392 protein-coding genes, 1 tRNA gene and 2 pseudogenes (2 of these 395 only partly in view) are annotated in these 456536 nt (G+C 72.3%); 181 read left to right on the top strand and 214 right to left on the bottom strand.

The window, feature by feature from the left end; genetic code table 11:
- Both ACGFIM_RS10890 and ACGFIM_RS10895 read right to left on the bottom strand, forming a co-directional pair.
- On the bottom strand, positions 1–91 hold the start of the coding sequence (locus ACGFIM_RS10890) for a hypothetical protein (RefSeq protein WP_393197997.1). Its footprint begins 746 nt before the window's first position; the window shows 91 of its 837 coding nt (coding positions 1–91); the start codon lies at positions 89–91; its stop codon lies off the left edge, out of view.
- Positions 92–618: 527 nt separating this feature from the next.
- Positions 619–810: a hypothetical protein gene (locus tag ACGFIM_RS10895; RefSeq protein WP_393198000.1), complete on the bottom strand. Its 192-nt coding sequence runs from the start codon at positions 808–810 to the stop codon at positions 619–621.
- A 138-nt stretch (positions 811–948) separates the two neighbouring features.
- Between ACGFIM_RS10895 and ACGFIM_RS10900 the strand changes: the two genes are divergently transcribed.
- A complete protein-coding gene (locus ACGFIM_RS10900; protein ID WP_393198003.1) occupies positions 949–2067 on the top strand; it encodes an acyltransferase family protein in 1119 nt (372 codons plus the stop codon).
- A gap of 22 nt (positions 2068–2089) precedes the next feature.
- On the opposite strand, the gene ACGFIM_RS10905 is transcribed toward ACGFIM_RS10900, so the two are convergent.
- The 4 genes from ACGFIM_RS10905 to ACGFIM_RS10920 form a co-directional block, all read right to left on the bottom strand.
- A complete protein-coding gene (locus ACGFIM_RS10905) occupies positions 2090–4738 on the bottom strand; it encodes a family 78 glycoside hydrolase catalytic domain (RefSeq protein WP_393198006.1) in 2649 nt (882 codons plus the stop codon).
- Between the two features lie 263 nt (positions 4739–5001).
- Positions 5002–5658, bottom strand: a complete 657-nt coding sequence (locus ACGFIM_RS10910; RefSeq protein WP_393198009.1) for a TetR/AcrR family transcriptional regulator — start codon at positions 5656–5658, stop codon at positions 5002–5004.
- Positions 5659–5716: 58 nt separating this feature from the next.
- Positions 5717–7543, bottom strand: a complete 1827-nt coding sequence (locus ACGFIM_RS10915) for a TIM barrel protein (RefSeq protein ID WP_393198012.1) — start codon at positions 7541–7543, stop codon at positions 5717–5719.
- 103 nt (positions 7544–7646) lie between these two features.
- Complete coding sequence (locus tag ACGFIM_RS10920; protein ID WP_393198015.1) at positions 7647–8486, bottom strand: shikimate dehydrogenase; 840 nt, start codon at positions 8484–8486, stop codon at positions 7647–7649.
- Positions 8487–8693: 207 nt separating this feature from the next.
- Here ACGFIM_RS10920 and ACGFIM_RS10925 point away from each other — a divergent pair, with 207 nt between their 5' ends.
- Positions 8694–10052: an MFS transporter gene (locus ACGFIM_RS10925; RefSeq protein WP_393198019.1), complete on the top strand. Its 1359-nt coding sequence runs from the start codon at positions 8694–8696 to the stop codon at positions 10050–10052.
- A 161-nt stretch (positions 10053–10213) separates the two neighbouring features.
- Here ACGFIM_RS10925 and pcaC read toward each other — a convergent pair whose 3' ends face one another.
- From pcaC to ACGFIM_RS10960, 7 genes are all read right to left on the bottom strand, one after another.
- The gene (gene pcaC, locus ACGFIM_RS10930) at positions 10214–11302 is read right to left on the bottom strand and encodes a 4-carboxymuconolactone decarboxylase (protein WP_393198022.1); all 1089 of its coding nucleotides are present in this window, start codon (positions 11300–11302) and stop codon (positions 10214–10216) included.
- 144 nt (positions 11303–11446) lie between these two features.
- Positions 11447–12661: a 3-carboxy-cis,cis-muconate cycloisomerase gene (gene pcaB / locus ACGFIM_RS10935; protein WP_393198025.1), complete on the bottom strand. Its 1215-nt coding sequence runs from the start codon at positions 12659–12661 to the stop codon at positions 11447–11449.
- On the bottom strand, positions 12648–13172 hold the full coding sequence (gene pcaG / locus ACGFIM_RS10940; protein ID WP_393198028.1) for a protocatechuate 3,4-dioxygenase subunit alpha: 525 nt from the start codon (positions 13170–13172) through the stop codon (positions 12648–12650). Before pcaG ends, pcaB begins: the two co-directional genes overlap by 14 nt.
- Entirely contained in the window at positions 13169–13918 is a 750-nt protein-coding gene (gene pcaH, locus ACGFIM_RS10945; RefSeq protein WP_393198031.1) for a protocatechuate 3,4-dioxygenase subunit beta, read from the bottom strand. The genes pcaG and pcaH overlap by 4 nt, the downstream gene beginning before the upstream one ends.
- Positions 13919–13934: 16 nt before the next feature.
- Positions 13935–15083 (bottom strand): thiolase family protein, encoded by a 1149-nt coding sequence (locus tag ACGFIM_RS10950; protein WP_393198034.1) that lies wholly within the window; start codon positions 15081–15083, stop codon positions 13935–13937.
- Complete coding sequence (locus tag ACGFIM_RS10955) at positions 15080–15709, bottom strand: CoA transferase subunit B (RefSeq protein WP_393198037.1); 630 nt, start codon at positions 15707–15709, stop codon at positions 15080–15082. The genes ACGFIM_RS10950 and ACGFIM_RS10955 overlap by 4 nt, the downstream gene beginning before the upstream one ends.
- Before the next feature lie 4 nt (positions 15710–15713).
- Positions 15714–16469 (bottom strand): CoA transferase subunit A, encoded by a 756-nt coding sequence (locus ACGFIM_RS10960; RefSeq protein ID WP_393198040.1) that lies wholly within the window; start codon positions 16467–16469, stop codon positions 15714–15716.
- A gap of 190 nt (positions 16470–16659) precedes the next feature.
- Between ACGFIM_RS10960 and ACGFIM_RS10965 the strand changes: the two genes are divergently transcribed.
- Positions 16660–18429: an IclR family transcriptional regulator C-terminal domain-containing protein gene (locus ACGFIM_RS10965; protein ID WP_393198043.1), complete on the top strand. Its 1770-nt coding sequence runs from the start codon at positions 16660–16662 to the stop codon at positions 18427–18429.
- 68 nt (positions 18430–18497) lie between these two features.
- Here the strand turns inward: ACGFIM_RS10965 and ACGFIM_RS10970 are convergent, their stop codons facing one another.
- From ACGFIM_RS10970 to ACGFIM_RS10980, 3 genes are all read right to left on the bottom strand, one after another.
- Positions 18498–19283: a nickel/cobalt transporter gene (locus ACGFIM_RS10970; protein ID WP_393198046.1), complete on the bottom strand. Its 786-nt coding sequence runs from the start codon at positions 19281–19283 to the stop codon at positions 18498–18500.
- A complete protein-coding gene (locus tag ACGFIM_RS10975) occupies positions 19280–19987 on the bottom strand; it encodes a hypothetical protein (protein WP_393198049.1) in 708 nt (235 codons plus the stop codon). The genes ACGFIM_RS10970 and ACGFIM_RS10975 overlap by 4 nt, the downstream gene beginning before the upstream one ends.
- Before the next feature lie 619 nt (positions 19988–20606).
- On the bottom strand, positions 20607–22280 hold the full coding sequence (locus tag ACGFIM_RS10980; RefSeq protein WP_393198052.1) for a fibronectin type III domain-containing protein: 1674 nt from the start codon (positions 22278–22280) through the stop codon (positions 20607–20609).
- Between the two features lie 199 nt (positions 22281–22479).
- Here ACGFIM_RS10980 and ACGFIM_RS10985 point away from each other — a divergent pair, with 199 nt between their 5' ends.
- The 3 genes from ACGFIM_RS10985 to ACGFIM_RS10995 all read left to right on the top strand — a co-directional run bounded on the left by ACGFIM_RS10985 (position 22480) and on the right by ACGFIM_RS10995 (position 25251).
- A complete protein-coding gene (locus ACGFIM_RS10985) occupies positions 22480–22959 on the top strand; it encodes a hypothetical protein (RefSeq protein ID WP_393198054.1) in 480 nt (159 codons plus the stop codon).
- Positions 22960–23194: 235 nt separating this feature from the next.
- The gene (locus ACGFIM_RS10990) at positions 23195–23353 is read left to right on the top strand and encodes a hypothetical protein (protein ID WP_393198057.1); all 159 of its coding nucleotides are present in this window, start codon (positions 23195–23197) and stop codon (positions 23351–23353) included.
- On the top strand, positions 23350–25251 hold the full coding sequence (locus tag ACGFIM_RS10995) for a xanthine dehydrogenase family protein molybdopterin-binding subunit (RefSeq protein WP_393198060.1): 1902 nt from the start codon (positions 23350–23352) through the stop codon (positions 25249–25251). The genes ACGFIM_RS10990 and ACGFIM_RS10995 overlap by 4 nt, the downstream gene beginning before the upstream one ends.
- A 129-nt stretch (positions 25252–25380) precedes the next feature.
- Here the strand turns inward: ACGFIM_RS10995 and ACGFIM_RS11000 are convergent, their stop codons facing one another.
- On the bottom strand, positions 25381–25557 hold the full coding sequence (locus ACGFIM_RS11000; RefSeq protein ID WP_393198063.1) for a hypothetical protein: 177 nt from the start codon (positions 25555–25557) through the stop codon (positions 25381–25383).
- Between the two features lie 13 nt (positions 25558–25570).
- Here ACGFIM_RS11000 and ACGFIM_RS11005 point away from each other — a divergent pair, with 13 nt between their 5' ends.
- A complete protein-coding gene (locus tag ACGFIM_RS11005) occupies positions 25571–25729 on the top strand; it encodes a hypothetical protein (protein ID WP_393198066.1) in 159 nt (52 codons plus the stop codon).
- A gap of 9 nt (positions 25730–25738) precedes the next feature.
- On the opposite strand, the gene ACGFIM_RS11010 is transcribed toward ACGFIM_RS11005, so the two are convergent.
- Entirely contained in the window at positions 25739–26521 is a 783-nt protein-coding gene (locus ACGFIM_RS11010; RefSeq protein WP_393198069.1) for a phosphotransferase, read from the bottom strand.
- 172 nt (positions 26522–26693) lie between these two features.
- Between ACGFIM_RS11010 and ACGFIM_RS11015 the strand changes: the two genes are divergently transcribed.
- Entirely contained in the window at positions 26694–27041 is a 348-nt protein-coding gene (locus tag ACGFIM_RS11015; protein WP_393198071.1) for an STAS domain-containing protein, read from the top strand.
- A gap of 27 nt (positions 27042–27068) precedes the next feature.
- On the opposite strand, the gene ACGFIM_RS11020 is transcribed toward ACGFIM_RS11015, so the two are convergent.
- Positions 27069–27932 (bottom strand): FRG domain-containing protein, encoded by an 864-nt coding sequence (locus tag ACGFIM_RS11020; RefSeq protein WP_393198074.1) that lies wholly within the window; start codon positions 27930–27932, stop codon positions 27069–27071.
- 134 nt (positions 27933–28066) lie between these two features.
- Here ACGFIM_RS11020 and ACGFIM_RS11025 point away from each other — a divergent pair, with 134 nt between their 5' ends.
- Positions 28067–28978 (top strand): alpha/beta hydrolase, encoded by a 912-nt coding sequence (locus ACGFIM_RS11025; RefSeq protein WP_393198077.1) that lies wholly within the window; start codon positions 28067–28069, stop codon positions 28976–28978.
- A 26-nt stretch (positions 28979–29004) separates the two neighbouring features.
- Here the strand turns inward: ACGFIM_RS11025 and ACGFIM_RS11030 are convergent, their stop codons facing one another.
- Positions 29005–29130, bottom strand: a complete 126-nt coding sequence (locus ACGFIM_RS11030) for a hypothetical protein (RefSeq protein ID WP_393198080.1) — start codon at positions 29128–29130, stop codon at positions 29005–29007.
- Entirely contained in the window at positions 29127–30431 is a 1305-nt protein-coding gene (locus tag ACGFIM_RS11035) for an OFA family MFS transporter (RefSeq protein ID WP_393198083.1), read from the bottom strand. Before ACGFIM_RS11035 ends, ACGFIM_RS11030 begins: the two co-directional genes overlap by 4 nt.
- A 200-nt stretch (positions 30432–30631) precedes the next feature.
- Between ACGFIM_RS11035 and ACGFIM_RS11040 the strand changes: the two genes are divergently transcribed.
- Positions 30632–32092: a carboxylesterase/lipase family protein gene (locus tag ACGFIM_RS11040; RefSeq protein ID WP_393198086.1), complete on the top strand. Its 1461-nt coding sequence runs from the start codon at positions 30632–30634 to the stop codon at positions 32090–32092.
- 109 nt (positions 32093–32201) lie between these two features.
- On the opposite strand, the gene egtE is transcribed toward ACGFIM_RS11040, so the two are convergent.
- From egtE to egtA, 5 genes are read right to left on the bottom strand one after another with little or no spacing between them, the layout of a single operon-like run.
- Positions 32202–33440: an ergothioneine biosynthesis PLP-dependent enzyme EgtE gene (gene egtE, locus ACGFIM_RS11045; protein WP_393198089.1), complete on the bottom strand. Its 1239-nt coding sequence runs from the start codon at positions 33438–33440 to the stop codon at positions 32202–32204.
- Complete coding sequence (gene egtD, locus ACGFIM_RS11050; RefSeq protein ID WP_393198092.1) at positions 33437–34417, bottom strand: L-histidine N(alpha)-methyltransferase; 981 nt, start codon at positions 34415–34417, stop codon at positions 33437–33439. Before egtD ends, egtE begins: the two co-directional genes overlap by 4 nt.
- A 19-nt stretch (positions 34418–34436) precedes the next feature.
- Positions 34437–35144, bottom strand: coding sequence for an ergothioneine biosynthesis protein EgtC (egtC, locus tag ACGFIM_RS11055; RefSeq protein ID WP_393198095.1), 708 nt, complete (start codon positions 35142–35144; stop codon positions 34437–34439).
- A 1-nt stretch (position 35145) separates the two neighbouring features.
- Entirely contained in the window at positions 35146–36435 is a 1290-nt protein-coding gene (gene egtB, locus ACGFIM_RS11060) for an ergothioneine biosynthesis protein EgtB (protein ID WP_393198097.1), read from the bottom strand.
- Entirely contained in the window at positions 36432–37619 is a 1188-nt protein-coding gene (egtA, locus tag ACGFIM_RS11065) for an ergothioneine biosynthesis glutamate--cysteine ligase EgtA (protein WP_393198100.1), read from the bottom strand. Before egtA ends, egtB begins: the two co-directional genes overlap by 4 nt.
- Positions 37620–38030: 411 nt before the next feature.
- Here egtA and ACGFIM_RS11070 point away from each other — a divergent pair, with 411 nt between their 5' ends.
- Entirely contained in the window at positions 38031–38342 is a 312-nt protein-coding gene (locus tag ACGFIM_RS11070) for an anti-sigma factor family protein (protein ID WP_393198103.1), read from the top strand.
- A gap of 607 nt (positions 38343–38949) precedes the next feature.
- On the top strand, positions 38950–39249 hold the full coding sequence (locus ACGFIM_RS11075) for a hypothetical protein (protein ID WP_393198106.1): 300 nt from the start codon (positions 38950–38952) through the stop codon (positions 39247–39249).
- A 212-nt stretch (positions 39250–39461) separates the two neighbouring features.
- On the opposite strand, the gene ACGFIM_RS11080 is transcribed toward ACGFIM_RS11075, so the two are convergent.
- Both ACGFIM_RS11080 and ACGFIM_RS11085 read right to left on the bottom strand, forming a co-directional pair.
- Entirely contained in the window at positions 39462–39701 is a 240-nt protein-coding gene (locus ACGFIM_RS11080; RefSeq protein WP_393198109.1) for an anti-sigma factor family protein, read from the bottom strand.
- Positions 39702–39782: 81 nt separating this feature from the next.
- Positions 39783–40424 carry an RNA polymerase sigma factor gene (locus ACGFIM_RS11085; RefSeq protein ID WP_393198112.1) on the bottom strand — a complete coding sequence of 214 codons (642 nt, stop codon included), beginning with the start codon at positions 40422–40424 and terminating at the stop codon, positions 39783–39785.
- Between the two features lie 187 nt (positions 40425–40611).
- On the opposite strand from ACGFIM_RS11085, the gene ACGFIM_RS11090 reads away from it, so the two are divergent.
- Complete coding sequence (locus ACGFIM_RS11090) at positions 40612–41154, top strand: NUDIX hydrolase (protein WP_393198115.1); 543 nt, start codon at positions 40612–40614, stop codon at positions 41152–41154.
- Between the two features lie 79 nt (positions 41155–41233).
- Here the strand turns inward: ACGFIM_RS11090 and ACGFIM_RS11095 are convergent, their stop codons facing one another.
- On the bottom strand, positions 41234–41698 hold the full coding sequence (locus ACGFIM_RS11095; RefSeq protein WP_393198118.1) for a hypothetical protein: 465 nt from the start codon (positions 41696–41698) through the stop codon (positions 41234–41236).
- Between the two features lie 418 nt (positions 41699–42116).
- On the opposite strand from ACGFIM_RS11095, the gene ACGFIM_RS11100 reads away from it, so the two are divergent.
- From ACGFIM_RS11100 to ACGFIM_RS11110, 3 genes are read left to right on the top strand one after another with little or no spacing between them, the layout of a single operon-like run.
- Entirely contained in the window at positions 42117–42755 is a 639-nt protein-coding gene (locus ACGFIM_RS11100; RefSeq protein ID WP_393198121.1) for a TetR family transcriptional regulator, read from the top strand.
- Entirely contained in the window at positions 42752–42952 is a 201-nt protein-coding gene (locus ACGFIM_RS11105) for a ferredoxin (RefSeq protein ID WP_393198124.1), read from the top strand. Before ACGFIM_RS11100 ends, ACGFIM_RS11105 begins: the two co-directional genes overlap by 4 nt.
- A gap of 1 nt (position 42953) precedes the next feature.
- Entirely contained in the window at positions 42954–44231 is a 1278-nt protein-coding gene (locus ACGFIM_RS11110) for a cytochrome P450 (RefSeq protein WP_393198127.1), read from the top strand.
- A 58-nt stretch (positions 44232–44289) separates the two neighbouring features.
- Here ACGFIM_RS11110 and ACGFIM_RS11115 read toward each other — a convergent pair whose 3' ends face one another.
- A complete protein-coding gene (locus ACGFIM_RS11115; RefSeq protein WP_393198130.1) occupies positions 44290–45309 on the bottom strand; it encodes a LacI family DNA-binding transcriptional regulator in 1020 nt (339 codons plus the stop codon).
- A gap of 226 nt (positions 45310–45535) precedes the next feature.
- On the opposite strand from ACGFIM_RS11115, the gene ACGFIM_RS11120 reads away from it, so the two are divergent.
- The 3 genes from ACGFIM_RS11120 to ACGFIM_RS11130 all read left to right on the top strand — a co-directional run bounded on the left by ACGFIM_RS11120 (position 45536) and on the right by ACGFIM_RS11130 (position 49570).
- On the top strand, positions 45536–46228 hold the full coding sequence (locus ACGFIM_RS11120) for a hypothetical protein (RefSeq protein WP_393198133.1): 693 nt from the start codon (positions 45536–45538) through the stop codon (positions 46226–46228).
- A 97-nt stretch (positions 46229–46325) separates the two neighbouring features.
- Positions 46326–47477, top strand: a complete 1152-nt coding sequence (locus tag ACGFIM_RS11125) for a beta-1,3-glucanase family protein (RefSeq protein WP_393198136.1) — start codon at positions 46326–46328, stop codon at positions 47475–47477.
- 59 nt (positions 47478–47536) lie between these two features.
- Complete coding sequence (locus tag ACGFIM_RS11130) at positions 47537–49570, top strand: alpha-glucuronidase (RefSeq protein WP_393198139.1); 2034 nt, start codon at positions 47537–47539, stop codon at positions 49568–49570.
- Here ACGFIM_RS11130 and ACGFIM_RS11135 read toward each other — a convergent pair.
- The 5 genes from ACGFIM_RS11135 to ACGFIM_RS11155 form a co-directional block, all read right to left on the bottom strand.
- A complete protein-coding gene (locus tag ACGFIM_RS11135) occupies positions 49564–50262 on the bottom strand; it encodes a hypothetical protein (RefSeq protein ID WP_393198142.1) in 699 nt (232 codons plus the stop codon). The two genes, ACGFIM_RS11130 and ACGFIM_RS11135, sit on opposite strands and share 7 nt — an antisense overlap.
- Before the next feature lie 139 nt (positions 50263–50401).
- Positions 50402–52048, bottom strand: a complete 1647-nt coding sequence (locus ACGFIM_RS11140; protein WP_393198145.1) for an extracellular solute-binding protein — start codon at positions 52046–52048, stop codon at positions 50402–50404.
- A 47-nt stretch (positions 52049–52095) separates the two neighbouring features.
- Positions 52096–52974 carry a carbohydrate ABC transporter permease gene (locus ACGFIM_RS11145; RefSeq protein ID WP_393198148.1) on the bottom strand — a complete coding sequence of 293 codons (879 nt, stop codon included), beginning with the start codon at positions 52972–52974 and terminating at the stop codon, positions 52096–52098.
- Positions 52971–53957 (bottom strand): ABC transporter permease, encoded by a 987-nt coding sequence (locus ACGFIM_RS11150; RefSeq protein WP_393198151.1) that lies wholly within the window; start codon positions 53955–53957, stop codon positions 52971–52973. The genes ACGFIM_RS11145 and ACGFIM_RS11150 overlap by 4 nt, the downstream gene beginning before the upstream one ends.
- Positions 53954–56320 carry a glycoside hydrolase family 3 N-terminal domain-containing protein gene (locus tag ACGFIM_RS11155; protein ID WP_393198154.1) on the bottom strand — a complete coding sequence of 789 codons (2367 nt, stop codon included), beginning with the start codon at positions 56318–56320 and terminating at the stop codon, positions 53954–53956. Before ACGFIM_RS11155 ends, ACGFIM_RS11150 begins: the two co-directional genes overlap by 4 nt.
- A 1240-nt stretch (positions 56321–57560) precedes the next feature.
- Here ACGFIM_RS11155 and ACGFIM_RS11160 point away from each other — a divergent pair.
- Positions 57561–57908, top strand: a complete 348-nt coding sequence (locus ACGFIM_RS11160; protein WP_393198157.1) for an alpha/beta fold hydrolase — start codon at positions 57561–57563, stop codon at positions 57906–57908.
- Positions 57909–57913: 5 nt separating this feature from the next.
- On the opposite strand, the gene ACGFIM_RS11165 is transcribed toward ACGFIM_RS11160, so the two are convergent.
- Positions 57914–59242, bottom strand: coding sequence for an MFS transporter (locus ACGFIM_RS11165; RefSeq protein WP_393198160.1), 1329 nt, complete (start codon positions 59240–59242; stop codon positions 57914–57916).
- A 186-nt stretch (positions 59243–59428) separates the two neighbouring features.
- Here ACGFIM_RS11165 and ACGFIM_RS11170 point away from each other — a divergent pair, with 186 nt between their 5' ends.
- Positions 59429–59986, top strand: a complete 558-nt coding sequence (locus ACGFIM_RS11170; RefSeq protein ID WP_393198163.1) for a hypothetical protein — start codon at positions 59429–59431, stop codon at positions 59984–59986.
- 61 nt (positions 59987–60047) lie between these two features.
- Here ACGFIM_RS11170 and ACGFIM_RS11175 read toward each other — a convergent pair whose 3' ends face one another.
- Positions 60048–60620, bottom strand: coding sequence for a hypothetical protein (locus tag ACGFIM_RS11175; RefSeq protein WP_393198166.1), 573 nt, complete (start codon positions 60618–60620; stop codon positions 60048–60050).
- A 259-nt stretch (positions 60621–60879) separates the two neighbouring features.
- Here ACGFIM_RS11175 and ACGFIM_RS11180 point away from each other — a divergent pair, with 259 nt between their 5' ends.
- Together ACGFIM_RS11180 and ACGFIM_RS11185 are read left to right on the top strand one after the other, a co-directional pair.
- A complete protein-coding gene (locus ACGFIM_RS11180; protein ID WP_393198169.1) occupies positions 60880–61290 on the top strand; it encodes a hypothetical protein in 411 nt (136 codons plus the stop codon).
- A 1479-nt stretch (positions 61291–62769) separates the two neighbouring features.
- Entirely contained in the window at positions 62770–63522 is a 753-nt protein-coding gene (locus ACGFIM_RS11185; RefSeq protein ID WP_393198172.1) for an NBR1-Ig-like domain-containing protein, read from the top strand.
- On the opposite strand, the gene ACGFIM_RS11190 is transcribed toward ACGFIM_RS11185, so the two are convergent.
- Complete coding sequence (locus ACGFIM_RS11190; RefSeq protein ID WP_393198175.1) at positions 63509–65395, bottom strand: ATP-binding cassette domain-containing protein; 1887 nt, start codon at positions 65393–65395, stop codon at positions 63509–63511. The genes ACGFIM_RS11185 and ACGFIM_RS11190 overlap by 14 nt on opposite strands.
- 492 nt (positions 65396–65887) lie before the next feature.
- Here ACGFIM_RS11190 and ACGFIM_RS11195 point away from each other — a divergent pair, with 492 nt between their 5' ends.
- Positions 65888–66409 carry a snapalysin family zinc-dependent metalloprotease gene (locus ACGFIM_RS11195; RefSeq protein ID WP_393198178.1) on the top strand — a complete coding sequence of 174 codons (522 nt, stop codon included), beginning with the start codon at positions 65888–65890 and terminating at the stop codon, positions 66407–66409.
- 1270 nt (positions 66410–67679) lie between these two features.
- Here the strand turns inward: ACGFIM_RS11195 and ACGFIM_RS11200 are convergent.
- A complete protein-coding gene (locus ACGFIM_RS11200) occupies positions 67680–70223 on the bottom strand; it encodes a glycoside hydrolase family 3 N-terminal domain-containing protein (protein ID WP_393198181.1) in 2544 nt (847 codons plus the stop codon).
- A 575-nt stretch (positions 70224–70798) separates the two neighbouring features.
- Between ACGFIM_RS11200 and ACGFIM_RS11205 the strand changes: the two genes are divergently transcribed.
- Positions 70799–71212 carry a peptidase inhibitor family I36 protein gene (locus ACGFIM_RS11205; protein ID WP_393198184.1) on the top strand — a complete coding sequence of 138 codons (414 nt, stop codon included), beginning with the start codon at positions 70799–70801 and terminating at the stop codon, positions 71210–71212.
- Between the two features lie 72 nt (positions 71213–71284).
- On the opposite strand, the gene ACGFIM_RS11210 is transcribed toward ACGFIM_RS11205, so the two are convergent.
- The 6 genes from ACGFIM_RS11210 to ACGFIM_RS11235 form a co-directional block, all read right to left on the bottom strand.
- The gene (locus ACGFIM_RS11210) at positions 71285–72988 is read right to left on the bottom strand and encodes an ABC transporter family substrate-binding protein (RefSeq protein WP_393198187.1); all 1704 of its coding nucleotides are present in this window, start codon (positions 72986–72988) and stop codon (positions 71285–71287) included.
- Positions 72985–75054, bottom strand: coding sequence for a dipeptide ABC transporter ATP-binding protein (locus ACGFIM_RS11215; RefSeq protein ID WP_393198190.1), 2070 nt, complete (start codon positions 75052–75054; stop codon positions 72985–72987). The genes ACGFIM_RS11210 and ACGFIM_RS11215 overlap by 4 nt, the downstream gene beginning before the upstream one ends.
- On the bottom strand, positions 75051–75896 hold the full coding sequence (locus ACGFIM_RS11220) for an ABC transporter permease (protein WP_393198193.1): 846 nt from the start codon (positions 75894–75896) through the stop codon (positions 75051–75053). The genes ACGFIM_RS11215 and ACGFIM_RS11220 overlap by 4 nt, the downstream gene beginning before the upstream one ends.
- Position 75897: 1 nt before the next feature.
- Positions 75898–76875: an ABC transporter permease gene (locus tag ACGFIM_RS11225; RefSeq protein ID WP_393198196.1), complete on the bottom strand. Its 978-nt coding sequence runs from the start codon at positions 76873–76875 to the stop codon at positions 75898–75900.
- Between the two features lie 354 nt (positions 76876–77229).
- Positions 77230–78210 carry a phosphotransferase family protein gene (locus ACGFIM_RS11230; RefSeq protein ID WP_393198199.1) on the bottom strand — a complete coding sequence of 327 codons (981 nt, stop codon included), beginning with the start codon at positions 78208–78210 and terminating at the stop codon, positions 77230–77232.
- A 199-nt stretch (positions 78211–78409) separates the two neighbouring features.
- On the bottom strand, positions 78410–79237 hold the full coding sequence (locus ACGFIM_RS11235) for an amidohydrolase family protein (protein WP_393198202.1): 828 nt from the start codon (positions 79235–79237) through the stop codon (positions 78410–78412).
- A gap of 487 nt (positions 79238–79724) precedes the next feature.
- Here ACGFIM_RS11235 and ACGFIM_RS11240 point away from each other — a divergent pair, with 487 nt between their 5' ends.
- Complete coding sequence (locus ACGFIM_RS11240; protein ID WP_393198205.1) at positions 79725–83474, top strand: protein kinase; 3750 nt, start codon at positions 79725–79727, stop codon at positions 83472–83474.
- Positions 83475–83679: 205 nt separating this feature from the next.
- Here the strand turns inward: ACGFIM_RS11240 and ACGFIM_RS11245 are convergent, their stop codons facing one another.
- The 3 genes from ACGFIM_RS11245 to ACGFIM_RS11255 form a co-directional block, all read right to left on the bottom strand.
- A complete protein-coding gene (locus ACGFIM_RS11245; protein WP_393198208.1) occupies positions 83680–84315 on the bottom strand; it encodes a hypothetical protein in 636 nt (211 codons plus the stop codon).
- A gap of 83 nt (positions 84316–84398) precedes the next feature.
- The gene (locus tag ACGFIM_RS11250; RefSeq protein WP_393198211.1) at positions 84399–85685 is read right to left on the bottom strand and encodes an SLC13 family permease; all 1287 of its coding nucleotides are present in this window, start codon (positions 85683–85685) and stop codon (positions 84399–84401) included.
- A 223-nt stretch (positions 85686–85908) separates the two neighbouring features.
- Positions 85909–86364: a CBS domain-containing protein gene (locus ACGFIM_RS11255; RefSeq protein WP_393198214.1), complete on the bottom strand. Its 456-nt coding sequence runs from the start codon at positions 86362–86364 to the stop codon at positions 85909–85911.
- A gap of 171 nt (positions 86365–86535) precedes the next feature.
- Between ACGFIM_RS11255 and ACGFIM_RS11260 the strand changes: the two genes are divergently transcribed.
- Positions 86536–87558: a histidine kinase gene (locus tag ACGFIM_RS11260; RefSeq protein WP_393198217.1), complete on the top strand. Its 1023-nt coding sequence runs from the start codon at positions 86536–86538 to the stop codon at positions 87556–87558.
- Positions 87528–88205 carry a response regulator gene (locus ACGFIM_RS11265; RefSeq protein WP_393198220.1) on the top strand — a complete coding sequence of 226 codons (678 nt, stop codon included), beginning with the start codon at positions 87528–87530 and terminating at the stop codon, positions 88203–88205. The genes ACGFIM_RS11260 and ACGFIM_RS11265 overlap by 31 nt, the downstream gene beginning before the upstream one ends.
- 178 nt (positions 88206–88383) lie before the next feature.
- Here the strand turns inward: ACGFIM_RS11265 and ACGFIM_RS11270 are convergent, their stop codons facing one another.
- Positions 88384–89496 (bottom strand): NAD(P)/FAD-dependent oxidoreductase, encoded by a 1113-nt coding sequence (locus tag ACGFIM_RS11270; protein ID WP_393198223.1) that lies wholly within the window; start codon positions 89494–89496, stop codon positions 88384–88386.
- Positions 89497–89587: 91 nt separating this feature from the next.
- Here ACGFIM_RS11270 and ACGFIM_RS11275 point away from each other — a divergent pair, with 91 nt between their 5' ends.
- Together ACGFIM_RS11275 and ACGFIM_RS11280 are read left to right on the top strand one after the other, a co-directional pair.
- The gene (locus ACGFIM_RS11275; protein ID WP_393198226.1) at positions 89588–89935 is read left to right on the top strand and encodes a winged helix-turn-helix transcriptional regulator; all 348 of its coding nucleotides are present in this window, start codon (positions 89588–89590) and stop codon (positions 89933–89935) included.
- A 114-nt stretch (positions 89936–90049) separates the two neighbouring features.
- On the top strand, positions 90050–90583 hold the full coding sequence (locus ACGFIM_RS11280) for a hypothetical protein (protein ID WP_393198229.1): 534 nt from the start codon (positions 90050–90052) through the stop codon (positions 90581–90583).
- 182 nt (positions 90584–90765) lie between these two features.
- Here ACGFIM_RS11280 and ACGFIM_RS11285 read toward each other — a convergent pair whose 3' ends face one another.
- Positions 90766–91677 (bottom strand): MurR/RpiR family transcriptional regulator, encoded by a 912-nt coding sequence (locus ACGFIM_RS11285; protein ID WP_393198232.1) that lies wholly within the window; start codon positions 91675–91677, stop codon positions 90766–90768.
- A 165-nt stretch (positions 91678–91842) separates the two neighbouring features.
- Between ACGFIM_RS11285 and ACGFIM_RS11290 the strand changes: the two genes are divergently transcribed.
- From ACGFIM_RS11290 to ACGFIM_RS11300, 3 genes are read left to right on the top strand one after another with little or no spacing between them, the layout of a single operon-like run.
- Positions 91843–93219: an MFS transporter gene (locus tag ACGFIM_RS11290; RefSeq protein WP_393198235.1), complete on the top strand. Its 1377-nt coding sequence runs from the start codon at positions 91843–91845 to the stop codon at positions 93217–93219.
- On the top strand, positions 93216–93638 hold the full coding sequence (locus ACGFIM_RS11295; protein WP_393198238.1) for a GAF domain-containing protein: 423 nt from the start codon (positions 93216–93218) through the stop codon (positions 93636–93638). Before ACGFIM_RS11290 ends, ACGFIM_RS11295 begins: the two co-directional genes overlap by 4 nt.
- Positions 93635–94840, top strand: a complete 1206-nt coding sequence (locus tag ACGFIM_RS11300) for an amidohydrolase family protein (protein WP_393198241.1) — start codon at positions 93635–93637, stop codon at positions 94838–94840. Before ACGFIM_RS11295 ends, ACGFIM_RS11300 begins: the two co-directional genes overlap by 4 nt.
- A 95-nt stretch (positions 94841–94935) precedes the next feature.
- On the opposite strand, the gene ACGFIM_RS11305 is transcribed toward ACGFIM_RS11300, so the two are convergent.
- The 3 genes from ACGFIM_RS11305 to ACGFIM_RS11315 are packed head-to-tail and all read right to left on the bottom strand — an operon-like array spanning position 94936 to position 96913.
- A complete protein-coding gene (locus ACGFIM_RS11305; protein WP_393198244.1) occupies positions 94936–95598 on the bottom strand; it encodes a GntR family transcriptional regulator in 663 nt (220 codons plus the stop codon).
- Entirely contained in the window at positions 95595–96716 is a 1122-nt protein-coding gene (locus tag ACGFIM_RS11310; RefSeq protein ID WP_393198247.1) for a CaiB/BaiF CoA transferase family protein, read from the bottom strand. The genes ACGFIM_RS11305 and ACGFIM_RS11310 overlap by 4 nt, the downstream gene beginning before the upstream one ends.
- Positions 96713–96913 (bottom strand): hypothetical protein, encoded by a 201-nt coding sequence (locus tag ACGFIM_RS11315; RefSeq protein ID WP_393198250.1) that lies wholly within the window; start codon positions 96911–96913, stop codon positions 96713–96715. The genes ACGFIM_RS11310 and ACGFIM_RS11315 overlap by 4 nt, the downstream gene beginning before the upstream one ends.
- 64 nt (positions 96914–96977) lie before the next feature.
- Between ACGFIM_RS11315 and ACGFIM_RS11320 the strand changes: the two genes are divergently transcribed.
- Positions 96978–98141, top strand: coding sequence for an acyl-CoA dehydrogenase family protein (locus ACGFIM_RS11320; protein ID WP_393198253.1), 1164 nt, complete (start codon positions 96978–96980; stop codon positions 98139–98141).
- Between the two features lie 3 nt (positions 98142–98144).
- On the opposite strand, the gene ACGFIM_RS11325 is transcribed toward ACGFIM_RS11320, so the two are convergent.
- The 3 genes from ACGFIM_RS11325 to ACGFIM_RS11335 form a co-directional block, all read right to left on the bottom strand.
- Positions 98145–99218, bottom strand: coding sequence for a C45 family autoproteolytic acyltransferase/hydolase (locus tag ACGFIM_RS11325; RefSeq protein ID WP_393198256.1), 1074 nt, complete (start codon positions 99216–99218; stop codon positions 98145–98147).
- A complete protein-coding gene (locus tag ACGFIM_RS11330; protein ID WP_393198259.1) occupies positions 99218–99538 on the bottom strand; it encodes a hypothetical protein in 321 nt (106 codons plus the stop codon). Before ACGFIM_RS11330 ends, ACGFIM_RS11325 begins: the two co-directional genes overlap by 1 nt.
- Before the next feature lie 128 nt (positions 99539–99666).
- Complete coding sequence (locus ACGFIM_RS11335) at positions 99667–100332, bottom strand: lytic polysaccharide monooxygenase (protein WP_393198261.1); 666 nt, start codon at positions 100330–100332, stop codon at positions 99667–99669.
- Between the two features lie 136 nt (positions 100333–100468).
- Here ACGFIM_RS11335 and ACGFIM_RS11340 point away from each other — a divergent pair, with 136 nt between their 5' ends.
- The 3 genes from ACGFIM_RS11340 (at position 100469) to ACGFIM_RS11350 (ending at position 103059) form a co-directional block, all read left to right on the top strand.
- On the top strand, positions 100469–101161 hold the full coding sequence (locus tag ACGFIM_RS11340) for a hypothetical protein (protein WP_393198264.1): 693 nt from the start codon (positions 100469–100471) through the stop codon (positions 101159–101161).
- A 52-nt stretch (positions 101162–101213) separates the two neighbouring features.
- Positions 101214–102005: an SAM-dependent methyltransferase gene (locus ACGFIM_RS11345; RefSeq protein WP_393198267.1), complete on the top strand. Its 792-nt coding sequence runs from the start codon at positions 101214–101216 to the stop codon at positions 102003–102005.
- A gap of 64 nt (positions 102006–102069) precedes the next feature.
- Positions 102070–103059 (top strand): endonuclease/exonuclease/phosphatase family protein, encoded by a 990-nt coding sequence (locus ACGFIM_RS11350; protein WP_393198270.1) that lies wholly within the window; start codon positions 102070–102072, stop codon positions 103057–103059.
- Between the two features lie 102 nt (positions 103060–103161).
- On the opposite strand, the gene ACGFIM_RS11355 is transcribed toward ACGFIM_RS11350, so the two are convergent.
- Positions 103162–103350, bottom strand: a complete 189-nt coding sequence (locus ACGFIM_RS11355; protein WP_393198273.1) for a hypothetical protein — start codon at positions 103348–103350, stop codon at positions 103162–103164.
- Between the two features lie 469 nt (positions 103351–103819).
- On the opposite strand from ACGFIM_RS11355, the gene ACGFIM_RS11360 reads away from it, so the two are divergent.
- The 3 genes from ACGFIM_RS11360 (at position 103820) to ACGFIM_RS11370 (ending at position 106397) form a co-directional block, all read left to right on the top strand.
- The gene (locus ACGFIM_RS11360) at positions 103820–104821 is read left to right on the top strand and encodes an ArsR/SmtB family transcription factor (RefSeq protein WP_393198275.1); all 1002 of its coding nucleotides are present in this window, start codon (positions 103820–103822) and stop codon (positions 104819–104821) included.
- Positions 104822–104974: 153 nt separating this feature from the next.
- Positions 104975–105256, top strand: coding sequence for a hypothetical protein (locus ACGFIM_RS11365; RefSeq protein ID WP_393198278.1), 282 nt, complete (start codon positions 104975–104977; stop codon positions 105254–105256).
- 55 nt (positions 105257–105311) lie between these two features.
- Positions 105312–106397: a transglycosylase SLT domain-containing protein gene (locus tag ACGFIM_RS11370; RefSeq protein ID WP_393198281.1), complete on the top strand. Its 1086-nt coding sequence runs from the start codon at positions 105312–105314 to the stop codon at positions 106395–106397.
- Positions 106398–106498: 101 nt separating this feature from the next.
- Here the strand turns inward: ACGFIM_RS11370 and eccB are convergent, their stop codons facing one another.
- Both eccB and eccD read right to left on the bottom strand, forming a co-directional pair.
- On the bottom strand, positions 106499–107908 hold the full coding sequence (gene eccB / locus ACGFIM_RS11375; protein ID WP_393198284.1) for a type VII secretion protein EccB: 1410 nt from the start codon (positions 107906–107908) through the stop codon (positions 106499–106501).
- Between the two features lie 27 nt (positions 107909–107935).
- On the bottom strand, positions 107936–109321 hold the full coding sequence (gene eccD, locus ACGFIM_RS11380; protein WP_393198287.1) for a type VII secretion integral membrane protein EccD: 1386 nt from the start codon (positions 109319–109321) through the stop codon (positions 107936–107938).
- Positions 109322–109424: 103 nt separating this feature from the next.
- Between eccD and eccCa the strand changes: the two genes are divergently transcribed.
- Positions 109425–113402 carry a type VII secretion protein EccCa gene (gene eccCa, locus ACGFIM_RS11385; protein WP_393198290.1) on the top strand — a complete coding sequence of 1326 codons (3978 nt, stop codon included), beginning with the start codon at positions 109425–109427 and terminating at the stop codon, positions 113400–113402.
- Positions 113403–113561: 159 nt separating this feature from the next.
- Here the strand turns inward: eccCa and ACGFIM_RS11390 are convergent, their stop codons facing one another.
- The 8 genes from ACGFIM_RS11390 to mycP form a co-directional block, all read right to left on the bottom strand.
- Positions 113562–113987: a YbaB/EbfC family nucleoid-associated protein gene (locus ACGFIM_RS11390; protein WP_393198293.1), complete on the bottom strand. Its 426-nt coding sequence runs from the start codon at positions 113985–113987 to the stop codon at positions 113562–113564.
- Complete coding sequence (locus tag ACGFIM_RS11395; RefSeq protein WP_393198296.1) at positions 113984–114850, bottom strand: hypothetical protein; 867 nt, start codon at positions 114848–114850, stop codon at positions 113984–113986. Before ACGFIM_RS11395 ends, ACGFIM_RS11390 begins: the two co-directional genes overlap by 4 nt.
- Positions 114850–115197: a hypothetical protein gene (locus tag ACGFIM_RS11400; RefSeq protein ID WP_393198298.1), complete on the bottom strand. Its 348-nt coding sequence runs from the start codon at positions 115195–115197 to the stop codon at positions 114850–114852. Before ACGFIM_RS11400 ends, ACGFIM_RS11395 begins: the two co-directional genes overlap by 1 nt.
- A 5-nt stretch (positions 115198–115202) precedes the next feature.
- Entirely contained in the window at positions 115203–116522 is a 1320-nt protein-coding gene (locus tag ACGFIM_RS11405; protein WP_393198301.1) for a hypothetical protein, read from the bottom strand.
- A gap of 21 nt (positions 116523–116543) precedes the next feature.
- Complete coding sequence (locus tag ACGFIM_RS11410) at positions 116544–116894, bottom strand: hypothetical protein (protein WP_393198304.1); 351 nt, start codon at positions 116892–116894, stop codon at positions 116544–116546.
- A gap of 4 nt (positions 116895–116898) precedes the next feature.
- Complete coding sequence (locus tag ACGFIM_RS11415; RefSeq protein WP_393198307.1) at positions 116899–117189, bottom strand: WXG100 family type VII secretion target; 291 nt, start codon at positions 117187–117189, stop codon at positions 116899–116901.
- 23 nt (positions 117190–117212) lie between these two features.
- Positions 117213–117554 carry a WXG100 family type VII secretion target gene (locus ACGFIM_RS11420; protein ID WP_393198310.1) on the bottom strand — a complete coding sequence of 114 codons (342 nt, stop codon included), beginning with the start codon at positions 117552–117554 and terminating at the stop codon, positions 117213–117215.
- A gap of 70 nt (positions 117555–117624) precedes the next feature.
- A complete protein-coding gene (mycP, locus tag ACGFIM_RS11425) occupies positions 117625–118815 on the bottom strand; it encodes a type VII secretion-associated serine protease mycosin (protein WP_393198313.1) in 1191 nt (396 codons plus the stop codon).
- 155 nt (positions 118816–118970) lie between these two features.
- Between mycP and ACGFIM_RS11430 the strand changes: the two genes are divergently transcribed.
- The 3 genes from ACGFIM_RS11430 to ACGFIM_RS11440 are packed head-to-tail and all read left to right on the top strand — an operon-like array spanning position 118971 to position 122906.
- Positions 118971–119594, top strand: coding sequence for a hypothetical protein (locus tag ACGFIM_RS11430; RefSeq protein ID WP_393198316.1), 624 nt, complete (start codon positions 118971–118973; stop codon positions 119592–119594).
- A 10-nt stretch (positions 119595–119604) separates the two neighbouring features.
- Positions 119605–120858, top strand: coding sequence for a hypothetical protein (locus ACGFIM_RS11435; RefSeq protein ID WP_393198319.1), 1254 nt, complete (start codon positions 119605–119607; stop codon positions 120856–120858).
- Complete coding sequence (locus tag ACGFIM_RS11440) at positions 120855–122906, top strand: protein kinase (RefSeq protein ID WP_393198322.1); 2052 nt, start codon at positions 120855–120857, stop codon at positions 122904–122906. The genes ACGFIM_RS11435 and ACGFIM_RS11440 overlap by 4 nt, the downstream gene beginning before the upstream one ends.
- Positions 122907–123114: 208 nt before the next feature.
- On the opposite strand, the gene ACGFIM_RS11445 is transcribed toward ACGFIM_RS11440, so the two are convergent.
- From ACGFIM_RS11445 to ACGFIM_RS11485, 9 genes are all read right to left on the bottom strand, one after another.
- On the bottom strand, positions 123115–125715 hold the full coding sequence (locus tag ACGFIM_RS11445; RefSeq protein WP_393198324.1) for a DUF3488 and transglutaminase-like domain-containing protein: 2601 nt from the start codon (positions 125713–125715) through the stop codon (positions 123115–123117).
- Positions 125703–126827 (bottom strand): DUF58 domain-containing protein, encoded by a 1125-nt coding sequence (locus ACGFIM_RS11450; protein WP_393198327.1) that lies wholly within the window; start codon positions 126825–126827, stop codon positions 125703–125705. The genes ACGFIM_RS11445 and ACGFIM_RS11450 overlap by 13 nt, the downstream gene beginning before the upstream one ends.
- Positions 126824–129004, bottom strand: a complete 2181-nt coding sequence (locus tag ACGFIM_RS11455; protein WP_393198330.1) for a hypothetical protein — start codon at positions 129002–129004, stop codon at positions 126824–126826. The genes ACGFIM_RS11450 and ACGFIM_RS11455 overlap by 4 nt, the downstream gene beginning before the upstream one ends.
- A gap of 112 nt (positions 129005–129116) precedes the next feature.
- On the bottom strand, positions 129117–129857 hold the full coding sequence (locus ACGFIM_RS11460) for a class I SAM-dependent methyltransferase (RefSeq protein ID WP_393198333.1): 741 nt from the start codon (positions 129855–129857) through the stop codon (positions 129117–129119).
- Between the two features lie 103 nt (positions 129858–129960).
- Positions 129961–130989 carry a LacI family DNA-binding transcriptional regulator gene (locus ACGFIM_RS11465; RefSeq protein WP_393198336.1) on the bottom strand — a complete coding sequence of 343 codons (1029 nt, stop codon included), beginning with the start codon at positions 130987–130989 and terminating at the stop codon, positions 129961–129963.
- Positions 130990–131106: 117 nt separating this feature from the next.
- A complete protein-coding gene (locus ACGFIM_RS11470; RefSeq protein ID WP_393198339.1) occupies positions 131107–131826 on the bottom strand; it encodes a cupin domain-containing protein in 720 nt (239 codons plus the stop codon).
- The gene (locus ACGFIM_RS11475; RefSeq protein WP_393198342.1) at positions 131823–132725 is read right to left on the bottom strand and encodes a PmoA family protein; all 903 of its coding nucleotides are present in this window, start codon (positions 132723–132725) and stop codon (positions 131823–131825) included. The genes ACGFIM_RS11470 and ACGFIM_RS11475 overlap by 4 nt, the downstream gene beginning before the upstream one ends.
- Positions 132722–133813, bottom strand: coding sequence for a Gfo/Idh/MocA family protein (locus tag ACGFIM_RS11480; RefSeq protein WP_393198345.1), 1092 nt, complete (start codon positions 133811–133813; stop codon positions 132722–132724). The genes ACGFIM_RS11475 and ACGFIM_RS11480 overlap by 4 nt, the downstream gene beginning before the upstream one ends.
- Before the next feature lie 612 nt (positions 133814–134425).
- Positions 134426–135457, bottom strand: coding sequence for a LacI family DNA-binding transcriptional regulator (locus ACGFIM_RS11485; RefSeq protein ID WP_393198347.1), 1032 nt, complete (start codon positions 135455–135457; stop codon positions 134426–134428).
- Positions 135458–135590: 133 nt separating this feature from the next.
- Here ACGFIM_RS11485 and ACGFIM_RS11490 point away from each other — a divergent pair, with 133 nt between their 5' ends.
- On the top strand, positions 135591–136868 hold the full coding sequence (locus ACGFIM_RS11490) for a serine hydrolase domain-containing protein (RefSeq protein ID WP_393198350.1): 1278 nt from the start codon (positions 135591–135593) through the stop codon (positions 136866–136868).
- Between the two features lie 119 nt (positions 136869–136987).
- Positions 136988–137404: a hypothetical protein gene (locus tag ACGFIM_RS11495; protein WP_393198353.1), complete on the top strand. Its 417-nt coding sequence runs from the start codon at positions 136988–136990 to the stop codon at positions 137402–137404.
- A 185-nt stretch (positions 137405–137589) separates the two neighbouring features.
- On the opposite strand, the gene ACGFIM_RS11500 is transcribed toward ACGFIM_RS11495, so the two are convergent.
- Genes ACGFIM_RS11500 through ACGFIM_RS11510 form a run of 3 tightly spaced genes read right to left on the bottom strand, consistent with a single transcriptional unit; the run spans position 137590 to position 139038 of the window.
- Entirely contained in the window at positions 137590–138126 is a 537-nt protein-coding gene (locus ACGFIM_RS11500; RefSeq protein WP_393198356.1) for an NADPH-dependent FMN reductase, read from the bottom strand.
- Entirely contained in the window at positions 138123–138284 is a 162-nt protein-coding gene (locus tag ACGFIM_RS11505) for a hypothetical protein (RefSeq protein WP_393198359.1), read from the bottom strand. The genes ACGFIM_RS11500 and ACGFIM_RS11505 overlap by 4 nt, the downstream gene beginning before the upstream one ends.
- Positions 138277–139038, bottom strand: a complete 762-nt coding sequence (locus tag ACGFIM_RS11510; RefSeq protein WP_393198362.1) for an ABC transporter ATP-binding protein — start codon at positions 139036–139038, stop codon at positions 138277–138279. Before ACGFIM_RS11510 ends, ACGFIM_RS11505 begins: the two co-directional genes overlap by 8 nt.
- 151 nt (positions 139039–139189) lie before the next feature.
- Here ACGFIM_RS11510 and ACGFIM_RS11515 point away from each other — a divergent pair, with 151 nt between their 5' ends.
- From ACGFIM_RS11515 to ACGFIM_RS11530, 4 genes are all read left to right on the top strand, one after another.
- The gene (locus ACGFIM_RS11515) at positions 139190–139522 is read left to right on the top strand and encodes a putative quinol monooxygenase (RefSeq protein ID WP_393198365.1); all 333 of its coding nucleotides are present in this window, start codon (positions 139190–139192) and stop codon (positions 139520–139522) included.
- Positions 139523–139741: 219 nt separating this feature from the next.
- Positions 139742–140713: an ROK family protein gene (locus ACGFIM_RS11520; protein ID WP_393198368.1), complete on the top strand. Its 972-nt coding sequence runs from the start codon at positions 139742–139744 to the stop codon at positions 140711–140713.
- 38 nt (positions 140714–140751) lie between these two features.
- Positions 140752–141702, top strand: coding sequence for a hypothetical protein (locus ACGFIM_RS11525; protein ID WP_393198371.1), 951 nt, complete (start codon positions 140752–140754; stop codon positions 141700–141702).
- Between the two features lie 3 nt (positions 141703–141705).
- A complete protein-coding gene (locus tag ACGFIM_RS11530) occupies positions 141706–141999 on the top strand; it encodes a hypothetical protein (protein ID WP_393198373.1) in 294 nt (97 codons plus the stop codon).
- Between the two features lie 104 nt (positions 142000–142103).
- Here the strand turns inward: ACGFIM_RS11530 and ACGFIM_RS11535 are convergent, their stop codons facing one another.
- Both ACGFIM_RS11535 and ACGFIM_RS11540 read right to left on the bottom strand, forming a co-directional pair.
- Positions 142104–142970, bottom strand: a complete 867-nt coding sequence (locus tag ACGFIM_RS11535; protein ID WP_393198376.1) for a fumarylacetoacetate hydrolase family protein — start codon at positions 142968–142970, stop codon at positions 142104–142106.
- 600 nt (positions 142971–143570) lie between these two features.
- Positions 143571–144773, bottom strand: a complete 1203-nt coding sequence (locus tag ACGFIM_RS11540; RefSeq protein WP_393198379.1) for an Ig-like domain-containing protein — start codon at positions 144771–144773, stop codon at positions 143571–143573.
- Positions 144774–144981: 208 nt separating this feature from the next.
- On the opposite strand from ACGFIM_RS11540, the gene ACGFIM_RS11545 reads away from it, so the two are divergent.
- Positions 144982–145632, top strand: a complete 651-nt coding sequence (locus ACGFIM_RS11545; RefSeq protein ID WP_393198382.1) for a hypothetical protein — start codon at positions 144982–144984, stop codon at positions 145630–145632.
- 1146 nt (positions 145633–146778) lie between these two features.
- Positions 146779–147366: a polysaccharide deacetylase family protein gene (locus ACGFIM_RS11550; RefSeq protein WP_393198385.1), complete on the top strand. Its 588-nt coding sequence runs from the start codon at positions 146779–146781 to the stop codon at positions 147364–147366.
- Between the two features lie 268 nt (positions 147367–147634).
- Here the strand turns inward: ACGFIM_RS11550 and ACGFIM_RS11555 are convergent, their stop codons facing one another.
- The 5 genes from ACGFIM_RS11555 to ACGFIM_RS11575 are packed head-to-tail and all read right to left on the bottom strand — an operon-like array spanning position 147635 to position 155020.
- The gene (locus ACGFIM_RS11555) at positions 147635–150418 is read right to left on the bottom strand and encodes a DUF5682 family protein (RefSeq protein ID WP_393198388.1); all 2784 of its coding nucleotides are present in this window, start codon (positions 150416–150418) and stop codon (positions 147635–147637) included.
- A complete protein-coding gene (locus tag ACGFIM_RS11560) occupies positions 150415–151527 on the bottom strand; it encodes an AAA family ATPase (protein ID WP_393198390.1) in 1113 nt (370 codons plus the stop codon). Before ACGFIM_RS11560 ends, ACGFIM_RS11555 begins: the two co-directional genes overlap by 4 nt.
- 9 nt (positions 151528–151536) lie before the next feature.
- A complete protein-coding gene (locus ACGFIM_RS11565) occupies positions 151537–153090 on the bottom strand; it encodes a VWA domain-containing protein (protein WP_393198393.1) in 1554 nt (517 codons plus the stop codon).
- An 8-nt stretch (positions 153091–153098) separates the two neighbouring features.
- Positions 153099–154529 (bottom strand): hypothetical protein, encoded by a 1431-nt coding sequence (locus tag ACGFIM_RS11570; protein WP_393198396.1) that lies wholly within the window; start codon positions 154527–154529, stop codon positions 153099–153101.
- Positions 154529–155020, bottom strand: a complete 492-nt coding sequence (locus ACGFIM_RS11575) for a hypothetical protein (RefSeq protein ID WP_393198399.1) — start codon at positions 155018–155020, stop codon at positions 154529–154531. Before ACGFIM_RS11575 ends, ACGFIM_RS11570 begins: the two co-directional genes overlap by 1 nt.
- Positions 155021–155747: 727 nt before the next feature.
- Between ACGFIM_RS11575 and ACGFIM_RS11580 the strand changes: the two genes are divergently transcribed.
- The 3 genes from ACGFIM_RS11580 to ACGFIM_RS11590 all read left to right on the top strand — a co-directional run bounded on the left by ACGFIM_RS11580 (position 155748) and on the right by ACGFIM_RS11590 (position 157760).
- Complete coding sequence (locus ACGFIM_RS11580) at positions 155748–156389, top strand: GntR family transcriptional regulator (RefSeq protein WP_393198402.1); 642 nt, start codon at positions 155748–155750, stop codon at positions 156387–156389.
- A gap of 159 nt (positions 156390–156548) precedes the next feature.
- Positions 156549–156776 (top strand): hypothetical protein, encoded by a 228-nt coding sequence (locus tag ACGFIM_RS11585; RefSeq protein WP_393198405.1) that lies wholly within the window; start codon positions 156549–156551, stop codon positions 156774–156776.
- Between the two features lie 6 nt (positions 156777–156782).
- Positions 156783–157760, top strand: a complete 978-nt coding sequence (locus tag ACGFIM_RS11590) for a catechol 2,3-dioxygenase (RefSeq protein WP_393198408.1) — start codon at positions 156783–156785, stop codon at positions 157758–157760.
- On the opposite strand, the gene ACGFIM_RS11595 is transcribed toward ACGFIM_RS11590, so the two are convergent.
- From ACGFIM_RS11595 to ACGFIM_RS11610, 4 genes are all read right to left on the bottom strand, one after another.
- A complete protein-coding gene (locus ACGFIM_RS11595) occupies positions 157747–158160 on the bottom strand; it encodes a cupin domain-containing protein (RefSeq protein ID WP_393198411.1) in 414 nt (137 codons plus the stop codon). The two genes, ACGFIM_RS11590 and ACGFIM_RS11595, sit on opposite strands and share 14 nt — an antisense overlap.
- A gap of 19 nt (positions 158161–158179) precedes the next feature.
- Positions 158180–158995, bottom strand: coding sequence for a phosphoenolpyruvate hydrolase family protein (locus ACGFIM_RS11600; RefSeq protein ID WP_393198414.1), 816 nt, complete (start codon positions 158993–158995; stop codon positions 158180–158182).
- Between the two features lie 13 nt (positions 158996–159008).
- Positions 159009–160244, bottom strand: a complete 1236-nt coding sequence (locus ACGFIM_RS11605; protein WP_393198417.1) for a Tm-1-like ATP-binding domain-containing protein — start codon at positions 160242–160244, stop codon at positions 159009–159011.
- 111 nt (positions 160245–160355) lie between these two features.
- Positions 160356–160964: a helix-turn-helix domain-containing protein gene (locus tag ACGFIM_RS11610; RefSeq protein WP_393198420.1), complete on the bottom strand. Its 609-nt coding sequence runs from the start codon at positions 160962–160964 to the stop codon at positions 160356–160358.
- A 95-nt stretch (positions 160965–161059) separates the two neighbouring features.
- On the opposite strand from ACGFIM_RS11610, the gene ACGFIM_RS11615 reads away from it, so the two are divergent.
- From ACGFIM_RS11615 to ACGFIM_RS11625, 3 genes are all read left to right on the top strand, one after another.
- Positions 161060–162520: an NCS1 family nucleobase:cation symporter-1 gene (locus ACGFIM_RS11615; RefSeq protein ID WP_393198423.1), complete on the top strand. Its 1461-nt coding sequence runs from the start codon at positions 161060–161062 to the stop codon at positions 162518–162520.
- The gene (locus tag ACGFIM_RS11620) at positions 162517–163245 is read left to right on the top strand and encodes an aspartate/glutamate racemase family protein (protein WP_393198426.1); all 729 of its coding nucleotides are present in this window, start codon (positions 162517–162519) and stop codon (positions 163243–163245) included. Before ACGFIM_RS11615 ends, ACGFIM_RS11620 begins: the two co-directional genes overlap by 4 nt.
- A 431-nt stretch (positions 163246–163676) precedes the next feature.
- Entirely contained in the window at positions 163677–165305 is a 1629-nt protein-coding gene (locus tag ACGFIM_RS11625; RefSeq protein ID WP_393198429.1) for a glycosyl hydrolase family 18 protein, read from the top strand.
- Between the two features lie 208 nt (positions 165306–165513).
- Here ACGFIM_RS11625 and ACGFIM_RS11630 read toward each other — a convergent pair whose 3' ends face one another.
- Positions 165514–166359 (bottom strand): aldo/keto reductase, encoded by an 846-nt coding sequence (locus tag ACGFIM_RS11630; protein ID WP_393198431.1) that lies wholly within the window; start codon positions 166357–166359, stop codon positions 165514–165516.
- Positions 166360–166504: 145 nt separating this feature from the next.
- Here ACGFIM_RS11630 and ACGFIM_RS11635 point away from each other — a divergent pair, with 145 nt between their 5' ends.
- Positions 166505–167449, top strand: coding sequence for a hypothetical protein (locus tag ACGFIM_RS11635; RefSeq protein WP_393198434.1), 945 nt, complete (start codon positions 166505–166507; stop codon positions 167447–167449).
- 118 nt (positions 167450–167567) lie between these two features.
- Here the strand turns inward: ACGFIM_RS11635 and ACGFIM_RS11640 are convergent, their stop codons facing one another.
- Genes ACGFIM_RS11640 through ACGFIM_RS11660 form a run of 5 tightly spaced genes read right to left on the bottom strand, consistent with a single transcriptional unit; the run spans position 167568 to position 172904 of the window.
- Positions 167568–168929: a sulfatase-like hydrolase/transferase gene (locus ACGFIM_RS11640; RefSeq protein WP_393198437.1), complete on the bottom strand. Its 1362-nt coding sequence runs from the start codon at positions 168927–168929 to the stop codon at positions 167568–167570.
- 11 nt (positions 168930–168940) lie between these two features.
- On the bottom strand, positions 168941–169765 hold the full coding sequence (locus ACGFIM_RS11645) for a carbohydrate ABC transporter permease (protein WP_393198440.1): 825 nt from the start codon (positions 169763–169765) through the stop codon (positions 168941–168943).
- Positions 169765–170637, bottom strand: coding sequence for a carbohydrate ABC transporter permease (locus ACGFIM_RS11650; protein ID WP_393198443.1), 873 nt, complete (start codon positions 170635–170637; stop codon positions 169765–169767). The genes ACGFIM_RS11645 and ACGFIM_RS11650 overlap by 1 nt, the downstream gene beginning before the upstream one ends.
- Entirely contained in the window at positions 170634–171908 is a 1275-nt protein-coding gene (locus ACGFIM_RS11655) for an extracellular solute-binding protein (protein ID WP_393198446.1), read from the bottom strand. The genes ACGFIM_RS11650 and ACGFIM_RS11655 overlap by 4 nt, the downstream gene beginning before the upstream one ends.
- Positions 171909–171923: 15 nt before the next feature.
- On the bottom strand, positions 171924–172904 hold the full coding sequence (locus tag ACGFIM_RS11660; RefSeq protein ID WP_393198449.1) for a LacI family DNA-binding transcriptional regulator: 981 nt from the start codon (positions 172902–172904) through the stop codon (positions 171924–171926).
- Positions 172905–173181: 277 nt separating this feature from the next.
- Here ACGFIM_RS11660 and ACGFIM_RS11665 point away from each other — a divergent pair, with 277 nt between their 5' ends.
- From ACGFIM_RS11665 to ACGFIM_RS11675, 3 genes are all read left to right on the top strand, one after another.
- Complete coding sequence (locus ACGFIM_RS11665; RefSeq protein ID WP_393198452.1) at positions 173182–174630, top strand: multicopper oxidase family protein; 1449 nt, start codon at positions 173182–173184, stop codon at positions 174628–174630.
- A 167-nt stretch (positions 174631–174797) separates the two neighbouring features.
- Positions 174798–176183 carry an APC family permease gene (locus ACGFIM_RS11670; protein ID WP_393198455.1) on the top strand — a complete coding sequence of 462 codons (1386 nt, stop codon included), beginning with the start codon at positions 174798–174800 and terminating at the stop codon, positions 176181–176183.
- A 9-nt stretch (positions 176184–176192) separates the two neighbouring features.
- Positions 176193–176750 carry a GPP34 family phosphoprotein gene (locus ACGFIM_RS11675; RefSeq protein ID WP_393198458.1) on the top strand — a complete coding sequence of 186 codons (558 nt, stop codon included), beginning with the start codon at positions 176193–176195 and terminating at the stop codon, positions 176748–176750.
- A 713-nt stretch (positions 176751–177463) separates the two neighbouring features.
- Here the strand turns inward: ACGFIM_RS11675 and ACGFIM_RS11680 are convergent.
- Complete coding sequence (locus tag ACGFIM_RS11680) at positions 177464–177814, bottom strand: hypothetical protein (protein ID WP_393198461.1); 351 nt, start codon at positions 177812–177814, stop codon at positions 177464–177466.
- A gap of 10 nt (positions 177815–177824) precedes the next feature.
- Complete coding sequence (locus ACGFIM_RS11685) at positions 177825–179546, bottom strand: hypothetical protein (RefSeq protein ID WP_393198464.1); 1722 nt, start codon at positions 179544–179546, stop codon at positions 177825–177827.
- Positions 179547–179932: 386 nt separating this feature from the next.
- Here ACGFIM_RS11685 and ACGFIM_RS11690 point away from each other — a divergent pair, with 386 nt between their 5' ends.
- On the top strand, positions 179933–180889 hold the full coding sequence (locus tag ACGFIM_RS11690; RefSeq protein WP_393198467.1) for a hypothetical protein: 957 nt from the start codon (positions 179933–179935) through the stop codon (positions 180887–180889).
- 408 nt (positions 180890–181297) lie between these two features.
- Positions 181298–182641, top strand: a complete 1344-nt coding sequence (locus ACGFIM_RS11695) for a glycoside hydrolase (RefSeq protein ID WP_393198470.1) — start codon at positions 181298–181300, stop codon at positions 182639–182641.
- A gap of 40 nt (positions 182642–182681) precedes the next feature.
- Here the strand turns inward: ACGFIM_RS11695 and ACGFIM_RS11700 are convergent, their stop codons facing one another.
- From ACGFIM_RS11700 to ACGFIM_RS11715, 4 genes are all read right to left on the bottom strand, one after another.
- A complete protein-coding gene (locus ACGFIM_RS11700; protein WP_393198473.1) occupies positions 182682–183500 on the bottom strand; it encodes a carbohydrate ABC transporter permease in 819 nt (272 codons plus the stop codon).
- Positions 183493–184443 (bottom strand): carbohydrate ABC transporter permease, encoded by a 951-nt coding sequence (locus ACGFIM_RS11705; RefSeq protein ID WP_393198476.1) that lies wholly within the window; start codon positions 184441–184443, stop codon positions 183493–183495. Before ACGFIM_RS11705 ends, ACGFIM_RS11700 begins: the two co-directional genes overlap by 8 nt.
- Position 184444: 1 nt before the next feature.
- Positions 184445–185698, bottom strand: coding sequence for an ABC transporter substrate-binding protein (locus ACGFIM_RS11710; protein WP_393198479.1), 1254 nt, complete (start codon positions 185696–185698; stop codon positions 184445–184447).
- A gap of 73 nt (positions 185699–185771) precedes the next feature.
- A complete protein-coding gene (locus tag ACGFIM_RS11715) occupies positions 185772–186899 on the bottom strand; it encodes an ROK family protein (protein ID WP_393198482.1) in 1128 nt (375 codons plus the stop codon).
- Between the two features lie 73 nt (positions 186900–186972).
- Between ACGFIM_RS11715 and ACGFIM_RS11720 the strand changes: the two genes are divergently transcribed.
- Positions 186973–188220 carry a Gfo/Idh/MocA family protein gene (locus tag ACGFIM_RS11720; protein ID WP_393198485.1) on the top strand — a complete coding sequence of 416 codons (1248 nt, stop codon included), beginning with the start codon at positions 186973–186975 and terminating at the stop codon, positions 188218–188220.
- A gap of 20 nt (positions 188221–188240) precedes the next feature.
- Here ACGFIM_RS11720 and ACGFIM_RS11725 read toward each other — a convergent pair whose 3' ends face one another.
- The 3 genes from ACGFIM_RS11725 to ACGFIM_RS11735 are packed head-to-tail and all read right to left on the bottom strand — an operon-like array spanning position 188241 to position 191693.
- Positions 188241–189344, bottom strand: coding sequence for a 5-methyltetrahydropteroyltriglutamate--homocysteine S-methyltransferase (locus ACGFIM_RS11725; protein WP_393198488.1), 1104 nt, complete (start codon positions 189342–189344; stop codon positions 188241–188243).
- 5 nt (positions 189345–189349) lie between these two features.
- Positions 189350–190834 (bottom strand): long-chain fatty acid--CoA ligase, encoded by a 1485-nt coding sequence (locus ACGFIM_RS11730; RefSeq protein ID WP_393198491.1) that lies wholly within the window; start codon positions 190832–190834, stop codon positions 189350–189352.
- A gap of 55 nt (positions 190835–190889) precedes the next feature.
- On the bottom strand, positions 190890–191693 hold the full coding sequence (locus tag ACGFIM_RS11735) for a PaaX family transcriptional regulator C-terminal domain-containing protein (RefSeq protein ID WP_393198494.1): 804 nt from the start codon (positions 191691–191693) through the stop codon (positions 190890–190892).
- A gap of 90 nt (positions 191694–191783) precedes the next feature.
- On the opposite strand from ACGFIM_RS11735, the gene ACGFIM_RS11740 reads away from it, so the two are divergent.
- The 7 genes from ACGFIM_RS11740 (at position 191784) to ACGFIM_RS11770 (ending at position 200244) form a co-directional block, all read left to right on the top strand.
- The gene (locus ACGFIM_RS11740; protein WP_393198496.1) at positions 191784–192983 is read left to right on the top strand and encodes an ABC transporter substrate-binding protein; all 1200 of its coding nucleotides are present in this window, start codon (positions 191784–191786) and stop codon (positions 192981–192983) included.
- Between the two features lie 2 nt (positions 192984–192985).
- Positions 192986–193741, top strand: a complete 756-nt coding sequence (locus ACGFIM_RS11745; protein ID WP_393198499.1) for an ABC transporter ATP-binding protein — start codon at positions 192986–192988, stop codon at positions 193739–193741.
- The gene (locus tag ACGFIM_RS11750; protein ID WP_393198502.1) at positions 193738–194397 is read left to right on the top strand and encodes an ABC transporter ATP-binding protein; all 660 of its coding nucleotides are present in this window, start codon (positions 193738–193740) and stop codon (positions 194395–194397) included. Before ACGFIM_RS11745 ends, ACGFIM_RS11750 begins: the two co-directional genes overlap by 4 nt.
- 22 nt (positions 194398–194419) lie before the next feature.
- Positions 194420–195280, top strand: a complete 861-nt coding sequence (locus ACGFIM_RS11755; protein ID WP_393198505.1) for a branched-chain amino acid ABC transporter permease — start codon at positions 194420–194422, stop codon at positions 195278–195280.
- Positions 195277–196254: a branched-chain amino acid ABC transporter permease gene (locus ACGFIM_RS11760; RefSeq protein WP_393198508.1), complete on the top strand. Its 978-nt coding sequence runs from the start codon at positions 195277–195279 to the stop codon at positions 196252–196254. Before ACGFIM_RS11755 ends, ACGFIM_RS11760 begins: the two co-directional genes overlap by 4 nt.
- Before the next feature lie 149 nt (positions 196255–196403).
- Complete coding sequence (locus ACGFIM_RS11765; protein ID WP_393198511.1) at positions 196404–199247, top strand: ATP-binding protein; 2844 nt, start codon at positions 196404–196406, stop codon at positions 199245–199247.
- A gap of 88 nt (positions 199248–199335) precedes the next feature.
- Positions 199336–200244 carry an alpha/beta hydrolase family protein gene (locus ACGFIM_RS11770; protein WP_393198514.1) on the top strand — a complete coding sequence of 303 codons (909 nt, stop codon included), beginning with the start codon at positions 199336–199338 and terminating at the stop codon, positions 200242–200244.
- Between the two features lie 142 nt (positions 200245–200386).
- Here the strand turns inward: ACGFIM_RS11770 and ACGFIM_RS11775 are convergent, their stop codons facing one another.
- Together ACGFIM_RS11775 and ACGFIM_RS11780 are read right to left on the bottom strand one after the other, a co-directional pair.
- Complete coding sequence (locus tag ACGFIM_RS11775) at positions 200387–200875, bottom strand: NADAR family protein (RefSeq protein ID WP_393199715.1); 489 nt, start codon at positions 200873–200875, stop codon at positions 200387–200389.
- Positions 200876–201114: 239 nt separating this feature from the next.
- Positions 201115–201339, bottom strand: coding sequence for a hypothetical protein (locus tag ACGFIM_RS11780; RefSeq protein WP_393198517.1), 225 nt, complete (start codon positions 201337–201339; stop codon positions 201115–201117).
- Positions 201340–201432: 93 nt separating this feature from the next.
- Between ACGFIM_RS11780 and ACGFIM_RS11785 the strand changes: the two genes are divergently transcribed.
- A complete protein-coding gene (locus ACGFIM_RS11785) occupies positions 201433–202053 on the top strand; it encodes a YdcF family protein (protein WP_393198520.1) in 621 nt (206 codons plus the stop codon).
- 123 nt (positions 202054–202176) lie between these two features.
- On the opposite strand, the gene ACGFIM_RS11790 is transcribed toward ACGFIM_RS11785, so the two are convergent.
- Both ACGFIM_RS11790 and ACGFIM_RS11795 read right to left on the bottom strand, forming a co-directional pair.
- Complete coding sequence (locus ACGFIM_RS11790; RefSeq protein WP_393198523.1) at positions 202177–203316, bottom strand: acyl-CoA dehydrogenase family protein; 1140 nt, start codon at positions 203314–203316, stop codon at positions 202177–202179.
- Between the two features lie 22 nt (positions 203317–203338).
- Positions 203339–206686 (bottom strand): indolepyruvate ferredoxin oxidoreductase family protein, encoded by a 3348-nt coding sequence (locus ACGFIM_RS11795; protein ID WP_393198526.1) that lies wholly within the window; start codon positions 206684–206686, stop codon positions 203339–203341.
- 172 nt (positions 206687–206858) lie between these two features.
- Here ACGFIM_RS11795 and ACGFIM_RS11800 point away from each other — a divergent pair, with 172 nt between their 5' ends.
- Complete coding sequence (locus ACGFIM_RS11800; protein ID WP_393198529.1) at positions 206859–207305, top strand: Lrp/AsnC family transcriptional regulator; 447 nt, start codon at positions 206859–206861, stop codon at positions 207303–207305.
- Between the two features lie 17 nt (positions 207306–207322).
- Here ACGFIM_RS11800 and ACGFIM_RS11805 read toward each other — a convergent pair whose 3' ends face one another.
- Positions 207323–208789: a hypothetical protein gene (locus tag ACGFIM_RS11805; RefSeq protein ID WP_393198532.1), complete on the bottom strand. Its 1467-nt coding sequence runs from the start codon at positions 208787–208789 to the stop codon at positions 207323–207325.
- Positions 208790–208921: 132 nt separating this feature from the next.
- Positions 208922–209575, bottom strand: coding sequence for an adenylate kinase family protein (locus ACGFIM_RS11810; protein WP_393198535.1), 654 nt, complete (start codon positions 209573–209575; stop codon positions 208922–208924).
- Between the two features lie 180 nt (positions 209576–209755).
- Here ACGFIM_RS11810 and ACGFIM_RS11815 point away from each other — a divergent pair, with 180 nt between their 5' ends.
- The 6 genes from ACGFIM_RS11815 (at position 209756) to ACGFIM_RS11840 (ending at position 221213) form a co-directional block, all read left to right on the top strand.
- The gene (locus ACGFIM_RS11815) at positions 209756–211018 is read left to right on the top strand and encodes a peptidase C39 family protein (protein WP_393198538.1); all 1263 of its coding nucleotides are present in this window, start codon (positions 209756–209758) and stop codon (positions 211016–211018) included.
- Positions 211019–211217: 199 nt separating this feature from the next.
- The gene (locus tag ACGFIM_RS11820) at positions 211218–215735 is read left to right on the top strand and encodes a hypothetical protein (RefSeq protein WP_393199718.1); all 4518 of its coding nucleotides are present in this window, start codon (positions 211218–211220) and stop codon (positions 215733–215735) included.
- Positions 215736–216133: 398 nt separating this feature from the next.
- Positions 216134–218404, top strand: a complete 2271-nt coding sequence (locus ACGFIM_RS11825) for a pectinesterase family protein (protein WP_393198541.1) — start codon at positions 216134–216136, stop codon at positions 218402–218404.
- Positions 218405–218528: 124 nt separating this feature from the next.
- The gene (locus tag ACGFIM_RS11830; RefSeq protein WP_393198544.1) at positions 218529–219347 is read left to right on the top strand and encodes a helix-turn-helix transcriptional regulator; all 819 of its coding nucleotides are present in this window, start codon (positions 218529–218531) and stop codon (positions 219345–219347) included.
- Positions 219348–219629: 282 nt separating this feature from the next.
- Positions 219630–220481 carry an oxidoreductase gene (locus ACGFIM_RS11835; protein WP_393198546.1) on the top strand — a complete coding sequence of 284 codons (852 nt, stop codon included), beginning with the start codon at positions 219630–219632 and terminating at the stop codon, positions 220479–220481.
- A gap of 9 nt (positions 220482–220490) precedes the next feature.
- A complete protein-coding gene (locus tag ACGFIM_RS11840; RefSeq protein WP_393198549.1) occupies positions 220491–221213 on the top strand; it encodes an SDR family oxidoreductase in 723 nt (240 codons plus the stop codon).
- A gap of 382 nt (positions 221214–221595) precedes the next feature.
- Here ACGFIM_RS11840 and ACGFIM_RS11845 read toward each other — a convergent pair whose 3' ends face one another.
- Positions 221596–223926, bottom strand: coding sequence for an ATP-binding protein (locus ACGFIM_RS11845; protein WP_393198552.1), 2331 nt, complete (start codon positions 223924–223926; stop codon positions 221596–221598).
- 426 nt (positions 223927–224352) lie between these two features.
- On the opposite strand from ACGFIM_RS11845, the gene ACGFIM_RS11850 reads away from it, so the two are divergent.
- Positions 224353–225255, top strand: coding sequence for a hypothetical protein (locus tag ACGFIM_RS11850; RefSeq protein ID WP_393198555.1), 903 nt, complete (start codon positions 224353–224355; stop codon positions 225253–225255).
- A 113-nt stretch (positions 225256–225368) separates the two neighbouring features.
- Here ACGFIM_RS11850 and ACGFIM_RS11855 read toward each other — a convergent pair whose 3' ends face one another.
- Together ACGFIM_RS11855 and ACGFIM_RS11860 are read right to left on the bottom strand one after the other, a co-directional pair.
- Positions 225369–227351 carry a GTP-binding protein gene (locus tag ACGFIM_RS11855; protein WP_393198558.1) on the bottom strand — a complete coding sequence of 661 codons (1983 nt, stop codon included), beginning with the start codon at positions 227349–227351 and terminating at the stop codon, positions 225369–225371.
- 384 nt (positions 227352–227735) lie between these two features.
- Positions 227736–232799 carry a tetratricopeptide repeat protein gene (locus ACGFIM_RS11860; RefSeq protein WP_393198561.1) on the bottom strand — a complete coding sequence of 1688 codons (5064 nt, stop codon included), beginning with the start codon at positions 232797–232799 and terminating at the stop codon, positions 227736–227738.
- Between the two features lie 122 nt (positions 232800–232921).
- On the opposite strand from ACGFIM_RS11860, the gene ACGFIM_RS11865 reads away from it, so the two are divergent.
- The 3 genes from ACGFIM_RS11865 to ACGFIM_RS11875 all read left to right on the top strand — a co-directional run bounded on the left by ACGFIM_RS11865 (position 232922) and on the right by ACGFIM_RS11875 (position 234845).
- Positions 232922–233467 (top strand): hypothetical protein, encoded by a 546-nt coding sequence (locus tag ACGFIM_RS11865; protein ID WP_393198564.1) that lies wholly within the window; start codon positions 232922–232924, stop codon positions 233465–233467.
- 234 nt (positions 233468–233701) lie between these two features.
- Positions 233702–234094 (top strand): hypothetical protein, encoded by a 393-nt coding sequence (locus tag ACGFIM_RS11870; RefSeq protein ID WP_393198567.1) that lies wholly within the window; start codon positions 233702–233704, stop codon positions 234092–234094.
- 79 nt (positions 234095–234173) lie between these two features.
- On the top strand, positions 234174–234845 hold the full coding sequence (locus ACGFIM_RS11875) for a DUF6766 family protein (protein ID WP_393198570.1): 672 nt from the start codon (positions 234174–234176) through the stop codon (positions 234843–234845).
- On the opposite strand, the gene ACGFIM_RS11880 is transcribed toward ACGFIM_RS11875, so the two are convergent.
- The gene (locus ACGFIM_RS11880) at positions 234770–235618 is read right to left on the bottom strand and encodes a 1-aminocyclopropane-1-carboxylate deaminase/D-cysteine desulfhydrase (protein ID WP_393198573.1); all 849 of its coding nucleotides are present in this window, start codon (positions 235616–235618) and stop codon (positions 234770–234772) included. The two genes, ACGFIM_RS11875 and ACGFIM_RS11880, sit on opposite strands and share 76 nt — an antisense overlap.
- Before the next feature lie 43 nt (positions 235619–235661).
- Here ACGFIM_RS11880 and galK point away from each other — a divergent pair, with 43 nt between their 5' ends.
- On the top strand, positions 235662–236777 hold the full coding sequence (galK, locus tag ACGFIM_RS11885) for a galactokinase (RefSeq protein WP_393198576.1): 1116 nt from the start codon (positions 235662–235664) through the stop codon (positions 236775–236777).
- A 144-nt stretch (positions 236778–236921) separates the two neighbouring features.
- Here galK and ACGFIM_RS11890 read toward each other — a convergent pair whose 3' ends face one another.
- The 3 genes from ACGFIM_RS11890 to ACGFIM_RS11900 form a co-directional block, all read right to left on the bottom strand.
- On the bottom strand, positions 236922–237605 hold the full coding sequence (locus tag ACGFIM_RS11890) for an enoyl-CoA hydratase-related protein (RefSeq protein ID WP_393198579.1): 684 nt from the start codon (positions 237603–237605) through the stop codon (positions 236922–236924).
- A 195-nt stretch (positions 237606–237800) separates the two neighbouring features.
- Positions 237801–238949: a nitric oxide synthase oxygenase gene (locus ACGFIM_RS11895; RefSeq protein WP_393198582.1), complete on the bottom strand. Its 1149-nt coding sequence runs from the start codon at positions 238947–238949 to the stop codon at positions 237801–237803.
- A gap of 823 nt (positions 238950–239772) precedes the next feature.
- Positions 239773–239847, bottom strand: a tRNA-Asn gene (locus ACGFIM_RS11900).
- 127 nt (positions 239848–239974) lie between these two features.
- Here ACGFIM_RS11900 and ACGFIM_RS11905 point away from each other — a divergent pair.
- Positions 239975–240289, top strand: a complete 315-nt coding sequence (locus tag ACGFIM_RS11905; RefSeq protein ID WP_393198585.1) for a YtxH domain-containing protein — start codon at positions 239975–239977, stop codon at positions 240287–240289.
- Between the two features lie 163 nt (positions 240290–240452).
- Here ACGFIM_RS11905 and ACGFIM_RS11910 read toward each other — a convergent pair whose 3' ends face one another.
- From ACGFIM_RS11910 to ACGFIM_RS11920, 3 genes are read right to left on the bottom strand one after another with little or no spacing between them, the layout of a single operon-like run.
- Positions 240453–240926 (bottom strand): hypothetical protein, encoded by a 474-nt coding sequence (locus ACGFIM_RS11910; RefSeq protein ID WP_393198588.1) that lies wholly within the window; start codon positions 240924–240926, stop codon positions 240453–240455.
- Entirely contained in the window at positions 240923–242197 is a 1275-nt protein-coding gene (locus tag ACGFIM_RS11915) for an amylo-alpha-1,6-glucosidase (protein ID WP_393198591.1), read from the bottom strand. Before ACGFIM_RS11915 ends, ACGFIM_RS11910 begins: the two co-directional genes overlap by 4 nt.
- Before the next feature lie 32 nt (positions 242198–242229).
- Entirely contained in the window at positions 242230–242388 is a 159-nt protein-coding gene (locus tag ACGFIM_RS11920) for a hypothetical protein (RefSeq protein WP_393198594.1), read from the bottom strand.
- A gap of 176 nt (positions 242389–242564) precedes the next feature.
- Here ACGFIM_RS11920 and ACGFIM_RS11925 point away from each other — a divergent pair, with 176 nt between their 5' ends.
- From ACGFIM_RS11925 to ACGFIM_RS11955, 7 genes are all read left to right on the top strand, one after another.
- Complete coding sequence (locus ACGFIM_RS11925) at positions 242565–243740, top strand: hypothetical protein (protein WP_393198597.1); 1176 nt, start codon at positions 242565–242567, stop codon at positions 243738–243740.
- A gap of 239 nt (positions 243741–243979) precedes the next feature.
- A complete protein-coding gene (locus ACGFIM_RS11930) occupies positions 243980–245977 on the top strand; it encodes a tetratricopeptide repeat protein (RefSeq protein ID WP_393198600.1) in 1998 nt (665 codons plus the stop codon).
- On the top strand, positions 245977–246813 hold the full coding sequence (locus ACGFIM_RS11935; RefSeq protein ID WP_393198603.1) for a PP2C family serine/threonine-protein phosphatase: 837 nt from the start codon (positions 245977–245979) through the stop codon (positions 246811–246813). The genes ACGFIM_RS11930 and ACGFIM_RS11935 overlap by 1 nt, the downstream gene beginning before the upstream one ends.
- Positions 246806–248092, top strand: coding sequence for a VWA domain-containing protein (locus ACGFIM_RS11940; protein ID WP_393198606.1), 1287 nt, complete (start codon positions 246806–246808; stop codon positions 248090–248092). Before ACGFIM_RS11935 ends, ACGFIM_RS11940 begins: the two co-directional genes overlap by 8 nt.
- Positions 248092–248745: an FHA domain-containing protein gene (locus ACGFIM_RS11945; protein WP_393198609.1), complete on the top strand. Its 654-nt coding sequence runs from the start codon at positions 248092–248094 to the stop codon at positions 248743–248745. The genes ACGFIM_RS11940 and ACGFIM_RS11945 overlap by 1 nt, the downstream gene beginning before the upstream one ends.
- Positions 248742–250163 (top strand): hypothetical protein, encoded by a 1422-nt coding sequence (locus tag ACGFIM_RS11950; protein WP_393198612.1) that lies wholly within the window; start codon positions 248742–248744, stop codon positions 250161–250163. The genes ACGFIM_RS11945 and ACGFIM_RS11950 overlap by 4 nt, the downstream gene beginning before the upstream one ends.
- Entirely contained in the window at positions 250160–250963 is an 804-nt protein-coding gene (locus ACGFIM_RS11955; protein WP_393198615.1) for a transporter substrate-binding domain-containing protein, read from the top strand. The genes ACGFIM_RS11950 and ACGFIM_RS11955 overlap by 4 nt, the downstream gene beginning before the upstream one ends.
- Positions 250964–251133: 170 nt before the next feature.
- Here the strand turns inward: ACGFIM_RS11955 and rpoD are convergent, their stop codons facing one another.
- A complete protein-coding gene (rpoD, locus tag ACGFIM_RS11960; protein WP_378787175.1) occupies positions 251134–252237 on the bottom strand; it encodes an RNA polymerase sigma factor RpoD in 1104 nt (367 codons plus the stop codon).
- Between the two features lie 899 nt (positions 252238–253136).
- Positions 253137–254978: a DNA primase gene (dnaG, locus tag ACGFIM_RS11965; protein ID WP_393198618.1), complete on the bottom strand. Its 1842-nt coding sequence runs from the start codon at positions 254976–254978 to the stop codon at positions 253137–253139.
- A 208-nt stretch (positions 254979–255186) separates the two neighbouring features.
- Here dnaG and ACGFIM_RS11970 point away from each other — a divergent pair, with 208 nt between their 5' ends.
- Positions 255187–256152: a M23 family metallopeptidase gene (locus ACGFIM_RS11970; RefSeq protein ID WP_393198621.1), complete on the top strand. Its 966-nt coding sequence runs from the start codon at positions 255187–255189 to the stop codon at positions 256150–256152.
- A gap of 129 nt (positions 256153–256281) precedes the next feature.
- On the opposite strand, the gene ACGFIM_RS11975 is transcribed toward ACGFIM_RS11970, so the two are convergent.
- Positions 256282–257502: a deoxyguanosinetriphosphate triphosphohydrolase gene (locus tag ACGFIM_RS11975; RefSeq protein WP_393198624.1), complete on the bottom strand. Its 1221-nt coding sequence runs from the start codon at positions 257500–257502 to the stop codon at positions 256282–256284.
- An 80-nt stretch (positions 257503–257582) separates the two neighbouring features.
- Between ACGFIM_RS11975 and ACGFIM_RS11980 the strand changes: the two genes are divergently transcribed.
- From ACGFIM_RS11980 to ACGFIM_RS11990, 3 genes are all read left to right on the top strand, one after another.
- A complete protein-coding gene (locus tag ACGFIM_RS11980) occupies positions 257583–259082 on the top strand; it encodes a M48 family metallopeptidase (protein WP_393198627.1) in 1500 nt (499 codons plus the stop codon).
- Between the two features lie 193 nt (positions 259083–259275).
- Entirely contained in the window at positions 259276–259956 is a 681-nt protein-coding gene (locus ACGFIM_RS11985; RefSeq protein WP_393198630.1) for a protein-L-isoaspartate O-methyltransferase, read from the top strand.
- A 233-nt stretch (positions 259957–260189) separates the two neighbouring features.
- Positions 260190–260732 carry a GNAT family N-acetyltransferase gene (locus tag ACGFIM_RS11990; protein WP_393198633.1) on the top strand — a complete coding sequence of 181 codons (543 nt, stop codon included), beginning with the start codon at positions 260190–260192 and terminating at the stop codon, positions 260730–260732.
- 15 nt (positions 260733–260747) lie between these two features.
- On the opposite strand, the gene ACGFIM_RS11995 is transcribed toward ACGFIM_RS11990, so the two are convergent.
- From ACGFIM_RS11995 to ACGFIM_RS12045, 11 genes are all read right to left on the bottom strand, one after another.
- Positions 260748–260990 (bottom strand): hypothetical protein, encoded by a 243-nt coding sequence (locus ACGFIM_RS11995; RefSeq protein WP_393198636.1) that lies wholly within the window; start codon positions 260988–260990, stop codon positions 260748–260750.
- Between the two features lie 544 nt (positions 260991–261534).
- Positions 261535–264171: a pyruvate, phosphate dikinase gene (gene ppdK, locus ACGFIM_RS12000; protein WP_393198639.1), complete on the bottom strand. Its 2637-nt coding sequence runs from the start codon at positions 264169–264171 to the stop codon at positions 261535–261537.
- A gap of 385 nt (positions 264172–264556) precedes the next feature.
- Entirely contained in the window at positions 264557–265738 is a 1182-nt protein-coding gene (locus ACGFIM_RS12005) for an ATP-binding protein (RefSeq protein ID WP_393198642.1), read from the bottom strand.
- A complete protein-coding gene (locus ACGFIM_RS12010; protein WP_393198645.1) occupies positions 265735–266403 on the bottom strand; it encodes a response regulator transcription factor in 669 nt (222 codons plus the stop codon). The genes ACGFIM_RS12005 and ACGFIM_RS12010 overlap by 4 nt, the downstream gene beginning before the upstream one ends.
- 24 nt (positions 266404–266427) lie before the next feature.
- On the bottom strand, positions 266428–267147 hold the full coding sequence (locus ACGFIM_RS12015; protein WP_393198648.1) for a S1C family serine protease: 720 nt from the start codon (positions 267145–267147) through the stop codon (positions 266428–266430).
- A gap of 266 nt (positions 267148–267413) precedes the next feature.
- Complete coding sequence (locus ACGFIM_RS12020; RefSeq protein WP_393198651.1) at positions 267414–268358, bottom strand: VWA domain-containing protein; 945 nt, start codon at positions 268356–268358, stop codon at positions 267414–267416.
- The gene (locus tag ACGFIM_RS12025) at positions 268355–269317 is read right to left on the bottom strand and encodes a DUF58 domain-containing protein (RefSeq protein ID WP_393198654.1); all 963 of its coding nucleotides are present in this window, start codon (positions 269315–269317) and stop codon (positions 268355–268357) included. The genes ACGFIM_RS12020 and ACGFIM_RS12025 overlap by 4 nt, the downstream gene beginning before the upstream one ends.
- Entirely contained in the window at positions 269314–270345 is a 1032-nt protein-coding gene (locus tag ACGFIM_RS12030) for an AAA family ATPase (protein WP_393198657.1), read from the bottom strand. The genes ACGFIM_RS12025 and ACGFIM_RS12030 overlap by 4 nt, the downstream gene beginning before the upstream one ends.
- On the bottom strand, positions 270318–270464 hold the full coding sequence (locus ACGFIM_RS12035) for a hypothetical protein (protein WP_393198660.1): 147 nt from the start codon (positions 270462–270464) through the stop codon (positions 270318–270320). Before ACGFIM_RS12035 ends, ACGFIM_RS12030 begins: the two co-directional genes overlap by 28 nt.
- Before the next feature lie 207 nt (positions 270465–270671).
- On the bottom strand, positions 270672–272057 hold the full coding sequence (locus ACGFIM_RS12040) for a glycine--tRNA ligase (protein WP_393198663.1): 1386 nt from the start codon (positions 272055–272057) through the stop codon (positions 270672–270674).
- 96 nt (positions 272058–272153) lie between these two features.
- Positions 272154–272477: an antibiotic biosynthesis monooxygenase family protein gene (locus tag ACGFIM_RS12045; protein WP_393198666.1), complete on the bottom strand. Its 324-nt coding sequence runs from the start codon at positions 272475–272477 to the stop codon at positions 272154–272156.
- Between the two features lie 59 nt (positions 272478–272536).
- Here ACGFIM_RS12045 and ACGFIM_RS12050 point away from each other — a divergent pair, with 59 nt between their 5' ends.
- Entirely contained in the window at positions 272537–272920 is a 384-nt protein-coding gene (locus ACGFIM_RS12050; RefSeq protein WP_393198669.1) for a DUF6703 family protein, read from the top strand.
- A gap of 252 nt (positions 272921–273172) precedes the next feature.
- Here the strand turns inward: ACGFIM_RS12050 and sucD are convergent, their stop codons facing one another.
- Positions 273173–274057, bottom strand: a complete 885-nt coding sequence (gene sucD / locus ACGFIM_RS12055) for a succinate--CoA ligase subunit alpha (protein ID WP_393198672.1) — start codon at positions 274055–274057, stop codon at positions 273173–273175.
- Positions 274057–275190, bottom strand: a complete 1134-nt coding sequence (sucC, locus tag ACGFIM_RS12060; protein WP_393198675.1) for an ADP-forming succinate--CoA ligase subunit beta — start codon at positions 275188–275190, stop codon at positions 274057–274059. The genes sucD and sucC overlap by 1 nt, the downstream gene beginning before the upstream one ends.
- An 88-nt stretch (positions 275191–275278) precedes the next feature.
- Here sucC and ACGFIM_RS12065 point away from each other — a divergent pair, with 88 nt between their 5' ends.
- Positions 275279–276532: an MFS transporter gene (locus ACGFIM_RS12065; protein WP_393198678.1), complete on the top strand. Its 1254-nt coding sequence runs from the start codon at positions 275279–275281 to the stop codon at positions 276530–276532.
- Between the two features lie 28 nt (positions 276533–276560).
- Here ACGFIM_RS12065 and ACGFIM_RS12070 read toward each other — a convergent pair whose 3' ends face one another.
- Positions 276561–276869, bottom strand: coding sequence for a hypothetical protein (locus ACGFIM_RS12070; RefSeq protein WP_393198681.1), 309 nt, complete (start codon positions 276867–276869; stop codon positions 276561–276563).
- A gap of 268 nt (positions 276870–277137) precedes the next feature.
- Here ACGFIM_RS12070 and ACGFIM_RS12075 point away from each other — a divergent pair, with 268 nt between their 5' ends.
- Positions 277138–277875 (top strand): GntR family transcriptional regulator, encoded by a 738-nt coding sequence (locus ACGFIM_RS12075; RefSeq protein ID WP_393198684.1) that lies wholly within the window; start codon positions 277138–277140, stop codon positions 277873–277875.
- A gap of 143 nt (positions 277876–278018) precedes the next feature.
- Positions 278019–278195, top strand: coding sequence for a hypothetical protein (locus ACGFIM_RS12080; RefSeq protein ID WP_393198687.1), 177 nt, complete (start codon positions 278019–278021; stop codon positions 278193–278195).
- A 169-nt stretch (positions 278196–278364) separates the two neighbouring features.
- Here the strand turns inward: ACGFIM_RS12080 and ACGFIM_RS12085 are convergent, their stop codons facing one another.
- From ACGFIM_RS12085 to ACGFIM_RS12115, 7 genes are all read right to left on the bottom strand, one after another.
- Positions 278365–279366, bottom strand: coding sequence for a TerC family protein (locus tag ACGFIM_RS12085; RefSeq protein WP_393198690.1), 1002 nt, complete (start codon positions 279364–279366; stop codon positions 278365–278367).
- Positions 279363–279851: a hypothetical protein gene (locus ACGFIM_RS12090; protein ID WP_393198693.1), complete on the bottom strand. Its 489-nt coding sequence runs from the start codon at positions 279849–279851 to the stop codon at positions 279363–279365. Before ACGFIM_RS12090 ends, ACGFIM_RS12085 begins: the two co-directional genes overlap by 4 nt.
- Positions 279851–281341 carry an Nramp family divalent metal transporter gene (locus ACGFIM_RS12095; protein WP_393198696.1) on the bottom strand — a complete coding sequence of 497 codons (1491 nt, stop codon included), beginning with the start codon at positions 281339–281341 and terminating at the stop codon, positions 279851–279853. The genes ACGFIM_RS12090 and ACGFIM_RS12095 overlap by 1 nt, the downstream gene beginning before the upstream one ends.
- Positions 281342–281421: 80 nt before the next feature.
- Positions 281422–283536, bottom strand: a complete 2115-nt coding sequence (locus tag ACGFIM_RS12100; RefSeq protein WP_393198699.1) for an acetate--CoA ligase family protein — start codon at positions 283534–283536, stop codon at positions 281422–281424.
- The gene (gene frc, locus ACGFIM_RS12105) at positions 283536–284759 is read right to left on the bottom strand and encodes a formyl-CoA transferase (RefSeq protein WP_393199721.1); all 1224 of its coding nucleotides are present in this window, start codon (positions 284757–284759) and stop codon (positions 283536–283538) included. Before frc ends, ACGFIM_RS12100 begins: the two co-directional genes overlap by 1 nt.
- Before the next feature lie 13 nt (positions 284760–284772).
- Positions 284773–286443: a thiamine pyrophosphate-binding protein gene (locus ACGFIM_RS12110; RefSeq protein ID WP_393198702.1), complete on the bottom strand. Its 1671-nt coding sequence runs from the start codon at positions 286441–286443 to the stop codon at positions 284773–284775.
- Between the two features lie 99 nt (positions 286444–286542).
- Positions 286543–287718, bottom strand: coding sequence for a molybdopterin molybdotransferase MoeA (locus ACGFIM_RS12115; protein WP_393198705.1), 1176 nt, complete (start codon positions 287716–287718; stop codon positions 286543–286545).
- Positions 287719–287938: 220 nt separating this feature from the next.
- Between ACGFIM_RS12115 and ACGFIM_RS12120 the strand changes: the two are divergent.
- The 9 genes and pseudogenes from ACGFIM_RS12120 to ACGFIM_RS12160 form a co-directional block, all read left to right on the top strand.
- Positions 287939–288208, top strand: a pseudogene (locus ACGFIM_RS12120) (ketopantoate reductase family protein); the annotation flags it as partial.
- Positions 288209–288468: 260 nt separating this feature from the next.
- Positions 288469–290370: a molybdopterin oxidoreductase family protein gene (locus ACGFIM_RS12125; protein ID WP_393198708.1), complete on the top strand. Its 1902-nt coding sequence runs from the start codon at positions 288469–288471 to the stop codon at positions 290368–290370.
- A gap of 4 nt (positions 290371–290374) precedes the next feature.
- Entirely contained in the window at positions 290375–292204 is a 1830-nt protein-coding gene (locus ACGFIM_RS12130; RefSeq protein ID WP_393198711.1) for an NAD(P)H-dependent oxidoreductase subunit E, read from the top strand.
- On the top strand, positions 292201–293043 hold the full coding sequence (locus ACGFIM_RS12135) for a 2Fe-2S iron-sulfur cluster-binding protein (protein WP_393198714.1): 843 nt from the start codon (positions 292201–292203) through the stop codon (positions 293041–293043). Before ACGFIM_RS12130 ends, ACGFIM_RS12135 begins: the two co-directional genes overlap by 4 nt.
- Complete coding sequence (gene fdhD, locus ACGFIM_RS12140) at positions 293036–293908, top strand: formate dehydrogenase accessory sulfurtransferase FdhD (RefSeq protein ID WP_393198717.1); 873 nt, start codon at positions 293036–293038, stop codon at positions 293906–293908. The genes ACGFIM_RS12135 and fdhD overlap by 8 nt, the downstream gene beginning before the upstream one ends.
- Before the next feature lie 347 nt (positions 293909–294255).
- A complete protein-coding gene (locus ACGFIM_RS12145; protein WP_393198720.1) occupies positions 294256–295185 on the top strand; it encodes a metal ABC transporter substrate-binding protein in 930 nt (309 codons plus the stop codon).
- Positions 295182–295961, top strand: coding sequence for a metal ABC transporter ATP-binding protein (locus ACGFIM_RS12150; protein ID WP_393198723.1), 780 nt, complete (start codon positions 295182–295184; stop codon positions 295959–295961). The genes ACGFIM_RS12145 and ACGFIM_RS12150 overlap by 4 nt, the downstream gene beginning before the upstream one ends.
- A complete protein-coding gene (locus tag ACGFIM_RS12155) occupies positions 295961–296833 on the top strand; it encodes a metal ABC transporter permease (RefSeq protein WP_393199724.1) in 873 nt (290 codons plus the stop codon). The genes ACGFIM_RS12150 and ACGFIM_RS12155 overlap by 1 nt, the downstream gene beginning before the upstream one ends.
- Positions 296830–297219, top strand: a complete 390-nt coding sequence (locus ACGFIM_RS12160; protein WP_393198726.1) for a Fur family transcriptional regulator — start codon at positions 296830–296832, stop codon at positions 297217–297219. The genes ACGFIM_RS12155 and ACGFIM_RS12160 overlap by 4 nt, the downstream gene beginning before the upstream one ends.
- Before the next feature lie 58 nt (positions 297220–297277).
- Here ACGFIM_RS12160 and ACGFIM_RS12165 read toward each other — a convergent pair whose 3' ends face one another.
- Positions 297278–298297, bottom strand: a complete 1020-nt coding sequence (locus ACGFIM_RS12165; RefSeq protein ID WP_393198729.1) for a DMT family transporter — start codon at positions 298295–298297, stop codon at positions 297278–297280.
- A 101-nt stretch (positions 298298–298398) separates the two neighbouring features.
- Between ACGFIM_RS12165 and ACGFIM_RS12170 the strand changes: the two genes are divergently transcribed.
- Positions 298399–298917 carry a CGNR zinc finger domain-containing protein gene (locus tag ACGFIM_RS12170; RefSeq protein WP_393198732.1) on the top strand — a complete coding sequence of 173 codons (519 nt, stop codon included), beginning with the start codon at positions 298399–298401 and terminating at the stop codon, positions 298915–298917.
- A gap of 128 nt (positions 298918–299045) precedes the next feature.
- Here the strand turns inward: ACGFIM_RS12170 and ACGFIM_RS12175 are convergent, their stop codons facing one another.
- Both ACGFIM_RS12175 and recO read right to left on the bottom strand, forming a co-directional pair.
- Entirely contained in the window at positions 299046–299873 is an 828-nt protein-coding gene (locus tag ACGFIM_RS12175) for an isoprenyl transferase (RefSeq protein ID WP_393198735.1), read from the bottom strand.
- Positions 299816–300550 carry a DNA repair protein RecO gene (gene recO, locus ACGFIM_RS12180; protein ID WP_393198738.1) on the bottom strand — a complete coding sequence of 245 codons (735 nt, stop codon included), beginning with the start codon at positions 300548–300550 and terminating at the stop codon, positions 299816–299818. Before recO ends, ACGFIM_RS12175 begins: the two co-directional genes overlap by 58 nt.
- 151 nt (positions 300551–300701) lie before the next feature.
- Here recO and ACGFIM_RS12185 point away from each other — a divergent pair, with 151 nt between their 5' ends.
- The 4 genes from ACGFIM_RS12185 to ACGFIM_RS12200 all read left to right on the top strand — a co-directional run bounded on the left by ACGFIM_RS12185 (position 300702) and on the right by ACGFIM_RS12200 (position 305726).
- Positions 300702–302261: a CDP-alcohol phosphatidyltransferase family protein gene (locus ACGFIM_RS12185; RefSeq protein WP_393198741.1), complete on the top strand. Its 1560-nt coding sequence runs from the start codon at positions 300702–300704 to the stop codon at positions 302259–302261.
- Entirely contained in the window at positions 302258–302977 is a 720-nt protein-coding gene (locus ACGFIM_RS12190; protein ID WP_393198744.1) for a DUF5941 domain-containing protein, read from the top strand. Before ACGFIM_RS12185 ends, ACGFIM_RS12190 begins: the two co-directional genes overlap by 4 nt.
- A gap of 234 nt (positions 302978–303211) precedes the next feature.
- The gene (locus ACGFIM_RS12195) at positions 303212–304600 is read left to right on the top strand and encodes a glycoside hydrolase family 16 protein (protein ID WP_393198747.1); all 1389 of its coding nucleotides are present in this window, start codon (positions 303212–303214) and stop codon (positions 304598–304600) included.
- Positions 304601–304784: 184 nt separating this feature from the next.
- On the top strand, positions 304785–305726 hold the full coding sequence (locus ACGFIM_RS12200) for an isopenicillin N synthase family dioxygenase (protein ID WP_393198750.1): 942 nt from the start codon (positions 304785–304787) through the stop codon (positions 305724–305726).
- Here the strand turns inward: ACGFIM_RS12200 and ACGFIM_RS12205 are convergent.
- The gene (locus ACGFIM_RS12205; protein WP_393198753.1) at positions 305723–308077 is read right to left on the bottom strand and encodes a GH1 family beta-glucosidase; all 2355 of its coding nucleotides are present in this window, start codon (positions 308075–308077) and stop codon (positions 305723–305725) included. The two genes, ACGFIM_RS12200 and ACGFIM_RS12205, sit on opposite strands and share 4 nt — an antisense overlap.
- A 93-nt stretch (positions 308078–308170) precedes the next feature.
- Here ACGFIM_RS12205 and ACGFIM_RS12210 point away from each other — a divergent pair, with 93 nt between their 5' ends.
- From ACGFIM_RS12210 to rocD, 3 genes are all read left to right on the top strand, one after another.
- Positions 308171–308656 (top strand): Lrp/AsnC family transcriptional regulator, encoded by a 486-nt coding sequence (locus ACGFIM_RS12210; protein WP_393198756.1) that lies wholly within the window; start codon positions 308171–308173, stop codon positions 308654–308656.
- A gap of 125 nt (positions 308657–308781) precedes the next feature.
- Entirely contained in the window at positions 308782–309579 is a 798-nt protein-coding gene (gene ddaH / locus ACGFIM_RS12215) for a dimethylargininase (RefSeq protein ID WP_393198759.1), read from the top strand.
- Positions 309580–309581: 2 nt separating this feature from the next.
- Positions 309582–310799: an ornithine--oxo-acid transaminase gene (gene rocD / locus ACGFIM_RS12220; protein ID WP_393198762.1), complete on the top strand. Its 1218-nt coding sequence runs from the start codon at positions 309582–309584 to the stop codon at positions 310797–310799.
- Positions 310800–310899: 100 nt separating this feature from the next.
- On the opposite strand, the gene ACGFIM_RS12225 is transcribed toward rocD, so the two are convergent.
- A complete protein-coding gene (locus ACGFIM_RS12225; protein WP_393198765.1) occupies positions 310900–311616 on the bottom strand; it encodes a class I SAM-dependent methyltransferase in 717 nt (238 codons plus the stop codon).
- Positions 311617–311651: 35 nt separating this feature from the next.
- Positions 311652–313202, bottom strand: coding sequence for an alkaline phosphatase D family protein (locus ACGFIM_RS12230; protein ID WP_393198768.1), 1551 nt, complete (start codon positions 313200–313202; stop codon positions 311652–311654).
- Between the two features lie 216 nt (positions 313203–313418).
- On the opposite strand from ACGFIM_RS12230, the gene ACGFIM_RS12235 reads away from it, so the two are divergent.
- Entirely contained in the window at positions 313419–314696 is a 1278-nt protein-coding gene (locus ACGFIM_RS12235; RefSeq protein WP_393198771.1) for a Glu/Leu/Phe/Val dehydrogenase, read from the top strand.
- Positions 314697–314879: 183 nt separating this feature from the next.
- Entirely contained in the window at positions 314880–315083 is a 204-nt protein-coding gene (locus tag ACGFIM_RS12240) for a hypothetical protein (protein WP_393198774.1), read from the top strand.
- Between the two features lie 12 nt (positions 315084–315095).
- Here ACGFIM_RS12240 and ACGFIM_RS12245 read toward each other — a convergent pair whose 3' ends face one another.
- Positions 315096–315542 carry a MarR family winged helix-turn-helix transcriptional regulator gene (locus tag ACGFIM_RS12245; RefSeq protein WP_393198777.1) on the bottom strand — a complete coding sequence of 149 codons (447 nt, stop codon included), beginning with the start codon at positions 315540–315542 and terminating at the stop codon, positions 315096–315098.
- Positions 315543–315590: 48 nt separating this feature from the next.
- On the opposite strand from ACGFIM_RS12245, the gene ACGFIM_RS12250 reads away from it, so the two are divergent.
- Genes ACGFIM_RS12250 through ACGFIM_RS12265 form a run of 4 tightly spaced genes read left to right on the top strand, consistent with a single transcriptional unit; the run spans position 315591 to position 319972 of the window.
- Positions 315591–316667 carry a substrate-binding domain-containing protein gene (locus tag ACGFIM_RS12250; protein WP_393198780.1) on the top strand — a complete coding sequence of 359 codons (1077 nt, stop codon included), beginning with the start codon at positions 315591–315593 and terminating at the stop codon, positions 316665–316667.
- Positions 316668–316721: 54 nt separating this feature from the next.
- A complete protein-coding gene (locus ACGFIM_RS12255) occupies positions 316722–318089 on the top strand; it encodes an APC family permease (RefSeq protein ID WP_393198783.1) in 1368 nt (455 codons plus the stop codon).
- Positions 318086–319090, top strand: coding sequence for an acetamidase/formamidase family protein (locus tag ACGFIM_RS12260; RefSeq protein ID WP_393198786.1), 1005 nt, complete (start codon positions 318086–318088; stop codon positions 319088–319090). The genes ACGFIM_RS12255 and ACGFIM_RS12260 overlap by 4 nt, the downstream gene beginning before the upstream one ends.
- 57 nt (positions 319091–319147) lie before the next feature.
- Positions 319148–319972, top strand: a complete 825-nt coding sequence (locus tag ACGFIM_RS12265) for a trypsin-like serine peptidase (RefSeq protein ID WP_393198789.1) — start codon at positions 319148–319150, stop codon at positions 319970–319972.
- 41 nt (positions 319973–320013) lie between these two features.
- Here the strand turns inward: ACGFIM_RS12265 and ACGFIM_RS12270 are convergent, their stop codons facing one another.
- The 3 genes from ACGFIM_RS12270 to ACGFIM_RS12280 are packed head-to-tail and all read right to left on the bottom strand — an operon-like array spanning position 320014 to position 322165.
- Positions 320014–320901 carry a Gfo/Idh/MocA family protein gene (locus ACGFIM_RS12270; RefSeq protein WP_393198792.1) on the bottom strand — a complete coding sequence of 296 codons (888 nt, stop codon included), beginning with the start codon at positions 320899–320901 and terminating at the stop codon, positions 320014–320016.
- Positions 320898–321809 (bottom strand): NAD-dependent epimerase/dehydratase family protein, encoded by a 912-nt coding sequence (locus ACGFIM_RS12275; RefSeq protein WP_393198795.1) that lies wholly within the window; start codon positions 321807–321809, stop codon positions 320898–320900. The genes ACGFIM_RS12270 and ACGFIM_RS12275 overlap by 4 nt, the downstream gene beginning before the upstream one ends.
- Positions 321810–321811: 2 nt before the next feature.
- On the bottom strand, positions 321812–322165 hold the full coding sequence (locus ACGFIM_RS12280; protein WP_393198798.1) for a YrdB family protein: 354 nt from the start codon (positions 322163–322165) through the stop codon (positions 321812–321814).
- Positions 322166–322278: 113 nt separating this feature from the next.
- On the opposite strand from ACGFIM_RS12280, the gene ACGFIM_RS12285 reads away from it, so the two are divergent.
- Complete coding sequence (locus tag ACGFIM_RS12285) at positions 322279–322992, top strand: TetR/AcrR family transcriptional regulator (RefSeq protein ID WP_393198801.1); 714 nt, start codon at positions 322279–322281, stop codon at positions 322990–322992.
- Here ACGFIM_RS12285 and ACGFIM_RS12290 read toward each other — a convergent pair.
- The 5 genes from ACGFIM_RS12290 to ddaH (ACGFIM_RS12310) all read right to left on the bottom strand — a co-directional run bounded on the left by ACGFIM_RS12290 (position 322970) and on the right by ddaH (ACGFIM_RS12310) (position 331042).
- Positions 322970–323578, bottom strand: coding sequence for a TetR/AcrR family transcriptional regulator (locus tag ACGFIM_RS12290; RefSeq protein WP_393198804.1), 609 nt, complete (start codon positions 323576–323578; stop codon positions 322970–322972). The two genes, ACGFIM_RS12285 and ACGFIM_RS12290, sit on opposite strands and share 23 nt — an antisense overlap.
- 1 nt (position 323579) lies before the next feature.
- On the bottom strand, positions 323580–325904 hold the full coding sequence (locus ACGFIM_RS12295) for a PEP/pyruvate-binding domain-containing protein (protein WP_393198807.1): 2325 nt from the start codon (positions 325902–325904) through the stop codon (positions 323580–323582).
- Positions 325901–327277 carry an MDR family MFS transporter gene (locus ACGFIM_RS12300; RefSeq protein ID WP_393198810.1) on the bottom strand — a complete coding sequence of 459 codons (1377 nt, stop codon included), beginning with the start codon at positions 327275–327277 and terminating at the stop codon, positions 325901–325903. The genes ACGFIM_RS12295 and ACGFIM_RS12300 overlap by 4 nt, the downstream gene beginning before the upstream one ends.
- 1128 nt (positions 327278–328405) lie before the next feature.
- Positions 328406–330112, bottom strand: coding sequence for a 2-isopropylmalate synthase (gene leuA, locus ACGFIM_RS12305; RefSeq protein ID WP_393198813.1), 1707 nt, complete (start codon positions 330110–330112; stop codon positions 328406–328408).
- A 183-nt stretch (positions 330113–330295) separates the two neighbouring features.
- A complete protein-coding gene (gene ddaH, locus ACGFIM_RS12310) occupies positions 330296–331042 on the bottom strand; it encodes a dimethylargininase (RefSeq protein ID WP_393198816.1) in 747 nt (248 codons plus the stop codon).
- 38 nt (positions 331043–331080) lie between these two features.
- Here ddaH (ACGFIM_RS12310) and ACGFIM_RS12315 point away from each other — a divergent pair, with 38 nt between their 5' ends.
- The 6 genes from ACGFIM_RS12315 (at position 331081) to ACGFIM_RS12340 (ending at position 338277) form a co-directional block, all read left to right on the top strand.
- A complete protein-coding gene (locus tag ACGFIM_RS12315; protein ID WP_393198819.1) occupies positions 331081–331326 on the top strand; it encodes a DUF2630 family protein in 246 nt (81 codons plus the stop codon).
- Between the two features lie 43 nt (positions 331327–331369).
- A complete protein-coding gene (locus ACGFIM_RS12320) occupies positions 331370–332353 on the top strand; it encodes a GNAT family N-acetyltransferase (protein ID WP_393198822.1) in 984 nt (327 codons plus the stop codon).
- Between the two features lie 64 nt (positions 332354–332417).
- A complete protein-coding gene (locus tag ACGFIM_RS12325; RefSeq protein ID WP_393198824.1) occupies positions 332418–334811 on the top strand; it encodes a glycoside hydrolase family 6 protein in 2394 nt (797 codons plus the stop codon).
- A 158-nt stretch (positions 334812–334969) separates the two neighbouring features.
- Positions 334970–336280, top strand: coding sequence for an MFS transporter (locus ACGFIM_RS12330; RefSeq protein ID WP_393198827.1), 1311 nt, complete (start codon positions 334970–334972; stop codon positions 336278–336280).
- A 9-nt stretch (positions 336281–336289) separates the two neighbouring features.
- Positions 336290–336955 carry a response regulator transcription factor gene (locus ACGFIM_RS12335; protein WP_393198830.1) on the top strand — a complete coding sequence of 222 codons (666 nt, stop codon included), beginning with the start codon at positions 336290–336292 and terminating at the stop codon, positions 336953–336955.
- Positions 336952–338277: a sensor histidine kinase gene (locus ACGFIM_RS12340; RefSeq protein ID WP_393198832.1), complete on the top strand. Its 1326-nt coding sequence runs from the start codon at positions 336952–336954 to the stop codon at positions 338275–338277. Before ACGFIM_RS12335 ends, ACGFIM_RS12340 begins: the two co-directional genes overlap by 4 nt.
- Before the next feature lie 28 nt (positions 338278–338305).
- Here ACGFIM_RS12340 and ACGFIM_RS12345 read toward each other — a convergent pair whose 3' ends face one another.
- Complete coding sequence (locus ACGFIM_RS12345) at positions 338306–339223, bottom strand: TAXI family TRAP transporter solute-binding subunit (RefSeq protein ID WP_393198835.1); 918 nt, start codon at positions 339221–339223, stop codon at positions 338306–338308.
- On the opposite strand from ACGFIM_RS12345, the gene ACGFIM_RS12350 reads away from it, so the two are divergent.
- Positions 339222–339968: a Mut7-C RNAse domain-containing protein gene (locus ACGFIM_RS12350; protein WP_393198838.1), complete on the top strand. Its 747-nt coding sequence runs from the start codon at positions 339222–339224 to the stop codon at positions 339966–339968. The two genes, ACGFIM_RS12345 and ACGFIM_RS12350, sit on opposite strands and share 2 nt — an antisense overlap.
- A 20-nt stretch (positions 339969–339988) precedes the next feature.
- The gene (locus ACGFIM_RS12355) at positions 339989–342601 is read left to right on the top strand and encodes a BTAD domain-containing putative transcriptional regulator (protein WP_393198841.1); all 2613 of its coding nucleotides are present in this window, start codon (positions 339989–339991) and stop codon (positions 342599–342601) included.
- A 91-nt stretch (positions 342602–342692) separates the two neighbouring features.
- Here ACGFIM_RS12355 and urtE read toward each other — a convergent pair whose 3' ends face one another.
- Genes urtE through urtA form a run of 5 tightly spaced genes read right to left on the bottom strand, consistent with a single transcriptional unit; the run spans position 342693 to position 347180 of the window.
- A complete protein-coding gene (gene urtE / locus ACGFIM_RS12360) occupies positions 342693–343382 on the bottom strand; it encodes an urea ABC transporter ATP-binding subunit UrtE (RefSeq protein ID WP_393198844.1) in 690 nt (229 codons plus the stop codon).
- Positions 343360–344109 carry an urea ABC transporter ATP-binding protein UrtD gene (gene urtD, locus ACGFIM_RS12365; RefSeq protein ID WP_393198847.1) on the bottom strand — a complete coding sequence of 250 codons (750 nt, stop codon included), beginning with the start codon at positions 344107–344109 and terminating at the stop codon, positions 343360–343362. Before urtD ends, urtE begins: the two co-directional genes overlap by 23 nt.
- Positions 344093–345115 (bottom strand): urea ABC transporter permease subunit UrtC, encoded by a 1023-nt coding sequence (urtC, locus tag ACGFIM_RS12370; protein ID WP_393198850.1) that lies wholly within the window; start codon positions 345113–345115, stop codon positions 344093–344095. Before urtC ends, urtD begins: the two co-directional genes overlap by 17 nt.
- Positions 345112–345960 carry an urea ABC transporter permease subunit UrtB gene (gene urtB, locus ACGFIM_RS12375; RefSeq protein WP_393198853.1) on the bottom strand — a complete coding sequence of 283 codons (849 nt, stop codon included), beginning with the start codon at positions 345958–345960 and terminating at the stop codon, positions 345112–345114. The genes urtC and urtB overlap by 4 nt, the downstream gene beginning before the upstream one ends.
- The gene (gene urtA / locus ACGFIM_RS12380) at positions 345960–347180 is read right to left on the bottom strand and encodes an urea ABC transporter substrate-binding protein (protein ID WP_393198856.1); all 1221 of its coding nucleotides are present in this window, start codon (positions 347178–347180) and stop codon (positions 345960–345962) included. The genes urtB and urtA overlap by 1 nt, the downstream gene beginning before the upstream one ends.
- 198 nt (positions 347181–347378) lie before the next feature.
- On the opposite strand from urtA, the gene ACGFIM_RS12385 reads away from it, so the two are divergent.
- The 7 genes from ACGFIM_RS12385 (at position 347379) to ACGFIM_RS12415 (ending at position 352547) form a co-directional block, all read left to right on the top strand.
- On the top strand, positions 347379–347681 hold the full coding sequence (locus tag ACGFIM_RS12385; RefSeq protein WP_393198859.1) for an urease subunit gamma: 303 nt from the start codon (positions 347379–347381) through the stop codon (positions 347679–347681).
- On the top strand, positions 347678–347989 hold the full coding sequence (locus ACGFIM_RS12390) for an urease subunit beta (protein WP_393198862.1): 312 nt from the start codon (positions 347678–347680) through the stop codon (positions 347987–347989). The genes ACGFIM_RS12385 and ACGFIM_RS12390 overlap by 4 nt, the downstream gene beginning before the upstream one ends.
- Complete coding sequence (locus tag ACGFIM_RS12395) at positions 347982–349691, top strand: urease subunit alpha (RefSeq protein ID WP_393198865.1); 1710 nt, start codon at positions 347982–347984, stop codon at positions 349689–349691. The genes ACGFIM_RS12390 and ACGFIM_RS12395 overlap by 8 nt, the downstream gene beginning before the upstream one ends.
- Positions 349691–350419 (top strand): urease accessory protein UreF, encoded by a 729-nt coding sequence (locus tag ACGFIM_RS12400; protein ID WP_393198868.1) that lies wholly within the window; start codon positions 349691–349693, stop codon positions 350417–350419. Before ACGFIM_RS12395 ends, ACGFIM_RS12400 begins: the two co-directional genes overlap by 1 nt.
- A 13-nt stretch (positions 350420–350432) precedes the next feature.
- Complete coding sequence (gene ureG / locus ACGFIM_RS12405) at positions 350433–351107, top strand: urease accessory protein UreG (RefSeq protein ID WP_393198871.1); 675 nt, start codon at positions 350433–350435, stop codon at positions 351105–351107.
- Positions 351108–351307: 200 nt separating this feature from the next.
- On the top strand, positions 351308–352075 hold the full coding sequence (locus ACGFIM_RS12410) for an urease accessory protein UreD (RefSeq protein WP_393198874.1): 768 nt from the start codon (positions 351308–351310) through the stop codon (positions 352073–352075).
- 4 nt (positions 352076–352079) lie between these two features.
- Positions 352080–352547, top strand: coding sequence for a hypothetical protein (locus ACGFIM_RS12415; RefSeq protein WP_393198877.1), 468 nt, complete (start codon positions 352080–352082; stop codon positions 352545–352547).
- A gap of 36 nt (positions 352548–352583) precedes the next feature.
- Here the strand turns inward: ACGFIM_RS12415 and era are convergent, their stop codons facing one another.
- The 9 genes and pseudogenes from era to ACGFIM_RS12460 all read right to left on the bottom strand — a co-directional run bounded on the left by era (position 352584) and on the right by ACGFIM_RS12460 (position 359816).
- Positions 352584–353492 (bottom strand): GTPase Era, encoded by a 909-nt coding sequence (era, locus tag ACGFIM_RS12420; RefSeq protein ID WP_393198880.1) that lies wholly within the window; start codon positions 353490–353492, stop codon positions 352584–352586.
- An 18-nt stretch (positions 353493–353510) separates the two neighbouring features.
- Positions 353511–353993 (bottom strand): NUDIX domain-containing protein, encoded by a 483-nt coding sequence (locus tag ACGFIM_RS12425; RefSeq protein ID WP_393198883.1) that lies wholly within the window; start codon positions 353991–353993, stop codon positions 353511–353513.
- A gap of 1 nt (position 353994) precedes the next feature.
- On the bottom strand, positions 353995–354312 hold the full coding sequence (locus ACGFIM_RS12430; RefSeq protein WP_393198886.1) for a cytidine deaminase: 318 nt from the start codon (positions 354310–354312) through the stop codon (positions 353995–353997).
- Between the two features lie 10 nt (positions 354313–354322).
- Complete coding sequence (locus ACGFIM_RS12435) at positions 354323–354970, bottom strand: hypothetical protein (RefSeq protein ID WP_393198889.1); 648 nt, start codon at positions 354968–354970, stop codon at positions 354323–354325.
- Between the two features lie 533 nt (positions 354971–355503).
- Positions 355504–356913: a hemolysin family protein gene (locus ACGFIM_RS12440; protein WP_393198892.1), complete on the bottom strand. Its 1410-nt coding sequence runs from the start codon at positions 356911–356913 to the stop codon at positions 355504–355506.
- Entirely contained in the window at positions 356910–357386 is a 477-nt protein-coding gene (ybeY, locus tag ACGFIM_RS12445; RefSeq protein WP_393198895.1) for an rRNA maturation RNase YbeY, read from the bottom strand. The genes ACGFIM_RS12440 and ybeY overlap by 4 nt, the downstream gene beginning before the upstream one ends.
- Complete coding sequence (locus ACGFIM_RS12450; RefSeq protein WP_393199727.1) at positions 357383–358639, bottom strand: PhoH family protein; 1257 nt, start codon at positions 358637–358639, stop codon at positions 357383–357385. Before ACGFIM_RS12450 ends, ybeY begins: the two co-directional genes overlap by 4 nt.
- A pseudogene (locus tag ACGFIM_RS12455) lies at positions 358628–359332 on the bottom strand (PhoH family protein); the annotation flags it as partial. The gene ACGFIM_RS12450 and the pseudogene ACGFIM_RS12455, both read right to left, overlap by 12 nt.
- Before the next feature lie 139 nt (positions 359333–359471).
- Positions 359472–359816: a histidine triad nucleotide-binding protein gene (locus tag ACGFIM_RS12460; RefSeq protein ID WP_393198898.1), complete on the bottom strand. Its 345-nt coding sequence runs from the start codon at positions 359814–359816 to the stop codon at positions 359472–359474.
- 280 nt (positions 359817–360096) lie between these two features.
- Here ACGFIM_RS12460 and ACGFIM_RS12465 point away from each other — a divergent pair, with 280 nt between their 5' ends.
- Positions 360097–360609: a SigE family RNA polymerase sigma factor gene (locus ACGFIM_RS12465; RefSeq protein ID WP_080047132.1), complete on the top strand. Its 513-nt coding sequence runs from the start codon at positions 360097–360099 to the stop codon at positions 360607–360609.
- The gene (locus tag ACGFIM_RS12470; protein ID WP_393198901.1) at positions 360606–361271 is read left to right on the top strand and encodes a hypothetical protein; all 666 of its coding nucleotides are present in this window, start codon (positions 360606–360608) and stop codon (positions 361269–361271) included. Before ACGFIM_RS12465 ends, ACGFIM_RS12470 begins: the two co-directional genes overlap by 4 nt.
- A gap of 53 nt (positions 361272–361324) precedes the next feature.
- On the opposite strand, the gene ACGFIM_RS12475 is transcribed toward ACGFIM_RS12470, so the two are convergent.
- From ACGFIM_RS12475 to hrcA, 3 genes are read right to left on the bottom strand one after another with little or no spacing between them, the layout of a single operon-like run.
- Positions 361325–362056: a 16S rRNA (uracil(1498)-N(3))-methyltransferase gene (locus ACGFIM_RS12475; RefSeq protein ID WP_393198904.1), complete on the bottom strand. Its 732-nt coding sequence runs from the start codon at positions 362054–362056 to the stop codon at positions 361325–361327.
- Entirely contained in the window at positions 362053–363195 is a 1143-nt protein-coding gene (gene dnaJ, locus ACGFIM_RS12480) for a molecular chaperone DnaJ (RefSeq protein WP_393198907.1), read from the bottom strand. The genes ACGFIM_RS12475 and dnaJ overlap by 4 nt, the downstream gene beginning before the upstream one ends.
- 11 nt (positions 363196–363206) lie before the next feature.
- Positions 363207–364220: a heat-inducible transcriptional repressor HrcA gene (gene hrcA, locus ACGFIM_RS12485; protein WP_364057033.1), complete on the bottom strand. Its 1014-nt coding sequence runs from the start codon at positions 364218–364220 to the stop codon at positions 363207–363209.
- A 465-nt stretch (positions 364221–364685) separates the two neighbouring features.
- Here hrcA and ACGFIM_RS12490 point away from each other — a divergent pair, with 465 nt between their 5' ends.
- From ACGFIM_RS12490 to ACGFIM_RS12500, 3 genes are read left to right on the top strand one after another with little or no spacing between them, the layout of a single operon-like run.
- Positions 364686–365141, top strand: a complete 456-nt coding sequence (locus tag ACGFIM_RS12490) for a hypothetical protein (protein WP_393198910.1) — start codon at positions 364686–364688, stop codon at positions 365139–365141.
- Between the two features lie 17 nt (positions 365142–365158).
- Entirely contained in the window at positions 365159–365968 is an 810-nt protein-coding gene (locus ACGFIM_RS12495) for a DUF3097 domain-containing protein (protein WP_393198913.1), read from the top strand.
- Positions 365965–366942, top strand: coding sequence for a DUF4870 domain-containing protein (locus tag ACGFIM_RS12500; protein WP_393198916.1), 978 nt, complete (start codon positions 365965–365967; stop codon positions 366940–366942). Before ACGFIM_RS12495 ends, ACGFIM_RS12500 begins: the two co-directional genes overlap by 4 nt.
- Before the next feature lie 199 nt (positions 366943–367141).
- On the opposite strand, the gene hemW is transcribed toward ACGFIM_RS12500, so the two are convergent.
- From hemW to ACGFIM_RS12515, 3 genes are all read right to left on the bottom strand, one after another.
- Positions 367142–368362 carry a radical SAM family heme chaperone HemW gene (gene hemW, locus ACGFIM_RS12505; RefSeq protein WP_393198919.1) on the bottom strand — a complete coding sequence of 407 codons (1221 nt, stop codon included), beginning with the start codon at positions 368360–368362 and terminating at the stop codon, positions 367142–367144.
- Positions 368363–368495: 133 nt separating this feature from the next.
- Positions 368496–369425 carry a hypothetical protein gene (locus ACGFIM_RS12510; protein WP_393198922.1) on the bottom strand — a complete coding sequence of 310 codons (930 nt, stop codon included), beginning with the start codon at positions 369423–369425 and terminating at the stop codon, positions 368496–368498.
- On the bottom strand, positions 369422–369877 hold the full coding sequence (locus ACGFIM_RS12515) for an RNA polymerase sigma factor (protein ID WP_393199730.1): 456 nt from the start codon (positions 369875–369877) through the stop codon (positions 369422–369424). The genes ACGFIM_RS12510 and ACGFIM_RS12515 overlap by 4 nt, the downstream gene beginning before the upstream one ends.
- 759 nt (positions 369878–370636) lie before the next feature.
- Here ACGFIM_RS12515 and ACGFIM_RS12520 point away from each other — a divergent pair.
- The 3 genes from ACGFIM_RS12520 to ACGFIM_RS12530 all read left to right on the top strand — a co-directional run bounded on the left by ACGFIM_RS12520 (position 370637) and on the right by ACGFIM_RS12530 (position 374127).
- Positions 370637–371125 (top strand): hypothetical protein, encoded by a 489-nt coding sequence (locus ACGFIM_RS12520; protein ID WP_393198925.1) that lies wholly within the window; start codon positions 370637–370639, stop codon positions 371123–371125.
- Positions 371125–372408, top strand: coding sequence for a sensor histidine kinase (locus ACGFIM_RS12525; protein ID WP_393199733.1), 1284 nt, complete (start codon positions 371125–371127; stop codon positions 372406–372408). Before ACGFIM_RS12520 ends, ACGFIM_RS12525 begins: the two co-directional genes overlap by 1 nt.
- 579 nt (positions 372409–372987) lie before the next feature.
- The gene (locus ACGFIM_RS12530; RefSeq protein WP_393198928.1) at positions 372988–374127 is read left to right on the top strand and encodes a response regulator; all 1140 of its coding nucleotides are present in this window, start codon (positions 372988–372990) and stop codon (positions 374125–374127) included.
- A 149-nt stretch (positions 374128–374276) separates the two neighbouring features.
- Here the strand turns inward: ACGFIM_RS12530 and ACGFIM_RS12535 are convergent, their stop codons facing one another.
- Both ACGFIM_RS12535 and ACGFIM_RS12540 read right to left on the bottom strand, forming a co-directional pair.
- Complete coding sequence (locus tag ACGFIM_RS12535; protein WP_393198931.1) at positions 374277–374567, bottom strand: hypothetical protein; 291 nt, start codon at positions 374565–374567, stop codon at positions 374277–374279.
- 80 nt (positions 374568–374647) lie between these two features.
- On the bottom strand, positions 374648–374926 hold the full coding sequence (locus ACGFIM_RS12540; RefSeq protein ID WP_393198934.1) for a hypothetical protein: 279 nt from the start codon (positions 374924–374926) through the stop codon (positions 374648–374650).
- Positions 374927–375263: 337 nt separating this feature from the next.
- Between ACGFIM_RS12540 and ccmA the strand changes: the two genes are divergently transcribed.
- Together ccmA and ACGFIM_RS12550 are read left to right on the top strand one after the other, a co-directional pair.
- On the top strand, positions 375264–375887 hold the full coding sequence (ccmA, locus tag ACGFIM_RS12545; protein ID WP_393198937.1) for a heme ABC exporter ATP-binding protein CcmA: 624 nt from the start codon (positions 375264–375266) through the stop codon (positions 375885–375887).
- A gap of 181 nt (positions 375888–376068) precedes the next feature.
- The gene (locus ACGFIM_RS12550; RefSeq protein WP_393198940.1) at positions 376069–377616 is read left to right on the top strand and encodes a DUF6297 family protein; all 1548 of its coding nucleotides are present in this window, start codon (positions 376069–376071) and stop codon (positions 377614–377616) included.
- A 14-nt stretch (positions 377617–377630) separates the two neighbouring features.
- Here ACGFIM_RS12550 and ACGFIM_RS12555 read toward each other — a convergent pair whose 3' ends face one another.
- Positions 377631–378122, bottom strand: a complete 492-nt coding sequence (locus ACGFIM_RS12555) for a GNAT family N-acetyltransferase (RefSeq protein WP_393198943.1) — start codon at positions 378120–378122, stop codon at positions 377631–377633.
- Between the two features lie 201 nt (positions 378123–378323).
- Positions 378324–380195: a translation elongation factor 4 gene (gene lepA, locus ACGFIM_RS12560; protein ID WP_393198946.1), complete on the bottom strand. Its 1872-nt coding sequence runs from the start codon at positions 380193–380195 to the stop codon at positions 378324–378326.
- 14 nt (positions 380196–380209) lie between these two features.
- On the opposite strand from lepA, the gene ACGFIM_RS12565 reads away from it, so the two are divergent.
- The 6 genes from ACGFIM_RS12565 (at position 380210) to ACGFIM_RS12590 (ending at position 389040) form a co-directional block, all read left to right on the top strand.
- On the top strand, positions 380210–381196 hold the full coding sequence (locus ACGFIM_RS12565; protein WP_393198949.1) for a hypothetical protein: 987 nt from the start codon (positions 380210–380212) through the stop codon (positions 381194–381196).
- Between the two features lie 109 nt (positions 381197–381305).
- Positions 381306–381578 (top strand): 30S ribosomal protein S20, encoded by a 273-nt coding sequence (rpsT, locus tag ACGFIM_RS12570; protein WP_393198952.1) that lies wholly within the window; start codon positions 381306–381308, stop codon positions 381576–381578.
- 205 nt (positions 381579–381783) lie between these two features.
- Positions 381784–384855: an ABC transporter permease gene (locus tag ACGFIM_RS12575; protein WP_393198955.1), complete on the top strand. Its 3072-nt coding sequence runs from the start codon at positions 381784–381786 to the stop codon at positions 384853–384855.
- Entirely contained in the window at positions 384852–387434 is a 2583-nt protein-coding gene (locus ACGFIM_RS12580; RefSeq protein WP_393198958.1) for an FtsX-like permease family protein, read from the top strand. The genes ACGFIM_RS12575 and ACGFIM_RS12580 overlap by 4 nt, the downstream gene beginning before the upstream one ends.
- Entirely contained in the window at positions 387431–388351 is a 921-nt protein-coding gene (locus tag ACGFIM_RS12585; RefSeq protein WP_393198961.1) for an ABC transporter ATP-binding protein, read from the top strand. The genes ACGFIM_RS12580 and ACGFIM_RS12585 overlap by 4 nt, the downstream gene beginning before the upstream one ends.
- On the top strand, positions 388348–389040 hold the full coding sequence (locus ACGFIM_RS12590; RefSeq protein ID WP_393198964.1) for an ABC transporter ATP-binding protein: 693 nt from the start codon (positions 388348–388350) through the stop codon (positions 389038–389040). The genes ACGFIM_RS12585 and ACGFIM_RS12590 overlap by 4 nt, the downstream gene beginning before the upstream one ends.
- Here ACGFIM_RS12590 and ACGFIM_RS12595 read toward each other — a convergent pair.
- Positions 389003–390232 carry an MFS transporter gene (locus ACGFIM_RS12595; RefSeq protein ID WP_393198967.1) on the bottom strand — a complete coding sequence of 410 codons (1230 nt, stop codon included), beginning with the start codon at positions 390230–390232 and terminating at the stop codon, positions 389003–389005. The two genes, ACGFIM_RS12590 and ACGFIM_RS12595, sit on opposite strands and share 38 nt — an antisense overlap.
- Positions 390233–390300: 68 nt before the next feature.
- On the opposite strand from ACGFIM_RS12595, the gene ACGFIM_RS12600 reads away from it, so the two are divergent.
- The gene (locus tag ACGFIM_RS12600; protein ID WP_393198970.1) at positions 390301–390810 is read left to right on the top strand and encodes a MarR family winged helix-turn-helix transcriptional regulator; all 510 of its coding nucleotides are present in this window, start codon (positions 390301–390303) and stop codon (positions 390808–390810) included.
- 594 nt (positions 390811–391404) lie between these two features.
- Here ACGFIM_RS12600 and holA read toward each other — a convergent pair.
- From holA to ACGFIM_RS12635, 7 genes are all read right to left on the bottom strand, one after another.
- Entirely contained in the window at positions 391405–392388 is a 984-nt protein-coding gene (holA, locus tag ACGFIM_RS12605) for a DNA polymerase III subunit delta (RefSeq protein WP_393198973.1), read from the bottom strand.
- A gap of 566 nt (positions 392389–392954) precedes the next feature.
- Entirely contained in the window at positions 392955–396506 is a 3552-nt protein-coding gene (locus ACGFIM_RS12610; RefSeq protein WP_393198976.1) for a ComEC/Rec2 family competence protein, read from the bottom strand.
- 2 nt (positions 396507–396508) lie between these two features.
- Entirely contained in the window at positions 396509–397675 is a 1167-nt protein-coding gene (locus tag ACGFIM_RS12615; RefSeq protein WP_393199736.1) for a helix-hairpin-helix domain-containing protein, read from the bottom strand.
- Between the two features lie 1817 nt (positions 397676–399492).
- Complete coding sequence (locus tag ACGFIM_RS12620) at positions 399493–400998, bottom strand: DegV family protein (protein ID WP_393198979.1); 1506 nt, start codon at positions 400996–400998, stop codon at positions 399493–399495.
- A 14-nt stretch (positions 400999–401012) separates the two neighbouring features.
- A complete protein-coding gene (gene hutI / locus ACGFIM_RS12625; protein ID WP_393198982.1) occupies positions 401013–402221 on the bottom strand; it encodes an imidazolonepropionase in 1209 nt (402 codons plus the stop codon).
- A 1174-nt stretch (positions 402222–403395) separates the two neighbouring features.
- Complete coding sequence (hflX, locus tag ACGFIM_RS12630) at positions 403396–404808, bottom strand: GTPase HflX (protein WP_393198985.1); 1413 nt, start codon at positions 404806–404808, stop codon at positions 403396–403398.
- A gap of 108 nt (positions 404809–404916) precedes the next feature.
- Entirely contained in the window at positions 404917–405609 is a 693-nt protein-coding gene (locus ACGFIM_RS12635) for a DUF4097 family beta strand repeat-containing protein (protein WP_393198988.1), read from the bottom strand.
- A gap of 157 nt (positions 405610–405766) precedes the next feature.
- Here ACGFIM_RS12635 and aceB point away from each other — a divergent pair, with 157 nt between their 5' ends.
- The 11 genes from aceB to ACGFIM_RS12690 all read left to right on the top strand — a co-directional run bounded on the left by aceB (position 405767) and on the right by ACGFIM_RS12690 (position 416895).
- The gene (gene aceB / locus ACGFIM_RS12640) at positions 405767–407344 is read left to right on the top strand and encodes a malate synthase A (protein WP_393198991.1); all 1578 of its coding nucleotides are present in this window, start codon (positions 405767–405769) and stop codon (positions 407342–407344) included.
- 24 nt (positions 407345–407368) lie between these two features.
- The gene (locus ACGFIM_RS12645) at positions 407369–408805 is read left to right on the top strand and encodes an FAD-linked oxidase C-terminal domain-containing protein (protein ID WP_393198994.1); all 1437 of its coding nucleotides are present in this window, start codon (positions 407369–407371) and stop codon (positions 408803–408805) included.
- On the top strand, positions 408802–410031 hold the full coding sequence (locus ACGFIM_RS12650) for an FAD-binding oxidoreductase (protein ID WP_393198997.1): 1230 nt from the start codon (positions 408802–408804) through the stop codon (positions 410029–410031). Before ACGFIM_RS12645 ends, ACGFIM_RS12650 begins: the two co-directional genes overlap by 4 nt.
- 1 nt (position 410032) lies before the next feature.
- Positions 410033–411235 (top strand): (Fe-S)-binding protein, encoded by a 1203-nt coding sequence (locus ACGFIM_RS12655; protein WP_393199000.1) that lies wholly within the window; start codon positions 410033–410035, stop codon positions 411233–411235.
- Positions 411232–411978, top strand: a complete 747-nt coding sequence (locus tag ACGFIM_RS12660) for an IclR family transcriptional regulator (protein ID WP_393199003.1) — start codon at positions 411232–411234, stop codon at positions 411976–411978. The genes ACGFIM_RS12655 and ACGFIM_RS12660 overlap by 4 nt, the downstream gene beginning before the upstream one ends.
- Positions 411979–411996: 18 nt before the next feature.
- Complete coding sequence (locus tag ACGFIM_RS12665) at positions 411997–412737, top strand: IclR family transcriptional regulator (RefSeq protein WP_393199006.1); 741 nt, start codon at positions 411997–411999, stop codon at positions 412735–412737.
- A 3-nt stretch (positions 412738–412740) separates the two neighbouring features.
- On the top strand, positions 412741–412953 hold the full coding sequence (locus ACGFIM_RS12670; protein WP_364057132.1) for a DUF2277 domain-containing protein: 213 nt from the start codon (positions 412741–412743) through the stop codon (positions 412951–412953).
- Between the two features lie 249 nt (positions 412954–413202).
- Positions 413203–414087 carry a hypothetical protein gene (locus ACGFIM_RS12675; protein ID WP_393199009.1) on the top strand — a complete coding sequence of 295 codons (885 nt, stop codon included), beginning with the start codon at positions 413203–413205 and terminating at the stop codon, positions 414085–414087.
- 382 nt (positions 414088–414469) lie between these two features.
- A complete protein-coding gene (locus ACGFIM_RS12680; RefSeq protein WP_393199012.1) occupies positions 414470–415147 on the top strand; it encodes a response regulator transcription factor in 678 nt (225 codons plus the stop codon).
- Positions 415144–416382 (top strand): sensor histidine kinase, encoded by a 1239-nt coding sequence (locus ACGFIM_RS12685; protein ID WP_393199015.1) that lies wholly within the window; start codon positions 415144–415146, stop codon positions 416380–416382. Before ACGFIM_RS12680 ends, ACGFIM_RS12685 begins: the two co-directional genes overlap by 4 nt.
- A 135-nt stretch (positions 416383–416517) precedes the next feature.
- Positions 416518–416895: a PepSY domain-containing protein gene (locus ACGFIM_RS12690; RefSeq protein WP_393199018.1), complete on the top strand. Its 378-nt coding sequence runs from the start codon at positions 416518–416520 to the stop codon at positions 416893–416895.
- A 135-nt stretch (positions 416896–417030) separates the two neighbouring features.
- Here ACGFIM_RS12690 and ACGFIM_RS12695 read toward each other — a convergent pair whose 3' ends face one another.
- Genes ACGFIM_RS12695 through ACGFIM_RS12715 form a run of 5 tightly spaced genes read right to left on the bottom strand, consistent with a single transcriptional unit; the run spans position 417031 to position 424717 of the window.
- On the bottom strand, positions 417031–417723 hold the full coding sequence (locus tag ACGFIM_RS12695; protein WP_393199021.1) for an HNH endonuclease family protein: 693 nt from the start codon (positions 417721–417723) through the stop codon (positions 417031–417033).
- 46 nt (positions 417724–417769) lie between these two features.
- Positions 417770–420898, bottom strand: coding sequence for a 2Fe-2S iron-sulfur cluster-binding protein (locus ACGFIM_RS12700; RefSeq protein ID WP_393199024.1), 3129 nt, complete (start codon positions 420896–420898; stop codon positions 417770–417772).
- On the bottom strand, positions 420895–421137 hold the full coding sequence (locus ACGFIM_RS12705; protein ID WP_393199027.1) for a sarcosine oxidase subunit delta: 243 nt from the start codon (positions 421135–421137) through the stop codon (positions 420895–420897). The genes ACGFIM_RS12700 and ACGFIM_RS12705 overlap by 4 nt, the downstream gene beginning before the upstream one ends.
- Positions 421137–422339, bottom strand: coding sequence for a sarcosine oxidase subunit beta family protein (locus tag ACGFIM_RS12710; protein ID WP_393199030.1), 1203 nt, complete (start codon positions 422337–422339; stop codon positions 421137–421139). Before ACGFIM_RS12710 ends, ACGFIM_RS12705 begins: the two co-directional genes overlap by 1 nt.
- Positions 422336–424717, bottom strand: coding sequence for an FAD-dependent oxidoreductase (locus ACGFIM_RS12715; protein WP_393199739.1), 2382 nt, complete (start codon positions 424715–424717; stop codon positions 422336–422338). Before ACGFIM_RS12715 ends, ACGFIM_RS12710 begins: the two co-directional genes overlap by 4 nt.
- A gap of 201 nt (positions 424718–424918) precedes the next feature.
- Between ACGFIM_RS12715 and ACGFIM_RS12720 the strand changes: the two genes are divergently transcribed.
- Positions 424919–425914 carry a helix-turn-helix domain-containing protein gene (locus ACGFIM_RS12720; RefSeq protein WP_393199033.1) on the top strand — a complete coding sequence of 332 codons (996 nt, stop codon included), beginning with the start codon at positions 424919–424921 and terminating at the stop codon, positions 425912–425914.
- A gap of 223 nt (positions 425915–426137) precedes the next feature.
- The gene (locus ACGFIM_RS12725) at positions 426138–426365 is read left to right on the top strand and encodes a hypothetical protein (RefSeq protein WP_393199036.1); all 228 of its coding nucleotides are present in this window, start codon (positions 426138–426140) and stop codon (positions 426363–426365) included.
- Here ACGFIM_RS12725 and ACGFIM_RS12730 read toward each other — a convergent pair.
- From ACGFIM_RS12730 to ACGFIM_RS12755, 6 genes are read right to left on the bottom strand one after another with little or no spacing between them, the layout of a single operon-like run.
- Positions 426362–427120, bottom strand: a complete 759-nt coding sequence (locus ACGFIM_RS12730; RefSeq protein WP_393199039.1) for an SDR family NAD(P)-dependent oxidoreductase — start codon at positions 427118–427120, stop codon at positions 426362–426364. The genes ACGFIM_RS12725 and ACGFIM_RS12730 overlap by 4 nt on opposite strands.
- Positions 427121–427142: 22 nt before the next feature.
- Entirely contained in the window at positions 427143–429419 is a 2277-nt protein-coding gene (locus ACGFIM_RS12735; RefSeq protein ID WP_393199042.1) for a tetratricopeptide repeat protein, read from the bottom strand.
- A gap of 19 nt (positions 429420–429438) precedes the next feature.
- Complete coding sequence (locus tag ACGFIM_RS12740; protein WP_393199045.1) at positions 429439–430194, bottom strand: hypothetical protein; 756 nt, start codon at positions 430192–430194, stop codon at positions 429439–429441.
- A gap of 48 nt (positions 430195–430242) precedes the next feature.
- A complete protein-coding gene (gene dapF / locus ACGFIM_RS12745) occupies positions 430243–431055 on the bottom strand; it encodes a diaminopimelate epimerase (RefSeq protein ID WP_393199048.1) in 813 nt (270 codons plus the stop codon).
- A gap of 9 nt (positions 431056–431064) precedes the next feature.
- A complete protein-coding gene (gene miaA / locus ACGFIM_RS12750; protein ID WP_393199051.1) occupies positions 431065–431973 on the bottom strand; it encodes a tRNA (adenosine(37)-N6)-dimethylallyltransferase MiaA in 909 nt (302 codons plus the stop codon).
- A 13-nt stretch (positions 431974–431986) separates the two neighbouring features.
- Positions 431987–432511 (bottom strand): methylated-DNA--[protein]-cysteine S-methyltransferase, encoded by a 525-nt coding sequence (locus ACGFIM_RS12755; RefSeq protein WP_393199056.1) that lies wholly within the window; start codon positions 432509–432511, stop codon positions 431987–431989.
- 1 nt (position 432512) lies between these two features.
- On the opposite strand from ACGFIM_RS12755, the gene ACGFIM_RS12760 reads away from it, so the two are divergent.
- Positions 432513–433463, top strand: coding sequence for a ribonuclease Z (locus tag ACGFIM_RS12760; protein ID WP_393199059.1), 951 nt, complete (start codon positions 432513–432515; stop codon positions 433461–433463).
- On the opposite strand, the gene ACGFIM_RS12765 is transcribed toward ACGFIM_RS12760, so the two are convergent.
- The 4 genes from ACGFIM_RS12765 to ACGFIM_RS12780 form a co-directional block, all read right to left on the bottom strand.
- Positions 433436–434089 (bottom strand): hypothetical protein, encoded by a 654-nt coding sequence (locus ACGFIM_RS12765; RefSeq protein ID WP_393199062.1) that lies wholly within the window; start codon positions 434087–434089, stop codon positions 433436–433438. The two genes, ACGFIM_RS12760 and ACGFIM_RS12765, sit on opposite strands and share 28 nt — an antisense overlap.
- 259 nt (positions 434090–434348) lie before the next feature.
- Positions 434349–435089: an isocitrate lyase/phosphoenolpyruvate mutase family protein gene (locus ACGFIM_RS12770; protein WP_393199065.1), complete on the bottom strand. Its 741-nt coding sequence runs from the start codon at positions 435087–435089 to the stop codon at positions 434349–434351.
- A gap of 564 nt (positions 435090–435653) precedes the next feature.
- Positions 435654–436256: a hypothetical protein gene (locus ACGFIM_RS12775; protein ID WP_393199068.1), complete on the bottom strand. Its 603-nt coding sequence runs from the start codon at positions 436254–436256 to the stop codon at positions 435654–435656.
- Between the two features lie 108 nt (positions 436257–436364).
- The gene (locus ACGFIM_RS12780; protein WP_393199071.1) at positions 436365–436661 is read right to left on the bottom strand and encodes a hypothetical protein; all 297 of its coding nucleotides are present in this window, start codon (positions 436659–436661) and stop codon (positions 436365–436367) included.
- Here ACGFIM_RS12780 and ACGFIM_RS12785 point away from each other — a divergent pair.
- Complete coding sequence (locus tag ACGFIM_RS12785; RefSeq protein ID WP_393199074.1) at positions 436660–437124, top strand: hypothetical protein; 465 nt, start codon at positions 436660–436662, stop codon at positions 437122–437124. The genes ACGFIM_RS12780 and ACGFIM_RS12785 overlap by 2 nt on opposite strands.
- A gap of 228 nt (positions 437125–437352) precedes the next feature.
- Here ACGFIM_RS12785 and miaB read toward each other — a convergent pair whose 3' ends face one another.
- Positions 437353–438846: a tRNA (N6-isopentenyl adenosine(37)-C2)-methylthiotransferase MiaB gene (gene miaB / locus ACGFIM_RS12790; RefSeq protein ID WP_393199077.1), complete on the bottom strand. Its 1494-nt coding sequence runs from the start codon at positions 438844–438846 to the stop codon at positions 437353–437355.
- A 137-nt stretch (positions 438847–438983) separates the two neighbouring features.
- Between miaB and ACGFIM_RS12795 the strand changes: the two genes are divergently transcribed.
- The 6 genes from ACGFIM_RS12795 (at position 438984) to ACGFIM_RS12820 (ending at position 445316) form a co-directional block, all read left to right on the top strand.
- Complete coding sequence (locus tag ACGFIM_RS12795; RefSeq protein ID WP_364057206.1) at positions 438984–439739, top strand: amino acid ABC transporter ATP-binding protein; 756 nt, start codon at positions 438984–438986, stop codon at positions 439737–439739.
- A gap of 20 nt (positions 439740–439759) precedes the next feature.
- Entirely contained in the window at positions 439760–440629 is an 870-nt protein-coding gene (locus ACGFIM_RS12800; protein WP_393199080.1) for a glutamate ABC transporter substrate-binding protein, read from the top strand.
- A 57-nt stretch (positions 440630–440686) separates the two neighbouring features.
- A complete protein-coding gene (locus tag ACGFIM_RS12805) occupies positions 440687–441355 on the top strand; it encodes an amino acid ABC transporter permease (protein WP_393199083.1) in 669 nt (222 codons plus the stop codon).
- Positions 441352–442269 carry an amino acid ABC transporter permease gene (locus ACGFIM_RS12810; protein WP_393199086.1) on the top strand — a complete coding sequence of 306 codons (918 nt, stop codon included), beginning with the start codon at positions 441352–441354 and terminating at the stop codon, positions 442267–442269. Before ACGFIM_RS12805 ends, ACGFIM_RS12810 begins: the two co-directional genes overlap by 4 nt.
- Positions 442270–442420: 151 nt before the next feature.
- Entirely contained in the window at positions 442421–443242 is an 822-nt protein-coding gene (locus tag ACGFIM_RS12815) for a glutamate ABC transporter substrate-binding protein (RefSeq protein ID WP_393199089.1), read from the top strand.
- 256 nt (positions 443243–443498) lie between these two features.
- Complete coding sequence (locus tag ACGFIM_RS12820) at positions 443499–445316, top strand: prolyl oligopeptidase family serine peptidase (RefSeq protein WP_393199092.1); 1818 nt, start codon at positions 443499–443501, stop codon at positions 445314–445316.
- A gap of 95 nt (positions 445317–445411) precedes the next feature.
- Here ACGFIM_RS12820 and rny read toward each other — a convergent pair whose 3' ends face one another.
- From rny to recA, 3 genes are all read right to left on the bottom strand, one after another.
- Positions 445412–447028, bottom strand: a complete 1617-nt coding sequence (gene rny, locus ACGFIM_RS12825; protein ID WP_393199095.1) for a ribonuclease Y — start codon at positions 447026–447028, stop codon at positions 445412–445414.
- Positions 447029–448121: 1093 nt separating this feature from the next.
- Positions 448122–450860, bottom strand: a complete 2739-nt coding sequence (recX, locus tag ACGFIM_RS12830) for a recombination regulator RecX (RefSeq protein WP_393199098.1) — start codon at positions 450858–450860, stop codon at positions 448122–448124.
- A gap of 11 nt (positions 450861–450871) precedes the next feature.
- On the bottom strand, positions 450872–451960 hold the full coding sequence (recA, locus tag ACGFIM_RS12835; protein ID WP_393199101.1) for a recombinase RecA: 1089 nt from the start codon (positions 451958–451960) through the stop codon (positions 450872–450874).
- A gap of 781 nt (positions 451961–452741) precedes the next feature.
- Here recA and ACGFIM_RS12840 point away from each other — a divergent pair.
- Entirely contained in the window at positions 452742–453155 is a 414-nt protein-coding gene (locus ACGFIM_RS12840) for a hypothetical protein (protein WP_393199104.1), read from the top strand.
- Between the two features lie 19 nt (positions 453156–453174).
- On the opposite strand, the gene ACGFIM_RS12845 is transcribed toward ACGFIM_RS12840, so the two are convergent.
- Positions 453175–453369 carry a DUF3046 domain-containing protein gene (locus tag ACGFIM_RS12845; RefSeq protein ID WP_393199107.1) on the bottom strand — a complete coding sequence of 65 codons (195 nt, stop codon included), beginning with the start codon at positions 453367–453369 and terminating at the stop codon, positions 453175–453177.
- A 44-nt stretch (positions 453370–453413) separates the two neighbouring features.
- Here ACGFIM_RS12845 and ACGFIM_RS12850 point away from each other — a divergent pair, with 44 nt between their 5' ends.
- Entirely contained in the window at positions 453414–453608 is a 195-nt protein-coding gene (locus tag ACGFIM_RS12850) for a hypothetical protein (RefSeq protein ID WP_393199110.1), read from the top strand.
- Between the two features lie 150 nt (positions 453609–453758).
- On the opposite strand, the gene ACGFIM_RS12855 is transcribed toward ACGFIM_RS12850, so the two are convergent.
- Entirely contained in the window at positions 453759–454247 is a 489-nt protein-coding gene (locus ACGFIM_RS12855; protein WP_393199113.1) for a VOC family protein, read from the bottom strand.
- Positions 454248–454338: 91 nt separating this feature from the next.
- On the opposite strand from ACGFIM_RS12855, the gene ACGFIM_RS12860 reads away from it, so the two are divergent.
- Positions 454339–456536, top strand: the beginning of a protein-coding gene (locus ACGFIM_RS12860; RefSeq protein ID WP_393199116.1) for a DEAD/DEAH box helicase. 2647 nt of this gene lie beyond the right edge of the window; 2198 of the gene's 4845 nt are visible here — the first part of the coding sequence; it begins with the start codon at positions 454339–454341; the stop codon falls past the right edge of the window.

Here is a 456536-nt window from a genome sequence, read left to right on the forward strand (position 1 = left end):
CCGGATCCGTGGTGGAGGCGGCGTGCGCGGGAGCGGCGAACAGCTGTGCCAGGCCCGCGACGGCGACCGCACCGATGAGCGTTCGCTTCATTCGCTTTCCTTGTTGAGGGTGCTGTCGTAGGTGCTGAAAGACGCGAACAATCTGGTGCATCTAAGATCGCCAGTCAAGCCGAATCCGCAGATGAGGCATCGTTTGCCCGGCGATCCACCGCCGTCGTCACGGCCGGGGATCGCCGGGCTCCGCTGCGTGTCGGTCACGGCGGCGGCGCGGCACTCGGAGGCGCGGGCTCAGAAGTAGCGCGGCGTGAGGTCCGGCAAGCCGGCCAAGCCCGGCCCTCGCATGACCACAGACCAAGCCGAACCCCGGCATCGGGGACGCTGGTCGGCCGAGCCGGGGCGGGGCGCGCTCAGCGATCAGACGAGCTGACCGGCTCCTCGGTCACAGCCCCGTCCCACGCAAAGGCCGAAAGGCCCTTCGCTCACAGGCCCGCCCCACGCCCAAGCCGGGAAGTCCTTCGCTAACAGGCCCGTCCCACGCCCAAGCCGGGAAGTCCTCCGGCCACAGCCCATACCGAGCCCAGGACCGGAAAACCCTCCGGCCGGACCCCGTCCCCGTGCTCAGGCCGGGAAGTCCTTCGGGTTGATGTGGGTTGTGCGGGCGGTGCCGCCCTTGACCGGGTTGAGGGTGATGGTCCAGATGGTGCGCGTCCGGGAGGCACCCGCTACAGCGTCTCCAAGGGGCGCTTCACCCGCGCGGCCAGCCACCAGCGCTTCAACAACCGTCTCCGCTTCACCACGACGGATCGACATCTCCTTCGTGACGCAATGTCACGGTGACGATAGAAGATCGCACGCGATACCGGTACCTGGTATCCGGCAGGGCTTCGTTCCCGATTCTCCCGCCCTCGGGAGAGCCGGCGGCGCGGTCCATGGCCTAGACTGCGGCAGATGTTCCTGGCCCCCGCGCGGCTGGCCTGGCTGGATGCCCTGCGAGGGCCGGCAGCGCTGGCCGTCACCCTGCACCACGCCGGCTGGACGTTCGTCCCCGAGATCTGGGCGGAGGTGGACCGGCGCATCGACGTGGGCACCTGGGGCGTGTTCGTCTTCTTCCTGGTCAGCGGCTACATCATCCCCGCCTCGCTGGAGCGCAAGGGCGATCTGCGGGCGTTCTGGACCGGCCGGGCGTTCCGGCTGCTGCCGCTGCTGCTGGTGGCCTGCGCGCTGCTGCTCGGGCTGGCGCTGGCCGGGGTGCTGCCGGTGCCGAAGGGCCTGGGCGACCGGCCGGCGGCGCTGGTCGTGCTGGGCAACGTGACCATGCTCCAGGAGCTGCTGAACCTGCCCGCCGTCATCAACGTCACCTGGACGCTGTCGTACGAGATGGCCTTCTACCTGATGTGCGTGGCGCTGTTCGCGGTCGGCCGGTCGCACCGTTCGGCGGGGATCGCGGTGGCGCTGGCGGTGCCCGCCGTGCCGCTCGGGCTGCTGCTGCCCAAGTCGGTCATCGGCGGGCGGGCCGACCTGCTCGCCGCGTCGCTCGGCCTCGCGGTGGTTGCGGCCATCGCGGTGACCGTGCTGGGCAGGGGCGCGTTCAGGACGGCGGGCGCGGTGGCGGGCGGGCTGCTGGGCCTCGCGCTGGTGGTGCTGGGCAGCCGGGGCGGCACCTGGCAGGGCGTGATCATCCTGGCCACGATGTTCGCGGGCACGGCGGTGTACCGGGCCGAGCAGGGCACGATCTCGTGGCGGGCCGCGATCGCGGCGGTGCTGGTGGTGCTGGGCTGCGGCCTGCCGGCCAAGGACGACCCGGCATGGCCGCCGGCGATCGTGCTGGCGTTCTGTACGTTCTGGCTGGCGTACCTGCTGCGCGAGCGCACGTTCCCCGCGTGGCTGCCGGGACTCGGCGTGATCAGCTTCTCCGTCTACCTGCTGCATCCGATTCTGCTGCACGTGCTGCCGAACCTGCCGCTCTACCTCCTCGTCCTGATCCCGCTCAGCGTGCTCACCTACCACGTCGTCGAGGCGCCCGCCCAGCGGCTCGGCAGGCGGCTGGCGGCGCGCGGGCCCGGCTGAGCGCGCCGGGCCCGCGCCTGGCTCACTCCTGGAGCTCGCCGGTGAAGGTGTGGGTGCCCGCGCCCACCTCGGGCGGCCCGCCCTTGAACGGCAGGTCCAGCTCGGCGGTCGTGCCGGGCGGCACGGTGACGGTGACGGTCAGCTCGCCGCCCGCCCTGGTCCAGGCGACGCGGGCGGGCCCGTACGGGGTGTCGAGCGCCGCCTCCGCCCAGGTCAGCCCGCCTCCGGGACGCGGCGCGACCCGCAGCCGCCGGTAGCCGGGCGCGGCGGGGGCGAGCCCGGCGACCGTGCGGTGCAGGAAGTCGGCCACCGCGCCCAGCGCGTAGTGGTTGAACGAGGTCATCTCGCCCGGGTTGACGCTGCCGTCGGGCAGCATGCTGTCCCAGCGCTCCCAGATCGTGGTGGCGCCCATGGTGACGGGGTACAGCCACGACGGGCATGCGCGCTGCATCAGCAGCTCGTACGCGGTGCCGTACTCCCCTGCCGCGGCGAGCGCGTCGCAGATCAGCGGCGTGCCCACGAACCCCGTGCCGATGCGGTGGCCGTCGGCGGCGACCAGCTCGGCCAGCCGCCGCCCCGCCCGCTCCCGCTGCCGCGGCGTCTCCAGCAGGTCGAAGCAGATCGCGAGCGCGTACGCGGTCTGCGTGTCGCAGGCCAGCCGCCCCGACGGGGTGACGAACTCGCGCGCGAACGCCGCCCGCACCTCGGCGGCCAGCGCCGCGTAGCGGGCCGCGTCGTCGTCGTGGCCGAGCAGCGCGGCCGTCTCGGCGACGATCCGCGCGGTTCTGGCGTGGTAGGCGGTGGCGACCAGGGCGGGGTCGGTACGCGCCTTGCCCGGCTTGTCGGGCGGCGCCGCCGGGTCGAGCCAGTCGCCCCACTGGAACCCGGTGTCCCACAGGTGGCTCTCGCCCGCGCGTTCGGCGATGTGGTCCACCCACGCCTTCATGCCGGCGTACTGGGTGCGCAGCAGCCCCACGTCGCCGTAGCGCTGGTAGAGCACCCAGGGCACGACGACGGCCGCGTCGCCCCACGCCGCGGCCGGCTCGGCGGGCATCAGCGGCACCCACGGCACGTAGTGCGGCACGGTGCCGAGCTTGGCCTGCTCGGCGGCGAGGTCGGCGAGCCAGGAGGACAGCGGGCCCGCGCAGTCGTAGAGGAAGGACGCGGTGGGCGCGAAGACCTGGAGGTCGCCCGTCCAGCCGAGGCGTTCGTCGCGCTGGGGGCAGTCGGTGGGCACGTCCACGAAGTTGCCGCGCAGGCTCCAGACGGCGTTGTCGTGGAAGCGGTTGAGGTCGGGATCGGAGCAGCGGAACGAGCCGGTGGGGCGCAGGTCGGTGTGGCACACGACCGCTTCGATCCCCGTCTTCGCGCCGTCCCCGTCACCGAACCCGTCTTCGGCCACCTGCGCATCGCCGCCTGCGGCCGCCGCCTCGAGGCCGTCGGGTAGCGGGCCCGGCCAGCCGTCGATCTGGGCGTAGCGGAAGCCGTGCATGGTGAAGCGGGGCTCCCACTGCTCCGGGGCGTCGTCGCCGCGCAGCGTGTAGGTGTCGGTGGCGGCGGCGTGCCGCAGCGGGCGCAGGCTGAGCGCGCCGTTCTCCAAGACCTCGGCGTGGCGCAGGGTGATCGTGTGCCCGGCCGGGCCCTGGACGCGGATGCGCAACCGCCCGGAGATGTTCTGCCCGAAGTCGAGTATGGTCTCCCCCGACGGCCCGGTGAGCACCTGCCGCGGGCGCAGCGTCTCGACCCTGCGCACCGGCGGGCCGGTGGGTGCGACGAGCCTGGCGGGGTCGTGGTCGAGCACCTCGGCGGGCGTCCATGCGGAGGCGTCGAAGCCGGGCTCCGACCAGCCCTGGGGCAGCAGGCGGGCGTCGTAGCGCTCGCCGTCGTACAGGCCGGTGGCGGTGATCGGGCCGGTGGCGCAGCGCCAGTGCTCGTCGGTGACGACCAGGTCGGTGCCGCCGTCGGCGTAGGTGATCTCCAGCTGGGCGATAAGCGCCGTACGGTCGCCCCAGACCTCGGTCTTGCCGCCGCCGAAGCCGATCCTGCCGCGGTACCAGCCGTCGGCCAGGGTCGCGCCGATCGTGTTGGGGCCCTCGCGCAGCAGTCCGGTGACGTCGTGGGTGCGGTAGCGCAGCCGCCGGTCGTAGCTGCTCCAGCCGGGGGCGAGCACGTCGTCGCCGACGACCCGGCCGTTCAGCTCGGCCTCGTACAGGCCGTGTGCGGTGATGTACAGGCGGGCGCCGGCGACGGGGCCGCGCAGGGTGAAGTCGCGGCGCAGCAGCAGGGCGGGGCCGTCGGGCGGGCCGAGCAGGTCGCGGGGCGGCGCGGCGGCTCCGGCGCGCCAGTCGGCGGGCTCCAGCAGGCCGGTCTCGACCGCCGCCCAGGGGCTCCAGCCGCTCGCGGAGCCGTCGCCGCCGTGGACGCGGACGCGGACCTCGCGCCGCTCGCGCGACCGCAGCGGCTCGGCGGGCCAGGGCACGAGCACCGACTCCGCCGACTCGACGCGCCAGGTCCCGCTCTCGCCGGTCGCGGTGCGGATGTCGATCTCGTACGCCGCCTGCGTCCAGCCGGGCACGTCGGTGGCGACGGTCCAGGACAGGCGGGGGCGGCTCTCGCCGATGCCGAGGGGGTCGCGGTGGTGCTCGAAGGCGGGTGGTGTGACGTGTAGCAAGGCGCTCCTTCAGGTCGGCCCTTGATGGCCCCGGCGGTCGATGCCGGCCACGGTCGTGCGAAGAGGCGGATGGGGGTACGAAGATCGGCAGGAAGTCTTGAAACGTTTTAACAGCGTCGCCGCGAGCCAACGTAAAACGCCGCGCGAGCGTGCGTCAAGATGCTGCGCAACGCCTGCGGCGCGGGCCATGCGCGACCGTGCCGAGGCCGCCGCCGAGGAGCCGGATCACCGGCAGGTGGACGGCGTCCTGGCAGGCGGCGCGCTCAGGGCCGCCTGCCGGCGCCGCAGAGGTAGCCGACCACCATCTCGCCGACCATGCGGCGCAGCCGGTCGCGGTGCTCCGGCGCGGTCATGTCGCGCCCGAACAGCGCGCCGAACGTGTGCTGGTTGGACACCCGGAAGAAGCAGAACGCGCTGATCATCATGTGGACGTCGATGGCGTCGGCCTCGGTGACGAAGTCGCCGCTGGCCCGCCCGGCCTCCAGGATGCGGGTGATGAGGTCGAGCACCGGCGCGCCCAGGTTGGCCAGCACCTCCGACTTGCGGATGTGCTCGGCCTGGTGGATGTTCTCGATCGCGACGAGCTTGATGAAGTCGCGGTGGGCGTCGTGGTGGTCGAACGTCAGCTCGGCCAGCGTCCGGATGGCCTCGACGGGCTCCAGGTGCTCGACGTCGACCGTGCGCTCGACCGCACGCACCTCGGAGTACGCCTTCTCCAGGACGGCGATGTACAGCCGCTCCTTGCTGCCGAAGTAGTAGTAGATCATGCGCTTGGTGGTGCGCATGCGGGCCGCGATCTCATCGACCCTGGCCCCGGCGTAGCCGTAACGGGCGAACTCGCGCTGAGCGACGTCGAGGATCTCCGCCCGCGTGCGGTCGGCGTCCCGCCGGCGCTCGGCGGTGGCGGGAGACGAGGTCATTCGCTCATCATAGGCGGCCCCGCAGGGCCGCCCGCGTGACGGTCGCCCCGCACGCCCGTCATGGGGCCGCGTGCTGGGCGGCGAGGCGGATGGGGGCGTTGACCGCGCCGTAGCCGGCGTACCCGTCCACCCGCTGGACGAGCTCGAAGAACACCCGGCCCACGGTGACCGTGTACAGGTGCAGGAACGCGCCGCGCTCGTCGCGGTCGTACAGCACGCCCAGCTCCCGCAGCTCGGGCGGCACGTCGTGGCGGGCCTCCAGGTCGTCGTAGTAGTTGGCGGGGATCGGCAGCAGCAGCTCCGGATGCTCGGCGCGCAGCCTGCGGGCGACGGCGAGCACATCCGTACAGGCGAGCGCCACGTGCTGGGGCGGCGGCTGGCCGGCGCCGACCTGGGCCAGGTTGAGCACCATGCGCACGCCAGGCCCCTCCCCCGTGCCCTGCGGGGTGGACGGGGTGGACGGGGTGGACATCGCCCGGCTGCGCACCAGCCCGTACGGGTCGGGCACCTCCAGGCTCTCCTGCGGCTGCAGGCCGAGCACGCCCCGGTAGAACAGCATGGCCTCGTCGAAGTAGTGCGGCGGCTGGGCGAGCGCCACGTGGTCGATGTGGGTGATCCCGCCGCCTCCGTGCCCCGGGGAGCCGCCTGCCGAGGGGGAACCGCCGCCTCGGGGCGAGCCGTCCTCCGAGGAGGAGCCGTCCTCCGGCGGGAAGTCGGCGAGCCAGCCGTCGTCGCAGAAGAAGATCTCCGTGCCGTCGGGCGCGGCGACCGCGTGCAGCATCGCGTCCTCCGGCGCGCGCTCGCGCGGCAGGACGGGCGACAGCAGCGACTCGGCGTGCTCGACGGCGCGGCCGGGGTCCGAGCTGTCCAGGCCGATCGCGAGCAGCCCCGGCCCCTGGCCCGCGCCGGCCTCGTTGACCAGGAGGCGGGCCGCGCCCTGCGACCACAGCTCGACGGGCTTGCCGCGGTGCCGCCCCGTACGGGTGAAGCCGAGCGCGGGCAGCACGCCGCCCAGCGAGCCGGTGCCGGACAGCTCGGCGAAGGCGAACCCCGCCGGCACCGACGGATGCACCGCCCCGTGGAGCTGCCTTTCGAGCGCGATGAGCGAGCGCATGCCGTCGCGGGCGGTCCGCGCGGTGCCGGCCTGGCGGAAGTGGTCGTTGAACACCTCGAGGGACAGCGGGCCCGTGTATCCGGCGTTGAGCGCGTGCCTGACCAGCCCGGCGACGTCGAAGCCGCCCTGGCCGGGGAAGCAGCGGTGGTGGCGGCTCCACTGGAGGACGTCCATGGCGAGCAGCGGCGCGTCGGCGAGCTGGAGGAAGAAGATCTTCTCCCCGGGGATGGCCTCGATGCCGAGCGGGTCGGAGCCGCGCGAGAGGATGTGGAAGCTGTCCAGGCAGGTGCCGAGGTTTGGGTGGTCGGCCTGGCGCACGATGTGCCAGGCGTGCATGTACTCGTTGACGTGCCTGCCCCAGGCCAGCGCCTCGTACGCGATGCGGATGCCGTGCTCGGCGGCCCGCTCGGCGAGCAGCCGCAGGTGCTCGGCGGCCAGCCCGTCGTCGGCGATGGTCTCCTGCGAGACGTTCGAGCAGACCAGCAGCAGGTCCGCGCCGAGCCGCTCCATCAGGCGGAACTTGTGCTCCGCCCGCTCCAGGTTGGCGCGCAGCCGGGCTCTCGGCACGCACTCGAAGTCGCGGAACGGCTGGTAGAGCTCGATGGTGAGCCCGAGGTCGGCGGCCCTGGCCCGGATCTCCTCGGGCGGGAGCGGGCAGGCGAGCAGGTCGTTCTCGAAGATCTCCACGCCGTCGAAGCCGGCCGCGGCCACGGCCGCCAGCTTCTCCGTCAGCGTGCCGCTCACCGACACGGTGGCGATGGATGTGCGCATGGCTCCTCCTCGGGCCGCGACCGGCCGGTCTGGTCAGGGCCGGCCGGATGCGGCCCGGTCAGGTCGGGCCCGGCCGGATGGGGCCCGGTCAAGTCGGGCACGGTCAGGTCAGCTCGGCGAGGTGGGCGAGCATCCGCTCGGCGTCGGGCGTGCGGCCGGTGAACAGGCGGAACGCGTGCGCCGCCTGGAAGACGACCATGCCGCCGCCGTCGAGGGTCCGGCAGCCGAGCGCCCGCGCCTGCTTGAGCAGCTCGGTCTCCAGCGGCCGGTAGACGATGTCGGCCACCCACAGGCCGGGGCGCAGCAGTTCGGCGGGCAGCGGCATCCCCGGGTGGTGCGCCATGCCGGTGGGCGTGGCGTGCAGCAGGCCGTCGGCGGCCGCCAGCAGCGCGGGCAGGTCTTCGGTGCGGCCCTGGCGCGCGCGGCCCGCGCCGTGGCGCCCGGCGAGCCGGTCGGCGAGCGCCGCCGCCCTGCCGGGGTCGGCGTCCACCACGGTCAGCAGGTCCGCGCCGAGCGCGAGCATCGCGTGCCCGACGGCCGCGCCCGCGCCGCCCGCCCCGAGCTGGACGACGTGGCGGGTCGGCGCGCCGGGCAGGCCGCGGGTGAACGACTCGGCGAAGCCCGTCCAGTCGGTGTTGTGGCCGATGGCGCGCGCGCCGTCGAAGACGACCGTGTTGACCGCGCCCAGCATGGCGGCGTCGGGCGACAGCTCGTCCAGGTGCGGGATGACGGCCTGCTTGCAGGGGTGGGTGATGTTGAGCCCGTCGTAGCCGAAGCGGCGGGCCGTGCGCAGCAGCTCGCCGGCGTCGTCGCCGAGCCGGTCGGTGTCGAGCAGCCGGTAGACGTAGCGCAGGCCGTGGTGCTCGGCTTCGCGCTCGTGCAGCGGAGGGCTCAGCGAGGGACCGATGCCCGAGCCGATCAGCCCGATCAGGTACGAGGTCATGCGGTTCTCCTCGGCAGCCCAATAACGTACGAACTAGTGAGTTCGTTATAACCCACGAGCCGCCCCCGTGGGAAGGCGTCCTTGACACGTGACGCGCATCACGTCAGCATTGCACCCACGTTAATTAACTATCTAGTTCGTAAAACACGGGTAACCGGCGCCGGGGGCCGCCGCCACCACGCTCACCGAGAAGCCCGAGGAGCCCACGTGACCGACAACTCGCCAGGCAACTCCCCAGGCAGCCCCCTGAGCAGGGGAACGCCGCGCAAGGCCGCCATCGCCGCCTGGATCGGCAGCGCGCTGGAGTACTACGACTTCTTCATCTACGGCAGCGCCGCCGCGCTGATCTTCAGCAAGGTCTTTTTCAACGACCCGGGCTCGACGACCGCCACGCTCCAGTCGCTGGCTAGCTTCGGCGTCGCCTACGCGGCCCGGCCGGTGGGCGCGTTCTTTCTCGGCCACATCGGCGACAGGTTCGGCCGCAAGAAGATCATGGTGTTCACGCTCGTCCTGATGGGCCTGTCGACGTTCCTCATCGGCTGCCTGCCCACGCGCGAGCAGATCGGCGGGGCCGCGCCCGCGCTGCTGGTGCTGCTGCGCATCATGCAGGGACTGTCGGCGGCGGGCGAGCAGGCGAGCGCCAACTCCATGACGCTCGAGCACTCCCCCGCCGGCAGGCGCGGCTACTTCACCAGCTTCACGCTGAACGGCACCCAGTTCGGGCAGATCCTGGCCACGTTCGTCTTCATCCCGGTGGCCGCGCTGCCCGAGGAGCAGCTGCTGAGCTGGGGCTGGCGGGTGCCGTTCTGGCTGAGCGTGGCCGTGGCCGTCACCGGTTACGTCATCAGGCGCCGGCTTGAGGAGACCCCGGCGTTCGAGGAGGAGGTCGCCGCCGGCACCGTGCCGCGCCTGCCGCTCGCCGAGCTCTTCCGCGAGCACTGGGCGAGCGTGCTGCGCGTGGTCTGCGCCGCGCTCATCGCCACCGTCAGCACGATCTTCACGGTCTGGGCGCTCAACTACGCCACCAGCGACGAGATCGGCCTCGACAACGCCACCATGCTCTGGGTCGGCGTGGCCGCCAACGCCGTCGCGCTCGTCGCGATCCCGCTGTGGGCGCGGCTGTCGGACCGGATCGGGCGCAAGCCGGTGTTCCTCATCGGCGCGATCGGCAGCCCGATCATGATCTTCGCGTACCTGGCGGCCATCAACTCCGGCAGCTATCCCCTGGTGTTCCTCGTCGGCATCCTCACGCTCGGCGTCGTCTACAGCGCGTCCAACGGCATCTGGCCCGCCCTGTACGGGGAGATGTTCAGCACCCGCGTACGGCTGTCCGGCATGGCGATCGGCACCCAGATCGGCTTCGCGATCGCCGGGTTCGCCGTGGCGTCCGCGGCCGGGATCGTCTCCCCCGCCGGCTGGCTCGGGCTGCAGGGGTGGACCGGCGTCGGGATCTTCACCGCGATCCTGTGCGCGATCAGCGCCGTCGCGGTGGCCACGGCGCGGGAGACGTACCGGGTGCCGACGGAAGAGCTCGGCAGGCCGCCGGCGCCGGCTTCCGTCGGCTGATCCTGCCCGTCGCCGGCTCCGGGCCCGCCCCGGCCCGGAGCCGGCGGCCCAGCGGCCCAGCGGCCCAGCCTGGCGCGGCCCCGCTCCCGGCTCGGCGGGGCAGGCCGGACAGGCGGTCAGGCCGGACGGGTCAGGCCGGGCGGGTGGTCAGGCCGGGCGGGTCAGGCCGTTTCCTCGTTCAGGACGCGCTGGGCCACCGCGAAGGCGGCGTTGGCGGCCGGGACGCCGCAGTAGACGGCGCTCTGCAGCAGCACCTCGCCGATCTCGTCGGGGGTGAGGCCATTGCGCAGCGCGGCGCGTACGTGCATGGCCAGCTCGTCCAGGTGGCCGCGCGCGACGAGCGCGGTGAGCGTGATGCAGCTGCGCGTACGCCGGTCGAGGCCGGGGCGGGTCCAGATCTCGCCCCACGCGTAGCGGGTGATGAAGTCCTGGAAGTCCCTGGTGAAGTCCGTGGTGCGGGCGATGGCGCGGTCGACGTGGGCGTCGCCCAGCACCTCGCGGCGCACCCGCATGCCGGGGGCCTGGGGAAGGTGGTCGAGCAGCGCACGGGTGAGGCGTTCCGGCTGGTCGACCGGGGCGAGGTGGGCGGCGCCCGGCAGCTCGACGAGCGTGGCGCCGGGAATGCCGTCGGCCAGCTCCCTGGCGTGCGCGGGCGGCGTCGCCGGGTCCTCACGCCCGGCCACCACCAGGGTCGGGACGCTGATCGCGGCCAGCTCGGCGCGCAGGTCGTAGGCGGCCAGGGCGTCGCAGCAGGCGGCGTACGCCCCGGGGTCGGCGGCGGCGAGGTCGTCGAGCAGCGCCTGCTCGGGCGGGCCCGCGAACCAGCGGCCCGCCGCGCCCTCCACCAGCGGTGCGGTGCCCTCGGCCCGCACCAGCGCGGCACGCTCGTGCCAGCCCGCCGGGTCGCCGAAATGCGCGCTCGAGCACACCAGCGCGAGCGACGTGAGCCTGCCCGGGTGGCGTACGGCCAGCGTGGCGCCGATCGCGCCGCCGATCGAGACGCCCGCGTAGTGGAAGCTCTCCATGCCCGCCGCGTCCGCCGCCTCCAGCACCAGCCCGGCCAGGTCCTCGATGGTGTTCGCGGGGATCGGCTTGGAGCCGCCGTGGCCCGGCAGGTCGTACCTGAGCACCCGGAACCTGCGGGCCAGCGTCCGCACCTGCCGCTCCCACAGGCGGGTGGTGGTGCCGAGCGAGGGGGCGAGGACGAGCGGCTCTCCCCGCTCGGGGCCGTCCAGACGGTAGTGCAACATCAATGGCGTGCCTTGTCTCGGTGTTTCGCTTCCGTGGTGACGTACGGAGACCGCGCCTGTTCGCGCCTTGGGTGATCGGCGCGGTGGTTCCGTGGATGGGCTCGGGCCGCTTTCCCGGGCCGGGTGACGGCTCTGCCGGCCTCCTCAGGTCTTCCGCCGGTTCTCATGGTGGCGGGCCAGCGCCCGGTCCACCAGGGCGGGTGCCGGGCCCGGGTCCCCTTCGACGGCCAGGTTCCCCGCCATGCGGTCCGGGTGCACGCGCAGGTCGGCGACGAGCTCGGCGGCGTCCCTGACGGCGCCCGCGACCAGGCGCAGGGCCTCGCGCAGCGGCTGCCACTCGGCGTGCCAGGCGCCGGAGGGGCGTTCGTCCTCGGCGGCGAGCGAGGCGTACAGGGTGGCGGTGAGGTGGGGCACCTGGCGGGCGGCGGCGGCGATCATCGTGGCCCGCACCGGGTTGTGCTTGTGCGGCATGGACGACGACCCGCCGCCGACGCCCTCGGTCACCTCGCCGATCTCGGTGCGGGAGAGCACCAGGACGTCGGCGGCCGCCTTGCCCAGCGCCCCGGCCGTGAACGCGAGCGCGTGCGCCAGGTCGGCCAGCGGCGTGCGCAGCACGTGCCAGGGCAGCACCGGCGCGGCCAGTCCCAGCTCGGCGGCGAACCGCGCGGGCAGCTCCAGCGCGAGCGCCCGCGCGTCCGGCCCTTGCGACGCCTCGCCCGGCTCCGCCCGCCCGTCCGGCTCCTGCCGCGCGTCCGTCTCGAAGGCGGCGAGGGTGCCGGCGGCGCCGCCCAGCTGGGCGGGGAGGGCGCGGCGGGCGGCGTCGAGGCGTTCGGCGGCGTCGGCGCAGAGCGACAGCCAGCCCGCCGCCTTGAGCCCGAACGTCGTGGGCACCGCCTGCTGGGTGAGCGTGCGGGCGGCCATCGGCGTGCCGCGGTGCTCGGCGGCCAGCGCGGCCAGCCGCTCGAGCACCCCGTCGAGCTCGGCGAGCACCGGCCCGAGCGCGCGGTGCGCGACCAGCATCAGGGCGGTGTCGACGATGTCCTGGCTGGTGGCGCCCCGATGCACGTACGCGCCGTACGAGCTGGCCGCCCGGCGCAGGTCGGCCACCAGCGGGATCACCGGGTTGCCGCCCGAGCGGGCCCGCGCGACGAGCCCCGGCAGATCGAACGCCTCGGCGCGGGCGGCGGCGGTGACCGCGGCGGCGGCCTCGGCGGGCGCCAGGCCGAGCGCCGCCTGGGCGCGGGTCAGCGCGGCCTCGGCGTCCAGCATGGCCTGGAGCACGGCGGCGTCCCCGGTGGCCCCGGCCGCGCCCCGCATCGGGGACAGCAGGCCGAGGTCCGCGGGATCAGCCGAAGTCAAGGAAGACCGTCTCCTTCTCGCCCTGCAGGTGGATGTCGAAGCGGTAGACCCCGTCGCGCTCCTGCTCGGCGAGCAGCGTGTGCCGCCGCTCCGCGGGCACGGAGTCGAGGAAGGGGTCCTGCCCGAAGTAGATGCGGGTGTAGAGGTGGTGCAGCAGACCTCGGGCGAACACGCACACGCTGATGTACCCGTTTCCCGGCCGTACCGTGCGCAGCGTCCAGTGCCCGTCCTGGTCGGTGCCGACACGGCCGAAGCCGGTGAAGATGACGCCGTTCCTGCCGAGCACGGCCCCGTTGGTGGGGTCGCGGCGCAGCGAGCCGGGCGCGCCGCGCAGCTCGCCGTTCTCGTCGGCCTGCCAGAACTCCAGCAGCGCGTCCGGCACCGGGTCGCCGGCGCCGTCGTAGACGTATCCGTGGACGGCGATGCCGCCGGGCGCGATGTCGCCGCCGCCGGGGAACGGCAGCGCGTACCCGTAGAACGGGCCGACGGTCTGCGAGGGGGTGGGGTTCACCGGCCTTCCTCCATCCAGGTCGCGGCGGGGCCGTCGAGCACGATGTCCCACTGGTAGCCGAGCGAGAACTCGGGCTCGGACAGGTCGTGCACGTACTCGGCGACCAGCCGCTGCCGCGCCCGCTCGTCGGTGACGGACTGCAGGATCGGGTCGTACGGGAAGAGCGGGTCGCCCGGGAAGTACATCTGGGTGACCAGCCGCTGCGTGAACGCGGTGCCGAACAGCGAGAAGTGGATGTGCGCCGGCCGCCAGGCGTTGCGGTGGTTGCGCCACGGATAGGGGCCCGGCTTGATCGTGGTGAACATGTAGCGGCCGTCGTCGTCGGTCAGGCAACGGCCCACGCCGCTGAAGTTGGGGTCGAGCGGCGCGGGGTGGTCGTCGCGCTGGTGCAGGTAGCGTCCTGCCGCGTTGGCCTGCCAGATCTCGACGAGCTGGCCGCGTACGGGACGTCCGTTGCGGTCGAGCACCCGGCCGCGTACGGTGATGCGCTCGCCGATCGGCTCGCCGAGGTGCTGCTTGGTCAGGTCGTTGTCGAGCGGCGTCACGTCGGTCGCCCCGAACACCGGCCCGGTCAGCTCGGCCGCCTCCGGGTCCTTGACGGGGATGAGCGGCTGCTTGGGGTGGCGCAGCAGGGTGCTGCGGTAGGGGGCGTAGTCCCGTGCGGGATGGCCGGACGGTGTGGGCGGACGGCCGGCGTAATCGGCGATCTCACGGTCGATGTCGGCCTGCTGGAGGGGTTCGGACATACAGCTGCCTTTCGCGCTATCTGTCGAGGACGACGGCCAGGCCCTGGCCGACGCCGATGCAGAGGGTGGCCAGCCCGGTGCCGGAGCCCGCGGCGGCCAGCCGGTGCGCCACCGCGCCGGTGACGCGGGCGCCCGAGGCGCCGAGCGGGTGGCCGATCGCGATGGCGCCGCCGTCGGGGTTGACGATGGCGGGGTCGAGGTCGGGCAGCTCGGCCAGGCAGCCGAGCACCTGCGCGGCGAACGCCTCGTTCAGCTCGGCGGTGACGAGGTCGCCGAAGCTCTTGCCCGCCTTGGCGAGCGCCTTGGTGGACGCCTCGACGGGGCCGAGCCCGTAGTAGCGGGGCTCCAGGGCGCTGACGCCGGTGGCGGCGATCCTCGCGAGGGGTTCGCGGCCGCGCAGCCCTTCCTCGTCGGTCAGCAGCAGCGCGGCTGCGCCGTCGTTGAGCGGGGAGGAGTTGCCGGCGGTGACGGTGCCGCCCTCTTTGCGGAAGACGGGCTTGAGCCTGGCCAGCTTCTCCAGGGAGGTGTCGTGGCGGATGCCCTCGTCGCCGGTGAGGCCGGCGATGGGCACGATCTCGCGTTCGAACGACGCCTTGGCCGCCTTCTGGTGGCTGGCGAGCGCGAACGCGTCCTGCTCCTCGCGGCTGATGCCGTGCTTGTCGGCGATCAGCTCGGCGCCCTCGCCGAGCGGGATCGTGTGCTCGGCGGGCATGGCCGGGTTGACCAGCCGCCAGCCGAGCGTGGTGGAGACCAGCTCCTGGCCGCCCGCGGGGAACGCCTTGTCCGGTTTGGGCAGCACCCAGGGCGCGCGGGTCATCGACTCGACGCCGCCCGCGATCACGGTGCTCGCGTCGCCCAGCGCGATCGCCCGGTACGCCTGGATGACGGCCTCCATGCCGGACCCGCACAGCCGGTTCACGGTCGCGCCCGGCGTGGTGATCGGCAGGCCGGCCAGGATGGCGGCCATCCTGGCGACGTTGCGGTTCTCCTCGCCCGCGCCGTTGGCGTTGCCGAGGATCACCTCGTCGACGCCGTCGAGGTCGTTGCGCTCGGCCAGCGCCTTGATGACGTGCGCGGCCAGGTCGTCGGGGCGCACGCCGGACAGGGCGCCGCCGTATCGGCCGAACGGCGTGCGTACGGCGTCGAGGATGTAGACGTCTTTCATGCCAGTACCTCCGCGTCGGTGCGCTCGCGCACGTCCTCCACGCTCACTCCCGGCGCGCGTTCGACCAGCGCGAGCCCCTGCTCGGTGACGTCGAGGACGCCGAGGTCGGTGACGATCCGGTGGACGCACTCCTTCCCCGTGAGCGGCAGCGAGCACTCTTTGACGATCTTGGGTGAGCCGTCCTTGGCGGTGTGCTCCATGATCACGATGACCTTGCGCGCGCCGTGCACGAGGTCCATGGCACCGCCCATGCCCTTGACGAGCTTGCCCGGCACCATCCAGTTGGCCAGGTCGCCGCGGGCCGAGACCTGCATCGCGCCCAGCACCGCGACGTCGATGTGCCCGCCCCGGATCATGCCGAACGACAGCGCCGAGTCGAAGAACGCCGCGCCCTCCCGCACGGTCACGGTCTCCTTGCCGGCGTTGATCAGGTCGGGGTCGATCTCGTCCTCGGTGGGGTACGGGCCGACGCCGAGGATGCCGTTCTCCGAGTGCAGCACCACGTCCACGCCGGGCGGCAGGAACGACGGGATGCGGGTGGGCAGGCCGATGCCCAGGTTGACGTAGTCGCCGTCGCGCAGCTCGGCGGCCGCCCGCGCGACCATCTCGTCCCTGGTCCAGCTCATCAGGTCACGCTCCCCTGGTCGTCCGCTTCTCGATGCCCTTGTCGGCGGCCTGCTCGGGGGTGAGCACCAGCACCCGCTGCACGAACACGCCCGGCAGGTGGACCTCGTCGGGGTCCAGCTCGGTCAGCTCCTCCACCTCGGCGATCGTGACGCGGCCCGCCATGGCGGCGAGCGGGTTGAAGTTCCTCGCCGCCTTGCGGAAGACGAGGTTGCCGTGGCGGTCGCCCTTGGCGGCGCGGACGAGGGCGAAGTCGGTGCGGATGCCGCGTTCGAGTACGTACTCGCGGCCGTCGAACTCGCGCACCTCCTTCGGCGGCGAGGCGAGCGCGACCGAGCCGTCCGGGTTGTGGCGCAGCGGCAGGCCGCCGTCGGCGATCGGGGTGCCCACACCGGCCGGCGTGTAGAAGGCGGGGATGCCGCTGCCGCCCGCGCGCAGCCGCTCGGCCAGCGTGCCCTGCGGGGTCAGCTCGACGGTCAGCTCGCCGGACAGGTACTGGCGGGCGAACTCCTTGTTGTCGCCGATGTAGGAGGCGGTCACGTGGGCGATGCGGCCCGCGGCCAGCAGCAGGCCGAGCCCGCCGCCGTCCACGCCGCAGTTGTTGCTGACCACGGACAGGCGGGTGACGCCCGTGTCGAAGAGGGCTTTGATCAGGACGTTCGGGATGCCGCTGAGGCCGAAGCCGCCGACGGCGAATGACGCGCCGTCGCGCACGCCTGCCAGCGCCTCCGCGGCCGTGGCGACCACCTTGTCTCTCGGCACGACGCTCCGATCGGGGATGTGTTCGCTCTGCGAACTTTTGTTCACTATTATGGGTTCTCAGTATGTGTGGGTGGTGGCCGGACTGTCAAAGGTCCGTCCACGTTCACATGCCTTGACCGCCCTTCGCCCTGATCACCCCAGAAAGCTGAGAACCGCCGTCGATCGCCGACGAACGCCGCAGGAGGAGCCGATGGAACCGGCAGGAACCCTCGAACGCGGGCTGAGCGTGCTGCGCGCGATCGCCGCCGACCCACGGCCCGCCCGCGCCACGGACCTCGTCCGGGCGACCGGGCTGGCCAGGTCCACCGTCGACCGGGTGCTCGGCACCCTCGTGCACCTCGGCTACCTGCGCGCCGAGGGGCGGGACGTGGTGCTCGCGCCGCGCCTGATGGAGCTGGGCGAGGCGTACCTGTCCGGGTCGGGCCTGCGCGACGCCGTCGCGGGACCGGCCGCGCGGCTCGCCGACGAGCTGGACGAGTCGGTGTCGGTGGCCGTGCGCGACGGCGACGGCGTCCGGTTCATCGCGCAGTTCACCCGGCGGCGGCGCATGTCGGTGACGTTCCGGGTGGGCGACGTGCTGCCCGCCTCCCGATGCGCGGCCGGGCTCGCCCTCCGCGACCCCGCCAAGGAGTGGGCCGAGGACGACCAGCTCATCGAGCCCGGATTGATCGCGATCGCCATGCCCGTACGGGCCGCTCCCGGCTTCAGCGGCTTTCACGGCCCCGGCGGCGCTCACGGCCCCGGCGGCGCTCACGGCTCCGGGGAGCCTGGTGACGGCGCCGGCCCGGCCGGGGAGGCGGTGTGCGCGGTGAGCGTGGTCAGCCACACGAGCCGCCACACCGTGGCCGAGCTGCGCGACCACTGCCTGCCCGCACTCCGCGAAACGGTCGCCGAGATGGAGGCCGCGCTCGCGACGCTCACCGCCGCGCCGGACACCCCCGCGCCCGCAGCGGCCGCGTCGCCTGCCGCCCGCTCAGCGCCGGCCGCACCCGCCCTGCCCGCCTCGGACAAGCACGCCACACCCGCCATGCCCGCCATGCCCGCCATGCCCGCCGCGCCCGCCGCCTCGGACAAGCACGCCACGCGCGCCGAAGCCGCCGCCTCGGGCAGGCCCGCCGTCTCCGGATCCGGCTCTCACCCCGCGACACCGCTCCCCCCGCCCGGGGTGGATCCGGCCAAGGAGGCGAAGCGGGAGCTCGGCATGGGGTTCCTGCAGTCGCTCGCGCGCGGCCTGGCCGTGCTGGTCGCGCTCGGGTCGGCGCGCGGCGGGGTGACGCTCGCGGGCGCCGCGAAGGTGACCGGCCTGCCCAGGGCGACCGTGCGGCGCGCGGTGCAGGCGCTGGAGCGGCTCGGGTACGCCGAAGCCCGCGGCTCCCGCTTCACGCTGCTGCCCCGGGTGCTGGAGCTGGGCTATGCGCACCTGTCGGGGCTGACGTTCAGAGAGATCGTCCAGCCGCACCTCGCGGACCTCGCCGCCCGCGTCAACGAGTCGGCCTCCGTCGCCGTGCTGGACGGCGACGACGTCGTGTACGTGGCCAGGGTCCAGACCGTGAGCCTGATGAGCGTGAACATCACCGTCGGCACCCGCTTCCCCGCGTACGCGACCTCCATGGGCCGGGTGCTGCTGGCCGAGCAGCCGGACGAACGGCTGGCCGCCATCGAGCCGCGCCGCCTGGCCGCGCGGACCGTCACCTCCAAGGACGAGCTGCGCGCCCTCATCCGGCGGGCCGCCGCCGACGGGTACGCGCTGGTGGACCAGGAGCTGGAGGAGGGCGTACGGTCGATCGCCGTGCCCATCAGGGACCGCACCGGGCGCACCGTGGCCGCCGTGAACGTCGCCACCCACGCCGGGCGATTCGGCAACGACGCCCTGATCCGCGACGTCCTGCCCGAGCTGCGGGAGGCGGCTTCGCGCATGGAGGCGGATCTCGCGTACGCGGGCGCGGTCGCGGCCGAATGACCGCGTGAGACGTGCGGCGTTCACGTCGCGGCCGATGGGGGCTGTCCCGCAGAATCCGCTGCCGGGCCTCATGAGGACAGGGCGGTCACGGCGGTGAACAGGTAGAGACAGCCTCCGATCGCCACCGCCACCCCCGCCAGCGCGGGCGTCCAGGCCGCCACCGTACGCAACGCCCGCGGCGCACGTCCCCGCACCATCGCTGCCCCGCGCACGGTCACCACGCCGACACCGGTCAGCGTGACGGCCATCCCCACGCCGAACGCCAGCACCAGCACCACCGCGCCGAACGACCGCCCGGTGAGCAGGCCGCTGACGAGCACGATGAACGCCGACGGCGACGGCACCAGACCGCCTGACAGGGCCAGCGCGGTGAGTCCCCGAGCCGACCACGGATCGTGCAATTCCGCATGTCTGTGCCCATGACCGTGCCCATGACCGTGTCCATGTCCGTGCCTGTGCCTGTGCCCGTGGGCGTGCGTCTTACGTCCGCGCAGATGACGGTACGTGAGGTGCGCCCCCACGCCGATCACCACGACACCGGCGGCCACCTGCAGCCAGGCGGTGACGGCCGCGGTGCCCACGGCGGCGGCGCCGCTGCTCAGCCCCACCCAGGCCAGCGCCAGGGCGAGCACCGACACCGTGTGCATCAGCGCCACGACCACGCCCAGGCGCAGGGCGTCGCGGTAGCGTCCGTGCGTTCCGATCAGGTACGCCGCCGTCACGCTCTTGCCGTGCCCGGGAGCGACGGCGTGCAGCGCGCCGACGCCCAGCGCCACGACCAGCGCAAGCCAGAACGCGCCCGCTCCGTCGAACAGGGTGATGAGGACGTTCTCGGGCCCGGTGAGATCGTTCATGCGCCCGTCCCCCGCGTCGCGGCCGGCTCAGCGGGCCCGTCCGAGACAGTGGGCGAGGCAGTGGGCGGGGCGGGGGCGCGGCGGCGTACGAGGACGACCAGCACGCCGAGGACGGCCACCAGCGCGACGGCGGGCACCACGAGCGGCACCCCGCCGCCCTCCGGCGCGTCGAACCGCACGCTGCGGGTGTCCTCCGCCTTCGTGAACAGCACCTGCGCAGGCTCGGCCGGGGTGTCGGAGGTGAGCACGGTCCGGTACGCCTCGTGCAGGTCGGTGAGCGCCGCGATGCGCACGTCCACCGTCACCACCGGCTCCGGGCACTCGAAGCCGAACCGCGCGCCCTCGGCGAGCAGCCGCTCCAGCGGCGCCAGCTCCGCGGTGCACGGCCGGCCGCCCTGCGTGACGCCGACGTGGCGGAGCAGGTAGTCGCGGACGGCGGCGGACCTGGCCAGCTTCTGCTCGCCGGTCAGGGTGGTGTCGGCGCCCGTCGCCGGGTCCTCGAACGCGCCGAGCGACTGGCCGAGCGCCACCCAGTCGTCCTCGGCGGGCGTCCAGGCGAGCGTCACGCGGTCGCCGTCCACGGCGATCCTGGCGGTGGACGGCGGCCCGAAGGGGTGCGCGGCCGCCGGGTGAGCGGGCACGAGCACCGCGACGACGGCGGCCAGGAACGGCACGCACAGGCGCGCCACGAAGCCAGACCTCAAGGGAACTCCTAGCAAGAAGACCAACGAAACCGCCCCGCGACGGCGCGGGCGGTAAGCGCCCCGACGCCGACCGGCACTCGTCGAACGGACCGACAGGCCGGCCTTCGGCGAGCGCGCGAGGACGCCGAGCCCACGGCCGCATCGGGCGTGGACGCCGGCGAACCGGCAGGCCGGCGAGCGGCGAGCGGACCGGCAGGCAGACCCTCGGCGAGCGGACCGGCAGGCCCGCGGGCGGCTGACGGCGGGCGGTGGGCGGACCGGCCGGTGCCCGTGGCCGGCCCGCCCATGTTCGCGGCGAGCCGGCCCGCGCTCGGCACTGCCGGCTCGCGCGTCCTCACATCACCGGCACGTCCTCACACACCGGCACGTCCTCACGTCACCGGCACGGGGACATCACCGGCACGGCGGCGCCTCGGGACCCGGGCGCGCCGACGCCGCGGCTCATCGGCGCGCCCAGGCCCTGCGCACCGCGCCCTGGCCCTGGAGAGCCTCGGCGCCTCGACCGCGCGGCGGCTCCACGCGGCAGCGACTCTCCTCGGCAGTGGCTCGACACGGCGGCGGCTCGACGCGGTGGTGCGCTGGGCCCCGCGCCGCACGAGCGCGGGTGGGAGTGAGGCGATCACCTCTTGACGGTGATCGGCGGGCTGGTGATCTTCTGGTGGTCGCTGTCCAGGTAGACGACGTACGTGCCGCCGTGCTTCACCGACGCCGGGACGCGGACGGTCCGGGACAGGCGGCCGAGCTCGTCGGCCTCGGCGTGGCCGAGGAGGGTGCCGTTCTTGCCGTGACCGCCGCCGCGGCGGGTGTCGCTCTCGCGCCACCAGATGGCGACCCGCTCGCCCGGGTCGTACCCGTACGCCGACACCTTGACCGGCTCCGACTTGCGCACCGACGTCTTGTCGACGGTGACCTGCTCGCCCACGGTGTTCTCGGGGGTGCGCAGGTCGTTGACGGTGCGCTCGCCCTTGCGGTTCTTGCGGATGACGAACCCGTCGTGGTGGGTGCCGTCGGCGTAGCGGGCCTCGAACGTGATGGTGTCCTCGGCGACGTCGATGAGCTGGTAGAGCTGGGTGTTCTCGCTGGTGCTGCGGACTTCGGCGCCGTTGCCGGTCCAGTTCTCGCCGCCGTTGAGCGCGTACATCTTGCCGCCGGAGACGGACACGACGTACGCGACGCCGTTGTGCACGGTGGCGGACTTGCGGGCGGCCACCTGGTTGCCGCGCCCGTACGAGTGGTCGTGCCCCTGGAGCACGAGGTCGACGCCGTACTTCTCGAAGAGCGGCGCCCACTGCTCGCGGACGTTCGGGTTGTCGCGGGTGCCGGTGGTGGAGTAGACGGGGTGGTGGAAGGTCACCACGGTCCACTTGTTCGGGTTGTCCTTGAGCAGGCCCTCGAGCCAGGCGGTCTGGGCGGCCATGAGCTCGGGGTCGCTCTGGTGATTGGTGTCCAGGCCGATGAAGCGCACGCCCTGGTAGTCCACGCTGTAGACGGTCTGCTTGAGCTCGGGGTCGCCGGGCCCGTTGTCCGGATACGGGAACTGCGGCCGCCAGAACGCGGACAGCCCGCCGCTGTACTCGTGGTTGCCGGGGATGGAGATGTTGTTGATCTGGCTGTCGATGAAGCCGCCGGCCTGGAACCACTGACCCCACTGCTCCTCGCTGTTGGCGGAGTCGATGAGGTCGCCGGCGTTGACGATGACCTTGGCCTGCGGCCGGTCGGCGAACGCCTGGCGGAAGACGCGCGGCACGGCGGAGTCGAGGTAGTTCTGGGCGTCGCCGTAGTAGATGAAGGAGAACGGCTCGAAGCCCTCGGCGGCGGTGGTGAAGTCGGTCCAGGGGCTCCAGTTGGTGCCGTCGCCGACGCGGTAGGTGTAGCGGGTGCCGGGCTTGAGCCCGGTGAACTCCACGGTGTGGTACGTCGAGGCGTACCCGAGCGTGGTGTTGACCGGGGTGCTGGCGATGGCCCTGACCGTGGTGACCGCCCCGGGCGGGGGCTGCACCTGGCCGAGGGCGCGCGGCGCCTCCAGGATCTGGGCCTGGGCGGTGTCGGCGTCGGCCTCGGCCCGCCACGAGACGCGCTGGCTGGTGGCGGGCGTGGCGGTCGGGATGAGGATGATGCGGTCGGGGATGGGACCGGGCTTGTGCGCCTCGGCGGCCGGGTAGGCGGGCGGTGCCGCCGCGCCGACGGCGGCGGGGCCGAACGCCAACCCGGCGGCGAGCAGCGCGGCGGTGCTCGCCGCCGCCAGCTTGGCCTGGCGCGGCCAGGTCCTGCGCGGCTTGATGGGGTCGTTCACTTTCTCGTTTCGCTCTCTGAAGAGGGGCTGTACGGGCCCGCCCGCGGCGGGAACGGCGAGCGGGCGCGAGCGCATTCATCCAGACCGCGCTGACGATCTCCTGTCGCGCAGTGGTCCGCCAGATGAATTCGCGATCGGTAAGCCGCCGGTCATCGGCCGTTCGCCCGGCGTTCTCCGCTCGCCTCCTACGATCGGCCCGGTGGAAAGACGGGTGGAAGGACCGAGGGCGCGCCGCCGGGGCCTGCTGCCCGCGGTGCTGGCGCTGGGGACGTTGTTCGTGCCGCCGGCCGCGGAGGCGACGGTGAAGACGGAGACGTTCATCACGGCGGAGACGACGGGCATCCTGCTGATCGAGGCGGGCGAGTGCTTCAGCGACCCCGCGTACTCGGTGCGCGCGGCCGAGCCGATCGTGGTCTACACGCCGTGCGCGCAGGGCGCGGACAACCAGTCGTACGGCTTCACGCACCCCCCTGACGGCCGGTACGACCGGGAGAGGCTGGCGGCGTTCGCCTGGCGGAGCTGCGGCGAGCGGTTCGACCGGCTGTGGGGCGGCGCGCGGAAGGACCTGGCGTACTACCCGATCATGCCGACGGCGGAGACGTGGGCGGACGGCGACCGCGACGTGATGTGCGCGGTCTACCGCCCGGAGGGCCGTCTCACGGGATCCGTGCTGCCCTAGTGATCTCGCCTCATGCCGGGACATGCGACTCGCAGGGGCACGCCCGATTCTTGACCCGCTCTTATAGCGACATATGGGGATAAAAGCGACACTCCTCGTTAGCGTTTCGCTTATGAGCGTAAGCACCGCGATCACGATGAACGGCGACATAAGCGGCAATCTTCGCCGGTGCGGCGCGTACACCGGCATCCTCGCCGCCGTCCGGCAGGCCGCCGGGCCGCGGGAGGAGTGAGCCATGCGGCCCTTCGCCTGCACGGTCCCCGCCGCCCTGGAGGAGGCCGTACGCGCGCTCGCCGACGCCGGTCCCGGCACGCACAACGCGTTCCGTGTCGAGCCGGGCATCCGCACCGTGGCCGAGGCGCCGTGGATCGCCGGAGAGCGGGCTCTACGATGACGGACTTCGCCATTCCCCGCGTCGGCGGCGGGAAGGAGAAGGTCACGGACAGCGCCCGGTTCGGGGCCGACCGCACACCGGAGGGCTGCGCGTACGCGATGCCCGTGGTGGCGACGGTGGGCAAAGGGCGCATCACGCGTCTGGACACCGCCGATGCCGAAGCCGTGCCCGGCGTGCTGCTCATCCTGTCGCACCTGGACGACCCCGGCATCGAGCCGGCCGGTCACATCATGAGCGACGGGTATGCGTCCCAGAGCCCGCAGCCGCTGCTGGACGACCGGGTCGCCTACCGTGGCCGGCCGATCGCGCTGGTCGTGGCCGACACGCTCATCGCCGCCGCGCACGCCGCCTCCCTCGTACGGGCCGAGTACGACGAGGAGCCGTCCGCCGTGGAGCCGGACGCGGAGGGCGCGGAGACGGTCCCCCAGGAGGAGGCCCTGCCACGGCCGTTCCTGGCCGACGTCGTGGCGGGCGACGCCGACGGCGCCTACGAGCGCAGCCCGCTGCGCATCGACGAGGTGTACGAGGCGGGGCCGCAGTACCAGGTGCCGATGGAGCACGCGCTGCAACCGCACCTCGCCCCGCTGGCCGCGGCGGCGCGCCGGGTGGGCAGGCCGGTGAAGCTGGTGCTGCCGCGCGCCCGCACCTTCCACGCGTCGAGCTCCCGCCCGAAGGCCCGGCACCGCGTACGGCTGGGCGCCGACCGCTCGGGACGGCTGCTCGCCGCGATCCACGAAGTGGATCAGCAGGCGTCCCGGCACGACCTGCTGCCCGCCACGTACACGGAGATCGCCTCCCGCCTGTACGACATCAGGAACTTCCGGGGCCGCCGGCGGCACGTCAGGACCGGCACGCGAGCGCCCGGCCACATGCGGGCGCCGTTCGAGCTTCAGGCCGCGTTCGCGCTGGAGTCGGCCATCGACGAGCTGGCCGTCGCCGCCGGGCGCGACCCGGTCGAGCTGCGCCTGGCCAACGACGCGCGCACGGACCCGGTGACGGGCAAGCCGTTCTCGCCCCGGCGCCTGGCGGCCTGCCTGCGGCGCGGCGCTGAGCTGTTCGGCTGGGAGCGGCGCAGCCCCGACCCGTGCTCGATGTGCGAGGCGGACGGGACACTGGTGGGCTGGGGCGTCGCGGTGGGCGCTTACCCGTCGAAGACCGTGCCGGTGCAGGTCCGGCTGACCGCCGGCGCCGACGGGCGGGTGCTGCTCGACGCGGGCGGCCACGAAGTGGGGCAGGGCATCACGACCGCGCTGGTCGCCGCCGTCTCCGGCGATCTCGGCATCCCGCCCGACGCGGTCGCCGTCGCAGCGGGCGGCACCGGCGGCGTGCCGCACCACCTCACGGCGGGCGCCCGGGGCACCGACAGCACGCTGCTCGCGGTCCACGCGGCGCTGCGCGAGCTGCGGCAACGGCTCGGCGCCGGCCCGGAGGGCCCGGTGGACGTGGCGGCGGCGGTCAAGCGGACCGGCGCGGACGAGGTGATGGCCGAGGCCGTCACCCGGGCGCCCGGACAGCCGCCCGAGGCGATCGACCGGATGCGCAGGGGCCTGGTCGCGCCGGTCGGGCCCGAGTATCCCGGCTTCGTTACCTTCAGCTTCATCGCGCACTTCGCCGAGGTCAGGGTGGAGCCGGTGACGCGGCGCATCCGGGTCTCGCGGATGGTCAGCGTGGCCGACTGCGGCCGGGTGGCCGACTACGCGATCCCGGTCAACGCCGACGTCGGCGCCATCGAGGTGGACGTCATCGGCGAGCCCGGCTACACGCTCACCCCGATGGGCGTGAAGAACCTCGGCGAGGTGGCGCCGGTCGGCGTGGCGCCCGCCATCGCGAACGCCGTCTTCCACGCCACCGGCCGCCGCGTACGCCGCCTGCCCATCCTCATCGAGGACGTGCTCTGAGCGCGTTCAGCGGCGCGGCACCGGCAGCAGGGCCAGGTGGTCGCGCGTCACGAGGTCGAACTTCAGCGCCGGCGACACCAGCGCGTGGCGCTGCCAGTCGGCCTTGCCCTCGGCCGGCACGCCCGGGGATCAGGACGGGTACGACAGCACCGCCGCCTGGCTGCGCACCGACTCCGACATCCCCGCGACTACCGCAAGATGATCGTGGCGGCGGGACGCTACTGCGAGCTGCCCGGCCTGAGCCCCGCCCTGATCGCCGCTGAGCCCCGAGCTGTCGATCTCGTCGATGGGCCGCTTCCTGTGCACGCTCGGCCCCCGCGTGTCGGACCTGCCCGGTGATCCCGCGCTCAAGCCGGCCGCGCTCTACCGCAGCGGCGTCCAGGTGCTCAAACGCGCGAACGGCATCCCGGACAAGTGGCGCCCCTACACCGTCAAGGTCGCCCGCTACATGCGCGACTATCAGCCGGAGGCGGACTGACCGGCGCGGTCAGCGCGGGAAGTCCTCCAGCTCGCGCACGGCCTGGTCGAGGTCGTCGGCGACGCCGCTGCGCAGCAGCCGCCCGTACAGGCCCTCGCCGCTGACGCCGTAGCGGCGGATGCGGGCCGCGCGGGCGCTCATGCGCGACTGGAGCTCCCTGATGACGGTGTCGGTGCTGCCGGTCCAGCCGTAGGTGTCGAGGAACAGCCGCAGCCGGCGGGGCCGCTCCTCGAAGTTCGTGAAACCCTCCAGCTCGGCGGTGCGGCGGGCGTGCAGGGGCACCCAGCCGTGCGCCATCCAGGCGACGTCGGAGCCGGGGGTGACGGGGCCGGCGAAGTCCCAGTCGAAGAAGCCGGTGATGCGGCCGTCGTGCCAGGCGGCGTTGAAGGGGCTGGCGTCGTTGTGGGCGATGATCATGCCGGGCTGCCACCTGCCGCCCATCCGCCAGCGCGCGCCGGGCGACGGCACGAAGTCGGCGACCGCCTCATGGTAGGCGCGCGTCCACTCGGCGACCTGGACGAGCGAGTCGTCCGTACGGGTCCACCAGGGCCAGACGACCTCGGAGCCCATGGTCTCGCCCTCGATGTAGGTGAGGATCTCGCGGCCCTCGTCGTCGATGCCGAGCACGCGGGGCGCGCCCTCGAAGCCCTTGCGCTCGAGATGGCGCAGCAGCTCGTGGACGTACGGGGTCCAGGGACGCATCTGGCGGCGAACGGTGTGGCCGATCCGCACGGCGCCGCCGTCGTTGCCGCCGTCGAGCCGCTGTCGAACGTCGAGCCGCTGTCGTACCACGTCGAGGACATTGCCAGCCCGCGCGGGCCACGTCAACAACCCGCGTCCCCGGCGTTCGCACCCATGGCCGCCGTTGTACAGGTTCGTGTCGCGTTCGCCGCGAAACCGGTGGCGGGCGATTGCACCATGCAAAGATAAGAGGGGCGAACCGTAGGGATGCGGAGGGCGTGGAATGGGCAGTATCGGCCGTACCGGCTTCTCCTGGATGGTCACGCAACGTGATGGCGCCGCCGTCCTGTGTCCCTGCGGGGACCTGGACCTGTCCTCGATGGAGGAGTTCCGCAGCGGGCTGTCGGAGGCGATGTCGTGCCTGTGCCCGCCGCTGGTCGTCGTCGACATGCGCGAGGTGGACTTCTGCGACTCCTCGGGGCTCAACGCGCTGATCTGGGCGGCCAACACGGTGGAGGCGGCCGGCGGGCGGCTGCGGCTGAGCGGGCTCCAGCCGCGGGTGAGCAAGCTGATGCGGATGACCGGCCTCGACCGCCGCTTCGCCTTCCAGGACGCCGCCGCCGGGCAGTAGCGGCCGCGGCGAGCGGGCCGTGCGTGGTCAGCCGCCCATGCGGCCGTCCTGGCTGTGGCGGTTCTCCAGGCCGGACATCGACGAGCCCGCGTCCTGGACGCCGCGCCCGTCACCGACGGAGCCGGGCGAGTAGTAGCGCCGCAGCCAGTCGGCCAGTCCGTCGAGGCCGGGCAGCAGCACGCGTTCGGTGATGTTCGCCTGGTCGAGCCGCTGCCGGATCTCGGCCTTGACCGGGGCCGGGATCACCCACTGCCACCCCATGTCGGGATGGTCGGCCAGCCAGTCCTCAAGCTGATACCGCACGTCCGACAGCACCGAGAGCACCGACGACTGGTTGACGACCCGCTCGTCCAGCGACGGCGGCTCGAAGAAGGCGAGGAACGGCCGCCCGTCCTCGGTGAGCCGGTCGAAGCGGTCGAGCGCGACCCGGGCGAGCAGTTCGGTGGTGAACACGAGCGCGCCCTCGGCGGCGAGCGGGGCGCGCAGCGGCTCGGGCAGCAGCCGGTGCGCGGCGGCGCAGTCCACGCAGAGCAGCACGCCGTCGTCCTCGGGCCAGGTGGCGGTGGCGAAGTGCAGGGCGACGAGCGGGGAGAACGTCCAGTCGAGCAGGCGGGTGGGCAGGCCGTGGTGCTGGCCGAGCGCGAGCCAGTCCCAGATGGTCGGACCCGGCGCCTGCCGATGCGCATATTTACGGAAATTTCGTATCAGGTGGGACTCGACCGCCGCGTACTGACCACGCAGTCGCGCGAGCCCCGACATGTGCGAGTACGTGCTGCGCGCCAACCCCCTGAAGACCAGCGACGAGTGCGAAGGCCCGGACCCCGTGCGCCTGCCGGCCTCCCCTACCGCGTCGTCCAGCTCCCGCCACGACGACACCGCGACCACTTTCATCACGTTCGCGTTGCCCCAGCTCAGGCCCTCCACACCTCACCGCCGCCAGACGATCCTTCTGGACAGTGCGGCACGCGGAACTTACGTTCGACGTGATCTGGATCACTCCCCCACCCCGGATGAGGTGACGTCTCATGGCGCTGGACGAGGCCACGACCCGGTTCCTGGAGCGGCTCGCGGAGACGGGCGGCAAACCGCTCCACCAGATGAGCGTGGCCGAGGCCCGCGCCGTCAACGCCGGGCTCGCGGCCATGAGCGGCGAGGGGCCCGCCATGGCGACGGTCGAGGAGGTGTCGATCCCGGCCGCGGACGGCGCCCGCTTCCCCGCCCGCGTCCTCGTGCCCGGGGAGGAGCCGCGCGGCGTCGTCATCTACTACCACGGCGGCGGCTGGGTCCTGGGCTCCGTCGACGAGTCCGACACCGTCGGCAGGGAGCTGGCCGCGCGTACCGGATGCACGGTCGTCCTGCCCGGCTACCGGCTCGCGCCCGAGCACCGCTATCCGGCGGCGGCGCGCGACGCGTACGCGGCGCTGCTCTGGACCGCCGGCCGGATGCCCGGCCTGCCGATCGTGGTGGCGGGCGACAGCGCGGGCGGCAACCTCGCGGCCGTCGTCGCCCAGCGTGCCAGGGACGAGGGCGGCCCGGCCATCGCCCTGCAGGTGCTCGTCTACCCGGTGACCGACTGCCTCCTGGACACCGCCTCCTACCTCGACCCCGCCAACCAGCTCCTGCTCGACCGGGAGGCGATGATCTGGTTCTGGGACCACTACGCGCCCGACCAGGTGCGCCGCGCCGACCCCGAGGCCTCGCCGCTGCGCGCCGCCGACCTGTCGGGGCTGCCGCCCGCCGTGGTGCTGACCGCCGAGCACGACGTGCTGCGCGACGAGGGCGAGGCGTACGCCGAGCGCCTGCGGGAGGCCGGGGTGCCGGTGGAGTTCAAGCGCTTCGACGGGCAGACGCACGTGTTCTTCACGATGGTGAACGTGCTGCCCGCCGGCGACGCCGCGCTCACCATGGTCGCCTCGGCGGTGCGCCGCGCCCTGTGAACGGGGACGCGGCGCAGCGCGCGGGGTCAGCCGGAGAAGAGCTGGGTGAGCTTGAGCACCAGCTCGTACACCCCGTAGGCGAAGGGCACCCCGACCCACACCCAGGCCAGGATCATCAGCCAGGTCCGCCGCCCGGTGGACTCGGTGGTCATACGGCCTGTCCTTTCTCCGCGGGCTCCTGCCGGGGCGCGGGCCGTTCATGGAATCTCTCGTGCACCGGCCTGATCAGCTCGTTGGCGATGAAGCCGATCGCGAGCAGGCCGATCATGATGAACAGGGACGTGGTGTAGAGGTCGGGGCCGGAGCGCCCGGCGTTCTCCTGGGCGTCGGCGATGGCGTTGACGATGAGCGGGCCGAGCACGCCCGCGGTGGACCAGGCGGTGAGCAGGCGGCCGTGGATGGCGCCCACCTCGAACGTGCCGAACAGGTCCTTCAGGTAGGCGGGCACGGTCGCGAAGCCGCCGCCGTAGAAGGACAGGATGCCGAGCGCGCAGATGATGAACAGCGGCTTGGAGGCCTCGCCCGTTAGCGCGATCACGAGGTAGAGCAGCGCGCCGACGCCCAGGTAGACCCGGTACATGTTCTTGCGCCCGATCAGGTCGGAGGTGGACGACCAGACGAACCGGCCGGCCATGTTGGCCAGCGACAGCAGCGCGACGAACCCGGCCGCGGCGCCCGCCGCGACGGCCGCCGTGGTGCCGGCGAAGAAGTCCGTGATCATGGGGGCGGCCTTCTCCAGGATGCCGATGCCGGCGGTGACGTTGCAGCACAGCACGATCCACAGCAGGTAGAACTGCGGGGTGCGGATGGCGTTGCGCGCGGAGACGTCGGCGGTGGTGACGAGCGGGCGCGCCTTCACCGCGGACGGCTGCCGGTTGCCGGGCTTCCAGCCCTCCGGCGGGACGCGGACGAGCAGGACGCCCATCGACATGAAGACCGCGTACACGATGCCGTGGACGAGGAACGTCGTGGCGATGCCGGTCGTCTCGGTGCCGAAGGAGGAGAGCATCTGCGCCGACCATGGGGAGGCGATGAGCGCGCCGCCGCCGAACCCCATGATCGCGATGCCGGTGGCCATGCCGGGCCGGTCGGGGAACCACTTGATGAGCGTGGAGACCGGGGAGATGTAGCCGATGCCGAGCCCGATGCCGCCGACGAAGCCGTAGCCGAGCACGACCAGCCAGTACTGCCGGGTGATCACGCCGAGCGCCGACAGCAGGAACCCGGAGGAGAAGCAGGTCATCGAGACGAACATGGCCCAGCGGGGGCCGTTGCGCTCGACGAGCGTGCCGCCGAAGGCGGCCGACAGGCCGAGCATGACGATGCCGAGCTGGAAGGGCAGCGCGCTCTGGGTGCCGGTGAGGCCGAGCGCCGACTCCAGCGGGGGTTTGAAGACGCTCCACGCGTACGCCTGCCCGATGGCGAGATGGACGGAGAGCGCCGCGGGCGGCACGAGCCACCGGCTCCAGGTGGGCGCCGCCACAATACGGGAACGACTGAGGAAAGCTTGCGGACTCGCGGACCTCGTACTGTCTGCCACCCATCCGGGGTACCACATACGGTATGCAGTATTTAAGAGGTGTACGCCCGATACGATGAACGGTCAGATCCAGTCGGCGAACGGCAGATGGCACGGACACAGGGGACGGGCGGATGGCGGAGACGGGCGGGCCTGAGGTGACGATCGCGAGCGGCCGGGTGCGGGGCCGCTTCGAGGACGGCCTGGCCGTCTTCCGCGGCATCCCGTACGCGCGGGCGCCGCTCGGCGACCTCCGCTTCGCCGCCCCCGTGCCGGTGGAGCCGTGGGACGGCGTGCGCGACTGCGCGGAGTTCGGCCCGCACCCGTCACAGCCCGGCGCCACCGCACCCCTCACCGAGAGCTGCCTGACCGTGAACGTGTGGTCGCCCGGCCCGGCGGCCCGGCTGCCGGTCATGGTGTACGTCTACGGCGGCGCGTACCGGGGAGGCGGCTCGGCCGAGCCGCACCACGACGGCGCGGTGCCGGCCGCCGAGGGCGTCGTGGTGGTCACGTTCAACTACCGGGTGGGGATCGAGGGCTTCGCCCACCTGGAGGGCGCTCCGGCCAACCGGGGGCTGCTCGACCAGGTGGCCGCGCTGGAGTGGGTGCGGGACAACGTGGCCGCGTTCGGCGGCGATCCCGATCGGGTGACGGTGTTCGGCGAGTCGGCGGGCGCCGGGTCGATCGCCGCGCTCATGGCCATGCCGCGGGCGGCCGGGCTGTTCCGGCGGGCGATCGCGCAGAGCGTGCCCGGCACGTACTTCTCGGTGCCGCTCGCCGCCGACATCGCCGCCGCGCTCTCCGGCGAGCTGGGCCTGCCGCCCGCCGCGGAAGCGCTCGCGCCGCTCCCGCCGGAGCGCCTCGTGGGCGCGGCGGACGCGCTGCTGGCGAAGATGCCCGCGTACGAGGACCGCTGGGGTCCCGTCGCGCACCTTCCCACCCCGTTCGCGCCCGTCGTGGACGGCGAGGTGCTGCCCCGCGACCCCTGGTCCGCGCTGTCCGCAGGGGCCGCCCGCGACGTCGAGCTGATCGCCGGACACAACCGCGACGAGTACCGTCTCTACACCCACGACGCTCCTGACGAGCCGGCCGGCGCGCTGCTGGCGGCGTTCGCGCCGGGGCTGCCGTACCGGGAGGCCTTCCCCGAGGCGTCCGAGGCGGAGCTGGCCGAGCTGGTGCGCTCCGACTGGTTGTTCCGCATGCCGAGCCTGCTCCTGGCCGAGGCTCACGCCGCAGGGGGCGGCAGGACGTACGCGTACGAGCTGACCTGGGCCGCTCCGGCGCAGGGCGGCGCACTCGGCGCCTGCCACGCGCTGGACGTGCCGCTGGTGCTCGGCACCCTGGACAGCGAAGTGGGCCGCTTCTTCCTCGGCGACCCCGCCCCCGAGGAGGCCCAGGCCCTCTCGCGGGACTTCCGGCGGGCGTGGACGGCGTTCGCGCGCGGCGAGGGGCCGGGCTGGCCCGCCTACGACCCCGAGCGCCGCCTGACACGGCTCTTCGACGTCGAGCCCGCGGTCGTGCCCTACCCGGAGGAGACCTCGCGCCGCCTGTGGTCCGGCCACACGTTCGCGGCGCTCCCCCTGCTCACCGCCTGAGGACCCCCGCGCCCAGGCGGACTCCTCCGCGCCGTCCGCATGCGTCCTCAGCGTCGGCGGCTTCGCGCCTGCGGCGTCCCGTACCGGCCGGAAGGCGGACAGGCGCGGGTCAGGAGGGGGTGGAGAGGAGCTTGGCGAGGGTCTCCAGGGTCTCCGGCGGCGTGCCGGGGGGCGGGGAGATGCGCAGGACCGGCTCGCGCAGGTCGAGCGGGGCGCGGGCGGCCGGCACGACGCCCACCAGCAGGTCCGCCGCGCGGGCGCGGGCGGCGGCGCGCTCCACGCTGTCGTGGGGCGGCGGCAGCAGCGTGACGAGGGCGGACGGCTCGTCCAGGGGCTCGCACACGCGCCAGCCGCCGGCCCCGTCGAGCAGCTCCCGGGCCAGCCGCCCCAGCCCGGCCAGGTGCGCGTGAACGGCGGCGGGGCCGAGCGCGTGGTGCTCGAGCACGGCCACGCCGAGCCCGGCGCGGGCCGCGATGACGCCCTCCGAGCTCTCGTAGCGGGCGGCCCCCGGCACCGGGCGCGGATCCCGTTCAGGGTCCTCCCAGATGTGGCCGCTCAGCGTGGGCGCGGGGGCGTCCATCACGGCGTCCACGGCGGGGGTCAGGCCGGGGACGATGAGGAAGCCGGCACCGCGCGGGCCCGCCAGCCATTTCCTGGACGTCCCCACGTACGCGGTGGCCCCGGCCCCGCGCACGTCCACGTGGCCGAGCGACTGGCAGACGTCGAGCACGAGCGGCACCCCGAAGTCCCGGCAGAGCGCGCCCAGCTCGGCCACCGGCTGCACGACGCCCCGGTGCGAGGCGATGTGGGAGAGCACCACCAGGTCCAGCCCGGCCTCCAGCGCCCGGCGCAGGCCGTCCGGGTCGATCCTGGTGTCACCGCCGGCCGGGAGGTCCACGAGCCGCCAGCCGTTACGCCCGGCCAGGCGGTGCAGCAGCATGACCGTGCTGCCGTACTCGGTGCGGGCCCGTCCCACCCGGGTGCCGGGGCCGAGCCGCCAGCCGCCCAGCAGGGCCGCCATCGCCGCCGTTCCACTCTCCAGGAACGCCACGTCCTGCGGTCCCGCCCCGGCCAGCGCCGCCAGGGCCCGCCGGGCCTCGGTGAGGTCGGGTACGGCGCGGTAGCCGCCGCGCTCGCGCTCCAGCGCCAGGTGGGCGGTCATCGCGTCGAGCACCCGGTCGCTGGGCACGTTGCAGCCGGCCGCGTCCAGGTGCCCGGCGGGCATCACGCTCCGCGCCGCCCGCCACGCCTCCCCGGCCTGCTCGGGGCGGATCTCCCCCGCGGGCCGTCCCGTCACCGCCGCCGCGCCGTCGCCGGTGGGGGCGGGGTGCACCGGCCCGGCCGTCATACCCCGGCCAGCAGCAGGGCGAAGTCGCCGGACGGGTCGGTGTGGACGCGCAGCGGGGTGAACCCGGCCGACTCCAGCTCTCCCCGCAGCCCGTCCAGCCGGAACTTGGCGCTGATCTCCGTACGCATCTCCTCCCCTTCCGCGAAGTCCACGGCCAGGCCGAGCCCGCCGACCCGCACCCGCATCGGGCGCGTGGCGCGCAGCCGCATCTCGATCCAGTCCCGCTCCTCGTCGTAGCGGGCGACGTGCGCGAACGCCTCAGGCGCGAAGTCGGCCTCCAGCTCCCGGTTGATGACGTGCAGCACGTTCCTGTTGAACGCGGCCGTCACCCCGCCCGCGTCGTCGTAGGCCGCCACCAGCCGCCCGGTGTCCTTCACCAGGTCGGCGCCCAGCAGGAACGTCTCACCCGGCCGCAGCGTCGCGCGCAGCCCGGCGAGGAACGCCGACCGCGCCGCCGGTTCGAGGTTGCCGATCGTGCCGCCGAGGAAGGCCACCATGCGCCGCCCGTCGCGCGGCAGCAGCGCCAGGTGCCGTTCGAAGTCGGCGCACACCGCCTGGACGGCCAGCCCCGGGTAGCGGGCGGCCAGCCGGTGCGCGGCGCTCTCCAGCGTCACCGCGTCCACGTCCACCGGCGTGTAGCCGTGCAGCGTGCCGGCGGCGGCCAGCGCGTCGAGCAGCAGCACGGTCTTCTCGCTGGTGCCCGAGCCCAGCTCGACCAGCGTGTCGGCGCGGCCTGCGGCGGCGAGGTCCTTGGCGTGCGCCCGCAGGATCGCAAGCTCGCGCCGCGTCGGGTAGTACTCGGGCAGCCGGGTGATCCGCGAGAACAGCTCGCTGCCCGCGGCGTCGTAGAACCACTTGGGCGGCAGCCACTTGGGCGTCGCGGTCAGGCCGGTCCTGACGTCGGTCTCCAGCGCCTGGCGCAGGTAGCCGCGGTCGAGATGATTGATCAGGCGGACGGTTGACGGGATGGCGGGCACGAGGCCTCCTGAAGTGAGATCACAACGGCTGGATCGTGACGTCCTCGCCGGAGACGGTCAGCAGAGCGCGGTCGGGCACGGCCCGCCAGCCCGGCGAGTCGTCCAGCGGCTCGCTGGCCACCAGCACGCCGTCGTGGTGTCGTTGATGGAACAGGGTGTCGCCCCAGACGGTCGCGACAAGGGACGCGCCGTCGCAGGCGAGCAGGTTGAGCCGGGCGGCGGGGTCCTTCTCCCCGGCCCGTACGACGACGTCGGCCAGGGCCTCGCCGAGCTCCGCCCCGGCCCGGCCGCGCTGGAACACGGCGGCGGCGAGCCAGGCGGAGTCACAGGTGCTCTCGGCACCGTCGGCGAGGTCCTTGACCGCGTCGCGGTCGACCCTGCCGTTGTGGCTGAGCAGCCAGGCGCCGTCGGCGAACGGCGCGGTGGCGCTCTCCTCGACCGGCATGCCCACCGTGGCCGAGCGGACGGCCGCGAGCAGGCAGGTCGAGCGGGCTACTTCGGCGAGCGCCGCCAGGTTGGCGTCGGTCCACATGGGCACCGACCGCCGGTACCGGACGGGCTCGGGACGGGCCGGGTCGTACCAGCCCATCCCGTAGCCGTCGGCGTTGATCAGGCCGTGCCGCTGGCGGCGGGGCGCGTACGACTGGACGAGCAGCCCGTACGGCGGCTCGTGGATGAGCGAGGCGAGCGTCCTCGGGGCGCCCAGCCACGCGGCGTGGCGGCACATCTCAGCTCTCCGACCTGGCGCAGCGGAACCCGGTGAAGATCTGCCGCCTGATCGGGTAGTCCCAGTTCCTGAACGTGGTGCGCACCGCCGCCGGATCGGCGGCCCACGAGCCGCCGCGCAGCACGCGGTACTCCTCGCCGAAGAACACCTCGCTGTACTCCTTGTACGGGAAGCTGCGGAAGCCCGGGTAGCCGTGGAACCACGTATCGGTCCACTCCCACACGTCGCCCACCATCTGCTCCACCCCGTACGCCGACGCCCCCGCCGGGTACGCGCCGAGCGGCGCGGGGTGCGAGGCGCGGTGCCCGAGGTTCGCCAGGGCGGGCGTGGGGTCGCTGTCGCCCCACGGGTAGCGCCGGGAGCGCCGCTGCTCGGGGTCCCAGCCGCAGGCCTTCTCCCACTCGGCCTCGGTGGGCAGCCGCTTGCCCGCCCAGCGGGCGTAGGCGTCGGCCTCGTACCAGCAGACGTGCTGGACCGGCTCGTCCATGGGGACGGGCTCGACGCGGCCGAAGCGGTTGCGGTACCAGGTGCCGCCGTCCCTGGTCCAGAAGAGCGGCGCGGTGGCGCCGCTGGTCTGCCGCCAGTGCCAGCCCTCGGGGGTCCACCAGCGCGGGTCGTCGTAGCCGCCGTCCTCGATGAAGTCGGCGTACGCGCGGTTGCCGACGGGCAGCCGGTCGATCCAGTAGCCGGGCAGGTCCACCCAGGTGGCGGGGCGCTCGTTGTCGTAGGCCCAGGGCAGCGTGTCGGTGCCCATGAGGAACGGCCCCGCCGGGATGTGCACCTCCTCGGGCCCGCCGGAGCGGCCGCGCGGCAGCTCGCCGTCGCGGACCAGGCCCGGCTGCCCGGACAGCTGCAGGGTGGCGAGCATGGTCTCGTCGTGCTGGTGCTCGTGCTGGATGACCAGGCCGAACACGAACCCGTCGCGGTTGAGCGGCCGCGGATCGTCCAGGTCGATCGCGTCGAGCACGTCGAGCACGCGCCCGCGCACGCCCTCGATGTAGCGGCGGGCCTCGGCGGGCCGCAGGAAGGGCAGGCTGGGGCGGTCCTTGCGCGGGGTCTTGAACGCGTCGTAGATGTCGTCGATCTCGGGACGCAGCGGCGTGATGCCGGCGGCGGCCCGCAGCACCCACAGCTCCTCGTAGTTGCCGACGTGGGCGAGGTCCCACACCAGCGGCGACATCAGCGGGGAGTGCTGGCGGACCAGCAGGTCGTCGTCGGCCTCCGTGTAGGTGAGCGAGCGGTCGCGCACCGCGATGAGCTGGGCGGCGATGCGTTCCTTGACGTCGGTCATAGCAGTCCTTCGAGGGTCAGGTCGGCCGCCGGCGAGCGGCCGGGCGTCACGTGCCGGTCGGCGAACGCGGCCACCGCGCCCATCAGGGCGGCGTCCGCGCCGAGCCGGGGCAGGGCGTCGAGCGCGGCGCGGAAACAGGTCTCGGCGGCCCGGCCGAGCCGCGGGTCGGCCAGCCCGCAGCGCGCCGCCGCCGTCCATGCGTGCCGGTGCGGCTCCACGGCGGCCATCGCCGTGTCGGCGGCCCGGTCATCGGTGATGAGCGCGTACGTCACCGCCACGCAGACCGGCCAGGCCGACGGGTGCTGCGCGTCGAGGTAGCGGATCTCCAGCCAGCCTCGGGGGCGGACCGGAGGGAAGACGGTGGTGGCGTGGTAGGCGAGGTCCTCTGCCGTGGGCCGGCGCGGTCCGCCGCCTTCCAGCCAGTCCCGGAACGTCGAGCCGTCCCGGATCGTGCGGTAGTGGTCGTCGTTCTCGCGTACGAGCATGAGGCGGGCGTTCAGCAGGTACTCCGCCCAGTCGGCGGCGGGGTCGCCGGTGCGGGGGACGGGGGACGTCCTGGTGGGGTCGAGGCGGTCCCAGACCGCCTGGCGGCCCGACATCCAGCCGCAGGGGCGGCCGTCACTGAGCGGCGAGTTGGCGAACGCGGCCAGCAGCATCGGGCCGAGCGCGTGCGCGCGCTCCCAGCGGACGGCGGGGCTGCTTCCCAGGTCCACGTTGACCTGGATGGAGGCGGTCGAGCACATCATGAGCGCCCCGTACGGGCGGCCGAGGAACTCCGCCATGGCGTTGTACCTGGGGAGCGTGAGCTGGCGGCGGGCCGGGCGCACCGGGTCGAGCCCCACCCCGCCGAGCGCCAGCCCTTCGGCGTGCAGGGCGTCGCCGGCCGCCGCCACGTCGGCCTCCAGCGCGGTCAGCATGAGCGGGAGCGAGCCCGCGGGCCCGGACAGCTCGAGCTGGCCGCCGGGTTCGAACGTCACCTTGCTCCCGCCCGGCAGCAGCGGCGGCAGGGCCCGCTCGATTCTGGCCACCGGCACCTGCCCGGTGACGTCCGTACGGTCGAAGACCAGGAACTCCAGCTCCACGCCCACCCGGTCGCCGCCGGCCGGACGGAAGCTGTTGCGCGCGAAGTCGGCCACCTCAGAGGCGTCCCGCAGCGGTGCGCTCTCGGCCGTGACACCGATCATCGTCCTCCCCTCGCCGGTCAGTACGGAGCTACAGACCCGCGAGGCGCCGGAACGTTACACCGCAAATGCGGGCGTAACGGATAAAGCGGAACGGGAACTAGGTCCCATGGACGACGGCACCGGCTCAGACGGGGGCAAGAACGTATGAAGCGCCCGCTCACAGGAGGAGACAACCGAACCCCGGGAGAACGAGACGACACGCGCCTCTCACCGGCCTGCGGCCAGCCGGCCCCACCGCCCCACCGGGACGAGCCGATCCCACCGGCACATGGGAACGAGCCGGCCCCGCCGACCCCTCGAGACGAACCGATCCCACCGGCGCGGCGGAACGAGCGAATCCCACCGGCGCGGCGGGACGAGCCGATCCCACCGGCACGGGACGGCGGGCGAATGCCGCAGGACTGTGCGGCCGTGCTCGCTGCGCTGACCGACTACCTGGACGGGGCGATCGAGCCCGCACGGCGCAGGGCCATGACGCGGCACCTGCGCGCGTGCCCAGGGTGCGCGCGATGGCTGGCGCAGCTCCGCGCCACGATCGCCGCGCTCGGCTGCCTGCGCTCCGGCTCCCTCACCCCCGCCGCGCTGGCCGCCCTGCGCGCCTGCTTCGCCCGCGACCCCCACCGTACGGACGCCGGCCGCGGCGAACGCCCCCGCGCCCTCCGCACAACACGACGACCAGCCACAAGAAACGACCCCCGAAACGGCCTGGGACGCCGACGCTGAACGCCGTCGCGGCAGCCACCAGACCCGTCCATCCACCCGGCCATGGCACCGACCACCCCGCACATCACCCGCAGCCCCGCCACGGGCGCCACTCGAAGCGCGCACCCGGGCCCCTTCGCAGCACACGAGAGACGACACGCGAAACACGGCCTGAGCCGGCACCGCCACGCACAGGCCACCCCTCCGCAGCCACCCGGACACCTACGCAGCGAGCCCCCGACCAACCACGAAAGACAGCACACGCAACAGCCCGAGGCGTCGGCGCCAGGGACGGGTGGTGTTGACCGGGGGCGCTAGGTGGAGGCGCATCGACGCGAGAAACGGGTGATGCCGAACCCAGAAAAGCCGGGCAAAGACGCACCGGCGCGAGAACCGGATGGCGCCGAACCCAGGAAAGCCGGGTGGAGGCGCTGGGTGCGCGCGGATGTCGATGAGGCGGCACCTGAGTTTCGCGCCCAGGGGTGTGACGGGCGAGTGACCGCCGCGCCGGTGGCACCGAGCCGCCCTGCCCGTACGGACATGTGGCGTCACCGCTGTTCCGATGTCATCTCCCGCTGGGTACTGCTCATGTGCATCCCAGGTCACAGCAGTCCCGTCAGGGAGATCCATGCTCACGAAGAAGGCCCTCGCCACGGCGCTCGGCGCGGTGATGTCCGTGACGCTGCTGACGGCAGTGACAGCGGCACCCGCCGGCGCCCGCGCCACGGCCACGAGATCGACACCCGGTGCGGCGTCCTTGACGTGGAGCCTATGCCGGCTCCAGTACCTCCTCTACCACATCTCCTCAGAAGCCTTGACCATGTGCTGCTGGGCCGACGACGCACCTGCGGCCTACTGCTCGCACCTGTGGGGCGACTCGAGCCCCGCCGCCTGGAGCGCGCCCGCGTCACCCGGCCGCACCGGCTGATCACCGCGAAGGCGGGGTCAACGCCGTGCCGGCCGACCTGGCCGAAAGGGACTGTGCTGACCGACCTGGCCGAAAGGGGGGTCCGGCGCCTTTCCCGACGCCCGTCGAACACACCGGCGTCTCACTGCGGGGCAGGCAGCCAGGGCGTCTTTCAGAGACCGATGTGACCGCTCGGCTCCGGCACGCCGCAGATCAGCGCTTCGAGACGGGCCCTAGGCGCGGCGGCGTTGGCGGAAGGCGGTCATGAGGCGGTCGCGCACGCCGGCGGAGAGCTTCTCCGGCGGCTGGTCGCCGAGCGCCCTGATGGTGGCGCGGAACTGCTCGAAGTAACGCTCGCACCACTCGCATCCGGCCAAGTGGGCCCTGATGCCGTCGCGGGCGAGCCGATCGAGGGCGCCGTCAAGGTAGGCGGTGAGGGATTCCGCCAGCTCGTCGCAGGTGAACCGCTTCACGACGTGGACCGCCCTTGCCGTTGGAGATGAACCGCTTCACTTCATTGTCGCCGCTTTACGACCGTGATGGGACCGTCGATTTCATTCGGGTTGCTTGACGGACTCGTAGTAGTCGGCCAGCCAGCCGCGTACGGCGGTGCGGGCGCGGTGGAGCAGCACCCGCTGGTTGGCCGCGGAGATCTCCAGGATCTCGCAGACCTCGTCGGATGTGCACCCTTCGACGTCGCGGAGGGTGATCACGACCCGCTGCCGTGGCGGCAGCCGCGCCAGGGCGTCCGCGATCAGCGTGCGGACCTCGGCCGCCAGCGCCTCGCCCTCGGGCGTCGGCCACACCCCGCCGGGGTCGCTCCAGCCGCCGGGCAACGGCCCCAGCGCGCGCGGCCCCGGCTCGTACGGCTCCCCGTCGGCTCCGAACGTGCTCCACGGCAGCGTGCGGCTCTCGCGCACCCCGCGCTTCTTCGCGGTGTTGACCAGGATGCGGTAGACCCACGTCTTGATCGAGGACCGCTGCTCGAAGCCGTCGATGCCGTCGATGACGGCGAGCCAGGTGTCCTGAACGACCTCCTCCGCCGACTGGTCGGTGGACACGTAAGACCTGGCGACCCGCAGCATGCCCCGTGACCAGGTGTCGAGCAGCGCCGCGAACATCTCCTCGTCGCCCGCGCGCAGGGCCGTGACGACGACCTCGTCAGGTGGCAGCCCTCCGCCTGCGCATGACCCCACGATCGCTTCCCTCCGGTCGAACGCCGGGACGCCCCTAGGCCCCCGCTCCGACCGCGGCGGGCCGGCGCTGCCCCAGGGTAGCCTTCCCCACTGACGTTTCCCCGGGGTCCGCGTTCCTAGCCCTACCGGTGCGTATCGTCGGCGAGACTGGGGGTAAGGGAGCGGGTGGAGCGGTGAGGAGCGTGTGATGCGACGGCGGTCGGAGAGGCTGCTCTATGCGGCCAACGGAGTCGATCTGGGGGTCGCCGACGTCGAGCTGACCGGTGGCGAGCGCGTCGAGCGGCCGTTCATCCGTACGCCGCTCGCGGCTGGGGCGGTCGTCTTCCACGACGGCCGGGTGCTGCTGCTGTGGCGGCGCAGCCCCATCACCGACACGCCCGGCTGGGAGATCCCGCTCGGCGACGTCGAGCCCGGCGAGGAGCCGCAGGAGGCGGCGGCCCGCCACGTCGAGGAGCTGACGGGCTGGCGGCCCGGCCCGATGCTGCCGCTGATCCGCACCAGACCGGCCGGTGACGTCGCCGACTGCGAGCATGTCGTGTTCGCCGCCCATCAGGCCACCGAGGTGCCCGGCCGCGCCGCCGGCGGCGACGAGGAGCGCGGGCGGGCCGAGTGGGTGCCGATGCTGCGCGTCCAGGGGCTCATCGAGGAGCAGGCCATCACCTCCGCCACCACGTCGGCGGCCCTGCTGCACTTCCTCGCCGACCTCCTCCAGGCCCGCACCGCCCACTGACCACCGGCTCCAGGCCCGCGCCGTCCGCTGACCACACGGCCCGCGCGGCTCCTTCAGGCCCGCGCCGCGCGCTGCCCCCTCAGGGCCGTTCGGCCTCTTCCAGCCGCGCGGATGGTCGTTGTTCCCGCAGCCGCGCGCGCCGGCCGGCGAGCAGGCCGGTGCCGGTGACGACGGCGAGCACGCCGACGATGACGCCGAGCGAGAGCGGCGTCGGGACCTCCGGTACGCCGGGCCGGACCCCGTGCGCCCAGTGCAGGATCAGCTTGGCCCCGATGAAGGCGAGGATGACGGCGAGGCCGTGGTCGAGGTGCCGCAGCCTGGCCGGCACGCCCCGCAGCACGAAGTACAGGGCGCGCAGGCCGAGCAGCGCGAACGCGTTCGTGGCGAACACCAGGTACGGGTCCTCGGTGACGCCGTAGACGGCGGGCACGGAGTCCACGGCGAAGACGATGCCGGTGGCCGGGATGGCGACCGCGGCGAGCGCCAGCGGGGTGAGCGCCCTGCGCCCGTTCTCGCGGACGAGCAGGCGCGAGCCCCAGCCCACAGGTAGCCGCCGAAGAGCACGGGCAGCAGCAGGTAGAACACCGACCAGCCGGCCGCCGCGCGCACGCTCTCCGCGCGCCGGCGGCGGGTCAGCAGCAGGTCGAGCGCGAGCAGCAGCACCAGAGCCGCCACGGTGGCCGACCACAGGGCGGGTGCAGCGATCGTGCGCAGCTCGACGGCATGCGCGAACATCCCCGCGGGCCATGGGGAACCTCCTCGAACGTCAGTGATCCGTTCGAGGTCTCCTTCACCCTGCGGGTGGCCGTCCGGGGACGCTCAGGGGCGTCCGTACTGACCGGGCCGGCTCGTGCGAAGTACTCCCCTCGCCGCCCTCAGCGGCGGTGAACTCCCGGCCCTGGCCACCCGGGCTCGAGGAGGCGGTCTTGACGGGACAAATGAACGACTTTTTAAATTCGTTCATGGGACGCATCCCCGGAGTGACCGCGGCCGAGACCCGCGAGCGCCTGCTGCGCGCCGCCGCCGACGCCTTCGCAGAGCGCGGATACGACGGCACCCGCGTGGCCGACATCGCAGCGGCGGCCGGCGTGAGCAACGGCGCCCTGTACGCCCACTTCGGCTCGAAGGCCGACCTGATCGTGGCCGCGCTGCGCGCCCACGGGCGGCGCATGCTGGCCGGCCTGTTCGCCGCCGACCCCGACAGGTCGGCCACGGACCTGCTGCTCACCCTGGGCCGCGGCCTGCCGCGCCGCCGCGACGCGCAGGGCAACCTCGTCGTCGAGGCGCTGGTCGCCGCGCGCAGGGACGGCGAGGTGGCCGCATCGATGCGCGACTACCTGGACGAGCGGGCGAACTGGATCGCCGACCTGGTGCGCGTGGCGCAGGCCGACGGTGAGATCGACCCCGGCGTGTCCGCGGACGCGCTGGCCCACTTCTGCCTCCTGCTCGGGATGGGCAGCGCCCTCGTCACATCCGACCTGCATCCCGTGGACGACGAGGAGTGGACGGCGCTGCTCGTCCGCATCATCGCCGCCCTTGCTCCAGCCGGCGGGGACGGAACCCCCGCCGATCCGACCGCACAGACGGAGGCGACGCCGTGAAACTGCACATCGACCCCGCGCGCTGCCAAGGCCACGGCCGCTGCTACACACTGGCTCCCGAGCTGTTCGGCGAGGACGACGAGGGCTACGGCACGGTGCTGGGCGACGGCCTGGTGCCGGCCGGGCAGGAGAAGGCGGCCCGCCTGGCGGTCGCCAACTGCCCCGAGCACGCCATCGACATCGGCGAGGGGTCGTGACATGAGCGTGGACGAGCGCTTCATCGCGGGATTCCAGGAGGCTCCGGACGCGCCGCAGGGCACGCGCAGCGAGATCGTCACCGGGCCCGTCTCGGACTGGGCGACCGATTTCTCCCACTTAGAGCCGGAGTGGGCCGCCGACCCGTACCCGATACTCGATGACCTGCGCGAGCGCTGCCCGATCGCGCACACCGAGCGGTTCGGCGGCGGCTGGCTGCCGACCCGCTACGAGGACGTGGCCGCCGTCGCCTACGACACCGAGCGGTTCTCCTCGCGCTCGATCATCATGGGCAACTTCCGCCCGCCGCGTGAGACGGCGCCGGTGGGCGGCTCGCCACCGATCTCCTCCGACCCGCCGTTCCACCACCACGCGCGCAAGCTGCTGCTGCCCGCGTTCACGAGGTCGGCGGTGGCCAGGCGGGAGGCGGCGACCAGGGCGTACTGCCACTCGCTTGTGGACGCCCTGGAGGGCAGGACGGTCGTGGACGCCGCCCGCGACTACGCCCAGCACATCCCGGTCCGGGTGATCGCCGACATGCTGGGCTTCCCGCCTGAGGACGGCCCCCGGTTCAGGACGTTCATCGAGAACGTGCTCGAAGGCGTCAACAAGCCGCCGGAGGAGCGTACGGCGGCGATGGACGAGCTGTTCGACTACCTGCTCGAGCAGATCCGCGACCACGTCGACCGCCCGCGCGACGACCTGACCACCTATCTCATCGACGCCGAGCTGTTCGGGCGGAAGCTGGAGGCCTCGCACGTCGCGGGCACGATGGCGCTGCTGCTCATCGCGGGGATCGACACGACGTGGAGCGCGATCGGCGCCTCGCTGTGGCATCTGGCCAAGACCCCGGCCGACCGCGAGCGGCTGGTGGCCGAGCCCGAGCTGCTGCCGACGGCGATGGAGGAGTTCCTGCGGGCGTACGCGCCGGTCACCATGGCCCGCCTGGTCAAGGAGGACATGACCTGGCGCGGCGTGGAGATGAAGGCCGACGACTGGGTGCTGCTGTCGTTCCCCGCGGCCAACCGGGACCCGGCGCAGTTCGAGCGGGCCGGCGAGGTGGTGATCGACCGTGAGGTGAACCGGCACGCGGCGTTCGGGCTGGGCATCCACCGGTGTGTCGGCTCGCATCTGGCGCGCATGGAGCTGCGGGTCGCGCTGGAGGTGTGGCTGGAGCGCATCCCCGTGTTCGAGCTGGCCGACCCGGCGGCGGTGACGTGGGCGTCGGGCCAGGTACGCGGCCCGCGCACGCTCCCGCTCCGCCTGCCCGCCCCTGCCTGACAAGGCCGGACCGGCCTGCCCGCCGCACCCGGCAGACCCGCCCGGCGCGGAGCCCGGCTTACTCGGGGGCCCGCCGGGCAGCGGTGGTCGAGGTGCGGGCCATCAGGTCGGGCTGGAAGATGACCTGGCGGTGCTCGTGCTCGTCCGGCCGGTTGGCCTCCTCCAGCAGCAGCATGGCGGCGGTGCGGCCGATCTGCTCGCGCGGCTGGCGCACGGACGACAGCGGCACGGCGGCCGCCGCCGCGAAGTCGATGTCGTCGTAACCGATGATCGCGAGGTCGTCGGGGACCTTCAGCCCGCGCAGCGTCATCTCCTGCAGCACGCCGATCGCGACCAGGTCGTTGGCGCAGAACACCGCGGTGGGCCGGTCGGCGGGCGGCAGCGCGGCGATCTCCTCGCCGGCCATGCGCCCGGTGGCCACCGTGAGGTCCGGCAGCGCGATCTCGGTGAGCGTGTCGCCGGGGCCGAGCGCGGCGGCCAGCCCGTCGCGCCGCTCGCGCACCTGCCGCACGGTGGAGGGGCCGCCGGCGAAGGCGATGTGGCGGTGGCCCGCCTCGCGTAAGTGCATGCCGGCCAGCCGCCCGCCGAGCACGTCGTCGACGGCCACGGAGCAGCCGTGGCTGTGCCGGGCCGAGCTGTCGAAGCGGACCACGGGGATGCCGCGCGCGACGAGCCGGCTCAGCCGCTCCTCCTCGCCGCTGTCGTTGACCGGGGTGATCAGCACGCCCAGGGGCCGCTGCTCTTCGAACGTGTCGAGCAGGCTCGCCTCGCGGCCGGCGTCCTTGTTGCTGTTGAACACCATGACGGTGAGGTCGGCCTGCTGGGCGGCGCTCTCGACGCCGCGCAGCACGTCGATGAAGAACGGGTTGCCGAGGTCGAGCGCCACCACGCCGATGGTGCGGCTGCGGCCGGCGCGGAGCTGGCGGGCCGAGCCGTTGCGGACGTAGCCGAGCCGCTCGATGGCGGCCTGGACCCGCCGCCGGGTGTCCGGCGCGACCAGGTCGGGGCGGTTGAGCACGTTGCTCACGGTGCCTACGGAGACCCCGGCGAGCCGGGCGACCTCTTTGATGCTCGACATCGTCCCTCGTGTCCCGTGAGCGGCGCGACCTGAACGGAATGTCTCGGGCCGGCGCGGATCGTTCCAGGTCGCGAGGCCCGTTGCCGGTGCGATCATAGCGCAGCGCCCAGAAGCGGCCCGGGGACGGCCGTCCGCGCTTGACCACGATCCACTTCCGTGTCTAGATCGGAAAGCCCGTCCGTCCCGCACCCCTGGAGGACATCTCCATGGCACGAAGGCGTACGCCGTGCTGAGCGAGCGGCCCGGCCCCGCCGGCGAGCGGCGGCGCCGGGTGCTGGGAGTCTCGACGGTGCTGGTGGGCGTGGCCCAGCTGGCGGTGGCCGGCTTCCTCATCACGCTGCCCGGCAGCTCGCCGACGCTCGACCCGCTGACGTTCCCTCAGGAGGAGGGTGACGGGCGCACCCGCGGTCCCGTGGCCGCGCTCAGCCCGCGCCCGATCGCCACCCCGCGCACCGCCGCCTCCCGCGGCCCGGCGAGCGAGCACGACCCCACAGGCGGGCCGACCAGCGGCCCGGCCGTGCCGGTCCCCACTGTGCCGGCCAACACTGTGCCGGTCCCCACTCTGCCGGCCAGCACTGAGCCGACCAGCACTGAGCCGACCAGCACTGAGCCGACCAGCACTGGGCCGACCCCCGCCGGGCCGGAGCGGTGGACCGCCTCCCCCGAGGAGGCCGCCTCGCCCGGCGGCTCCATGCGGCCCGGGTCCGAGCCGGAGGCCGCGCGCGACGGCGAGCCCGTGCCGCCGCGGGCGGCCCGCCGCGCGCCGCGCGAGGTGTCGGTACACGCCCCGGACACGCCGCCGCTCGTCGCCGGAGGCCGCGCGACGCGGACACCGGCCCCGTGGCGGACGCGCATGCCGTCGGGGCTGGTGGACGGGCATCCGGCGGAGACCGGGTACGGGTACGGCCCGCGCTCTTGACATCGCGCCCTAACAGAAAAGAAACTTAACCGAAATCGCGAGAGAGCGCTCTCTCGGATGTCGCTCTCTCCAGGCGCACCCCCCGAGGAGTCGAACGATGATCACCAGAAGGGCGCTGCTGGCCGGCGCGGCGGCCGCCCCCGTCCTCGCGCTCGCCAAGCCCGCCGCACCCGCCCAGGCGGCCACGACGCTGCCCATGACCGTCGTCAACCACACCTACCGCTACGCCAACGACCAGATCTGGCTGTACGTGGTCGGCACCGACCAGCAGACGCAGCAGCAGGTCTTCGCCCGCGCCGACGGCACCAAGGTGCCGGTGTCGCTCTCGCTCAATGGCCCCGACGGCTTCGCCGACCTGTCGATCCCGCTGGCCGCCGACGGCGACACCCGCATCACGCTGCCGTGGATGTCCGGCCGCGTGTACGTCTCCATCGGCCAGAAGATCAAGTTCAGGGTCGTGATCGACGGCAACGGCCGTCCCGCGCTCCAGCACCCGGCCGGCTGGGTCAGCTCCGACCCCAGCTACGACGTGCTGCACGACTTCATGGAATTCACCTTCAACGACGGCGGCATGTTCTGCAACACGACCATGGTCGACATGTTCTCCATCCCGATGGAGATCACGCTCGACGGCAGCCGCAGCCAGACCTCCGGCACGCTGGTGCCCAACGGCCGCGACCAGATCTTCGCGGGCGTCAGGGCGGAGCCGGCCTTCCGCGACCTCGTCATCGGCGACCTCCGCGTCATCGCGCCGGGCCACGGCATCGACGCCGGGCTGTTCTCGCCGACGTACCTCGACCCGTACATCGACGACGTGTGGAACTCCTACGCAGACCGCGACCTGCGCGTGACCGCGAACGGCGTCACCTACACCGGGCGGGTGTCGGGCGGACAGCTCGTCTTCGACAAGGGCATACGCGCGTTCGCCAGGCCGAGCACCCGCGACGTGTTCTACTGCGACGGCGCGCTGCACTCCGACGGCGTCTCGGGGCCGGTCGCGGCGATCCTCGGAGCCGCGTTCAACCGCACGACGCTGCTCAGCCACCCCGACCAGCCGGTCACCGACCACTCGCTGAACTACCGCACCTCGCTGACCAACCACTACGCCCGCGTGCTGCACGCGAGCACCCGCGACGGCAAGGCGTACGGCTACCCCTACGACGACGTGGCCGACGGCTCGACCTACGTCGAGGACCACGCGCCCACCGCGATCAGGTTGCGGCTGACGCCGTTCAACTCCGCCGCCTGAGGCCGGCCGGAGCGGCGACGATAGATTCGCTCCTTGGAGTTCGAGCTAAGGAGCCCCCCGTGACCGTTCCCCATGTCGATGACGTCCACCCGGCCTGGCTGCCCCCCGAGGCGTTCCGCGCGGCCGGCGCGCGGCGCGTGCTGGTCATCGCCGACGACTCGGTGCTGTCCGGCACCGTGCGGGCCGAGGTGGCCGAGGCCTGCGCGCGCCACGGCGGTGCCGTGGCCGCGCCGGGGCAGCCGTACGACCTCGTGCTCGCGCTGGCCTCCGGCGGCTCGCTGCCGCCGGAGGCCGCCGCGCTGAAGGGGCCTGAGCTCGGCCCTGAGGGCTTCCTGCTGGCCCGTACCGGCGGGGTGACCGTGGTGCTCGCGGAGGCGCCTGCCGGTCTGCTGTACGGGTTCTTCGCGGTGGTCAGGCTCGGCGAGGCCGCGTTCGAGGGCGAGCGGCCCGCCGAGGCGCACCGGCCCGCGCTGGAGCGGCGCATGCTCGACCATTGGGACAACATCGACGTGCATCCCGTGATGGGGCAGGTGGAGCGCGGCTACGCGGGCGGCTCGATCTTCTGGCGGGACGGCGTCCTGCACGAGGACCTGACCAGGGTCCGGGCTTACGCGCGGCTGCTCGCGGCCACCGGCGTCAACGCGGTCGCGGTGAACAACGTCAACGTGCACGCCACCGAGGCCCGCCTGCTGACCGACCGGCTGCACGAGGTGGCCGCGCTGGCCGCCGAGTTCCGCCCGTACGGCATCCGCGTCCACCTGTCGGTGAACTTCGCCTCCCCCATCGCGCTCGGCGGGCTGGAGACGGCCGACCCGGCCGACGAGCGGGTGCGCGAGTGGTGGGCGCGCACGACCGAGCGGGTGTACGCGACGATCCCCGACTTCGGCGGTTACGTGGTCAAGGCCGACTCCGAGGGCCAGCCGGGGCCGTTCGCGTACGGGCGCGACCACGCCGACGGCGCGAACATGCTGGCCGACGCCCTGGCCCCGCACGGCGGCGTGGTGCACTGGCGGGCCTTCGTCTACAACCACCGCCAGGACTGGCGCGACCGCTCGACCGACAGGGCACGGGCCGCCTACGACCACTTCGCCCCGCTCGACGGCCGGTTCAGGGACAACGCGATCGTCCAGGTCAAGTACGGCCCGATCGACTTCCAGCCGCGCGAGCCGGTCTCCCCGGTGATCGCCGCGATGCCGGGCACGCGGCTCGCGGTCGAGCTGCAGGTGACGCAGGAGTACACCGGCCAGCAGCGGCACGTGTGCTACCTGGCGCCGATGTGGAGCGAGGTGCTCGGCTTCCGGTTCTGGGGCGAGGGCGGGCCCGCGGTGTCCGACCTGACGAAGAGCGGCGGCCTGGTCGCGGTGTCGAACGTCGGCGACGACCGCTACTGGACCGGCCACCCCCTGGCCCAGGCCAACCTGTACGCCTTCGGCCGCCTGGCCTGGGACCCCGGGCTCGACCCGGTCGCGATCCTGGACGAGTGGATCGGCCTGACGTTCGTGCCCGGCGCGGACGAGGGCGGCGAGCGGCTGCGGGCCACGCTGCACGGCATGATGGACGGATCGTGGCGCACGTACGAGCGCTACACCGCGCCGCTCGGCGTCGGCTTCATGGTCAGGCCCGGCCACCACTACGGCCCCGACGTGGACGGCTACGAGTACACGCCGTGGGGCACCTACCATTTCGCCGACCGCGACGGCGTCGGCGTCGACCGCACCAGGGCCACCGGCACCGGCTACACCGGCCAGTACCCGAAGCCGTGGTCGGAGGTGTACGAGTCGCTCGCCGACTGCCCCGACGAGCTGCTGCTGTTCTTCCACCACGTGCCGTACGGCCACGTGCTGCACAGCGGCGTCACGGTCATCCAGCACATCTACGACACCCACTTCGCCGGCGCGGAGGAGGCCGCCGAGATCAGGGCGCTGTGGGCGAAGCTGGAGGGCGACGGCCTCGTGGACCCGGCGCTGCATGCCCGTGTCCGCGAGCTGCTGGACGAGCAGGTGCGCTGCGCGGAGGAGTGGCGCGACCAGATCAACACCTACTTCTACCGCAAGTCGGGCGTGCCCGACGCGCACGGCAGAACCATCTACTGAGCGTCAGGGCGGGTGAAGCGCTGCTGCACCTCGGTGATCATGGCGCGGCTGTTCCACAGCAGCGTCCCGGCGAACACCGAGGCCAGCAGCGCCAGCGCCGCCTCGGTCGCCACGAACACGACCGCACCGGCCACGATCAGCAGGCAGGCGTTGGCGAGGGTCAGAGCGGGGAAGCGGCCCAGCGCGTACGCCGCGAGCTTGGCGACGTCGACCGCCCTGAACGCGAACAGCGAGGTGATGACGAGCGCGTTGAGCACCCACAGCGTGCCGCCCGCGGCGAGCACGATGAGCAGCGCGCCCCACCAGCCGGGCACGCCGGCGGCGGCGAAGTTGGCCAGGTTGGTGCCGACCAGGGCCAGCATCAGCAGGTAGGGCGCCCAGACCCGCAGCGCGGCGCCGACGTTGAGCTTGTAGCCGCGCCAGAACGCGGCGGCCGGGCTGAGCTCGGCCAGGTCGCGGCTGCGGTGGCGCAGGGCGTAGAGGGCGGCCGACAGCGCGGGGCCGGCGGGCAGCAGGCAGGCGGTCATCAGCGGCAGGTTGGTGGCGTCGCGGTCGAGCAGCACCATCACCGCCAGGCCGGGGACGGCGGTGAGCAGCACGAGCAGCTCGACGATCAGCAGCGTGTAGATCAACGCCGAGCCGCGCGACAGCGGGCCGGAGCCGAACTTCTGCGAGGTCGTCGGATCGCTCATCGCGTGTGCTCCTCCGGGGTGGACGGGTCCGCCGCCGCCCCTGACGATACCGGGCCGTCCGGGGACGCAGGGCGCGGTGAACAGGCAGCAGGCCGGGCCGTCCCGGTGGAGAGGGGACGGCCCGGCCGTGGGGAGAAGGTCAGCTGCCGTGCTCCTTCTTGAAGCGCTCGTAGGCGCCGTTGACCACGTTGATGTACTGCGTGGCCCCCTTGCCCTCGACCTCCTTGACGTAGGCGTCCCACTCGGACAGGTCGCGCTGGCCGAGGATGAACTTGAGGGTGTTCTGGGTGACGTGGTCCTTCAGCGGCGTCTCCCACAGGGAGACCTGCTCGCGCTCCTCTTCGGTGAGCGGCGCGGGCGGCTCGACCGGCCAGGGCTTCCTCGCGTTCATCACGTTCTGGAACTCGATCTCCTCATCCGAGAACGTGGACTGCAGCAGCGAGGTGGGGCCGCCGTAGGCGAACACGCCGTTGCCGAAGCCGAAGTCCTTCTGCAGGTGCTTGGAGCCCTTGGGGTTGAGGCCGACGTAGTCGACGTCCTTGGCGAGCTTGATCTTGCCCGAGGAGTCCTTGGTGTAGGTGACGCCCTCGACGCCCCACTTGGCGAAGAGCTGGCCCTCGTCGGAGTACCACAGCCAGTCGATGAACTGCATCATCGCGACGAAGTTCTTGTGCCCCAGGGCCTTCTTGGAGATCATGATGCCGTTCTCGAGCCGGCTGGCGAACTTGTACTCGCCGATCGGGCCGATGGGCACCGGGATCTTGACGATCTTCGCGTCGGGGATGTTCTCGGTCAGCGCGCCGCGGTAGTCGTTGATGAGCGTCTGGGCGTTGGTGCTGATGACGAAGGACTTGCCCGAGACGAACTTCTCCTTGGCGGCGTCGTCCTGCTGGGTGAAGCCCTCGGGGTCGAGCAGCTTCTCCTGGACCAGCTTGTTCAGGTACTCGATCGTCTGCTTGTAGCCCGGCATGGTGCCGGTGTAGACGAACTTGCCCTGCGCCTGGTCGAACGTCGCGTGCTGGTACTCCCAGCCGCCCTTGGTGCCGTGCGCCTGCGCGATCAGCTTGATGATGTTGCCGCCCGGCGTCGGAACACCCCAGCGGTCCGTCATCGGGTACTTGTCGGGGTACTCCTCCTTCATCTTCTTGAGCATGTTGTAGAAGTCGTCGAGCGTCTTCGGCACCTCGAGGCCGAGCTTGTCGAGGATGTCGGTGCGCACCGCGAAGGAGTAGTCGGCCCAGGCCGCCTCGTGCAGGCCGGGCAGCAGGTAGATGCGGCCGTCGGCCTGCATGATCGAGTTCAGCTCGGGCTGGAGCTGCCACTTGGCGACCTTGTCCTGGAAGTTCGGCATCAGGTCGAAGTAGTCGCTGACCGGCAGGATGGCGCCGGAGGCCACGAAGGCCTCCTCCTGCGGGTGGTACGTCTTCGGGATGATCAGCGGGGCGTCGCCGGCGCCGATGATCAGGCTGCGCTTCTTCTCGTAGTCGCTGAGCGGCACCGTCACCGGCTTGATGGTGACGTTCGTGCGCTTCTTCAGCTCCTCCCAGAACAACCAGTCGGCCTTGTACGGGTAGAAGGGATGGTTGTTGTAGAGCATGTCGAACGTCAGCGGTTCGGCGGCCTTGAACTGCTGGCCGACGGCGTAGTTCGCCATCGAGCCCGCCGTGTTGGCCGGCGTGGCCGCGCCCTTCGCCGGAGCCTCGCTCTCACTGCTGCAGGCCGTCAGGGCAAGGGAGGCGAAGGCACCGAGACCGATGATCGCCTGACGCCGCGAGATCTCGCGCATGGGGGGAATCCTTTCCCGTGATTCTGCTGGGTTGGAAGGCGTGGACGTCAGCCCTTGACCGCGCCGAGCATGACGCCGGAGACGAAGTAGCGCTGGACGAACGGGTACACCAGGAGGATGGGCAGGACGGTGAGCACGATCGTCACCGCCTGGATGTTGGCGGCCGCCTGGGTCACCTCGGCCGCCGCGGCCCCGAAGGAGTCCGCTCCGGTCGCGCCGGCGATGAGGTTGCGCAGGTAGACGGTCACCGGGAACAGATCGGCCTCGTTCATGTAGAGGAACGCGGGGAACCAGGAGTTCCAGAACGAGACCGCGTAGAACAGGATCATCGTGGCGAGCACCGCCTTCGACAGCGGCAGCACGATCTTCCACAGGATCCCGTACGTGTTCAGGCCGTCGATGGCGGCGGCCTCCTCCAGGTCACGCGGCAGGTTCTCGAAGAACGCCTTCATGACGAGGAGGTTGAACACGCTGATCGCGTTCGGCAGCACGATCGCCCAGATCGTGTTCTTCATGCCGAGGCTGCTGATGAGCACGTAGTTGGGGATCAGGCCGCCGGAGAAGAACATCGTGAACACCGCGACGCCGATGAGGAAGGTGCGGCCCTTGAGGTGCTTCTTGGACAGCACGTACGCGTAGCTCGTGGTCAGCACGATCGCGATGAACGTCGCGACGACCGTGTACACCACCGTGTTGCGGTAGTTCGTCCAGAACATCGGGTCCGACGCGACGATCTTGTACGTGGTCAGGTTGAACCCCTTGGGCAGGAGGTTCACCTCGCCCGCGCTGATCGCGCTCTGGCTGCTGAACGAGCGCGCCAGGATGTTCAGGAACGGATACAGCGTCACGATCACGACGACGGTCAGGATCAGCGCGTTGAACCACTGGAAGACGCGGTAGCCCCGGGTCATGTCGTGCGTAGTCACCACAGGCTCGTCCCAACTGTGCGGCGAGAGATCACGTTGGCCGAGAGGATCAGCACCAGGCCGATGATCGCCTCGAACAGGCCGATCGCCGCCGCGTAGCTGAAGTTGCTGGCCTCAAGGCCCATCCGGTACAGGTACGTCGAGATGACGTCGGCCGTCGGGTAGGTCAGCGGGTTGTAGAGCAGGAAGACCTTCTCGAAGCCCACCGCCATGAACGTGCCGATGTTGAGGATCAGCAGCGTGACCGCCGTCGGCCGGATGCCGGGCAGCGTCACGTGCCAGATCTGCCGCCACCGGCCCGCGCCGTCGATCCGCGCGGCCTCGTACAGCTGGTCGTCGATCGTGGTCAGCGCGGCGAGGTAGAGGATCGTGCCCCAGCCGACCGTCTGCCAGACCTCGGAGCTGACGTAGATCGTCCGGAACCAGTCCGGGTCCTGCATGAACGAGATCTTCTGGCTGCCGATGAAGTCGAGGAAGGTGTTGATCGGCCCGTCCAGCGAGGTGATCTGCATGACCATGCCGGCCACGATCACCATCGACAGGAAGTGCGGCAGGTACGTCACCGACTGCAGGAAGCGCTTGAGCGTGCGCCGCCTGACCTCGTTGAGCAGCAGCGCCAGCACGATCGGCAGGGGGAAGCAGAAGATCAGCGTCAGCGCGCCCAGGATGAGGGTGTTGGTGAAGACGTTCCAGAACGTGGGGTCGTTCAGGAACAGGTTCACGTAGCGCAGGCCCACCCACTCCTCGCCGAAGATGCTGCCGCCCGGCTCGAACTTGCGGAACGCGATGACGTTGCCGATCATCGGCGCGTACCGGAAGATCAGGAAGAACAGCAGCGGCAGGATCGCCAGCGTGTAGAGCTGCCAGTCGCGGCGGAACGCCCGCCGCCACGAGCCGCTCTTCTCCCGCCGCCGGCGTCCAGGTGCCGGTTTCGCGGGGGGATGCTGAGTCTGCGCCGGGCGCAGCGTCTCAGATGTGCTCATGCTCGGCCCTCCGGGGGGTTGCGATCGATCTGCGCCGGCGCCTGAAGCCGGCGGCGGTGGCCGATTTCACGGACGTCGCCGGTCAGCCGCAGCGGCAGGGTCGCCACGGCCTCGGCGCACGAGCGGCCGAGCCGCAGCTCGACCTCGCCCGGCTCGACGATGCGGCGGCCGCCGGTCCCGGTGAAGGACGTGAGGTCGGCCGGCACGGTGAAGGCGACCCGGGCGCTCTCCCCCGCCTCCAGCGGGACGCGGGCGAACCCGATCAGGCGGACGACGGGCCTGGTCGTCTGCGCCACCGGGTCGTGCAGGTAGAGCTGCACGACCTCGGCGCCGGCCCGCTCGCCGGTGTTGCGTACGGTGACCTCGACCTCGACCTCGCCGTCCACCGGCCAGTCGGTGACGCCGCCGCGCACCCGCGCGCCGCTCCACTCGTAGCCGGTGTAGCTCAGGCCGTGGCCGAACGGGTAGGCGGGGGTCGGGTCCACCGACGACACCTGGGAGCGGCGGCCGAGCGGCGGCGACAGGTAGGTGGACGGCAGCCCGCCCGCGTCGCGCGGCACGCTGACCGGCAGGCGGCCGGTCGGGTTCACCGCGCCGGTCAGCACCTCGGCGAGCGCCTGGCCGCCGCGCTGCCCGGGGAAGAAGCCGAACAGCACGGCCTTGGCGGCGTCGGTCTCGGGGCCCAGCGCGTACGGGCGGCCGGCGAGCAGCACGAGCACCACCGGCGTGCCGGTCGCCAGCACCGCCTCGACGAGTTCCGCCTGCACGCCGGGCAGCCGCAGGTCGGTGGCGTCGCAGCCCTCGCCGGAGGTGCCGCGGCCGAACAGCCCGGCCCGGTCGCCGACCGCGAGCACGCACACGTCGCTGTTCTTCGCCAGCTCGACCGCCTCGGCGATGCCGGAGGTGTCGGCGCCGCTGATGTCGCAGCCCGGTGCGTAGGTCAGGCCGGGCACCCGTTCGGCGAGCGCCTCGCGCAGCGACGGGATCTCGACGCCGAGGCCATGCTCGGGATGCGGGCCGACGTGGGCGGGGAAGGCGTAGCAGCCGAGCATCGCCATCGGGTCGTCGGCCACCGGGCCCACCAGCGCCACCCGGCTCCCCGCCGCCAGCGGCAGCGCACCGTCGTCGTTGCGCAGCAGCACGATCGCCTCGCGCGCCAGCCGCAGCGCCAGCTCCTGGCTCTCCTCGTCGTCCAGCCGCACCTCCTCGGCGGGACCGGGCAGCGGCGTCCAATCCGCGTCGAGCAGGCCGAGCTCCGCCTTCTGGATGAGCACGCGGCGCAGCGCCCTGTCGATCAGCGCCTCGTCCACCGCGCCCGCCTTGACCGCCTCGACCAGCGGGGCGCCGTAGGCGTCCACCGTCGGCAGCTCCACGTCGATGCCGGCGCGCAGCGCGAGGCCCGCCGCCTGCCCGCCGTCGGCGGCCACGCCGTGCAGCCGCTCCAGGAACCGTACGGAGAAGTAGTCGGCGACGACCGTGCCCTCGAAGCCCCACTCGTCGCGCAGCAGGCCGGTGAGCAGGCTCTCGTCGGCGGCCACCGGGACGCCGTCGATCTCGGCGTAGGAGTTCATCACCGAGCGGGCACCGCCGAGCCGCAGCGCCATCTCGAACGGCGGCAGGATCACATCCGCCAGCTCCCTGCGGCCCATGTGCACCGGCGCGAGGTTCCGGCCGCCGCGGGAGGCGGAGTAGCCGGCGAAGTGCTTGAGCGTGGCCACCAGGCCGGCGGATTCGAGGCCGCGCACGTACGCGGCGCCGACCGTGCCCACCAGGTACGGGTCCTCGCCGATCGTCTCCTCGGTGCGGCCCCAGCGGTAGTCCCTGGTCACGTCGAGCACCGGGGCGAGGCCCTGGTGGACGCCCGCCGCGCGCATCGAGCGGCCGATCCGGCCCGCCATCTCCTCGACCAGCCCGGGATCGAACGAGGCCCCCCAGCTCAGCGGCGCCGGGTAGACCGTCGCCCGCCAGGCCGCGAACCCCGTCAGGCACTCCTCGTGCACCTGCGCCGGGATGCCGAACCGGCTGGCCCGCACGATCTCCTCCTGCGAGGCCGCCAGCGAGCGGGCGCCCGCCACCGGGTCCACGGGGGCCGTGCCGAACGGCCGGGTGAGCTGGCCCAGGCCCTGCCGGATGGCGTCCTGCCAGTCGGGCCCCTCGCCCATGTCGGTCTGGTGCGGTGCGACACCGCCCCCCGACGCGTCGGCGCCGACCCAGACCCCGACGAGCTGGGCGACCTTCTCCTCCAGCGTCATCAGGGAGATGAGGGCCTCCGCCCGCTGGGCGGGCGTCAATCCCGCGTCCCGCCACTGCTCGCTCTCGCCGGACGCCGCCGAGCGCGTGTCACCTGGTTCGTGGCCCCTCATGCCATCCCTTCACCCTTATGCCGGCGCCGGCCCGCGGCGAGAGCGGGGGGTGTAACGCGGGGATGACGCCGAAAGTTTCAAGCAGTTCCATTTAATATTGCGGCAACATAAGGGGCTCATTGAATCGTGTCAAGACCGCCGCTAACTGCTGCGTTACCGATAGCACCACGTGTGGCGTCGTGCGTGGTCGGAGGCTGATAACGGTTTTGTCGAGGTTAAGTTGCCCGAAACTTTCGGAAATACGGAAGGGGTTGAATGGCCGCCTGGCCTTCTGGGGGAGGCGTGGCGGGGCCAGCGTTCTGACTGTCCGGTTTGACATGAAGGTTACAGCTATGACCTCCATCCGTCAGCGCCCGCGTCGCCCTCCCGTCACCGTCCGTTTCCCTTCACGGGGCGGCCCGCCGTCACCGCCCGATTGAGCGCTCAGCGCCGTATCGGGAGATCAGCGCCCTTACCGGGAGCCCGGCGCCGGTCGCGTCCCTGCTCAGCGCGGTTCGCGACCGCCGCCGCCTGGCGGAAGTGCTCGCGGGCGCGCTCCGGCATGCCCAGGGCGGAGGCCAGGTGACCGAGGTAGGGGCCGAGGCAGAACACCACCGGTCCGAGGGCGACCAGGCCGCGTCGCGCTCCGGCCGGTTCGTCGTGGGCGGGCAGCGGGCAGCTCCCGCAGGTGATCGGCCGCACCGGTCGCCGGCGCGGCCGTGGCGTGCTGGCAGGTCCGCAGCTCGTACAGCAGGTCGCGCGGCGACTCGGGAACGGCCCGCACGGCCTCCCGCGCCAGGTCGAGGCGGCCTTCGGCGAGCAGCGCGAACGGCCGCACCCACGGCTCGTACGGCCCGGGCCCCGAGCACACGGCGTCTCCGCCCGCGAGGGCGGCCGCGACTTGACTGGCCTTGACAGACCGGCGGCGAAGGGGTGCGCATCGGCGATGTCCGGGGAGAGCAGGTCGGCACCGGCAAGGTATGGACGGAGAGGATCCGCACCGGCGAGATGTGGACGAGAGGATCCGCACCGGCGAGATGTGGACGAGAGGATCTGCACCGGCGAGATGTGGACAGAGCATGGCCAGGGGCCGCAGGCCCTCCTCGCCGCCGGGCATGCTCGAACCGTCCGGCCGCGCCGCCGCACGGTAGGCGTCCCTGTCTCTGGGCGTGACGGCCAGGCGGAGCGCGGCGTACCAGCCGGTGAAGACACCGGCGAGCGGCGATTCGTACCGCTCCGCCAACCGGTCCCCGGCCGCAGCATGCCGATCGGCGGCGACGAGATCCCGCAGGACGTGCGCGCCGCGTACCTGAAGGCGTCGCGCGAGGCGGTGCCGTCGATCGTGGCCGGCTATCGCGCCACCGCCGCGGTGGACGCCGAGGACGACGAGGCCGGCCTGCGGGCAGGGCGCCGGTTGCGGATGCCTGTCTCGGTGCTGCGGCAGGACCGGGGTGCGACGCTCGGGTTCGACGCGGCGGGGCGCCGGCGGGCGTGGGCGGACGACCTGGATCGCCGTACGGTGTCCTGCGGCCACTTCATGGCCGAGGAGGCGCCGGAGGAGGTGGCCGGGGCGATCCGTGACCTGCTCGACCGGCGCCCCACGGCCTGACGGGGCTAGGTCGTGGCCTGCTGCTCGTCGTACTCGATCGCGTAGTCGTGCTGCGAGCGGTCCTTGAGCAGCCACGCCGCCACGACGCTGATCGCGGCGCAGATCGCCATGTAGACGGCGATGGCGAAGGAGCTCTGGTACGTCGCGTACAGCCAGACCGCGATCAGCGGCGCCGGCCCGCCGGACGTCACCGAGGCGAGCTGGTAGCCGAGCGACGCGCCGCTGTAGCGCAGCCGCCCGGTGAAGCTCTCCGCGATGAACGTGGCCTGCGGGCCGTACTGGATGTCGTGGATGGGCGCGGCGAGCACGATGGCGAGGAAGACCAGCGCGGGCACGCGGGTGTCGAGCAGCGGCCAGTAGACGAACGACCACACCACCATGAGGGCGGCGCCGACGATGTAGAGGCGGCGGCGTCCGACCAGGTCGGAGATGTAGCCCCAGAACGGCACCGTGACCAGGGAGACGAGCCCGGCGACGATCACGTACGTGTAGACGTCGTTCGCCGCGAAGCCCAGCGTCTTGGTGGCGTAGGTGAGGATGAAGACGGTGAAGATGTAGAACGGCGCCTGCTGCCCGGTGCGCAGCAGCGCGCTGAGCACGATCTCCCGCCAGTTCTTGGCCAGCGCCTCCTTGACGGGCACCCGCTCGACCCTGTTCTCCTTGACGACCTTGGCGAACACGGGCGTCTCCAGGATGCCGAGCCTGATGTACAGGCCGACGCCCGCCAGCACGAGGCTGAGCAGGAACGGGATGCGCCAGCCCCAGTACGGATGCAGCGGCTGGAAGATCTGCAGCGCCAGATAGCCGAGCACCAGCCCGACCGGCACGCCGAACTGCGGCCAGCTGCCGAGGAAACCGCGCTTGCCGCCGCGCGTCTTGCCCCATTCGGTGGCCAGCAGCACCGAGCCGCCCCACTCGCCGCCGACGCTGATGCCCTGCAGCAGCCGCAGCGCGGTGAGCAGGACGCCGCCCCAGATGCCGATCTGCTGGTAGGTGGGCACCAGGCCGACGAGCGCGGTGGCCAGGCCCATGGTGATGAGGGTGGTGATGAGGGCCGCCTTGCGGCCGATCCGGTCGCCGTAATGGCCGAAGATGGCGGCGCCGATGGGCCGTGCGGCGAATCCGCCGAAGTAGGTGCCGAGGGCGACGAGTAGTCCTGTGGTGGAGTCGCTGGTGGGGAAGAACAGCTCCGCGAACAGGGTGCTGGCGGCGAAGCCGTAGAGGAAGAAGTCGTACCACTCGATCGAGGTCCCGACGGCGGAGGCGATCACCGCCCGGACCAGTTGCCGTCTTCTCAGCTGCCCTGATGCGTCGAGTTCTTGCCGCTCAACCATCTTGCCGCTCCTGGGGGGAGGTCTCGCGATACCCGCGACGGTACATGAACGTTCTTTCTCGGTCACGAGCCGGAATCGGTGGGGGTTCCGGGTTTCCCCGCGCCGGCAGGGGTTCGCGTACGGGCGAGGTGAGTGCGGGTTCGCGGCGGGTAGCGGGAGGGCCACGCCGGAAGGAGGGCAGCGCAGATGCGTCGTTTGGTCATCACCGCCGTGGCCGTGGGCCTGGCGGTCACGGGCTGCGCGAAGGTGGAGAAGGACTGGGCGAACCAGACCCCGCCGAACGACGGGGCCAACGCCAACATCGGGCAGAACCTTCAGCTGCGCAACGCCTTCCTGCTGGGCAGCGCCGACCCGGCCTCGCCGGCGCCCGAGCAGGCGCTGTACGTGGTGCTGGTCAACAGCTCCGACCGGCCTGCCACGCTGGAGAACATCACGGTCGAAGGCGGCGGCACGGTGCAGCTCGCCGGGCCCGTCGCGATCCCGCCCGACCACGCGATCGGCACCGGTAACCAGCCGATCGGCACCGTCTCGGGCGCGCGCGGCACCTCGGTCCCGATGACGTTCACCTTCCAGGACCGCACGTCCGTACGCGTGTTCGTGCCGGTCATGGCGCGGGCCGGCCAGTACGCGAACCTGCCGCTCTCGCCCGCGGCGCCGCCGACGGCCTCGCCGCCCGCCACCGCGCCGCCGACGGCTCCGACGACCGACAATTCGATCTCCGGCAGCCCGTCACCGACGGGGTGACGCGTCGGCGCAGGTGAAGCGGCGGTCCAGCGCCTCTCCGTCCCGTCTCGTACGGCCTGGCTCAGTGCCTGGACGGCGCGGCGGCCGCTTCCGTGACGAGCACGCCGAACTCGGCGCGCCGCTCCTCCGTCGTGCGGCCGTCCGGGGTAGAGACGCCGAGGCCGGCGACGGATCCCGAGGGGCGGAGCACAACCGGGGACCGCCGCCGTGCGCCGCCACCGAACGGCCCTCGACCACCACCGACCCCACCACCGAACAACCCCCAACCACCACCGACCCCACCACCGAACAACCCCCAACCACCGGCGGCCCCGCCACCGGACGGCCCGCAACCGTCGGCGGCAGTGGGCTGCGGCTGACGGCGCACCAAGCGCTCACGCTCACCGGCATCGTCGCGCTGTGCGTGGCCGTGCCGGCGTTCACGCCGGACGCCGGGCTGACCGCCGTCACCGTGGCCGTCGTGCTCTCGCTCCGCCGGCCGTACCGCTGCTGTCGGCAGGGCGCGCTCGGCCCGATCGCTCGCCACGCTGTCGGTGGTGTCGTCGGCGATCGTGGACGTCAGCCCGTTCTCGACGACGGACGCGCTGCTTGTCGCCAACGTACGCGGCATGCCGCGGAACGACTTCTCCAGCAAGCCGCCGGCGTACGGCGCCGGTCGTGGCGGGGCCGTTCGCGGCGTGGGCGGTCTCGGTGGCCCCGGCCGGCTCGGCTGAGCGGCTCTTCGGACAACGAGCCGCCGTCCTCACGTTGACCTGCGCGGTCGATTGTCCGAAAGGCCGTTGGAAAATGCCCGGACAATTGCTGGACGGTCAATATGTGGCGTTTGCCCGCCGTTCTCGCCAGGGTGGGTGGCGGAAATCATCAGCACGCCTCAAGAACTGGGGGAATTCATCATGAGAATGCGTGCGAAGGTCACCCTGGCGGTAGCGTCCACGGCGGCGGCATTCTTCGCCCACGCGCCGGCCGCCGGCGCGACGCCCGTCACGGCGGGACCTGCCGGGGGCACCACCACGGCCGCCGCCTCCGCCACGGGCGCCGGCCTCACCGCGCGGGCGCCGCTCGGCACCCTCGCCGTCATCCGGGGCAAGACGCGGTGCTTCAGCTACTCGTACGGCGACGACGGCACCGCCAGCGTCACCGTCTACTACCACAACCGGTGCAAGCACTCGCGCGGCATCAAGATCCGCGTCGCGCAGGCGAGCGACGCGTGCATCTGGGTGCGCGGCGGCGACTACGACAAGAAGAAGTTCAAGGGCCCGCACCCGACCGTCCAGTCGATCAAGGAAGTCTCCCACTGCGGCTGACGTAGCACGCCCGTAGCCGGTGCCGCCGCCTGGACGTCCCCGCTGTCTCCGGACCTCGCCTGCACGCCGGACGACAGCACCCTTCACTTCCCGGACGGCGGCGCCGGCCCCCGCTCCACAGCGGAGGGTTTTCGCAGGCAGGCCGGTTTTCGGGCAGTCAAGAACGGCATTTCTTACACTTTGTCACCGATCGGGCACTTTGTTGGCTAAAAGGTAACACTCGCAGTTAAAACGTTTCGTGTCCTGTAGGGGCCTTTGCTACCCTCCTGAGGTCTTGGTGTGGTACGGCGAATCGCCGTACGTGCGACTGACCGAAGCAGGGGTGGGATGGCTCAGTCACCTGGACATCAGGATGAGAGGGTGGGCAGCACGCGACGGGGGCGCAGGCCCATCCGCCCGGATCCGTCCTCGGGGCCCGTGGCGCTGCTCGCGCACCATCTCTGGGAGCTCAAGCAGGAGGCGGGCGATCCGTCGTTCGCGGCCATGGCCACCAAACTCGGCGCTGCGGCCTCCAAGTCGTCCCTGGCGGCGGCCCGGGGAGTGACGCTGCCCAGCTGGGAGACGACGTGGGAGTTCGTCCGCGTGCTCGCGGTCGAACGCCTCGGCCGCGATCCCGACGAGGTCCGCCGCGAGTGGCGCGCCCGCTGGGAACAGGCCGCCGCCTCCCCGTCACCCGCCTCCGCTCCCCTGCCGCCGACCCCGAACGGCGGCGCCCCCGCGGAACATCCGGACACGCGGCCTTCCGGGACGGCGACCGGGGCAAGCGCCTCGGCAGCGCCCGCCACCGCGACGGCCGGGCGTGCGGAGGCGCGAGGTGCTGTTCAGGAAACCGCATCTCAAGCGCCCGCCACGCGGAACACCACCGGCGCACCGGCCGGACCGACCGACTCACCGCACCCCGGCCCTACGCCATCCCGCACCCCGGCTAACCCGGCCGGTTCGGCGGATGTGGCCCGGTCACCGTCCGGTCCCGACCCGTCCGGCTCCTCTCTCGTCGCATCGGACTCCCCGCAATCCAGGGACGCCTCCAGCGCGACCGGACCGAACACCGTCCTCAGTCCGACCTGGCCGAACACCATCACGCCGACCGGACCGGACGCCACCCCCAACCCGACCGGACCGAGCACCGCCTCCGGCCGACCCGGCGGACCCTCCGCTCCTGCGGCGGCCGGTGCCGTGCCAGTAGGCGCCACCCCCAACCCGACCGAACCGAACACCGCCTCCGGCCAGCCGGCAGCCGGACCCTCCGGTCCAGTGACGGCCGGTGCCGAGGCGACCGGTCCCCTGACAGCCGAACCCGAGACGACCGGTCCCCCGACGACCGAACCCGAGACGACCGGTCCCCTGACGACCGAACCCGAGACGGCCAGTCCCCCGACAGCCGAACCCGAGACGACCGGTCCCCTGACGACCGAACCCGAGACGGCCAGTCCCCCGACAGCCGAACCCGAGACGACCGGTCCCGAGGCGGCCAAACCCGTGACGGACGGCCCCCTGACGACCGAACCCGAGACGGCCAGTCCCCCGGCGGCCGGTGTCGAGGTGGTCAGTGCCGTATCTGGAGTCGACGGGCAGGGTGGGTCCTCCGGTGCGGGCGCGGCCCTTTCCGGCGACAAACCAGCCCGTGCCTCCACCCGCGAGACCCTCACGCCCGGCCCGGAGGCGGGGCCGTGCGGGCGCAGGGCCCTCCTGGCGGCGGGCATCGCCGCGGCGGGCGTGGTGGCGGTGCTGGTGGGATGGCTGCTGCCGACGGTGACCGATGACGGGTCGTCGCGGGCCGCGCCCACGGAGGCCGCCACGACCGGGACGGCCGCGCCCACGGCGACGGCCACCCCTGCGACGACCCCGGGCACGACACCGGCGGCGGAGCAAACGCCGGCCGCGTCGGCCTCGCCGCGCGACGACTCGGTGTTCGAGCAGGACGTGACCTACCCCGACGGCAGCGTCGTGCGGGCGGGCCAGCGGTTCGACAAGACCTGGCGGATCAGGAACGCCGGCGAGGTGCACTGGCACGACCGCTACCTCACCCGCATGAACGACACCCCCTGCAAGGCCCCCAAGCGGGTGGGGATCGGCCCGGTGCGCCCGGGCGAGTCGGTGGACATCACCGTACGGGTGCGCGCCGCCAAGTCGCCCGGCCGCTGCAAGATCTATTGGAAGATGACCGACGAGGACGGCACCCCGCTGCTGGCCGACAAGCGGCCCATCTTCCTCGACGTCACCGTCGCCTGAACACGGCGGTCATCGATAGGCGGCCGCCTGGAGGGTGTAGAGGTCGGCGTAGAGGCCCCCGAGCGCCATGAGCGTGTCGTGGTCGCCCTCCTCGGTGACCCGCCCGTGGTCGAGCACGTAGATGCGGTCGGCGTAGCGCACGCTGGCCAGCCGGTGCGTGATGAGCAGCACCGTACGGCCGTCGGAGTGCGCGCGGACCCGCTCGAAGAGGGCGTGTTCGGCGCGAGCATCGAGGGCGGCGGTCGGCTCGTCGCAGATGAGCAGGAGGGCGTCGCGGTGGAACCCCCCTGGCCACGGCGATGCGCTGCCATTGCCCGCCGGACAGCTCGTGACCGTCTTTGAACCGGCGGTCGAGCAGGGTGCGGTAGCCGTGGGGCAGCTCGGCGATGACCTGGTCGGCACCGGCGACCGAGGCGGCGGCGTGGAGGGCGGGCTCGCCCTTGTCGGTGCCCATCGTGATGTTGTAGCGGGCGGCGAGCGGCCAGCGGGTGTGGTCCTGCGCGATGACGGCGGTGCGCAGGCGCAGCTCGTCGGGGCTGACCTCGCGCAGGTCGGTGTCGTCCCAGCGGACGGTGCCGCTGTCGGGCTCGTAGAGACCGGCGAGGATCTTGGCCAGGGTGGTCTTGCCGGAGCCGTTCTCACCGACGAACGCGATCACCTCCCCCTGCTTGATCTCGATCGACACCCCTTGCAGGGCCGGGCGGTCGGCGCCGGGGTAGGTGAAGGTGACATCGTCGGCCGTGATGGCGGAGAAGCGGTCGGGGGCGGGCCGGGGGCGGGGGCGGGTGACCCGGCGTTCGGCCTCGGCGCAGAAGTCGAGGAAGTCGGTGAAGTACAGGCCCTGCTCGTAGAGGCGGTTGGTGGCGTACATGAGGGTGGCGAGCGACGTCTTGCCGGAGCGGATGGCGAGGACGGCGGTGCCGGCGACGGCGAGCGGGATGGCGCCGATCGCCAGCAGGACGCCGAGCGCGACGTAGACGAGCGCGGTGCCGATGCCGCCGAGGGCGTCGCCGACCAGCCTGGCCATGGTCTGGCGGCGGGCGAGGCGCAGCAGGACGTCTTGCTGGGCGCGGGCGACGATGTCGTACATGCGCAGCAGGAAGTCGCGCATGGAGAACGAGCGCACCTCGGCGGCGCAGGAACGGCTGGCCATGAGGTCGCCGATGATCCATTTACGGCGGGACGCCGGGATCAGGGAGTACATGGTGGAGTAGCGCATGCGGGCGCTGCGCACCGCCGCCCAGGCGTCGGGCAGGACGGCGAGCAGCAGCAGCGGGAGCAGAACGGGGTGGAGCACGCCGAGCACGCCGGCGGCGGCGCCGATGCCGATGACGGCGGTGACGACGTCGATGGCCGAGCTGACCACGGAGTCGGGCACGGCCACGCCGCGCGATGTGGCGCGTTCCAAGGAGTCGTGGAAGTCGGGGTCGTCGGAGGCGACGAGCTCCACCTGGCTGGTCAGGCCGTACAGGCGTTCCTCGGTGTGGCGGGCGATCTGCGGGGTGAGCCGGGACGCCGCCCAGCCCGCCCCCGCCTGGACGGCGCTGCGCAGCACGGCGGCGGCGCCGACGAGGGCGAGGCTGGGCAGCGCGGCCATGACGCGGTCGGGGGTGGGGCCTTCGCTGAACAGCGCGGTCAGCACGCCGGTGGTGGCCAGCAGGCCGAACGCGGTGAACACGCCGCCGAGCAGATTGAGCACGACGGTGGCCAGGGTGTCACGGGGACTCGCCTGCCAGGCGATGCGCAGGGCCTGGCCGACGAGCGACGGCAGACGTCTGGCGATGGTCAGGAAGCCGACCTCCGCCATCTTGTCGGTGTGGACGCTCCAGCTGGGGAGGGCTAGTTCGCCGATGTCGAGCGACTCGTTCTGCATGCTCCGAGTGTGGACGCGACCACTGACAGTTTTCGATGACTGCGGAGCGCGGCTTTTGTGAGGAGTTCGCCAGGAGCCAGAGGGCTTGTCATATGCGTTTCATGTTCGCTCGACTGTCAAGCTGAATGTCGTAATGCTCCGCGCGATTTGACTCCCGTTTCCCCTTTTAAGCAGACCAGAGGCTTTGTCCGTGAATGAATCGATTCATGGAAGCGGAGCATGCCACGGAAACTCACAGTCGAATGGGCCGGACGCGCAGAAACCCGGGCACGGCACCGGGTACGCCGCCTCCGCGCGACCGGCAGGATCGGCTCGACCGCCCCGAACTCCGCACTCGTGAACAACCCGTGCGGCGTCGACATCACGTTCAAAACGCCAGTTGATCCGCTGATCGGGGCCATATCACGGCGATAGGAGCAACTTGGTACCTCTTCCGGAGGTCGGTGGCGCGCATACCGTCACAACACCCCCAACTTCCCCGGAGGAGGCTCCGTGACCAAACGCCTTCGCATCGTCCTGTCCGCCGTGCTCAGCCTGGCGTTCCTGCTCGTCACCGCCCCCGCGCAGGCCGCCGCCCTCGTCACGGTCATCCGGTACGACGCGAGCCGCGCCGCCGAGTTCAGCGCCACCATCGATCAGGCGGCGCAGGTCTGGAACGCCGGCGTCTCGAACGTACGGCTGGTCCGCGGCACGCCCGCCCACTTCACCGTGCTCGCCGACAACGGCTGGCCCCGCACCCTGCCCACCAGCCTGGGGCGCGGCACCGTCTGGATGGGCCGGCAGGCCGTGGACCAGGGCTACTACCCCCTGCGCATCGCCACCCACGAGATCGGCCACATCCTCGGCCTGCCCGACCGGCGCACGGGCCTGTGCAGCGACCTGATGTCGGGGTCCAGCGCGCCGGTGAGCTGCCAGAACGCGAACCCGAGCGCGGCCGAACGCGCCGAGGTGGACCGCAACTTCGCCGGCGCCACGCCCCAGGTGACGTTCGGCACCCTCCACGTCGACCGCTGACCCCGCACCGGCCCACCGCCCCCGCCGAACCGCCCCACCGGGCACCGGCACCCCAGGCGTACCGCTCCACCGGGCACCGGTGCCCCAGGCGAACCGCTCCGCCAAGCACCGGCACCCCCGGGCGAACCGCTCCGCCAGGCACCGGCGCGCCACCCGACCGCGACGGGGCGCCCCGCCGCACTGAAGGCGCCCCGCCGCAGCCTGCCGGTCCGAGCGCACCGCTTCGCTCGGGGCGACACGTCGCAGCCGTCCACAGTCCAAGCACCGCCGACCCGCCGCACTCCGGCCCGCCACAGTCCGGGACGGCCACAGTCCGGGACGTCCACAGGACGCGAGCCGGCGAGCGGCTGATCGCCGTACGACGGACAGGCGCCGCACGCCAACCGCCCGCGAGGGGCCGAAGGACACCGCGGACCGAACCGGCCAGCCCCACATGCGTGGACAGCGCAGACCGTCGTCGAACACGTCGAGCCGCAGCCCCAGGCCGAGCACGGGGTACGACGAGCGCGGGACGCGTCGAGCGCAGGACGTGCCGAGCGCAGGACGTGCCGAGCGCAGGACGTGCCGAGCCCGGGACGTGCGAGCGCGGGGTGCGGGCCGGCCTCACGCCCCACGCCCAACTGAACGCTCACGCCGGGCAAGCGGCACGGCGCGAAAGCGGTAGGCGGCGGGAGCGGTGGGTTGTAGGGACGGTGGGCTTGCCGCATGAGCCCTCCGCTCGCCGGCATGCCGCGACGGGTCCCGGCCCGTGGCCGTAGCACGCTCTCCAGCCGGTCGGCGTGACGAGCGCGCCCTCAAGCTCGCGGGCACACCACGCACCCGCCTTGGCGGTACGCCACACGCCACAGCCCGCCACCGAAACGAGCGCGCCTCACCTCCCACGCGCACCACACACACCGCCCTAGCGGCACGCCACACGCCACAGCCCGCCACAGGTGCGGTGCGCGTGGGGCTGTGGCACGCGCGGCGGGCTTGCGGGTGCGGTGCGCGTGGGGCTGTGGCAGGTGCGGCGAGCCTGTTGATGTAGCGCCGCGGCACGTGCGGCAGGCCCGTGAGCAGGGCGCGCCGGCTCGCCGACGAGCTGAGGCGTGTGCCATGCCGCCAAGGCGGGTGCGTGGGGCGCGTGCGAGGTGAGGCGTACTCGTTCCGCAGGTCCGCGGGCGTGCCACGGCCCGGCGCGCCGCGCCCGTGGACGTGACCTGGGCCCATCGCACGTGTCCTGACCCCTCGGGGTGCCCCGGCCCGCGGGCCATTTCCGAGGGGGGCGGGTTCAGGTGCAGGTGTACGACGAGGGGAGGGAGCCGTCGGTGCCGGGGCGGGTGGCTTGGAAGCCGAACGACGTGCTCTCCCCCACCCCCAGGGTGCCGTTGTGCGGGGCGTTGCGGGCGGTGACGGTGTCCCCGCTGACGCTCACCTCGGCGTTCCATGAGCCGGTGATCGTGTGCCCGGCGGGGAGGGTGAAGGTGACGGTCCAGGACGTCCGGGGTGAGGTGCCGGTGTTGGCGACGGCGGCCTGGATGACGTACCCGGTGTCCCACTGGCTCTGTGTGGACGGCGTGACGGTGCAGCCGGAGCCGGTACCGCCGCCGGTTGTGGTGACGGTGACGGTGCCGGAGCGGGGTGAGCGGTTGCCGGCGGCGTCCCTGGCGTAGACGGCGAAGGTGTAGGAGGTGTCCGGGGACAGGCCGGTGATGGTGGCGGAGGTGGTGGTGACGGAGGCCGCCGGTGTCTCGGCGGTGCCCTGTAAGCGGACCACGTCGTACCCGGTCACGCCGGCGTCGTCGGTGGCGGCGTCCCAGGTGAGGGTGACCGAGGTGGAGGTGACGCCGGAGGCGGTGGGGGTGCCGGGCGCGGTGGGCGGGGTGGTGTCGTCCTCTCCGCCGCCCGGCTCGTACGTGAGCCCGAACCCCTGCGGGAAGAGCGGCGTCTTGCCGTCTCCGGCGTTGATGGGCTGCTGGGAGGCGCTGTTCATCCAGGTCATGGGCAGCTTCCCGGTCGGCTGGACGACGCCGAACAGCACGTCGGCCACGCCCTGCCCCTCGGTGCCCGGCAGCCAGGCGGCGACCAGGGCGTCCCAGTCCGGGAGCTGCGCGGCGATGTCGAGCGGCCGTCCCGAGACGAGCACCACGACGACGGGAACGCCGGCGGCCCGCAGGTTGGCGATGGTGCGGAGGTCTTCGGAGTCGAGGCCGAGGTCGCCCGGCCGGTCGCCCTGGGTTTCGGCGTACGGGGTCTCGCCCACGACCGCGATGGCCACCCGGTACGAGCCGTCGATGCCGCTGCCGTCGCGGCTGTAGGTGACGGTGGCGCCGGAGCCCACGGTGTTGCGAATGCCCTCCAGGATCGTGGTGCCGGTGGTGATGTCGCCGGACGAGCCCTGCCAGGAGATCGTCCAGCCGCCGCTCTGGTTGCCGATGTCGTCGGCGCTCTTGCCGGCCACGAAGATCTTCCCGCCGGATCTGGCGAGCGGCAGCAGCCCGCCGTCGTTCTTCAGGACGACCTGCGACTTGGCGACGGCCTCGCGGGCCAGCTCCCGGTGCTCGGCGCTGCCCACGGTGGAGGTGTACGAGCGGTCGGTGAGCGGCTTCTCGAACAGTCCGAGCTCGAACTTCTTGGTCAGGATGCGGCGTACCGCGTCGTCGATCCGTTCCGTGCTGACGCGCCCTGCCTGTACCTCGGCGCGCAGCAGCTCGATGAAGCTCCGCCACTCGGTGGGCACCATCGCCATGTCGATGCCGGCGTTGATGGCGGTGCGCACGTCGAGCGCGGAGGTGCCGGGCGAGCCGTCGATCTGGTCGATGCCGTTCCAGTCGGAGACCACGAACCCGTCGAAGCCCAGCTCGCCCTTGAGCACGTCGGTGATGAGGTAACGGTGCCCGTGCACCTTGGTGCCGTTCCAGCTGCTGAACGAGATCATCACCGAGCCGACGCCGCGCTCCACGGCCTCCTGGAACGGCGGCAGGTGGATCGCCCGCAGCTCGGCCTCCGACAGCCGGGTGTCGCCCTGGTCGACGCCGCCCTCGGTGCCGCCGTCGCCGATGTAGTGCTTGGCGGTGGCGAGCACGGATGCGGGGCCGTCCAGCGTGTCGCCCTGGAACCCGGTGATGATGGAGGCCATCGAGGAGGGCAGGTCGGGGGTCTCGCCGAAGGACTCGTACGTGCGGCCCCACCGGTCGTTGCGGGCCACGCACAGGCAGGGGGCGAAGTTCCAGTCGATGCCGGTGCCGGACACCTCTTCGGCGACGGCGCGGCCGATGCGCTGGACGAGGTCGGGGTCGCGGGTGGCGCCGAGCCCGATGTTGTGCGGGAAGATCGTGGCGCCGACGACGTTGTTGTGCCCGTGCACGGCGTCCACGCCGTAGATGAGCGGGATGCCGAGCGGGGTGGCCAGGGCGGCGTTCTGGAAGCCGTCGTACATGTCGGCCCAGGAGGCGGGCGTGTTCGGCGTGGGGGCCGAGCCGCCGCCCGACAGCACCGAGCCGAGCCGGTACGCGGTGATGTCGGACGCGCTGACCGAGCCGCGTTCGGCCTGGGTCATCTGGCCCAGCTTCTCGTCCAGCGACATCCTCGCCATGAGGTCGTCGACCCGGGCGTCGATCGGGAGGCTCGGGTCCTGGTACGGCAGTGCCGCCGCCCCGGCCGCGGGGACCGCCGCCGCGACCGCCGTGGCGGGCACGGTCAGGTTCGCGGCGACCAGCGCGAGGACGGCGGCGATCTCCCTCCGCCTCCGGCTCGGACGCCGGCCGTGCGTCCGTTGCCGGCCCGCCTGCCATCCGTGCGGCCGCGCGCCGCCCGGCTGTGGGGCGCCCGGCAACGGGTGACCCGGCGACGGCTCGCCCTGCGACGGGTGACCCGGCGACGGCTCGCCTTGCGTCGGGTGGCCAGGCGACGGCTCGCCCTGCGACGGGTGACCCGGCGTCGGGTGACCCGGCGTCGGGTGGCCCAGCGACGGGTGGCCCTGCGGCGAGTCCGTCCGTTTGAGGACCCGCCGCAGGCCGGTCCGCCATCGGCCCATCCACGTCGGAACCGTCCGCTTCCTACTCGGGTTGCTGCTCATCGCACGCTGCTCCGGCTGGCTCGAAGGGATGTGGGAGCGCTCCCACCGCACTGTAGGACACGATCCCGAAGTTTCCCCGCCGCGCGCGGAGCGCCGCCCCGGCGAGGGCGGGCACCAGCGGAAACGGGCCGTATGCCGGTGAAACTTTCAGATCCTCTTGACCGGCCGACAGGTCGCCGCGCCCCGGCCCGTCCACGCGGCGCGCGGGCGTGGCACCGGCGCACCAGGGCGGACGCGGAGAGCGGGCCGGCGCCGCGAAATCGATCTCTTTCCGAACAAGATCGCGCCGTGTATGTTCGGGAGTGAAAGAAAGTTTCACCCTTGGAGGAAGTGTGGGCAAGAAGCTTCAGCTGCTGGCGTTACCGCTCGCCGCCGCCGTCGTGGCCGCGCTCGGAACGCCGGCTCAGGCCGCCGAGGGCTACGACCGGTGCCAGGAGGGCTACTACTGCATGTTCTCCGGCCTCGACGGCACCGGGGACATCATCCAGATCAACGCCGACACCCCCGACCTGGCCGCGCTGGGCATGGCCGACCGCGCCAAGTCCGACTGGAACCGGACCGACTCCTTCATCTACCTGTTCTCCGAGGCGAACTACGGCGGCTGCGCCGCCGTCACCCAGCCCAGGGACAAGGGCAACTTCTTCCCCACCTACCGCGACTTCTTCGACTCCGTACGCTTCGACGGCCCCGGCGGCCCGTCCTGCGGCATCACGCTCAAGGGCGGCGCCGCCGACTCGCACGGGTGAACCTCCGGAAAACGGGGCGACCCCCGGCCGGAGAAGTCCCGGCCGGGGGTCGCCCGTTTCACGTGAGAGGGCTCACTCGGTGAAGCCGACCTCGGTCCAGTCGTAGGTCTTGTAACCCTCGGCACCCAGGTTGGCCAGCGTCTTCTTGGCGGCCTGGATGTCCGGGCGCTGGTACAGCGGGATCGTGTGCACCATGTCCCAGATCATCTTGTCGGCGATGTTCGCCTTCTCGATGGCCTTCTGCGGGTCCATCTCGCCGACGGCGTCCTCGATGGCGGCGTCGAGCTCAGGGTTCTCCGACTTCGGGAAGTTGCTCTCGGAGCCGGTCTTGTAGATCTGCGGCAGCGCGCCGATCGGCAGCGGCGTGCCGATCCAGGAGAACGGCACCAGGTCGAAGTCGCCCTTGATGACGTAGTCCGTGAAGAACTTGTCGTCCGGCACCGCGCGGATGTTCAGCTTGATGCCGACTTCCTGGAGCATCGCCTGGGTCAGCTCGCCCTCGGTCTTGGCGTACGGCACGCCCGCCGGCACCACGAAGGACAGCTCGAACTCCTTGCCGTCCTTCTTGCGGGTCTGGCCCTCGAGCTTCCAGCCGGCGGCGTCGAGGAGCTGCTTGGCCTTCTCCGGGTTGTACTTGCCGAGGTCGCCGGAGTTGTCGACGTACCCCTTGTGGTTGTTCATGAAGATGTGGTTGCCGAGCGTCTGCAGCGGCCAGTCCATGTCCTTGAGGTCGGACTGCGTGATCACGTCACGGTTGATCGCGTACTGCACGGCCTGGCGGACCGACTTGTCCTTCAGGAACTCGCTCTGGTTGTTGACGGTGATGTGCCGCCAGTTGGGGCTGAGCGCCTTGCGGATGTCGGCGTTCGGCACCTCCTTGGCGCGCTTGAGGTCCGCGGGGCTGCCCGGCGGGATCTCCACCATGTCGAGCTCGCCGTTGGCGAAGGCGTTGACCTGCGCGGTGGGCGTCTCGATGGTACGGAAGATGACCTTGTCGAGCTTGGCCTTCCTGCCCCACCACTTGTCGTCGCGCACGACGGTCAGCGTCTTGGTGCCCTCGTCGATCTTCTCGATCTTGAAGGGGCCCGCGGTGACCGGAACCTTCTGCAGCCAGTCCTTCTCGAAGGTCTCAGGCGAGTCCATGTGCTTGGCCGGCATGAGCGGCGAGAACAGGCCCTGCCACTCCGGGTAGGTCTTGGCGAAGGTGACGACGACGACCTTGTCGGAGTCGCCCTTCTCGACCGACTCGATGCGGTCGTAGCCGTCGGTGGAGGTCGGCTTGTACTTCTTGTTCTCGCCGTTGCTGGACTTCCAGATCGCCTCGAAGTCCTTCCACGTGATCGGCGTGCCGTCCGACCACTGGGCCTTGTCGTTGATCGTGTAGGTGATGACCTGCTTGCCCGACGACTGGTCGAGCTTGACGTCGGTCACGTAGTCCTGGTTCGGCGTGAAGTTGGCCTCTTCGTCCGACACCATCACCGTCGGCAGGAAGGTGTCACGCATCGTCGAGGTGTCGGCCTGGTTGCCGTCGACGTGGTAGGGGTTCCACTGGCTCGGCCACTGACCGATGGGGAGGGTGAGGGTACCGCCGTCCTTCACCTGCTCGTACGGGACGGGGTTGATGCTGATGGACGGGGTCTCCGCCATCTGCTGCTGTGCCTGCTGCGACTGCTCGGCGCTCGGCTGCTTGCTCTCCGAGCCGCCGCCGCCACCACAGGCAGCCACGGCCATGGCCAGGACCGCCAGCCCAGCGGCCGCACGGTGATGAACCTTCACTCTTCCTCCTGATTGTCCGAGGCCGTGATGACCTCGACTTCCTCCGCGTAGTGGCAGGCGGCACCGTGGTCGACGGCGCTCGTCAGCCGGGTGACCGAAGGCTCCTCCTCCACACACCGCTGTCGCTCGGCCTCGCTGAGCCGGGCGAACTTGGGGCAGCGGGTGCGGAACCTGCAGCCAGACGGCGGGTCGGCCGGACTGGGCAGGTCGCCTTCGAGCAGGATCCGCTTGCGGGTGCGTTCCTTCTCTGGGTCGGGGAGCGGGATCGCCGACAGCAGTGCCTGCGTGTACGGATGCGCAGGCCGGTCGTAGACGTTCTCGACCGCGCCGATCTCGGCGATCCTTCCGAGGTACATGACGGCCACCCGGTCGGCCAGGTGCCGTACCACCGCCAAGTCGTGTGCCACGAACAGGTAGGACAGGCCCAACCTGTTCTTCAGCTCCTCCAGCAGGTTGATCACACCTGCCTGGATGGAGACGTCGAGTGCCGAGACGGGCTCGTCGAGGACGAGCAGCTTCGGCTCGAGGGCCAGCGCGCGGGCGATGCCGATGCGCTGGCGCTGGCCGCCGGAGAACTGCTGCGGGTAGCGCTCGGCGTGCTCCGGTGCGAGGCCGACGAGCTGCAGCAGCTCGGCGACCTTGGCGGAGACGTCCTTCTTGCCGTGCGCGCGCAGCGGCTCGGCGATGATGTCACCGATCGGCATGCGCGGGTCGAGCGCCGCCATCGGGTCCTGGAAGACGATCTGCAGGTCGCGGCGGAGCGCCTGGCGCGCGGCCTTGTCCAGCTTGGCGCTGTCCTTGCCGAGCACCACCACGCGGCCGTCCTGCGGCGGCGTGAGCTGCATGATCTGCTGCAGCGTGGTGGTCTTGCCGCAGCCGGACTCGCCGACCAGGGCCAGCGTCTCGCCTTCGGCGATGTCGAAGCTGATGCCGTCCACGGCGTAGACCGTGCCGACGCGGCGCTTGAAGATGGCGCCCTTCATCAGCGGGTAGTGCCGCTTGAGCCCGTCCAGCTCCAGCACCGTGGGGCGCTGATCACGCGGCACGCGGACGACGTCGCTCGGCGGGATGACCGGGACGGGGAACACGTCCGCGCCGGTCAGGCCCTTGTGCTCGATCTCGTGCGCGCGGATGCAGGCCACGTGGCGTCCCCCCTCGATCGGGGTGAGCGGCGGCTCTTCCTCCTCGCACATGTCCACCTTCATCGGGCAGCGCGGTGCGAACGGGCAGCCCGGCGGCAGCGAGGCGGGCGAGGGCGGGTTGCCCTCGATGGGCACCAGCGGCCCCTCCTCGCCGTCCACCCGGGGGATCGAGGCGAGCAGGCCCATCGTGTACGGCATGCGCGGCCGGTAGTAGATGTCGTCCACCGAGCCCTGCTCGACCGGGCGGCCCGCGTACATGACGAGCACCCGGTCGGCCATGCCGGCGACGACGCCGAGGTCGTGGGTGATCATCACGATGCCGGCGCCGGTCTCCTGCTGCGCGGTCTTGAGCACCTCCAGGACCTGCGCCTGGATGGTGACGTCGAGCGCGGTGGTCGGCTCGTCGCAGATCAGCAGGTCGGGGTCGTTGGCGATGGCCATGGCGATCATCGCGCGCTGGCGCATGCCGCCGGAGAACTCGTGCGGGAACGACTTGGCCCGCAGCTGCGGGTTGGGGATGCCGACCAGGTCGAGCAGGTCCACCGCGCGCTTGGCCGCCTTGTCCTTGGACACCTTCTGGTGGATGCGGACGGCCTCGGCGATCTGGTCGCCGATCGTGTAGACGGGGGTGAAGGCGGACAGCGGATCCTGGAAGATCATGCTGATCGCCTTGCCGCGTACCTTGACCAGCTCGTCTTCCGGCATGCCGAGCAGCTCTTGGCCGTGCAGCTTGACCGAGCCGTCCACCACCGCGTCGCGCGGCAGCAGGCCCATGACGGCCAGCGACGTCACGGACTTGCCGGAGCCGGACTCGCCCACGATGCCGAGCACCTCGCCGCGCTCGACCTCGTAGCTGACGCCGCGCACGGCCTCGATGCCGCCGGGGAAGGTGACGGTGAGGTCCTTGACCTCCAAGATGCTCACGAGTTGCTCCCCGGGTCGAGTGCGTCACGCAGCCCGTCGCCGATCAGGTTCACGCTGAGCACCAACGCGACCAGCAGGCCGGCGGGGAAGGCGAACAGCCACGGGTAGCCGGTGGCGTTGCCGGAGCCGAGCGCGATCAGCGTGCCGAGCGAGACGTCGGGCGGCTGGATGCCGAAGCCGAAGAAGGACAGCGCCGCCTCACCGATGATCGCGCCACTGACGTTCAGCGTGGCGTCGATGATCAGCAGGGACGACAGGTTGGGGACGATGTGCCGGAAGATGATCTTCCAGCGCGGGATGCCCATGTAGACGGCGGCCAGGACGTACTCGCGCTCGCGCAGCGAGAGCGTCATGCTCCGCACCACCCGCGAGGTGATCATCCAGGAGAACGCGGCCAGCAGGACCACGAACCACAGCCAGGAGGCGCTGCCCTCCTTGAGCCGGGGCGAGACGATCGCGATGATCAGGAAGCTGGGCAGGACGAGGAGCAGGTCCACGCCCCACATGAGCACCTTGTCCACCCAGCCGCCGAAGTAGCCGGCGAACGCGCCGACGATGGCGGCCAGGGCCGTGGAGATCAGCGCCACCAGCAGGCCGATGACGATCGACTTCTGCATGCCGTGCAGCGTGACCGCGTACACGTCCTGGCCGATCGAGGTGGTGCCCCACCAGTGGTCGGCACTCGGCGGCTGCAGGAAGGCGAGGAAGTCCTTCTCGGTCCACTCGTACGGGCCGAAGTACGGCCCGATGTAGGCGAGGGCCACCAGCAGGATCAGCGCGAGAAGCCCGTACCGGGCCTGCTTGTTGCGGTAGAGGCGCCGCAGGACGACTTTCGATCGCATCTCAGCTCACCCGCACCCGTGGATCGAGGGCCGCCACCAGCACGTCCGACAGGAACGACGCGACGAGGACGCACACCGCGGCGAAGAGGGTCACCGCGGCCACGGAGTTGACGTCGTTCTGGTTGATCGAGTCGACCAGCCAGGCGCCCATGCCATGCCAGGCGAAGATCTTCTCCGTGAACGTGGCTCCGGTGAACATGGTCCCGAACGCGAACGCGAAGTACGTGGCCGACGGGATCAGCGCGGTGCGCAGCGCGTGCTTGATGAGCGCCGTCCTGCGCCGCAGGCCCTTGGCCATGGCGGTGCGCACGAAGTCCTGGTTCAGGACGTCGAGCATCATGTTGCGCTGGATCCGGCTGTAGAAGGCGATGGAGCCGAGGCTCAGTGAGATCGTGGGCAGGATGAGATGGTTCAGCCGGTTGAGGAACTGGTCCCAGCCCGACAGGCGGGGGTTGTACTCGCCGGTGTACTCGATCAGCGTGAACCCGAGCCCTCTGTTGAGGTTGTAGGTCGAGATCGCCAGCAGCGTGGCCAGCACGAACACCGGGATGGCCATGATCACGAACGAGCTGACACCTATTAACCGGTCAGTGAGCCTGTACTGCTTCACCGCTGATATCGCGCCCAGCGCCACGCCCACCGCGAACCCCAGCAGGGTGCCGATGAACAACAGCCGGAGACTCACCATGATGCGCCGGCCCATCTCGTCGTTGACCGAGCCGCCGTTCCAGGTCCTGCCGAAGTCTCCGGTGATGACCCCTGAAGCCCAGGTCACATAGCGCTGCAGCACGGGAGTCTTGTCGTTCAGGTTGTAGGCATCCAATGTGGCGTCGATGGTCGCCTCGGGGACCGGGGGCTGGCGCCCCTGGTACGACGCCCGCGGGTTCAGGGTGGTGGCCGCGAGCATGTACGCCAAGCTAGCCGCGATAGCGACCAAGATCACATTTATTGCCAACCTGCGGAGCAGGTACTTGCCCATCACTCTCCGTTCGCGCTGACCGAGGGCGCGAACTCCACGCGGAGCGGCGCCCCCTCAACGGAAAACCCATCTCACATCGCGAAATTCACGTGACGCCAAGATGACTGATCAACGCGCAGAATATAAGGAAAGGTATAACAGTCAGAATCGCGGAATATAACGTTAAGGTCACTCGCAATAGATCGCCCGGCCCGGCGCCCGGCCCCTGGTTTCGCGGGCTCACCTGCGGAAACGCGGCTGATCAGATGGCCGTCGCGGCGCCCTCCGGATGGGCTTGTGTCACAGAATCCGGACATTAATTGACGGCCCAGGCCGGTGATCCACATCATATTCGGTGACGCCTCTGTGTGAGCGTCAATCGATCTCCGCGAGCGCGGCCGCCACCTCCTCATAGGAGCGGTCCGCTTCGTCGGTCTGCCCGTGCCGGTGCCGTTCCAGCCGTACGGCACCGAGATGGCGGATCTCGTAGATCACGGAGCGCCAGACCGCCGCGGGGGTGCGGTCCGGCTCTCCATACGCCTCCCAGAACGCCAGCCGCTCGTCCTTCTTGGCGTTCGCCATCCTGATCGTCCAGTCGGCCGCCGGGTCGCCCCACCACGTACGGTCCAGGTCGAGCACCCCCGTGAGCGTCGGCTCCGGCGCGTCCTTCGCGATCATCGTGTTGACCGTCCACAGGTCGCCGGTGAGCAGGCGCGGCTCGGTGATCTCGTCGAGCACGTCGCTGCGGCTCTCCGCGAGCTCGGCGGCCTTGCGCAGGTCGGCGCCGTGCAGGCCGGCGTCCTCGGCGTCGGCGGCCAGCTCGTGGAGCGAGCCCGCCACGGCCTCGCTCCACGTCCGGTACTTCGGCGCCGCCACCGGGCCGAACCCCGGGCCGCGGATGTCATGGACCGTCCTGGTGATCTCGCCGATCCTGCGGAAGAAGCCCGTCCACGTGGGGCGCGGGTAGCCCGGCAGGCCGTCGGGCGCGGGCACGCCGTCCAGGAACGTCTGCACCATGTAGTCGCGGCCGATCAGCTCGTGCGACCAGTCCGCGGCGATGATGCGCGGCATCAGCGGGGCGATCGGCGCGAGATAGGGGGCGGTGGCGTACTCGTTGCGCATCAGCTCGCGCTCCGAGCGGGCCTGGCGGCTTGGCTCCGGCGCGAACCGCATCACGACCGGCCGCTCCCGCCCCTCGATCGTCACCCGGTACGTCGTGTTGTACATGCCGAGCCCCAGCTCGACCGCCGAGACGGCGTCGCGGCCGAACACCCGGCGCGCGATCCGCTGGATGTGGCCGGGGGTCACGGACCGCTGGAACGCCCGGGCCGGGCGGTCGATCGGCTCGAAGTGCATGCCGATCAGTATCCCGGGTCCTCCGGAACGCAGGGCTCCCAGGGCATCCACCTGCCGCCGGCCACGTCGATGGTCAGGCCGGTGGCCAGGAGGAGGCGTCGGAGGCGAGGAAGGCCGTCACGGCGGCCACGTCCGGCGGGGGCGCCGAGCCGTCCCAGCGGGTGCCCGGCCAGCACGCGCGCGTGGAGGCCGCCGCTCCTCAGAGCTTGTAGGCGCGGCGGGCGGTGCCGGCGAAGACGGCGGCCCGCTCGCTCTCCGACAGCCCGGAGCACAGCTCGTCGGCCGCCGCCACGACCTGGTCGTAGCGGGCGGCGAGCAGGCAGACCGGCCAGTCGGAGCCGAACATCACCCGCTCCGGCCCGAACTCCTCCAGCACGACCTCGGCGTACGGCCGCAGGTCGGAGACCTTCCAGGCCGCCCGGTCGGCCTCGGTGACCATGCCGGACAGCTTGCAGAAGACGTTCGGATGCGCGGCCAGCTCCTTGATCCGGCCGCGCCACGGCTCCAGCTCGCCGCTCGCGATCGGCGGCTTGGACAGGTGGTCGAGCACGAACGTCAGCTCGGGCAGCGCGGCCACCGTCCTGATCGCGGAAGGAAGCTGGTGCGGCAGCGTGAGCAGGTCGTAGGCGAGCCCGGCCGCGGCCACGTCGGCCAGGCCGCGCCGCACGTCGGGCCGGTCGAGCCAGCCGGGGTCGGGCTCGGACTGCACGCCGTGACGCACGCCCACGAGGCCGGGCGGCAGCTCGGCCAGCGTGTCGGCGACGCCGGGCGCGGTGAGGTCCACCCACCCGACCACGCCCGCGACCAGCTCGGACGCGGCGGCGATGGCGAGGAACTCGCGCGTCTCGTCCAGGTCGGCGAGCACCTGCACGAGCACCGTGCGCTCGACGCCGGCCGCCGCGGCCTCGCCGGCGAGGTCGTCCAGCGTGTACGTGCGGCGCACCGGCGCCATCGGCTCGGGGTCGAGCCAGGCGTGCGGGCGGGCCGCCAGGTCCCAGACGTGATGGTGAGCATCGATGCGACGCACGGCTTACCTCCGATGTTTCCGCGTGATCATGTGGGCCCGGGCCAGCTATCGGCAGTGTGACGGAAAGAGACATCCCATGTATAGGGCGTTTCCGGCCCTTGGCTCATGCTCACGCCAGTGCGCACCCGGCTTCGGCCCGGGGCGGCCCGCTCATCGCCCTGGGGCGAGCGCCCGTCCCACCCCCTTGCGAACAGGAGCGACCGTGACCGGCGGCGCCCACCGAGCCGGTCTCGGAGCCGGCCGCCTGCACGGTCGCCGATGCCGGCCGGAGGCCGCGGTCCGGCGGGCCGGCCAGGTCGCCGCGCCGGGGCACGCTCACCCCGACCGCCCCTCGACCCATCGGCCCTCGGCCGCCGGCCTGGAGCGCGCGATCCAGGACGACGTTGTGTCCGATGTGACCGTGTTCGTACTGGGTAACGGGTGGGTCAACGGCCACAGAGTGTGACCTTTACCCAACCACTGCGTCACCATCGCCGTCCAACCAGGCATGAGCAGTCCACTGATCGACGGTGACCCGCAGCGGCTCGGCGGCTACTGGCTGGCCGGCAGGCTCGGCGAAGGCGGCCAGGGAGTCGTCTACGAGGGCTACGACGAGGACGGGACGCGGGTCGCGGTCAAGGTGCTGCGCGGCGACCCCGACGGGCAGCCCCGGCTGCGCGAACGGCTGGCCAGAGAGGCCGCCGCCGCGCAGCGGGTCGCTCCGTTCTGCACCGCCAGGGTGCTGGACGCCGATCTCGAAGGGCCCAGGCCGTACATCGTCAGCGCGTACGTCGAAGGGCCCAGCCTGCGCGCCGCAGGGCGCACCTTCGGCGGCGACGACCTGCACCGCCTGGCCACCGCGATCGCCACGGCGCTGACCGCGGTGCACGACGCCGGCGTCGTCCACCGCGACCTCAAGCCGGACAACGTGCTGCTCGGCCCCGACGGACCGCGGGTGATCGACTTCGGCATCGCCCGCACACAGGAGATGACGCTCAGCTCCACCGGCTCGGTCACGGGCACGCCCGGCTACCTCGCGCCCGAGGTGCTCTCCGGCGAGCGCGCCGGTCCCGCCGCCGACGTGTTCGCCTGGGGCGCGGTCGTCCTGTACGCCGCCACCGGCGAGGACCCGTTCACCGGCGACTCGGTCGCCGCGATCATGCACCGCGTGCTCGCCCACGAGCCCGACCTGTCGGTGCTGCCCGCGTCGCTGCGCCGCCCGGTGGGCGCCGCGCTGGCCAAGGACCCCGCGGAGCGGCCGACCTCCCGCGACCTGCTGCTCGCCCTGCTCACCGGCACCGACCCCGTGGTGCCGGCCCGCCTGCTGACCAAGACCGGCGATGCCGTGCGCCCGCTCGCCGCCGCCGGCGCGGGCCCGAAGGACGGCGCCCAGGACGGCCGCGCGCGCAAGCGCGCGCGGGGCAGCGCGGACACCGCGCGGCCGCCCCTCCAGGGCGCCGCGAGCTCCGTGGACACCGAGCAGCTCCTCGCGCTGGGCGCGGGCGACGGGCGGCGGGTCACCGCCGCGTTCGGCGTCGCGGCCGACCCGGCGCTCGACGTGATCGCCGAGGACGCCTACGCCGCGCTCCCGCCGGAGGACCGGCTCCTCGTCCCCGAGCTGTTCCTGCGGCTGGTCACGGTGACCGACGAAGGCGAGCTGGCGCTGCGCGAGGCCCGCAGGTCCGAGCTGCCCGCAGGCATCGACCGGGTGCTGTCGGCCTTCTCGTACCTGGTGTCCGGCGGCGACTCCGTACGCCTGCTGCGCCCCGCCCTGCCGCTGGCCTGGCCCAGGCTGCGCGGCTGGATCGACGCCGACCGCGACGGCCTGGCCGTGCACCGCCGCATCACGGCGGCCACCGGGCGCTGGCAGCGGCACGGCCGCAAGGACGCCGACCTGTTCCACGGCAGCACCCTCGACGACGCGCTGCGCTGGGCCGCCGCCGAGCGCAAGCACCTCACGCTCACCCCTGCCGAGCGGGACTTCCTGGCCGCCTCCGCCACGCTCACCCGGCGGCGCACACGCCGCATCCGGCTGCTGTCGGTGGGCCTCGCCGCGCTGCTCGCGCTCGCCGTGGGCGCGGGCGGGCTGGCCTGGCGGCAGAGCACCACGCTGGCCGGGCAGCGCGACGCGGCCGACTCGGCCCGGCTGGCCGCCGCGTCCCACGCCGTACGCGGGCGCGACCCCGTGCTCGGCATGCTGCTCGCCGCCGCGGCCGGGAGGCTGTCGCCCACGAGCGCGGCCAGGTCGAGCCTGATCGCGGCGGCGTCCGACCCGGCGACCACGGCCTTCCACGACCCGGCGCTCGGTCCCGACATCGTGCGCGCGCTGACCGCCGACGGGCGCTCGCTGGTGAGCGTCACGCCCGGCGCGGTCACGGTGTGGGACGTCGCCACGGGCCGCCGCACCGGCGGCTTCTCCGCCGCCATCGTCGGCCCGCCGTCCTCCGCCGCGGGCTCGGGCTCCAGCGTGCCGGGCTCCGATCCGGCCGCGACGGGCTCCAGGACCGCCGACGGAGCAGGGAGCGAGGCCAAGTCCGGGTCGGCCGCCGGCGCCGGCAGCGCGGCCGGGGCCGGAGCGGGGGCCGGGCGGATGCGGCAGATGTCGCGGTACGCCGCCGACGGCTACGACACCGACCCCGGGAGCGGGCGGTTGCGGGCGGCGGCGGTCAGCCAGGACGGCAAGGTGCTCGCCGTCGCCGACGACACGGGCGTGGGCCTGTGGGAGCTGACCACGGGCCGCCCGCTCGGCCACCGGCTGCCCGCATCCGGCGCGGCGGACCTGTCGATCGCGTTCAGCGGCGGCCGGCTGCTGGTGACGACCGGGCAGGGCACGCAGGTCTACGACTGGCGTACCGGGAAGACGACGACGCTGCCCAGCATGCGGCGGCCCGCCGTGCACCCGAGCGGCCGCTACGCGGTGGCGGGCCCCGACATCTACCTGCTGCCGTCCGGCAAGCGCCGCCCCGGCTACCCGGGCGTGTGCGCCGACTGCGACAGCGCCGCCGCGTTCAGCCCCGATGGGACGCGGCTGGCGATCAGCGACGACGACGGCCTGACCGTGTACGACACCCGCACCCGCGAGGAGATCGACGTGCTGTACGGCTGGGAGGCGCACGCCGTGCCCGTGTTCAGCACGGACGGCGAGCTGGTCGCGGGCGTCGGCAGGTCGATCAAGGTGTGGCGGCCGGGCGCCGGCGAGCCGCTGCTGCTGCAGCGCCGCCCGCGCGACCCGGTGGTGGCCGCCGCGTTCGCCCCCGGCGGGCTGCGCTACCTCAGCGACGACACGGTGGTGACGCTGGTGCCCGCACCGCCGTCCGACGAGCCGATGGACGCCGTACGGCTGAGCGGCGACGGCCGCACGGTGGCCATGCACGCGCTCGGCAGCACCGACATCACGCTGAACGGCCGCCGCAGGAAGGTCGGCCACTTCGCCGACTACGACAGCGAGCTCGCCTTCAGCCCCGACGACCGGCTGCTCGCGGTGCGGCGGGCGGACCACGTCACCGTCCACGAGGCCGCCTCGTGGCGGCAGCTCGCGGCGCTCACCCCGGAGTTCGCCGCCGAGGCCGAGGCGAGGTCGGTGCTGCCCACCTCGAAGGGCCTGTGGACGGCGGGCGAGCGGACGTTCACGCTCTGGGGGCTCCCCGGGGGACGGCGGCTCAAGCAGGTGCCCAGGCCGGAGCGGCTGCTCGGCTGGACCGCCACCGCCGACGGGCGGCTCGTCGGCCTCGACGGCGCCGGGTCGCGGCTGGTGGACCTGGAGACCGGCACGCCGCTCGGCGCCCGGCTGTCGCTGCCGGGGCAGGCCGACGACGTGTGGTTCAGCGCGGAGCTCGACCTGGTCGCGGCGAACTTCTCCGGCAAGGTCGGCGTCTGGGACACCGCGACCGGCGTGCAGGTGGGCAACTGGATGCGGATGGAGAGCCCGCCGTGGGACGCGACGTTCTCCCCCGACGGGCGGCTGTTCGCCTTCGCCTCGCAGGACAACACGCTGAGCCTGTGGGACGTGCGTCAGGGACGGCGGATCGGCCCGCCGGTGGCGCTGACCGGCAGCGCCCGCTCGGTGGCCTTCACCGCAGGCTCCGCCGAGGTGCTCGCCGTCGGCAGGGGCGGGCGGCTGACCCGGCTGCCGACCACGGTGCCGGGGCTGGCCGAGACCGTGTGCATCCGGGCGGGCCGGAGCATGACCCAGGAGGAGTGGCGGCGCTACCTGCCGGACCGCCCGTACGAGCCGGTCTGCCCGCCCCGCGAGCGCTGACCGCCGGGCCCCTGCCCACACCGCCTGCCCGCACCGAACGCCCCCGCCCTGCACGGCGGGCCAGGCGCGGCGGTCGGGCCGGGCAATAGCCCGAGATCAGGCCAGGGCCGAAGCTCAAGCGCGGGCCGGGGTTCAGGCGCAGGCCGGAACTCAGGCGCGGGCCCGAACTCAGGCGCGAAGCCCGGGCTCGAAGGCGGGCCGGGGCTCAGGCGCGGGTCGGGGTGGTGGCGGGAAGGCCGCCGCCGGACGGCCCGCGGCCGAGCAGGAGCGTGCCGAGCCACATGACCGCCATGCCGACGGCGGCCAGCGCGGTGCCCGCGCCCTCCTGGAGCGTGGCCACGCCGAGGAGGACCACGCCCGCGGCGGTGATGCCGGCGCTGACCACGGTGACCCGGCGCAGCACGGCGAGGATGGCCGCCATCGCGAGCACCGCGAAGAAGAACAGCTGCGCGCCCGGCGTGTAGACGACCGGTTCGATCCCCGGAAAGGCGCGGGCCTGGCTCAGCAGCGCCCGCATCTGCCCGCCGTCTGCGGCGGCGAACCCGGCGTGCAGGGCGATGGCGAGCTGCGCGAGGTTGGCGGCGACGCCGAACAGCGCGACGACGGTCACCGCCTCCACCGCCGCCCGGCGGCCACCGCGTACCGGACCGGCCAGGCCGCGCATGGCGAACGTCATGACGCCGAACATCGCGAACCCGGCCAGCCAGGCGAGGTGCCCGGCCGTCCACCAGGGGCCGGGCTCCGCCGCACCGTGGACGGGACGCAGGAGGAACCAGCCGGCGAGCAAGGCGGCAGGGCCGGCGGTGAAGGAGATCTGGGCCAGGCGGCTTGCGGGGTTCATACGGGCCACGATGCCCCGAGCCGCCCGGCCCGATCATCGGTGATCGCCCCTGATCTGACCCTGAGGTCCCCGGGGGCGCGGGATCAGGTGAAGTAGCGCAGCCAGACGTACAGCCAGGCGAGCGCGATGCTGAGCCCGGTGACGATCATGCCGTACCGGGTGAACTGCCAGAAGGTGATCTTGTGTCCGTTGCGCGCGGCGATGCCGAGCGCGACCACGTTGGGGCTGGCCGCGACCGCGGTGCCGTTGCCGCCGAAGTCGGCGCCGAGCGCGAACGCCCACCACAGCGCCTGCCCGGCCTGCGGGTCGGTCGCGGCCTCGACGACGCCTTCGACGATGGGGGCGGTCGTGGCGACGTACGGGATGTTGTCGAAGAACGCGCCGAGCACGCCCGAGCCGAACAGCAGCGCCGTCGCGGCGACCAGGTAGTTGTCGCCCAGCACGTCCAGCGCCCACGTGCCGATGGCGGCGATCACGCCGGTGTGCACGAGCCCCGCCACCATGACGAACAGGCCCATGAAGAACACCAGCGTCGGCCACTCGACCTCGCGCAGCACGTCGTCGACGTTCGCGCGGGAGACCAGCAGCATGACGCCGGCGCCGACGAGCGCCACGATCGACGGCTCGACGTGCACCACCGCGTGCAGCCCGAATCCGATGATCACCGCGCCGAGCACCACCAGGCAGCGCACCAGTAGCCGCGGGTCGGTGATGGCGCGCCGCTCCTGCAGCGCCATCACCTCGGCCACGTGCTCGGCGTTGTACTGGAACGAGGTGCGGAACAGCACCCTCGTGAACAGCACGAACACGGCGAAGATGAGCACCACGATCGGCGTCAAGTGCACGAGGAAGTCGTTGAACGTCAGCCCGCCGCGGCTGCCGATGATGATGTTGGGCGGGTCGCCGATGAGCGTGGCCGCGCCGCCGATGTTGGACGCCAGCACCTCGGCGATCAGGTACGGCCGCGCACTGATCCGCAGCCGGTTGCACACCACGATCGTGACGGGCGCCACCAGCATGATGGTGGTGACGTTGTCGAGGAACGGCGAGGCGACGGCGGTGATGAACATCAGCATCACCATGAGCCGGTAGGGCCGTCCTCTGGCGCGTTTGGCCGCCCAGATGGCCAGGAAATCGAAGACGCCGGTCTGCTTGATGATCCCGACGATGATCATCATGCCGAACAGCAGGAAGATGACGTTCCAGTCGATGCCTTCGTGCTCGGAGTAGAACACCTCCGCGCCCGGGATCAGGCCGAGCACGGCCATCAGTCCGGCGGCGATGAGGACGACTTTGACCTTGTTGACCTTCTCCGTGGCGATGAAGAAGAACGCCACGACGAAGATGGCCAGTGCGAGGAAGGCGCTCATCCGTGCCGCCCCGGCGGGCCGGCCTGCCCGTCGGCGCAGAGCCCGCGTTCAGCGGGTACATAACGACAAAACAGACATTCAGCGCATGACACAACAACGCGGTGAAGGGCGAACATGGCGAAGACCTTTCGGAGACGGGTGAACCGCCGCGGCGGCACCGGCGGAGCACGCCCTGAAGGTCGAGGCGTGGCCGCGCGGCGCACGCCCGGCGGGCCAGGTTCTGTCAGTCGTCTGAAGCGAGGGCCAGGCAGGTGAGCAGGCGTTCGAGAGTGATGGCCCCCGCGAGCACGCCGTCACGGCCGACGACGGCGACGATCGGGCTGCGCAGCCGCGCCATCAGCGCCGCCACCTCCAGCAGCGTCGCCTCCAGGCGCACGGTCGCGGGGGTGACCGGATGCGGGGGCAGGCAGTCACCGACCGTCCGCTCGCCCAGCTCTCCCCAGAACACGTCGGCGTGTGCCTCGTCGATGGTCCGGCACAGGGCCGGGTCCTCCTGGTACGCCCCCGGCACCGCCAGCCGCAGCACCTGTGTCCCCGGCAGGACACAGGAGGGCCGGCCCTGCTCGTCCACCACGATCAGGCCGGGCATGCGGCCCAGGGCCATGAGGCGGACCGCCTTGGTGACAGGGTCGCCGGCGGTGACGGTGGGCAGGTTCACGGCGATTTCGCTGGCATGCATGACATTCGCTATCTCTCCCATCCGGCTCCGCTCAAGTGTCGCGGCGGCAAGGGGCCGGCGACCATCGGGTCCGGCACCCATCTCCGCGGGGATACAACATGTAGGCGTGGGCAACGGATGAGGGTCAGCCCGGATGGACGGAGAAGGCCCGGAGCGAAGAGGCTGAATGCTATGAACGACCGTGTGGCCGACGGGGCGGCGCACCGGGCCGTGCACCTGCCGCGCACGCCGGCTCAGGCGCTGTTCCGGCGGCTGGTTCTCATCAACGGGCTGGTCTTCACGATCGGCACGCTCGTGCTCGCGTTCTCTCCCGCCACGATCTCGTCGCCGATCGTGCTCGCGGAAGTGCCGGTGCTGCTCGTGGGGCTCGCGGTGATGCTGGGTGCGAACGCGCTGCTGCTGCGGCGCAGCCTGGCCCCGCTCGACGCGCTCACCTCCCTCATGCAGCGCGTCGACCTGCTGGGCACCGGCGACCGCCTGCCCGACGGCGGCAACAGCGACCTCACCCACCTGATCGGCACGTTCAACGCGATGCTCGACAGGCTGGAGGCCGAGCGCAGCGCGAGCAGCGCGCACGCGCTGGCCGCGCAGGAGGGCGAGCGCCGGCGCATCGCCCGCGAGCTGCACGACGAGATCGGCCAGAGCCTCACCGTGGTGCTGCTCGGGCTGAAACGCGTGGTGGACCGCGCGCCCGACGACCTGCGCGAGGAGCTCCACGCCGTGCAGGAGACCGTGCGCGCCAGCCTCGACGAGGTCCGCCAGGTCGCCCGCCGGCTGCGGCCCGGTGTCCTGGAGGACCTCGGCCTGCACAGCGCGCTCAACGCCCTGGCCGTGGACGTGTCGCAGATGAGCGGCGTGCCGGTGACCCGGTGCGTCCAGCCCGACCTGCCCGACCTCGGCTCGGACGTCGAGCTGGTGCTGTACCGGATCGCGCAGGAGAGCCTGACCAACATCGCCAGGCACGCCCGCGCCGAGCACGCCGAGCTGTCGCTCAAGGCCGAGAACGGCCGGCTGGAGCTGCGGATCACCGACGACGGGCAGGGCGGCGCGCGCCAGGACGGCGCCGGGATCCGCGGCATGCGCGAGCGCGCCCTGCTGATCGGCGCCCGCCTGACCGTCGACTCACCGCCAGGCGAGGGCACGTGCGTGAGCCTGGTCGTCCCATGTCCCGCGAATCGGAGCGCAACCTCGTGAACAAGACCCGGATCCTGCTGGCCGACGACCACGCCCTCGTACGGCGGGGGCTCCGCCTGATCCTCGACGCCGAACCCGACCTCGAGGTGGTCGCCGAGGCCGCCGACGGCGCCGAGGCGGTGGCCGCCGCCGACGACGACGCGGTGGATCTGGCCATCCTCGACATCGCGATGCCCCGCATGACCGGGCTCCAGGCGGCGAGGGAGATCAACCGCCGGGCGCCCGGCATCCGCATTCTCATGCTGTCGATGTACGACAACGAGCAGTACTTCTTCGAGTCGCTCAAGGTCGGGGCGTCCGGCTACGTGCTCAAGTCGGTCGCCGACCAGGACCTGCTCGAGGCGTGCCGGGCCACCATGCGGGGCGAGCCGTTCCTGTACCCCGGGGCGATCACCGCGCTCATCCGCGACTACCTCCAGCGCGACCGCGAGGGCGAGCGCCTGCCCGAGAGCATCCTGACGCCCCGCGAGGAGGAGATCGTCAAGCTGATCGCGGAGGGCAATTCGACCAAGGAGATCGCCGAGACGCTGGTCATCAGCGTCAAGACGGTCGATCGGCACCGGGCGAACATCCTGCAGAAGCTCGGGATGCGCGACCGGCTCGAACTCACCCGCTACGCCATCCGCGCCGGCCTCGTCGAACCCTGACCCGCGCCCGCCCGGGCCTCTGGGGCACGCCCCCGCTCTGGCCCGCGCCGGGGCTCCGGGGGCGCGCCCCCGCCACGGGCCCTCGCGGCCCTGACCCGCGTCCCCCGCCTGCGGATCCGGGGCCGCATGGCCCGCCCCCTCATCCCGGGTCATGCGGCCGGCCGGCCCCTGATCCGGCTCAGGCGGTGGCGTCCGTGACGTCGAAGTGCGCGCTCGCGTACGTGGCGAGCATGTCGCGGCCCTTGATCTCCGCGGCGGCCTCGGCGCCGACGACCCCCTGGTCGGGGAGCTGGCCGGCGCCGCCCGCGGGGCCGAGCGGGACGAGGATCATCGGCGGCCGCTTCTCGTACGGGACCGGCTCGCCCTCCCCGGTGATGATCGCGCGCAGGTTGCCCGCCAGCAGCTCGCCCTGCTGCCCCGCGTACGCGGCCATGTCGCGGTCTGCGTCGGAGATGTCGCCGATCGCGAACACCCGCTCCTGGCCGCGCACCCGCAGCATCTCGTCCACCTGTACGTAGCCGCGCGCGTCACGGGCGGCGGCCAGCTCGCCCCGCAGGTAGTCGGTGCGCAGCTGCACGCCGAAGCAGCGGAACCACATGTCGGCGGCCAGCTTCTCCCCCGACTCGGTCGCGATCGCGATGGGCGCCACCGTGGCGGGCGCGGTGGCGGGCAGCTCACGCAGCGGGCTGCCGAGCCTCAGTTCCACGCCGATCTCGTCGAGCTGGCGGCGCAGCTCCGCCCGCAGCGACGGCTCGAACGGGCCGGGCAGGATGTCGTCGGACATGTCGGCGATCGTGACGTGCTTGCCCGGGAAGGCCGCCTTGATCTCGCCCGCCAGCTCGAGCCCGACGGGCCCTGCGCCGATCAGCAGCACCCGCTCGGCCTCCTTCAGCGCGTCGTGCGCGCGGCGCACCTCGGCCTTGGCGGCGGCCGCGTCCGGCGTGCCGATCTTGGCGGGGAACGGGTAGGCCGACCCCGTGGCCAGCACCAGGTAGTCGGGCTCCAGCGTGGCGCCCGACGCGAGCGTCACGCGACGGCCGTCGGCGGCGACCGCCCTGTCACGCAGGAACCGGCCGTGCGTCAGCAGCCGGTCGTACGGCAGGAAGATCCGGTCCAGCCACTCGGGCTCGACCAGCGCCCGCCACGAGGCCACGTTGTGCACAAACGCGTCGGACGGGTCGACGAGCGTCACGTCGGCGACGTCGTCGAGCAGCTTGGCGACCTTGTGACCGCCGTAACCGCCCCCGAGCACCACGACGGACGGGCGACCGCCCGCAGCCTTCTCGCTCATCAGAAACTCCTTGCTAGGAATTGAGATGCGGCTAGGCTAGCCCTATCCACTTCGAAATTCAAAGCGGCAGTTTTTCTGCTAGTTTGGAGGCATGGCGGCATCGACGACCCACGACGCGGAAGCCTGTGATCGCCGCGACGAGGCACTCACCCGCGCCTTCACGCTGCTCGGCAAGCGCTGGATCGCCGTCGTCCTGGGCAGCCTCCGCTCCGGGCCCGCCGGGTTCCGCGAGCTGTCGCGAGCCATCGAGGGAGTCAGCGACTCCGTGCTGTCCGACCGGCTCTCCGAGCTGACCAAGGAAGGGCTGGTCGCCCGCAAGGTCGACGAGGGGCCGCCGATCTCGGTGTCGTACGAGCTGACCGAGGCCGGCTGGGCGCTCATGCCGGCGCTCGAGCAGATCTCCCAGTGGGCCCAGGACCACCTGCCGCGCCGCTGCTGATCACGCGTACCCTCCGGTGAGCCGGGCCAGGACGGCGTGCCATTGAATGTCTGGTTCGCGGTGTTACGTTGAGTCGAGAGGCGTGCCCGACACCCGCGAAGGACGTGGTCTCCCGTGCTCTACCTCTTCGGCTTCGATCGCATCGGCGTGGCCGTCAGCGACATCTTCTTCGTCGACCCCCAGCCCATGAAGGGGCAGGAGGGCGCCGAGCGCGGAGTGCGGCTCGAGCTGCGCAGGCTGGAGACGGGCGAGCTGAAGGGGTCGATCTACTCCGCACGCCCGATCACCGTCGATCGGCCGATCTGGCGGGTGGACCTGCTCGAATCGGTCTCGGGGACGCCCGGCAGCTTCGACCGCACGCACCACCACCCGGAACTGCGCGGCTGGGAGCCGGGGCGGCGGGTGTTCGACCCGCGGCTGTCGCAGGAGCCGCTGAAGTGGCTGCAGGAGCGGCTGTCGGATCTCGAAGGCGTGCTCGACCAGGCCGGCGAGCCGCGCGACGCGGTGAGCGACGCCGACGTGAAAGGACTGCGCGAGCGCGCGCCCGAGATCGTGGAGACCGTCGCCCGGCTGCTCGACACCGTCCGCTCCTCGCCCGTGCCCGAGGGCGCCGAGGTCGCGACCAGCGTCCGCGCAAGCTGGCTGTAACCCCACCCGCCGCAGCCGCTCCGCCGCAGGCCCGCGCACGGATGGCCCTCTCCGCCGGCTCACGGGGTCGCACCCGTGCCGGCTCGCGCGTACAGCGCCCCGCGCCGGCGCCTGCCGTCGGCGACTCTCCGCCGGGACCGGCGGGCGCTTCGAGCGCCTGCGCCCTGCGGCCGGTGCGCGCCCTACTGCGGCTCGACCGGGGCGGCGGGGCGGTCCTGCGGAGACGGCGGGGTGGTGGGGCGGCGGTGCAGGAGTGAGAACTTGCCCCACATGGCCTCCGCCGCCTCGATGGAGGCCCCCGTACGCGCCGGGTCCACGGCGGCGAGCTGGGTGACCAGGGCCTGGGCGACGGCGATGCCGGCGGTCAGCGAAGGGAAGAACGCCTCGCCCTCGGCCGGCACCATCACGACCTCCTCGGCGGCCTTGGCCAGGGCGGGGCTGGCGGCGTCGGTGACGGCGAAGACGCGCACGCCGCGCGAGCGGGCCTCGTTGGCGGCCAGGACGGTGCTCTCGTACAGGCGCCAGAAGCTGATCGCGATCAGCACGTCGCCCTCGCCGATGGCGGCCACGGTGTTGGCGAGCTCGGCGTCTCCCCCGGTGACGGCGGTGACCGGGTAGCCGGCCAGGCGGGCGTTGTGCGCGAGCGCGAGGCCCACGGCGGCGTAGCTGCCGTCGGCGACGATCACCGTACGGCGGGCCGCCGCGACCGCCTCGGCGATGGTGACGAAGACGCGCTCGTCGAGCCGCCGGTTGAGCAGCGCGAGGCTTTCAAGGTCGCGGCGCAGCGAGCGGGCGCTGGGCGAGCCGGTGCCCCGGTGCTCTGCGGCGACCTGGCCGGCGCTGAGCGAGGAGAGGTAGCGGGCGCGCAGCTCCTGCTGGAGCGCGGGCCAGCCGGCGAAGCCGAGCGCCTGCGCCGTGCGGGTGACGGTGGCCACGTTGACCCCGGCGAGCTGGGCGAGCTCCTGCGCCGACCCGTACGAGGCTCGGCGCGGCTGGGAGAGCAGCACTTCGAGCACGGCGGCCGACTTGCCGCGCAGCCCGCGCGCCGGCAGCCGCTCGCGCAGCCATTCCTCGAAGCTGTCGGTGCCTGTCACCCGTTGTCTCTCCTCACCTGCCGCCCGTCCGCTCTGTGGGCCGGGAGCATCCTACGTGCTCCGGCTTCGGGAGTTTTGCAAAGAACATTGCAATTTTGCCGAAACGCACTATATGTTGCTGCGCAATCGACCTGCAGGGCCACAACCTGGGGAAAGGTGTGTTCGATGACCTTGTTGGCCCGTCTGGACCGGCTCCCGCTGAGCCGTCCCCACTATCTCCTCCTCCTGATCGGCGGCCTCGGATACACCTTCGACGGCATGGACTCCGCAGTCGTCGCGTTCCTGCTGCCGAGCGCGCAGGAGGCCTGGAACCTGTCCAACGGGCAGCTCGGCATCATCGGATCGGCGACGCCATTCGGGTTCCTGTTCGGCGCGACGGCGGCAGGACTGCTCGGCGACAGGATCGGGCGCAAGAAGGTCATGATGTACGCGCTCGCCTTCTACGCCGCCTTCTCGGTGGTCGCCGCGTTCGCCCCCAACTACGAGGTGTTCCTGGTCGCCCGCGTGCTGGCCGGGGCGGGCGCCGGCGCGGAGAGCGCGATCATCGCGCCGTTCCTGTCGGAGTTCGTACCGGCCAAGCGGCGCGGCTGGTTCGTCGGCGCGCTGTCGGGGTTCTTCTCGTTCGGCTTCGTCGCGGCGGCGCTGATCGGCCGGTTCGTGGTGCCGACGTTCGACGAGGGCTGGCGGATCGCGCAGATCATCACCGCGGTGCCGATCCTCATGCTGCTGTGGTGGCGGCGCTCGCTGCCCGAGTCGCCCCGCTACCTGCTGCAGCAGGGCCGTACGAGCGAGGCCGAGCAGGTGGTCGCCGACCTGGAGCGGCGCGTCGAGCGCGCCGTCGGCGGCCCGCTGCCCCCGGTGCCCGAGACCGCCGTCGCCCCGGCCGCGCAGACGCCCACGGTGAACCTGCTCAGCGCCCTGCGCTACCTGTGGAGCAAGGCCATGGCCAAGCGCACGGCGGTCATCTGGCTGATCTGGTTCGTGATCACGTTCTCGTACTACGGGTTCTTCTCGTGGATCCCGACGCTGCTCGTGCAGCGCGGCATCACGGTCACCAAGAGCTTCGAGTTCTCGATCATCATCTACCTGGCGCAGATCCCCGGCTACTTCTCCGCGGCCTGGCTGTCGGAGCGGATCGACCGCAAGAACACCATCGCCATCTACCTCGCGGGCTCGGCGGTCAGCGCGTTCTGGCTGTCGCAGATGGACTCGCCCGTCACGATCACCGTCGCGGGCGCGGTGCTGTCGTTCTTCCTGAACGGCACGTACGCCGGCGTCTACTCCTACACCCCCGAGGTCTTCCCGACCTGGATCCGCGCCACCGGCACCGGCCTGTCCAGCGCGTTCGGGCGGGTCGGCAGCATCCTGGCCCCGACGATCATCGGCGTGTCGGCGGCGAGCCTCGGCTTCGCCGGGGTGTTCGGCCTCACCACCGCCGTGCTGGTGGCCGGGGTGGTCTGCGTGATGGTGTTCGGGCTGGCCACCGCAGGGCGATCGCTGGAAGAGCTCACCGAACCCGCCACCGAGGAGGCGACCACGTGAACGACCTGGACGAGCTGGAGCGGCGCGTACGGGAGGAGGTGGGCGTGCGGCTGTTCACCGTGCTGGCCTGGGTGCCGCAGCGGCGGGCGCTGCGCCGCGTCCACAGCAGCCACCCCGCCGAGTACCCGGTGGGCGGCGAGAAGACCGTCGAGGTGGCCCAGCGGTGGCTGGCCACCTGCATCGAGCGGCGCGAGCCGTACTTCGGCCGCGACAAGGCCGCCGTACGGGAGATCTTCGCCGACCACGAGCTCATCGAGAGCCTCGGCTGCGGCTCGATCATCAACGTGCCCGTGCTCGGCCCGGACGGCGAGGTCGCCGCCGTGCTGAACATCCTCGACGCCGAGGGCGCCTACGACGACGCCTCGGTGGCCGCAGCCCAGAAGATCGCCAAGGAGTTCACGTTCGGAGGTGCCGCATGACCCTGCTGCTGCGCAACGCGCTGCTGCTCGACGTCGAGACCGGCGAGTACGCCGAGGCCGACCTGCGCTGCGCCGACGGCAGGATCGCCGAGACCGGGCGCGGGCTCACCGCTCCCGACGGCACCCGGGTGATCGACGTGGCGGGCGCGCGGGTCGTGCCCGGCCTGATCGACGCGCACGTGCACGTCACCGCCTCCAGCGCCGACCTCGGCTCGCTGCGGTCGCAGCCGCCGTCGTACGTCACCGCGCACGCCGCCCGCATCATGGGCGACATGCTGAGCCGCGGCTTCACCACCGTGCGCGACGCGTCCGGCGCCGACTTCGGCCTCGCCGACGCGCAGGCCGAGGGCCTGATCAGGGGGCCGCGGCTGCTGTTCTGCGGCAAGGGGCTGAGCCAGACCGGCGGCCACGCCGACTTCCGCGGCCGGGGCGAGCACCTCGACGACGACCACCCGTGCTGCGCGGGCGTCGGCCGGGTGGCCGACGGCGTGGACGCCGTACGCGCCGCCGCCCGCGACGAGCTGCGCAAGGGCGCCCACCACATCAAGGTGATGGCCTCCGGCGGCGTCGCCTCGCCCACCGACCGCATCGACTCCACCCAGTACTCCATGGACGAGCTGCGGGCCGCCGTCGAGGAGGCCGAGGCCGCGAACCGGTACGTCGCCGCCCACGCCTACACCGCCCGCGCCGTCAACCGGGCGCTGGAGGCCGGGGTGCGCTCCATCGAGCACGGCAACCTCATCGACGACTCCAGCGTGGAGCTGTTCCTGCGGCACGACGCCTTCCTCGTGCCGACGCTGGTGACGTACTGGGCGCTGAAGGAGGAAGGGCGCGAGTTCGGGCTGTCGGCGAGCAGCTGGCGCAAGGTGGACGACGTGCTCGAAGCCGGCATCGTGGCGCTCGAACGCGCCGCCCGCGGCGGGGTGCGGCTGGCGTACGGGACGGACCTGCTCGGCGGCATGCACCGGCACCAGAACCAGGAGTTCCGGCTGCGCGCCGAGGTGCAGCGGCCGCTCGACGTGCTGCGCGCGGCCACCACGGGCGCCGCCGAGCTGGTCGGGCTGACCGGCGAGATCGGCACGCTCGCCGTGGGCGCCCGCGCCGACCTGCTGGTGCTCGACGGCGACCCGCTGGAGGACATCGGCGTACTCGCCGACCCCGTCCACATCCGCCACGTGGTGCAGTCCGGCCTGCTCGTCTGACCGACCCTGCCCTGCCCTGCCGGGACCCCACCGGCAACGGCCTCCTGCGGCAAGCGCGGCCCGCGAAGGCGCAGGGCCCGAAGGCGCGCCCCGGGTCAGGTGTCCAGCAGCGGGGCGAGGGCGGTGACGGCGTGGTCGCGGTGGACGTCGAGCGTGGCCACGGCGTCGTCGGCGGAGCGGCGGCGCAGCGCGTCGAGCGCGGCGCGGTGCTCCTTGATCACCCGCTCCCTGTTGGCCGGCTCCCCGTAGTACATGGACCGGTAGGCGTCGGTGGAGTCCCACAGCGTGCGGATGAGCCGGACCAGGCGCGGCATCCCCGAGCAGTCGAACAGCGTCATGTGGAACGCCCGGTTGGCGGCGGCCATGGCGGCGACGTCGCCCGCTGCGGCGGCCCGCTCGACCTCGTCCTGCGTGGCTTCGAGCCGGGCGAGGTCGTCGTCCGTGAGCCGGGGCACGGCCCGGCGCACCGCCTCCTCTTCCAGCAGCTCCCTGATGCGGTAGACCTCACGCAGGTCGTCGAGCGAGAGCGTCTCGACGAAGTAGCCGCGATGGGCCTCGTAGGTGACGAGCCCTTCGCCCTGCAGCGTCTTGAGCGCCTCGCGCAGCGGCACCCGGCTGACCTGCAGTTCTTCGGCCAGCGCGTCCTGCCGGATGGGCGCGCCGGGGCGCAGCCTGCCGGTGGTGATGGCCCGCCGCAGCTCGCCCAGCACGAACTGCTGGGCCGTGGGCGGCCTGCGTCGTGCCTGGTCGGGACTCACCGCCCCAATATCTCACGAACCCACGCCTCGTCCTGCCCGAGCGCGGGCGGCCTGCGGCGGTAGGTGGGCGGGGTGGCGCCGAGCCGGAGGGGGTTCGCGACCTGGCCGACGCCGTCGAGGTCCACGGCGGGTTCGAGGCCGAGGTCTGTCGCGAGCCTGAACGCGGCGGCCAAGTCGTTGATCGGGCCGCACGGCACCCCGGCCTCGGTGAGGCGGGCGAACCACTCGTCGGCGGTGCGCCCGGCGAGCGCGGCGTTGAGCTCGGCGACGAGCGGCTCGCGGGCGGCGACGCGATCGGCGTTGCTCGCGTAGCGCGGGTCGCCGGCCAGATCGGGCCGGTCGAGGGCGGCGCACAGGGCGCGGAACTGGCGGTCGTTCCCGGCGGCGATGACGATCGGGCGGTCGGCGGCCTGGAACACCTCGTACGGCACGATGCTCGGATGCCGGTTGCCCATGGCGCGCGGCACGACCCCGGCGGCGGCGTACGCGGAGGCGTGGTTGGTAAGGGCCGACAGCAGTGACGACAGCAGCGAGACCTCGATGCGCTGGCCTTCTCCCGACCGGTCGCGGTGGCGGAGCGCGGCGAGGATGCCGAGCGCGGCGTGCAGGCCGGTGATCACGTCGACCAGCGCGACGCCGGCCTTGGTGCCGGGGCCTTCGGGCTCGCCGGTGACGCTCATGAGCCCGCCGACGGCCTGGGCGATGAGGTCGTAGCCGGGCAGATCGGCGCCCGCGCCGGAGCCGAAGCCGGTGATGGAGCAGTAGACGAGCCCGGGGTTCAGCTCGCGCAGCGCCTCGTAGCCGAGGCCGAGCCGGTCCATGGTGCCCGGCTTGAAGTTCTCCACCAGCACGTCTGCCCGCGCGGCGAGGGCTCTGGCGACCTCGATGTCCTCCTTGAGGTCGAGCGCGATGGAGCGCTTGTTGCGGTTGACGCCGAGGAAGTACGTGGCCTCGCCATCGGCGTACGGAGGCCCCCAGGCCCGGGTGTCGTCGCCGGTGCCGGGCCGCTCGACCTTGACCACCTCCGCGCCCAGGTCGGCGAGGAGCATGGTGGCGTAGGGCCCGGCGAGCACCCGGCTGAAGTCGGCGATCAGCAGCCCCGACAGCGCCCCGCTCATGCCGCGGCCTCCGGGCGAACGCTTGCCGGGCCGAGGACGGCGGGCGGCACGAGCCGTCCGTCCCGCTCGGCCGGCCAGGCTCCGGCCGCTCTCCTGGTCTCGGCGGCCGCCTCGGGCGGGGTCCCGTCCTTCGCGCCGGCGAACTCGTCGCCCCCGCCTTCGGTCCTGCGGCCGGCCACGAGAGTCAGAACGTCCATGGTCAACGCACCCTAACTATGCCATATTGGATTTTCAATATTGGATCCAAAATACGGAGAGGCCATGATCGCACCCACCGCCCTGTTCTCCATGGACACCCTGCTGACCGAGGAGGAACGCGAGATCAGGAGCACGGTCAGGCGCGTGTGCGACCGCGAGATCCGGCCGCACGTCGCGGGCTGGTTCGAGGCCGGCGAGCTGCCCGCGCGCGAGCTGGCCCGCACGCTCGGCTCGCTCGGCGTGCTCGGCATGCACCTCGACGGGTACGGCTGCGCCGGCATGGGCGCGGTCGCGTACGGGCTGGCCTGCCTGGAGCTGGAGGCCGCCGACTCCGGCCTGCGCAGCCTCGTCTCCGTGCAGGGCTCCCTGGCCATGTACGCGATCTGGAAGTACGGCAGCGAGGAGCAGAAGCAGGAGTGGCTGCCCGCGATGGCGGCCGGCGAGCGCATCGGCTGCTTCGGCCTGACCGAGCCCGACTTCGGCTCCGACCCCGGCGGCATGCGCACCGCGGCCAAGCGGGAGGGCGGCGACTGGGTGCTGAACGGCACCAAGATGTGGATCACCAACGGCTCCGTGGCCGACGTGGCCGTGGTCTGGGCGCGTACGGACGAGGGCATCAGGGGCTTCCTGGTCCCGGCCGGCACGCCCGGCTTCACCGTCAACGAGATCAAGCACAAGCTCTCGCTGCGCGCGAGCGTGACCAGCGAGCTGGTGCTGGACGGCGTGCGGCTGCCCGCCGAGGCGATGCTGCCGGGCGCGCGCGGGCTGTCGGGGCCGCTCGGCTGCCTGAACGAGGCGAGGTTCGGCATCGTGTTCGGCGCCATGGGAGCGGCGCTCGACTGCCTGGAGACGACCCTCGCGTACGTGGCCGACCGCGAGGTGTTCGCCAGGCCGCTCGCGTCGTACCAGCTCACCCAGGAAAAGCTCGCGGACATGACGCTGGAGCTGGGCAAGGGGCTGCTGCTCGCGGTGCACCTGGGCCGGCTGAAGGAGGCCGGGACGCTCGCGCCCGAGCAGGTGAGCCTGGGCAAGCTCAACAACGTGCGGGAGGCCCTGGAGATCGCCAGGAAATGCCGCACGCTGCTCGGCGCGAACGGCGTCACCCTCGAGTACCCGGTCATCAGGCACGCGGTGAACCTGGAGTCGGTGCTCACCTACGAGGGCACCTCCGAGGTCCACACGCTGGTCATCGGCAAGGCGCTGACCGGCATCGGAGCCTTCACGTGATGCTCAGAACGTCCGCCAGGTCGCCTCGGCGACCCGGCAGGGCCCGCCCTGGTGCACCCGCAGACGCCCGGCGGGCAGGTCGAGCCCGATCGTGGCGATCGTCTCCCACCGCTGGTTGAGCGGCTGGGCGAGGTCGGGGTGCGCGCAGACGGGCGCGTCCGGGGCATGGCTGAGCATGGCGCGCGCCCGCGCGTTCTGGCCGGGGTCGCTCAGCTCCTCGACGTGCTCGCGCAGGTGGCGCAGCCGGTCGTAGGTGCCGGGCCGGTCGGTGGCGTGCCGCTCCCCCGCCGCGAGCGCGGCGTCGTGGAAGTGGTTGCAGTGCAGCAGCACCCCGTCGGGCTCCGGCGGGATGACGGCCACGCCCGCCGGTGAGATCTCGATGGACGCGGCGTCGTTCCCCTCGTCCGACGCGGTGACCACGGTGATCACGGTCGAGGCGGAGACCCGGGCGGAGCGGGCGATCTCCGCCGCCTCCGCCACCGTGGCCGCCTCGTCGAGGATGCGGCGGGCGATCAGGTGGACGGGCACGCCGATGCCGGCGTTGTCGGAGTCGTGGCGCAGGATGTTGAAGTGCACGCCGAGCCCGGACGTGGCGGCTCCGATCTTGGCCAGCGCGCCGGCCTCGGTGAACGTGCGCACGACGTGGCCGGGGCGGGGCTCCAGCTCCCACAGCATCGGCGCGTCGCGCAGGTGGTCGTGCCAGTCCCAGGTCTGCACCGTACGCGGCGGGCCGCTCTCGGGCAGCACCACCGAGGTCGAGCACTCCCCGCGCCCGGTCGCGTCGATCGCGGCCAGGATCTCCGTGCGCGCGTTGACGGCGGCGACCTGCCACGGCTCGAGGCCGGAGCCCGCGGCGATGCCCGCCATCTCCTCGGCCAGCCCGGGCGCCCACCCGGCGCTCGCGTCGAGCGCCCGCTCGGCCCACGCGCGCACCTGCTCCGGGGTGGCGCCGGCCACGGCGAACAGGTCGGTGTAGCCGGCGTAGTTGGCGGCGATGCGGTCGCGCAGGTGGGTGCCGAGCTCTCTGCCACGGGCGCGGGGGTCGATCTGGCTGGACGAGAAAGCGGGAAAAGTCATCATTCATCCGTCGAGTCGGCGAGCCGCGGGGTGCGGGCGGTTCCATCGGCGCGGACGCGCGCGTACCGCCCGGCGCCGATGTCCTGGCTCGGCCTGAACATGGCCCCGACCGACGGCACGTGCACGCGGAAAGCCACTACCCCGGGCGGCGCCGCGCGGAACCTCTCGCGCGAGGCGGGCATCGGCTCCCGGGACGGCGACCGCGGCGACTCCAGCGCGGGCTCCCAAGACGGCGAGTGGGGCGGCTCCGGAGCGGCCGCCGTGCGCTCGACGGCATCCGAGGCGCCGTCGATGACCTCCACCTGGCCGGCCACGAGCACCGCCGCATGCTCCCAGGCGGGGGGCGGCCGGGCCGGTGCCGTACACGGTGGGCGCAACGCGCCCGCTCCATCGAGCCGGCGGTACGCGCCTCGACCAGCCCCCGCCTGTGGCGGCCTCGCGGGCGGCGTCAGCTGAAGGTGACGTCGCTGCAGAAGTAGTAGACCTGGTCCATGTGCGAGGCCTGCCAGATCGTGTAGACGACGTGGCGGCCGGTGCGCGAGCCCTTGTCGATGCCGGTGACCAGGTACTCGTTCGCCGGGGCGTACCGCGAGGTCTCCCTCACCAACTCCAGGTCGCTCCAGCGGAGCGGGGTCGTGGTGGCGTCGTAGCCCTGCTTGGTGATGTAGACCCTGATGTAGTCCGCGCCGTGCAGCGCCTGGTCGTACAGCCGGATGTCGAACGTGCTGCCGAGGCTCGTCGTCTTCCACGGGCCCGGCGTGTCCATCGAGCGGTAGCGGCCGTCCTGCGTCTGGCCGGCGCTGCAGAGCTGGCCGTCGGGCACGGCGGCCTGGTGGTTGCCGCCGACGTTGTCGCGGTAGAGCCCGTTCCAGTTCCACATGGCGTTGGGGTTGTCCTGCCACGCCTGCCAGCACATCGGGTCTTCCTGCGCCATGGCGGGGTTCTGGAAGTCGCTGCCCCAGCGGTCCCAGCAACCGTAGTTGCGGGTGGCCGGGTCGATGACGGAACCGTGCGCCGAGGCGGTGCCGGTGAGCGGCACGAACAGGATCGCCAGGGCGGAGAAGAGCAGGATCAGGGCACGCGACGTTCTGGGACGACGTGGTGCGTGGGGCATAGTGCGGTCTCCGTGTTTCCGGTCGGGGATTGCCGGTTGCTGGGAGCGCTCCCAGTGGCGGACGGTATCTGACGGCCGACGTACGGCCAAGTGACTTCCCGCTGTCAATGCCGCTCGCCGGTTCGGGTGTCACGGGTTGAGCTGGGGAAGGAGCTTTCCCGATATCGCTCAGGAAGTTGAAACTTTCAAGGAGGCGCGTGGCCGCCGCGAGACCGAGAGTGACGAGATGCGGGGAGGTGATGGCGGCGCCGCCGTCCGGCGGGGAGCGCATGGCGCCGAGGATGGAGCCGCGCACGCCGAACCGCTCGGGCGGCCGGCGGTGCCGGTCGAAGCCGCGGCCGCTGTCGGCCACCTGCACCCGGATAAGACCGCTGTCGGCCACCTGCACCCGGATAAGACCGTCGCGGCGGGCGCAGACCAGCCCGGCCCCGCGGACGCCGGCGTGCTGGGCGACGTCGGCCAGGGCTTCGATGACGGCGCGCGAAGCGGATGGTCCCGGCAGCGCGCGGCGCGGGTGAGGGGCGCAGGCTGCGGCCGCGCCAGCGCTCGGCACGGTGGTGGCGAGACGGGCGCAGCGGGGACGTGCCGCGAGGAGGACCCGGCGGGGTGCCTACGGGCGGCGATCGCCAGCGAGGGGGCGCTGGGGGCGGAGCGGCCGGAGGTGCTGGGGGCGGAGCGGCCGGAGGTGCTGGGGGCGGAGCGGCCGGAGGTGCTGCTCACGGCGGGCGCGTCGGCCGCCGCCCGTCTGGATCGCATGGACGACGAGATGGCCGCTCGGGAGCCGAAAGAGGACGCCACGGTGATCGTCGCGGAGTTCGTAACCGCCTGAGCCGTCAGGGTTTATCGCGCAGTCAGCCCGGCTTGCCCGTAAGATCCTCGATGTGAGCGCACCCCACGGCATCAACCCGAACATTCCTCACTCCGCCCGGGTCTACGACTACTGGCTCGGCGGTAAGGACAACTTCGAAGCCGATCGCCGGGTGGCCGAAGCGACGATGGCCGCGGTGCCGGGCGTCCGCGACAGCGCGCGGAACAACCGGGCCTTCCTCGGCCGGGCCGTGCGCCACCTCGCACAGCTCGGCGTGCGGCAGTTCCTCGACCTGGGCACCGGCATCCCCACCCAGGGCAACACCCACGAGGTGGCCCAGGAGGTGGCGCCGGAGTCGCGCGTGGTCTACGTCGACAACGACCCGATCGTGATGGCGCACGCCAGGGCCCTGCTGACCAGCACGCCCGAGGGCCGCACCGCGTACATCGAGGCCGACGTCCGCGACCCCGACTCGATCCTCAAGCACCCCGACACGCTGGCCACCCTCGACTTCACGCAGCCGATCGCGCTCGTCATGGTCGCGATCCTCATGCACATCCCCGACAGCGACGACCCCGAGGGCCTGGTCAAGGCGTACACGAAGGCGCTGCCGGCGGGCAGCTACCTGGTGCTCAGCCATCTGACGCTCGACCTGATCGACAAGCAGACCGCCGACGACTACCTGGCGGCGACCAGCAAGCAGGCGATGCACAGGACGCCGCGCACCGGCGAGCAGATCAGCCGCTACTTCGACGGGTTCGACCTGCTGGAGCCGGGGCTGGTGGCGGTGTCGAAGTGGCGCGAGACGCCGCTCTTCCCCGACGAGCCCGCCTGGATGTACGGCGGCGTGGGCCGCAAGCGCTAGACGCCGTCCCTGGCGCGGCCGGGCATCGGCGAGTGACCTCCTCAGGGACGGGGCGACGACGAAGGTGAGCACGACGGTCGGCATCGAGCGGGCCGCGACCGACGAGGCGCCGGTGCCGCGGCGGCGGCGCCGGCGGTGGATGTCGTGGGCGGCGGCCGTGGTGGTCGCCGTGTGGGCGGTGGAGCGGCTCTTCGGGTGGGAGCGGGGCTCGTTCGACACCCAGCTCATGACCGTGACGCCGTACGGCGCGGTGCTGGCGGCGCTGGTCGCCCTCGTGGCGCTACTGCGCCGCAACCGGTGGGCGGCGCTGGTCGCGGCGCTGGCGTGCGTGACGATGACCGCCGTCGTGGCGCCGCGTACGGTGGCCGCCGAGCAGCCGCCGGCCAAGGGCGCGCCGCTGCGGGTGCTGTCGGTCAACCTGTTCGGCCGTGCCGACGCCGCCGCCGTGGTCGATCTGGTGCGCCGTTACGACATCGACGTCTTCAGCGCCCTCGAGCTGACGTACGCCGAGGCGGAGCGGCTCGACGCGGCCGGGCTGCGCGAGCTGCTGCCGTACCGGGTGCTGCAGCCCGAGGCCGACGTGACCGGCAGCGGCATCTACTCCAGGCATCCGGTGGCGGAGCTGAAGGACCTGTTCACACCCATCGGCCACAACATGCCGGCCGCGACCGTGATGCTGCCCGGCGGGAGCAGCGTGCAGTTCGTCGCCGTGCATCCGAACCCGCCTCTGGGCCGCAAGGAACGGGAGTGGAAGGCGTCGCTGCGCGCCCTCCCCGGACCCTCGCCGTCGGCCATCAGGGTGCTCGCCGGCGACTTCAACGCGAGCCTCGACCACCGCTCGTTCCGCAAGCTGCTCGACAGGGGCTACGCGGACGCCGCCGACCAGCTCGGCCGTGCCCTCACGCCCACCTGGCCGAACTTCCGTCCGATGCCGCCGATCATCTCCATCGACCACGTGGTGGCGGACCGGCGGGTGGCGGTGCGCGACGTCGAGGTGCTGGACGTCCCCGGCACCGACCACCGCGGCATCTTCGCCGAGCTGCGACTGCCCTGAGCCGGCCGGCGCGTCGCGCCGCCCCGCGCGTACCGGGGTGACGGCCTGCGCGCGGAGCGCCCGCTCCCCTGGCGGGAGCGGGCGCCGTCGTGCTGCGGAATGTCAGGCCGCGCTCTCCTCGGCCACTCGGGGGAGCACGTCGAGATCGAACGCTCCCGACTTGACGGCCGCGGTGAACGCCTCCCAGTCGCGGCGAGGAACCTCCAGGACCACGTCCGGGTGATCCACGTGGACGACCTCCACGTGGTCGTTGATCCGCTTCGCCGCGACGCGACTGGCGTCAGGTGTCATCTGCAGCACTCCTCTCGGTGCGTTGCGGGCTCGCCCCGGCCGCCCGTTCGCAGGGCGACCGGGGCGGTTGCCGGAAGGCTTTCATCCCGGCGCGCCGTACGCCACCCACCGGTCCCGCATTCGGTGGAAAAAGCCATCACGCGGTGGTCCGTCTTTTGGCCTCGGTACAACAAACGGTTTCCACGGTACGCGGTGGCCCGGAGAGGCGGCCGCGCTCAACGGGGACGTAGGACCCAATAGCGGCCGTAAGCCGCTTTTAAGGCAAAAGTTAGCGGCGTGGCATAGCTTCACGCACCGACGAATCCGCCCGCCTCATTGCGAGAGGCACGGGCGATGATCACCGTCTCTCCGCCGAAGGGATGCCACAAAACGTGCGGCACTTAGCCCTGTGATTCGCCCGTTTTATTGATGTTTCGAGCTTCGTTGAAGCATTCCTCCGCCGATGTCTTCTCTGTCTACAGTCCTACCCGTGGGGGCCCAAGTAACAAGGACCAATGCGTGGAGCGAACTGATCATCGGCTCCACACCGCAGCTCTCCATTTCGATCTCGCCCAACCTGACGGCGCTCGCCATGCTCGCCGACGCCCTCGCCGGCCGCCGCCGCGGCCTGCCCGAGCTCTGGCGGCGGGCGGTCGGCGCCCGGGTCGGCCCGCTCGGCCACGAGGCCGTGCGTCCCCTGTCGGCCCCCGGGTCCGCGCTCGCACCCGATTTCCTGGTGCCGCGCTCCCCCTCAGGCGGCGACTTCACCGTCGCGTCCCAGATCGCCGCGCTCCAGGAGCTCGAGCCCGATGCGCTGATCAAAGACCTTGAGCGTACGTACGGGCCGGGTACGCCGCCCCCGCAGTGGCGCGCGGTGGTCGAGCGGCCAGGCCGCTGGCTGCACGGCTACGCCGGCGCGCTCGCCGACGTCTGGAGCGCCACCGAACCGCTGTGGAAGCGGGCCCGCCCGCTGCTGGACAGGGAGGTCGAGCGGGTCGGCGTGACCACCGTGCGCGGCGGGCCCGAGCTGCTGCTCGGCGCGATCAGCGACCGCATGTCCTACGGCGAGCGGGGCCTGGTCTTCTCGGACGTCACGGCCGGCACGTACGAGCTGGGCGACCGGCGCATCGTGCTGGTGCCGATGCTGGCCGGGCGCGACGCGCTCATCCTCGGCTTGGACGACCCCGACGCCGTCTGGATCGCCTACCCGGTGCCGGGAGCGGACTCCCTGTGGCGGCGGCCCGCCGCGCCGGCGGTGGACGAGTTGTCCGCGCTGGTCGGGCCGGTCCGCGCCGATCTGCTCTGCGCGCTGGACCAGCCGATGACGATGTCCATGCTGGCGACCGACATGAAGATCGCGCCCAGCGGGCTGACGTACCACTGCGACCGGTTGCGCGCCGGGCGGCTGATCACGAGGGAGCGCCGGGGGCGCGAGGTGTGGATCGCCCGCACCCACCGGGCCGAGGAGCTGCTGGAGCTCTTCCGGCGCTGAGAGACGGCGCCGGGCGCGGCGCCGGGACCAGGCGCCGGGGGCAGGCGCCGGATGCAGGCGCTGTGTGCCAGGCGCTGTGTGCCAGGCGCTGTGTGCCAGGCGCTGTGTGCCAGGCGCTGTGTGCAGGGGTCGAGTGAAGGGAGCGTGCCGGGGATGGCGCTCACATTCCAGCGCGACGCGCTGGGCGACTGCGGGGCGGCGGCGAAGTCGGCCTCCGGGGTCTTCGCCGAACTGATCGGCCCGGACGCCCCGGACGCGGCGGCCTTCGGGACGGTCTCCGGGTCGCAGGCGCTGGCGTCGGCGGTCGCCGGCCTGCGCAGCGCGGCCGAACGGGCGGCCAAGACGCTGGGCGGCAGGCTGGAGGCGGTGGACCGCACGCTCGACGCCGTCGATCGCACCTTCACCTCCGCCGACGACCAGGCGGTCAGGCGATGACCCCGGAGGTCCGCCAGGGCGGCGAGGTGATCGCGGCGCCGGAGGTGGCGGCGGCATGAGCGGGATCGACGACGTCAGCGGTCTCCCCGGCGGTGCGGAGCTGGCCGGGCTGGCGCAGCGGCTGGCCGGCGACCCGGGCGCGATCGCCGCGCAGGCGGGCGCCCTGCGCACCGCGGCGAGCACGGCCCGGTCGCACACCGGCGCGCTGGCTTCGGCGACCGGTGACGTGAGCGCGACCTGGCGGGGCGACAGCGCCGAGGCGTTCGCCGGCTACATGGGCCGGCTGACGGGCGCGGGCGACCGGCTCGCGCAGGCGCTGGAGACGGCGGCGGGCCACCTGGAGACCGCCGCCGAGACGCTGCGCGCCGCCGAGTCGCAGGCCCAGGAGGTGTGCCAGGCGTACGCCGCCGCCGTGCGCGAGGCCCGCGCGGCCACCCCGCCGCCCACCGATGAGCAGGTGGCGCGGAGTGTCGTCCCCGCGCTGAACGAGGCACGCGGCATCCTGCAGCGGCTGGTCACCGAGACCGGCGGCACGCTGTCGAGCCTGGCCGGCAAGATCGCCGAGGCCACGGAGGGCATCCCCGACGTGGCCGCGACCGTGCCGGAGCCGGACGCGCAGCCGTTCGCGCCGCGCGCCGGGCAGGCGCTCGGCTGGTCGCCGGCGTCGCGCGGCGACGACCGGGGCACCTCGCTGGCCGCGCACGGCGGTGGCGGCACGACGGGCGGCTTCGGCGGCTACGGCCCGAGCGGCCCTCCCCCGCCCGGCGGCGGCCCCGCGCCGCAGGGCCAGGTGGCCGTCTGGATCGACCAGGCGATCGAGATCCTCAAGGCCCACGGGTACCCGGCCGACAAGATGAATCCGAACGACATCTACCTGATCATCAAGCACGAGTCGGGCGGCAACCCGCACGCCATCAACAACTGGGACGAGAACGCGGCGAGGGGCACCCCGTCGAAGGGCCTCATGCAGACGATCGACCCGACGTTCCGGCGCTACAAGCTGCCCGGACACGACGACATCTACGACCCGGTGGACAACATCATCGCGGGCGTCCGCTACGCGATCGCCCGCTACGGCTCGGTGTCGAACGTGCCGGGCGTCGTCGGCGTGAAGACCGGCACGGGCTACCGCGGCTACTGACGGGCCACGCCTCTGCTGACGGGCCGCGCCTCGCGCCGGTCGCCGTTGCGGACCGGCTCCCGATCGGACGGGTGACCGTCGAGCGCCGGCCCGGTCACCGGTCACCGGCCGGACCCGTCGGCGTCGAGGACCGGTTTCGCGGCGCGTGCCGGGTCGAGGACCGGGCCTTCGGGGATGAGCTGGAGCAGGTTCAGCGGCACCGGCGCGGCCTGCGACGGCGCGTAGCCGAGCCTGCCGAGCGCCTCCGTGGTGGGCACGGCGTGGCGGCGGCCCTCCTGGGTGATGAGGTAGTAGGTCTGCACGGCCTCGAGCTGGCCGTCGCCGGGCAGCACGCCGGCCAGGACGGCGCGGCCGGGCGGAAGGCGTACGAGGTCGGTGGCGTCGCCCCGCGGTGCGGGCAGCGCGGCGCCGGTGGTGAGGCGGACGCGGGTGGAGCCGGTGTCCGTCTCGGCGTAGACCACGCAGAGCGGCCTGGCCGGGTTGTAGGCGACCATCTCCGGCATCGTGGCGGGCAGGCCGTCGGCGGGCACGGCGGTGCGCGAGCGGGGGGCGGCGTTGGCGGTCGCGGCGTCCACGGGGATCTCCCTGACCGCGCCGCCGCCGTACGCGGCCCTGCTGGCCGGGTCGCTGAGCAGCAGCGCGGCCTGCGCCTGCGTGATGGGGGCGAGGCCGTCGGCGAGCAGCACGTACCAGCGGTCCTCGCCGCCCGCGACCGCTCCCGCGCGGAACACCTGCCCGACGGCGGCCGCCTTGCCGCCGGGACCGGTGACGGGCCGGCCGCGCCCGCTGATCGCCGGGGCGGCCAGATCGGGGCCTTCGGGCAGCGCGTTGAGCCAGGCCACCGGTACGGGCGCGGGGTCGGCGGCGGTGAGGCCGCGGGCGATGCCGGCGGGCACGCGCATGCGGGTGCCGCGCCAGATGGCCCACCGCTGGCCGCCGACGTCCACCAGCAGCGCCTGCCCTTCGGCGACGGGCGTGCCGCCGACCTCGCGTCCGGCGATGAGCGTCACGTACGGCTTGCGCCCGGTCGGCTCGGCCCGCTCCTGCACGCAGGCCGCCCAGGGGCCGCGCGCCAGGTGCTCGGGGTCGGGCAGCGAGTCGGGCGCGCCGGGGATGCCGATGGGCACGCCCCGCTCGTACGAGGCCAGCGCCTCCCGCGCCACGACCCGTTCCTCGACCTGGCCGGACGGCAGCACGAGCCGGGCCGATGCGTAGTTGGCGACGGGGACGAGGCGGCGCTGATCGGGGCTGTAGACGTAGCGGGCGCCGGTCTCGCGCTCGATGATGAGCGTGCCGGGCTCCTCCAGGGCCGCGGTGCCGCCGGGCCGCAGCAGCCCGTAGACGGCGAAGCCGACGCAGAGCAGCACCGCCACCATGATCCCGGCGAGGAACCCGATGCTCTGGCGGCGCAGCGGCCACTCCGGCTGGTTGGGCCGGCCGTGCAGCAGCGCCAGGCCGATCCGCTGGATGGTGAGGCGGTAGGCCTGGTAAAGGTCACGCCGGCTGTGCAACTGCGCCCTCGCTCCCGTTCACGGCCGCTAGCTGACCAGGCCGCGGATGGTCTCGTACAGGTTCATGACGGCGAGCGCGAGCGGGATGAGGGCGATCATCAGCAGGATGTCGAAGATGTCGCCCACCCGGCCCCAGAACGGCGACGGCCGCGAGCCGGCCAGCCAGAGCGTCGTTCCGGTCACGCCGAGCGCCAGCACCACGACGCCGGGCACGATCGCGTACAGCAGCAGGGAGCCGGTCGCGGTCAGCGCGGCGGCGGCGAGCGGCAGCGCCACGCCGGCCAGGGCCGCGGGCAGCAGCCAGGCCCGCTGGCCGCGCCCTTCGAAGACGCGGGCCCGCATGAGCAGCGACAGCGACAGCGCGGCGCTCATCACCAGCGCCGCCCAGGTGCCCTCCAGCGTCAGCAGCGCCTGCGCGCCGAGCACGACCAGCGACACGGTGCCGAGCAGCCCGGCGCAGAAGCGGTCGGCGACCACGGTCTTGTCGATGACCAGCTCGCCGTCGAGGTCGCCGGTCTCGCGCCGCAGCTCCTCGGCGGTGGTGGGCAGCGCGGGCAGCGGCATGCCGGCCAGCCGGAACGACAGCGACGGGATGACCGTGGTGAGCCCCACCGCGAGCGCACCGAGCACGGCCGCCACGCCCGCCGCGGGCAGGCCGAACGCCATGACCGCGCCGGAGCCGAGCAGGCCGCAGAACGCGGCGGCGGCGATGCCGAGGAAGGCGGGCAGCCCCTGCGCGACCGCGAACCCGGTGGCGGTGGCCAGCATGAGCGTCACGCCGCAGGCGGACAGCAGGTTGTCCGGCTGCAGCACCGACGCCCCTGAGGCGGGGGCGACCAGGCCGGCGACGAAGCCGTACGGCAGGGCGGCGTAGCCGAGCACCGCGCCGGAGCGGGTGTCGCCGAGCGCGCGGGAGAGCGCCACGGCGACCATCAGCAGCAGTACCGCCACGATGCCCGCGACCAGGGCGGGGGGCGTCCACGGCGGCCCGGCGAGCGGCAGCGCGGCGGCGCCGAGCGCGAGCAGGCAGGCGGCGGCGCGCAGGCCGTAGGTCCTGGTCAGGCCGGGCTGCCAGCGTCCGGTGCGCTCGGCCACGCCGGTCGCCACGGCGTCGGCCACGTCGTCGAAGACCGGCTCGGGCAGCTCGTGGCCGCGCGGGCGCAGGTGCAGCAGCTCGCCGTCGCGCACCTGCAGCTCGGCGAGGGTGACGCCGGGGTCGAACGGCGGGCCGCCGAGCCGCTGCAGCGCCCAGCCGCCGTGCGCCAGGCCCGCCTCGGCCAGCCCTTCACCGGCGATGCGCAGCACGGTCGGCAGCAGGTTGCCGAGCGGGATGTCCGGCGGCAGGCCGAGGTCCAGGAAGCCGCGCGGGGTCACGATGGTGACCCGGCACAGGTCGGTTCCGGTGGCGCTCACCCGGACGAGTGTAGGGAGCGCGCTGTCGTGACGGCGGGCGTAACACGTACAGGAATTTTGAAATATCCGGCATATCCCTACGTCAGGGGCTTGTATGGGCCCGGTGAGCGGCAGCCTGATCGTGGTACGCAGGGCCGAGCGGCGCACGCCGCCGGAGCCTCCGAGCGGCGAGGTGCTTCTGGAGTCGCCGCCGGAGATCCCCGAGACCGTCACGGGCGGCGGGCTCACCCAGCTCCTGACGTACCTGCCGATGATCGCCGGAGCGGGCGCGATGGCGCTGATGTTCACCGGCGGGTCGGCGCACAACCCGATCATGCTGGTCTCCAGCGGCCTGTTCGCGATCTCCATGATCGGCATGAGCGTGGGCCAGCTCATGCGGACGGCGGGCGAGCGCCGCAACCAGCTCAACGGCCTGCGCCGCGACTACTACCGCTACCTGGAGCAGGTCAGGAAGCGGGTGCGCACGGCCGCCGCGCAGCAGCGCCGCGCGATGACCTGGAACCACCCCGACCCGGCCACCCTGTGGTCGCTGGTGATGACCAGCCGGCTGTGGGAGCGGCGGCCCCGCGACGACGACTTCGCCCAGGTGCGGATCGCGACCTCGGCGCAGCGGCTGGCGCTGCCGCTCATCCCGCCGGAGACCCGGCCGATCGAGGACCTGGACCCGCTGACGGCGGGAGCGCTGCGCAGGTTCGTGCGCACGCACGCGGCCGTGCCGGGGCTGCCGGTGGCGCTGGCGCTGCACGCGTTCGCCAGGATCACGCTGTCGGGGGATCCGGTGGCGGCCCGCGACCTCGTACGCGCCGCGCTGGCCCAGGCGGCGGCCCTGCACGCGCCCGACGAGATGCGGATCTCGGTGTGCGCGGCGGGCGAGCGGGCCAGGGAGTGGGAGCCGGTCAAGTGGCTGCCGCACGCCCTGCACCCGTCGGAGGAGGACGGCGCGGGCCCCGTTCGGCTGGTCGTGGGCGACCTCGGCGAGCTGGACGAGCTGCTGGGCTTCGAGCTGAAGGACCGGCCGCGCTTCACCAAGGGCCTGTCGCCGGACGCGGTGCCCTACCACGTGATCGTCGTGGACGGGGGGACGGTGCCGCAGGGCAGCCAGCTCGCGCTCGACGTCATCGAGGGCGTCACCGTGATCGACCTGAGCGGCGCGGTGCCACAGGGGCCCGCCCAGCTCACGCTGCGGCTGGAGGTCACCGGGGACGAGCTGGTCAGGGTCGCCGAGGACGAGCTGGGCAAGGAGGTCAGGTCGCCGCTCGGCCGCCCCGACCGGCTGTCGCAGCCCGCGTTCGCGGCGCTGGCCAGGCAGCTCGCGCCGATGCGCACGGGCACGGGCGGCCCGGAGGAGGCGCGCGACGTGTTCGCCGCGAACACCACGCTCACCGACCTGCTGCGCCTCGGCGACGCCCGCCGCCTGTCCACCGCCGTCACCTGGCAGCCGCGCCCGCTGCGCAACCGGCTGCGGGTGCCGATCGGCCTCGGCGCCGACGGGCGGCCCGTGGAGCTGGACATCAAGGAGGCCGCGCAGGGCGGCATGGGCCCGCACGGCCTCGTGGTCGGCGCGACCGGCTCCGGCAAGTCGGAGCTGCTGCGCACGCTCGTGCTGGCGCTGGCGATCACCCACTCGTCCGAGACGCTGAACTTCGTGCTCGTCGACTTCAAGGGCGGCGCGACCTTCCTCGGCCTGGAGAGGCTGCCGCACGTCTCGGCCGTCATCACCAACCTCGAGGACGAGCTGCCGCTGGTCGACCGCATGCACGACGCGCTGCACGGCGAGATGGTGCGCCGCCAGGAGCTGCTGCGCGCGGCCGGCAACTTCGCCTCGCTGCGCGACTACGAGCAGGCGCGCGAGCAGGGCGCCGACCTGCGGCCGCTGCCGACGCTCTTCATCGTGCTGGACGAGTTCAGCGAGCTGCTGTCGGCCAAGCCCGAGTTCATCGAGCTGTTCGTGATGATCGGCCGGCTCGGCCGCTCGCTCGGCGTGCACCTGCTGCTGGCCTCGCAGCGGCTGGAGTCCGGGCGGCTGCGGGGGCTCGACACGCACCTGTCGTACCGGATCGGGCTGCGCACCTTCTCCGCCGCCGAGAGCCGGGCCGTGCTCGGCGTGGCGGACGCGTACTCGCTGCCGCCCGAGCCGGGCAACGCGTATTTGATGTTCGAGACGACCGGCATGACGCGGTTCAAGGCCGCGTACGTGTCGGGGCCCTACCAGCCGGCGACGGCGCAGAGCCCGGCCGCGACGGCGCGTTCCGGCCACCGCGGGAAGATCGTCTGGTACGGCCCGGAACGCGTGCCGCTGCCGCCCGCGCCCGAGACGCCGCCCCCCGCCGAGGAGAAGGGCAAGCAGGAGAGCCTGCTCGACATCGTGGTCTCCCGGCTGGCCGGCCAGGGACCTGCGGCGCACCGGATCTGGCTGCCGCCGCTGAAGGAGCCCGCCACGCTGGACCAGCTCCTGCCCCCCATCGTGGCCACGCCCAGTCACGGCCTCACCGCCGCGGGCACCGCGCAGGACCGGCCCGGGCGGCTGCACGCCGTCGCGGGGATCGTGGACAGCCCGTTCGACCAGCGGCGGGACCCGTACTGGCTGGACCTGTCGGGCGCGGCGGGCAACATCGCGATCGTCGGGGCGCCGCAGACCGGCAAGAGCACGCTGCTGCGCACGCTCATCGCCTCGCTCGCGCTCACCCACACGCCGAAGGAGGTGCAGTTCTACTGCCTGGACTTCGGCGGCGGCACCCTGTCGGCGCTGGCCGGCCTGCCGCACGTCGGCGGCGTGGCCACCCGGCTCGACGCCGACGCGGTGCGCAGGACCGTCGCCGAGGTGCGGGGCGTGCTGGAGCGGCGCGAGCGGCTGTTCGTGGAGCGCGGCATCGACTCCATGGCCACCTACCGGCGGATGGTCGCATCCGGCGAGTATGAGGGCGACGGCTGGGGCGATGTGTTCCTCGTCGTGGACGGCTGGGCGACGCTGCGCCAGGAGTACGAGCAGCTCGAACCCGACCTCGGCGACCTGGTGACGCGCGGGCTCGGTTTCGGCGTGCACGTCGTCGGCACCGCGAACCGCTGGCTGGAGTTCAGGGCCGGTGTGCGCGACCTGCTCGGCACCCGGCTCGAACTGCGGCTCGGCGACGCCTTCGACTCCGAGATCGACCGGCGGGCCGCCGCCAATGTGCCCGAAGGCGCGCCGGGACGCGGCCTGACCCGCGAGGCGCTGCACTTCCTCGCCGCGCTGCCGCGCATCGACGGCCGCAGCACCGCCGACGACCTCGCCGACGGCGTGTCCGCCCTGGTCGAAGCCGCCGCGGCGGCCTGGCCAGAGCAGGGCGCGCCGCCCGTGCGGCTGCTGCCGTCCCTGCTGCCCGCCCACACGCTGCCGATGCCGCCCGGCGACGGCGCGCGCGTGCCGATCGGCATCGACGAGGCCGCGCTCGCGCCCGTCCTGCTGGACTTCGACACCGACCCGCACTTCGTGGTGTTCGGCGACACCGAGACCGGCAAGAGCAACCTGCTGAAGGTGATCGCCCGCGGCATCGCCGCCGCCCGCACGCCCCTGCAGGCCCGCTTCGTCGTCATCGACTACCGGCGCTCGCTGCTGGACGCCACCGACACCGAGCACCGCGTCGGCTACGCCGCATCCAGCACCGCCGCGGCGACGCTGCTCAAGGGCGTGCAGGAGGTGCTGCAGGAACGGCTGCCGCCGCCCGACCTCACCGCCGAGCAGCTGCGCACCCGGAGCTGGTGGACCGGGCAGGACCTGTACGTGATCGTGGACGACTACGACCTCGTCGCCACCTCGGCCAACCCGCTCGCGCTCCTCGGCGACCTGCTTCCCCAGGCCCGCGACATCGGCCTGCACCTCGTGCTCGGCCGGGCGATGGGCGGCGCGGGGCGGGCCATGCTGGATCCGGTGGTGCGGCGGCTGAAGGAGATGAACACGCCCGCCGTGCTGCTGTCGGGGCCGCGCGACGAGGGGCAGCTCTTCGGGAACGTCCGGCCGCGCACGCTGCCGGCCGGGCGCGGCGTGTACGTGGACCGGCGCTCCGGCGAAAAGCTCATCCAGACCGCGTTCCTGCAGTCATGAGCGCCCGGCCACGCCATGCGGCCCTGGAGTCATGAGCGCCCGGCCACGCCCCGCGCCCCGTGAATCACGAGCACCCGGCCACACCCCTGGGCCCTCGGCCGGTACCGGTGAGGCCGTGCAGAGTGCGGCCGGCCGTGCCGGGCCGGCGTGGCCGGGGTTCTACAGGTCGCGTTCGATGCGGGCCAGTTCGGCCATCGCCTGGTCGAGCGCGGACTCGTACGCCTCGCGCGCCTCGCGCATGCGCGCGTCCGCCGGGTTGTCCTGGGCGGACAGGTCCAGCGGGCCGTCCCCCACCACCTCGCGCAGCAGCTCGGCCGAGCGTGCCTGCATGTCGGCGAGCGCCTCGGCGATCAGCCGCAGGATGGTCTCCGACAGGCGCTGCGAGCCCCACCGCATGGCCCGCGGGTCGATGTGCAGGCCGGTGACGCCCTCCGCCGAGCACTCGACCCTGACCAGGTCGTCCGGGTCACTTGCGGTGCCCTTGACGGCCAGGACCTGCTGGTAGAGCTCGTCGAGCTCGGCGTCGGACCGCTGGGCGCGGGCGATCAGCCGGTCCAGGGCCCCTTCGTCGGGGATCGCCGTCACGTCCGCCTCACCTCTTCGTCGCCCGGCTCATCCCCCGCGCGGGTCCACGGGCCGGTCTGCGAGCCTGTCTCCGCGCCGGTCTGCGAGCCTGTCTCGGGGCCTGCTTCCGGACCTGCCTCCGGGCCGAGCCCGAGGCCCGGCTCACCGAGCGTCTCCAGACCCGTCTGACCGAGCGGCATGCCGGGGAGTTCCTGCTGCAGTTTCGTCTCGCTGAAGCGGGTGGCCACCGTATGCTGGCCCAGTATCCCGCCGCCGACCGCCACACCGCCGTAAATCGCGAGCCTGCCCGGCGAGACCTTGGCCAGGTGGCCCACGACCTTGCCGAGCACGCCCTGCCCGCCCGCCGCGAACTGCCTGACCCGGTTCGCCATCGCGCCGGCCTGCCGGTCGGCCCTGCTGCCGAACTGCGTGGCGGCCACCTCGGACACGGCTCTGGTGAACGGGTTGAGCCGGGCGTACTTGTGCATCACCCCGGCGATGAAGATGCTCGCGCCGGTGAGCAGCACGGCGGTGCCGGCGGCCTCGTACACGTCGGCGGCGACGTGCAGCGTACGGGCGGACGCCTCCGGCAGGTCGGCCTTCCGCTCGGCGTCGGCGGAATATGCGGCGACGGCGTCCATGGCCAGCTTCGCGCTCGCCGCCGTCCAGGTGACGTCCCTGGTGGCGGAGTCGACGACCTCGGGGTGGCGGCGCAGCCCGGCGGCCAGCTCCTCGTACCCTTCCGCGGCCTGCCGCTGCTGGGCGGTGTCGCCGTACAGCAGCGGCAGGATGAGCGTCGCCAGGTGGGCGCGGCGGAAGCCGAGCAGCGCGGAACCGGCCGCGGCGAGCGCCGAGCCCTGGATCACGGATTCCGGCTGGCCCATCACAGCACCCCCAGGTTCGCGGCGGTGGCGGCGGAGGCGGCGTCGCCGTCCACGTAGGCGTTGGCCGTGTCGTACGCCTTGTCGTGCATCTCGGCGATCTGGTCGCGCTTGGCCAGCAGGTAGCGCTGCGCGGCCTCGTTCACCTCGTCGAACGACCGGCCGAGCGCCGAGCCCAGCATCCCGAACGCGCCGTACGCGCCGGAGGACAGCCGCACTCGCGCGACGGCCCTGGTCATCTCCTCCAGGTCCCGCATGGGGCTGCCGGCCAGGTCTCGGCCGAGCCCGCGTACGGAGTCGGCGACGACCGCGACCTTGCCGGCGTCCCTGCGCTGGGAGGCGTGGTCCATGCTCATCACCCCACGACCGGCGGCGGCGTGTCCGCGGCCGGGCGGAAGAAGTCGTCGTCGGCCCGCTGGGTGCCGGGACGGCGCTGACCCTGCCGGTCGAGCGGCGCGCCCGCGGCCATCGGCAGGAACGGCACCCCGCCGGCGCCTGCCGCCCCGGCCGCACCGGCCGCACCGTGCCCGCCGGTCCCCGCCGGCAGGCCCGCCGACGGCGAGCCGCCCACGACGGGGACGCTGCCCGGACGTACGGAGGGGCCCTGGGCGGTGAAGGTGTCGCGGCCCGTGGGGATCTGCCGTTCCGGCCCGTCGATCGGCTGGGCGACCGGCTGGGCGACCGGGGTGGTGCGCATCGTCAGCGGGACGGCGGCAGGGGGTGCGACGGCGGTGGGGCGGGCGCTCTGCGGCTGCCGGGCGTTCTCCGCCGCGCCCGGCTGCCCGTCGGGGCCGGCCGGGAGGGGCTGCACCAGGTCGGATCTGCCGGTCAGGTACGTGGTGCCGAGGTGGCCGGATGGGGTGGCGGTCACCGGGGTGCCCGCCGGTCCCGGGCCCGGCGCGGCCGCGGGCGGGACGGCGCCCGGCACCGCCCCTGTGGCCGGCGGTGTCCCTGGGGGCGGTGTGCCCGGCACCGTTCCCTGAGCCGTCTGCGGGGAGCCCGCCGTACCGGCCAGCTCCGTGCCGAGGCGCAGCGGGGTCGTGTTCTCCCCCAGCCCGCCGTAACCGCCGTCGCCACGGTCGCCACGGTCGCCACGGTCGCCGCCGTCACCGGCGGCGGGCTGCCGGGACGACGCGGTCCTGGCCAGCTCCGCGTCCCACGGCAGCCGGTCGGGCAGCGCCGCGTGCGCGGTGTGGAAGGCCCCGTTGAGCCGGGTGATGAACGCCCTGGCCGCCTCGTCGGGGTCGTTCGTGGGATGGCCGGGGTCGGTCGATCCCGCGCCCATCGCGTAGTAGGTCCGCGGCGCGGTGGCCTGGTCGAACTGCTCCTTGGCGGTGGCCAGCTCCTGCGCGACGCCCGCCAGCGAGGGCGGGATCTCCTGCAGCCGGTCGCGCAGCGCCTGGAGATAGGTCTGGAGCCGGTTCATCCGGGTGAGCATGGCGCGGGCCGAATCCCCGCCCCAGTCGCCGTCGGCGACCAGGCGGGCCGCGCTGTCGCCGAGCGTGGTGATCGTGGTGGTGAGCAGCTCGGCGGTCTGCCGGTACGCCGCCGCGACCGGCTCGAACTCCTCCGGCCGCGTCCCCATGATCAGCGTCCTGATCGCGTCGCGGCCCCCGTACTGGTGGGGGTTGCCGCCCTGGAGGCAGCCGTTCTTGATGGGTCTGGGTTCCGGCACGCGTTCCTCTATCTCGCGCCTCTATCTCGCGCTGTCGGGGGTACGGCCCGCCACGCCCGCGGCCCGCTGGTCGGCGTCGCGTACGGTGGCCGCGGTGTCGGCCAGGTCGCCGATGACCCGCTGAACCTGCTCCAGCACGAACTGCAGCGAGTCTCCCGTGGCCTCGCGGGCGCGGCGCACGGTGTCGGCGTACCCCTGGGCGATGTCCCACGTCCCCGCCGCTCCCTGGCTCAGGTCCGGCACCTGGAAGCGCGCCGCCTCCAGCCGGGGCAGCAGCTCCCGCTGCAGCCTGCCGGCCACGTCGAGGAGCGCGTCGGGTCGGCACGCGGTGCGGTCCCCGGCGGCGTCCGGGTCGATGAGCGGCTCGTTCACCTGGTCAGCCGGTCCAGCGGCGGACGTTCATGTGCTCGGCCTCGCGCATGATGCCGGTGGCCTCCTGCAGCGACGGGCCGAAGCGCTGCATGGTGTCGCCCATCTTCACGACGGCGTCGTTCCACTGGCGCTTGGCCTCCATGTAGACCTCCTTGGCCGCGCCCTCCCAGGTCTCCAGCACCTTGAAGTCGGCCTCCAGGTCCGCCAGCTCTCCGACGAGATTCGTGTACGCGCGGCCCAGCTCGTTCGCGATCTCGTCCATCTCGTCGAAATTGGCGAGGATGATGTCGCTCATGTCAGCTCCTCAGAATGCGGGGTTCAGGAGACGGGCCCGGAGAATTCGCCGCCGGCGAGCGCGGCCCGGAGTTTCGCCGCGACATCAGACGCCTGAGTGTTCGCCTCGGTGTATTGAATGCCGGTCGCCTTCAGGTTCTCGCCGATCGAGTTGAGCGCGTCGATGACCCTTCTGAACTGCGGCGTCCACTCGGTGAGAACCTGCCGGTAAACGGTGGCGGCCTCGCCCTGCCAGGCGGCGCCGAGGGTCTCGGGGATCTGCGTGAGCCGGTTGTAGATCTGCTCGATGTTGGTGACGGCCTGGTGCGCGCGTTCTGCGGCGCTATGCTGGCTGCCCTCGGTATATGTGGTCGGCTGATTCACCACGATGCTCCTTTCGGCGGCGCCGGCCGGGGTTTTTCCCCGCATCAACGTAAGCGGGTTCCGGCGGGCGGGACTACGATTTCAACTTTCCTGTAAATGTCGCGGGGCCGCCCGCGCGCCGGCCCCTGCGCCTGGCTCTGGGCAGCATGAGCGCCACGAAGACCACGATCGCGGTGACGCCCGCCGCGCCCGCGGTGATGCCGACCGCGACCGTACGCGTGCGCGGATCCGGCACGGGCGCCGCGGGCAGCACGAGCGGCGGCGCGGCCGCGGCGCTCGGCGTGGCGGGGCCGCCCGGCGGCGGCAGCACCGAGGTGATCGCCTGCAGCGGGTTGATCAGGCCGGCGCCGGTGCCGGCCGCTCCCCCGCCCTCGGCGGTCTGCTCGATGCGGCGCTTGACCTGCCAGTGGTCGAGGTCCGGATACCGGGCTCTGACCAGGGCGGCGACGCCTGAGACGAAGGGGGCGGCGAAGCTCGTGCCGTCGAGCCCCGTACGGTAGCCGCCGCCCGTCCACGCGCTGGTGATCCCCGCGCCGGGCGCGGTGACGGAGACGCGGGTCGCGCCATTGGAGAAGTCCGATTTGTCGCCGTCGGGCGCGGCCGCGCCGACCGCGATCACACCGGGGTACTCGGCCGGGTACGCGGGCGTGACCTCGCCGCCGTCCTGCTCGACGTTCCCGGCGGCGGCGACGATGACCGCGTCCTTGTCCTGCGCGTACGCCACCGCCGCCTTCAGCTCGGGCGCGTCGTGGGCCTGCACGGACACGTTGATCACATCGGCCCCGAGGTCGGCGGCCCTGCGGATGGCGGCGGCCAGCCGCGACACGTCGCCCGATCTGCCCGCGCTCTGCTTGATCGCCAGGATCTTCGCGGCCGGCGCCACGCCCAGCACCGGCACGCCGCGCGAGGTGAGGTCCTGGCCCGCGATGATGCCGGCCACCGCGGTGCCGTGGCCGACGCAGTCGCGCGCGTCCGTCCCCGTGAGGTCCACCTGGTCGGTGACGACGCCTCTGAGCTGCGGGTGCGTGGCGTCCACGCCGCTGTCCACGACCGCGACCCGCACGCCTTCGCCCCTGGTGAGCCGCCACACCTGCGAAAAGCGCAGCCGATCCTGGGGCCACGGCGTCCCGGTGACCTCGGCGACGCCGGGCTCGGGGTCGCAGGTGACCGCGCGCGCCGGGGTCGGGGACACCGGACGGGTCGGCGCCGGGGTCGGGGTGAGCGCCAGGAGGAGTGCGGCGGCGCCGTACCAAAGCGAAGGCACGAAACGGAAGTCTGCCCACATGTCCGGCCGCTGTGGCTCTCTTAGAAATATCTTGAAATGGCGCTTCACCTGGCGGTGCGGCCGGTAGGCAGGTGTCGGCATGTCCATCGGCGTGCATGCCGATGCGGACACCGGTGCGGACGCGGGGAGTGAGCATGACGGTACCTGTCGCCGAGGGCGGCGACGGCAACGGCGACCCCAGACCGGGCATCGGGCTGTCGCGGCTGCAGCGTCCCACGCGGACCGTCGGCCACGAGGACGCGATCTCCTCCCATGAGGAGTACATCGGGCCGCGCAACGTCGAGGACGCCTACGCCGACCACATCCACGACCACCGCAACGGCGACTACCCGCCCGAGCCGCCGCCCGCCCCCACCCAGGACCAGCTCGACGAGCTGCTCACGGCCAACCGCGTGGACCCGGGCACGGCGAGCAAGACGATGTTCGTCAAGATCGGCGAGTACGAGGACCCGGCGTCCGGCAGGCCGCTCTCCTCGTCCCCGGTCGAGCGGCTGCGCCAGGACCTGGAACGCCTCGAGGGCGCCGCCGGCGAGAGTCTCCTGGTCAAGCTCATGCGCACCAAGCTCGACGAGGGGGACCTCGGCACCTGGCAGGCGGCCATCGACCTCAAGTGCACCACCGACCAGGCGTACCGGACCATCGACGAGGCGATCAGGCGCGTCACCCAGGTGTACAAGGACGTGGTGCAGGCACTCGACGAGACCGTCAAGACCGCCAAGAACGCTGACCAGACCATCGCGGACGGCGTCAAGAAGTGACGGAGGCCCGATGACCGACTACTGGGTCGGAGCGCTCAAGGACACCCGGGTGCCGCAGATCGACGGCACCCTGCCGCAGCGGGGCGACGCCGAGACCAGCGACGGCGTCTCCGACCTCATCCAGTCCACCAACCCCGACAGGGTCGCCGAGGCCGGACGCAGATACACCGAGATCGCCGACATGTGCGCCGAGTCGGTGGAGACGCTGCACCGCGAGGCCACCCGCATCGCCGAGACCCTGGGCGGCGAGTCGCTGCAGGGCGTGTTCGAGAAGATCGGCGAGCTCCAGCGCGACCTCGGCAGGCTCAGCCTCGCCGCCCGGTCCGTGGGCCGGCCCCTCATCTGGTACGGCAGGGACGTCCTGCCCTGGTTCCACCACAACGTGCCCAGGACCGGCAGCGTCGACCTGGACGACTGGATGGGCGACGTCGTCGGCACCGACACCAACGCCCACGCGCTCGCCCGCCACCACCTGCAGCAGCTCAACCGCTTCATCCAGGCCGTCTACCACTCCATCGGCGACCACGTGGAGCAGCGGGCCACGTCTCCGGTGACCGGTATGCCGGGGTTCGAGGGCGAGGGCGGCGGCGGCCTGGGGCTGGGCGGCGGGCTGACCGAGGACCCGTACAAGGGGTTCGGCTCGGGGCCGGACCTCGGCGGCGGCCTGCCCGGCACCGGCGGACCCGACATGCCGGACTTCGGAGACCCGTCCCTTCAGGACCCTTCAGCCCCGGGCCTCTCGCCGCAGGACCCGTCGGTGCAGGACCCGTCGTCGCAGGACCCGTCGTCGCCGATCCCGGGGCTGGAGAACCCGGCCCAGCCGGACCTGTCCCAGCAGAACCCGGACCTGCAGGCTCCGTCCTTGGACGACCCGGCCCTGCAGACTCCCGGCCTGCAGAAGCCCGACCTGCAGAACCCGGCGCTGCACCAGGCCGAGCTGAGCAACCCGTCCACCAACCTGTCCGGCCTGCCCAACACCGCCGTGCCCACGCCGCAGGCGTTCATCCCCGGCACGCCCACCGGCTCCGGCCCCACGGTCGTCCCCGGCAGCACCGCCGCCGCCGGGCTCGGCGGGGGCGGCCTCAGCGGCCCGGCCACGCCCGGCGCGAACGGCCTCACCGGCGGGCCGATGGGCATGATCCCGCCCATGGGCGGCGCGGCCGGCGCGGGGCAGGAGCGCGAGCGGGAGCGCATGAAGATGCCGCTCACCGAGTACGACCCGTTCGACAGCGATGACCTGGGCGGCCCGCCCCTGATCGCATGACCGTGCCCGCCGAACGAGTACGCGGCCACCACCTGCTCGGACCGGCCGGCCACGACGGGCCCTGGACCGTGCACCGGGCGCGCTCGGCGGCGACCGGGACGGACGTGCTGGTCAAGACGCTGTCCTGCCACCGCGTGGACAAGCGGGCGCTCAAGCGGATCATCCGCGGGTTCGCTTTCCCCGCCGAGCTGGCCGCCCACGCGGGTGTGGTCCCCGTCCTGGAGGTGGGGGCGACCGGGGACGGGCGGCCGTACGTGGTGACACCCCCGCACGACGGCCCCACCCTGGCCGAACGGCCGGGACGCGACCGGCCGATGCCCCTCGACCGGGCCGCCGCGCTGGTGGCCGCCGTGGCCCGCGCGGTCGCCGCGACGCACGCGGCGGGCGGCGTACACGGCCGTGTCACCCCCGAGAACGTGGTCTTGCCGGGGAACGCCGCACCGGGCGCGCCGGCCGGGAGCGGCGTGAAGCTGACCGGTTTCGCCCTGTCGGCGCTGATGTCGATCGCGGAGCTGCCTGGCGGAACGCCGCCCTCGGTCCACGCCTCCCCCGAGGAGCTTGAGGGCCGCCCGCCGATGCCCGCATCGGATGTGTACACGCTCGCGTCGGTGGCGTACGAGCTGCTGACGGGCCGCCCTCCGTTCCCGCTGGACGGCAACGTGGCGAAGTTCGCGCTGGCCGTCCTCACCGAGGCGCCCCCGGCGCTTCCCGCATCAGTGCCCGAGGACCTGGCCACGGCTCTGACGCGGGCACTCTCCAAGGACCCGGCCGCCCGCCCCACCGCCACCGACCTGGCCACCACCGCCGCACGGCACACCACCGCCCCGGACGCCCCGCCCTGCGCGACCGGCACCCCGGCCGGGCGGCTCCCGACCGCGGCTCCTCCCGCGGGCCGGCGCGCCGGGGCGCCGCAGGGCGGCGAACCGGGAGCAGCGGCGGCCGCGCGACCTCCGTTCGGCGAGACCGGCGGTGCTCCCGCAGCCGGACGTCCGCTCGCCTCCGGGGCTTTGTCCTCCAGCCGCTCGGCGGCGGACCTGCCGCCCACTGCCCTCCTGGCGGAGCCCGGCCCCGGGGCGCCGCGCACGGCGCTGTTGCCGGTGGCGGGGGCGCCTTCACCCGGCGGGTCGCCCGGGCAGGGCGAGGTCTCCGGAGGTGAGCGGTCGGGGCCGCGGGAGCTGGTGTGGACCGTGGACTCGGAGCGCTCCCGGGTCAGGCCGCCGGCGGGGCCGCAGCCGTTCCTCCCGCCGGCGTCCGAGGCGAGCAGCGTGCCCGCACCGCCGCAGGACGCCGCGCAGAACCGGCGGCGCGGGCGGATGCCGCTGGTCGTGGCGGGCGTGTCGGCGCTGGCCGTGCTGGCCGGGGCCGGCGGTGTGGCGCTGGCGATGAGCGGCGACCAGGGCCTCACGCTGGCGGCGGGCGACCGGTCCAGCGCCACGCGGACCACGGACCCGGCCGTACCGGATGGACAGCCCGGCGACGGACGGGCCCAGGACGGCGTGGTCCAGGACGGCCGGCCTCAGGACGCGCAGAGCCGGAACCAGCCCCAACAGGACGGGCAGGAGCAGGACGGCCGGTCACCGGACACCCAGGGCCGGGACGCACGGCCCACCGGCGATCAGCCGCAGGCCGTGCCGTCGCCGGCGCCCGAGCAGGGCACGGCCACCTCCCCGCCCGCCACGCTCCGGCCCCCGGACCCTGCCGCGCTCACCGCCTACCGGCCCAAGAATCTCCAGGTGGTCGCCGACAACGGCACCACGGTGACGCTGTCGTGGAAGTCGGCGCGCAAGACCGAGTATCCGGTGGTCGTCCAGCAGGCCCCCGACGATCGGCTGATGTCGGCGCCGAGCGGCAGCACCACGTACACGGTGGGCAAGCTCGACCCCGGCACCGGCTACTGCTTCAAGGTGGGCGCGGTGGTCGCGCTCGGGCAGCCGTCCTCGGTGGCCTGGTCGTCGTCGCTGTGCATCAGGGGCGCGGCGGAGACCGGCGCGGAGGACGACGTCCAGCCCCCGATCGTCCTCCCCCTGGTCACCCCGCCCTCCGGCTGACCGCCCCGAGTCTCGCGTCTCCGGGCCATACCCCGGGCTGTCCTCCGCTCGCGCCGCGCCATCGTCCCGGCTGCCCTCCGGTCGTACCGCGCGGCCGTCCAGGCCGTCCGCCGAGACCGGCCGCCGTCCGGGCCCGGGCCGGGACAGGCCGTCATCCCGCTCGGCTCCGCCGGGCCACGCGGTCCTGCCCGGCGGATCTCGACCGGCCTCAGCCGAACAGCGACATCGGCGACAGCCGGCCGGCGGCCCGGCGCCACACCCCCACCTTCCGCTTCACCAGCGCGTCGACCGTGGCGTGGTGCCGCCAGGCCAGGTCGGCGTCCGCGGCGTCCACGGGGGTGTCGGCGAACGTGGCGAGGTTGGCCAGGTCGGCGAGGGCCGCGAGCGGTTCGCGGGCGGCGGGGTCCAGCGCCCGTTCCGCGAGGAACGCCACCTCGCCGGCGGTCAGCGTCCCCGTCGTGACGGGCAGCCCGGCGGTGCGAAGGCGGATGACGGTCTGCTGCCAGGCTCCGGCGACGCGGGCGGCGGGCGAGGGAGCCCTGCGGCGGCGCGCCTTGCGCACGGCGGGGACGATCGCGACGGCGAGCAGGTAGACGGCGACCAGGCCCCCGCCGGCGGCGAGCCACACCAGCGGCCCGGCCGAGGCGTCCTCGCCGGGGACCGGCGGCGGGGTGGGGCGGTCGGTGGACGGCTCAGGCGTCGGCTCGGCCTGTCCTGCGGACTCGTTGATGGCCTGCTCGATCTCCTTGGCCTGCTTGGGTGCGCCCTCGGCGACGTCGCCGCCGTCGCCGGAGCGCGTACGGGACGGCGTCGGATAGAACGGCACCCACCCGATGCCGTCGAACTCGACCTCCGCCCAGGCCAGCACGTCACCGCCGCGCACCTGACGGACGCCGCCCTCCTTCGTCCCGGGCCGGAACCCGACGACGATCCTGGTCGGCAGCCCGAGCGCGCGCCCCAGCAGCGCGAACGAAGCGGCGAACTGCTCGGTCGTCCCCCGCTTCGACTCGGTCAGGAAGAACTCGATGCTGCGGTAGCTGTGCCCGGGGGGCGCGTTGACGTCGTTCACGGCGTGCTTGCGCAGGAAGGAGGCGAGCTTGGCGGCCTGCTGGCCCGGGCTGCGCGCTCCCCTGGTGGCGCGGCGGGCGATCTCGCCGAGGCGGGCGCGCTGGGGCGGGGTGCGGCCGTCGGGCCCGTCGGGCAGGCGGCGCCGCTCCGGATCGTCGGCGGGGGTCGCGTGGCGCAGCTCGGCCGCCGGATATTTCCGGATCCCTGAGGTCACCTGGTACGTCAGCCCTTCCCGCGCCCGCGTACCGGCCAGCATGCCGCTGTCAGGATCGACGACGAGGTCCGTGCCGGTCGCGGAGAGCGGCCTGTCGGCGGCGGGCAACCACGGGCCCGGCAGCTTCTGCACGGTGAAGCGCTGCTCCACGGTCTCGCGCGCGGCGTCCTCACCGCCGGGGACGCGCCCGCCCGTGGGGACGAACCCGGCGCTGGAGGTCCAGCTCACGCCGTCGAAGGTGTCCAGGACGGCCAGCCGCAGGTTCGCGTCGGACGGCGTCTCGACCGTGAACAGCTCGCGGCGCGGGTTCTGCAGCCACGCCGACACCTGGTCGAGCGCGCTCACGCCCTTGATCTGGCGCGGCGGCGGCTGCTCGACGAGGGTCCGTACGTCGAAGGGCCGCTCGGCGACGGGCAGCAGGGGCGCCACGACGGTGGCGGCCGCCACCAGCAGGACCAGCACCGGCACCCCCGCCGCCACGGCGAGCGGCGACCTGCCGGTCCTGACCAGGCCGAGCAGCAGGACGAGGCCCGCGAAGCAGGCCGCGTACGGCACGACCGTCCCGCCCCCGGCCACCCCGAGCACCACGGCCACCGCGAACACCGGCAGCACGGCGACGGCGGGCAGCATCGCGGCACGGCGGCGCAGCGCCAGCTCGGCCGCCACGGTGGCGGCGGCCCAGACCAGGAAGCTGACCAGCACGATCGCGGGACTGCCCGGGGCGGCGGGCAAGATGGTGGTGAGCAGCCATCCGCCCGCATCGCGCACCCCGGTCAGCGCCGCCCCGACGGCGGACGGCCCGGGCAGGAACCCGAGCCACGCCTGCTCCCTGAACAGCGTCGCCGACACCGCCGTCAGCCACGCCAGCACGCCGATCGGGATCGTCCCCCACAGCGGCAACCGCCCGGCCGGCGCCAGCGCCAGCACGCACGGCCCGCCCGCCGCAAGCCCGACCACGGGCAGCAGCGACTCCAGCGGGAACACCCCGTCGAACGCCAGCCCCGCACAGGCGGCCAGCAGACCGGCGACGACAACGGCGGCCGCCTTCCGCCCCGCCGGTTCCCGCTCGGAGGCGGTGGTCTTCGATCCGGCCGCCGGCTCCTGCCCGCCGACGGCCGTCCCAGGTGCGGAGGCGGCCTCACCGGCCGCCCTCGCCGCCACGCCGTCCTGCCCGGCTCCGGTCTCACCGGCCGCCGCTCCGACCGGCCCGGTCGCGAGCCCACCGGCCGGTCCTGCCACACCGCTCAGACCGGATGCGTGCGCGGGCGCGGCGCCGCTCTGGGCCACCGCGAACCCACCGCCCCGCCCGGACGACACGCCGCTCTGGCCGGGCACGGCGCCCTGCGCCGAGGCGGGGCGCGGCTCCCCCGGGGCCGGGGCCTGCGCGGGCGCGGCACCGGAGGGCTGGGCCGGGGCGGGGCCGGAGGTGCCGGCCGGCGGTTGTGCCGGGTGCGGGGTGTGTCCCGTCGGGGAGCCGCCGGGGGCGGGGTCGCCCTGGGTCGGCGGGTGCGGGGTCAGCGTGGCCATGCCGCCGCCAGCTCGTCGAGATCGGCCGCCTCGATGACCGTCACCCCGGCCGGGCGGGGCCCGCCGTCCCCGGCAGGCGCGCCGGCGCGGACGAACAGGACCCGGTCGAAGCGGCGGCGCAGCGCCGCGGCGTCCGCCAGGGCCGCGTGGTCGCCGCTGACCAGCACCAGCGCTCCGCCCGCCCCCGCCTGGCGGAGCGCGTGGCGCGGGGGTTCGGCGCCGTCGGAGCGTTCGACGAGGGCGAGCCGGTCGAGCACCTCTTCGTCCTCGCCGGGACCGCCCTTGGCGTGCACCAGCTCGCCGTCCCCGGTGAGCACGCGTACGGGGAACCGGTCGCGGGTGACCGCGCAGGCGGCGGAGGCGGCGATGTCCACGGCGAGCTCGAACTCGTCGTCCCCCTCGTACGACGAGGCGCGGGTGTCGAGCACGACGACGGTGTCCGGCAGGTTGACGTCGGTCAGCTCCTTCACCATGAGCGTGCCGGTCCTGGCGGTCGATCGCCAGTGGACGTGCCGCAGCTCGTCGCCGACGACGTACTCGCGCAGGCCGTTGAAGCTGCTGGCCCCGGCCGGGGCGGAGCGGGATGCGAGCCCGTCGAGGTGCCGGCGCCGCCCGGAGTGCAGCGGCCTGAGCGGCACGGTGCGGGGCCGGACGAGGAGCACGTCGGCCCGGCCGTACGCGATGGAGCGCCGCGCCAGCCCGAACGGGTCGCCGCGGTCGAGCAGCAGCGGCCCCACCTGCGCGCGCCCACGCCGCCCTGTGGGCAGCCGGTACGACATGGTGCGCGCCGCCCGCCGGCCCAGGGACGGCACGTCGACGGTCACCGTGGTATCCCTGCAGGTGTCGCGGGCGACCAGCCCGGCGTGCCGCCACCGGCCGGCGTTGCGCACGTGCAGGACGGCCACGGCGGGCTCCCCTCGCGTCACCTTGACGGGCGTGACCTCGCGCCGCACCTCGAGCCGGGCGCCGCGCACGGTCCACAGCGCGCCGGCGCCCACGGCGGCCAGGCCGGTCACCGCGAGGACCGCCGCCTGGCCGTAGCCGAGCGGCGCGCCCGCCGCGTAGACCAGCGCCGACGCGGCGGCCAGGCCCCACCCCGCGCGGGTGATCATTCGCACTCCCAGAGCGGGGAGGCGGGGAAGCCCCCCTTCGGCGTGGCCACGAGCACGTCGTTGAGCCAGCCGCTGCCGTACTGCGACTCGATCTTGTTCCAGACGTCGCTGCTCCGACCGGTGTACTCGTCGGTGTAGGCGGGGCCCTTCTGCTGGCAGAGCACGGTGAGCGTGATGTACTTCCCCTTCGGGATCCTGCCCGCCTCGGCGCCACCGGGCGCGGAGCGGATGATCGTGTCGACGTCGTCGTTGTCGGCGTTCTTGAACTGGGCGGACGGCGGCTTGAGGTCCGCGGTGGCCTCGGCGCGCTCCTGGCTCTCGCCCGCCTCGTTCTTGGCGCGCAGCGTCCAGGTGTAGCTCTGGCCGTTCTTGAGCCCGGTCACCTCGGCGCTGGTGCCCTCCGGCTGCGCGGGGTGCTGTCCCGGGCCTTCCAGGATGTACGTGACGCCGTCCTGCGCGTTCTCGGGTGCCGACCAGGTGAGGTCGGCTCCGTGGTTCTTGCCCTTGGCGGTGAAGCCGGAGGGCGCGCCGGGGGCGACGCAGGGGCGTACCGGGATGGACGGGGCCGACTCGACCTCGCCGCCGTCGTACACGGCGACGACCTGGAACGTGTACTCCTGGTCGCACCGGCCGCCGGTGACCCGGAACTGGAACGGCCCATCCGGCTTGACCTGCGACGGCGTGACGTCGGCGTCGCCCGGGCCGCCCTTGAGCCGGTAGCCGGTGACCTCGCCCTTGGACGAGGGCGTGAAGACGATCTCCATCCAGCCGGGGCCGGAGTTCGCGGTGACGCCGCCCGGCGGGTCGGGGGTGACGGTCGGCGTCGGCGTGGGCGTCGGCGTGGGGGTCGGTGTCGGGGTCGGTGTCGGGGTCGGCGTGGGCGTCGGCGTCTGGGTGACCGTCGGGGTCGGGGTGGCGGTGACCGTCACCGTCGGCACGGCGGTCGTCGTCTGCGCGGGCACCGTGGTGGTCGCGGTCGGAGCCTGCGTGGTCGCCGTGGTCACCACCGTGGGCTGCACGACGGTCGGGATGTTCGTGGGCTCGGGCAGCGGCGTCGGGGGGGCGCTCTGGCCGAGCGCCTCGTCGTACTTGCCGACGCGGTGCTGCCTGCCGTCCTCCTCGATGACCAGGGCGGTCTCGCTGAACTGGTCGTTCACCCAGAGCAGCCCGTCCTTGACGAACACCTCCAGCGGCCCGGACTTGCCGGTCACGACCCGGTCGGCCTCGAAGCGCTTGGCCACCGTGTCGTACACGATGAGCTTGCCCGCGCTCTCGTCGGGGATGTAGACGCGGCGGCCGAGCGCCTGCGGCGCGCCCAGCTTGCCGCCCTTGACCGCGACCGTGGTGAGCGCGCCGGTGGCGGTGTCCACCAGCACGAGCGCGCCGTCCTTCGGCACGAGCACCGGCACCACCTGGCTCTCGGCGACGGCGGGCACGAGCAGGCCGGCGCCGCTGACCGTGCTGGGCAGGCTGACCTGGAGCCGGGTGCCGGTGCCGCCGATCACCATGGCGGTGGCGGCGGCGGAGTTGGTGACCAGCGGGACGCCGTTCGCGATCGTCAGCGTGAGCGGGTCGCCCGGCTCGCCGACCGTGACCGCCGTGCCCTTCTGATCGCCGTTGATCTGGACGAGCGTGCCCTCCTCGGGGACGGGCACCCACAGCGTGCCGTTCTTGTCCAGGCCGCCCTGCCCGAGCGGCGGCTTGAGGGTGATCGGGGCGCCCATGGCGTCCACGGTGAGCGGGTTGAGCTGCTGGACGGTGCCGCCGCGCGGGTCGATGGCGTACGCCTTGCCCGCGCCCATCACGAGCTGCATGCCGCCCGCGCCGAGGCTGCCGGTCTGCGCCACCTCGAGCTGGGTGGGGTCGATGCGGCTGACCTGGCCGGTGGACGCGTCCATGACGAGCACGTTGTCGCCGTCCTGGACGACCTTGAGCTCCTGCCCGCCGGCGGAGGCGAGGTCCACCCGGCCGTCGAGCTGCCCTGACAGGCCGTTGGCGTGCACCACCTCGCCGTTGAGCGCGCTGGCCAGCCAGGCTCCCACGTCGGAGAGCTTCGGCCGGGCACTGGAGACACCCGTGCCCAGGAACAGGCCCACTCCTACCAGCACGACGGCCAGCGCGGCGGCGACGATCCCCGCCGCCCGCCGCCCCGCCGCACTCCGCCACCGAACGGCCACTGCTTCACTTCCCGCGAACTTCGTGCGCATACGTGTCCGCGGACACACTAGGGCGGGTCCGGAGGGTCACGAGCTCCCTTCAAATAACGTGGAAATGTCGTGAAATAGCACCTCAGCCGGGTCGGCGGGCCAGCAGCGCGAAGCGGTGCGCGGTGGCCTTGAGCGGGCGGCCCCTGGCCATCTCCTCGTGCACGGAGCGGAGGCGGGCGTCGTACGCCGCCGCGTCGAACCCGGGGATCTGCCACGAGATCAGCCGCAGGAACAGCACGAGCGCCCCGATGTCGTGGAAGGCCGTGGTGAACGTGCCCTCCTCGCTCCAGACCACGTCGAGCCCCGCCGCCCGCAGGCCGGCGACGGCGCCGGTGAGATTCCACGCGGCGTCCTCGTGGGGCGGGCCGTCCAGGGCGGCGTTCAGCTCCTCCAGGTCACGGCCGCCCACCTGCTGGGTGAGGTACGTGCCGCCGGGGACCAGGAGGCGGCGGATCTCCTCGGGCCGGTACGACTCGTGCCGGTTGATGATCAGATCGAAGGAGGCGTCACCGAAGGCGTCCGTGCCCTCGGCCACCTCGACGCCGAGAGGTTCCAGCCGGGCCTTCGCGACCGGGACGTTGGGGGCGTACTCCTCGGTCGCGGCCGTGCACGGGGGCAGCGGGGCGAGCGATGCGAGCAGCTCGCCGCCGCCCGTGCCCAGGTCGAGCAGCGCCTTCGCGGCCGGGAGCCGGTCGCGCACCATCGCCTCGTAGTCCCACGCCAGGCCGCCCTCATACGTCACGCGGTCGCCGAACAGCGAGAAGTCCCAGCCCTCGAAGGGGGTGTCCAGCGCCTCGCGGATCAGGTCGTCGTAGCCCTTCATGCCCGCGATCCTGCCGGACGGCCCCGCCTCCGCGCACCGCATCATCGGGTGGGTGAGGAGAAAGGGCGGCGCGGCTCGGCGGTCCCGTCCTCGCCGGTGACGGTCAGCGGGGTGGGGTGCTGGCACGGAGGATGACGCGGGCGGAAAGGCGCACCCCGGCCTCCCGGGCGCCGGCCTCGCAACCGGTCTCGCCGTCCGACAGCGCGAGGCGTACGGCGGACGCGCCCGCCTCGCGCAGCGGCACCGCGACCGAGGTCAGCGCCGGCACGACGTCCACGGCGGGCGCGATGTCGTCGAACCCGGCCACCCCGACGTCCGCGCCCGGGACGACCCCGGCCTCGCGCAGCCCGGTCATCGCGCCGATCGCCATCACGTCGTTGACCGCGAACACCGCCTCGACGTCCCCGATCCCCCGCTCGGCGAGCCGCCGCGCCGCCGCGTACCCGCCGTCGCGGGTGAAATCGGTCTCGACGGCCACCGGCTCGGGCACGCCGGACCCGGCGAGCCCGGCCAGGAACCCCTCGTGCCGCTCGCGCGAGGTGCGCAGCGCGGCGGGGGCGTGCAGGACGGCGAAGCGCCGATAGCCCGCGCCGAGCAGGGCACGGGCGAGTTCGGCGGCGCCGCCCGCGTTGTCGATGGTCACGGTCGGGTACGGCAGGTCCCGCTGGCTGATCATGACGACCCGCCCGCCCGCCGTCCGGTACGCCTCCAGCTCCTCCACCAGCGCGTCCCTGGTGCCGGCCCCGTCGATGCGGCTGCCGGTGACGATGACGACGCGCGGGCGGGTGCCCCTGAGCGTCCTGACGATCTGCAGCTCGCGCTCGGGCGAGCCGCCCGCCACCGCCATCGTGACGATGAGCCCGGCGGCCTCGGCCTCCCCGATCACTCCGGCGGCGATGGCGGAGAAGTACGGGTCGGCCACGTCGCGGACCACCAGCGCGACGGTCCTGGTCGAGCCCTTCGCGATGGCCTGGGCCGACAGGTGGGGCCGGTAGCCGAGCCGTTCGGCGGCGGCACGGACGCGGGCGACGTTCTCCGCGCGGACGTTGCGCGCGCTGCCGTTGAGCGCCCGGGAGGCGGTGGCGACGGAGACCCCGGCCTCCCTGGCGACGTCGTGCAGGGTCGGCGGCACGGCCGCTCCCTGCGGCCCGTCAGCCGCGCCGCTCACCGGCACCGTGTGGTCCGGCACCGTGTGGTCCGGCACCGTGTGGTCCGGCGCCGGGGACCCGTCAGCCGTGCCGCTCACCGCTCACGACCGGGTGTGGACGATGGGGTGGGCGACGTCGTGGGCGCGCAGGTGGCCGCACATGCCCCACCGCTGCTCCTCGGGCGACTCCATGAGCGCCGCGTCCATCAGGTGGGCTCCGTCGCCGCGCTCCAGGGCGTCGAGCACGGCGGCGGTACGGCGGGTCTCCTCGGCGACCGTGCGCTCCCAGATGCCCCGCCACTCGGCGACCCGGCCGCGGACGAGCGCGACCGCGCTGTCGTAGAAGGCGCGCAGCGCGTCCGGCCCGCCGTCCACGAGCCGCAGGAACCCCTCGACGGCCAGCTCCCTGCGGCGGCGCACCGCCTCCTCGGCATCGGTGGCGGGCAGCGTGGCGGCCTCGCGGTAGCGGCCCGGGTCGGCGACCACGTCCGGCGGGAACGTCATGACCGCGTCCCCCGCCTCCGGCAGCCCCGCGTTGGACATCACGACGACCACCTCCAGGCCGCCCCTGTTGACGGCGCGGTGGATGGTGCCGGGCGTGAACCACACGGTGGTGCCGGGACGCAGCTCGGTCTCGCGCAGGCCGCGCGCGTCCAGCGTCTGCAGCGCGCCCTCGCCGCCGATCACCACGTACGCCTCCGTCGAGGCGGTGTGCAGGTGCGGCGTGCCGCCCTCCAGGCCGTCGGCGCAGGCGTTGCCGGAGTAGACCGACAGGCGGCTGATCGACGTGCCGCCGGGGAAGGCCCCGGGAGCGGCGGTCATCGCAGCGCCTCCCTCCCCCGCGCGGCGAGCTCGGCCGTGCCGTCCTCGCCCCGGTCGCCGTCGGCGATGACGACCGCGTACCGGAAGCGCAGGCTCTGACCGTCGGGCAGCGGCACCTCCTCGCTGAAGAACGGCGCGGGGCACAGGCAGGCGAAGTATTCGGAGCGGGCGAACCACTGCGGCGGGTGCTGCGGGTTCGCGGTGTCGTCCACCATGACGATCGTGGACCACTCGCCGGTCTCGTCGTGCCGGCCGCGGAAGCCGAACCACTCGGCGCGCTCACCGCGCAGCTCGTCGCCGCCCGCCTTGCCGGGCGACTGGATGATGCCGCCGGTGAACGAGCGGGGACCGCGCCAGAACAGGCCGCCGTAGCCGGCGTTCTCGCGGCCCTTGGTCGTCGGGGAACCGAAGTCGAGCGTGGCGCCGGAGACGTTCGTCATCGTCGTCTCGAAGACCAGCGTCCAGGCGTCGCCGTCCACCACGAACGCGCTCAGCGAGCGCTCCTCCTCGAGGATCGGCGCGCCCGCCTGCGACGTCCAGCCGAGCGTGTGGGCGATCTCGACCCGGCCGCCGTCCGCCGTGAGCTTCGTCATCTCGCGGTGGGTGGCGGAGCCGTTGTTGTCGAGCTGGACGTAGCGGCCGTCGGTGAACGTCGGCCCGCCCCAGAAGTTGTGCTCGCCCACGTGCGGCAGCGACCAGGCGATGCCCTTGTGCCAGACGTGGTCGTGCGGCCGGTAGAGCGACACCAGCGCGCCGCCGAGCGTGCGGATCGGGTGCAGGTACGGCTTGGGCGACTCCAGCACCGGCGTGTCCGGGCGGTAGACGTAGGTGAACAGCTCGACGTCGCCCGCCGTCACCGCGACGGACCTGCCGATGGTGTGGGTGGCCTGCAGGTTCACTGGTTCCTCCAAGGGGCGCCGGTGCCGTCCATTCTTCGGGCGAAGGGGCTGTCCGCGGTGATCTGCCCGGCCCGTACGCGCTCGCCGGTGAAGGCGGAGGCGTACAGCGCGGCGATGAACTCCATCGTGCGGCGGGCGTCCTCGGTGGTGACCGGCGGCTTCTCGCCCCGGTCGAGCGCGTCGAGCACGGCCGCGAACCAGCCGCTGTGGCCGCTCGACCCCTCGGTGCGGTCGGCCTCCCACACCGTCTTGATCTCCTCGTGGGCGGGCGCCGGGGTGACCGTCCAGTCGTCGTCGGTGTAGCCGTACAGGTGCTCGACCTCGACGGTGGCGTGCTCGTAGTCGAAGCGCAGCACGGAGGTCTCGCGCGGCGACACCACCGAGTTGACGACCGTGGCCAGGGCGCCGTTCTCGAACCTCACCAGCGCCATCGACACGTCCTCGGTCTCCACCGGGCGGGCCTGGCGGGCGGCCATGGCGGTGACCTCGGTCCACGGGCCGAGCACCGACAGCAGCAGGTCGAACTGGTGGATGCCGTGCCCCATGGTGGGGCCGCCGCCCTCCGACTCCCAGGTGCCGCGCCACGGGACCGCGTAGTAGTCCTCGCCCCGGTACCACTGGGTCAGGCAGGTGGCCACCAGCGGGCGGCCCAGGTCGCCGGCGCCGGCCAGGCGGCGCAGCCGGGCCGCGCCCGCGCCGAAGCGGTGCTGGAGCACGGTCGCGACGTGCGCGCCGGTGCGCTGCTCCGCCTCGATGAGCCGGTCGAACTCGGCGAGCGAGAGCGTCGGCGGCTTCTCCACCAGGGCCGTCACCCCGGCCTCCAGGCAGGCCAGCGCGAGCGGGGCGTGCAGCTGCGGCGGCGTGCACAGGTGCGCGACGTCGAGCTCCTGCTCGCGCAGCAGCTCCTCGGCGTCGGTGTAGGCGTGCGGGACTCCGTACGTGTCGGCGAACTCGCGGGCCCGGCCGGCGTCCACATCGGCCACGGCGACGAGCTCCGCCCGTCCTCCGGAGTTCTGCACGGCCCTGGCGTGGGCGTGGGCGATCCCTCCGGTGCCGATGATCGCGGCCCGGTACTGCTGTCGAGACATGTGTTCCTTCGTCCGGGGGTCGGGTCGAGCGCCGCCGGGGAACGGCGCGCGGTCGCTTTCGGCCGGCACGGCCGTGGCGGGAAAACGTATTCCGCAGTCTGCCCCGCACTCACAAGACCGTCAAGAGTGGACATTCAGCGCAATATGTGCGCATCCCCGCCTCCGGCCCTGCACCCCTCCCGCCTCCCCGCACCGGTGCCCCGGCGCCGCCCGCCGGAGAAGCGCCACCTCCGGCCGCACCCCACCCGCGCCACGCACCCTCCCGCCACGCCGCACCGCGCCACGCACCCTCCCGCCACGCCGCACCGCGCCACGCACCCTCCCGCCGGACCGCGCTTCGCCCACGGTGACCCCGGCTTACCGCGCCTCCGGCCCCTGCCTCCCCGCTACGCCGCCCCTCCCGCCCCGCGCCTCTTTCCGCCTCACGGCGTAGCGCTCCTTCCCTCACCGCGCCGGCGGGCCTGCGGCTCCTCGGCGAAGGAGCGGCCGGCGGAGCCGAACCGGAGCGAGAGAGCAGGAGGGCGCGTCAGGAGCGCGGGCGGGCAGGGCACCCGGAGGGCGTCAAGAGCGGAGGCAGGTGGCGGCGCGGGCAGGCAGGGCGCCGGGAAGGGGTCAAGGGCGGGGGCGGGTGGTGGAGCGGGGGGTGAGGTGGCCGGTCAGGCGGAGGTGGCGGATGGGGCCGGGGCCGGCGAGGGCGAAGCGGATCGCCTGGGCGCCCGCCTCGGCGAGCGGGAGCGCCACGGTGGTCAGCGGCGGCGTGACGTCGCGGGCTAGCGGGATGTCGTCCACGCCCGTCACGGACACCTCGCCGGGCACGTCGACCCCGGCGTCGCGGAAGCCGGACAGCGCGCCGATGGCGATGGTGTCGTTGACGGCGAGCACGGCCTCCCTCCCGTCCATGCCGGCGGCGGCCAGCTCGCGGGCCGCGGCGTAGCCGCCGTCCCTGCTGACGGGGCAGGGCACGATGAGGATGTCGCGCTCGCGCACGCCGCCCACGGTGAGCCCGGCGACGCATCCCGCCGTGCGGCCGGCGAGGTTGTGCATGGCGGTCGTGCCGGCGAGGATCGCCACCCGCCGGTGCCCGAGGCTCGCGACGTACTCCCCCGCGGTCCGCCCGATGCGGTGGTTGTCGAAGTCGATGGTGTCGAACGGCAGGTCGGTGTCGCCGAAGATCACCGCCCGGCCGCCGTCCCGCCGATACGACAGCAGCTCCTCGGCCAGCCGGTCACCGGGCGCGTTCGTGAGGTAGCGGTTGGAGGTGACGACGAGCGCCCGCGGCCGCAGCGACCGCAGCACGCGCACGGTCTCGGCCTGCCGCTCGGCGTCGCCCATGGTGGCGGAGACGGTGACGAACGCGCCCGCCGTGCTGGCCTCCCGCTCCATCGCGGCCACCACCATGCCCATCGACGGCGTGGTCAGGTCGTCGGCCACGAGCGCGATGGAGTCGCCCGCCCTGCGCATGGCCCTGGCGGCGGCGTCGGCGGTGTAGCGCAGGGCCTTGGCGGCGGCCAGCACGCGGGCCTCGTACTCGGGGGCGACCTTCCTGGTGCTGCCGCTGAGCACGCGGGAGGCGGTGGAGACCGACACGCCCGCGGCGGCGGCCACGTCGTGCAGCGTGACCGTGGGCCGCGCCGCGTGGGGCATCCGCTACCGTCCTCTCGTGGGCGTACGGGCAGGGATTGCAGCGTACTGTCCCGGAAGCGTATGACGCGTGTCATATGGACCTCGTGACACCGGCGACTGCCCAGGAGGGACCGCTGTCGATCATGCTGGCGGCATGACAATGCGACAGTTGGGAAAGACCGCCGGCCGACGCGCCGCCGTGGCCGCGATGACGATCGGCGTCCTGCTCGCCGCAACGCCCGCCCAGGCGGCCGAGGGCGGATCCGGGTCCGGGTTCGACCGGCAGCAACTGCGCCAGGCGCTCAGCGCCGTGCACGAGGCCGGCATGTTCGGTCTCTACAGCGCGGTGAACGACGGCGCGAAGAGCTGGCGGGGCGCCTCCGGCGTGGCCGAGGTGCGGACGAACCGCCCGGTCACCTCCGGCATGGTGCACCGCGTGGGCAGCATCACCAAGACGTTCACCGCCGTCGCCATGCTCCAGCAGGTGGCGCGCGGCAAGGTGGAGCTGGACGCGCCGATCGGCCGCTACCTGCCCGACGTGGTGCCGGGCGAGCGCGGGCAGCGGATCACCGTGCGAATGCTGCTCAACCACACCAGCCACATCGCCGACTTCGTCGGCCCGGCGTTCCCCTCGCTGTACGAGGGCTCGCCGCAGAGCCTCGACGACAACCGCTTGCGCCGCTTCACCCGCCAGGAGGTCGCAAGGCTCGGCCTCGACGCCCCGCCGACGGGCGCGCCGGGGTCCACGCCCGGCGTGTACTCGAACACGAACTACGTGCTCGTGGGCATGATCCTGCAGAAGGTCACGGGCCTGGAGCCCGAGGAGTACATCACGCGGCACGTGATCCGCAAGGCGGGCCTGCGGCACACGTCGTTCCCGCGCACGCCGTTCATCCCGGGGCCGCACTCCAAGGCGTACGAGTCGCTGTTCGGCATGATCGACCCGCCGCGCGACTACAGCGTCTACGAGGTGTCGTTCCTCAACACGGCCGGGGCGCTCACGTCCACGATGGACGACCTCAACCGCTTCTTCCGCGCGCTGCTGCGCGGCGAGCTGATCGGCCCCGCCGAGCTGACGGAGATGCGCAAGACGGTGCCGGTGGAGGCCGGCGGGGTGCTGAACTACGGGCTCGGCATCTACGCCTACGACCTGCCGTGCGGCCGGTTCTGGGGGCACAGCGGCAGCGTGTTCGGCATGGCCACGGAGTCGCTGACCAGCGAAGACGGCAGGCGCCAGGTCTCCATGGGCGTGAACAGGACGAAGTACCAGACCATTGACGAAAGCGGCCAGGTCGTGCCGCACGACATCGACTACGCCACCGCGTCGTACCTGCTGCTCGCGGCCTGCGGAAGCAGCGGGGACGCGCAGGTCAGGGCGGCGGCGCCGCAGTTCGTCCCGTTCGCGGTGGATCAGGTGCGGGTCAAGCGCTGAGGTGTGGCGCCCGTCACATCCGTTGTGTGGATTCCTGCGCAGTTGATCCGGTACGTCCTCCGTAATGTCCCTGGTGCCGGGAGCGTCCCGGCACCAGGACTCAGGGGGAGGAACCCGACATGCGCAAGGCTCTTGCGATCACCGCTCTCGCCGGTTCGATGACCGTCACCGGCCTGGCCATGACCCCGGCCGCGCAGGCCGCCACCCAGACCGCCGCGGCCGCGAGCGCCGCTTCTTCGGCGGGGACGAGCTGGGGCAAGTTCTTCTCCAGCGACCACAAGGCGTACACGTTCGGCAAGACCTGGAAGTCGCATGGCAAGGTCTTCACGAAGTGGTACGGCGTCGACGGGCGCGGCGGCAAGAAGGGCTGGGTCTGGTTCGAGGTCTACCAGAACGGCCGCTGGGTGAGGTTCGACAAGGCCTGGGACGGCAAGGTCGTCGGCACCTGGAGCGGCCGCGGGATCTCGAAGGTCTACACCTTCACCTGCTGGGCCGGGAAGTTCGACAACTGCGGCAGGAAGCACCGCATCTACTGATGACGGAAGCGGCGAAGGGCCCGCGTCGCACGCGGGCTCCGTTCCAGCGGCCCCCCGGTCCGCCGGAACGGAGCGTTCGCGCGGCCGTCCGCCCTGAGCGGCGGCCCGGCGAAAGCGGCGGCGGCGCTGCTCTTTCCCACGGACCCGGCCGCCGCCGCGGCCTGATGCGCCCTCGCGCGTGCCGCTCAGGCGGGGGTGTCGACGCGCGGGCCGATCTGGGCGGCGATCTGCGGGGCGACGCGCTCCGCCCAGGCGGCGAGCACCTCGTCCAGCTTCGGCAGGTCCGCCTCCAGCACGGCGAGGCCCGGCGTGGGAACGGTGGCGCCCAGCTCCACCAGCAGCGGCCGCAGGTGCACCTCGACCGCGAGCGAGTGCCGGGCGTCGCCCATGACGAGCAGCGGCAGCGCCGGCTTGCCCGCCAGCGCGTTCGGCGGCAGCCGGTCGAGGAACGCCTTGAGCAGCCCGGTGTAGGTGCCCTTGTAGGTGGGGCTGGCCACGACCAGCACGCTCGCCTCGGCCACCTGCTCCAGCGCGACCTCCACGCCGCCGGACGCGCCGGGCCCGAACAGGTGCGGGCCGAGCGCCGACAGGTCGATCACCTCGTACGAGTCCGCCGCCGCGAGCCCGTCGATGCGCTGCCCGACGGCTTTGGCGGCCTCGACGGCCACGGTCAGGGTGCGGGATCCGCTGCGGGGGTTGCCCACCAGGACGACGACGCTCATCGGATCACCGCCGCGATGGCGCGTAGCCGGCCGCCGCGCGCCTGCGGCTCCGGCCGTCGTTCCTCGTCACTCACCCAGTCCTCCTCGGCCTCGTCATCGGGCAGGTCGTACCAGTGGACGTCGCCCTCGCGCTCGTCCAGCCGTGTCGTGTCAGCCATGCGCGGCCGCCACCCTTCGTTCCCTGGCCGCCGCGACCTCGCAGCGCAGCAGGCTCCACACCTGCCGGCGGCCGCATGCCGCCGGCCGGGCCCGCGGGGTCTCCCCCGGCGGGCCGACGTCCACGATCTCTCTGATGCGGCCCGGCGCCGCCGTCATCACCGCGACCCGGCGCCCCAGCCTGACGGCCTCGCCGAGGTCGTGGGTGATGAGCAGCACGGTCTTGCCGGTCTTCCGCCAGACGCGGACGAGCTCCGTGCCGAGGCGTGCGCGGTCGCGCGCCTCCAGCCCGGCGAACGGCTCGTCCAGCAGCAACACGCCCGGGTCGAAGGCGAGGCTGCGGGCGAGGGCGACGAGCTGCCGGTCCGCGAGAGGCAGCTCGTACGGATAACACTCCCCGGCCCCGGCCAGCCCCACCAGCTCCAGCAGCTCGCGGGCCCGCCGGTCGCGCTCCCCTCCATGCACGCCGCGGGCCTCGAGCCCGAACTCCACGTTGGCCCGCGCGCTGCGCCACGGGAAGAGCCCGTGCTGCTGGACGACCACGCCGCGCTCCAGCGCGGGCCCGGTGACGGGGACGCCATCGATGAGCACCTGCCCACGGGTGGGCCGGACGAGCCCCGCGACCAGCGCGAAGATGGTCGACTTGCCACAGCCGCCGGGGCCGACGAGGGTGAGCAGCTCGCCGCCGCGCACGTCGAGATCGACGCCCGACAGCACCGTGACGGGGGCGGCCGGATCGCCGACCTCCAGCGTCACGCCTCTCAAGCTGAGATGCGGGCCCTGACTCATGCGTACGAAGCTACGAGCCATCGCCCATAAAGTCAACATTTCCTACATGAGATGAAGACAATACGGCGCCGCTATCGTCAGCCATAGAGCCGCTGACGATTCACATCGAGGGGTATCGATGATCTTCATTACCGCGAAGTTCCGCGTCCTGCCCGAGCACGCCGACGCCTGGCCGGACATCACCCGCGAGTTCACCGAGGCCACGCGCGCGGAGCCCGGCTGCCTGTGGTTCGACTGGTCGCGCAGCCTCGACGACCCGAACGAGTACGTGCTGGTGGAGGCGTTCAGGGACGACGAGGCCGGAGCCGCCCACGTCCAGTCGGAGCACTTCAAGAAGGCCCAGCAGACGCTCCCGCCGCACCTGGCGGAGACACCGCGCATCGTGAACACCACCATCGCCCAGGACGACTGGTCCGAGCTCGGCGAGATGGCCGTCAAGAAGGACGCCTGAGCCACCGCACCGCTCCCGCCGCCCCCTGCCGCCACACCGCGACCAGGGGGCGGCGGGCGCGCATCCCTCCCCCGCGGCGGGCCGTCACGCGAACGTTACGAGCGCCCCGGCAACCCCTCGCAGCAGCGTCACCCCAGCTCAGAGCCCACATCGCGACACGCGCCTCTTTTTTTATCCGGGTTACTGACGAAAAACAGGACGCCTCGGCAGACTCTCCGCATGGCACCACCCAGTGGCCCGCTGTCGCAGCTGCGGCGCGGGCACGAAGAGCTCGTGCTCGGCCTGCTGCGCAAGCACGGCCCCCTCAGCCGGGGCGAGCTGGGCAAGCGCTGCGGGCTGTCCAGGACGACCCTGTACGACATCCTCGCCGAGCTGGTCGCGAACGGCGCCGTGGTCACCGCGTCCCCGCAGGAGGCGCCGCGCGGCCGCGGCAGACCGGCCGAGACGCTGACCCTGAACCCGGACGCCGGCCAGGCCATCGGCATCGACTTCGCCAGGGGCGGCCTGCACGTCGCGGCCGTCAACCTGGCGCACGAGATCGTCGGCTCCGCGAGCGAGCCGCACGACGCCGACCTGCCGTGGGAGCAGCGGGTCGAGCTGGCGGAACGGCTCATCGGCTCGCTCACCGGCACCGGCTCGGGAGCGCTGCGGCTCGGCGCGCTCGACGCGATCGGCGTCGGCGTGGTCGGCGCCCAGGCCGAAGGCCCCGCAGGCGAGGAACCGGAGAGCCGGGAGGGCACCGGCGAGAGGCCGCCGCATCCCGTGCAGGTGCTGCTGCGCGAGCGGTTCGGCGTTCCGGTGCTGCTCGACAACAACACCAGGCTGGCCGCGCTCGGCGAGGCCATCTGGGGCGCGGCCGCGGGCGGTCAGGACGTGCTCTACCTGCGGCTGTCCCACGGCGTCGGCGGCGGGCTGGTGGTCGGCGGCTCGCTGCACCGCGGCGCGTACGGGCTGTCGGGCGGGCTCGGCCACATCACGGTCGAGCCCGGCGGCGCGCCCTGCGGCTGCGGCGGCACCGGCTGCCTGGAGACCGTGGCCTCCATCAATCGGCGCCCTCGACTACGACCCGACGCTCAGCTCGTTCGAGAAGGAGGGCTCGACCGCCTGAGCGGAGCCGCTGGGCTTCCCGGCGCCGCCGACCGATTCCCGTTCCGGCAAACGCGTGTCGCCGAGCCCGGTTCGTGTGCTTGACTCCCGCCTTGGCACACCGGCACCGATGGGGAGAGTTCATGGGGGAGTTCGTGGGGATCGACCCCCGTGGCGCGCACGAGCTGATCCGCCGGATGGAGGCGGTCAAGGCGTACCTGAGCGGAACCCGGCCCGTCCTCGACGCGGCCATCGCCGAAGCGGGCCAGGACTGGGCGGGCCGCCAGGGCACCACCGCCATGCACCGCGCCTGGATGTTCCTCCACGAGTCCCAGCAGGACCTGAAGTGGCGCATCGACACGATCGAGCAGCTCGTACCGGTGCGGGAGCGCGGCATGCTGGCCGCCGCCTTCCCCTTCTCCTCCGAGCCGGACGCGCGGCAGGCGGCGGAAAGCGCCGCCCAGGCGATCCTCGCGGCGGACAAGGGGACGCCGGGCGCAGGGGCGCCGGGCGCCGGCACGGTGCGAGACGAGGTCGCCGGGGCCGTCGCGGCCATCGAAGCGGAGGCCGGCGACCCCGCCTACGCGGCGGCGCTGCTGGAGGCGCTCGGCCCGGAGACGTTCACCCGGCTGCTCGAAGGCCTGCCCCGGGAGCAGGGCAGGCCGCTGGCGCGGGCGTACGCGAGCGCCGAACGCACCGGGCGGCTCGGCGACGCCTGGCACGACCTCGTGGGCACCGCGCCGTCCGCCGCGCTGGCCGCGCTGGTCACGGGGGCCGTGCAGTCGGGGACGGTGCTCAACCGGGTCGCGCTCACGCTGCTGAACCGCCCGCAGGACACCGCCTGGAGCCCCCGCGACCTGCTCCAGCCGTACGCCGCCGACCCGCTGGCGTTCCAGCAGCTGCTGGCCGAGCATCCGCGCGAGTCGCGCACCCTGCTGAGCGCCGCCACCGCCGACCCGTCCGCCGCGCAGGCGCTGGCCACCGCGCTGCACGAAGCGCTGCAGCCCGGCGTCGGGGCCGACGGGCTGCGCGAACGCGCCTGGACCACCGTCATCGGCTCACCGGGCGGCCGGCCTGCGGCCGGAGGCGGCTGACCCATGGCCAGCAAGCACCAGCTCCTTCGCGAGGCGGCCGACAAGGAGTCGCTGGCGGCCGCGTTCATGCGGTACGCCAGGGGCCTGGCGGGCGCGTTCGACGGCCTGCCGGCGCGGCCCGCCGACTGCGAGCCGTACTGGACAGGGCCGGCCGTCGAGCGCTACCTGACGCAGGTCGTCAGGCTCCGCCGCGAGCTGGCCGACCTGGAGGACTCCTGCCTGGCCACCGCCGACAATCTCCGCCGCCGCGCCGCCACCCTCCGCGCCACCGCCGCCACCCTCCCCACCGACCCCTGACACCCACGCCACCCCCCGGCACGCCGGACGTGCCGCCGCCCGGAAGGGCCGGGGCGGCGCGTCCTGGGTGAGTCGTCGCCGGTGGGCCGGAGCCTCCGGGGTGGTCAGCGCATGGCGGACAGGCCGCGGACCACGCCGGTGGTCAGCGTGCCGACCTCGGAGATGGAGATGGTGACGGTGTCACCGTGCTGCAGCGTGAACGGCAGGTCGGGCACCAGGCAGGTGCCGGTGGCGAGCACGGCGCCGTCGGGGAAGGAGTCGGCGCGGAAGAGGTAGCCGGCCAGGTCGTCGAGCCGCCGGTTGAGCTGGGAGGTGCTGGCCTTGCCCTCCCAGGCGGTCTCGCCGTCCCTGACGATGGTGAGCGCGATGTCCAGCGCGTACGGGTCGGCGACCTCCCACGCGGGCCGGATCCCGGGCCCGACCGCGCAACCACCGAGGTAGATCTTGGCCTGGGGCAGGTAGAGCGGGTTGACCCCCTCGATGGTGCGGGAGCTGACGTCGTCCACGACGGTGTAGCCGACGATCTCGCCGTGGGCGTTCAGGACGAGACCCAGCTCGGGCTCCGGCACGTCGACCTCGGAGTCCTCACGTACGGAGATCCGGCCGCCGTGGCCGGAGACCTTCCAGGCCACGGACTTGAAGAACAGCTCGGGGCGCTCGGCGTCGTACACCAGCTCGTACACGTCGGCGGCGCGCTCGCTCTCCTGCACCCTCGCCTCGCGGGAGCGCCGGTAGGTGACGCCCGCGGCCCACACCTCCATGCGGCCGTCCACGGGCGGCAGCAGGGTGACGGAGTCCGAGGGGTGGCGCGGACCGTCGGCCGCCGCGCACCGCTCCCGCAGTTCGTCGGAGGACAGCCGGAGCAGCTCGCCGACCGTGCTGATGCCGGAGAGCTCGACCACCTGCTCGCCGTCGTCGATACCGACCGCGTCAGCACTGCTCAGAGGGCTGGTGAACCGTACGATCCGCATTCCTGCTCCTAGCTTCATCAGACGAGGGGGATCATGACATCCGATGAATCGTCCCCTGGGATCAACCTAGTAGGTCGCCGGGACGATGGGGAGGGGCGGTCCGGGTTGTGGGCAGGCGGGTGACCAGGCCGCCGTCCGGCGCCCGCGGGCCGGTCTGAGCCCGGGGTGGCGCCGCCCTCCGGGGCGGCCGAGGATCGCAACAGCCCGGATCATGTCCAAGGCCCCGGCTCAGAACGTGACCAGGAATTCGTAGCAGTTGAGCAGCCAGACGAGCAGCCACAGGGCGAGAGTCGGGAGCGGGATCAGCCCCCGTCCGGTTCCGTATTCAGGCACCCGATACCACGCGCCTTCCTTCCGACGGCGGGGCCAGGCTCGCAGCCCGCGTCCGGGGATGTGTGCGCTCTTCAAGCGACCGGCGCTCCTACAATTTTCCGTTTTCGCGGCGGTTCCGGATTTGGTGCTCCCTTAACGGGACAGCGTTCCTGTTGTGCCCCTCATGATAATTCGCCGGTATGGACCACTGCGGTATACGTCGCCAAAGGATTCCCGATTGTGTCCTTTACCGCCGCACAAGCAAGCGGCGATAAGCGGAAATGTCGCCTATCCGGTGACAGGCTTGCCGAGGGCGCTGCCCGCCAGCCAGTCCTCCCACGACTTGGCCCACGGCGTCGGCCCGTTGCCGAACCGCAGTTTCCTGGACGTACCGGTCACCTCGATGATGTCGCCGCGCTGGGTGAAGTCGTAGAACCAGCGGGCGTCGGCGGGGCTCGCGTTCACGCAGCCGTGGCTGACGTTCGAGTTCCCCTGCGCGCCGGTGGACCAGGGGGCGGCGTGGAAGAACGTGCCGCTGTACGTCATCCGCACGTTCCATTTGGTCTTGATGCGATATTCACCGGGCTTGCCGATCGTGGCGGAGTCCATGACCATGTCGGCCACCTTCTCCTGCGCGATCATGACGCCGGAATAGCTGTCGTCGCCCGGCCTGCCGAGGCTCACCGGGATGGTTTTGACGACCTTGCCGTTCTCGCGGACGACCGCTTCATGGGTCTTGGCGCTGACCTTGGTGATGTGCTCAGGTCCGACGGTGAACGTCAGGCTGCGGTCCTTCGTGCCCCACAGCCCCGGCCCCGCCCGCAGCCCCGCCAGGTGTGCGACGACGGTCACCTTCTCCCCGACCGGCCAGTACTCCCGCGGCCTGAACTGCACCTCGCGGTCGCTCACCCAGCTCCACGCACCCTCGACCGGTTTCGACATGCGCACCACCAGCGACCGCTCGATCGCCGCCCGCGCCTTACGCGAGGTGATCGGCCGCGACAGCAGGAGCTGCACGGGCATCCCGACGCCGACCTTCTCGCCGTCGAGCGGCGCCATGCCGCTCTCGAGCACGCGCTTCGGCTTGAGCGTGGTGAACGTGGACGTCGCGGTCACCTGCCGTCCACCGGCGCCGGTGGCCTGGGCCCGCACCGTGTACGTCGCCGAGGGCCGCAGCGGCCACTGGGGCCGCCACGTGCCGTCGTTCCCCATGACGCCCTTGACGGCGCGGCCCTTGGCGTCGGTCACGGTCACCTGCGTCACCCGGCCTCCGGTCGCCTTGACGGCGATGCCGGCATCGGGCGCGACCTTCTTCGCGCCGTTCGCCGGGGTGATCGTCAGCCCGGCCGCCGGAGGCCGCTGCCCGCCCTTTCCCGGACCGCCCTGATCGTGCCCGCGCTGCTCTGAGCCGCTCTTATCCGGCCCGCCCTGAGGGCCGCCCGGTGCCGTGCAGCCTGCGATGGCGAGCAGCACCGCCGTCACGACGGCCACGAGGGCGGGGGTAGGGGTGGGGGTGGTCCGGCCGTTCCGCATCATCGATGCCTCCCGTGCCTGAAAAAGAGGGATTTATCCACATTAGACCGTTTCCGGCGATCCGGCGGACACCTGCCCGGATTGGCGCCGCGCATACGGGCTCCGGCACGCGCGGCGCGACTGAATGATCTTGATCTGGCGTTCCGCCGCCCACAATCATGGGCCGGTGGATTACTACCTGATCTCCGCGACCGCAGGCGATCGCACGCCCGCGGGGCTCCTGGTCGAGGAGTTCGTCCTGTGCGAGGACTACACGGCGGCCGGAATCGACGGCGCCGAGTGGAGACCGGAGATCCGCGCCTGGTCCTCCTCCGCCGAGCTGAGCCGTGCCATCCGCGCCGACAGCTCACTGCGCGGACGGGTCACGCCGGTCAGCAGGCAGCAGGCGTGCGACGCCTTCGCCAGGATGGGCGGCGGCGTGCTGCCCGAGGAGGCCGGGCTGCGCACGCTCTTCCAGGAGCGCCGCACACTGCCCACCACCGCCCCGCTCGACCTCGGCGGCTCGGGAGCGCGCCGCTACCGCATCCTGTTCGCCGGCGAGCTGGGCGCCGACGGCCTCGCCAACGCGCGTACGGCGCTGCGGCTCACACCCACCACCGGTGACCCGCGCGTGGTCGGCACCGCGTCGGTCAGGTCCGGCGGCCACGGCTTCACCTGGGAGCTGCGCCGGATCGGCGCCGGCATCGCCTGGTGCGTGGACGTCACCGCCAGGCTCGGCTCCGGCCCGCTGACCGCGCTCGGCGCGCTGCTGCACCACCACCGCCAGGCGGTACGCGAGCAGGGCCTCATCCCCGTCACCGTCGAACGCTTCGCCTGAGAGACGCCGCCCACCGGCCGGTGAGCGTCACATCCGCGCCCTCATGAAAGCGCGGGCAGGACACACGCGGAGTGACGCTGAAAGGTGGCTCACCGGCCGGAGCGCCGGACGACCGGCTCGGCGGGGCCGGGCCGGCGAAGAAGGCGATGCGCAAGGTCTTCCCCGGCCACTGAGCCACACGACCGCGACTGGCTCCTCGGCGTAGCGCTGTGGTCGTCCGCGGGCCCGGCGGCGGCTGCACCGAGATCGAGCGTCCGGTGGCCGAGGAGGAGGCGGCGATCTTTCGAAACCGGGCCTTCCCCGCGAACCATGAGCGAACGGCCGTAGTCCAACCCGTTGGGTACGGTCCCGGCCACCTCGCCGGGACCTCCGCTCAGGGGGCGCACCGGGGGCGGTGCGCGAAGGGGGAACGGCATGAACATCGGCGCGCCACCGCGCCGGCCTGGCCGGGCCGGGGCGAGACGGGGGACGGCGGGAGCACTCGCACTGGCCGCCCTGCTGGCGGCAGGTTGCGACACGACCAGGCTCAGCGGCGGACGAGACGGGGGCGACGGATCCGCAGCGCGGTCCCGGACGGCCCTTTCGGCGGAGTCCAGCACGAGATCCGGCGATTCCGGCACCCGGACATCGACCACCCCGACCAACGCACAACCCGGAACGAAATCCGGCGATCCCAACACCCGGACATCGACCACCTCGAACGGCTCGCAGTCCGGGACGACATCCGGCGATGCCACCGCGCGAACATCAGCCACCTCGACCGGCTCGGGCACCCGCAAGGCGGCGTCCTCTCCGCAAGCGCAAGCCGACGCGCGCGCGACTTCCGCCTCAGGCGGCACGCCGGGCCGCACTCCCGCCCCGGCTTCTCCGCCCGCCAGGGCCCACGCCGACGTGCTCGCCCGCACGCCCGCGCCGTCCGGCTCGGCCGGGACGCAGGCCGACGCGGGTGCCCGCTCGCCCGCGCCGTCCGGAACACGGGCGGCTGCGGGCGCCCGTCCACCCGCGGTCTCCGGCAAGGGCGGCACCGTGGAACGTTCCAGCGGCCGGGCAGGTGAGAGCACGCGGAGCGGTTTACCGGCCGGGGCGGCGCAGGCTTCGGGGAAGGCGGGCGCGGCACGCCCGGTCGACTGCCGCCGGGTGAAGTGCGTGGCGCTGACGTTCGACGACGGGCCGGGCGCGTACACGGACACGCTGCTCGGGCACCTGGCTCGGTACCGGGCGAAGGCGACGTTCTTCGTCGTCGGGCAGAACGTGGCGGCGAACCCGGGGATCGTGCGCAAGGCATACGCGGCGGGGCACGAGATCGGCAGCCACACCTGGTCGCACCCTGATCTGACGAAGCTGACGGCCGCCGGGGTGCGCGCCCAGCTCGCCCGTACCGACCATGTCGTCAAGGCGGCGACCGGGGTGGCGCCGAAGCTGGTCCGGCCGCCGTACGGGGCGGTCAATGCCACCGTCCGCCGGCTGACCGGGCGGCCGCTGGTGTTGTGGAGCGTGGACACTCTGGACTGGCTGCACCGCGACAGCGGCAAGGTCGTCCGCAAGGCCGTCGGGTCCGTACGTCCGGGCAGCGTCATCCTCTTCCACGACATCCACCCGACGACGGTGCGGGCGATGCCCCGCATTCTCAAGATCCTGTCCAAGCGCGGCTACCGGTTCGTCACGGTGAGCCGGCTGTTCAACGGCAAGCCGCCGAAGACCGTCTACAGCGCCGCCCGCGCGGGCAAGAGCTGACCGGCGGCTCACCGAGCCCCGGCCTCGGTCCCGGCGCGGGCTCCCCGGGCGAACGCGCACGGTTCCCGGAGGACCCCCGCGCCGGGCTCCCGCACGTCCTCGCGCGGGGTCGCGAGAATTCGTCGCGTCCGATGAACCGGGGCCGTGCCGCCGCCGTATCTCCTCGTGTCAGCGGTGATCGCACATGAGATCCGACGAGAAAGGATGCGGCCGCGGTAGCAGGGACACCGCGCAGGCCGGTCGGCCCGGCCTGCGCGGGCTGCACGGTTCACCCCAGCAGCCCGGCCACCGCCAGCGCCGGCTCAGGGTGAGCCGCCAGCAGCGCCGCCACCTGCGGATCCGCGCCGGATGCCGCGCTCTCGCCGGACGCGCGCCACTCGCCGGAGCAGCCCAGCACCTCGGCCATGGCGTCGCAGGCCGCAGGGTGGGCGCGCAGCAGCGCCGCCACCGGACCGTCCGCCACCGGAGCCGCGGCGGGCACGGCGGGCTTGGGGCTGACGGTCCACGGCGGCACCCAGGAGTCCACCGCCGCGAGCGCCCCGGGGAACGTGCGTCCTGCCTCGCGTACGAGCATCGGCATCAGCTCGGCGGCGCCGTCGCGCAGCGCGGTGATGAGCTTCGGCAGCCACGGCAGCAGCACGCGGTCCGGCAGCCGCCCGAACGCCTTCGAGATCACCTCGACCACGAACCCCGACAGCGCGGGCACCGGCTCCAGGGCCTGGACGAACCCGATGACGTACTGCGGGAACGACGGGATCACCAGCGGGTTGGCCAGCAGCTCGTCGCAGCGTGCCCGCAGCTCGGCCGGGGGCAGCAGGCCGAGCCGGTGCTGGGCCGCCCACAGCAGCGCCACCTTGGCCGGCGACTCGGGGTGCGACTGCTGCACGGCCAGCTCGAGCTGGGCGCGGTCGCAGCCGAGCGAAAGCGCCAGGCTCTCCATGTGGAACAGGAAGCCGAGCATGGCCCCCACCTGCCGCACGCCGGTGTCGTCGTCGACGAACGCCGTGGGCAGCAGGGTGCAGTAGTGGGCGTAGCCGGACGTCACGAATCTCTTGCACCACGCGGGCAGCTCCGGCTCGGTGGCCCGGTAGTGGGCGAGCAGCCGGCGGATGCGGCGCAGCACGTCGGGCGCGTCGTCCACGCTCCGCTCGGACGCGAGCAGCTCGACCGCCCGCTCCCCCAGCTCGTCGGCGAAGCGGCGGCCGCCGAGGAACAGGATGGCGTCCTCGACCGCCGCGAGCGCGACGGACGCGGTGGCCTTCGGATGCCACACCGCGCGCCGCAGCCGCTGCTCCAGCACCTGCTCGACGGTGACGCCCTCGTAGCCGAGCTCGATGATCGAGCGCTGGTACTTGCCGATCGCGACGTCCCAGCTCTCCTGGATGGAGCGCTCGCCAAGGCGCCGCTCCCCCATGATCGGCCGTACGGCGTCGGACGGCAGCAGGTAGCGCAGCATCCACAGCACGTCGGAGCAGGGCCGCAGCTCGGGCTGCGCGGTGAAGTCGAGCAGCGCCCGCTGGATCGTGCGTTTGCTCAGGTCGAGCCCGAGCGGGGCGAGCCGGTCGTAGACGTCCCTGGCCAGCGGCGGCAGCGCGTCGTAGCCGACCTCGCCGATCTTGTCGCCGCCTAGCAGGATCTCGCAGAGCCGCCGCACGTCGCGCCGTCCCGGCACGACGTCCTTCTCGATGCAGGTGACGGCGGCGTCCTGGAAGTCGTACGGGGTGGGCCTGGCGCGGTTGCGCATGCCGGCCAGCAGGATCGAGGTCTCGTAGACCGCGATCGCGTCGGCGGTGCTGGCGAGGTAGCCGTTGCGGCGGGCCAGCCTGACGATGTCGACCGACCAGCCGAGGAGTTCGGCCTCGTCGAGCGGGTCGAGCGCGGGCGGCCGCGACAGGAACCCGGTCAGCTTGTCGGCCACCTCGCCCCGCGGCGCGGGCGGCGGCAGCTTGGCCTGGCGCTTGCTCCGCTTGCCCGCCGCGCCTTTCTGCCCGGCCGGCCGGAACGGGGTGAGCCTGCCGCGCGCCAGCGCCTTGTTCCAGGTGGCCGCCGCGATCGACACCGAGCCGGGGGCCAGCCCGAACTGCGCCTCGATGGCCGAGTGGCTGGACGGGATGAGCCCGTACAGCCATTTCGTGCCGGTGCGCGGGCTGATCTCGAACGTGGCCGTGGACCTCAGCCCGAACTGCTCGACCCGGCTCGCGGCGTGGAAGGCGCCGCAGACGTAGAGGCAGTCGGCGGGGTCGGCGCCGGATGCGGCCAGGTGCTCGCGCATCCTGGTCCACATGTAGCGCTCGCGGTCCTCGTCCACGGTCAGGCGCGCGTCGCCCTCGGGGCGCAGCCGGCGGAACAGGCTGCCGATCAGCACCATGACCTGGCGGTAGGTGTCGTAGTCCGCACCGGACAGCGGCTGCTCGACGTACTGGTCCCACCACTCCGACCAGTGGCGCACCTTGCCGTGGTGCAGCAGGTGCTCCTCCAGCTCGGCGAAGCGGGGCCGCAGGTCGCCGAGCTCCACGCCGACCGCGTCGCCGTGCAGGCCCGCGCCCTCGTCGGGCTTGGGCTTGTGCTCCTCGCCGGGCGCCCACTGGAAGACGTGGTCGGTCGAGCGGTCCACCAGCACCAGCTCGACGCCGGGGGTGTCCAGCGCGTACGCGATGGCCTGGTATTCGGCGGAGGCCTCCGTGATGGGCGCGACCACGCTGAGCGGCGCCCACGACTTCGGGAACCCGTCGAGGTCGGTCGCGAACGCCTGCACCGCCACCGGCAGCTTGCAGTTGCGCAGCTCGGTGAGCAGCGGCTGCAGGTCCTCGCACAGCTCCAGATAGATGACCTTCGGCTGCTTCTCGCGCAGCCTGCGCACCATGGCCAGCGCCGAGGCCGGCGAGTGGTGGCAGACCGGGAAGATCTCCAGCTCCTCGCGCAGCGCCCGGTCGACGTCGTCGACCATGCCGGACAGGATGCCGGCGACCTCGACGGGACCGCCGGCGAACGTCTCGGCCGCGGTGAGAAGCTGCTCGCGGAGCGAGCCGAAGGGGCTCGTCTGATCGATCATGACAGCGTCGCGATGGCCTGCCGGCCGCCCTCGAGGAACTCCGGCCACTCGCCGCCCTCCTTCTTGCTGCGCGGCTCGACCACGCCGTGCCAGTACTTGTTGAGTATCGCGAGGTCCTCGGGGCTGCGCCGGGCCAGCGAGCCGACGAGCGAGCTCGCCAGCGTCTGCGCGCGCAGCACCCGGTCGCCGAAGAAGTGGCTGTGCAGGATCGCGTCCTCCAGCACGCCGATCTGCTCGGCCGTGGACAGCGCCGACTCCAGCTTGTCGTCGTCGCCGGTGGCCGACGCCGCCGCCGAGCGCAGGTCGGCGAAGCTCTGCAGCAGGATGTCGAGCAGCGTCGGCGGCAGGTCCAGCTCGATCTGGTGGCGGCGCAGCAGCTCCTCGGTGCGGAAGCGGACGATCTCCGCCTCGCTCTTCTTGTTGGTCACCACCGGGATGCGCACGAAGTTGAAGCGCCGCTTGAGCGCCGACGACAGGTCGTTGACGCCCCGGTCGCGGCTGTTGGCGGTGGCGATGATGGAGAAGCCGGGCTTGGCGAAGACGATGTTGTCGTCGTCCAGCTCGGGGATGGAGACGTACTTCTCCGACAGGATCGAGATGAGCGCGTCCTGCACGTCGCTCGTCGAGCGGGTCAGCTCCTCGAACCGGCCGATGACGCCGCGCTCCATCGCCGTCATGATCGGCGAGGGGATCATCGACTCGCGGGACTGCCCCTTGGCGATGACCATGGAGACGTTCCACGAGTACTTGATGTGGTCCTCGGTGGTGCCGGCCGTGCCCTGCACGACCAGCGTCGAGTTACGGCAGATCGCCGCCGCCAGCAGCTCGGCCAGCCAGCTCTTGCCGGTGCCCGGGTCGCCGATCAGCAGCAGGCCGCGGTCGGAGGCGAGCGTCACGATGCTGCGCTCGACGAAGCTGCGGTCGCCGAACCACTTCTGCGGGATCTCCCTGTCGAGCCCGTCGGCCCGCTCGGAGCCGAGGATGAAGATCCGGATCATGCGGGGGCTGAGCCGCCACGAGAACGGCTTGGGCGCGGTGTCGATCGACTCGAGGTAGTCGAGCTCTTCGGCGTACTTCACCTCTGCGGGCGCGCGCAGCATGTCGGTCATCGTCATCTCCTAAGCGAGGAAGTTCTTGAGCTCGGTCACGAGCTTGCGGATGTGGCCGGAGAGCACGGGGGTGCCCATGGCCTTGAGCTTCTGGCGGTACCAGGGGTCGACGCTCGCGTGGCCGGAGCTGTTGACCGAGCCGACGGGGATGAACCTGACCCCCGAACGGTGGATCGCCTCGAAGTCGTTGATCAGTGAGCGGTCGTCGTAGAAGTCGGAGATCCACACCAGCACGGTGTTGCGCGGATCGCTGATCTTCGGCCGGGCCAGCGCCATCGCGACCGTGCCGTCCGTGCCGCCGCCGAGCGTGGTGCGCAGCAGCACCTCGAACGGGTCGTGCACCCACGGGGTCAGGTCGAGCGCCCTGGTGTCGTACGCGATGAGGTGCACGTCGACCTTCGGCAGCCCGGCGAAGATGGACGCGAGGATCGTGCAGTTGACCATCGCGTCGACCATCGACCCCGACTGGTCGACCACCACGATCAGGCGGGCCGGGGTGGTGCGGCGGGCGGTCTGCTTGTAGTAGAGGCGGTCGACGTAGAGGCGCTGGTCTTCCTCGTTCCAGTTGGTGAGGTTCTTCCAGATCGTGCGCTCGACGTCGAGGTTGCGGAACACCCGCTTCGGCGGCACCGACCGGTCGATGTGGCCGACGCCGGCCTTCTCCACCTGGGTGCGCAGCACCTGCGCCACCTCGTCCACGAACCTGCGGATCAGCGCCTTGGCGTTGGCCAGCGCGACGCCCGACAGGTTCGACTTGTCGTGCAGCAGCTGCTCGATGAGCGACATGCTGGGCGTGAGCCGCTTGGCCAGCGCCGGGTCGGCCAGCACCTCGCGCAGGTGCATGCGCTTGACCAGGTCGCCCTCAATGTTCGCGAGCACCTTGGCCAGCTCTTCGTCGCCGGCGCGGTGACGCAGCCCGCCCGGCTCGCAGCCCATGCCGCGCTCGAACCAGGCCGCATCCGCCTTCCAGCTCTCCAACCGGGTCGCGGTGACGTTGCCCGAACCGGTGGCGAACACGTTCAGCAGCAGCTTCGACACCAGCGCCGCGCGGCGCACCTCGCCGCCGGGGCCGTGCTCCTTCTCCGCCATCAGGTCCTGGAAGTCGGCGGCCAGCTCGGGGAAGCGCTGCACGAGGTTGTCGATCGAGACGCCGGGGTCGAGCAGCGCGGGCGGCAGGCCGAGATCGCCGACGATGCCGACGCTCGCGGTCTCCAGCGCGGCCTCCTCCTCAGGGCTGAACAGCCGCGACAGCAGCCGCCAGTAGAGCACCTGACGCCGCGTCTGCTCCGGGCTCTGCCCACCGCCATCGGTCACCACGAGGGAGCCGCCTCCGGCCACCCCAGCGGCCCCCTCCCCGGCCACCGCAGAAGGACCCTCCCCGGCCACCGCAGCAGAGCCGCCTCCGGCCACCGCAGGAGAGCCGTCCTCGGGCACCGCAGGAGAGCCGTCCTCGGGCACCGCAGGAGAGCCGGCCGGCGGAATCGCCTCGCCGCCCGGCGGAGCCGCGTTCTCGGCGAGGTCGGTGAGGTCGGTCGGTTGCGTGAGCTCGGTGTGTTCGCTCATGTGCTCGCTCATTTGCGCAGCAGCCGTCCCGCTCGTTCGCGCAGCACCGCGACCACGTCACCGGACTTCGCCTGGGCCTTGACCACCTTGGGGTCGGTGGGGCCCTGCGCCCAGTCGCCGATGTGCGCGGCGACCGGCTGCTTCTTCACCGTGGCCTGCACGCCCAGTGGCTGGAGCGTCCATCGCCCGGCGTCCCAGCGCAGCAGCCCGACGCAGGCCGTGGACGCCTTGAGCAGCGCGGGGGTGAGCGGGCCGCAGGAGGGCAGCCGGTCGAGGTCGAACGCGATCACGTGCTCGCCCAGCGTGAGCGAGCCGCCGTCGCTCTTGTAGCCCTCGACGAAGACGGGCTCTGCGATGCGTACGGGATGACGGTCGAGCGGCGTCACCGCGGCCGCCATCGCCACCGGGAGCTGGAGCCTGGCCACCGCGAGCGGGTCGGCCTCGTCGCCCGCGCGGGCCTTGTCGTCGTGCCAGATGAGGTCGCCGCCCGGCAGCAGCGGCATGCCGGTGATCTCCAGGCTGCGGTGCTCGGCCAGCGCCGCGAGCAGCGTCGGGTGCCCGCCGAACAGCCGCCACACGGTGGGGCCGACGATGGTGTCGACCTTCGCGGCGGCCACGCTCGTGCGCACCAGCCGCGCCTGCCCGCCTCCGGAGGGCTCCAGGACGGCGTGCACCTGGACGCGTACGGCGGTGGCGTGCTCGTGCACGTCGGCGCCCAGGATCAGCAGCCGGCCCGACACCTCCTCGGCCGCCTCCCGCCACGGGCCGCGCTGCGCCAGGAGCATCGCCCGCGTCCACAGGTCGGCCCAGCGGCGCGCGGGGACGCGGTCCATCGTGGCGACCGGCGAGGAGGCGCGCAGCTCCGCGGCCAGGCCGTCGAGCAGCACCGCGAGGCCGCGCAGCGCAGGCTCGGCGAGCAGCGCCTCGATCGTCTGGTCGGCGGAGGAGACCAGGTCGTGATCGACCCCGCGCCAGCCGGTGATGGCCAGCTCGCGCAGCCACGCCCGGCATCCGGCGAGCAGCCCGGCGTCCTGACCGACCTCCGCCCGCTCGAGCCCGGCACGGACCGCGCCCCCGGCGCCCTGATCTGCCCCCGCCCGCTCGAGCCCTGCGCGGGTGCGGCCGAGCGCCGCGTCGAGCCGGTCGAGCAGCGCGTCGTGCACCGCGCCGAACAGCGCCGCCCTGCCGCCGGCCAGCGCCGCCAGATGTTCGTCGGACACCGGGCCCGCCGCCACCTTCGCCACGGCCTCCGCCGACCGCTCGCCGATGGGAGTGCCCGCCAGCGCACCCGCCAGGGCGTTCAGCGCCTGCGCGCGGTCCTCGCCGAGCCGTGCCAACCCGTACGTGAGCGCCTCGTCGAACCCCGCCACCAGGGCGAGCGCCTCGTCCACCCCCGCGGGGGCGGCGCTCACCAGCTCTCCGAGCTGTACGTCGAGCATCACCGCACCGCCCCCGTCGCGGGGAACCAGTGCAGCTCCGCCAGCGGATCGGCGCTGTCGGGCACCTCGAGGTAGGCGAGATGGCGCAGGAACCTGCTGAACACCACGGCCGCAGGGGTACGCTCGACCGGCCCGTTGACGTGGGCGATCAACGAATCGCCCGGCGGCACCTCGATGCGCAGGTAGCGGGCCACCCGGTCGAGCCCGTACTGGACGACCGCCTCGTCCGCCAGCGCCTTGATGTGCTTGCACGCCTGGCTGTAGAGGCCGCCGCAGGGGCGGTTGTTGTTGGTGCTGCAGCTCAGCGCGAGGGAACCGGCGGTGATCGACGAGACGTAGACCCGCTCGATGTCGGACCCGCTCGACACGACGCCCTGCAGCCGGCCGTCGGCCAGCTCGACGAAGGGCACCTTCGCCGGCTTGCGCGGCTGCACGGGCGGCACCACCCGCACCGCGCTCCGCTGCTCCCACGCGGTTGCGTCCGCGTCCACGATGTCAGAACCCCCTAACCCCGGCCGGATTCACGAGCGCAGGCGGACATGCCCGGATCCGTACGGCCGGCTGATCAATTGATCGTGGAACCTACCGAAGCCGACCGACAGAACTGAGCGAACCGATCAAGCCCGCAGGTGGGCCGCCTCCGCGCACCGGCAGGAGGGCTTCTGGGGGTGGGCGAAGAGGCTCTCGGGGTAGGTGAGGCAGGCTCCCACACGCGCGTTGGCCGCTTCTTCGGGAGGTGACCCGCTCCTGCTCGGGAAGTGACGCGCTGCTGCGCGCTCTTCGCAAGGTGAGGTGCTACTGCGCGTTTTCCCGGGAGGTGACGCGCTACTGCGCGCTCTTCGGGAAGTGAGGCCCTACTGGGCACTCTTCGCGAGGTGAAGCGCTGCTGCACGCAGGAACGACGTCAGCGCCGCCGCCCACGCGGCGCTCCTGGCAGCGGATCGGCCGATGGTGGCGGCGTGCGTGCTCATTTCGGCCGTCATTGGAGCGCCACGGCTCGCGTCGTCGCGGGACGCGGAACACGGAGCAGCGGGGCGGCGCGACAGGAAGCGGGGCGGAGGGACGCGGAAGTCCCTGGGCTCGCCGTCCCTAGGGACGACGTCTTGGGCGCGGAGTCGCTGGGGTCGGAGTCCCAGGCGCCGACGTCTCTGGGCGGCCGGAGATTGTTCATAATATTGTCGAACAAAACACCGACCCGATCAGCGCCGGGAGGATCGCGTGACCGCAGGGTCCCCGCGCGGGGAGACGCTGACCGACCGGCTCAGGGCCGCCATCCTCCGCGGCGACTTCGTGCCCAACCAGCGGCTGGTCGAAGCCGACATCTGCGAGCAGTTCAGCGCACCGCGCGCCGCCGTGCGCGAGACGTTCAAGGAACTCGCCGGCGAAGGGCTCGTCGAGATCCTGCGCAACAAGGGTGCCAGGGTGCGCGCCATCTCGAAGGCCGAGGCCGTCGAGATCACCGAGGTCCGGATGGTGCTCGAAGGCCTGTCGGCGGCCAAGGCGGCCGAGCGGGTGACGCCTGAGCAGGCCGGTGAGCTGCGGCGGCTGGTGGCCGGCATGCGCACCGCCGTCGACGCCGACGACCTCGACCGCTACTCCGAGCTCAACGCGGCCCTGCACGCCAAGGTGCGCGAGATCGCCGACCACCGTACGTCGGCCGCCATCATCGAACGGCTGGGCGCGCAGGTGGTCCGCCACAGGTTCCGCCTCGCCCGTCAGCCGGGGCGGGCCGCCGTGTCGTTGCCGCAGCACGAGCTGATCGTCGCCGCCATCGTCGCCCGCGACCCGGAAGCGGCCCAGACCGCCATGCAGCAGCACCTCCGCAGCGTCGCGAGAGCCCTCGAAGCCGTCCCCGACTGATCGCCGGCCTCGCGTGGGAGGGCCCTCCGGCCGCAGGACGCGCGATTTCGTCGACGACATCGTCGTACATCAGCGCCGCAGCCGCCGGGCAGGGCCGGTGAGACAAGACTGATCGCGGAAAGTGTTGACAATCGATCATCAGGCTCTTAGCGTCGGCGCGTGACCACGGCTGAGGCGCCACCCCGCGCCCTCCCGGTGATCAGCGCCCACGCGGGCGGCCTCGTCCGGCGGGCGGCCGGGGCGATCGTGCACGCCACCGGCCGCGGCGAGCGCGCCACGGCGGTCGGTCTCGGCTTCGGCGAGCGCGCGGCGCCTGCGAAGGGCCGGCCGCACGGCTGTCAGCGCGCGTGGGACCGTCCCCCCGACCCCCGAGCCGACGGAGCATGATCTGCCATGAACGCCCTGCTGCACGACGTCGCCCACCTCGGCCACGTCGAACTGCTCACCCCGGAGCCGGAGCGGAGCCTGTGGTTCTTCACCGACGTTCTCGGCATGACGCAGGCGGGCGCGGACGGCGACTCGGTCTACCTGCGCACCTATGACGACTACGAGCACCACAGCCTCACGCTGACCGCTCACCGCACCTCCGGCATCCGGGCGACGGCCCTGCGGGCGAGCAGCCAGGAGGCGCTCGACCGCCGGGTACGCGCGATCAAGGACGCGGGGCTCGGCATCGGCTGGCGCGACGGCGAGCCGGGGCGCGGCCCGACGTACGCCTTCCGCGACCCCGACGGCCACGAGCTGCGCCTGTACTGGGAGACCGAGTGGTACGAGCCGCCGGAGGAGCTGCGGCCCGCGCTGAAGAACCAGCCGCAGGCCTACCCCTCGCACGGCGTCGGCATCCGCCGCCTCGACCACGTCAACTTCCTGGCCGCCGAGGCGGAGGCGAACGGCGCGTTCATCCGCGACGCGCTCGGCGCCCGGGTGACCGAGCAGATCAGGCTGGACAGCGGCCGCATCTCCGCCCAGTGGCTGCATTTCGCGAACAAGTCGTACGACATCGTCTACACCGACGACTGGACGGGCACGTCAGGGCGGCTGCACCACCTGGCGTTCGCCACGAACACCCGCGAGGACATCCTGCGCGCCGCCGACATCTGCCTGGAGAACGGCGTCTTCATCGAGACGGGCCCGCACAAGCACGCCATCCAGCAGACGTTCTTCCTGTACGTCTACGAGCCCGGCGGCAACCGCATCGAGCTGTGCAACCCGCTGACCAGGCTCATCCTGGCCCCCGACTGGCGCACGATCACCTGGACGGAGGCCGAGCGCGCCAAGGGCCAGGCGTGGGGCCTGAAGACGATCGAGTCGTTCCACACGCACGGCACGCCGCCGGTCGAGCCGAAGGACGAGGGGGTCAGCCGAGCTTGACGGCCCAGCTCGGGTGCTCGCCCGGCGGCAGCTCGGCGAAGCCGGGCAGCTCCCGCAGCGCCTCCTCCGCGCCGCCCGGCGTGTACGTCGCGATGATCCGCAGGGGACGCCACCCGGTGTTGAACGTCGAGTGCGGCGTCCCCATGGGGATGTAGACGGCGTCACCCGCCCTCACCTCGAACTCGGGCTCGTCGCCGACCGTCTGCCGCCCCTCCCCCTCGATGATGTAGAGCACCTCGTCGGAGGCGGGGTGCTGGTGGCGCTCGTGACCCTGGCCGGGGTTGATGATGACCTCGCCGAAGGTGGACGACGCGCCCGGCACGGAGGCCGGGGTGACGTGCCACTTGATCGAGCCCCAGTCGAAGATCATGGTCGGTACGTCGTCGGGCCTGCGGTGCATGGACGGTCCCCTTCGATCGTCACAGGGCCTTGAAGGCCCGGAGCTGGTCGGCGATGGCGCGCTCGGCGGGCAGGCGCTCCATCGAGGAGGCGCCGAAGAAGCCCGCGATGCCCTTGGTGTGCTCCTGGATGAAGCGGACGTCGTCCGGCTCGGCGATGGGCCCGCCGTGGCACAGGACGATGATGTCGGGGTTGACGGCCACGGCGGCGTCGTGCATCTCCTGCACGCGGACGGCCGACTCCTCCAGGGTGAGCGCGGTCTTGGCGCCGATGCTGCCCTTGGTGGTCAGCCCCATGTGCGGCACGAGGATGTCGGCGCCGGCCTCGGCCATGGCGGTGGCCTGCTCGGGCGTGAAGACGTAGGGCGCGGTGAGCATGCCGCGCTCGGCGGCCAGCCGGATCATCTCGATCTCCAGGTCGAACCCCATGCCGGTCTCCTCCAGGTTCGTACGGAAGACACCGTCGATGAGGCCGACCGTGGGGAAGTTCTGGACGCCGGTGAAGCCCATCGCCGCGAGCTGGTCGAGGAACTGCGGCATGAGCCGGAACGGGTCGGTGCCGCAGACCCCGGCGAGCACGGGCGTGTCCTTGACGACCGGCAGCACCTCGCCGGCCATCTCGACCACGATCGCGTTGGCGTCACCGTACGGCAGCAGCCCGGCCAGCGAGCCGCGCCCGGCCATCCGGAACCGGCCCGAGTTGTAGATGATGATGAGATCGACGCCGCCGGCCTCGGCGGACTTGGCCGACAGGCCGGTGCCCGCGCCGGCTCCGATGATCAGCCGGCCCGCGTTCCGCTCGGCGCGCAGCCTGCCGAGCGCCTCTTCACGGTTCATGGCGTGTCCTCCCTCATGACGTCCCCTTCTGGATGAGCTCGTGCAGCCGCTCCGCGGCGGCGACCGCGAACGCGGGGTTGTTGATGTCGTCGGCGCTCTCCACCACCTGCACGTCGCTGCCCGCCACGGCCGCCAGCACGGCGTCGAAACAGGCGGCGTCGGCGGCCGGGTCGTGGAACGGGCCGCCGGGCACGTCCACGGCGGAGACGCCGCCGCGCGGCACGAACAGCGCGGTGGGCCCGGTGGCGGCGGCCAGCTTCGCGCCGATGCGCCGGCCCAGCTCGGCCATCTCCTCGGGCGTCGTCCGCATGAGCGTCACCGTCGGGTTGTGCACGAGCAGGTTGCGGTCGCGGAACCGGTCGGGCACGGTGTCCATCGGCCCGAAGTTGACCATGTCGAGCGCGCCCAGGCTGACCACCTGCGGCACCCCGGCGGCCCCCGCCGCGGTGAGCCGGTCCGGCCCCGCCGACAGCACGCCGCCCACGAGGTCGTCGGCCAGCTCGGTGGTGGTGAGGTCGAGCACCCCGGCGAAATAGCCGCTCGCGATCAGCGCCTCCATGGCCCGGCCGCCCGAGCCGGTGGCGTGGAAGACGATCACCTCGTAGCCCAGCTCCTCAAGGCGCGCGCGGGCGGCGTCCACGGCGGGCGTGGTGACGCCGAACATCGTGGCCGCCACCAGCGGCCGGTCGTCGCCGGTCGGCCCGGTACGGCTACGGGCGTCGTACGCGGCGGCCATCCCCGCGATCGCGGCGGCGGCGTTGCCGAGGATCTGCCGGGAGATCGAGTTGACCCCGGCCACGTCGACGACGCTGTACATGAGCGTCACGTCGCTCTGCCCCACGTACGCCGACACGTCGCCGGAGGCCATGGTCGAGACGAGCAGCTTGGGCAGGCCGACGGGCAGCGCCGCCATGGCGGCGGCCGCGATCGAGGAGCCGCCGCTGCCGCCCAGCGCGAGCACGCCGCTCAGCCGTCCTTGCTCGTGGAGGTCGCGGACGATGCGCGCGGCACCGGCGGCCATGACGCGCAGGGCCGCGCCCCGGTCGCCCGCACTGCGCAGGCGTTCCAGGCTCTCCCCGCCCGCCTGTGCCACCTCCTCGGCCGGGATGTCGGGCGCCGGCGTCCTCGCACCGGCCATGACGCCCGTGTCGACGAGGACGACCTCCTGTCCCGCCGCCGCGATCAGGTCGCGGACGTAGGCGTACTCGGCGCCTTTGGTGTCGAGCGTGCCCAGCAGTAGTACCGCCATGCCGGTCTCCTTCAGGGACGACGCGTTCGCTGCCATCCGACAGCCTGCCCAGCGGCGCCGTGGCTCACGCCTGCGACATCGCGCCCGTGAAGGAACCGGTGGAGGAGCAGGTCAGCGGCCATGCACGATCAGCCAGGTGGCGACGGCGGTGACGGTGCCCGAGCGGTTGCCGATGATGTGGGGGCGGCTGCACGGGAACGTGATCGAGTCGCCCTCGGCCAGCGTGACGGTCTCCGACTCGAACTCGATCGTCAGCTCCCCCGCCGTCACCGTGCCGACCTCGTAGCCCTCGTGGCGCAGGAAGCGGCCGTGCGCGGTGGAGACCGCGTGCGGCGGATAGGTGGACTCGAAGAACTCGACGTCGGGGGTCGGGCCGGGCGAGAGCCTGCGGAACGTCACTCCCCCGCCGAGCCTGATGGGCGCCGTCTCGCCCGCCCGCGCCACCAGAACCTCGCCCCCGGCGTCACCGCCGGGCGGTCCCGGCTCGTATCCGTCGAAGACCGCCGCGAGCGGCGCTCCGATGGCCGACACGTACGCGATGAGCCTGCTCACCGAGGGCCGCATCGTGCCGCGCTCGATCTGGGACACCGCGCTGGGCGAGATGCCGAGCTCCCTTGCCACCGCCCGCAGTGACTTGCCGGACTCCGTGCGCAGCTCCCGCAGCCGCTTGCCGAGCCGCTCGCCGCTGATCGCCTCCAGGCCCTCCATGGCCTCCGTCACACGTCTTTAACACTTGCGCAATCGGGCCGCACGCCCTCAAGTGTTAAGTGATGGCTTAACACCGTCCGGCGACCCTCCCCCCAAGGATGCCGCACATGACACAGCCCACCGTCGCCCAAGCCCCGCCCCACGACCCCCGGCTCACCAACGCCGACCTCGCTCCACTGCCCAAGCAGACCTGGTCGTCGTACAACATCTTCGCCTTCTGGATGTCCGACGTGCACAGCGTCGGCGGCTACGTCACCGCGGGCAGCCTGTTCGCGCTGGGCCTGGCGAGCTGGCAGGTGCTCTTCGCGCTGCTCGCCGGCATCGTCATCGTCAACGTCTTCTGCAACCTGGTGGCCAGGCCGAGCCAGGTCACCGGCGTGCCGTACCCGGTGATCAACCGGGTGGTGTTCGGCGTGCTCGGCGCGAACATCCCGGCCATCGTGCGCGGCTCCATCGCCATCGCGTGGTACGGCGTGCAGACCTACCTCGCCTCGCAGTCGCTCATCATCATCTTCCTGAAGTTCTGGCCGGCCACGGCCGCGCTCAACGAGCCGACGTTCCTCGGCCTGTCCGCGCTCGGCTACATCTGCTACGCGATCCTGTGGGTAGCGCAGGCGGCGGTGTTCTGGCGCGGCATGGACGCGATCCGCCGCTTCGTGGACTGGGCCGGGCCCGCCGTGTACGTGGTCATGCTGGTGCTGGCCATCTACCTGGTGAGCCGGGCCGGATGGGAGAACATCAGCCTCGACCTGTCGCAGGGCGAGAGCCTCGGCTTCGCCGAGTCGATCCCGGTCATGCTGAGCGCGATCGCGCTGGTGGTGTCGTACTTCTCCGGGCCGATGCTGAACTTCGGCGACTTCTCCCGCTACGGCCGCTCGTTCGAGGCGGTCAAGCGCGGCAACCTCCTCGGCCTGCCGGTCAACTTCCTGTTCTTCTCGCTGCTGACGGTCATCACGGCCTCGGCCACGGTGCCGGTGTTCGGCGAGCTGATCACCGACCCGATCCACACCGTGCAGCGCATCGACACGCCGTTCGCGATCCTGCTCGGCGGCCTGACGTTCGTGATCGCGACCGTGGGCATCAACATCGTGGCGAACTTCATCTCACCGGCGTTCGACTTTTCCAACGTCAGCCCGCAGCGCATCAGCTGGCGCACCGGCGGGATGATCGCGGCGGTCGGCTCGGTGCTGCTCACCCCGTGGAACTGGTACGGCAACCCCGACGCGATCCACTACACGCTCGGCCTGCTCGGCGCGCTGATCGGGCCGCTGTTCGGCATCCTGATCGCGGGCTACTACGTGTGCGCGCGGCAGCGGGTCTCGGTGGACGAGATGTTCACGATGGACCCGGGCGGGCGCTACTGGTTCACCAAGGGCTACAACCCCAACGCCGTGTGGGCCACGGTGGCGGCCGGGGTGCCGGCCATCGCCGCGGTGCTGGTGCCGAAGTGGGTCACGGCGGTCGAGCTGACCTGGCTCGCCGACTTCAGCTGGTTCATCGGCTGCGGGCTCGGGTTCGTGGCGATGATGCTGCTGGAGCGGCGCGCACCGAGGATCATTCCCGCATGACCCGTATCCGCGTGATCAACCCGAACACCGCCCTGGCCATGACCGAGTCCATCGGCCGCTGCGCCAGGGCGGTGGCCTCGCCGTCCACCGAGGTGACGGCGGTGAGCCCGGCCATGGGGCCGGAATCGATCGAGAGCCACTACGACGAGGCGCTGGCGGTGCCGGGGGTGCTGGCGGAGATCGCGAAGGGCGAGCGCGAGAGCGTGGACGCGTACGTGATCGCCTGCTTCGGCGACCCCGGCCTGGACGCGGCGCGCGAGCTCGCGGCGGGCCCGGTGCTGGGCATCGCCGAGGCCGCGATGCACGCCGCCACGATGGTCGGCAGGACGTTCAGCGTGGTCACCACGCTGGCCAGGACCACCGGCAGGGCGTGGGACCTCGCGCACCGGTACGGCTTCGCCGCCGCCTGCCGGGGCGTGCACGCCTGCGAGATCCCCGTGCTCGACCTGGAGAAGCCGCCCGCCCGCGCGGCGGTGACCGAGCTGTGCGCGCAGGTGGCCGAGCGGGACGGCAGCGACGCGATCGTCCTGGGCTGCGCGGGCATGGCGGACTTCTGCGCCGAGGTGTCGCGGGCGACGGGCGTGCCGGTGATCGACGGGGTGGCGGCGGCGACCCGCTTCGCCGAGTCGCTGGTGGCGCTCGGCCTGCGGACGAGCACGCGCGGCGAGTACGCCCGCCCCCGCCCCAAGCGCTACTCGGGCCTGCTCCGCGACTTCACGATCTGAACGGCCCCCACGCCGGCCCGCCCAACGCCCCGACACAATCGCGCACCCAGGCGCGCCCGGCACTGCCCAGGCGCGCCAACACACCACAGCACACCTCCCGACGCGCCTGACCACCCCGGCGTCACCCCACGGCCCCCAGCGCAGCCCGGCGCGCCCCTGGCGTGGCGCGGTCGGCGCTCCCTCCCGGCCTGGCGTGGTCGGTGGAGCACAGCCCGGCGCGCCCCTGGCGTGGCGCGGTCGGCGCTGCCTCGCGGCCTGGCGTGGTCGGTGGGCTTCATGGCCCGGATCCGCGGGCGTTTCTGACTCACAGGTCTTGACCGGCTCGACATGGCGGGGTTACTGTCGGCACACAACTGACAGGAAAGTTTCCTAATAGTTGATCCCGGACATCCCATCCCCCCGTACACCCCTCGACCGGATGTCGGAGCATCATGAAGAACCCCACCTTGAGCAAGGCCCTCGCCGGGCTGGCCGCTCTGGCGCTGCCGCTCACGGCGGCCGTCGCCGCGCCGGGCCCGGCCCTCGCCTCCACCTCCCAGTCCCCCACGCCGGCGGCCGCACTCTCCGCCGCGCAGGCCGCACCGCTCTCCGCCGCGCAGGCGGCCGAGTGGGCGGCCGGGACCTCGTACACGGCCGGTGCGCGCGTCACGTACAACGGCATCGAGTACGAGTGCATCCAGAGCCACACCGCGCTGCCCGGCTGGGAACCGCCGAACGTGCCCGCCCTGTGGAAGCAGGTCTCGGGCGACGACGGCGGTGACCCCGGTGACCCCGGCGACGGCGGCGACCCGGGCGACCCCGGTGACGGCGGCGACCCCGGTGACGGCGGCGACCCCGGTGACGGCGGCGACCCGGGCGACGGCGGCGACCCGGGCGACGGCGGCGACCCGGGCGACGGCGGCGACCCGGGCGACGGCGGCGACCCGGGCGACGGCGGCGACAGTGGCACGAAGGTCCTCGGCTACTTCGTGGACTGGGGCGTCTACCAGCGCAACTACCACGTCAAGAACATCGACACGAGCGGCTCGGCGGCCAAGCTGACGCACATCAACTACGCGTTCGGCAACGTGACGAACGGCCAGTGCGCGATCGGCGACAGCTACGCCGACTACGACCGCTTCTACCAGGCGAGCGAGAGCGTGGACGGCGTCGCCGACACCTGGGACACGGGCGCGCTGCGCGGCAGCTTCAACCAGCTCCGCAAGCTGAAGCAGAAGTACCCGCACCTCAAGGTGCTGTACTCCTTCGGCGGCTGGAGCTGGTCGGGCGGCTTCGGCCAGGCCGCGCAGAACCCGGCCGCGTTCGCCGAGTCCTGCTACCGCCTGGTTGAGGACCCGCGCTGGGCCGACGTCTTCGACGGCATCGACATCGACTGGGAGTACCCGAACGCCTGCGGCGAGACCTGCGACTCCAGCGGCCCCGACGCGTTCAGGAACATCATGCAGGCGCTGCGCGACCGCTTCGGCCCCGACTACCTGGTGACCGCGGCGATCACCGCCGACGGCACGGACGGCGGCAAGATCGACGCGGCCGACTACGCCGGCGCCGCGCAGTACGTCGACTGGTACAACGTCATGACCTACGACTACTTCGGCGCCTTCTCGCCGCAGGGCCCGACGGCCCCGCACTCCCCGCTCACCTCCTACTCCGGCATCCCGACGCCGGGCTTCTACGCGGACGCGGCCATCCAGAAGCTGAAGAGCAAGGGCGTCCCGGCGAGCAAGCTGCTGCTCGGCATCGGCTTCTACGGCCGCGGCTGGGCCGGGGTGACGCAGCAGGAACCCGGCGGCACCGCGACCGGTCCCGCGCCCGGCACGTACGAGCAGGGCATCGAGGACTACAAGCTGCTCAAGACGCGCTGCCCGGCCACGGGCACGGTCGGCGGCACGGCCTACGCCTACTGCGGCGGCCAGTGGTGGAGCTACGACACGCCGGCCACGATCGGCGGCAAGATGAGCTACTCGAAGGATCAGGGCCTCGGCGGCGCGTTCTTCTGGGAGCTCAGCGGTGACACGACGAACGCGGAGCTGCTCACGGCCATGAAGAACGGCCTGAGCTGACCCGTACGCGCAGAAGGCCGGTCCTCCACGCACGGCGGAGGGCCGGCCTTCCCGCGTCCGGAGCACGGCGCGTCCCGGGCACAGCGTCTCCGGGGCACAGCGTCTCCGGGGCACAGCGCGTCCCGGGCGCAGCGTCTCCCGGGCTCAGCGTCTCCGGAGCGCAGCGCGTCCCGGACTCAGCGTCTCCGGAGCGCGAGGCGTTCCGGGCTCAGCTCAGCTCGGCGAACTGCTCGGCGGTGAGCGTCACGGTGGAGGCGCCCAGGTTCTCCTCCAGGTGGGCGATCGACGACGTGCCGGGGATCGGCGCGACCACCGGCGAGCGGGCCAGCAGCCAGGCCAGGCTGACCTGCGCGGGCGTCGCGCCGAGCAGCTTGGCGACGTTGTCGACGGGACCGCCGGGCGCGGCCAGCGCGCCCTTGGCGATGGGGCTGTAGGGGATGAACACGATGCCCTGCTCGGTGCAGTGGTCGAGCACGCCTTCGGAGAAGCGGTTGGTGAGGTTGTAGCGGTTCTGTACGGAGACGATGTCGGCGATCCGCCGCGCCTGCTCCAGCTCGTCGACGGTCACCTCCGACAGGCCGATGGCGGCGATCTTGCCCTCGTCCTGCAGCGCCTTCAGCTCGCCGATCTGGTCCTCAAGCGGCACCTTCGGGTCGATGCGGTGCAGCTGCAGCAGGTCGAGCCGGTCCTGGCCGAGCCTGCGCAGGCTCATCTCGACCTCCTGCCGCAGGTACTCGGGGCGGCCGACGGCGTGCCACTGGCCGGGCCCGGTGCGCACGAATCCGGCCTTGGTGGCGATCAGCAGGTCCTCCGGGTACGGGTGCAGCGCCTCACGGATGATCTCCTCGCTGACGTACGGGCCGTAGGAGTCGGCCGTGTCGATGAGGTTCACCCCGAGCTCGACAACGCGCCGCACAAGCTTGACGGCCGCGTCCCGATCGGCGGGCGGCCCCCAGACGCCGGGCCCGGTCAGGCTCATGGCGCCGAAGCCGAGGCGGTACACGGTCTTGCCACCGATGGTGACGGTCCCTGTGGACGGGAGGGATATGGACATGACGGTTCCTCGTTCCCAGAGTGACGTTCCAAGTCCGTGATGCAACGGATACGCGGACAAATCTTCCCTATCACCCGCCCGATGAATACGTTTCGGGGCACGTGCGAACAATGACCCGGTTCACCCTCCACGTTCGAGGAGCAGCATGGCTTCCCGCTTACGTCAAGGCATGCTCGGCGCCATCACCGCCGTGGCCGTGGCCCTGTCCCCTCTCGCCTTCACCGGCACCGCCGCCGCATACACCAGCGGGCCCGGCGGACACGACAAGCCCGGAACGCCGGGCGGGCCCGGCAAGCCCGGAACGCCAGGCGGGCCCGGCAAGCCCGGAACGCCAGGCGGGCCCGGCAAGCCGGGCAAGCCAGGAACGCCAGGCGGGCCCGGTAAGCCAGGCGGGCCCGGCCCGAAGGACCCGGTCGAGAAAGAGGTCGCCAAGCTCGTCAAGGACGTGTCCGGCAAGAACGTCAAGAAGCACCTCAAGGCGTTCCAGGCCATCGCCGACGCCCACAACGGCACCCGCGTCTCCGGCACGAGCGGGTTCGACGCCTCCCGCGACTACGTGGCCGGCAAGCTGCGCAAGGCCGGCTACCAGGTGACGATCCAGCCCTTCGAGTTCGTCTTCGACGGCTACATCACCCCGCCCGTACTGCAGCGGACCAGCGGCACGCCGAAGACGTACACGTACGGGTTCTTCAGCGACTACGTGGCGATGGGCGACTCGCCCGCCGGGTCGGTCAGCGGCACCGTGCAGGCCGTGGACCTGACGCTGCCGCCGGGACCGGAGCCGTTCATCGAGGCCGGGATCCCGGCGGGCGGCCTGTTCACCGGGGCCGAGGAGCGCAAGACCGAGGAGGAGGCGGCGATCTTCGGCGGCACGGCGGGCCTCCCGCTCGACCCCTGCTACCACGGCGCCTGCGACACGATCGAGAACATCAACGACTTCGCCCTCGACGTGAACGCCGACGCGATCGCGACGCTGACCGGCACGTACGCGTTCGACATCGGCGACATGGGCGCCACGCGGCCCGCGCCGGCGAGCGCGGCGCGCAGCGCTGAGAAGCACACGCACAAGCCCGCCGACGCGGCGAGCTGATCCCCGCGTGCGCCTCTCCACCCTGCACAGGAGGGGGGTGGAGAGGCGCACGCCTGCCGGAGACCCTTCGGGACCGCGGGCTCAGGCCGGGACCTTCGGACAGGCCGGAGCGCCGGGCTCAGGGGCGGGGCTGGTGGCCGAAGCGGACCGGTTTCACGCCGTTCGTCCGGGCCGCCGGGTCGGGCATGGCCTGGCTGCGGCTCGGGACGGGCTCGGCGGGCTCGATGACCGGCTCGGCTTCGCCCGCCGCGACGATCCGCCGTACCAGCCGTTCCCGCAGCTCCGCGGCGATCCGCTCGTGCGAGGCGTGCCCGGCCAGGTTGACCAGCTCGTACGGGTCGTTGACCACGTCGTACAGCGCCTGCTCGCGGTAGCGGGCGGCGGCCGGGTCGTTCCAGGGGTCGGCGTCCTCGGCCACGGCGTAGTACTTCCACCGGGAGGTGCGGATGCCGCGCCCCACCTCCGACTCGCTCACCTGGAAGAACACCTCCTCCGGCCAGTCGGCGCCGGGGTCGCGCAGCAGCGGCAGGAACGAGCGCCCCTGCATCTCCTCCGGCACCGGCAGCCCGGCCGCGTCCAGCAGCGTCGGCGGCAGGTCGATGGTGCTGACGGGGCGGGAGATCGCGCCGCCGCCGTCGAAGCCGGGCCCGCGCAGCGCCAGCGGCACCCGCAGCGAGGCGTCGTGGCAGGAGCGTTTGTACTCGCCGTTGCGGGTCTTGAAGTGGTTTCCGTGGTCGGAGGTGTAGGCCACGATCGTGTCGTCGAGCAGGTCCATGCTGCGCAGCGCGTCGAGCAGCCGGCCCAGCCCCTCGTCGAGGCGCTTGACCTGGCCGAGATAGCCGCCCATGTGGCGGTGCGCGGTGCCGCCGAGCGTGGCGAGGTCGGGCGGCATCCAGGTGCCCTGGTAGCGCTCCTCGTAGCCGTCGGGCGCGGGGTAGTTGTCCAGCTCGTTCTGGTGGTGCGGCTCCAGGAACGACAGGAACAGGAAGAACGGCTCGTCCGCGTGGTCGGCGACGAACCGCACGGCGGCGTCCACCAGGGCGTCGGAGCGGTAGCCGGGCAGCATGACGGGCTCGTTGGCCTCGTCGAAGACGATCGTGCGGTAGGCGTCGGAGGTGTGCTCCAGCGCGTTGGCGGCCAGCCAGCTCCGGTAGCCGCCGCGCCGGTGCTCGGGCACCGGCTCCTCCCCTGCCAGGTGCCACTTGCCGATGTAGCCGGTGGCGTAGCCGGCCGCGCCGAAGTGGTGGGCGAGCGTGCGCTCCTCGGGCGGCAGGACGCGGCCGTTGCGGTGCACGCCGGTCGCGGTCGGATAGCGGCCCGTCTGGAGCGCCGAGCGGGCCGGCGCGCACACGGGCTGCGGCGTGATGGCGACCGTGGCCTGCGTGCCGTGCCCGGCCATGCGTTCGAGGTTGGGGGTGAGCGGGCCGACGGTGTCCCACCGCTGCTGGTCGGTGAAGAAGACGATCACGTTGGGGCGCAAAAGGGAGACTCCTATCGAAGGCCGGTGAGGGCGATGCCCCGCACGAAGTATCTCTGGGTGAAGACGAACAGCAGCGCCGTGGGCACGAAGAGGATCACCGAGCCGGCCGCCGTGAGGTGCCACAGCGTGAAGTACTCCTGGTTGAACAGGGTGAGGCCGACCGGGATCGTCCGCATCTCGGGCGTGCTGGTGGCGACCAGCGGCCAGAGGAACTCGTTCCACTGGAAGACGAAGGTGAACAGCGCGAGCACGGCGAGCGCGGGCCGGGTCTGCGGCAGGATGACGCTGCGGTAGATGCGCAGCTCGGAGGCTCCGTCGATGCGGGCCGCGCTGATCAGGTCGTCGGGGATGGGCTGGATGAACTGTCTCATCAGGAAGATCCCGAACGCGTCCATGAGGAACGGCGTGATGAGCCCCTGGTAGGTGTTCAGCCACCCCAGGTCGGCCATCATCACGTACAGCGGGATCATCCGCACGAAGAACGGCACCATGAGCGTGGCGAGCAGCGCCACGAACAGCGTGTTGCGCAGCGGGAAGCGGAACTTCGCGAACACGTAGCCGACGAGCGGGTCGAAGATCAGGTGCGACAGCGTGATCGCGCCCGCCACGACGAGGCTGTTGACGATGAAGTGGCCGAACGGCGCGCGGGCGAACAGCTCGGCGTAGTTGCCCCACTGCGGGCTCTCCGGCCACAGCACGGCGCTTGCCGCCAGCGTCTCGGCCTCGGTCTGCAGCGACAGCGAGACCATGTAGAGCAGCGGCAGCACGGTCACCAGGCTCGCCAGCGTGAGCAGCGCGTAGAGCAGCACCTTGCGGCGCACCGTCATCCGTTCCATCAGTACGTCACCTCGCCCCGCCGCCCGGCCCGAAGCTGGATCACGGTGAACGCCACGATCACGAGGAGCAGCAGCACCGACTGCGCCGATGAGTAGCCGAAGTCCCTGGTGCGGAAGGCGACGTTGAAGATGTGGAAGACGGTCAGGTCGGTGGCGTCGCCCGGCCCGCCGCCGGTGATGATGTACGCCTGCCCGAACGCCTGCAGCCCCGAGATGACCGCCATGACCGACACGAACAGCGTGGTCGGGGCGAGCAGCGGCAGCGTGATCCGCCAGAAGCGCCGCCAGGCGTCCGCGCCGTCGATCTTGGCGGCCTCGTGGTAGGTCTCGGGGATGCCCTGCAGGCCGGCGAGGAACAGCACCATCGTGTAGCCGACGCTCTGCCAGAGCGTGACGGCGGCGATGGTGAGCAGCGGCGCGGTGTTGAGCCACTGCTGGGTGGGCAGGCCGAGCGCGATCAGCACCCGGTTGAGCACGCCCAGCTCGGGGTCGAGGATGTTGCGCCACAGCAGCCCGACGATCGCCACCGAGGTGAGGTACGGCACCAGCAGCAGCACGCGGAAGGCCACCCGCCCCTTGAGCGGCTGGTCGATGGCCAGCGCCAGCGCCAGCCCGAGCACGATGGAGCCGATGACGACCAGCACCGCGAAGATCGCCGTGACGAGGAACGAGTGCCGCACCGACGGGTCGGACAGCGCCTGGGCGTAGTTGTCCAGGCCGGTCCACTGATCGGCCATCGGCCCGGTGCGGAAGCCGGTGGCGATCACGTTGCCGATCGGCAGGTAGAACAGCGCCGCGAAGAACAGCAGGGCCGGCAGCAGGAAGAGGTAGGCGGTCCTCGCGTACCGGCCGGACAGCGTGCGCGGCCTCACTTGAGGTAGCCCTCCGCCGTCTTCGCGAACTCGGTCAGCACCTCGGCGGCCGGGCGGTTCTGGATGATGACCTGCTGGTACATCACCTTGAGCTGCTCTTCCCACTTGCCGAACCGCCCGGTCAGCCGCACCTCCTGCGAGGAGTCCTTCGCCTGCGGCAGCGCGTCGGCGAACACCTTGATGACCGGGTCGGACTGCACCTCGGGCAGCTCCGACCACGACTTGCGGGGCATGAGCATGCCGGTCTCCTCGGTGGCGGCCTGCTCGACCTCGAGTGCGGTGACGCGCTTGATGAAGTCCCACGACAGCTCGGGCCTGCTCGCCTTGGCCGGCACGAACAGGCTGACCCCGGCCGCCTGGGTGGCCTGCACCTTGTGCTTGAGCGGCGGGGCGACGCCGAGGTCGATGTCGGGGCTGGTCTTCCTGATCGGGTCGAGGTCCCAGGGCCCGGTGAGGATCATGGCGGCGCGCCCTGCGGAGAACAGCTTCTGCGGGCCCGAGTAGTCGGTGCCCGTGACCGGCACGGGGGCGACCTTGTGCTTGTGGATGAGGTCGGCCTGGAACTGCAGGGCCTCGATCGCGCTGTCGAGCGGCGTCATGGCCTTGCCGGTCCCGGGGTCGTACGGGGTGACGCCCGCCTGCATCATCCACGGCCACATGTAGGAGTAGTCCTGGTTGAGCGCGACGCCGTACACGCCGTCCTTGGTCAGCTTCTTCGCCGCTTCGAGGAACTCCTCCCAGGTGGTGGGCACCTCGACGCCCGCGTCGCTGAGCATGCCCTTGTTGTAGAGCAGCGTGTTGCAGGTCAGGTGGAGCTGCACGCCGTACACCTTGCCCTGGTAGGAGTTGCGCTCGACGGTCACCGGCTGCCAGTCGGACGGGAAGCCCATGGCCTGGCCGTCGCGGTCGACGAAGTCCTGCAGCGAGCGGGCGTTGCCGGAGACCGCGAACTCCTGCACCCAGCCGCCGGGCTCCTCCACCAGGTCGGGCACGGTGCCGGAGGCGAAGTCGGCGAGCAGCCTGGTGCGCAGGTCGGGCCACTGGTACTTCTGCAGGTTGACGGTGACCTTGTGGGCCTGCTCGAACTCGGCGATCACCTTGCGGTAGGCCTGGTAGTCGTGGCCGGCGTTCCAGTAGACGGTGAAGGTGCCGGGGGCGGCGTTCTGGGTGGCCGGCGCTCCCGCGCACGACGACAGGGCAGGCACGCCGGCGGCGGCCGTGGCGGCGCCGAGGAGCCGGAGCAGATCACGGCGTGAGGGATGAGCGGGCATCGTGGGGTTCCCTTCTTAGGACGAGCCCCGCCGCAGGAAGGTCCACGATCGGACGATCTCGCGGGCGGGCGGCGGCTCATCGGCCTGGAGGCGCTCGAAGAGCAGGCGTACGACGTCGGTGTAGTCGTGGCGCAGCGGGCCGACGGTGCTGAGCTGCGGATTGGTGATGAGACCCTCGTCGATGTTGCCGACGCCGACGATCGCGACGTCATCGGGCACGGCGAGCCCCAGGTCCCTGGCGGCGGAGATGGCGCTGATCGCGGCCCGGTCGGCGGCGGCGAAGATCGCGTCGGGCCGGTCGGGTGAGCGCAGCAGCTCGGTCGCCGTCTGGTACGCCGCCACGCGGTCGTCGGCTCCCCCGGTGACGATGCGGTCGGTGACGCCGTGGCGCTCCAGGGCGGTGAGGTAGCCGAGCAGCCGCCCGGCCGGCTTGTCGCGGTAGAGCTCGTGCCGCTGCCCCATGAACGCGATCCGCCGCCGCCCGGTGGCCAGCAGGTGCTCGACGGCCTCCGCGCTGGCCTCGGCCTCCGGGGTGCGGACGACGTCGCAGCCTTGGAGGCCGCTGTCGTTGCTCAGCACCACCATCGGCAGCCCGGTGGCGGCCACCCCTTCGAGCAGGTCGCGGGCGAGGTGGTCGCCGACCACGTTGATCAGCGCGCCGTCGGCGATGCCGCCGCGCAGCATCTCGGCCGCGGCGGCGGCCCTGGCCTCGGAGTAGACGGCGAGCGTGATCACGGAGTAGCCGCGTGCGTCGGCCATCTCGTGCAGGTCGGTGGCCAGGCGCTCGTCGGCGGGGACGCCGCCGAACGTGCTCAGCACCAGGCAGACCCGTTGGGTGCGGCGCTTGCGCAGGCTCCTCGCCGCCTGGTTGGGGGTGTAGCCGAGCTGCCTGGCGGCGTCGAGCACCCGCTGCCTGGTCTCGGCGGCCACGGGTCTGTCCCGGCCGCTGAGGACGTAGGAGACGGTCGCCACTGACACGTTCGCCAGCTCGGCCACTTGTCGCGCTGTAGGTCTCATGTTAGTCGAATAACCTAGCATTACCTATTGGGTTTGGGGGTAATTGATGGCAGGGGATCTGGGACGGCCGGTCTGCGGGCTCCATCTGGGCGACGTCCGGCGTTCCACGCCTGTTAATCGATTAACACGCTAGTTCGCCGGTACCACCCCGGCAAGAGATCGCACGACCCGGAGCCCCCGGTTGCGATCGGCCGCGTGGCGCGCGGCTTTCTCGATCACTCTCCGTTACCTTGCGAGGTGAATGGGGGGATCTGCAGTGAATGGTTCGGCATGGGGTTCCGGCGGGGGCATCTCCCGCCGGCTGCTGTTCACCGGCACGTTCGCCGCCGCCGCGAGCGCCGTCACGGGCTCGCTCTGCGAGGCGGCGGCCGGCCGGCGGCCGGGGCGGGGCTTCGCGCTGCGGGCCAGGCCCGCGACCGTCTCACTCGGCCGGCGCAAGGTGGCGACCTGGACGTACGACGGCATGGTGCCGGGGCCGATCATCCGCGCCACGGCGGGCGGCGTCGTACGCGCCCGGCTCGTCAACGACCTGCCCGCGGAGACCACCGTGCACTGGCACGGCATCAGGATCGATCCCAGGATGGACGGCGCCCCCGGCTACACCCAGGCGCCCACCAAGCCGGGCCGCACCTTCGACTACGCGTTCAAGGTGCCCGACCCCGGCACGTACTTCTACCACTCGCACGTCGGCACGCAGCTCGACCGCGGCCTGTACGGCCCGCTCGTGGTGGCCGACCCGCACGAGCCGCTCGGCTACGACGAGGAGTTCGTGGTCCTGCTCGACGACTGGCTCGACGGCATCGACGGCACGCCCGACGACGCGCTGCGCCGGCTCAACTCCACCACCGACCACGACGACACGCTGCGCAGCACGCTGCTCGGCGGGGTCTCCGGCGAGATCCGCCACCCGTTCCACCTGATCAACGGCAGGATGGCGGAGGCGCCCGAGGTGTTCCGCAGCCGGCCGGGACGGACGGTGCGGTTCCGGGTGATCAACGCGGCGGCCGACACCGCCTACCGGGTGGCGCTCGGCGGTCACCGCATGACGATCACGCACGCCGACGGGTTCCCGTGCGGGCCGGCCACCGTGGACGCGTTCCTCATCGGCATGGGCGAGCGGTACGACTTCGTCACCCGGCTGGGCGCGGGGGCGTTCCCGCTGGTCGCGCTGGCCGAGGGGAAGGGGGCGCGGGCGTTCGCGATCGTCAGGACGACGCGCACCGCCCGGCGGCCTTCGCGCGACGTCAAGGTGCCGGAGCTGGACCGGCGCCTGCTCACCTACGCCGACCTGCGGCCGCGCCGCGCCGACGCGCTCCCCCGCCCGTCCAGGACCGTGACCGTGACGCTCGGCATGCGGCCGTCCGGCAACGAGTGGACGCTCAACGACCGGCTGGCCGACGACCCGCTGCGGGTGCGGGTGGAGAAGGGCGAGACGATCAGGATCGTCATGAACAACACCTCGCCCATGTGGCATCCGATGCACCTGCACGGCCACACGTTCCAGGTCCGCGTGGGCGAGCGGCGCGGGCCGCGCAAGGACACCGTGAACATCAAGCCGCGCGAGCGGCTGAGCGTGGACGTCGAATGCGACAATCCCGGCGAATGGATGTTCCACTGCCACAATCTCTACCATCAGGAGCAGGGCATGATGGGTGTTCTCGGGTACGGCCCGCCATCGCCCCGGAATCACCGCATGACCCACTAAGTCAGCCTTTGTCGGAGTTACGCACAAGTAATGTTTTACTCGCGCAACATTTCATGAAAAGCGCGATTTTCCACATTTGGCGGCGTACGGTCTTGCGGCACGCGCCCGCGCTGCGAAAGGATCTCCAGTCGGACCCCAGCCCGGTATGACGACTGGAGACGCCTGTCGTGCGCGCACAACAGAACATCGAGCAGTTCGGCTACCGCCAGGAGTTACGCCGTGGGGTCGGCCTCGCCGACCTCATTTTCTACGGTTTGGCGTACATGGTACCGATCGCGCCCTTCGCGATATTCGGGAATGTCTATTCGGTATCCGGTGGCATGCCGGTCCTGGCATACCTCGTCGGGATGATCGCACTGCTGTTCACCGCCGCCTCGTACGCGGAGATGGTGAAGGCGTTCCCGCTGTCCGGCTCGGTCTACAACTACGCGGGGCGCGGCATCGCACCGCCCGTCGGCTTCCTGACCGGCTGGATGGTCCTGCTCGACTACATCCTCGTGCCGTGCCTGCTCTACCTGGTCGCCTCGATCGCGATGAACGCCAGCGTGCCCGCCGTACCCGTCTGGGTCTGGCTGGTCGGCTTCGCCGCCGTCAACACCGCGATCAACCTGCGCGGCATCAAGATGACGGTACGCCTCACCCGCATCCTCATCACGATCGAGCTGGCCGTGCTCGCCCTGTTCCTGCTCGTCGGGATCTGGGCGCTGCTGCGCGGCGAGGGACACGGCTTCAGCCTCTCGCCGCTGTTCAACGCCGGCACCTTCACCTGGCCGGTGATGTTCGCCTCCGTGTCGGTCGCCGTCCTGTCCTTCCTCGGCTTCGACGGCATCAGCATGCTGGTGGAGGAGTCGACCGGCGGCTCCGCCCAGGTCGGCCGGGCCATGCGGGTCGCGCTGCTGCTGTCCGGCGTGCTGTTCATCACGCAGGTCTGGGTGGCCGCACTGCTCGTGCCCGACCCGGCAGGCCTCATCGAGCACCCCAGCGACACCGCCTTCTACGACGCCGCCGCCGTCGCGGGCGGCGAATGGCTCAGGCACGTCACCACCGCCGCCACCGCGCTCTCCTGGGGCCTGGTCAACACCATGGTCGCCCAGGTGTCGGTCTCGCGGCTGCTGTACGCGATGGCCCGCGACCGGCAGCTGCCGTCGTTCCTCGCCAAGGTGTCGGTGCGGTACTCGGTGCCGTCGAACGCGATCCTGCTCATCTGCCTGCTGTCGATCGGCGTGGGCCTGTGGTCGGCCGGCCGCGAGGACGGCGTCGCGCTGCTGTCGAGCCTCATCAACATGGGGGCGATGGTCGCGTTCATCGTCCTGCACGCCTCGGTCATCGTGCACCACGCCCTGCGCTCCGGTTCCGGCCGGCTCTGGGCGCACCTCGTCTCGCCGCTGATCGGCGCCGGCATCCTGATCTTCGTGGTGATCAACGCGAACATCATGGCCCAGCTCCTCGGCCTCGTCTGGCTCGGGCTCGGCGTGCTCGCGCTCATCACCCTGTACGCGCTCGGCCGCCGCCCCACGCTGCGGGGCATGCCCGCAGGATCGGACCGCCGCTGAGGAGGCCCCATGGACCGGCTGCCGCTGCACCAGGACCTCTACCTGATCGCCCACGACAAGTCCGGCAAACCGTTCGTCCACCCGACGTCGCTCTCGCTCGGGCTGGCCGGCGCCGCCCTGCTCGACCGGCTGCTCGCCGAGCCCTTCACCCCGGTCGGCGGCCTCGACCCCGCGGCGCTCATCAAGGGCGCCGCGGCGGGCGGGATCTACGAGCGCACCCGGGAGGAGCTGCTCGGCCGCGGCGTGCTCGTCCGGGTGACCGGGCGGCGGCTCGGCATGCTGCCGTACACGCGGCACGAGCTCGCCGACATCTCCTCCGTCGTCCGCGCCTCCTCGGGGGTGCGGGCGGCGGTCGAGGGCTGGAAGGCGCCGGACGCGCGCTGCGCCGGTTTGTGCGGGCTGGTCGCGGTGCTCCGGCTGGAGGAACAGCTCTACCTCGACCAGCCCGCCGCCAAGCTGGTCGCCCGCCTCCGCGAGATCGCCGCCGCTGCCGCCCCACCGGTGGGCGAGCTGGTCGAGACCGTGGACACGCTGGTCGCCGAGGCCGCCGTCGCCGTCTACCGCTGACCCCCGCACCCCCGGCCCAGACCGCCCCGGCCCGCTGCCGGTAGCCGGCCCTCCCCACCACCGTCACCGCCCACCGCACCCGCACGCGCCGGCCACCCCCGACCGGCCCCCGGCGGCCGGCGGCCGGCGCGCCGCGCCACCATCCACCGCCAGTCACCGCGACCACCCGCCGGAGCGCGGCGCGCCGCCCACGACCGCCGCACCCCCTCTGGGCGCCGACCCCCGCAGCCGGTCACCCGCAGCGGGCGGGAGCCGCGCTGGAGCGGGTGTCAGGGGAGCCACGCGGGGCGCCACAGAAACCGCGCAAGGTGCCATCGAAACCGCGCAAGGCACCGCAACGCCCCCGCAGGGTGCCGCCAGAACCGCGAGAGGTGCCGCGACACCCGCACAGGGTCCCACCAAAACCGCGCAAAGCGCCGCAAACCCCCCGCAAGGTGCCGCCAGAACCGCGAGAGGTGCCGCGACACCCGCACAGGGTCCCACCGAAACCGCGTAAAGCACCGCAACCCCCGCACAGACGCCACCGGAACCGCACGAGGTGCCACGAGGCGGCTGTCACGGGAGCCGGCCGCGCGGGGTGTCACGGGACCGGGCGGGCGCCACAGAGCCGGACGGGCGCCGTAGAACCGGGCGAGCGCCGCAGCGCCGGGTGGGTGCCGCAGCGCCGGGTGGGTGCCGCAGCGCCGGGCGAGCACCGCAGCGCCGGGTGGGTGTCAGGGGAAGAGGGCGCGGATCTGGGAGATCACTTCGACGATGACCGACACCTCGGCGGCCCGCGCCGACAGCCGCTTGAGCGCGTCCGCGATCCGGGAGCGGTCGGGTTCGGCCTCCTCCAGCTCGCGCCGCACGTCGGCGGCGTCGCGCCGAACCTGGGCGGGCTCGCGAAGCTCGCTCTCGTGCTCGGCGAGCAGCCGTTCGAGCCGCTCGACCAGCCGTACGAGCTCGTCGGCCCCCGCCGGGGCGGGCGGGTGACGGTGGACGGTGGCGCGGGCGTGCGGCCCCATGGCGATGGGCCCGCTGACCTCGCCGCCGGTGATGTGCACGCGGTACTCGTCGCCGTTCATGGTCCCTCCCTCAGCTCGTGGCCCCGGCGGTGCCGTGCAGGGTGGCGGAGGAGTACGGGCCGAACGCCATGGGCCCGCTGACCGTCGCGCCCGGCCCCACGGTCACCGTGGCATTCATCGTGACCCCCGCGGCCTGCAAGCGGTAGGCCCCGGTGTCCACCTGGTGCTCCTCCAGGTAGTCGAGCACCGCCTCGGTGAGCCGGTGTTCGATCATCTTCACGTACTTGGCGACGTCGAGGGTCTGGATGTAGGTCTGCATGTCGGTGTCGGCACCCAGCTCCCTGACGCTGCGCAGCGCCCCGTACGGGTAGACGATGTGCTCGCGCGGGTCGCGGACCGTCCGGCCCAGCCGGATCGCCTGCACCGCCGTGCGGACGACGCGCACGGGCGCGGCGAACACGTCGCGCAGCAGCCGCAGCCGCAGCACCCTGACGGCCTCCCAGGCGATGCGCCCGGGGTTCATCGACGGCAGCCGGTCCACGACGTGGTACGGATCGAGCACCGGCGGCAGCACGGTCACCACGAACTGCGTGTAAAGCATGCGGCCCTCGACCGCGAGGTAGATGAACGCCGAGGTGAGCGCCTCCTGCTCGGCCGCGGGCGCGACCAGCTCGCCTTTGGCGTCGCGGATCTCCTGCCCGGCGTTGCCGATCGTGACCCGCTGGTAGTAGCGCACGCCGCCCTGCGGGTGGCGGGTGATGGCGGCGATCTCCTCGGGCGTGGCCTGGTATCTCGGCAGGCCGTCCTTGCCGATGAACGGGTGCGCGCCGGGCAGCCGCCGCCCGGTCCAGTCGGCCACGGTGAACAGGCCGCGCATCACCACGTGGTCGCCGATGTCCAGCCGCTGGATGCCCTCGTTGGGCCGTAAGACGTGGTCGCGCATCTCGGCCATCCGCCGCCGGACGAAGGCGTGCAGGTCGACGGGGTCGATGTCCACGGGCGTGTGCTGCCTCCTGCTGCCCGCGCCGTCGCGCACCCGGTCGAGCTCCACCGCGATGGACCAGGTCCGCTCGATGTTCCCGGCGCCGAGGAAGGCGTTCTCGTTGCCGTACATGGTGATGTTGCCCCACTGGGCGCGGGCGATGTAGTCGAGACGGCGGGCGATCCTGGGGTCGGCGGCCCGGCCGGCCGGCTCCGGCGTGCCCGGCCTCAGCCGGCCCGCCAGCGTGAGGTAGACGGCGACCCGGTAGATCACGGCGACGCCGAGCATCGCGACGGGGAAGAACAGCGCCTGCGTGAACGTGACGCCGCCGAGAAACTCGGGCAGGCCGGACAGCTCGGAGATCGGCACGCCGTAGGTCGCGGCCAGCCGCGTGAAGTGGTAGAGCGCGAGGAACGTGGCCAGGAGCAAGACGACCATGTGGCAGGCCCAGATCCACAGCAGCAGCCGCAGGATGAGCGGCCCGCGCCGCACCCTGCGGGAGGTCAGCATGGCGAACGGGATCAGGGTCGCGACCCACTGCAGTGTGGTCAGGGGCGAGACGATGACCCCGATGACGAGCAGCGCGGTGATCAGGGCGTCGCGGATGAGGAGGAGCTGCTGCGAGCGGCGGCAGTGGTGGATCACCGGCATGAGGTCGAATCCGCCGTATGAGGGCGGGACCGCGCGGTAGGGGTCGGAGAACAGTTCGTCGAGAACTCGAAAACGGAATTCGCTGTCGAGGTAGGCGGCGGCGCACAGGTACCGGGTGACGTTGCTCATCGGCGGGGCGCCGGCGTTCTGAACGGCCATGAGCCCTCTCCCGTCGTTTCTCCTTCTTGACCGCCGAAGCTTACGGGCGGCGATTGCTGCGCATGTGTGGCGTTATCAAATAGTCTCTGGTCTGTAGCGCGATATAACGAGACCGTCCCTCAAATCGAACACACCCCTTTTCGCCCCTTTTCTTGCGATATTTCCGGGAGGGTGCTGTGGCGTACGAATCAGGGTTCAACCGCCTGTGCGGACGCTGCGGATCGCACGTGGGCACGCTCTCCCAATGCCCCCGCTGCCGGGCCCCGCAGAACCCACCGGACGACCGGCCGGACGAGCAACCGGGCGAGCGCCCGGAGAACCGGCCGGGCCTTCGGTCCGCGCCCACGCCCGCGCCACCGCCCATGTCCATGCCCACGCCCCCGCCCATGCCCATGCCCGCGCCCCCGCCGGCGCACGCGCCCGCGCGGGACACCGGCTGGGAGCCCGACCGGTTACGTGCGGAGCCCCCGGCGTGGCGGCGCCCGCCGGTGCTCATCGGCCTGGTCGCGGCGGTGCTGGCGCTGGCCGTAGTCGGATGGGTGGTCATCGGCCGCACGGGTGGCGGCGCGGCGGCCGGCGGCGCGGAGCAGGCCGAGGCCGCGGAACAGCGTCCGCGAAGCGCCCCGGACGCGCAGGCGGGCGAGAACGCCGACCCCGCCGAGCCGAGCACGAACGGCGACACCGGCGTGAACACCACCGGCACCGACGCGAGCAGCAGCGATGCCGGCGACAGAACCGCCGACACAACCGGCGACACAACCGGCGACGGGGCCGATACCGGCGAGACCGAAACCGCCGACGGAGTGGACGGCGACGCGGACTCCGATGCGGGGACCGGCGACGAGACCGGCGACACCGGAGATCCGGTGGACAGCGACTCGGGGGACGAGGCCGAGGACGAGACCGAGCTGCAGGCCGAGGAGGTGGACAGGCTGCTGTCGAGCAGCACGTCCGCCCGTTCCGGCCTGAGCGACGCCCTCGACGCCGCCGCCCGGTGCGAGAGCGCGGGGCGGAGCAGGATCGACGAGATCACCCAGGCCCGCCGCACCCAGCTCTCCGCCGCGCGGCGCCTGGCGGTGTCGGCGCTGCCGGACGGCGCGGAGCTGAAGGACGCCCTGGTGACCGCGCTTGACGCCTCCCACCAGGCCGATCGGGCGTTCCTGGCGTGGGCGCGGAAGATCGCGGCGTCGGGGTGCCAGGGGGCGGTACGGGAGCACCGCGACTACCTGCGGGGTCTCGACTGGTCGAGGGCGGCGCAGGAGGCGAAGGCGCGATTCGCCCGATCGTGGCGGCCGATCGCCGAGACGTACGATCTGACCCCCTGGAAGGCCAACCAGATCTGATCAGCCGCCTTTTCGGCTTACCGGAACGGCTTTCTACCTACTATTTCACCGATTTTCGGATCGGCTCGTTCCGGCGTCGGCCACCACGGCCACCCCAGCCACGATCCGCCCAGGCCGGCACGCGACGTCGCTTCTTCCGCCGCGCACCCCGCCCCGCTTACGGCCGGGCTTTGCACGGCGCTTCCGCCGGGCTTTCCGCGACGCTTTCGGCCGGGCTTTCCCCATGCTCGCCACCCGGACTTTCCGGCGGCCTTTCCACGGGCCTATCCACCGGCTTTGCGAGGACGCGCGTGGTGAAACGCGAGTGAAACGCGGTCGGCGTGTGGTTGACGAGCCTGCCCGATACGCTTACGTTCGCGGGGATCGACGAAATATATCGTCATATTTCCGAGAACTTTCGGAGGCGTCATGTTACGCGGCATCCTCGCGATCGGCCTGCTCGCCCTCCCCGCTGTGCACCCAGGGCACCCAGGGCACCCGGCACCGCAACCCCCGGCCATCACCGTGAACGAGCACGTCAGGCACCAGGAGATCGACGGCTTCGGCATCTCCCAGGCGTTCCGCCGCAACGAGCTGCTCAAGGCGCTGCCTGAAGCCAAGCAGCGCGAGGTGCTCGACCTGTGGTTCGACCGCGAGAAGGGGGCCGGGCTGAGCATCCTGCGGCTCGGCATCGGCTCCTCCCCCGCGGGCAGCCCGTACGACCACATGGTCTCGATCCAGCCCGAGGACCCCGGCGGCCCGGACGCCCCGCCCGCGTACGTGTGGGACGGCGACGACAACAGCCAGGTCTGGGTGGCCAAGCAGGCCAAGCGGTACGGGGTCGAGCGGTTCTTCGCCGACGCCTGGAGCGCCCCCGGCTACATGAAGGACAACGGCGACGACAAGAACGGCGGCACGCTGCTGCCCGAGTGGCGGCGCGCGTACGCGAAGTACCTGGTGGCGTACACGGAGTTCTACGCCAAGGAAGGCATCACGATCACCGACCTGGGCTTCACGAACGAGCCCGACTACACGGCCCCGTACGCGTCCATGCGCTTCACCCCGGAGCAGGCCGCCGAGTTCGTCAAGGTGCTCGGCCCGATCGCGCGCGGCACGAACGTGGTCTGCTGCGACTCGTTCGGCTGGCGCGAGGCCAAGGCGTACACGGCGGCCATCGAGGCCGACCCGGAGGCGCGGCGCTGGGTGAAGACGCACACCGGGCACACCTACGCCAGCCCGGTGGACGGCCCGCTGCCGACGTCCAGGAAGACGTGGATGTCGGAGTGGAACCCCGGCGGGAGCACCTGGAACGAGGCATGGGACGACGGCAGCGGCTATGACGGCATGACGATCGCCCAGGCCGTGCACGACGCGCTCACGCTGGGCGACGTCAGCGCGTACGTCTACTGGCTGGGCGGCTCGCGCGGCGAGACCAGGGCGCTGCTGCAGCTCGATGACGAGGCGGGCGAGTACCACGTCTCGAAGCGGCTGTGGGCGCTGGCCGGCTACAGCCGCTTCATCAGGCCGGGCGCGGTCCGGCTGGAGGCGGAGGCGGCCGATCCGGCGCTAAAGGTCTCGGCGTTCCGCAACCGCGACGGCTCGCGGGTGATCGTGGCGCTCAACACCGGCACGGCACCGGTCGAGTGGACGGGCGTGCGGGGCCGGGCCTCGGCGTACGTGACGGACGAGGCCCGCTCGATAGCCCCGGTGAGCGTCACGAAGGACGCGGTGACGCTGGCGCCGCGCGCGCTCACCACGGTCGTCATCCGCTGACCTGGATGCTCCCCACCCGCCGCAAGAGGTGGGGAGCGGGTCAGCCCTTGCCGCCGGTGTGGGCGATGCCCTGGATGAACTGGCGCTGCAGGAAGACGAAGACCGCGATCACCGGCAGCGAGGCGATGAGCGAGCCGGCCATGAGGACGGGATAGTCGGTCTGGTACTGACCCTGAAGCGAGGCGAGGCCGGCGGAGAGCGTCATCTTCTCCGGGTCGGTGTTGACGACGAGCGGCCAGAACAGGTCGTTCCACGCCCACAGCAGGGTGAGGATGCCGAGCGCCACCAGGCCGGGCCGGGCCAGGGGCAGCATGACCGACCAGTAGATGCGGACGGGGCCCGCGCCGTCGAGCCTGGCCGCCTCCTCGATCTCGCGCGGCAGCGCGAGGAAGAACTGCCGCAGCAGGAACACCCCGAACGCGCTGAACAGGCCGGGCACGATGATCGCCTGGAGGCTGTTCAGCCAGCCCAGCGAGGACATGATCTGGTACTGCGGGATGACGAAGAGCTGCGGCGGCACCATGAGCACCGACAGGAACACCCCGAACAGCACGTTCCTGCCGGGGAAGCGCAGCCGGGCGAAGGCGTAGGCGGCCATCGAGCAGAACAGCAGCTGCCCGGCCACCCGCCCGGCCGCCATGACGGCGGTGTTGAGGAACTGCTCGCCGAACGGCAGCAGGTCGAACACCTTGGCGTAGTTGTCCCAGCGGCCCTCGGGCAGGAACGTGGGCGGCACGGCGGTGGCGCTGCTCAGCGTCTTCAGCGAGGTGATGATCTGCCAGACGAACGGCGCGACCATCGCCAGCGACGAGGCGATGAGGATCGCGTGCAGGCCCAGCGGGCGGCGCCGCTCAGACATAGTGCACCCACTTCCGCTGGAACCTGAACTGCAGGACCGTCAGCGCCGCGATGAGCACCAGCAGCGCGATCACGATGGCGGCGGCGTAGCCGCGGTCGTTGGTGACGAAGGCCCGCTCGTAGAAGAGCTGGACGACGGTCTGCAGCCGCGAGTACGCCGGGTTGGCCCGCGCCGACTGCCCCGACCCGGTCATGACGAAGACCAGGTCGAACAGCTGCAGCGAGCCGATCACGGAGACGATGGAGATGAAGAACGCGGTCGGCGAGAGCATCGGCAGCGTGATCTTGAAGAACTGCCGGACCGGGCCCGCGCCGTCGAGCGAGGCGGCCTCGTACAGCTCCTTGGGTATGCCCTGCATGCCCGCCAGGAAGATGATGAGGTTGTAGCCGATGCTGCTCCACACGCCCACGACGACCAGCGCGTACAGGGCGGTCGCGGGGTCGGCGATCCAGTTGGGCCCGTCGACGCCGAAGAGCGCCAGCACCTGGTTGACCAGGCCGTAGTCACCGTTGTAGAGCCAGCGCCAGAGCATCGCGACTGCGACCGGCATGGTCACCACGGGCAGGAAGAACGCCGTGCGGTAGACGGCGACCCCGCGCAGGCCGGGCCGGTTGAGCAGGGCGGCGAAGACGATCGCGAGCGGGATGCCGAGCAGCCCGAGCACCGTGTACGTGAGCGTGTTGAGCACCGCCCGCCCCACCTCGGGGTCGCTGAACAGCCGGGTGTAGTTGTCCAGCCCGGTCCACGTGTGCCCGCCGAACGCGCCCCACTCGGTGAAGGAGAAGTACGCGGTCTGCAGGACGGGCCACAGGTAGAAGATCGCCAGGCCGAGCCCGGTGGGGGCGATGAAGGCGTACCCCCACAGGATCTCGGTGCGGAGCCTGCGCCGCTCGGCCGCGTGCGCCGCCCGCGCGGGCCGCCGCGTTTCGGCGGTGGTGGTCACGTCACTCCTTGGCCAGCAGGTCGTTCATCGCCGCCGCGAGCTCGCGCGCGGCCTGGTCGACCGGCACCTCGCCGGTCCACGCCTTGGTCAGGTGGGTCAGCTCGGCCTCCTGCCAGGCGGCGGTGTTCTTGGAGACGGGGTACGGCACCGCGTAGGAGACCGCGTCGAGGAACGACTGGAGCCTCCACTCGGGGTGCGCGGCAACCCAGTCGCTCTGCGTGCCGTTGTAGGCCGGGATCGGGCCCTTCTTGCCGAGGATGCCGGCGGCCTCCTTGGAGCCGAGGAACTTGACGAACTCCCACGCCTGCTCGGGGTGCTCGGTCTTGGCGGAGATCACGTTGGCGACGCCGTGGATGATCGTGGCCTGCTTCTCGCCCTTGGGCAGCGGGGCGACGTCCACCTTGTCCTTGGTGTAGTCGTTCGTGCCGAACTCGGCCACGTTCCAGGAGCCACCCCAGTACATCGCGAGCTTGCCGGCCTCGAAGAGCTGCAGCGGGGCGGTGTCGGTCATCGTCTTGAGGTCGGGCGACTGCTTGGCGGCGATGAGGTCGGTCCAGAACTTCAGGCCCGCGATCGTCTTGGGGTCGTCGTAGCCGGACTTCGTGCCGTCGGGGGAGATCACGTAGCCGCCGGCCTGGTAGATCGTCGGGTACTGGTACTCCTGGAAGCTGGTGAGCTGCGCGCCGACCGCGTAGACGCCCTTGGCGGGGTCTGTCAGCTTGGCGGCGGCCGCCTTGAAGTCGTCCCAGGTCCAGTCGTCGGACGGATACTTCACCTTGGCGGCGTCGAAGAGCTCCTTGTTGTACCAGACGCCCACCGTGTCCATGTCCTTGGGCAGGCCGTACAGCTTGCCCTCGTAGGTGTAGAGGTCCACCAGCGGCTTGGGGTAGACGCTGGTGTCGACCTGCTCCTCGATGGGCTTGATGACGCCGTTGGAGGCGTAGAGCCGGAAGTTGGGGCCGTTCATCCAGAAGACGTCGGGGGCCGCGCCGCCGCTGACCGCGGCCTTCATCTTCGTCCAGTAGTCGGCCCAGGGGGTGAGCTGCACGTCGACCGCGATGTCCGGGTGCGTCTTGGTGAACTCGGCGGCCAGCTCCTTCATGACCTCCTGCTGGGTGGCGTCCCAGACGCCGTACGAGAGGGTCACCTTGCCCTGCGACTGCGCGCCCGCGCCGGCCTGCTCACCGCCGCCGCACGCGGAGGCGAGCAGTGCCGCGCAGAGGAGGGCCGCACCGCTCCGTGCCGACTTCCACATCTCCCATGTCCTCTCATAGAACGTGGGAGTAATGATGGAGTCCAGTGAAATTGTTTGGCAAGAGCCAGGCGTGTTACAGATGCCTCACGAGGGGGCTGCGGCCGTCGAGCAGGCGATCCTCGACGTCGTCGAGCGCGAGGCGCACCGCGCCGAGCACCACCGCCTCGTCGCCGAGCGCCGACATGCGCACCTCGGGCGTGCGGATGCACCAGCGGTCGAGCTCCCGCTTCAGCGGCTCGATCAGCACATCGGCCGAGCGCGAGAAGCCGCCGCCGACCACCACCATCTGCGGGTCCAGGGTCAGCACCAGCGCGGACGCGCCCAGCGCCAGGTCCTTGACGTAGCGGCGCACCGCGGCGAGCGCGGCCTTGTCGCCGTTGCGCGCCGCCGCGAACACGTCGCCCGCCTCGCCGCTGGCGGCGCGCAGGTGCTCCTGAGCGCGGATCCAGCCGAGCACCGGCAGCGCGCCGATCTCGCCGGACGCGTTCGCGAAGCCCTTGTGCAGCTTGCCGTCGATCACCAGGCCGGCGCCGGTGCGCAGGCCGGCCAGCAGGAACACCATGTCCTTGGCGTATCGGGCCACACCGCGCCAGCACTCGGCCAGCGCCGCGAGCTTGCTGTCGTTCTCCACCAGCACCGGAGCAGGGGCCAGGCGGCGTACGTGGGCGGCCAGGTCGACGCCGGTCCACTCGGGCAGCGCATCCGACAGCAGCACCCGCCCGACGCCGTCCACCAGGCCCGTCGTGCCGACGCCCGAGGCCCACACGTCGCGCCCGGTCAGCCCCGCGCCCTCCAGGCACTCGGTCGCCGCGCGGTCCACCGCCTCCAGGCGTTCGAGCCGCCCCATCTCCGGCGTGACCTGCACTCTCGCGCTGTGCAGCACGTTGCCGTCGAGGTCGGCGACCACGGCGCGGATCTTGTGCCCGCCGATGTCGACGCCGAGCACCCGGCCCGCCTCGGCCCTGAACCGGTATCGCCTGGCCGGGCGGCCCACCCCGCCCGCGGTGGCGCCCGCCTCGGCCACCCAGCCCTTGTGCAGCAGCTCGCGCACGACGTCCTCGGCCGAGGCCCGCGACAGACCCGTGCGCTTGGCGACCTCGGTGAGCGTCAGCGACTCCTGGCCCTGCAACGCCTCGATCACGGCCAGCGCGTTGAGCTGCCGCAGCCGCGACAGGTCGCCGCCGCTCATCTCCGCGGCCATGCGACCCCCTTGCCGTCAACTTTCCCAGGCCGAATAATGATGCTCTCCATGATATTTAATCGGGGAAGGTTCCATGACTGAGGTGACTCTAGCCGTCGTCGGCGGCGGCCTGCGAGGGCTGACCTACGCGCGCCGCGCACACGCCACGGGTTCCGGGCGGGTGGTGGCCGTTGCCGAGCCCGATCCCGGGCGCAGGGCGGCTTTCGCGGCGGAGTTCGGGATCGCCCCCGAGCTGGCGCTGCCGGGCTGGAAGGAGCTGGCGGCGGCCGGGCGGGTGGCCGACGCGGCCGTCATCGCCACCCAGGACCGGCTGCACACCGACCCCGCGGTGACGCTGGCTGACCTCGGTTATCACATACTCCTGGAAAAGCCGATGGCCACCACCGAGCGTGAGGCGGAGCTGATCGCCGAGGCGGCCCGGCGCAACGGCATCATGCTCGCCGTCTGCCACGTGATGCGCTACACGCCCTACACGGAGCTGGTGAAAGGGCTGCTCGACGAGGGGCGCATCGGCCGGCTCATCAACGTGCAGCACCTGGAGCCGGTCGGCTGGTGGCACCAGGCGCACTCGTTCGTCCGCGGGCACTGGCGGCGCCAGGACACCTCGGCCCCCATGCTGCTCGCCAAGGCCTGCCACGACGTGGACTGGCTCGTCCATCTCTTCGGCGAGCCGCCCGCCCGGGTGTCGTCGTTCGGCTCGCTGTCGCACTTCCGTCCCGAGGACCGGCCGGCCGAGGCCGCCGACCGGTGCCTCGACTGCCCGATCGAGGCCACCTGCCCGTACTCGGCGCCGCGGCTCTACCTGGACTGCCTCGGCGACCCCGACCGCGAGTTCTGGCCGCTCGGCGCCGTCACGCCGGGCCGCACCGAGGAGGCGGTGCTGGAGGCGCTGCGCACCGGCCCGTACGGGCGCTGCGTGTACGCCTGCGACAACGACGTCGTGGACCACCAGGAGGTGCTGATGGAGTTCGGCGACGGCCGCACGTGCTCGTTCACGATGAGCGCGTTCACGCCGATGGAGCACCGCCGCACCCGCCTGTTCGGCACCCACGGCTACATGGACGGCGACGGCCGCACGCTGCGCGTCGTGGACTTCCGCACCGGCGCCGAGGAGACGCTGAGCGTGGACGAGAGCGCCGGCCCCGCCGCCTCCGACGGACACGGCGGCGGCGACGCCGGGCTCACCGACGCCTTCCTCGCCGCCGTCGCATCGGGCGACCCGTCGGCGCTGCACACCGACGCGGCCGAGAGCCTGATGACCCACCGCGTGGTGTGGGCCGCCGAGCAGGCCAGGCTCACCGGCACGGTCGTCACGCTCTGACGGCCGCCGCCGTCAGGGCGTCAGCCCCAGACCTCCTGGGCGGTCTCCACGATGAGCCGGAGCTTGGCGAACTGCTGCTCCTCGGTCAGCTCGTTGCCCTCGACGGTGGAGGAAAAGCCGCACTGCGGCGACAGGCAGAGCTGGTCGAGATCGACGTACTTGGCGGCCTCGTCGATGCGCCGCTTGAGCGTGTCCTTCGACTCCAGCTCTCCGTGCTTGGTGGTGACCAGGCCGAGCACGACCATCTTGCCCTTCGGCACGAACCGCAGCGGCTCGAAGCCGCCGGAGCGCTCGTCGTCGTACTCGAGGAAGAAGCCGTCCACGTTCAGCTCGTTGAACAGGGCCTCGGCGACGAAGTCGTACGAGCCGGACGCCGCCCAGGAGGAGCGGAAGTTGCCGCGGCACATGTGGGTGGTGACGGTCATGCCGTCGGGCTTGGCGGCCAGCGCGGCGTTGATCTGCTTGATGTAGCGCAGGTGCATGTGGTCGGCGTCGTCGCCGCGCTGGGCCAGCTCGGCGCGCTGTGCCGGGTCGTTGAGGTAGGCCAGGCTGGTGTCGTCGAACTGCAGGTACCTGCAGCCGAGCTCACCGATCTTGCGTACCTGCTCGGCGTAGGCGGCGCTGAGGTCGTGCCAGAACTCCTCGACGTCGGGATAGACGTCCGGGTCGATCGCGGCGGGCCCGCCCCGGTAGTGGACCATGCTGGGCGACGGGATGGTCAGCTTGGGCGTGACGCCCTCGCCGACGGTGTCGCGCAGGAAGGTGAAGGCGTCGGCGAAGATCGGCTCGTTGAGCGTGATGCGGTCGTGCACGCGCAGCGCGGCGGGGGTGAACTCGATGTCGCCGCGCTCGTTGTGGAAGCGCACGGTGATCTTCTCGTCGCCGGCCTGCCCGATGCCGCCGAGCCGGTAGATGAAGTCCATGTGCCAGGAGGACCGGCGGAACTCGCCGTCGGTGGCGCTCTGCAGCCCGACCTCGCGCTGTTTGCGTACCACGTCCCTGATGGCCGCGTCCTCGGCGGCGCGCAGCTCGTCGCCGGTGAGGGTCTGGCGGGCGCGCAGCAGCTCCTGGGGGCGCAGTAGGCTGCCGACGTGGTCGGCGCGGAAGGGCGGTGAGGTACGCATGAGGATCATCCTCCTCCGTAGAGCTTTCTCAGCGGGGCCTTGAGGAGCTTGCCCGCCGCGTTCTTGGGCAGTTCCCCGACGAATTCCACATATTTCGGGATCTTGTAGCGGGCGAGGCGTCCGTCCAGGTGCTTGAGCAGGTCGTCCGCGCCGGCCTGGTGCCCGGGGCGGAGCACGACCAGGGCCTTGCCGACCTCGCCCCACCGCTCGTCCGGCACCCCGATGACGGCGCACTCGGCCACGGCCGGGTGCTCGTACAGGGCGCTCTCCACCTCGGCGGGGTAGATGTTCTCGCCGCCGGAGATGATGAGGTCGTTGATGCGGTCGGAGATGCGCACGTAGCCGTCCTCGTCGGCCACGCCGATGTCGCCCGAGCGGAACCAGCCGTCCTCCGACAGCACCTTGGCGGTGTCCTCGGGCCGCCGCCAGTAGCCGGCCATGACGTTGGGGCCCTGGACGTACAGCTCGCCGGGCTGACCGGGGGCGGCGGGCGAGCCGTCGGGCGCGACCAGCCGGACGTCGGAGAAGAAGCACGGCACCCCGGCCGTGCCCGCCTTGTCCACCGAGCGCTCGGCGCCCAGGAAGAGCGCGCCCGGCGAGGTCTCGGTCATGCCGTACCCTTGCAGAAACGTCAGCCCCCGCTCCTGGTACGTCCTGATCAGCGGCTCGGGCACCGGCGCTCCCCCGCACAGCAGGTGGCGCAGACTCGACAGGTCGGCGGTGGGCCAGCGCGGCGACTGCGCGATGAAGCCGAACATCGACGGCACGCCGAACATCACCGTCACCCGCTCGCGCTCGATGAGGTCGTAGGTGCGCTCCACGTCGAACGACGGCTCCAGCACGGCCCTGCCGCCCTTGAGCACGCACGGGATCAGCGTCTGCGCCAGCGCCGCGATGTGGAACATGGGCGCGCTGATCAGCACCACCTCGTCGTGCGCCAGCGGCACGTCCACGAGCAGGTTGACCGCGTTCCACGTGAGGTTGCCGTGGGTGAGCATGGCGCCCTTGGGGCGTCCCGTGGTGCCCGACGTGTACATGATCAGGCAGATGTCGTCCTGGCTCACCGGCTCGTCGACCGGCTCGGGCGAGCCGGACGCGATCAGCTCCTCGTACTCCGCGGCGCCCACGTGCCGGCCGGGCAGCCCGCCGCCGTCGCGCTCCTCGCCGAGCACGAGCACGGCGGCCTCGGCGTCTTCCAATATGTAGCGCAGCTCGGGCTCGGCCAGCCGGGTGTTGAGCGGTACGAACACGGCCCCCAGCAGCCCGGCGGCGAAGAACGTCTCCACCATCGCGGGCTGGTTGACCCCGAGGAAGGCGACCCGGTCACCGCGCCGCACGCCGAGCGTGCGGCCGAGGGCCGAGGCCAGCCGATAGACGCGTTCCAGCAGCTCACGGTAGGTGCGATCGTGCCCGCGGTAGGACAGCGCCACCCGCTCGGGCGTCATGCGCGCTCTGCGCGCCGGCCACGAGCCGATCCCTTGATTCCGCATCGGGCCCTCCTTGACGCTCAGCCCCTCAAGTTAGGCCACTTTTCGATCGCTGTCATCAATCTGCCGAACTTTCGTCCGGGACGGTGTCCAGAAGATCCGCCACGATCCTGGCCGCCTGCGGCCTGAACCGCTCGTGCAGCGAGTGGCAGACCCGCTGCGCCTTCTCGGCCGGCCAGTCGTGCGGCAAGTAGCGCAGCGGCAGCCGCGGATCGGTCCTGATGATCTGCAGCCAGCCGGTCAGCAGCATGAGCGAGCGGGCCAGGTCGTCGGGGGCCTCGGGGGCGGGGTCGGCGGTGTCCCAGCGGCGCAGGAACTCCCGGTAACGATCGCCGAGCCCTTCGAGGTCGTAGGCGTCGCGGACGAGGGCCTGCATGTCGGTCGGGGTCCTGGGCTCGGCGGCGAACACCTTGACGTTCGCGCCCAGGTCCTCGATGACGCCGGTGGCGTCCACTTCGCCGGGGGCGATCCACAGACCGTTCTGCAGCGGGCCGAACCCGGCCCAGACCAGCCGCGAGCGCAGCTCGTGCCGCTGGCGCTGCCACGACTCCGGCAGCGAGAAGCCGATCAGCGTCCACCGGTCGGAGTCGGTGTCGTTGACCACGCCGCTGTGCCAGATGCGCCGCTCGCCGTCCTTGAGCACCTCGCTGCTGATGGGGGTGAGGCCGAAGTACATGCGCCGGCCCGAGCGCTGGCGGCGCAGCAGGCCGCGCCGCACCATCCTGGTCAGCGTCGAGCGGGTCGCCTCCTCCGAGATGCCGACCTTGCCGAACGCCTCGATGAAGCTCCGCGAGGCGACGCAGATCCCGCGGCCGTACACGTAGTCGCCCAGGAAGGTCAGAATCGCGGATTGGGGCCTCATTGCGGGTCTCCCGATATTCGGCACTCTATTGACAGCCGTAATGTACCTGCCTACTGTCGGGGCCACCATCGCCCGGTCTCGGAGGTCCTGATGCGCAGGCTTCTACCGTCCCTGGCTTGTCTTCTTCTTGCGATCACCGCGTGCGGGGGCGGTGGTGACGGCGGGGGCGGCGGCTCGGGTGGGCAGGACCCGATCAAGATCGGTTTGATCGTCTCCCTGACCGGCAACTACACGCCGCTCGGCAGCGAGGACAAAAAGGCCGTCGAGCTGGCCGTCGAGCAGGTCAACCAGCAGGGCGGGCTGCTCGGCCGCAAGGTGGAGCTGGTCACCAGAGACGACAAGACCGCACCCGACCAGGGGATCGTCGCCTACAACCAGATCAAGGGCGAGATCGACGCGCTGATCGGGCCGGTGTTCTCCAACTCCGCGCTCGCCATCGAGCCGCTGGCGCAGCGCGACAAGATGCCGTACCTGTCGCTCGCCCCGGCCCAGGAGCAGGTCGAGCCGATCAAGTCGTACATCTTCGTCACCCCCGCCCTGTCCAGCATGTACGCCGAGCGCTTCCTGCAGTACATGCAGGCCGAGGGCATCAAGACGATCGCCGTGGCCTGGGACTCCAAGAGCGCCTACTCGGTCTCCGGACACAAGTCGATGGTGGAGCTCGCCCCCAAGTACGGTGTGACGATCTCCGTCGACGAGCCGTACGAGACCACGACCTCCGACTTCAGCCCCGTGTTCACCCACGTGCGCGACTCCGACGCCGAGGCCCTGGTGTTGTGGGGCTCGGGCGCGCCCGGCGTGACGGCGGCCAAGCAGTACAAGGCGTCCGGGCTGAAGACCCCGCTGTTCCTCACCGGCTCGCAGGCAAGCAAGCTGTGGCTGGAGCCGATGGGCGACGCCGCAGAAGGCATGATCGTGGAGAGCGCGATCGGCGTGGTGGGCGAGCACCTGCCCGACGGCAAGCAGAAGCAGGTCATCGAGCAGATGGCGGAGCCGTACAAGGAGAAGCACGGCTATCCGCCGCCGCAGTTCGCGCAGGACGGCTACAGCGCCTCGCTGCTGCTGTTTGAGGCGATCAAGAAGGCCGGCGGCACCGACAAGGAGAAGATCCAGCAGGCGCTGGAGACCATGGACCTGATCACGCCCAACGGCCGCTTCCGCTACTCCCCCACCGACCACTCCGGGCTGACTCCCGAGTACATCTCGATCAACACGGTCAAGAACGGCGAGTTCGTCCCGACCGAGTGGGCCAAGGAGCAGCTCGCCAAGACCGTCTCGGCACTGGGGTAGGCGTGCTCGAGGTCACCGGCGTCTCCCGCTCCTTCGGCGGCGTCTACGCCGTCCGCGACGTGTCGCTGAGCGTCGCGGACGGCGAGGTCTGCAGCGTCATCGGCCCGAACGGGGCCGGGAAGTCCACCCTGTTCAACCTCATCACCGGGCACCTGGCCGCCGACTCCGGCCACATCTCCTTCCTCGGCCGCCGGGTGGACCGGCTGCCGCCGCACCGCAGGGCCAGGCTCGGCATGTCGATCGTCTTCCAAGCGGCCCGGGTCTTCCACGGCATGACGGTCAGGGAGAACGTCATGGTCGGGGCGCACGGGCGTACCCGGGCCGGGTTCGTCTCGGCGGCGCTGCGGCTGCCCCGGCACCGCCACGACGAGCGGGAGATCGGCGCCGCCGCCGATGACGCGCTGGAGCGGGTCGGCCTGGCCGAATGGGCCGACCGCCCCGCCGACCGGCTGCCCATCGGCCAGCAGCGGGCGCTGCAGCTCGCCCGCGCGCTGTGCGCCAGGCCCCGGCTGCTGCTGCTCGACGAGCCCGCGTCCGGCCTGCGCGGCGAGGAGCGCGAACGCCTCGCCACGCTGGTGGAGGAGCTGCGGGCCGACGGGCTGACGATCCTGCTCGTCGAGCACGATGTGGCGTTCGTGACCCGGCTGGCCGACCGCATGGTGGTGCTCGACCTCGGCCAGGTCATCGCCGACGGCCCGCCCGCCGAGGTCAGGGCCGACCCCCTCGTGCTCGCCGCCTACCTCGGACAGGCCTCATGATCGACGTCCAGGACCTGGTGGTCTCGTACGGCACCGCGACCGCGCTCGACCACATCACGCTGACCGTCGGCAAGGGCGAGATGGTGGCGCTGCTCGGGCCCAACGGCGCCGGCAAGTCGACGCTCGCCAACACCCTCGCCGGGCTGCTGCGGCCGGCCTCCGGCAGCGTCCGGGTGGACGGCAGGCTCGCGCTCATCCCCGAGGGCCGCCAGCTCTTCCCCGACCTGTCCGTGGCCGACAACCTCGCGCTCGGCGGCTGGCGCTCCGGGCGGCGCGACCCGTCCACCGTGTACGAGCTGCTGCCCCGCCTGGCCGAGCTGGCCGGGCGGCGGGCCGGGGTGCTGTCCGGCGGCGAGCAGCAGATGGTGGCCTTCGGCCGGGCGCTGATGTCCGAGCCGGACGCGCTCGTGGTGGACGAGCTGTCGCTCGGGCTCGCCCCCGGCGTCACCGCCGACCTGGCCGCCCACCTCGCCGAGCTGAACCGCTCCCACGGCCTGACCGTGCTGCTCATCGAGCAGAACGCGCGCCTTGCCTTCGACCTGTGCTCGCGGGCGTACGTGCTGGAGTCCGGGCGGCTGGTCACCGAGGGCGAGTGCGCCCGGCTCGCCGACGACCCCCGGGTGGCCGGCGCTTACCTGGGAGGAGCGATCACATGAACGGTCCCAGGGAGGTGGCGCGGTGAGCGCGTTCCTCACGTACCTGCTGAACGGCCTGGCCGTCGGCTGCGCCATCGCGCTCATCGCGAGCGGCCTGGTCACCATCCACCGCGTCACCGGCGTGGTGAACTTCGCCCAGGGCACCTTCGCCGTCGTCGCGGGCCTGTGCACGTCGTCGCTGCTCGGGCTCGGCTTCCCGCACGGGCTGAGCGAGGTGGCCGCCGTGCTCGCCGCCGGCCTCGCCGGGCTGCTCACCGGCCTGGCCGCCATCGGCAGGCCCGGCACCACGCCGCTGTCGTCGCTGATCGTCACGCTCGGCGTGGGCGTGCTGGCGTACGCGGTCGAGATCGTGCTGTGGGGCGACCAGCCGCGCTCCGCCCCCGGCCTGGCCGGGTCCGTGGTGATCGCGGGGGCGCGCATCCAGACCCAGCACCTGCTGGTCATCGGGGTGACCGCGGCCACGTTCGCGCTGCTCGCCTTCTTCTTCGGGCGCACCTATCCGGGCAAGGCGCTGACCGCGTGCGCGTCCAACCCGTACGCCGCCCGCGTCGTCGGCATCGACGTGCGGCGGATGGGGCTGCTCGCGTTCGCGCTCGGCGGGCTGCTCGGCGGCATCGCCGGGGTGCTGGTGACGCCGCTGCGGCCGATCTCGTTCGACACCGACGTCACGCTCATCGTCAACGCCTTCGCCGCCGCCGTCTTCGGCGCGCTCACCCGGCCCGTGATCGCTTTGGCGGGCGCGCTGCTGCTGGGCGTCGCCGAGACCCTGGCCGCCGGTTACGGCTACGGCTCGTACCAGCTGGAGATCGCGCTCGGGCTGATGATCGTGGTGATGATCGTGCAGGCGAGCCGCCGTACCACCCTCTCCCAGGAGTCCGCATGATCAGGATCGTCGCCGGGCTTGCCGTCGCCGCCGTCACCCTCGCGCTCCCGGCGGTGCTCGACGACAGCGCGCTCGCCGTGTACGTCCTGCTCGGCCTCGCCGCCATCGTCACCGTCGGCGTGTCGCTGCTCATGGGGTATGCCGGGCAGGTCTCGCTCGGTCAGGGCGCCTTCTACGCCATCGGCGCCTACACCGCCGCGCTGCTCGCGCTCGGCGACGTGCCCCCGGTCGCCGGCCTGGTCGCCGCGCCCGTCGTGGCCGCCGCGTCCGCGCTCGTCATCGGGGTCCCGCTGCTGCGCCTGCGCGGGCACCACCTCGCCTTCGCCACCCTCGCCATGCAGCTCATCCTGCTCTCGCTGGCCGGGCAGCTCGAGTTCACCGGCGGCGACATCGGGCTGCAGGCCATCCCGCAGTTCTCCATCGGGTCGTTCCAGGCCGAGAGCGCCGTCGCGTACGCGTACCTCACCTGGGGCGGGCTCGCGCTCGTCCTGCTGATCGCCCACAACGTGATCACCTCGCGTCCCGGCCGGGCCCTGCGCGCGCTGGCCACCAGCGAGACCGCGGCCGCCTCCTCCGGCATCCCCGTCGGGCGCTACAAGCTCGTCGTCTTCGCGCTGTCGGCCGCCTTCGCCGGGCTCGCCGGAGGCATCTACTGCTTCTACACCGGGTACGTCGCGCCCGGCTCCTTCCCCGTGCTGATCTCCATCCAGTACATCGTCATGGCCGTGGTCGGCGGCCTCGGCACGCTGTGGGGCGCGGTCGTGGGGGCCGCCGCCATCACGCTGCTCGTGCAGGGGCTCGACGGGCTCGCCACGCTGCCGGGGATGCCGTCGTACGCGCCGAGCGTGCTGTCGTACGCGGTGTACGCGCTCGTCCTCATCGGGGTCGTGCTGTTCCTGCCCCAGGGGTTGCTGCCCGCCGTGTCCGAGCGCTTGTCCGGGAGGAGGCGGGCGCGCGAGGGCCGTGCCCGGTGAGGGTCGCCGTCCCGGGAGGCACGCTCGGTGGCGGCGGCCGCGCGGTTGGTGTCCCAGCTGAATTGCATTTTGCGGCGAATGCACCCTTTCACGGCTGACATCTGCGCGTAACACTGGACGCTGTGCCCCCTGTCACACGGGTTCCGGCGATGCACGGTCGCGGCGCGGAGGAACAGGCGCTGCGGCGGCTCCTCGACGGCGCCCGCGACGGCGACGGCGGGGCCCTGGTGCTGGCGGGCGAGCCCGGCATGGGCAGGACCGCGCTGCTCGGCCGCGCCGCCGGGCTGGCCGGTGACGGGTTCCTGGTGCTGCGCGTGTCGGGGGTGGCGGCCGAGTCGCGGCTGCCGTACGCCGGGCTGCACGCGCTGTTACGTCCGATCGCCGCGGACGCCGCGGCCCTGCTGCCGGAACCGCAGTTCCGCTCCCTGTCCCCGGTGCTGCGCCCCGAGCCGTCGGCCACGGCCGACGGCGGCGAGACGGCGGCGCCGGGTGCGGCTCAAGGCGGCGGACCGGCGTCACCCGAGCCCGCGCCCATCCCGCCCGCCTCAGGCGCGGCTCAAGGCGGCGGGCTGCCGTTACCCGCGGCCGTGCTCGCGCTCCTGGCGGCGGTCGCGGCCGAGCGGCCGGTGCTCGCCTGCGTGGACGACATGCACCTGCTGGACCCCGCCAGCCGCGAGGTGCTGGCGTTCACCGCCAGGCGGGTGGCGGGCGAGCGGGTGGCGCTGGTGTTCACCACCCGCACCGGTGAATGCGCGCCCGGCTGGGCGGCGGGGCTGCCGGTGGTGACGCTGCGCGGGCTGGACGGCATGGCCGTGCGCGAGCTGGCCGACGACCTCGCACCGGGTGAGATCACCGACGAACTGCTCGCCGCACTGAACCAGATCGCCCGCGGCAACCCGTCAGCGCTCACCGAGCTGATCGGCTCGCTGACCAGGGACCAGCTGAGCGGCGTCGCCGCCCCGCCCGAGACGCTGCCCAGGAACGGCCGCCTGTGGCGCGAGCACGCCTCCCGGCTGGCCGCGCTGCCCGCGGAGACCGTACGGCTGCTGCTGCTCGTCGCCGCCGACCCGGAGATCGACGTGCCCGCGCTGCTCGCCGCCGCCCGCCCGCGATGCGCGCTCGCCGTCCTGGAACCCGCGGAACGCGCCGGCATCCTGCACGCCACCGGCGACCGGTACGCCTTCCGCGACCCGGCGCTGCGCAGCGTCGCCTACCACGGGGCCTCGCTCCTCCAGCGCCGCACCGCCCACCGCCGCCTCGCCACGCTCATCGAGCCGGGGGACGACCGGCCGGGCGCGCGGCTGCGGCGGGCGTGGCACCGCGCCTGGGCCATGGACGCCGCCCCCGACGAGCTGGCCGACGACCTGGCGTCCGCGGCACGGGACGACCGCACGCCGGGCGGGCACCCCGAGACGTACCAGGCGCTGGAGAGAGCGGCAGAGCTGACCGGCCGGCACCGCCCCGAGAAGGCGGAACGGCTCGCGGCGGCGGCCAGGCACGCCTGGGTGGCCGGCCGCCCGCAGGTGGCCCGCGCGCTGCTGGCCCGCCTGCACGGCCTGGCGACGGCGCCGAACGAGGTGCGCGCCCGCGTCCGCCTCCTGCGCGGCAGCCTGGAGCTCCTCGGCGGCGAGACCGGCAGCGCCAGGGAGGAGCTGCTGGCCGCGGCGACGTGGCTGCTGGAGAGCCACCGCGTCCTGGGCGTGCGGGCCCTGGTGCGCGCGGCGGACGCCAGCTACCGTGCGGGCGACAACCGCCAGTTCATCGCCATCGCCAGGCAGGCGGCGGCATTACGCCGCCCGGACGAGCCGGTGCCCGCGCAGCTGATGTTCGAGTACCTGGCCGGGATGGCCGCCACCTTCAGCGGCGCGCACCGGGAGGCGGCGGCGCCGCTGCGCCGGGTGGTGGAGCTGGCCGGCGCGGTGGACGACCCGTCGGTGCTGGTGTGGGCGTGCGTGGCGAGCATGCTGCTGGGCGAGGACGCCTCCGCGCAGCGCCGCCTGTCGGCCCGCGCCCTGGAGGCGGCCGGCGCGCGCGGCGCGGCCTCGGCCATGCCGCAGCTGCTGGAGTACTCCATCTATCCGGAGGTGTGGACGGGCCGCTACGCGTCGGTGGCCGAGACCGCGGCCCGCGGCCTGCGCCTGGCCAGGGAGGCCGGCCAGCTCAACACCGCGGCCCAGCACCTGGCCTGGCTGGCGATGACGGCCGCGGTCGAGGGCGACCAGGAGACGTGCAGGATGCGCGCGGACGCCGCCATCGACCTGGCCGGGGCGCACGACCTGGGCATCGCGGGCGCGATCGGCACATGGGCGCTGGCCTGCCTCGACCTGGCGGCCGGCCGCCCTGCGGACGCGGCGGGCCGGTTACGTGCCGAGCGGCGTACCAACCGCCATGTCGTGATCCGCGTGATGGCCACACCGCATCTGATCGAGGCGTGCGCGCGTACCGGCGATCACGAAGGCGCCGAGGAGGCGCTGAAGGTTCTGGAAGGCTGGGTGGGCAGCACACGCAGCCCCGACCTGCGGGCGCTCGTCGCCCGCTGCCGCGCCCTGCTCGCCGGCCCCGGCGAGGCGGACGAGCTGTTCAGGGAGGCGCTGGAGCTGCACGCGCAGGGCGGCTACGAGTTCGAGGCGGCGAGGACGAGGCTCCTGTACGGCAGCGCGCTGCGCCGCGACCGCCGCCCCGGCGCGGCGCGGGAACACCTGCACGCAGCACTGGAGACGTTCGAACGCCACGGCGCCCGCCTGTGGACCGAGCAGGCCAGGACCGAGCTGCGCGCCTCCGGCGAACCGGTCGGCCCGGCCCCGGCGGCGGCCACCGCCAGGCTGACCGCGCAGCAGCTGCGGATCGCCCGCATGGTGGCCGAGGGCGCCACCAACAAGGAGGTGGCCGAGCAGCTGTTCCTCAGCCCCCGCACGGTCGAGCACCACCTGCGCAACATCTTCACCCGGCTCGGCGTCCGCTCCCGCGTCGAACTGGTAAGGCTCATGTCCTGATTCGAGGACCGGTGATTTCACCGATGCACGGTTGACCCCCGCTCCGAACAATGGCGAAAGACAGCTGTCACCGACCGAGCCACCCCCGATGAGCAGGGAGTATGACGACGTGCAGCTCTTCACCCCCCGATCATGCGCGCGAACGTTGACCAAGCTCGCCCTCACCGTCTCGCTGATCGCCGGCGGCCTCGCGGCCGCCTCCCCCGCCCACGCGGCCGGCTACGAGCGCGGCCCCGACCCCACCGACGCGCTGCTCGAAGCCTCCAGAGGCCCGTTCGCCACCGCGGAGACCAGGGTCTCGGCGCTGGTGCCCGGCTTCGGCGGCGGCACCATCTACTACCCCGTCGACACCAGCCAGGGCACGTTCGGCGCGATCGCCATCTCCCCCGGCTACACCGCCCGCTGGTCCAGCCTCGCATGGCTGGGGCCGCGCATCGCCTCGCACGGCTTCGTGGTGATCGGCATCGAGACCAACACCATCTACGACCAGCCCGACAGCCGGGGCCGCCAGCTCCTCGCCGCCCTCGACTATCTGGTCCAGAGCAGCCCGGCCACCGTGCGCAGCCGCATCGACCCGAACCGGCTGGCCGTGGCCGGCCACTCGATGGGCGGCGGCGGCACGCTCGAGGCGGCCAACAGCCGCCCGTCGCTGCAGGCTGCGGTGCCGATCGCGCCGTGGAACCTGCAGAAGTCGTGGTCCGGCGTACGCGTCCCGACCATGATCATCGGCGGTGAGGCCGACGCCATCGCCCCGGTCCTCACTCACTCCAAGCTGTTCTACGACAGCATCCCGGCGTCGTCGGAGAAGGCGTACCTGGAGCTGAACAACGCCAGCCACTTCTTCCCGCAGCTGCCCAACACCACGATGGCCAAGTCGATGGTGGCCTGGCTGAAGCGGTTCGTGGACGACGACACCCGCTACGAGCAGTTCCTCTGCCCGCCGCCCAGCGGCCTGGCGATCTCGGAGTACCGCGACACCTGCCCCAGCGACTCCTGACCTGACCGGGAGCTTCCGATGGCGGCCGCACGACGCGGCCGCCATCGGCACGTACGCATGTGATCGGAGAACGGAGAAACACCGACCGCCCACCCGATGGGCCCGTCACGGCCGCCGATCGATCAGCTCGATGCGCTGCTTGTCACGACCGCCGAAGCGCGTCCCGGACCTCCATCAGCGCGAAGCCGAGCAGATTGAGCCCCCGCCACATCTCCGGCCGCTCGGCCCGCTCGTCGTCGGCCGCCAGCCCGATGCCCCAGATCCGATCCACGGGGCTCGCCTCCACCAGCACCCGCTCACCGGTCCCCAGCAGGAACTCCCCGAGCTCGGGATTCTGCCCGAACTTGGCGAGGTTCCCCTGCACCACGATGTCGAACCGGGCCGCCGCCCACTTCTCCTCGTCGAAGCCGCGTACGCGCCGCCCGAGATCCTTGGCCTGCTCGGGATGGCCTGCCGCGACGATGGCCCGCGCCGTCTCCTCGTCCCCGAACAGCCGCGCCTTCCCCGCCATCATGAAGTGCTCGGCCGTCGCGTACGTGACCCCGTCCACCACGAACTCCGCCGGCCACCACTGCGACAGGCACCCGGCCCCCACCCCGCCGGACCGCGGCGCCCGATGCCCCCAGAACATCAGATAGCTCACCGGCTCCCCCCGCCGGACGGCCTCCACCAACCCCTGCACATCCCGCACCGCTTCCGCCATACCCCCAACCATCCCAAACCCCTGCAAGCCACCGCCAACCACTTTCACTCGTCGGGTACCGGTGCGCACGAACACCGCCCCGCCCGCCGGAAGGGCACCCCGGAGGGCCCGATCGGCATAGCAAGCGTGCCACCCGGTACAGGGTGGGATCACCGGACCCCGGCCGTCTACCGCTGAGGCGGGAACTTCTTCACAGCGTCGTCGATGATCCCGTGCAGGGCCCTGGCACAGGCCGACACCCTGCCGTGCGGTGGATAGCAGACGCCGGCGACCGGCGGCTCGTCGCAGTAGTCCTTGCCGTGCCGGCTGCACCACCCGGTGGCCGCGACACTCTCCGGATCGTGGAACGCGGGATCGAACGGCATCACGATCCGGATCTCACCGGGCTCCATGCGCGAAGCGTGGAAGCAGCCGCTCTCATCGTCGATACCGCCGCGGGCGCACGCCCGTGTGCGGTCCGGTGCCGGGCGCCTAGAGTCGCCGGCATGTGGCTGAGGACTGGGATGTTGGTGGCCGGGGCGGCGGCCCTGGTGTGGGGTGAGTGGCTGAACCGGCGGTGGTCTCGCACGCTCGTACGCGACGGCGAGGGCGGCACCGAGGCGGTGGTCGTGCTGGGCTACCGGAACCCCCAGCCTGCGGCGAACCTCATCAACCGCTGGCGGGTCCGCGCCGGGATCCGCTCCGTCTCCGCGGGCAAGGGGTCCGGCGCCCGCGTCATCTTCAGCGGCGGCGCGGCCCGTGGCCACGTCGCCGAGGCGCGGCTGATGGCCGACTACGCGACGTCGGTGCTCGGGTTCGGCGGCACGGTGATCCTCGAGGATCAGAGCATGTCGACGTGGGAGAACATCACGAACGTGATCCCGCTGCTGGAGGACGCCGACCGCATCAAGATCGTGTCCCAGCCCGCTCACGCTTTGAAGGCCCGCGCGTACCTGCGGCGGCTGCGGCCCGATCTGGCCGGCAAGCTGGTACGCGCGGACGACTACCGCCCCGGCGAGTGGACGCTCGCCAAGCCGCTGCTCGCCCTGCACGGGCTGTGGACGCTGCGCGGCCTTGAGCCCGGCGAGCGAAAGCTCTCGCGTGCGCGGCCAAGGCGTAGCCAATGACGTAGCTGATCCGGCGGCTCTCAACGGTCGCCCAGTCGCTGGTTCCGCGGCTCCCCACGCTCGCCCGCCCGCGCAGTGCCTGCGTCGCAAGCACAAGGTGTCGAAGGTCGCGCAGGTCGAGGGCTACTTCGCCAGGTCGCGGCTGATCACCAGGCGCTGGATCTGGTTGGTGCCTTCGAAGATCTGCATGATCTTGGCTTCGCGCATGTACCGCTCCACCCGGAACTCCCGCGTGTACCCGTACCCCCCGAACACCTGCACCGCGTCGGTGGTGACCTTCATGGCGGCGTCCGTGGCGACCAGCTTCGCGACGGAGGCGTGGCGGCTGTAGGGGAGGCCGGCGTCGCGGCGGCGGGCGGCGTCGAGGTAGGTGGCGCGGGCGCTGTCCACGGCGGCCGCCATGTCGGCCAGCAGGAAGCCCAGCCCCTGGTGGTCGATGATGCGCTTGCCGAAGGTGCGGCGTTCCTTGGCGTAGGCGACGGCCTCGTCGAGTGCGGCCTGGGCGAGGCCGGTGGCGCAGGCGGCGATGCCGAGGCGGCCGGAGTCGAGGGCGCTGAAGGCGATCTGCAGGCCCTGGCCTTCCTCGCCGATGAGGCGGTCGGGTTCCAGCAGGACGCCGTCCCAGTGGGCGCTGGTGGTGGGCACGGCGTGCAGGCCCATTTTCTCCTCGGGTTTGCCGAAGGTGAGGCCGTCGGCGGTGCCGGGGGCGAGGAAGCAGGAGACGCCGCGCGAGCCGGCGCCGGTGCGGGCGAAGAGCGCGTAGAAGTCGGCGATGCCGCCGTGGGTGATCCACGCCTTGTTGCCGGTGATGCGGTAGCCGTCGGGGACGCGTTCTGCGCGGCAGGACAGCGCGCCCGCGTCGGAGCCCGCCTGCGGCTCGGACAGGCTGTAGCCGCCGATGAGCTCGCCGGCGAGCATGCGGGGCAGCCACTGTTCGCGCTGCTCGGGGGTGCCGTAGGTGAAGACGGTGTAGCAGGCCAGGGTGTGCACGCTGACGGCGACGGCGACGGCCGCCCAGCGGGCCGCCAGCTCCTCCACGACCTGCAGGTACACCTCGTACGGCTGGGCACCCCCGCCGTACTCCTCGGGGTAGGGCAGGCCGAGGAGCCCGGCGGCGCCCAAGGTGGCGAAGAGCCCTTCGGGGTAGGTCTCGGCGCGTTCGTGTTCGTCGACCCTGCGGGCCAGCTCCTTGTCGGCGATGTCGCGGGTCAGCTCGATGAGGTCTTCGGCGTCCTGGTCCGGCAGCAGGCGTTCGACGGTCACGGTGACTCCCTGACGGTAGGGCTTAGAGGTTGTCCAGCGCCTTTTGAGCGCGCTCGCGGAACTCTGCGACCCTTGCGAGCTTGATGTCCTCGTACCCCCGGATCAGGTCGGGCAGCCCGGCGATCTCCTCGACGACGGAGGCGGTCTCGGGGGTGAGGCGGTCGAGCGCGGTGCGGACGAGCCCGCGGTACTCGCCGATGAGCGCCCGCTCGACCCGGCGCACCTCGGCCTTGCCGAACACGTCGAACGCGGTCCCCCGCAGCACCCTGGCGGCGCGCAGGCCGCGGAAGAGCACCCCGGCCGAGCGGCCCACCTTGATCTTGCGCTTCATGCCCATCGCGCGCAGCACGGGCGGGTGCAGCAGCACCGTGACCTTGGCGTCCGCGCCGAATTCGCGCTCGCGCCGCGCCACCTCTGCGGGGTCGAGGTGGAGGCGGGCGACCTCGTACTCGTCCTTATAGGCCATCAGCTTGTGCAGGCCGCGCGCGTAGGCGAGTGCGATGGCGGTGCCGGCCTGCTCGCCGGCGCGCTCGACGGCGCGGGCGGCGACGCGGCGGACGTCGTCTTCGTACGTGCGGGCGTAGGTGGCGTTCTGGTAGCCGGTGAGGTCGGCGACGCGGTCGGCCACGACCTCGTCGAACGTCTTCGGCCGGGCGGTCTCGGGCAGCGCGGCCCTGCGCACGGCCTCGGGGTCGTGCACGGCGGCCCGCCCCCACCGGAACGCGGCGAGGTTCTGCTCGACGGAGGCCCGGTTGAGCCGGATGGCCTGCTCGATCGAGGCGGCGCCGACGGGCAGGCAGCCCTTCTGGTAGGCGGCGCCGAGCAGCAGCAGGTTGGCCGGCATGTGGTCGCCGAACAGCGCTTCCGACAGTGCGTGGGCGTCCACGCAGACCTGCTCGCGGGTGGCGGTGGCGACGCGGGCGACGGCGTCGGCGTGGCCGGGCACGGGGATGCGCCCGGTGACCATGGCGGCGGTGGGCACCACGGAGGTGTTGAGCACGGCGACGGTGCGTTCCGGCGCGGCCACGGCGAGGGTGGCGTCGGCCGCCGCCCCGAGCACGTCGAACCCGATGAGCACGTCGGCGCTGCCCTGCGAGGCGCGCACGTGCCCGGACGGCGGCCGCTTGCCGATCCGCACGTCGCTGACCACGGGCCCGCCCTTCTGCGCGAGGCCGGTCTGCTCGAGGCCGGTGGCGTGCAGCCCGTCGAGGTGGGCGGCCATCTGGAGGATCTGCGAGACGGTGACCACGCCGGTGCCGCCGATGCCGGGCATCCTGATGAGCGTCTCGTCGCCGTGCGCGGCGACCGGCTCGGGCGGGGTGACGGGCGGTTCCGGCGCCTTCCTGGGCTCCTTGGTGCCCGGCTCGACCAGCAGGAACGACGGGCAGTCGCCCTTGAGGCAGCTCAGGTCGGTGTTGCAGGACGCCTGGTGGATGCGGGTCTTGCGGCCGTACTCGGTCTCGACGGGCTGCACGGACAGGCAGGTCGAGACGTCGCCGCAGTCGCCGCAGCCCTCGCAGACCCGCTCGTTGATGTACACCTTCTGGGTGGGTACGGGCAGCTTGCCGCGCTTGCGCAGCCGCCGTTCCTCGGCGGCGCAGCGGTCGTCGTGGATGAGCACGGTCACCCCGCCGGCCGCGGCCAGCTCCTTCTCGACCTCGGGCAGGTCGTCGCGGTGCCGTACGGAGGCGATCGGCGCGAGCTCGACGCCCCGGTACCGCTCGGGCTCCGGCGTGGTGATCACGACCTTGCGCACGCCCTCCAGGGCCAGCTCGCGGGTCAGCGACGGCACGTCGAGCTTGCCCTCGGGGTGCTGGCCGCCGGTCATGGCGACCGCGTCGTTGTAGAGCAGCTTGTACGTGATCGGCACCCCGGCCGCGACGGCCGCCCTGATGGCCAGCGAGCCCGAGTGGTGGTAGGTGCCGTCGCCGAGGTTCTGCACGAAGTGCCGGTCGTCGGTGAACGGCGCGAGCCCGATCCACTGGGCGCCCTCCCCGCCCATCTGGGTGATGCCGACCTGGGTGCCGCGCCCGTGGCCGTCGAGCGCGATCATCGCGTGGCAGCCGATGCCCACGCCGACCAGCGTGCCGTCGGCGGTGCGGGTGGAGGTGTTGTGCGGGCAGCCGGAGCAGAAGTACGGGGTGCGCGCGGCGACCACCGGCAGCAGGGCGCGGCGGCGCTCGCGGCGGGGCGGCTCGATGCCGAGGCAGGAGGCGACGGCCCTGGCGACGTCGTCGGCGCCCAGCGTGCCCCTGGCGGGCAGCAGGTCGCGGCCCCTGATCTCGGGGGCGTGCGCGGCGCCGTACAGGGCCTGCTTGAGCTGGCCTTCGAGGAACGCCACCTTGTCCTCGACCACGAGCACCCGGGCCAGGCCCGAGGTCAGCTCGGCCAGCTCGGCGGCATCGAGCGGGAACGGCATCGCGATCTTGATGAGCCGGATGCCGTGCGCGTCCATGGCGGCCTCGTCGATGCCGAGGTCGCCGAGCGCGCGCTCGACCGCCGCGTACGTGGCTCCGGAGGCGAGGATGCCGAGCCCGGTGTTGCCGGCGCCGGCCGTCACGCGGTTGAGGCCGTGCTCGCGTGCGTACGCGCGGGCGAGGGCGAGACGGCGGGTGAGCATGTCGTGCTCGGCGTCGAGCGCGGCTGGGCCGAGCAGGATGGGGGCGGGCCCCTTGGCGGCGCGCTCGGGCACGGGCACGCCGGCGCGCAGCGGGCCGAGGTCCACGGTGGCGGAGGCGTCGGCGATGTCGGCCACGATCTTCAGGCCCACCCACAGGCCGCTGGCGCGCGACATGGCCACCGCGTGCAGGCCGTACTCGATGATCTCGGCGACCGTGGCGGGCGCGAGCAGCGGCATGGACAGGCTCTGGCACATCGGCTCGCACGAGCTGGGCAGCGTGGACGACTTGCAGCCGGGGTCGTCGCCGATCCAGGCCACCGCGCCGCCGAGCGGGGCGGTGCCGGCGACGTTGGCGTGCCTGATGGCGTCGGCGGCGCGGTCGAGCCCGGGGTTCTTGCCGTACCAGAAGCCGGTCACGCCCTCGTGGCGGCGGCCCGGCACCTGATCGAGGAGCTGCGTGCCGGCGACGGCGGTGGCGGCGAGCTCCTCGTTCAGACCGGGCTGGAAGACCACGCCGGCGGGCTCCAGGTGCCTGGCCGCCCTGCCCATCTCCAGGTCCACGCCCGCCAGCGGCGAGCCGGGATAGCCGCTGACGAACGCGCGGGTGTCCAGCCCGCGCTCGTCGTCCAGGCGGCGCTGCTCCAGCGTCAGGCGCACCAGGGCTTGGATGCCCGAGATGAGCACGCGGCCGTCGAGTGCCGTGTACTTGTCGTCGAGCGACACGGGGGTGGGAGTCTCGCTCGCGCTCATGCGAACCTCCTGGCGTTCATACGTGCTCGCCTCGTGGCACGCTGCTTCCCAGCACAGCAACCCGGGCATGATGTGCGCAAGTATTAGACGAGAAACCGGGCCAAAGACGCAAACAATATGAGTTCATGGACGTGCCAGCCGACGTTCTTTGCGCGTGAAGGGGGCGTACTCCGTGCCTGAGATCGACGAGATCGATCACCAAGTGCTGCGGCTCCTGCGTGAGGACGGACGCAGGACGTTCTCCGAGATGGCCGAGCGTATCGGCCTTTCGGTGGCGGCGGTCAAGCGGCGGGTCGACCGGCTCAAGGAGCTCGGCGTGATCACCGGTTTCTCGGTGCAGATCGACTACGCCAAGCTCGGCTGGGGCATCGAGGCCTTCACCGAGCTGCGCTACCCCGGCACCACCCCGGTCAGCGAGATCATCCGCACCGCCACCGACGTGCCGGAGGTGCAGGAGGTGTTCACGATCGCGGGCGACCCCGACGCGCTGATCCACGTACGCGTGCGCGACCTCGGCCACCTGCAGCAGGTCATCGACCGGCTGCGCAGGGCCGGTGACGTCACGGGCACCAAGACCCTGCTCGTCCTCGGCTCGTGGAGCCGCGACGTGCTGGGCTGAGAGCTCCTGGGCGCGGGTCAGGAGGGGTGCCCGTCCTGGTGGGAGAAGTAGCGCACGAGCAGGCCGATCGCGATCAGCACCGCCACCCCCAGGCCCAGCATCCAGACCGGCGCGCCGGTCACCGGCAGCTCCCCGGCCTCGTGGTGCGCGGGCGGCGGCATCTCGCCCGCGGCTGCGGGGGCGTCCCTGTGGCGCTCGCGGCGCGGCTCCTCGACCGGCTCGTGCCCGCCGTCCTCACGCTCTTCTTCCGGGGTCGCGGTGGGGGTCGGCTCGGGCGTCTCCTCGGCCTCCGGGGTGCTCTCCGGCTCCGGCGCCGCCGCCACGACCGTGTCGGCGCAGGCGCGGTTGTCGGCGGTGTTCTCCTCACCGCCGCCGGTGGTGACCGACGCGCAGATCGTCAGCGGGCCGGACTCGTACGGGGTCAGGCTGAAGGCGTACGTCCTGCTCTCCCCCGGCGCGAGCGAGCCGAGCGGGCAGATGAGCGCGGGGCCGCTCTGCGGGCACTCCGCCGGGCGCCGCGCGATCGTCCCGCCGTCGGCCGGGTTGTGCAGGGAGACGTTCGCCGCCCGCGAGGGGCCGTGGTTGGTCACCGTCAGCCGGTACCGGATCGGCTCCCCGTGGCCCACCTCCTTCGGCGCGCCCTCCTGGCGCACCTCGACCTCCGCGACCGCCCGCGCCCTGGTCGCCAGCTCGGCCTCGTCGGGGGTCGCGTCGGGGGCGGTGACGTGGGCGCGGTTGACCAGGTTCGTGCCGTGCCGCAGCGCCGGGTCGGTGGTGACCGGCAGCTCGAACGTCACGCTCTGCCCCGCGGGGAGCGCCATGCCCGGCCCTCCGCAGGTGAGCGTGCGGCCGGCGAGGCGGCAGCCGCCGGGGAGCCGGCCCGGGATGAGGTCACGGTCGAGCACGCCGGTGGCGACGACGCCCGTGGCGTCCGTGATGCCGGCGTTGGTGATGGTCAGGGCGTAGACCGCGGTGTCCCCGATGATCACGGGGTCGGGGGTGAGCTCCTGGGCGACGCGCAGCAGCGGCGGCGCTTTGGGCGTCCCGGACGCGCTCGGCCTGGGCGCGGGCGGGCCGCCCCGCCGTCCTCCCTGTTCGCCGTCCGGCCCGTACGTCTGGTCCCCGCCGCGCTGTCCTGACTGGCCGGGCAGCGGTCCGTACGGGGAGCCGCGCACGACCCCGTCAGGGCCGGCCGCGCTCTTGGCGACGCTGCCGGGTGCGGGACCGAAAACCGCGCTCCCAGGCGCGGGACCGTAAACGGCGCCGCCGGGTGCAGGCCCGTAAGCGGAGCCGCCGGGCGCGGGCCTGCCCTCCTCGGCGGCAGGCCGGCGGTCGTCGTGGCCGGGGACGGACCGTGCGGCCGCAGGGACGGGCGCGTGCATCGCGGGCGGGGCGGAGTTCGCGGGAAGTGCCGTGATCGCCGCCCAGGCGGCGCTGCCCAGCGCGGCGAGCGAGATGATCGCCGCGATTCCGGGCCTGCCCATGTCGTACCCCCGCCCCTATGCGCTTGTCTCGACCCGGTGGCGATCCTCCTACCGGCCGGTCGGGTCGCGGGGGCGGTCCGACCGCAACGATGCGCCGCCATGACCGACTCTTTAGCCGTCGCCCCGGTCCGCTCAGCACTCGCCCCGGTAGGGCGGCAGGTCGAAGCGGGCGCGGATGGTGCGCTGCACCTCCAGCTTGCCGGCGCGGGCGTCGATGGTGAGCACGTACTCCTTGCGCCGGAACAGCTCCAGCACCGGCCCGGTCTTGTCGTGATAGTCGGCCAGCCGCCTGGCGAGCGCATCGGGGGTGTCGTCGGGCCTGGTCACCAGCTCGCCGCCGCACACGTCGCAGCGGCCCTCCTCCTCGGGCCGGTGGGCGATGAGGTTGTAGTCCATGCCGCAGCGCGAGCACAACCGCCGGGCGAGCACCCGCCTGCGCACCTCCTCGTCGGGCAGGTCGAGGTGGATGACGCCGTCGATGTCGTAGCTCTCCAGGAAGAACTCGGCCTGGCGGCGGTTGCGCGGGAAGCCGTCGATGATGAAGCCGTAGTTCCAGTCGTGCAGGTCGAGCCGGTCCTTGACGACGTCCTCCACGAGGTCGTCGCCGACCAGCTCGCCGGCCGCGACGAGGCGGCGCACCTGGGCGCCGATCTTGGTGTGGTTCTTGACGTGCCAGCGGAAGATGTCGCCGACGCTGATGTGGACGAGGTCCAGGTCACTGGCGAGCATGGCGCTCTGGGTGCCCTTGCCGCTGCCCTGCACCCCCATGATCACGTATTTCCGCATAGCGAGCGCTCCCGTCCTCCGTCGTAGGCATGCTCACCCCGGCGCCGGGGATCATGCGCGAACAACCGCGGGAATCGAGAGTGATTACGTAGATCTGCCGATGGTCGTGCCCGGCCCGGCGCGCATACTGTCAGCGCATACTCCCGGCCACACCGATCGCCTTCGAAGCAGGGTGGGTTCATGCGCGCGCTGACCGTGTTGTTGTCCTTCGCGTCGTTCGCGTCCACGTGCGCCATGGTCGCGACGTGCGCCGCACCCGCGAACGCGAAGCAGGCCGCGGCGACGCCCGACGTGGTGTTCCAGCGGGCCGACTTCACCGCGGGCACCGCCGAGGGCACGACGGCGTCGGACGGTCTGGCGTTCGGGGAGGCCGCGGGCACGGTCTCGTACACCGACGCGCTGGGCACCAAGACGTGGGAGTACGCCCGCTGGACCGGCCCCGAGCAGGACATCGGCTTTCCCGCCACCGAACTGATCGCGTCGTGGACGGCCGACGTGCCGCCGGGAAGCTGGCTGCAGGTGGAGGCGAGGGGCAGGAACGCCGGGGGGCTGACCCGGTGGTACTCGCTGGGCCGCTGGTCGTACGCGGAGGGCGACGTGCTGCGCACCTCGGTCCCCGGGCAGTCGGACGCCGACGCGAAGGTGGCCGTGGACACGCTGGTCGCGGCGGCGGGCAAGCCGCTCAGCGGCTACCAGCTCCGGCTGACCCTCTACCGGCGGCCCGGCTCGGGCGTCGTCCCCCGGGTGCGCACGTCCGGCGTGATGAGCTCCAACGTGCCGCGCCGCGAGAGCGTGCCGGTCAGTCCAGGCGGCGGCGCGTGGGGCAAGGAGCTGGCGGTGCCGCGCCGGTCCCAGAACCTTCACAAGGGCCACTATCCCGAGTGGAACGGCGGCGGCGAGGCGTGGTGCAGCCCGACCTCGACCACGATGGTGATGGGGTACTGGGGCGTCTGGCCGAGCGGGCAGGACACCGCCTGGGTGGACGGCTCCGACCCGAACCCCGAGGTGGACCACGCCGCCCGCCACACCTACGACCACGCCTACGGGGGCACCGGCAACTGGCCGTTCAACACCGCGTACGCGGGCCGGTACGGCCTCGACGGGTTCGTCACCAGGCTCCGCTCGCTGACCGAGCTGGAGCGGCTGATCAGCGCGGGCGTGCCGGTGATCACCTCGCAGTCGTTCACGAAGGAGGAGCTGCCGGGCGCGGGTTACGGCACGGATGGCCATCTCATGGTGGTCGTCGGCTTCACCGATGACGGCGACGTGATCGCCAACGACCCGGCGTCGCCGAGCAACGCGGCCGTGCGCAGGGTCTATCCGCGGGCCGCGTTCGAGAACGTGTGGCTGCGGAGTTCGAGCAGCGGCGGGGTGGCGTACGTGATCCACCCGAGGGGCCACCGGCTGCCCGCCACGACCCCCGGGCTGCCGGCCAACTGGTGACGCAGATTGCCCGTCATGATGTGCCCGAATATGCGGGGATAACTGCTGGTCAGCGGGCTTTCGTACCCCTCGACGGCCGCCCCGGAGCTGCGTACATTGTCATCCGTCAAAAGCCGAACTCGACGAGCCTTGCGCGGTGGAACGCCGGATGACCGAGGACGAACCAGCCACGATCGAGAAGACTCGGCCCGTGCGCGACATGCGATGGAACGGTCCACCGCTGCTGCTGTCCGACGCCGGGGCCCGGGTGCTGCTGGCCGGCACGGGCACGCATCGGCCCGCCTCCCGGCTGCCGCACGCGCCCGCCGTGGCCGCCACGCTCGACGACGTCGCCCGCTGCCTGGTGGAGCGGGCCGGCCTGTCCCCCGACCGGCTCGACGTGCTGCTCGACCCGGCCGGCCCGGCCGAGCTCGGCACGGCGCTCGAGCGGGCGGCGCGCGAGGCGACGAGCGTGCTGATGTTCCACTTCGTCGGGCACGCCCTGTTCGGGCCGGGCGACGAGCTCTACCTCGCCACCGGCGCCACGGCCGACCTGTCGGAGGGCACGGCGGGCTACCAGGCGCTGCCGTACGCGCTGATGCGGCGGATCATGGCCGGGTCGCGGGCCGGGCTCGCGGTCGTGGTGCTCGACTGCTGCTTCAGCGGCGGCGGCCGTCCGGTGCCCGCCAAGCTCATGGAGCAGTCGCTGGCCTGGCCGGGTGCGTACGTGCTGGCCGCGACGAGCAAGGAGCCCAACTCGTGGGCGCTGCCCGGCGTGCGGCACACCGCGCTCAGCGGCGGGCTGCTGCGGCTCCTGCGCGAGGGCGATCCCGAGGGCCCGCCCGCGTTCACGCTCGACCACGTGCACCACCGTCTGGCCAGGGCCCTGCCCGCCGCCGGGTTCCCGCGTCCCCGGCGGGAGGCGATCGAGCTGGAGGAGCTGCCGCCGCTGGCCGTCAACCCGGCCCACGCGGCGCCCCGGGTCCGGCAGCGGCCGGTGGCCTCGCCCGGCGATCCCGGCAGCCCTTACCGGGGGCTGGCGCCGTACGGGGCCGAGCACGCCGCGGTGTTCGCCGGGCGCGAGGAGGCGACGCGGTCGCTGGTCGGGCGCGTCCGCCAGGCGCTGCGGGCGGCCCGGCCGCCGATGGTGCTCGGCGCGCAGGCGTTCGACGGCGCGGGGCCGCTCGTCCTCACCGGCCCTTCGGGGTGCGGCAAGACGTCGTTGCTGCGCGCGGGGCTGCTGCCCGTGCTGAAGGACGAGGTGGGGCGGTGCATCGCGCTGACCCCCGGCGCCGAGCCGACGGCGGCGCTGGCCGCCGAGCTGGCCGCGCTGGGCGGGGTCGATCCCGCACGCCTGCGCGCGATCATCGAGTCCGACCCGGCGGCGGCCCGCCGCGGGCTGCCCGGCCCCACGCTGGTGGTGGTCGACCAGTTCGAAGAGGTGTTCACCGCGTGCGGCGACGAGACGTCGCGGCGGCGCTTCGTGGCGGCGCTGGCCGAGCTGTCGGGGTCGGCGGCGGTGGTGATCGCGGTACGCGGCGACTTCTTCGCGCGCTGCGCCGCCTATCCGGGGCTGCTCCAGGGGCTGCGGCGGCCGGAGATCGTGCCGCCGCTGCCGCCCGCCGGGGTGCGCAGGGTCATCGAGGAGCCCGCCGCGCGGGCCGGGCTCGCCATCGAGCCGGGGCTGGTCGAGCTGATCCTGGACGACCTGCGCCGGGTCGATGAGGACCCGCTGCCGAAGCTGTCGCAGGCGCTGCTCGCCACCTGGCGGCGGCGTACCGGCGGGGTGCTCACCATGGAGGGCTACCGCGCCGGCGGCGGGGTCGCGCGGGCGATCGCGATGAGCGGCGAGGAGACGCTGCGGCGGCTCGGCGCGGAGTTCGAGCCGGTCGCGCGCGGGCTGCTCGAACGGCTCGTCCTCGTGGACGAGCAGGCGGGCGCGCTGCCCAGGCGGGTGCCGGTGGCCGAGCTGAGCCCGGGGCCCGAGTCGGTGGCCGGGCAGGTGCTGGCCGAGCTGGTCAGGGCGCGGCTGGTCACCGTGGAGCGCGACGAGGCGCGGCTGGTCCACGAGGCGCTGGTGCGGGCCTGGCCCCGGCTGGCGAGCTGGGCCGAGGCGCGGCGGGCGCGGCTGCTCGTGCGGGGGCGGCTGGCCGAGGACGCCGCCCTGTGGCGGGATGACGGCAGGAACCCGTCGTACCTGTACGCCGGCGACCGCCTCGCGACGGCGGAGACCGTCGTCGGCCTCGCGCATCCCGCCCGCCGCGAGACGGCGCGGCGGACGCGCAAGAGCACAAAGAGCGGGAAGGCCGGAAAGAGTGGAAAGGGCGCGCAGGGAGACGACCGCGCGCTGTGGCCGGAGGATGCCGGGCACGGAGCCGGTGCGGTCGCCCAGTGGCCGGAGGAGGCGGCGCGGCGGGCCGGGAAGAGCGCGCCGGACGTACGCGATGTGCGCGAGGCGAGCCCGATCGAGCGGGAGTTCCTGGTGGCCTCGCGCCGCCGCCAGGAGCGCAGGAGGCTGATCGCCCGCGGCACCATCGCCGCGCTCTCCCTCCTCGTCCTGGCCGGGGCGGCGGGCGGCGTGGTGGCGGTCGTGCAGGGCGGCAGGGCCGACGCGCGGGCCATGGAGGCGGCCCGCATGCGCGACGAGGCGCTGTCCCGCGAGGTCGCGGCCGCGGCGAGCCGCGCGGGCGACACCTCGCTCGGCTCCCAGCTCGCGCTCGCGGCCTACCGCCTGTCGCCGACGCCGGAGGCGCGCGGCGCGCTGCTCGGCTCGCTCGCGCGTCCGATCGGGGCGCGGCTGATCGGCCACACCGCCCCGGTCGAGCAGGTGGCCTTCCGCGCGGACGGCCGCGTGGCCGTGACCGCGTCCGGCGACTTCACCGCCCGGTTGTGGAACGTCGCCGACCCGCTGCGTCCGCAGGCGCTGGGCGTGGTGGGCGGCCACACCGGCGGGGTGCGCACGGCGGCGTTCGCCAAGGGCGGGAAGGTGCTGGCGACGGGGTCGGCCGACGGCACGGCCCGGCTCTGGGACGTCTCCGACACCGCCCGTCCGCGCCCGCTGGCCACGCTCGAAGGCCACAAGGAGCCGGTCGAGTCGGTGGCGTTCGCGCCGGAGGGCGATGTCCTGGTCACCGCGTCCCCCGACGGCACCGCCCGGCTGTGGAACGTGACAAACCTCCGCAAGCCGGCGGCGCTGTCGGTCGTCCGCCAGGACGCCGACTTCACCGAGGCCGTCTTCAGCCCCGACGGACGCATGGCCGCGCTGGCCACCGCCGGAGGCACGATCACCATCCTCGACGTGCGCAGCCCCGCCACGCCGGTCACGCTGGCGAGCCTGGCCTCGACGCACGGCGGTCTGCGCGGGCTCGCGTTCTCCCCTGACGGGCGCACCCTGGCGGCGGCCTCGGCGACCGGCACGATCGAGCTGTGGGACGTCGCCACCGCCCAGCAGGCCGGCACCGCCAAAGGCAGCGGCGCGGCGGTGCACGACATCGCGTTCAGCCCCGACGGCACGCTGCTCGCCGCCGCCTCGGCGGACGCCGACGTCCGGCTGTGGAGCGTGGACGACCCGGCCGCGCCTGAGGCGGTGGGGACCCTGGCCGGGTCTCCCGACGCGGTGACGGGGGTGGCGTTCAGCCCCGACGGGCGGCACCTCGCCACCTCGGGGGCCGACGGCATCGCCCGCCTGTGGAACGTCTCCGACGCCGCCCGCCTCACTCCCCGCGCCCGCCTGGCGCGGCACACCGGCGAGGTGACCGCGGTGGCGATCTCCGCGAGCGGCGGCGTGCTGGCCAGCGCGTCCGACGACGACACGGTCAGGCTGTGGGACCTCTCCGACCCGGCGGCAGCCGCCGCGCACGCCACGCTCACCGGGCACACCGAGACGGTGCTGACGGCGGCGTTCAGCCCCGGCGACGACCGCCTCGTCACCGCATCCCGCGACGGCACCGCCCGCCTCTGGGACGTCTCGTCACCTGAGGCGCCCAAGCCGCTCGGCACGATCACCGGCGGCATCCGCTCCGCCGCGTTCGGCGCGGACGAGACCACGGTGCTGACGACCTCCTCCGACGGCCGCGCGGCCCTGTGGGACGTCGGATCCCCCGCCGCGCCCACCCGCCTCGCCTACCTCGGCCCCGCCGAGATCCGGCTGACCGCCGCCGCGTTCCGCCCGGACGGCAAGCTCGTGGCGACCGGCTCGGGCACCTCGTCCGTACGGCTGTGGGACGTCGCCAAGCCGGCCCGCCCGCGCCAGGTCGCCGCGTTCACCGCGCACACCGGCCAGGTGCTCGCCCTGCGGTTCAGCGGCGACGGAGCGACGCTGGCCACGGCGTCGTCCGACGGCACGGTCCGGCTCTGGGACGTCTCCGACACCGCGAGCCCGCGCCGCCTGTCGGAGCTGACCGGCCACGCCGCCGACGTGGTGAGCGTGGCGTTCGCCGCCGACGACCGCAGGCTCGTCACGGCCTCCGCCGACCGGACCGTGCGCGTGTGGGACGTGGTCGATCCGTCCGCCCCCGAGCTGTGGGCGGTGTTCGCGGGCTCGAAGCCGGTGCGCGACGCCGTGCCGGGGCCCGACGGCACCGTGCTGGCCGGCACGTCGGGCAGCGCCGTACAGCTCTACGGGCTGGACGTGGAGCAGGCGAGCGCGCGGATCTGTGAGGAGGCCGGCACGTCCATCACCCGCGCCGAGTGGGACCGCCATTTCCCTGGCCGCCCGTACGCGCCGCCCTGCCCGTGACGGCCACGCTTGAAAAGGGCCGCCCGCGCACAAGCGTCCACCCATCCACGCCGCCCTGCCCATGAGGGCCACGCCAGAGAAGCGGCCGCCCGCCCCTCCGCACAAGCGTCCACCCATCCGCGCCGCCCTACCCGCGAGGGCCACGCCAGAGAAGCGGCCGCCCGCCCTCCCTGCAGCAGCGTCCCGCCCATCCGTGCCCCTCCCCTGAGGACGCGCGCCTCCGCCCCTGAGGACGGCCCGCATGGGAGCGCTTCCAACCTCTGAGAAGCGGTTGCAATCGCTTGTTGCAGCAAATTCGCCTTAGAAGTGCAGTTTCACTGCAGGCCATTGACGAAGTGAGGGCTTTGGGTGAGGGTTTCATGCAAACGATTGCACCGCACACGCTCCAAGGTTGCGCCATGCGACTCCCGTCACTCCCCTCGCTGATCGCCCTGACGGTGATCGCCGCTCTCACCCCCCTCTCCCCCGCCACCGCCGCGACCGCGGGCCCGTCCACGATCGTGGTCGCGGCCGACGGCTCGGGCGACTACCCGACCGTGCAGGACGCCGTCGACGCCGTGCCCTCCGGCAACAGGCGGCCGGTCACGATCCTGGTCCGCAAGGGCACCTACCGGCAGCAGGTCGTCATCCCGGCCGACAAGCCGTACATCACGCTGGCCGGCGACACCACGGACCCGCGCGACGTGGTCCTGACGTACGACGTGTCGGCCGACACGCCGAAGCCGGACGGCTCGGGCACGTACGGCACGTCGGGCAGCGCGTCGTACACGATCGAGGCCCCCGACTTCACCGCCCGCAACCTCACCTTCGAGAACGCCTACGACGAGGCCGCCAACGGCAACAGCCAGGCCGTCGCGGTCAGGACGACCGGCGACCGGCAGGTCTACGACAACGTCAGGTTCCTCGGCAACCAGGACACGCTGTACGCCAACACCCCGTCCGCCACGACCGTCGCCCGCCAGTACTTCCACAACTGCTACGTCGAGGGCGACGTGGACTTCATCTTCGGCCGCGCGACGGCGGTGTTCGACCGCTGCGTCATCAAGGCGCTGAGCCGCGGCAGCTCCGACAACAACGGCTACGTCACCGCCGCCAGCACCGAGATCACCAACCCGTACGGCTTCCTCATCTACCGCAGCCACCTGACCAGCAACGCCCCCGCCCGCACCTTCCACCTGGGCCGCCCGTGGCCGGCCGGCGGCTCGACCACCGCGCGCGGGCAGGTGCTGGTGCGCGAGTCGTGGCTCGGCCAGCAGTTCAAGGATGCGCCGTGGACCGACATGTCGGGCCTGAACTGGCGGGACGCCCGCCTGTCCGAGTACCGCAACCACGGCCCCGGCGCCACCGTCAACGACGACCGCCCGCAGCTCGACCCGCGTGAGGCCGCGAAGTACACGCCTGAGCGCTACCTGGCGGGCCGCGACGGCTGGAACCCGGTCCGCCCGCCGAGCCCCAAGCCCAGGCCCGAGCCGGGGCGCGAGGTGCTGCCCAAGGGCGACGGCTGGGCGGCGGCCACCACCGGCACCACCGGCGGCTCGGCCGCCCGCCCCGAGAACGTGCACGTCGTCACCGACCGGGCGCAGCTCATCGCCGCACTCGGCGACCCCGCCGACAACACCCCGAAGATCGTGTACGTCAAAGGCGCCATCGACGCCGACACCGACGCTCAGGGCAACCCGCTGACCTGCGACGACTACGCCGTTGACGGCTACAGCCTGGACGCCTACCTTGCGGCCTACGACCCCGAGGTGTGGGGCCGCGACCGGGTGCCGTCGGGCCCGCTCGAGGACGCGCGCAAGGCGTCGTACGCGAAGATGGCCGAGCACGTCACGATCACCGTCGGCTCCAACGTCACGCTCATCGGCCTGGGGCGCGACGCCGCGCTGAAGAGCTTCGGCCTGCGCATCACCGACGCCGACAACGTGATCGTCCGCAACCTCACCATCACCGACACCGCCGACTGCTTCCCGCAGTGGGACCCGACCGACGGAGAAGAGGGCAACTGGAACGCCTCCTTCGACAACGTCGAGGTGTCCGGCTCGACCCACGTGTGGCTCGACCACAACACGCTCAACGACGGCGACAACCCCGACTCCGGGCAGCCGCGCTACTTCGGCCGGCCGTACCAGGTGCACGACGGGCTGCTCGACGTCGTACGCGGATCCGACCTCGTCACGATCTCGTGGAACCACCTCGGCAACCACGACAAGGTGACGCTGATCGGCAACACCGACGACCCGGCGCGCTACGACGAGCAGGACAAGCTGCGCGTCACCGTGCACCACAACTACTTCGAGGGCCTCGGGCAGCGCACGCCCCGGGTGCGGTGGGGCCGCGTGCACGTCTACAACAACTACTACCGGGGCGGTGACGCGCACGCCTACAGCATCGGCGTGGGCGCGGGCTCCAAGGTCTACGCCGAGGCGAACGCGTTCGACGGCATCGCCGCCGAGAAGGTGCTCAGCGTGTTCGGCGGCACCGCCATCACCGCCAAGGGCAACCTGGTGAACGGGCGGGCGGTGGACGTGGTGGCCGCGTACGAGGCCGCCACCGGCACGACGCTCGGCCGCGACGTCGGGTGGACCCCTGACCCGGCGCCGCACATGCACCCCGCGCAGGCGCTGCACGCACTGGTGCCGGCGGGCGCCGGCGCGGGCCGCCCGCTCTGAACCCCGGCTGAACGGCCCTGCGGCCGCGCCCCTCGCAAGCCCCGGTGGAACGGCCCTGAGGGTGGGAGTATCGCGCCCACCCTCAGGGCCTGTGGAGCGGGCGTTCCTGACCTAGCCTGAAGGCATGGAGACGGAGAACCTGCTCGGACGGTTCCTGCGAGCCCGCCGCGAGCGACTCCAGCCGGAGGACATCGGCATGCCGGTCGGCGCGCGCCGCCGCGTGTCAGGGCTGCGCAGGGAGGAGGTGGCGCAGCTCGCCGGAGTCAGCACCGACTACTACATCAGGCTCGAACAGGGCCGCGAACGGCACCCGTCGGACCAGGTCGTCGACGCGCTCGCCAGGGCGCTGGAGCTGGACGACGACGCCGCGGCCCACCTGCACCGCCTGGCCCACCCGGCCGTGGACGCGCGCCGCACGGCCCGCGGCCCCGAGGAGGTCGGCGACGCGCTGCTGCGCATGATGGCGGCCTGGCCGCACACCCCGGCCCTGGTGCTGGGGCGGCGCCTGACCGTACTGGCCGCCAACGCCCTGGGCGAGGCCCTGTTCGCCGGCCACGCCTACAGCGACGACCTGGTACGGCTGGTCTTCCTCGACCCGGACGCGCGTACGTTCTATCCCGACTGGGACCGGGCCGCGCTCAACACCGTGGGCGCGCTGCGCGCGAACATCGGCACCGACTACGACGACCCCGACCTGATCGATCTGGTGGGCGAGCTGTCGCTGAAGAGCGCCGAGTTCCGCGAACTGTGGGCCCGCCACGACATCCGGCAGAAGACCCACGAGACCAAGCGGTTCCACCACCCGCTGGTGGGCGAGCTGATCCTGCACTACGAGTCGCTGACCGTGAACAGCGCGCCCGGCCAGCAGCTCGTCGTCTACCAGGCCGAGCCCGGCAGCCCGTCGGAGGAGCGCCTGTCGCTGCTCGGCAGCCTCACCGCCTGACCCGCCTGTCCCAGACCTTTCCGACCGGCACCACCGACCGGTTCTTCCGGCCGGCACCGCTTCACCAGGCGCCATAGCCGTACGGCCGGCCCGCATCGTCATTCACGCGACCGCGGCATGACCGCCGCGTCGCCATCCCGGCATGCACATGTACGGCGGCGCGCCCAATCCGTGCGCCGCGGCGGCGTACCGGCCGGGCGCTCGCCCCGCCGACCGACACACGCCACGACAACGGACGCACGAACGCACCACGACGACAACCGCATGGGAGCACCGCACCACATGAGCAATTCCAACCAGCCTCCTGCCTGGTTCATCACCGGATGCTCGACCGGTCTGGGCCGGGCGCTGGCCGCCGCCGTCCTCGACCACGGCCATCGCGCCGCCGTCACCGCCCGCTCTCCCGAGCAGGTGGCCGACCTGGTGGACGCGCACCCCGGCCGCGCCGTCGCCCTGCCTCTCGACGTCACCGACCGGGATCAGGTCGCGCAGGCGGTGGCGGCGGCGGAGTCGGCCTTCGGGCGCATCGACGTGCTCGTCAACAACGCCGGATACGGTTATCTCGCCGCCCTGGAGGAAGGCGAGGACGACGAGGTCAGGGCGCTGTTCGAGACGAACGTGCACGGCCTGGTCGACGTCACCAAGGCGGTGCTGCCCGGCATGCGCGCCCGCCGTTCCGGCCACATCGTGAACATCTCGTCGCTGGGCGGGCTGGCCGCGTTCGGGGCGACCGGCTACTACCACGCCACGAAGTTCGCCGTGGAGGGGCTGTCGGAGTCGCTCGCGGCCGAGGTGGGGCCGCTCGGCATCAAGGTCACGATCGTGGAGCCGGGCGCGTTCCGTACGAACTGGTCCGGGCCGTCGATGCGGCAGTCCACGATCCGCATCGACGACTACGCCGACACGGCCGGCGCCCGGCGCGCGTCCACGCTCGCCACGTACGGCAGGCAGCCCGGCGATCCCGGCCGCGCCGCCGCGGCGATCATCACGGTCGTCGAGTCGCCGGAGCCGCCGCTGCGGCTGCTGCTCGGCAAGGCCGCCTACGACGTCGCCACCGGCCGCCTCACCACACTGCGGGCCGGATTCGACACCTGGCGCGAGCTGACGCTCAGCGCCGACTACCCCGCCTCCTAGGAGAGAGCAATGAGCAAGATCGTTCTTATCACCGGTGCGAGCAGCGGCATCGGCGCGGCCACCGCACGCCGCCTGGCCGCCGGCGGCCACACCGTGGTGCTCGGCGCGCGCCGCGAGGACCGGCTCGCGGAGATCGCGAAGGCCATCGAGGCGGACGGCGGCACCGCCGACGTGCGGCGGCTGGACGTGTCCGACCGGCGGAACGTCACCGCCTTCGTCGACGAGGCCGCCGACCGGCACGGCCGCGTCGACGTGCTCGTCGCCAACGCGGGCGTGATGCCGCTGTCCCGGCTGGATGCGCTGCTGGTGGACGAGTGGGAGCGGATGATCGACGTGAACGTTCGCGGCCTGCTGTACGGCATCGCCGCCGCGCTGCCCCACTTCAAGCGGCAGGGCTTCGGGCACTTCGTCACCGTCGCGTCGATCGGCGCGCACCAGGTGGTGCCGACGAGCGCCGTCTACAGCGGCACCAAGTACGCCGCCTGGGCCATCACCGAAGGCCTGCGCCAGGAGATGGACCCGTCCATCCGGGTCACCACGATCTCGCCCGGCGTCGTGGAGTCGGAGCTGGCCGACTCCATCACCGACCCGGGCGCGCGGGAGATGATGCGCGCCTACCGGGCGAACAGCATCTCGCCGGACTCCATCGGCGACGCCATCGCGTACGCCGTCGGCCAGCCGCCCGACGTGGACGTCAACGAGATCATCATCCGGCCGGCCCGGCAGCGCTGAGCCCTCCTCCACGGGCCCCACGGTCGAGGCACGGCCCGTTGGAGGAGGGGCCGGCCCCGCCCAGCGCGGGGTCGTCGTGCTGGGCGCGCCTCGCCTTCCACCGCGCCCGCCTTCCACCGCGCCCGCCTTCCACCGCGCCCGCCTTCCACCGCGCCCGCCTCTCGGTGTGCGGGCACGGCCCTTCAGCACCCTGCACCACGCACACCGCGCCAGGCGCTCACCCACGCGGCGCACTCACCCGACGCCGGGGCGCTCAGCCGACCCGAAACACCCACCCAACGCTGGACACTCACCCGACGCGGCGCGCTCACCCCGACCCGAGAAACCCGCCCGAAGTGGGACACTCCCCGGGCGCGGGGCGCTCGCCGGTGGGGTGGCCGGTTCAGGGGTGGGGGCCGGGGTTGGGGAGGCCCTCCGCTTCCGGTTCGAGCGCGTACGCGATGCCCGCGTCCACGTCGCTGTCGTAGCCGGTCCGGTAGGCCGCCGCGTACGCGTCGTCGCCGAGGGCGGCTTTGACCTGCGCCTCGCATGCGCGCCTGGCCGCCACCCACTCGGGGACGCTCGCCTGCGCCAGGCCGTGGTTGCTCCACACCCGCTGGGCCAGTCCGAGCAGGCGGGCCGCCCGCTCCGCCTGCCCCGCCGCGCCGGCCGCCAGCGCGAGGAGATCGACGGTCAGCCCGATGCCGAAGCTGTCGTGCAGCCGCCGCTTGGTCCGTAAAGCCGCCTGCGCGTAGCGGACGGCGGCGGCCAGCCGTCCGCCGCTCAGCTCGGCCTGTCCGCGCAGGAAGTCGCCGTGGGAGCGCATGAGCTGCTCGCCGCGCCCGTCGCACAGCGTCCGCAGGTCTTCGAGTACGGCGATCGCCTCGTCGAGCCGCCCGGCCACGGTCAGCGCGTGGGCGCGGCACAGCAGTGCCAGCAGGCCGGCGATGGTGGGCGGCTCGTCGTTCCACCGGTCGCGGTACGCGGGCTCCGACTCGGCCAGGACCCGGACCAGGTCGCCCCGGATGACGCCGGCGGCCGCCCTGAGCGCCCTGACGCAGGTGGCGGCGTACACCTGGAACCCGCCGGGGACCAGCGCGGCACGCCCGTAGATGCCCGCCAGGTCACCGCCCGTGACGGGATGGGCGGCAGGCGGACGACCGAAGGTCGCAGCCCACTCGCCTGGGGTCGCGGACAGGCGACCGGAGGTCGTGGCCGGATCGCCGGAAGCCGTGGACGGATGAGCGGGACCCTCGGACGGATCGGTGGGAGCCGCGGGCGGGTCGCCGGACGGCGGGCGGAGCTCGCGGGCGATGGCGGCGATCTGGTCGGCGCGGGTTTCGGCGCCGTGTGCGTCGCCCTGGGAGGCGGCGAGCAGGCCGTCGGCCCACAGCGCCTGGACGAGGGCGGGTTCCGGCCGCCGGGCGAGGGCGAGCGCCTGCTGGAGGTAGTGGCGGCCCTCCTTGGCGTGGCCGCAGCCGTACCAGAAGAAGGCGAGGACGCCGGACAGCTCGAGTGCGGGGGTGGCGTCTCCGGCGGCCGGCGCCACCTCGAGCGCCGCCCGCAGGTTGTCGTGTTCACCGACCATGCGGTCGTACCAGGAGAGCTGTCCCGGCCCCAGCCAGCCGGCGGCGCCCTTGATGGCGAGGGACAGGTAGTGCTCGCGGTGGCGCTGCTTGAGACGTTCCTCCTCGCCGAGGTCGCGCAGCCAGGCGGCGCCGTACTCGCGCAGCGTGTCGAGCATGCGGTACCGCTCACCCGCGCCGGTCGGCAGCCAGGTCAGCACCGAGTCCTCGGCCAGGGCGTCGAGCAGCAGCCCGATGTCGGACTCGGGGAGGCGTTCGTCGGCGCACACCTGGCGGGCGGCCTCGGTGTCGAAGTCACCGGCGAACACCGACAGCCGCGCCCACAGCAGCCGCTCGGCGGGGTCGCACAGCTCGTGGCTCCACCCCACGGCCGTGCGCAGGGCGCGGTGCCAGGGCGGGTCGTGCGGGCCGCCGGGGTCGGCGCCGAGGGCGGCGAACCGGTCGTCGAGCCGGTCGGCGAGGTAGCCGATGGGCAGGTCGCGCAGCCGGGCGGCGGCCAGCTCGATCGCCAGCGGGATGCCTTCGAGCCGCCGGCACAGGCGGACGACGGCCTCGGGGTTCTCGCGTCTCAGGTCGAAGCCGGGCACGACCTCGGCGGCGCGTTCGGCGAGCAGCGTCACGGCGTCGCCGACGAGCGCCGTGGTGCCGGCGGGCGGGACCGGCAGCGGCTCGATCCCGACCAGGGTCTCGCCCGCCACCTCCAGCGGGCGGCGGCTGGTGGCGAGCACGCGCAGCCCCGGTACGGCGGCGAGCAGCGCGGCGACGACGTCGCCGCAGGGGCCGGTGAGGTGCTCGCAGGAGTCGATGACGAGCAGCAGCTCGCGTCCTGACAGGTGCTCGGCCAGCACCTCCGTCATGGGCCGGGCGGTCTGGTCGGCCAGCCGGAACGCTCCGGCGATCGCGTGCGGCACGAGGCCGCCGTCGTTCAGCGCGGACAGGTCCACCAGCCAGGCTCCCCCGCCGAACTCGGGCCGCAGCTCGGCCGCCGCGCGCAGCGCCACGCGTGACTTGCCGACGCCGCCGACGCCCGTGAGCGTCACCAGGCGGGAGCGGCGGACTGCCGTACGCACCTCGTCCAGCTCGGCGCGCCGGCCGACCAGGCTGGTCAGCTCGGGTGGAAGGTTGCCCGCCTGCCACTTGCCTGCCATCGCGATCGCCCCCATCCGGCCGGGAGTGTGACAGCGGCTTGCCCCACGACGGCCGTTCGATCACCAGACGTAAGGGAGCAATTACGCCGCTGCTGGAGATGGTGGCCCGGGCTGCGGGTGGCGTCAAGAGCCGTTCCGCTGCCGACCGGGCCGCGGGGAGCGGAGAGAACGCGCGTTCTCCAGGCCTTGACGGCGCAGGGTTCGCCCACGCGTCGCCGGCCGACCGGCCTCGCCACGACCGCCGCCGTGGCGGCCGCAGTGCGGGAACGGCTCCCGTCCCGCGCGCCGGACCCTCCGCGCTTGGCAATGGTGTTCGGGGCGTTTGCGCAGGCCAAAAGGGGCGGAACGGGGTGCGCGGCGCGGCCGGAAGGTCGCGCCTCCCGTGAGAGATTCCGAACAGTAGCTCCTGACCTTGAGGAACGTCTCATGGGACACGATCACCAGGACCGGCCGGTCAGCCGGCGGCGGCTCATCACCGGCATCGGCTCGCTCGGCATCGGCGGGCTGCTGACCGCGGGCGACCCCCACGCGGCCGGGTCTACGGAGAGTGCGGCGGCGGGAACCGTCACGGGCGGCGCCACGACGCGCCCCGGCGACGGCCCGGCCTCCGGCGCGATGCCCGCCGCCGGGTCGTCGAGCGGCGCATTCGATCCCGGCACGCACGCCAAGGCCCAGGCGCTGCTGTCCAGGGCCCAGATGTGCAAGCTGACGCCCAGCACCAAACAGGGCCCCTACTACTTCGAGACCGGCTCCGTGCGCAGCGACCTGCGCGAGGACCGGCAGGGAGTGCGGCTGCGGCTGGCGCTCAAGGTGCAGGACGGCCTCACCTGCCGGCCGCTGCCCGGCGCGGCCGTCGAGGTCTGGCACTGCGACGCCTCAGGCCTCTACTCCGGCGCCGAACGTCAGTCGCGCCTGGTGCTGACCGGCGGCGACAAGGTGCGGATCAGGCCCGGCACCGTCTTCACCGACATCACGCCCTCCGACGGGCGGCGCTATCTGCGCGGCGTGCAGCTCGCCGACCGCGACGGCATCGTCCGCTTCACCACGATCTGGCCGGGCTGGTACCCGGGGCGTACCGTGCACGTTCACGTGATGGTCGTCGTCGGGGACCACCGGGCGCTGTGCACCGAGATCATGTTCGACGAGAGCCTGAACAGCAAGGTGCTCGCCACGCCCCCGTACCGCGCGGGGCACAAGCGGCCCAGGGACACCTTCAACGGCAACGACCTGATCTTCAGGGACGACATGTTGGCCCACGTCGTCGAGGACGGCGAGGGCTACCTCGCCGCCGCCGTCCTCGCCGCCGGTTCCGAGGACCGCCCCGTCTGACCGGCCGGGTGTCCGACGCGTCCGCGGTCCGCGCGGGTGCGTGACCGGCCCGCACACGACGTCGGCACCGGTGCGCGGCCCGCCCGCACACGAGGTCCGCGCCCGCGTCCTGGCTACACCCGCCGCACGACGTGCAGCAGGTACTCCTTCCTGTCCAGCGGGTTGTGGTCGGTACGCGGGCGTTCGGGGATCGGGCCGCGTACCGGCTCGTAGTGGGAGAAGGCGGACTCCAGGACGCCCTCACCCCGCGTCAGCCCCGGCAGCCGCCGCTCCAGCTCGTGCACCCTGGCCGCCGGGATCTCGCCTTCCACCAGCCCTGCGTGCCGGGTGCGCGGCACCGCGCCCAGCCTGGTCAGCACCGGCAGCACCGAGCTGAGCAGGTCGGGCGGCAGGTCGAGGCGGAAGCGGTGCATCGGCTCGTACACGGTGGTCCCGGCCTGGCGCAGCGCCGCCATCAGCACGAGCGGCACGAGGTTGCGGAAGTCGCCGGCCGTGCTCGACATGCTCTTGTCGAAGACGCCGCCGGAGTGGCTCTGCCTGGCCCAGTAGCCCGAGTGGGTCAGCGTGACCACGCAGTCCAGCACCTCCCACCCGTGCAGGCCCTGCTTGAGCGTCTCGCGCACGGTCTCCTCGACCGTGCGCATGAACGCGTACGGCAGCGAACCCAGCTCGACCTCCAGCCGGAACTCCACCCCGCTGCCGGGCGGGCCGGGCTCGACCCGCAGGCCGACCGTCGCGAGGAACGGGTTCGGCTCCTTGCCGATCAGCTCGTACGCCGCCCCGATGCCCGACGGGCGCTCCACGCAGATCGTGGTCGTCTCGCGGAACGTCACCTCCAGGCCGTACTCCTCGGCCAGCGTGTCCCGGACGACCTCCTTCTGCACCTCGCCGTAGAGCGAGACCGACACCTCCTGGCGCACGTCGTCCTGGCGGACCGCGATCAGCGGGTCCTGCTCGGCGAGCTGCGCGAGCGCGAGGTGCAGCGCGGCACGGTCCTGCGGCCGCCGCGGCACCACCACGGTCTCCAGCGCCGGAGGCGCGAAGTACCCGCTCTCTCCGTCCCTCCGGGGGACGGGGCAGGGGTGGCCGGCGAGATGGACGGAGTCGCCGATGCGGACGTCCGGCAGGCCCCAGACGCGGGCGATCCGGCCTGCGGGCACCTCCTGACGCCGCTCGTCCGTACCGGAGTCGAAGACGCTGATCCCGGTGATCCTGCCCGTCCGCTCTCCGAAGCGCAGCCGGTCGCGGACGCGCAGCGTGCCCTCGAACATCCGCACGTACGCGACCTTCTCCCCCGCCGGGCCCCGCCCGACCTTGAAGACGGTCCCCGACGGCGGCCCGTCCGGATCGCCGGGCGCGGCGGGCAGCAGCTCGTCGATGCCCGCCATCAGCGCCTCCACCCCGGCCCCGGTGATCGCCGAGCCGGAGAACACCGGGTGCACCACGGCCTGCGCGGTCTGCGCCCGCAGCTCGGCGCGGAGCCGGCCGGGGGTGATCGAGCCCTCGTCGGTCACGTACGCGGCCAGCAGCGCGTCATCGCGCCGGGTCAGCACGTCGAGCAGCCGGTCGGTGAAGGCGGGCGCGCCGTCGAACGGGGTGAACGCGGCGCCGGCGGTGCCCGGGTTCGCGGTCGCGCCCATGGGGACGACGGCCGGCGAGATCTTGGCGGCCAGCTCGGCGAGCACCTCACCGGGGCGGGCGCCACGGCGGTCGATCTTGTTGACGAAGATGAGCGTGGGGATGCCGAGGCGGCGCAGCGTACGCATGAGCACGCGGGTCTGCGCCTGCACCCCCTCCACGGCCGAGACGACGAGGACGGCGCCGTCGAGCACGTTGAGCACCCGCTCCACCTCGGCGATGAAGTCGGGGTGTCCCGGGGTGTCGATCAGGTTGACGGTGGTGCCGCCGACGGTGAACGAGACGACGGCCGACTTGATGGTGATGCCGCGCCGGCGTTCGAGTGCCAGGACGTCGGTCCTGGTGGTGCCCTCATCGACGCTGCCGGCCTCGTCGATGGCTCCGGCGGCGTACAGCAGCCGCTCGGTCAGGCTGGTCTTACCGGCGTCGACATGCGCCAGAATTCCCAAATTGAGCACGCGCAATGAACGTCATGTCCTTCGGTGAGATGACTCCTTCTTGCTCGGAAGACATGACGGTTGTGCGCATTTCCGCTCCTCGGGTCGGTTTGATCACGACCCAGCACACCAAACGAGCACGGCCGGCGGCAATCGAATTTCCGCCCCCGGCAGCCCTGGCGGACCGGCGCTCGGTCCCGCCCGTTCGATCACGGGATGGACGGCATCACCTCCCAGACGGCGGGGCGTCCGGTTGCGTACGCGCCGAGCGGCCCGCCGAGCGGAGCCGCGGGCCGCTCGCGCCGCAGCAGCGCGGTGAAGAGCCCGTCGCGGGTCTTCCCGTGCAGGTAGATGGCGCCTGTGGCGACGCCGGTGCGCCGGGCGAATCGTCCGCGAGCCGAGAGCTCACCCGATCTTGCCCAGCAGCACCTCCGCTTCCGGGGCGAACGACGGGTCGCCGGTCTCCACCGCCCTGGTCAGCAGGGCGCGGGCGAGGTCCAGGTCACCGCGCTCGTACCGGATCTCGCCCATGCGGCAGGCGGCCTCGGCGACCAGCTCGGCCTGCTCGCTCAGCTCCAGCGTCAGCTCGTAGAAGCGCAGCGCCCCGTCGCGGTCGCCCAGCCAGTAGCACAGCTCGCCGAGGTGCGCCGCCGCGAGGCCGGACTCGGAGTCGCCCGAGTCGATCACCCGCTGGTACCAGGTCAGCGCCTCGGGGAAGTCGCGCTCGCGCTTGGCCAGCGCGCCCAGGTACATCGCGGCCAGCGCGCTGACGTGCCCGTCGGCCTCATCGGCCGCCCTGCGGTACCAGGCGCGCGCCTGCGCCGCGTCCTCGTCGTGGTACGTCTGCCCGAGCGCGATCATCGCACGTACCGCGAGGCCGGCGTCGCCGGACTCCACCACCCGCAGGTAGACCTCGCGGCCCTCGTCCACCTGCCCCGCGTCGACGAGGCGCTGGGCGTACAGGGTGAGCGCGGTCGGGTCGCCGTCCCGAGCCGCCTCGCGCAGCGTGCGCAGCGACGCCTCCAGGTCGCCCTGCTGCTCCTGCAGCATGCCGAGCAGCCCGCCGAACACGCCGCGCGCCGGGCTCTCGGCGTCGCGCGCCTGCCGCTCGGCCAGGGAGTAGACGGCCTCGGTGTCGCCTTCGGCCTCCAGCAGCTCCAGCAGCCGTCCGTCCGCGACGAACCGAACGTCCGGGTCCTCGTGGCGGCTCAGCCGCTCGTACGTCTCCCGCGCCCGTCCCTTCTCCCCCAGCTCGGCCAGCCGCTGGGCCGCCTCCAGCTCCGCGTACGGGCCGGTGCCGGCCAGCGCGAAGTAGCCGGGCACCGCCTCGGGATCGGCGCACCGGCCGCCCAGCGCGCGGGCGGTGTCGGCGGCCCGCTCCCCCAGCAGCGCGAGCGCCCGCTGCGCCGGCGCGTGCTCGCCGCGCTCGCACGCCTCGTGCGCCAGGCCGGTCAGCGACTCGATCCCCAGGTCGTCCACGGGGGTGCCGAGGGCCAGCGCGAACGCCTCGGCGGCGGCGCCGAGGTCGCCGTCCTCGTACGCGAGCACGCCGAGCCGCACGCCCGCGCGGCCCGCGGCGGCCGGGTGCCCGGACGCCGCCGCGAGTCGCAGCTCGCGCTCGGCCCCCGTACGGTCGCCCAGCTCCTCCAGCACGCCCGCCAGGTCCACCCGCAGCGCGGCGGCCAGCGCGCCGGGCGCGGTCTCGACGCCCCGCGCGAACGCGGCGGCCGCCTCCTCCTTGCGGCCCCTGAGCGCCAGCGAGGATCCCCGCGCCCAGTGGCCCGTGCCCGCCGTCTCCGGGTCGCCGCTCTCCACCGCCAGGGCGGCCTCGGCCTCGAGTGCGTCGTGGTCCTGCTCGCGTACGAGGAGGGCGAGCAGCTCGCGGCGGGACTCCAGGTCGCCGCTCGCCGCCGCCCCCGCCAGCACCTCGCGGGCCCGCTCCGGCTCGCCGCGCTGCTGGAGCAGCCGGGCGGCCAGCGCCCCGGTGCGGGGCAGCCCGGTCAGCGCCGCCTCGACCGCGCCGTCCAGGTCGCCGCGGCGGTGGCGGACGATCGCGATGTCGTGCCAGGCCACGGCCGCCGTCTCCGGATGCTCGGCGGCCCGCAGGAACCACAGCTCGGACCTGCAGTGGTCGCCGTCGCCGGCGAGCAACGCGCCGAGCTCGAACGCGGCCCTCGCCTCGCCGTCCGCGGCGAGCAGGCGCAGCAGCCGCTCGGCGCGGTCCCCGTCGAGGTCGCCGGCCACGTCCAGGACGTGACCGACCGCCTCGTCGCGCTCGGGCCCCAAGGGGATCCCGGCGAGCAGTGCGTGCACGCGGGCCACGTCGCCGTCCCGCAGCGCGAACAGCAGCGCCGCCAGCGGGCGCGAGCCGGTCAGCTCGGCCAGCGCCGCCTCCGCGCCCGCCCGATCGCCCTCGGCGTCCAGCACCCACGGCAGCTCGCCGGGCTCGGCCCGGCCGAGCAGCCACCGCGCCACTGCCCCGGCCTGGCTCTCCGCGCCTGCGTCCGCGAGGGCGGCCGCGCGTTCCAGCGCGAACTCCGCCGCCTCGCCGTCCCCCGCCGCGCGCAGGCTGCGGCCGGCGGCGAGCATGGTCTCCGCCTCCGAGCCGGGCTCGAGTGCCGCCGCGCGTTCGAAGGCCGCCTTGGCCTCCTCCAGCTCCCCCGTCTCGGCCAGCAGCACGCCGAGCAGCCGCTCCGCGCGCGCCGTCGCGGGCACCCGCCAGGGGCCGCGCACGCCCGCGCCGCGCTCCGGAGCGCCTTTCTCAGAGACCGCGCCCTGGGAGGCGGCGTCACGGGAGGCGGCGTCACGGGAGGCGGCGTCCTGAGAGGCGGTCCCCTGCGCGGCGGTGTCCTGAGAGGCGGTCTCCCGCGCGGCGGCGATCAGGGTGGCGAGGGCCGCGGGGGCGTCACCGCGTTCGTGCAGCCGCTCGGCCACCAGCACCGGACCGTCGCCACCGAACGCGGCGGTCAGCCGCTCCAGGGCCTCGGGCACCCGGCCGGCGTCCACGAGCGCCCGCCCGAGCAGGAGCGCCGCGTCCCGGTCGTCGCCGGGCAGGCGGGAGAGCACGGTCACGGCCTCGTCGTGCTCCCCGAGGTCGTGCAGCAGCTCACCGGCCGCGCGCAGCGCCAGCCGGTCCAGCTCCTCGTCCTCGCCCGCCCCCGCCAGGTACGCCATGACCGCACCGCGCGGGTCGCCGGCCTCGCTGCGCAGCGCGCCGAGCAGGCAGGCGGCGTGCTGCCGCGGCGCCGGATGCCCGGACTCGACCGCCAGCGTCAGCGCGCCGTCGGCCGCCTCGAACTCCCCGAGGCGCCGCCAGGCGCTCGCGCACTCGATGGCCAGCCGGGTCGCCATCGACCCCGCCTCGCCCTCGGGCATCGCCCGCGCGGCGGCGCCGAAGTCCCGGTCGAGCACCAGCCTGCCGAACCCGCTCAGCTCGTCCGTCCCCAGGTCGAGCGCGGCCCGCGCGCCCGCCACGTCGTCCAGCCTGAGCCGGGTGACGGCCAGCGGCAGCGCGGCACGCTCCGTCTCGCCCTCGGCGATGAGCCGCTCGTGCAGCCGGCAGGCGGCGAGCAGGTCGCCCTGCCGCTCGTAGATGTCGGCGAGCGCGGCGGCGGCCTCCATCCGCAACCCGCGGTGCGGGCCTTCGAGGACGCTCTCGTACGCCGCCCGCGCCCGCCCCGGATCGTCGCCGGCCACCAGCCCGCCGAGCGTGGCGCCCACCCAGGGGGCCAGCGCGGGATGCCCGCAAGCGTGCGCGCGTTCCAGCAGCTCGGTGGCCTGCCGCCGGTCGCTCAGCACCTCCTTGCCGAGCACCGCCGCGTACGACAGGGCCAGCGGGTCGCCGCTGCTCGCCGCCGACAGGAACAGCTCGGCCGCCTCCGACGGGTCGTAGCCGGTGGAGACCAGCACGTGCGCGAACACGGCGGTGCCGAGCGCCGCGACGGCCGGATCGAGGTGCTCGGTGGCCGCGCGGTAGCCGTTCAGGCCGTCGTCCCTGCCCAGCCACTGGTGGTCGAGGAGCGCGTTCAAGACGGGGTGCGGCTCGTCGCCTGATGCGTGCAGCAGCTGCAGCAGGACCGCCGCCTGGAAGCCCTGCGGCACGTCGTCGCCCTCGGCCACGTACGTCAGCAGCTCGTCGGCCTGCTCCGGGTCGCCCTCGCGCAGTTCGAGCCCGGCCAGCGCGACCATGGCGCGCGGCGCCTGGACGGGCGCGCCGGAGTCGGCGGCACCGCGCAGCAGCCGCCTGGCCCCGGCCAGGTCGCCTTCGCGCAGCCTGGCCAGGCCCTCGTCCACGTCGTTGAGCGCCTGCTCGGCCACGGGGTCTTCGAGCGGCTGCCGCCGGGCCTCGTGTTCGAGCAGCAGCGTGGCCTTGAACGCGGTGTCAGGGTCGGGGTTGCCCGCCGCCAGCCCGGCCAGCTCCATGACCTCGTCGCGCGCCTCGGGCCGCTGCTCCAGCAGCATGCCGAGCAGGGTGACGCAGGCGGACGACCATTCGGACTCGCCCGCTTCCAGCACCGCCCTGATCGCGGCCAGCGCGGGTGCGCTCTCCCCCGCCTCGGTGTGGAGCTGGGCCAGGCACGCCTGGGCCTCCAGAGCGTGCTCATGGTGGCCGCTGGCGATGACCCGGTTGAAGATCGCCTTGGTCTCCTCGTCGTCGCCGAGCTGCGCGGTGACCTTGGCCAGCTCGATGAGCGAGGGCAGCCGGACCTCGGGGTCGGGGTGCTCGGCGGCGACGCGGTAGGCGGCGGCGGACTCAGCGTACTCGCCGAGATCGACCAGCACCGCGCCGAGCAGGTTGTGCGCCATGGCGCGGTGGCCGGGGTGCCCGACGGCGATGGCGTGCTCGCAGACGGCGCGGGCCTCGGCGAAGTCGCCCGCGTCGGCGTACATGCGGTAGAGCTGGAACGCCGCCAGCGACACCACCTCGGGGTCGCCGCAGGTCAGCAGCGCGCGGTAGTCGTCCTCGGTCTCGGCGGCGGCGTACAGCTCCTGGGGCGGGGCCTGCGCGGGCGGAAACTCGGGCAGCTCCAGCCGGGCGGCCAGCTCGGCCACGGCGGGGCTGTCGCACCTGCGGGCCCGTTCGAGCGCCTCCTGCGCGCCCGCCGCGTCGCCGAGCTGCGTGCAGACCAGCACCAGCGCCGTGTCGGCGAGCGCGGCCACCTCGAAGTCGGCGCCGTCCGAGGCGATCATCAGCACGCGGTGCGCCGCCGCCCACTCCTTGGCGTTGACGAGCATCATGCCCATCGCCATGGCCGAGCGCTGCCCGAACACCGGGTCACCCGACTGGATCACCGCGCGGTGCGCCGCCTCCGCACCGTCGAGGTCTCCCTGCTCCTGCAACAAACCGGCCAGCAGGTGGGACGCCTCGGGGTCCCCCGTCGCCGCGATCTCCCTGAACAGCGCGGCGGCCTGGTCGAGATCTCCGGCTCTCCAGTGGCTCATGGCCGCGTCGAGCTGCTCTGACGCCATTCCTCACTCCAAAGTCAGCGAATATCGTGAAAAAGCTACACATGTGTCACTCACGTCACACCGCGTTTGGAGATCTCCGGTACGCCCGCGAAGAGGACGGAAGGCGCCGTAGCGTAGAGCGCATGGGCAGAGCGTTCTGGATCGACCACGAGTTCGACAGGGACCGTGATGGGCGCTATGCCGTGCACGTGCGCAAGAACCTCGACGAGTTCGAGTGGGGCGACATCGCGCCCGTACGTTTCGCCTGCACCGCGTGGCGGCTGGCCACGCCGCCCTCGCTCGACCCCGGCTTCGTCCGCTGGGACCGCCACGTCCTCGAGGCCACCTGCCACCGCAACACCTGGGACGGCAGCCTGTACGCCCGGGTGCGCATCGTCTCCCCGCTGCCCGAGGAGCTGCGCCGCGACCGCACCTGGTGGCGCGACCGCGGCTGGACCGGCTGGCAGGAGACCTTCGGCCAGTACGTCGAGCCCACCCAGCAGGACCTCGCCCATCTGCCGTTCCTGCGCGCGTCCCTGCTGGTGGAGGCGCCGCTGCCGCTCGGCGACCTGCCGCCGGAGCCGGAGGGCCCGCACGAGGAGGTCGAGCAGAGCGCCCACCGCGCGGTGACCGTGCTGGCCCGCGAGCTCGACGCCCTCGTCTCCCCGGTCCTCGCCCAGCTCGGCTGACCCCCACCTCCCCAACACCCGCCCAGCTCGGCTGACCCCGTCTCCCCGCTCCTCACCCAGCCCCGCCGGCCCTCGCCTCCCCCGGTGCTCACCGATCCGGCCGGCCCTCGCCTCCCTGGTGCTCATCCAGTCCGGCCGGTGGGGACATGCGACCCCCGCCCTTATGAGTGCGGGCCGTGCCCGGGTCCCGGCAGGGCGCGCATGCGCGATCCCGCACCGGGTAGCGGCAGGCGCATGAGACCGGTGATCGCCGTACCGGCCCTGGCCCTTGCTCTGGGCGCCGGGGCGGCGGGCTGCGCGGTGGACACGGCCGCGCCGGCCCGCGCCGCGCAGCGCTTTCACGCCGCGCTCTCCGCCCACCGCGAGGAGGCCGCGTGCGCGCTGCTCGCCCGCAGGACCGCGGAACGGCTCCCCGACCGGGGCCAGAGCTGCGCCGACGCGCTGCGCGAGCTGCGGCTCGGCCCCGGCGGCGCGGTCGCCGAGGTGAGCGTGTGGGGTGACGAGGCGCTGGTACGGCTGCGCGGCGACACGCTCTTCCTGCACCGCTACGCCGACGGCTGGCGGGTCAGGGCGGCGGGCTGCACACCGGCCGGCGACCTGCCCTACGACTGCGAGGTGGACGACTGATGCGGACGGTGTTCACGGTGACCCTGCTGCTGATCGCGGCCGGGCTGGTCTGGTTCTTCGTCCTGGGGTGGTCGCGGCTGTGAGGTGGGTCAAGGAGAACTCGCTGGCGCTGACGTTCCTCGTGCTGTTCCTGCTCGCGGTGGCCGGGCAGGCGGTGGCGGGCCTGTTCCACTACAACGACGAACAGGCGGCCCAGGGCGGGGAGCCGGTCTCGCTGTGGTCGTACGTGGCCTCCTCGTCCTACGCCGTGAACGTCGCGGAGAACTGGCAGTCGGAGTACCTGCAGTTCTTCCTGTTCATCATGCTGACGGTCTGGCTGGTGCAGAAGGGCTCGCCGGAGTCGAAGGAGCCGGGCGGGACGGGCCGGGAGTCCGACGAGGAGCAGCGCGTCGGCCGCCACGCAGGCCCTGACTCACCGCGGTGGGCCAGGGCGACGGGGGTGCGGCTGTGGCTGTTCGGCAACTCGCTCGGGCTGGTGATGGGGCTGATCTTCGTGCTGTCGTGGCTGGCGCAGTCGGTGGCGGGGCACGTGGCCTACAACGCGCAGCGGCTCAGCAATCTGCGCGATCCGGTCACATGGGGCTCGTACGTCACCTCGGGCGAGTTCTGGGACCGCAGCCTGCAGAACTGGCAGTCGGAGCTGCTCGCCGTGCTGTCGATGGTGGTGCTGTCGATCTATCTGCGCCAGCGGGGCTCGCCGGAGTCGAAGCCGGTGGGCGCGCCGCACGCCTCGACCGGCGTGGAGGGCTGACCGGTGATCACCGCGACGATGCGGGTGCCGGGCGCGAAGGCTCCCTGGCGGGCCAGGTCGACGATGCCGAGCATCATCTTGGCCACGTAGATCCGCTCGAAGCCGTGGCGGGCGGCGAACGCCTCCAGCTCGGGCGTCGTCCGGGCGTAGCCGCCGAAGTGGTGATCGAGATCGATCGACCAGTTGCGCCACGTGCGGCCGTACGCCTCGCGCTGCAGCCTGGCCACCTCGTCGTTGAGGAACGCGGCTCCCTTGAGCACCGCGAACCCCAGCGCCCGCTTGCCCTCGGGCAGTCCCGCCGAGATGCCCGCCAGCGTGCCGCCGGTGCCGACCGGGCAGCAGATGACGTCGTAGTCGTCCTCGATCTCCCCGGGCAGCTCCGCGCAGCCGCGCACGGCCGCCGCGTTGCTGCCGCCCTCGGGCAGGATCGTCACGTCCTCGCCCCATTCGGCACGCAGCCGCGCCAGCACCTCCTCGGTGTGCTTGCGCCGGTAGGTCGCCCGGTCGAGGTAGGTGAGCCTCATGCCGCAGGCGGCGGCATGGGCCAGCACGGGGTTGAGCGGCAGGTGCTCCTCTCCCCTGATGACGCCGATCGTCTCGATGCCGTGGCGCGCCCCCGCCTCGGCGACGGCCCTGATGAGGTTGGAGTACGCGCCGCCGAACGTCAGCAGCCGCGCATGCCCGAGGTTGTACTTCAGTTTGCGCGGCTTGTTGTCGTCGTGGCGCAGGAAGACCCGGACCTGGTCGAGCGCTGGATCCAGGAACTCCTCCATGGCGCTAGTCTACGGACGGGTCCTTGTTGAGGAGTGTTGGAATATGCGCGTTGTTGAAGCTTTTCGTGCCGCCTTCGGCGCGGCCCCTCAGACCGTCTGGCGCGCGCCCGGCCGCGTCAACCTGATCGGCGAGCACACCGACTACAACGACGGCTTCGTGCTCCCGTTCGCGGTGCCGTGGGGCGTCACGGCGGCGCTCACCCCGCGCGCCGACGGCAGGATCCGCCTGCTGTCGCTCCAGTCCGCCGGCGGCGAGCCGGTCGTCATGGAGACCCGCGAAGAGTCACGCGGCTGGACCCGCTACGTCGTCGGCGTCCTCGCCATGCTCGGCGACCGCGTCGCGGGCGCCGACATCGCCATCGACGGCGACGTGCCGCAGGGCGCGGGCCTGAGCTCCAGCGCCGCCCTGGAGGTGGCCGTCGCCTCCGCGCTCAACGACGTGCACGACCTCGGCATGACGCCCATGGAGCTGGCGCTGCTCAGCCAGAAGGCGGAGAACGACTTCGTCGGCATGCCCTGCGGCATCATGGACCAGGCCGCCTCGGCCCTGTGCGAGGAGGGGCACGCGCTGTTCCTCGACTGCCGTTCGCTCGGCACCCGCTCCATCCCGCTCGACCTCGCCGCGCACGGCCTGAGCATCCTCATCATCGACACGCAGGTGCACCACGAGCTCGCCGACGGCGAGTACGCCAAGCGCCGCGCCGAGTGCGAGTCGGCGGCGCGCAAGCTCGGCGTGACCGCGCTGCGCGACGTCACCGACCTGGCCGCCGCGCTGGAGCGGCTCCAGGGCGACGAGCGCAAGCGCACCGAGCACGTCGTCACCGAGAACCACCGCGTCGAGGCGCTGGTCGGCCTGCTGCGCGCGGGCGCCGTCACGGAGATCGGCGCGCTGCTCAACGCCTCCCACCTGTCGCTCAGGGACAAGTACGAGGTGTCGGCGCCCGAGCTGGACGTCGCCGTCGAGGCGGCGCTGAAGGGCGGCGCGCGCGGCGCGCGGATGACCGGCGGCGGCTTCGGCGGCTCGGCCATCGCGCTGGTGCCGGTGGAGCGGCTGGAGAGCGTGCAGGAGTCGGTGTCGGCCGCCTACGCCGAGCGCGGCTTCAAGGCGCCGCGCTTCCTGCCCGCCACCCCGGCGCGGGGCGCTCACCGCATCGCCTGACGTCTTCTCACCCGGGCCTTGTCACCGGCCGTCCGTCCCTGACCGTCCAGGAGAGGCGGCCCCGATGAGACGGCCCCGACGAAACGGTCCCGAAGGACGGCCCGAAAGGACGGCCCGAAAGGACGGCTCTGAAGAGACGGCTCCTCACAGCGGCGGGAAGTTCGGGGGGCGGCGCTCCAGGAAGCTCGCGACGCCCTCCGCGAAGTCCGGCCGCTCGAACGAGGCCACCATCTCGTGCGCGGCCGTCTTGGCCGACTCCTCCAGCGTGGCATCCCAGTCGTGCCACACCTGCCGCTTGATCACCGCCATCGACGCCGGGGAGCTGTGCACCGCCAGCTCCCTCGCGTACGCGAGGACCTCGTCCAGCAGCGTCTCCCCCGGCACCGCCCGGTTGGCCAGCCCCAGCTCGTACGCCTCCCTGCCGGTGAAGACCCGCCCCGACAGCAGGATGTCCATGGCCCGCTGCTGGCCCATCACGCGGGGCAGCACCCACGCCAGCCCGTACTCGGCGATCAGCCCGCGGCGCGCGAACGCGGTCGTCCACTTGGCCTCCTCGGCGGTGAAGACCAGGTCGCAGACGAGCGCGTGCACCATCCCGAGCCCCGCGCAGGCCCCGTTGACGGCCGCGATGATCGGTTTGCGGATCGTCGTGGGGAACGTGTTGGGGCGCGGGTCGGGCGCCTCGTCGTACGCGCCGCTTCGGATCGCGCTCAGCGTCTTGAAGTCGGCGCCGGAGCAGAACCCCTTGCCCGCGCCGGTGACCACCACCACCCGGACGCCCGGGTCGGACTCGGCCTCGGCCAGCAGGTCGAAGTAGCGCCGGCCCATCGCGTTCGTTCACGCGTTCAGCGTCTCCGGCCGGTTGAAGGTGAGGGTGAGCACGCCCTGGTCGTCGAGCGAGGAGAGCACGAGTTCCGCCATGCCCCCAACAGAATCATGTTCTAGCACGGGAAGGCAAGGACACGGCCCGCGGGCGGCGTCGAGCCTCCGGCGCGGGCCGCCTCACGGGCGTCCTGGCGGCGGTCAGTCGTGGTGGACGAAGGCAGGGGTCAGGACGCGGGTGTCGTAATAGCGGTGGAAGACCGGGGTGGCGCTGCCGGACATCGGCGGCACGATCCACGACCAGTCCGCCGGGCAGACCCGGCCCGCCCTCTCCTCGCGTTCCAGATGGGTGAGGAAGCGGCGCGACTCGGTGTGATGGTCGGTCATCGTCACCCCGGCCTGCTCGAACGAGTGCAGCACCGCCACGTTCAGCTCCACCATGGCGTGGTCGCGCCACAGGGAACGCTCGGTCGAGGTGTCCAGGCCGAGCCGCTCGGCCACCACGGGCAGCAGGTTGTACCTGGCCTCGTCGCCCAGGTTGCGTGCGCCGATCTCGGTGCCCATGTACCACCCGTTGAACGGCGCGCACGGGTAGCACAGGCCGCCGATCTCCAGGCACATGTTCGAGATCGCCGGCACGGCGTGCCAGCGCAGCCCCAGCTCCGCGAACCACGGGTACTCGGGATGCGTCAGCGGCACCTCCAGCACGGCGTCGCCCGGCAGGGTGCACAGCAGCGGGCGGCCGCGGCCCGGGTGGATGATCAGCGGCAGCACGTCGAACATGCCGCCCCCGCCCCGCCAGCCGAGCGCCTGCGCGGCCTCGGTGAGCGCCACGTTCGCCGGGTCGCCCACGACGCCGCCGGGGGTGCGGTAGCCGGCGTACCGGATGAGCTGGTCGTTGAGGATCCTCGGGGCGCGCATCACGGGCGTGTCGGGCGGCAGCACGGTGATCGTCGGCCTGATCTTGCCCCGCGCCGCGCCCTTCCCAGAGCCCATGGCGGCGCGCAGGTGCGCCACGCACTCCAACGCCACACCCTCGGCCGTGTGCACGTCGCGGCGATCGCGGACCTTGAGCGAGCGCCAGTACAGCCGGCCGATGCAGCGGTTGCTGTTGCGCCAGGCCACCCGGGCGCCGAATTCGAGCTCCTCGTACGTGTGCGTATAGGTCCCGTAGCGGGCCACGTCTCTGGCCACGTCACGGAGCCTTGCCTGCAGGCCGCCGGCCGAGGGGTTCTCGGCGTGGAAGAGCCTGATGAAGCGCTCCGCCTCGCGGAGGTCGATGGTGCGCCCGTTCACCGTCCTGGAGACGGGCGCGTCGAAGGGACGTAGGGACCTGATCCAGGTAGTCACGCGGCAACCAGCACTTCTCGGTCATCGGATCGCCCCGCCGATTCCGGGTCGGCGACACGTTCCTGCCGGAGGCGCCCTCTCCCCGCCTCCACGACTTCTGCCCGCGGCTCCGGCCGATGACGGCCGGCTCCGCCATCCTGCCGCCCCGGCCCGTGCCTTGTCCCGCGAATCACGAAATCGCGTCACCATCGCACTACATAACGTGAAAATCAGGACGCGTCGAACTCCGCCGATCCCCGCCGGCCGCCCGCACTCCTTGGTGTGACACAGATCACCGTGCGAATCGCCCGGGAACCCGCCTGGCACGAGCCGCACTCCGCCGGAATCCGTCTGGCGCGAGCTCCGAACCCGCCGGAAGGCACGCCGAAACCGGGTTCACCGCCCTCCCGGAAGCCGCCCGATGGCCGCCGATTGTGAGGCGAATCACTCTCCCGGGACGGGCTTCCGGGCGGATCGCTCCCCCCGATGCGCGGGGCCGGTCCGCCCGCGACCGCCTCCCGATGGGCGCCGGCGCCGCCCGGCGTGATGAAGATCACTTCTCCTGAAGGGGCGCGGCCGCACCGATTCGCGGTGCGGCGGCCGTGGCCGTGGCCGGGTGATGCCCTGCACCGGCAGGCGCGCCGGCCTGCCCGAAGACGGAAACTCCGGCCCAGGGCGAGCGCGGACGCGGCCGGGTTCGCCTCGATACGGAGGGCGTCCCGCGCCGGCGGGCACTCTGGCCCGCTCGGAGGCCGAAAGATCACCGACCGCGACGGCGGGACCCCGGAAACGACCCAAGAAACGACTCAGGCCCCTTCACCCGTAGGTGAGAGGGCCTTTGTGGTGGCTCCCGCGATTGGACTCGAACCAATAACCTGCCGGTTAACAGCCGGCTGCTCTGCCGTTGAGCTACGCGGGATCGAACCGTTTGCCCACTTCGTCGGGGCTTTTCCGGCCCCTCCGCGGTGCGCACGAATAGATTAGCGCACTCTCGGAGTGCGTGTCGCATCGTGAGCGGGGTAGGCCCGAGACAGCGGAGGTGCAACATGCGTTATCGGATGACATTCGCTGCCGGTCTGGCGATCGGCTACGTGCTCGGCAGCCGCGCCGGCCGCGAGCGGTACGAGCAGATCAAGCAGGCGGCGCAGCGCGTCGCCGACAACCCCCGGGTGCAGGAGGTCGCCGGCATCGTCGGCGCGCAGGCGTCGAAGGCCGTGGGGAAGGCCAGGACGAAGATGGGCGATCAGCTGCAGCGGCGGATCCCGTTCCTCGGCTCGCGCGAGCACCAGCCCGACACGGGCACCGGCTGGCCGGATGAGGAGAACGTCGACAAGACCCGCGAGAGCGGCATCCCGTACTGACCGGTTCCCGGATCGGGACGAGGGCATGGGCGTGAGCGGGCGTACACCCCCGCACGCCTGAGCCCGCCCCGCCCATGCCTCGGAGATTCGAAGGCCCGAGCCAGGCCGGGGCCGTTGAGCCCCAGAGGCCCCGCAGGCCGCCTGAGGCCCTGAACCGCAGCCGTCAGACGCCCATGCTCCGCCGCAGGCCCTCCAGCGCCTGCTCGGCCTGCGCGCGCAGGCCGGGGTCGTCGGGGTCGAGCCCGTCGTCGAAGACGAGCGTCCAGCCGAGCACCTCGCCACCGGGCGGACGCCGCGCCACCAGCCGCACCCCGCCCCTGCCCGGCAGGCTGACGTGCTTGTTGACCACGATCGTGGAGTTGACCCGCTCACGGACGGTCTCCGGCAGCAGCCGCGGGTCGGCGATGAGCTCGTGGTACCGCGCGCCGCCGGTGGTGGTCAGGTGGATGCCGGTCTCGTCCCACGACGCCCGGTCGATCTCCTCGTACGGCACCCGCGTCCCGTCGGAGAGGTGGAGCGCGAGGTTGGTGGCCACCACGTGGCCGTCGGCGGACGCGGCGAAGGTCAGCACCCGCTCTCCGCGCTCCGTCTTCAGCGAGGTGCGCACGTCGGCGGGCAACCGGCGGAAAAGACTCATTGCTCCACGTTATCCGCGAGCAGGTCGAGGGCGAGCGCCGCGCTCCAGGAGAAGTCGCGGCAGCCGCGCCCGCTGCCGTCGAACGGGTCGAAGCACTCGCGGAACCCGGCCTGCCGGACCAGGCGCAGGGTGCCGCCGGCGAGCTGGCGGCCGAGGTGGTCGAGCGAGTGCACGGCGGCGGCCCTGCGCAGCAGCCAGTTGGTGTTCACCCAGGAGGGGCCCCGCCAGTAGCGGGTGCGGTCGAACTGGGCGGCGCGGATCTCGCAGCTCGGCACCGGGTAGCCGGACGCCCCCATGAACCTGGCCGACTCCAGCAGCTCGACGGCCGCCTGGAGGTGTCCCGCGGGCAGCTCGGGGTCGAGCAGCGGGCCGAACGAGCCGACCGTGCACACCTTGATGAGCCGGTCGGCACGCAGGTCCCTGGCGTAGAAGCAGCCGTCCCAGAGGCGGTCGAGCAGCCCCTGCCTGATGCGCTCGGCCCGCTCCGCATGGGGTGCGGGGTCGGCGCCGGCGAGCGGCGCAAGCTCGGCCATGGCCTGGCAGGAGGCCAGCCAGATGCCGTTGAACATCGGGTCCTCGACCGCGAACGGGTGCTCGTCGCGCAGGTACTCCGGGCTGTAGCCGGCGTCGCGGTAGCGCATGGCGAGCCAGACGTAGCGGTCGTGGTCGCCGCCGGGGTGGCGCTCCTCCAGCTCGACGGCGCGGTTGCCGTAGCGGGGTGCGGGGACGGCGGCGAGCGGTTCGTCCCATGCCGGGCTGTCGTCCATGCCCGACTCCCACGGGTGCACGATGGCGGCCAGCCCCGCGCCGCCGATGTCGCGGGTGGCGGCCAGGTAGTCGTGCTGGGCGGCGAGCGCCGGGTACGTCGCACGGACGAAGGCGGCGTCGCCGGTGTGGCGGTACAGCCACCACAGCGCGAGGCCGTGCAGGGGCGGCGCGGTGAGTCCCGAGGTGAGCACGCCGGGCGCGGCGTCGTGCTCCTGCGAACGCCAGACGGAGGGCCCGGGGAAGTAGGCCTCGCGGGTGTGGAAGACGATGTGGGGCACCATCCCGGTCGCCCATTGCCCGCGCAGCAGGCTGAGCAGCTCGTCGCGGGCCCGGTCCGGCCGGTGCCTGGCCAGGCCGATCACGATGAACGCGGAGTCCCAGCTCCACTGGTGGGGATAGAGCCCCGGCGCGGGCACGGTGCCCGTGCCCGTCCAGTTCGCCTCGAGCACGGCCAGAGCCTCGCGCCCGAGCGCGGCATCGTCTACGGCAGGCCGCGCCTCCATCTTCCAACTATGACCGGGGATCCGGCGGGATGCTACGTCCGCTTGAGCATCTTCGACACGAACGCGACGCCGAACAGGACGAGGCCGATGACGAGCGCCCATTTGAGCAGGTCGAAGACGAATCCCACGAGGGGGCCGAGCAGGAGGAGCGCGGCGATGACGGCCGCGGCGATCAGAAGTACACGTCCCATGGCCGAAACGCTAAGAGATCGTTAAGTCGTTTGCAGGCGGCCCGGGGTTGAATCAGGGACAAGTCAGGGGCGTCCCCGAGCCAAAGGAACTAAAGCCGCTGGAGCGGCCGTTCAGCCGGTATAACGGGGTTACGGGGGGCCTCCTTACGGGGAGCGTGATGAGCCTGGGACCACCGATGAGCCGCGAAGGCGCCGATCACGCCCTGCGTACGCGCGCCGCCGAACGCGACCGCATCTCCAGCGATCTCCTCGACCTCGAGTCCCACACCACGTACCGGCTGCTGAAGGACGCGAAGCTGCGCGGCGCCACCGAGCGGCGCTGGGCCAGGGCGCGGGAGTCGCTGGCCGCGCTGTGGTCGCTGTACGACGCCTACCGCGCCGTGCTGCGGGAGGCCGAGCAGGTCAGGGCGAGCCGCACCAGGATGGGCGCAGAGCAGCTCGCCCGGCTCACCGAGCTGCTGACGGGCGAGTCGGTGGTGCTGCGCGCCGCGGCCGAACCGGTCGAGCGGCGCTCGTTACGCGGTGTCGCGGACGAGCGGCTGACGCTCGACGAGGCCGTGATCCGCATGGACGCCTTCTTCCAGGAGGTCACGGGGGCGCTCAGCGACATCGACGCGGTGTGGAACGCGCTGCTCCTTCGGCTCGACGCGGCCGCCGCCGATCTGCAGCGCATCAGGGAGCTGGCGGGCGAGCTGGGCGAGGGCGGCGACCCCGGCGCGGTGTACGCGGCCGAGGAGGCGGAGCTGGCGCGGCTGCGGTCGGCGGTCGTCGAGGACCCGCTCGGCCCGCCCGTCGAGCAGGAGCTCGACCGGGTGGCGGGCATGCTGGCCGCCGGCCGGGCCGAGCACGAGCAGGCGGTGGCGGTCAAGGCCGAGTACGCCCGGCGCAGGGAGGACCTGGTGGCCGCTCTCGATCGCGTACGCGCGGCCGAGAGCGAGGAGCGGCTGGCCTACGGCGCGGTCGTCGTCAAGATCGCCCTGCCGCCGCAGGCGCAGCCGCGCAGCAGGGTCGAGCCGCTGGCGGCGGAGCTGGCCGCGCTCGACGCCTCCGCCGGCACGTGGGTGCTGCGGGCCAAGCGGCTGGCGGCCCTGGAGGACGACGTGCGCGCCGCCGAGGAGCGGGCGCGCACCACCGCGAGCGCCCTGTACGGCCTGCTGGCGCGGCGCGACGAGCTGCGCGGGCGGCTCGGCGCCTGCCAGGCGATGGCCGTGCGCAAGGGGCTGGCGGAAGACCCGGAGACGACCGAACGGTACGAGCGGGCGCGCGCGCTGCTCTGGACCGCCCCATGCGATCTGACGCGGGCGGCCGCGGCCGTCGATGACTACCAGCGCGCAATCCACGGAGGTAAGTGATGAGCCGCTGCGCGCAGCCCGGCTGCACGGGCACGATCGAGGAGGGCTACTGCGATCTGTGCGGCATGGCCGAGAGCCCGCCTCCGATGCCCGCGGCCCCGTCACAGAGTCCATCGCAGGGCCCGTCGCAGAGTCCATCGCAGGGCCCGTCGCAGAGTCCATCGCAGAGTCCATCGCAGGGCCCGTCGCAGGGTGCGTCGTCCAGCGGCCCCGTGCCCGACCCGATGCGGACCCGGCCGGTGAGCAGGTCGGTCAGCTCGCCGGCGAGCAGCGGCAGGTCTCGGGCCGGGGTGCTGGCCACGATCGCGGACCTGCCGTCGGTGCCCTACCGCGACCCGGCGACGGCGGTGATGTCCGACCCGCAGGTGCCGGAGGAGAAGCGGTTCTGCGCGAACCCGTCCTGCGGCAAGCCGGTCGGCCGCTCCCGCGACGGGCGTCCCGGGCTGACCGACGGGTTCTGCAGGCACTGCGGCACCCAGTTCTCGTTCACACCGAAGCTGGCCAAGGGCGACCTGGTGGGCGGCCAGTACCGCGTGCTCGGCTGCCTGGCGCACGGCGGGCTCGGCTGGATCTACCTGGCCTCGGACGAGAACCTCGACGGCCGCTGGGTGGTGCTCAAGGGCCTGCTCAACACCATGGACCCCGAGGCGCTGCAGATCGCGGAGGCCGAGCGCAGGTTCCTCACCACGGTCGATCACCCCAACATCGTCAAGATCTACAACTTCGTCCGCGCCGGCGGCCACAGCTACATCGTCATGGAGTACGTCGGCGGCCAGTCCCTGCACGAGCTGCGCCGCCAGGGCCCGCTGCCGCTGCGCGAAGTCCTCATGTACGGGCGCGAGATCCTGCACGCCTTCGCCTACCTGCACGAGCAGGGCCTGGTCTACTGCGACCTCAAGCCGGCGAACGTCATCAGGGTCGGCAAGGGGCTCAAGCTCATCGACATGGGCGCGGCGCAGCCGTTCGGCTCACCGGTGGGCTCGTCGTGGGTGACGCCCGGCTACCACGCCCCCGAGCTGGAGACGCGGCCGTCGTCGGTGGCCTCCGACCTGTACACGGTGGGGCGGACGCTGGCGGTGCTCGCGGTGCCCGGCTGGAGCCCGACGTCGGGCGGCGTGCCGAATCCGCTGCCCGACGACTGCGGGCACCCGTCGTTCACCCGGCTGCTGCGGCGGGCGACCGCGCCGGATCCCGCCGACAGGTTCGACAGCGCGTGGGAGATGGAGGAGCAGCTCGTCGGCGTGCTGCGGGAGGTCTGCGCGCTCGAGGACGGCGTGCCGTACCCGGCGATGTCCTCCCTGTTCGGCCCGGAGCGCACGGCCGTGGGGACGGCGCTGTCGGAGTCGCGCGAGCGGGTGTTCGGGCCGCTCGACCCGCGGGCGGCCGCGGCGGCGCTGCCGGTGCCGCTGACGGACCCGGGCGATCCCGCGGCGGGCGCGCTGGCCGGCCTGCTCGGCAGCGAGGGCCCTGAACTGCTCGCCCAGCTCGCCGGGATGGCGCAGACGCCGGAGACGCAGCTCATGCGGGCCAGGCTGCTGGCCGAGGACGCCTCCCCCGAGGCGCCGGCCGCGCTGGACGACCTCGACCGCGAGCTGCCGGGCGACTGGCGGGTCACCTGGTATCGCGGAGTGTTCGCGCTGGCCGGCGGCCAGGCGGACATGGCGGTGGCGTGCTTCGACACGTGCCTGTCGGCGCTGCCCGGCGAGCTCGCGCCGAAGCTGGCGCTGGCCTTCGCGCTGGAGTGCGCGGGCAGGCCCGCGGCCGGCTGGTACGACGTCGTCTGGCGCACCGACCGCGCCTACGTCGGCGCGGCGTTCGGGCTGGCCAGATCGGGCCGGATGGACGTGCTCGACCAGGTGCCGCCGACGTCGGTCTACCGGGTGGCGGCGCAGGTGGCGCTGGCGGCCTCGGTCGTACGGCGGCCGGACCTGACCGGGCTCACGCCGTCCGACCTGGTGTCCGCCGTCGAGCGGGTGGCCGGGCTGAAGGGCATCGACCAGCGGCAGCGCGACCTGCTCACCGCCGAGCTGCTGAGCGGGGCGCTGGACTGGCTGGAGACGGGCCCGCCGGCGCCGCCGAAGGACCTGACGCTGGCCGACGCGCCGTTCACCGAGGAGGGGCTGCGCCGGCGGCTCGAGTCGATCTACCGCAGGCTCGCCGCGCACGCCGACTCGCGGCAGCAGCGGCATGCGTTCATCGACCTCGCCAACGCGGTGCGGCCCAGGACGTGGTGGTGATGGGCGGCAACGGGCCGGCGTGCCCGGTCTGCGGCATGTCCGTCCTGCCCGGCGACTCCTACTGCGAGGCGTGCGGGCACCCGCTGGACTCGCCCGTCTGCGCCTCGTGCGGGGCGGCGGCGGTGGACGCCGACGGCTACTGCGAGCGATGCGGGCTGCGCCAGCCGACCGGCCGCGACCACGCCGAGGTGGTCCTGCCGGGCGGCGCCGCCGCTGTGACCGACAGAGGGCTGCGGCGGGCCCGCAACGAGGACGCGGTGGCGCTGCTGGAGTCGGACGGCGCGGTGGTGGCCGTGGTGTGCGACGGCGTGGGCAGCTCGCCCCGCGCCGACGAGGCGTCCGCGGCGGCCGTCGAGACCGCGGCGGCGGCGCTCGCCAGGGGCCTGCCGGATGAGGAGGCGTTCGCGCTGGCCGGGCGGGCGGTGGCCAAGCTCGCGACCTCGCTGGACGACGCGCCCGCCTGCACGTACGTCTCGGCCGTGGTCGAGCCCGGCGGGCGCGTGCGCCTCGCGTGGGCCGGCGACACGCGGGCGTACCTGCTGCCCGGCGGCGAGCTGCTGACCGAGGACGACGTGGTGGCGACCGGCGAGATCACCGCCTGGCTCGGCGCCGACGCGGACGGCGCGGCGCCGCACGTCCGCACCCTCACCCCGCCCAGGCCGGGCCTGCTGCTGGTGTGCAGCGACGGCCTGTGGCGCTACCTGGAGGGCTACGCCTTCCCCGCGTCCGGCACCCCGGCCGAGATGGCGCGCGCGATGCTGCGCCACGCGCTCGGCTCCGGCGGCCAGGACAACGTGACCATCGTCGTGATCCCCCTAGGAGAGGCTCATGAGTGACCAGCCTGCCTTCACGCTGACCATCGACCAGAACAAGTACCTCCCTCTCGATGGCCGCGAGGTGCACGCGATCCTGACCGTCAGCGCGACGGGGGCGGCGACCGTCCAGGCGGCCTCGACGGAGGCGGCCGAGGTGATCATCGTGGACACGTCGGGCTCGATGAGCGGCAGCAAGATCCGCGAGGCCAGGATGGCGGCGACGACGGCGGTGCAGACGCTGCGCGACGGCGTGCACTTCGCGGTGATCTCGGGAACGAACCGGGCCAGGGTCGTCTATCCCGCCAATCGCGACGGCCTGGCCGTGGCGAACCCGGCGACCAGGGCCGAGGCCGAACGCGCCATCTCCAAGCTGACCGCCCACGGCGGCACCGCGATCGGCGCGTGGATCACGATGGCGGGCCACCTGCTGACCGCGCACCCCTCGGCGATCAGGCACGCGCTGCTGATGACCGACGGGCAGAACAACGAGGGCGAGGACACCTTCGCCAAGGTGCTGGCCGCCTGGAGCGGCCAGTTCGTGGTGGACAGCCTGGGCGTCGGCGACGACTGGGTGCCGGCCGAGCTGCGCAAGGTGGCCGAGGCGATGCTGGGCACGTTCGACTTCGTCCGCAACCAAGGCGACCTGCCGGAGTACTTCCGCAGACTGACCCAGGCGTCGATGAGCAAGACCGTGGCCGAGCTGTCGCTGCGGGTGTGGACGCCGCAGGCGGCGCGGCTGAAGTTCGTCAAACAGGTCTCGCCCACCCTGCTCGACCTGACCGGCAAGCGCACCGACGTCAACCCGCTGACCGGCGACTATCCGACCGGCTCGTGGGGCCAGGAGGAGCGCGAGTACCACATCTGCGTCGAGGTGCCGCAGGGCCGGATCGGCCAGGAGATCAGGGCGGGCTGGGTCAAGCTCGTACGCCCCGACACCCAGGAGGTCCTGGCCAGCGGCAATGTGCTGGCGCAGTGGACCGACGACCTGGCGGCATCCACCCGGATCAACCGCAAGGTCGCCCACTACACCGGCCAGGCCGAGCTGCACGACCTGATCCAGGAGGGGTTGACCGCCCGCGCGATGGGCGACGCCGACACCGCCACCGCGCGCCTGGCCAAGGCGCACCGGCTGGCCGAGGAGTCCGGCCGCGAGGACACCGCGCGGCTGCTGGAGAAGGTGGTGGAGGTCGATCCGGCCACAGGCACCGCACGGCTGCGGCGCCACGTGGACAAGGCCGACGAGATCGAGCTGGACACCGGGTCGGTGCGCACCAGCCGGCTGCGGAAGGAAGGAAGCTGATGGCGACCTGCCCGCTGGGACACGCGTCGGGGGCCGACGACTACTGCGACGTCTGCGGCATCCAGATGCCCCCGCCGGCCCGCCCAGTGTCCCGGCCCCAGCCCCACGCCCAGGCTCCTCAGCCTGAGGCGCAGGCGCAGCCGGCGGAGAGCTGCCCGATCTGCCAGACGCCCAGGGCCGGGCAGTTCTGCGAGGTGTGCGGCCACGACTTCACCGGCGCCACGCCCGCACCCGTCCGCGTGACCGGGGTGCGCTGGGAGGCGGTCGCCGCCGCCGACCGGGCGTACTTCGACAAGGTCATCGCCGAGGGCGGGCCGGACGCCGCCGCGATGCAGTTCCCGCCGTACTGTCCCGAGCGCTCCTTCCCGCTGCTGGGCGAGCAGGTGCGCATCGGGCGGCGCAGCAGGGCCAGGAACATCACGCCCGAGATCGACCTGACCGGGCCGCCCGAGGACCCCGGCGTCTCGCACCTGCACGCGGTGCTGCTCGCCCAGCCCGACGGCGGGTGGCTGCTGGTGGACCCGGGCTCCGCCAACGGCACCCAGGTCAACGGGCGCACGCTGCAGACCAACGTGCCGGCGAGAGTCGGCCCCGGCGACCGCATCCACCTGGGCGCCTGGACGGTGATCACCCTCAGGGAGGGCACGCCATGACGATGGTGCAGACCCCGGCGGGCGGCGTCACCCCGGCGCCCGCCGCTTCCCCCGCCGCTCCCCCGCCTGTCTCCCCGGCCGCTTCTGCGCCCGTGCGGCGGCGCAGCGTCCCCGGCGGCATCCGCCTCATCACCGGCGTCACCGTCGTGTCGCTGGCCCTGCTGTTCGCCGCGCTCGCCGCCGGCAGCTCCAGCGCCCGCGAGGGCCTTCGGGTCATCGGGCGCGACGCCGGCCCGCAGGTCGTCGCCACCGCCGGGCTCTACCAGGCGCTCAGCGACATGGACGCGCGGGTCGCGGACGCGCTGGTGATGGGCAAGGACTACCCGCAGCAGCGGCAGAAGGCGGTGAAGGACTACGAGAAGCGGCGGGACGAGGCGGGCGCGGCGCTGCTGAAGGCGTACGAGCTGTCGCTCGACGACGAGGCCGAGCGCACCACCGTGGAGTCCATACTCAACGCTCTCGGCCGCTACGACATGCTCGCCGGGCAGGCGCTGAAGCTCGACGAGAAGGAAGGGCACCCGGCGGGACCGCCGCCCCAGGACGTGGTGCAGACCTATCGCCAGGCCACCGACCTCATGCGGCAGGTGCTGCTGCCGCAGGCGTACAACCTGACGCTGGAGAACGGCACGATCGTCCGCGCCACCTACGACGAGAAGGCGTTCATGGTGCCGCTGTGGCGGGCCGCCGTGGTGGTGGCCGGGCTGGTCGCGCTGGGCTGCCTGATCTGGCTGCAGGTGTTCCTGGCGCGCCGCTTCCGCCGCGTGTTCGGGCCCGCCCTGGTGGTGGCGACCGTGATGACGGTCGTGGCGCTCGGCTTCGGCGTGCACGTGCTGGGACAGGAGGAGCAGGCGCTGCGCACCGCCAAGTCGACCGGGTTCGACTCGGTGCTGACGCTGGCCAAGGCGCGCGCGATCAGCAACAGCATGCAGGGCGACCAGAGCCGCGCCCTGCTGGACGAGGAGCGCGCCGATACCTACAAGCACACCTACTTCGACAAGTCGCTGTCGCTCGTCTTCTACGACGTCGGCAACCTGGACGAGTACCACGGCCGGGTGACCGCGGGCTCCAAGGATTTCCTCGGCATGCTGGGACCCGAACTGGTGGGCTCCCAGGGGGATGCGGCCTTCCGCGCGTACCAGGCGTTCCAGACCGAGGACGGCACGTTCCGCGCGCTGGTCGATGAGAAGCGGACGAACGAGGCCGTCGCCGCCAGGATCGGGCCCGTCACGAACGCGTTCACGGCCTACGACGAATCGCTGCAGGCGCTGGCACGCACGCACCAGCAGGCGCTCGCGCGGGCCACCGCGCAGGGCGAGGGCGCGCTCGGCGACCTCTGGCGGCTGCTCCCCTACGCCATCGGCGCGATCGGGCTGCTGGTGATCGCCGGGGTGTGGCCACGACTCAAGGAGTACCGATGAAGCGAGTGCTGGCGATGGCGCTGCTCCTGGCCTCGGTGGCGGTCTCGGGCTGCGCGGCCGACGGGCGGGAGTCGATCCTCGACAAGGACCGGCTGGTCATCGGGGTGCGCTCCGACCTGCCGTCGGTCGGGTACGAGCGCTCGAAGGGGAGGTTCGAGGGCTTCGACGTGGACGTGGCCGCCTACATCGCCCGGTACCTCGGGAAGGAGTTCACCTTCCGCGGCGTGCTGGCCGCCGACCGGGAGACGGTGCTCGCCGACGGGCGGGCCGACATGGTGCTGGCCACGTACACGATCGACCAGAACCGCAAGCAGCGGGTGCTGTTCGCGGGGCCGTACCACATCTCGTACCAGGACATCCTGACCAGGCCGGGCGAGCGGATCGGCGACGTGCGCGAGCTGGAGGGGCGCAGGATCTGCGAGGTGCAGGGCGCGAACGCGGCCGAACGGGTGGTGAAAGAGCGCGGGGTCAGGGCGCAGGTGGTGCCGGTGCGCGACTACGAGCAGTGCCTGGCGGCGCTCAAGAACGGCCAGGTGGACGCCGTCACCACCAACGACGTGATCCTCGCCGGGCTGGCCAAGCAGGACGGCTCGGGGCTGAGGCTGAACAACGCCCAGTTCAACGAGCAGCGCACCGGCGTGGGGCTGCCGAAGGGCGACGTGGCCGGCTGCGAGGAGGTCAACCGGGCGATCACCCTGATGTACCAGGACGGGACGGCGGCGAAGCTGCTGAAGAAGTGGTTCGAAGGGTCGCTGCCGCTGGACACCGTCGCCGTACCGCAGTTCGAGGGCTGCTCGTGACGGCGGCGACCGCGGTCTCCACGGGCCGTCCCTGACGGCGGCCCGGTCGCGGTTCTCCCGAACCGCCCTCCCGCACCGCGGCGCTCGCGATCCTCGCAAGCCCGCCACGACGGCGACCGGTCGCGGGCAGCGGAAAGGGGACGGCCGTGGCCGTCCCCCGTCACACCTGCTCAGTCCAGGTAGTCCCGCAGCATCTGCGCGCGCGTCGGGTGGCGCAGCTTGGCCAGCGTCTTCGACTCGATCTGGCGGATGCGCTCCCGCGTGACGCCGAACTCCCTGCCCACCTCCTCCAGGGTGCGCGGATGCCCGTCGGCCAGGCCGAAGCGGAGCTGGATGATGCGCTGCTCCCGGTCGGAGAGCGTGGCGAGGATGTCGTCGAGCTGGTCCTGCAGCATGATGAAGGCCGCGGCCTCCATCGGCACGACCGCGTCGGCGTCCTCGATGAAGTCACCGAGGTCGGAGTCCTCCTCGCCGATCGGCGACTGCAGCGACACGGGCTCCTGGGCGATGCGCTGGATCTCGACCACCCGATCGACCGGGAGGTCCATCTCCTTGGCGATCTCCTCGGGCACCGGCTCGCGACCGAGATCCTGGTGCAGCTGGCGTTGCACTCTGACCAGCTTGTTGATGGTCTCCACCATGTGGACGGGGATGCGGATGGTCCGCGCCTGGTCCGCGATGGCCCGGGTGATCGCCTGACGGATCCACCATGTGGCGTACGTGGAGAACTTGTAGCCCTTGGTGTAGTCGAACTTCTCGACCGCCCGGATCAGACCGAGGTTGCCCTCCTGGATCAGGTCCAGGAACAGCATCCCGCGGCCCACGTACCGCTTGGCGATGGACACCACGAGCCTGAGGTTGGCCTCGATCAGCCGCTGTTTGGCCCGCGTGCCCTGCCAGACCAGCTCCCTGAACTCAGGGAAGGCCAGAGGCGAGACCCCGTTCGCCAGCTTGTCCTCGGCGAACAGGCCGGCTTCGATCGACTTGGCGAGCTCCACCTCCTCCTCAGCGGTCAGCAGGGGCACCCGGCCGATCTCCCGCAGGTAGATACGGACGAGATCGCTGGTCGGCGCCCGCTTGCCTACGTCCTCCTCATCGGCGCGGGTGGATTCCTCGTCGCCCTGTGGCTCGAGGACCTCCACGCCGTTCTCGGCGAGCATGCGCACGACGCGTTCCAGCGCGTCGGACGGCAGCTCGGATCGGTCAAGCGCGGCTGCGACGTCATCGACGGTTACGCTCCCGCGCTCCCTTCCCTTCGCGACGAGGTCCGCCACCTGATCTACGGATGGCGGTCCACTTGGCAGCACCGATGCACCCACGAAGGACAGTCTGCAGTATTGGTTCCATCAAATGGCAGACCCATTTTTGTCACCGAAGGTAAGGCGATCGTCTTTGCCGGATTGAGATCGCAATAAGGTTTGGCCCGAGTTTGATCAGGAAAGTAAAGTCAATTACGCGGTCTGGGAATCACGCGCCCGGCGACGACGTCTGGCCGGACGCATCTCTTTCGCTGCCTTCTTCCCGTTGCGCGCCCGCTTTGTCCGGCATTGGACCGCGCCAAGTTCCCTGGTCGACCACCCGGTTTCACGGTCTGGCCCGCTGCGAAACTGTTACCTGAGCGACGGCTCAGAACACCGTTCAATCACCCCGAATCCGTGCGCGGGACGGCTCAGCAGCCTGGGGAGCCCTCACTGCGATCGCACCCGGCCGCACCCGACCGGAACGGGGTGCGGCCGTGCGCGCTCCATCGGCCGCACCGCGCCACCGGCCACCCCGCGCAGCGCGGGCAGGGCCGGCCCAGCCGGCCGCGACACCACCGCACAGCGCGGCGAGATGCCCGCCTGCGCCCGCCCGTCGCCCGGCCCGCGAGCCAGCCCTACCCGCCCACAGGACGGCGTCGAGCAGGCCCCTCATCTGACACATGAGGGCCGACGAGCCGACCCCTCATCTCACACAGGACGGCCGACAAGCCGACCCCTCATCCGCCCATAGGACGCTCTGACACAGGAGGGCCGACAAGCCGACCCCTCATCTCACACAGGGCGGCCGTGGAGCCGACCCCTCATCCGCCCAGGACGGCCGGTGAGCGGGCCCCTCATCTGACCGCAGGACGGCCGCACAGGCCGCGAGCAGCCGGCGCCGGAGACCGGGGGGACGTGGGCGGCCGGGGCGGTCAGCCGCCGGCGAGGCGGTCGCGGAGGACGCGGCGGCGCTGCTCCAGCGCGACCAGTTCGCCGAACAGCTTGTTGTACTCCTGCTGCTCCTCGACCGGGTTGAGCCGCTGGATGCGGGACTTGACCTGAGCGATGGCGCGGTCGACGGGCATGGCCTCGGCGGCGGCCAGGATGTCGCTCGCGTAGCGCTCCTCGGCGTGGGCGTCGGCGTGGATGGGCTCGACGGCGAACCGGGTGACGAGCGTCCGGGTGCCCTCCTCGTGGGCGTGCTCCATGAGCCGGTCGACCCACTCGCGCCCGCCGTGGCCGGCCGAGACGACGCCGCCCGCGGCCATGATGACGCGGTGGAGCGCCGCGTGCTCGGGCGTGGTGAACGCGTCGGCCTCCAGCGCGTCGAAGCGCGGCCCGAGCAGCGCGGGCCGCTGCACGGCGAGCTTGAGCAGCTCGCCTTCGACCCGCACGCTCGGGTCGACGGGCGCCGCCTGGGGCGCGCGCCTGCGGCGGCCGTGCTGGGCGCCGGAGGCCCCGGAGATGCGCTGCATGACGAAGCGCTCGTCCATGAACCCGAGCCAGCGGTCGAGGTCGATGGCGTAGCGCTTGCGCAGCCCGGCGTCCTTGATGCCGGCCACGATGGGCGCGGCGGCGTCGAGTGCGGCGATCTTGCCTTCGTTGCTGCGCAGGTCGTAGCGGGAGATCGTGCTCCTGATCGCGAACTGAAAGAGCGGCTCGCGGCTCGCGATGAGGTCGCGCACGGCGGCGTCGCCCTGCTTGACGCGCAGGTCGCACGGGTCGAGCCCGTCGCTTTGCACCGCGACGTACGTCTGCGTGACGAATTTCTGCTCGTCGGCGAACGCCCGCAGCGCCGCCTTTTGGCCCGCCTCGTCGCCGTCGAAAGTGAAGATCACCTCACCGCGGAACTCGGCCTGGTCGAGCAGGAAACGCCGCAGAACCTTGATGTGCTCTTCGCCGAACGAGGTGCCGCACGTGGCCACGGCGGTGGGCACGCCGGCGAGATGGCAGGCCATCACATCGGTGTAGCCCTCGACGATCACGGCCTGCGCGCGCTTGGAGATCTCGCGCTTTGCAAGATCGATTCCATAAAGGACCTGGCTCTTCTTGTAAAGCGGCGAGTCAGGCGTATTGAGATATTTCGGGCCATCGTCGGAATCGAGCAACTTACGTGCACCGAAACCGATCACATCGCCCGTGGCGTCCCGGATCGGCCAGATCAGCCGGCCCCTGAACCGGTCGATGGGCCCGCGCCTGCCCTCCCTGGCCAGGCCGCCCTTCACCAGCTCGTCGACGGTGAACCCGCGGCCCAGCAGGTGGCGGCTCAGCGCCTCCCACTCGGCCGGCGCGTACCCGACACCGAACTTCTCGGCGTCGGCCCGCTCGAAGCCGCGCTCGGACAGGAAGCGCCGCCCGGGAGCCGCCTCGGGGCTCATCAGCTTCTCGGCGTAGAACTCGGCGGCGATGCGGTGGGCCTCGATGAGACGGGCGCGCTCGCCGTGGTCGCGCCTGGGGACGTAGCCGCCCTGCTCGTACTGGAGCTGGATGCCGGCCCGCTGGGCCAGCCGCTCGACGGCCTCCGTGAACGACAGGTGCTCGATCTTCTCGACGAACGTGATCACGTCGCCGCCCTCGCCGCAGCCGAAGCAGAAGAACATGCCCCGCTCGGGCGTGACGTTGAACGACGGCGTCTTCTCGTCGTGGAACGGGCACAAGCCCTTGAGGTTGCCGCCCCCGGCGTTGCGCAACTGGATGTGCTCGCCGATCACATCGGCGATGGGAGAGCGCTCGCGCACGAGCGCGATGTCGACGTCACGGATCCGGCCAGCCACGCCGGGAAGTCTATTCCGCCCCACCGACGGTTCCGCCCCGCGCGGGCGTCACCGGCATCAGAGGTCTCGGGTGTTCACGGCGCGGGAAAGGGGGAGGTAGCGGAGGGTCACCACGCGGCTGCGAAAGGGAGAAAGCGGCAATGCGGGGGCTCCCGGTCGGCTACAAAGGTAAAGGTTGTCGGTGGAAACGGTGACACGGGTGGAGAACATGCGATCGGGGCTTATCGGACGTTGGGCGGCCGTCACGGGCGCCGTGCTGCTGACCGGTGCCTGCACCCAGGCCACGGGCCTCGCTGGAGTCGGCGTGGGCCGCTCGGCCACGCCTCCCGCCACCGTTCCCGCGTCGGGCCCCGCGGGCGGGACGGCGGCTGATCCGACCACTGATCCGGCCGCTGAGCCGACCACTGAGCCGACCACTGAGCCGACGCCCTCCGCGAGCCCCGCCCCCACGCCGGAGCGCCAGGCCGCCGAGCGGCCCAAGGGCGACGACCCGGTCAAGGTGCCGCCGCCGAAGCTGTCGAAGTACACCTACACCTTCCCGGTGAAGGGCTGTAAGGTCAGCTACCAGCGCAAACTGCTGGTGCTGCCCAAGACGACGATCTGGGCCAAGGAGGGCTGCTCGTTCGTGGCGCCCGTGGACGGCGTGGTCGACGAGGTCAACCTCACCGACACCTGGTCGCCCGCCACGGACGCGGGTGCGGCACGCGAAGGCAGGTTCGTCACGATCATCGGGGTCGACGGCGTGCGCTACCTCGGCGGCCACCTCTCCTCCGTCGCCGACGGGATCAAGCCCGGCACGAAGGTCAAGGGCGGCCAGGTGCTGGGGAAGGTGGGCAGGTCGGGCAACGCCCGCGACACCGGGCCCAACCTCTACTTCGCGATCTCGTGGAAGACCGGACCCGCCTACTGGTGGGTGCGCAGGGGCATGGTCAAGCCGTGGGACTACCTCGACGCCTGGCGTAAGGGCAACCGCACGCTCTCGCCCCGCGAGGAGACGCTGAAGCTGCGCAAGAAGCTGGGCGAGACCCCGGCCTGCACCGTGCAGTGCACCGGCAAGGTGGTGGTGGCGCCGGTGCAGACGACGTCGAGCACCCCGAAGCCGACGCGCAAGCCCCAGAAGCAGAAGCCGCGCGAGGAGGAGATCGCCACGCTCAACCCGACGGCCGCTTCTTGAGGCGGACGGCCGTCCGAGCCTCGCGCGGTCAGCGCGAAAGGCGCCGGCGCGAGGCGACCGGCCAGAGCGGTGAGCGTGGAAGGCGGCGGCCAGAGCGGTCAGGCGGCGCGAGGGCGACGGCCTGTGCGGTCAGCGTGAGAGGCGGCGGTGCCAGGCGACGGCCGAGGTGTCGGTGAGCGAGGCGATCTGGTCGATCACCACGCGCACGCGTGCGGGGTCGTCCGGCGCCTCGATGAACGCGGGCCGGAACGCGGGCTCCAGCGTGTCCGGCGCCCCCAGCATGATCAGGGAGGCCAGCTCGGTGATGAGGTCGCGCTGCCTGGCCTGGGTGGCGTGGTGGTCCTCGGTGGCCATCACGTAGTGCGCGGTCACGCCCTTGAGCAGCGCGCACTCCAGCCGGGTGGCGCGCGGCACGACGAGGTCGGCGCGGTGCCGCGCGCCGTGCACCTCCTTGGTGGCGGCCTGCGCGGAGCGGCAGAAGCGGCCGATGAGCCCGCTGGTCAGTGCCTTCAGCCCGGCCAGGTCGGCGAGCGTGGCGTCGAAGCGGCTGGGCCACAGCGGGTCGTCGATCAGCCTGGCGAAGACCTCCTCCAGCTCGTTGAGGTCGGCGCCGGGCGCGTACCAGGTGCGGGTGGTCGCGCAGACGTCGGCGCGCTCCTGCCGCGACCGCAGCGCCTCGGGGGTGACGTGGCCTGAGTGCAGGGCGTCCTCAAGGTCGTGTACGGAGTAGGCGACGTCGTCGGCCCAGTCCATGATCTGCGCCTCGAAGCTCACCTTGCCGTCGGGCGCGCCCTGCCTGATCCACTCGAACACCGGCAGGTCGTCCTGGTAGACGCCGAACTTGGGGGACTTGTCGCACGTCCAGGGATATTTGATGGAGGCGTCGAGCGCGGCGCGGGTGAGGTTGAGCCCGGCGCTGCGGCCGTCCTCGGTGAGCACCTTGGCCTCCAGCCTGGTGAGCAGGCGCAGGCTCTGCGCGTTGCCCTCGAAGCCGCCGCATGAGGCGGCGAGCGCGTTGAGCGCGACCTCTCCGTTGTGCCCGAACGGCGGGTGCCCGAGGTCGTGCGCCAGGCAGGCGGTCTCCACCAGGTCGGGATCGACGCCGAGCGTGGCGCCCATCTCGCGGCCCACCTGGGCGCATTCGAGGGAGTGGGTGAGGCGGGTGCGCGGAATGTGCTGTCCGCCGCCGAGCGTCTCGCCGGGGCCGACGACCTGCGTCTTGGCGGCCAGCCTGCGCAGGGCGGCGCTGTGCAGCACGCGAGCTCTGTCCCGTTCGAAGGCGGAACGCTCGGGATTGCCGGGTGGCTCGGGAACCCAACGCTCCTGGTCGTGCTCGTTGTAGTACGCCATGTGTGCGGTGATTTTCTCCAGTTTCCTCTCTCCGCTAGTGTCAAGCCTCGCGAGAACCCCTTCCCTGGGAGCCCTCCCCCATGACGACAGCATTCCGAGCGGTGTTGGCCTTCACCCTGCTCGCCGGCTTCTACGTGCTGGTCGGCCTCATTCTGGCAGCAGCCGTCTTCTTCGACGTGCTGCTCGTCACGGACTTCCACGCCAATCTGGTCAAGTTCGCGCTCGTGCTGACGCTGGCCGCGGGCGCTCTCGTACGCGCGCTGGTGATGGTCAGCCGCCGCCAGGGGGGCGAGCAGCCGGGCGTGGCGGTGGGCCGCGAGCACGAGCCGGTGCTGTGGCAGACGGTCGAGGAGCTGGCCCAGCGCGTCCGTACGGCCCCGCCGGACGAGATCCGGCTGGTCCCCGAGGTCAACGCGGCGGTCTCAGAGGACACCAAGTTCCTCGGCATGAAGGCGACCAAGCGGCGGATGTTCATCGGCCTGCCGCTGCTGCAGACGCTCACCGTGGACGAGCTGCGCGCGGTGCTCGGCCACGAGCTCGGCCACTACAGCGGCGCGCACACCCGGCTGGGCGCGCCGGTCTACCGCGGCAGGGTCTCGCTGATCGCGACCGTCCAGGGGCTGCAGAACCACCCGTTCGTCCAGCGCCTGTTCACCTGGTACGCCAAGCTCTACCTGCGCATCTCCCAGGCCGTCTCGCGCAAGCAGGAGCTGGAGGCCGACAGGTTCGCGGTGGCGATCGGCGGCCGGCAGGCCATGGCGGGCGCGCTGCGCAAGATCCACGCGACGGCGGCGGGCTGGCAGCTGTACGCCGAGAACTACCTCGTCCTGACCGGGGCGGGCGGCGTCAGGCCGGCGTCGGTGTTCGGCGGGTTCCACGCGCTGATGAGCGACCCCGAGCGGCAGGCGCAGATCGCCAAGCTGGCCGAGCAGCCCGAGGAGGTCTCGCCGTACGACTCCCACCCGAGCCTGGCCGAGCGCCTCGCGGCCATCGAGCACCTGCCCGAGCCGCAGCAGGTGCCGGACCCGCGCTCGGCGCTGACGCTGCTCGTCGATCCCAACGTGGCGGTGCAGGCCGTCGAGCAGGCGATGTGGAGCCAGGAGGCGCTGGCGACGCTGCGCCCGGTGCCGTGGGAGGAGCTGGTCGCGCAGGGCATGTACGCCGCGCGCAACGCCGAGGCCCTGCACGACCTCGCGATCGCGGGCCAGCAGGTGATGGGGGCCTCGCGGCCCTACCTGGACGCGGCCTTCGAGGCGATCGCCCGCGGGCGGCAGGCCGAGCTGGAGGCCAAGCTGCTCGAACAGGGCTGGAACCCGTCGCCGACGCTCCTCGCCGGCGTGCTCGGCCAGGCGCTGGAGGCGGTGCTGATCCAGCTCGGCCAGGCCAAGTGGACGCTGTCGTGGTCGGGGCCCGCGCGGCTGCTCTACGACGACGGCGAGGAGGTGGCGCTGGCCGAGTACGCCGCCCAGGTCGCGGCCAACCCGGCGGCGGTGCCGGGGCTGCGGCAGTGGCTCGGCGATCACGGCATGCGCCACGACTACGTGCCGATCGAGGAGCCCCGCCCGGCCGCCCTGCACTGACCCGCAGACCCGCCGCGCCGCCTCACCGCACCGGCCCCGGCAGCGGCCCGATGACGGCCCCGGTGGCCCCCCGCATCCGGTGCGACACCGGACCTCGACGGAGATCGCCCCGAAAAATCGCCGATCCCTTGCCAGGTCGCGATGCGTGGCCTTACGGTCACCGTTAGCATACGGACGGCCTGGAGGAGGCCATGTGAGCAGGCAGGACGGCGGGGCCCGGGCGATGCTTCCGCACATCGCCTGGCGCCTGGAGGAGATGCTCGCGGCCATCGCCGAGCGCCGGCCGCGCGCGACGGGCGCGATCGAGCAGGCGCTGCGCAAGGTGCCGCGCCACTGGTTCGTTCCCTCGCGCGGGCTGGTCCTCGAAGACGACGGCGCGCGGCCGATCGACCGCGACGGCGACCCGACCGCCTGGTGGGACGCCGTCTACTCCGGACGGCCGATCGCCACGCCGAGCGCCCAGGGCCCGAGCTCCTATCGCTGCGTGATGCTCGCCCCGAGCTGTGTCGTCGACCTGCTCGAGCTGCTCGATCCGCAGCCCGGCCAGCGGATCCTGGAGGTGGGCACGGGCAGCGGCTGGATCACCGCGCTGCTGTGCCGGCTGACGGGCGAGTCGGGCAGCGTGACGTCGGTCGAGGGAGACGCGACGGTGGCCGAGGAGGCGTGGCGGAACCTCGTGGCCGCCGGGGTGCGCCCGCACCTGATCGTCGGTGACCCGGCGCGCGGGTGCCCGGAGCGGGCGCCGTACGATCGGGTGCTCGCGCCGTCCGTCATGCCCGACACGTGGGTGTCGCAGGCGCGGCCGGGCGCGGTGATCGTCGGCGGGAACGACCGGGCGGCGATGCGGCTCGTGGTCCCCTCGGCCGACACCTGACATCAGCGGGGACTCGCGGCGAAAGCGACTCCGGCACCGCCGCCTCCGAGGTGCACCGCGTCCGGCTGGACGCAGACCCGCGCAGGTGGCAGGCGGGCGGCACCGCCCCGATCGACCGGACGGCCACCGCGAGCCGGCCCCGGCGATGCCGCGCGGCCGCCCTCCTGTCCTGAGGGCGGCCGGCCGGATTTATTCGGTTGACCGCGCGTGCGGCCGGTCATGACGATGTCCGGGTGCGGATCGACTACCAGAGGCTGGCTCCCGAGGACACCGAGGCGCTGGTCGAGTTCCTGCTGGCCGACCCCTGGCCGTTTCACGCCGGGGTGCAGAACGCCGATGCGATCAGGCAGCGGGTCGCGTCCGGCGTCTACGACGACGCCGACAACCGGACGTTCTGGCAGCTCGCCGACGGCGAGCGGGCCGGCCTGATCCGGCTGACCGACCTCACCGACCCCACGCCCATGTTCGATCTGCGGATCAGCTCCAAGTGGCGTGGGCGCGGGCTGGGCAAGGCGGCGGTGCGCTGGCTGACGGAGTACCTGTTCAACGAGTTCCCCGAGATCCGGCGAGTGGAGGGGCAGACCCGCCGGGACAACGCGGCGATGCGGGCCGTCTTCCGCGCCTGCGCCTACGTCAAGGAGGCCCACTACCGCGAGGCCTGGCCGGGGCCCGACGGGTCGGTCCACGACTGCATCGCGTACGCGATCCTGCGCCGCGACTGGGAGACCGGCACGACGACGCCCGTCGCCTGGGACGACGAGCCCGCGCGGCCGTGACCCCCTGCGGCCCGCTCAGTCCGCGTCGACGTCGTCGAGCAGCCTGAGCAGCCGCGACAGCACCCGCAGGCAGGCGTCGGCCTCGGCCTCGGTCAGGTCGGCGCCTGCCCGGCTCAGCACCGCGCGTTCGCGTGCGATCACCGCGTCGATGGCGGCCCGCCCCGCCCGGCCGCCACCTGTCGCCTCGACCACCGCTCGCACTCCCGAGATGGCACCTCGGTTGTCACGTGCGGGCGACGACGACAACTCGGTTGTCATGATGGGACCTGTTCTGGATCGGGCGCGGCACCGGCATGCCCGCCGCCCTGCTCCACCGCCTCGGCGCGGGACCGGCCGTGTCTGTCGGACCTCCATGGGGGCGGGACTCGCGCGCTCGGCTCCCCCGGCTCTATCGCGATGACCGCACGCCTCGCCACACGGTCGCCGTCGGCCCCTCGGTGACGATCGGGGACCCCGGCCACTCCCCCGGCTGTAACGACCGCTCGCGGCCAGGCCGAGCTCTTCGGGGAGAAAAGGCGGCGCAAGCCGGGCTGACCTTGCGGGGAAGCGGCGGCGCAGGCCGGGCTGAGGCCTTCGGGGGAAGTGGGCAGTGCAGGCCCGGGCCGGGCTGCTGAAGGGGTCGGGCGATCGGCCGGGTTCTTGAGAAGGGGGCGCGTTCCCAGTCAGGCTGCGCTCGGCCCCAAGGGGGTGGTTGCCGGGCCGGGCTTTCTGGGGGTGCGGGGCGGCTCTGGGGACGGGGATCGGGTTCCGGAGGGGAGGGCGTCGGCGCCCGCCAGGGAGCCGGGCGCCGACGCCGGCGGGCTCAGCGGGTGTCGGAGTCGTTCCCGGACAGCGCCGCGCGCCCCGCCTCCAGCCGCGCCACCGGGATGCGGAACGGCGAGCAGGAGACGTAGTCGAGGCCCGCGTCGTGGCAGAAGTGCACCGAGGCGGGGTCGCCGCCGTGCTCACCGCAGATGCCGAGGTGCAGATCCGGCCGGGCGGCCCGGCCCTCGGCGACGGCGATCTCGATGAGCCTCCCGACGCCGTCCCTGTCGATGCTCTCGAACGGCGACACCCCGAAGATGCCGAGGTCGAGGTAGCGGTGGAAGAACGACGACTCGACGTCGTCGCGGGAGAAGCCCCACGTCATCTGGGTCAGGTCGTTGGTGCCGAAGGAGAAGAACTCGGCGGACTCGGCGATCTGGCCCGCGGTGAGCGCCGCCCTCGGCACTTCGATCATGGTGCCGATGAGCGCGTCCACGCCGGTCTCCGCGAGGATCTTGACGGCCTCCTCCCGTACGGACTCCAGCTCCTGGACGGTCGCCACCAGCGGAATCATGATCTCGGGACGCGCGCCCGGCACCTCCTTGGCGGCCTGGGCGATGGCCCTGACCTGCATCGCGAACAGGCCGGGGATGACCAGGCCGAGGCGGACGCCGCGCAGGCCGAGCATCGGGTTCTGCTCGTGCAGGCGCTTGACGGCGCTGAGCAGGCGGCGGTCCTTCTCGGTGGCCTCCTGGGTGGCGGCCTTGACCGACAGCTCCACCAGGTCGGGCAGGAACTCGTGCAGCGGCGGGTCGATGAGCCTGATGGTCACGGGTGCGCCGTCCATGGCGCGGAAGATGCCGATGAAGTCGGCCTTCTGCAGCGGTTCCAGCGCGTCGAGCGCGGCCTGGCGCTCCTCGTCGGTGGTGGCGAGCACCAGGTCCTCCACGAGCTGCCTGCGCTCGCCGAGGAACATGTGCTCGGTGCGGCACAGCCCGATGCCCTGGGCGCCGAAGCGGCGGGCGCGGGCGGCGTCCTCGGGGGTGTCGGCGTTGGCGCGCACCCGGAGCCTGCGGGCGGCGTCGGCGTGCCGCATGATGCGGTCCACCGCCTTCACCAGCTCGTCGGCGGGCTCCGCGACGCCCTCGAAGTACTCGACCACGGCCGACGGCACGACCGGCACCTCACCGAGGAACACCTCGCCGGTGGTGCCGTCGATGGAGATGACGTCGCCTTCCGAGACCACCACGCCGCCGGGGGCGGTGAAGCGCCGCTCGGCGGTCTGCACCTCCAGTTCCTCGGCCCCGCACACGCACGTCTTGCCCATGCCGCGGGCCACCACGGCGGCGTGCGAGGTCTTGCCGCCGCGGCTGGTCAGGATGCCCTTGGCGGCGATCATGCCGGACAGGTCGTCGGGGTTGGTCTCGCGGCGCACCAGAATGACGTCCTCGCCCTGCCCGGCCAGCTCGACGGCGCGCTCGGACGAGAAGACCGCCTTGCCGACCGCGGCGCCGGGAGAGGCGTTCATGCCCTTGGCGATCCGCTTCTTCTCCGCGCCGCCGTCGAAGCGGGGGAACATGAGCTGCGCGAGCTGGTCGCCGGTGACGCGGGTGACGGCCTCGTCCATCGTGATCAGGCCCTGGTCGACGAGCTGCGTGGCGATGCAGAACGCGGCCGCGGCCGTGCGCTTGCCCACCCGCGTCTGCAGCATCCACAGCTTGCCGCGCTCGATGGTGAACTCGATGTCGCACAGGTCCCGGTAGTGGTTCTCCAGCGTCTCCATGATGCCGAGGAGCTCGCGGTAGGAGTCCGGGTCGATGCGTTCGAGTTCCTGCAGGGGGATGGTGTTGCGGATGCCGGCCACCACGTCCTCGCCCTGGGCGTTCTGCAGGTAGTCGCCGTAGACGCCCTGCCGGCCCGAGCCGGGGTCGCGGGTGAAGGCGACGCCGGTGCCGGAGTCGTCGCCGTAGTTGCCGAAGACCATCGCCATGATGTTGACGGCGGTGCCGAGGTCGGCGGGGATGCGCTCCTGGCGGCGGTAGAGAATGGCGCGCGGCGCGTTCCATGAGTCGAAGACCGCCATGACGGCCAGGCGCATCTGCTCGCGCGGATCGGACGGGAAGTCCTTTCCCGTCTGCTCGCGCACAATGCCCTTGTACGTCTCCACCAGCCGCTGCAGCTCGCCCGCGTCGAGGTCGGTGTCCTGGCGGCGGCCTTTCAGCCTGTCGAGCGCGTTCTCGAACAGGTCGCCGTCGATGCCGAGCACGGTCTTGCCGAACATCTGGATGAGCCTGCGGTAGGAATCCCAGGCGAATCGCTCGTTGCCGCCCGACTGCTTGGCCAGGCCGTGCACCGACTCGTCGTTGAGCCCGATGTTGAGTACGGTCTCCATCATCCCGGGCATGGAGAACTTCGCCCCCGAACGTACGCTCACCAGCAGCGGGTCGTCGGGCTGGCCGAGCTTCCTGCCCATCCGGGACTCCAGCGCGGCGAGATGCTCGGCGACCTCCTCTTCCAGGCCGTCGGGCAGGGAGCCTTCCGCCAGGTAGTGGCGGCAGGCGTCGGTGGTGATCGTGAATCCGGGGGGAACGGGCAGCCCGAGGTTCGTCATTTCGGCGAGGTTGGCGCCCTTACCGCCGAGAAGATCTTTGAGATTCCTGTTGCCCTCGGTGAAATCGTAAACGTACTTGGCCACCACAGCTCCAATCGAACGCCTCTGAACCGGACTCTACCGGTGAAATTGATGATGAAACTGCACACCTCCGTTAAGTCATCGTTTGTGCTGGTAAACACGGTAGAACAGGTCTAATCCAATTTGAAGGGTCATAGCCGGAGAATTGGATTAGACCAATTGGTTTACACCAATTCTTGGGAAAGGCGAGTGGCGGATGAGAAACAGGTCACACCGGCTCTGGAAGCGCACCCGTACAAAGGCGCATGGACCTGCCTCGCATGTCAGGAACGCGCCGGCCGGCCCGGACCCGGGCGTGTCCGTACCCGCGAAAAGACCGGCGCGGGACCCTTGAGGTCGGGTCCCGCGCCGGTCCTGTCCCGTCTGGCGCCGCCGGTCCTGCCCCGTGTCACACCAGGGAGCGCGCCAGCGGGTTCGTCCCCGGAGGCGCGTCGCCGGCGCCCTCGCGGGGCGGCAGCCAGAGCACGAACGTGGCGCCCTGGCCGAGCCGGGAGAAGACCGCCACGCGCCCTCCGTGCGACTCCACGATCTGCCGGACGATCGCCAGCCCCAGCCCCGTGTGCCGGTCGCGGCGGCTGGACTCGCCGCGCCAGAACCGGTCGAACACCCGCTCCTGATCCGCCTCCCGCAGCCCGGGGCCGTCGTCGCGGACCGCCACCCACAACCAGCCGCCCATGCGGCCCGCGCCCACCCTGACCGTGCCGCCGCGCGGGGAGAAGCGGACGGCGTTCGACAGCAGGTTCGCCACCGCACGCCGCAGCGCGTCGGCGTCGCCGATCATGTCGAGCCCCCCGCCCAGCTCGCGGACGATCGTCACCTCGCGGGCCGCGGCGGGCGCGGCGTACTCCTCGCACGCCTCCCCCGCCACCGCCGCCAGGTCGAGATCGGTGTCCGCGAACGCCGTGCCCTGCCGCCTGGCCGTGGCCAGCAGGTCCTCCACCAGCGTCGTCATCCGGGTGGTCGCGCGGTCCACGATGGCCACCGCCCTGGCCCGCTCCTCCTCGCTGGCGTCGGGCGAGGCGAGCACGGCGTCCACGTTCGCCCTGATGATCGTCAGCGGGTTGCGCAGCTCGTGCGAGGCGTCGTCGATGAGCTGCCGTTGCGCGCTGAACGCCGCCTCCAGCCGGTCGAGCATCGTGTCGATGGTGTCGGCCAGGTCCTTCAGCTCGTCGCGCGGGCCGCGCAGCCTGATGCGCCGCTTCAGGTCGGTGGCCTGGATCTCCTCCGCCGTACGGGTGATCGAGCGCACCGGCCGCAGCACCCGGCCGGACAGCACCCAGCCGATGCCGAGGCTGGCGACGTACAGGCCGGCCAGGGTGAGCAGCGAGTACTCGCGCAGCGTCGCCAGCGTCGCGACGTTGACCGCGTTCTCGACCTCCTCCACGAACACCACTTCACGCTTGCCGAGGTACTGGTTGCCGCTGTAGGCCTTGGCGTACCGCGTCGTGATCGGCCGCTCCTGCGTCGTCTTCGACACGGCGAAATAGATGCCGCCGAGCACCAGCGCGGCCAGCACGAACAGCAGGCCCGAGTAGAGCACCGTCAAGCGGAAGCGGATGGTGTGGATCACGACACGGGCTCCTTGAGCCGGTAGCCCCGGCTGATCACGGTCTCGATCAGGCCGTCCTCCTGGAGCTTGCGCCGCAGGTTGCCGACCGTGACCCGGACGGTGTTGGTGAACGGGTCGGCGTGCTCGTCCCAGACGTGTTCCAGCAGCTCCTCCGTGGAGACGACGTGCCCGGGCCGGGTCATCAGGTAGTGCAGCACGCCGTACTCCTTGGGCGTGAGCGCCAGCGCCCGGCCGTTCAGCGTCACCTCGAGCCGGGCCGTGTCGATCCGCAGGCCGCCCACCTGGATCACCGACGTGCCGCCCGTGGTGTCCCTGCGCAGCAGCGCCCGTACCCTGGCCAGCAGCTCGGGGAACGCGAACGGCTTGACCAGGTAGTCGTCGGCGCCCTCGTCGAGGCCCCGTACCCGGTCGTCCAGCCGGTCGCGGGCGGTCACCATGATGATCCGCACGCCCTTGCCCGCGGCGCGCAGCGACCGGCACAGCTCGAACCCGTCGCCGCCTGGCAGGTTCAAGTCGAGCAGCACCAGGTCATAGCTGTTGACCTGCAGCTTCTCGTGGGCGGACGGGGCATCGTAGGCGACGTCCACGGCGTACCCGGCCCGGACCAGGCCGACGCGCATCGCGTCGACCAGGTCCTCTTCGTCCTCAACCACCAGCAGTCGCATACTTCGCACACTAATTTCGGATTCCTAGTTTCGGATGAGCCGTTCAGCGATCGGCGCCGCCCTGTCGATCGGGATGGCGAACCCGATGCCGATGTTGCCTCCGCCCCGGCCCGCCGCGATCGCCGTGTTCACGCCGACGACCTCGCCCCGGGCGTTCACCAGGGGGCCGCCCGAGTTGCCGGGGTTGATGGAGGCGTCGGTCTGCACCGCCGTACGGCGGGCGCCGCCGAGGCGTACCTCCCGGTCGAGGGCGCTGACGATGCCGGCCGTCACCGTGCCCGACAGGCCGAGCGGCGAGCCGATCGCCAGCACCTGGTCGCCCACCGACAGGCCGGACGAGCGGCCCAGCGTCGCCGACGTCAGCTCGCCCGGGTGGTCCACCTCCAGGACCGCCAGGTCCTCGTCGCCGTCCGCGCCCACCACCCTGGCCGTCAGCCGCCTGCCGTCGTTGAGCACCACCGTCACCTGGGTGCTGCCCGCGACCACGTGGGCGTTGGTGAGGATGTGGCCGCGGTCGTCCACCGCGAAGCCGGAGCCGCCCGCGGTGCGCGTCTCGATCGAGACCACGCTGGGCAGCACGCGGGCCGCCGTCGCGCTCAGCCCCGTCAAGGGCGCGGACGGCGCGGGCGCCACCCGCGGCAGCGCCGCCGGGGCGGCGGCCTCCTCCGCCGGCCGCGCCCCCGCCAGCGCTCCTGCGGCGCCACCCGCGGCGGCCCCCGCGAGCACCGCGACCAGCGCCACCACCGCCGGCCCCCGCCTCGGAGCCGCGGAGCCGGCCTGTCCCTCCGTCCCGGCCGCGCCTGCCCCGGCCGCCGAGCGGGCCGCCCACGACGGCGCGGTCCCGCCCGGTGGGCCTGCCGAGCGCGGTGTTCCTCGCGTGCCAGGTGCCCCGTCCGCGCCCGGCACGCCCGCCGCATGCGGGCCGGACGCGCGGCCCGCGCCGGAGGGCCCTGTGGCGACGGCGGTGGGCGGGGTGTGAAAGTCAGGGCCGGACGGTGAGCCGATGCCTTTCATGGCAACCTCGAGAACCACAGCATCGACGTCACCGCCGCCACCAGCCCGCAGATCAGCCCCGCCGCCACGAACCACTGCCAAACCTCCTGCCGCTCGGTGCGATAGCCGACCGAGGTGCCGATGTCCTCGTAGACGGCCTGCAGCTCGTCCCCGCTCGCGGCCTCGTAGAAGCCGCCGCCCGCGGTCTCGGCCAGGCGCTGCAACGCGGGCCCGTCCACGGGGACAGGTACGTCGTGCCCGGACATGCTGATGACGCCGTCCGGGGTGCCGTACGCGATGGTGGTGACCGGGACGCCGCGCGCGGACGCCTCGGCCGCGGCCTCGCCCACGGTGCGGCCGGTGGTGTTGGAGCCGTCCGACAGCAGCACGATGTGCGCGGGCGGCGCCTCCTCCTCGCCGTCGAGCGCGGCGATGGCCTCCAGCGAGGTGTAGACGGCCTCGCCGATGGCGGTGCCCGAGTCGGTGCCGAGGCGTTCGAGCGCGGTCAGTACGGCCTGCCGGTCGGTGGTGGGCGGCACCGCGACGGAGGCCGAGCCGGAGAACGACACGAGCCCGAGGTTGAAGCGTTCCGGCAGGCCTTGGACGAACTGGGTGGCCGCCCGCTTGGCCGCCTCGAACCGGTTGGGCGAGACGTCGGTGGCCGCCATGGACGCGGACACGTCGAAGGCCACCATGATGGTCGCCCGCTCCCGTGGCACGAGCACCTCGGCGGTCGGCCGGGCGAAGCCGACCACGAGCAGCGCGAACATGAGCAGCAGCGCCGCCGCAGGCACGTGCCTGCGCCAGCCGGGCCGGCGCGGCGCGACCTTGTCGAGCAGGTCGTAGTTGGCGAAGCGGACGGCGTACGCGGTCCTGCTGCGCAGCGCGACGATGACGTACGTGACCGCGAGCAGCGCCACCGGGATGAGCAGCAGCAGCCAGAGAGGCGCGATGAGGGTCACGCCGCGTCACCTCCTCCCCCGCCCATGGGCGCGTGCCCGTGCCCGCGGGCGGGACCGGCGGCCAGGGCGGCCAGGCGGCGCTGCCGCATGACGTGCCTGACCAGGTCGCGCACCCAGTCCCGGTCGGTGCGCAGCCGCATGTGGGTCACCCCGGCCCTGCGCAGCCCGGTGGAGACGGCGTCCCGCTGGGCGAGCGCGGCCTCGGCGTATTTGCGGCGCAACCGGGAGCTGCCGGTGGCGACCTCGCGCCGCCGTCCCGACTCGGGGTCGATCACCGTGAGGATGCCGACGTCCGGCAGCGTCAGCTCGCGCGGGTCGATCACCTCGACGGCCAGTACCTGGTGCCGGGCGGTGAGGCGGCGCAGCGGCGCCTCCCAGGTCTCGGGCGTGTCGAGGAAGTCCGACAGGACGACGGCCATGCCGCGCCGCCTGGTCAGCCGCCCGAGCTGTTCGGCGGCGACGCCGAGCAGCGGCTCGGCCACGCCCGGCGGGGTGCGCGGCAGCGCGAACGCCGTCTGGAGCAGCGCCATCAGGTGCGGCCTGCCCGTCCTGGCGGGCAGCGTCCTGACCCCGCCGCCGTGCAGCAGGTGCACGCCGATCCTGTTGCCGGTGCGCTGGGTGAGGAAGCCGATCGCGGCCAGCGCGGAGAGCGCGAGCTCGCGCTTTTCCCTCGCGACCGTGCCGAAGTCCATGCTGGCGGTGGCGTCGAGCAGCGCCCAGACCTCCAGCTCCCGGTCCGCGACCAGGTCACGGACGTGGGGCTCGTTCGTGCGCGCGGTGACGTTCCAGTCCATCCGCCGCACGTCGTCGCCCGGCCGGTACGCCCGCGACTCCGCGGGTTCGCTGCCCGGCCCCGGCACCAGGCCCATATGCTCGCCCTGGAGCAGCCCGTCCAGCCTCCTCGTGATCGTCAGCTCGAGCCTGCGCAGCGCGGGCTCGGCCGTGAGGTACGGCTTCATGCGGCATCCGTCCCTATGTCCGCCTGCCCGTCCGCCCGCTGCCGGGGGGCGACGATGGGCAGGGGCACCGCCGCGACCACGCGGTCCACGACCTGCCGGGGCATGACACCGTCGGCCAGCGCGTCGAAGGAGAGCACCAGCCGGTGCGCCATGACGTCGTGCGCGAGGTCGCGTACGTCCTCGGGCAGCACGTAGTCGCGCCCGCGCAGCAGGGCGAGCGCCCGCCCGGCCGCCAGCAGGCCGAGCGTGGCCCTGGGGCTCGCGCCGAAGGCGAGCTGCCGGCCCACCTCGGGAATGCCGTACCTGACGGGGTCGCGGGTGGCGTACACCAGGCGGACGGCGTACTCGGCGACCGCGTGGTGCACGAAGACCTCCTCGGCCCGGCGCTGGAGGGCGACGACGTCCTCGGGCCCGAGGACGCGCTGCGGCGCGGGCGGGTCCACGCTCATGCGGTAGACGATCGCCAGCTCCTCCGATTCGCTGGGATAGTCCACGTCGATCTTGAGCAGGAAGCGGTCGCGCTGCGCCTCGGGCAGGTGGTAGACGCCCTCGGACTCGATGGGGTTCTGGGTGGCGAGCACCAGGAACGGCCGGGGCACCTCGTACGTGGTGCCGCCGATGCTGACCTGACGCTCGGCCATGATCTCCAGCAGCGCCGACTGCACCTTGGCGGGCGCCCTGTTGATCTCGTCGGCGAGCAGCAGGTTGACCATGACGGGTCCGAGCTCGACGTCGAAGGTCTCGGACGACGGCCGGTAGATCCTCGTGCCGACGATGTCGGCCGGCACCAGGTCCGGCGTGAACTGGATGCGTGCGAACGTGCCGCCGACCACCGTGGCGGTGGTCTCGGCGGCGAGCGTCTTGGCGATGCCGGGCACGCCTTCGAGCAGGCAGTGCCCCTTGGCGAGCACGGCGACGAGCAGGCGCTCGGCCATGTGGTCCTGGCCCACGATCACGCGCTTGATCTCGAACAGGGCGCGTTCGAGCAGTGCGGGGCCGGTCATGGCTGCACGCTCCCGTGGTGGCATTCGTCCACGACGACCCGCGGCTCCAGGGCGGACGGCTCCGGTTCGGCGAACGCGGCGCCGCCCGTCATCATCAGCGCGGCCGCGGCGAGCAGCGTAAGAGCGAAACGTGGTTGACGCATGAATCCCTCGTCCCTCGTATGAGCCAGTGAGCGGCTTCAGGACGGATGTCATCAAGCGACCGCGAAAAGCAGCGTAACCGTCGTCTTTACACGAATTTTCGGTGTACGGCCCCGAGAGGCCGCTCCGGGACGCCGGTCCACGCCCCCACGACGCCAAAGGGCCGCTCGCCACGGCGGCGAGCGGCCCTCAGGGCGACCTTGAGCAGGTCAGTCGTTCAAGTGCCGGCGCAGGTAGGACTCGACGCCCTCGATGGAGATGCGCTCCTGGGCCATCGAGTCGCGCTCGCGGATCGTCACCGCGTTGTCCTGCAGGGTGTCGAAGTCGATCGTGATGCAGAACGGCGTGCCGATCTCGTCCTGGCGGCGGTAGCGGCGGCCGATCGCGCCCGCGTCGTCGAACTCGACGTTCCAGCGGCGGCGCAGCTGCGCGGCCAGGTCGCGCGCCTTGGGCGACAGGTCGGCGTTGCGCGACAGCGGCAGCACCGCGGCCTTGACCGGCGCGAGCCGGTGGTCGAGCCGCATCACGGTGCGCTTCTCCATGACGCCCTTGGCGTTGGGCGCCTCGTCCTCGCTGTAGGCGTCGAGCAGGAACGTCAGCGTGGCGCGGTCGACACCGGCCGCGGGCTCGATGACGTACGGGATGTAGCGCTCGCCGGTCTCCTGCTCGAAGAAGCTGAGGTCGACGCCGGAGGCCTTGGCGTGGGCCGACAGGTCGAAGTCGGTGCGGTTGGCGATGCCCTCGAGCTCGCCCCACTCAGAGCCGGCGAAGTTGAAGCGGTATTCGATGTCGACCGTGCGCTTGGAGTAGTGGGACAGCTTGTCCTTGGGGTGCTCGTAGAGCCGCAGGTTGTCCTTGCTGATGCCGAGGTCGGAGTACCAGCGGTAGCGCTCGTCGATCCAGTACTGGTGCCACTCTTCGTCGGTGCCGGGCTTGACGAAGAACTCCATCTCCATCTGCTCGAACTCGCGGGTGCGGAAGATGAAGTTGCCCGGCGTGATCTCGTTGCGGAACGACTTGCCGATCTGGCCGATGCCGAACGGGATCTTCTTGCGCGCCGACTGCTGCACGTTGAGGTAGTTGATGAAGATGCCCTGCGCGGTCTCGGGCCGCAGCCAGGCGAGGCCGGACTCGTCCTCGACCGGGCCGAGGAAGGTCTTGAGCAGGCCGCTGAACTGCCGGGGCTCGGTGAAGGTGCCCTTGTTGCCGCAGTTGGGGCAGGTGATGTCGGCCAGGCCGCCCTCAGGGGCCTTGCCGTTCTTCTCCTCGTACGCCTCGATGAGGTGGTCGGCGCGGAAGCGCTTGTGGCAGGACAGGCATTCGGTCAGCGGGTCGGTGAAGGTGTCGACGTGGCCGCTCGCGCGCCACACCTCGGGCGCCAGGATGACGGACGAGTCGAGGCCCACGACGTCTTCGCGGGACTGGACCATCGACAGCCACCACTGCCGCTTGACGTTGTTCTTCAGCTCGACGCCCAGTGGACCGTAGTCCCACGACGCGCGCAGTCCGCCGTAGATCTCGCTCGACGGGTAGACGAGCCCGCGGCGCTTGGCGAGGCTGACGATGGTGTCGATGACGTCGGTGCGTCGTGCCATTTTGGTTGATTCTCTTTCCGGCTGGAGGTCGGCGAGGGAAATTGGATGAGCTCCCAGCTTAGGGCACGGCCACCGGCTCTCGCGCGCGACTAATCACTACGTCCCGGAGGGCGCGTCAGGGGCGTCCTGGGCCTGATGGGCGTCCTGCGTATGAACGTCCTCGTACGCGCTGGGCTCGTTGAGCATGAGGATCATCAGCGGATACATCACCATGCGGGCGGCCGACAGGGCCCTGCGATAGAAACCGGCACCCTCCCATTCCGAGATCAGCGCCCACAGGTTGGGCTCGTCGATGGAGCGGGCGAGCCTGCCGCGCCGGTAGCCGGGCTGCTGTGCGAAGGTGTCGAGGATGGTCTGGCCCTGCTTGACGAAGTCCTGGGACTGGGACTCTGGGACGGTGTATCGGATCACGGCGAGCACCCGACCAGCCTAGAGGCGCGGGCCCCACGAGTCGCGCGAACTCCCGTAGGCTTCGCGGCGTGGCCCCTGAGAAGAGGCGCGCGGACAAGCGCGACGACATCCGCGGCGGCAAGCAGCGCCCGCTGCCGCCGGGCGAGCAGTTCTTCACGCCGGGCGCGACCGGGCTGCGCAAGGCGGTGGAGCAGCGCAGCGCGGTGCCGATCACGTATCTGTTCACGCAGGTGCCCCGCTGGGTGACGCCGGCGGTGATGGTGATGCTGCTGCTCGCCGGGTTCGCGGTGACGAACCCGCTCGGCGGGGTGGCGGTGCTGCCGGTGCTCGCGTTCATCGGCTGGCTGGCCTATCTGTCGTGGCCGTCGCTCGGGGCGGGCGGCAAGCTGCTGCGGGTCGCCATGCTGACGTTCATTGTCCTGCTGGCGGCGACCCGCTTCGGCGCGATCTGACGCGTACGGCGCGAGCCGCTGGAAGGCCGCCTCCTCGTCGAGCGCGGCCCGGCACACCGGCACCCCCGGTGATGAGCTCGGGCAGCGGCAGGCCGGTGAACAGGATCGACAGGTCGACGTCGAGCGCGAGCCCTCCGGAAACGCGGATCACGACTCCGGCGTTTTCGGCAGCGCCGTTTTCGACAGGGCCGTTTTCGACAGCGCCGCTTTCGATAGAGCCGCTTTCGATAGGGCCGCTCAACAGGGCCGCTTTCAACAGGCCGCTTTCGGCAGGGCCGAGCGCAGCAGCCGCGCGGTCTCCGATGGCGTCTTCCCCACCCGTACGCCGGCCGCCTCCAGCGCCTCCTTCTTGGCCTGCGCCGTCCCCGAGGAGCCGGACACGATGGCGCCCGCGTGGCCCATCGTCTTGCCCTCGGGCGCGGTGAACCCGGCCACGTAGGCGACGACGGGCTTGGTGACGTGCCGCTCGATGTAGGCGGCGGCCCGCTCCTCGGCGTCGCCGCCGATCTCGCCGATCATCACGATGGCGTCGGTGCCCGGGTCGTCCTGGAACGCCTGGAGACAGTCGATGTGCGTGGTGCCCACGACCGGGTCGCCGCCGATGCCGACGGCGGTGGAGAAGCCGAGGTCGCGCAGCTCGTACATGAGCTGGTAGGTGAGCGTGCCGGATTTCGAGACCAGGCCGATGCGGCCGGCGGAGGTGATGCCGGCGGGGATGATCCCGGCCGACGACTGCCCGGGGCTGATGAGTCCCGGGCAGTTGGGGCCGATGATCCTGGTACGCCCGCGCGCCAGCGCGCGGAAGCGCACGGCGTCGTGCACCGGCACGCCCTCGGTGATGACCACGCAGAGCGGCACGCCCGCCTCGATCGCCTCCTCCACGGCCGAGGCGGTGAAGCGCGGCGGCACGAACACCACCGACACATCGGCCCCGGTCTCGGCGACGGCCGCGGCCACCGAGCCGAACACCGGCACCGTGCGCTCGCCGAAGTCCACCGAGCGCCCGCCCTTGCCGGGCGTCACGCCGGCCACCACGTCGGTCCCCGCGGCGAGCATGCGGGCCGTGTGCCTGCTGCCCTCCACGCCGGTCATGCCCTGCACGAGCACCCGGCTGTCCTTGGTCAGAAAGATCGCCATCACGCACCTGCCGCGAGTCGCGCCGCCGTCTCGGCGGCGCCGTCCATGGTGGAGACCTGGCGTACCGCCGGGTGCCTGGCCTCGCTGAGAATGCGCCGGCCCACCTCGGCGTTGTTGCCGTCGAGCCGTACGACGATGGGCCTGCCGTGGCCGCGGTCGCCGAGGAGCCGCAGCGCGGTGACGATGCCGCCGGCCACGGCGTCGCAGGCCGTGATGCCGCCGAAGACGTTGACCAGCACCGACCGCACGTCGGGGTCGGCGAGGATGATCTCCAGCCCGTCGGCCATGACCTGGGCGGAGGCGCCGCCGCCGATGTCGAGGAAGTTGGCCGGGTCCGCGCCCGCGCCCGCCACCACGTCGAGCGTGCTCATGACGAGGCCAGCGCCGTTGCCGATCACGCCGACCGTGCCGTCCAGCTTGACGTAGTTGAGCCCCTTGGCCCTGGCGCGGGCCTCGAGGCTGCCGGACCGCTCGGCGTACTCCTGCCAGTCGTGCCGGAAGGCGGCGTTGTCGTCGAGCGTGACCTTGCCGTCGAGGGCCACGACGCGCTGGTCGGTGGTGCAGATCAGCGGGTTCACCTCGACCAGCAGCGCGTCCTCTTCGACCAGCACCCGCCACAGCCTCTCCAGCACCTCGGCGGTCTGCTCGGGCAGGCCCGCCGTGGCCGCGAGCAGCCGCGCGGTGCCGGCGTCCACTCCGGTCGCCGGGTCGATCGGCAGTTTCACGATGGCGTCGGGGTCGCGCGCCGCCAGCTCCTCGATCTCCATGCCGCCCTGTGCCGACACCATCGCGAGGTACGCGCCTTCGGCCCGGTCCACCAGGAAGGCGGCGTAATACTCCTCGAACGGCACGATCGCCGGCTCCACCAGCACCCGGTGGGCCGTGTGCCCCTTGATGTCCATGCCGATCACGCGCCCGGCCTCCGCACGGGCCGCCTCCGGCCCCGCCGCCGGTCTGATGCCGCCCGCCTTGCCCCGCCCGCCGGTCTTCACCTGGGCCTTGATGACCACGGGCGTGGCCAGCTCCGCCGCGATCTCGCGGGCCTGTTCCGGAGTGGCCGCGACCCGGCCGGCGGGGACCGGGATCCCGTGACGCCCGAAGAGCTCCTTCGCCTGGTACTCGTACAGGTCCATTCGAGCCTCCTTTGTAGACGGTATACCGTATGGAGTATTCGGCGTCCAGGTCTCGACAGGCTACGGCATTCTGGATATTCCATACTGTATGGAGAATGCAGTTAAGGACTGGCGGGGGCGCTCGTACCTGCCCGGCCCCGTCCCCGCCGACCGCGTGCGCATGTTCCGGCTGGCCCTGGCCTCGATGGCGGTGATCAGCCCGCTCCAGTACGGCTACGCCGCCCTGCACACCCGCCAGGCGGGCGGCCTGATGCCGCTCGCCGTCTGGATCGCCGTCCAGGCCGCGGGCGCGCTGCCCGCGCTGCACCTCGTACGCCGCAGGCGGCTCGGCGTGCGCCCGTGCCTGGCGGCCGGGGCCGCGCTCACCGGGCTCGGCCTGGCCACCGCCGGGCTCACCTCCGGCCCGTCACCCGCCGCGCTCGCCGGGTACGCGGTGCTCGGCGGCCTCGGCGCGGGCCTGGTGTACGGGGTCTGCGGCGAGGTCGTCTCCTCCTGGTACCCCGAGCGCCCCGCCGCCCGCGTCGGCCTCATCACCGGCGCCTTCGGCTACGGAGCGGTGCCGCTGCTGCTGTGGGCAGGGCTGTTCCCCCAGGCCACCGGCGCCGCGTTCCTCGTCACCGCCGCGATCGCGGCGGCCGTGCTCGCCACCGCCGCCCGGCACCTGCGCCTGCCCCCTCCCCTGTGGTGGCCGCAGGACGTGGACCCGCGCAGCCACGCGCTCGACGCGGCCCGCCTGCGCACGGCGCCCGAGCCGGCCAGGCAGTTCGGCCTCGCGCAGGCGCTGCGCACCCGTACGCTGCCCGCGCTCGCGGTGATGCTGGTCTGCGCGGGCGCGGTCTCGCTGCTCGACGTCATCGTGGTCGCCGCCACCGGCGCGTGGGGCGCGGTGGCGCTGCTCGTCGCGCTCAACGGCGCGGGCAGGGCGGTCGCCGTGCGCGCGTCGGAGCTGTACGGCCGGCGGCGGGTGCTGTCCGCCGTGTTCTGCGCGCTGGCCGCCGGTCAGGTGCTGCTCGCGGTGGCCGCCCAGACCGTGCACGAGCGTCCGGGCGGCACGTTTCCGCTCTGGCTCGGCGCGATCGCGGCCGGGCTCGGCGGCGGCGCGTTCTACCCGCTGCTCGCCGGCCTCGTACGCGAGCTGTTCGGCGCCGAGCGGGCCACCGAGATCCACGCCGTGGTCTACAGCGCCAAGGCCGTGGCGGGCGTGGCGGCCGCAGGGCTCGCCTACATCGCGCTGACCGCCCCGGGAGCCGCGCTGCTGGCCGCCGCCGCCCTCGCGGCGCTGCCCGCGCCGGCGATCCCCCGCCTGCGCATCCCCGGCCTGCCCGCCACCATTCCGGCGTGATGGCGGGCGCGGCGGAGAGGGATCCGGATCATCGGCCGAGGACGAAGTAATGGTCGACGGCATCGCGATACTTGCCGCTGCAAAGGGCCACCGACTTTCTGCCGATCGGCGCCACATCACCCAGAACGGTCTTTGTGGCCTTGCCGTTGGAGCAGATGGCGAGCGCTTTCACCCAGCCCACGCCCTTGGTGCAATACGCGTAGGTCTGATGGGGCGAGTAGAACCCGTGCCTGCAGCCGGACGGCGGCGGATCGGCATGCGCGGCGGTCGGGGTAAGGGAGATGAAGGCGATCGCGGCGGTGGCCGATGCGAGGGAAGTGATGATTTTCCTTTTCATGATCGCCAGCGTACGAAGGCCTGATCCGGATTCCGTGCGCGCCGGCCGGTTCTGCGGCTCATCCCGAAGAAAGTGGAGACTCCGCGTTAAGCCGATCCTTTTCTCCGTTGGTACGGCACGGGCCGCTGCCGGCAGGCGGCGGCGAGACATCCGGGGCCGCGCCCGCGATGACGCGCTGTGATGAGGGTCATGGGCGGGAGGGAACCCCAGGACGGTATGCTGTAGGCAGTCGACGAAAAACCGACATTCAGCCCTGGAGACGTGACCCATGTTGCTGTCGGATCAGGCCGGTCAGACGGCGGCCCCGAAGATCCCCCGTCCGGCGACGCTCCGTGAGAGCGTCATCGAGGCTATCCAAGAGCTCATCGTCTCCGGGCAGCTCAAGCCGGGCCAGCACCTCGTCGAGAGCGAGCTGGCCGAACTGCTCGGCGTCTCCAGGCAGCCGGTCCGCGAGGCGTTGCAGCAGCTCAGCGGTGAGGGCTGGGTCGATCTCTTCCCGGGCCAGGGCGCGTTCGTCCACGTCCCGACCGTCGAGGAGGCCGACCAGCTGCTCGCCGTACGCGCCCTGCTGGAGACCGAGTCGGCGCGCCTCGCGGCCAAGAACGCGGGCGAGGACGGCGTGAAGCGGCTGCGCGAGCTGTGCGCGCGCGGCATCGCCGCCGTGCGGTCCGACGACGTCGAGGCCGCCGTCGCCACCAACTCCGAGCTGCACGCGCTGGTCACCGGCCTGTCGGGCAACAAGGTGCTCGCCGAGCTGGCCGCCCAGGTGGCCAGGCGGGTGCGGTGGTACCACACGCCGGTGGCCCGCCAGCGCGGCATGGCCTCGTGGGAGGAGCACTCGGCGCTCATCGACGCCATCGAGGCCGGCGACGAGCGGCGCGCGGCCGAGATCATGCGCGAGCACACCGAGCACACGCGCAGCTCTTATATGAAGCAACGCGAGAACGAGCCGGTCGAGCCGGCCCCGAAGCCGGTGCGCCGCCGCCGCACCCGCAAGACCGGCTGAGCGCCCCTCCCCGGCCGGCGCCCGGCACACCAGGCGTCCGGCCTGCGGTGACGGTCCAGATTGACGCGACGTTCACACAAGCCCACATGCTCCGAAACACCTCGGGCAGAGGATGGAGCCACACCGATTGGAGGTGCATGACGATGAAGGCGTTCTTCCGCTTTCTCCTCAGCGATCCGCCCGGTCAGGCGGCGGACGGCCGGGCCGTCGGCATCGGCCTGAGCGCCGCTCTCAGGAAGCATTACTCCGCCGATGACGCCGACCGCCACCTGCGCGAGTGGAGCACCGGCGCCGACATCCGCAAGAGCCCCCGGCACTGAGCACTCGCACTGGGCACTCGCACTGAGCACTCCCACTGAACACCTTCACTGAGCACCCCCACTGAACACCTTCACTGGGCACCCACCGGACAGAGCCGCCGGCACGATCGGCGACAGGGGGGCGGCCACCCTCGGCCAGCAGCGGCCTCCGCCCCGCGCCCGGCGCGGATCAGCGCTCCCCGGCCGGCTCCGGCTCCTCCGCCGATTCCTCCGGCTCCTCCGCTTTCTCCGCCCTGGCATCGCGTGCCGACTTGATCATGCTGAGCACCGTCGTCACAGCGAGGGTGCCGACGATGACCCCGAGCGACACCAGGATCGGGATCTCCGGCGCCCACGACACCCCGTCGTGGTGCAGGGCCTCCAGGATCAGCTTCGCCCCGATGAACGCCAGCACGACCGACAGGCCCTTGCTGAGGTAGACCAGCCGGTCCAGCAGCCCTCCGATGAGGAAGAACAGCTGGCGCAGCCCCATGAGGGCGAAGGCGTTGGCGGTGAAGACGAGGTACGGCTCCTTCGTCAGCCCGAAGATGGCCGGGATGGAGTCCAGCGCGAACAGCAGGTCGGTGGTCCCGATGGCGATCATCACGATCAGCATCGGGGTGACCATCCTGCGGCCGAGGTGCACGGTCAGGCGGGCGCCGTAGTAGGTGTCCGTGGCCGGCAGCACCCTGCGCACCACGCGCAGCGCGGCGTTCTCGGAGAACTCCGCCTCCTCGTCCCGCTCGCTCATCAGCTTCCACGCCGTGTAGACGAGGAAGGCGCCGAAGACGTAGAAGAGCCAGTCGAACCTCGACACCGCCTCCGCGCCGGCCGCGATGAAGCCGCCCCGCAGGACCAGCGCCAGCACGATGCCGATGAGCAGCACCTTCTGGCGGTACTCCCTGGGCACGCGGAAGCGGCTCATGATCAGCAGGAAGACGAAGAGGTTGTCCGCGCTGAGCGAGTACTCGGTGATCCACCCGGCGAAGAACTCCCCGCCGTGCGCCGGGCCCGGCAGCAGGAGCAGGCCCGCCCCGAAGGCCACCGCCAGGCCGACGTAGAAGCACACCCAGGCCACGCACTCCCGGAAGGAGGGCTCGTGCGGGTTGCGGGCGACGAGGTAGAAGTCGACGGCGAGTACGACGCAGAATCCGCCGATCGTGGCCGCCCAGATCCACAGCGGCAGGTTCACCTACGCGCTCCCTTCCTCGCCTGCATCATCCGGGCGTAACGGATGTACTGGTCGAGCAGCTCCTTGGCGGCGGGGTTGCCGCCGGCCACCCGGACCAGCCAGTGCGGCATGAGCCGCTCGTGCATCCACAGGAAGCCGATCGCGAAACCGAGGCTGATCATCGCCTGGTACGCCAGGAACAGCGGCACGCCGTCGGCCATGCCGGCCCCGGCCACGCTCTCCTGCAGGAGGCGCGAGAGGGGAAAGGCCACCATCCAGTAGAGGCCGACGGGCCCGAACGTGCCCGGCCGGAACACGCGGTGGCCCAGGAGCACGCCGTACAGGCCGCCGAAGAAGGCGAGCGGCGCGGCGAGGGACAGGGCCGACAGCGCGGCCATCGCGATGGGCCGTCCCGCGAGCAGGATCAGCCCACCGGCCATGGCTCCGGCGACGGCTCCGATCGACGCCCCCGGCAGGGCGAGCTCGAAACTGTGCCGTCCGGTCATCAGCCCACGACCACGCCGTAGGCGAACAGGCTGTAGAAGAGCATGCCCAGGTAGAACACCGCGCCCAGCGCGATGATCGCGTTCGCCCACCACTTGGGCCTGATCGGCTTGGGCAGCATGCGGTTGTTCACCAGGAGCAGGGTCACGCAGTACGCGCCCATCGCGAACGTCGACAGGAACGCCAGCGTGTCGAGGATCCCGCTGGGACCGTCGGCGGGGCCGAAGAGCAGGATCAGGATGCCGAAGATGATCACGCCCCAGAGGAAGATGCCGTACAGGCGGGACATGCCCAGCTTCTTCGCACCGGGGATGAAGTTGTAGGTCATGTCGGCCTGGCCGCGCGAGAAGGAGTCGAACAGCCCGAGCGTCGCGTTGAGGCCGATCAGGGCGATGAAGCCGAGGAACACGGTCCCGAGCACCGAGCTGCCCGCCGAGGAGACGGCGCCGGCCATCGCGGTCAGCGCCACCTCGCGGTCGTCGGCCAGCAGCGCCGAGCGCACGGCCGGGTCGATCCGCACCGCCGCCTGGGCGATCACCGTGAAGGAGATGGTGACCAGCATGGTGATGCCCCAGAAGAGCAGCAGCGCGTCGAAGGTGACCCAGCGCCGCCAGCCCTTCCACTTGGCCATCTCGGCCGGGTCGGAGGTGTCGAACATGTACCCGCGGGCCTCCTGCTCCTCCTGGGCGCCCGCGTGGCGCAGCCCGACCACCTTCGGCTGGTGCACGCCCATGCCGGCCCCGGAGTCACGCAGGTGCAGCGTGTACCACATCTGCTGCATGCCCGAAGGACCGGCGAAGGCGCAGGCGCCGACGATGACGGGGAACCAGGTGGCCGTCATGGCCTCAGGAGGCAGGTAGCCGAAGGAGAACATGCCGGTGATCGTGGACACCACGTCTCCCCAGGAGCCGACCATGGCGGCGACCACGGCCGTGCCGAGCACGAGCGCCCCGATCAGCAGGGAGAGCACGTTCTCCAGCAGGTTGTAGATCACCTTGGCGAGGGTGAAGACCACGCCGACGAGGATCAGCCCGGCGATCGCGGTCACCACCCAGGGGATCCCGGTGATCTCCTCGAACGCCGCCGCGCCTGCGGACAGGTGGCCGGGCCAGATGTAGACGGCGATGGCCACCACGAAGAAGAACCACATCAGCGGCTTGAACACCCTGGCCGCGCCGGAGAAGATGCTCTCCCCCGTGGCCATGGCGTAGCGGGCCATCTCCAGCATGACCACGGCCTGGAGCGTGACGCCGATCAGGAACAGCCACCTGATCTCGGGCCCGAACAGCAGCACCAGCCGGGGCCACATGTACGACTCGCCCATGCCCACGCCGAGGGCGACGAGGAACACCGTCGGCCCGATGAGGTGCACCGAGGGAGGCGCGTCGGGGAGCTTCCTGATGGGCATCGGCGCGAGCCGGCCCGCTTTCCATACTCGTTGATCCTCGACCGGCGGCGTGGCCGTCGCCGGTGGTCTGTTCGATGTGTCCACCTACGGACCTCCTGGGGGGTTTGTTGCCTTCCGCTGCGCCCCGAATCGCCCCCTCGCCTGGTACTGCCGCGGCTCGGCTCTCAGCCCAGCAGCCCGGCCGCCCTGGCCCAGCGGTACTTCGCACCGAGGACCGCCACGGGCTTCTCCGTCGTGTACGGGTATGCGACCACGCCGTGCTCGAACAGGTACTCGCAGGCCTCCTCGACCTCGGTGTCCCCGGCCAGTGACGCCACGACCGGCTTGATGTTGCCCTTCGCCCGCTCCTCGGCCACCACGCGGGCGATGAGCTCGGCGAAGACCATCGGCGGCGTCACGATCGTGTGCCAGTAGCCCAGGACCAGCGCGTGGATGCGGTCGTCGGACAGGCCGAGCCGCACCGTGTTCTCGTACGTCCTGGGCGGCTCGCCGCCGGTGATGTCGATGGGGTTGCCCGCCGCTCCGAACGGCGGGATGTAGGCGCGGAACGCCGCGTCCAGGTCGTCGGGGATGTCCATGAGGGTCAGCCCGGCGTCCGCGATGGCGTCGGACAGCAGCACGCCGGAGCCGCCCGCGCCGGTGATGATGACGACGTTCTCGCCCTTGGGCGCCGGCAGGATCGGCAGCGCGCGGGCGTACTCGAGCATGTCGTTCAGCCCGGGGGCGCGCACCACGCCGGCCTGGCGCAGGATGTCGTCGTAGACCTTGTCGTCGCCGGCCAGCGCGCCGGTGTGCGAGCCCGCGGCCCGCGCGCCCATGGCGGTGCGCCCGGCCTTGAGCACGATGACCGGCTTCTGCCGGACCATGCGGCGGGCCGCCTCGACGAAGCCGCGCCCGTCCTTGAGGTCCTCCAGGTGCATGGCCACGGCCTGGGTGTTGTCGTCCTGCTCGAAGAAGGTGAGCAGGTCGTCCTCGTCCACGTCGGCCTTGTTGCCGACGCCGACGATCGCCGACACGCCCATCTTGGTGGTGCGGCTGAAGCCCAGGATGGCCATGCCGATACCACCGCTCTGCGAGGTCAGCGCCACGCTGCCGCGCACGTCGTACGGCGTGCAGAAGGTCGCGCAGAGGTTTTCCGGCGTGTAGTAGTAGCCGTAGATGTTGGGGCCGAGCATGCGCACGCCGTGCCTGCGGGCGATCTCGACGATCTCCTTCTGGCCCTCCACGTTGCCGGTCTCGGCGAAGCCCGACGGGATCATCACCGCGCCCGCGACGCCCTTCCGCCCGGCCTCCTCCAGCGCGGCGGCCACGAACGCGGCGGGGATGGCGAAGACGGCCACGTCCACGTCGCCCGGCACGTCGCCGATGCCCTGGTACGCCTTCAGCCCCATGATCTCGCCGGCCTTGGGGTTGATCGGGTAGATCCGCCCCTGGTAGCCGCCGTTGATGAGGTTGCGCATGACCGAGTTGCCGATCTTGCCGGTCTCTGCGGACGCGCCGATGACGGCGACCGAGCGCGGCTTGAAGATGCGGTTCATCTGCCGCAGGATCTCCTCGCGCGGCAGCCGCTCGGCCTCGGGCGCCGGCTGCCCGATGAGGACCCGCACGTCGGCGGCCACGGCGCCGTTCGCGTCGGCGAAGACCGGGTTCAGGTCCACCTCGACGATCTCGGGGATGTCGGTGACCAGCCGGCCGACGCGCTCGATCAGGCCGGCCAGCGCCCGGCGGTTCGCGGGCTCCGCCCCGCGCGCGCCCTTGAGCACCTCGGCCGCTTCGATGTCGTCGAGCATCGTGAGCGCGTCGTCGCCCGAGACCGGGGCGAGCCGGAAGGTCACGTCCTTGAGCACCTCGACGAGCACGCCGCCCAGGCCGAAGGCCACGACCTTGCCGAAGGTGGGGTCGGTGACGGCGCCGACGATGACCTCGTGCCCGCCGGCGACGCGCTGCTGCACCTGGACGCCGTCGATCGTCGCGTCCGGGTCGTGGGCGCGGGCGTTGGCGATGATCTTCTCGTAGCCCGCGCGCACCTCATCGGCGCTCTTGAGACCGACCAGCACGCCGCCGGCGTCCGTCTTGTGCAGGATGTCAGGGGAAACGATCTTCAACACGACCGGGAACCCGATCTCCCCGGCCAGCCGGACGGCCTCGTCGGCCGAGGTGGCCAGGCCCTCGGCGGGGGTGGCGATGCCGTACTCCTGGCACAGCTCGCGGCCCTCCGGAGCCGTCAGCGCCGTACGACCCTCGGCCAGCGCCTTGTCGATGACGTCCCTGGCAGGCACTAGACGACTCCGTTCGTCTTGAGTTCGGCCAGCTCTTCGGGGCTCACGCCGAGCTCGCCGTAGATCTCCTGGTTGTGCTGGCCGAGCAGCGGCGGGGTGCGGACCTCGACCGGGGAGTCGGAGAGCTGCAGCGGGCTGCCCACGGTGACGAACTCGCCGCGCTCGGGGTGGTCGACGGTGACGACGATGCCCTCCTCGCGCAGGCTCTGGTCCTCCACCAGCTCCTTGGTGGACAGGATCGGGCCGCACGGGATGTTCTCGGCGTTGAGCCGGTCGAGCACCGTCCACTTGTCGTGGCGGATCGTCCACTCCTCGATGAGCTGGAACATCTTGTCCAGCTTGGGCAGCCGGGCCTCCGGCGTCGCCCACTCGGGATCGTCGGCCAGCTCGGGGCGGCCGATGATGTGCGCGATCGGCTTCCAGCCGACCGGCTGGACGATGACGTAGATGTAGTCGTTCGGGCCGCCGGGCGCGCAGCGCACCGCCCAGCCGGGCTGGCCGCCACCGCTGGCGTTGCCCGAGCGCGGCACCTCGTCGCCGAAGGTCTTGTTCGGGTACTCGCGCAGCGGCCCGTGCGCCAGGCGCTGCTGGTCGCGCAGCTTCACCCGGCACAGGTTCAGCACGGCGTGCTGCATGGCCACCTGCACCCGCTGGCCGCGGCCGGTCCGCGTGCGCTGGTAGAGGGCGGCGAGTATGCCGGCGACCGCGTGGATGCCGGTGCCGGAGTCGCCGATCTGGGCGCCGGTGGCCAGCGGCGGGCCGTCCTCGAAGCCGGTCGTGCTCATCGAGCCGCCCATCGCCTGCGCGATCACCTCGTACGCCTTGAACCTGGCGTAACGGCCGGGGCCGAAGCCCTTGATCGAGGCGTAGATGAGGCGCGGGTTCAGCTCCTGGAGGCGTTCCCAGGGGAAGCCCATGCGGTCCACCGCTCCGGGGCCGAAGTTCTCCACCAGGATGTCGGCGCGCCGCACCAGCTCGGTGAAGATCTCCTTGCCGCGCTCGGTCTTCATGTTGAGCGTGATGCTGCGCTTGTTGCAGTTCAGCATCGTGAAGTAGAGGCTGTCGACGCCGGGCACGTCGCGAAGCTGCCGGCGGGTGATGTCGCCGGTCGGGGCCTCCAGCTTGATCACGTCACCGCCCAGCCACGCGAGCATCTGGGTGGCCGACGGGCCCGACTGGACATGGGTCATGTCAAGGACGCGGACGCCTTCGAGGGCCTTCATCTGCACGTTTTCCCTACTTGTACATGGTCTGGTTCATGGTTCCTGGGGCGTAGACCTCTGGGTCGACCCAGACGTTGATGAGCGAGGGCTTGCCGGACTCGCGGGCCCGCTCCAGCGCCGGCCGGATCTCGGCGGGGTCGCGGACCTCCTCGCCGTAGCCGCCGAGCAGCTTGGCGAACTCGCCGTAGCGGACGTCGCCCAGCGTGTTGCCGACGCGGGCGCGGTCCTGTCCGTACTTGGCGGCCTGGCCGTACCTGATCTGGTTCATCGAGGAGTTGTTGCCGATGACGCCGATGAACGGCAGGTCGAAGCGGACCATGGTCTCGAAGTCCCAGCCGGTGAGGCTGAAGGCGCCGTCGCCGAAGAGGCAGAGCACCTCCTTGTCGCGGCGGGCCTGCTTGGCCGCCATCGCGAAGGCCATGCCGACGCCGAGCGTGCCCAGCGGGCCCGGGTCCATCCAGTGGCCGGGCGACTTGGGCTGGACGACCTGACCGGAGAAGGTGACGATGTCGCCGCCGTCGCCGATGTAGATCGTGTCCTCGGTGAGGAAGTCGTTGATCTCGTGGACCAGGCGGTAGGGGTCGATGGGCCTCGCATCGGAGAGCCGGCGGGGCAGCCGCTTCTCGTACGCCTCGGTCTCGACGGCGCGCAGCTCGTCCATCCACTCCTTGCGGCGGGCGGCGCTGTTGTCGATGCGGCCGCTCGCGGCCTGCGCGACGGCCGACAGGATGAGGCCGGCGTCGCCGACGATGCCGAGGTCGATGTCGCGGTTCTTGCCGACGGTGCGGTAGTCGAGGTCGATCTGCACGACCTTGGCCGTCGGCGACAGCCGCTTGCCGTAGCCCATGCGGAAGTCGAACGGGGTGCCGACGATGATGATGAGGTCGGCCTCGGTGAAGGCGTAGCGGCGGCTGAGCTGGAAGTGGTGCGGGTCGCCCGGCGGGAGCGTGCCGCGGCCGGAGCCGTTCATGTACGCCGGCACGTTCAGCGTCCTGACGAAGTCGATGGCCGCGTCGGTGGCCCGGCACGTCCAGACCTGGCTGCCGAGCAGGACGCACGGCTTCTCGGCATGCGCGATCATGTCGGCCAGCCGCTCGATGGCCTCGGGGTCGCCCTGCTGCCGGGTGGAGGCGCGGTAGTGGCCGGGCTCGGGGATGCGCGCCTTGTCCAGCGGCACCTTCGCGTCGAGCACGTCGCGCGGGATCTCCAGGAACGACGGCCCTGGGGCGCCGTGGTAGCACTCGCGGAAGGCCATGGAGACCATGTCGGCCACCCGCTCGGTGCCGGGCACCGTCGCCGCGAACTTGGTGATCGGGCTCATCATGTCCACGTGCGGGAGGTCCTGCAGCGAGCCCATCTTGTGCTGGCTCAGCGCTCCCTGGCCGCCGATGAGCAGCATCGGGCTCTCCGCGCGGAAGGCGTTGGCCACGCCGGTCACCGCGTCGGTGGTGCCCGGCCCGGCGGTCACGACCGCGCAGCCGGGCCTGCCGGTGATGCGCGCGTAGCCGTCGGCCGCGTGTGCGGCCACCTGCTCGTGGCGTACGTCGATGACCTCGATGCCCTCATCGACACAGCCGTCGTAGATGTCGATGATGTGGCCGCCGCAGAGCGTGTAGATCACGTCCACGCCCTCGGCTTTGAGCGCCTTGGCCACGAGATGACCACCGGAGATCGTTTCCGACATCGTGCAACCCTTCCCTGGCGACGAGCCTCGCTGTCTTCCGCATACTGCATACCGTATGAACGCAATGGTTACTCTCTCCGGAAGGGCGTGTCCAGGCCTCTACGGCAACTCGATCAGCTCGACCTGCTCGCCGGACCACCCCGGCGGCACCACGGCCAGCGCGTCCGCCAGCGCCGCGCCCCACAGTGAGCCCGGCCGGTCGTGACCCACCGGGACCGCGCCCCGCCCCGACCGCCTGACCGGCACCAGCCGGGTGTCGCGCGGGTGCGGGCGCACCTCGCCGGAGAGCGCACTCATGTGTGCGGCGGCCGGCGAGCCGGTCAGCTCGCGCAGGATCGGGACGAGCAGCGTCATGGACGCGGCGAGTGCCGCGAACGGGTTGCCGGGCAGGCCCACCACGAGCCGGCCGTCGGCCAGCCTGGCCAGGAGCTGCGGGTGCCCGGGGCGTACGGCGACGCCGTCCACGAGCACGTCGGCCCCCAGCTCCGCAAGCACCGCGCGCAGGTGGTCGGCGGGACCCTTCGACGACGCCCCGCACACGACCACCACATCCTGCCCGCCCCGGGAGCCCTCGTCGCGGAGCGCCCCGGTCTGCAAGCCTCCCGAGAGCGCGGCGCGCAACGGGGCGGCGCCGTCGGGCAGGCGGACGGTCCCGGTCACCCGGCCGCCCGCCCACTCGACGAGGCCGGGCAGGAACGGCCCGATGGCGTCGCGCACCCGGCCCGGCGCGGGCAGCCCGGCGTCCACCACTTCGTCGCCCGTGACCAGCACCGCGACACCCGGACGCGGGCGCACCTCCAGCACGTCGTGGCCGAGCGCGGCGGCCAGCCCGAGCGTCACCGGCGTCACCACCGCCCCGGCGGCCAGCACGACCGCGCCTTCCGGGATGTCCTCGCCCCTGCGCCTGATGTGCTCGCCCGGCTCCACGGGACCGCCGACCACCCCGCTCCGGGACAGGTCCGCGTGCTCGTACGGCATCACCGCCTCGGCCCCGGCCGGCACAGGCGCGCCGGTGGCGACCTCGACGGCCTGCCCAGGCCGCAGCTCGCCGGCGTACGGCGCGCCCCCGGCCAGCACCCGGCCGGCCACGCGCCAGGGTCCCGCGCCTGCGACCGCGTACCCGTCCATCGCCGAGACGTCCGTGCCCGGCACCGCGACCAGCGCGCGCAGCGGTGCCGCCAGCCGGCCGCCGAGGGCCTCTCCGAGCGGCACCGCCACGGGCTTCAAGGGGCTTGCCGCACTCACCGCGAGGGCCCGTGCCGCGGGCCACGTCATCGCTTCCACCACTGGTCCATGCCACAGAACGGCCACGGGCACACTCCTTGACCCTTGTTTTCCATACTGTATTTTCCATACTGCATACCGAATGCACGATGGGGAGTGCCGGCGATCCCGCCGCAAGCACGGGGCCCGAACTACGGCCAGGTCGCCTTCTGGCGACTGCCGCCGCCCCGGGGTGCCGTGCTTACAATCCGACGCGAGAACGGAGCGCAGCATGAAGGTCGCTGTTCCTGGCGCCGGCGCCATCGGCGCTCACGTGGGGGCCGCCCTCCACAGAGCGGGAGCCGAGGTGCACCTCATCGCCCGAGGCGCCACCCTCGAGGCGATACGCCGCGCCGGCGTGCGGGCGCTCTCCCCCAGAGGCGGCTTCACCGCCCATCCCCACGCCACCGGCGACCCCGCCGAGGCCGGCCCGGTGGACCACGCCTTCCTCGGACTCAAGGCCACCGGCCACGCCTCGGCCGGCCCCATGACCCGCCCGCTGCCGCACGAGACCCGCCGGCGAGCCGGACGGCCGGCCGCCGGAGCGGCGCCCGCCGTTCAGCGGAGCCGCCGTCGCGGGCGGGCCGAAGCGCCCGCCGGAGCTCGACGTGCCGCCGGCCGCGGGGGTCGAGCCGGCCGATCCGACAGGAGCGGAGGTGCCGGCCCCGAGGGCGATCCACGCGGTGAGCGACCTGTCGAACGAGCACCTTGTCCGTGCGGTTAGCCCGGAATACCGTAGATTGTATACAGAATGGAGGGATCATGGGATATGACCGCCTGACCCATCCACTGGTACGCGAGAACGGCGTGCTGCGCAAGGCGTCGTGGGAGGAGGCGCTGGAGGCGGCAGCGGAGGGCTTCCGCCGCAACATAGAACGTCACGGCCCCGACAGCTTCGCCATGCTGTCGTGCGCCCGGTCCACCAACGAGATGAACTACATCGGGCAGAAGTTCACCCGCGTGGTCATCGGGACCAACAACGTGGACTCCTGCAACCGCACCTGCCACGCCCCGAGCGTGGCCGGCCTGTCGGCGGTGTTCGGCAGCGGCGGCGGCACCTCCTCCTACCAGGAGGTCGAGGACACCGACGTCATCGTGATGTGGGGATCGGCGGCCCGCAACGCCCACCCCATCTTCTTCCAGCACGTGCTCAAGGGCATCCGCAAGGGCGCCAGGATGTTCGCCGTCGACCCCCGCCGCACCGGCACCGCCCAGTGGGCCGACCTCTGGCTCGGGCTCAACGTCGGCACCGACATCCCCCTCGCGCACGCCATCGCCCGCGAGATCATCCACGCCGGGCTGCACAACAAGGCCTTCATCGAACGGGCCACCGTGGGCTTCGAGGAGTTCGCCGAGTCCGTCGAGCCGTGGACGCTGTCAGCGGCCGAGCAGGTCACCGGCGTGCCCGCCGGCGCCATCCGCGAGCTGGCCCACGCCTACGCCCGCGCCGACCGCGCCCAGCTGTGCTGGACGCTCGGCATCACCGAGCACCACAACGCCACCGACAACGTCCGCGCGCTGATCAACCTGGCCCTGCTCACCGGCCACGTCGGCCGCTACGGCTCCGGCCTGTCGCCACTGCGCGGCCAGAACAACGTGCAGGGCGGCGGCGACATGGGCGCCATCCCCAACCGCCTGCCCGGCTTCCAGGACATCCTCGACCCCGCCGTACGCGCGCGCTTCGAGGCCGCGTGGGGCCGCCCCATCCAGCCCCGCTACGGCTACCACCTCACCCAGATGCTGGAGGCCATGGGCGAGGGCAAGGTCACCACCTGCTACATGATCGGCGAGAACCCGGTGCAGTCCGAGGCCGACTCCCTCGCCTGCATCAAGCGCCTGTCCATGCTCGACCACCTGGTCGTTCAGGACATCTTCCTCACCAAGACCGCCCAGATGGCCGACGTCGTGCTGCCCGCCGGCGCCGCCTGGTGCGAGGCGGAGGGCACGTTCACCAACAGCGAGCGCCGCGTCCAGCGGGTGCGCAAGGCGCTCGACCCGCCCGGCGAGGCCCGCGACGACATCTGGATCGTCTGTGAGATCGCCCGCAGGCTCGGCCACGACTGGCACTACGACAGCGCCGAAGAGGTCTGGAACGAGCTGCGCTCCCTGTCGCCCATCCACCGCGGCATGACGTACAAGCGGCTGGAAGAGCACCAGGGCATCCAGTGGCCGTGCCCGTCGGAGGACCGCCTGGAGCCGCCCTTCCTGCACGGCCGGCTGTGGGAGACCGACCCGGCCAAGCGGGGCGACCCCGCGCCGTTCGCGGTGCTGCGCCACTCGCCGCCGGTCGACCTGCTGGACGAGGAGTACCCGCTGCGGCTGACCACCGGGCGGCGGCTCGACTCCTACAACACCGGCGTGCAGTCCTCCGGCTTCCCCTCGCCGCTGCGCCGCGGCGAGACCATCGAGCTGTGCCCGGAGGACGCCGAGAAGCTCGGCGTCGTCCAGGGCGAGGAGGTCCGGATCAGCTCGCGGCGCGGCTCCGTCGTCGCCCCCGTGCACATCGACCCCGGGCTGCGGCCGGGGCTGGTGTTCATGTCGTTCCACTTCCCCGACGAGGTGGACACCAACTCCCTGACCATCGAGGCCACCGACCCCGTCGCGGGCACGGCCGAGTTCAAGGCCGCCGCGGTCAGGGTCGAGAAGCTCGTCAAGGCCGGGTGAGCAGATGGACCTGAGATTCCGCGACGCCAAGCCCACCGACGAGGAGCGCGCGGCGGTCGACGACCTGCTCGGGCCGCCGCCCACCGCCTGGACCGGCGGCACCCGCACCGAGACCGACCTGCGGGTCGCCGCCAAGCCCGAGGACGCCCGCGACATGCTGCTGCCCGCGCTGCACGCGGTCAACGACCGGGTCGGCTGGATCAGCGAGGGCGCCCTCGACTACATCTGCAGGCGGCTGACCGTCCCGCCGGCCGAGGCGTACGGGGTGGCCACGTTCTACTCGCTGTTCTCCGTCGAGGAGCGGCCCAAGCGGGTGCTGCACGTCTGCACCGACCTGGCCTGCCAGGCCAGGGGCGGGCAGGCCGTACGGGACCGGGTGCGCGAGCGCTTCGGCCCGCCTGGCGCCGACTGGCACGAAAGCCCCTGCCTCGGCCTGTGCGAGCGAGCCCCCGCCGCGCTCGCCCTGGAGGCCGGTGTGCCGCACCGGGCCGAGGTGTACGCCCCCGCCACCCCCGACACGATCACCACCATCACCGGCACCGTGCCCGCCTCCAACGGCCACGCACCCGCCGTGCACATCGCCGGCGAGACGCCCGTCGAGAAGGCGGTGCCGCAGGCCGGCGACCCGGACCTCGTGCTGCTGCGCAGGATCGGGCAGGTCGATCCGGCCAGCCTCGACGACTACCGGGCGGCCGGCGGCTACACCGCGCTGCGCCGCGCCTTCGAGCTCGGCCCCGCCGGAGTGATCCGCGAGGTGCTGGAGTCGGGGCTGGTCGGCAGGGGCGGCGCCGCCTTCCCCACGGGGCGCAAGTGGGAGGCCACCGCCCGCCGGCCCGACCACCCCCACTACCTGGTGTGCAACGCCGACGAGAGCGAGCCCGGCACGTTCAAGGACCGGGTCGTGATGGAGGGCGACCCGTACGCGCTCATCGAGGCGATGACGATCGCCGCGTACGCCACCGGCTGCGCCAAGGGTTACCTCTACATCAGAGGCGAATACCCGAGGGCCACCGCGCGGCTGCAGCACGCCATCGCCACCGCGCGCTCGCGCGGGCTGCTCGGCGACGACATCCTCGGCAAGGGGCTGTCGTTCGACATCAAGCTGCGCAGGGGCGCGGGCGCGTACATCTGCGGCGAGGAGACCGCGATCTTCAACTCCATCGAGGGACGGCGCGGAGAGCCCCGCAGCAAGCCGCCCTTCCCCGTGGAGAAGGGCCTGTTCGGCAAGCCCACCGTGGTCAACAACGTCGAGACGCTGGTCAACGTGCTGCCGATCCTGGAGCGCGGGGCGCAGGCGTACGCGGCGGCCGAGCCCAAGCTGTTCTGCGTCTCCGGCGCGGTCGAGCGGCCCGGCGTGTACGAGCTGACCTTCGGCGCCACCCTGCGCGAGCTGCTCGACATGGCCGGCACCACGGGCACCACCAGGGCCGTGCTGCTCGGCGGGGCCGCCGGGGCGTTCGTCACCGACCTCGACATCCCGCTCACCTTCGAAGGCACCAGGAACGCCGGCGCCACCCTCGGCTCCGGTGTGGTGCTCGTCATCGACGACGGCGTGGACCTCAAGGCGCTGCTGCTGCGCATCGCGGAGTTCTTCCGCCACGAGTCCTGCGGGCAGTGCGTGCCCTGCCGGGTCGGCACCGTACGGCAGGAAGAGGCCCTGCGACGCCTCGCCCGCCGCGTCGATCCGAACCGGCCGCGCGGCGCCGACGACCCCGACCTGGTGCTGCTGCGCGAGGTCGGCCGGACCATGCGCGACGCCTCCATCTGCGGCCTCGGGCAGACCGCCTGGAACGCCGTCGAATCGGCCATCGACCGTCTGGGAGTGTTCACATGATCCCGCTCCAGCCGCCCCGCCGGCTCATCGACGTCGAGATCGACGGTGAGACCGTACGCGTGCCCGAAGGCTCCACGATCCTCGACGCCTGCCAGGCGGCGGGCAAGGACATCCCCACCCTCTGCTACGGCGACACCCTCATCCCGAAGAACGCCTGCCGGGTCTGCGTCGTGGAGGTGGAGGGCGCGCGGACACTCGCACCCGCCTGCTCCAGGAAGGCCGAGCCGGGCATGAAGGTCGGCACCGACACCGAGCGCGCCCGGCACAGCCGCAAGGTCGTGCTCGAACTGCTCGGCTCCTCCGCCGACCTGTCCACCACGCCGCGCGCCGCCGAATGGACCGAGGAGTACGGCGCCGACCCCGCCAGGTTCGGCGACGACGCCGCCACCGTCGAGCAGCCCGCGAAGATCGACAACGACCTGTACGTCCGCGACTACAGCAAATGCATCCTCTGCTACAAGTGCGTGGACGCCTGCGGCGACCAATGGCAGAACTCCTTCGCCATCTCCGTCGCCGGGCGCGGGTTCGACGCCGAGATCTCCACCGAGTTCGACGCCCCGCTCACCGACTCGGCCTGCGTCTACTGCGGCAACTGCGTCGAGGTCTGCCCCACCGGCGCGCTGTCGTTCAAGACCGAGTACGACATGCGCGCCGAAGGCACCTGGGACGAGTCCCGCCAGACCCGGACCACCACCATCTGCAGCTACTGCGGCGTCGGCTGCAATCTCACGCTCCACGTCCAGGACAACAGGATCGTCAAGGTGACCTCGCCGCACGACAACCCCGTCACCAGGGGCAACCTCTGCGTCAAGGGGCGCTTCGGGTACGGCTATGTCTAGGGTCACCGTCAAGCGGCGCATCCTCCGCGTGACGGACGCCGCCCGCGTCCGCAAGGTCGACGCGCTGGCCGCCGAAGAGCCGCTGGAGATCCGGCTCAACGGCACCCCGCTCACCGTCACCATGCGCACGCCCGGCGACGACTTCGACCTCGCGGCCGGCTTCCTCGTCAGCGAGGGAGCCGTCGCCTCGCCCGGCGACATCGCCACCATCCGCTACTGCGCCGGGGCCACCGTCGACGGCCGGAACACCTATAACGTCCTCGACGTGCGGCTCGCCCCCGGCGTGCCCGAACCCGAGCCGCGCAACTTCTACACCACCTCCTCGTGCGGCGTCTGCGGCAAGGCGTCGCTCGAGGCCGTACGCACGGTGGCACGCTGGAGCCCCGCCGACGACCCGGTCGAGCCGGCGCAGACGACCGTCGCGAGCCTGCCGGACCGGCTCCGCGCCGCCCAGCGGGTCTTCGACAGGACCGGGGGCCTGCACGCGGCCGGCCTGTTCACGGCCGACGGCGAGCCGCTGTGCGTGCGCGAAGACGTCGGCCGGCACAACGCCGTCGACAAACTCCTCGGCTGGGCGCTGCGCGAAGACCGGCTGCCGCTGCGCGGCACCGTGCTCATGGTGTCCGGGCGGGCGTCGTTCGAGCTGGTGCAGAAAGCCGTCATGGGCGGGGTGCCGGTGCTCGCCGCGGTCTCGGCGCCCTCCTCGCTCGCCGTCGAGCTGGCCGCCGACGAGGGACTGACGCTCATCGGGTTCCTGCGCGGGAGCTCGATGAACGTCTACACGGGTGAACACCGGCTGCGCGCCCGTGCGAGCGTCACCTCGGGCGCCGGCAACGGCTCTGCCGGCGCGCTCTCACCGGAGTGATGAAAGGGGATGCCGCACGACCCGCCGGGCCCCCAGCGGGATCGTGCGGCAGCCCTGCGCCTCCCTTTCGAGGGCCGCACGCCATGCGGCGGGGCGGGCTCGCTGGAGTACCGGCCGGTGTCGCCCGCGTCACTGCCCCACGCGCCCTGGCCACTCCCGGATCCCCTGGGGCCGCAGCCGTGCGGTGAGAGGGGTGTGCCACTGCGCCGGCGGAGGTCCGCCGCCCCCACCCGACGCGACCCCGACACGGGAATGGGTGGTGGGCCGGGGTGGTTGGTGTCGCTGGCCAGGAGCGCCCGATCCGGGAGACTTTGACAATCATTTTCATTTTAGCAATACTGACTCCCATGATGTCAGGATTTTCCCGGTCGTGGGCTGTCGGCCTGCTGGCCGCGTCCGCGCTGCTCACCACCTCTGCCTGCGGTTCCGGCACCGCCGAGACCGGCTCCGTGAGCGGCAAGCCCGAAGTGGTCGCCGCCTTCTATCCGCTGCAGTGGCTGAGCGAGCAGGTGGGAGGGTCCGACGCGCAGGTGAGCGTGCTGACGGCGCCCGGCGTCGAGCCGCACGACCTCGAGCTGGGCATCCCCCAGGTGACGCAGATCAAGAACGCCGCGCTCACCGTCTACATCAAGGGCATCCAACCGGCCGTCGACGACGCTGTGGACCCCGAGACGAGCTTCGACGCCGCCACCGCCGTCTCCACGATCCCGGCGGGTGAGCACTCCGATGAGGACGGCCACGCGGAGGAGGAGCACGAGCACGAGGTCGCGTACGACCCGCACATCTGGCTCGACCCCGCCCGCCTGGCCACGGTCGCCACCGAGCTCGGCGAGCGCCTGGCGGCGGCCGACCCCGCGCACGCCCAGGGCTACAAGGACCGGGCCGCCAAGACCGCGGACGCGCTGAACGCCCTGGACCAGGAGTTCGCCAAGGGCCTGACCACGTGCAAGACCAAGACGCTGGTGACCGCCCACGAGGCGTTCGGCTACCTCGCCGACCGCTACCACCTCAAGCAGGTCGGCATCACGCTCGACCCGGAGACCGAGCCCTCCCCCACCCGGCTGTCGGAGGTCGGCAAGCTGGCCAGGGCCGAGGGCGTCACCACGATCTTCACCGAGGCGCTGGTCAGCCCGAAGGTGGCCGAGGTGCTGGCGAACGAGGTCGGCGCGAAGACGGCGGTGCTCGACCCGCTGGAGAGCAAGCCCTCGGGCGACTACGTCTCGGCCATGCGCGATAACCTCAAAACCCTACAAACAGCACTGGGGTGTACGTCATGAGCGAAACGGCCTTCGCGATGACCGGCGGCCGGGTCTCCTTCGATGGCAAGCCCGTCCTTCGGGGGATCGACCTGACCGTCCGTCCCGGGGAGGTCGTGGCCCTGCTGGGCGCCAACGGCTCGGGCAAGTCGACGCTGGTCCGCGCGCTGCTCGGCCTCACGCCGCTGACCGGCGGCACGACGCTGATGTACGGCACCCCGCCGGCCAAGTTCCGTGACTGGTGGCGCATCGGCTACGTGCCGCAGCGTCTCCAGGTGGGCGGCGGCGTGCCCGCGACCGTCCGCGAGGTGGTCGCGTCGGGCCGCATCGCCAGGCAGCGACGGCTGCGCAGGACCAGCGCGGCCGACAAGGAGGCCGTGGCGAGGGCCCTGGAGTCGGTACGCCTGACCGACCGGGCGGGCGACCCCGTCCAGTCGCTGTCGGGAGGGCAGCAGCAGCGGGTGCTCATCGCCCGCGCGCTGGCCGGGGAGCCCGACACGTACGTGATGGACGAGCCCACCGCCGGTGTGGACGCCGAGACGCAGCAGCTGCTCGCCGACACCCTGGCCGGGCTGGTACGCGACGGCAAGACGGTCGTCCTGGTGGCCCACGAGCTGGGCCCGCTGGAGCCGGTCATCACGCGCGGCGTGGTGATCCGCGACGGCCGCGTCGCCCACGACGGCCCGCCGCCGCGTCCCGAGGGCGACTGCGCGCGCCCCGGACACGAGCACCAGCACCCGCACGCCGCCGAACCCGCGGGCGGCCCGCTGACCGGGTGGCAAGGGGAACCAAGGTGATCTTCGAACTTCTGCAGGAGCGGCTCTTCCAGCTCGCGCTCATCGCGGCGCTGCTGGTGGGGCTGTGCGCGCCCGCCGTGGGCACGTTCATCGTGCAGCGCCGGCTGGCGCTGCTCGGCGACGGCGTCGGCCACATCGCGCTGACCGGCGTCGCGCTGGGCTTCCTGACCGGCAGCGCGCCCGTGCTCACCGCGGTCTTCGTGTCGATCGCCGGGGCCGTCGCCATCGAGCTGGTCAGGGCGCGCGGCCGCACCAGCGGCGACGTGGCGCTGGCCTTGATGTTCTACGGCGGCATCGCGGGCGGCGTCATGCTCATGGCCATCGCGCCCGGCGGCAGCAACGCCAAGCTCAACTCGTACCTGTTCGGCGCCATCGCGAGCGTCACCGTGGAGGACATCTGGGTCGTCGGCGCGCTCGCCGCCGCCGTGCTGGCGGTCGTCGCGATCTTCGGCAGGGAGCTGTTCGTGCTCTGCCAGGACGAGGAGATGGCCAGGGCGAGCGGCTTGCCGGTGCGCTTCCTCAGCATGCTCATCGCCGTGACCGCCGCGCTCACCGTGGTCATCGCCATGCGCGTGGTCGGGCTGCTGCTCGTCAGCGCCCTCATGGTGATCCCGGTGGCGACCAGCCAGCAGCTCACCCGCGGGTTCCGCAGCACGATGGGGCTGGCCATGGTGTTCGGGGTGCTCGCCTCCGTGGGCGGCCTGCTCGCCTCCACCTACTCGGCGAAGGTGCCGCCCGGGGCCGCGATCGTGCTTCTTGCGCTCGCCGGCTTCGTCCTGGCGCTCGGGGTCGGTAAATTCGTACGTCGAGGGCGTACCCAGGAGTCGACAGTGAGCGAGCGGCCAAAGCTGCGCATCGAGGAGGTCGCATGACGACGAGGCGCGATGCCGTGCACGACACCCTGCGCAAGAGCGAGGGGTTCCGCAGCGCGCAGGACGTCTATGCCGAGATGCGCCTCCACGGCGCCAAGATCGGGCTGACCACCGTCTACCGCGCCCTCCAGGCCCTGGCCGACGGCGGCAAGGTCGACGTGCTGCGCAACGACGACGGCGAGTCCGTCTACCGCGCCTGCGCCACCGACACCCACCACCACCATCTGGTGTGCCGCCGCTGCGGCCACACGGTCGAGGTGGCCGGGCCCGCCGTCGAGCGGTGGGCCGAGATGGTGGGCAGCGAGCACGGGTTCACCGACGTCACGCACACGGTCGAGGTCTTCGGCACCTGCGCGGACTGCTCGGCGAAGGTCGAGACGAGCTGACCGGCGCCCCGCCCGTCCCAGGGTCCTCCCCCACCGCGCGCACCGGTCCTCCGGCCCGTCACCCCGGCTCCTCGGCGGTTCCCAGCGGCTCCTCCGCGGCCTCCCCTGCCGGCTCCCCTGCCCCGAGGCGCACCGCGTTTCCCGCCGCCTGACCTACCGGCGCGGCCGCCGCTTCCTCCGGCCGCTCCCGAATCTCTTCGCGCGTCTCCTGAGGCGGGCCGCCGCGGGAGCCGTACAGGACGCCCAGAACGATCACCGCGCACCCGGCGAGCTGCAGCACCGACGGACGCTCGTCCAGCGCGAGCGCGCCGATCGCCACCGTCGTCATGGGCTGGACGAGCAGCAGCAGCGCGGTCAGCGCGGCGGGCTGGCGGGGCAGCGAGTACGTGATCAGCGACCATCCCAGCACCTGCGGCCCCAGCGCGAGCAGCAGCAGCCATCCGTGACCCGGCCAGGCGGGCATCAGGTCGGCGCCGCCGAAGAGCGGGCTGAGCGCCGCGATGACGATCGTGGCGACGACGGTCGCGTGCGCCAGCGGCCCGGCCGCCCGCGCGGGCCCCGCGCTCTTCATCAGCAGCAGGAAGACGGCGTACGACACCGACGTCGCGAGCCCCGCGAGCACGCCCATGAGCGGGTCGCTGCCGTAGGCGGCGCTGTCGAGCACCCCGGAGATGAGCACCACCCCGGCGAAGACGACCGGCGTGCCGATCATGAGCCGGTTGGACGGCCGCTCGCCGAAGAGCCCCCATGCCGCGAACGCCACGAGGAACACCTGGAGGTTGCCCAGCACGGTCGCCAGGCCCGCGCCCACGTACTCGATCGCGTGGTGCCAGAACAGCAGGTCGAACGCGAACGCCACGCCCGCCGCCCAGGCCGCGGGCAGCGCCCTGCGCGGCAGCGGTCCCAGCCTGCGCCGTTCGCGCCAGGCGAGGAGCAGCATGGGAGGTACGGCGTACGCACAACGGAACAACGCCGACGTGGCGGGCGAGACCTCAGAAAGCCTGACCAAGGGGGCCGAGGTGGAGATGATGAGCGCTCCGGCGATCGCGATCAGCACGATACGGCGATGTGCGCTCACCGAAACCCCCGCAGTCCCGTAGAGGAGATACGCTGCGACCACGCTAGAACCCGGCGCGGACAGGAGTCAACATGCCGTTTGGCCATGACATGCTGCATGCATTGGCCACCGTTGTCGAGCTGGTCAACACCTCGCCCGCCACCGGCGGTGAGGAAGGACTGGCCGATTTGAGCGACCTGCAGAAGTTCGTGGAGGCGCGCCAGATCAGCGGCATAGACCAGATCACCGCCAAGGACCTCAGCCAGGTCCGGTCGCTGCGCGAGGTGTTCCACCGCGTCTTCACCGCCCCCGACCAGCCCGCGGCCGTGCAGACGCTCAACGCGCTGCTCTCCGAGACCCGCATCTCGCCGCGCCTGACCGAGCACGACGGCCACCCCCTGCACGTCCACTACCACGCCGTGGACGCGAACCTGGCCGAGCACCTGGCCGCCGACTGCGGCGTCGCGCTGGCGCACCTGCTCGTCGAGGGCGAGGCCGAGCGCCTGCGCACCTGCGCCGCCCCCGACTGCGACCGCGTCTTCGTGGACGAGTCGCGCAACCGCTCGCGCGTCTACTGCGACAGCCGCACCTGCGGCAATCGCATGCACGTGGCCGCCTACCGCGCCCGCCGCCGCGCCTGAGCCATCCCGAAGCGCGCTCTCGGGGGCGTGTCAGCGCCCCCGCGGGCAGGTCCTAGACCGGGTTGGGGACGGCTCCCCCGCGGGCGGGTCTCAGACCGGGTGCGGGGACGGCACCCCCCGGGCGGGTCTCAGACCGGGTTGGGGACGGCGCCGCCGTAGCGGCGGTCGCGCTTGGCGAAGATCTCGCAGGCCTCCCACAGGTCGCGCCGGTCGAAGTCGGGCCAGAGGCGGTCGAGGAAGACCATCTCGGCGTACGCCGACTGCCAGAGCAGGAAGTTGGAGATGCGCTGCTCACCCGACGACCGCAGGAAGAGATCGACCGGCGGGATCTCGGGCTCGTCGAGGTAGCGGGCGAAGACCTTCTCGTCGACCCGGTTCGGCTTGACCCGGCCGGCGGCGATGTCCTGGGCGAGCTTGAGCGCGGCGTCGACGATCTCGGCCTGCCCGCCGTAATTGACGCAGAATTGCAACGTGAGCGTGGAGTTGTGCTTCGTCATCTCCTCGGCGGTCTGCAGCTCGGAGATGACGCTCTTCCACAGCCGCCCGGGGCGACCGGCCCACCGCACGCGCACGCCCATGGCGTGCAGCTCGTCGCGCCGCCGCCTGATGACGTCGCGGTTGAAGCCCATGAGGAAGCGGACCTCGTCGGGCGAGCGCTTCCAGTTCTCGGTGGAGAACGCGTACGCGCTGAGATAAGGGATGCCCAGCTCAAGGGCGCCTTCGATGACGTCGAAGAGCGAGGACTCGCCGGCCTTGTGCCCCTCGGTGCGGGGCAGGCCGCGGGCCTTGGCCCAGCGGCCGTTGCCGTCCATGACGATGGCGACGTGCTGGGGCACCAGCTCTCGCGGGATGGGCGGCGGCGTCGCCCCCGACGGGTGCGGGGACGGTGGTCGTACGTTCACGCGGGCTCCCTTTCGACGTGTCGGAGAGAGCGTATTCCGTGTTCGAGGTGCCATTGCAGATATGCGGCGACCAGGCCGCTGCACTCGCTGCGATGGCGCGGCTCCGAAGCGTCGGCGGTGGCCCAGTCGCCGCGCAGCAGCGCCGACATCAGGCCGATCGTCTCGGCCGCGGGCACCGCGGCACCGGCCGGCTTGCACGCCCCGCACACCACGCCGCCTGCGACGATGGCGAACGCTCTGATCGCGGGGGCCTGGCATTTGGCGCACGCGTCGAGCGCGGGGGCGTAGCCGGCCACGGCCAGGGAGCGCAGGAAGTAGGCGTCGAGCACCAGCCGGGCCTCGTGCCCGCGGTCGGCGAGGGTGCGCAGACCGCCCACGAGCAGCAGGAACTGCCGCAGCGCCGGCTCCTTCTCCCCGTGCGTCAGCCGGTCGGCGGTCTCGAGCATCGCGCTGCCGGCGGTGTAGCGGGGATAGTCGGCGGCCAGCGCCTCTCCGTAAGGTCTGATCGTCTCCGCCTGGGTGACGACGTCGAGCGTGCGGCCGGTGTGGAGCTGCAGGTCGACGTGCGTGAACGGCTCCAGCCGCGCTCCGAAGCGTGAGGTCGTGCGACGGACCCCCTTGGCCACCGCGCGGATCTTGCCGGTGCGCTTGGCCAGGATGGTGACGATGCGGTCGGCCTCACCGAGCTTCTGAGTGCGCAGAACCACGCCTTCGTCACGGTAGAGACTCACTCGCACATCTTACGGCCGACCTGTATACCGACGGACGAGACGTTACGGTCATGCTCTGGTGACGCGACTTTGCGTCACTCTCACTAGACTTTGACGCCTGTCCCCGCATTACCCGTTGTTCAACCCCCCGCTACCGCCTCGAAAGGGAGTCATGACCCGCGTGGTCCTGCTGGGCGCATCGCCCGGCCCCGACATCTCTCCGACCGGCCTGAGGCTGGCCGCGCTGCCCGGTAATCCGACCATCTCCGAGCGCCTGCACGGCCAGCTCACATCGATGGACCCGCGTTACGCGAAGGTCCCAACGGGCGATGTGGCCGCTGCTCTGCGCGCCGTGGCCGACGTCGCCGAGTCAGCAACGGAGAGCCTTTTCATCATCCCGGAGAACTCGGTCGTCCACGACGAGCTGATCTACCAGATCACCAAGTCCAAGCGCGGTGCGCTGGCGCTCGTCGCGAAAGAGCCGCGCATCAGGGTGACGGAGGACAACGGCCAGGACGTCGGGCCCGAGGAGCCCGAGTCCGAGCACGAGGAAGAAGGCCCTGGAGACCGCATCCCCATCGACGAGGCGGAGCCGGAGATCGGTTACAACCGCCTCGAGGGGCTTCCGGTGCGCGTGCGCATCGGAAAGTCGCGCATCGTCTCGGTCGGCACCGCCAACCACGCCGTGACCAGGCCCAACGGCGTGGTGCTCGGCCCGCTGCACATCAGCGCGCGCAACGCGCCGGTGCTCGCGCAGACCTGCCGCGAGCTGGCCGCCATGGCCGACCGGTTCGGCGACGACGACGACCTGGTGCAGCTCATCGTCTTCGGCCTCGTGCGCAACGGCGTGTCGGTCGGCATCCGCGGCCGCCGCGACCTGTTCTACCGCCGGATCACCACCCAGGAGGAGGCCAACGAGGCCGCCGCCGAGATGGCCGGCATGGACGAAGACCGCTCCAGGCTGAAGAACGCGGTCAAGGGCGCCGACGGTTTCTTCACCACGTTCTTCGTCTCCACCTACTCCCGCTACATCGCCCGCTGGGCGGCGCGGCGCGGCCTGACCCCCAACCAGGTCACGCTGATCTCCATCTCGCTCGGCGTGGCGGCCGCCGCCTGTTTCGCGACCGGCGACCGGCCGTGGATGGTGGCGGGCGGCGTGCTGATCTACTTCGCCTTCGTCTTCGACTGCGTCGACGGCCAGCTCGCCCGGTACGCCCGCAAGTTCGGCGTCCTGGGCGCGTGGCTGGACGCCACGTTCGACCGCTTCAAGGAGTACGTGGTGTTCGCCGGCCTGGCCATCGGCTACGTGGTCTCGGGCCACGGCGAGGAGATCTGGGTCCTCGCCCTCGCGGCGATCGCCCTGCAGTCCGTACGCCACCTGCTCGACTTCTCCTTCGGCGCCGCCCGCCGCCGCAAGCCGAAGGCCCCGCTTCCCTCGATCCCCCTCGACGCCCCCGACGACCGCGAGCTGCGGCAGGCGCTCAGCCTCCGCAGGGAGGAGCGGAAGCAGGGTGTCCGGGGCGTGCTCAAGATGTGGACGAAGGCCGGCAAGTTCCGGGTCATCCACTGGGCGCGTAAGATGATCGTCTTCCCCATCGGCGAGCGCTTCGCGGCCATCGCGATCACCGCCGCCCTCTTCGACGCCCGGATCACCTTCATCACGCTGGTGGTCTGGGGTTGCGTCGCCGCCGCCTACACCCTCACCGGACGCCTCATGAGGTCGCTCGTATGATCACCCACCCGCAGGCCCAGGCCACCCCCACGCCGGATCCCGACGAGGAGCGCCGCCGCATCCAGACCGCCCGCCTCGTCGCCTACCGGGACGACGGCCCGCTCGCCTACGCCCTGTCCACCAGGATCGGGGCCGGCCTGCCTCCTGTGCCCGCCACGCTCGTAGCCCTGCTGGCCGTGGTCGCCGTCACGGTCGCGGGGCTGCTCGAGCCGGGCCCCATCCTGCTGCTGCCCGTGGCGATCGTGCTGGTGCTCGTGCTGCCCACGGCCTCGCGCGACCACCTGGGCCGCTTCGACTGGCTGACCCCGCCGCTGGTGCGCGGCGCGGAGTTCTTCACCATCATCGCCATCGGCCTGACCGCCGACGCGCCGAAGTGGCTGCTGTTCGTGCTGGTCTACGTCATCGGCTACCACACGTACGACACCGTCTACCGCACCCGCCAGAGCATCTGGCCTCCCGCGTGGGTCTTCCGCGCGGGGCTCGGCTGGGAGCTGCGGCTGGTGATCATCGGTCTCGGCGCCGCGTTCGGCGCGGTGACGCCGGTGCTCGCGGTGCTGACGGCGTACTTGTTCGTGCTGTTCGCGGTGGAGAGCGTGACGAGCTGGGTGCGCCTGGACAAGGCGTCCGCCCAGGCCAGTGCCGACGCAGAGCAGGACCTGGAGGCATCCCCTGAAGAAGCGCTCGAACGGGCCACGGGAGAGGCGGAGCGGGGCTGACCCGTCACCGCCCGCCGTATCGCGCTCTTTCCTTAGCCGCGGCGCCGCACCCCCGCCGGGTGCGGCGCCGCGGCTTTTCCATCGCCGCCATGGAGAGCGCTCTCCCAGATCGCCCTCACTCCGCAGTCAAGGGCGCGGTGCGGAATATTGACAGCAGGTAAGACCGGCGTCCACACTGCATGAGAGAGCGCTCTCTCACGTCCCTCCGCACCCCCTGGAGCGATGATGACCCGTGTGAACAGGCACAGGCGCCGCCTGGCCGCGGTGGCCGTGGCGCTCGCGGCGCTCGGCGGCCTGCTCGTCCAGACGGCCGGCAGCGCCTCGGCCTCCGTTCCCTCCACGCCGTCCGGCTGGACGCTGGTCTGGTCGGACGACTTCGACGGCCCCGCCGGCACCCTCCCCTCGTCCGACAACTGGATCATCGACACCGGCCACTCCTACCCCGGCGGCCCCTCCGACTGGGGCACCGGCGAGATCCAGCGCTACACCGACAGCACCGCCAACCTCAGCCTCGACGGCTCCGGCAACCTGCGCATCACGCCGCTGCGCAGCTCCTCGGGCGAGTGGACCTCCGCCCGCATCGAGACCAGGCGCGCCGACTTCAAGCCCGCCGACGGCCGCATCCTGCGCATCGAGAGCCGCCTGCAGATGCCGAACGTCACCGGCGAGGCCGCGCTCGGCTACTGGCCGGCGTTCTGGGCGCTCGGCTCGCCGTACCGGGGGAACTACTGGAACTGGCCGGCCATCGGCGAGTTCGACATCATGGAGAACGTCAACGGGCTCAACTCCGTCTGGGGCGTGCTCCACTGCGGCGTCAACCCCGGCGGCCCCTGCGACGAGACCAACGGGCTGAGCGCCAGCCGCGCCTGCCCCGGCTCGACCTGCCAGGCCGCCTTCCACACCTACCGCTTCGAATGGGACCGCAGCGTCTCGCCCAACCAGCTCCGCTGGTACGTGGACGGCCAGCTCTTCCACAGCCTGAGCCAGTCCGGCTTCGACGCGACCACCTGGAACAACATGACCGGCCACGCCGGCTACTTCCTGCTGCTGAACGTGGCCATGGGCGGCGCCTTCCCGAACGCGCTCGGCGGCCAGACCCCGACCGCGGCCACCGAGCCCGGCCATCCGATGGTGGTCGACTACGTCGCGGTCTGGCAGAGCGGTGACGGCGGCACCGACCCGACCGACCCGACCGACCCGCCCGGCGAGGTGGACGCCCGCTCGACCATCGAGGCCGAGAACTACACGGCCCAGTCGGGCACGATCGTGGAGACGACCACCGACACCGGCGGCGGCCAGAACGTCGGGGCCATCGGCAACGGCGACTGGCTGCGCTACGACGGCGTGAACTTCGGCTCGACGCCCGCCACCCAGTTCAAGGCCCGGGTGGCCTCGGGCGCGGCGGCCGGGGTGAGCGGGCTCGTCCAGGTCCGGCTGGACAGCCCGTCGAAGCCGCCCATCGGCGACTTCGCGATCGCCAACACGGGCGGCTGGCAGAGCTGGCGCACGGTGCCCGCCAACATCTCGGGCGTGACCGGCACGCACACGGTGTACCTGACGTTCTCCTCCGGGCAGCCGGCGGACTTCGTCAACGTCAACTGGTTCACGTTCTCCACCTCCTGACCCGACCGGACAGGGCCCGGCCGCATGCCCCCGGCCGGGCCCTGTGCCGCTCACAGCGGCGGCGCGGCGCCGGGTGATGATCTTCCACCCGGCGCGCCCTCCCTAAGCCCCACAGACCCCCCACAGCGCCGCCCAGACCCCCTTAAAGGATCAATCCCGGCCGAACGGGGGAACAATGGCCCCCGTGAGCGAATTGCCGATCATCGATGTGTCGCCGCTCGTCACCGGCGGTCCTGGCAAGGAGGCCGTGGCCGAGGAGATCGGCGCGGCCTGCCGCGACAGCGGGTTCTTCTACATCCGCGGCCACGGCGTCCCCGCCGAGCTGATCACCCGCCTCGACGCCGCCGCCAGGCGCTTCTTCGAGCTCCCCGAGGACGTCAAGAACGAGATCGCGATGGAGCGCGGCGGCCGGGCCTGGCGCGGCTTCTTCCCGGTCGGCGGCGAGCTGACCTCGGGCCGCCCCGACCTGAAGGAGGGCATCTACTTCGGCGCGGAGGAGCCGCCTGGCCCGCTCCCCCTGCACGGTCCCAACCTGTTCCCCGCCCAGGTGCCCGAGCTGCGGGAGGCGGTGCTCGAATACCTGGACAGGATGACGCAGGTCGGGCAGTCGGTCATGGCGGGCATCGCGCTCAGCCTGGGTCTCGACGAGGACTACTTCCGTACGGGCTACACGGCCGACCCGACCATCCTGTTCCGGATCTTCCACTACCCGCCGGGCCCGCCGGACGACCCCGACACGTGGGGCGTCGGCGAGCACACCGACTACGGCCTGCTCACGCTCCTCCTCCAGGACGCCAACGGCGGTCTCCAGGTGCACACGAAGGGCGGCTGGGTGGAGGCGCCGCCGATCGAGGGCACGTTCGTGTGCAACATTGGCGACATGCTCGACAAGCTCACCGGCGGCCGCTACCGCTCCACGCCCCACCGCGTGCGCAACCTCAGCGGCAACGAGCGGCTCAGCTTCCCGTTCTTCTTCGACCCCGGCTGGGACAGCGAGGTGCCGCCGCTGCCGTACGCGCCGGGCCGCCGCTGGGACGGGCAGGTGGACTTCACCGGCACGTACGGCGAGTACCTGCTGTCGAAGGTGTCGAAGGTCTTCCCCCGGCTGTTCGAGCAGCAGATCTAGGCCGACTCGCGCTCCACGAGCCGGGCGGGCAGCACGACCGAGGTGGTGTGGCGGCCCTCCAGCCGCGACAGCAGCAGCCGGGCCAGCGCCAGCGCCTGGTCGGCGACCGGCACCCGCACGGTGGTGAGCGCGGGTGTGGTGGCCGAGGCGGCGTCGATGTCGTCGAAGCCGACCACCGCCACGTCGCCGGGCAGGCGCCGCCCGGCCTCGCGCAGCGCCTGCATGGCGCCGATGGCGAGCTGGTCGGTGGCGGCGAAGACGGCGTCGAGCGCGGGGTCGTCGGCGAGCAGCCGCCGCATGGCGTCGGCGCCGGCCGCCCTGGTGAGGTCGTCGGCGGGCGCGATGTGCGGCCGCAGCCCGGCGCGATGCAGCGCCGCACGGTGCCCGGCCAGCCGGTCCTGGACGAACACCAGGTCCATCGGCCCGCACACCATGCCGATGCGCCGCCGGCCGCGCTCCAGCAGGTGCTCGGTGGCCGCCGCCGCGCCGCCGGCGTTGTCGATGTCCACGTACGGCACCAGCGAGGCGATCTCCGGCTTGCCCAGCAGCACGATCGGCACCCCGGTGCGCGAGAGCCGCTCGGCCAGCGTGTCGGCCCGGTCGGGCGGCAGCAGCACCACGCCGTCGGCCAGCCGCGCCTCCACGTGGGCGACGATGCGCCGGTGGCTCTCGGCGGTGTCGGCGAGCATGAGCGTGATCTGCTTGCCCGCGCCTTCGAGGAAGCTGGTGACGTACTGGACGACGGCGGCGGTCAGCGCGTCGCCGCCGGCCTGCCTGGGCACCGACAGCACGAGCGCGATCGCGTTGGTCCTGCGGGTGACGAGGCTGCGGGCGGCCAGGTTGGGCACGTAGCCGAGCTCGTTGACGGCCTGCATGACGGCGGCCCTGACCTCGGGGCTCACCGACGACTCGCCGTTGACGACGCGGGAGACGGTGGCGCGGGAGACGCCGGCGCGGGCGGCCACGGTCTCCAGGGTCGGGCGCTTGGGCCGGGTCTGCGCCAGGCCGTTGCGGCGCACGACGTCGCGGTACCACAGGGCGCTGTCCTTCAGGCGCCGCCGCTGGGTGGCGAAGTCGACGTGCACGAGGCCGAACTTGCGCTGGTAGCCGTCCACCCATTCGAGGTTGTCGAGCAGCGTCCAGGCGAGGTAGCCGCGCACGTTCGCGCCCTCGTCGATCGCGGCGCGCAGCGCGCGCAGGTGCTCCTCGATGAAGCTGATGCGGTCCACGTCGTGGATGCCGTCGCCGGTGACCACGTCGACGAAGTCCGCGCCGTTCTCGGTGATCATCAGCTCTTGCCCGGGGTACTCGCGGGTGAGGCGGCTCAGCAGCCGCGACAGGCAGCCGGGCACGATGGGCCAGCCCATGGCGGTCACGGCCGTGGGCACCGTGCAGAACAGCACGCCCTCGCTGCCCGGGTAGGCGGGGTCGGCGGGCTCGCTGGGCTGGGCCTGCACGACGAGCGGCGTGTAGTAGTTGACGCCGAGCAGGTCGATGGGCCGGCCGATCGTCTCCAGGTCGCCGTCCTCGACGTGGCCGAGGCCGCCGTGCCGCTCGATGACCGGCAGCAGCTCCTCCGGGTACGCCCCGCGCAGGATCGGCTCCAGGAACTGGCGGTTGACCAGCGTGTCGATCCTGGCCACGGCCGCCGCGTCCTCCTCCGACGCCGGGCGGCCGGGATCGCTCACCTGGGCGGGCGTCACGACGGGCGAGAGGTTGAGCACCACGCCCGTCTCCGCCGCGCCCGCCTCCCGCAGCGCCCGCACGGCCAGGCCGTGACCGAGCAGCATGTGGTGGGCGGCTCTGAACGCCTCCGCCGCGGAGGTGCGGCCGGGCGCGTGGATGCCCGAGCCGTAGCCGAGGAAGGCCGCCACCCACGGCTCGTTCAGCGTGAACCAGGTGCGCACCCGGTCGCCGAGCCGCGCGTGGACGGCGGCGGCGTAGTCGGCGAAGCGCAGCGCCGTGTCGCGCGACGGCCAGCCGCCCCGGTCCTCGAGCGCCTGCGGCAGGTCCCAGTGGTAGAGGGTCGCGTACGGCCTGATGCCGGCGGCCACCAGCTCGTCGACCAGCCGGTCGTAGAAGTCGAGCCCCGCCGCGTTGGGCTTGCCGCCTCCGTCGGGGAAGACGCGCGGCCAGCTGATCGAGAACCGGTAGGCGCCGAGCCCCAGGTCCCGCATCAGCCGGACGTCCTCCCGGTAGCGGTGGTAGTGGTCGCACGACTCCACGCGATCGACGGAGAAGGTGTCCCAGATGGACGGTCCGCGGCCGTCGATGTTCGTGGCCCCTTCGATCTGGAAGGCCGAAGTCGACACTCCCCACTCGAAGCCCTCGGGGAAGCTTGCGGTGCTCATGTGTACGGGTACCTTCCGGTCAACGATCAACCGGCCCAGTCTCCCGCGCGCCCCTCGTCGCGCGCCAGCCTGGCCAGGAGGTATACAGGGCGCGTGGAACTGGACCGGCTCGATCGTGACATCATCGCGGCGCTCGTGGACGACGCCCGCCAGACCTACGCCGAGATCGGCAACCGGGTCGGGCTGAGCGCCTCGGCGGTCAAGCGCCGGGTCGACCGGCTGCGGCAGGTCGGGGCGATCACCGGGTTCAGCGCGCGGGTGGCGCCGCAGGCGCTCGGCTGGACGACGGAGGCGTACGTCGAGCTCTTCTGCCAGGGCAAGACCAAGCCGTCGGACATCGCGCTCGCGGTGGCGAAGTTCCCCGAGGTGGTGGCGGCGGCCACGATCACCGGCGAGGCCGACGCGCTGCTGCACATCAGGGCGAGGGACGTGCGGCACGTGGAGCGGGTGATCGAGCGCATCGCGGCGGAGTCGTTCGTGGTGCGGACCAAGAGCGTCATCGTGCTGTCGCGGCTGATCGACACACCGCCCGGCGCGCTGGTCCACGAGACGCGCAACGAATCCTCCATCACGGGCTGAAACACGCAACGGTCTTGCGCCAATGCGCAATGTCAAGCCCTTGGCCTGTCCGAATATGCGTTCCTAGGCTGTCCTCATCCACCCTCGTGGAGTTTTCCCTGCTGAGAGAGCCGATGGAGTGCTGCATGCCCAAACACTTCCTCATGTGCCGTCCGGAGTACTTCACGGTCGAGTACGCCATCAATCCGTGGATGCATCCCGAGGCGGGCGCGGACCGCGACCTTGCGATCCGGCAGTGGGAGGGCCTGAAGTCGGCGTACGAGGAGCTCGGGCACAAGGTGAGCCTGATCGACCCGATCGAGGGCCTGCCCGACATGGTCTTCGCCGCGAACGGCGCGCTCGTCGTGGACGGCCGCGTCTACGGCGCCCGTTTCGCCTACCCGCAGCGCGCCGCCGAGGGGCCCGCCTACCTGCGCTGGTTCGCCGAGCGCGGCTACCCGACGATGGAGCCGTCGCACGTCAACGAGGGCGAGGGCGACTTCCTCACCCTCGACGAGGTCATCCTGGCGGGCACCGGTTTCCGCACCGACGTGGTCGCCCATCAGGAGGCGCAGGAGTACCTGGGCCGCCCGGTCGTCTCGCTGACGCTGGTGGACCCGCGCTACTACCACCTCGACACGGCGCTGTTCCCGCTCGACGGGCACAACGTCGCGTACTACCCCGAGGCGTTCTCCCCCGGCAGCCTCGCGGTGCTGCGCCGCATGTTCCCCGACGCGGTGATCGCGACCGCCGAGGACGCCGCGGTGCTCGGCCTGAACGCGGTGAGCGACGGCACGAACGTGGTCATCAACGCCGAGGCGAGCAACCTTCAGCTTGAGCTCAAGCGGCGTGGGTACGAGGTGATCCCCGTCGACCTGTCGGAGCTGCGCAAGGCGGGTGGGGGTCCCAAGTGCTGCACACTGGAGATCAGGGGGGAGAACTGAACATGATCACCAGCGCCGAGCTCATCGAAGTGAGCGAGCGCCGCAGTGCGCACAATTACCATCCGCTGCCCGTCGTCATCCGCGAGGCCGAGGGCGCGTGGGTGACCGACGTCGAGGGCAAACGCTATCTCGACTGCCTGGCCGGCTATTCGTCGCTGAACTTCGGGCATCGCCATCCGAAGATCATCGAGGCCGCGCGTGAGCAGCTCGACCGGCTCACGCTCACCAGCCGGGCCTTCTACCACGACCAGTTCGCGCAGTTCTGCGCCGGGCTCGGCGACCTCACGGGCAAGGACATGGTCCTGCCCATGAACACCGGCGCCGAGGCCGTCGAGACGGCGATCAAGGTGGCCAGGAAGTGGGGCTACGACGTCAAGGGCGTCGAGCCGGGCAAGGCCAAGATCATCGTGATGGAGAACAACTTCCACGGCCGCACCACCACGATCATCAGCTTCTCCACCGATCCGGAGGCGCACGACGGCTTCGGCCCGTACACGCCGGGCTTCACCATCGTCCCGTTCGGCTCGGCCGACGCCGTACGGCAGGCCATCGACCCCGAGACGGTGGCCGTGCTGGTCGAGCCGATCCAGGGCGAGGCCGGGGTGCTGGTGCCGCCGGACGGCTACCTCACCGAGCTGCGCGAGATCTGCTCGGCCGAGGGCGTGCTGCTCATCGCCGACGAGATCCAGTCGGGTCTCGGGCGCACCGGCCACACGTTCGCCTGTGACCACGAGGGCGTCGTGCCCGACATCTACGTGCTGGGCAAGGCGCTCGGCGGCGGCGTGGTGCCGGTGTCGGCCATCGCCGCCAACCGCGACGTGCTCGGCGTCATCCAGCCGGGCCAGCACGGCTCGACGTTCGGCGGCAACCCGCTGGCCTGCGCGGTCGCCATCGCCGTGATCGAGCTTTTGAACACCGGCGAGTTCCAGGCCAGGGCCGCCAAACTGGGCGAGGTGCTGCACGGCCGGCTGCGCGAGCTGGCAGGCCACGGCTCCATCGTCGAGGTGCGCGGGCGCGGCCTGTGGGCGGGCGTGGACATCCACCCCGACGTCGGCACCGGGCGCGAGGTGTCCAAGGCGCTGATGAAGCGCGGCGTGCTGGCCAAGGACACCCACGGTTCCACGATCCGGCTGGCCCCGCCCATCGTGGTCACCGAAGACGACCTGCACTGGGCGGTCGACCAGCTCGTCGACGCGGTCTACGAGCTGCAGAGCAGATGACGAAAGGGCCGGAGGTCACGCCTCCGGCCCTTTCGCCGTCTTCGCATGGCGCGCTTCAGACGGCGCACCTTCAGACGGCGCATCTTCAGGTCTTGCACCTTCAGACGGCGCGCCAGACCTGCATGCCGTCGGGGGCGTCGTCCTGGACGAACCCGGCCTCCTTCAGCTCGGCCGCCACGGCCGTGCTCGACGGCCAGTGCGCGGTGCTCACCACCTCGTCCTCGCTGAGCAGCCTCTCGCCCTGCCGGACGCGGTAGAGGAAGCGCGAGGTGACGCTCTCGCCGGCCACGTCGAGCACCTGCCCGGCCACTTCGTACGTGTGCCGCCCCACCTGGTACGTGCCCATCACCCCGGGCTCCGGCTCCGGCGCCGGCGGCTGCCGGTCGCGCCAGTTGAAGATCAGCCGCCCGTCGCGTTCGAGCCGCCCGGCCAGCACCTGCCACAGGCGCGGCCGCTCGTCGGCGGTGAAGCTCGGCAGCACCGAGATCATCACGACGGCGTCGGCGGGCTCGCCCACCTGCACGTCCAGCCCTCCGCACGGCAGCACGGTCACCCTGCGCCGCAGCTCGGGGTCGCGGGCCAGCCGGTTGACCAGTACCGAGCGCATGCCCGGCGACGGCTCGACGGCGTGGATCTCGGCGGGCGTGGCCCTGGCGATGACCTCGGTGATCAGGCCGGTGCCCGCGCCGATCTCGATGACGCCGCGCCGCACTCCGGCGAGCAGCGGAGGCAGCAGCTCGCGGATCGCGGGCACGTGGCCGTCCTCATGGAAAAGGTCATAGAAGGGGACGGCAGGGGCATAGGGATCGTCGAGCACGCCGAGCAGTGTAGTCAGGGGATGCTTCGGAACCCTCAGCGAAGCTCGACGGAGTCGATCGGCTCGACGACCTCGCCGGTCGAGCCGTACCAGGTGACGGTGCGCGGCAGGTCGAGGGTGGCAAGGGCGTTCTGGAACCAGGGGCCCTTGGTGATGCGCCAGCGGAACGGCGGGCGCGGCACGCCAGCGAGGCGCGCGAGCAGGGCGCCGACCAGGGTCGCGACGGAGAACTGGGTGAAGACGTTGGCCCAGCGCAGCAGCCTGCTGAGCGGGTTGCGGATGGGCGAGCAGACGAGCTGGAAGATCTGCCCCTTGTCGGCCTGGGCGAGGTAGGAGTAGTGGACGTCGCCCGACAGGATGTAGACCGGCTTGCCGATCTCGACGAGCAGCCTGGCCATGTCCTCGAACGAGCGCCGGAAGGCCGCCCAGTGCTCCAGGTCGATGGCCTGCCGGAACGCCTCCGACCAGCGCTGCACCAGCGGGCCCCACTTGCCGTCGCACAGCGCCTCGTTCCAGTTCTGCACGCCGTGGACGCCTTCGGGCAGCAGGAACGGGATCGACGAGCCGATGATGAGCCGCTCGGCGCCGGGCCTGCGTATCTGCTCCTCGACCCACTCCCACTCCGTCGGGTCGACCATGCGCCGGTCCCCGGGGGTGAGCTGCCTGGCGCACCGGGTGTCGACCATGATGAGCCGGGCGGTGCCGAGATCGCGGGCGTAGCTCCAGCGGTTGGTGGTCGGCTCGGCGTCGGCCTTCTCGGCGAAGGCGTCGAGCGCCGCGCCGCCGTCGCCGGCCATGAGCTTGGCCAGCACCGGGTCCTCTGCGCGCTCGGCCGGCGAGAGATTGCCGAGGTGCTGGTAGATCCAGTACGCGCTGAGGCCCGACACCACGCGGCGGTGCCACCACGGCGTCCTGGCCATCTGCTCGCGCCAGGTCTGTGAGGTGTTCCAGTCGTCGCGCAGGTCGTGGTCGTCGAAGATCATCGCCGTCGGCACGGTGGACAGCAGCCAGCGGATCTCGGTCTCGGTCCACGCCTGGCGGTAGAGCTCGGCGTACTCCTCGAAGTCGGTGACCTCCCCTTGCGGCTCGGTGTCCCTGCGGGAGCGGATGAAGGCCAGCATGTCGGGTGAGGGGCTGTCGGCGTAGACCTGGTCGCCGAGGAGCAGCAGCAGGTCGGGCCATTCTTCGGGGTCCGTCCGCGCGAGGTGCGCGCCGTAGGCGCGCAGCACGTCGTCGCCGTGAGTGCGCACGTGGAAGTCGTCGTGGGGGACGCTGGTGCGGCAGGATCCGAACGCCAGGCGCCGCACGCCGTCGCGGGGCAGCAGCCGGATGCGGCTGGGCGGGCGACCCGCCATCGGCCATACCTGCTCCCCGTCGCAGCTGACCGTGTACGACGCGATATCCTGGGACAACTCAACGAGGTCCACGATCGCGTAGTGGTGACCGTGCACGGTGAAGGTAGGCGACCGGTAAGTCCTGCCGTCCGCCTCAACGGCGACCGTGCAGGGTTCGGCGGTCTCCACCCAGATCGAGGCGCTGTCGGAGTCGACATAACGCAGCATCGGCCCCACCACGAGTGCGGGCATGTGACCCCCCGATTAGACGTTTCGGCACACTCTCGCCTGTAAGCCTGCCAGAGTGGAACGACCCGCAGCGCACGATCACCGGCCACACTTTCTACCAACAACTAGGCAAGGCTAAACCTCCCGCCCTAGGATGATCGCGACAACAACGCCCAAATGGGATTGGCAATGGCGCCTTTTCCGAAAAAAGGGGCGTACATAACAGGAGGAACTCCTTCCATGAGCATCATGGTGCCGTCAACGACGCCGGCCCTGATCACCCCGGGCCGTCAAGCCCTCGATTCCGCCCTCCACCAGCTCGACCGGGCCGCCGAACACCTCGGCCTGGACGACGGGCTCCGCACGATGCTGGCCACGCCCCGCCGCTCGCTGACCGTCTCGGTCCCCGTGCGGCGCGAGGACGGCAGCCTGGACGTCGTCCAGGGCTTCCGGGTCCAGCACAACGTCTCGCGCGGGCCCGCCAAGGGGGGCATCCGCTTTCATCCCGCGACCGACATCCACGAGGTCACCGCGCTCGCCATGTGGATGACGTGGAAGTGCGCTCTGGTCGGCATCCCGTACGGCGGCGCCAAAGGCGGCGTGGCCGTGGACCCGACCCTGCTCACCACCCGCGAGCTCGAACGCCTCACCCGCCGCTACGTCAACGAGATCCTGCCGCTCATCGGTCCGGAGAAGGACATCCCCGCGCCCGACGTCGGCACCGACGAGCAGACCATGGCCTGGATCATGGACACCTACAGCGTCAACGCCGGCTACTCGGTGCCAGGGGTGGTCACCGGCAAGCCGATGACGCTGGGCGGCTCGCTCGGCCGCAGCGGCGCGACCTCGCGCGGCGTGCAGATCGCGGCGCTGGCCGCGCTCGGCCGCTCGCCCGAGGGCGTGACGGTGGCCGTGCAGGGCTTCGGCAAGGTGGGCGCGCTCGCCGCGCAGTACCTGTCCGACGCCGGATGCAAGGTGGTGGCGGTCTCCGACATCACCGGCGCCGTGTACGACGCGCGCGGCCTCGACATCGCCGCGCTGCGCGCCCACGTCGCCGAGAGCGGCGGCGTGCACGGGTTCGCCCAGGCCGACGCGATGGCCCACGAGGACCTGTTCGAGCTGGACGTGGACATGCTGGTCCCGGCCGCGCTCGAAGGCGTCATCACCGAGGCCAACGCGCCCAGGATCCGTGCCCGCCTCATCGTGGAGGGCGCCAACGGCCCGACCACACCGGAGGCCGACGAGATCCTGGCCGCCAACGGCACCACGGTGGTGCCGGACATCCTGGCCAACGCGGGCGGGGTGATCGTCTCGTACCTCGAGTGGGTGCAGAACCTCCAGGCGTGCTCATGGAGCTCAGGAGAGATCGAGGTCAAGCTGCGCGAGCTGATGCTGGGCGCCTTCGACGAGGTGAAGGCGCTGGCCGCCGCGCGCGGCCTGACGCTCCGCCAGGCGGCGCACGTCATAGGCGTGGGCCGGGTCGCCGAGGCGCACCGGATGCGCGGTCTCTACCCGTGATCCCGCGTGCGGCCTCGCCTGAGCCCGCGACCGTTCGCGAGCCCGCGACTTCCGTGTGGCCGCGGCTTCGTGAGGCCGCCACTTCCATGAGGCCGCGGCTTCCATGAGGCCGCGACTTAAGTAGCAGCAGGCCCGCCCAAGGTTCGATGCCGGGGCGGGCCTTGCGCTGCGAGCCTTCGGTGCATGAGAGAACTCGTCAACATCGCCGGTGTGATCGCCATCATCCAGGGGCTCGGCGGCTTCGCCGCGCGGATGTGGTTCGACAGCGACTGGGGTTTCCTGCACCACCTGATCGACCTGCCGCTGCCCGGCTACCTGGGCGTCGCGGCGGCAGGCCTGATCGCGATCGTGGTGACCGCCGCCGCCAAAGAGCGGGACCAAGGCTAGCGCTGGAGCGTTTCAGGCGCTCACCTCGGCGCGATCGAGTGTGTCGGCCAGGATCTCCAGCTCGTGCATGAGCCGCGCGGTGCGCTCGGCCCCGAACGCCGCCGCGACCAGCGCCTGCTGCTCGGCCACCGCGCCGTCGATGCGGGCCAGCAGCTCGGCCCCGCGCCCCGAGACGAAGACCGCCACCCGCCGCCGATCGCCCTTGGCGGGACCGCGATAGACGAGCGCGCGGTCGATGAGCCTGTCCACCGCCTTGGTGAGCGTGGGATGCGGCATGAGCACCGCCTCGGCCAGCTCGCCCATCGACTCGCCCCGCCCGTCGGCCAGCGCCCGCATGATGCGCCACTGTTCGACGGTGACGCCCTCGGCGGCCAGCGCCGCGGCCAGCCCGCGATTGACGACCCGCTCCGCACGGCTCAGCAAGTAGGCAAGTGAGGACCCGAGCCCGTGGGTGGTCATCGAACTGGTCCTTTCATCGTGCGGTTTGAAGGGAGGATACTCGTCGGCGTGGCGGCGACGGTCGATCCTCTCGAAGCGCGGCTCCTCCCCTCCGACGCGATCAGGATCGCGTTGGTCGTACCGGTCTCCGGAGTGCTCGGCCTGATGGGGCCCTGCGCGATCAACTGCGCGGTGCTGGCCGCCGAGGAGATCAACGACCGCGGCGGCATGCTCGGACGGCCGGTGGAGCTGGTGCTCATCGACGGCGGGCGGCCCGCGCCGCAAGTGGCCCGCGAGGTGGCCGGGCTGGTGCGATCGGGCACGGTGGCGGCGGTGGCCGGGGCGCACGCCAGCGATGTGCGGGTGGCGGTGGTGGCGGCGATCGGCGGGCGGGTGCCGTTCGTGTACGCGCCGCCGTACGAGGGCGGCGGCCGCGCGCCCGGCGTCTACTTCCTGGGCGAGACCCCCGACAGGCAGCTCGCCCCCGGCATCGAGCGGCTGACCGCCGACGGGGCGCGCCGCTGGTACCTGCTGGGCAACGACTACATCTGGCCGCGCCTGGTGCACGCCGCCGCGCGCGAGCGGCTGCACACGGTGGGCGCCACGGTGGTGGGCGAGAGCCTGGTCCCGTACGGCCAGGCGGTGGACCGCCTGGAACGGGTGGCCGGAGCCCGGCCGGATGCGATCCTGCTGACGCTGATCGGCAGCGACCTGGTGGCGTTCAACCGGGCGTACGCGGCGGCGGGGCTGAGCGCGGTGCGGCTGTGCGGGGCGCTGGAGGAGCACGGCCTGCTGGGCATCGGCGGCGACGTCACCGGGGGCCTGTACGCGTCGATGGGCTACTTCCGCAGCCTGCCGACCGAGGCGGGGCAGGGCTTCGCCGAGCGCTACACCGCCCGGTTCGGCCCGGACGCGCCGCTGCTCAACGCGCACGGCCACGGCTGCTACGAGGCGGTGGCGATGCTGGCGGCGCTGTGCGCGCGGGCGGGCTCGCTCGCGGTGCCCGCGCTGGACGCGGTGGCCGACGGCACCACCATCACCAGTGCGCGCGGCACGCTGACACTCCTCGACGGCCAGGTACGTCACCCCGTTCACCTGGGCAGAGCCGACGGCCTTGATTTTTTTCTAGAGAAATCTTTTCACTAGAAAGCTTTAGCTCTAAGGTGGCCGATCGCCCCCTACAGCAGTCAGGAGCCGTCCATGAGCACAATCGAGCAGTTCGGCTACCGTCAGGAACTTCAGCGGTCCCTGAGCTTCGCCGATCTGATGATCTACGGCCTGATCTTCATGGTGCCGATCGCCCCGTTCGGCATCTTCGGCGAGGTCTTCTCCATCTCACACGGCATGGTGGCGCTGGCGTACATCATCGGCGTCGTCGCCATGGCGTTCACCGCGCTGTCGTACGCGCAGATGGCGAAGGCCTTTCCGATGGCCGGCTCGGTCTACACCTACGCGGGACGCGGCATCGCGGCCCCCGTGGGCTTCTTCGCCGGCTGGGCGATCCTGCTGGACTACGTGCTGGTGCCCTCCCTGCTCTACCTGGTGGCGGGCACGGCGATGAACTCGTTCGTCCCGGCCGTGCCCGTCTGGGTGTGGATCGTGGCGTTCGTGGCGTTCAACACCGTCGTCAACTACCTGGGCATCCAGATGACGGCCAGGATCACCCGCATCATGCTGATCGGCGAGCTGGCCGTGCTGGCGATCTTCCTGGTGGTCGGCGGCATCGCGCTGGCCCAGGGCAAGGGACAGGCGGGCGCGCTCACCCCGCTCTTCGACCCCTCGTCCTTCACCTGGAGCGTGGTGTTCGCGGCGGCGTCGGTGGCGGTGCTGTCGTTCCTCGGTTTCGACGCCATCTCGACGCTGGCCGAGGAGAACCGCGAGGACGCCCGCAGGCTCGGCCGGTCCATGGTGGCCGCGCTCGCGGTGGCGGCGGTGCTGTTCGTGGTGCAGACGTGGGTCGCCGCGCTGCTCACCCCGAACCGGGCCCAGCTCATCGAGGAGGGCGACCTCACCGGCAATGCCTTCTACGACACGGCCACCTTCGCCGGCGGGCCGTGGCTGGGCGTGCTCACCGCCGTCGCCACCGCCATCGCCTGGGGCTTCGCCGACTCGCTGGTCGCGCAGACCGCCACCTCGCGGCTGCTGTTCGCGATGGCCCGCGACCGGCAGCTCCCGTCGTTCCTCGCGAAGGTGCACCCCACGCACAAGGTGCCGGTCAACGCGACGTTCGCGGTGGCCGCCGTGTCGATCACGCTCGGCGTCTTCATGAGCACGCGCGACAATGGCATCGGGGAGCTTGCCTCCCTGGTCAACTTCGGTGCATTGAGCGCGTTCCTGCTGCTCCACATCGCCGTGGTCGTCCACTACATGATCAGAAAGCGCAGCCGGAACATCTGGGCGCACCTCATCGCGCCCGCGATCGGCTTCGCGGTCCTGGTGGCCGTCGTCATCAACCAGAACGTCGCGGCGCAGTGGGTCGGCGGCGTCTGGCTCGCGATCGGCCTGCTCGTCATCGGCGTCTCCTACGCGCTGGGTCGCCGGCCCGAACTTCCCACGGAGGTCAAGTGAACGTCGTCTCCTTCCGTCCCAAGCCCGAAGAGCTGAGCTACACCTTCGGCGGGCGCCCGCCCGTCGCCAAGGTGCGGCCGGGCACGATCCTGGAGCTCTACACCGAGGACTGCTTCGGCGGCCGGGTGCAGACAGTGGACGACCTGCCGTCGCAGGTGTGCGAGTTCCCCTACCTCAACCCGGTGACCGGCCCCTTCCACGTCGAGGGCGCCGAGCCCGGCGACACCCTGGCCCTGCACTTCATCTCCATCACCCCGGCCAGGGACTGGGCGGTCTCCACCACGTTCCCGCACTTCGGCGCGCTGACCGCCACCCACACCACGGCCATGCTGCACCCGCCGCTGGAGGAGCGGGTCTGGCGCTACGACATCGACCTGGAGCGGAACGTGGCCGTCTACCACGCCCGCAACAGCGACTTCACCGTGGACCTGCCGCTCGACCCCATGCACGGCACGGTCGGCGTCGCCCCGGCCGCGAACGAGACCCGCATGTCGATCACCCCCGACGCGCACGGCGGCAACATGGACACCCCCGAGCTGCGCGCGGGCGTCACCGTCTACCTCGGCGTCAACGTCGAGGGCGGGCTGTTCGCCATCGGCGACGGCCACGGCCTGCAGGGTCACGGCGAGGTGTGCGGGACCGCCATCGAGTCGGCCATGAACACCGTGGTCGCGGTCGAGCTGATCAAGGGCGTCGCCACGCCGTGGCCCCGCCTGGAGGACGACGGGCACCTGATGTCCACCGGCTCGGCCCGGCCGCTGGAGGACGCCTACCGCATCAGCCAGCACGACCTCGTCACCTGGACCTCCGAGCTGACCGGGCTCGACACGCTGGATGCGTACCAGCTCGTCAGCCAGGCCGGGCAGGCGCCGGTCGGCAACGTGTGCGACACCAACTACACGATGGTCGCCAAGCTGCCCAAGGAGTACCTCGGCACGACCACCGTGTACGAGGACGCGCACGCCCGGCTGCGGGCGCTCGCTTCCGCGTACACAAGTTAGGGTAAACATTGATGTCGCAGGTCAGGCCACTGATCATCTTCCCCATAAGGTGTGAGGGTGCTCAGGTTGGTGCTGTCCCTGGTCCTGCTCGATCCAGCCGCCGTCACCGAGGTGTTCCAACGCGACGTTCCCGCATCCCGCATCCTCACCCCTGACGGCGACCGCCTGGGCTACGCGCCGGTCCCGCGCCCCTACACGGGGGCGCGGCGGCTGACGGGGGTGCTGCTCGGCCGCGACCCCGTCGCCAAGACCGACGTGTTGTGCGGGGGCACGGTGATCGGCTCGCGCAGCCGCAGCCTCGTGCTGACGGCGGCCCACTGCATCTACCGCAACGGGCGGCCGCTCGAACACCTCGCCTTCCTGCCGGGCTTCGACCGGGGGCGGCCCAAGCTGGGCGTCTGGCCGGCCGTGCGCGCGTGGGTGCCCGCGCGGTGGCGCGACCGGCCGTACTCGCCGAAGCTGCTGCCGTACGACGTGGGACTGGTCGGCGTCGCGCAGGGCAAGCGCCCGCTGGAGGCGGTCACCGGGCGCGGGCTGAAGACGATGACCACCGCGCGCGGCACCGCACTGCGCGGGCTCGAACTCCTCGGCTACCCGGCGGGCAAGAACTATCCGGGCACGACGCTGTACCGCTGCGTGGGCGACACCGTCGAGGCCGTCAGCAAGGGACCCGGGCTGATGGTGACGCACAACTGCCACGCCAGCGCGGGCGGCAGCGGCGGCCCCGCCCTGTACGGCGGCGCGGTCGCGGGCGTGGTGTCCTCGTCGAGCCCGCTGCGCGACGCCGAGGGGTACACGGTGCTGACCCGGCTCAGCGAGAAGGTGTTCGGCCGCATGTACGCCAAGGCCGACCGGGTGATGCGCCGCCGGGCGGCGACCTGACCCCGGCGGCCCGCACCGGCCGCCCGTGACCTGGGGACGGGTCAGCCGGCCTGGAGCACGATCTCCTCGCAGAGCGCGTGGGTGGCCAGCGCGTCGCCCGCGTCGATGCGCCGCCCCTCGCGTACGGCGTCCAGGAACTCCAGGCAGATCTGCTCGATCCCGCGCTGCCTGGCCACCGGCACCCAGTCGGGCCGCCGCACCAGCCGCTCGCCGCCCTCGTAGTCGATGACGTCGCCGAGGTTGACCACCCGCCGCTTGGTGCCGTCGCCCATGACCTCGCAGCTCTCCTCGCCGGCGCCGCTCATCCTGTTCATGATGCCGATGGCGGTGAAACCGTCGCCCGACAGCTCGAGGACGATGTGCTCGATGAGCCCGCCGTGGACGCGGGTCCTGATCGTACGGTCGGTGACCGGGCCGGGCGCCAGGAACCTGAGCGTGTCGGCCACGTGGATGAAGTCGTCGAAGACCGCTCTGCGCGGCGTGTCGGGCAGGTTGAGCCGGTTCTTCTCCATGAGGATCAGCCGGCGCGGATGCGCGATCAGCTCGGCGTAGCCGGGGGCGTAGCGGCGGTTGAAGCCCACCATGAGCGACCTGCCGGCGTCCCTGGCCAGCTCGACGAGGCGCCGCGCGTCGGCCAGGGTGTAGGCGATGGGCTTGTCGACGTAGACGTGGATCCCGGCGGCGAGCAGCGGCTCCACGATCTCCGGGTGCGCCTCGGTGGCCGCGTGCACGAACGCCGCCTCCACCCCCGCCTTGATCACCTCGTCCACGCCGGTGAAGCGGGCGCCGATGCGGTAGGCGTCGCCGAGCCGGTCGAGCCGGGCCTGGTTGCGGGTGCACAGGTGCAGGTCGAGGGCTGGCTGAGCGGCGAGCACGGGAAGGTAGGCCTTCTCCGCGATGTCGCCCAGGCCGATCATCGCAATCTTCACGCCTCGAGCGTAGCCTTGAGCGCCTGGTCGATCGGGGTAGGCGCGACGCCGAAGGTCCGCTGGAAGTCCGAGGAGTCCATGATGAACGGCTCGGTGAACTGGTAGCGGACGTGCTGCAGCTCGCCCATCATGTACGAGAACATCCCGGCGGCCTTGATCACCGGCCACGGGATCTGCCGCAGGCGCGGCGCCGGGCGGCCCAGCAGCGCGGCCATGCGCTCGCCCATCTCCCTGAAGGTCATCGGCTCGGGGCTCGGCACGTGCCAGGGCCGGCCCCAGGCGCGCTCGTCGGCGCCCGCGATGATCAGCGCCTCGGCGACGTCCGGCAGGTAGCTCCAGGTGTGCGGCACGTCGGCCGGCCACAGCAGCGGGATCGCCTTGCCGGCGCGCAGCGGGCCGAGGAACCGGTCGCCCATGTAGGACTGGTCGGTGGCGCCGGGGCCGAAGTAGTCGGAGGCGCGGACCTCGGTGGTCCTGATGCGGCCGGCCTCGTGCGCGGCCAGCGCGTCGTGCCACAGTTCGGCGCGGACCTGGAACTTCGCGTTGGTGGAGGCGAGCGGCAGGTCCTCGGTCATCGGCCCGGTGACCGGGCCGTACGGGTAGAGGTTGCCGAGGATCACGTACACCGCGCCGGTGGCCTCGGCGGCGGCCAGGAACGCGGCGGCCATCGGCGGCCAGTCGGTCAGCCAACGGTCGTAGCGCGGGTTGACGCAGTTGTAGAGGACGTCGGCCCCCTTGGTGATCTCGGTCAGCCGGGATGCGTCGCTCACGTCGGCGGCCACCTTGACCGCTCCTTCGGGGCCGCGCCCCGAGCGCGTCACGACGACGACCTCGTGACCGCGTGCCAGCAGCTTGGCGGCCAGGTGGCCGCCGACCTGGCCGGAGCCCACGACGACATGCTTGCCCATGATCAGACCTCGTTCCACAGCAGGCGGAGAACCGCGTTGACGATGAAGAGCGCGAGGAAGCCGAACGCCGGGGTGCGCAGCCCCGCGGCATAGAGCGCCAGGGCCCCGCCGCCGAACCAGATGATCTCCAGCGCGGCGCGGGCCGGGCCGGTCAGCGGGATGACGGCGTTCGCGCCGCCGCCCGCGCCGAACAGCGCCCACGCGGCGATGAACAGCGCCGGCCCGCCGATCCCGGCCAGCAGCTTGACGCCCCGGTTCGAGCCGAGAGTGAAGCCCCAGTAGGCGACGGAGGCCAGCACGCCGAGCTCCAGCAGGAACATCAGGAGCGCGTTGGCGTTCTTGGCGAGGGTTTGCATCGGCCACCTTCCGGAGCAGCGTTCGCTAACGAGAGCAATGCTCTCTCATGAGAGCACCACTCGTCAAGAGCAGTGCTCTCGTTGCGAGAGCACTGCTCTGGTAACCTGCTCGCATGACAGCCAGTCGCACCGCAAGAGAACGGGTCAGGGCCGAGCTCATCAGGGAGATCACCGACATCGCGCGGCGCCGGCTCGCCACCGAGGGCGCGGGAGGCCTGTCCCTGCGGGCCGTCGCGCGCGAGATGGGCATGGTCTCCTCGGCCATCTACCGCTACTTCCCGAGCCGTGACGACCTGCTGACCGCGCTGATCATCGACGGTTACAACGCGCTCGGCGAGGCCGTCGAGCAGGCCGAGGCGGCCGTCGCCCGCGAGGACCACCTCGGGCGGTGGCTGGCCGTCTGCCACGCCGTACGCGGCTGGGCCCTGGCCCACCCGCACGAGTACGCGCTCATCTACGGCTCCCCCGTGCCCGGCTATAAGGCCCCGCAGGCCACGGTCGAAGCCCGTGTGCGCGACGTCACCGTGATGGGGCGCATCGTCTCCGACGCCTGGCGGGACGGCGCGCTGCGGCCGCCCTCCTCCGAGCCGCCGCCGGAGCTGTCGGCGGACGCCGCCGCGGTCCGCGAGGTGATGCCCGGGGTGCCCGACGAGGTGGTCTGGCGCTCCATCACATCGTGGAGCACGCTGTACGGCTGGGTGAGCTTCGAGGTGTTCGGCCAGCTCAACAACACCGTCGACAACCGCGAGGCGGCCTTCGACCACGCGATGCGCCTGGCGGCGGACACGCTGGGGCTCGCCGCCGTCAGCTCCGCCTCGCCGGCTTGAGCAGCGGGACCAGCACCTCGTCCACGATCTGCACCACCAGGTCGTCGGGGAACGGCAGGCCCTCGAACAGGAAGTGGTGGCGCAGCAGGGCCTGCCCGGCGTCCAGGCGGCGCGGGGTGACGTCGGCCGGGTCCACCTCGCCGCGCTCGACGGCCCGCTGCACGACCTCCTCCATCAGCCGCCTGGCCCGCCCCTGCGTGTTGCGCCGGATCGCGCCCAGCGGCGACTCGCCGCGCAGCGCCTCGCCGAGCAGCCCGCGCAGCGCCTCGCCCGCCGGGCCGTGCAGGGCCTCGGCGGTGATGCTGAGCAGGGCCACCAGGTCGTCGCGCAGGTTGCCGGTGTCGGGCACGGAGCCCGGCGCGGGCAGCGAGCGGTAGACCGCGTCCATCACCAGCTCGATGCGGCTGGGCCAGCGGCGGTAGAGCGAGGCCTTGCTGGCCCGCGCGCGCTCGGCGACGCCCTCCATGGTGAGCCCCGCGTAACCGACCTCGGTCAGCTCGTCGAGCGTGGCCTGCAGGATCGCGGCGCACAGCGCCTCGCCCCGGCGTCTCGGCTGCTTGCGATGGTCGGTCACCATGGCAGGCATTCTAGGGAGCCGCGGTGACGGCGCCGGTGTCGCCGTTGACGGTGACGATCATCCCCTCTTCGAGCACCGCCGTGCCGTTTCCCGTGCCCATGACGGCCGGGATGCCGTACTCCCTGGCGACGATGGCGGCGTGCGAGGCCGCGCCGCCGGTGTCCACGACGACCGCCGCGGCCCGCTGGAACAGCGGGGTCCACGACGGGTTCGTGTACGGGCAGACCAGCACGTCGCCGGGTTCCAGCCGGCCGAACTCGGCGGGGTTCGCGATCACCTTGACCGGTCCCGTGGCGCCGCCGCCGCCCGCCGGGACGCCGGTCAGCAGCGCCGCACCGGCGTCGGCGACAGGGTGCACGGCGGCCGGGTCGATGAGCCGCACGCCGGACAGCTCCTCCCGCTTGGCCGCCCGCTTCCTGACCACCTCGCGCAGCCGGGCCGCGGCCGGGTCGTCGGTGCCGCGCAGCCGCTCCAGCTCCGCAAGGCGCAGGTGGAAGACGTCCTCCGGCGCATCGAGCAGGCGGGCGGCGGCCAGCCTGCGGCCCATCTCCAGCACCGCCCTGCGCAGGATCGGCGCGGGCAGCATGAAGTAGAAGTGGCTGTCCTCGCGGAAGGCGACGCCCGCCCGGGCCGCCGCCACCCTGCGGGCGAGCCCGGGTGAGCGCAGCGGCGGCCGTTCCCGCTCCGTGCGCTCCGGCGGCGCCGCCGCCAGCACCCTGACCAGGCCGAGCACCACCTCGGGGGCGTCGGCCCAGGTGGGCGCGGTGATGAGGAGGGGAGTCGCGGTCTCGCGGTGCCCGTACTCGGCGAGGAACGCCTCCAGCTCTTCGGCGAACTCCTCCGGCGGCTCGTCCGCCTCCAGCGCGCCCGTCCTGCGCGCCGTCTCGGCCAGACGCTCGAGCGCCCGGTTGGCGTCGGATGTGCGGGTACGCGCCCCCAGCAGCAGTTCGCCCATCATGTTCCTGCGACCGCGCAGCGCGAGCGCCACCATCAGCCGCAGCAGCGCCAGCCCGACACCCGGAAGATAGGCGGCGCGCAGGCCGGCGACCGGTCGCGCCACGGCCAGCGCCTGCCTGGGCACCCGCCGCAGCTCCTCCCACGGCATCGCCGCGAGGTCGCGGGAGCGCAGCTCCTCGACGTCCTTCAGGTACGCCTGAAAGCGGGGGTCCTCGGTCCAGCGGGCGGGGTCGTACCGCAGGGCCCTGGCCAGCAGCGTGAACGGCGCCGCCAGCGCCCGCACCGACAGGCGCGGCTTGGCGGGCGCGAGGCGGTAGACGACGCCGTCCTCCTCGTGCAGGGCGCCGGCGATCATGTTCTCCACGCCGTACTCGGCGAACACCTTCGCCATCAGCCCCGCCGGGCCGTCGGATATCCAGGTGGACATGTCGATCGGGTACGGCCGCTCCGGCAGGTACTCCGTGAGGATCTGGGCCGTGCGGCGCTGCAACGGGTCGAGCGGGCCCAGCGGGGGCGGCGGGAGCGCGGTCATGGGGCGGGCCTGCAGCAGGTGGAGGCGGCCCGCCGCGTACGCCCACTCGATGTCCTGCGGGCGCCCGAAGACGCCGGCCACCCGCCGCCCCAGCCCGGCCAGCTCGCGCAGCGTCTCGCCGGACCCCAGCCCGTCCGAAGACCTCGGCTCCGGGTGCTCGTGCACGACGCCTCCCCCGGCGGCGCTGCGCACGACGACCTCGCCCCGCCCCGGCGTGAACTCCACCACCTCGCCCGACGGCCGCAGTACGTAGTGGTCAGGGGTGACCAGCCCGGACACCACCGCCTCGCCGAGCCCGCTGCCCGCGTCGACCACAAGCTGCTCGCGGTCGCCGCTGACCGGGTTCGCGGTGAACATCACGCCCGCCACGTCGGGCTCCACCATGCGCTGCACGACCACCGCGATCCGCACCTCGGAGTCGTCCAGGCGCAGCCGGGCCCGGTAGGAGACGGCGCGGTCGGTCCAGAGCGAGCCCCAGCAGCGGCGTACCGCGTCGAGCAGGGCCTCCTCGCCGGCGACGTTGAGGTAGGTGTCCTGCTGGCCGGCGAACGCCGCGCCCGGCAGGTCCTCGGCGGTCGCGCTCGACCGCACGGCCACCGGGCCGCCGCCGAGCTCCGCGTACGCGCCGGTGATCGCCTCGCGCAGCTCATGGGGCAGCTCGACGCGCTCGAAGTGCTCGCGGGTGTCGCTGCCCTGGGCGACCAGCTCGTACGCGTGCGTGGTGATCACGAAGCCGTCCGGCACCGGGAAGCCGTTCCTGACGAGCTCGCCCAGGTTGGCGCCCTTGCCCCCGGCCATCGCCAGGTCGGCGCGCCCGAAGGCGTTCAGTGGTGCGACCAGTTTCACTGTCTCTCCTCGACGTAGGCGGTGGTGCGGAGCGGGCGGGCCGGCATGATCAGTGCGAGCACGAACGCGACGACGAGCAGCGGTGCCATCGCGGCGAACACGGGCGGTACGGCCTGCGCGAACGCCTCGCGCACCCCTGGGGGCAGGGCGGCCGGGCTGCTGCCCGAAATGCCGGAGCGCATCGTGATCAGCGCGCCGACCAGCGCGACCCCGGCGGAGGCGCCGATCTGGCGCAGGAACGTCACCGACGACGTGGCGGCGCCCAGGTCGGCGTACGTCACGGCGTTCTGGGCGGCCAGCACCATCACCTGCATGACCAGCCCCACGCCCATCCCGGTCAGCACCATCGCCACGACGAGCCCGGCCACTGAGGCGCCGGCCAGCCCGATGAGCCCCATCCCGGACGCCGCGACGAGCGTGCCCGCGATCGGGTACGGCTTGTAGACGCCGGTCTTGGAGATGAGCCGCCCTGAGACGATGGTGGTGAGCAGCACGCCGCCCATGAGCGCGGTCACCATCAGCCCGGCGCGCGTGGCGCTCGCGTGCAGCGCGATCTGGGCGTACGCCGGCAGGTACGACACCGCGCCGAACAGCGCGAACCCGATGATGAAGCTGATCGCCACCGGCACCGCGAACGCCCGGTCTCTGAACAGGCGCAGCGGCAGGATCGGATCGTCGGTGTAGCGGGCGCTGATCAGCCACCCGGCCGTTCCCGCCGCCGCCAGCCCGAGGTAGGCGGGGTTGCCGCTCTCCCCCAGCAGCACGACGCCCAGCACGGCCACGCCCAGCGTGACGGCCCCCGCCACGTCCAGCGGCGCCCGGTCGGCGGGCTTCGGCAGCTTCAGCGTGGCGGTCAGCACGACCAGCGCGAGCAGCCCCAGGGGCGGGTAGATCGCGAAGATGTACCGCCAGCTCATCCGGTCGATCACGAACCCGCCGATCAGCGGCCCGCCCACGGCCGCCACCACGTACGCGGCCCCGATCAGCCCCAGGTAGCGGCCCCGCTCGCGCGGGCTCACCACCTCCCCGATGATCGCCTGCGCGCCGATCATCAGCCCGCCCCCGCCGATCCCCTGCACCGCTCGCGCGGCGATGAACAGCGGCATCGACGTGGCGAACGCGCAGAGCACGGCGCCGGTGACGAAGATGAGGATGGCGGCCTGCATGACGGGCTTGCGGCCGTAGCGGTCGCCGAGCTTGCCGTAGACCGGCATGACCACGGTGGCGGCGACCAGGTAGGCGCTGATGACCGCCGACATCCGATCGAGCCCGCCGAGCCCCGCCGCCACGGCGGGCAGCGCCGGAGCCATGATCGTCTGATCGAGCGCGCCGAGCAGCATGCACAGCATCAGCCCCGACAGCACGAGCCCCATGGCCGCTCCTTAGAGAACGTATCGTTCTCTAAGGAGCATAGGCGTCATCCTTAAGAAACGCAACGTTCACTATTCATCCATGGGAAATGACGAAAGAGCGGGTGCTGGGGCGCGCCCGGCCACGAGGACCGAGCGGAGAGCGCGGCCCACCCACCACACCACCCGGACGACGCGCAGCCCGACGACTTACAGCGCGAAGGACGCCGGCGGCACGGGAGTGAGGGGCGATGAGAGGAAGCCGATGGACGGCCACCCCAGCGGCACCTGGCGGGCGACGGGGGCACACGACGAGTCACCCGACACGCGATCAGTTACGCGACACGCGACCAGCTACACGACACGGGACCAGCCACACGACACGGGACCAGCCACACGACACGCGACCAGCCACACGACACGCGACCAGCCACACGACACGGGACCAGCTACGCGACATGCGACGAGTGTCGTGTCGCGTGTTCGGGTTTCGGGTCCGCGTTGTGTGTGTCGTGCCGTGTTCGGGTTTCGGGTCCACGTTGCGTGTCGTGCCGTGTTCGGGTTTCGGGTCCACGTTGCGTGTCATGCCGCGTCCCGCGTTGCGGGTCCACGTCCCGTGCCGTGTCGAGTGGTCGCGTCTGTGTCCCGTGCTCGGAGCGCCCGGGTTCCCTTCGCGCGGCAGGCCGGTGTCCCTTCGCGTCGCTGTCGCGTTCCGCGGCACCGGCGCGCGGACTGCTCGCAGCCTCCGCCCGCTCCACCGCGCACCGGTGCCGCACCCGCTCTCTTGGAACTCCGCGTACTGACGTCGCGCTGTCGTCCGGCCCCGGTGCCGGGTTCGGCGCCGCTGTCGCGCCCCGTGCGCTGTCAGGGTCGCGTGCCGCGCTGCACACTTCGCGCAGTTGCCGCGCATGGGCGCCGTACGCGGCGTAGGTCGTGGGCCGCGACCCGCCGCATTCGTGCGACTCGCCACGTGTCGCCTGACACGGACCCGGAACCCGGACACACGGCACGACACGCAACGCGAGCACGCGGCACGACACGGGACGCGGACTTACAACGCTCCCCCGCCGCCCCTCCCTCGGCGCTGCAAACGCAGCAGCGCCCGAGCGCCCCCACGAAGCGGAGGGCTCGGGCGCTGCGCGCAGACCTCGGTCAGCGGTAGGCGCGGTTGACGGCGGAGATGATGGCCTTGAGCGAGGCGGTGGTGACGTTATGGTCGATGCCGACGCCCCACAGGACACGGCCGTTCACCTCGCACTCCAGGTACGAGGCCGCCTTGGCGTCGCTGCCCGACGTCATGGCGTGCTCGACGTAGTCGAGGACGCGGACCTGGATGCCCACGCCGGCGAGGGCGTCGATGAAGGCGGAGATGGGGCCGTTGCCGGTGCCTTCGATCTCGCGGATCTCTCCGTCGAGGCGCACGTCGGCGCTGATGCGGTCCTTGTCGTCCACCGCCGACTGGTGGCGGTGGGCCATGAGCGAGAGCCTGCCCCAGCGGTTGGCCGGGTTGGGCAGGTACTCGTCCCGGAAGATCTCGAACATCTCGGCCGGGCTGATCTCGCCGCCCTCGCTGTCGGTGCGGGCCTGCACGACCTTGGAGAACTCGATCTGCAGCCGCCGTGGCAGGTCGAGCTGGTGGTCGGTCTTCATGATGTACGCGACCCCGCCCTTGCCGGACTGGCTGTTGACCCGGATGACGGCCTCGTACGTGCGGCCGATGTCCTTGGGGTCGATCGGCAGGTACGGCACCGCCCAGCGGAACTGGTCGACGGGCACGCCGACCTCGGCGGCGTCGCGTTCGAGGTGTTCGAAGCCCTTCTTGATGGCGTCCTGGTGGGAGCCGGAGAAGGCGGTGTAGACGAGCTCGCCGCCCCAGGGGTGGCGCGGGTGCACGGGCAGCTGGTTGCAGTATTCGGTGACGCGGCGGATCTCGTCGATGTCGCTGAAGTCGATCTCGGGGTCGATGCCCTGGGAGAACAGGTTCATGCCGAGGGTGACCAGGCAGACGTTGCCGGTGCGCTCGCCGTTGCCGAACAGGCAGCCCTCGATGCGGTCGGCGCCCGCCATGTAGCCCAGCTCGGCGGCGGCGACGGCGGTGCCGCGGTCGTTGTGCGGGTGCAGCGACAGCACGATCGAGTCGCGGTACTTGAGGTGGCGGTGCATCCACTCGATCTGGTCGGCGTAGACGTTGGGGGTGGCCATCTCGACGGTGGCGGGCAGGTTGATGATGACCTTGCGGTCGGGGGTGGGCTGCCACACCTCGTTGACGGCGTCGCACACCTCGACGGCGTATTCGAGCTCGGTGCCGGTGAACGACTCGGGCGAGTACTGGAAGCGGATGTCGACGTCGCTGGCGTCGGCGAGCTTCTTCACCAGCTTGGCGCCCTCGACGGCGATGGCGGTGATGCCCTCCTTGTCCAGGCCGAAGACGACGCGGCGCTGGAGGGTGGAGGTCGAGTTGTACAGGTGGACGATGGCCTGCTTGGCGCCTTCGAGCGACTCGAAGGTGCGCTCGATCAGCTCGGGCCGGGCCTGCGTCAGCACCTGGATGATCACATCGTCGGGGATGCGGTCCTCTTCGATGATCTTGCGGATGAAGTCGAAGTCGGTCTGCGACGCGGCGGGGAAGCCGGCCTCGATCTCCTTGTAGCCCATGCGTACCAGCAGCTCGAACATCTGGAGCTTGCGGTGGGAGTCCATCGGGTCGATCAGCGCCTGGTTGCCGTCACGCAGGTCGACCGCGCACCACCGGGGCGCCTTGGTGATGACCTTGTCGGGCCAGGTGCGATCGGGCAGCCGGATGGGCTCGAACGGCTGGTACCGATGGATGGGCATACGGCTCGGCTGCTGAGCGGTCATGATGTCGGGGCTCCTCGTCGGTCTCGGAAAGGGAAGCGGCCGACGCGCACGACTGGCTCCGCGGCGAGGGAGCCGGCCTTACAGGCCCCCGCCGCGGCAGCTAAGAAGCAGCCCACGCAGCATGACATGCACGCTACCAGACGTCTCACCGTGAGCCGTGCAGGTTCTCACGATGTGAGAACGTCAGCCGGGGATGAGCACGCTGAGGCAGGTCACACAGCCTTCCAACCGCTCGAATTCCGAAATGTCCACCTTTGTCACGATATAGCCTCGCTGCTCGAGCATCGTCCCTGTCTTCGGCGCGGAGGCGGCCAGCAGCACCCGGTCCCCGCCCAGCGGCACCACATGCGCACCCGCCTCCTCCTCCGGCACCAGCAGGCCCGGCAGGTCCACGTGGCGCGGGTCGCCGATGAGCGTGCCGCCGGGCAGCGCGGTCACCGCCGACTTCAGGTGCAGCACGCCCCTGAGCTCGACGGGGACGACCTTCCGCTCCGGCAGCAGGGCCGCGAGCTGCGCGATGCCCTCGTCGTTCGTCCGCCCCGACCTGCCGACGTACACGGTGGAGCCGGCCTGGAGCACGTCGCCGCCGTCGAGCGTGGCGGGCGGCTCGATGCGGACGGAACGCAGACCGAGCCCGCGCACCACCTCGGCCACCGACTCCACCTCGGGCCGGCGCTGCTCGGCCCCTGGCCGGGTCAGCACCGCGAGCCGGTCCGCCACCACCAGCGCGTCCTCCACGAACGGCGCGTCGGGCAGGTCGTCGGCGCGCGGCGCGTACACCGGCCGCCATCCCGCGTCGGCGAGCGCGGCGACGTAGGCGTCGTGCTGGGCGGCGGCCCGTTCGGGATCGACCGGCGAGCGTTCGAGGTGGGTGACGATGCCCTCGGCGATCCGGGGACCGGGCTTCCTTACCAGCGCAATGCCTGACATAGGGCGTGTTGTATCACGTACTGGCTAGAGTTCTGGGCATGCGGGACGACGAGATTCTCAGCAGGATCAGCGACCTGGTCGACGAGGAGCACGCGCTGCGCGACAAGCTCAGGTCGGGCCAGGTGACCACCGACGAGGAGCAGGCGCGCATCAAGGAGCTGGAGACGGCTCTCGACCAGTGCTGGGACCTGCTCAGGCAGCGCCGGGCCAGGCGCGGCGCGGGCGAGGACCCGGACGGCGCGACCGCCAGGCCGGCCAGCGAGGTCGAGAACTACCGGCAGTAAATTCGCTCGCCACGGGGCCGCGCCGTGCGTTCTGATGGGTGCCATGCATATAGAGCCGATCGACCTCGGCCGGCCTGGCGACTCCATCGAGGGCCTGCACGAGGCGTTCACGGCGGCCACCGCGGCGAGCGGCGACGACCGCGGCCCCCTGCCGTCCTTCGCCCGTTTCTCCCACCTCATCAGGAGCGGCGGTGCGGGAGCGCACACCGAGCCGGTGGTGGTGCGAGAGGACGGCAAGGTGGCCGGGGGCTACGCGCTGGAGCTGTACGAGGAGGACAACCAGCACGTCGGGTGGATCTTCGCGTTCGCCGTACGCCCTGAGCTGCAGCGCCGCGGCATCGGCACCGCGCTCTTCGAGCACGCGGTGGACCGGCTGCGCGCAGAGGGCAGGACGCTGCTGCTGACGGAGACGCCCGCGGGCGGCGTGGGCGCCCGCTTCGCCGCCTCGAAGGGGATGGCGGTGACGCTCACGGAGGCCCGCAGCACGCTCGACCTGCGCACCGCCGACTGGGATGCGCTGCGCGGCATGCGCCCTGAGGCGCCCGGCTATCACCTTGAGCAGTGGATCGGCCCGGCCAGGCAGGAGCTGCTGCCGGATCTGGCGCTGGTGATGAACGGCATGAACGACGCGCCGCACGACCCGGACACCGAAGAAGAGGTCCACACCGTCGAACGCGTGCGCGAGCGGGAGCAGGCTCTCGCGCTGACCGGCCGCACCTGCTACACCACGGTCGCCCGCCGCACCTCCGACGGCGCGCCCGCCGGCTACACTCACATCCTGCTCGACGAGGCCCGCGACAGCGGCTGGGGCCACCAGGCCGACACCACCGTGGTGCGCGAGCACCGCGGCCATCGCCTCGGGCTGCTGATGAAGATCGCCAACCTGCTCTGGCTGCACGAGCAGGAGCCGCACATCGACCGCATCATCACCTGGAACGCCACCTCCAACGCCCACATGCTGGCCATCAACGAGGCGATGGGGTTCACGCTGTTCGACCAGTGGAACCAGTGGCGGCTGACGCTCTGAGACGACCACGAAGATCGCGAAGGGCATGGCCCCGGCCGTCGTGCCGGGGCTAGTCTGACGCATTATGACCTTGGAGTCGCTGCGAAGCGGAGATCCGCGGCAGGTGGGGCCGTACACCCTGACGGGCCGGCTCGGCGAGGGCGGCATGGGGGTCGTCTACCTCGGCCAGGGCCCCGACGGTGTCCGGGTCGCGGTCAAGGTCATCCACGCCAGGATGGACGCGCAGGCCGACTTCCGGCGCAGGTTCGCCCGCGAGGTGGCGGCGGCCAAGCGGGTGGCCAGGTTCTGCACCGCGCCCGTGCTCGACGCCGACGTCAGCGGCGAGGTGGCGTATCTCGTCACCGAATACGTCGAAGGCCCCAGCCTGGGCGCGGCCGTGAAGCAGTCGGGGCCGCTCAAGGGGTCCACGCTCGACGGGCTCGCCGCCGCGATGGCGATGGCCCTGCGCGCCATCCACGGGGCCGGGGTCGTGCACCGCGATCTCAAGCCGTCGAACGTGCTGCTGTCGCAGGTCGGCCCCAAGGTGATCGACTTCGGCATCGCGCAGCTCATGGACGCCGAGGTGAGCAGCGTCATCGTGGGGACGCCGTCGTACATGTCGCCCGAGCAGGTGTCGGGCGTCGCCGTCGGTCCCGCGTCGGACATCTTCTCCTGGGGCTCCACGGTCGCCTTCGCCGCGAGCGGTGTCCCGCCGTTCGGCACGGGCCCGGTGCCGGACGTGCTGGTGCGGATCATGAACGAGCAGCCGGAGCTGCCGGGGCTCTCCGGCCCGCTGCGCGAGCTGGTCGTCGCCGCCTTGTCCAAGAACCCCACGCACCGGCCCACCGCCCAGGACCTCCTGGACCGCCTGAGCGCGGACGCCTCCGGCGGCGCGATCGCCGTCCCCGGCCGCGACGGCGTTGACAGCTCTCCGCACCGCGCTAGCGACGGACCGAACCCGCCCGTCGCCGCGTCCGGTCCGCAGGGTGCGGCTGACACGTCGCCCATGACGGGACCGGACGGTATGGGCGGACCACAGGGTGACGGGCCACAGAGCGGCGGGCCGCAGAGTGGCAGACCTCAGAGCGGCGGGCCGCAGAATGACGGGCCGCAGAATGACGGGCCGCACGGTGGCGGGCCGTATCCGGGTCCTGCCGGGGGACCTCCCACCGGCGGCGGGGAGGTCACCGCGCCCGCGGGGCGGCGGAGGTGGGTGGCGGCGGGCTCCGCCGTGGCCGTGGCGGTGGCCGCGCTCGCCACGACGCTCGTGGTGCGGGGGCTGAGCGGCGACGACGGCCGGGCGCAGACCGGCACGACACCGGGCGCGGCGACGGCCACGGGGAGCCCCGGCACGGGCACCGCGACGTCCAGCGCCGCGAACACGGCCACCAATACAGCCACGAACACGGCCACGAGTACAGCCACGAGTGCAGCCGCGACGAGCGACACCACGAGCGCAGAACCCGGCAACCCGTTACGCGCCGCCGGCTCCGTCGGCTTCTACTCGCCGCAGGAGCCGGGCGCCCGCGACCAGGCCGAGCGCTGGGCCGAGGACCGCCCCGAGGACGCCAAGCTGATGGAGCTGCTGGCGGCGGTCCCCCACGCGATCCGTCTCGCCCAGCCGGAGGTCAGGCCGAAGGTCGAGGAGTCCATCGCGGCGGCCGCGCAGGCGGGCGCGGTCCCGGTGTTCCTGGTGAGCAACCTGCCGGGCGGCGGCTGCAAGAAGGCGGGCGCGGGCGAGATGGACCGCTACCGCCAGTGGATCGAGGGCATCGCCAAGACGATCGGCCCGGCGAAGGCCGTGGTGATCCTGGAGCCGGACAGCCTGGCGCGCGTCCCCGGCAGCAAGGGCTGCGACCCCGGCGGCTCCCCCGAGGAGCGTTACCGCGCGCTGCGCGACGCCGTGACCGCGCTCAAGTCCAATCCCAGCACGGCCGTCTACCTGGACGGCAGCCAGGTCTACTGGCCCGGCACGGAGGTGATGGCCGGGCGGCTGATCGAGGCGGGCATCGACAAGGCCGACGGATTCTTCCTCAACGTCACCGGCTTCCACGCCACGGACAAGACCGTCGAGTACGGCAAGGAGCTGTCGGCCTGCATCGGCGCGCGGCTGCGGAAGGGCGGCTCCGGCTGCCCGAAGGACGCCGAGGTGGACGTGGCCGGCCTGCCGCACTTCGTGGTGGACACCAGCAGGAACGGCCAGGGCGCCTGGGTGCCGGACAAGCACTACAAGGACCCGCAGGTGTGGTGCAACCCGCCGGGCAGGGGCGTGGGCCCGCGGCCGACCACGGAGACGGGCGAGGAGCTGGTGGACGCCTACCTGTGGATCGCCAGGCCGGGCGTGTCGGGCGGCCGGTGCAGGCGCGGCACGGACGGCGAGAAGGACCCCGAGCGCGGCGTGGTGTCGCCGCCCGCCGGCCAGTGGTGGGACGTGCTGGGGCTGGAGATGGCGAAGAACGCGAACCCGCCGCTGCGCTGACGCGGGCACCACGGCGGCGTTGCGGCCGGGTTAATCCCAGGTAAGAAGTCATGTTAAGCGCACGTTAGATCTGACGGCCCGCGTCTTGTCCGAACAACCTTCTGACGCGAGGCTCTGGCCAGCATCTACTCCCCCCAGAGCCCGCCAGGAGGTTCTACGTGAGCAAGGCACGCGTGCCGTGGAAGGCCGTGGTCGGCGGATCCGTCGGCAATCTCGTCGAGTGGTACGACTGGTTCGTCTACAGCAGCTTCGCGGTCTACTTCGCCGCCTCCTTCTTCCCCGAGGGCGACAACACCGCCAAGCTGCTCAACACCGCCGCCATCTTCGCCGTCGGATTCTTCATGCGCCCGCTCGGCGGCTGGCTGCTCGGCCGTTACGCCGACAGGAAGGGCCGCAAGGCGGCGCTCACGCTCACCGTCACGCTGATGTCGGCGAGCGCGCTGCTGATCGCCGTCGCGCCCACGTACGACTCGGTCGGCTACTTCGGCGCGCTGGTGCTGGTGGTGGCGCGGCTGCTGCAGGGCCTGTCGGTGGGCGGCGAGTACGCGGCCAGCGCCACGTACCTGACGGAGGCCACCCCGCAGGGCCGGCGCGGCATGGCGTCGAGCTTCCAGTACGTGTCGATGACCGCGGGCCAGCTCGTCGGCCTCGGCCTGCAGATCATCCTGCAGAACACGATGTCGAAGGAGGCGCTCGACTCCTACGGCTGGCGCATCCCGTTCGTGGTGGGCGCCGTGGCCGCCGCGGTGGTGTTCTACCTGCGGCGCAACCTGCTGGAGACGGAGGCGTACGACGAGGAGCAGCGCGAGGCGGCGCCCGCCCGCCGGGGCACGATCGCCCAGCTCCTGGCGCACAAGAAGGAGGCGCTGCTGGTCATCGCGCTGACGATGGGCGGCACGGTCGCGTACTACACCTACACGACGTATCTCACCAAGTACCTGTCGAACACGGCGGGCCTGCCGAAGGAGACGGCGACGCTGGTGAGCTTCTGCGCGCTGTTCATCTTCATGTGCCTGCAGCCGGTCGCCGGGTCGCTGTCGGACCGGATCGGACGCAAGCCGCTGCTGATCACGTTCGGCTTCGGCTCGATGATCGGGACGGTGCCGCTGATGACGGCGCTCGGCCAGGTGAGCGGGTTCGGCGGCGCGCTGGTGCTGTCGCTGATCGGCCTGATCATCGTGACCGGCTACACCTCGATCAATGCGGTGGTGAAGGCCGAGCTGTTCCCGACGCACGTGCGGGCGCTGGGCGTCGCGCTGCCGTACGCCATCGCGAACGCCCTGTTCGGCGGCACCGCCGAGTACGTGGCGCTGTGGTTCAAGAACAGCGGCATCGAGTCCGGCTTCTACTGGTACGTCTCCGGCTGCGCGGCGGTGTCGCTCGTCGTCTACCTGTTCATGCGCGAGACGAAGGACTCGGCGCTGTCCCGGGCCGAGGCGACGGCGGAAACGGTGCCCGCCCGCGTCTAACCTGGCCACATGCGGGTTCTCCTGGTTGAGGACGACGATCGGCTCGCCTCCGCCCTCACCACGGCGCTCGCCCGGCACGGCCATCAGGTCATCAGGGCGGCGCTGGCCGTCGACGCCCTCCGCCTGGCGGGGGGCGTCGATTTCGTGCTGCTCGACCTGGGGCTGCCCGACATGGACGGGCTGGACGTGCTGCGCAGGCTGCGGCGGGTCTCGGCGGTGCCGCTGATCGTGGTGACGGCCCGTACGGAGGAGCGCGAGGTGCTGCGCGGCCTGCGCTCGGGGGCCGACGACTACCTGGTCAAGCCGTTCCGTACGACGGAGCTGATGGCCCGCATGGAGGCGGTGGTGCGGCGGGGCACGCGCCCGCGCCCGCCGCGCGACCAGGTGGTCCAGGTGGGCGACGTGCGCATCGACCTGGAGGCCAGGCAGGTCACGGTGGCGGGCGAGCCGGTGACGCTGACGCGGCGCGAGTTCGACCTGCTGGCGATGCTGGCGCGCGAGCCCGGCGTGGTACGCGGCCGTGAGGAGATCCTGGACGAGATCTGGGGCGACCCGCTGCTGTCGGCGTCGCGCTCGCTGGATGTCCACGTGGCCAACCTGCGCGCGAAGACGGGCCGGCCCGGCCTGGTGGAGACGCTGCGCGGGACGGGTTACCGGCTGGGCTCGACGTCGTGAACGCCCGGCTGGTCGGCACGTTCACGACGCTGATCGTGTTCCTGGTGGCGGCGCTTGCGGTGCCGCTCGGCCTGGCCTACGCCTCGCACCGTACGAACCGGCTGCTGCTGGACCGCCGCGCCGACGCCACCCGCTTCGCCGAGCTGGCCGACCAGGCGGCCCGCGAGGACGACTACACGGGCCTGATCTCTGAGGTGGACCGCTATGCCTCCCTGTACGACGCGGCCGTGCGCATCCGCGACAGGGAGGGCGCGATCCTGCTGACGGCGGGCGACTTCACCGCCGACGACGGCGACGCGCTGCGCCTGGCGCTGTCGGGACGCACGACGGAGGAGCTGCCGACGATCACCCCGTTCAGCCCTGACACGGTGCTCCTGGCCGAGCCGGCGGGGCGCGACGCGCAGCTGTCGGGCGTGGTGCTGCTCCAGGCGCCGGCCGGCCGGGCCCGCAGGGACGTGTCGCTGGTGTGGGGCGCGCTGGCGCTCGGCACGCTGGTCTCGCTGGCGTACGCGGTGTTCGCGGCCAGGCGGCTGGCCCGCTGGATCCTGCGGCCGGTCACCGAGCTCGACCGCACCACGCAGGCGATCGCCCAGGGACGGCTGGACGCGCGGGCCCATCCCGGCGGCGGGCCCTCCGAGCTGCGGCGGCTTGAGGAGCGGTTCAACGCGATGGCCGACGCGGTCTCCGCCGCGATGGAGCGGCAGCGGGCGTTCGTGGCCGACGCCTCACACGAGCTGCGCACCCCGCTCACGGTGCTCGGGCTGCGGCTGGAGAACCTGGAGCCGCATCTGCGCCGCGAGGGCACGGCCGAGTACGAGGAGGCGATGGCGGAGCTCGACCGGCTGGCGCTGCTGGTGGAGGACCTGCTGGCGCTGGCCAGGGTCGAGGCGGGCGCGGGAACCGGCGGCAAGGATGTCGAGCTGGCGCCGCGGATGGGAACGTGGCGCGAGGTGTACGCGGCGAAGGACCTGACGCTGCTGACCGAGATCCCCGACGGGGCGGTGGTGCCGGAGGCGGCGGCCAGGATCGCCGACATCGCGCTCGACAACGCCCAGAAGTTCGTGCCCGCGGGCGGCACGGTCACCGTCTCCCTGTCCGGCAGGGTGCTGCGAGTCGCCGACGACGGCCCGGGGCTGAGCGACGAGGAGCGGGAGGAGGCGCTGGGACGCTTCTGGCGCTCCAGCTCGCACGGGAACGTGCCCGGCAGCGGCCTGGGGCTGGCCATCGCGGCCGAGCTGGCCAGGGCGTGCGGGGCCACGCTGCGCCTGCTGCCGGCCGCCCCGCACGGCCTGATCGTCGAGCTCCGCCTCCCCGGGCCGTAGCGGCCTCAGCGCTCCCCCACCAGGAGTTTCAGCCGTACACGGAGCGGTAGTAGCGGGCCGCGCCCGGGTGCAGGCTCACGACGCCGGTGCCGATGGCGTAGCGCCTGTCCAGCCGCCCGCCGGGCGCGGACGGCGCCTGGAGCCGGTCGCGGGCCGCGAACAGCGTCTCCGTGATCAGATAAGCGGTGTCGCCGGGCAGCGAGTTCCGGCACATCAGGTAGCTGGGGGTGCCCACGGTCGGCACCGCCTTGACGCCTCCGTACGCGCCCGCCGGGACGGACGCGTGCTCGTACACCGGGCCGTAGCGCCGCCGCAGCTCCGGCACCAGCGGTTCGAGCGGCACCAGCCGGATGTCGGGCAGCGCCTCCAGGGCGGGCGTCGGCACCCCGCCCGACCAGAAGAACGCGTCGATGCGCCCCGCGCGCAGCGCCTCGATGGAGGGTTCGAGCCCCAACCGGGAGACCTCGGGCGCGCGCTTCAGCCCGGCGACCGACAGCACCCGGGCGGCGGTGACGGCGGTGCCCGACCCGTTGAGCCCGATGGACACCGGCCGCCCGGCCAGCCCCCCGAGCGAGGTGATCGCGGAGTCCTTGGCGACGACGAGGTGCACGTAGTTCATGTACACCCTGGCCAGCGCGGAGACGGGCCTGTGGCGTACGCGGACGGCGTCGTCGGCGCTGTCGGCCAGCGCGAACCCGACATCGGCCCGCCCGTCGGTCATCATGGTGAGGTTCTCGACGCTGGCCGCGGTGCGCAGCACGCGTACGGGCTGCCCCTCGCGCCGCAGCTCCTCGGCGAGCCGGTCGCCGAGCGCGCCGTAGGGACCGCCGGCGAGCCCCGTGGCCAGCCGCAACTCCGGCGGCTGCGATCCGCCTCCCGAGCACCCCGCGGCGACGCCCATGGGCAGCAGGGCGAGGCCGAGGAACGAACGACGGGAAACGGGCATGATTTCACGCTATCCGGTGGCGGAGAATGGACGGGTGACGACCGCACGCCTGCGCATCACCCCAGAGCTGCAGATGTTCCTGCCCGCCCATCGCCGGCGGGAGTGGCAGGAGGTCACCCCCGACGGCACCGCCACGCTCGGACACCACGTCGAGTCGCTGGGAGTGCCGCTGACCGAGGTGGGGCCGATGCTCGCGGACGGCCGGCAGGTGCCGCCGTCCCACCTGCTCGCGCCCGGCGACGTCGTGGAGGTGCGCCCGGTGCCGCGCCCGCAGCCGCTGCCCGGAGAGCCGCGGTTCCTGCTCGATGTGCACCTGGGCACGCTGGCGCGGCGGCTGCGGCTGCTCGGCATCGACGCCGCGTACCACAACGACATGGACGACCCCGAGCTGGTGGTGCAGGCCAACGAGGAGCGGCGGGTGCTGCTCACCCAGGACCGCGGCCTGCTGCGCCGCCGCGCGCTGTGGCTGGGCGCGTACGTCCGCGGCTCGGCCCCGTCCGACCAGCTCCGCGACCTGCTGGAGCGCTTCGCGCCGCCACTGCGCCCGTGGACGCGCTGCACCGCCTGCAACGGCGTGCTGGCTCCGGTGCCGAAGGACGAGGTGGCGCGGGATCTGGAGGCGGGCACCCGGCGCTCCTACGACGTCTACGGCCGCTGCGAGTCGTGCGGCCAGGTCTACTGGCGCGGCGCGCACAGCGGGCATCTCGAGGAGATCGTCCGCATGGCCGGCGCCTGGGTCGCGTGACGCCGGCCGTGGAGTGGCGCATGGAGTTCCGGATCATGGGGCCGCTCGCGGTGCTCGACGCCGAGGGCCGCGACCGCACCCCGACGGTGCCCAAGCACCGCGACCTGCTCGCCTTGTTCCTGCTGCACGCGGGCCGCCCGCTGACGGTCGAGCGGCTGCGCAGGCTGTTATGGGCGAGTGAGGGCGGTGACCGCTCCGACTCGCTGGTCCGCGGCTACGTCGGCGAGCTGCGCAGGCTGCTCGGCAAGGACGTGATCACCACCGTGTCCGGCTCGTACGCGCTCGTGCTGGGCGACGGCCTGCTCGACGTCGACAGGTTCCGGCTGCTGGTCGATCGGGGCGCCAACGAGGAGGCGCTGGCGCTGTGGCGCGGCGAGGTGCTGGAGGACGTCGATCCCGAGGGCACGCGGTGGGCCGAGACGCGGCGGCTGCGCGAGGAGCTCGAGGAGCTGCGGCTGCTCGCGCTGGAGCGCAGGGTGCAGGCCGACCTCGACGCCGGGCGTCACCGCGAGCTGCTGGCCGAGCTGAAGCAGCTCGTCAAGCGGCATCCGACCTGGCAGCGCTTCCGCGGCCAGTACATGCTCGCCCTCTATCGCAGCGGGCGCCGGGTGGAGGCGCTGGCGGCGTACGCGGTGCTGCGCGACCAGCTCGACGGCGGCCACGCCATCGAACCCGACCCCGAGCTGCAGCTGCTTTACCACCGCATGCTGCACGACGACGCGTCCCTGCACGTCTCGGCCGGCCCGCCGGTGCTGCTGCCGCCCGACGTGAGCGATTTCGTCGGGCGCGCCGGCCTGCTCGACCGGGTGGTCGGCGGGCTGGTGGTGGTGCACGGGCAGGCGGGCGCGGGCAAGTCGGCGCTGGCCGTGCACGCGGCCTGGCGGCGGCGCGCGGACTTCCCCGACGGCATCCTGTACGCCGATCTGCGCGAGACCACGGCCCCCGCCGCCGTGCTCGAGGACTTCCTGCGCTGGCTGGGCTGCCCGGCGCAGGCCATCCCGGCCACGCTGGAGCAGCGGGTGCGGCTGTTCCGCACGTACGCGGCGAACCGGTCGCTGCTGGTGCTGCTCGACAACGCGGCCGGCGAGGCGCAGGTGCGGCCGCTGCTGTCGGCCTGCCCGACGATCGTGACCAGCCGTTCCCCGCTCGGCGGCCTGACCGAGGCGCGGCGGCTGTCGGTGGGCGTGCTGGACGAGAAGGAGGCGCTGGAGCTGCTGGTCACCGGTTCCGGCCGGGACGCGGGCGCGGACCTCGGCGGCGCCGGGCCCGGCGACGGCGAGGCGTGGCTGCGGCTGGCGCGGCTGTGCGGCGGGCTGCCGCTGGCGCTGCGCATCGCCGCGTCCCGGCTCGCGGCCCGCCCCGAGTGGACGGTCGGCTACCTGGTGCGGCTGCTCGAGGACGAGCGGGAGCGGCTCGACCGGCTGCACGCGGGCGACCAGACCGTGCGCAGCGTGCTCGCGATCGGCTTCGACGGCCTGCCCGAGCCGGCCAGGCTGACGCTGCGCGGGCTCGGCGCGCTGTCCGCGCCCGACGTCGCCGACTGGGTGACCGACCTGCTCGGCGGGCAGGCGGAGGCGCTGGTGGACGCGGGGCTCCTGGAGACGTGCGGGGTGGACGTCGCGGGCCAGGTCCGCTACCGGATGCACGATCTGACCCGGCTGTTCGCCCGCGAGCAGCCGATGCCCGGCGTGCCGGCGAAGGTGGCCTCGGTGGTGCTGGCGCGGGTGCAGGCGGCGCGGTTCTCGCTGGTGTCGGACGAGCCCGGCACGGTGGTGGCGACGCGCGACATCAGGGAGTCGGTGGAGTGGCTGGCGGCCGAGCGCGGCTTCCTCGTCAGCCTGGTCGCCGACCTGCACGCGGCGGGCGTCGACGACGAGTGCTGGCGGCTCGCCCACCTGCTGGCGCCGTTCCTGGAGCGGCACCGGTTCCTGGACGACTGGCGGGCGGTGACCGCCCCCGCGCTGGCCTCGGCCCGGCGGGCGGGCGACGAGCGCGGCGCGGCGCTCATCCTGCTCGACCTGGGCGATCTGCACCTGGCCGAGCGGCGGTGGGACGGCGCGGAGGAGGCGCTGCGCCCGGCCCTGGCGTCGTGCCTGCGGCACGGCCTGGCCCGCGATGCGAACCGGGTACGGCTCCGTCTGGGCCGCGTCCACCTGGAGCTGGGCCGGCTGGAGGCGGCCGAGCAGGAACTGCGGCAGTGCCGGGCGGCCGCCACCGGCCTGCGCGACGAGGCCGACGCCGACCGGGTGCTCGGGGAGGTGCTGCGCCGTGCGGGCCGTCTCGACGAGGCCGCCGGGCACCTGCTGGCCGCCGTCGAGGGGCTGGCCAGGCTGGGCGACCGGCACCGGCAGGCCGACACGCTGATCGACCTGTCCGCCGTGCGCCTCGCGCAGGCTGCCAAGCCCGCCGCGCGGGCCGCCGCCGAGCAGGCCAGGGGCATCGCCGTACGGCTCAAGGACCGGCTGCTCGACGCGCACGCCCTGCTGGCGCTGGCCCGGGTGAACCGGGCGGAGGGCGCGGCCGAGCGGGCCGCCGAGCTGGCCGGCGCGGCGCTCGCGGTGTTCGAGGAGACCGGCGACCAGCGGGGCGCCGCCAACGCCCGCGCCCTGCTGGCCGGGGCCGCACGCCACTGAGCGCCGGTCGGGGCGCCGGAAGGCGGCCGAGCGGGTGAGCAGCCGCCGCGCGTCCTTTCTTCCGGCCGGGACGCGGCTCGCTGGATGCGGCTCAGACGGCGAGCAGCCGCTGCACGTCCTCCCTGTGCAGCTCCTCGGCCGTCCCGGTGCGCACGACGTGCCCTCCGTCGAGGATCACGAACCGGTCGGCCAGCCGCAGCGCGATGTCCAGGTACTGCTCGACCAGCAGCACGGCCAGCCCCGACGCGTGCAGCCGCTCGATGGCCGCCTCGATCTCCAGGATGATCGACGGCTGGATGCCCTCGGTCGGCTCGTCGAGGATGAGCATGCGCGGCCCGGTCACCAGCGCGCGGGCCATGGCGAGCTGCTGCTGCTGGCCGCCCGACAAGTGCCCGGCGCTGCGCTTGAGCAGCGGCCGCAGCGCGGGGAAGAGGTCGAGCGCCTCGTCCACGGCCGACCGCGGCCGCCCCGCGGCCTCGACGGTGACCAGCAGGTTCCCCAGCACCGACAGCTGCGGGAAGCACTGGTGGCCCTGGGGGACGTAGCCCATGCCGAGGCGTACCCGCTCGTGCGGCTTGAGCCTGGTGACGTCGCGGCCGTCGAACGTCACCGTGCCCGCGGTCGCGGGCAGCACCCCCATGACGGTGTTGAGCAGCGTGGTCTTGCCCACGCCGTTGCGTCCCATGACGCACACGAGCTCGCCGGGACCGACCTCGACCGAGACCCCGAACAGCACCCGCGCCCGCCCGTAGCCCGACTCAAGGCCGGTTACCGACAGCATCGCCGGTCCTCCTCCCCAGGTAGACCTCCTGCACGCGGGGGTCGCCGCTGACCTGCTCGACCGATCCCTCCACGAGCACCTTGCCCTCGTGCAGCACGGTCACCGTCGAGGCGTGCCGCCGCAGGAACTCCATGTCGTGCTCGACCACGATCACCGTGTGGTCGTCGGCGATCTGCGTGAGCAGCTCGCCGGTGCGTTCGCGTTCGTCCTTGGACATGCCAGCGACCGGCTCGTCCAGGAGCAGCAGCCGGGGCCGCTGCGCCAGCAGCATGCCGATCTCCAGCCACTGGCGCTGGCCGTGCGAGAGAACTCCCGCCGAACGTCCGGCGAGCTCTTCGAGACCCGTCCTGGCCAGCGCCTCCTCGACGGCCTCCGAGACGCCCGAGCGCTTTCTCGCCAGCGACCACAGCGGCTTGCGGAAGGTGGCGGCGAGGTCGAGGTTCTCCAGCACGGTGAGCGCCTCGAACACCACCGACGTCTGGAACGTGCGGCCGACGCCCATGCGGACGATCTGGTGCTCCTTCTTGCCGACGAGGTCGTGGCCGTCGAAGCGCACGGTGCCGGCCGCGGGCTTCGTCAGGCCGGTGATCACGTCGATGAGCGTGGTCTTGCCCGCCCCGTTCGGCCCGATGAGGAAGCGCAGCTCGCCCTCGGGCACGGTCAGGTTCACGCCGTCGAGCGCGCGGAATCCGTCGAACACGACCTGGACGTCACGTAGTTCGAGCACGTCGCAGCCTCCCTGCCAGGCCCACGATGCCTTTCGGGGCCAGCGTCATGACCAGGATGAACAGCGCTCCCTGCAGGTAGAGCCAGCCGTCGGCGAACTGCTCGCTGAAGGCGGTCTTGGCGTAGCCCATGACGACCGCGCCGAGCACCGCTCCGGCGAGCGCGTGCCGGCCGCCGACGGCCACCGCGACGACCAGTTCGAGCGAGGGCACGACGCCGAGCAGGGCGGGCGAGATGATGCCGACGACGGGGACGAACAGCGCGCCCGCGAGCCCCGCCATGCCCGCCGAGATGGCGAAGGTGACGGTTTTGACCAGGGCCGGGTCGTAGCCGAGGAAGCGGACCCTGTCCTCGCCGTCGCGCACGGCGACGAGCAGCCAGCCGTACCGGCTGTTCACGAGCTGCCTGGTGGCCAGGTAGAGCACGCCGAGCACGCCCGCGACGACCAGGTAGAGCCCGCGCTGGGTGGAGTCCTCGGCGAGGTCCTGGCCGAACAGCTCGAAGAAGTTCGTCATGCCGTTGGTGCCGCCGGTCAGGCCCTGCTGCCCGACGAGCAGGATGACCAGGGCGGCGGCCAGCGCCTGGGTGAGGATCGCGAAGTACGCACCGCGCACCCGCTGCCGGAAGACCAGCGTGCCGAGCAGCACCGCGAGCGCGACCGGCGCGAGTATCGCCATGCCCAGTGCGAAGACCGGGTTGGCGAACGGCACCCACAGCGCGGGCAGCTCCTCCACCCCGCTCCAGACCATGAAGTCGGGCAGCCCGCCCGGCCCCGCCTCGGTGAGCTTGAGGTACATCGCCATGGAGTAGCCGCCGAGCCCGAAGAAGACGCCCTGCCCGAGGGTGAGCATGCCGCCCTGCCCCCAGGCGAGCCCGATGCCGAGCGCGACGATCGCGTAGCACAGGTACTTGGCGAGCAGCCCGAGCCGGAACGGCTCCAGCAGCAGCGGCGCGGCGACGAGCGCGACGACCGCGACGGCGGCGAACGGAAGGTTGCGCTTGATCACGTCAGCACCCTCGACCTGAGCACGAACAGCCCTTGCGGCCTGATCTGGAGGAACGCGATGACGACGGCGAACACGATGACCTTGGCGAGGGAGGCGTCCGACCAGAACTCGGCGTAGGAGTTGAGCAGCCCGAGCCCGATGGCGGCGAGCACGGCGCCCCTGAGCTGGCCGAGCCCGCCGGCCACGACGACGAGGAAGGCGTCGACGATGTAGTACGTGCCGAGCGCCGGCCCGACCGGCCCGATCAGCGTGAGCGCCACCCCGGCGATCCCGGCCAGGCCCGAGCCGATGAAGAACGTCAGCATGTCCACCCGGCCGGTGTCGATGCCGCTGGTGGCGGCGAGCTGCCGGTTCTGCACCACGGCCTGTGTCCGCCGGCCGAGCCCGGTGCGCGTCAGGTAGAGCCAGACCGCGACCACGCCGGCCACGGCGAGCGCCATGATGAACAGCCGGTTGTAGGGCAGGATGCCGACGCCGCCCGACAGCCAGGACGGCGCGGGCACCTGCACGTTGGGCGCGCCGAACAGGTCGCGGGCGAGCTGCTGCAGCACCAGGCTGACACCCCAGGTGAGCAGCAGCGTGTCCAGCGGCCTGCCGTAGAAGTGGCGGATCGCGGCCCGCTCCAGGATCAGCCCCATCACCCCGGCCACGAGGAACGCGGCCGGCAGCGCGAGCAGCAGGTCCCCGACGAGGAACGCGGTGTAGGCACCGGCCATGATGAACTCGCCGTGCGCCATGTTGATCACGCCCATCTGCCCGAACGTGAAGGTCAGGCCGAGCGCGATGAGCAGCAGCACCGCCCCGATCGACAGCCCGATCGGGAGCTGGTTGACGAAGGCCGACATCACTGGCCCGCCGACAGGCCGCCCGCCCACGGGTAGCCCTTGAGGTACGGGTCGGGCTTGATCGGTTCGCCCGAGTCCCACACCTCCTTGATCAGGCCGTCCGGCTGGATGATGCCGATGCGGGCGGTCTTGTACATGTGCTGGGTCTCGCCGTCGATGGTGACCTTGCCTTCCGGACGGTCGAGCGAGATGCCGGCCGCGGCCTTCTTGACCGCCTCCACCTCGGTCGTGCCGGCCTTCTTGACGGCCTCGGCCCACAGGTAGACGGCGTTGTATCCGGCCTCCATCGGGTCGGAGGTGACCTTGTTCTGCCCGTACTTGGCCTTGTACGCCTTGACGAACGCCTCGTTCTCGGGGGTGTCGGTGGTCTGGTAGTAGTTCCAGGCCACGGGGTGGCCGGCGATGTTGTCCACGCCGATGCCGGTGACCTCCTCCTCGGCGACGCTCACCGACAGCACCGGCATGGCGTCGGCGGTCACGCCCGCGCTCTTGAGCTGCTTGAAGAAGGCCACGTTGCTGTCGCCGTTGAGGGTGTTGAACACCGCGTCGGGCTTGGCCTGGACGACCTTGTTGACGAGGGTGGAGTATTCGGTGTGGCCGAGCGGGGTGTACTCCTCGCCGAGGATCTCCATGCCGTTCGCGGACGCGTACGCCTTGATGATCTTGTTGGCGGTGCGGGGGAAGACGTAGTCGCTGCCCACCAGGAACAGCTTCTTCTTGCCCTGCTCCTTCAGGTAGTCGAGGCCGGGGATGATCTGCTGGTTGGTGGTCGCGCCGGTGTAGAAGATGTACGGCGAGCTCTCCAGGCCCTCGTACTGCACCGGGTACCACAGCAGCGCCTTGTACCGCTCGAAGACCGGCAGCATCGCCTTCCTGCTCGCCGAGGTCCACCCGCCGAACACGGTCGCCACCTTGTCCTGCCTGATGAGCTTCGTCGCCTTCTCGGCGAAGGTGGGCCAGTCGGACGCGCCGTCCTCCACGATGGGGACGAGCTGCTTGCCGAGCACGCCTCCCGCCTTGTTGATCTCCTCGATGGCGAGCAGTTCGGCGTCGCGTACGGTGACCTCGCTGATCGCCATGGTGCCGCTCAGCGAGTGCAGGATGCCGACCTTGATCTCATCGGAGGAGGCCGCGGGCTCGGAGTCCGATCCGCAGGACGCGAGTGGTAAAACGAGGAGCGCGGAGACGAGCACACGGGCGATCGGGCGGGGGATGCGCACAGCCGTTCCTTCCTGCCTACCGGTACTGCGAGAAAGGTGACTCCGCGACATTTCGCCTTGAGTTCTCGATTGTTAATTGGCGATTGCCGAACGTTCACAAACGCACAAAACGCGTTATATCGGGGCTCGTCAGTGCGTGAAACCAACACGACATCGACCGGCAACAGGGCGGAAACGGCCGGTTCCTATGGTCCGGCCATGCGGCTTACCTCACACGAGCAGGAGCGGCTGCTCATCCACGTCGCCGCCGGGGTGGCGCGCGAGCGGCAGGCCAGGGGCCTGCGGCTCAACCACCCCGAGGCTACCGCCATCATCGCCTCTTTCCTCATGGAAGGCGCCCGGGACGGGCGCAGCGTCGCCGAGCTGATGGAGGCCGGACGGTCGGTGCTCAGCCGGGCCGACGTCATGGAGGGCGTGCCGGAGATGCTGGAGAGCGTGCAGATCGAGGCCACGTTCCCCGACGGCACCAAGCTCGTCACCGTCCACAGGCCGATCCCGTGATCCCCGGCGAGTACGTCCACCCCGAGGGGGCCATCCCGCTCAACCCCGGGCGGGAGCGCGTGACGGTCCGCGTGGTCAACACCGCCGACCGGCCCATCCAGGTGGGCTCCCACTACCACTTCGCCGCCGCCAACCCGGGGCTCGACTTCGACCGGCGGGCGGCCAGGGGCATGCGGCTCGACGTGCCCGCGGGCACCGCCGTCAGGTTCGAGCCCGGCGTCGAGCGCGACGTCACCCTGGTACCGCTGGCCGGGCGGCGCGTCGTCCCCGGGCTGCGGCCGGAATGGGCGGGGCCGCTCGATGGCTGAGATCTCCCGCGAGCGCTACGCCGCACTGTACGGACCCACCACCGGCGACCGCGTCCGGCTGGCCGACACCGACCTGTTCATCGAAGTGACCGAGGACCTGTCCATGGGCGCCGCGGGCGCCGGCGACGAGGCCGTCTTCGGCGGCGGCAAGGTCATCCGCGAGTCCATGGGCCAGGCCAGGACCACCCGCGCCGAGGGAGCCGCCGACCTGGTCATCACCGGCGCGGTCATCCTCGATCACTGGGGCGTGATCAAGGCCGACATCGGCATCCGCGACGGCCGCATCGCCGCCATCGGCAAGGCCGGCAACCCCGACACGATGGACGGCGTCGACATCGTCATCGGCCCGTCCACCGAGGTTCTGGCGGGCAACGGCAAGATCCTCACCGCCGGAGCCGTCGACTCCCACGTCCACCTCATCTGCCCGCAGCTCCTCGACGAGGCCATCGGGTCCGGTGTCACGACGATCGTCGGGGGCGGCACCGGGCCCGTCGAGGGCACCAAGGCCACCACCGTCACCGGCACCTGGTACCTCGGCCGCATGCTGGAGTCCCTCGACGCCTACCCGCTCAACTTCGCCCTGCTCGGCAAGGGCAACACCGTCAGCAGCGAGGGCCTGGTCGAGCAGCTCAAGGCCGGGGCGTCCGGCTTCAAGCTGCACGAGGACTGGGGCACCACGCCGGCCGCCATCGACGCCTGCCTGACCGTCGCCGACGCCTCCGGCGTGCAGGTCACGATCCACACCGACACGCTGAACGAGGCCGGCTTCGTCGAGTCGACGCTCAAGGCCATCGGCGACCGGACGATCCACGCGTACCACACCGAAGGGGCGGGCGGCGGGCACGCGCCCGACATCATCCGCGTCGCCTCCTACGGCAACGTACTGCCGTCGTCCACCAACCCGACCAGGCCGCACACCGTCAACACGCTCGACGAGCACCTCGACATGCTGATGGTCTGCCACCACCTCAACCCGGCCATCCCCGAGGACCTCGCCTTCGCCGAGTCGCGCATCAGGCCGAGCACGATGGCGGCCGAGGACGTGCTGCACGACCTCGGGGCCATCTCCATGATCGGCTCCGACTCGCAGGCCATGGGGCGCATCGGCGAGACGATCATCCGTACGTGGCAGACCGCCCACGTCATGAAGGCCCGGCGCGGGCGGCTCGGCGACGGACCCGCCGACAACCTCCGCGCCCGCCGCTACATCGCCAAATACACGATCTGCCCGGCCGTCGCCCACGGCCTCGACGGCGAGATCGGCTCGGTCGAGCAGGGCAAGCTCGCCGACCTCGTCCTGTGGGACCCCGCGTTCTTCGGGGTCAAGCCCGACCTCGTGCTCAAGGGAGGCGTCGTCGCCTGGGCGCAGATGGGCGACGCCAACGCCTCCATCCCCACGCCCCAGCCGGTGCTGCCCCGCCCCATGTTCGGGGCCTCACCCGTCACCGCCGCCGCCACGTCCCTGCACTTCGTCGCCCCGCCGGCCCTCGAAGCCGGCCTCGCCGACCGGCTCGCCGTCCGGCGCAGGCTCGCGCCGGTCGCCGACGTGCGGCGGCGCGGCAAGGAGGCCATGCCGCTCAACGACGCGCTCCCCCGGATCGACGTCGCACCCGACACCTTCGAAGTCCGCATCGACGGCGAGCTGATCGAGCCCGCACCCGCCACGTCCCTGCCCATGGCCCAGCGCTACTTCCTGTTCTGATGAACGCGTCCCTGCTGCTCCTCACCGACTCCCGGCTCCCGGCGGGCGGCCACGCCCACTCGGGCGGCGTCGAGCGTGCCGTCGCCTCGGGGGCCGTGCACGACGCGCCGTCGCTGGCGGCGTTCCTGCGCGGCCGCCTGCACACCGCCGGCGCGGTCACCGCCGCGCTGTCGGCCGCCGCCCGCAGCCACGCCGCCGCGCCAGGCGCGCGCCGGTGGGCGGAGCTGGACGCCGAGGTGGACGCGAGGACCGCAGCACCCGCACAGCGCGACGCCTCCCGCACCCAGGGCAGGCTGCTGCTGCGGGTCGCGCGCCGTGTCTGGCCGGCCCCCGTGCTGGAGGAGCTGGCCCGCGCCGTGCCCAGCGCGCACCACCCGATCGCGCTCGGCGTGGCCGCGTTCGCCGCCGGGGCCAGTGCCGAGGAGGCGGCGCTGGCGGCCGCCTACCACGCGATCACCGGCCCCGCCACCGCCGCCGTACGCCTGCTCGGCCTCGACCCCGTGGCCGTGCACGCCCTGCTCGCCGGTCTCACCCCCGACATGACCGCCGTCGCCTCCCGCGCCTGCCACTCCCCCGCGTGGGAGGCCGCGGACTCCGCCGCCGATCCCGACCCCTGGCTCGATGACCCCGCCGCCGGGTGGGAGTCGCTGCCCGCGCCCTCCGCACCCGCCCTCGACCTCATCGCCGAACAGCACGCCCAGGCCGAGGTCAGGCTCTTCGTCTCCTAGGAAAGGACCCCACATGGGAGCCAACCACGACGACCACCACCACACGCCCGACGGCCGCGGCCGCGCGCTGCGCCTCGGCGTGGGCGGCCCGGTGGGCAGCGGCAAGACGGCCCTGGTCGCCGCCCTGTGCCGGGCGCTCGGCCCGTCGCTGTCGCTGGGTGTGGTGACCAACGACATCTACACCACCGAGGACGCCGACTTCCTGCGCCGCGCGGGCGTGCTCGACGACGAGCGCATCCTCGCCGTCGAGACCGGCTGCTGCCCGCACACCGCGATCCGCGACGACATCGCCGCCAACCTCGACGCCGTCGAGACCCTCGAATACCGCTTCGGGCCGCTCGACCTCGTCATCGTGGAGAGCGGCGGCGACAACCTCACCGCCACCTTCAGCCGGGGGCTCGCCGACCGGCAGATCTTCGTGCTCGACGTGTCGGGCGGCGACAAGGTGCCGCGCAAGGGCGGACCCGGCGTCACCACCGCCGACCTGCTCGTCATCAACAAGACGGACCTCGCGCCCATGGTGGGCGCCGACCTCGGCGTGATGGCGCGCGACGCGGCGGCCGTACGCGGGGAGCGGCCCGTGCTGTTCACCTCGATCCGCCAGGACCCGACGGCCGAAGCGGTCGCCGGCTGGGTCAGGGACGAGGTCCGCGCCTGGTCCCACTCCCACGCCACCCCGGTCTCGTGAACCCTCCGCCCACCACCGTCGGAGCGGCCCTCCGCACCCCCGCCTCACCCGGCGCCGCCACCCAACCCGGCGACGCCGCCTCACCCCGGGAGGACACCACGCACGGTGAGGGCCCCCCGCTCCTCGCGGCGGCGCACGCTGCCCGTGAAGCCGCGCACTCCCCCGGACCGGGCGTTCGGGCCCGGGCGGCGGGCAGAGGGATGCGAGCCGAGGCGGCCATCGAGACGGCGGCGGGGGCGGGCGGACGTACGGTCATCGAGCGGCTGGCGTCCGCACCGCCGCTGACGCTGCGGCAGACGGGCCCCCGCACCGTGCACCTGATCTCCACCGCGGCCGGTCCGCTGGGCGGCGACCGGCTCAGGCTGGACCTGCGGGTGGCCCCAGGCACGACGCTGGAGCTGGGGTCGGTGGCGGCCACGCTGGTGCTGCCCGGCGACGGCCCGTCGATGATGCTGATCACCGCGCACGTCGGCGCGGGGGCGACGCTGAGGTACGTCCCCGAGCCGACCGTGCTGGCCGCCCGCAGCGATCACCGCCTGCGCGTCCGCCTCACGCTGGAGCCGGGCGCGACGGTGCTGTGGCGTGAGGAGATCGTCTTCGGCCGCCACGGCGAGCCGCCGGGCCGCTGCCACGCCCGCTTCGACGCCACCTGCGACGGCGTGCCGCTGCTCAGGCAGGAGTTCACGGTCGGCGACCCGGCACTGGACGGCTCGCCGGCGGTGTACGGGAGGGCCCGCTGTGTCGGCACGACGTTCCTGACCGGGCGGGCGGCCGCGCCCGCCGTGGCCGAGGGGGTCGCGGTGCTGCCGCTGGCCGCCGCGGGCACGCTGGTCTCGGCGCTGGCCGGCGACGCCGTCCAGCTCCGCGCCCGCCTGGAGTGGGGCGAGCGCCAGGCCATGCCGGCACCACGTCCTGGTGACGACTCCGTTGCGTACGGTGGTGAGCCGGCCTCCCCCGGCATACGCTGATCGTGTGGCCGACGACCTCATGCCAGCGTCCACCCATACCCGTCTGGGCCGCGGCCCCGCGATCGCGGTGCTGGCGGCCGGAGCGCTGCTCACGGTGTGCGCGATCCTGCCGTGGGCGGGCATCCAGGCGACGAGCAGCCTGATCGGCGCCGGAGTGGCCAGCGACGTGCGCGGCATCGACGACCCGCTCGGCGTCTACACGCTGCTCGCGGGCCTGGCCGCGCTGGGCTGCGGCGTCGCCGGCCTGATCGCCCATCCCCGCCTGGCCGCCCTGGCGATCGTGCCGGGCGCGGTGGCGGTGTTCGTGCTGGTGTCGTACGTGGTGGGCAGCGACGGCCTGCGCGACCGCGTCTCCATCCACCTCGGCGACCTGCTGTCGATCGAGCCGGTGATCAGGCCGGGCTGGTTCGCCGCGCTGGCCTGCGCGGTCGCGACCGTGCTGCTGTCGGTCGTGGCCCTGGTACGCCGCTGACCGCCCCGCGGCCCTCCGGCCCGGCAGGAGCGGGGATCAGTCGTAAAAGCCGAGCCGCCGCAGCTGCTTGGGGTCGCGCTGCCAGTCCTTGGCCACGCTGATGCGCAGGTCGAGGTAGACGCGGGTGCCGAGCAGCGCCTCGATCTGCTTGCGGGCCTTGGTGCCGACCTCGCGCAGCCGCTCGCCCTTGTGCCCGATGACGATGGCCTTCTGTGAGGGCCGCTCGACGAACATGTGGGCGTAGATGTCGAGCAGGTCGTCGCGCCCTTCCCTGGGCACCATCTCGTCGACGACGACGGCGATGGAGTGGGGCAGCTCGTCGCGCACGCCCTCCAGCGCCGCCTCCCTGATCAGCTCGCCGACCAGCACCTGCTCGGGCTCGTCGGTGAGCTGCCCGCCCTCGTAGAGCGGCGGCGACTCGGGCAGGTGCTTGATCAGCACGTCGCCGAGCACGTCGAGCTGCTCGCCGGCCTCGGCCGACACCGGCACGATGTCGGCGAAGTCGGCGACCTGCGACACCGCGAGCAGCTGCTCGGCGATCTTCTCCTTGCTCGCCAGGTCGCACTTGGTGACCACCGCGACGACCGGGGTCTTCTTCACGGCCGAGAGCTTCTCGGCGATGAACCGGTCGCCTTTGCCGATGGGCTCGTTGGCCGGCACGCAGAACCCGATCACGTCGACCTCGGTCAGCGTGGACAGCACGAGGCTGTCGAGCCGCTCGCCCAGCAGCGTGCGGGGGCGGTGCAGGCCGGGGGTGTCGACGATGATGAGCTGCGCGTCGGGCCGGTGGACGATGCCCCTGATGACGCGCCTGGTCGTCTGCGGCTTGGACGAGGTGATCGCCACTTTCTGCCCGACCAGGGCGTTCATCAGCGTGGACTTGCCGACGTTCGGCCTCCCCACGAAGCAGGCGAATCCGGCGCGATGGTTGTCTGGCGAAGTCACATAGTGCATTGTGGCCCATCAGCGGGCGTGTTCACGCCACCAGGCGTATGCCTGGGGCGCGACGCCCGGCGTCCAGGGGGTGGTTTCGAGGGCGGGCAGCTCCTCTTCCGCGACCCAGCGGTAGTCGTGGATCTCCACGCCGTCGGGGCGCGGCTCGGGGGATCCGGGGGCGAGCCGGCAGCCGTAGGCGGCGATGACGTAGCCGACCTCGTGGCCGTTGGGATAGACCGTACGGAACTCAGGGCCTCCGTACACGCCGATCAGGCCCTGCACCTCGATCTCGACGCCCAGCTCCTCGCGCAGCTCCCGCACGACGGCGTCCTCGGGCCGCTCGTCGGGATCGACGCCGCCGCCCGGGGCCGCCCACCGCCGTACGTCGCCGTGGTTGGCCAGCAGCAGGCGGCCGTCGTCGTCGAACACGAACGCGGAGACCGAGGGCAGCATGATCAGGTCGGAGCCGACCTTCTCCCGCAGTCTCGCCAGGAAGGGCGACATCGGCATGTCAGCCTCGCAGGGTGCCGTCGGGGCCGGCCACGAGCAGCTTGCCGGCGCCCAGCTCGGCCGCCACCGCCTCGTCGTCCGGGCTCGGATCGCCCTCGCTGACCAGCGCGACCGCCTCCAGGGAACGCGCGCCGCTGGAGACCGCCATGGCCACCGCGACCTGCACGGCCGAGAGCGTCAGCGCCGACAGGGCCACGTTCGTCGCCGCGTAGGTGCGGCCCGTCTCGTCGCGCACGGCCGCGCCCTCGGCTGAGCCGTTGCGCGCACGGGCGGAACGGGCCAACGTGATGATCTTGCTGTCTTCGGGATCGAGTGTCACGCGCTCTAGGTTAGGCGCTGACCATGGAGAGCGCCGCCTCGACGACCTTCCGGGTACGCTCGGCGTCCACGTCGTTCATCCCCGTGTGCACCACCGAGACCAGGGTGTCGCCGACGCGGGCGAGCACGAGGTCCAGCTCGTACGGGTAGCCGTTCAGCCGTCCGCTGAAGCGCGCCCCGACGGCGTCGTCGGCCGCCTCCCGCACCGCCTTTTCGATGGGCAGTTCGTGCGGCCGCAGGTCGGTGCCGCTCGAGCTGCGCACGGCGTGGCATTTGCGCAGCGCCTCCGCCAGCTCGTCCAGGTGGTCTTCGGCCTCTCCGGCCGCGTACTTGGCGAGGCCGACCCCGGCCTGCTCGCCGAGGCCCTCGCCGTGGTAGCTGACCGCGGCCTGCGCGGTGAGCGCCTGTCCCGGCGCCTTGCCTCCGGGCGGTGCCAGCACGGCCCGGCAGTTCTCGTCCGCCTGCCCGAACGGCATCTGCCAGGCCTGCTCCGGCCTGATCGTGAAGCCGTCCGGCAGGCGCGGCTGTTCCTTGCTGACCACTGCGCGCAGCTGCGCCATGGCCTGTGCGTCGAGAAAGCTCTCGGCTCCCACGCCGCCGCACCCCGCCAGGAGGCAGGTGAGCAGCGCGCAGGCGCCGATCCCTGGTCTTCGTTTCATGATCCCCCCTTGAACCGCAGCCTCCCCGCACGCATATTCCGGCAATCCACCGGAGTGACCACCAATACGCAAAAAGGGTGCCCCCGCCCTGATCAGGACGAGAGCACCCTTTACGCCGACCGGCGTCGCGACCCGGTACCAAGGCCGGACGCCGTCGTTCCCCCCAGGATCGCCCTCGGGCCGCGAACCCCACCCGGCCTTCGGACGGTTTCCCCTCATAGACACCCACCGCACTGGATGTCGTTGGTTCGAGAGTGCCGTACCCGGCTTGCAGAAGACTTGTAGAACGCTTGCCGTTTCGCCCGCATTCGCGGCTTTCGCCGCCCCAACCCCACAATGCCAGGCCACAGCCCGACCGCAAGATGCCAAGCCACAACCGCCTCGTCCTCGGCCGCCCCAGGTCCGGGAACTCCGGGCCTGACCGCCTCGCCCCCGGCCGCCCCAGGTCCGGGAACTCCGGGCCTGACCGCCTCGGGCCCTCAGCCGCTCCAGGAAAGGCCCGCTCCGGGGGAGGCCGGCCGGGGCCCGGTGGGTCACTCTCGGCCGGCGTGGCGCTCCCGTTCGCCTTCGCGATCCCGGTCCCTGTCGCGGTCCCTGTCGCGGTCCCTGTCGCGATCCCGATCCCGGTCGCGGTCCCTGTCCCGATCCCGCTCGCGCTCGGCCGAGACCGGCAGCGCCTCGTCCTCCGACGGCGTCACCCGCCGCACGACCACGGTGCTGATCCGGTTGCGCCGGCCCGCCAGGCTCTCCGCGGTCAGCGACAGCCCCGCCACCTCGGCGTGGGAGCCGGCGATCGGCACCCGGCCGAGCGCGTGCGCGAGCAGCCCGCCCACGGTCTCGACGTCATCGACGTCGATCTCGGTGTCGAACAGCTCGCCCAGCTCGTCGACCGGCATGCGCGCGGTCACCCGCATGCCGCCGTCCTCCATGGCCTCGACCCTGGGCGCCTCCTGGTCGTACTCGTCGGTGATCTCGCCGACGATCTCCTCCAGGACGTCCTCGATCGTGACCAGGCCGGCCGTGCCGCCGTACTCGTCGATGACGATCGCGATGTGGATCTGGCGCGCCTGCATCTCCCGCATGAGCTGGTCGATGGGCTTGCTCTCGGGCACGTACGCGGCCGGCCGCATGATCGACTCGACCGTCTCCTTGCCCCCGCCCTCGCCCGACTCGTGGATCTTGCGGGCGATGTCCTTGAGGTAGGCGATGCCGATGACGTCGTCCTCGTTCTCGCCGACCACGGGGATGCGGGAGAAGCCGCTGCGCAACGCCAGCGACAGCGCCTGGCTGATCGTCTTGGCCCGCTCGATGTAGACCATGTCCGTGCGGGGCACCATCACCTCGCGCACGAGCGTGTCGCCGAGCTCGAACACCGAGTGGATCATCTCGCGCTCGTCCGGCTCGATCACCTGGCGCTCCTCGGCCAGATCGACCAGGTCGCGCAGCTCGGCCTCCGAGGTGAACGGGCCGTCGCGAAAGCCCTTGCCGGGCGTCAGCGCGTTGCCCAGCAGGATGAGCAGCTTGGGCAGCGGGCCGAGTATGCGGGTCAGGCCGTAGACGATGGGGGCGCTGGCCAGCGCCACCGGCTCGGCGTGCTGGCGGCCCAGCGTACGCGGCATCACGCCGACCACGACGTAGCTGATGACGATCATCACGGCCGCCGCCCAGAAGTAGGCCCAGCCCTGGTCGTCCATCAGGTCGATGAAGAGCAGCGTCGCGATGACGGTCGCGGCCATCTCGCAGCTCAGCCGCAGGAGCAGGAGCAGGTTGAGGTAGCGCGGCGGGTCGTTCACGATGCTCTGCAAGCGCGCGGCGCCGCGCCGCGACTCACGGACGTATTCGTCGGCACGCACCCGGGAGATGCGTGTCAGCGCCGTTTCCGCACTGGCGATCAGGCCACCGACGATGACGAGTGCGATGGCCGACAGCAACCAGGCGTTCACCGCGGCTTGCGCACCTCCTGCCACGACTCGAGGAGCCGGGCCTGTAGACCGAACATCTCTCTGTGCTCCTCCGGCTCGGCGTGGTCGTAACCGAGCAGGTGCAGGATGCCGTGCGTGCACAGCAGCTCGAGCTCGTCGGCCGTGCTGTGCCCGGCCTCCTCCGCCTGCCTGGCGGCCACCTGCGGGCAGAGCACGACGTCGCCGAGCAGCGCGGGGTCGGCGGGGCCTTCGGACTCGCCGCGCGCGCCGCCGCCAGGACGCAGCTCGTCCATCGGGAACGCCAGCACGTCGGTCGGGCCGGGCTCGCCCATCCACTTCTCGTGAAGCTCGGCCATGGCGTCCTCGTCGACGACCACGATGGACAGCTCGGCCAGCGGGTTGATGCCCATCTCGCCGAGCACGTGGGTGGCCAGCGCGACGATGCTCTCCTCGTCGATGCCGACGCCCGACTCGTTGTTGATCTCGATGCTCACGGTCGCCGCTTCCCTCGCTGCTGGATCGCCTTGGGCTCCTGGGCCGCCTGCGAGGCGTCGTAGCGCCCGTAGGCGTCGACGATCTCGCTGACGAGCTTGTGGCGCACGACGTCGGTGCTGGTCAGCCGGGCGAAGTGGATGTCGGGGATGCCTTCGAGGATCTCCTGTACCACCCGCAGGCCGCTCACCGTGCCCGCGGGGAGGTCGACCTGCGTGACGTCGCCGGTGACCACGATCTTCGAGTTGAACCCGAGCCGGGTCAGGAACATCTTCATCTGCTCGGCCGAGGAGTTCTGTGCCTCGTCGAGGATGATGAAGGCGTCGTTGAGCGTGTTGTGGGTCAGCAGGAAGCCCTCGGTGACATAGAGGGAGTCCTCGGCCGCCACCTGGATGCAGACGCACTCGGCGGTGCCGCTCGGCTCGATGTGCTCGATACGGCGCTCGGGGCGGACGCCGCCGTGGGCGCGGTAGGCCGCCGCCTTGCCGGCCTGCCTGAAGGGCTCGACGCCCTCGGGCAGGTGGACGTCGAGACCGCCCGCCGCCTGCCGCGCCACGCCGCCGAGCGAGCGCACCAGGGTGACGACGTCGCCGCGCAGCCGCTCGGACGCGGTGGTGAAGCGCAGGCCGTCGGCGGTGACCGCGCCGGCGGCGTCGAGCAGGCCCTGGAGCAGCGCGAGCCTGATCTCCGGCGTGTTGCGGAGGTAGGCCTCCGGCACGTACGCCGCCTCCGGCCCGAGGTCCGCAAGGCCGAGCTCGGCCGGCGGGCGGGCGAGCGTCGTGGCGCCGCCGGAGCGACCGGCCGCGACCGGCGCGCCCAGGCTCCGGGACGCGAACCGGGACGCGGTCTGCAACGCGGCGCCGCGGCCCTCGCCGAGCAGCAGGCCCAGCGCGTACGGGTCCATCGGGACTTCGCGCTCGGGGAAGCGGACCGGCGCGGTCAGCAGCGGCAGCTCCCACCGGCGCGCGCCGGCGGGACCGAGGTCGCCGGCCAGCTCCTTGGTCTCCAGCACCCGCCAGGGCCCGTCACGGCCGTCGCGGACGGTCCACAGGTGGTCTTCGCTGGCGAGGACCGAGGCGCCGTCCTGGCTGGACAGGCGGTAGATCTTCTTCTCGCCCTGCGGGTAGACGCCCAGCACGGGCGTCGGCTCGCCATCGGACCCGACGACGAGGTCGCCGACCTCCAGCTCGCCGATGGGGCGCCAGCCATCGGGCGTCAGCACCTTGCTGCCGACCGGCTGGGCCCGCCCGCGCATGTAGGCCAGCGGCGCGACCTCGATGGTGCCCGCGGCCATCAGCTTGGGAATGGAGTCGGGGTCGACCATGTCGTGCAGCGCGTCGTAGAGCGGCCGCAGGTAGGGGTCGATCTTCTCGTACAGGGTGCCGGGCAGGAAGCCCAGCCGCTCGCCCGCCTCGACCGCCGGCCGGGTCAGGATGATGCGGTTGACCCGCTTCTCCTGCAGCGCGCGCACCGCCTTGGCCATCGCGAGGTACGTCTTGCCGGTGCCGGCGGGGCCGATGCCGAAGACGATGGTGTGCTTGTCGATGGCGTCGACGTAACGCTTCTGGTTGACGGTCTTGGGACGGATGGTGCGGCCCCGCGACGACAGGATGTCGAGCGAGAGCACCTCTGCCGGCCGGTCGGAGGTCATGCGCAGCATGGCGATGCTGCGCTCGACCGCGTCGGGGCTCAGCTCCCCGCCGCTGCGCAGGACCTCGACGAGCTCTTCGAAGAGGCGTACGACGGTGCCGCTCTCGTCAGGGCTGCCGGTGACGGTGATCTCGTTACCGCGTACGTGGATGTCGGCCCGGAAGGCGCCTTCGATGACGCGCAACAGCTCATCGCCGGAGCCCAGGAGGCTGACCATCGGGTATTCGTCCGGTATCAGCACCTTCGCTTGAGTCCGCGAGGGAGGTGCTGTACGTCGGGATTCGTGTAGTTCGGACATGGGCAGGCCAGCGGCCTGATGCCTCCCGGTCTCTTTCGGAGTTCTTCTCCGCCCATCGTATCCGGGGCCAGGCCGATTGCTCGCCCCGATATTCGCAGCGTCCGGGCCCCGTGCAGGCGGCCCCGGCCGCTGCGGGCCGTCAGCCCGGCGGCCAGGTCAGGTCGCGCCCGCCCAGCACGTGGGCGTGGACGTGGAAGACCGTCTGGCCCGCGCCGGGCCCGGTGTTGAAGACGATGCGGTAACCGCTCTCGGCGACGCCGCGCAGCACGGCCACCTCGTGCGCGGTCTTGAGCACCTCGTCAGCGAGCCCGTCGTCGGCCTGGGCGAGCGCCGCGGCGTTCGCGTGGTGCTCCTTCGGGATGACGAGCACGTGGGTCGGCGCCTGCGGGTTGATGTCCTGGAACGCCAGGGTCCTGCCGGTTTCGTAAACGATCTCGGCGGGAATCTCCTTGGCGACGATTTTGCAGAAGAGGCAATCGCTCACCCGATCAGCCTACCGAGGGCGCAGCCCACGGCCGAGTCCGTTGCGAATCGGTAATCACCTGTGTCGTGCACAGGAAGATCAACAAGGTTAGGGTGAGTGTGCGACACTTCAGCAGAAAAGACGATTCAGGGTCGGGCGAGCGCCACCTGGCGAGGACACAGACTGGGTAATGCACCCTAAGGAACCGGGGAAACCTCCAGAACCGGAAGAGCGTAAACCCTCTGGGAAGGCCGCGCGTCCCACTGATGTGACCACCGAAACCCTTCTGGCCGACAGGTCGATGGGGGCGGTGCCGGTCGGGTGGGATGCCGACATGGCCGTGACGGCGCTGTACAGCGCTCATTTTAGGTCATTGGTGCGTCTCGCCGTGTTGCTGGTGCGCGACATAGCGACAGCTGAGGAAGTCGTGCAGGATGCGTTCGTCGCCATCCATGGCGCCTGGCGCAGGCTGCGCGACCCCGACAAAGCACTTGCCTACCTGCGCCAGTCGGTCGTCAACCGGTCCCGGTCCGTGCTGCGCCATCGCGCGGTCGTCGAGAAGTATGCTCCGAAAGGTCTGCCTGACGCGCCGAGTGCCGAAAACGGCGCAATCGGGGAGCTGGAACGTTCTGCCGTGATCGAGGCGTTACGTGCCCTGCCCACCCGACAGAGAGAAGCACTGGTTCTACGCTACTACGGTGATCTGTCCGAAGCTGAGATCGCTCACGCCATGGGCATCAGCAAGGGGGCGGTCAAGAGCCACACGGCACGTGGCATGGCCGCCTTGCGATCGGTCCTGGAGAAGATGTCATGACCCAGCCCCCCGACGAGTACGGCGACCTGTTGCGCCGTGCGCTCCGCGCGGAGGCGGACGCGGTCGTGCCCTCGCCGGACGGACTGGAGATCATCCGTGCTCGTATCGAGCGGCGAAGCGTACGAAGGCTGTTCTGGTGGCGGGCGGGGGCGGCCGCGGCCGGCGCGGTCCTGGTGGCCGGCACGATCGTGCTGGCCGTCCCCGGGCTGCGCTCCCAGATCATCGATCGGGCTCCCGTGCAGGTCGTGGACGATGAGACGACCAAGGTGCCGTCCAACTCCTCGACCACCCGGTCCATCGACCCGCCGGAGACCCACGTCGTGCCCCGCCAGTCCCATCCGGTGGTGCTTCCGCCCGGCACGCCGGAGCGCGCGACGCCCAAGGTGACCCGCAAGGCCGACTCGACCAGCAGGCCGTCACCGACTCCCACGCCCACCCCCACCCCCTGCCCGTCGGCGCTCGCCGATGAAGCCGAGCCGCCGGCCGACTGCCCCACGCTCTCGCCGCCGCCCACGCCGACGCCGAGCCCCACGATGATCGAGACGTCCGCGCCGCCGTCGTCGTGCCCGCCCGAGGAGTGCCCTCCCGAGGACGCGATGACCGAGACGCCGCCCGTCGAGGCGTCCACGCCGCCGGTGCAGGACACGCAGCCGACCCCCTGACGACGCCGAGCAGGCCCTGAAGACGCCTGAGGAGCGTCAGCGGCTCGAGAGGCTCACCAGCGCCCCGTACGGCTGAACAGCACGGACGCCGCCGCCACCCCCGCCGTGGAGGTGCGCAGGACCGTCGGGCCGAGCAGCACGGGCGCCGCCCCGGCCGTCGTGAACCTGGCCAGCTCCTCCTCCGAGACCCCGCCCTCGGGACCGACCACCATGACGATGTCGCCCTCGGCGGGCAGCGCCACGCCCGACAGCGGCTCGGTGGCCTCCTCGTGCAGCACCAGGCCCAGCGCGGCCTCCGCCAGCAGCCGCTCGACCTGGGCGGTGGAGGCGAGGTCGGCCACTTCCGGCAGGTGGAAGCGGCGGGCCTGCTTGCCCGCCTCGCGCGCGGTGGAGCGCCAGCGGCCCAGCGCCTTGGCGACCTTGTCGCCCTTCCACTGCGTGATGCTGCGCGCGGCCGCCCACGGCACGATCACATCGACGCCCGCCTCGGTCATCATCTCGACCGCCAGCTCGCCCCTGTCGCCCTTGGGCAGGCCCTGGACGACCGTCAGCCGGAGCGCCGGCCGTTCGACGTCGTAGCGGCGGAGCACGTCGAGCCTGAGCTTGTCCTTCAGCGTCTCGCGTACGACGCACTCGGCCACCGCGCCCGCGCCGTCGGTGAGGTCGACGCGCTCACCGGGCCGCAACCGGCGCACGGCGGCCGCGTGCCGCCCCTCGGGGCCCTCCAGCGTCAGCTCGGCCCCGTCGAGGCGCTCGCGCTCGCAGAGGAAGACCGGCGCCGTCACCGGCCGTTGAAGGCGTCACGCAGGCGGGAGAAAAAACCCTGCTGACCCGGTGCGAACTTGCCAGGCGGGCGCTCCTCACCTCGCAGCCTGGCCAGCTCGCGCAGCAACTCCTCCTGGGCGGAGTCGAGGCGGGTCGGCGTCTCGACGTTGACGTGGATGAGCAGGTCGCCCCTGCCGGACTCGTTGAGCCGCTGGACGCCCCTGCCGTACATGGTGATGACCTGGCCGGACTGCGTGCCGGGCCGGACGTCGACCTCTTCGGTGCCGTCGAGGGTGTCCACCGTCAGCACGGTGCCGAGCGCGGCGGCCGTCATCGGGATCTGCACGGTGCAGTGGAGGTCGTCACCGCGCCGTTCGAAGATCTCGTGGGGCCGCTCGACGATCTCCAGGAACAGGTCTCCCGGCGGGCCGCCGCCGGGCCCGACCTCGCCCTCGCCGGCGAGCTGGATGTGGGTGCCGTCCTCGACGCCCGCGGGGATGCGGACCTTGATCGTACGGCGGGTGCGCACCCGGCCGTCGCCGGAGCACTCCTGGCAGGGGTGGCGGATGATCGTGCCGAAGCCGCCGCACTGCGGGCAGGGCCGCGAGGTCATGACCTGGCCCAGGAAGGAGCGCGTGACCTGGGAGATCTCGCCGCGCCCGCTGCACATGTCACAGGTGTCGGGGTGGGTGCCCGGCGCGGTGCCGGCCCCGTGGCAGACGTCGCAGAGCACGGCCGTGTCCACGGCGAGCTCGCGGGTCGTGCCGAACGCGGTCTCGCGCAGGTCGAGCTCGACCCTGATCGTGGCGTTGCGGCCCCTGCGGGCACGCGAGCGCGGCCCCCTGGCACCGGTGGCGGTGCCGAAGAAGGCGTCCATGATGTCGCTGAACGGGAAGCCCGCTCCGAACCCGCCGGCACCGGCGCCCGCTCCCGCGCCGCCGCCGTAGGGGTCGCCACCCAGGTCGTACATCTGGCGCTTGTTCGGGTCGGACAGCACCTCGTAGGCCTGCGTGATCTCTTTGAACCGCTCCTGGGTGTCAGGATCGGGGTTCACGTCAGGGTGCAGCTCGCGAGCGAGCCGGCGATACGCCTTCTTGATCTCGTCCTGACTTGCGTCACGGCGCACCCCGAGGGTGGCGTAGTAGTCGCTGTTTGCCACTTATCGACCTCTTATGATGCAGCCAGGATCTGGCTGACGTAGCGTGCCACCGCGCGTACGGCGCCCATCGTCACGGGGTAGTCCATCCTGGTCGGCCCCAGAACGCCGAGCCGGGCGAGTTGGTTGTCGCCAGAACCGTATCCGGTCGCGACGACGGATGTGCCCCGCAGGTAGGGGTTTTCCGATCCGATGCGCACGGTGAGCGCGGACGGGGTGTCTGAGGATGTCTCGCCGAGCAGCCGCATGAGGACGACCTGCTCCTCAAGCGCCTCCAGCACGTCGCGCAGACCGGTGGCGAAGTCGGCGCCGGCGAGGTTGGCCGCCCCGGCGAACACGACCTTCTCGTCGTGCCGCTCGACCAGCGTCTCGAGCAGCACCGAGAGGATCGTCGCGGCGGCGGGCCGGTCTTCGACGGGGAGTCTCTCCGGCAGGTCGGCGACCAGCTCGGGCACGGCGCTCAAACCGCAGCCGTCGAGGCACGCGTTGAGCACGGCGCGCAGGTTGGCGATGCGGTGGTCCTCCACCACTTCCGGCAGCTCCACCACACGCTGCTCGACGCGGCCGGTGTTGGTGATGAGCACGAGCATGACCCGCCGCTCGGTCAGGGGAACGAGCTCGACGTGCCGGACCGTCGAGCGGGTGAGCGTCGGGTATTGCACGACCGCGACCTGCCGGGTGAGCTGCGCCAGCAGCCGGACCGTGCGGGTGACCACGTCGTCGAGGTCGACGGCGCCCGCGAGGAACGTCTCGATGGCCCGCCGCTCGGCCGCCGACAGCGGCTTGACCTGCGAGAGCCGGTCGACGAACAGGCGGTAGCCCTTGTCCGTCGGCACGCGGCCCGCGCTGGTGTGCGGCTGGGTGATGTAGCCTTCCTCCTCCAGCGCGGCCATGTCGTTCCTGACCGTCGCCGGGGAGACCTTCAGATTGTGACGCTCGGCCAGCGCCTTGGAGCCCACCGGTTCGTTGGTGGACACGTAGTCTTCGACAATGGCCCGGAGCACCGCCAGCTTCCGATCGTCGAGCACGTGCTCACCTCCTGCCTCTGTCCCTTACAGGAACGTGGTGTCTAGCACTCTGTGTTCCCGAGTGCCAAGTGTACGGCTCTCGCCCACAAGGTGCGATAACACCGCGTCCCAACTGCATCTGGCTTCCTGCGAGCAGCAGGCCGCACACTTGCCCTCATGACCGACGATTCCCGTCCCCCGGCGTACGGCCCGCCGCCCGGCCACGAACCGGCCCCGCACGGACAGCCGCCGTGGCAGCCTCCGCAGGAACCACCCCAATACGGCCGGCAGCCCGCACCTCCGCAGGGCCCGCCGCCGTACGGTGACCCATATCAGTTCGGCCCGCCATCTCAGTACGGACAATACGGCCAACAGGCCCAATTTCCACCACGAATCGACTCCAAAGCCATAAAGCCCAGCCCGTGGTGGATCGCGGCCGCCTGGGGCGTGTTCCTGGCCTGCGCGGCGGCCGGAGTCGTGCTGTTCATGAACGGTGTGGGCGCCGGCTCCGGCCTGGCGCCCAGACAGACGTTCGCGTCCGGCGAAAAGATCACGGTGACGGTGGACCCGTCCGCCAGACCCGGCGTCTATCTCGCGAGCGACACCGCGGTCACCTACGACTGCTCCATCAGCGGGGACGCGAAGCTGGCCAAGCCCTCCGAGCGGCGGCTCATCGAGGCGGAGGCCGCGGTCTGGGAGCAGATCCTCGTGATCAACGCCCCCGCCAAGGGCGACTACGAGCTGACCTGTGTCAACGACGAGCAGGCCACCGTGCGCTACGGCATCGGCCGCGACTTCTCCTCCGTCGTGGCCGGCGTCGCCGACGGCATGATCATCATGGTCGCCCTCGCAGGCGCCGGGCTGCTCATCGCCGTCGCGGGCACGATCATCGTCATCGTCCGCCGCAGCGGCGCCCGTAAGCGCCTTGCGGTCAGCGGGTGATTTGCTACGGTCCCCGTGTGTACGAGGGCGATGTGCTGGCGGGAAACTGGCGGCGGCCGGGCAAGGGGAAGATCCCCGAGGTGCCCGCCGAGCGGGACCTCGTCGTGGAGGACGCGGACAGCGGCTTCTGCGGCGCCGTGGTGGCGTGCGACAAGGAGGCCGTCACCCTTGAGGACCGGTTCGGCAACCGCCGGCTCTTCCCGCTCGCGCCCGCCGCGTTCCTGCTGGAGGGCAAGCCCGTCACGCTGATACGCCCCGCCGCGCCCGCCCCCGCGGGTCCCCGGCGCAGCGCGTCGGGCTCCATCGCCGTCGAAGGCCTGCGGGCGAGAGTGGCCCGGCAGAGCCGCATCTACGTCGAAGGCGTCCACGACGCCGCGCTCGTCGAGAAGATCTGGGGCCACGACCTGCGGGTCGAGGGCGTGGTCGTCGAATACCTCGAAGGCATCGACCACCTGCCGGCCATCGTCGAGGAGTTCCGCCCCGGGCCGGGGCGGCGGCTCGGCGTGCTCGTCGACCACCTGGTGCCCGGCTCCAAGGAGAGCCGGATCGCCGCCGAGATCACCTCCCCCGACGTGCTGGTGGTCGGCCACCCGTTCGTCGACATCTGGCAGGCGGTCAAACCGTCCGTGCTGCGCATCCCGGCCTGGCCGGAGGTGCCGCGCGGCGTCCCGTGGAAGGAGGGTGTCATCGCCGCGCTGGGCTGGCGCATGGAGCCCGCGGAGGCGTGGCGGCGCATCCTCGGCGCCGTCAAGACGTACACGGACCTCGAGCCGGCGCTGCTCGGCCGGGTCGAGGAGCTGATCGACTTCGTTACGGAGGCACCATGAGTCAAGACCCCCACGCCGGCCAAGACCCGCCCCGACCTCCCGCCGACGACGACGCGACCCGCATGGTGAGCCCGGCGGACGCCGACGCCACGCGCAAGTTCTCCCCCGCCGACATGCCGCCGCCCGCGCCGGGCTCCGGCCCGCAGCCGGGCCCGCCGCCGCCGTCCGGACAGCAGCCTGACCCCGCGTCCGGCTACAGCGCACCCGCCGGCCCCGCGCCCGGCTACGACCCCCAGCCCGGATCAGCCCCCGGCTACGGCGCACAGCCCGGCTCCACCCCCGGCTACAGCGCACCCGCCGACCCCGCGCCCGGCTACGGCGCGCAGCCCGGATCAGCCCCCGGTTACGGCGCACAGCCCGGCTCCACCCCCGGCTACGGCGCGCAGCCCGGTTCGACGCCCGGGTACGGGCCGCAGCCCCCTTCCTACGGCGAGCAGATCCCCTACGGGCAGCTGCCCGGCTCGGCGCCCCAGTACTACCAGCAGCCGCCCACCGGCTACGGCCCGCCCGGTCACGACCGGCAGGGCCCCTACGGCGCGCCCGGCGGACACCCCGGCGGTTACGGACGCCCCGGATACCCGCCGCCCCCGCCCGGCTACGGATACGCGCAACCGCCCGGCCAGCCGTACGTCCCCGGCCGCTTCGGCCCCCGCCCCGGCACCGACGACAACAGCATGGCGATGCTCAGCCACCTGCTGGGCCTGCTGGTCTCCTGGATCGGCCCGCTCATCATCTACCTGGTGCGCAAGGACCAGTCCCCCTACGTCAGGGACCACGCCGCCGGTGCGCTGAACTTCGAGCTCACGATGTTCATCGGCTACCTCGCGTCGATGTTCCTGATGTTCTTCTTCATCGGCTTCCTGACGCTGCCGGCGATCTACGTGGTGTCGCTGATCTTCCACATCCAGGCTGCGGTGGCGGCCAACAAGGGCAAGCACTACCGCTATCCGATCGCCATCCCCTTCATCACCTGACCCCGAAAAGCCCCCGGCTGCATCACCCGGCCCGAAATCCCCCGCCCAGAGCGTCACCCTGGGCCAGCCGACCACGCCGGAAGCCGGCCGCCGAACCGGGCATCACAGGCCGGGGCAGGAGCCGTGAGCAGCCGGCTGCGAGGCCCCTGACCGAGTCATCGGCCCGGACCGGTCATCCGCGTCAGACCAGCCGGCCGCGTCAGACCAGGAGATCTCTGACCAGGGCGTCGGCCAGCAGCCTGCCCTGGAGGGTCAGCACCATGCGGCCCGCCTTGAACGGCTCCGGCTCCAGCAGTCCTCTGGCGAGCGCGCTCGCCACCGCGGGCCGCGCGGCGGGCGCGACGTCGGCCAGCGGGTAGCCGGACGACAGCCGCAGCTCCAGCATGAGGCGTTCGGCGGCGCGGTCGTCCGGCCCGAGCACCTCGCGGGCGTGGGCGGGCGAGGCGCCGGCGGCGAGCCGCTGGGCGTAGGCGGCGGGGTGCTTGACGTTCCACCAGCGGGTGCCGCCGACGTGGCTGTGCGCTCCTGGGCCGGCGGCCCACCAGTCGCCGCCGGTCCAGTAGAGCAGGTTGTGGCGGCAGCGGGCGTCCTGCGACGCCGCCCAGTTCGACACCTCGTACCACTCGAACCCGGCCTGCGACAGCAGCTCGTCGGCGATCAGGTAACGGTCGGCGGCCACGTCGTCGTCGGGCATCGGCAGCTCGCCGCGCCGGATCCGCGCCGCCAGGCGGGTGCCCTCCTCGACGATCAGCGAGTACGCCGACACATGGTCGGGCCCCGCCTCGATCGCCGCGCTCAGCGACGCCCGCCAGTCGTCGTCGGACTCGCCCGGCGTGCTGTAGATCAGGTCGAGGTTGACGTGCTCGAACCCGGCCTCCCTGGCCTCCTTGACCGCCGCGGCCGCCCTGCCCGGCGTGTGGCGGCGATCGAGCACCTGCAGGACGTGCTCGCGTACGCTCTGCATGCCGAAGCTGATCCGGTTGAACCCGCCGTGGCGCAGCTTCTCCAGCGACGACGGATCGACCGACTCCGGGTTGGCCTCGGTGGTGACCTCGGCGTCCGGCCGCAGCCCGAACTCCGAGCCGATCGCGGCGAGAATGCGCGCCAGATCCTCGGGGGGCAGCAGCGTGGGGGTGCCGCCGCCGAAGAACACCGTCTCCACCGGCAGGTCCGTCTCACCCAGGACGCGCCGCGCCAGCCGGATCTCCTCGATCACCGTGTCGGCGTAGTCGCGTTGCGAGGCCCCGGGGCCGAGCTCGGAGGCCGTGTACGTGTTGAAGTCGCAGTAGCCGCAGCGGGTCAGGCAGAACGGCACGTGCACGTAGAAGCCGAACGGCCGCTCGCCGAGGCCGCGCAGAGCGCTGGCGGGCAACTCGCCGGAGGCGGGCGCGGGATCACCGTCGGGCAGGATGGATGGCACCCCTCCAGTGTGCCCGCCCCGCACAGTGCTCCGCCCACTCCCGCCCCGCTCAGCCCACCCGCCCACACACACCACCCGCCGCACCCCGCTCACCTCGCCCCCCTGCAGCGTCCTCCGCTGGCCGTCCCGGCCGTCACGGGTGCGGGCTGTCCAGGTCGAACGCCACCTCGGCGAGCCGGATCGTCCGAACTCGCGGGTCCTTGAGCAGTTCGCGGAGATTGCGTACTGAGCTGAGGTTGTCCACGTAAGCGTGGGCGAGCCCGGCTCGCGCCGCCTCGCGCAACCGCTTGAGGCTCAGGTCGAACGAGCGCAGATTGGCGTCGTCGTGGTCGCGCAGCAGGCCGACCCAGCTGCGGAACCCCTTCAGGCTCCCCTCGCACGCCTCCTCGCTCACGTCTCGGCCCTCACCGAGATCCGTCGCATCCGACCAGTAGTCGTGACCCCAGGTGATCGGGAGCGCGCCGGGCCTGCGCTCGTACACGACCCGCCCGGCGCAGGAACCGTGGCCGCGTACGAACCGCTTCAGCTCCGTCTCCCCGAGCGGCCGCTCGAACTCCACCACCGCCAGCGCGTTCAGGTCGCCGGGCAGCCTGGCGAGCACCTGCCGCACCCGCTCCTTGGCCCCCAGGTCGGTGCCGACGTCGAACAGGGACTGGGAGAGCCGGGTGTTGGCGGTGTGGCCGAGCGGCAGGCGTCCGACCCGGCCGAAGAAGCTCTGGCTGATCGTGTACGTCTGGCCGCCGGCCGGCCATGCCCTGGAGGGCCCCATGGGACGCGTGGTCACCTCGAACGACATGGACGCCGGCGCCGTCTCGCAGCAGGTGCCGTTCGTCACGACATAGCCGGGGTTGTACATCTTGAACGCGGTGCCGAGCACGGCCATCATGCGGCGTTCGCGATCACCCCGGGTCTGCACCAGCCGCGATCCCTCCGTCACGGCCACCGCGAGCAGCGCCAGCACGGCCAGCACGATCACGACCGTCCGCAGCAGGCCCCGGCGCACCGCGCGCCTGGTCAGCTTGGGGTCGAAGTCGGGCAGGTCGAACGTGTCGGGGGCGTTCATGAGCTCTCCGTGTACAGGTCGGCGAAGGCGGCCCTGGCCCGCCACACCGCGGTCTTGATCGAACTGTGCGACCGTCCGGTCATCGCGGCCACCTCCACCATCGAGAAGCCTTCGAAGTAGACCAGCGTGAGCAGGCGGCGCTGCTGCTCGGGCAGCCGCTCCAGCGCGTCGCGCACGTCCATCGCCGCGACGTGCAGCGGGGGCACGCCCAGCTCGTCGGGGCTGGGGAGCTCCAGCTCGCGGCGGCTCCTCCGCACGTGATCGAGCAGGACGTTACGGGCGATCGTGAGCAGCCACGCGGCCGCGTTCCCGCCGCGCCAGCCGAGCAGCGCCCTGGTCGCCTTGACGAACGTCTCCTGCGCCAGGTCTTCGGCGAGATGCGGGTCACGGGTCCTGCGCAGAAGGAACCCGCACACGAGCGGCCAGTGCTCGCGGTAGAGCTCCTCGATGATGTCGCCCTCCGAACGGTTTCGATGGTCATGTCACGTACAGACGCCATCGACCCCGCAATGGTCACACCCGCCCGGAAAACGACACCCCGCACCCAACGCGCCCAACAGCCCGCCCCGGACACTCACCCCGACCGGACCCGGGCCGGGGGGCGACCTCAGGCGGACACCGCCACCAGGTCCGGCCCCTCGCACCACCTCCAGCCCAATCCCGGTCATCCCACTCACCACCCCCATCACGCCCCACCGCCTCCGCCGCCCCACCGACCATCGCCGAGGCCACCGATCACCGCCGCCCCCACCACCGACCGGCGACCGTCCACCATCCACCACCGAGGCCGCCACCGACCACTGCTGCTCCCGCCGACCACCGCCGATCCACCGACCACCAAGCCTCCCGTTGAAGCCCGGCCCGGATCAGCGAAAGCCCAACCCTGACCGGAGAAGCCCAACCTCGACCGAAAAGCCCAGCCCCGGCCCGCAGACGCCCGACCACCACCGGAAAGCCCAACCCTGGCCGCAGAAGCCCAACCACGACCAGAGAAACCCACCCCGGCCGGAGAAATCCGACCCCCGGACCGGCACACCAAGCTTGTGGCGAAGGTCAGGAACCCCCTGGCGAAGGTCAGGAACGTGGGGAAGGTCTGGAAGATCGAAGAAATCGGGAGGAACGGGCAGATCCTCCACCCGTGGGTGGAGATGCGCGAACCTCAACCCGCAGGTCGATCCGCGGCGACGACCCCGTCCCTACCGTCACGTGACATGAGTTCCGCTGCCGCACCCCTGCTGATCGTCGTCGTCCTCGCCTACGCCATCTACCGCCAGTTCAAGACCCGCCCCGCCCACCGCTCGGCCGTCCTCTACATCTCCCTCGCCCTGATCGTGTACGGCGTCGCCGCTGGCGGCGTGCTCGACAACGACCACCTCGGCGCCAGCGTCTTCATGCTCGCCGTCGAAGTGGTGACCGCCGTGGGGCTCGGGATCCTGCGGGCGATGACCGTACGCATCTGGGCCGACGGCAAGGGGGCCGCCTGGTCGAAGGGCACCGGCTGGACTCTGCTGGCCTGGCTGGGCTCGATCGCGGTGCGGGTGGCCGAGCAGCTCGCCGGCGGCGCCATGGGCCTGACCGTCGCCGTCGGCGGCATCATGGTCTTCGTCGGCCTGACCCTGGCCACGCAGTCACTGGTGGTGTCGGCTCGGGCACGCGCGCTTTCCGGTTCTCGTACCGGGTCTTATAACGTCGAACGGTGATGCACGTTTCGCCCAGACCCTTCCCCCGCATCCTGCGGCTGGTCGCGATCGTGCTGGTCGGCGCGGTCCAAACCCGGACCGCGCTCACCGCGGGCCCATCGGGCGTCATCCTGGGCTGCGCGCTGGTGCTCGCACTCGCCCTGGCCCTGCTCCCGTTCAGGATCGCCGGCCGGAGCTCGGCGGACACGCCCCTCCCGGTGGCCGGCCTCGCCGTCGCCACGGTCATCGCCGCCGTGCTGCACGACATGACCCCGGACGGCGCCTCCGCCCTCGTCATGCTCGCCTGCGTCGTGGCCGCCACGAGCCGCATGCCCCTGCCGAAGTCGCTGGTGGTCACCGCGACGGCGATCGTCGCCCTGCTGGTGTCGGGCGCGATCACCGGTGACGTCTCGAAGAACCTGACCCTCGCGTTCAGCACCAGCCTGGTGTTCCTCATCACGTACGCCGCCGCGCAGCGCAAGGCCATCAGGCAGGCCGAGGCCAGGGAAGCCGTGCTCGCCGAGCGGGCCAGGATCGCCAGGGAGCTCCACGACATCCTCGCCCACTCCCTGTCCGCCCAGCTCGTCCATTTGGAGGGGGCCAAGCTGCTGCTGCGCGCCGAACGTACCGAGGAGGCGCTCGACCGCGTCGTTCGCGCCCGCGACCTCGCCAAGTCGGGCCTGGAGGAGGCGAGGCGCGCGGTGGCCGCCCTCCGCGAGGACCCGCCGGAGCTCCCTGTCGCCCTGCGGCGTCTCAAGGAGGAGTTCGAGAGCACCACCCGCCTGCCCTGCACGCTGCGCATCTCCGGCCCCGAACGCCGCCTCACCCCGGAGGCCGAGCTGGCCTTGACGCGCACCGCCCAGGAAGCCCTCACGAACATCCGCCGCCACGCCCCCGGCGCCCCCGCGAGCATCACGCTGACCTTCTCCCCCACCTGGTGCGACCTCCGCATCACCAACCCGGCCGCGCTCACCCCCCGACCCCACTCGCCGGCCACGACCACACCCGAGAACCGCCCCCAGGACGGCTCCTCAGTAGCACCTCGCACGCTCGGCGCTTCCGCGTCCGACCAACGGCCACACCCATTCAGCGACCCTGCGCCCGCACAGCAACCGCACACCCACGACGACCCCGCCCCAGGACAACGGCCGCACGCGCTCAACGAGCCCACACCCAAGCAGGAACCGACGGGCGGCGGGCACGGACTCATCGGCATGCGCGAACGCGCCGAACTCCTCGGCGGCACTCTCACCGCCGGCGCCGACGGCCAAGGCTTCACCGTCCACGTCAGGGTGCCGGCATGATCACGACCAGCACCTCGTCCGGCCTTTTCCCGGCACGTGCTGCCCTGTTCCCAGCACTCGAGGCCCTGGTTTCGACGCGTGAGGCCCCGACCCCGGCACACGAGGCCCTGGCCCCAGCACGTCCCGCCCAACTCCCAGCAAGCGAGGCCCTGCTCCCCGCGCGTGAAGCTTCGCCCCCAGCACGCGAGGCCCCTTCTCTAGCGCGTGAAACCCCGGCCCCAGCGCGTCCCGCCCTACTCCCACCAAGTGGGACCCTGCTCCCCACGCGTGAAGCTTCGCCCTCGACCTGCGAAACCCCTTCTCTGGCACGTGAGATGCCGACCCCAGCGCGTCCCGCCCTGCACTCAGCACGTGACGCGCTCCTCCCCTCCCTCCCCTCGCGTGACGCCCTGCACTCAGCACAAGACGCCTTCTTCCCCCGCGTGACGCCCTGCTTCCGGCATGTGGCGCCCTTTCCGCCAGCGCGTCACCCCCTGCCCCGGCACGCGAGGTCCCTTTTCCGGTGCGTGAGGCCGGACTCGCTCCGGCGAGCGGAGGACGGGGCGTTTGCTCGGAAGCCATGGTGTGGGAGGTGACCGGATGACCAGGGTGGTCGTGGCCGATGACCAGGCCGTGGTGCGGGAAGGACTGGTGCTGCTGCTCGGCCTGCTGCCCGGCATCGAGGTGGTGGGCTCGGCGGGCGACGGCGAGGCGGCGCTCCGGCTGGTCGAGTCGGAACGGCCGGACGTGGTCCTGATGGATCTGCGCATGCCTCGCATGGACGGTGTCGAGGCCACGCGCCGGATCCGGGCCGCCCATCCCGGCACGCAGGTCGTGGTGCTGACCACGTACTCGGACGACGAGTCGGTCTTCGCCGCGCTCAGGGCAGGTGCGCGTGGCTTCCTCACCAAGGACGCCGAGGCCGAGGACATCGCCAAGGCCATCGCCACCGTCATGCGCGGGGACGCCCAGCTCGACCCCACCGTGCAGCTCCGCCTTCTGGACACCATGTCCCAGCCCACCTCCTCACCGCCCGCGGCACCTCCTTCGACCGCGTCTCCTCCGCGCAGCTCTCCCCCTGCCGTGTCACCGTCTCCCGACGCATCTCCTGCCGATGCCCCCTCTCCAACGGACGCGGGCACAGGCGCGTCCTCTCCTGGGCACGCGCCTACCGGCGCCCCTTTCGCCGACGCCCCTTGCACTGACGCCCCCGTCGCTGACGTTCCTGCCGACGCCACCTCCGCCGGCATCCCTTCGGCCGACGTTCCTACCGACGTCGCCTCCGCCGGCATCCCTTCTGCCGACGTGCCTTCCATGGAGGTCGCGCCTACCGACGCCTTCTCGTCGGCTGCCTCTGCTGTGCCCTCTTCGGAGGAGCTTCTTGCGGATGGGTCGGATGCGCACACTCCCGAGGTGCGCCCATCCTGCTCAGACGCACCTCCTTTCGAGCGAGACGTACGTTTCGGCGGCGCGTCTCCGTCGCAGCACCGGCGACGTTCCGCCGGGCGACGGACCCGGCGGAACAGCGACCGGCTTCCTGACGGACTGACGCCGCGCGAAGGCGAGGTGCTGATGCTCATCGCCGAGGGCCTGTCGAACACCGAGATCGCCGCCCGGCTGTTCATCACGGAGGCCACTGTGAAGACGCACATCAACAACCTGTTCGCCAAGGCGCGGCTCAGGGATCGCGCCCAGGCCGTCACGTACGCCTACCGCCACGGCCTGGTCACGCCCGGCTGAGCGTCCCTCCTACCGCTCCGCTCACCCCTGGCTGAGCCTCCTCGCGACCGCTCACCCCTGGCTGAGCCTCCTCGCGACCGCTCACCCCTGGCTGAGCCTCCTTCCGACCGCTCACCCCTGCTCAACTCCCCCTTCGCTGAGCCTCCTCCCTACCGCTCGCCCCTGGCTGACCCCCATCCCACAGATCGCTCCTCGCTGAGACCCCCTTCCGGCCGCTTGCGGAGCTTCTCGCCGGACCCGCCGTTGAGCTGGGACTCCTCGTCGAACCCGGCGAGCTGTAAGAGGGTCTCAAGGGCCGCCTGCCGGGTCTCCTCGACCGAGCCGCCACGCTCGCCGAAACACTCGGCCGCCACGTCGAGCAACGTCGCCACCACGGCGGCATCGGGATAGGGCACATCCACCAGCACGGTGCCGTCCGCCGCCTTCTCACCCTCACCCACGTGGCGCCTCAGCAGCCGTCGAGTCTCCTCAGCAACGGCAACCCCTAGAACGGCTGCACGCTCGAATCGCTCAGAAGCAATCACGTCACCCTCCAGTCGCACAGGTGTTCGGAGAATGAAAGGTAGATGACGCCACCGACAAAATCGGCCTGCAGGTGAGCCGCCCCGCAACCCGCCCAGCCGCGCAGCCGGCCGCGCAAGCCATCGGCCCCGTCGGACTGCCAGCAACCGGCCCAACCGCGTGAGCACACCGGCGGCTCTACCTGTGTCTCCTCGGCCCGCGTCCGCTCGGACTTCGTCCGCTCGATTTGCATCTGTTCGGTGCGGGTCCGCTCGGACCTCGTCCGCTCGATCTGCATCTGTTCGGTGCGGGTCCGCTCGGCTGCGGACGGGGGCGTGGACGCGGTCCGGCGCGGATGGCGGTGCGGTCATCGGGCGGCGGAAGGTGGTGCGATCGCCGTACGGCGGATAGCGGTGCGGTCGCCAAGCGGAGCGAGGTGGCGCAGCCGATCCGTGCTGCCTACCTGTGCTGCCCGGCCGGCTGCCCGGTTGGGCCGGTCACCCGGCAGCCCGTTCGATCCGATGGTGCGCTCACCCGGTTGGGCCGGTCGTCCGGCGGTGTCCGGGCGGCTCTCGTGCCGCCGAGCTCACCAGACAGGCGACGCGACCGCTCTGCCGACCGGTTAGCCTCGAACCGTGTCAGACCCCATCATCAGCATCGATTCCCTCACGGTGGACCTCGGCGGCAACCCCGTACTGCGCGACCTGACCTTCGCCGTGGCACCGGGTGAGATCGTGGCGGTGGTGGGGCCGAACGGTTCCGGCAAGTCCACTCTGCTGCGCTGCCTGGCCGGGTTGCAGCCCGCCACCGCCGGTGAGGTACGCGTGTTCGGGGAGGCTCCGGCCGACGATGCCGGTTTCTGGGGCCGGGTGGCGCTGCTGAGCGACGAGCCCGCCTGGTATCCGGGGCTCACCGCGCGCGAGCACCTGGAGCTGATGGGTGCCGTGCACACCGCCGCCCGCATGACGGTGGACGCGGCGCTGGAGACGTTCGCGCTGGCCGAGCGGGCGGACGCCGTCCCGCTGAACCTCTCGACCGGCCAGCGCCAGCGTCTCGCCCTGGCGGCCGCGCTGCTCAGGCCGAGCTCGTTGCTGCTTCTCGACGAGCCGGAACGCGGCCTCGACGCTCAGTTCCGGGCCGCTCTGGGCGGCCTGCTCGACGAGTACGCCTCCGAGGGAGGCACCGTCGTCATGGCCACCCACGACCAGGGTCTTGCCGATCACGGCCGTCGCGTCCTTCCCTCAGGCGTCCCTACATGATGGAGTCCTGGCACGGGCGGCCGGCTGTCCCCGCGTCGCCGGCTCACAACGCGGCGACGACCGTCCCCACGACGCCGGCTCGCGATGCGGCGGGGGCCGTGCCGCGCTCAGGCGGCAGACCCGTGGCGTGCGCGTTCCCGCGCCCGTCCGACCTGATGTCCACCCCACCGAGGACCAGCCGATGACCGAGATCGGTGTACGGGCCGTCCGGGCGTATCTGCGCTCCCGCGGCCCCGCGCCCGCCAGCCTGATCGACCGTTACGTCTCCGGGTTCTGCCTGCTCATGGCCATCGTGATCCTGGGGCAGCCGCTTGCGGGGGTGTTCGCGGGGCTGGCCGAGCCGGTCGATCCCGACCGCATGGGGGCGGGGGTGGCGCTGCTGGCGCTCGCCCTGTGCGGGTTCCTGGCGGGCGCGCGGGCGGCGGGACCGGTGCTGTTGACGGCCCCCGACGCGTCCTGGCTGCTGCTGTCCCCGCTGAGCCGGCGGCATCTGCTGGCCCGTCCGGTCAGGACGCTGGGCCTGGTGGTGCTGGCGGCGGGCCTGCTGTTCGGGGTGGGGCTGCTGGCGGTGCTGGGCGCGCCCGATCATCTCGTGTGGCGGGTGCTCGCCGCGCTGGTGCTGGGTGTGGCGGCGACCGTGGGCGGTACGGCGCTGGCGGTGCTCGGCCAGACCGGCCGCCCGGCGCCGCTCGGGCAGGCGGCCCGACAGCCGGGACAGCTCGGGCAGACGACCCGACCGTGGCAGCTCGGGCAGGTGCAGGCGTGGCAGCTCTGGCTGACCGGGGTGATGGCCGCGCTGCTGGTGCTGGCGGCGGTGGCGGTGACGGGCCGGTTGCGTACGGTGCTCACCGCCGTCGCGCACGCGCCCCTGGCGGCGCCGGCCGCCGCCGTGGCCGGGGCGGTCGTGGCGGCGGCGCTGCCGGCCTGGCACGCGTGGCGTTCGCTCGACCGCATCCACGCCCGTACGCTCCTGGCCGCCTCCACCCGCGCGGGGCACGTCGCGAACGCCACGGCCGCGCTCGACCCGGGCGCCCTCACCTGGATCGCCGAGGACAACCACTGGCGGGCCAGGAGGCTCACCTCCCGCCGCTGGCCCGCGCTGCCCGCCCCGCTCGCGCTCGCCTGGCAGGACTGGCGGCGGCTGGCGCGCAGGCCGGGACGGCTCGCGTTGATCGCGGGTACGGCGGCGCTGCCCGCGATCCTGGCCCAGGCGGGCGCTCCCATGGCGGTGCCGGCGATCGCGGTGCTGATGGGCGGTCTCGCCGTGGCCGCGACCGCCACGTCCGGCGCCCGGCGGGACGCCGACAACCCGGCTCTGGCCAGGCTCATCGGAACGCCGTTCCGCGCGACGCTGGCCGCCCGCGCCGTGCTGCCCGCCGTGCTGAGCGGCGTCTGGGCGACAGCGGCCCTGCTGCTGAGCTCGCCGGTCGGTACGGTGTGGCTGTTCGGCCCGTTGCTCGGGCCTGCCCTGGCGGCGGGGGCGCTGCGGATGGCCAGGCGCGAGCCGGTCGATCACACGATGCCGGTGATCGAGACGCCGGGCGGCGCCCTGCCCACGGGCCCGCTGAGGTGGGCGGCGACGGGGCCGGATCTGGCCCTGGCCGGCAGCCTGCCCGCCCTGGTGGCGCTGACCTCCCCAGGAGTCCCGCCGGCCCCCTGCCTCGCCGCCCAGGCCGTCTGGGGCGCCGTGGTGCTGGCGGCCTACGTCCGGCGCACCCGGTCCAGGTAGGAAGGGCGAGCCGGTCAGGCCACGTACAGGTCGCTGGGCAGGCCGCCGTACGGGATCGTGCGTTCCCTGCGCATCCCGGCCCGCTCGGCGACCCTGCGGGACGGCTCGTTGATGTCGCGGATGACCGCGACCACCGTTCCCAGGTTCCTGCCCACGTCGAGGGCGGCGCGGGCGAGTTCGAGGGCGTAGCCGTTCCCCCACGCGGACGGGCGGAAGCGGTAGTAGAGGTTGAGCACGTGCCGGCCGTCGACCACGGCGTGCCGGAGCCCGCCGAAGCCGAGCACGTGCTGCGAGTCGCGGGGCCGGGCGGCCCAGTATCCGAGGCCGCGCTCGTCCCAGTCGTCGAGCCACAGGCCGAGCATGGCCCGGCTGGACTCGATGTCGGTGATGGGTCCGCCGGGGTGGTAGACGCTGGTGCGCGGGTCGGAGTGGATCTCGTGTACGGCGTCCAGGTCGTCGGCCGTCACCCGAGAGAGGACCATACGCGCCGTCTGCACCACTTCCATGGGTTCAGGGTATTTCGCCGGGTTCCGGGAGCGGCATGCGCCGAGGTAAAGGACGCACGCTCCCGGCACAGGGCACCCGTAAAGGACGAGCCCCCTGCAACAAGGCAATCGCCAGAAGACCCCGCAACGGCGCCGCGGGCCGGCGGAAGCCGCAAGCCCCGCAAGAAAAGCCGCAAGCCCCGCGGAAACCCGGCGGATCCCCTACTTCTTGGGCTTGTCGGCGCTGGAGTCCGTGGACAGCGCGGCGACGAAGGCCTCCTGCGGCACCTCGACCCGGCCGACCATCTTCATCCGCTTCTTGCCTTCCTTCTGCTTCTCCAGCAGCTTCCGCTTACGCGAGATGTCACCGCCGTAGCACTTGGCGAGCACGTCCTTGCGGATGGCCCTGATGTTCTCGCGCGCGATGACCCGGGCCCCGATGGCGGCCTGGATGGGCACCTCGAACTGCTGCCGGGGGATCAGCTCGCGGAGCTTCTTGGCCATGTCGACGCCGTACGCGTACGCCTTGTCCTTGTGGACGATGGCGCTGAAGGCGTCGACCGCCTCGCCCTGCAGCAGGATGTCGACCTTGACCAGGTCGGCCTCCTGCTCGCCGGCCGGCTCGTAGTCAAGCGAGGCGTAGCCGCGGGTGCGCGACTTGAGCTGGTCGAAGAAGTCGAAGATGATCTCGCCGAGCGGCAGCATGTAGCGGATCTCGACGCGGTCTTCGGACAGGTAGTCCATGCCGAGGAGCTGGCCGCGCCGCCCCTGGCAGATCTCCATGATCGCGCCGATGAACTCGGCGGGCGCGAGGATCGTGGACTTGGTGACCGGCTCGAAGACCTTCGCGATCTTGCCGCCCGAGGGGAACTCGGACGGGTTGGTGACCGTGAACTCCTTGCCGTCCTCCATGACCACGCGGTAGATGACGTTGGGCGCGGTGGAGATCAGCGACAGGCCGAACTCGCGCTCCAGCCGCTCGCGCACGATCTCCATGTGCAGCAGCCCGAGGAAGCCGACGCGGAAGCCGAAGCCGAGCGCCGCGGACGTCTCCGGCTCGTAGATCAGCGCGGCGTCGTTGAGCTGGAGCTTGTCGAGCGCCTCGCGCAGCTCGGGGTATTCGTCGCCGTCGATCGGATAGAGGCCGGAGAACACCATCGGCTTGGGGTGCTCGTAGCCGGCCAGCATCTCCTCGGCGGGCTGCGCGGCCGAGGTGACGGTGTCGCCGACCCGCGACTGGCGGACGTCCTTCACGCCGGTGATGAGGTAGCCCACCTCGCCGACGCCGAGCCCGAGGTCGGCGGGCTGGGGCTCGGGCGAGATGACGCCGATCTCCAGCGTCTCGTGGGTGGCGTTGGTGGACATCATGAGGATGCGCTCGCGCTTGCTCAGATGGCCGTCGACGACCCTGACGTACGTCACCACGCCGCGGTAGGTGTCGTAGACGGAGTCGAAGATGAGCGCCCTGGCGGCCGCGTCGGCGTCGCCGACGGGCGCGGGCACCGCCTCGACCACGTGGTCGAGCAGCTCGCGCACGCCCTCACCGGTCTTGCCCGACACCTTGAGCACGTCGGAGGGATCGCACCCGATGAGGCCGGCCAGCTCTTCCGCGAACTTCTCCGGCTGCGCCGCGGGCAGGTCGATCTTGTTGAGGACCGGGATGATGTGCAGGTCGGCGTTCATGGCCAGGTAGAGGTTGGCCAGCGTCTGCGCCTCGATGCCCTGGGCGGCGTCGACGAGCAGGATCGCGCCCTCGCACGCCTGCAGCGACCGCGAGACCTCGTAGGTGAAGTCGACGTGGCCGGGCGTGTCGATCATGTTGAGCACGTGGCCGTTCCACGGCAGCCGCACGGCCTGCGACTTGATCGTGATGCCGCGTTCGCGCTCGATGTCCATCCTGTCGAGGTATTGGGCCCGCATCGTGCGGTCGTCGACCACGCCGGTGATCTGCAGCATCCGGTCGGCAAGCGTCGACTTGCCGTGGTCGATATGCGCGATGATGCAGAAGTTGCGAATCAACGCGGGGTCGGTCTGGCCAGGCTGAGTGCGCACCGAAGTCCGTTTCGACAGGGTTGAGGTCAAGCAGTCTTCCATGGTGACATGCCCGGGTGATTACCCGAACCGTCATCCGCCGCGGCCTGCGCCTGCTCGCGCTTGCCTTGGCCGTCCTGGTCGCGCTGGCGGGCGTCTTAGCCGCAACGCTCCGGCTTCAGTTTACCGGTGCACCGGCGGCCTGGGCGAAGAGCACCGGCAACGACGCCCTGTGGCTGGGGCATGCGTGGGTGGACGGCCGCCGCACCGAGCGCGACGTCGAGCGGCTCGCGGCGCGGCTGAGGACGACGGGTATCAAGGACGTGTACGTCCACTCGGGTCCGTTCGAGGTGGACGGCCGCTTAGACCCCGCCAAATACCCCCACGCCGGAAATTTCGTGAAGTGGCTGCGCCGGCACGCCCCCGGCATCCGCATCTCCGCCTGGCTCGGCCAGCGGGTGGACGGCCACCTCGACCTCGACGACCCCCGCTCCCGCGCGAACGTCCTGTCCGGCGTCGCCGCCATCATGACGCGGGGCTTCGACGGCATCCACTACAACTTCGAGCCCATCGGCGACGGCGACACCGACTTCCTCGACCTGCTGGAGCGGACCAGGCGGCACACGAGCCTGCTGTCGGCCTCGACGCCGCAGATCGAGCCCTATCCCGGCCTGCGCGTGGCCGCCAGGGCCGCGCTCGGCCACGACAAGTACTGGTCGCAGGGCTACTTCGGGCAGGTCGCGGCGCGGGTGGACCAGGTGGCGGTCATGACGTACGACTCGTACCTGCCCTTCCCGTCCCTGTACGGCGGCCACGTCGCCCGCCAGGCCAGGCTGGCGCTCGACCTGGTGCCGGAGGACAAGGCTCTCTACATGGGCGCGCCCGCCTACCATGACCACGGCCTGTCCTACCTGGACGCCGCCGAGAGCGTGGCGATGGCCGCGGAGGGCGCCCGGCTGGCGCTCACCGACCGCGGCAGGCGCGAGCGGTTCGGCCTGGCGCTCTACGTCGACTTCGCCGCGACGGAAGAGGATTGGCGCGAGTACATGACACGATGGCGTTGATTTGAGCAGCCGCCTTGAGTATTGGTAACCTGGCTAACTGCGTGTGGCGCGCCCTCTCCTCGAGCCCGCGCGCTCCATCCATCACTCAGACTTTCACCGAGGCTTCTTCGTGGCGAACATCAAGTCCCAGATCAAGCGCAACAAGCAGAACGAGAAGGCTCGTCTGCGCAACAAGGCGGTCAAATCGTCTCTGAAGACGGCCATCCGCAAGTTCCGCGAGGCGGCCGAGCAGGGTGACGTCGAGCAGGCCGTGGCCCTGCAGCGGGCCGCCGCGCGCCAGCTCGACAAGGCCGTCAGCAAGGGTGTCATCCACAAGAACCAGGCGGCCAACCGCAAGTCCGCGATCGCCAAGCAGGCCGCGGCGCTGGTTTCCGCCAAGTAGTAACGGCGCCGCCGCCCAGGCGGCGCCGGCCTCTGAACGCCGCATCCCATTCGCCGGGGGTGCGGCGTTTTTGTGATTTACCTCGCCGTTTTGTCACGATTTCGATATCACACGGCCGTATCGGGTGCATCACCGTTGCAGAGATCGCCTTGCTCGTCTCCGGTCATATCCCCGAGGGTGCACTAAACAGCGCAAAGGGGGACACATGCGGGGCCCGTTGGTCGTCAAAAGGGCGTTCAGCGAGCCCCTGCTCCTCCTGGCCGCGTTCGGCTCTATCCTGCTCGCCACCACCACGCTCGTGGCGCTGACCATGTACGCCTCCTCCATCGCCGAGGCGGGCGTCCGCAGGACGATGGAGACGGCCTCGCACGAGCAGATCGCCGCGACCGTCAGCACCCCCATCACGGCGGAGACGTTCCCGAAGTTCGACCAGGCCGTACGCGCCGAGCTGACCGCCGCCTACGGCCGCGCGCCCGACGTGGCCGCGAGCCTGCGCTCCGACTCCTACACGATGCCGGGCCAGGAGGGCAGGCAGCGCCCCGAGCTGCTGCGCTTCGGCAGCTACGACGGGCTCGACCGGCACGCCAAGCTCGTCAGCGGCGCCTGGCCCCAGACCGGCGGCGGCACCGGCGACACCGTGCAGGCCGCGATCTCGCTGTCGGCGTCCTCGGAGACCGGGTTCAAGGTCGGTCAGGAGTTCACCACGCGCGGCCGGCTCGACGGCCGCCCGGTGCGGGTGCGCGTGGTCGGCGTGTTCCAGCTCGACGACCCGTTCGGGGCCCGCTGGGCGGGCGAGCAGCTGCTCAGCAGGGGCGTCGAGCGCGGCGAGTTCACCACGTACGGGCCGCTGATGGTGACCCGCGAGACCTTCATCGGCCGCTTCGCCACCAACGTCAACGCCACCTGGACCGCCGTCCCCGACCTGCGCGCGCTCACCCCCGAGCAGCTGCGCCCGATGGCCGCCGCGATCTCCGGCCTGGAGGACCGGCTGAAGGAGCAGGGCTGCGGGAGCTGCGTGGCGGCGAGTCACCTGCCGGAGCTGCTCACCCAGCTCGACACCGCCTCGCTGGTGGCCCGCTCCACCATGCTGATCCCGGTGCTGCAGCTGCTGCTGCTCGCCGCGTACGCGCTGATGCTGACCGCGCGGCTGCTGGCCGACCACCGCCGCATGGAGGTGGCGCTGCTGCGCTCGCGCGGCGCGGGGACCGTGCGGCTCGCGGTGCTCGCGGGCGGCGAGGCGCTGCTGGTGGCGCTGCCGTGCGCGATCGTGGCGCCGTTCCTCGGCCCGCCGCTGCTCGCGCTGATCAACCGGCTGCCGTGGATCGAGGCCGCCGGCGTGCGGCTGGATCCCCAGGCCGACCTGGGGACGTTCCTGGTGTCGTTCGGGGTGGCGCTGGCCGCTGCCGTGCTGCTCATGGCCCCTGCGCTGGCCGGGGCGCGCAGGACGTACGTCGAGGAGCAGGCGGCGCGCGGGCGCGGCGGCGGGCGCGGCCTCATCGAGCGGGCGGGCGCCGACCTCGCGCTGCTGGTCGTGGCCGGGCTCGCGATCTGGCAGCTGCAGCGCTACGGCGCCCCCGTGACCGCGACGGCGGCCGGCGGCCTGGGCATCGACCCGCTGATCATCTCCGGACCGGCGCTGGCCCTGCTCACCGGCGGCATGCTGGGGCTGCGGCTGGTGCCGCGCGTGTCCAGGCTGGCCGAGAAGATCACCTCAAGGCGGCCCTCGCTCGCCCCCGCGCTCGGCGCCTGGCAGGTGAGCAGGCGGCCGCTCAAGTACGCCGGGCCCGCGCTGCTGCTCACCATGGCCATCTCCATCGGCATCGTGTCGCTCGCGACCGCCTCCACCTGGCGTACCTCGCAGCTCGACCAGGCCCGCCACCAGGCCGGCGCCGACCTGCGGCTGTCCGGCCCGCCGGACGGTCCCGAGCTGGGCGCGCTCGGGCGCGGCACCGCGTTCACCGCGCTGCCCGGCGTCCGCGCCGCCTCCCCCGGCTTCCGCGGGCAGGTGGACGTGGGCGGCGAGAGCGCGATGCTGGTCGCGCTCGACGCGGGCAAGCTGGGCGAGCTGTTCCACCTGCGCCCCGACCTGTCGGCGCAGCCGGTGAGCGAGCTGTCGCGGACGCTGGTCGGCGACCGCGCGGAGCGGCTGGAGCTGCCCGGACGGCCCGCCGGGCTGACCGTGACCGCCGAGGCGGACGCCGAGCTGTCGGCCCGGCTGGTGCTCACCGACGCGCTCGGGGTCTGGCGCGACGTGCCGCTCGGCGTGCTCAAGGCCGGCGAGAACCGGCTCGAGGTGGACCTGCGGGCACTGGCCGGGCAGAACGGCGAGATCTCCTACCCGATCTCGCTGCTCGGCGTGATCGCCGGGGCGCCGTCGGGCAAGGCGACGCTCACGGTCACCGGGCTGACCGCCGACGGGCGGCAGGTGGACGCGCCCCGGCTGACGATGAAGGCCGAGCAGGCCACCGCCGCCGCGTTCGCCCAGCGGCCCGAGCCGGGGCCGATGCCGGTGGTGCTGACCTCCGGCCTCGCCTCCTCGCTGAAGCTCGCCGCCGGGCAGGAGGGACGGGTCAGCATCGACCGCCGGGTGCTGCCGGTCAAGGTCGTCGGCGTCGTCGAGACCATGCCCACCACCACGGCCGGGCAGCAGGCCGTGCTCGCCGACTGGGAGACGATGCAGACGTACGAGCTGGCCACGGCGCAACCGCCGCGGCCGGCGACCGAGTGGTGGCTGGCCACCGCTGATGGCGGCGCTGACGCGACCGCCGCCACGGCCGAGCTCAAGAGCCACCCCGAGTGGGACGTCACCGTGCTCGACCAGCGCGCGCTGGCCGCCACCCTCCAGGACGACCCGCTGGCCAGCGGCCTGCAGGGGGCGCTCATGCTGGGCTTCCTGGCCGCGCTGGTGTTCGCCGCGCTCGGCTTCCTGGTGAACGCGGCCGTGGCGGCGCGCGAGCGGATGTCGGAGTTCGCGGTGCTGCGGGCGCTCGGCGTGAGCCCCCGGCAGGTGCTCGGCATGCTGGCCATGGAGCAGGCGTTCGTCGTGGGCCTGTCGCTGCTGGCGGGCACCGGGCTCGCGGTGGTCGTGGGCATGCTGGTCGTGCCGCACATCGTGCTCACCGGGCAGGCCGCGGCCGTCACGCCCGCCGTGGTGCTCGACATCCCCTGGGGGGCCACCGCCGCGATGCTGGCCCTGGTCACGGCGGTGCTGTTCGCGATCGTCGCCGGGCTGGCCCGCACCGTGCGCAAGCAGCACAGCCTCCGGGAGGAACAGTGAGAATCGGGCTTCTCTCCCGGGTGCACCTGGGCCCTTTGGCGGTGCTCTTCGCGCTGACGCTGAGCGCCTGCGCACTCATCTCCGGGCTGCCGCGGGCCACCGAGTCCGCCTACGACGAGGCGCTGCGCCGCGCCCTGGCCGGCGCGCCCGGCGCGCAGACCGACCTGACCGTCACGGTGGGCACCTGGTCGCCGGCGGTGGACCTGCGCGAGCGCGCCCAGTTCGACTCGCGGATGCGCGTGTGGCAGAAGGTCCTGCCCGCCACGCTGCACCCGCTGGTGACCGGGCCCGGCCACATGAGCGCCAAGACCACCGCGACCCCCATCGCCGGGACCGGTGGCTCGTCCTACCTCAACGTGGGCTGGCTGTCCGACGCCGATCAGCGCGTCGAGTGGGTGCAGGGCAAGGTCCCCGGCGCGCCCACCACGATGCGGTACGAGGGCGAGACGATCCCCGTGTTCGAGGCCGGGGTCGTCGAGGAGGCCGTGCGCGAGATGGGCCTGCGCATCGGCTCGACCACGGTGATCGGCGAGCACGACTACGCCGCCGTCAAGATCGTCGGCGTCTTCCGCGCCAAGCGGGCGGACGACCGCTACTGGTCGCACCACAACGACATCCTGCACGTGCTCAAGCTGCAGCCGCCGGGCGGCCTCGACTTCGAAAAGCACGCCACCGCGCTGCTGTCCGACGCCGGGCTCGCCGAGCTCAGCGGCGAAGGGCGCAACCTCGCCTACCGGTGGACGCTGCCGCTCGACCCGCGCGGGGCGAGCGCCCTGGACGTGCCCGGCCTGCAGGCCTCCGTCGCCGAGTTCGGCCGGGTGGTGGGCATCCAGTCCACCGGCACCGTCGCCCCGTACGCGCTGGAGACCGGGCTGCCGCACCTGCTCGCCGAGTTCCAGGCGCAGCTGTCCACCGCGCAGACCGTCATGTACCTGGTGCTCGGCGGGCTGCTCGCGGTCGCGCTCGGCGTGATCGTGCTGGCCGTGCAGCTCCTCTCCGACCGGCTCGACCACACGCTGGCGCTGACCAGGGCGCGCGGCGGGTCGCTCGCCCAGGTGGCGGGCACCGCGGCCGGGCTGACCGCCATGGGCGTGGTGCCGGGGGCCCTGGCCGGGTACGCGCTGTCGTACCTGGTGCCGGGCACCGCGCGGGCCATCGTGCACGCGGGGCCGGTGATCGTGGTGCTGGCCGCCACCGGGTTCGCCGCCGTGCGGATCGCGCTCGCCCACCGCACCCCGCTGCACGAGCGGCGTGCGGACGTCGCCACCGCGCGGCCCACGGCCAAGCGGATCACGCTCGAAGTGCTGATCGTCGTGCTGGCCGTGGTGGGCGCGTACCTGCTGCGGGCGCGCGGGCTGAGCGCGTCGGCAGGGCAGGACCCGTTCCTGCTGATCGTGCCGGTCGCGCTGACCGTGGCGGCGGCGCTGGTCACGCTGCGGCTGTATCCGTACCCGCTGCGGCTGATCGTCCGGCTGGCGGCGCGCGGGCGGGCCGCGGTGCCGTTCCTGGGGCTCACCAGGGCGGCGCGGGCGCGCGCCGCGAGCGTCATGCCGGTGCTGATCCTGCTGCCCGCCCTCGCCGTGTCGGTCTTCGCCGCCGTCGTCTCCGACGGCATCTCCGGCACCCAGCGGCTCGCGTCCTGGCAGCAGGCCGGCGCGCCGATCAAGGTGACGTCCGAGAGCGAGATCCCGGCCGCCGTCATCGACGGGATCCGCAAGGCGCCGGGCGTGGAGCGGGTCGTGCTCGCGCAGCGCGGCCAGGTCCAGGTCGGCTACGGCGCCGAGCGGGCCGAGGCGCTCGCCGTGAACGTCGCCGAGTGGCGCTCGATCCTGTCCGGCGCGCCGGTGAGCCTGCCCGCGGTGTCCGGCGGCGCGATCGTCTCGCCGGAGCTGCGCGGGCGCGGGACGCTCGACCTCGGCTGGCAGTCCAGGTTCAAGGTGCCCACCGCCGCCGTCGCCGAGTCGGTGCCCGGCTTCTTCACGACCGGCAAGTTCCTGGTCGTGCCGCTGGAGGTGCTGCTGCGCCCGGCCGTGAACACGCTGCTCATCCAGGGCGACGCCGACGCCGCCGAGCTGGCCGCGCTCGCGCCGTCGGCCACCGTCATCACCCAGGAGGGCGCGCTGGCCGGCATCCAGGACGATCCGCTGACCGGCACCGTACGGGCCACACTGGTCATCGTGACGATCGCACTGGCCGGCTACGCGCTGCTCGCCGTCGTCCTGCTGCTCATCGTCGGCGCGGCCGACCGCGCCAGGGCGGTCTCCTTCCTGCGCACGCTCGGGCTGTCGGACCGGCAGGCCCAGTGGCTCACCGTGCTGGAGGTGCTGCCCATGATCCTCATGACCGCGCTGGCCGGCCTCTGCCTCGGCCTGGCCCTGCCGGCCGCGCTCGGTCCCGGCGTCGACCTGTCGTCGTACGCCGGTGACCTGCCCGTCGGCGACTACGCACCCGACCCCGTCCTGCCCGGCGCGCTGGCCGCGGGGCTCGCCGTGGTCGCCGTGCTCGGCGCGTACGCGCACACCGCCATCAGCCGCCGCCGCAGCCTCGGCGCCGTCCTTCGAGTGGGGGACCTCACATGAACCCGACACTGTCAGAGCTGGAAGCGAAGGCCAAGCGGGAGAAGGCCGTCTTCGGCGGGGACGCGCACATCGTGTGCGACAACCTCGTCCGCATCTACAAGACCGAAGGCGTCGAGGTCGTCGCGCTGCAGGGCCTCGACCTCGTCATCGACAAGGGCGAGCTGGTGGCCATCGTCGGCGCCTCGGGCTCCGGCAAGTCCACGCTGCTCAACGTGCTGTCCGGGCTCGACGTGCCGACCGCGGGCGTGGCCAGGGTGGCCGGCATGGACCTGCTGTCGATGACCGCCCGCGACCGTCTCCACTACCGGCGCTCCGTCGTCGGCTTCATCTGGCAGCAGACCGCGCGGAACCTGCTGCCGTACCTGACCTCGCGGGAGAACATCGAGCTGCCGATGAAGCTGGCCGGCAAGCGCCGCCGCCGCGAGCGCGCCGACGAGCTGCTCGAACTCCTCGGCGTCGCCGACTGCGCCGGGCGCAGGCCGCCCGAGATGTCCGGCGGGCAGCAGCAGCGCGTCGCCATCGGCGTGGCCCTCGCCAACTCCCCGCAGCTCATCCTCGCCGACGAGCCCACGGGCGAGCTCGACAGCGAGACGTCCGAGCAGGTCTTCGAGGCGCTGCGCACCGCCAACAGGGAGCTGGGGGTGACCGTCGTCATCGTCACCCACGACCCCATGGTGGCCGAGCAGGTGGACCGCACCGTCGGCATCCGCGACGGGCGCACCAGCAGCGAGACCGTGCGCCGCGAGGGCGCGGAGGGGCAGATCATCGCCGAGGAGTACGCCGTGCTCGACCGCGTCGGACGCCTCCAGCTCCCCCGCGACTTCATGAACGCCCTCGACATGGAACGCCGGGTGCGTCTCGAACTCGAATCCGACCACATCGGCGTGTGGCCCGCCCGAGAGGAGCCGTCCGAATGAGTCAGTCGCCCCTGGTCGAGGTCGAAGGGCTGCGCAAGGTCTACCGCACCGGGCCCAAGGAGGTCGTGGCGCTGCGGGAGGTGTCGTTCGCCGTGCACCCCGGCGAGCTCGTCGCGCTGCGCGGCCGCTCCGGGTCCGGCAAGACCACGCTGCTCAACCAGATCGGCGGCCTCGACCGGCCGGACGCCGGGCGGGTGGTCGTGGACGGGCGGGAGATCACCGCCATGTCCGAGGACGAGCTGCTGCAGGTGCGGCGGGACGTCGTCGGCTTCGTGTTCCAGTCGTTCGGGCTGATCCCCGTCCTGTCGGCGGCCGAGAACGTGGGCGTGCCCATGCGGCTGTTGCGGGTCCCCGCCGCCGAGCGGGAGGAGCGGGTACGCGTGCTGCTCGCGCTCGTCGGGCTCGAACAGCACGTCAACCAGCGGCCGTACGAGCTGTCCGGCGGCCAGCGGCAGCGGGTCGCCATCGCCCGCGCCCTGGCCAACCGGCCCCGCCTGCTCGTCGCCGACGAGCCGACCGGGCAGCTCGACTCGCAGACCGGGCGGCAGATCATGGAGCTGCTGCGGGCGCTCGTACGCAGCGAGGGGGTCACGGCGCTGGTGGCCACCCACGACCCCAGCCTGATGACGGTGGCCGACCGGGTGCTGGAGATCAGCGACGGCGTAGTTCGCGAGGCCGCCAGGACGTGACCCCGGCGCCTGCCGGCGGCCGTGCGGCGATGGCGGCGAGGTTGACGGCGGCGACCAGCACCCCGCCTGCCACCGCCGGCACCGCGACCCCGGTCAGCCCGGCCAGCGGCGCGGCCACCGCCAGCCCGAACGGCCGCGACGCGAACGAGATGAGCTGGTCGAACGCGCGCACCCGCCCCAGCGCGTGCTCCGGCACCTCGTCGGCCACCACCGTCTCCCACAGCGGGCTGAGCAGCCCCAGCCCGAACAGCGCCACCGCGTAGGCCGCCGCCGTCACCGGCAGCGAGGCTCCGGCCGCCAGCGCCGCCATCGGGAACGCGTAACAGGCCGCGCCGAGCTGCACCGCGACCACCGGCCGCCGGATCGGCAGCCGCGGCGCCAGGAGCACCCCCAGCACCATGCCGACGGTGCCGCACTGCACGATCACCGCCCAGGCCGCCTCGCCGCCCGTCCCCCGTGCGGCCTCCACGGGGCCGAGCGTCAGGAACAGGCCCGCCACGAAGTGCCACACGCCGTGCCCCGCCACGCACGCCAGGAACCACGGGCGCCGCCGGATCTCCCGCCACCCCTCGGCCAGCTCCCGCCCGAAGCCTTTTCCGGCGAGGGTCGCCTGGCCGCCGTCCCGCACCGCCTCCTCCGGGACCGGCGTACCGCGGATACCGCCGAGCGTCCATGCCGAGCAGGCGAACACCGCGGCCGTGATCCCCGCCGCCCACCCGGGCCCGGCGGCCACCGTGGCCGCCCCCGCGATCGCCGGCGCGGCCACCGCGGACAGGCTCGTCACGACCCCGATCCGCGCGTTCACCCGCAGCCGGTCAGGCCCCGGCACCACCGCGACCACCAGCCGGGGCACCGCCGGGCTGCCGAACGCGATCGCCACCCCGGCCACCGCCGACAGCACGGCCAGATCGAGCACCCGATGGACGCCGAGCAGCAGCTCCGCGGCGATGACCGCCTGCGACAGGCACCGGGTCAAGTCGGCGAGCAGCACCACGCGCGCGGGCCTGATCCGGTCGGCGAGCACCCCGCCGACCGGCAGCAGCACGAGCAGCGGAACGAGCTCGGCGGCCAGCACCACCCCGAGCTCGCCCTCCCCGCCTCCGGCCCGCAGCACCGCCAGCGTCAGGGTGGTCGGGATGAGGGCCGTGGCGAGCGCGGACAGGCAACGCCCGATGAGCAAACGTGCGATCATGCCGTCCGACAATATTTCGCTAACGAATCTTTCGTCAACTAATTATCGGCTCCCCTATGCTCCCAGGCATGGAGGACTCCGTCGATCGTCACCTGGCCCGCTGGCGCGGCAAGGCGCCCTTCGACGAACGGGTGGAGGCGATCGTGACCCGCCTGCAGTTCCTGGTGAAGCACATCGCCCACACCAAGGAGGCGGCCCTGTCGGAGGTCGGCATGCAGGACTTCGAGTTCGAGACGCTGCACCGCCTCGTCGCCCGCGGCGGCACCGCGACGCCCTCCGAGCTGGCCGCCGACCTCCTCCTGTCGCCGGCGGGCATGACCGGCCGCCTCGACACGCTGGAGCGTTCAGGACTCGTACGGCGCGTACGCAGCACCGAAGACCGCCGCCGGGTGGACGTCGAGATCACCACCAAGGGCCACGACCTGTGGATGGAGGCCATGACCATCCGCGTCGAGGTCGAAGCCTCCATGATCAACGCCCTGTCGCCCGAGGATCAGGTCCTCCTCGACGGCCTGCTCAAACAACTCCTCGTCAACGCCGAGACCCTCGCTGACGAGCCCCCGTCAAAACCCCACTGACCAGCCCTCTCTTCAGAACCCCCCGCCGATGAACTCCCTTCTCCAGGCGCCACCCCCGCCGATGAGCCCCCTTCTCCAGGCGCCGAGCTGATGATCCGCCCAGACGTAGCCGGCAGCAGCTCGGCCACCCGCACCATCGCCGGCCCGCCCCAGGCCCCGACGACGACCTTGAGCTCCGGGACGTAGCCGAGGAGGAACTTTCGGCACCACCAGCACGGGCGCGCGCCCCACACCCACTAACGGCCACCACCAGAACGGCACACCTGCCCCCTCACCCAGAACACCACCAGCACGGGCGCGCCCCGCACACCCACTACCGGCTACTACCGGGACAGCGCGCCTGCCTCCTTCACCCAGGACGCCACCAACCCAGCCACCCACCACCCCGCGCAATCCCGAACCACCGACCCAGCCAGGCACCATCCCACAAGTACTCGAAACCACCGGGCCGCCGAAACCACAACGCCACGAGGCCCGAGGTCAGGGGGCCAGTAAGGCTCGACGGCCACGGGGCATGAGGGTCCCACGGTGACAGAGGACCCCACGGGGCCGCGACCAGGCGCCGCCCCACAGCACCCGCAACAGCGCCACCGTTCAGCGGCCGTTGCGGCACGCCACGATGACCTGCACCGTGTGCTCCAGCGCGTAGGCCGGATCCGCTCCCCCACCCTTGACCTGCTCGTCAGCATGGGCAACGGCCTGGATCGCCCTGGCCAGCCCTTCCGGCCCCCAGCCGTTCAGCTGCCGCCTGACCCGGTCGACCTTCCACGGCGGCATGCCGACGTGGCTGGCCAGTTGCCCGCCACGCAGGTTACGAGGCGCACTTGCGACCTTCGCCAGCGACCGCAGCCCACCGGCCAGCGCACTGACCAGCAGCACGGGAGCGACGCCGGTGCCGAGCGCCCACCGCAACTGCTCCAGCGCCTCCGCCAGCCGCCCCTCCACAGCCGAGTCGGCGACGTTGAACCCGGTGACCTCCGCCCGCCCCTTGTGATAGCGGGCCACGGCCGCCGCGTTGATCGTCTTGTCCTCGGTGTCGAACATCATCTGGGAGCAGGCCGCCGCCAGCTCCCGGAGATCGTTCCCCACGGCGTCCAGCAACGCCTGAGCCGCATCGCCCGAGATGCTGCGCCCGGCCCGCTTGAACTCCCCCTTGATGAACTCCAACCGCTCGCCGGCCTTGGTGAGCTTGCTCACCGTGACCACCTTGGCGCCGGCCTTCTTCACCCCATCGACCAGCGCCTTGCCCTTCGCCCCACCCGGGTGGGCCAGCACCATCACGGTGTCCTCGGACGGCTCCTTCGCGTACGCCACGATCTCGGCGATGACGTCCTTGCCGAGATCCTGCGCCCCTCGGATCACCACGACGGACCGATCCCCGAACAACGACGGCGACGTCAGCTGCGACAGCTCCCCCGTCGTGACCTTGCTCCCGACGAGGTCGTGCACCTCGATCTCGGGGTCGGCGCTCCGGGCCGCCGCGACGACCCCGCTCACCGCCCGCTCGGCCAGCAGCTCCTCGTCGCCGACGACCAAGGTCACAGGTGCTGGATCGGTTCCCGCCATGTCAGGCAGCATGCCACGCCCCACCGACAATCAGGTACTCGACGACCAAGCCGAGCCGCGTCTTCGGTCCGCATCACACGCCCTGCGACGACGCCGCCCACCAAGAAGGTCGCCCCGCCGCCCCAGGCTCGCATCCAGGCATGCACCCCGGAGGCCCTCGGCAACGCCCGCGCATGCTCGAAGGACAGGAACGCGAACACCCGAAGGCAGGAAACCGAAACAGCCCAGGAAGCACCCACGAGAACCCGAGCCACCTGCGGGGCTCTGCGATCTCCAGGCGACGCGGCCCTCGCTCCACGCCCCGAGCGGCGTAGAACGTGCCCTGCTCGCCGTCCGCCAGAACCACGGCCAGCACCGCTGCCCGAGACGGACGCGACCCCGAAACGCCCAAGACAACCCGAACCATACGACTACGGACGTACACCCGAGCCAGGGGCCGCGCGCACCCAGGCTAGGGGCCGCGCGCATCCGAACTGCGGCTCATCAAAGAGGGCGACGAACTCCTCCCCTACCTACGGGCCGCGCACCCGGGGCTACAGGCCGCGCGCACCCGGGGCTACAGGCCGCGCGCACCCAGGCTAGGGGCTGCGCGGGATCACCGCCAGACCACCGCCCTCCTGCTCGACCACCGCGAGATCGCCCGACTTGTCCGTACGGTGAACCGTGAGGCCGAGCCGCCGCAGCAGGTTCAGCGTGGACGTCGCCGGGTGCCCGTAGTCGTTGTCGGCCCCCACGCTGATCAACGCCGCCCGCGCCCCCAGCGACGCCACGAACGCGGGTGACTGCCGGTTCGACCCATGGTGCGGCGTTTTGAGAATGTCGGCCCGTACGGCCATCCGCCGCGCCAGCTCGTCCTGCGCCTCCGTCTCCAGATCGCCGCCGAGCAGGATCGACCCGGACCGCCACCGTACGTGCATCACCACACTGGAGTTGTTGATCGCGCTGCCCTCGCCCTGCCCAGGCGACTCGCCGGCGGCGGGATCGGGCGCGAGGACGGTCACCTCCGACGGGCCGAACCGCCAGCGGGTGCCCGGCTGGACCGTCCACTCGGGGATGCCGCGTTGCCGCAGCATGCCGGTGATGCGTGCCTCGGCCCGCGCACTCGTACGCTGCGGGCTGACCACCACTGCCCCGACGCGACGGTTCTTGAGCACGCCCGGCAGACCGTCAACGTGGTCGGCGTGGGGATGCGTGAGCACGAGCAGCGGTACGTCCGCGACGCCGAGTCTGCGCAGGCACCGGTCCATGACCGCCGGGTCCGGCCCCGTGTCCACGACCACTCCCTTGCCGGGACCGGCCGCGACCACCAGGCCATCGCCCTGCCCGACGTCGCACATGACCATCAACCACCCTTTGGGCGGCCAAGGCCCCGCGATGGGACGGATCACTAGAACCGCCACCAAAGCAGCACCGGCCGCCGTCAGCGCCACCGCGCGCCAGGCACGGCGTCTCAAGACCGCCACCGCCACGACCGCCGCGAGCAGCAGCAACCCGAGTCCCGGTATTCCCGCGGGCCACGGCACCGTCGCGAACGGCACGCCGACCGCCCACCGGGAGACGGTGATGATCCACCCGACCGCGTACCCGGCAGGGTAGACGAGCATCCGCGCCCCGTCGAGCCACACCGGCGCTATCAGCGCGGCACCGAACCCGAGCAGGGTCGCGGGCGCCACGGCGGGCGCGACGAGCAGGTTGGCGATCACCGCGACGGGTGTGAGCTGCCCGGCCATCAGCACCAGCACGGGCGTCACGGCCAGCTGCGCCGCCGCGGGAACGGCCACGGCCTCCGCCATCCACCGCGGCAACCGCAATCCCCGCCGGCGTTCACCGGAAGCCCCGGAAGGAGCCGAACGAGACGCGCCCACCGCGCCACGAGCAGCATGACCGGAGGCCCGACCGCCCATGACACCACCAACGGCACGGTCGAACACCAGACCTCGCACCACGCCACACGCGCCAGAGCCGGACGCGAGGCCTCCCACCGCCCCACGAGCATCGGTCGAAAGGAAGACGCCCTTCCCGGCGGCTACCCCAGCAGCGGGGGCCTTCCCAGCAGCTACCCCAGGGACGGGAGCCTCCCCCGCGACTACCCCAGGCACGGGAGCCTCCCCCGCGACTACCCCAAGGACGGGAGCCTCCCCCGCGACTACCCCAGGCACGGGAGCCTCCCCCGCGACTACGCCAGGGGCTCGAGCGCCGCCGCGATCTACGTCGCGATGTCCGGGCTCCTCCGGCGGGGTCTTCGCGCCCGTCAGCCTGTCTCGCCAGCGCGGAGCGAGCAGGAGGATTCCGGCGGTGGCCGTGACGGAGAGGGCGAAGCCGTACGAGCGGGCGAGTTCGGGCACGAACAGCATCAAGAGCAGGACCGTCGCCGACAGGGCCGCGACGCCGTCCTTCGAGCGGCCGGTGCCCATGGCGACGGCGGCGGCCAGGCCCATGAGGAGGGCGCGCAGGACGCTCGGCGAAGGGCGGGCGACCACGGTGAACGCCAGCATCGCGACGGCGGCGAAGCCGGCCCGCAGCGGAAGCGGCAGGCCGACGAGCCGGGACAGCGCCAGTGCCGCTCCTGCCACGATCGCCAGGTTCGCCCCGGATACGGCGTTCAGGTGGCTGAGACCGGCCTCCCTGAAGTCGGCCGTCACCTGCGGATCCATGCGGGAGACGTCGCCCACGACCAGGCCCGGCAGGAGGCCCCGCTGATCGGGTGGCAGAACGTCGGCCGCCGCCCGCAAACCCGCCCGTATCGCGCCCGCCGCCGTCTGAAGGCTGGACGGGGGCGCCACGGGGCGGGGCGGTTCGCGGACGAGCAGGATCGCGGCCACCGACGTGTCCTGTGTCGGCTTGGCGAGGCGTCCGGTGACCTCCACCTCCTGGGTGGGCAGGAAGGAGCGCCAGGCCGAACCCGTCGCGAAGACCGTGATGGGGACGTCCACCGCTTGCCGCGACGTGGACGTCCGGATGACCTTCAAAGTCGCTGGGACCACGTAGCTTTCCTGGGCGAAACGGCCACTTGCGCTGGGCCTGAGCCGGGGGTCGTCGGTCAGGGCGATCCGGGCGGTGACGAAGGCGTTCCGGGCGGCGAGTTCGGTGGCCGGTCCGGTGGTGATGGCGTGAACGCGCAGAGCCACAGAGGCGGCCGTCGCCGCCGTGGCGATGAGGGTGGCGACGATGACGTTGCGCCATCCGAGGCGCGGGTCTCGGCCCCGCTGATCCCGTACGCGCTGGTGCGGGTGATCCGGCTCGGCAACATGGCGATGCCGCCGGCCGGAGCCGAGGCTGTATCCGCGGGTCGGTCCTCCCTCCTGAACGCCGCCTTCCCCCGGCTTCCGGGTAGGCCACGCCGTCACCAAGGCGGCGATCGCCGCCCCGGCGGCGGTGATGAAGCCGACGAGGGCGGTGCATCCGAGCAAGATCAGTGCAGTGGCCCAGGCGGCCAGCGCCGGAAGCGCCAAGGGCCAAGCAGGCTCAGGCCTGGCGACGGCGGGCTCCGACGGCGGCCGAGGCCCCGCACGGCGATCGCGCCGCGCCTGGGCGGCACCGGGCGTCCGTACGGAGCCGGGACCAGCACCGAGGGAACGGACACGAGGAAGGCCATAAGCCCGAGCGGGACCGGAGCCGACGCCATGAGCGGGATCAGCGCCAACGGCATGAGCGTCATCGGTGCCCTGAGCACGGGTGGGGCCATGGACACGGATGGGGACCTGAGTGCGGGTGGAGTCATAGGCGCGGGAGTCATGAACGCGGGAGGAGTCGTCGGCGCGGGGGTCATGAACGCAGGCGGAGTCACGACCGCGGAAGTTATGAACGCAGGCGGATCCGTGGGCACGGGTGGAGTCATGGGCGCGGGTGGAGTCATGGGCGCGGGAGTCATGGACGCGAGAGGGGTCATGGGGGCGCAGAGGATCTTGAGCGCGCGTGGAGTCATAGGCGCGGGGGTCTTGAACGCGGGAGAGGTCATCAGCGCGCATGGGGTCTTGAGCGCGGAAGGGGGCATCAGCGCGCGTGGAGTCTTGAGCGCGGAAGGGGGCATCAGCGCGCGTGGAGTCTTGAGCGCGGAAGGGGGCATCAGCGCGCGTGGAGTCTTGAGCGCGGGTGGGGTCGTGGGCGCGGGTGGGGTCGTGGGCAGGCATTGTCAGACGCGGACCTTCGGCTTGATCTCCTCGAACTTCCTCGGGCCGATGCCTGAGACCTCGCGGAGCTGGTCGACGCTGGTGAAGCCGCCCCGGCTCGTACGGAACTCCACGATGCGCGCGGCGAGGACCTCGCCCACGCCGGGGAGTTGCTCCAGCTGGTCGGCGGTGGCCGAGTTCAGGTCCAGGACGGCGGTAGCGGGGTCGAACATCGGGGAGCCCGGTGCCGCCTGGGCGGATGGGGCGCCCACCACGATCTGCTCTCCATCGATCAGACGTCTGGCGAGGTTGAGCCCGCCTGTGGAAGCACCTTTGGACACGCCTCCGGCCGCCGTGACGGCGTCCGTGACCCGGGAGCCTGCGGCGAGCAGGTAGACGCCCGGCTTCCGGACCTTGCCCGTGACGTGGACCGTGACCTTGGCGGCGGCAGCTGCCGGAGAGGTGACCGAGGCCGAGGAGGTGACGGGTGCCGGCGAGGTGATGGGTGCCGGTGGCGGCAAGGGCTGTGGCGTCGGTTGCGAGCGCCACACGAGGAAGCCGGCGACCGCTACGGCGAGCACCCCGATGGCGATGAGAGCCTTAAGGCCGGGCTTGCCTGGGTCGAGGGTGGGGCTCTGCGCGGCCAGGAACTCGCGGAGAGCCTGGAGGGAGCCCGGTGAGGGATCGGAGGTCGGGGCGGCCTTCTGCGCCCGGTGAGCGGGCGATGAGGCGCGCTGCGGTGGTACGCCGAAGTCGAATGGTGGCGTGCCGTCTCCTGCAGGGTTGAAGTCGGCTTCTGCTGCGAACTGTCCTGCCGAGTCGGGGTGTGATTGCGCCGCGAACTCTCCGGCAGTGCCGGAATACGCCTGCGCTGCGAATTCGCCAACCGAGTCGAGAGACGTTTGCGTCTCGGGCTGTCCCGCCGAGCCGAGACACGTTTGTGCTCCGGGCTGTCCCGCGAAGCCGAGACGCGTTTGCCCCGCAAACTGTCCAACCGGGTCGAGACGCGCCTGTCCCGCAAACCGCCCATCCGAGTCGAGACGCGCCTGCCCCACGAACTCTCCAACCGGGTCGACACGCGCCTGCCCCACGAACTCTCCAACCGGGTCGACACGCGCCTGCCCCACGAACTCTCCAACCGGGTCGACACGCGCCTGCCCCGCAAACTCTTCAGCCGAGCTGGGATCCATGGGCACGCTGAGGCCCGTGGACGCGTCGGTGCGCCGCAACGCCTCGGGAGCCGTGAAGGGGGCAGCATGCGATGACCGGTCAAGATCCGTGAACGAGTCGGCATGCGGTGGCTGGGCAAGATCCGTGCGTGAGCCGACATGCAGGGACGCGTCAAGATCCGTGCGGGAATCTGCACGCGGCGACCCGTCAAGGCCGGTACGTGAAGGAACTCGCGGGGATGCCCCCTGCTCGGCCGATGGGGACATGCGCAGCGGCGCCCCACGGCCAGGTGACGAGTCATCCCGTGGTGGAGTCACAAGCATCGCGAAGGAGCCACGGTGCGGGGCAGGGTGGGGCGGCATTGTGAGGTCACGTAGCGGGTCCGGGTGCAGCGGGTCTGCCACCGGGCTCGGTGCTGTGGTCGAGCTCGCCATCTCAGCGGCCCAGAAGGGATCAGCGAAAGGTAGCCCGGCGCCTTCGTCGCTGCGCTGTGCATCGCTGGGCTGTGCGCCACCGCGCCGTGCATCGCCGGCCTGTGCATCGCTCCGCTGTCCATCGCTACAGCACCCGTCGCTCCGCTGCGCATCGCCGGCCTGTGCATCGCTCCACTGCGCATCACTGCGGCATGCGTCGCTCCGCTGCGCATCGCCGGCCTGTGCATCGCTCCGCTGTCCATCGCTGCGGCATGCGTCGCTCCGCTCAGCGTCACTGGCCTGCGCGTCGCTCGGCTGTCCAATGCTGCGGTGTGTGTCGTTGAACGAGTAAGCGTCGGAAGTCGGCGATGAGCCCGCCTCGGTGCGAACGGCACTCAGCGGGTGGCCCGCATCAGCGAAGACAGCGGACATCGGCGCGCCCACCGCTGCCGCGGTGAGGGCTCCGGACGATGGGTTCGCGCTTGAGGGCATGGCGGTTGCCGACGGCTCCGCCTCCGCGTGAGCGGCGCTCCACGGAAAGCTCGCGTCGGTGAGCACTGCGGTCCTCGGTGAACTCACCGGGACGGCAGCCGGCGATCGGCCCGTGTACGGGAAAGCGGAGACCCTTGGTGGCTCCGGCTCTGTTCCGGTGTTGTTGCGCGACCTGCTCGTAACGGCGGGAAGCCGGGTGATGCCCTGCTCGGCTTCGGCGACGGCGGCGCTCACGCGCAGGCTCAGGTCGCTACGGGCGGCTTTCGGGTGCGGGCTGGGCTCGCTGCGGGCCGTGCTCGGGCGCGGACTCGACTCACTACAGACCGCGGTCGGACGCGGGCTCGGATCGCTGCAGACCGCGGTCGGACGCGGGCTCGGATCGCTGCGGGCCGCGGTCGGGCGTGAGCTGGGATCGCTGCGGTCTGCGGGCTCCCTTCTGATGTCTTGGTAGGGCGGGCGGTGCTTGGAGGACGACCCGATGCTCGTGGCCCAGGTCGGCCTGGTGGGGCGGCGGCGGACGCGGCGGGCAGGAGCGGTGATCTTCCGTATCCGGGACTCGGCTATGGCGCGCTCTGCCGCTCGATCGGGGGTTCGCACGGCAGTGAAGGTACGGCCGGGCGGCGGGCGGCAAGGGGCCGAGCGGCGTTCTGGGGGTAGGGCCTGGCCCCGGCGTCTGGCTGTGGATAAGAAGCCGGTCCCGGCGCCTGGCTGAGTAGGAAGATCGGAAACGCGGCGTCGGCGCGCCCGCGCCTGACAACCGCGCGTGTATTGGGTGGCCATAGTCCGGTCTGCTGCGAGTGGCGCCGGTATGTCCGCCTCCGCCGCGCCCGCCTTCCGTTCGTGGCGGGTGGGTGGCCTGGGCATCCGGTCCTGCGCCGTCAAGGCTTGCGTCGGGCGTTGGAGGTAGGCGTGGGTACGCCGGTGGGGCGGCTTCAGGGGTTGCTCGGCGTCACCGTCAGGCCGAGCATTCCGGGGCCGACGTGTACGCCGATCACCGCGCCCACCTCGACCACGCGCAACTCCCCCAGCCCAGGCACCCGCTTCGACAGCCGTTCCGCGAGGCCCTCGGCTCGCTGACGCGCTCCCAGGTGCTGCACCGCCACGTTCACGGGTCTGTCGCCCGCCGCCTCCACGGCCAGGTCCTCCAGGCGGGCGATGGCGCGGGACGCCGTACGGACCTTCTCCAGGAGCGAGATGCGGCCGTTGGTGATGTGCAGCAGCGGCTTGATCATGAGCGCGGAGCCCAGGAGGGAGGACGCGGTGCCGATGCGGCCGCTGCGGCGGAGGTAGTCGAGGGTGTCCACGTAGAGGAACGAACGCGTGGCGGAGATGCACCGGTTGGCGACCGAGATCACCTCCTCCATCGGGGCGCCGCTCGCGGCGGCTCGGGCGGCGGCCAGCACCGGGTAACCCAAGCCCATGGCGATCGAACGGCTGTCGATGACCGCCACCGGTACGGGCGCCTCCCTGGCGGCGGTGCGGGCGGACTCGATCGTGCCGGACATCTCGCGGGAAAGATGGATCGAGACGATCGCCGTGGCTCCGGCAGCGGCCAGGGCCGAGTAGCAGGAGGCGAAGCTGGCCGGTGACGGGCGAGAGGTGGTGGCCGAGGCGAGATCGCCGGTGAACGACCCTTCGTCGACAACGGCCGGGGAATCGGAAGAGGCGAGGGTCGTGGTCGTGACGGCTGAGGCTCCGGAGGGGGTGTCCGGGGTTTCTGAGGCGTCAGATCCGTCAGGACGCGGGGCAGGGCTCTCGGAGAGCCCTTGAACGCTCGGCAGGCCAGGCGACATGGCCGGGCTTCCGGAGGAAGTGCTCGGCGAGTCGGTTCGCGCGGCCGACCCTTCAGAACCAGCCCTCACTGCACCAGGCGACATGGCCGAGCTCCCGGAGGAAGTGCTCGGCGAGTCGGTTCGCGCGGCCGACCCTTCAGGGGGAGCGCTTACCGTGCCAGGTGACATGGGCGGGCCATCGGACACACTGCTCACCGTGCCAGGCGGCGTGGTCGGGCCATCGGGCAAAGCGCTCAGCGCTCCCGGCGGTGTGGCCGGCTCTTCGGTGGGAGCGCCCGCCGCGCCGGACCGCTCGGCAGAGAAGCCGGACCGCTCAGCGGGGAAGGCGGAGGAGACGCCGGCAGCATCAGACGGCGCCCTTGTGGTGCCCGAGGAGGTGCCCTCGGCCCCGGACGGTGCCAGTGAAGTATCGACCGCATCATCGGCGAACGCGGCCGGGGAGCCGGAAGAGGTGCCCGTCTCGCCCCGCTGCCCGGAAGTCGCAGGTGGGGTGGCGGGGGATGGACGCTCCTGCGACGGCGGGCGGGCGTCGTCCTCCTTCGTACGCGCGCCCTTGGCGATCACCTGTACGGGAACCACGGAGACCCCGGGCACAGAACCCAGGTAAGCAGTCGAATCGGTGACAACAGCGACCAAGGGTGGCATATCACCGAGATTAACTACTGAACGGGCGTTCCACCCCGCCAGACTCGGCGCGGCTTGAGCCCGAAGGACCAGGCGAACGCGCCCTCGTGGTCGGCGTCCCACTGGACGATGTCCGCCAGCCGCCCGGGAGCCAGCACGCCGCGGTCGGGCGCGCCCAGGACCGTGGCGCCGCCGAGGGTGGCCGCGCGCAGGGCGTCGTTGACGCTCATCCCGAACGCCGACACCGCCATCGCGATCACCAGGGACATCGAGGTGATGCCGCAGAAGCCGGGGTTGTGGTCGCTGCCCAGGGCGATCTGCACGCCGTGCTTGATCATCTGGCGGACCGGCGGGAGGTGGCCGCGCTGCAGCGCCGTGGCCGGGCAGACGACCGCGGGGACGCCGTATCGCGACATGATGGCGATGTCCTCGTCGGACAGGTGGTGCAGGCCGTCGGCGGAGGCGCAGCCCAGCTCGGCCGCGAGCTGCACGGCGCCCCGGCGGCTGTAGATGCCGGCGTGGATGCGGGGCAGCAGCCCGACGTTACGGCCGGAGGCCAGCACCCAGCGGGACTCCTCCGTCGTGAAGTGGCCCTCGTCGCAGTAGACGTCGACGCTGTCGGCGCCGGCCGCGGCCGCGTCGGCGCACCACGCGCCCACGGCCTCGACGTACTCGCGCTGCCTGCCGAAGTACTCGGGCGGCACGACGTGCGCCGCGAGGAACGTGACGTGCACCCGCGGCATCATCGGCTCCTTCTCCAGCTCGCGCAGAAGCCGCACGTCGGCGAGCTCGCCGTCGCGGGTGAGGTGGTAGCCGGTCTTGGCCTCGACCGTGGTGGTGCCGCCCAGCAGCCAGTCGCGCAGGCGCTCGCGTACGCCGTTGCACAGGGTCCAGGGGTCGGTGCCGCGGGTCACGGTGACGGTGGAGCCGACGCCGCCGCCCGCCGCGGTGATCGAGGCGGACGTGGAGCCGCCCGTACGGATCGCCAGCTCGGCGTAGCGGTTGCCGGCGTAGACCGGGTGGGTGTGCGCGTCGATGAGGCCGGGCGTGACGAGAGCGCCGCCCAGGTTTTCGACGTGGTCGACGTCGACGATGTCGTCGACGACGCCCGGCACGCTCTGCGGCAGGTCCGGAGCGCGCCCCACCCACGCGATGCGATCGTTGTGCACGAGGATGGCCGCGTTGCTGAGGACCTCGTTGCCGGTCCAGAGGCGGCCGATGTTGGTCAGGAGCCGAACGGTCACCGCATCACCACCCCGCACGACCCCTCGCACGGGCGCACGGCAGAGCGCACGGCTACCTGCGCCGCGCCCACTGAGTCCGCTCCGGGTCCGGACGACATGGGGGGTCTCCTGCTCTCATCCGCATCGAGTAGTGCGGTGACCGTATCGCCGGACACATGATCCAGCGATTTCAGTTCAGTTACGTTATTTCACATGTCGGGCCGCTGTACAGGGTTATTCGGAAGAAAGACCATTCATCCCAACCATCACGCAGCCCTGCCTCGTCCCCACGGCCCCCGCTGACGACTCGAACACGCCCAGTCATCATCCGAAACCTAGAACCTGAACCCAAAAATCAGACCAACGTTAGCTCTGGCTAATCCTAGCAACCCCAAGGGGGCGCGGACCACTGCCGCTTTTGGGGAGGTCTGCGCGCTTTGTAGGGAGTGTCGCCCAACCATAGCGATGGGTAGGTCAGCGCGAGTTATCGCAGCGTATGCATTAGTTCGAGCGGTCTATCACGGGACCGTTATAGACCGTGTGCACGCAGCGCCACCACCGCCCGCGGCAGGCCAATGGAACGGCATGTCAGAGGCCGTGGTCCCGCCGTTTGAACGGCACCGCAGCCGTGCCCTGGGGGCGGGGCAGCGGATACCGGCCACGGATGTGCGCTAGAGGCGGCCACAGGGGCACCGCTGGGGAGAGCCGTGAGCGGCGCCCATTGCGTCCCCGAACGAGCGCTGAAGGGCCTCAGGCTGGAGGCGGGGTCACAGGGCCCCTGAACGGCACGGGCGGGCCGCCGAGGAGCCCGGCGCGGCCCTTGCACGCCGGGAGGAAGCTCCGCGGGATGAACTGAACAGGACGGGCGGGCCGCCGAGGAGCCCGGCGCGGGCAGCGGAGCGCACGACGCGCGCACCGGACGCACCGGACGCTCCGGGCGCTCGCCGGCGATGCCCGATGCTCCGGCGGATGGCTCGCCGCCGGATCACCGGCTAAGGTCAGCGCCCCGTCCGAGCGCCTCAGAAAAGGCTCACGTCAGCGCCCCGCCCAAGCGCCTCAGAAAAAGCTCAGGTCAGCGCCCCGCCCAAGCGGCCCAGAGAGCACAGGTCAACGCCCCGCCCGAACGGCTCAGGAACGCGCGTGAGCGCCCCTCACCACAGAGCGGGGCGCTCACGACGTACGGACGGAGAAGGCGTCAGGAGACCCGCTCCACCGGCTTGCCGACCCGCACCAGCTCCTGCGACAGGCTGGGCAGGACCCGGGCGTGCAGGATGGTGCCGTCCTCGACGTGCTCGACGGACAGCACCTCGCCCTCCTTGTGCGCCCGCGAGATCAGGTCGCCCCTGTCGTACGGCACCAGCAGGTGCACCTCGTGGTCGAGGCGCGGCAGGCGTTCCTCGATGAGCCGCATCAGCTCGGGGATGCCCTGGCCGGTGCGGGCGGAGACGACGATGCTGTCGCGCTCGCGCCGGGTGATGCGGTCGAGGACGTCCGGGTCGGCGGCGTCGGCCTTGTTGATCACCACGATCTCGGGGATGTCGGAGGCGCCGTCGATGTCGCGCAGCACATCGCGGACGGCCGCGATCTGGCCCTCGGGGTCGGGGTGCGAGCCGTCGACCACGTGCAGGATCAGATCGGCGTCGCCGACCTCCTCGAGCGTGGAGCGGAACGCCTCGACGAGCTGGTGGGGCAGGTGGCGGACGAAGCCGACGGTGTCGGCGATCGTGAACAGCCTGCCTTCGGGCGTGCGGGCCCTGCGCACGGTCGGGTCGAGGGTGGCGAAGAGCGCGTCCTCGACCAGCACGCCCGCGCCGGTGACCCGGTTGAGCAGCGAGGACTTGCCGGCGTTGGTGTAGCCGGCGATGGCCACGGCCGGGATCTCGCGGCGCTGGCGCCGGTGGCGCATGGTCTCGCGCGAGGTGGACATGCCGCTGATCTGGCGGCGCAACTTGGACATGCGCTCGCGGATGCGGCGCCGGTCGAGCTCGATCTTCGTCTCACCGGGGCCGCGGCCGCCGATGCCGACGCCGCCCGCGGCGCGGCCGCCGACCTGGCGCGACAGGTTGCCGCCCCAGCCGCGCAGGCGCGGCAGCAGGTAGGAGAGCTGGGCCAGCTCGACCTGCGCCTTGCCCTCGCGGCTCTTGGCGTGCTGGGCGAAGATGTCGAGGATCAGCGCCGTGCGGTCGATGACCTTCACCTTGACGACGTCCTCGAGCTGGCGGAGCTGGCCGGGGGTCAGCTCGCCGTCGCAGATGACGGTGTCGGCGCCGGTGGCCTCGACCACGTCGCGCAGCTCGAGCGCCTTGCCCGCGCCGATGTAGGTGGCGGGGTCGGGCTTCTGGCGCCGCTGGATGAGCCCGTCGAGCACCTGCGACCCGGCCGTCTCGGCCAGGAGCTTGAGCTCGCGCAGGGAGTTTTCGGCGTCTTCGGCGGTGCCGCTGGTCCAGACGCCGACGAGGACGACCCGCTCGAGCCGCAGCTGCCGGTATTCGACCTCGGTGATGTCCTGAAGTTCGGTGGACAGGCCCGCCACTCGGCGAAGCGCCTGGCGGTCCTCAAGGTCCATGTCGCCGGTCTCGATCGCGTCGAGCGCGGGGTATTCGTGCATAAAAGTCATCTCTATGAGGGAACGTCTGGACACCTCGGTGTCTTCCCACGATGGTGGCACGACACCCTCGGCTCGAGCATCTGGTTATCAGCCGGCTCCCACAGACTGTCAAGACGGTGACACGGTGATGTCCCCCGAGCCGGCCGTGACGGAGATCTTGTTCGGCGCGGTCGTGTCCTGCTTGACGCCGATGGTGACGTCGCCGGAGCCGATCCGGCTGTCGATCGCGTACGGCTGGTCGGGCACGCGCACGTCGATGTCGCCCGAGCCGGCCTTGAGCCGGAGGTCCTGGGGGACGGCGCTGAACTTGAGCTCGATGTTCCCCGAGCCCACCTCGCCGGAGAGCTTCTTCCCCGCGAGCCCCGCCGCGTCCACGTCGCCGGACCCGGTGCTCAGCGTGATCTCGCCGGTGAGATCTCTGAGCGTGATGTTGCCGGAGCCGGACTCCAGGGTCATGCGCAGGCCCTTGGGCACCTCGATCTTGTAGTCGACTCCGCAGGTCCCCCACTGCGACGGGCACCCATAGGTGAGGAACAGCTCCTGCCCGTCCACCCGGTGCTCCGGCCGCGGCTTGTCGCCGCCGCGCCAGTGCAGGGTCTCGACGACGCGTACGGCATCGCCTCCCGTCTCGGTGATGACCGCGTCCCCCGCGTTGCTGACCAGCCGCAGCGCGGTGACCTTGTCGGTCACCTCGTACGACACCGTGTCCTCATGGTTGGGCCCCGCGAGGCTCGCGACCCCGCACCCGGTGAGCAGCACGGTGGAGGCCAGCAGCCCGCCCGCGATCGCATTCCTTCTCATGGGGCAGATCCTTCCTGACGCCAGGTGCTCCGGCATCGGGGATCACCCCGGAATCACTCCCGGGTTACCCCGACCTTTGACCCGAGAAGGCCGCCAGAGTAGCTTGACTTCCACAATCCAGAATTCATTTTCCACTATGCGGAAAAGGGTGAGGCTCATGGAGATCACCGGCCCGAAGCTCGACCGGTTCGAGGAGATACTCACGCCGGAGGCGCTCGCGTTCGTGGAGACGCTGCAGCGCGAGTTCGGCCCGCGCCGCCTGGAGCTGCTCGACGCCCGCCAGGCCAAGCAGGCGGAGCTGTCGGCGGGCGGCACGCTCGACTTCCTCCCGGAGACCAAGGAGATCAGGGAGGGCGAGTGGAAGGTCGCGCCGCCCGCGCCCGGCCTTGAGGACCGCCGCGTCGAGATCACCGGGCCGGTGGACAGGAAGATGACCATCAACGCCCTCAACTCGGGCGCGAAGGTGTGGCTTGCCGACTTCGAGGACGCCAACTCGCCGCTGTGGGAGAACTGCGTGGGCGGCCAGCTCAACCTGCGCGACGCGCTCGACCGCACGATCGACTTCGAGACCGGCGGCAAGTCGTACACGCTCAAGCCGGACGACGAGCTGGCCACGATCGTCGTGCGCCCGCGCGGCTGGCACCTCGACGAGAAGCACGCGCTGGTGGACGGCGCGCCCGTGTCGGGGTCGCTGTTCGACTTCGGCCTCTACTTCTTCCACTGCGCGCAGCGGCAGATCGACAAGGGCAAGGGCCCCTACTTCTACCTGCCGAAGATCGAGTCGCACCTGGAGGCCAGGCTCTGGAACGACGTGTTCGTCAGGGCCCAGGACCTGCTCGGCATCCCGCAGGGCACGATCAGGGCGACGGTGCTCATCGAGACGTATCCGGCGGCGTTCGAGATGGAGGAGATCCTCTACGAGCTGCGCGACCACTCGGCGGGGCTGAACGCCGGCCGGTGGGACTACCTGTTCAGCGTGATCAAGAAGTTCCGCACGCGGGGCCGCGAGTTCCTGCTGCCGGAGCGGAACGCGGTGACGATGACGGCGCCGTTCATGCGCGCCTACACCGAGCTGCTGGTGCGCACCTGTCACAAGCGGGGCGCGCACGCGATCGGCGGCATGGCGGCGTTCATCCCCTCGCGCCGCGACCCCGAGGTCAACGCGGTGGCGCTGGAGAAGGTGCGGGCCGACAAGACCCGCGAGTCCAACGACGGCTTCGACGGCTCGTGGGTCGCGCACCCTGACCTGGTGCCGATCTGCCGCGAGGTGTTCGACGGGGTGCTCGGCTCGCGGCCCAACCAGATCGACCGGCTGCGCGAGGACGTCAACGTCACGGCGGCGGACCTGCTGGCGGTGTCGGACACGCCGGGCGACATCACCGAGGCGGGGCTGCGCAACAACGTCGACGTGGGCCTGCGCTACCTCGCCGCCTGGATGGGCGGGCAGGGCGCGGCGGCCATCCACAACCTCATGGAGGACGCCGCCACGGCCGAGATCTCGCGCTCGCAGATCTGGCAGTGGATCCACAACGACATCACGCTGTCCGACACCGGCGAGCAGGTGACGAAGGAGCTCGTGGAGCGGATCATCGGCGAGGAGCTGGCCAAGATCGCCGAGGAGCCGGGCTATGACGAGGGTCTGTACGCGCAGGCGACGGCGCTGTTCAAGCAGGTCGCGCTGGACGACGACTTCGCGGAGTTCCTGACCCTTCCGGCCTATGCTCAAATGCCATAAAGAAGCGTACAAAGGGGATCGGTGATGAAGACGCTGATTACGGCCCTGCGCTCGCTGCTGCCGCACGACGCGGTGATCACCGATCCCGTACGCCTGCGCACGTACGAGTGCGACGGCCTGACCTACCACCGCGCGACGCCCGGCGTGGTCGTGCTGCCCGAGACCGCCGAGCAGGTCGCCGCCGTGGTCCGCCTGTGCAACGAGCACGGCGTGCCGTTCGTCGCGCGGGGCTCGGGCACCGGCCTGTCGGGCGGCGCGCTGCCCCGCGAGGACGGCGTGCTCATCGTCACCTCGAAGATGCGCGCGATCCTGGAGATCGACCTGCCCAACCGCAGGGCGGTGGTGGAGCCGGGCGTGACGAACCTGGCGATCACCGAGGCCGTGCGCGCCCAGGGCTACTACTACGCGCCCGACCCCTCCAGCCAGCAGGTCTGCTCGATCGGCGGCAACGTGGCGGAGAACTCCGGCGGCGCCCACTGCCTCAAGTACGGCTTCACCGTCAACCACGTCGAGGCGTGCGAGATCGTCACCCCGGAGGGCGAGCTGGTCACGCTCGACCGCATGGACCCGGGCTACGACCTGCTGGGCGCGTTCATCGGGTCGGAGGGCACGCTCGGCATCGCCACCAAGATCACCGTACGGCTGAGCCGCGCGCCCGAGGCCGTGACCACGGTGCTGGCCGCGTTCGACAGCATCGAGCAGGGCGGCAGGGCGGTGTCGGCGATCATCGGGGCGGGCATCGTCCCGGCCGCGATCGAGATGATGGACGCCCTCGCCATCGAGGCGGCCGAGGCGGCGGTGTCGTGCTGCTATCCCGAGGGCGCGGGCGCGGTGCTGATCGTCGAGCTGGACGGCCCGGCATCCGAGGTCGAGCGGCAGTTCGCCCGGCTGCGCGAGCTGTGCTCCGAGGCGTTCGAGCTGCGGGTGGCCGACGACCCGGCCGAGCGCGCGGCGATCTGGAAGGGCCGTAAGTCGGCCTTCGCCGCCGTGGGGCGGATCAGCCCGGCCTACATCGTCCAGGACGGCGTGGTGCCCCGCACGTCGCTGCCCGCCGTGCTCGCCGCGATCGACCGCCTGTCGGCCGAGCACGACATCAGGGTGGCGAACGTCTTCCACGCCGGCGACGGCAACCTGCATCCGCTGGTGCTGTTCGACGACGGCGATCCGGGCGCGGGCGAGCGGGCCGAGGTGGTGTCGGGGGCGATCCTCGACCTGTGCATCGAGAACGGCGGCTCGATCACCGGCGAGCACGGCGTCGGCGTGGACAAGTCGCGCTACATGCCGAAGATGTTCAGCGCCGACGACCTCGACACCATGCAGCTCGTGCGGTGCGCGTTCGATCCCGCGGGGCTGGCGAACCCGGGCAAGGTGTTCCCCACCCCGCGCCTGTGCGGCGAGGTGCCGGGGGTGCGCAAGGGCGTGCACCCGCTGGTCGAGTCGGGAAAGGCGGAGCAGTTTTGAGCGGCGGTACGGCGGGCGCGGCGATCGGCGGGGTGACGACCCGGCAGGCGGGACCCGGCGACGCGGTGGGCGGCGTGCAACCCCGCTGGGTGGTGCTGCCCGAGACCGTCGAGGAGATCTCCGCCGCGCTGCGGGCCTGCGCGGAGCGTGACCTCGCGGTGGTGCCCGCGGGCGGCGGCACGAAGCTGCACTGGGCGCCGCCGCCGGAGCGCTGCGACGTGCTGCTCGACATGTGCTGCATGAACGAGGTGATCGAGCACGCCGCCGGTGACCTCGTGGTGCGCGCGCAGGCCGGGGCCACGATGGGCGCGCTGGCGGGCGCGCTCGCGGCCGAGGGCCAGGAGCTGGCGCTCGACCTGCCCTACCCCGAGGACTCCACGGTCGGCGGCACGCTGGCCACGGCAGGGCCGCCGGGGCCGCGCGCGTTCCGCTACGGCACCGCCCGCGACCTGCTCATCGGCATCACGGTCGTGCTGGCCGACGGCACGATCGCCCGCTCGGGCGGCAAGGTCGTCAAGAACGTCGCGGGCTACGACCTCGGCAAGCTGTTCACCGGCTCCTACGGCACGCTCGGCGTGATCGCCGAGGCCACGTTCCGCCTGCACCCGCTGCCCGCCGACCGCCGCTGGGTGATCGCCCGCCTGCCGTCGGACGGCGCCGCGCAGCGCGCGGCGGAGGCGGTGGCGGCGCTGGCGGCCGCGCAGGCCGAGCCGAGCGCGATCGAGATCGACCGTCCCGAGCCCGGCGGGCCGATCACGCTCGCCGCGCTCACCGAAGGCGCGGCGGCGGCCGGCAGGGCGGCGGCGCTGCGCGAGCTGATCGGCGCGGGCGAGGTCGCCGGGGAGCCGCCGGCCTGGTGGGGGCGGATCTCCGCCGACGAGGTGCTCATCGAGCTGCGCTTTCCTCCGGCGGCGACGGCGGCGGTGCTCCACGCGGCGGAGGCCGCGCGGATGGCGCTGCGCGGCTCCCCCGCCTGCGGGCGGCTGCTGCTGCAGTCGGACCGGCCGATCGGGGAGGACGACCTCGCGGCCGTGCTCTCCGCGCTGCGCTCCGGGGTCGAGGCGGCCGGCGGGCGGGCGCACGTGCTCGCCCTGCCGCCGGGGAGGCCGTACGAGAAGATCGACAGGTGGGGGCACGTGGGCTCGCTGCCGCTGATGCGGCGGGTCAAGGAACGGTTCGATCCCGGTCGCAGGATGTCTCCCGGCCGGTTCGTGGGAGGCGTGTGAGGTGGACCCCGAGCTGATCAACGACTGCGTGCACTGCGGTTTCTGCCTGCCGACCTGCCCCACGTACGTGCTGTGGGGCGAGGAGATGGACTCGCCGCGCGGCCGCATCCACCTGATGAAGCAGCACGTCGAGGGCACCCCGATCACCCCCGAGATGGCCGGGCACTTCGACGCCTGCCTGGGCTGCATGGCCTGCGTGACGGCCTGCCCGTCGGGCGTGCGCTACGACCGGCTGATCGAGCAGACCAGGGTGGAGGTGGAGCGCGAGCACGTGCGCGAGCCGCAGGAGCGCGCCGTCCGCGGCATCGTGTTCAGCCTCTTTCCGTACCCGCGCAGGCTGCGGCTGCTGCGCCCGGCGATGGGCCTGGCCAGGCGGATGGCGGCGTTCCTCGAGCGGGCGCACCCGAGCCTGGGCGCGATGGCCGCGCTCGCGCCCCGCGTGGAGCGCAGGCAGCGGCTGCCGCGCCTGGTCAGGGCGAGGGGCGAGCGCCGCGCCGTGGTGGGCATGCTCACCGGGTGCGTGCAGCGGGAGTTCTTCCCCCAGGTGAACGCGGCCACCGCGCGGGTGCTCGCGCTGGAGGGCTGTGACGTGGTGATCCCGCCGGAGCAGGGCTGCTGCGGCGCGCTCAGCGTGCACTCCGGGCTCGACCGGCAGGCGGGGCGGCTGGCGAGCAGGACCGCGGAGGTGTTCGAGCGGGCCGGGGTGGACACGGTCGTGGTGAACGCGGCCGGCTGCGGCTCCACCATGAAGGAGTACGCCGGCCTGCTCGGGCGCGAGCCGGGCTTTCGCGTCATGGACCTGTCCGAGTACCTGGCCGAGCTGGGGCCGGTGGCCAAGCGGCACCCGCTGCCGCTCACCGTGGCCTACCACGACGCCTGCCACCTCGCCCACGCGCAGGGCGTGCGGGGGCAGCCGCGCGAGCTGCTGTCCGGCATCCCCGAGCTGGAGCTGCGCGAGATCCCCGAGTCGGCGATCTGCTGCGGGTCGGCGGGCACGTACAACCTGCTGCGGCCGCAGGCCGCCCGCGACCTGGGCGACAGGAAGGCGGCGTCGGTGCGCACCACGGGGGCCGAGCTGCTGGTGTCGGCCAACCCCGGATGCACGATGCAGATCGCCGCGGCCATGCGGCGGGCGGGCACGGACATCAGGGTCGCCCACACCGCCGAGGTGCTGGACGCGTCCCTGCGCGGGGTCGCGCTGTGAGCGTCCAGTCGGTCGAGCGGGCGCTCGACGTGCTGGAGGCGCTGGCCGAGCACGGCGGCGAGGCGGGGCTGTCGGAGATCGCGGCGCGCACGGGCCTGCCGTACGGGACCATCCACCGGCTGCTGCGCACGCTGCTCGCGCGCGGCTACGTCCGGCAGGAGTCCGACCGGCGTTACGCGCTCGGCGGCGGGCTGGTCAGGCTGGGCGGCATCGCCGAGAGCATGGTCGGGGTGTGGGCGCAGCCGTACCTCGCGAAGATGGTCGAGCTGTCCGGCGAGACCGCGAACCTGGCCGTGCTGGAGGGCGACTTCGTCGTCTACGTGGCGCAGGTGCCCTCGCCGCGCAGGCTGCGGATGTTCGCCGAGGTCGGCAGGCGGGTGCTGCCGCACAGCACGGCGGTGGGCAAGGTGCTGCTCGCCGGGCGGCCGGAGGCGGAGGCGGTGGCGGTGTTCGAGCGCACCGGCATGCCGCGCCGCACCCCCAACACGATCACCGACCTGGACGCGATGAGGGCGGAGCTGGAGACCGTCAGGCGTCAGGGTTACGCGCTCGACCTGGGCGAGGAGGAGCTGGGCGTGCACTGCCTCGCGGTGCCGGTGCGCGACGGCGGCCGGGTGGTCGCGGCCATGTCGGTCTCGGGTCCCGCCGAGCGCATCGACGCCCTGGACCGCGATGAGCTGGCCGAGGGCATGCGGAAGATCGCGTCGCAGTTCGGTGACGAGCTGGGACCGATCGCCGACTGAACGATATTCTGTTGCGCTATGAGCAACAGCACGTCGGTCCAGTCGGTCGATCGTGCCATCGCGATCTTGGAGATCCTCGCCCGCGACGGCGCCAGCCGGGTCACGGACCTGGCGACCGAGCTGGACGTCCACAAGTCCACCGCCTTCCGCCTGCTGTCGGCCCTGGAACAGGGCGGGCTCGTCGAACAGAGCGGCGATCGAGGACGCTACCGGCTCGGCTTCGGCGTCGTACGGCTGGCCGGCGCGGCCACCGCCCAGCTCGACCTGTCCGGCGAGAGCCGCCCGGTCTGCCTGCGCCTGGCCGTCGAGATCGGCGAGACCGTCAACGTGGCGGTGCCCCGCAACGGCGACGCGATCAACATCACGCAGGTACGCGGCCCCGCCGCCATCAGCGGCCACAACTGGGTCGGCCAGCGCACCCCCGCGCACGCCACCTCCAGCGGGAAGGTGCTGGTCGCCTTCGGGGCGCTGCGCCTGCCGTCCGAGCTGGAACGCTACACGCCCAACACCATCACATCGCCCGCCGAGCTGGGCCTTGAGGAGATCAGGGAGCGCGGCTGGGCCGCCGCCGTCGAGGAGCTGGAGGTGGGGCTCAACGCGGTCGCCGCGCCGATCAGGGGCGCCGACGGCACGGTGGTCGCCGCCGTCAGCGCCTCGGGGCCGTCGTACCGGCTGACGCCCGAGCGGCTGCCCGAGGTCGGGGCGATCCTGGTGGCGGGCGCGCGAGAGATCAGCCAGCGCATCGGCTATTACGGTTGAGTCATGTGCAGAAGCATCAAGACCCTCCGCCCGCCGTACACCGAGAGCGTGACCGAGGAGGACGTGCGGGCCGCGGCGCTGCAGTACGTGCGGAAGATCTCCGGCTTCCGCACGCCCGCCGCGCACAACGCGGAGGCGTTCGACCGCGCGGTCGAGGCGATCACGCGGGCGTCCGAGGAGCTGCTGGGCGCGCTGCAGGTCCGCGGGAGCCGTTGACGGCCCCACGAGCGAGACGGCTCCCGCGCGGGCTCGTCGGTGGTCCGCCGCGGCGGCGGGGCCGCGTTGCCCCTGCCGACTGACCGGCCGACTCACCGGCCGACTAACCGGCCGGTGCCGCGACCGTGCGTGAACGGCCGTGCCGAGGCGGACCGGCAGCCGGCGTCAAAGATCGGGCAAGCCGCCCGCAAGCCGTGCTTCCTACCATGAGAACCCGCGCCAGGACCGGGCTCTCACACGGGAGGAAGGGTGCCGCCACCTCGCGCACGTGCCGTCGTCAGTCTGCTGGTGCCGTGGCTCGCCGCCAAGCGCGCGTTCAAGCCCTCGGTCGGCCCGAGCCCCTGGGAACGGCGACTGGACCGGCTCGCGTTCTGGCGGGCGATGCTCGGCCTGATCACGGTCGTCATCGCCACGCACAGGCATCGGCAGTTCCTCGCGGTCCTCGCCGAGGTCACCACGAAGACCTACGACACCCTGCAGTATGCGCTGGCTCTGCCGCCGCCGGCGTTCCTCGCCGTCTTCCTGCTGACCCGCCGCGACCGGCGCCGCACGCTGTGGCCGCGTGTCCGGCGGTATCTGATCCGCGGGGTGCCCGGCCTGCTCGTCCTGCTCATGCCGTTTCTGCTCTCCCTGCTCTACCTGTGGCTGAACGACGGCGACGGCACCATCCCCGGCTCGGCCGTAGGGCTCAGGGAGATCCTCATCTTCATCTGGGCCGCCTGCTTCTACGGCTGCACGCTCTACTGGGCGACGCGCACCGGGCTGTGGATCTCCGACATGCACCCGCTGCTCGCGCCGGTCGGCTCCACGCTCGTCATGCTGGTGGTCAGCGGCCAGGAGCTCATCGGCCTCGAAACGGACGGCGTGCCCTCCTGGCTGTGGCTGACCCTGAACCTCGGCGGTGTCGCCTCGTCCCTGACGCTGGCGGTGATGGAGTACCGGCTGCTGCACAGGATGGGCTACCGCTGGCGCGAGGGGCCGGACCCGGTGACCGGGCCGGAGGGTCGGCTCTCGCGGACCACAGGAGCGCCGTCCGAGCAGACGATCTTGAGCTCGACCTCTTCGCCATCGTCCGGCTCGAACTCCACCTTTGCCTCGTGGTCCGGGCCTGGATCGACCGAGTCCACCTTGTAGCCCTGGGCGGGACTCCACGAGCGCAGCGTGACCCGGCCGTCCTCGCAGGCGGCGATCACGGTGCCGCCCGCGCTGCGGATCAGCCGGCTCTGCCCGGTCGGCGAGGCCGTGGGGACGGGCGCGGCGGTGGCGCGAGCGGTGGCCGTGGCCAGCTCGGCGCGCACCTCCTCGGGGGCGAGCACGCGGCGGTCGGTGCCGGTCAGTCCGTTGCCGAGCAGGCCGAGCACCGCCACGGCGGCGCCGGTGGCGGCGATGGCGGTGGCGGCCCAGGCCGCGACGAGTCTCTTCATCCCGCTCAGGTTCCCCCCTGTCCGGCTAAGGCCGGGTTAAGGCGACGATAAGGCCGCTCTGGCGGGCGGGCGAAAGCGTCTACGTTCGTCCTATGGCTGACATCCTGCTCATCGAGGACGATGTGGCGATCCGTACGGCGCTCAGCAGGGGACTGCGAGACCTCGGCCATGCCGTCTCCTCCTCCCCCACCGCCATGGACGGGCTGCGCCTGGCCGTCCAGGACCGGCCCGACCTGATCGTGCTCGACCTCGGGCTGCCCGACCTCGACGGCGTCGAGCTGCTGCGCATGCTGCGGGCGGTCAGCCGGGTGCCGGTCATCGTGGCCACCGCGCGCGACGGTGACGCCGAGATGGTGCCGGTGCTGAACGCGGGCGCCGACGATTACGTGGTCAAGCCGTACAGCGCGGCGCAGCTCGACGCCCGCGTACGCGCGGTGCTGCGGCGGGCGGGCGGCTCGGCGCCGGAGCCGCTGGCGGTGGGCGGGCTGCGGGTGGATCCGCGCGCCCGTACGGCCACGCTCGACGGCCGGCCGCTGGACCTCACGCCGCGCGAGTTCGACGTGCTGCACTACCTCGCGGCCCGGCCGGGCGAGGTGGTGACCAAGCGGGAGCTGCTGACCGAGGTGTGGCGGCTGCCGTACGGGGGCGCCGACAAGACCGTGGACGTGCACCTGTCGTGGCTGCGCAGGAAGCTCGGCGAGACCGCCGCCGCGCCGCGCTACCTGCACACCGTGCGCGGCGTGGGCGTCAAGCTGGCCGAGCCCTCATGAGGCGCTGGCTCGCGCTGCTCGTGGCGGCCACCACCTCGCTCGTGCTCATCGCGCTGCTGGTGCCGATGGCGCTGCTGATCAGGGCCGTGGCCGAGAACGGCGCGATGAGCCGGGCCACCGCCGCCGCCGAGTCGGTGGCCGTCGCGGTCGGCACCCCCGACCTGCCGCTGACGGTCGAGCAGGTGTCCCGTCCCGTGACGGTGTTCCTGCCGGACGGCGGGCTCGTCGGCTCCCCGGCTCCGCGCTCCGACGCCGTACGCCTGGCCGCGACCGGGCGCAGCGTCACCGCCGCCGCACCCGGCGGCAGGGAGGTGCTGGTCTCCGCGCAGTCGCCCGGCGGGACGGCGGTGATCAGGGTGTTCGTGCCGGACGACGAGCTGGTGCGCGGCGTGCGCGAGGCGTGGCTTGCGCTGCTGCTCATCGGGCTCGGGCTGATGGTGCTCGGCATCGTGCTCGCCGACCGGCTGGCGCTGGCCGTCACCCGGCCGGTGGACGGGCTGGCCAGGGTGTCGCACCGGCTGGCGGGCGGCGACCTGACCGCGCGGGCCGAACCCGGCGGGCCGCCCGAGGTGCGGTCGGTGGCGCTCGCGCTCAACCATCTCGCCGGGCGCATCGACGAGCTGCTCGCCGCCGAGCGGGAGTCGGCGGCCGACCTGTCGCACCGGCTCCGCACGCCGCTGACCGGCCTGCGGCTGGACGCCGAGTCGCTGCGCGACCCCGAGGAGAGGGCTCGCCTGCAGGCCAGGGTCGACGCGCTGGAACGGGCGGTCAGCCAGGTCATCACCGAGGCGCGGCGGCGCACCGCCAGGCGGGAGTCGTGCGACGCGGCCTCCGTGGTGGGCGAGCGGGTGCGGTTCTGGTCGGTGCTGGCCGAGGATCAGGGGCGCGCGCTGACGGTCACGCTGCCCGACGGCCCCCTGCGGGTCGCCGTGGGCGCGGGCGAGCTGGCCGCGTGCCTGGACGCGCTGCTCGGCAACGTCTTCGCGCACACCCCCGAGGGCGCCGCCATGTCCGTACGCCTGCGGAGCCGCCCGCCCGGGGCGCTGCTGTCCGTCGAGGACGCGGGGCCCGGGTTCGAGCCCGCGCTGCTGGAGCGCGGCACCAGCGCAGGCGGCTCGACGGGACTCGGCCTGGACATCGCCCGCCGCACCGCCGAGTCGTCGGGCGGCGGCCTGTCGGTCTCCACCTCCGAGCTCGGCGGCGCCCGCGTCGACCTCCTGCTCGGCGCCCACTGAGACCTCCTGCCCGGCGCCCCCTGAATCGCCTCGGCCCTCGCCCGTAAGCCCCCTGCGCCGTGCCCTTTTCGGCCTTCTCCCCGCCTTAACCGCGGGTTAGCGCGCGGTTACCGGGCCCGGCGGTTCCGTAGAGGCATGCGAATCTCAAAGAAGCTGCTCGTGGCCGGTGCCGGTGTCGTCTCCCTGGTCGTGTGCGGTGGCACGGCGTACGCCACCGCCACCGCCGTGACGGACGCCGCCGCGCCCATCTCGCTCACGGCCGTCGCGCCCTCCGCCCCGAAGGTCACGGCCGAACAGGCCATCACGATCGCGCACCGGCAGGTGCCCGGCGCCTGGATCCGGGAGGTGGAGCTCGACAGGAACGGCGCCGCCCCCGACGTCTGGGAGGTGAAGCTGATCAAGGGCTCCCAGCGGCACGAGGTGAAGGTGGACGCCGCCACCGGCAAGATCACCAAGTCCGGGATCGACGATGACCACGGGGGCCGTGGCCGCGACCACGCCGAGGACGACTGATCCTCGCCGGGCTCTCCTGAACCCCTCTGAACCCCTCTGAACCCCTCTGAACCCCTCTGAACCCCTCTGAACCGCTCAGAACCTGTCCGGCGGCGCCGGCTCACCCCCACGGTGGGCCGGCGCACTCATGCGCGGTCAGCAGGAGTCGAGGACGCCCTTCATGGCGTCCTTCTCCGCGGCGGTCACCCACACCCCGTACTTGGCCTTCACGTCGATCTGGCGGGCGATGTACTCGCACCGGAACTCCTTGCGCGGCGGCAGCCAGGTGGCCGCGTCGGAGTCGCTCTTCTGAGCGTTCAGCGGGCCGTCGACGGCGAGCAGGTTGAGCGGGTCGTTGGCGAACTCCTTACGCTTGGCCGCCGACCACTGCTGCGCGCCCTTCTGCCAGGCGTCCGACAGCGGCACGAGGTGGTCGATCTGCACGGCGCTGCTGGTGCTCTGGCCGCGCTTGAACTTGATGGTCTTGCCGCTGTAGGGGTCGTGCAGGGTGCCGGTCAGCACGATGCAGTCGTGGGTACCCGGCTTGAACGTCTCGTCCTCCATGTCGCGCTTGAGGATGTCGTTTCGGGTGTCGCAGCCGTTGCGGTCGACGTCGGCCCAGGCCGGGCCGAACTTGTCGCGGTCGAAGCCGGTCTTGGGCGCGCGGCCCTTGACCGTCAACTTCTCCAGCTTCTCCTTGGCTCCGGCGATCGCGGCCGAGCCCGGCTTCGCATCGCCGATGGATCCGCTGGTCTGCGCTTCGAGTCCGCCGCAGCCGGCCAGCAATCCCACCGTGGCCAGACCGGCCATGAACGCCCGTACGCGCACGCTCGTCTCCCCAGACTTCAAGTGAAAAACCTCGTAAAGTCTAGGTAATTCCCAGGTATGGCGACGATCATCCCTGAAGTGCGTCGAGCAGCCACTCCGCCATGTACCGGGTGAAGGACGATCTCACGTAGATCCAGTACGTTTCGGGCGCCCGCCGCTCCAGGACGACCGGCGCCTTGCCGAGCAGCGTCTGGGCGTGCCCGGGGAAGGCCGACGGGTGCAGGTCGAGCGGGCACCCGGTGATGAGCACGTCCTCGGCCCCGGGGCCGGACAGCTCCAGGATCGTCCGCTGGCCCGAGACGTCCACCCACCGAGGGCCGGGTGCCGCCTCCCCCACGACGAGCCACCAGGACGGCCCGAGCCGCAGCCCCGTCCCCGGATCCGCGCCCCTGACCTCCCACATCGGCTGGAACGGCACCTCGCGCAGCCGCACCCGCTCACCGCTCGCCGCCGCGAACCGCGCGGCGAAGGAGGCGGCGGGGCTCTCCGCGCGGCAACCGGTCAGCGGCGCGATCTCGCCGGGCGGCAGCGGCTCGCCGTCGCGGCGGGCGTTCTCCGGGTCGTAGAAGACCGGCTCCACGACCGTCACCGGCAGCGCCGCGCCCCCGGACACCGCCGTCAGCCGGTCGCCGGGCGCCGCCTCCCTGGCCAGGGCCAGGCAGAACGTGCGGCCGAGCACCTCGCTGCGGTAGCTGGAGGTGACGTGGCCGAGCATCGGCACGACCCCGGTGAGCGCTTGCCCGGCCGCCACGAGCTGCGCGCCCTCCTCCACCCGCGCGTCCGGGTCGTCGGGCAGCAGCCCGACCAGGCGCTTGCGGTCCGGCCGCGCGGTGTCGGGCCTGGCGTGCGAGCGCTTGCCCACGAAGTCGGGCTTGCGCTCCGAGATCAGCCAGGACATGCCGAGGTCCTGCGGGGTGACCGTGCCGTCGGTCTCCTGGCCGACGATCGCGAAGCCCTTCTCGGCGCGCAGCACGTGCATGGTCTCGGTCCCGTACGGCACCGCGCCCAGCTCCAGCACCGCCTCCCACAGCGCCCGCCCGTAGGCCCAGGGCACGTTCACCTCGTACGCCAGCTCGCCGGAGAAGCTGATCCTGAACACCCGGCCGGGCACGCCCATCACGTCGGCGGCCGCGTACCGCATGAACGCCAGGTCGAGCGCGCCGGGCGCGACCGCCGCGATCACCCGCCTGGCCTGCGGCCCGGCCACGGCGACCGTCGCCCAGTGGTCGGTGACCGAGGTGAACGACACGTCGAGCTCCGGCCATTCGGTCTGGTGCCACTCCTCCAGCCAGTCGAGCACGGCGGCGGCGTTGCCCGTGGTCGTCGTCATCAGGTAGTGGTCGTCGGCGAGCCTGGTGGTGGTGCCGTCGTCGAACACCATGCCGTCCGCCCGGCACATCACGCCGTACCGGCAGGCCCCGACGGGCAGCGTGGAGTACATGTTGGTGTAGATCCGGTCGAGGAAGGCCCCGGCGTCCGCGCCCCTGATGTCGATCTTGCCGAGCGTGGAGGCGTCCATGGCGGCCACGGCGGTACGGGCGGCCCGGCACTCGCGCCGTACCGCGTCCTCCATCGACTCGCCCTCCTGCGGGAAGTACCAGGGGCGCTTCCACTGGCCGACGTCCTCGAAGACCGCGCCGCGCGCGACGTGGGAGTCGTGCATGGCGGTGGTCCTGACCGGGTCGGACAGCTCGCCCCTGTCGCGTCCCGCCAGCGTGGCGAACGACACCGGCGTGTACGGCGGCCGGAACGTGGTCGTGCCCACCTGCCCCGGCTCGGTGCCGAGCAGCGCCGACATGACGCCCACCACGACCGCGCCCGACGTCTTGCCCTGGTCGGCGCCGGTGCCCGCGGTGGTGTAGCGCTTGACGTGCTCGACCGAGCGCATGCCGGTGCCGGTGGCCCTGACCAGGTCGGCCACGGTCACGTCGCGGTGCAGGTCGGCGAAGGCCGGCTCGTCGCCGCCCGGCCCCTCGCCCTCGACCAGCCACAGCGCGGCGGGCGGCGTGGTGATCGGCCGCTCGTCGCAGGCGGGGACCGGCAGGTCGCCCACGCCGGGGGCGGTGCCGAGCGCCAGCGACGCCGCCTCCGTGCCGGCCGCGTAGCCGTCGGCGATGGCGGCGGCCGTGCCGTACACGCCTCTGCACGCCCCCGCCGACCGCTCGGCCTGGGCGGAGGTGCCCGGCACGAACGCCTGCAGCTCCCCGTCGAACCTGACCCGCCCCTGCGACTGGCTGAACAGGTGCACGGCCGGGTTCCAGCCCCCGGCCACGGCCAGCAGGTCCGCATCGACGTGCCGGGAGCCGATCGAGACGCCGGTCAGTACCCCGTCGGCGTCGCCGGTCGTGCCGGTCACCACCCGGCCGTCCCTGCGCGGGTCCACGATCTCGGCCACCTCGACCCCGGCCGCCGCCAGGTCGTCCGCGGCCTCGTACGCGGAGTCGGCGCAGGCGAACACGACCGCCCGCCGCCAGGGCGCGACGCCGTACCGGTTGGCGTAGGCGCGGGCCGCCGAGGCGAGCATGACGCCGGGCCGGTCGTTGCCGGGGAAGGCGACGGAGCGCTCGTGCGCGCCCGTGGCCAGCACCACCTGACGGGCCCTCAGGTGCCACAGCCGCTCGCCGCGCGCCCGCCGTTCGACGGCGACCACGTAGTTGTGGTCGTAGTAGCCGACGGCGGTCGTCCTGGTGAGCACCCGGCCCGGCAGGTCGAGCCCGTCCACCCAGGCGAGCGCGGGCGCGCCGTCGATGCGCAGGCGCGAGTCGAGCAGGTCGCCGCCCAGGCGAGGCCGATCGTCCACCAGGATCACCCGCGCCCCGGCCCGGCCGGCGGCCACCGCGGCGGCGAGGCCCGCCGGTCCGCCGCCCACCACCAGCACGTCGCAGTGCAGGTACCCCTTGTCGCAGCGCCGGTCGTCCACCGGCTCGTCCGCGGCATGCGGGTCCACCCGGCCCTTGCCGCGCAGGCTCCACGCCTCGAGCCCGTCGTACAGCTCGACCGTGGTGGCGGGCAGCATGGGGTCGGGGCCGACCCGGACGAGCGCGTTCGGCTCCTCGGGCCCGGCGGTGAAGACGCCGCGCGGCCGGCCCAGCGTGACGCTGCGGCCCACCACCCGCACGCCGTTGCGCAGCAGGGCGGCGGCCAGCGTGTCGCCCGGCTCGCCCCGCAGCGGGCGGCCGTCGAAGGTGAACCTCATGAGGGCTTCCTGATCTCGTGGGTGACGGTGTGCCGCTCGACGTCGAACCAGGTCCGGCAGCCGTGCTGGTGGAACCAGCGCTCGCGGAACCAGCCCTTGGGGTTGTCGCGGAAGAAGACGTACGCGGCCCACTCGGCGTCGGTGGTCTCGCCCGCCGGATAGGCGATGCCGGCCTGGCCGCCGTAGCGGAACTCGGTCTCGTCGCGGGGGCCGCAGTGCGGGCAGTCGATGAGCAGCATCAGTGGGCCACCGCCGCCGCGCCGTGCTCGTCGATGAGCGCCCCCGTGGTGAACCTCTCCAGCGCGAACGGCTCCGCCAGCGGATGCGGCCGGTCGTTCGCGATCGTGTCGGCGTACACCCAGCCGGAGCCCGGGGTGGCCTTGAACCCGCCGGTGCCCCAGCCGGCGTTGATGTAGAGGCCGTCGATCGGCGTGCGGCCGACGATCGGGGAGGCGTCGGGCGAGACGTCCACGATGCCCGCCCAGGTGCGCAGCACGCGGACCCGGCTGAAGATCGGGAACAGCTCCAGCGCCGCCGCCATCTGCGCCTCGATCACGTGGACGCTGCCGCGCTGGCCGTAGGAGTTGTAGGCGTCGATGCCCGCCCCCATGACGAGTTCGCCCTTGTGGGCCTGGCTGACGTACACGTGGACCGCGTTAGACATCACCACGCAGTCGAGCACCGGCTCCAGCAGCTCCGACACCAGCGCCTGCAGCGGATGCGACTGCAGCGGCAGCCGCAGCCCGGCCCGCGCGGCGAGCACCGAGGTGTGCCCGGCGGCGGCCAGCGCGACCTTGCCCGCGGCGATCCTGCCGCGCGAGGTCTCGACGGCGGCGACCCGGTTCCCGGTGATCTCGAAACCGGTGACCTCGCAGCCCTGGACGAGATCGATCCCGTACGCGTCCGCCTTCCTGGCCAGCGCCCAGGCGACGTGGTCGTGCTTGGCGATGCCGCCGCGCCGCTGCAGGGTCGCGCCCATGACCGGGTAGCGGGCCTGCCGCGAGACGTTGATGATCGGGCAGAACTTCTTGACCTCGTCGGCGTCGAGCCATTCGGCGTCCACGCCGTTGAGCCGGTTGGCGTTGACCCTGCGCTTTCCCTCGCGCACGTCGCTCAGGTTGTGCGCCAGGTTGAGCACGCCGCGCTGGCTGAACCGCAGGTCGTAGTCCAGCTCCTCGCTCAGCCCCTCCCACAGCCTGAGCGAGTGCTCGTAGATGGCGGCGCTCTCGTCCCACAGGTAGTTGGAGCGGATGATCGTGGTGTTGCGCGCCATGTTGCCGCCGGCCAGCCAGCCGCGCTCCAGGACGGCGACGTTCGTGATGCCGTGGTTCCTGGCCAGGTAGTAGGCGGTGGCCAGGCCGTGCCCGCCGCCGCCGACGATGACGACGTCGTAGGAGGGTTTCGGATCGGGGTTGCGCCAGAGGAAGTCGGGGTGGGTCACCGTCGGATCTTCTCCATCCCGGGGTCGTACAGGGGCTCGGCGGCGACCTCCGCGGGGACGCGGCGGCCGAAGTAGGAGATCTCCACCTGCGTCCCGGGCTCGGCCAGCTCCACGGGCAGCCAGGCGTAGGCGATGGGCCGCTCGATCGTGTGGCCGTAGGCGGCGCTGGTGACGTAGCCGGCCGTGCGGCCGCCGTGCCTGACGGGTTCCTTGCCCATGACGACCTCGGCGCTGAGCAGCGGCACCAGCTTGCGGGTGACGTCGGTGGTCAGCAGGTCACGGCCGATGAAGTCCTTGTCCGTCTTGACCGCGAAGCCCAGCCCCGCCTCGTACGGGGTGTGCTCGGTCGTCATGTCCACGCCCCACAGCCGGTAGCCCTTCTCCAGCCGCAGGCTGTTGAACGCCGCACGACCGCCGGCGACCGCCAGACCCGGGGCCCACAGCGTGTCCCACAGCTTCAGCCCCATGTCGGCGCTGGTGTAGAGCTCCCAGCCCAGCTCGCCCACGTACGACACGCGCAGCGCCAGCACCGGCACGTGACCGACGTAGCCGCGCCGGCAGCCGAAGTAGCGCAGGCCCTCGTTCGACAGGTCCATGTCGGTCAGCGGCTGCACCAGCTCCCTGGCCCGCGGTCCCCACACGCCGACGCAGCAGGTGCCGGGCGTGATGTCGCGCACCCGCACGCCGGGCGGCGCGTGCCTGGCCAGCCATTCGAGGTCGAGGTTGCCGTTCGCGCCGACCTGGAAGGTGTCCTCGTCGAGGCGGGCCACGGTGAGGTCGGAGCGGATGCCGCCCCGGTGGTCGAGCAGCAGCGTGTACGTGACGGAGCCGGGCCTTCCGTCCACGTTGTTGGTGGTCATGCGCTGCAGGAACGCCGCCGAGCGGGGCCCGCTGACCTCGATGCGCTTGAGCGGCGTCATGTCGTACAGCGCCACGCCCTCCCTGGTGGCGCGGGACTCGCCGGCGGCGATCGGCGACCAGTAGCGGCTCGCCCACGCATCGCGCAGCTCGGCGCCGGTGGCCGCGCGGGGCAGGTCCGCGTTGGCCTCGAACCAGTGGGGGCGCTCCCACCCGGCCGCTTCGAGGAAGAACGCGCCCAGCTCCCGCTGCCGTCCGTGGAACGGGCTGGTCCGCAGCGGGCGCGGCGACTCCATCGGCTGCAGCGGGTGGACGACGTCGTACACCTCGATGAAGTTCTGCTTGCCGCGCTCCTCGATGAACGCGGGCGACAGCTGCGCCTGCTCGAACCTGCCCAGCTCGCACTCGTGCAGATCGACCGCGGAGCGGCCCTCGACGAGCAGCTCGGCCACCGCGCGCGCCACCCCGGCCGAGTGGGTCACCCAGACGGCCTCGGCCAGCCAGAACCCGTCGAGGTGCGGGGCCTCGCCGATCAGCGGGAAGCCGTCGGGGGTGAAGGAGAAGATCCCGTTGATGCCGTCCTCGTACTTGGTGGCGGCCAGGGCGGGCAGCAGCTCGACCGCGTCGCGCCAGGCGGGGTCGAAGTCCTCCTCGGTGAACGCCTGCACCGACGGCATCGTGGTGGACCTGGGGCCGATCTCGTGCTGGGCGACCGGCATCGGGCGGTGGGAGTAGGAGCCGATGCCGACCCGATCGCCGTGCTGCCGGAAGTACAGGTCGCGGTCCTGGTGGCGGAGTATCGGGCCGGGGCGCAGGTCGCCGAGGGGGCCCGATCTGGCGTACTGGTGAGCGAGCGGCAGCAGCGGCACGGTCAGCCCGGCCATGGCGCCGATCGACGGCCCCCAGAAGCCGGCCGCGCACACCACCACGTCGGCGCGGATGGTCCGGTGCTCGCCCCCGGCCACGACGGCGACGCCGGTCACCCGGCCGCCGCGCTGGTCGATGCCGACCACGGTGTGCTCGCCGAGGAACGTCGCGCCGCGCTCGGTGGCGCGGGCCGCCTGCCGCTCGCCGCACGCGACCGCCGCCGCGAGCCCGTCGGACGGCACGTGGAAGCCGCCGAGCACCTTGGTCTGGTCGAGCAGCGGCCATAACCGGGCGCACTCCTCGGGGCCGACCAGGCGCGCCTCGACGCCCCACGACTCGGCCCAGCCGAGCTTGCGGTGCAGGTCCGCCCAGCGTTCCGGGGTGGTGGCCACCTCCAGGCCGCCGACCTGGGCGAAGCAGCCTTCGCCGAGCGCGGTGTACTTCCTGACGGTGTAGGCGGCGAACTCCGTCATGGTCTTCGACGGGTTGGTCTGGAAGACCAGGCCGGGTGCGTGGGAGCTGGAGCCTCCGGCGGCGAACAGCGGGCCCTGGTCGACGACCGTGACGTCCGTCCATCCCCGCTCGGTGAGCTCGTCGGCGAGGGCGCAGCCCACGATGCCCGCTCCCACGATCACCGTACGCGGTCGGCTCACGGTCACCTCCGGATTTGTTCCTTAATACGCAACACGCACCGCACTACGCAACGACCATAGATTCCCGGGACCGCCGGTACAAGAGTCACCTTCGGCGCGCGAGCCGCCGGGGGACGAACGCCGCGAAATATGATCACCCGGGGCGGGCGGGCCAGTACGCTGACCTCGGATCATCGCACGGGGAGGGGGCGTCACCACACCATGGCGCAGCGGCGCTTACTGGAAGGGCTCGGTGTCACGGCGGCCGAGGAGACGGCCTACCGCGCACTGCTGCGGCACGGCCCGGCCACGCTGAGCGAGCTGGGGGCGGAGACCGGCTCGTCCGCCGGCGCCATCCGCCGCATGCTGCCCAGGCTGGAGGACCTCGGCCTCGTCTCCCGGGTGGCCGGCCGCCCGCTCCGCCTGGTCGCCACGCCGCCGAGCATCGCCATCGACATCCTCGTCGCCCGCCGCCAGGAGGAGCTCACCCACAGCAGGGCCGCCGCCGCGCTGCTCGCCACCGAGGTCGCCGACCGCGGCGGGCCGCACCCCGAAGAGGTGCTCGAGGTCGTGACCGGGCGCGACGCCGTCGCCCGCCGCTACCTCCAGCTCGAACGCAACGCCACCCAGGAGCTCCTGGTGCTGGTGCACCCGCCGTACGCGGTGGACATCAGCGACGACCAGGAGAACCGCCGCCGCGCCGCCCGCCGCGGCGCGCCCGTCACGCGCGGCATCTACAGCCCGCTCGCCTTCGAGCAGCCCGGCATGCTCGCCCACACCCGCCGCGCCGTCGCCGACGGCGAGCTCGCCCGGCTCGGGCCCGTGCCCGTCAAGCTCGCCATCGCCGACGCCCAGACCGCGATACTCCCGCTGGTCTCCGACGAGGACCGGGCGGTGGAAAGCGCCCTGGTCGTGCACCCGTCGGCGCTGCTCGACGCCCTCGTCGGGCTCTTCGAGACGCTGTGGCGGGCGGCCGTGCCGCTACGGCTGTCGGAGGACGGCCTGGAGACCGAGTCCTGGCCCTCGCCGTCCGACACCGAGGTCCTCGCCCTGCTGGCGGCCGGCATGAAGGACGACGCCATCGCCCGCCAGCTCGGGCTCAGCCCTCGGACGGTGCAGCGCCGCGTCCAGGTGCTCGCCGAACGCCTCGGCGCCCGCACCCGCTTCCACGCCGGCTACCTCGCCGCCCAGCACAACCTCCTCGCCGGCGACCCCTGACACCCCGCCCGCGCCCTCGGACGGTTGCGGGCCGCTGCCCGCGCCCTCGACCGTCACGGACGCACCCGGGATGTCCCGCCAGGCGACACGCTTCTAGCCGGCTGAACTCACCCGCATGCCCGGGGTCTTCCTCCCCCCACATGCGCCGGCTCGCCGAGGTCGCGGCGATCGTGTCCGCTGCCGGAGCCACCGCTGGCCGGCTCTACCACCCGAAGGGCGACAGGTGCGCTCTGCGGGTCATCAAGGGTCTCCCGCTGCCCTACCGTACCGGCGAGACCGCGAGAAGGAACTGGCCGAGACACACGCCAAGCGTGCCGCCGAGCTGGCCGTCAAGACCGTCAAGGCGCTGACGGGCCACTGGTCGGAGCCGGACACGGCACGCCTCATGGGCCTGTCGAAGCAGCGCGTCCACCAGCTGAAGGTCAGCGCCTGGCCCTCGGCCGGCCGCTAGGTGAGGAGGAGGCCGCCGTCCACGGGGAGGGTGACGCCGGTGATGTACGACGAGGCGTCGCCGGCGAGGAAGACGGCGGCGGCCACGAGCTCGGCCGGGTCGCCGGCGCGGCCCATGATGACGCGGGCCTCCGTCATGCGTTCGAGGTAGCCCGGCTTGTACTGCTCGGTCATCTCCGAGGCGAAGAAGCCGGGCTCCAGGCAGTTGACCCGGATGCCGCGCCGCCCCGTCCACTGCTGGGCGAGGTCCCGGGTGAGGCCCGCGACGCCGGCCTTGGAGGCGCTGTAGGCGGCCTGCGGCAGGCCGGCGGTGGTCTCGCCGAGCACGCTGCCGATGTTGACGATCGACGAGCCGGGCCGCATCACCCGCGCGCACGCCTGCGCCATCCAGTACGTGCCGTTCAGGTTGACGTCGATGACCCGCCGGAACTCCTCAGGCGTCTCCCGCAGCGCGGGCACGGCGGTGCCGACCCCGGCGTTGTTGATGAGCACGTCGACCGCGCCCATGCCCTCGACGGCGGCGGCGACCAGCGCCTCGCACTCCTCGGGCTTGGACACGTCGGTCCGGACGGCCAGGCACCGGCGGCCGGTCTCCTCGACCAGCCGCCGCGTCTGCTCCAGGCGTTCGGCGCGGCGGGCGGCGATCACCACGTCGGCCCCGGCCTCGGCCAGGCCGCGGGCGAAGGCGACGCCGAGGCCCGAGGACGCGCCCGTGACGATCGCCACCTTGCCGTCGAGCCGGAATCGCTCCAGCACCACCGGCCGCCCTCCGATCGGTCTAGAGCCCGTATTCCTTCACGATGCGCTCGTGCCGCTCGACCTCGACGCCGATCTCGCGCGCCAGGTCGAGCCAGGCCAGCGGGTGGACCCAGCGCTCGGTGGCGTCGTCGAGCAGCGCGTCGACCTCGGCGGGCGTGACGTTGGGCGGCACCGCGACCCAGCCGAACACACCGGGCAGCGGCTCACCGGTGCTCGGGTGGGTGACCGTGTAGTTCTCGTCGCTGTAGACCCACATCGGCCAGCCGCGCTCGGCCATGACCTCGGTGAACTCCGCCCAGTCCTCCTCGCTCGGCGCTGCGCCGTCGAAGAAGTAGCTGGTGTAGCCGCCGGGCCGCAGCATGCGCACCGCGGCGAAGGGCGGCACGAAGTTCTGCTGCTCCTCGGGGTCTTCGGGCACCGGCTCGAGCAGCTGCGGGTCGAAGACCACGAGGTCGCCCGCGTTGTAGTCCATGCCGCGCGGCTGCGGCAGGGCGAGGCGGGCGGTGGCCGGGCCGGTGCGGATGGACAGCACCTGGCGCTGGCCGCCGTCGGGCGCGGGCAGGACGAGCCGGATGAGGCCCATCTCCTCCTCGATCGGCCCCTCGGTGGACTTGAGCGGCATGCCGATCTTGGCGGCGCCCTTGCGCACGATGTCCCAGTCTTCGGCCGAGGTGGCCATGACGATCATGCGCCAGGTGTCCTCCTCGGTGAGCTCGTCGAGCGCCTCGGCGAGCACCTGGGCGGCCCTGGCGTTCTGGTCGATCTGCTGGGCGGCGCCGGCGAGCAGGCGGCGGGCCTCGACGCCGGCCCCCGCCGCGATGGCGTGCTCGGCCGCGTCGACCGCTTCGGCCCAGCGCTCGCGGGCGCTGTGCAGGCGGGCGAGCGCGAACTGCTGGTCGGCGTGCGGCAGCATGGCGGCCATCTGCTCGAGCCGCTCGTCCTGGCGGGCCTCGATGAGCAGCGTGGTGAGGTAGGCGACGTCGTCGCCGTGAGCGCTCGCGATCTCGCCGGTGTCGACGAGCATCTTCCAGTAGATGTCGGCGCCGGCGGCGGGGTAGCCGAGGAAGCCGAGCGTGGTGGTGTGGCGGCGGGTGGCCTCGATGTCGGTGCCGGACAGCGGGGCCAGCCACTCCACCCACTTCTCGGGGTCGGCGTTGAAGCCGTCCTCGGCGTCGAAGCGGCCGACCCGCTCCTCCAGCTCCACCGGGGCGGCCGGCGGCTCGGTGGCGTCGGCGGCGGCGCGCAGCGCGGCGATGCGCTCGGCCAGGCCGTCGCTCTCGCGCAGCTCGGCGGTGCCGGACTCGGCGAGATCGGCGAGCAGCCTGGCCTGCCACACGCCCTTCCTGCCGATGGCGAGGTCGCCGCCGGACAGCGCCAGCTCGACGCGGGCGCGGTAGCCGCCCATCATGCCGAAGTAGTCGATCCACTGGCGCACGACGCGGCCGAGCTGCCAGGTGTTGGCGATCACGCCGGACGGCGCGAGCTTGCTGACCGCCTGGGTCCACTCGACCCACACGCGCGGGTGGTCGCCCACCACGTCGAGGTCGGGCAGCGCGTCGACGGACTCGGCGGTACGGCCGAGCGTGGCGAGGATCAGCGCCCTGCGCACGCCGTCGCGGTGCTCCTTGGCCACCGGGTCGTCGGGTTTGAAGCCGGATGCGGCCTGCAGCGCAGTGAGCGCGTCTTCGGCACGGCCCGCGGCCAGCAGCGCGCGGGCGCTCTCGGCGCCCAGCTCGAAGCTCGCCTCGCGGCCGGCCGCGCGCAGCCGCTCGACGGCGGACTCCGCGTAGCTGACGGCCTCGCCCGGCTTGCCGGCGTCGATGAGGGCCGCGACGTACTGCGTCACGAGGCCGGAGAAGGCCGGGTTGTCCGGGCCGACGCCCTCGATGACGGGTGCGAGCGTCTCCAGCCGCTCGGCGGCGTAGCCCGGGCCGTCGGCGTTGGCCAGCGCGATGGCCATCGCCTCGGCCGCCGCGGGGGTGGCCGGGCAGTCGCGGACGTCTTCGCGCTGAGCGAACGCCACGAGCTGCCGCGCGTCGTCGATCGCGACCGCGCCCTGGGCGCGGTCGCCGATGCGGCCCATCAGATGCCAGTAGCGGGCGTAGAACTCGAGCCAGGGCAGCTGGAGGGTCTCCGCCTGCCCGGCGATGGCCGGCGCCATGACGTCGAGCTGCGGGTATCGGCCCTCGTAAGCCTGTGCGGGAAGGTCTCCCAGCGCCATGGCGAGGCCAACGTTGCCCGCCTCGGAAAGCTGCTGCTGGGTTTCGCCGACCCAGGCCCAGATGTCCACGTCCATGGGCAGTCAGTCTGCCAGGTCAACGAGCGTGCCCAAAACGCAGAAGCTCGATCAGCTCGTCTGATTCGCCGTCGCTCATGACCGAGAACACCTCCGCCATGAGATCGTCGGTGGTCTCTTCCACGGCCGCGCGCTTCGCGATCACGTCGGGACCGGGCTTGTCATACGGTTCCGGCCACTGGAAGAACCGCGCCAGGTCCTCCCCGCTCCTCCGCCCGAAGGGGGTGGCGTCGTGGTCGGCGGCCAGCGTCGCCTCCAGGGGGTGCAGCCCGGCGGCGAGCACCGCGTTGGCGTGCAGGCCGCCGCGCAGCTCGCGGACGAGATGCATGAGCTGGACCGCCCTGGCGGGCGGGTCGTCGGGCAGCGGCACCGCCCGCCAGCCGGCGAACAGCGGCGCGCCGACGGGCGAGGCCTGCTCGACGACGGGCTCCAGCAGCTCCGCGATCCTCGCGCAGCCGTCGTAGTCGCCGAGCTTGCGCCGCGCCCACTGGTGGCAGGCGCCCGCGTACAGCTCGACGGCGCGGTCCGTGGCGAGCTTGCGCCCGCCGTTCCAGCTCTCCTCGACGTGCTCGGGAGGGAAGAAGACGGCGACCGACGTGACGACGTCGGCCGCGCACTCGCCGAGCACGCCGCAGCGGCCGCGGAAGTAGAACTCGCGCCCGCCGAGGCCGTACTCGTCACAGACGGCCTTGACCTCGCGCGAGATCATCCAGCCGCCGCCGACCTGCCCGATCGCTCCCTTGACCTGGGCCGCCGTGGTACGTGGGTGCGCCATGTCCACCTCTCAGTTCGGGGTATGGACTCAGCATCCCCTGGCAGAACATCATTCTGCAATAGTGAGTTCGCCGTGGGCGATGATCACCGCGGGCCCGGACAGGTAGCTGGTCTCCTCCTCGAGGATCACCGTCAGCGTGCCGCCCAGCACCTCGATCGTCCACGTGCCCGTGGTCTCGCCGCTCAGGGCCGCCGCCGCCACCGCCGTGGCCACCGCGCCCGTGCCGCAGGCCCGCGTCTCGCCGGAGCCGCGCTCGTAGACGCGCATGACCGCCCGGCTCGTGCCCACCGGGTTGAACAGCTCGATGTTGACCCCCGCGGGGAAGACGCCGGTGTCGAAACCGGGCTGGCGGTCGAGGTCGAGCTGGGCGACCGGGTCGCCGATCGCGCAGGCCAGGTGCGGGTTGCCCATGTCGACGTGGAGCCCGGTGTACTCCTGGCCGCACACCGTCGCCACGCTCTCGCCGTGGACGACGGGCTTGCCCATGTCGACCGTGATGTCGCCGTTCGGCTCGACGCGCACCCTGCGTACGCCGCCCCTCGTCGCCACGGCGAACTCCGTGCCGTGCGCGAGCCCGGCGTCCAGCAGGTAGCGGGAGAACACCCGCACGCCGTTGCCGCACATCTCGGCCACGCTGCCGTCGGCGTTGCGATAGTCCATGAACCACTCGGCCTGGGCCGCCTGATCGGCCACCTCCGGGCTCTGCTTCGTGGGCGCCACGCGGAGCACGCCGTCGGCTCCGATGCCGGCTCTCCTGTCGCAGATCTTCGCGACGAGCGAAGCCGATAGATCCAGCTCGCCGCTCGGATCAGGCAGGATGACGAAATCGTTCTCGGTGCCGTGCCCCTTGAGAAAGCGCATCTTAGGAGTTTATTCGGACGAGTGTCCGCCTATGAGAGCCAGGGAGCGCTCCAGAAGATCGGGGGCGTCGTACGGCAGCCAGTGCACCCTCGGGTCCCGGCGGAACCACGACTCCTGCCGGCGGGCGAAGCGCCTGGTCAGCCTGACCGTCTCGGCCTTCGCCTGCTCCTCGCTCCACTCCCCCCGCAGGAAGCGGATGACCTGGGCGTACCCCAGGGCCCTGCTCGCCGTGCGCCCCTCGGCCAGGCCCTTCCCGAGCAGCGTGCGCACCTCGTCGACCAGCCCGGCCTGCCACATGCGCTCGACCCTGCGCTCGATCCGCTCGTCGAGCACCGGCCGCGGCACCTCGATGCCGATCTGCACGCTCGGATAGACCGCCTCGTACGACGGCATCGTGGCCGAGAACGGGCGGCCGCCCGACAGCTCGATCACCTCCAGCGCCCGCACGATGCGCCGGCCGTTGCTGGGCAGGATCGCGGCGGCCGCCGCCGGGTCGCGCTCGCGCAGCCGCTCGTACAGCGGCGCCGGGCCGCGCTCGGCCAGCTCGGCCTCCAGCCTGGCCCTGATCTCCGGCTCGGTGCCGGGGAACTCCAGGTCGTCGATCGCCGCCCGCACGTACAGGCCGCTGCCGCCGACCAGCACCGGCACCTCGACGGCGTCGAAGACGGCCCTGGCCAGCTTCTGGTACTCGGCGACGCTGGCGGTGACCGTGACGTCCCAGATGTCCAGCAGGTGGTGGGGCACGCCGCGGCGCTCCTCCAACGTGAGCTTGGCCGTGCCGATGTCCATGCCGCGATAGAGCTGCATGGAGTCGGCGTTGACGCACTCACCGCCCAGCCTGAGGGCGATGTCGACGGCGAGATCGGACTTTCCTGCCGCCGTGGGGCCCACGACGGCGATCACTGGCTGCTGGCGCACACCGACAAGTCTGCTAGAGATCCAGCAAGGTCGGCTGCAGGTAGCCCTCGTGGGTCAGCAGCCACCGCTTGGTCTCCACGCCCTCGCCGCCGCTGAACCCGCCCAGCCCGTTGCCCGCGGCCACCACCCGGTGACAGGGGATGAAGATCGGGATCGGGTTGGAGCCCATGATCGAGCCGATGCCCCTGGCGGGCACGCTCGAACCGGCGAGCCTGGCCAGCTCACCGTAGGTGACGGCCGTGCCGTACGGCACCTTGTGCAGCGCCTGGAGCACCCGCAGCCGCGCGCCCGACATCAGCCGCCAGTCGATCGGCGTCGCGAACGTCGTCAGCTCCCCCGCGAAATAAGCCTTCAGCTCCTCGACGGCGAAGGCCGTACGATCCGCATCATGGACTTCCGCCAGATCGAGCCGGCCCGCGAGCCGGGCTCGGGTCCCCCAGCCCGACGCCACGAGACCGGTCTCGGTCATGGCCAGCGCGAACGCGCCCACCGGCGTGGGCAGCTCGGCGATGGCGACCGTCTCCTCGCTAGGGGTCATCGTGTCCTCACGTGAGCTCGTGGTGCTGGGGACGTCGAGCGCGGTCCCCACCCGACACCGTAACCACAACGGCTACCTGCTGCGCTGGGACGGCCAGGGCTTCCTGTTCGACCCGGGCGAGGGCACGCAGCGCCAGATGACGTACGCGGGCGTGAGCGCCAACGACGTGCACTGGATCTGCGTGACGCACTTCCACGGCGACCACTGCCTCGGCGTGCCGGGGATCGTCCAGCGGATCGCCCGCGACAAGGTACGCCATCCCGTGCGCGCCGTCTTCCCCGCCTCCGGCGCGACGTACTGGGGCAGGCTCCGCCACGCCGCCGCCTTCGCCGACACCGACGTCATCTCCGAGCACCCCGTCTCCGGCGACGTCGCCGAGGTCGCGCCGATCGTCGCGCGCCGCCTGTCGCACCCCGTCGAGTCGTACGGCTACCGCGTCCAGGAGCCGCCCGGCCGCCGCATGCTCCCCGAGAAGCTGGCCGCCCACGGCATCCGCGGCCCCGAGGTGGGCGAGCTGCAGCGCACCGGGTCCGTGCGCGGCGTCACGCTCGCCGAGTGCAGCGTGCCCAAGCCGGGCCAGAGCGCGGCGTTCGTGATGGACACCCGGCTCTGCGACGCCGTCTTCGAGCTGGCCTCGGGGGCCGACCTGCTGGTGATCGAGTCCACGTTCCTGTCGTCGGAGGCGTCCCTGGCCAAGGAGTACGGGCACCTGACGGCGTCGGACGCCGGGCAGGTGGCGGCCCAGTCGGGGGTGCGGCGGCTGGTCCTCACGCACTTCTCCGAGCGGTACGGCTTCGACGACGAGCCCGCCTTCACCGAGGAGGTGCGCAGGCACTTCGACGGTGAGGTGGTGCTCGCCAGGGATCTGATGAGGATCCCCGTCCCCAAGCGGAGGCCCGCCCCTTCGCTCGGCCGGCCGCGCTCTCAGGACAGCCAGCAGCCGGCGAAATAGCCCACCCCGTAGGGGGCGGTGGCCATGAGCAGGCGGCCCTCGTACGTCTTCCCGCCCGCCGCGCCCGCCAGCACCTGCAGGGCGGACCTGCCGCTCACCCACAGCCGGTCGGCCGCCCCCGGGTCGATCGCCGCCAGCGGCGCCGGGTCGCCCGCCGCGATCGCCGCCGCGATCAGGTCGTTGAGCGGCTCGGCCGCCTCGTCGTACCGGCCGGGCGCGCGCGGGCCCAGGCACGCCGAGCCGTCCGCCATGACCAGCAGCGCCACCCTGCCGGGGCCGCCCGCCAGCTCCTCGCCCAGCGCCGCGCACTCCTCGGGGGACGCGTCGAACGCCACGGAACGCAGCGCGTCCGGCCCGTCGCCGCCGAGCAGCAGCCGGCCGACGGTCAGCGACAGCGGCAGCACCGGCTCGCCGCCCTCCGTCGTCATGTCGATGCCCCAGGGGCGCAGGGTGCCCGCGGCGTCGCCGCCGTACGCCTCCGCCGTCTCGGCGCCGCCCACCACGACCAGCCTCTCCGGGCGGGCCTTCGCCAGGCGCGCGATCGCGTCCTCGCAGGCCGCGCGGAGGCCGGGCAGCGCGAAGACGACCAGCGGGGTCGGCGGGCAGACGGCTGCGGCGACAAGCACGCCGCCAGCGTACTCAGGCTCACCCCGCCCACCACCACCAGGACCGGCCCACCGCAGAACCCCGCGTACGGCGCACCTCCCATCCCACCCTGCACCGGTCCGCCGCAGAGCCCGTCCGCACCGGCGCACCGCCCCCAACCCCCACCACCTGAACCAGCTCACCCCCGGCACCGGCGCGCTGCCTCTCCCGGAGCAGGCCGCTTCGCGGGCGCGCGCTCGGTGGGGGCTCTGTTCGATCGGGCGCCCGGGGGCTGCCGGCTCAGAGGGGGTTGCGGCCTTCGGCCACGGCGGCCAGCAGGCCTTTCGCGTACGCCTGGGTCGCCCGGTGCACGCCGCTGCCGAAGCTGACCCTGGCCACGCCCAGCTCCGCCAGCCGGGCGGGCGGCGGGGTCCCGGGCCCGCACAGGACGTTGACCGGCCCGCCCAGCTCGCTCACCAGCGCCCGGATCTCGTCCTCGCCGTCCGCGCCGATCGGGTACACGCAGTCGGCCCCCGCCTCCAGGTAGCGCCGCCCCCGCCGTACCGCCTCCTCCAGCGAGCGCCGCTCGGACAGGTAGACGTCCACTCTTGCGTTGATCACCAGCCCCGGGCCCGCCGCCGCGCGTACCTCGGCGAGGAAGTCCGCCTGCTCGTCGGGATCGACCAGCTCGCCGGTGTCCGGCAGCGAGTCCTCCAGGTTGCAGCCGGCGGCCCCGGTGGCGAGCAGCCGTTCGGCCAGCTCGGCGGGCTTGAGCCGGTAGCCGCGCTCGAAGTCGGCGGTCACGGGCACGTCCACGGCCGCGGCCACCCGGGCGATCGCCGCCAGCATCTCCGCCACCGGCGTACGCTCGCCGTCCTCGTAACCGAGCGTGCGGGCCACGGCCGCGCTGCTGGTGGCCACCGCGGGGAACCCCGCCTCGCGCACGGCCCGCGCGGACGCGGCGTCCCAGGCGTTCGGCAGCACCAGCGGGCGTCCGGGTACGTGCAGGGCGCGCAGCTCGGATGCCTTGTCAGTCGTCATGCCGCGACCCTAGGCATCCGTACGTCCCGCGCCGAAGGTCCAGTACGCCCCAGAACCGCCGAACCACTTGCCCCAGCACCTCTGTCCTCGCCCGACCGCCGAGAGTCGCTCAGCGCCTCGTAGCCGCCCTCTGGACCGTTCCGGGACAAATGGGTCGCCCAACCCACCGACCGCGCCTGCTGAGCGATTTCAGCCTTCCGCAGCACCGTTCTGACAGCATGCTCCCAGGGGAGGACGGGCGGGGTGAGCGGGGGCCGCCGGTCGTCCCGGGCAACCGGTCCGCCGGGCAGACCGAATGAGGCGAGCAGGTGGGCCGCTCGAGCGGACCGGGCGGGCCGCACGGGCCTGGCCGGGCGGGAGGGCCGGACCTGCGGCCCGGGGGAGCCGGACGAGCAGGCCGGACGGGCCGCACGAGCCGGGACCGTGGACGGGGCCGGCCGGCCCGCCCCTGCCGACGGACTGGGGGTGCGCTCGAAGCGCCGGCCGGCGGTCGTCGAGCACTGGCCGGTCAGATGGGGCCGGCCGGCCCGCTCCTGCCGGCGGGCCGGGGGTGTGGTCGGCGGGTCAGCAGCCGCTCTTCGAGCACTGGCCGGGGACGAGGCCGGCGGGGCCGTCGGCCGGGTTGTCGGAGTCGCTGCCGTTGCCGGCGGACTGCGGCGCCTTGGTGGGGGACGAGGCGGGCTTCTTGCCGTTGGTCGACTTGTTGCCCGAGTCGTTGTTGCCCGAGTCGCCGCGGGAGGCGGTGACGTTCTCGGATCCGCTCCTGTCGCCGGACGGGTCGCCGCCGACATTGGGGTCGGCCACGTCGCCCACGCCGTCGTCGGCAGGGGCGTCGGCGGCACGGTCCTTGGCGCCGTCACCGGCGGGCTTGTCGGCGTCGGCGTCGCCCATGGTCGCCTCGTCGTCGCCCTGGAGGTCGTCGGCGGCGCTCTGGGACGTCTGCGGGCGGGCGCCGTTCTGGGGGGCGATTTCACCGTTGGCACTGGCCAGCAGGTAGCCGGCGCCACCGGCGGCGATCAGCGCGACGAGCGCAGAGGCGGCGAGGATCGTCGCCTTCTTGTGGTTCTTGGTCGATCGGTTTCTGCGCGGTCTATTCGACCCATCGAGCCGGGCGTCTCCGGGCCCGGACAGGATCTCCTGACGATCCGCCTGGTTCGGATCTTGCATGACGTTACAGCTCCCTGCGGTCGTATCGGGGAAAGCTCACCGGCTTCCGCGGGTGATGGACCACACTAGCCGCAACAGCCGAATGCTCGCACAACAATCACAAAGGAATCACGACTTGTCCCCCCAAAGATCCATTTTCCCAGGTAGCCGCGCCCACCTCGCGCCCATGGCCGGAGCCTTCGGGGTACTCGTCACCGCCATGCTGGGAATTTTCCTGGCATTCACCGACTCGCCGGAGCCATCATCGCAAACTCGGCATGGATTGGATCGGGAAACTCCGCTTTCCACAAGATCGAAATCATCTGATTCGCCACTCTCGGCGTCGATCAGAACACAAACCGCCACATCAACTCCGACGCCCGCAAATGGAGCGATCCATTCATCGCGCCGCCCGGCGTCGATCATGTTCGGCCCGCTGTCGCCGCCCTGGATCGAGGCCGTCCCGCCGTGGGACCCCGCCGCCGACCTCCTCCCGGCCTGGGACATCCCGGCCGGCACGGCCACTCCCGGCATCCCCTCGGCCGGCCCGCTGGCCTCCCCCGTCCCGCCGCCGTACGACAGGAGCCTCCCGGGCATGGCACGGCCCCTCGCGCCGCCCCACCAGAACGCGGGCCGCCCGCACGGCTCGCCGGCCCCGCAGGCGCCGCCACGGCCGCCCACGCGCCCCGCTCACGGACCCGCCCGGCCGCCCGCCGAGCCGCGGGCCATCGCTCCCGTCAGGCCCTCATCCGGGCCGCCCGCCCAGGTGACCAGGCCCGCCCGTATGTCCCCGCCCGCACGGCGTCCCGGCGTGCCCGACCCGTGTGCGACCTTCCAGGACTTCCGCCGCGGCCCCTGCTACGACGTGCTGAACCGCCTCATCCGCTGACCGCACGCGAAAGCCGACCGCACGCGAAAAGGGCGGCACCGCCAACGGGTGCCGCCCTTTTCGGAGGTACGTGAGCCGCGCGCGGGCGCCGCGTCCGGCCAGGCGAAGGCGCGCATCCGGCCCGCCGGAGAGCGTTCGCCCGGACGGAGACGCCACCCGCCGGACGCCGCCCAGGGTCCGGTCGGGCGCGACCGAGCGGGCGGCCGGGGCCGCCCAGGACGCTCGCGGTCAGTGCGCCGAGCAGCCGCCCGTCGTGGCGGGCAGCGGGGCGGGACGGCCGATGCTCGGCATGCCGAGCATCACCCCGGAGGTGCGGGGACCGCCGCCCTGGCGGGCCTCCCAGGCGTCGCCCGCGCGGGTGCGCCGGACGCCGAGCAGGGGCCCGTCGGCGACCAGGTGGTGCGGCGCCGCGTACGTGACCTCGACGGTCACCATGTCGCCGGGCCGCGGCGTCTCGTCGCCCACGGCGAAGTGCACGAGCCGGTTGTCCGGCGCGCGCCCCGACAGCCTGCGGGTGGCCTCGTCCTTGCGCCCCTCGCCCTCGGCGACCAGCACTTCGAGCGTGCGGCCCACCTGCTTCTTGTTCTCCTCCCAGGAGATCTCCTCCTGCAGGGCGACGAGCCGCTCGTACCGCTCCTGCACGACTTCCTTGGGCACCTGGTCCGGCATGGTGGCGGCGGGGGTGCCCGGCCGGATGGAGTACTGGAAGGTGAAGGCGTTGGCGAAGCGGCTCTCGCGGACGACGTCGAGGGTGGCCTGGAAGTCCTCCTCGGTCTCGCCGGGGAAGCCGACGATGATGTCGGTGGAGATGGCCGCGTCGGGCATGGCGGCGCGTACGCGCTCGATGATGCCGAGGTAGCGCTCGGCGCGGTAGGAGCGCCGCATGGCCCGCAGGATGCGGTCGGAGCCCGACTGCAACGGCATGTGGAGCTGGTGCATCACGTTGGGCGTCTCGGCCATGGCGGCGATGACGTCGTCGGTGAAGGCCGCCGGGTGAGGCGAGGTGAAGCGCACGCGTTCGAGGCCTTCGATGTCGCCGCAGGCGCGCAGCAGCTTGCCGAAGGCGAGCCGGTCGCCGAACTCCACGCCGTAGGTGTTGACGTTCTGGCCGAGCAGCGTGACCTCGAGCACGCCCTGGTCGACCAGCGCCTGCACCTCGGCGAGCACGTCGCCGGGGCGGCGGTCCTTCTCCTTGCCGCGCAGCGACGGCACGATGCAGAACGTGCAGGTGTTGTTGCAGCCGACGGAGATCGACACCCAGGCGGCATAGGGGGACTCGCGCTTGGTGGGCAGCGTCGAGGGGAAGACCTCGAGCGACTCCTTCAGCTCGACCTGCGCCTCGCCCTCGATGCGGGCCCGCTCCAGCAGCACCGGCAGCGAGCCGATGTTGTGGGTGCCGAACACGACGTCGACCCACGGCGCCCGGCGGATGATCTCGCCTTGGTCCTTCTGCGCCAGGCAGCCGCCGACCGCGATCTGCATGCGGGGGTTGCCGGCCTTGGCCGGGCGGAGGTGGCCGAGGTTGCCGTAGAGGCGGTTGTCGGCGTTCTCCCGCACGGCGCATGTGTTGAACACGACCACATCGGCCGTCTCACCGTCGGGGACGGGCACGTAGCCGGCCTCCTCCAGCAGGCCGGACAGCCGCTCGGAGTCGTGGACGTTCATCTGGCACCCGTATGTGCGCACTTCGTAGGTGCGGGCGCCCTCCTGGGTCACAGTCATGGCAGGTTCAAGGGTAGTCGCACTCGGGCTTGACAAGGCCCGTACGGTTCTAAAAGGCCAGCTTGACGGCGTGATGTGATCGGATCGGTACCGCTCGGTTAGTGCACAGCGTTCTAATGCCCTCTACGTTTTACTCCATGACGGAGAACGGCGACGCCACTCCACTGGTCCAGTTGGAGAACGTCAACAAGCACTTCGGGTCGTTGCACGTCCTGAAGAACATCAACTTGACCGTCTCTCGTGGCGAGGTTCTGGTCGTCATCGGCCCTTCGGGAGGCGGCAAGTCGACGTTGTGCCGCACGATGAACCGGTTGGAGACGATCAGCGACGGAAAGATCATTTTTGACGGCCAGGAGCTGCCGCAGGAGGGCAAGGCGCTCGCCAAGCTGCGTTCCGAAGTCGGCATGGTCTTTCAGTCGTTCAACTTGTTCGCGCACAAGACCATCAGAGAGAACGTCACTCTCGGACCGATCAAGGTGCGCGGAGTCGCCAAGGACGCCGCGGACAAGCGCGCGATGGAGCTGCTCGAACGCGTGGGCATCGCCGCTCAGGCGGACAAATATCCGGCCCAGCTTTCCGGTGGCCAGCAGCAGCGGGTCGCCATCGCCAGGGCGCTGGCCATGGACCCGAAAATGATCCTGTTCGACGAGCCGACCTCCGCGCTGGACCCGGAGATGGTCCAGGAGGTGCTCGATGTCATGATCGGGCTGGCGCGTGACGGGATGACCATGGTGGTCGTCACGCACGAGATGGGATTCGCCCGCAGGGCCGCGAACCGGGTCGTGTTCATGGCCGACGGGCAGATCGTGGAGCAGAACACTCCCGACGAGTTCTTCACCAACCCGCAGACTGACCGGGCGCGTGACTTCCTTTCGAAGATTCTCACGCACTGACTAATCAAGGCAGGGAACACATGCACATGCGTCGAATGGGAGCAGTGCTCGCGGCGGCGGCCATGGTCGCCGGCCTCGCGGCCTGTGGCGGCGATGGCGGTGGCGGCGGCGAGTACGCCACCGTCGCCGACAAGATCGCCGGTGGCGGCACCATCGTGGTCGGCACCAAGTGGGACCAGCCGAGCCTGGGCCTGAAGACGGGCGCCGAGCCCGAGGGCTTCGACGTCGACGTCGCCAAGGCCGTGCTGAAGGAGGTGGCCGGCGGCAAGGACGTGAAGATCGAGTGGAAGGAGTCGGCCTCCTCCAACCGTGAGCCGTTCCTCCAGAACGGCACGGTCGACATCATCTTCGCCACGTACTCCATCACCGAGGAGCGCAAGGGCAAGGTGACCTTCGGCGGCCCGTACGTCATCGCGCACCAGGACATCATGGTCCGCAAGGACGACACCTCGATCAACAGCCCGCAGGACCTCAAGGGCAAGAAGATCTGCAAGGCGGCGGGCTCCAACTCCTACAAGCGCATCACCGACCCGCCACCGGACGGCGAGCTCAACATCGACGCCACCACCGTCGACGCCGCCAACTACTCCGAGTGCGTGCAGAAGCTGCAGGGCTCCAACCTCGACGCGGTCACCACCGACGACCTGATCCTGGCGGGCTTCGCCAAGCAGGCCGGCGGCAACTTCAAGGTGCTCGGCCAGGGCTTCACGGATGAGAAGTACGGCGTCGGCCTGAAGAAGGGCGACACCAAGACCTGTGAGGCCGTGAACACGGCGATCAAGAAGCTGTGGGACGACGGCACCATGAAGCAGCTGCTGGACAAGTGGTTCGGCGGTATCCAGGGCCTCAACCTCTCGACGGAGGCGCCGCCGGCCGAGGGCTGCGCCTGATCTCACCAAGAGCGGCGGCCGGTGCTCCGGCCGCCGCTGCCTATGCGGTGGAGCACAATGGACGAACTCATCAAGTACGGCCCCGACCTCGCGCTCGGATTCCTGGAGAACATCAAGATCGCCCTTGTGGCCGGGGTCGCGGCCATGATTCTCGGCACGATCCTGGTGGCGATGCGGGTGTCCCCCACGCCCGTGCTGCGCACGGCCGGGACGCTCTATGTCAACGTGGTGCGTAACACCCCGCTGACGCTGGTCCTGGCCTTCTCGGCGTTGGGTCTGAGCGACAAGCTCGGCCTGGTGTTCTCCGAGACGCCGTCGACCAACTCGTTCTGGATCGTGTCGATGGGCCTGTCGGCCTACACCGCGGCCTTCGTGTGCGAGGCGCTGCGCGCCGGCGTGAACACGGTGCCGATCGGCCAGGCCGAGGCGGCCAGGGCGATCGGGCTGACGTTCATGCAGTCGCTGCGGCTGATCATCCTGCCCCAGGCCTTCCGCTCGGTCATCGCGCCGCTCGGCAGCGTGATCATTGCCATGATCAAGAACACCACGGTCGCGACGGCCGGCGGCTACCTCCTCGACTCCGCGGCGGTCATGAAGATCACCTTCGACCAGACCGGCGCGTCCATCCCGATCTTCATCGGCCTCGTCCTGGCGTTCATGGCGCTGACGATGCCGATCGGCTTCTTCACCGGGTGGCTGGCCCGGCGGCTGGCGGTGGCCCGATGAGCACCTCCGTACTCTTCGACGCTCCCGGACCGCGTGGCCGGGTGCGCAACCACGCGCTCACCGTGATCAGCGTGGTCGCGGTGGCCGCCGTCCTGTACGGCGTGTACCGCGGTTTCGACGCCAAGGACCAGTTCGACGGCAAGATCTGGGCGCCGTTCCTGGAGTGGAAGACCTGGGAGGTCTACATCATTCCGGGCCTGATCGGCACGCTGCGCGCGGCGGGCGTGGCCGCGGTGCTGGCGCTGGCGTTCGGCGCGATCTTCGGCCTGGCCCGGCTCTCCGACCACGCGTGGATCCGCATCCCCGCGGGCATCGTGGTCGAGGTCTTCCGGGCGATCCCGCTGCTGCTGCTGATCTTCTTCCTCTTCTACCTGGCGCCCACGCTGTTCGGCGGCGGCGACTACGCGTTCATCTCCGTCGTGCTCGGCCTCATGTTCTACAACGGCTCGGTGCTCGCCGAGGTCGTCAGGGCGGGCGTGCACGCGGTGCCCAGGGGGCAGTCGGAGGCGGCGTACGCGATCGGCATGCGCAAGAACCAGGTGATGCGGCTGGTGCTGCTGCCGCAGGCCATCACGGCGATGATGCCGGCGATCGTCAGCCAGCTCGTGGTGCTGCTGAAGGACACCGCGCTCGGCTACATCATCGCCTACGTCGACCTGCTCAACACCGGCTTCAAGATCCTGCCGGCCGCGCTCTTCGGCACGCTGATCCCGGCGGCGATCGTCATCGGCGTCATCTACGTCGCCCTGAACCTGGCGCTCAGCTACCTGGCCACCTGGCTGGAGCGGCGCAGCCGGCGCAGCCGCAAGACGGGGGCGGCCCCCGTGACCGCGCCCGGCGCCGCCGAGGTGGGTGTCGCCGCGGGCCAGGGCACCGAGGGCGGTGGCATGGCCCCCGACCGTCCCGTGGAGTGACACAGAGACCCTTCCTGGAGCCCCCGGTGAGCGCCTCGCCGGGGGCTCTGCCTTTTCCCGGGTTCCAGAGATGCCCAAGAAAGCGTCACGCCGCTTCTGTCCGGTTTCGGGCGGGTTACCGTAGTTCATGCGCGTGGTGATGCTGGCGGCGGTGGCTGTGACGGTGGGCCTGACCGCCTGCAGCAGCGAAAACCCGGACGTCACCGTCCTCGACCGGATCAGGCACACCGGCAAGGTCGTCGTCGGCACCAAGTGGGACCAGCCCGGCGTCGCCCTGCGCACCGGAGACGGCGAACCCCAGGGTTTCGACGTGGACGTCGCCCGCTACCTCGTCCGCCACCTCGCCGGCGGCGCCAAGGTCGACATCATCTGGCGGGAGTCGCCGTCGTCGACCCGCGAGGCGCTGCTGCAGAACGGCGGCGTGGACATGATCGTGGCGTCGTACTCGATCATCGAGTCGCGCAAGCCCAAGGTGACGTTCGCCGGGCCGTACGTGATCGTCAACCAGGACACCATGGTCCGCGCCTCCGACCCCCGTATCCGGAACGTCAGCGACCTGCGCGGCAGGCGGATCTGCCTGGCCGAGGGCTCCAACTCGTACCGGCGGATCGTGGACCCGCCGCCCGACGGCAAGCTGGACCTGCCCGCCGAGCTCGTGCCCGCGGCCAACTACTCCATGTGCGTGCGCAAGCTCCAGGACCGCCTCCTGGACGCCGTCAGCACCGAGAACCTCATCCTGGCCGGCTACGCCGCGCGCTCCCCCGGCCGGTTCCGCCTGCTCAACCAGCCGATCAGCGACGAGCCGTGGGCGGTGGGGCTGAAGGAGGGCGACATCGAGACCTGCCAGGCACTCAACCGCGCCATCACCGCCATGTGGCGGGACGGCACGACGACCCGGCTGCTGCGCAAGTGGTTCGGCCGCACCAACCTCGACCTCCCGTCCTCCCTCCCCCGCTCCGCCTCCTGCCCCTGACCCGCGCCCCCGCCGGGACCTCCACCTCGACGCCGGTCGCACCCGGGGCCTTCGCACGCCCCACCCGCGCCCCCTACGACGGCACCTCCACCCCGAACCTCACTCCCTGTCCACGCCCGCGCCGGGACCTCGCCGCCCAGAGGCGGTCCCCTCCGGGGAGGACAGGACGGCATCCGGGGCGGGTGAACTCGGCGAACGTGCGCTGAACTGTGAGGACCGGCCCGCACTCCCGGCGATCTTCCGGCAGGATGCGGGTATGCCTTTCTGGCCCTCCCCCATTTCGACCAGAGACGTGGCCGCCGCCGGCGTGCGTCCCGGCTGGCCCACGGCCCGCGACGGCCGGGTGTGGTGGACCGAGGACCGTCCTGACGAGGGCGGGCGCACCGCGATCGTGCGCCGCGACCCCGACGGCACCCGCCGTGACCTGCTGCCCGCCCCATGGTGCGCGCGCACCCGGGTCCACGAGTACGGCGGCCGCCCCTACGCGGTCACCCCCGCGGGCGAGGTGGTGTTCGCCAACCTCAAGGATCAGCGTCTCTACGTTCTGGGCGAAAACGGCGAACCGAAACCCCTCACGGAGGAGGGATCCCGCTACGCCGATCTGGTGGTGCACGACACCGAGGTGTGGTGCGTACGCGAAAGCCACGGCGACAACGGCAAGATCACCCGGGCCGTGGTCTCCATCCCGCTCGACGGCGGCGAGATCCGCGAATGGGCCACCGGCTGCGACTTCTACGCATCCCCCACTCTGTCCCCCGACGGGCGGCATCTCGCCTACGTCTGCTGGGACCACCCCCGCATGCCGTGGAACGGCACCGAGCTGCGCGTCACCCGCCTGGAAGACGGAGAGACCTGGACGGTGCGCGGCGGACCGGACGAGTCCGTGCTGTCGCCGAGCTGGAAGGACGACTCCCGGCTCTACCTCGTCTCCGACGCCTCCGGCTGGTGGAACCTCTACGAGATCGGCCTGCGCGGCGAGGACGCGCGGGCGCTGTGGCCGGCCGAGGAGGAGTTCACGCTGCCGCCGTGGCGGCTGGGCGGCATGCCGTACGCGGTGCTCGGCGACGGCCGCCTCGCCGTCCTGCACGGACGTGGCGACCTGCGGCTCGGCCTGCTCGACCCCGAGCGCGGCACGCTCACCGACCTGCACACGTCCTGCACCGGCTGGGACGCGGCGCTGGCCGCCGACGGCGCCATGGTGACCGGCATCGGGTACGCCGCCACGACGCCCCGCTCGGTCGTCACCGTCGACACCGCCACGGGCGACCGGCGGCGTCTCACCGGCGACACCGTCGCCCTGCCCGACCCCTCCTACCTGCCGCTGCCCCAGGCCGTACGGGTGGGGGGCGACGTCCACGCCTACCTCTACCCACCGCACGCCGAGGCCGCCGGCGACGGCCCGCCCCCTTACGTGATCTTCGTGCACGGCGGTCCGACCGCCCACGCCGACACCGGGCTCGACCTGGAGAAGGCGTTCCTGACCTCGCGCGGCATCGGCGTACTCGACGTCAACTACGGCGGCTCCACCGGCTACGGCAGGGCCTATCGCGACCGGCTCAAGGGCCAGTGGGGGCTGGTCGACGTCGCCGACACCGTCGCCGCCGCCGAGTGGCTGGCCGCCGAAGGGCTCGCCGACCCCGCCAGGATCGCCGTGCGCGGCGGCAGCGCGGGCGGCTGGACCGTGATGGCCGCCTGCTGCAGGTCCGACGTGTTCGCGGGCGGGGTGTCGTACTTCGGGGTCAGCGCGCTCGGCCCGCTCATCGCCCACACCCACGACTTCGAGTCACGCTACGTGGAGTGGCTGGTGGGGCCGGAAGACCCCGAAGTGTACGCGAGCCGCGAACCCCTCGCCCTCGTCGACGGCGTCACCTGCCCCATGCTGCTCCTCCAGGGCCTCGACGACCCCGTGGTGCCGCCCCAGCAGTCCACGGCGTTCGCCGACGCGCTGTCCGAACGCGGCGTGCCGTGCACGTACCTCGCGTTCGAGGGCGAGTCGCACGGCTTCCGCCGCACCGAGACCCGCGCCGCCGCCCTGGCCGCCGAGCTCGCCTTCTACCAGCAGCTCTTCGCCTGACGCCCGCGCCGCCCGGAGCCGGACGTCCGGCTGACGCACGCCCCGCCGCCACCCGACGAGGAGGTGATGGAGCCGGCTCTCAGCGGGCGAACCTCTCAGCGGGCGAACTCGGTCGCGCGCGACTCCCGCACCACGGTGATGCGGATCTGCCCCGGATACGTGAGCTCCTCCTCCACCTGCTTGGCCACGTCCCTGGCGATCACCTGGGCCTGGATGTCGTCGACGGCGTCGGGCTTGACCATGACCCGGATCTCCCGCCCGGCCTGCATGGCGAACACCTTCTCCACGCCCTCGTACGACTGCGCGATCTGCTCCAGGCGTTCGAGCCGCTTGACGTACGCCTCCAGCGACTCCCGCCTGGCGCCGGGGCGGCTGCCGCTGATCGCGTCGGCGGCCTGCGTGAGCACCGCCTCGACCGTACGGACCTCGACCTCGTTGTGGTGCGCCTCGATGGCGTGCACCACCTCCTCGTCCTCGCCGTAACGGCGGGCGATCTCCGCCCCGATCAGCGCATGGCTGCCCTCGACCTCGTGCGTGAGCGCCTTGCCGATGTCGTGGAGCAGCGCGCAGCGCTTCACCAGCGCCTGATCCAGCTTCAGCTCGGCCGCCATGATGCCGGCGATGTGGGCCGACTCGATGAGGTGCTTGAGCACGTTCTGACCGTAGGAGGTGCGGTAGCGCAACTGCCCGAGCAGCAGCGTCAGCTCCGGGTGCATGTCGGTGATGCCCAGCTCGACCAGGGCGTCCTCACCGGCCCGCGCGCACAGGTCCTGCACCTCCTGGCGGCTGCGGTCGTGGGCCTCCTCGATGCGCTGCGGGTGGATGCGGCCGTCGAGCACCAGCTTCTCCAGCGTCAGCCGGGCGGTCTCCCGGCGTACCGGGTCGAAACACGACAGCAGCACCGCTTCCGGGGTGTCGTCGATGATCAGGTTGACCCCGGTCGTGGACTCGAACGCGCGGATGTTACGCCCCTCGCGCCCGATGATGCGGCCCTTCATCTCGTCGCCGGGAAGGTGCAGCACGCTGACGACCGACTCGGCCGTCTGCTCCGCCGCCAGCCGCTGCACGGCCAGCGTGATGATCTTCGTGGCGCGCTTCTCGCCCTCCTTGCGCGCCTGCCCCTCGATCTCCCTGACGATGAGCGCCGCCTCGCGCTTGGCCTGGTTCTCGATCTCCTTGACCAGCTCGGCCTTGGCCTGCTCGCTCGTCAGCCCGGCCACGCGTTCCAGGATCCGGCGGCGTTCCTCCTCGACCTGCAGCAGCTCCTCGCGGCGATCGGCCAGCTCGACCTCCGTCTCGGCCAGCTTCCTGTCCCGCTCGGCCTGCCGCCGGGCCTCCTCGTCCAGCCGCTGCTCCCGCTCGGCCAGGCGGGCCTCACGGCGTTCGAGATCGGCGCGCAGCTCCTTGAGCTCGGACTTCAGTATCCGGCTCTCCTCCTCGACCTCCCGCCGCATCTGCGCGGCGCTCTCGGCCGCCGCCTCCGACCTGCGCAGGATCTCCTCGGCGTCGCTCTCCGCCTTGCTGCGGATCTCCCTGGCCCGCTCGCGCGCCTGCTCCAGCTCCTGCTGCACGGCCTCCATCTGCGCGGGGTCAGGCTCGGCGGCACGCGGCACCGCGGCCGATGTGCGCCGTACGACGACGAGGAGCGCCGCCACCATGCCGAACGCGAGCACGAGCACCGCCACCATCAGCACCACGACCAGCGGCCCCATGTGCGCCCCGCCCTCCTCGCGTCGTCAGGAACTCATAACGCGGCCACAAAACAGGAGGGGTCACAGACGCGCCGCGGATCGCCAGGTCGGCACCATCGCCACGATCGAGGCCAAGACACGGCCGACCGGGCGTCGGCCCCCGCGGCCGACACCTCGCCTGCCTCGATCAACCCTGCTCGTTCGTCCGTCGTTCACCGTTATGGCAATCCGCGCTGCGCGGAGTAACTCCTCACTGCCGTCGAGGTTATGCGTCGAACAGGTCACGAGCAAGCAAACGCGGCATCAAGCGTGTCTTACGAGCCCCGCCCGCACACCGATCCCCAGCCCCCCGCAGAACCCCCACCCAACCCCGCCGAAGCCCACCCGCGAACGCACTCCTCGTCCCCGAACCCGCGACCACGACGCCCCGAACGCGCCCCCTCGACCCCACCTGGCCAAGCCGTCAACACCCGAGCCAGCGCCTGAACCCGACACGACACCACAGAGCCGCCACCCGCAACGCCAGGACACCGACACCGACCGCGCAGACGCCCGAACCGACAGCACACGCACGCAGCACCCCCGGCTGCAGACGCGCTCCAGCCGAGCACATCACACGGCTTAACCCTGAAGACGCCCACCCGACCACAGAACACGAAAACGTCCGCAGAGACACCAACGGCGACCATGACACCACTACGGCGGCGCTTCACCCACCCACAACACGCACCCAAACCACGGAACCACCCACCCCTACGACAGCCGGAAACCCCCGAACGCACGGCAGCCCGCAGCCCCCGACCTCACGACAGTCGGAAACACCCGACCCACAACAGCCCGAAACGTCCGACCCCACGGCAGCCGGAAACACCCGACCCACGGCAACCCGAAACACCCGACCCACAACAGCCCAAAACACCTGACCCCACGACAGCCGGAAACACCCGACCCACGGCAACCCGAAACACCCGACCCACGGCAACCCGAAACACCCGACCCACGACAGCCAGAAGCGCCCGACCCCACGGGAAAAGGCGGCACGACCACGCACTCAGCTGGACGACGACCACATGTCCTGTAGCCCCTAGACGTCCGAGCGTCCAGGCCCACCTGCCTACGACGGGAACTCTTCGTCCATCTCGATGCCCTCCTGTTCGAGGGCCTCACGGATGACGCGGTAGGCGAGGCCGGAGGGGTAACCCTTGCGGGCCAGCATCCCGGCCAGGCGGCGGGTGCGCTTCTGCGGGTCGAGCGAGCGAGTGGAGGCGAGCTTGCGCTCGACGAGCCGCCGGGCGGTCTCCACCTCCTGCTCGGGGTCGAGGCGTTCGACGGCCTCGCTGACCGTTTCGCTGTCCACGCCCCGCTGCCGCAGCTCGGCCGCCAGCGCGCGTTTGGCCAGCCCACGCCCGTGGTGACGGGATTCGACCCACGCCGCCGCGAACGCCTCGTCGTTGATCAGCCCCAGCTCGGAGAACCGGCTGAGCACCGCCTCCGCGGCCTCCTCCGGCACGTCACGTTTGCGCAGAGCGTCCGCGAGCTGGGCGCGGGTCTTGGGAGCGATGGTGAGCAGCCGCAGGCAGATGGCCCGCGCCACCGCCTCCGGATCCGCATCCGGCCCGGCACCGGCCGCACCCCCCTCATCGGGCCCCTCAGGCAGCCACCCCCGACGCCGACCCCGGCGCCGCGAGCCCGGGCCGGTCGCTCCGTCATCATCGGCCCCGCCAGACGATCGTCCCCGACTCTGGACGCCGCTTCCGCCGGGCTTCCTTCCGTACCGCCCGCTCTTCCGTCCGCGCCGCCCGGCCCCTTCACCAGACGACCCATCTGCCCCAGCAACCGGCCCGCCCCCTTCACCAGACGACCCGTCTCCCCCAGCAAACGACCCGGCCCCTTCACCAGACGACCCGTCTCCCCCAGCAAACGACCCGGCCCCTTCACCAAACGACCCGTCTCCCCCAGCAAACGACCCGGCCCCTTCACCAAACGACCCGACTTGCCCAGCAAACGGCTCGACGTCTTCCGCGAAGGCTGCTGCGTCCCCACCGAACGGCCCGTTCTCCACACCGAACGAGCCCCGCCCGTCACTGGAAGGAGCACGCCCGTCACCGGGCCGGCCGGGCTCGCCGCCGAACGGGTCTGGCTCGGCGTCGATCCACCCAGGGCCGGTGGGCGGGCGGCTGCGGCTCTTGCGGGATCGGTCGGCGACCGAGGGTTCCGCGGACGACGTACCGAGTCGGCTGGGGTCACCGGACGCACTGCCGAGGTCACCAGAGGCACTGCCAGAGCCGTCAGAGACACTGCCAGCACCGCCGCCCCGACGTGCGCGGCCGCGCGGGCGTGAGTCGCCTTCGTCTGCGGTGGGCGCGAACCAGCTCGGACCGGCGAGCACCTCCGAGTGCCATTCATCCGCCGGACGGCGATCTGAGCCCGTCGTGGCAGGCGGCGTTCCTGCTGATGGCGGCGGTTCGGCAGGCGATCGCCGAGCTGCAGCCGGCGGTCGCCTGCGCTCTGGACGGACTCCGTCGCTGTCCTCACCCGTTGAGGGGTTCGGCACCTCGAGATGCTGGAAGAACGGGTGCGGAGCGCCGGAGGGCGGCTCCGGCTCAATGTGGGCGGTGTCAGGGCCTCGCCGATCCTCGTCCCGGAAGGTCCACCAGCCCCCGCCTACGGAGCCACGCTGATCCTGGCCTTGGGATTCTCGCGAGTCTCCGCCTCGGGCACCTCGCTGATCATCATCGCGGAATTCCCACCAGCCCCCGCCTCGCGAGCCCCGCTGATCCCCATCTCGGGAATCCCGTCTGCTCCCATCCTGGGCAACACGCCAATCCTCATCCTGGGATTTCCGCTTGTTCCCATGTCGGGCACCACGTTGACCCTCGTCTGGGGCATCCCGCTGGTCCTCGTCTCGAGAATCCCGCCGGTCCCCACCCAGGGAGCCTCGCTGGTCCTCGCCTCGGGAACCCTGCCAGTCCCCGCCTCGCAAGCCCCGCCGATCGTCCTCTTGGGGGTTCTGTCGATCCCCGCTCCGAGAAGCTCGCCAGCCTTCGCCGTGGGGACCCCGCCGCCGACCCTCGTCTACGCTGCGTCCGCGCACGTCCGCAGTTGGTTCGCCCTCAGCGCGACGCTTGGAGTCGTCCGCCGACGGCTGGAGAAGGGCCTGCGCGGATTCGGAGGTTGCAGGCCTGTCCTGCTGGCGGCTTTCCGCGTCCGTATCCGGGATGTCTCCCGCGAGTCCCACAGCCGTCCCCGGAACGTTCCCTGTACGTTCCGCAGCCGCCTCCGGGGCGTCTCCCGCGAGTCCCACATCCGCTTCCGGAGCGTCCCCCGTGAGTCCCACAGCCGTCCCCGGAACGTTCCCTGTACGTTCCGCAGCCGCCTCCGGGGCGTCCCCCGTGAGTCCCACAGCCGTCCCCGGAACGTTCCCTGTACGTTCCGCAGCCGCCTCCGGGGCGTCTCCCGCGAGTCCCACATCCGCTTCCGGAGCGTCTCCTGTGAGTTCTGCGGCCGCCTCCGGGGCGTCTCCCGCGAGTCCCACATCCGCTTCCGGAGCGTCTCCTGTGAGTTCTGCGGCCGCCTCCGGGGCCTCTTGTGGAAAGCCTTCTGCGGTCCCTGCGGAGCCTGCTGCCGCTGGGCTTTCGGGAGGGTTTTCTGCGGTGTTCGCTGGTGGTGCTGGTTCGTCTCCTGTCGTCGCGGTTTCCTGGGCACGCTGGCGGGCGCGTTGTTCGCGCCATTCGGCTACCGACGGCCAGCCGTCCGTGGCTGAGCGGGCCAGGTCACGGCGGTGGGAGGAGGGGGCGGGCCAGGCGCCCCGCTCCGGTGTACGGGGCACCTGTGGCCGGTCGGTGTTGCTCATGCGGCCGACGCTCAGACGTCACCCGGCTTGGGGGTGGACTTGGAGCCACGGCCCGAGGAGGCGGCGGCCGGAGCCGGCGCGGCGGCCTCGGCGGGAGCGTCGAGGCGCGGGCCCACACCCAGCTTGTCCTTGATCTTCTTTTCGATCTCGTTGGCCATGTCGGGGTGGTTGCGCAGGAAGTTGCGGGCGTTTTCCTTGCCCTGGCCGAGCTGCTCGCCCTCGTACGTGTACCAGGCGCCGGACTTGCGGACGAAGCCGTGCTCCACGCCCATGTCGATGAGGCCGCCCTCGCGGGAGATGCCCACGCCGTAGAGGATGTCGAAGTCGGCGACCCGGAAGGGCGGGGCCATCTTGTTCTTGACGATCTTGACCCGGGTGCGGTTGCCGACCGCCTCCGTGCCGTCCTTGAGGGTCTCGATGCGCCGGATGTCCATGCGGACCGAAGCGTAGAACTTCAGCGCCTTACCACCGGTCGTGGTCTCGGGGCTGCCGAACATGACGCCGATCTTCTCGCGGAGCTGGTTGATGAAGATGGCGGTGGTGCCGGTGCTGCTGAGCGCGCCGGCGATCTTGCGCAGCGCCTGCGACATCAGGCGGGCCTGCAGACCGACGTGGCTGTCACCCATCTCGCCCTCGATCTCGGCCTTGGGCACCAGGGCCGCCACGGAGTCGACGACGACGATGTCGATCGCGCCGGACCTGATCAGCATGTCGGCGATCTCGAGCGCCTGCTCACCCGTGTCGGGCTGGGACACCAGCAGGGCGTCGGTGTCGACCCCGAGCTTCTTGGCGTATTCGGGGTCGAGCGCATGCTCGGCGTCGATGAACGCGGCGATGCCCCCGGCGCGCTGGGCGTTGGCCACCGCGTGCAGGGCGATGGTGGTCTTACCCGACGACTCGGGACCGTAGATCTCCACGATGCGCCCGCGCGGCAGACCGCCGATGCCGAGGGCGACGTCCAGGGAGATGGACCCGGTGGGGATCACCTCGATGGGAGCTCGGGCGTCGTCGCCCAGCCTCATGACAGAGCCCTTGCCGAACTGCCGCTCGATCTGAGCGAGCGCGGTCTCGAGGGCCTTCTCGCGGTCGTTGATAGCCATGGGAACTCCCCCTGGAGGGTCGTGGTCCGATCAGTCGAGTGAAAGCTACGGCCTGCCACCGACATTTTCGACGCAGTCGGGGAAGACGTGGCCCGGCTTCATCCATCGTAGCCGAACGGCTGTTCGATCACAGCAGGAACACGCAGGAACACGCAGGTGATCTCTCCCCTGGGTTCACAACCGGGTGGGGCAAGCACGACCGGCCGAGGCGACGGACGCGACCGGGTCGAGGCAGGGGGCATGACCCAGGCGAGGTCGCGAACACGGCCGAGCCGAGGTGACGGGCGCGACCACCCGCAACGGCGAACACAGCCAACCGACACGGCAGGCACTCTCACCACCGGGCGACACGACGGGCACGGCAACCGGGCGAGACGGCAGGCACGGCCAAGCGAGACCGCGAACACGGCCGAGCCGAGATGACGGGCACGACCACCCGCAACGGCAAACACAGCCAACCGACACGGCAGGCACTCTCACCACCGGGCGACACGACGGGCACGGCAACCGGGCGAGACGGCAGGCACGGCCAAGCGAGACCGTGAACACGGCCGAGCCGAGGTGGCGGGTACGGCCAAGCGAGACCGCAAGCAGCGGCTGAGCCGAGGTGGCGGGCGCGGCTGGGGGCGGTGGGGTACGCGGCTGGGTGAGGTAGCGGGCGCGGCCGAAGGGGACGTACCGGAAGAAATGGACGCCCCGAGGGGTGAACGTGGCGGGGGGAATGGGCGTCCTGCACAAGCGAGGCGTAGCGGAAGAAATGGGTGGCGGTATCAGCGGGGCGGTGACGTCGCGATCGCGCGCCGCCCACGCCGCGACCCCCGCGTACGGAGCACTCGCCGATGATGCCGTCCAGCATGTTGACGGGCGGCTGACCTGGGGAGACTCACTGCAACGGCGACGGTTGGAGGCGCACGTGGCGAGCCGCTACACCGGGGAACGGCGCACTCATCTTCAGGCCCTCGCCGACCTGTTGCCCGCCCATGGTCTGGTCAGCCGGATGGTCGGAGGCGACGATCCGGTGCTCTGGGTGTGGCATCCGCACACGGGCCGCAGGACGCTCGTCTTCGCCACCCCGTCGAACCGCGGCTGGCTGTTCCTGTGGTCGCCGGGCGGGCAGGGAGGGGCGGACGATCTGAGCGGTACGTGCGCTGAACTGCGCCGTACGCTCGACGTGCCCCAGCCCGGCGCGGAGTGACCCGAGCGCCGCCGAGAGGTCAGCGGAGCTTCGGCGAGACGTCCTCCACCTGGCAGACCGCGCGCCACACCGTCTTGGCGCTCTCGCCGTCGGCCAGCGCCTGCATGACGGTGCGACCGCCCAGCGGCGCCAGGACGTAGTCGCGGGCCCACGACTCGGCGTAGGTCTCGCCGAAGTGGGCGTTCATCCGTCTCCAGAACTCGGTCAGGCGCATGCACTCAAGTATGGGAGCGCCCTTGGGGTGGGTACGACATCCTCATGCCGAAGACCCCCAAGTCTTCACCCCCGAAGACCGCCACGACGAAGGCCAACAGGGCGAAACGCCGCCGGCTGTCAGCGATGCTGCGGCAGGCCGTACAGCAGGAGAAGGCCGAGCGCGCCGAGCGGCACGCCGGTCTCAGGCAGGCGCCGCGTGCGGGCAAGCCGAGGAGGCGCAGGCCCTCGCGGCGCTAGCACTTCGCGCCGTGCAGCGTCGGCCGCCCTGGCACGTCATCGGCCACATCGCGACGCCGGGCACATCACCCGTGCGAACGCAGGCCGCGCTGACGTGTCATCGGCCACTCATCGGCCACATCGCGGCGCCGGTCAGGTCGCCCGTGCGGGTCACATCACCCGTGCGCCGTACATCTCGCCGAGAGGGTCGGCGAGCAGTTCCAGGCGGGCGCCGTCGGGGTCCCTGAAGTAGATGGAGGCGCCGCTTTCGATCTGGTGCGGCACGCCGGCCATCTCCAGTTTCCCGCGCAGCCGTTCCCACGTGGCGGGATCGACGGAGATCGCGATGTGGTGCAGCCCGCCGAGCACTTCGCGGTACGGCCCCAGGTCGAGCCCGGGGAAGTCGAAGAAGGCCAGCAGGTTGCCGTTGCCGATGTCGAAGAAGAAGTGGTTGGAGCCCTTGTAGTCGCGGTTCTCGAAGATCTCGGTGAGCGGGAACTCCAGAAGCTCCTGGTAGAACGTGATGGTCCGTTCGACATCGGACGAGAGCAGCGCCACGTGGTGCAGGCCGCGTGCGCTGCTCGATGGCCGGTGCGTTAAGAGGTAGCGCTCGCGTATTTCGGCTCGGCGGGCTTCGATGGCCGCGTAGTCGATGGTCACGGTCGCTGTATGTCCGCCATGGCCCGCGCTCAACCGTCGCGCCGCGGAGCGAGATGCGTTTTCTGTCGGTGGCGCGAGGCAGTATGGGCAGGTGAGCTCGCTAGCCCAGTTCAGCCAGGTGACCAGGGAATGGTTCACCGGAGCCTTCCAAGCCCCCACGGCCGCGCAGGAGGGGGCGTGGGAGTCGATCTCGCGTGGCGACAACACGCTCGTCGTGGCGCCCACGGGGTCGGGGAAGACGCTGGCGGCGTTCCTGTGGTCGCTCGACCGGCTCGCCGCGCGCGACCTCGAAGCGGCGCGTTCCTCCGGCGAAGCGCCTGAGGGTGCCGAGAAGCGGGCGGGCACGCGGGTCGTCTACGTCTCGCCGCTCAAGGCGCTGGCCGTCGACGTCGAGCGCAACCTGCGCGCCCCGCTGGCCGGGCTGAAGCAGACGGCGCGGCGGCTCGGCCTGCCGGTGCCGGAGATCTCGGTGGCGATCCGCTCGGGTGACACCCCCGCGGAGGAGCGCAGGCGGTTCGCGGCGAAGCCGTCCGACATCCTCATCACCACGCCGGAGTCGCTGTTCCTGCTGCTCACGAGCCAGGCTCGGGAGGCGTTGCGCGGCGTGGAGACCGTGATCGTCGACGAGGTGCACGCGGTGGCGGGCACCAAGCGCGGCGCGCATCTGGCGCTGACGCTGGAGCGGCTCGACGCGCTGCTCGACAAGCCGGCGCAGCGGGTGGGGCTGTCGGCGACGGTACGCCCGGTGAGCGAGGTGGCGACGTTCCTCGGCGGCACGCGCCCGGCCACCGTGGTGCAGCCGCCCGCCGACAAGCGCATCGAGGTCGAGGTCGTCGTCCCGGTCGAGGACATGACGGAGATGGAGACGCGGCCGAGGAGCCAGGTGGAGGGCGAGGAGTTCGCCCCCGAGCCGGGCAACCGGTCGATCTGGCCCCACGTCGAGGACCGGTTGTTCGACCTGATCGAGTCCCACGGCTCCACCATCGTGTTCGCCAACTCGCGGCGGCTGGCCGAGCGGCTGTGCACGCGGCTCAACGAGCTGGCGTACGAGCGCGAGAACGGCCCCGAGACCGTGGACCTGTCGATCTGGGAGACCCCGGCGGGGCCGGAGGAGACCTCGGCGGGGCCGGACGTAACCTCGGCAGGGCCGGAGAAGACCTCAGCGGACCCGGGCAAAACCCCGGCAAGCCCGGACGAGGCCTCGGCGCAGCCGGGCGAAAGCTCGGCGGAGCCGGTGAGGGGTCCGGCGGCTGCCGGGCCGGGCAAGCGCATGCCCGCCGACCTGATGGCGCAGGCCGGGGCGAGCAAGGGCGCGGTGCCGGAGATCGTACGCGCGCATCACGGCTCGGTCTCCAAGGAGGAGCGCGCGCAGATCGAGGAGGCGCTGAAGTCGGGCCGGCTGCCCGCCGTGGTCGCCACGTCCAGCCTGGAGCTGGGCATCGACATGGGCTCGGTGGACCTGGTGGCGTGCGTGGAGGCGCCGCCGAGCGTGGCCAGCGGCCTGCAGCGCATCGGGCGGGCCGGGCACCAGGTGGGCGCGGTGTCCAGAGGCGTGATCTTCCCGAAGTACCGCGGCGATCTGGTGCAGACGGCGGTGGTCGCCGAGCGCATGAAGAACGGCCTCATCGAGGAGCTGCGCTACCCGCGCAATCCGCTCGACGTGCTGGCGCAGCAGATCGTGGCGATGACCGCGCTCGACGAGTGGACGGTGGACGAGCTGGAGCGGGTGGTCAAGCGGGCCGCCCCCTACGCGACGCTGCCGAGGAGCGCGCTCGAGGCCACGCTCGACATGCTGGCGGGGCGCTATCCGAGCGAGGAGTTCGCCGAGCTGCGCCCGCGCATCGTGTGGGACCGCGTCACGGGCACGCTCCAGGGCCGTCCCGGTGCGCAGCGCCTCGCGGTCACCAACGGCGGCACGATCCCCGACCGCGGCCTGTTCGGCGTGTTCCTGGTGGGCGAGCGCGGCTCCCGGGTGGGCGAGCTGGACGAGGAGATGGTCTACGAGTCGCGGGTCGGCGACGTGTTCGTGCTGGGCGCGACCTCGTGGCGCATCGAGGACATCACCGCCGACCGGGTGCTGGTCTCGCCCGCGCCGGGCCAGCCGGGCAAGCTGCCGTTCTGGCACGGCGACGCGCCGGGGCGTCCCGCCGAGCTGGGCCGGGCGATCGGGGAGTTCCTGCGCGAGCAGGCGAAGGACGGCTCGACGGAACGCCTGCGCGCGGCCGGGCTCGACGAGTACGCCGCGGTCAACCTGCTCGCCTACCTCCGCGAGCAGCGCGAGGCCACCGG

Source organism: Nonomuraea sp. NPDC049309, assembly GCF_043196965.1.
In the GTDB taxonomy this organism is placed as follows: Bacteria; Actinomycetota; Actinomycetes; order Streptosporangiales; family Streptosporangiaceae; genus Nonomuraea; species Nonomuraea fastidiosa.

What these genes read in the sequence shown, in the direction of transcription:
- ACGFIM_RS10895 (WP_393198000.1), bottom strand. Translation starts at nt 810, where the DNA reads ATGTCGATCCGTCGTGGTGAAGCGGAGACGGTTGTTGAAGCGCTGGTG.
- ACGFIM_RS10900 (WP_393198003.1), top strand. Translation starts at nt 949, where the DNA reads ATGTTCCTGGCCCCCGCGCGGCTGGCCTGGCTGGATGCCCTGCGAGGG.
- ACGFIM_RS10910 (WP_393198009.1), bottom strand. Translation starts at nt 5,658, where the DNA reads ATGACCTCGTCTCCCGCCACCGCCGAGCGCCGGCGGGACGCCGACCGC.
- ACGFIM_RS10915 (WP_393198012.1), bottom strand. Translation starts at nt 7,543, where the DNA reads ATGCGCACATCCATCGCCACCGTGTCGGTGAGCGGCACGCTGACGGAG.
- ACGFIM_RS10920 (WP_393198015.1), bottom strand. Translation starts at nt 8,486, where the DNA reads ATGACCTCGTACCTGATCGGGCTGATCGGCTCGGGCATCGGTCCCTCG.
- pcaC (WP_393198022.1), bottom strand. Translation starts at nt 11,302, where the DNA reads ATGTTGCACTACCGTCTGGACGGCCCCGAGCGGGGAGAGCCGCTCGTC.
- pcaH (WP_393198031.1), bottom strand. Translation starts at nt 13,918, where the DNA reads ATGTCCGAACCCCTCCAGCAGGCCGACATCGACCGTGAGATCGCCGAT.
- ACGFIM_RS10950 (WP_393198034.1), bottom strand. Translation starts at nt 15,083, where the DNA reads ATGAAAGACGTCTACATCCTCGACGCCGTACGCACGCCGTTCGGCCGA.
- ACGFIM_RS10955 (WP_393198037.1), bottom strand. Translation starts at nt 15,709, where the DNA reads ATGAGCTGGACCAGGGACGAGATGGTCGCGCGGGCGGCCGCCGAGCTG.
- ACGFIM_RS10965 (WP_393198043.1), top strand. Translation starts at nt 16,660, where the DNA reads ATGGAACCGGCAGGAACCCTCGAACGCGGGCTGAGCGTGCTGCGCGCG.
- ACGFIM_RS10970 (WP_393198046.1), bottom strand. Translation starts at nt 19,283, where the DNA reads ATGAACGATCTCACCGGGCCCGAGAACGTCCTCATCACCCTGTTCGAC.
- ACGFIM_RS10990 (WP_393198057.1), top strand. Translation starts at nt 23,195, where the DNA reads ATGCGGCCCTTCGCCTGCACGGTCCCCGCCGCCCTGGAGGAGGCCGTA.
- ACGFIM_RS10995 (WP_393198060.1), top strand. Translation starts at nt 23,350, where the DNA reads ATGACGGACTTCGCCATTCCCCGCGTCGGCGGCGGGAAGGAGAAGGTC.
- ACGFIM_RS11015 (WP_393198071.1), top strand. Translation starts at nt 26,694, where the DNA reads ATGGGCAGTATCGGCCGTACCGGCTTCTCCTGGATGGTCACGCAACGT.
- ACGFIM_RS11020 (WP_393198074.1), bottom strand. Translation starts at nt 27,932, where the DNA reads ATGAAAGTGGTCGCGGTGTCGTCGTGGCGGGAGCTGGACGACGCGGTA.
- ACGFIM_RS11025 (WP_393198077.1), top strand. Translation starts at nt 28,067, where the DNA reads ATGGCGCTGGACGAGGCCACGACCCGGTTCCTGGAGCGGCTCGCGGAG.
- ACGFIM_RS11030 (WP_393198080.1), bottom strand. Translation starts at nt 29,130, where the DNA reads ATGACCACCGAGTCCACCGGGCGGCGGACCTGGCTGATGATCCTGGCC.
- ACGFIM_RS11040 (WP_393198086.1), top strand. Translation starts at nt 30,632, where the DNA reads ATGGCGGAGACGGGCGGGCCTGAGGTGACGATCGCGAGCGGCCGGGTG.
- egtE (WP_393198089.1), bottom strand. Translation starts at nt 33,440, where the DNA reads ATGACGGCCGGGCCGGTGCACCCCGCCCCCACCGGCGACGGCGCGGCG.
- egtC (WP_393198095.1), bottom strand. Translation starts at nt 35,144, where the DNA reads ATGTGCCGCCACGCCGCGTGGCTGGGCGCCCCGAGGACGCTCGCCTCG.
- egtB (WP_393198097.1), bottom strand. Translation starts at nt 36,435, where the DNA reads ATGACCGACGTCAAGGAACGCATCGCCGCCCAGCTCATCGCGGTGCGC.
- egtA (WP_393198100.1), bottom strand. Translation starts at nt 37,619, where the DNA reads ATGATCGGTGTCACGGCCGAGAGCGCACCGCTGCGGGACGCCTCTGAG.
- ACGFIM_RS11075 (WP_393198106.1), top strand. Translation starts at nt 38,950, where the DNA reads ATGCTCACGAAGAAGGCCCTCGCCACGGCGCTCGGCGCGGTGATGTCC.
- ACGFIM_RS11090 (WP_393198115.1), top strand. Translation starts at nt 40,612, where the DNA reads ATGCGACGGCGGTCGGAGAGGCTGCTCTATGCGGCCAACGGAGTCGAT.
- ACGFIM_RS11100 (WP_393198121.1), top strand. Translation starts at nt 42,117, where the DNA reads ATGGGACGCATCCCCGGAGTGACCGCGGCCGAGACCCGCGAGCGCCTG.
- ACGFIM_RS11110 (WP_393198127.1), top strand. Translation starts at nt 42,954, where the DNA reads ATGAGCGTGGACGAGCGCTTCATCGCGGGATTCCAGGAGGCTCCGGAC.
- ACGFIM_RS11115 (WP_393198130.1), bottom strand. Translation starts at nt 45,309, where the DNA reads ATGTCGAGCATCAAAGAGGTCGCCCGGCTCGCCGGGGTCTCCGTAGGC.
- ACGFIM_RS11125 (WP_393198136.1), top strand. Translation starts at nt 46,326, where the DNA reads ATGATCACCAGAAGGGCGCTGCTGGCCGGCGCGGCGGCCGCCCCCGTC.
- ACGFIM_RS11135 (WP_393198142.1), bottom strand. Translation starts at nt 50,262, where the DNA reads ATGAGCGATCCGACGACCTCGCAGAAGTTCGGCTCCGGCCCGCTGTCG.
- ACGFIM_RS11140 (WP_393198145.1), bottom strand. Translation starts at nt 52,048, where the DNA reads ATGCGCGAGATCTCGCGGCGTCAGGCGATCATCGGTCTCGGTGCCTTC.
- ACGFIM_RS11150 (WP_393198151.1), bottom strand. Translation starts at nt 53,957, where the DNA reads ATGAGCACATCTGAGACGCTGCGCCCGGCGCAGACTCAGCATCCCCCC.
- ACGFIM_RS11155 (WP_393198154.1), bottom strand. Translation starts at nt 56,320, where the DNA reads ATGAGGGGCCACGAACCAGGTGACACGCGCTCGGCGGCGTCCGGCGAG.
- ACGFIM_RS11160 (WP_393198157.1), top strand. Translation starts at nt 57,561, where the DNA reads ATGCCGATCGGCGGCGACGAGATCCCGCAGGACGTGCGCGCCGCGTAC.
- ACGFIM_RS11165 (WP_393198160.1), bottom strand. Translation starts at nt 59,242, where the DNA reads ATGGTTGAGCGGCAAGAACTCGACGCATCAGGGCAGCTGAGAAGACGG.
- ACGFIM_RS11170 (WP_393198163.1), top strand. Translation starts at nt 59,429, where the DNA reads ATGCGTCGTTTGGTCATCACCGCCGTGGCCGTGGGCCTGGCGGTCACG.
- ACGFIM_RS11180 (WP_393198169.1), top strand. Translation starts at nt 60,880, where the DNA reads ATGAGAATGCGTGCGAAGGTCACCCTGGCGGTAGCGTCCACGGCGGCG.
- ACGFIM_RS11190 (WP_393198175.1), bottom strand. Translation starts at nt 65,395, where the DNA reads ATGCAGAACGAGTCGCTCGACATCGGCGAACTAGCCCTCCCCAGCTGG.
- ACGFIM_RS11220 (WP_393198193.1), bottom strand. Translation starts at nt 75,896, where the DNA reads ATGCGATCGAAAGTCGTCCTGCGGCGCCTCTACCGCAACAAGCAGGCC.
- ACGFIM_RS11225 (WP_393198196.1), bottom strand. Translation starts at nt 76,875, where the DNA reads ATGGGCAAGTACCTGCTCCGCAGGTTGGCAATAAATGTGATCTTGGTC.
- ACGFIM_RS11230 (WP_393198199.1), bottom strand. Translation starts at nt 78,210, where the DNA reads ATGCACTTCGAGCCGATCGACCGCCCGGCCCGGGCGTTCCAGCGGTCC.
- ACGFIM_RS11240 (WP_393198205.1), top strand. Translation starts at nt 79,725, where the DNA reads ATGAGCAGTCCACTGATCGACGGTGACCCGCAGCGGCTCGGCGGCTAC.
- ACGFIM_RS11245 (WP_393198208.1), bottom strand. Translation starts at nt 84,315, where the DNA reads ATGAACCCCGCAAGCCGCCTGGCCCAGATCTCCTTCACCGCCGGCCCT.
- ACGFIM_RS11250 (WP_393198211.1), bottom strand. Translation starts at nt 85,685, where the DNA reads ATGAGCGCCTTCCTCGCACTGGCCATCTTCGTCGTGGCGTTCTTCTTC.
- ACGFIM_RS11255 (WP_393198214.1), bottom strand. Translation starts at nt 86,364, where the DNA reads ATGCATGCCAGCGAAATCGCCGTGAACCTGCCCACCGTCACCGCCGGC.
- ACGFIM_RS11260 (WP_393198217.1), top strand. Translation starts at nt 86,536, where the DNA reads ATGAACGACCGTGTGGCCGACGGGGCGGCGCACCGGGCCGTGCACCTG.
- ACGFIM_RS11265 (WP_393198220.1), top strand. Translation starts at nt 87,528, where the DNA reads ATGTCCCGCGAATCGGAGCGCAACCTCGTGAACAAGACCCGGATCCTG.
- ACGFIM_RS11270 (WP_393198223.1), bottom strand. Translation starts at nt 89,496, where the DNA reads ATGAGCGAGAAGGCTGCGGGCGGTCGCCCGTCCGTCGTGGTGCTCGGG.
- ACGFIM_RS11275 (WP_393198226.1), top strand. Translation starts at nt 89,588, where the DNA reads ATGGCGGCATCGACGACCCACGACGCGGAAGCCTGTGATCGCCGCGAC.
- ACGFIM_RS11290 (WP_393198235.1), top strand. Translation starts at nt 91,843, where the DNA reads ATGACCTTGTTGGCCCGTCTGGACCGGCTCCCGCTGAGCCGTCCCCAC.
- ACGFIM_RS11300 (WP_393198241.1), top strand. Translation starts at nt 93,635, where the DNA reads ATGACCCTGCTGCTGCGCAACGCGCTGCTGCTCGACGTCGAGACCGGC.
- ACGFIM_RS11310 (WP_393198247.1), bottom strand. Translation starts at nt 96,716, where the DNA reads ATGAGCGGGGCGCTGTCGGGGCTGCTGATCGCCGACTTCAGCCGGGTG.
- ACGFIM_RS11315 (WP_393198250.1), bottom strand. Translation starts at nt 96,913, where the DNA reads ATGGACGTTCTGACTCTCGTGGCCGGCCGCAGGACCGAAGGCGGGGGC.
- ACGFIM_RS11320 (WP_393198253.1), top strand. Translation starts at nt 96,978, where the DNA reads ATGATCGCACCCACCGCCCTGTTCTCCATGGACACCCTGCTGACCGAG.
- ACGFIM_RS11325 (WP_393198256.1), bottom strand. Translation starts at nt 99,218, where the DNA reads ATGACTTTTCCCGCTTTCTCGTCCAGCCAGATCGACCCCCGCGCCCGT.
- ACGFIM_RS11335 (WP_393198261.1), bottom strand. Translation starts at nt 100,332, where the DNA reads ATGCCCCACGCACCACGTCGTCCCAGAACGTCGCGTGCCCTGATCCTG.
- ACGFIM_RS11355 (WP_393198273.1), bottom strand. Translation starts at nt 103,350, where the DNA reads ATGACACCTGACGCCAGTCGCGTCGCGGCGAAGCGGATCAACGACCAC.
- ACGFIM_RS11365 (WP_393198278.1), top strand. Translation starts at nt 104,975, where the DNA reads ATGGCGCTCACATTCCAGCGCGACGCGCTGGGCGACTGCGGGGCGGCG.
- ACGFIM_RS11370 (WP_393198281.1), top strand. Translation starts at nt 105,312, where the DNA reads ATGAGCGGGATCGACGACGTCAGCGGTCTCCCCGGCGGTGCGGAGCTG.
- ACGFIM_RS11395 (WP_393198296.1), bottom strand. Translation starts at nt 114,850, where the DNA reads ATGGGCCAGCCGGAATCCGTGATCCAGGGCTCGGCGCTCGCCGCGGCC.
- ACGFIM_RS11400 (WP_393198298.1), bottom strand. Translation starts at nt 115,197, where the DNA reads ATGGACCACGCCTCCCAGCGCAGGGACGCCGGCAAGGTCGCGGTCGTC.
- ACGFIM_RS11415 (WP_393198307.1), bottom strand. Translation starts at nt 117,189, where the DNA reads ATGAGCGACATCATCCTCGCCAATTTCGACGAGATGGACGAGATCGCG.
- ACGFIM_RS11430 (WP_393198316.1), top strand. Translation starts at nt 118,971, where the DNA reads ATGACGGTACCTGTCGCCGAGGGCGGCGACGGCAACGGCGACCCCAGA.
- ACGFIM_RS11435 (WP_393198319.1), top strand. Translation starts at nt 119,605, where the DNA reads ATGACCGACTACTGGGTCGGAGCGCTCAAGGACACCCGGGTGCCGCAG.
- ACGFIM_RS11440 (WP_393198322.1), top strand. Translation starts at nt 120,855, where the DNA reads ATGACCGTGCCCGCCGAACGAGTACGCGGCCACCACCTGCTCGGACCG.
- ACGFIM_RS11445 (WP_393198324.1), bottom strand. Translation starts at nt 125,715, where the DNA reads ATGGCCACGCTGACCCCGCACCCGCCGACCCAGGGCGACCCCGCCCCC.
- ACGFIM_RS11450 (WP_393198327.1), bottom strand. Translation starts at nt 126,827, where the DNA reads ATGATCACCCGCGCGGGGTGGGGCCTGGCCGCCGCGTCGGCGCTGGTC.
- ACGFIM_RS11460 (WP_393198333.1), bottom strand. Translation starts at nt 129,857, where the DNA reads ATGAAGGGCTACGACGACCTGATCCGCGAGGCGCTGGACACCCCCTTC.
- ACGFIM_RS11470 (WP_393198339.1), bottom strand. Translation starts at nt 131,826, where the DNA reads ATGACCGCCGCTCCCGGGGCCTTCCCCGGCGGCACGTCGATCAGCCGC.
- ACGFIM_RS11480 (WP_393198345.1), bottom strand. Translation starts at nt 133,813, where the DNA reads ATGTCTCGACAGCAGTACCGGGCCGCGATCATCGGCACCGGAGGGATC.
- ACGFIM_RS11485 (WP_393198347.1), bottom strand. Translation starts at nt 135,457, where the DNA reads ATGCCCCACGCGGCGCGGCCCACGGTCACGCTGCACGACGTGGCCGCC.
- ACGFIM_RS11490 (WP_393198350.1), top strand. Translation starts at nt 135,591, where the DNA reads ATGACAATGCGACAGTTGGGAAAGACCGCCGGCCGACGCGCCGCCGTG.
- ACGFIM_RS11495 (WP_393198353.1), top strand. Translation starts at nt 136,988, where the DNA reads ATGCGCAAGGCTCTTGCGATCACCGCTCTCGCCGGTTCGATGACCGTC.
- ACGFIM_RS11500 (WP_393198356.1), bottom strand. Translation starts at nt 138,126, where the DNA reads ATGAGCGTCGTCGTCCTGGTGGGCAACCCCCGCAGCGGATCCCGCACC.
- ACGFIM_RS11505 (WP_393198359.1), bottom strand. Translation starts at nt 138,284, where the DNA reads ATGGCTGACACGACACGGCTGGACGAGCGCGAGGGCGACGTCCACTGG.
- ACGFIM_RS11515 (WP_393198365.1), top strand. Translation starts at nt 139,190, where the DNA reads ATGATCTTCATTACCGCGAAGTTCCGCGTCCTGCCCGAGCACGCCGAC.
- ACGFIM_RS11520 (WP_393198368.1), top strand. Translation starts at nt 139,742, where the DNA reads ATGGCACCACCCAGTGGCCCGCTGTCGCAGCTGCGGCGCGGGCACGAA.
- ACGFIM_RS11525 (WP_393198371.1), top strand. Translation starts at nt 140,752, where the DNA reads ATGGGGGAGTTCGTGGGGATCGACCCCCGTGGCGCGCACGAGCTGATC.
- ACGFIM_RS11530 (WP_393198373.1), top strand. Translation starts at nt 141,706, where the DNA reads ATGGCCAGCAAGCACCAGCTCCTTCGCGAGGCGGCCGACAAGGAGTCG.
- ACGFIM_RS11535 (WP_393198376.1), bottom strand. Translation starts at nt 142,970, where the DNA reads ATGCGGATCGTACGGTTCACCAGCCCTCTGAGCAGTGCTGACGCGGTC.
- ACGFIM_RS11555 (WP_393198388.1), bottom strand. Translation starts at nt 150,418, where the DNA reads ATGATCGATCAGACGAGCCCCTTCGGCTCGCTCCGCGAGCAGCTTCTC.
- ACGFIM_RS11560 (WP_393198390.1), bottom strand. Translation starts at nt 151,527, where the DNA reads ATGACCGACATGCTGCGCGCGCCCGCAGAGGTGAAGTACGCCGAAGAG.
- ACGFIM_RS11565 (WP_393198393.1), bottom strand. Translation starts at nt 153,090, where the DNA reads ATGAGCGAACACACCGAGCTCACGCAACCGACCGACCTCACCGACCTC.
- ACGFIM_RS11570 (WP_393198396.1), bottom strand. Translation starts at nt 154,529, where the DNA reads ATGCTCGACGTACAGCTCGGAGAGCTGGTGAGCGCCGCCCCCGCGGGG.
- ACGFIM_RS11590 (WP_393198408.1), top strand. Translation starts at nt 156,783, where the DNA reads ATGAACGCCCTGCTGCACGACGTCGCCCACCTCGGCCACGTCGAACTG.
- ACGFIM_RS11595 (WP_393198411.1), bottom strand. Translation starts at nt 158,160, where the DNA reads ATGCACCGCAGGCCCGACGACGTACCGACCATGATCTTCGACTGGGGC.
- ACGFIM_RS11600 (WP_393198414.1), bottom strand. Translation starts at nt 158,995, where the DNA reads ATGAACCGTGAAGAGGCGCTCGGCAGGCTGCGCGCCGAGCGGAACGCG.
- ACGFIM_RS11605 (WP_393198417.1), bottom strand. Translation starts at nt 160,244, where the DNA reads ATGGCGGTACTACTGCTGGGCACGCTCGACACCAAAGGCGCCGAGTAC.
- ACGFIM_RS11615 (WP_393198423.1), top strand. Translation starts at nt 161,060, where the DNA reads ATGACACAGCCCACCGTCGCCCAAGCCCCGCCCCACGACCCCCGGCTC.
- ACGFIM_RS11620 (WP_393198426.1), top strand. Translation starts at nt 162,517, where the DNA reads ATGACCCGTATCCGCGTGATCAACCCGAACACCGCCCTGGCCATGACC.
- ACGFIM_RS11625 (WP_393198429.1), top strand. Translation starts at nt 163,677, where the DNA reads ATGAAGAACCCCACCTTGAGCAAGGCCCTCGCCGGGCTGGCCGCTCTG.
- ACGFIM_RS11630 (WP_393198431.1), bottom strand. Translation starts at nt 166,359, where the DNA reads ATGTCCATATCCCTCCCGTCCACAGGGACCGTCACCATCGGTGGCAAG.
- ACGFIM_RS11635 (WP_393198434.1), top strand. Translation starts at nt 166,505, where the DNA reads ATGGCTTCCCGCTTACGTCAAGGCATGCTCGGCGCCATCACCGCCGTG.
- ACGFIM_RS11645 (WP_393198440.1), bottom strand. Translation starts at nt 169,765, where the DNA reads ATGGAACGGATGACGGTGCGCCGCAAGGTGCTGCTCTACGCGCTGCTC.
- ACGFIM_RS11655 (WP_393198446.1), bottom strand. Translation starts at nt 171,908, where the DNA reads ATGCCCGCTCATCCCTCACGCCGTGATCTGCTCCGGCTCCTCGGCGCC.
- ACGFIM_RS11675 (WP_393198458.1), top strand. Translation starts at nt 176,193, where the DNA reads ATGGACCGGCTGCCGCTGCACCAGGACCTCTACCTGATCGCCCACGAC.
- ACGFIM_RS11680 (WP_393198461.1), bottom strand. Translation starts at nt 177,814, where the DNA reads ATGAACGGCGACGAGTACCGCGTGCACATCACCGGCGGCGAGGTCAGC.
- ACGFIM_RS11685 (WP_393198464.1), bottom strand. Translation starts at nt 179,546, where the DNA reads ATGGCCGTTCAGAACGCCGGCGCCCCGCCGATGAGCAACGTCACCCGG.
- ACGFIM_RS11690 (WP_393198467.1), top strand. Translation starts at nt 179,933, where the DNA reads ATGCCCATGCCCGCGCCCCCGCCGGCGCACGCGCCCGCGCGGGACACC.
- ACGFIM_RS11695 (WP_393198470.1), top strand. Translation starts at nt 181,298, where the DNA reads ATGTTACGCGGCATCCTCGCGATCGGCCTGCTCGCCCTCCCCGCTGTG.
- ACGFIM_RS11700 (WP_393198473.1), bottom strand. Translation starts at nt 183,500, where the DNA reads ATGTCTGAGCGGCGCCGCCCGCTGGGCCTGCACGCGATCCTCATCGCC.
- ACGFIM_RS11710 (WP_393198479.1), bottom strand. Translation starts at nt 185,698, where the DNA reads ATGTGGAAGTCGGCACGGAGCGGTGCGGCCCTCCTCTGCGCGGCACTG.
- ACGFIM_RS11715 (WP_393198482.1), bottom strand. Translation starts at nt 186,899, where the DNA reads ATGGCCGCGGAGATGAGCGGCGGCGACCTGTCGCGGCTGCGGCAGCTC.
- ACGFIM_RS11720 (WP_393198485.1), top strand. Translation starts at nt 186,973, where the DNA reads ATGACTGAGGTGACTCTAGCCGTCGTCGGCGGCGGCCTGCGAGGGCTG.
- ACGFIM_RS11725 (WP_393198488.1), bottom strand. Translation starts at nt 189,344, where the DNA reads ATGCGTACCTCACCGCCCTTCCGCGCCGACCACGTCGGCAGCCTACTG.
- ACGFIM_RS11730 (WP_393198491.1), bottom strand. Translation starts at nt 190,834, where the DNA reads ATGCGGAATCAAGGGATCGGCTCGTGGCCGGCGCGCAGAGCGCGCATG.
- ACGFIM_RS11735 (WP_393198494.1), bottom strand. Translation starts at nt 191,693, where the DNA reads ATGAGGCCCCAATCCGCGATTCTGACCTTCCTGGGCGACTACGTGTAC.
- ACGFIM_RS11740 (WP_393198496.1), top strand. Translation starts at nt 191,784, where the DNA reads ATGCGCAGGCTTCTACCGTCCCTGGCTTGTCTTCTTCTTGCGATCACC.
- ACGFIM_RS11750 (WP_393198502.1), top strand. Translation starts at nt 193,738, where the DNA reads ATGATCGACGTCCAGGACCTGGTGGTCTCGTACGGCACCGCGACCGCG.
- ACGFIM_RS11760 (WP_393198508.1), top strand. Translation starts at nt 195,277, where the DNA reads ATGATCAGGATCGTCGCCGGGCTTGCCGTCGCCGCCGTCACCCTCGCG.
- ACGFIM_RS11765 (WP_393198511.1), top strand. Translation starts at nt 196,404, where the DNA reads ATGCACGGTCGCGGCGCGGAGGAACAGGCGCTGCGGCGGCTCCTCGAC.
- ACGFIM_RS11770 (WP_393198514.1), top strand. Translation starts at nt 199,336, where the DNA reads ATGAGCAGGGAGTATGACGACGTGCAGCTCTTCACCCCCCGATCATGC.
- ACGFIM_RS11775 (WP_393199715.1), bottom strand. Translation starts at nt 200,875, where the DNA reads ATGTTCTGGGGGCATCGGGCGCCGCGGTCCGGCGGGGTGGGGGCCGGG.
- ACGFIM_RS11780 (WP_393198517.1), bottom strand. Translation starts at nt 201,339, where the DNA reads ATGGAGCCCGGTGAGATCCGGATCGTGATGCCGTTCGATCCCGCGTTC.
- ACGFIM_RS11785 (WP_393198520.1), top strand. Translation starts at nt 201,433, where the DNA reads ATGTGGCTGAGGACTGGGATGTTGGTGGCCGGGGCGGCGGCCCTGGTG.
- ACGFIM_RS11795 (WP_393198526.1), bottom strand. Translation starts at nt 206,686, where the DNA reads ATGAGCGCGAGCGAGACTCCCACCCCCGTGTCGCTCGACGACAAGTAC.
- ACGFIM_RS11805 (WP_393198532.1), bottom strand. Translation starts at nt 208,789, where the DNA reads ATGGGCAGGCCCGGAATCGCGGCGATCATCTCGCTCGCCGCGCTGGGC.
- ACGFIM_RS11810 (WP_393198535.1), bottom strand. Translation starts at nt 209,575, where the DNA reads ATGCGGAAATACGTGATCATGGGGGTGCAGGGCAGCGGCAAGGGCACC.
- ACGFIM_RS11815 (WP_393198538.1), top strand. Translation starts at nt 209,756, where the DNA reads ATGCGCGCGCTGACCGTGTTGTTGTCCTTCGCGTCGTTCGCGTCCACG.
- ACGFIM_RS11820 (WP_393199718.1), top strand. Translation starts at nt 211,218, where the DNA reads ATGCGATGGAACGGTCCACCGCTGCTGCTGTCCGACGCCGGGGCCCGG.
- ACGFIM_RS11825 (WP_393198541.1), top strand. Translation starts at nt 216,134, where the DNA reads ATGCGACTCCCGTCACTCCCCTCGCTGATCGCCCTGACGGTGATCGCC.
- ACGFIM_RS11830 (WP_393198544.1), top strand. Translation starts at nt 218,529, where the DNA reads ATGGAGACGGAGAACCTGCTCGGACGGTTCCTGCGAGCCCGCCGCGAG.
- ACGFIM_RS11835 (WP_393198546.1), top strand. Translation starts at nt 219,630, where the DNA reads ATGAGCAATTCCAACCAGCCTCCTGCCTGGTTCATCACCGGATGCTCG.
- ACGFIM_RS11840 (WP_393198549.1), top strand. Translation starts at nt 220,491, where the DNA reads ATGAGCAAGATCGTTCTTATCACCGGTGCGAGCAGCGGCATCGGCGCG.
- ACGFIM_RS11845 (WP_393198552.1), bottom strand. Translation starts at nt 223,926, where the DNA reads ATGGCAGGCAAGTGGCAGGCGGGCAACCTTCCACCCGAGCTGACCAGC.
- ACGFIM_RS11850 (WP_393198555.1), top strand. Translation starts at nt 224,353, where the DNA reads ATGGGACACGATCACCAGGACCGGCCGGTCAGCCGGCGGCGGCTCATC.
- ACGFIM_RS11860 (WP_393198561.1), bottom strand. Translation starts at nt 232,799, where the DNA reads ATGGCGTCAGAGCAGCTCGACGCGGCCATGAGCCACTGGAGAGCCGGA.
- ACGFIM_RS11865 (WP_393198564.1), top strand. Translation starts at nt 232,922, where the DNA reads ATGGGCAGAGCGTTCTGGATCGACCACGAGTTCGACAGGGACCGTGAT.
- ACGFIM_RS11870 (WP_393198567.1), top strand. Translation starts at nt 233,702, where the DNA reads ATGAGACCGGTGATCGCCGTACCGGCCCTGGCCCTTGCTCTGGGCGCC.
- ACGFIM_RS11880 (WP_393198573.1), bottom strand. Translation starts at nt 235,618, where the DNA reads ATGGAGGAGTTCCTGGATCCAGCGCTCGACCAGGTCCGGGTCTTCCTG.
- galK (WP_393198576.1), top strand. Translation starts at nt 235,662, where the DNA reads ATGCGCGTTGTTGAAGCTTTTCGTGCCGCCTTCGGCGCGGCCCCTCAG.
- ACGFIM_RS11890 (WP_393198579.1), bottom strand. Translation starts at nt 237,605, where the DNA reads ATGGGCCGGCGCTACTTCGACCTGCTGGCCGAGGCCGAGTCCGACCCG.
- ACGFIM_RS11905 (WP_393198585.1), top strand. Translation starts at nt 239,975, where the DNA reads ATGCGTTATCGGATGACATTCGCTGCCGGTCTGGCGATCGGCTACGTG.
- ACGFIM_RS11910 (WP_393198588.1), bottom strand. Translation starts at nt 240,926, where the DNA reads ATGAGTCTTTTCCGCCGGTTGCCCGCCGACGTGCGCACCTCGCTGAAG.
- ACGFIM_RS11915 (WP_393198591.1), bottom strand. Translation starts at nt 242,197, where the DNA reads ATGGAGGCGCGGCCTGCCGTAGACGATGCCGCGCTCGGGCGCGAGGCT.
- ACGFIM_RS11920 (WP_393198594.1), bottom strand. Translation starts at nt 242,388, where the DNA reads ATGGGACGTGTACTTCTGATCGCCGCGGCCGTCATCGCCGCGCTCCTC.
- ACGFIM_RS11925 (WP_393198597.1), top strand. Translation starts at nt 242,565, where the DNA reads ATGAGCCGCGAAGGCGCCGATCACGCCCTGCGTACGCGCGCCGCCGAA.
- ACGFIM_RS11935 (WP_393198603.1), top strand. Translation starts at nt 245,977, where the DNA reads ATGGGCGGCAACGGGCCGGCGTGCCCGGTCTGCGGCATGTCCGTCCTG.
- ACGFIM_RS11940 (WP_393198606.1), top strand. Translation starts at nt 246,806, where the DNA reads ATGAGTGACCAGCCTGCCTTCACGCTGACCATCGACCAGAACAAGTAC.
- ACGFIM_RS11945 (WP_393198609.1), top strand. Translation starts at nt 248,092, where the DNA reads ATGGCGACCTGCCCGCTGGGACACGCGTCGGGGGCCGACGACTACTGC.
- ACGFIM_RS11950 (WP_393198612.1), top strand. Translation starts at nt 248,742, where the DNA reads ATGACGATGGTGCAGACCCCGGCGGGCGGCGTCACCCCGGCGCCCGCC.
- ACGFIM_RS11955 (WP_393198615.1), top strand. Translation starts at nt 250,160, where the DNA reads ATGAAGCGAGTGCTGGCGATGGCGCTGCTCCTGGCCTCGGTGGCGGTC.
- ACGFIM_RS11970 (WP_393198621.1), top strand. Translation starts at nt 255,187, where the DNA reads ATGCGATCGGGGCTTATCGGACGTTGGGCGGCCGTCACGGGCGCCGTG.
- ACGFIM_RS11975 (WP_393198624.1), bottom strand. Translation starts at nt 257,502, where the DNA reads ATGGCGTACTACAACGAGCACGACCAGGAGCGTTGGGTTCCCGAGCCA.
- ACGFIM_RS11980 (WP_393198627.1), top strand. Translation starts at nt 257,583, where the DNA reads ATGACGACAGCATTCCGAGCGGTGTTGGCCTTCACCCTGCTCGCCGGC.
- ACGFIM_RS11995 (WP_393198636.1), bottom strand. Translation starts at nt 260,990, where the DNA reads ATGACAACCGAGTTGTCGTCGTCGCCCGCACGTGACAACCGAGGTGCC.
- ACGFIM_RS12010 (WP_393198645.1), bottom strand. Translation starts at nt 266,403, where the DNA reads ATGCGACTGCTGGTGGTTGAGGACGAAGAGGACCTGGTCGACGCGATG.
- ACGFIM_RS12025 (WP_393198654.1), bottom strand. Translation starts at nt 269,317, where the DNA reads ATGAAGCCGTACCTCACGGCCGAGCCCGCGCTGCGCAGGCTCGAGCTG.
- ACGFIM_RS12030 (WP_393198657.1), bottom strand. Translation starts at nt 270,345, where the DNA reads ATGCCACCACGGGAGCGTGCAGCCATGACCGGCCCCGCACTGCTCGAA.
- ACGFIM_RS12035 (WP_393198660.1), bottom strand. Translation starts at nt 270,464, where the DNA reads ATGCGTCAACCACGTTTCGCTCTTACGCTGCTCGCCGCGGCCGCGCTG.
- ACGFIM_RS12040 (WP_393198663.1), bottom strand. Translation starts at nt 272,057, where the DNA reads ATGGCACGACGCACCGACGTCATCGACACCATCGTCAGCCTCGCCAAG.
- sucD (WP_393198672.1), bottom strand. Translation starts at nt 274,057, where the DNA reads ATGGCGATCTTTCTGACCAAGGACAGCCGGGTGCTCGTGCAGGGCATG.
- sucC (WP_393198675.1), bottom strand. Translation starts at nt 275,190, where the DNA reads ATGGACCTGTACGAGTACCAGGCGAAGGAGCTCTTCGGGCGTCACGGG.
- ACGFIM_RS12065 (WP_393198678.1), top strand. Translation starts at nt 275,279, where the DNA reads ATGGAGAATGCAGTTAAGGACTGGCGGGGGCGCTCGTACCTGCCCGGC.
- ACGFIM_RS12070 (WP_393198681.1), bottom strand. Translation starts at nt 276,869, where the DNA reads ATGAAAAGGAAAATCATCACTTCCCTCGCATCGGCCACCGCCGCGATC.
- ACGFIM_RS12075 (WP_393198684.1), top strand. Translation starts at nt 277,138, where the DNA reads ATGTTGCTGTCGGATCAGGCCGGTCAGACGGCGGCCCCGAAGATCCCC.
- ACGFIM_RS12080 (WP_393198687.1), top strand. Translation starts at nt 278,019, where the DNA reads ATGAAGGCGTTCTTCCGCTTTCTCCTCAGCGATCCGCCCGGTCAGGCG.
- ACGFIM_RS12090 (WP_393198693.1), bottom strand. Translation starts at nt 279,851, where the DNA reads ATGACCGGACGGCACAGTTTCGAGCTCGCCCTGCCGGGGGCGTCGATC.
- frc (WP_393199721.1), bottom strand. Translation starts at nt 284,759, where the DNA reads ATGAAGGCCCTCGAAGGCGTCCGCGTCCTTGACATGACCCATGTCCAG.
- ACGFIM_RS12110 (WP_393198702.1), bottom strand. Translation starts at nt 286,443, where the DNA reads ATGTCGGAAACGATCTCCGGTGGTCATCTCGTGGCCAAGGCGCTCAAA.
- ACGFIM_RS12115 (WP_393198705.1), bottom strand. Translation starts at nt 287,718, where the DNA reads ATGACGTGGCCCGCGGCACGGGCCCTCGCGGTGAGTGCGGCAAGCCCC.
- ACGFIM_RS12125 (WP_393198708.1), top strand. Translation starts at nt 288,469, where the DNA reads ATGGGATATGACCGCCTGACCCATCCACTGGTACGCGAGAACGGCGTG.
- ACGFIM_RS12130 (WP_393198711.1), top strand. Translation starts at nt 290,375, where the DNA reads ATGGACCTGAGATTCCGCGACGCCAAGCCCACCGACGAGGAGCGCGCG.
- ACGFIM_RS12135 (WP_393198714.1), top strand. Translation starts at nt 292,201, where the DNA reads ATGATCCCGCTCCAGCCGCCCCGCCGGCTCATCGACGTCGAGATCGAC.
- fdhD (WP_393198717.1), top strand. Translation starts at nt 293,036, where the DNA reads ATGTCTAGGGTCACCGTCAAGCGGCGCATCCTCCGCGTGACGGACGCC.
- ACGFIM_RS12145 (WP_393198720.1), top strand. Translation starts at nt 294,256, where the DNA reads ATGATGTCAGGATTTTCCCGGTCGTGGGCTGTCGGCCTGCTGGCCGCG.
- ACGFIM_RS12150 (WP_393198723.1), top strand. Translation starts at nt 295,182, where the DNA reads ATGAGCGAAACGGCCTTCGCGATGACCGGCGGCCGGGTCTCCTTCGAT.
- ACGFIM_RS12160 (WP_393198726.1), top strand. Translation starts at nt 296,830, where the DNA reads ATGACGACGAGGCGCGATGCCGTGCACGACACCCTGCGCAAGAGCGAG.
- ACGFIM_RS12175 (WP_393198735.1), bottom strand. Translation starts at nt 299,873, where the DNA reads ATGGCACCTCGAACACGGAATACGCTCTCTCCGACACGTCGAAAGGGA.
- ACGFIM_RS12185 (WP_393198741.1), top strand. Translation starts at nt 300,702, where the DNA reads ATGACCCGCGTGGTCCTGCTGGGCGCATCGCCCGGCCCCGACATCTCT.
- ACGFIM_RS12190 (WP_393198744.1), top strand. Translation starts at nt 302,258, where the DNA reads ATGATCACCCACCCGCAGGCCCAGGCCACCCCCACGCCGGATCCCGAC.
- ACGFIM_RS12205 (WP_393198753.1), bottom strand. Translation starts at nt 308,077, where the DNA reads ATGAGCACCGCAAGCTTCCCCGAGGGCTTCGAGTGGGGAGTGTCGACT.
- ddaH (WP_393198759.1), top strand. Translation starts at nt 308,782, where the DNA reads ATGCCCAAACACTTCCTCATGTGCCGTCCGGAGTACTTCACGGTCGAG.
- rocD (WP_393198762.1), top strand. Translation starts at nt 309,582, where the DNA reads ATGATCACCAGCGCCGAGCTCATCGAAGTGAGCGAGCGCCGCAGTGCG.
- ACGFIM_RS12230 (WP_393198768.1), bottom strand. Translation starts at nt 313,202, where the DNA reads ATGCCCGCACTCGTGGTGGGGCCGATGCTGCGTTATGTCGACTCCGAC.
- ACGFIM_RS12235 (WP_393198771.1), top strand. Translation starts at nt 313,419, where the DNA reads ATGAGCATCATGGTGCCGTCAACGACGCCGGCCCTGATCACCCCGGGC.
- ACGFIM_RS12240 (WP_393198774.1), top strand. Translation starts at nt 314,880, where the DNA reads ATGAGAGAACTCGTCAACATCGCCGGTGTGATCGCCATCATCCAGGGG.
- ACGFIM_RS12245 (WP_393198777.1), bottom strand. Translation starts at nt 315,542, where the DNA reads ATGACCACCCACGGGCTCGGGTCCTCACTTGCCTACTTGCTGAGCCGT.
- ACGFIM_RS12255 (WP_393198783.1), top strand. Translation starts at nt 316,722, where the DNA reads ATGAGCACAATCGAGCAGTTCGGCTACCGTCAGGAACTTCAGCGGTCC.
- ACGFIM_RS12275 (WP_393198795.1), bottom strand. Translation starts at nt 321,809, where the DNA reads ATGGGCAAGCATGTCGTCGTGGGCTCCGGCCAGGTCGGCGGCCACCTG.
- ACGFIM_RS12280 (WP_393198798.1), bottom strand. Translation starts at nt 322,165, where the DNA reads ATGCAAACCCTCGCCAAGAACGCCAACGCGCTCCTGATGTTCCTGCTG.
- ACGFIM_RS12285 (WP_393198801.1), top strand. Translation starts at nt 322,279, where the DNA reads ATGACAGCCAGTCGCACCGCAAGAGAACGGGTCAGGGCCGAGCTCATC.
- ACGFIM_RS12290 (WP_393198804.1), bottom strand. Translation starts at nt 323,578, where the DNA reads ATGCCTGCCATGGTGACCGACCATCGCAAGCAGCCGAGACGCCGGGGC.
- ACGFIM_RS12300 (WP_393198810.1), bottom strand. Translation starts at nt 327,277, where the DNA reads ATGGGGCTCGTGCTGTCGGGGCTGATGCTGTGCATGCTGCTCGGCGCG.
- leuA (WP_393198813.1), bottom strand. Translation starts at nt 330,112, where the DNA reads ATGACCGCTCAGCAGCCGAGCCGTATGCCCATCCATCGGTACCAGCCG.
- ddaH (WP_393198816.1), bottom strand. Translation starts at nt 331,042, where the DNA reads ATGTCAGGCATTGCGCTGGTAAGGAAGCCCGGTCCCCGGATCGCCGAG.
- ACGFIM_RS12315 (WP_393198819.1), top strand. Translation starts at nt 331,081, where the DNA reads ATGCGGGACGACGAGATTCTCAGCAGGATCAGCGACCTGGTCGACGAG.
- ACGFIM_RS12320 (WP_393198822.1), top strand. Translation starts at nt 331,370, where the DNA reads ATGCATATAGAGCCGATCGACCTCGGCCGGCCTGGCGACTCCATCGAG.
- ACGFIM_RS12325 (WP_393198824.1), top strand. Translation starts at nt 332,418, where the DNA reads ATGACCTTGGAGTCGCTGCGAAGCGGAGATCCGCGGCAGGTGGGGCCG.
- ACGFIM_RS12335 (WP_393198830.1), top strand. Translation starts at nt 336,290, where the DNA reads ATGCGGGTTCTCCTGGTTGAGGACGACGATCGGCTCGCCTCCGCCCTC.
- ACGFIM_RS12350 (WP_393198838.1), top strand. Translation starts at nt 339,222, where the DNA reads ATGATTTCACGCTATCCGGTGGCGGAGAATGGACGGGTGACGACCGCA.
- ACGFIM_RS12345 (WP_393198835.1), bottom strand. Translation starts at nt 339,223, where the DNA reads ATGCCCGTTTCCCGTCGTTCGTTCCTCGGCCTCGCCCTGCTGCCCATG.
- ACGFIM_RS12355 (WP_393198841.1), top strand. Translation starts at nt 339,989, where the DNA reads ATGGAGTTCCGGATCATGGGGCCGCTCGCGGTGCTCGACGCCGAGGGC.
- urtE (WP_393198844.1), bottom strand. Translation starts at nt 343,382, where the DNA reads ATGCTGTCGGTAACCGGCCTTGAGTCGGGCTACGGGCGGGCGCGGGTG.
- urtB (WP_393198853.1), bottom strand. Translation starts at nt 345,960, where the DNA reads ATGTCGGCCTTCGTCAACCAGCTCCCGATCGGGCTGTCGATCGGGGCG.
- ACGFIM_RS12385 (WP_393198859.1), top strand. Translation starts at nt 347,379, where the DNA reads ATGCGGCTTACCTCACACGAGCAGGAGCGGCTGCTCATCCACGTCGCC.
- ACGFIM_RS12395 (WP_393198865.1), top strand. Translation starts at nt 347,982, where the DNA reads ATGGCTGAGATCTCCCGCGAGCGCTACGCCGCACTGTACGGACCCACC.
- ACGFIM_RS12400 (WP_393198868.1), top strand. Translation starts at nt 349,691, where the DNA reads ATGAACGCGTCCCTGCTGCTCCTCACCGACTCCCGGCTCCCGGCGGGC.
- ureG (WP_393198871.1), top strand. Translation starts at nt 350,433, where the DNA reads ATGGGAGCCAACCACGACGACCACCACCACACGCCCGACGGCCGCGGC.
- ACGFIM_RS12410 (WP_393198874.1), top strand. Translation starts at nt 351,308, where the DNA reads ATGCGAGCCGAGGCGGCCATCGAGACGGCGGCGGGGGCGGGCGGACGT.
- ACGFIM_RS12425 (WP_393198883.1), bottom strand. Translation starts at nt 353,993, where the DNA reads ATGCCGATGTCGCCCTTCCTGGCGAGACTGCGGGAGAAGGTCGGCTCC.
- ACGFIM_RS12435 (WP_393198889.1), bottom strand. Translation starts at nt 354,970, where the DNA reads ATGAAACGAAGACCAGGGATCGGCGCCTGCGCGCTGCTCACCTGCCTC.
- ACGFIM_RS12450 (WP_393199727.1), bottom strand. Translation starts at nt 358,639, where the DNA reads ATGCGCGGGCGGGCCCAGCCGGTCGGCAGCAAGGTGCTGACGCCCGAT.
- ACGFIM_RS12465 (WP_080047132.1), top strand. Translation starts at nt 360,097, where the DNA reads ATGGGGGCGGTGCCGGTCGGGTGGGATGCCGACATGGCCGTGACGGCG.
- ACGFIM_RS12470 (WP_393198901.1), top strand. Translation starts at nt 360,606, where the DNA reads ATGACCCAGCCCCCCGACGAGTACGGCGACCTGTTGCGCCGTGCGCTC.
- ACGFIM_RS12490 (WP_393198910.1), top strand. Translation starts at nt 364,686, where the DNA reads ATGAACGGTGTGGGCGCCGGCTCCGGCCTGGCGCCCAGACAGACGTTC.
- ACGFIM_RS12500 (WP_393198916.1), top strand. Translation starts at nt 365,965, where the DNA reads ATGAGTCAAGACCCCCACGCCGGCCAAGACCCGCCCCGACCTCCCGCC.
- ACGFIM_RS12510 (WP_393198922.1), bottom strand. Translation starts at nt 369,425, where the DNA reads ATGAACGCCCCCGACACGTTCGACCTGCCCGACTTCGACCCCAAGCTG.
- ACGFIM_RS12520 (WP_393198925.1), top strand. Translation starts at nt 370,637, where the DNA reads ATGAGTTCCGCTGCCGCACCCCTGCTGATCGTCGTCGTCCTCGCCTAC.
- ACGFIM_RS12525 (WP_393199733.1), top strand. Translation starts at nt 371,125, where the DNA reads ATGCACGTTTCGCCCAGACCCTTCCCCCGCATCCTGCGGCTGGTCGCG.
- ACGFIM_RS12530 (WP_393198928.1), top strand. Translation starts at nt 372,988, where the DNA reads ATGACCAGGGTGGTCGTGGCCGATGACCAGGCCGTGGTGCGGGAAGGA.
- ACGFIM_RS12540 (WP_393198934.1), bottom strand. Translation starts at nt 374,926, where the DNA reads ATGCAGATCGAGCGGACGAGGTCCGAGCGGACCCGCACCGAACAGATG.
- ACGFIM_RS12550 (WP_393198940.1), top strand. Translation starts at nt 376,069, where the DNA reads ATGACCGAGATCGGTGTACGGGCCGTCCGGGCGTATCTGCGCTCCCGC.
- ACGFIM_RS12555 (WP_393198943.1), bottom strand. Translation starts at nt 378,122, where the DNA reads ATGGAAGTGGTGCAGACGGCGCGTATGGTCCTCTCTCGGGTGACGGCC.
- lepA (WP_393198946.1), bottom strand. Translation starts at nt 380,195, where the DNA reads ATGGAAGACTGCTTGACCTCAACCCTGTCGAAACGGACTTCGGTGCGC.
- ACGFIM_RS12575 (WP_393198955.1), top strand. Translation starts at nt 381,784, where the DNA reads ATGCGGGGCCCGTTGGTCGTCAAAAGGGCGTTCAGCGAGCCCCTGCTC.
- ACGFIM_RS12585 (WP_393198961.1), top strand. Translation starts at nt 387,431, where the DNA reads ATGAACCCGACACTGTCAGAGCTGGAAGCGAAGGCCAAGCGGGAGAAG.
- ACGFIM_RS12590 (WP_393198964.1), top strand. Translation starts at nt 388,348, where the DNA reads ATGAGTCAGTCGCCCCTGGTCGAGGTCGAAGGGCTGCGCAAGGTCTAC.
- ACGFIM_RS12595 (WP_393198967.1), bottom strand. Translation starts at nt 390,232, where the DNA reads ATGATCGCACGTTTGCTCATCGGGCGTTGCCTGTCCGCGCTCGCCACG.
- ACGFIM_RS12600 (WP_393198970.1), top strand. Translation starts at nt 390,301, where the DNA reads ATGGAGGACTCCGTCGATCGTCACCTGGCCCGCTGGCGCGGCAAGGCG.
- holA (WP_393198973.1), bottom strand. Translation starts at nt 392,388, where the DNA reads ATGCTGCCTGACATGGCGGGAACCGATCCAGCACCTGTGACCTTGGTC.
- ACGFIM_RS12610 (WP_393198976.1), bottom strand. Translation starts at nt 396,506, where the DNA reads ATGCCTGCCCACGACCCCACCCGCGCCCACGACCCCACCCGCGCTCAA.
- ACGFIM_RS12615 (WP_393199736.1), bottom strand. Translation starts at nt 397,675, where the DNA reads ATGGATCCCAGCTCGGCTGAAGAGTTTGCGGGGCAGGCGCGTGTCGAC.
- ACGFIM_RS12620 (WP_393198979.1), bottom strand. Translation starts at nt 400,998, where the DNA reads ATGCCACCCTTGGTCGCTGTTGTCACCGATTCGACTGCTTACCTGGGT.
- hflX (WP_393198985.1), bottom strand. Translation starts at nt 404,808, where the DNA reads ATGCACGAATACCCCGCGCTCGACGCGATCGAGACCGGCGACATGGAC.
- ACGFIM_RS12635 (WP_393198988.1), bottom strand. Translation starts at nt 405,609, where the DNA reads ATGAGAAGGAATGCGATCGCGGGCGGGCTGCTGGCCTCCACCGTGCTG.
- aceB (WP_393198991.1), top strand. Translation starts at nt 405,767, where the DNA reads ATGGAGATCACCGGCCCGAAGCTCGACCGGTTCGAGGAGATACTCACG.
- ACGFIM_RS12645 (WP_393198994.1), top strand. Translation starts at nt 407,369, where the DNA reads ATGAAGACGCTGATTACGGCCCTGCGCTCGCTGCTGCCGCACGACGCG.
- ACGFIM_RS12665 (WP_393199006.1), top strand. Translation starts at nt 411,997, where the DNA reads ATGAGCAACAGCACGTCGGTCCAGTCGGTCGATCGTGCCATCGCGATC.
- ACGFIM_RS12670 (WP_364057132.1), top strand. Translation starts at nt 412,741, where the DNA reads ATGTGCAGAAGCATCAAGACCCTCCGCCCGCCGTACACCGAGAGCGTG.
- ACGFIM_RS12680 (WP_393199012.1), top strand. Translation starts at nt 414,470, where the DNA reads ATGGCTGACATCCTGCTCATCGAGGACGATGTGGCGATCCGTACGGCG.
- ACGFIM_RS12685 (WP_393199015.1), top strand. Translation starts at nt 415,144, where the DNA reads ATGAGGCGCTGGCTCGCGCTGCTCGTGGCGGCCACCACCTCGCTCGTG.
- ACGFIM_RS12690 (WP_393199018.1), top strand. Translation starts at nt 416,518, where the DNA reads ATGCGAATCTCAAAGAAGCTGCTCGTGGCCGGTGCCGGTGTCGTCTCC.
- ACGFIM_RS12700 (WP_393199024.1), bottom strand. Translation starts at nt 420,898, where the DNA reads ATGAGGTTCACCTTCGACGGCCGCCCGCTGCGGGGCGAGCCGGGCGAC.
- ACGFIM_RS12705 (WP_393199027.1), bottom strand. Translation starts at nt 421,137, where the DNA reads ATGCTGCTCATCGACTGCCCGCACTGCGGCCCCCGCGACGAGACCGAG.
- ACGFIM_RS12720 (WP_393199033.1), top strand. Translation starts at nt 424,919, where the DNA reads ATGGCGCAGCGGCGCTTACTGGAAGGGCTCGGTGTCACGGCGGCCGAG.
- ACGFIM_RS12735 (WP_393199042.1), bottom strand. Translation starts at nt 429,419, where the DNA reads ATGGACGTGGACATCTGGGCCTGGGTCGGCGAAACCCAGCAGCAGCTT.
- ACGFIM_RS12740 (WP_393199045.1), bottom strand. Translation starts at nt 430,194, where the DNA reads ATGGCGCACCCACGTACCACGGCGGCCCAGGTCAAGGGAGCGATCGGG.
- dapF (WP_393199048.1), bottom strand. Translation starts at nt 431,055, where the DNA reads ATGCGCTTTCTCAAGGGGCACGGCACCGAGAACGATTTCGTCATCCTG.
- ACGFIM_RS12755 (WP_393199056.1), bottom strand. Translation starts at nt 432,511, where the DNA reads ATGACCCCTAGCGAGGAGACGGTCGCCATCGCCGAGCTGCCCACGCCG.
- ACGFIM_RS12770 (WP_393199065.1), bottom strand. Translation starts at nt 435,089, where the DNA reads ATGACGACTGACAAGGCATCCGAGCTGCGCGCCCTGCACGTACCCGGA.
- ACGFIM_RS12775 (WP_393199068.1), bottom strand. Translation starts at nt 436,256, where the DNA reads ATGCAAGATCCGAACCAGGCGGATCGTCAGGAGATCCTGTCCGGGCCC.
- ACGFIM_RS12785 (WP_393199074.1), top strand. Translation starts at nt 436,660, where the DNA reads ATGTTCGGCCCGCTGTCGCCGCCCTGGATCGAGGCCGTCCCGCCGTGG.
- ACGFIM_RS12780 (WP_393199071.1), bottom strand. Translation starts at nt 436,661, where the DNA reads ATGATCGACGCCGGGCGGCGCGATGAATGGATCGCTCCATTTGCGGGC.
- miaB (WP_393199077.1), bottom strand. Translation starts at nt 438,846, where the DNA reads ATGACTGTGACCCAGGAGGGCGCCCGCACCTACGAAGTGCGCACATAC.
- ACGFIM_RS12795 (WP_364057206.1), top strand. Translation starts at nt 438,984, where the DNA reads ATGACGGAGAACGGCGACGCCACTCCACTGGTCCAGTTGGAGAACGTC.
- ACGFIM_RS12800 (WP_393199080.1), top strand. Translation starts at nt 439,760, where the DNA reads ATGCACATGCGTCGAATGGGAGCAGTGCTCGCGGCGGCGGCCATGGTC.
- ACGFIM_RS12805 (WP_393199083.1), top strand. Translation starts at nt 440,687, where the DNA reads ATGGACGAACTCATCAAGTACGGCCCCGACCTCGCGCTCGGATTCCTG.
- ACGFIM_RS12810 (WP_393199086.1), top strand. Translation starts at nt 441,352, where the DNA reads ATGAGCACCTCCGTACTCTTCGACGCTCCCGGACCGCGTGGCCGGGTG.
- ACGFIM_RS12820 (WP_393199092.1), top strand. Translation starts at nt 443,499, where the DNA reads ATGCCTTTCTGGCCCTCCCCCATTTCGACCAGAGACGTGGCCGCCGCC.
- rny (WP_393199095.1), bottom strand. Translation starts at nt 447,028, where the DNA reads ATGGGGCCGCTGGTCGTGGTGCTGATGGTGGCGGTGCTCGTGCTCGCG.
- recX (WP_393199098.1), bottom strand. Translation starts at nt 450,860, where the DNA reads ATGAGCAACACCGACCGGCCACAGGTGCCCCGTACACCGGAGCGGGGC.
- recA (WP_393199101.1), bottom strand. Translation starts at nt 451,960, where the DNA reads ATGGCTATCAACGACCGCGAGAAGGCCCTCGAGACCGCGCTCGCTCAG.
- ACGFIM_RS12845 (WP_393199107.1), bottom strand. Translation starts at nt 453,369, where the DNA reads ATGCGCCTGACCGAGTTCTGGAGACGGATGAACGCCCACTTCGGCGAG.
- ACGFIM_RS12850 (WP_393199110.1), top strand. Translation starts at nt 453,414, where the DNA reads ATGCCGAAGACCCCCAAGTCTTCACCCCCGAAGACCGCCACGACGAAG.